This window comes from Flammeovirga yaeyamensis, from assembly GCF_018736045.1.
Classification (GTDB): domain Bacteria; phylum Bacteroidota; class Bacteroidia; order Cytophagales; family Flammeovirgaceae; genus Flammeovirga; species Flammeovirga yaeyamensis.
Map to the genome: position 1 here is coordinate 2,707,646 of NZ_CP076132.1, position 461,373 is coordinate 3,169,018.

At 33.5% G+C, this 461,373-nt stretch carries 380 protein-coding genes, 1 tRNA gene and 2 riboswitches (2 of these 383 only partly in view); of the genes, 213 read left to right on the forward strand and 168 right to left on the reverse strand.

Annotated features, from left to right (window positions below):
• The 4 genes from rlmD to dnaB all read right to left on the reverse strand — a co-directional run.
• Positions 1–1,251, reverse strand: partial view of a 23S rRNA (uracil(1939)-C(5))-methyltransferase RlmD gene (gene rlmD / locus KMW28_RS10605; protein ID WP_169663442.1) — the 5' portion only. It extends 159 nt beyond the left edge of the window; only the first 1,251 of its 1,410 coding nucleotides appear in the window; it begins with the start codon at positions 1,249–1,251; its stop codon lies beyond the left edge, outside the window.
• Positions 1,252–1,262: 11 nt separating this feature from the next.
• Complete coding sequence (gene folK / locus KMW28_RS10610; protein ID WP_169663441.1) at positions 1,263–1,757, reverse strand: 2-amino-4-hydroxy-6-hydroxymethyldihydropteridine diphosphokinase; 495 nt, start codon at positions 1,755–1,757, stop codon at positions 1,263–1,265.
• 27 nt (positions 1,758–1,784) lie between these two features.
• A complete protein-coding gene (gene tamL, locus KMW28_RS10615) occupies positions 1,785–4,334 on the reverse strand; it encodes a translocation and assembly module lipoprotein TamL (RefSeq protein WP_169663440.1) in 2,550 nt (849 codons plus the stop codon).
• 106 nt (positions 4,335–4,440) lie between these two features.
• The gene (gene dnaB / locus KMW28_RS10620) at positions 4,441–6,039 is read right to left on the reverse strand and encodes a replicative DNA helicase (RefSeq protein ID WP_205958155.1); all 1,599 of its coding nucleotides are present in this window, start codon (positions 6,037–6,039) and stop codon (positions 4,441–4,443) included.
• A 366-nt stretch (positions 6,040–6,405) separates the two neighbouring features.
• On the opposite strand from dnaB, the gene KMW28_RS10625 reads away from it, so the two are divergent.
• The 5 genes from KMW28_RS10625 (at position 6,406) to KMW28_RS10645 (ending at position 11,383) form a co-directional block, all read left to right on the forward strand.
• Positions 6,406–7,764, forward strand: coding sequence for a UDP-N-acetylmuramate--L-alanine ligase (locus KMW28_RS10625; RefSeq protein ID WP_169663438.1), 1,359 nt, complete (start codon positions 6,406–6,408; stop codon positions 7,762–7,764).
• Positions 7,765–7,937: 173 nt separating this feature from the next.
• The gene (gene murB, locus KMW28_RS10630) at positions 7,938–8,942 is read left to right on the forward strand and encodes a UDP-N-acetylmuramate dehydrogenase (protein ID WP_169663437.1); all 1,005 of its coding nucleotides are present in this window, start codon (positions 7,938–7,940) and stop codon (positions 8,940–8,942) included.
• Positions 8,943–9,956: a potassium channel family protein gene (locus tag KMW28_RS10635; protein WP_066207462.1), complete on the forward strand. Its 1,014-nt coding sequence runs from the start codon at positions 8,943–8,945 to the stop codon at positions 9,954–9,956.
• Entirely contained in the window at positions 9,956–10,609 is a 654-nt protein-coding gene (locus KMW28_RS10640; protein WP_169663435.1) for a hypothetical protein, read from the forward strand. Before KMW28_RS10635 ends, KMW28_RS10640 begins: the two co-directional genes overlap by 1 nt.
• Positions 10,610–11,383 carry a C40 family peptidase gene (locus KMW28_RS10645; RefSeq protein ID WP_169663434.1) on the forward strand — a complete coding sequence of 258 codons (774 nt, stop codon included), beginning with the start codon at positions 10,610–10,612 and terminating at the stop codon, positions 11,381–11,383. It begins immediately after the preceding gene.
• Here KMW28_RS10645 and KMW28_RS10650 read toward each other — a convergent pair.
• On the reverse strand, positions 11,380–13,011 hold the full coding sequence (locus KMW28_RS10650; protein ID WP_169663433.1) for a GMC oxidoreductase: 1,632 nt from the start codon (positions 13,009–13,011) through the stop codon (positions 11,380–11,382). The genes KMW28_RS10645 and KMW28_RS10650 overlap by 4 nt on opposite strands.
• A gap of 288 nt (positions 13,012–13,299) precedes the next feature.
• Between KMW28_RS10650 and KMW28_RS10655 the strand changes: the two genes are divergently transcribed.
• The 10 genes from KMW28_RS10655 to KMW28_RS10700 all read left to right on the forward strand — a co-directional run bounded on the left by KMW28_RS10655 (position 13,300) and on the right by KMW28_RS10700 (position 22,550).
• Positions 13,300–13,905 (forward strand): porin family protein, encoded by a 606-nt coding sequence (locus KMW28_RS10655; RefSeq protein ID WP_169663432.1) that lies wholly within the window; start codon positions 13,300–13,302, stop codon positions 13,903–13,905.
• A 75-nt stretch (positions 13,906–13,980) separates the two neighbouring features.
• Positions 13,981–15,597 carry an adenine deaminase gene (ade, locus tag KMW28_RS10660; protein ID WP_169663431.1) on the forward strand — a complete coding sequence of 539 codons (1,617 nt, stop codon included), beginning with the start codon at positions 13,981–13,983 and terminating at the stop codon, positions 15,595–15,597.
• A gap of 176 nt (positions 15,598–15,773) precedes the next feature.
• Positions 15,774–15,847: transfer RNA gene (locus KMW28_RS10665), tRNA-Ile, on the forward strand.
• Positions 15,848–16,030: 183 nt separating this feature from the next.
• Positions 16,031–16,822 (forward strand): zinc ribbon domain-containing protein, encoded by a 792-nt coding sequence (locus KMW28_RS10670; protein ID WP_066207451.1) that lies wholly within the window; start codon positions 16,031–16,033, stop codon positions 16,820–16,822.
• Between the two features lie 90 nt (positions 16,823–16,912).
• Positions 16,913–17,524 (forward strand): fumarylacetoacetate hydrolase family protein, encoded by a 612-nt coding sequence (locus KMW28_RS10675; protein WP_169663430.1) that lies wholly within the window; start codon positions 16,913–16,915, stop codon positions 17,522–17,524.
• Positions 17,511–18,686, forward strand: coding sequence for a serine hydrolase domain-containing protein (locus tag KMW28_RS10680; RefSeq protein WP_169663429.1), 1,176 nt, complete (start codon positions 17,511–17,513; stop codon positions 18,684–18,686). Before KMW28_RS10675 ends, KMW28_RS10680 begins: the two co-directional genes overlap by 14 nt.
• Positions 18,687–19,436 carry a TrmH family RNA methyltransferase gene (locus KMW28_RS10685; protein WP_169663428.1) on the forward strand — a complete coding sequence of 250 codons (750 nt, stop codon included), beginning with the start codon at positions 18,687–18,689 and terminating at the stop codon, positions 19,434–19,436.
• Between the two features lie 117 nt (positions 19,437–19,553).
• Positions 19,554–20,363, forward strand: coding sequence for a hypothetical protein (locus tag KMW28_RS10690; protein ID WP_169663427.1), 810 nt, complete (start codon positions 19,554–19,556; stop codon positions 20,361–20,363).
• 53 nt (positions 20,364–20,416) lie between these two features.
• Positions 20,417–21,226 carry an N-acetylmuramic acid 6-phosphate etherase gene (gene murQ, locus KMW28_RS10695; protein ID WP_169663426.1) on the forward strand — a complete coding sequence of 270 codons (810 nt, stop codon included), beginning with the start codon at positions 20,417–20,419 and terminating at the stop codon, positions 21,224–21,226.
• 7 nt (positions 21,227–21,233) lie between these two features.
• Positions 21,234–22,550: a DEAD/DEAH box helicase gene (locus KMW28_RS10700; protein WP_169663425.1), complete on the forward strand. Its 1,317-nt coding sequence runs from the start codon at positions 21,234–21,236 to the stop codon at positions 22,548–22,550.
• Between the two features lie 54 nt (positions 22,551–22,604).
• Here the strand turns inward: KMW28_RS10700 and KMW28_RS10705 are convergent, their stop codons facing one another.
• Positions 22,605–23,348, reverse strand: coding sequence for a geranylgeranylglyceryl/heptaprenylglyceryl phosphate synthase (locus KMW28_RS10705; RefSeq protein ID WP_066207442.1), 744 nt, complete (start codon positions 23,346–23,348; stop codon positions 22,605–22,607).
• Between the two features lie 167 nt (positions 23,349–23,515).
• On the opposite strand from KMW28_RS10705, the gene pyk reads away from it, so the two are divergent.
• The 9 genes from pyk to KMW28_RS10750 all read left to right on the forward strand — a co-directional run bounded on the left by pyk (position 23,516) and on the right by KMW28_RS10750 (position 33,412).
• Positions 23,516–24,946 carry a pyruvate kinase gene (gene pyk / locus KMW28_RS10710; protein ID WP_066207440.1) on the forward strand — a complete coding sequence of 477 codons (1,431 nt, stop codon included), beginning with the start codon at positions 23,516–23,518 and terminating at the stop codon, positions 24,944–24,946.
• 293 nt (positions 24,947–25,239) lie between these two features.
• Positions 25,240–26,319, forward strand: a complete 1,080-nt coding sequence (locus tag KMW28_RS10715) for an LptF/LptG family permease (protein WP_169663424.1) — start codon at positions 25,240–25,242, stop codon at positions 26,317–26,319.
• 92 nt (positions 26,320–26,411) lie between these two features.
• Positions 26,412–27,323 carry a DMT family transporter gene (locus KMW28_RS10720; RefSeq protein WP_169663423.1) on the forward strand — a complete coding sequence of 304 codons (912 nt, stop codon included), beginning with the start codon at positions 26,412–26,414 and terminating at the stop codon, positions 27,321–27,323.
• A 79-nt stretch (positions 27,324–27,402) separates the two neighbouring features.
• Positions 27,403–28,590 carry a lipase family protein gene (locus KMW28_RS10725; RefSeq protein WP_169663422.1) on the forward strand — a complete coding sequence of 396 codons (1,188 nt, stop codon included), beginning with the start codon at positions 27,403–27,405 and terminating at the stop codon, positions 28,588–28,590.
• A gap of 92 nt (positions 28,591–28,682) precedes the next feature.
• On the forward strand, positions 28,683–29,561 hold the full coding sequence (locus KMW28_RS10730) for a universal stress protein (RefSeq protein WP_169663421.1): 879 nt from the start codon (positions 28,683–28,685) through the stop codon (positions 29,559–29,561).
• Between the two features lie 110 nt (positions 29,562–29,671).
• Complete coding sequence (locus tag KMW28_RS10735; RefSeq protein ID WP_169663420.1) at positions 29,672–30,769, forward strand: Nif3-like dinuclear metal center hexameric protein; 1,098 nt, start codon at positions 29,672–29,674, stop codon at positions 30,767–30,769.
• Positions 30,770–30,847: 78 nt separating this feature from the next.
• Positions 30,848–31,525 (forward strand): L-serine ammonia-lyase, iron-sulfur-dependent subunit beta, encoded by a 678-nt coding sequence (gene sdaAB / locus KMW28_RS10740; RefSeq protein ID WP_169663419.1) that lies wholly within the window; start codon positions 30,848–30,850, stop codon positions 31,523–31,525.
• Positions 31,526–31,631: 106 nt separating this feature from the next.
• Positions 31,632–32,975: a TolC family protein gene (locus tag KMW28_RS10745; protein ID WP_169663418.1), complete on the forward strand. Its 1,344-nt coding sequence runs from the start codon at positions 31,632–31,634 to the stop codon at positions 32,973–32,975.
• Positions 32,976–32,986: 11 nt separating this feature from the next.
• On the forward strand, positions 32,987–33,412 hold the full coding sequence (locus KMW28_RS10750) for a DUF2147 domain-containing protein (protein ID WP_169663417.1): 426 nt from the start codon (positions 32,987–32,989) through the stop codon (positions 33,410–33,412).
• Between the two features lie 72 nt (positions 33,413–33,484).
• On the opposite strand, the gene accC is transcribed toward KMW28_RS10750, so the two are convergent.
• The 6 genes from accC to KMW28_RS10780 all read right to left on the reverse strand — a co-directional run bounded on the left by accC (position 33,485) and on the right by KMW28_RS10780 (position 38,082).
• Positions 33,485–34,828 carry an acetyl-CoA carboxylase biotin carboxylase subunit gene (gene accC, locus KMW28_RS10755; RefSeq protein WP_169663416.1) on the reverse strand — a complete coding sequence of 448 codons (1,344 nt, stop codon included), beginning with the start codon at positions 34,826–34,828 and terminating at the stop codon, positions 33,485–33,487.
• 64 nt (positions 34,829–34,892) lie between these two features.
• Positions 34,893–35,402 (reverse strand): acetyl-CoA carboxylase biotin carboxyl carrier protein, encoded by a 510-nt coding sequence (gene accB / locus KMW28_RS10760; protein ID WP_066207423.1) that lies wholly within the window; start codon positions 35,400–35,402, stop codon positions 34,893–34,895.
• A 125-nt stretch (positions 35,403–35,527) separates the two neighbouring features.
• Positions 35,528–36,097 carry an elongation factor P gene (efp, locus tag KMW28_RS10765; protein ID WP_066207421.1) on the reverse strand — a complete coding sequence of 190 codons (570 nt, stop codon included), beginning with the start codon at positions 36,095–36,097 and terminating at the stop codon, positions 35,528–35,530.
• Positions 36,098–36,184: 87 nt separating this feature from the next.
• On the reverse strand, positions 36,185–37,168 hold the full coding sequence (locus tag KMW28_RS10770) for a beta-ketoacyl-ACP synthase III (RefSeq protein WP_169663415.1): 984 nt from the start codon (positions 37,166–37,168) through the stop codon (positions 36,185–36,187).
• A 153-nt stretch (positions 37,169–37,321) separates the two neighbouring features.
• Positions 37,322–37,528, reverse strand: a complete 207-nt coding sequence (gene rpmF / locus KMW28_RS10775) for a 50S ribosomal protein L32 (protein WP_169663414.1) — start codon at positions 37,526–37,528, stop codon at positions 37,322–37,324.
• A 17-nt stretch (positions 37,529–37,545) separates the two neighbouring features.
• Entirely contained in the window at positions 37,546–38,082 is a 537-nt protein-coding gene (locus tag KMW28_RS10780; protein ID WP_169663413.1) for a YceD family protein, read from the reverse strand.
• A 146-nt stretch (positions 38,083–38,228) separates the two neighbouring features.
• Between KMW28_RS10780 and KMW28_RS10785 the strand changes: the two genes are divergently transcribed.
• The 6 genes from KMW28_RS10785 to KMW28_RS10810 all read left to right on the forward strand — a co-directional run bounded on the left by KMW28_RS10785 (position 38,229) and on the right by KMW28_RS10810 (position 43,690).
• Positions 38,229–38,933 (forward strand): 16S rRNA (uracil(1498)-N(3))-methyltransferase, encoded by a 705-nt coding sequence (locus KMW28_RS10785; protein WP_169663412.1) that lies wholly within the window; start codon positions 38,229–38,231, stop codon positions 38,931–38,933.
• 130 nt (positions 38,934–39,063) lie between these two features.
• Positions 39,064–39,732 carry a DUF4159 domain-containing protein gene (locus tag KMW28_RS10790; RefSeq protein WP_169663411.1) on the forward strand — a complete coding sequence of 223 codons (669 nt, stop codon included), beginning with the start codon at positions 39,064–39,066 and terminating at the stop codon, positions 39,730–39,732.
• A 68-nt stretch (positions 39,733–39,800) separates the two neighbouring features.
• Complete coding sequence (locus tag KMW28_RS10795) at positions 39,801–40,826, forward strand: acyl-CoA reductase (protein ID WP_169663410.1); 1,026 nt, start codon at positions 39,801–39,803, stop codon at positions 40,824–40,826.
• Between the two features lies 1 nt (position 40,827).
• Entirely contained in the window at positions 40,828–41,931 is a 1,104-nt protein-coding gene (locus KMW28_RS10800) for a glycosyltransferase family protein (protein WP_169663409.1), read from the forward strand.
• A gap of 33 nt (positions 41,932–41,964) precedes the next feature.
• Positions 41,965–42,621 carry a metal-dependent transcriptional regulator gene (locus KMW28_RS10805; protein ID WP_169663408.1) on the forward strand — a complete coding sequence of 219 codons (657 nt, stop codon included), beginning with the start codon at positions 41,965–41,967 and terminating at the stop codon, positions 42,619–42,621.
• A 13-nt stretch (positions 42,622–42,634) separates the two neighbouring features.
• Positions 42,635–43,690 (forward strand): M42 family metallopeptidase, encoded by a 1,056-nt coding sequence (locus KMW28_RS10810; protein WP_169663407.1) that lies wholly within the window; start codon positions 42,635–42,637, stop codon positions 43,688–43,690.
• 61 nt (positions 43,691–43,751) lie between these two features.
• Here the strand turns inward: KMW28_RS10810 and KMW28_RS10815 are convergent, their stop codons facing one another.
• Both KMW28_RS10815 and hisS read right to left on the reverse strand, forming a co-directional pair.
• Positions 43,752–44,114 carry a four helix bundle protein gene (locus KMW28_RS10815; RefSeq protein ID WP_169663406.1) on the reverse strand — a complete coding sequence of 121 codons (363 nt, stop codon included), beginning with the start codon at positions 44,112–44,114 and terminating at the stop codon, positions 43,752–43,754.
• A gap of 150 nt (positions 44,115–44,264) precedes the next feature.
• Entirely contained in the window at positions 44,265–45,638 is a 1,374-nt protein-coding gene (hisS, locus tag KMW28_RS10820; RefSeq protein WP_169663405.1) for a histidine--tRNA ligase, read from the reverse strand.
• A 343-nt stretch (positions 45,639–45,981) separates the two neighbouring features.
• Here hisS and KMW28_RS10825 point away from each other — a divergent pair, with 343 nt between their 5' ends.
• The gene (locus tag KMW28_RS10825) at positions 45,982–47,466 is read left to right on the forward strand and encodes an acetyl-CoA hydrolase/transferase family protein (RefSeq protein WP_066207396.1); all 1,485 of its coding nucleotides are present in this window, start codon (positions 45,982–45,984) and stop codon (positions 47,464–47,466) included.
• Between the two features lie 134 nt (positions 47,467–47,600).
• Here the strand turns inward: KMW28_RS10825 and KMW28_RS10830 are convergent, their stop codons facing one another.
• The 3 genes from KMW28_RS10830 to KMW28_RS10840 all read right to left on the reverse strand — a co-directional run bounded on the left by KMW28_RS10830 (position 47,601) and on the right by KMW28_RS10840 (position 50,324).
• Entirely contained in the window at positions 47,601–48,509 is a 909-nt protein-coding gene (locus KMW28_RS10830; RefSeq protein WP_066207394.1) for a DUF58 domain-containing protein, read from the reverse strand.
• A 281-nt stretch (positions 48,510–48,790) separates the two neighbouring features.
• Complete coding sequence (locus tag KMW28_RS10835; RefSeq protein WP_169663404.1) at positions 48,791–49,570, reverse strand: septal ring lytic transglycosylase RlpA family protein; 780 nt, start codon at positions 49,568–49,570, stop codon at positions 48,791–48,793.
• Between the two features lie 13 nt (positions 49,571–49,583).
• Complete coding sequence (locus tag KMW28_RS10840; RefSeq protein WP_169663403.1) at positions 49,584–50,324, reverse strand: septal ring lytic transglycosylase RlpA family protein; 741 nt, start codon at positions 50,322–50,324, stop codon at positions 49,584–49,586.
• A 213-nt stretch (positions 50,325–50,537) separates the two neighbouring features.
• On the opposite strand from KMW28_RS10840, the gene KMW28_RS10845 reads away from it, so the two are divergent.
• On the forward strand, positions 50,538–50,861 hold the full coding sequence (locus KMW28_RS10845) for a DUF3276 family protein (protein WP_066207388.1): 324 nt from the start codon (positions 50,538–50,540) through the stop codon (positions 50,859–50,861).
• Positions 50,862–50,963: 102 nt separating this feature from the next.
• A complete protein-coding gene (locus KMW28_RS10850) occupies positions 50,964–52,148 on the forward strand; it encodes an AI-2E family transporter (protein ID WP_236941098.1) in 1,185 nt (394 codons plus the stop codon).
• 229 nt (positions 52,149–52,377) lie between these two features.
• Here the strand turns inward: KMW28_RS10850 and pssA are convergent, their stop codons facing one another.
• Positions 52,378–53,064 carry a CDP-diacylglycerol--serine O-phosphatidyltransferase gene (gene pssA, locus KMW28_RS10855; protein WP_205958147.1) on the reverse strand — a complete coding sequence of 229 codons (687 nt, stop codon included), beginning with the start codon at positions 53,062–53,064 and terminating at the stop codon, positions 52,378–52,380.
• Between the two features lie 102 nt (positions 53,065–53,166).
• On the reverse strand, positions 53,167–53,808 hold the full coding sequence (locus KMW28_RS10860; protein WP_169663402.1) for an MBL fold metallo-hydrolase: 642 nt from the start codon (positions 53,806–53,808) through the stop codon (positions 53,167–53,169).
• Positions 53,809–54,276: 468 nt separating this feature from the next.
• Between KMW28_RS10860 and KMW28_RS10865 the strand changes: the two genes are divergently transcribed.
• The 3 genes from KMW28_RS10865 to KMW28_RS10875 are packed head-to-tail and all read left to right on the forward strand — an operon-like array spanning position 54,277 to position 57,910.
• Positions 54,277–55,362 (forward strand): NAD(P)/FAD-dependent oxidoreductase, encoded by a 1,086-nt coding sequence (locus tag KMW28_RS10865; RefSeq protein WP_169663401.1) that lies wholly within the window; start codon positions 54,277–54,279, stop codon positions 55,360–55,362.
• Positions 55,359–56,558 carry a PAS domain-containing protein gene (locus KMW28_RS10870; protein WP_169663400.1) on the forward strand — a complete coding sequence of 400 codons (1,200 nt, stop codon included), beginning with the start codon at positions 55,359–55,361 and terminating at the stop codon, positions 56,556–56,558. The genes KMW28_RS10865 and KMW28_RS10870 overlap by 4 nt, the downstream gene beginning before the upstream one ends.
• Before the next feature lie 11 nt (positions 56,559–56,569).
• Entirely contained in the window at positions 56,570–57,910 is a 1,341-nt protein-coding gene (locus tag KMW28_RS10875; RefSeq protein WP_169663399.1) for a hypothetical protein, read from the forward strand.
• Here the strand turns inward: KMW28_RS10875 and KMW28_RS10880 are convergent.
• Genes KMW28_RS10880 through rfbF form a run of 10 tightly spaced genes read right to left on the reverse strand, consistent with a single transcriptional unit; the run spans position 57,876 to position 67,327 of the window.
• Entirely contained in the window at positions 57,876–59,003 is a 1,128-nt protein-coding gene (locus KMW28_RS10880) for a glycosyltransferase family 4 protein (RefSeq protein WP_169663398.1), read from the reverse strand. The two genes, KMW28_RS10875 and KMW28_RS10880, sit on opposite strands and share 35 nt — an antisense overlap.
• On the reverse strand, positions 59,003–59,968 hold the full coding sequence (locus tag KMW28_RS10885) for an acyltransferase family protein (RefSeq protein WP_169663397.1): 966 nt from the start codon (positions 59,966–59,968) through the stop codon (positions 59,003–59,005). Before KMW28_RS10885 ends, KMW28_RS10880 begins: the two co-directional genes overlap by 1 nt.
• Positions 59,965–61,062: a glycosyltransferase family 4 protein gene (locus tag KMW28_RS10890; protein ID WP_169663396.1), complete on the reverse strand. Its 1,098-nt coding sequence runs from the start codon at positions 61,060–61,062 to the stop codon at positions 59,965–59,967. The genes KMW28_RS10885 and KMW28_RS10890 overlap by 4 nt, the downstream gene beginning before the upstream one ends.
• On the reverse strand, positions 61,032–61,949 hold the full coding sequence (locus KMW28_RS10895; protein WP_215585719.1) for a glycosyltransferase family 2 protein: 918 nt from the start codon (positions 61,947–61,949) through the stop codon (positions 61,032–61,034). Before KMW28_RS10895 ends, KMW28_RS10890 begins: the two co-directional genes overlap by 31 nt.
• A gap of 19 nt (positions 61,950–61,968) precedes the next feature.
• Positions 61,969–63,072 carry a glycosyltransferase family 4 protein gene (locus KMW28_RS10900; protein WP_169663394.1) on the reverse strand — a complete coding sequence of 368 codons (1,104 nt, stop codon included), beginning with the start codon at positions 63,070–63,072 and terminating at the stop codon, positions 61,969–61,971.
• Positions 63,069–64,004: a glycosyltransferase family 2 protein gene (locus KMW28_RS10905; RefSeq protein ID WP_169663393.1), complete on the reverse strand. Its 936-nt coding sequence runs from the start codon at positions 64,002–64,004 to the stop codon at positions 63,069–63,071. Before KMW28_RS10905 ends, KMW28_RS10900 begins: the two co-directional genes overlap by 4 nt.
• Before the next feature lie 9 nt (positions 64,005–64,013).
• Entirely contained in the window at positions 64,014–64,520 is a 507-nt protein-coding gene (locus tag KMW28_RS10910; protein WP_169663392.1) for a dTDP-4-dehydrorhamnose 3,5-epimerase family protein, read from the reverse strand.
• Entirely contained in the window at positions 64,507–65,478 is a 972-nt protein-coding gene (locus KMW28_RS10915; protein WP_169663391.1) for an NAD-dependent epimerase/dehydratase family protein, read from the reverse strand. Before KMW28_RS10915 ends, KMW28_RS10910 begins: the two co-directional genes overlap by 14 nt.
• The gene (gene rfbG, locus KMW28_RS10920) at positions 65,475–66,566 is read right to left on the reverse strand and encodes a CDP-glucose 4,6-dehydratase (protein WP_244994453.1); all 1,092 of its coding nucleotides are present in this window, start codon (positions 66,564–66,566) and stop codon (positions 65,475–65,477) included. Before rfbG ends, KMW28_RS10915 begins: the two co-directional genes overlap by 4 nt.
• Positions 66,548–67,327 carry a glucose-1-phosphate cytidylyltransferase gene (gene rfbF / locus KMW28_RS10925; protein WP_169663389.1) on the reverse strand — a complete coding sequence of 260 codons (780 nt, stop codon included), beginning with the start codon at positions 67,325–67,327 and terminating at the stop codon, positions 66,548–66,550. The genes rfbG and rfbF overlap by 19 nt, the downstream gene beginning before the upstream one ends.
• Positions 67,328–67,404: 77 nt before the next feature.
• On the opposite strand from rfbF, the gene KMW28_RS10930 reads away from it, so the two are divergent.
• On the forward strand, positions 67,405–70,389 hold the full coding sequence (locus KMW28_RS10930; RefSeq protein WP_169663388.1) for a T9SS type A sorting domain-containing protein: 2,985 nt from the start codon (positions 67,405–67,407) through the stop codon (positions 70,387–70,389).
• 101 nt (positions 70,390–70,490) lie between these two features.
• On the opposite strand, the gene KMW28_RS10935 is transcribed toward KMW28_RS10930, so the two are convergent.
• Together KMW28_RS10935 and KMW28_RS10940 are read right to left on the reverse strand one after the other, a co-directional pair.
• Positions 70,491–72,218 (reverse strand): ABC transporter ATP-binding protein, encoded by a 1,728-nt coding sequence (locus KMW28_RS10935; protein WP_169663387.1) that lies wholly within the window; start codon positions 72,216–72,218, stop codon positions 70,491–70,493.
• Positions 72,219–72,323: 105 nt separating this feature from the next.
• The gene (locus KMW28_RS10940; RefSeq protein ID WP_215585721.1) at positions 72,324–73,505 is read right to left on the reverse strand and encodes an oligosaccharide flippase family protein; all 1,182 of its coding nucleotides are present in this window, start codon (positions 73,503–73,505) and stop codon (positions 72,324–72,326) included.
• A 326-nt stretch (positions 73,506–73,831) separates the two neighbouring features.
• Between KMW28_RS10940 and KMW28_RS10945 the strand changes: the two genes are divergently transcribed.
• The 3 genes from KMW28_RS10945 to KMW28_RS10955 all read left to right on the forward strand — a co-directional run bounded on the left by KMW28_RS10945 (position 73,832) and on the right by KMW28_RS10955 (position 76,636).
• On the forward strand, positions 73,832–74,296 hold the full coding sequence (locus KMW28_RS10945; protein WP_066207346.1) for a GreA/GreB family elongation factor: 465 nt from the start codon (positions 73,832–73,834) through the stop codon (positions 74,294–74,296).
• A 55-nt stretch (positions 74,297–74,351) separates the two neighbouring features.
• Positions 74,352–75,185, forward strand: coding sequence for a hypothetical protein (locus KMW28_RS10950; RefSeq protein ID WP_169663385.1), 834 nt, complete (start codon positions 74,352–74,354; stop codon positions 75,183–75,185).
• A 170-nt stretch (positions 75,186–75,355) separates the two neighbouring features.
• On the forward strand, positions 75,356–76,636 hold the full coding sequence (locus KMW28_RS10955) for a CHASE2 domain-containing protein (RefSeq protein ID WP_169663384.1): 1,281 nt from the start codon (positions 75,356–75,358) through the stop codon (positions 76,634–76,636).
• Positions 76,637–76,941: 305 nt separating this feature from the next.
• Here KMW28_RS10955 and KMW28_RS10960 read toward each other — a convergent pair whose 3' ends face one another.
• The 5 genes from KMW28_RS10960 to KMW28_RS10980 form a co-directional block, all read right to left on the reverse strand.
• On the reverse strand, positions 76,942–77,331 hold the full coding sequence (locus KMW28_RS10960) for a methylglyoxal synthase (RefSeq protein WP_066207338.1): 390 nt from the start codon (positions 77,329–77,331) through the stop codon (positions 76,942–76,944).
• A gap of 507 nt (positions 77,332–77,838) precedes the next feature.
• Positions 77,839–79,671, reverse strand: coding sequence for a TrkH family potassium uptake protein (locus KMW28_RS10965; protein ID WP_169663383.1), 1,833 nt, complete (start codon positions 79,669–79,671; stop codon positions 77,839–77,841).
• 309 nt (positions 79,672–79,980) lie between these two features.
• A complete protein-coding gene (locus KMW28_RS10970) occupies positions 79,981–80,625 on the reverse strand; it encodes a 7-carboxy-7-deazaguanine synthase QueE (protein WP_066207329.1) in 645 nt (214 codons plus the stop codon).
• Positions 80,626–80,730: 105 nt separating this feature from the next.
• Positions 80,731–81,621 carry a bifunctional methylenetetrahydrofolate dehydrogenase/methenyltetrahydrofolate cyclohydrolase FolD gene (folD, locus tag KMW28_RS10975; RefSeq protein ID WP_169663382.1) on the reverse strand — a complete coding sequence of 297 codons (891 nt, stop codon included), beginning with the start codon at positions 81,619–81,621 and terminating at the stop codon, positions 80,731–80,733.
• Between the two features lie 99 nt (positions 81,622–81,720).
• A complete protein-coding gene (locus KMW28_RS10980; RefSeq protein ID WP_169663381.1) occupies positions 81,721–82,980 on the reverse strand; it encodes a T9SS type A sorting domain-containing protein in 1,260 nt (419 codons plus the stop codon).
• A 235-nt stretch (positions 82,981–83,215) separates the two neighbouring features.
• Between KMW28_RS10980 and aat the strand changes: the two genes are divergently transcribed.
• Together aat and KMW28_RS10990 are read left to right on the forward strand one after the other, a co-directional pair.
• A complete protein-coding gene (aat, locus tag KMW28_RS10985) occupies positions 83,216–83,932 on the forward strand; it encodes a leucyl/phenylalanyl-tRNA--protein transferase (protein WP_169663380.1) in 717 nt (238 codons plus the stop codon).
• Positions 83,933–83,980: 48 nt separating this feature from the next.
• Positions 83,981–85,435, forward strand: coding sequence for an aminoacyl-histidine dipeptidase (locus KMW28_RS10990; RefSeq protein ID WP_169663379.1), 1,455 nt, complete (start codon positions 83,981–83,983; stop codon positions 85,433–85,435).
• Between the two features lie 464 nt (positions 85,436–85,899).
• Here the strand turns inward: KMW28_RS10990 and KMW28_RS10995 are convergent, their stop codons facing one another.
• A complete protein-coding gene (locus KMW28_RS10995; RefSeq protein WP_169663378.1) occupies positions 85,900–86,409 on the reverse strand; it encodes a thioredoxin family protein in 510 nt (169 codons plus the stop codon).
• Between the two features lie 51 nt (positions 86,410–86,460).
• Between KMW28_RS10995 and KMW28_RS11000 the strand changes: the two genes are divergently transcribed.
• The 5 genes from KMW28_RS11000 (at position 86,461) to KMW28_RS11020 (ending at position 92,809) form a co-directional block, all read left to right on the forward strand.
• Complete coding sequence (locus KMW28_RS11000; RefSeq protein WP_169663377.1) at positions 86,461–86,709, forward strand: type II toxin-antitoxin system Phd/YefM family antitoxin; 249 nt, start codon at positions 86,461–86,463, stop codon at positions 86,707–86,709.
• A complete protein-coding gene (locus KMW28_RS11005; RefSeq protein ID WP_169663376.1) occupies positions 86,710–86,979 on the forward strand; it encodes a Txe/YoeB family addiction module toxin in 270 nt (89 codons plus the stop codon).
• Positions 86,980–87,041: 62 nt separating this feature from the next.
• Entirely contained in the window at positions 87,042–89,180 is a 2,139-nt protein-coding gene (locus KMW28_RS11010) for a S9 family peptidase (RefSeq protein WP_169663375.1), read from the forward strand.
• 269 nt (positions 89,181–89,449) lie between these two features.
• A complete protein-coding gene (locus KMW28_RS11015) occupies positions 89,450–90,748 on the forward strand; it encodes a dicarboxylate/amino acid:cation symporter (protein WP_169663374.1) in 1,299 nt (432 codons plus the stop codon).
• A 195-nt stretch (positions 90,749–90,943) separates the two neighbouring features.
• Positions 90,944–92,809: a peptidase U32 family protein gene (locus KMW28_RS11020; protein WP_169663373.1), complete on the forward strand. Its 1,866-nt coding sequence runs from the start codon at positions 90,944–90,946 to the stop codon at positions 92,807–92,809.
• A gap of 133 nt (positions 92,810–92,942) precedes the next feature.
• Here KMW28_RS11020 and floA read toward each other — a convergent pair whose 3' ends face one another.
• Positions 92,943–93,947, reverse strand: coding sequence for a flotillin-like protein FloA (gene floA / locus KMW28_RS11025; protein ID WP_169663372.1), 1,005 nt, complete (start codon positions 93,945–93,947; stop codon positions 92,943–92,945).
• Positions 93,948–94,196: 249 nt separating this feature from the next.
• Here floA and KMW28_RS11030 point away from each other — a divergent pair, with 249 nt between their 5' ends.
• Positions 94,197–95,705: a peptide MFS transporter gene (locus tag KMW28_RS11030; RefSeq protein WP_169663371.1), complete on the forward strand. Its 1,509-nt coding sequence runs from the start codon at positions 94,197–94,199 to the stop codon at positions 95,703–95,705.
• Between the two features lie 221 nt (positions 95,706–95,926).
• On the opposite strand, the gene KMW28_RS11035 is transcribed toward KMW28_RS11030, so the two are convergent.
• The 4 genes from KMW28_RS11035 to KMW28_RS11050 all read right to left on the reverse strand — a co-directional run bounded on the left by KMW28_RS11035 (position 95,927) and on the right by KMW28_RS11050 (position 101,362).
• Positions 95,927–96,667 (reverse strand): hypothetical protein, encoded by a 741-nt coding sequence (locus KMW28_RS11035; protein WP_169663370.1) that lies wholly within the window; start codon positions 96,665–96,667, stop codon positions 95,927–95,929.
• A gap of 68 nt (positions 96,668–96,735) precedes the next feature.
• The gene (locus tag KMW28_RS11040; RefSeq protein ID WP_169663369.1) at positions 96,736–97,797 is read right to left on the reverse strand and encodes an o-succinylbenzoate synthase; all 1,062 of its coding nucleotides are present in this window, start codon (positions 97,795–97,797) and stop codon (positions 96,736–96,738) included.
• 33 nt (positions 97,798–97,830) lie between these two features.
• Entirely contained in the window at positions 97,831–99,228 is a 1,398-nt protein-coding gene (locus tag KMW28_RS11045) for an SPOR domain-containing protein (protein ID WP_169663368.1), read from the reverse strand.
• Between the two features lie 139 nt (positions 99,229–99,367).
• A complete protein-coding gene (locus KMW28_RS11050) occupies positions 99,368–101,362 on the reverse strand; it encodes a peptidylprolyl isomerase (protein ID WP_205958146.1) in 1,995 nt (664 codons plus the stop codon).
• A gap of 58 nt (positions 101,363–101,420) precedes the next feature.
• Between KMW28_RS11050 and KMW28_RS11055 the strand changes: the two genes are divergently transcribed.
• The 5 genes from KMW28_RS11055 to KMW28_RS11075 all read left to right on the forward strand — a co-directional run bounded on the left by KMW28_RS11055 (position 101,421) and on the right by KMW28_RS11075 (position 106,081).
• Entirely contained in the window at positions 101,421–102,725 is a 1,305-nt protein-coding gene (locus tag KMW28_RS11055) for a thymidine phosphorylase (protein WP_169663367.1), read from the forward strand.
• 131 nt (positions 102,726–102,856) lie between these two features.
• The gene (gene deoC, locus KMW28_RS11060) at positions 102,857–103,522 is read left to right on the forward strand and encodes a deoxyribose-phosphate aldolase (RefSeq protein WP_169663366.1); all 666 of its coding nucleotides are present in this window, start codon (positions 102,857–102,859) and stop codon (positions 103,520–103,522) included.
• Positions 103,523–103,527: 5 nt separating this feature from the next.
• Positions 103,528–104,673 (forward strand): phosphopentomutase, encoded by a 1,146-nt coding sequence (locus tag KMW28_RS11065; protein ID WP_169663365.1) that lies wholly within the window; start codon positions 103,528–103,530, stop codon positions 104,671–104,673.
• Position 104,674: 1 nt separating this feature from the next.
• The gene (deoD, locus tag KMW28_RS11070; RefSeq protein ID WP_169663364.1) at positions 104,675–105,382 is read left to right on the forward strand and encodes a purine-nucleoside phosphorylase; all 708 of its coding nucleotides are present in this window, start codon (positions 104,675–104,677) and stop codon (positions 105,380–105,382) included.
• A gap of 195 nt (positions 105,383–105,577) precedes the next feature.
• Positions 105,578–106,081 (forward strand): hypothetical protein, encoded by a 504-nt coding sequence (locus KMW28_RS11075; RefSeq protein ID WP_169663363.1) that lies wholly within the window; start codon positions 105,578–105,580, stop codon positions 106,079–106,081.
• 70 nt (positions 106,082–106,151) lie between these two features.
• Here KMW28_RS11075 and KMW28_RS11080 read toward each other — a convergent pair whose 3' ends face one another.
• Genes KMW28_RS11080 through pdxA form a run of 3 tightly spaced genes read right to left on the reverse strand, consistent with a single transcriptional unit; the run spans position 106,152 to position 108,425 of the window.
• Positions 106,152–106,613 carry a Fur family transcriptional regulator gene (locus KMW28_RS11080; RefSeq protein WP_169663362.1) on the reverse strand — a complete coding sequence of 154 codons (462 nt, stop codon included), beginning with the start codon at positions 106,611–106,613 and terminating at the stop codon, positions 106,152–106,154.
• 8 nt (positions 106,614–106,621) lie between these two features.
• Complete coding sequence (locus KMW28_RS11085; RefSeq protein WP_215585723.1) at positions 106,622–107,062, reverse strand: DUF3299 domain-containing protein; 441 nt, start codon at positions 107,060–107,062, stop codon at positions 106,622–106,624.
• Positions 107,063–107,066: 4 nt separating this feature from the next.
• Complete coding sequence (gene pdxA, locus KMW28_RS11090) at positions 107,067–108,425, reverse strand: 4-hydroxythreonine-4-phosphate dehydrogenase PdxA (RefSeq protein WP_169663360.1); 1,359 nt, start codon at positions 108,423–108,425, stop codon at positions 107,067–107,069.
• 346 nt (positions 108,426–108,771) lie between these two features.
• Here pdxA and KMW28_RS11095 point away from each other — a divergent pair, with 346 nt between their 5' ends.
• The 13 genes from KMW28_RS11095 (at position 108,772) to nadE (ending at position 128,200) form a co-directional block, all read left to right on the forward strand.
• On the forward strand, positions 108,772–112,257 hold the full coding sequence (locus KMW28_RS11095) for a WD40/YVTN/BNR-like repeat-containing protein (RefSeq protein ID WP_169663359.1): 3,486 nt from the start codon (positions 108,772–108,774) through the stop codon (positions 112,255–112,257).
• 123 nt (positions 112,258–112,380) lie between these two features.
• Positions 112,381–113,166, forward strand: a complete 786-nt coding sequence (rsmA, locus tag KMW28_RS11100; RefSeq protein WP_169663358.1) for a 16S rRNA (adenine(1518)-N(6)/adenine(1519)-N(6))-dimethyltransferase RsmA — start codon at positions 112,381–112,383, stop codon at positions 113,164–113,166.
• A gap of 367 nt (positions 113,167–113,533) precedes the next feature.
• On the forward strand, positions 113,534–114,652 hold the full coding sequence (dprA, locus tag KMW28_RS11105; RefSeq protein ID WP_169663357.1) for a DNA-processing protein DprA: 1,119 nt from the start codon (positions 113,534–113,536) through the stop codon (positions 114,650–114,652).
• Position 114,653: 1 nt separating this feature from the next.
• Positions 114,654–115,784 (forward strand): glycerate kinase, encoded by a 1,131-nt coding sequence (locus KMW28_RS11110; protein WP_169663356.1) that lies wholly within the window; start codon positions 114,654–114,656, stop codon positions 115,782–115,784.
• A 168-nt stretch (positions 115,785–115,952) separates the two neighbouring features.
• Positions 115,953–118,295 (forward strand): M1 family metallopeptidase, encoded by a 2,343-nt coding sequence (locus tag KMW28_RS11115; protein WP_169663355.1) that lies wholly within the window; start codon positions 115,953–115,955, stop codon positions 118,293–118,295.
• Positions 118,296–118,349: 54 nt separating this feature from the next.
• Positions 118,350–120,617, forward strand: a complete 2,268-nt coding sequence (locus tag KMW28_RS11120) for a M1 family metallopeptidase (RefSeq protein ID WP_169663354.1) — start codon at positions 118,350–118,352, stop codon at positions 120,615–120,617.
• 162 nt (positions 120,618–120,779) lie between these two features.
• Positions 120,780–121,181, forward strand: a complete 402-nt coding sequence (locus tag KMW28_RS11125; protein WP_169663353.1) for a YkvA family protein — start codon at positions 120,780–120,782, stop codon at positions 121,179–121,181.
• Positions 121,182–121,412: 231 nt separating this feature from the next.
• On the forward strand, positions 121,413–122,081 hold the full coding sequence (locus tag KMW28_RS11130; protein ID WP_169663352.1) for a DUF4136 domain-containing protein: 669 nt from the start codon (positions 121,413–121,415) through the stop codon (positions 122,079–122,081).
• A gap of 7 nt (positions 122,082–122,088) precedes the next feature.
• The gene (locus tag KMW28_RS11135) at positions 122,089–122,685 is read left to right on the forward strand and encodes an OmpW family outer membrane protein (RefSeq protein ID WP_169663351.1); all 597 of its coding nucleotides are present in this window, start codon (positions 122,089–122,091) and stop codon (positions 122,683–122,685) included.
• A 232-nt stretch (positions 122,686–122,917) separates the two neighbouring features.
• Positions 122,918–123,883: a metal-dependent transcriptional regulator gene (locus KMW28_RS11140; RefSeq protein ID WP_169663350.1), complete on the forward strand. Its 966-nt coding sequence runs from the start codon at positions 122,918–122,920 to the stop codon at positions 123,881–123,883.
• Positions 123,870–124,646, forward strand: coding sequence for a FeoB small GTPase domain-containing protein (locus tag KMW28_RS11145; RefSeq protein ID WP_205958145.1), 777 nt, complete (start codon positions 123,870–123,872; stop codon positions 124,644–124,646). Before KMW28_RS11140 ends, KMW28_RS11145 begins: the two co-directional genes overlap by 14 nt.
• A 7-nt stretch (positions 124,647–124,653) precedes the next feature.
• Positions 124,654–126,072, forward strand: a complete 1,419-nt coding sequence (locus KMW28_RS11150) for a ferrous iron transporter B (protein ID WP_205958144.1) — start codon at positions 124,654–124,656, stop codon at positions 126,070–126,072.
• A 136-nt stretch (positions 126,073–126,208) separates the two neighbouring features.
• Positions 126,209–128,200 (forward strand): NAD(+) synthase, encoded by a 1,992-nt coding sequence (gene nadE, locus KMW28_RS11155; protein WP_169663349.1) that lies wholly within the window; start codon positions 126,209–126,211, stop codon positions 128,198–128,200.
• 50 nt (positions 128,201–128,250) lie between these two features.
• On the opposite strand, the gene KMW28_RS11160 is transcribed toward nadE, so the two are convergent.
• Positions 128,251–128,775 carry a hypothetical protein gene (locus tag KMW28_RS11160; protein ID WP_169663348.1) on the reverse strand — a complete coding sequence of 175 codons (525 nt, stop codon included), beginning with the start codon at positions 128,773–128,775 and terminating at the stop codon, positions 128,251–128,253.
• Positions 128,776–128,919: 144 nt separating this feature from the next.
• Here KMW28_RS11160 and KMW28_RS11165 point away from each other — a divergent pair, with 144 nt between their 5' ends.
• The 3 genes from KMW28_RS11165 (at position 128,920) to KMW28_RS11175 (ending at position 130,640) form a co-directional block, all read left to right on the forward strand.
• Positions 128,920–129,429, forward strand: coding sequence for an HIRAN domain-containing protein (locus KMW28_RS11165; protein ID WP_066207223.1), 510 nt, complete (start codon positions 128,920–128,922; stop codon positions 129,427–129,429).
• 40 nt (positions 129,430–129,469) lie between these two features.
• Positions 129,470–130,111 (forward strand): YceI family protein, encoded by a 642-nt coding sequence (locus KMW28_RS11170; protein WP_169663347.1) that lies wholly within the window; start codon positions 129,470–129,472, stop codon positions 130,109–130,111.
• A gap of 253 nt (positions 130,112–130,364) precedes the next feature.
• Entirely contained in the window at positions 130,365–130,640 is a 276-nt protein-coding gene (locus KMW28_RS11175) for a hypothetical protein (protein WP_169663346.1), read from the forward strand.
• 22 nt (positions 130,641–130,662) lie between these two features.
• Here KMW28_RS11175 and KMW28_RS11180 read toward each other — a convergent pair whose 3' ends face one another.
• The 3 genes from KMW28_RS11180 to miaA are packed head-to-tail and all read right to left on the reverse strand — an operon-like array spanning position 130,663 to position 133,223.
• Positions 130,663–131,475, reverse strand: coding sequence for a DUF4184 family protein (locus KMW28_RS11180; RefSeq protein WP_215585725.1), 813 nt, complete (start codon positions 131,473–131,475; stop codon positions 130,663–130,665).
• Positions 131,476–131,477: 2 nt separating this feature from the next.
• Entirely contained in the window at positions 131,478–132,230 is a 753-nt protein-coding gene (locus KMW28_RS11185) for a DUF4184 family protein (RefSeq protein WP_169663344.1), read from the reverse strand.
• 33 nt (positions 132,231–132,263) lie between these two features.
• Complete coding sequence (gene miaA / locus KMW28_RS11190) at positions 132,264–133,223, reverse strand: tRNA (adenosine(37)-N6)-dimethylallyltransferase MiaA (protein WP_169663343.1); 960 nt, start codon at positions 133,221–133,223, stop codon at positions 132,264–132,266.
• 222 nt (positions 133,224–133,445) lie between these two features.
• Between miaA and KMW28_RS11195 the strand changes: the two genes are divergently transcribed.
• From KMW28_RS11195 to KMW28_RS11205, 3 genes are all read left to right on the forward strand, one after another.
• Positions 133,446–134,855 (forward strand): PP2C family protein-serine/threonine phosphatase, encoded by a 1,410-nt coding sequence (locus KMW28_RS11195; RefSeq protein ID WP_215585727.1) that lies wholly within the window; start codon positions 133,446–133,448, stop codon positions 134,853–134,855.
• 92 nt (positions 134,856–134,947) lie between these two features.
• Positions 134,948–136,432 (forward strand): MltF family protein, encoded by a 1,485-nt coding sequence (locus KMW28_RS11200; protein WP_169663341.1) that lies wholly within the window; start codon positions 134,948–134,950, stop codon positions 136,430–136,432.
• A gap of 280 nt (positions 136,433–136,712) precedes the next feature.
• A complete protein-coding gene (locus tag KMW28_RS11205; protein WP_169663340.1) occupies positions 136,713–139,124 on the forward strand; it encodes an alpha-ketoacid dehydrogenase subunit alpha/beta in 2,412 nt (803 codons plus the stop codon).
• Between the two features lie 240 nt (positions 139,125–139,364).
• Here the strand turns inward: KMW28_RS11205 and KMW28_RS11210 are convergent, their stop codons facing one another.
• From KMW28_RS11210 to KMW28_RS11230, 5 genes are read right to left on the reverse strand one after another with little or no spacing between them, the layout of a single operon-like run.
• Positions 139,365–140,603, reverse strand: a complete 1,239-nt coding sequence (locus tag KMW28_RS11210) for an ABC transporter permease (RefSeq protein ID WP_169663339.1) — start codon at positions 140,601–140,603, stop codon at positions 139,365–139,367.
• 16 nt (positions 140,604–140,619) lie between these two features.
• Entirely contained in the window at positions 140,620–140,823 is a 204-nt protein-coding gene (xseB, locus tag KMW28_RS11215) for an exodeoxyribonuclease VII small subunit (protein WP_066207200.1), read from the reverse strand.
• Between the two features lie 32 nt (positions 140,824–140,855).
• Positions 140,856–142,358, reverse strand: coding sequence for an exodeoxyribonuclease VII large subunit (gene xseA / locus KMW28_RS11220; protein ID WP_169663338.1), 1,503 nt, complete (start codon positions 142,356–142,358; stop codon positions 140,856–140,858).
• Complete coding sequence (locus tag KMW28_RS11225; RefSeq protein ID WP_169663337.1) at positions 142,345–142,680, reverse strand: tetratricopeptide repeat protein; 336 nt, start codon at positions 142,678–142,680, stop codon at positions 142,345–142,347. The genes xseA and KMW28_RS11225 overlap by 14 nt, the downstream gene beginning before the upstream one ends.
• Positions 142,681–142,690: 10 nt before the next feature.
• Positions 142,691–143,602, reverse strand: a complete 912-nt coding sequence (locus KMW28_RS11230) for a 1,4-dihydroxy-2-naphthoate polyprenyltransferase (protein WP_169663336.1) — start codon at positions 143,600–143,602, stop codon at positions 142,691–142,693.
• 91 nt (positions 143,603–143,693) lie between these two features.
• Here KMW28_RS11230 and KMW28_RS11235 point away from each other — a divergent pair, with 91 nt between their 5' ends.
• Positions 143,694–144,395 carry an SIR2 family NAD-dependent protein deacylase gene (locus KMW28_RS11235; RefSeq protein ID WP_169663335.1) on the forward strand — a complete coding sequence of 234 codons (702 nt, stop codon included), beginning with the start codon at positions 143,694–143,696 and terminating at the stop codon, positions 144,393–144,395.
• Between the two features lie 106 nt (positions 144,396–144,501).
• Positions 144,502–144,906: a SiaC family regulatory phosphoprotein gene (locus tag KMW28_RS11240; protein WP_169663334.1), complete on the forward strand. Its 405-nt coding sequence runs from the start codon at positions 144,502–144,504 to the stop codon at positions 144,904–144,906.
• Positions 144,907–144,953: 47 nt separating this feature from the next.
• Here KMW28_RS11240 and KMW28_RS11245 read toward each other — a convergent pair whose 3' ends face one another.
• Together KMW28_RS11245 and KMW28_RS11250 are read right to left on the reverse strand one after the other, a co-directional pair.
• Complete coding sequence (locus KMW28_RS11245; RefSeq protein ID WP_066207186.1) at positions 144,954–145,388, reverse strand: hypothetical protein; 435 nt, start codon at positions 145,386–145,388, stop codon at positions 144,954–144,956.
• A 185-nt stretch (positions 145,389–145,573) separates the two neighbouring features.
• Positions 145,574–146,245 carry an FKBP-type peptidyl-prolyl cis-trans isomerase gene (locus KMW28_RS11250; RefSeq protein ID WP_205958143.1) on the reverse strand — a complete coding sequence of 224 codons (672 nt, stop codon included), beginning with the start codon at positions 146,243–146,245 and terminating at the stop codon, positions 145,574–145,576.
• A 298-nt stretch (positions 146,246–146,543) separates the two neighbouring features.
• Here KMW28_RS11250 and KMW28_RS11255 point away from each other — a divergent pair, with 298 nt between their 5' ends.
• Complete coding sequence (locus tag KMW28_RS11255) at positions 146,544–148,940, forward strand: PspC domain-containing protein (protein WP_169663333.1); 2,397 nt, start codon at positions 146,544–146,546, stop codon at positions 148,938–148,940.
• Positions 148,941–148,943: 3 nt separating this feature from the next.
• On the opposite strand, the gene KMW28_RS11260 is transcribed toward KMW28_RS11255, so the two are convergent.
• Complete coding sequence (locus KMW28_RS11260) at positions 148,944–150,608, reverse strand: hypothetical protein (protein ID WP_169663332.1); 1,665 nt, start codon at positions 150,606–150,608, stop codon at positions 148,944–148,946.
• A 375-nt stretch (positions 150,609–150,983) separates the two neighbouring features.
• On the opposite strand from KMW28_RS11260, the gene KMW28_RS11265 reads away from it, so the two are divergent.
• The gene (locus tag KMW28_RS11265) at positions 150,984–151,454 is read left to right on the forward strand and encodes an LEA type 2 family protein (RefSeq protein ID WP_066207175.1); all 471 of its coding nucleotides are present in this window, start codon (positions 150,984–150,986) and stop codon (positions 151,452–151,454) included.
• A 92-nt stretch (positions 151,455–151,546) separates the two neighbouring features.
• On the opposite strand, the gene KMW28_RS11270 is transcribed toward KMW28_RS11265, so the two are convergent.
• The 5 genes from KMW28_RS11270 to KMW28_RS11290 form a co-directional block, all read right to left on the reverse strand.
• The gene (locus KMW28_RS11270) at positions 151,547–154,798 is read right to left on the reverse strand and encodes a hypothetical protein (protein ID WP_169663331.1); all 3,252 of its coding nucleotides are present in this window, start codon (positions 154,796–154,798) and stop codon (positions 151,547–151,549) included.
• Positions 154,799–155,045: 247 nt separating this feature from the next.
• Positions 155,046–158,081: a GH92 family glycosyl hydrolase gene (locus KMW28_RS11275; RefSeq protein WP_169663330.1), complete on the reverse strand. Its 3,036-nt coding sequence runs from the start codon at positions 158,079–158,081 to the stop codon at positions 155,046–155,048.
• A 24-nt stretch (positions 158,082–158,105) separates the two neighbouring features.
• On the reverse strand, positions 158,106–160,382 hold the full coding sequence (locus tag KMW28_RS11280; protein ID WP_169663329.1) for a beta-N-acetylhexosaminidase: 2,277 nt from the start codon (positions 160,380–160,382) through the stop codon (positions 158,106–158,108).
• Between the two features lie 41 nt (positions 160,383–160,423).
• Entirely contained in the window at positions 160,424–162,631 is a 2,208-nt protein-coding gene (locus KMW28_RS11285) for a GH92 family glycosyl hydrolase (protein WP_169663328.1), read from the reverse strand.
• 26 nt (positions 162,632–162,657) lie between these two features.
• Positions 162,658–163,638 carry an isoaspartyl peptidase/L-asparaginase family protein gene (locus KMW28_RS11290; protein WP_169663327.1) on the reverse strand — a complete coding sequence of 327 codons (981 nt, stop codon included), beginning with the start codon at positions 163,636–163,638 and terminating at the stop codon, positions 162,658–162,660.
• Positions 163,639–163,964: 326 nt separating this feature from the next.
• Between KMW28_RS11290 and KMW28_RS11295 the strand changes: the two genes are divergently transcribed.
• Positions 163,965–165,581: an acyl-CoA carboxylase subunit beta gene (locus tag KMW28_RS11295; RefSeq protein WP_169663326.1), complete on the forward strand. Its 1,617-nt coding sequence runs from the start codon at positions 163,965–163,967 to the stop codon at positions 165,579–165,581.
• Positions 165,582–165,717: 136 nt separating this feature from the next.
• Here KMW28_RS11295 and rplI read toward each other — a convergent pair whose 3' ends face one another.
• The 4 genes from rplI to KMW28_RS11315 form a co-directional block, all read right to left on the reverse strand.
• Entirely contained in the window at positions 165,718–166,161 is a 444-nt protein-coding gene (rplI, locus tag KMW28_RS11300; RefSeq protein ID WP_169663325.1) for a 50S ribosomal protein L9, read from the reverse strand.
• A 34-nt stretch (positions 166,162–166,195) separates the two neighbouring features.
• A complete protein-coding gene (gene rpsR, locus KMW28_RS11305) occupies positions 166,196–166,450 on the reverse strand; it encodes a 30S ribosomal protein S18 (RefSeq protein ID WP_066207153.1) in 255 nt (84 codons plus the stop codon).
• On the reverse strand, positions 166,450–166,818 hold the full coding sequence (gene rpsF / locus KMW28_RS11310) for a 30S ribosomal protein S6 (protein WP_169663324.1): 369 nt from the start codon (positions 166,816–166,818) through the stop codon (positions 166,450–166,452). Before rpsF ends, rpsR begins: the two co-directional genes overlap by 1 nt.
• A 126-nt stretch (positions 166,819–166,944) precedes the next feature.
• Positions 166,945–167,919 carry a CobW family GTP-binding protein gene (locus KMW28_RS11315; protein WP_169663323.1) on the reverse strand — a complete coding sequence of 325 codons (975 nt, stop codon included), beginning with the start codon at positions 167,917–167,919 and terminating at the stop codon, positions 166,945–166,947.
• A gap of 93 nt (positions 167,920–168,012) precedes the next feature.
• Between KMW28_RS11315 and KMW28_RS11320 the strand changes: the two genes are divergently transcribed.
• Positions 168,013–169,044, forward strand: coding sequence for a guanosine monophosphate reductase (locus KMW28_RS11320; protein ID WP_066207140.1), 1,032 nt, complete (start codon positions 168,013–168,015; stop codon positions 169,042–169,044).
• A 78-nt stretch (positions 169,045–169,122) separates the two neighbouring features.
• Here KMW28_RS11320 and KMW28_RS11325 read toward each other — a convergent pair whose 3' ends face one another.
• A complete protein-coding gene (locus KMW28_RS11325; RefSeq protein ID WP_044222098.1) occupies positions 169,123–170,148 on the reverse strand; it encodes a rod shape-determining protein in 1,026 nt (341 codons plus the stop codon).
• A gap of 271 nt (positions 170,149–170,419) precedes the next feature.
• Here KMW28_RS11325 and KMW28_RS11330 point away from each other — a divergent pair, with 271 nt between their 5' ends.
• The gene (locus tag KMW28_RS11330; RefSeq protein WP_169663322.1) at positions 170,420–171,763 is read left to right on the forward strand and encodes a hypothetical protein; all 1,344 of its coding nucleotides are present in this window, start codon (positions 170,420–170,422) and stop codon (positions 171,761–171,763) included.
• Between the two features lie 69 nt (positions 171,764–171,832).
• On the opposite strand, the gene KMW28_RS11335 is transcribed toward KMW28_RS11330, so the two are convergent.
• From KMW28_RS11335 to KMW28_RS11350, 4 genes are all read right to left on the reverse strand, one after another.
• Positions 171,833–172,219 carry a DUF1987 domain-containing protein gene (locus tag KMW28_RS11335; protein WP_066207131.1) on the reverse strand — a complete coding sequence of 129 codons (387 nt, stop codon included), beginning with the start codon at positions 172,217–172,219 and terminating at the stop codon, positions 171,833–171,835.
• Positions 172,220–172,229: 10 nt separating this feature from the next.
• On the reverse strand, positions 172,230–172,808 hold the full coding sequence (locus tag KMW28_RS11340) for a SiaB family protein kinase (RefSeq protein ID WP_066207129.1): 579 nt from the start codon (positions 172,806–172,808) through the stop codon (positions 172,230–172,232).
• Positions 172,809–172,913: 105 nt separating this feature from the next.
• Positions 172,914–173,765 (reverse strand): CvfB family protein, encoded by an 852-nt coding sequence (locus KMW28_RS11345; protein WP_169663321.1) that lies wholly within the window; start codon positions 173,763–173,765, stop codon positions 172,914–172,916.
• A complete protein-coding gene (locus KMW28_RS11350; protein WP_169663320.1) occupies positions 173,758–174,450 on the reverse strand; it encodes a pseudouridine synthase in 693 nt (230 codons plus the stop codon). The genes KMW28_RS11345 and KMW28_RS11350 overlap by 8 nt, the downstream gene beginning before the upstream one ends.
• A 170-nt stretch (positions 174,451–174,620) precedes the next feature.
• Between KMW28_RS11350 and KMW28_RS11355 the strand changes: the two genes are divergently transcribed.
• Positions 174,621–174,869, forward strand: a complete 249-nt coding sequence (locus tag KMW28_RS11355; protein WP_169663319.1) for a hypothetical protein — start codon at positions 174,621–174,623, stop codon at positions 174,867–174,869.
• A 60-nt stretch (positions 174,870–174,929) separates the two neighbouring features.
• Here KMW28_RS11355 and KMW28_RS11360 read toward each other — a convergent pair whose 3' ends face one another.
• From KMW28_RS11360 to KMW28_RS11375, 4 genes are all read right to left on the reverse strand, one after another.
• Positions 174,930–175,529: a DUF445 domain-containing protein gene (locus tag KMW28_RS11360; protein ID WP_169663318.1), complete on the reverse strand. Its 600-nt coding sequence runs from the start codon at positions 175,527–175,529 to the stop codon at positions 174,930–174,932.
• A 1-nt stretch (position 175,530) separates the two neighbouring features.
• Entirely contained in the window at positions 175,531–176,112 is a 582-nt protein-coding gene (locus KMW28_RS11365; RefSeq protein ID WP_169663317.1) for a Maf family protein, read from the reverse strand.
• Entirely contained in the window at positions 176,113–179,658 is a 3,546-nt protein-coding gene (locus KMW28_RS11370) for a caspase family protein (RefSeq protein WP_169663316.1), read from the reverse strand.
• An 82-nt stretch (positions 179,659–179,740) separates the two neighbouring features.
• Positions 179,741–180,016, reverse strand: a complete 276-nt coding sequence (locus KMW28_RS11375) for a DUF2061 domain-containing protein (protein WP_066207097.1) — start codon at positions 180,014–180,016, stop codon at positions 179,741–179,743.
• Between the two features lie 224 nt (positions 180,017–180,240).
• Between KMW28_RS11375 and KMW28_RS11380 the strand changes: the two genes are divergently transcribed.
• A complete protein-coding gene (locus KMW28_RS11380; protein WP_169663315.1) occupies positions 180,241–180,633 on the forward strand; it encodes a hypothetical protein in 393 nt (130 codons plus the stop codon).
• 44 nt (positions 180,634–180,677) lie between these two features.
• On the forward strand, positions 180,678–181,241 hold the full coding sequence (locus KMW28_RS11385) for an AP2/ERF family transcription factor (RefSeq protein ID WP_169663314.1): 564 nt from the start codon (positions 180,678–180,680) through the stop codon (positions 181,239–181,241).
• A 62-nt stretch (positions 181,242–181,303) separates the two neighbouring features.
• Here KMW28_RS11385 and KMW28_RS11390 read toward each other — a convergent pair whose 3' ends face one another.
• Both KMW28_RS11390 and KMW28_RS11395 read right to left on the reverse strand, forming a co-directional pair.
• On the reverse strand, positions 181,304–183,322 hold the full coding sequence (locus KMW28_RS11390) for a tetratricopeptide repeat protein (protein ID WP_084005774.1): 2,019 nt from the start codon (positions 183,320–183,322) through the stop codon (positions 181,304–181,306).
• Between the two features lie 81 nt (positions 183,323–183,403).
• Positions 183,404–184,357 carry a transketolase family protein gene (locus tag KMW28_RS11395; RefSeq protein ID WP_066207086.1) on the reverse strand — a complete coding sequence of 318 codons (954 nt, stop codon included), beginning with the start codon at positions 184,355–184,357 and terminating at the stop codon, positions 183,404–183,406.
• A gap of 20 nt (positions 184,358–184,377) precedes the next feature.
• Here KMW28_RS11395 and KMW28_RS11400 point away from each other — a divergent pair, with 20 nt between their 5' ends.
• Positions 184,378–185,457 (forward strand): GSCFA domain-containing protein, encoded by a 1,080-nt coding sequence (locus tag KMW28_RS11400; protein WP_169663313.1) that lies wholly within the window; start codon positions 184,378–184,380, stop codon positions 185,455–185,457.
• A 107-nt stretch (positions 185,458–185,564) separates the two neighbouring features.
• Positions 185,565–187,229 (forward strand): alkaline phosphatase PafA, encoded by a 1,665-nt coding sequence (gene pafA, locus KMW28_RS11405; RefSeq protein ID WP_169663312.1) that lies wholly within the window; start codon positions 185,565–185,567, stop codon positions 187,227–187,229.
• A gap of 87 nt (positions 187,230–187,316) precedes the next feature.
• Here pafA and KMW28_RS11410 read toward each other — a convergent pair whose 3' ends face one another.
• Positions 187,317–188,870, reverse strand: a complete 1,554-nt coding sequence (locus KMW28_RS11410) for a glycerol-3-phosphate dehydrogenase/oxidase (RefSeq protein ID WP_169663311.1) — start codon at positions 188,868–188,870, stop codon at positions 187,317–187,319.
• Positions 188,871–189,061: 191 nt separating this feature from the next.
• Here KMW28_RS11410 and KMW28_RS11415 point away from each other — a divergent pair, with 191 nt between their 5' ends.
• The 11 genes from KMW28_RS11415 (at position 189,062) to KMW28_RS11465 (ending at position 208,051) form a co-directional block, all read left to right on the forward strand.
• Positions 189,062–191,404, forward strand: a complete 2,343-nt coding sequence (locus tag KMW28_RS11415) for a TonB-dependent receptor (protein WP_317171218.1) — start codon at positions 189,062–189,064, stop codon at positions 191,402–191,404.
• Positions 191,404–192,402 (forward strand): DUF4249 family protein, encoded by a 999-nt coding sequence (locus KMW28_RS11420; RefSeq protein ID WP_169663309.1) that lies wholly within the window; start codon positions 191,404–191,406, stop codon positions 192,400–192,402. Before KMW28_RS11415 ends, KMW28_RS11420 begins: the two co-directional genes overlap by 1 nt.
• A gap of 29 nt (positions 192,403–192,431) precedes the next feature.
• Complete coding sequence (locus KMW28_RS11425) at positions 192,432–194,318, forward strand: GAF domain-containing protein (RefSeq protein ID WP_169663308.1); 1,887 nt, start codon at positions 192,432–192,434, stop codon at positions 194,316–194,318.
• Positions 194,318–194,818, forward strand: coding sequence for a flavin reductase family protein (locus KMW28_RS11430; RefSeq protein ID WP_169663307.1), 501 nt, complete (start codon positions 194,318–194,320; stop codon positions 194,816–194,818). Before KMW28_RS11425 ends, KMW28_RS11430 begins: the two co-directional genes overlap by 1 nt.
• A 513-nt stretch (positions 194,819–195,331) precedes the next feature.
• Positions 195,332–196,252: an AraC family transcriptional regulator gene (locus tag KMW28_RS11435; protein ID WP_066213043.1), complete on the forward strand. Its 921-nt coding sequence runs from the start codon at positions 195,332–195,334 to the stop codon at positions 196,250–196,252.
• A gap of 178 nt (positions 196,253–196,430) precedes the next feature.
• Complete coding sequence (gene ispG / locus KMW28_RS11440) at positions 196,431–198,395, forward strand: (E)-4-hydroxy-3-methylbut-2-enyl-diphosphate synthase (protein WP_169663306.1); 1,965 nt, start codon at positions 196,431–196,433, stop codon at positions 198,393–198,395.
• 301 nt (positions 198,396–198,696) lie between these two features.
• Complete coding sequence (gene rpsA / locus KMW28_RS11445) at positions 198,697–200,469, forward strand: 30S ribosomal protein S1 (protein ID WP_066207065.1); 1,773 nt, start codon at positions 198,697–198,699, stop codon at positions 200,467–200,469.
• 416 nt (positions 200,470–200,885) lie between these two features.
• Positions 200,886–203,417, forward strand: coding sequence for a TonB-dependent receptor (locus tag KMW28_RS11450; protein ID WP_169663305.1), 2,532 nt, complete (start codon positions 200,886–200,888; stop codon positions 203,415–203,417).
• 20 nt (positions 203,418–203,437) lie between these two features.
• Entirely contained in the window at positions 203,438–204,619 is a 1,182-nt protein-coding gene (locus KMW28_RS11455) for a hypothetical protein (RefSeq protein ID WP_169663304.1), read from the forward strand.
• A 212-nt stretch (positions 204,620–204,831) separates the two neighbouring features.
• Positions 204,832–207,399, forward strand: a complete 2,568-nt coding sequence (locus KMW28_RS11460) for a TonB-dependent receptor (protein ID WP_169663303.1) — start codon at positions 204,832–204,834, stop codon at positions 207,397–207,399.
• A 16-nt stretch (positions 207,400–207,415) separates the two neighbouring features.
• Positions 207,416–208,051: a hypothetical protein gene (locus KMW28_RS11465; RefSeq protein ID WP_066207051.1), complete on the forward strand. Its 636-nt coding sequence runs from the start codon at positions 207,416–207,418 to the stop codon at positions 208,049–208,051.
• 55 nt (positions 208,052–208,106) lie between these two features.
• Here KMW28_RS11465 and KMW28_RS11470 read toward each other — a convergent pair whose 3' ends face one another.
• The 9 genes from KMW28_RS11470 to mce form a co-directional block, all read right to left on the reverse strand.
• Positions 208,107–208,808, reverse strand: coding sequence for an SDR family oxidoreductase (locus KMW28_RS11470; protein WP_169663302.1), 702 nt, complete (start codon positions 208,806–208,808; stop codon positions 208,107–208,109).
• Positions 208,805–209,413, reverse strand: a complete 609-nt coding sequence (locus KMW28_RS11475; protein WP_169663301.1) for a GNAT family N-acetyltransferase — start codon at positions 209,411–209,413, stop codon at positions 208,805–208,807. Before KMW28_RS11475 ends, KMW28_RS11470 begins: the two co-directional genes overlap by 4 nt.
• Positions 209,414–209,508: 95 nt before the next feature.
• On the reverse strand, positions 209,509–211,641 hold the full coding sequence (gene scpA / locus KMW28_RS11480) for a methylmalonyl-CoA mutase (protein WP_169663300.1): 2,133 nt from the start codon (positions 211,639–211,641) through the stop codon (positions 209,509–209,511).
• 27 nt (positions 211,642–211,668) lie between these two features.
• Positions 211,669–213,507 carry a methylmalonyl-CoA mutase family protein gene (locus tag KMW28_RS11485; RefSeq protein ID WP_169663299.1) on the reverse strand — a complete coding sequence of 613 codons (1,839 nt, stop codon included), beginning with the start codon at positions 213,505–213,507 and terminating at the stop codon, positions 211,669–211,671.
• A 123-nt stretch (positions 213,508–213,630) separates the two neighbouring features.
• Positions 213,631–214,926, reverse strand: a complete 1,296-nt coding sequence (locus KMW28_RS11490) for a sodium ion-translocating decarboxylase subunit beta (RefSeq protein WP_169663298.1) — start codon at positions 214,924–214,926, stop codon at positions 213,631–213,633.
• Positions 214,927–214,960: 34 nt separating this feature from the next.
• Positions 214,961–215,380 (reverse strand): biotin/lipoyl-containing protein, encoded by a 420-nt coding sequence (locus tag KMW28_RS11495; protein WP_066207033.1) that lies wholly within the window; start codon positions 215,378–215,380, stop codon positions 214,961–214,963.
• Between the two features lie 12 nt (positions 215,381–215,392).
• Positions 215,393–215,761 (reverse strand): OadG family protein, encoded by a 369-nt coding sequence (locus KMW28_RS11500; RefSeq protein ID WP_169663297.1) that lies wholly within the window; start codon positions 215,759–215,761, stop codon positions 215,393–215,395.
• A gap of 7 nt (positions 215,762–215,768) precedes the next feature.
• The gene (locus KMW28_RS11505; RefSeq protein WP_169663296.1) at positions 215,769–217,331 is read right to left on the reverse strand and encodes an acyl-CoA carboxylase subunit beta; all 1,563 of its coding nucleotides are present in this window, start codon (positions 217,329–217,331) and stop codon (positions 215,769–215,771) included.
• A 361-nt stretch (positions 217,332–217,692) separates the two neighbouring features.
• The gene (mce, locus tag KMW28_RS11510; protein ID WP_066207026.1) at positions 217,693–218,097 is read right to left on the reverse strand and encodes a methylmalonyl-CoA epimerase; all 405 of its coding nucleotides are present in this window, start codon (positions 218,095–218,097) and stop codon (positions 217,693–217,695) included.
• A gap of 382 nt (positions 218,098–218,479) precedes the next feature.
• On the opposite strand from mce, the gene meaB reads away from it, so the two are divergent.
• Positions 218,480–219,484: a methylmalonyl Co-A mutase-associated GTPase MeaB gene (gene meaB, locus KMW28_RS11515; RefSeq protein WP_169663295.1), complete on the forward strand. Its 1,005-nt coding sequence runs from the start codon at positions 218,480–218,482 to the stop codon at positions 219,482–219,484.
• A 7-nt stretch (positions 219,485–219,491) separates the two neighbouring features.
• On the forward strand, positions 219,492–219,833 hold the full coding sequence (gene arsC / locus KMW28_RS11520; RefSeq protein WP_169663294.1) for an arsenate reductase (glutaredoxin): 342 nt from the start codon (positions 219,492–219,494) through the stop codon (positions 219,831–219,833).
• Between the two features lie 43 nt (positions 219,834–219,876).
• On the opposite strand, the gene KMW28_RS11525 is transcribed toward arsC, so the two are convergent.
• Positions 219,877–221,976, reverse strand: a complete 2,100-nt coding sequence (locus KMW28_RS11525; RefSeq protein ID WP_158297565.1) for a SpoIIE family protein phosphatase — start codon at positions 221,974–221,976, stop codon at positions 219,877–219,879.
• A gap of 198 nt (positions 221,977–222,174) precedes the next feature.
• Here KMW28_RS11525 and KMW28_RS11530 point away from each other — a divergent pair, with 198 nt between their 5' ends.
• The 3 genes from KMW28_RS11530 to KMW28_RS11540 all read left to right on the forward strand — a co-directional run bounded on the left by KMW28_RS11530 (position 222,175) and on the right by KMW28_RS11540 (position 224,635).
• The gene (locus KMW28_RS11530; RefSeq protein WP_169663293.1) at positions 222,175–223,083 is read left to right on the forward strand and encodes an ROK family protein; all 909 of its coding nucleotides are present in this window, start codon (positions 222,175–222,177) and stop codon (positions 223,081–223,083) included.
• Between the two features lie 226 nt (positions 223,084–223,309).
• The gene (gene purN / locus KMW28_RS11535; RefSeq protein ID WP_169663292.1) at positions 223,310–223,891 is read left to right on the forward strand and encodes a phosphoribosylglycinamide formyltransferase; all 582 of its coding nucleotides are present in this window, start codon (positions 223,310–223,312) and stop codon (positions 223,889–223,891) included.
• A 15-nt stretch (positions 223,892–223,906) separates the two neighbouring features.
• Positions 223,907–224,635, forward strand: coding sequence for a YebC/PmpR family DNA-binding transcriptional regulator (locus tag KMW28_RS11540; protein ID WP_169663291.1), 729 nt, complete (start codon positions 223,907–223,909; stop codon positions 224,633–224,635).
• 285 nt (positions 224,636–224,920) lie between these two features.
• On the opposite strand, the gene trxA is transcribed toward KMW28_RS11540, so the two are convergent.
• On the reverse strand, positions 224,921–225,241 hold the full coding sequence (gene trxA / locus KMW28_RS11545) for a thioredoxin (protein ID WP_066206995.1): 321 nt from the start codon (positions 225,239–225,241) through the stop codon (positions 224,921–224,923).
• Positions 225,242–225,339: 98 nt separating this feature from the next.
• Positions 225,340–225,918 (reverse strand): nitroreductase family protein, encoded by a 579-nt coding sequence (locus KMW28_RS11550; RefSeq protein WP_066206994.1) that lies wholly within the window; start codon positions 225,916–225,918, stop codon positions 225,340–225,342.
• A gap of 161 nt (positions 225,919–226,079) precedes the next feature.
• Between KMW28_RS11550 and KMW28_RS11555 the strand changes: the two genes are divergently transcribed.
• Positions 226,080–227,258: a proline dehydrogenase family protein gene (locus tag KMW28_RS11555; RefSeq protein ID WP_169663290.1), complete on the forward strand. Its 1,179-nt coding sequence runs from the start codon at positions 226,080–226,082 to the stop codon at positions 227,256–227,258.
• A 150-nt stretch (positions 227,259–227,408) separates the two neighbouring features.
• Positions 227,409–227,552 (forward strand): hypothetical protein, encoded by a 144-nt coding sequence (locus KMW28_RS11560; protein ID WP_158297564.1) that lies wholly within the window; start codon positions 227,409–227,411, stop codon positions 227,550–227,552.
• On the opposite strand, the gene KMW28_RS11565 is transcribed toward KMW28_RS11560, so the two are convergent.
• Complete coding sequence (locus KMW28_RS11565; RefSeq protein WP_169663289.1) at positions 227,542–230,076, reverse strand: ABC transporter permease; 2,535 nt, start codon at positions 230,074–230,076, stop codon at positions 227,542–227,544. The genes KMW28_RS11560 and KMW28_RS11565 overlap by 11 nt on opposite strands.
• Positions 230,077–230,177: 101 nt before the next feature.
• Between KMW28_RS11565 and KMW28_RS11570 the strand changes: the two genes are divergently transcribed.
• On the forward strand, positions 230,178–231,608 hold the full coding sequence (locus tag KMW28_RS11570) for a voltage-gated chloride channel family protein (protein WP_169663288.1): 1,431 nt from the start codon (positions 230,178–230,180) through the stop codon (positions 231,606–231,608).
• A 59-nt stretch (positions 231,609–231,667) separates the two neighbouring features.
• On the opposite strand, the gene KMW28_RS11575 is transcribed toward KMW28_RS11570, so the two are convergent.
• Together KMW28_RS11575 and KMW28_RS11580 are read right to left on the reverse strand one after the other, a co-directional pair.
• The gene (locus KMW28_RS11575; RefSeq protein WP_169663287.1) at positions 231,668–232,507 is read right to left on the reverse strand and encodes a bifunctional methionine sulfoxide reductase B/A protein; all 840 of its coding nucleotides are present in this window, start codon (positions 232,505–232,507) and stop codon (positions 231,668–231,670) included.
• 2 nt (positions 232,508–232,509) lie between these two features.
• Complete coding sequence (locus tag KMW28_RS11580) at positions 232,510–233,172, reverse strand: hypothetical protein (RefSeq protein WP_066206983.1); 663 nt, start codon at positions 233,170–233,172, stop codon at positions 232,510–232,512.
• A gap of 167 nt (positions 233,173–233,339) precedes the next feature.
• On the opposite strand from KMW28_RS11580, the gene dapA reads away from it, so the two are divergent.
• Positions 233,340–234,263: a 4-hydroxy-tetrahydrodipicolinate synthase gene (dapA, locus tag KMW28_RS11585; RefSeq protein WP_066206980.1), complete on the forward strand. Its 924-nt coding sequence runs from the start codon at positions 233,340–233,342 to the stop codon at positions 234,261–234,263.
• 85 nt (positions 234,264–234,348) lie between these two features.
• On the opposite strand, the gene KMW28_RS11590 is transcribed toward dapA, so the two are convergent.
• A complete protein-coding gene (locus tag KMW28_RS11590) occupies positions 234,349–235,800 on the reverse strand; it encodes a LysM peptidoglycan-binding domain-containing protein (RefSeq protein ID WP_169663286.1) in 1,452 nt (483 codons plus the stop codon).
• Between the two features lie 185 nt (positions 235,801–235,985).
• Between KMW28_RS11590 and KMW28_RS11595 the strand changes: the two genes are divergently transcribed.
• Positions 235,986–236,903, forward strand: a complete 918-nt coding sequence (locus KMW28_RS11595) for a DMT family transporter (RefSeq protein WP_169663285.1) — start codon at positions 235,986–235,988, stop codon at positions 236,901–236,903.
• On the opposite strand, the gene KMW28_RS11600 is transcribed toward KMW28_RS11595, so the two are convergent.
• The gene (locus KMW28_RS11600; RefSeq protein ID WP_066206972.1) at positions 236,881–237,543 is read right to left on the reverse strand and encodes a hypothetical protein; all 663 of its coding nucleotides are present in this window, start codon (positions 237,541–237,543) and stop codon (positions 236,881–236,883) included. The genes KMW28_RS11595 and KMW28_RS11600 overlap by 23 nt on opposite strands.
• Before the next feature lie 64 nt (positions 237,544–237,607).
• Between KMW28_RS11600 and KMW28_RS11605 the strand changes: the two genes are divergently transcribed.
• Positions 237,608–238,492, forward strand: coding sequence for a hypothetical protein (locus KMW28_RS11605; RefSeq protein ID WP_169663284.1), 885 nt, complete (start codon positions 237,608–237,610; stop codon positions 238,490–238,492).
• A 40-nt stretch (positions 238,493–238,532) separates the two neighbouring features.
• Here the strand turns inward: KMW28_RS11605 and KMW28_RS11610 are convergent, their stop codons facing one another.
• The 4 genes from KMW28_RS11610 to KMW28_RS11625 form a co-directional block, all read right to left on the reverse strand.
• Positions 238,533–241,052: a TonB-dependent receptor gene (locus KMW28_RS11610; RefSeq protein ID WP_169663283.1), complete on the reverse strand. Its 2,520-nt coding sequence runs from the start codon at positions 241,050–241,052 to the stop codon at positions 238,533–238,535.
• 243 nt (positions 241,053–241,295) lie between these two features.
• Positions 241,296–242,501: a BaiN/RdsA family NAD(P)/FAD-dependent oxidoreductase gene (locus tag KMW28_RS11615; RefSeq protein ID WP_169663282.1), complete on the reverse strand. Its 1,206-nt coding sequence runs from the start codon at positions 242,499–242,501 to the stop codon at positions 241,296–241,298.
• A 79-nt stretch (positions 242,502–242,580) separates the two neighbouring features.
• Positions 242,581–245,082 (reverse strand): YfhO family protein, encoded by a 2,502-nt coding sequence (locus KMW28_RS11620; protein WP_169663281.1) that lies wholly within the window; start codon positions 245,080–245,082, stop codon positions 242,581–242,583.
• Positions 245,083–245,165: 83 nt separating this feature from the next.
• Positions 245,166–246,353 carry a glycosyltransferase gene (locus KMW28_RS11625; protein ID WP_169663280.1) on the reverse strand — a complete coding sequence of 396 codons (1,188 nt, stop codon included), beginning with the start codon at positions 246,351–246,353 and terminating at the stop codon, positions 245,166–245,168.
• A 148-nt stretch (positions 246,354–246,501) separates the two neighbouring features.
• On the opposite strand from KMW28_RS11625, the gene KMW28_RS11630 reads away from it, so the two are divergent.
• From KMW28_RS11630 to KMW28_RS11640, 3 genes are read left to right on the forward strand one after another with little or no spacing between them, the layout of a single operon-like run.
• Positions 246,502–247,839: a flippase gene (locus KMW28_RS11630; RefSeq protein WP_169663279.1), complete on the forward strand. Its 1,338-nt coding sequence runs from the start codon at positions 246,502–246,504 to the stop codon at positions 247,837–247,839.
• Entirely contained in the window at positions 247,839–248,783 is a 945-nt protein-coding gene (locus tag KMW28_RS11635; protein WP_169663278.1) for a hypothetical protein, read from the forward strand. The genes KMW28_RS11630 and KMW28_RS11635 overlap by 1 nt, the downstream gene beginning before the upstream one ends.
• Positions 248,784–248,821: 38 nt before the next feature.
• Positions 248,822–249,463: an O-methyltransferase gene (locus tag KMW28_RS11640; RefSeq protein WP_169663277.1), complete on the forward strand. Its 642-nt coding sequence runs from the start codon at positions 248,822–248,824 to the stop codon at positions 249,461–249,463.
• Here KMW28_RS11640 and gldG read toward each other — a convergent pair whose 3' ends face one another.
• On the reverse strand, positions 249,464–251,131 hold the full coding sequence (gldG, locus tag KMW28_RS11645) for a gliding motility-associated ABC transporter substrate-binding protein GldG (RefSeq protein ID WP_169663276.1): 1,668 nt from the start codon (positions 251,129–251,131) through the stop codon (positions 249,464–249,466).
• A 270-nt stretch (positions 251,132–251,401) separates the two neighbouring features.
• Here gldG and KMW28_RS11650 point away from each other — a divergent pair, with 270 nt between their 5' ends.
• The 5 genes from KMW28_RS11650 to KMW28_RS11670 all read left to right on the forward strand — a co-directional run bounded on the left by KMW28_RS11650 (position 251,402) and on the right by KMW28_RS11670 (position 259,327).
• A complete protein-coding gene (locus tag KMW28_RS11650) occupies positions 251,402–252,829 on the forward strand; it encodes a CCA tRNA nucleotidyltransferase (protein ID WP_169663275.1) in 1,428 nt (475 codons plus the stop codon).
• Positions 252,830–252,847: 18 nt separating this feature from the next.
• Complete coding sequence (hemE, locus tag KMW28_RS11655) at positions 252,848–253,876, forward strand: uroporphyrinogen decarboxylase (protein WP_169663274.1); 1,029 nt, start codon at positions 252,848–252,850, stop codon at positions 253,874–253,876.
• Between the two features lie 170 nt (positions 253,877–254,046).
• Complete coding sequence (locus KMW28_RS11660; protein WP_169663273.1) at positions 254,047–255,111, forward strand: type I restriction enzyme HsdR N-terminal domain-containing protein; 1,065 nt, start codon at positions 254,047–254,049, stop codon at positions 255,109–255,111.
• A 68-nt stretch (positions 255,112–255,179) separates the two neighbouring features.
• A complete protein-coding gene (locus tag KMW28_RS11665) occupies positions 255,180–256,367 on the forward strand; it encodes a thioredoxin family protein (RefSeq protein WP_169663272.1) in 1,188 nt (395 codons plus the stop codon).
• A gap of 329 nt (positions 256,368–256,696) precedes the next feature.
• Positions 256,697–259,327 (forward strand): Ig-like domain-containing protein, encoded by a 2,631-nt coding sequence (locus KMW28_RS11670; RefSeq protein WP_169663271.1) that lies wholly within the window; start codon positions 256,697–256,699, stop codon positions 259,325–259,327.
• Between the two features lie 44 nt (positions 259,328–259,371).
• On the opposite strand, the gene KMW28_RS11675 is transcribed toward KMW28_RS11670, so the two are convergent.
• Positions 259,372–260,886: a caspase family protein gene (locus KMW28_RS11675; RefSeq protein WP_169663270.1), complete on the reverse strand. Its 1,515-nt coding sequence runs from the start codon at positions 260,884–260,886 to the stop codon at positions 259,372–259,374.
• A 200-nt stretch (positions 260,887–261,086) separates the two neighbouring features.
• Positions 261,087–262,007, reverse strand: a complete 921-nt coding sequence (locus KMW28_RS11680; protein ID WP_169663269.1) for a WD40 repeat domain-containing protein — start codon at positions 262,005–262,007, stop codon at positions 261,087–261,089.
• A gap of 82 nt (positions 262,008–262,089) precedes the next feature.
• Here KMW28_RS11680 and KMW28_RS11685 point away from each other — a divergent pair, with 82 nt between their 5' ends.
• The gene (locus KMW28_RS11685) at positions 262,090–262,722 is read left to right on the forward strand and encodes a 4'-phosphopantetheinyl transferase family protein (RefSeq protein ID WP_183363875.1); all 633 of its coding nucleotides are present in this window, start codon (positions 262,090–262,092) and stop codon (positions 262,720–262,722) included.
• On the opposite strand, the gene KMW28_RS11690 is transcribed toward KMW28_RS11685, so the two are convergent.
• Entirely contained in the window at positions 262,719–263,726 is a 1,008-nt protein-coding gene (locus KMW28_RS11690; protein WP_169663267.1) for a phosphatase domain-containing protein, read from the reverse strand. The genes KMW28_RS11685 and KMW28_RS11690 overlap by 4 nt on opposite strands.
• A gap of 606 nt (positions 263,727–264,332) precedes the next feature.
• Here KMW28_RS11690 and KMW28_RS11695 point away from each other — a divergent pair.
• The gene (locus tag KMW28_RS11695; RefSeq protein ID WP_169663266.1) at positions 264,333–265,469 is read left to right on the forward strand and encodes a DNA polymerase III subunit gamma/tau; all 1,137 of its coding nucleotides are present in this window, start codon (positions 264,333–264,335) and stop codon (positions 265,467–265,469) included.
• Positions 265,470–265,474: 5 nt separating this feature from the next.
• Positions 265,475–266,146, forward strand: coding sequence for a hypothetical protein (locus KMW28_RS11700; RefSeq protein ID WP_169663265.1), 672 nt, complete (start codon positions 265,475–265,477; stop codon positions 266,144–266,146).
• 66 nt (positions 266,147–266,212) lie between these two features.
• Here KMW28_RS11700 and KMW28_RS11705 read toward each other — a convergent pair whose 3' ends face one another.
• On the reverse strand, positions 266,213–266,695 hold the full coding sequence (locus KMW28_RS11705) for a glutathione peroxidase (RefSeq protein WP_169663264.1): 483 nt from the start codon (positions 266,693–266,695) through the stop codon (positions 266,213–266,215).
• A 260-nt stretch (positions 266,696–266,955) separates the two neighbouring features.
• Here KMW28_RS11705 and KMW28_RS11710 point away from each other — a divergent pair, with 260 nt between their 5' ends.
• The 6 genes from KMW28_RS11710 to KMW28_RS11735 all read left to right on the forward strand — a co-directional run bounded on the left by KMW28_RS11710 (position 266,956) and on the right by KMW28_RS11735 (position 273,979).
• A complete protein-coding gene (locus KMW28_RS11710; protein WP_169663263.1) occupies positions 266,956–267,609 on the forward strand; it encodes a hypothetical protein in 654 nt (217 codons plus the stop codon).
• A gap of 158 nt (positions 267,610–267,767) precedes the next feature.
• Positions 267,768–268,271 carry a hypothetical protein gene (locus KMW28_RS11715; RefSeq protein ID WP_101958161.1) on the forward strand — a complete coding sequence of 168 codons (504 nt, stop codon included), beginning with the start codon at positions 267,768–267,770 and terminating at the stop codon, positions 268,269–268,271.
• 269 nt (positions 268,272–268,540) lie between these two features.
• Positions 268,541–269,386: a hypothetical protein gene (locus KMW28_RS11720; RefSeq protein ID WP_169663262.1), complete on the forward strand. Its 846-nt coding sequence runs from the start codon at positions 268,541–268,543 to the stop codon at positions 269,384–269,386.
• An 81-nt stretch (positions 269,387–269,467) separates the two neighbouring features.
• Positions 269,468–272,056, forward strand: a complete 2,589-nt coding sequence (locus KMW28_RS11725; protein ID WP_169663261.1) for a leucine-rich repeat domain-containing protein — start codon at positions 269,468–269,470, stop codon at positions 272,054–272,056.
• A gap of 91 nt (positions 272,057–272,147) precedes the next feature.
• Positions 272,148–272,660, forward strand: coding sequence for a hypothetical protein (locus KMW28_RS11730; RefSeq protein ID WP_066206904.1), 513 nt, complete (start codon positions 272,148–272,150; stop codon positions 272,658–272,660).
• Positions 272,661–272,908: 248 nt separating this feature from the next.
• Entirely contained in the window at positions 272,909–273,979 is a 1,071-nt protein-coding gene (locus tag KMW28_RS11735; protein ID WP_169663260.1) for a DUF4421 domain-containing protein, read from the forward strand.
• 178 nt (positions 273,980–274,157) lie between these two features.
• Here the strand turns inward: KMW28_RS11735 and KMW28_RS11740 are convergent, their stop codons facing one another.
• Entirely contained in the window at positions 274,158–276,896 is a 2,739-nt protein-coding gene (locus tag KMW28_RS11740) for a 4-alpha-glucanotransferase (RefSeq protein WP_169663259.1), read from the reverse strand.
• Positions 276,897–277,318: 422 nt separating this feature from the next.
• On the opposite strand from KMW28_RS11740, the gene KMW28_RS11745 reads away from it, so the two are divergent.
• Positions 277,319–278,011, forward strand: coding sequence for a hypothetical protein (locus tag KMW28_RS11745; protein WP_169663258.1), 693 nt, complete (start codon positions 277,319–277,321; stop codon positions 278,009–278,011).
• Between the two features lie 6 nt (positions 278,012–278,017).
• Complete coding sequence (locus KMW28_RS11750) at positions 278,018–278,545, forward strand: YceI family protein (RefSeq protein WP_169663257.1); 528 nt, start codon at positions 278,018–278,020, stop codon at positions 278,543–278,545.
• An 81-nt stretch (positions 278,546–278,626) separates the two neighbouring features.
• Here KMW28_RS11750 and KMW28_RS11755 read toward each other — a convergent pair whose 3' ends face one another.
• The 9 genes from KMW28_RS11755 to KMW28_RS11795 form a co-directional block, all read right to left on the reverse strand.
• Positions 278,627–280,201 (reverse strand): T9SS type A sorting domain-containing protein, encoded by a 1,575-nt coding sequence (locus KMW28_RS11755; protein WP_169663256.1) that lies wholly within the window; start codon positions 280,199–280,201, stop codon positions 278,627–278,629.
• A gap of 349 nt (positions 280,202–280,550) precedes the next feature.
• The gene (locus KMW28_RS11760) at positions 280,551–283,082 is read right to left on the reverse strand and encodes a copper-transporting P-type ATPase (protein WP_169663255.1); all 2,532 of its coding nucleotides are present in this window, start codon (positions 283,080–283,082) and stop codon (positions 280,551–280,553) included.
• 175 nt (positions 283,083–283,257) lie between these two features.
• The gene (locus KMW28_RS11765; protein WP_169663254.1) at positions 283,258–284,775 is read right to left on the reverse strand and encodes a hypothetical protein; all 1,518 of its coding nucleotides are present in this window, start codon (positions 284,773–284,775) and stop codon (positions 283,258–283,260) included.
• Positions 284,776–284,941: 166 nt separating this feature from the next.
• Positions 284,942–286,702: an efflux RND transporter periplasmic adaptor subunit gene (locus KMW28_RS11770; protein ID WP_169663253.1), complete on the reverse strand. Its 1,761-nt coding sequence runs from the start codon at positions 286,700–286,702 to the stop codon at positions 284,942–284,944.
• 24 nt (positions 286,703–286,726) lie between these two features.
• Positions 286,727–287,971, reverse strand: coding sequence for a TolC family protein (locus KMW28_RS11775; RefSeq protein WP_169663252.1), 1,245 nt, complete (start codon positions 287,969–287,971; stop codon positions 286,727–286,729).
• 2 nt (positions 287,972–287,973) lie between these two features.
• Entirely contained in the window at positions 287,974–291,732 is a 3,759-nt protein-coding gene (locus KMW28_RS11780; protein WP_169663251.1) for an efflux RND transporter permease subunit, read from the reverse strand.
• Between the two features lie 125 nt (positions 291,733–291,857).
• Positions 291,858–292,292: an HYC_CC_PP family protein gene (locus tag KMW28_RS11785; RefSeq protein ID WP_169663250.1), complete on the reverse strand. Its 435-nt coding sequence runs from the start codon at positions 292,290–292,292 to the stop codon at positions 291,858–291,860.
• Between the two features lie 247 nt (positions 292,293–292,539).
• Positions 292,540–293,859, reverse strand: coding sequence for a tRNA (N(6)-L-threonylcarbamoyladenosine(37)-C(2))-methylthiotransferase MtaB (gene mtaB / locus KMW28_RS11790; RefSeq protein WP_169663249.1), 1,320 nt, complete (start codon positions 293,857–293,859; stop codon positions 292,540–292,542).
• Positions 293,860–293,982: 123 nt separating this feature from the next.
• Complete coding sequence (locus tag KMW28_RS11795; RefSeq protein WP_169663248.1) at positions 293,983–294,585, reverse strand: hypothetical protein; 603 nt, start codon at positions 294,583–294,585, stop codon at positions 293,983–293,985.
• A 282-nt stretch (positions 294,586–294,867) separates the two neighbouring features.
• On the opposite strand from KMW28_RS11795, the gene KMW28_RS11800 reads away from it, so the two are divergent.
• The gene (locus KMW28_RS11800; protein ID WP_169663247.1) at positions 294,868–297,030 is read left to right on the forward strand and encodes a hypothetical protein; all 2,163 of its coding nucleotides are present in this window, start codon (positions 294,868–294,870) and stop codon (positions 297,028–297,030) included.
• On the opposite strand, the gene KMW28_RS11805 is transcribed toward KMW28_RS11800, so the two are convergent.
• Entirely contained in the window at positions 297,027–299,840 is a 2,814-nt protein-coding gene (locus KMW28_RS11805) for a caspase family protein (RefSeq protein WP_169663246.1), read from the reverse strand. The genes KMW28_RS11800 and KMW28_RS11805 overlap by 4 nt on opposite strands.
• 276 nt (positions 299,841–300,116) lie before the next feature.
• On the opposite strand from KMW28_RS11805, the gene KMW28_RS11810 reads away from it, so the two are divergent.
• From KMW28_RS11810 to KMW28_RS11835, 6 genes are all read left to right on the forward strand, one after another.
• Positions 300,117–301,046: a YihY/virulence factor BrkB family protein gene (locus KMW28_RS11810; RefSeq protein ID WP_169663245.1), complete on the forward strand. Its 930-nt coding sequence runs from the start codon at positions 300,117–300,119 to the stop codon at positions 301,044–301,046.
• The gene (locus KMW28_RS11815; protein ID WP_169663244.1) at positions 301,033–301,488 is read left to right on the forward strand and encodes a GNAT family N-acetyltransferase; all 456 of its coding nucleotides are present in this window, start codon (positions 301,033–301,035) and stop codon (positions 301,486–301,488) included. The genes KMW28_RS11810 and KMW28_RS11815 overlap by 14 nt, the downstream gene beginning before the upstream one ends.
• 149 nt (positions 301,489–301,637) lie before the next feature.
• Positions 301,638–303,671: a putative porin gene (locus tag KMW28_RS11820; protein ID WP_169663243.1), complete on the forward strand. Its 2,034-nt coding sequence runs from the start codon at positions 301,638–301,640 to the stop codon at positions 303,669–303,671.
• 7 nt (positions 303,672–303,678) lie between these two features.
• Entirely contained in the window at positions 303,679–304,170 is a 492-nt protein-coding gene (locus KMW28_RS11825) for a hypothetical protein (protein ID WP_066206850.1), read from the forward strand.
• A 50-nt stretch (positions 304,171–304,220) separates the two neighbouring features.
• On the forward strand, positions 304,221–305,309 hold the full coding sequence (locus tag KMW28_RS11830; protein ID WP_169663242.1) for a hypothetical protein: 1,089 nt from the start codon (positions 304,221–304,223) through the stop codon (positions 305,307–305,309).
• Positions 305,309–305,830, forward strand: coding sequence for an NUDIX hydrolase (locus KMW28_RS11835; protein ID WP_169663241.1), 522 nt, complete (start codon positions 305,309–305,311; stop codon positions 305,828–305,830). The genes KMW28_RS11830 and KMW28_RS11835 overlap by 1 nt, the downstream gene beginning before the upstream one ends.
• A gap of 21 nt (positions 305,831–305,851) precedes the next feature.
• Here the strand turns inward: KMW28_RS11835 and KMW28_RS11840 are convergent, their stop codons facing one another.
• From KMW28_RS11840 to KMW28_RS11880, 9 genes are all read right to left on the reverse strand, one after another.
• Positions 305,852–306,259, reverse strand: a complete 408-nt coding sequence (locus KMW28_RS11840) for a hypothetical protein (RefSeq protein WP_215585730.1) — start codon at positions 306,257–306,259, stop codon at positions 305,852–305,854.
• 61 nt (positions 306,260–306,320) lie between these two features.
• Positions 306,321–307,106 (reverse strand): toxin-antitoxin system YwqK family antitoxin, encoded by a 786-nt coding sequence (locus KMW28_RS11845; RefSeq protein WP_169663240.1) that lies wholly within the window; start codon positions 307,104–307,106, stop codon positions 306,321–306,323.
• A gap of 27 nt (positions 307,107–307,133) precedes the next feature.
• Positions 307,134–307,577: a hypothetical protein gene (locus KMW28_RS11850; RefSeq protein WP_169663239.1), complete on the reverse strand. Its 444-nt coding sequence runs from the start codon at positions 307,575–307,577 to the stop codon at positions 307,134–307,136.
• 76 nt (positions 307,578–307,653) lie between these two features.
• Positions 307,654–308,142 (reverse strand): hypothetical protein, encoded by a 489-nt coding sequence (locus KMW28_RS11855; RefSeq protein ID WP_169663238.1) that lies wholly within the window; start codon positions 308,140–308,142, stop codon positions 307,654–307,656.
• A 283-nt stretch (positions 308,143–308,425) separates the two neighbouring features.
• The gene (locus tag KMW28_RS11860; RefSeq protein ID WP_169663237.1) at positions 308,426–308,836 is read right to left on the reverse strand and encodes a hypothetical protein; all 411 of its coding nucleotides are present in this window, start codon (positions 308,834–308,836) and stop codon (positions 308,426–308,428) included.
• Between the two features lie 44 nt (positions 308,837–308,880).
• Positions 308,881–309,675 (reverse strand): Fic family protein, encoded by a 795-nt coding sequence (locus KMW28_RS11865; protein WP_169663236.1) that lies wholly within the window; start codon positions 309,673–309,675, stop codon positions 308,881–308,883.
• A 91-nt stretch (positions 309,676–309,766) separates the two neighbouring features.
• Entirely contained in the window at positions 309,767–310,549 is a 783-nt protein-coding gene (pflA, locus tag KMW28_RS11870) for a pyruvate formate-lyase-activating protein (protein ID WP_169663235.1), read from the reverse strand.
• 42 nt (positions 310,550–310,591) lie between these two features.
• Complete coding sequence (locus KMW28_RS11875; RefSeq protein WP_169663234.1) at positions 310,592–311,395, reverse strand: ABC transporter substrate-binding protein; 804 nt, start codon at positions 311,393–311,395, stop codon at positions 310,592–310,594.
• 12 nt (positions 311,396–311,407) lie between these two features.
• Positions 311,408–312,622: an S-adenosylmethionine:tRNA ribosyltransferase-isomerase gene (locus tag KMW28_RS11880; protein WP_169663233.1), complete on the reverse strand. Its 1,215-nt coding sequence runs from the start codon at positions 312,620–312,622 to the stop codon at positions 311,408–311,410.
• Positions 312,623–313,267: 645 nt separating this feature from the next.
• Between KMW28_RS11880 and KMW28_RS11885 the strand changes: the two genes are divergently transcribed.
• Positions 313,268–314,305 (forward strand): quinone-dependent dihydroorotate dehydrogenase, encoded by a 1,038-nt coding sequence (locus tag KMW28_RS11885; protein WP_169663232.1) that lies wholly within the window; start codon positions 313,268–313,270, stop codon positions 314,303–314,305.
• A gap of 126 nt (positions 314,306–314,431) precedes the next feature.
• On the opposite strand, the gene KMW28_RS11890 is transcribed toward KMW28_RS11885, so the two are convergent.
• Complete coding sequence (locus tag KMW28_RS11890) at positions 314,432–316,345, reverse strand: RecQ family ATP-dependent DNA helicase (protein WP_169663231.1); 1,914 nt, start codon at positions 316,343–316,345, stop codon at positions 314,432–314,434.
• A gap of 166 nt (positions 316,346–316,511) precedes the next feature.
• On the opposite strand from KMW28_RS11890, the gene pyrE reads away from it, so the two are divergent.
• The 3 genes from pyrE to KMW28_RS11905 all read left to right on the forward strand — a co-directional run bounded on the left by pyrE (position 316,512) and on the right by KMW28_RS11905 (position 319,353).
• A complete protein-coding gene (gene pyrE / locus KMW28_RS11895) occupies positions 316,512–317,147 on the forward strand; it encodes an orotate phosphoribosyltransferase (protein ID WP_169663230.1) in 636 nt (211 codons plus the stop codon).
• A gap of 244 nt (positions 317,148–317,391) precedes the next feature.
• Positions 317,392–318,759 carry a GNAT family protein gene (locus KMW28_RS11900; protein ID WP_169663229.1) on the forward strand — a complete coding sequence of 456 codons (1,368 nt, stop codon included), beginning with the start codon at positions 317,392–317,394 and terminating at the stop codon, positions 318,757–318,759.
• 15 nt (positions 318,760–318,774) lie between these two features.
• Positions 318,775–319,353: a hypothetical protein gene (locus KMW28_RS11905; RefSeq protein ID WP_169663228.1), complete on the forward strand. Its 579-nt coding sequence runs from the start codon at positions 318,775–318,777 to the stop codon at positions 319,351–319,353.
• Between the two features lie 191 nt (positions 319,354–319,544).
• On the opposite strand, the gene KMW28_RS11910 is transcribed toward KMW28_RS11905, so the two are convergent.
• Positions 319,545–320,234: an SDR family oxidoreductase gene (locus KMW28_RS11910; protein WP_169663227.1), complete on the reverse strand. Its 690-nt coding sequence runs from the start codon at positions 320,232–320,234 to the stop codon at positions 319,545–319,547.
• A gap of 155 nt (positions 320,235–320,389) precedes the next feature.
• Here KMW28_RS11910 and KMW28_RS11915 point away from each other — a divergent pair, with 155 nt between their 5' ends.
• The 3 genes from KMW28_RS11915 (at position 320,390) to KMW28_RS11925 (ending at position 323,162) form a co-directional block, all read left to right on the forward strand.
• Positions 320,390–320,785 (forward strand): hypothetical protein, encoded by a 396-nt coding sequence (locus KMW28_RS11915; protein WP_169663226.1) that lies wholly within the window; start codon positions 320,390–320,392, stop codon positions 320,783–320,785.
• Positions 320,786–320,903: 118 nt separating this feature from the next.
• A complete protein-coding gene (locus tag KMW28_RS11920) occupies positions 320,904–321,083 on the forward strand; it encodes a hypothetical protein (protein ID WP_066206776.1) in 180 nt (59 codons plus the stop codon).
• A 108-nt stretch (positions 321,084–321,191) separates the two neighbouring features.
• Positions 321,192–323,162, forward strand: coding sequence for a TonB-dependent receptor plug domain-containing protein (locus KMW28_RS11925; RefSeq protein WP_169663225.1), 1,971 nt, complete (start codon positions 321,192–321,194; stop codon positions 323,160–323,162).
• 267 nt (positions 323,163–323,429) lie between these two features.
• On the opposite strand, the gene KMW28_RS11930 is transcribed toward KMW28_RS11925, so the two are convergent.
• Entirely contained in the window at positions 323,430–325,289 is a 1,860-nt protein-coding gene (locus tag KMW28_RS11930) for a DUF349 domain-containing protein (RefSeq protein ID WP_169663224.1), read from the reverse strand.
• A 259-nt stretch (positions 325,290–325,548) separates the two neighbouring features.
• Between KMW28_RS11930 and KMW28_RS11935 the strand changes: the two genes are divergently transcribed.
• Both KMW28_RS11935 and KMW28_RS11940 read left to right on the forward strand, forming a co-directional pair.
• On the forward strand, positions 325,549–326,769 hold the full coding sequence (locus KMW28_RS11935) for an NADH-quinone oxidoreductase subunit D (RefSeq protein WP_169663223.1): 1,221 nt from the start codon (positions 325,549–325,551) through the stop codon (positions 326,767–326,769).
• 9 nt (positions 326,770–326,778) lie between these two features.
• The gene (locus KMW28_RS11940) at positions 326,779–328,041 is read left to right on the forward strand and encodes a glycosyltransferase family 4 protein (protein ID WP_169663222.1); all 1,263 of its coding nucleotides are present in this window, start codon (positions 326,779–326,781) and stop codon (positions 328,039–328,041) included.
• Here KMW28_RS11940 and KMW28_RS11945 read toward each other — a convergent pair.
• Positions 328,038–328,766 (reverse strand): potassium channel family protein, encoded by a 729-nt coding sequence (locus KMW28_RS11945; RefSeq protein ID WP_066206762.1) that lies wholly within the window; start codon positions 328,764–328,766, stop codon positions 328,038–328,040. The genes KMW28_RS11940 and KMW28_RS11945 overlap by 4 nt on opposite strands.
• Before the next feature lie 2 nt (positions 328,767–328,768).
• Positions 328,769–330,445 carry a TrkH family potassium uptake protein gene (locus KMW28_RS11950; protein WP_169663221.1) on the reverse strand — a complete coding sequence of 559 codons (1,677 nt, stop codon included), beginning with the start codon at positions 330,443–330,445 and terminating at the stop codon, positions 328,769–328,771.
• Positions 330,446–330,716: 271 nt separating this feature from the next.
• Here KMW28_RS11950 and KMW28_RS11955 point away from each other — a divergent pair, with 271 nt between their 5' ends.
• Positions 330,717–330,917, forward strand: coding sequence for a hypothetical protein (locus KMW28_RS11955; protein WP_066206754.1), 201 nt, complete (start codon positions 330,717–330,719; stop codon positions 330,915–330,917).
• On the opposite strand, the gene hemH is transcribed toward KMW28_RS11955, so the two are convergent.
• The 3 genes from hemH to ychF form a co-directional block, all read right to left on the reverse strand.
• The gene (gene hemH / locus KMW28_RS11960; RefSeq protein ID WP_240972629.1) at positions 330,903–331,952 is read right to left on the reverse strand and encodes a ferrochelatase; all 1,050 of its coding nucleotides are present in this window, start codon (positions 331,950–331,952) and stop codon (positions 330,903–330,905) included. The genes KMW28_RS11955 and hemH overlap by 15 nt on opposite strands.
• Positions 331,953–332,055: 103 nt before the next feature.
• The gene (locus KMW28_RS11965) at positions 332,056–333,255 is read right to left on the reverse strand and encodes a hybrid sensor histidine kinase/response regulator (RefSeq protein WP_169663219.1); all 1,200 of its coding nucleotides are present in this window, start codon (positions 333,253–333,255) and stop codon (positions 332,056–332,058) included.
• 331 nt (positions 333,256–333,586) lie between these two features.
• Positions 333,587–334,687 carry a redox-regulated ATPase YchF gene (ychF, locus tag KMW28_RS11970; RefSeq protein ID WP_169663218.1) on the reverse strand — a complete coding sequence of 367 codons (1,101 nt, stop codon included), beginning with the start codon at positions 334,685–334,687 and terminating at the stop codon, positions 333,587–333,589.
• Between the two features lie 120 nt (positions 334,688–334,807).
• Here ychF and KMW28_RS11975 point away from each other — a divergent pair, with 120 nt between their 5' ends.
• Both KMW28_RS11975 and KMW28_RS11980 read left to right on the forward strand, forming a co-directional pair.
• Positions 334,808–335,581 carry an O-methyltransferase gene (locus KMW28_RS11975; RefSeq protein WP_169663217.1) on the forward strand — a complete coding sequence of 258 codons (774 nt, stop codon included), beginning with the start codon at positions 334,808–334,810 and terminating at the stop codon, positions 335,579–335,581.
• Positions 335,582–335,584: 3 nt separating this feature from the next.
• Positions 335,585–335,980: a phosphoribosyl-AMP cyclohydrolase gene (locus KMW28_RS11980; protein ID WP_084005760.1), complete on the forward strand. Its 396-nt coding sequence runs from the start codon at positions 335,585–335,587 to the stop codon at positions 335,978–335,980.
• Here KMW28_RS11980 and KMW28_RS11985 read toward each other — a convergent pair whose 3' ends face one another.
• Positions 335,981–336,694, reverse strand: a complete 714-nt coding sequence (locus KMW28_RS11985; protein WP_169663216.1) for a hypothetical protein — start codon at positions 336,692–336,694, stop codon at positions 335,981–335,983. It lies immediately after the preceding gene.
• 3 nt (positions 336,695–336,697) lie between these two features.
• The gene (locus KMW28_RS11990) at positions 336,698–336,979 is read right to left on the reverse strand and encodes a hypothetical protein (protein WP_066206730.1); all 282 of its coding nucleotides are present in this window, start codon (positions 336,977–336,979) and stop codon (positions 336,698–336,700) included.
• A 178-nt stretch (positions 336,980–337,157) separates the two neighbouring features.
• Between KMW28_RS11990 and KMW28_RS11995 the strand changes: the two genes are divergently transcribed.
• Positions 337,158–337,757 (forward strand): hypothetical protein, encoded by a 600-nt coding sequence (locus tag KMW28_RS11995; protein ID WP_169663215.1) that lies wholly within the window; start codon positions 337,158–337,160, stop codon positions 337,755–337,757.
• Positions 337,741–338,073: an MGMT family protein gene (locus tag KMW28_RS12000; protein ID WP_066206723.1), complete on the forward strand. Its 333-nt coding sequence runs from the start codon at positions 337,741–337,743 to the stop codon at positions 338,071–338,073. Before KMW28_RS11995 ends, KMW28_RS12000 begins: the two co-directional genes overlap by 17 nt.
• Positions 338,074–338,290: 217 nt before the next feature.
• Here the strand turns inward: KMW28_RS12000 and KMW28_RS12005 are convergent, their stop codons facing one another.
• The gene (locus KMW28_RS12005) at positions 338,291–338,740 is read right to left on the reverse strand and encodes a hypothetical protein (protein ID WP_169663214.1); all 450 of its coding nucleotides are present in this window, start codon (positions 338,738–338,740) and stop codon (positions 338,291–338,293) included.
• A 218-nt stretch (positions 338,741–338,958) separates the two neighbouring features.
• On the opposite strand from KMW28_RS12005, the gene KMW28_RS12010 reads away from it, so the two are divergent.
• The gene (locus KMW28_RS12010; RefSeq protein WP_169663213.1) at positions 338,959–339,909 is read left to right on the forward strand and encodes a DNA/RNA non-specific endonuclease; all 951 of its coding nucleotides are present in this window, start codon (positions 338,959–338,961) and stop codon (positions 339,907–339,909) included.
• Between the two features lie 172 nt (positions 339,910–340,081).
• Positions 340,082–341,824, forward strand: coding sequence for a PAS domain-containing sensor histidine kinase (locus tag KMW28_RS12015; RefSeq protein WP_169663212.1), 1,743 nt, complete (start codon positions 340,082–340,084; stop codon positions 341,822–341,824).
• 9 nt (positions 341,825–341,833) lie between these two features.
• Here KMW28_RS12015 and KMW28_RS12020 read toward each other — a convergent pair whose 3' ends face one another.
• Complete coding sequence (locus tag KMW28_RS12020) at positions 341,834–342,325, reverse strand: cupin domain-containing protein (protein WP_169663211.1); 492 nt, start codon at positions 342,323–342,325, stop codon at positions 341,834–341,836.
• A gap of 138 nt (positions 342,326–342,463) precedes the next feature.
• On the opposite strand from KMW28_RS12020, the gene KMW28_RS12025 reads away from it, so the two are divergent.
• The 3 genes from KMW28_RS12025 to KMW28_RS12035 all read left to right on the forward strand — a co-directional run bounded on the left by KMW28_RS12025 (position 342,464) and on the right by KMW28_RS12035 (position 344,189).
• Complete coding sequence (locus KMW28_RS12025; RefSeq protein ID WP_169663210.1) at positions 342,464–343,054, forward strand: hypothetical protein; 591 nt, start codon at positions 342,464–342,466, stop codon at positions 343,052–343,054.
• 134 nt (positions 343,055–343,188) lie between these two features.
• On the forward strand, positions 343,189–343,818 hold the full coding sequence (locus KMW28_RS12030) for a Crp/Fnr family transcriptional regulator (RefSeq protein ID WP_169663209.1): 630 nt from the start codon (positions 343,189–343,191) through the stop codon (positions 343,816–343,818).
• 68 nt (positions 343,819–343,886) lie between these two features.
• On the forward strand, positions 343,887–344,189 hold the full coding sequence (locus tag KMW28_RS12035; RefSeq protein ID WP_066206702.1) for a rhodanese-like domain-containing protein: 303 nt from the start codon (positions 343,887–343,889) through the stop codon (positions 344,187–344,189).
• Between the two features lie 24 nt (positions 344,190–344,213).
• Here KMW28_RS12035 and KMW28_RS12040 read toward each other — a convergent pair whose 3' ends face one another.
• Both KMW28_RS12040 and KMW28_RS12045 read right to left on the reverse strand, forming a co-directional pair.
• Positions 344,214–344,441, reverse strand: coding sequence for a hypothetical protein (locus tag KMW28_RS12040; RefSeq protein ID WP_169663208.1), 228 nt, complete (start codon positions 344,439–344,441; stop codon positions 344,214–344,216).
• A gap of 125 nt (positions 344,442–344,566) precedes the next feature.
• Positions 344,567–346,969 (reverse strand): outer membrane beta-barrel family protein, encoded by a 2,403-nt coding sequence (locus KMW28_RS12045; RefSeq protein WP_169663207.1) that lies wholly within the window; start codon positions 346,967–346,969, stop codon positions 344,567–344,569.
• 306 nt (positions 346,970–347,275) lie between these two features.
• Here KMW28_RS12045 and KMW28_RS12050 point away from each other — a divergent pair, with 306 nt between their 5' ends.
• The gene (locus KMW28_RS12050; RefSeq protein WP_169663206.1) at positions 347,276–349,177 is read left to right on the forward strand and encodes an AAA domain-containing protein; all 1,902 of its coding nucleotides are present in this window, start codon (positions 347,276–347,278) and stop codon (positions 349,175–349,177) included.
• A gap of 2 nt (positions 349,178–349,179) precedes the next feature.
• On the opposite strand, the gene KMW28_RS12055 is transcribed toward KMW28_RS12050, so the two are convergent.
• Complete coding sequence (locus KMW28_RS12055; RefSeq protein WP_169663205.1) at positions 349,180–350,295, reverse strand: BamA/TamA family outer membrane protein; 1,116 nt, start codon at positions 350,293–350,295, stop codon at positions 349,180–349,182.
• Positions 350,295–350,969, reverse strand: a complete 675-nt coding sequence (locus tag KMW28_RS12060; protein WP_169663204.1) for an outer membrane beta-barrel protein — start codon at positions 350,967–350,969, stop codon at positions 350,295–350,297. Before KMW28_RS12060 ends, KMW28_RS12055 begins: the two co-directional genes overlap by 1 nt.
• 122 nt (positions 350,970–351,091) lie before the next feature.
• On the opposite strand from KMW28_RS12060, the gene KMW28_RS12065 reads away from it, so the two are divergent.
• Positions 351,092–353,119 carry an SEL1-like repeat protein gene (locus tag KMW28_RS12065; RefSeq protein WP_169663203.1) on the forward strand — a complete coding sequence of 676 codons (2,028 nt, stop codon included), beginning with the start codon at positions 351,092–351,094 and terminating at the stop codon, positions 353,117–353,119.
• 170 nt (positions 353,120–353,289) lie between these two features.
• Here KMW28_RS12065 and KMW28_RS12070 read toward each other — a convergent pair whose 3' ends face one another.
• The gene (locus KMW28_RS12070) at positions 353,290–354,432 is read right to left on the reverse strand and encodes a serpin family protein (protein WP_169663202.1); all 1,143 of its coding nucleotides are present in this window, start codon (positions 354,430–354,432) and stop codon (positions 353,290–353,292) included.
• A 141-nt stretch (positions 354,433–354,573) separates the two neighbouring features.
• Between KMW28_RS12070 and lysA the strand changes: the two genes are divergently transcribed.
• The 15 genes from lysA (at position 354,574) to KMW28_RS12145 (ending at position 370,120) form a co-directional block, all read left to right on the forward strand.
• Positions 354,574–355,854 (forward strand): diaminopimelate decarboxylase, encoded by a 1,281-nt coding sequence (lysA, locus tag KMW28_RS12075; protein ID WP_169663201.1) that lies wholly within the window; start codon positions 354,574–354,576, stop codon positions 355,852–355,854.
• Between the two features lie 115 nt (positions 355,855–355,969).
• Positions 355,970–356,422, forward strand: a complete 453-nt coding sequence (locus tag KMW28_RS12080) for a 3-oxoacyl-ACP synthase (protein WP_169663200.1) — start codon at positions 355,970–355,972, stop codon at positions 356,420–356,422.
• Positions 356,423–356,578: 156 nt separating this feature from the next.
• Positions 356,579–359,353 (forward strand): leucine--tRNA ligase, encoded by a 2,775-nt coding sequence (gene leuS / locus KMW28_RS12085; protein ID WP_169663199.1) that lies wholly within the window; start codon positions 356,579–356,581, stop codon positions 359,351–359,353.
• Between the two features lie 136 nt (positions 359,354–359,489).
• Positions 359,490–360,830 (forward strand): TlpA family protein disulfide reductase, encoded by a 1,341-nt coding sequence (locus KMW28_RS12090; RefSeq protein WP_183363873.1) that lies wholly within the window; start codon positions 359,490–359,492, stop codon positions 360,828–360,830.
• Between the two features lie 148 nt (positions 360,831–360,978).
• Positions 360,979–362,169, forward strand: a complete 1,191-nt coding sequence (locus KMW28_RS12095) for a transglutaminase-like domain-containing protein (RefSeq protein ID WP_169663197.1) — start codon at positions 360,979–360,981, stop codon at positions 362,167–362,169.
• Positions 362,170–362,263: 94 nt separating this feature from the next.
• A complete protein-coding gene (locus KMW28_RS12100; RefSeq protein WP_169663196.1) occupies positions 362,264–362,758 on the forward strand; it encodes an NUDIX domain-containing protein in 495 nt (164 codons plus the stop codon).
• 54 nt (positions 362,759–362,812) lie between these two features.
• The gene (gene pyrR / locus KMW28_RS12105) at positions 362,813–363,352 is read left to right on the forward strand and encodes a bifunctional pyr operon transcriptional regulator/uracil phosphoribosyltransferase PyrR (RefSeq protein WP_066206658.1); all 540 of its coding nucleotides are present in this window, start codon (positions 362,813–362,815) and stop codon (positions 363,350–363,352) included.
• Between the two features lie 70 nt (positions 363,353–363,422).
• Positions 363,423–364,343, forward strand: coding sequence for an aspartate carbamoyltransferase catalytic subunit (locus KMW28_RS12110; protein WP_066206655.1), 921 nt, complete (start codon positions 363,423–363,425; stop codon positions 364,341–364,343).
• 224 nt (positions 364,344–364,567) lie between these two features.
• Complete coding sequence (locus KMW28_RS12115; RefSeq protein WP_169663195.1) at positions 364,568–365,284, forward strand: LytR/AlgR family response regulator transcription factor; 717 nt, start codon at positions 364,568–364,570, stop codon at positions 365,282–365,284.
• A gap of 74 nt (positions 365,285–365,358) precedes the next feature.
• A complete protein-coding gene (locus KMW28_RS12120) occupies positions 365,359–365,835 on the forward strand; it encodes a hypothetical protein (protein ID WP_169663194.1) in 477 nt (158 codons plus the stop codon).
• A gap of 122 nt (positions 365,836–365,957) precedes the next feature.
• Positions 365,958–366,431 (forward strand): hypothetical protein, encoded by a 474-nt coding sequence (locus KMW28_RS12125; RefSeq protein WP_169663193.1) that lies wholly within the window; start codon positions 365,958–365,960, stop codon positions 366,429–366,431.
• A gap of 152 nt (positions 366,432–366,583) precedes the next feature.
• Positions 366,584–367,069 carry a hypothetical protein gene (locus tag KMW28_RS12130; RefSeq protein WP_169663192.1) on the forward strand — a complete coding sequence of 162 codons (486 nt, stop codon included), beginning with the start codon at positions 366,584–366,586 and terminating at the stop codon, positions 367,067–367,069.
• Positions 367,070–367,288: 219 nt separating this feature from the next.
• Positions 367,289–368,191, forward strand: coding sequence for a sensor histidine kinase (locus tag KMW28_RS12135; protein WP_169663191.1), 903 nt, complete (start codon positions 367,289–367,291; stop codon positions 368,189–368,191).
• Positions 368,172–368,897, forward strand: a complete 726-nt coding sequence (locus KMW28_RS12140; RefSeq protein ID WP_066206636.1) for a LytR/AlgR family response regulator transcription factor — start codon at positions 368,172–368,174, stop codon at positions 368,895–368,897. Before KMW28_RS12135 ends, KMW28_RS12140 begins: the two co-directional genes overlap by 20 nt.
• Entirely contained in the window at positions 368,894–370,120 is a 1,227-nt protein-coding gene (locus KMW28_RS12145; protein WP_169663190.1) for a hypothetical protein, read from the forward strand. Before KMW28_RS12140 ends, KMW28_RS12145 begins: the two co-directional genes overlap by 4 nt.
• 53 nt (positions 370,121–370,173) lie before the next feature.
• Here the strand turns inward: KMW28_RS12145 and KMW28_RS12150 are convergent, their stop codons facing one another.
• Genes KMW28_RS12150 through KMW28_RS12160 form a run of 3 tightly spaced genes read right to left on the reverse strand, consistent with a single transcriptional unit; the run spans position 370,174 to position 373,766 of the window.
• Entirely contained in the window at positions 370,174–371,337 is a 1,164-nt protein-coding gene (locus KMW28_RS12150; protein WP_169663189.1) for an ABC transporter permease, read from the reverse strand.
• Positions 371,338–371,341: 4 nt separating this feature from the next.
• Complete coding sequence (locus KMW28_RS12155; RefSeq protein WP_169663188.1) at positions 371,342–372,304, reverse strand: HlyD family secretion protein; 963 nt, start codon at positions 372,302–372,304, stop codon at positions 371,342–371,344.
• A 10-nt stretch (positions 372,305–372,314) separates the two neighbouring features.
• Entirely contained in the window at positions 372,315–373,766 is a 1,452-nt protein-coding gene (locus KMW28_RS12160; protein WP_169663187.1) for a TolC family protein, read from the reverse strand.
• A gap of 230 nt (positions 373,767–373,996) precedes the next feature.
• On the opposite strand from KMW28_RS12160, the gene KMW28_RS12165 reads away from it, so the two are divergent.
• Positions 373,997–375,235: a DUF819 family protein gene (locus KMW28_RS12165; RefSeq protein ID WP_169663186.1), complete on the forward strand. Its 1,239-nt coding sequence runs from the start codon at positions 373,997–373,999 to the stop codon at positions 375,233–375,235.
• A 93-nt stretch (positions 375,236–375,328) separates the two neighbouring features.
• Here KMW28_RS12165 and KMW28_RS12170 read toward each other — a convergent pair whose 3' ends face one another.
• Positions 375,329–376,399: an AI-2E family transporter gene (locus KMW28_RS12170; protein WP_169663185.1), complete on the reverse strand. Its 1,071-nt coding sequence runs from the start codon at positions 376,397–376,399 to the stop codon at positions 375,329–375,331.
• Between the two features lie 243 nt (positions 376,400–376,642).
• Here KMW28_RS12170 and KMW28_RS12175 point away from each other — a divergent pair, with 243 nt between their 5' ends.
• Complete coding sequence (locus KMW28_RS12175; RefSeq protein ID WP_066206621.1) at positions 376,643–377,044, forward strand: tetratricopeptide repeat protein; 402 nt, start codon at positions 376,643–376,645, stop codon at positions 377,042–377,044.
• A gap of 59 nt (positions 377,045–377,103) precedes the next feature.
• Here KMW28_RS12175 and KMW28_RS12180 read toward each other — a convergent pair whose 3' ends face one another.
• Positions 377,104–377,949: a DUF2490 domain-containing protein gene (locus KMW28_RS12180; protein WP_215585733.1), complete on the reverse strand. Its 846-nt coding sequence runs from the start codon at positions 377,947–377,949 to the stop codon at positions 377,104–377,106.
• A 229-nt stretch (positions 377,950–378,178) separates the two neighbouring features.
• Between KMW28_RS12180 and KMW28_RS12185 the strand changes: the two genes are divergently transcribed.
• A complete protein-coding gene (locus KMW28_RS12185) occupies positions 378,179–379,447 on the forward strand; it encodes a DUF418 domain-containing protein (RefSeq protein ID WP_169663183.1) in 1,269 nt (422 codons plus the stop codon).
• Between the two features lie 72 nt (positions 379,448–379,519).
• On the opposite strand, the gene KMW28_RS12190 is transcribed toward KMW28_RS12185, so the two are convergent.
• Positions 379,520–379,954 carry a DUF3127 domain-containing protein gene (locus tag KMW28_RS12190; protein ID WP_169663182.1) on the reverse strand — a complete coding sequence of 145 codons (435 nt, stop codon included), beginning with the start codon at positions 379,952–379,954 and terminating at the stop codon, positions 379,520–379,522.
• Positions 379,955–380,081: 127 nt separating this feature from the next.
• On the opposite strand from KMW28_RS12190, the gene KMW28_RS12195 reads away from it, so the two are divergent.
• Complete coding sequence (locus KMW28_RS12195) at positions 380,082–381,239, forward strand: acyl-CoA dehydrogenase family protein (RefSeq protein ID WP_169663181.1); 1,158 nt, start codon at positions 380,082–380,084, stop codon at positions 381,237–381,239.
• A 2-nt stretch (positions 381,240–381,241) separates the two neighbouring features.
• On the forward strand, positions 381,242–381,946 hold the full coding sequence (locus tag KMW28_RS12200; RefSeq protein ID WP_169663180.1) for a pseudouridine synthase: 705 nt from the start codon (positions 381,242–381,244) through the stop codon (positions 381,944–381,946).
• A gap of 42 nt (positions 381,947–381,988) precedes the next feature.
• On the opposite strand, the gene KMW28_RS12205 is transcribed toward KMW28_RS12200, so the two are convergent.
• Together KMW28_RS12205 and KMW28_RS12210 are read right to left on the reverse strand one after the other, a co-directional pair.
• A complete protein-coding gene (locus KMW28_RS12205) occupies positions 381,989–383,008 on the reverse strand; it encodes an aldo/keto reductase (protein WP_169663179.1) in 1,020 nt (339 codons plus the stop codon).
• On the reverse strand, positions 383,008–384,573 hold the full coding sequence (locus KMW28_RS12210; protein WP_169663178.1) for a hypothetical protein: 1,566 nt from the start codon (positions 384,571–384,573) through the stop codon (positions 383,008–383,010). The genes KMW28_RS12205 and KMW28_RS12210 overlap by 1 nt, the downstream gene beginning before the upstream one ends.
• A 179-nt stretch (positions 384,574–384,752) precedes the next feature.
• On the opposite strand from KMW28_RS12210, the gene KMW28_RS12215 reads away from it, so the two are divergent.
• The 12 genes from KMW28_RS12215 to KMW28_RS12270 all read left to right on the forward strand — a co-directional run bounded on the left by KMW28_RS12215 (position 384,753) and on the right by KMW28_RS12270 (position 398,030).
• Entirely contained in the window at positions 384,753–385,331 is a 579-nt protein-coding gene (locus KMW28_RS12215; RefSeq protein ID WP_066206597.1) for a TetR/AcrR family transcriptional regulator, read from the forward strand.
• Positions 385,328–386,611 (forward strand): TolC family protein, encoded by a 1,284-nt coding sequence (locus tag KMW28_RS12220; RefSeq protein WP_169663177.1) that lies wholly within the window; start codon positions 385,328–385,330, stop codon positions 386,609–386,611. The genes KMW28_RS12215 and KMW28_RS12220 overlap by 4 nt, the downstream gene beginning before the upstream one ends.
• A 10-nt stretch (positions 386,612–386,621) precedes the next feature.
• The gene (locus KMW28_RS12225; RefSeq protein WP_169663176.1) at positions 386,622–387,533 is read left to right on the forward strand and encodes an HlyD family secretion protein; all 912 of its coding nucleotides are present in this window, start codon (positions 386,622–386,624) and stop codon (positions 387,531–387,533) included.
• Between the two features lie 4 nt (positions 387,534–387,537).
• Complete coding sequence (locus KMW28_RS12230) at positions 387,538–388,446, forward strand: ABC transporter ATP-binding protein (RefSeq protein WP_205958142.1); 909 nt, start codon at positions 387,538–387,540, stop codon at positions 388,444–388,446.
• A 5-nt stretch (positions 388,447–388,451) separates the two neighbouring features.
• The gene (locus KMW28_RS12235) at positions 388,452–389,192 is read left to right on the forward strand and encodes an ABC transporter ATP-binding protein (protein ID WP_169663174.1); all 741 of its coding nucleotides are present in this window, start codon (positions 388,452–388,454) and stop codon (positions 389,190–389,192) included.
• 4 nt (positions 389,193–389,196) lie between these two features.
• Positions 389,197–390,312 carry an ABC transporter permease gene (locus KMW28_RS12240; protein ID WP_169663173.1) on the forward strand — a complete coding sequence of 372 codons (1,116 nt, stop codon included), beginning with the start codon at positions 389,197–389,199 and terminating at the stop codon, positions 390,310–390,312.
• Positions 390,313–390,314: 2 nt separating this feature from the next.
• On the forward strand, positions 390,315–391,430 hold the full coding sequence (locus tag KMW28_RS12245) for an ABC transporter permease (RefSeq protein WP_169663172.1): 1,116 nt from the start codon (positions 390,315–390,317) through the stop codon (positions 391,428–391,430).
• Between the two features lie 84 nt (positions 391,431–391,514).
• A complete protein-coding gene (locus tag KMW28_RS12250; RefSeq protein WP_066206576.1) occupies positions 391,515–392,039 on the forward strand; it encodes a DUF7935 family protein in 525 nt (174 codons plus the stop codon).
• 2,009 nt (positions 392,040–394,048) lie between these two features.
• Positions 394,049–394,681: a sigma-70 family RNA polymerase sigma factor gene (locus KMW28_RS12255; protein WP_169663171.1), complete on the forward strand. Its 633-nt coding sequence runs from the start codon at positions 394,049–394,051 to the stop codon at positions 394,679–394,681.
• Positions 394,682–395,029: 348 nt separating this feature from the next.
• The gene (gap, locus tag KMW28_RS12260) at positions 395,030–396,031 is read left to right on the forward strand and encodes a type I glyceraldehyde-3-phosphate dehydrogenase (RefSeq protein ID WP_066206572.1); all 1,002 of its coding nucleotides are present in this window, start codon (positions 395,030–395,032) and stop codon (positions 396,029–396,031) included.
• A gap of 144 nt (positions 396,032–396,175) precedes the next feature.
• Positions 396,176–396,838: a M15 family metallopeptidase gene (locus KMW28_RS12265; protein ID WP_169663170.1), complete on the forward strand. Its 663-nt coding sequence runs from the start codon at positions 396,176–396,178 to the stop codon at positions 396,836–396,838.
• Positions 396,839–396,947: 109 nt separating this feature from the next.
• Positions 396,948–398,030, forward strand: coding sequence for a bestrophin family protein (locus tag KMW28_RS12270; RefSeq protein ID WP_169663169.1), 1,083 nt, complete (start codon positions 396,948–396,950; stop codon positions 398,028–398,030).
• Between the two features lie 65 nt (positions 398,031–398,095).
• On the opposite strand, the gene KMW28_RS12275 is transcribed toward KMW28_RS12270, so the two are convergent.
• Entirely contained in the window at positions 398,096–399,217 is a 1,122-nt protein-coding gene (locus tag KMW28_RS12275; protein WP_169663168.1) for a GNAT family N-acetyltransferase, read from the reverse strand.
• 156 nt (positions 399,218–399,373) lie between these two features.
• Here KMW28_RS12275 and ggt point away from each other — a divergent pair, with 156 nt between their 5' ends.
• Positions 399,374–401,074, forward strand: a complete 1,701-nt coding sequence (gene ggt / locus KMW28_RS12280) for a gamma-glutamyltransferase (protein ID WP_169663167.1) — start codon at positions 399,374–399,376, stop codon at positions 401,072–401,074.
• Between the two features lie 254 nt (positions 401,075–401,328).
• Here ggt and KMW28_RS12285 read toward each other — a convergent pair whose 3' ends face one another.
• Positions 401,329–401,850 (reverse strand): DUF4442 domain-containing protein, encoded by a 522-nt coding sequence (locus tag KMW28_RS12285; RefSeq protein ID WP_169663166.1) that lies wholly within the window; start codon positions 401,848–401,850, stop codon positions 401,329–401,331.
• A gap of 202 nt (positions 401,851–402,052) precedes the next feature.
• Between KMW28_RS12285 and KMW28_RS12290 the strand changes: the two genes are divergently transcribed.
• The 3 genes from KMW28_RS12290 (at position 402,053) to KMW28_RS12300 (ending at position 404,231) form a co-directional block, all read left to right on the forward strand.
• A complete protein-coding gene (locus KMW28_RS12290; protein WP_066206550.1) occupies positions 402,053–402,256 on the forward strand; it encodes a hypothetical protein in 204 nt (67 codons plus the stop codon).
• 111 nt (positions 402,257–402,367) lie between these two features.
• Entirely contained in the window at positions 402,368–403,615 is a 1,248-nt protein-coding gene (locus KMW28_RS12295; protein ID WP_169663165.1) for a lysophospholipid acyltransferase family protein, read from the forward strand.
• A 22-nt stretch (positions 403,616–403,637) separates the two neighbouring features.
• On the forward strand, positions 403,638–404,231 hold the full coding sequence (locus tag KMW28_RS12300; RefSeq protein WP_169663164.1) for a DUF2939 domain-containing protein: 594 nt from the start codon (positions 403,638–403,640) through the stop codon (positions 404,229–404,231).
• Between the two features lie 53 nt (positions 404,232–404,284).
• Here KMW28_RS12300 and KMW28_RS12305 read toward each other — a convergent pair whose 3' ends face one another.
• The 3 genes from KMW28_RS12305 to KMW28_RS12315 form a co-directional block, all read right to left on the reverse strand.
• Positions 404,285–405,178: a 3-hydroxyacyl-CoA dehydrogenase family protein gene (locus tag KMW28_RS12305; protein ID WP_169663163.1), complete on the reverse strand. Its 894-nt coding sequence runs from the start codon at positions 405,176–405,178 to the stop codon at positions 404,285–404,287.
• Positions 405,179–405,347: 169 nt separating this feature from the next.
• Positions 405,348–407,102, reverse strand: a complete 1,755-nt coding sequence (gene lysS / locus KMW28_RS12310) for a lysine--tRNA ligase (protein WP_169663162.1) — start codon at positions 407,100–407,102, stop codon at positions 405,348–405,350.
• A 245-nt stretch (positions 407,103–407,347) separates the two neighbouring features.
• Positions 407,348–408,226, reverse strand: a complete 879-nt coding sequence (locus KMW28_RS12315; protein ID WP_169663161.1) for a bile acid:sodium symporter family protein — start codon at positions 408,224–408,226, stop codon at positions 407,348–407,350.
• A 195-nt stretch (positions 408,227–408,421) separates the two neighbouring features.
• On the opposite strand from KMW28_RS12315, the gene KMW28_RS12320 reads away from it, so the two are divergent.
• Entirely contained in the window at positions 408,422–408,805 is a 384-nt protein-coding gene (locus KMW28_RS12320; RefSeq protein WP_169663160.1) for a hypothetical protein, read from the forward strand.
• 83 nt (positions 408,806–408,888) lie between these two features.
• Here the strand turns inward: KMW28_RS12320 and KMW28_RS12325 are convergent, their stop codons facing one another.
• Both KMW28_RS12325 and KMW28_RS12330 read right to left on the reverse strand, forming a co-directional pair.
• Positions 408,889–409,263, reverse strand: a complete 375-nt coding sequence (locus tag KMW28_RS12325) for a PH domain-containing protein (protein ID WP_169663159.1) — start codon at positions 409,261–409,263, stop codon at positions 408,889–408,891.
• A gap of 70 nt (positions 409,264–409,333) precedes the next feature.
• Entirely contained in the window at positions 409,334–410,503 is a 1,170-nt protein-coding gene (locus KMW28_RS12330; protein ID WP_169663158.1) for an MORN repeat-containing protein, read from the reverse strand.
• Between the two features lie 161 nt (positions 410,504–410,664).
• On the opposite strand from KMW28_RS12330, the gene KMW28_RS12335 reads away from it, so the two are divergent.
• The 9 genes from KMW28_RS12335 to KMW28_RS12375 all read left to right on the forward strand — a co-directional run bounded on the left by KMW28_RS12335 (position 410,665) and on the right by KMW28_RS12375 (position 422,988).
• On the forward strand, positions 410,665–411,531 hold the full coding sequence (locus KMW28_RS12335; protein ID WP_169663157.1) for an N-acetylmuramoyl-L-alanine amidase-like domain-containing protein: 867 nt from the start codon (positions 410,665–410,667) through the stop codon (positions 411,529–411,531).
• A 94-nt stretch (positions 411,532–411,625) separates the two neighbouring features.
• A complete protein-coding gene (locus KMW28_RS12340) occupies positions 411,626–414,244 on the forward strand; it encodes a carboxypeptidase-like regulatory domain-containing protein (protein ID WP_169663156.1) in 2,619 nt (872 codons plus the stop codon).
• Between the two features lie 155 nt (positions 414,245–414,399).
• A riboswitch (cobalamin riboswitch) is annotated at positions 414,400–414,577 on the forward strand.
• 19 nt (positions 414,578–414,596) lie between these two features.
• Positions 414,597–415,751 carry an ABC transporter substrate-binding protein gene (locus KMW28_RS12345; RefSeq protein ID WP_169663155.1) on the forward strand — a complete coding sequence of 385 codons (1,155 nt, stop codon included), beginning with the start codon at positions 414,597–414,599 and terminating at the stop codon, positions 415,749–415,751.
• Positions 415,751–417,622 carry a TonB-dependent receptor plug domain-containing protein gene (locus KMW28_RS12350; RefSeq protein WP_169663154.1) on the forward strand — a complete coding sequence of 624 codons (1,872 nt, stop codon included), beginning with the start codon at positions 415,751–415,753 and terminating at the stop codon, positions 417,620–417,622. Before KMW28_RS12345 ends, KMW28_RS12350 begins: the two co-directional genes overlap by 1 nt.
• A 15-nt stretch (positions 417,623–417,637) precedes the next feature.
• Positions 417,638–418,759, forward strand: coding sequence for a YncE family protein (locus tag KMW28_RS12355; RefSeq protein WP_169663153.1), 1,122 nt, complete (start codon positions 417,638–417,640; stop codon positions 418,757–418,759).
• Between the two features lie 109 nt (positions 418,760–418,868).
• Complete coding sequence (locus KMW28_RS12360; RefSeq protein ID WP_169663152.1) at positions 418,869–419,612, forward strand: CPBP family intramembrane glutamic endopeptidase; 744 nt, start codon at positions 418,869–418,871, stop codon at positions 419,610–419,612.
• A gap of 49 nt (positions 419,613–419,661) precedes the next feature.
• Positions 419,662–420,162 (forward strand): OmpH family outer membrane protein, encoded by a 501-nt coding sequence (locus tag KMW28_RS12365; RefSeq protein WP_169663151.1) that lies wholly within the window; start codon positions 419,662–419,664, stop codon positions 420,160–420,162.
• 1 nt (position 420,163) lies between these two features.
• Positions 420,164–421,462, forward strand: a complete 1,299-nt coding sequence (locus tag KMW28_RS12370; protein ID WP_169663150.1) for a gliding motility protein GldB-related protein — start codon at positions 420,164–420,166, stop codon at positions 421,460–421,462.
• A gap of 86 nt (positions 421,463–421,548) precedes the next feature.
• Positions 421,549–422,988 (forward strand): S41 family peptidase, encoded by a 1,440-nt coding sequence (locus tag KMW28_RS12375; RefSeq protein WP_169663149.1) that lies wholly within the window; start codon positions 421,549–421,551, stop codon positions 422,986–422,988.
• A 55-nt stretch (positions 422,989–423,043) separates the two neighbouring features.
• Here KMW28_RS12375 and KMW28_RS12380 read toward each other — a convergent pair whose 3' ends face one another.
• Entirely contained in the window at positions 423,044–424,681 is a 1,638-nt protein-coding gene (locus KMW28_RS12380) for a sulfatase-like hydrolase/transferase (protein ID WP_169663148.1), read from the reverse strand.
• Between the two features lie 341 nt (positions 424,682–425,022).
• On the opposite strand from KMW28_RS12380, the gene KMW28_RS12385 reads away from it, so the two are divergent.
• The 4 genes from KMW28_RS12385 to KMW28_RS12400 all read left to right on the forward strand — a co-directional run bounded on the left by KMW28_RS12385 (position 425,023) and on the right by KMW28_RS12400 (position 427,114).
• On the forward strand, positions 425,023–425,718 hold the full coding sequence (locus KMW28_RS12385; RefSeq protein WP_169663147.1) for a YARHG domain-containing protein: 696 nt from the start codon (positions 425,023–425,025) through the stop codon (positions 425,716–425,718).
• A gap of 13 nt (positions 425,719–425,731) precedes the next feature.
• A complete protein-coding gene (locus KMW28_RS12390) occupies positions 425,732–426,112 on the forward strand; it encodes a VOC family protein (RefSeq protein WP_169663146.1) in 381 nt (126 codons plus the stop codon).
• A gap of 115 nt (positions 426,113–426,227) precedes the next feature.
• The gene (locus tag KMW28_RS12395; RefSeq protein ID WP_169663145.1) at positions 426,228–426,632 is read left to right on the forward strand and encodes a MerC domain-containing protein; all 405 of its coding nucleotides are present in this window, start codon (positions 426,228–426,230) and stop codon (positions 426,630–426,632) included.
• Positions 426,633–426,754: 122 nt separating this feature from the next.
• Positions 426,755–427,114, forward strand: coding sequence for a winged helix-turn-helix transcriptional regulator (locus KMW28_RS12400; protein ID WP_169663144.1), 360 nt, complete (start codon positions 426,755–426,757; stop codon positions 427,112–427,114).
• On the opposite strand, the gene KMW28_RS12405 is transcribed toward KMW28_RS12400, so the two are convergent.
• A complete protein-coding gene (locus tag KMW28_RS12405) occupies positions 427,090–427,608 on the reverse strand; it encodes a lactoylglutathione lyase family protein (protein ID WP_169663143.1) in 519 nt (172 codons plus the stop codon). The genes KMW28_RS12400 and KMW28_RS12405 overlap by 25 nt on opposite strands.
• 286 nt (positions 427,609–427,894) lie before the next feature.
• Here KMW28_RS12405 and KMW28_RS12410 point away from each other — a divergent pair, with 286 nt between their 5' ends.
• The 4 genes from KMW28_RS12410 (at position 427,895) to KMW28_RS12425 (ending at position 432,152) form a co-directional block, all read left to right on the forward strand.
• The gene (locus KMW28_RS12410) at positions 427,895–428,242 is read left to right on the forward strand and encodes a DUF1801 domain-containing protein (protein ID WP_169663142.1); all 348 of its coding nucleotides are present in this window, start codon (positions 427,895–427,897) and stop codon (positions 428,240–428,242) included.
• Positions 428,243–428,292: 50 nt separating this feature from the next.
• A complete protein-coding gene (locus KMW28_RS12415; RefSeq protein WP_169663141.1) occupies positions 428,293–428,940 on the forward strand; it encodes an MBL fold metallo-hydrolase in 648 nt (215 codons plus the stop codon).
• A gap of 213 nt (positions 428,941–429,153) precedes the next feature.
• Positions 429,154–429,537: a hypothetical protein gene (locus tag KMW28_RS12420; RefSeq protein ID WP_169663140.1), complete on the forward strand. Its 384-nt coding sequence runs from the start codon at positions 429,154–429,156 to the stop codon at positions 429,535–429,537.
• A gap of 11 nt (positions 429,538–429,548) precedes the next feature.
• On the forward strand, positions 429,549–432,152 hold the full coding sequence (locus KMW28_RS12425) for a DUF4132 domain-containing protein (protein ID WP_169663139.1): 2,604 nt from the start codon (positions 429,549–429,551) through the stop codon (positions 432,150–432,152).
• A 92-nt stretch (positions 432,153–432,244) separates the two neighbouring features.
• Here the strand turns inward: KMW28_RS12425 and KMW28_RS12430 are convergent, their stop codons facing one another.
• Both KMW28_RS12430 and KMW28_RS12435 read right to left on the reverse strand, forming a co-directional pair.
• On the reverse strand, positions 432,245–432,703 hold the full coding sequence (locus tag KMW28_RS12430; protein WP_169663138.1) for a T9SS type A sorting domain-containing protein: 459 nt from the start codon (positions 432,701–432,703) through the stop codon (positions 432,245–432,247).
• Between the two features lie 9 nt (positions 432,704–432,712).
• Positions 432,713–437,143: a di-heme oxidoredictase family protein gene (locus tag KMW28_RS12435; protein ID WP_169663137.1), complete on the reverse strand. Its 4,431-nt coding sequence runs from the start codon at positions 437,141–437,143 to the stop codon at positions 432,713–432,715.
• A gap of 564 nt (positions 437,144–437,707) precedes the next feature.
• On the opposite strand from KMW28_RS12435, the gene KMW28_RS12440 reads away from it, so the two are divergent.
• Positions 437,708–438,652 carry an NAD(P)H-dependent flavin oxidoreductase gene (locus KMW28_RS12440; RefSeq protein WP_169663136.1) on the forward strand — a complete coding sequence of 315 codons (945 nt, stop codon included), beginning with the start codon at positions 437,708–437,710 and terminating at the stop codon, positions 438,650–438,652.
• Positions 438,653–438,712: 60 nt separating this feature from the next.
• Here the strand turns inward: KMW28_RS12440 and KMW28_RS12445 are convergent, their stop codons facing one another.
• Positions 438,713–441,121 (reverse strand): glycoside hydrolase family 19 protein, encoded by a 2,409-nt coding sequence (locus KMW28_RS12445; RefSeq protein ID WP_169663135.1) that lies wholly within the window; start codon positions 441,119–441,121, stop codon positions 438,713–438,715.
• A 178-nt stretch (positions 441,122–441,299) separates the two neighbouring features.
• Positions 441,300–441,992 (reverse strand): HAD family hydrolase, encoded by a 693-nt coding sequence (locus KMW28_RS12450; protein WP_169663134.1) that lies wholly within the window; start codon positions 441,990–441,992, stop codon positions 441,300–441,302.
• Between the two features lie 260 nt (positions 441,993–442,252).
• Here KMW28_RS12450 and KMW28_RS12455 point away from each other — a divergent pair, with 260 nt between their 5' ends.
• Entirely contained in the window at positions 442,253–443,752 is a 1,500-nt protein-coding gene (locus KMW28_RS12455; RefSeq protein WP_169663133.1) for an NAD(P)H-hydrate dehydratase, read from the forward strand.
• A gap of 28 nt (positions 443,753–443,780) precedes the next feature.
• On the opposite strand, the gene KMW28_RS12460 is transcribed toward KMW28_RS12455, so the two are convergent.
• Positions 443,781–444,995, reverse strand: coding sequence for an adenylate/guanylate cyclase domain-containing protein (locus KMW28_RS12460; protein ID WP_169663132.1), 1,215 nt, complete (start codon positions 444,993–444,995; stop codon positions 443,781–443,783).
• Between the two features lie 140 nt (positions 444,996–445,135).
• Positions 445,136–445,561, reverse strand: coding sequence for a hypothetical protein (locus KMW28_RS12465; protein WP_066206459.1), 426 nt, complete (start codon positions 445,559–445,561; stop codon positions 445,136–445,138).
• 242 nt (positions 445,562–445,803) lie between these two features.
• On the opposite strand from KMW28_RS12465, the gene KMW28_RS12470 reads away from it, so the two are divergent.
• Together KMW28_RS12470 and KMW28_RS12475 are read left to right on the forward strand one after the other, a co-directional pair.
• Positions 445,804–447,954 carry a prolyl oligopeptidase family serine peptidase gene (locus KMW28_RS12470; protein WP_169663131.1) on the forward strand — a complete coding sequence of 717 codons (2,151 nt, stop codon included), beginning with the start codon at positions 445,804–445,806 and terminating at the stop codon, positions 447,952–447,954.
• Between the two features lie 169 nt (positions 447,955–448,123).
• A complete protein-coding gene (locus KMW28_RS12475; protein ID WP_169663130.1) occupies positions 448,124–450,496 on the forward strand; it encodes an outer membrane beta-barrel family protein in 2,373 nt (790 codons plus the stop codon).
• Between the two features lie 70 nt (positions 450,497–450,566).
• Here the strand turns inward: KMW28_RS12475 and KMW28_RS12480 are convergent, their stop codons facing one another.
• The 4 genes from KMW28_RS12480 to metH form a co-directional block, all read right to left on the reverse strand.
• Entirely contained in the window at positions 450,567–451,322 is a 756-nt protein-coding gene (locus tag KMW28_RS12480; protein WP_169663129.1) for an acyl-[acyl-carrier-protein] thioesterase, read from the reverse strand.
• The gene (locus KMW28_RS12485) at positions 451,312–452,208 is read right to left on the reverse strand and encodes an aldose 1-epimerase family protein (RefSeq protein WP_169663128.1); all 897 of its coding nucleotides are present in this window, start codon (positions 452,206–452,208) and stop codon (positions 451,312–451,314) included. Before KMW28_RS12485 ends, KMW28_RS12480 begins: the two co-directional genes overlap by 11 nt.
• A gap of 144 nt (positions 452,209–452,352) precedes the next feature.
• Positions 452,353–453,354: a hypothetical protein gene (locus KMW28_RS12490; protein WP_169663127.1), complete on the reverse strand. Its 1,002-nt coding sequence runs from the start codon at positions 453,352–453,354 to the stop codon at positions 452,353–452,355.
• Between the two features lie 112 nt (positions 453,355–453,466).
• Positions 453,467–457,270: a methionine synthase gene (metH, locus tag KMW28_RS12495; protein WP_169663126.1), complete on the reverse strand. Its 3,804-nt coding sequence runs from the start codon at positions 457,268–457,270 to the stop codon at positions 453,467–453,469.
• A 100-nt stretch (positions 457,271–457,370) separates the two neighbouring features.
• Positions 457,371–457,479: riboswitch (SAM riboswitch) on the reverse strand.
• Between the two features lie 559 nt (positions 457,480–458,038).
• Here metH and KMW28_RS12500 point away from each other — a divergent pair.
• A complete protein-coding gene (locus KMW28_RS12500) occupies positions 458,039–460,966 on the forward strand; it encodes a SusC/RagA family TonB-linked outer membrane protein (protein WP_169663125.1) in 2,928 nt (975 codons plus the stop codon).
• A 29-nt stretch (positions 460,967–460,995) separates the two neighbouring features.
• Positions 460,996–461,373, forward strand: the 5' end (the start) of a protein-coding gene (locus KMW28_RS12505; RefSeq protein ID WP_169663124.1) for a RagB/SusD family nutrient uptake outer membrane protein. The gene runs 1,260 nt beyond the window's last position; the window shows 378 of its 1,638 coding nt (coding positions 1–378); its start codon is at positions 460,996–460,998; the stop codon falls past the right edge of the window.

Sequence of the window (461,373 nt, forward strand, 5' to 3'; positions counted from 1 at the left end):
TACTTCCAAAATCTGATTAATTACATCTTCATGCATTCCTGCTCTTGGAGGGTCAGTAATAATCACATCTGGATTACCATGCTTTTTAATGAAAGATTTTGTTAGAATATCTTTCATATCACCAGCAAAGAATTTACAATTTTCTATACCATTTAATTCTGCATTCTTATTAGCATCCTTAATTGCATCTTCTACATACTCAATACCAATTACTTCTTTTGCCTTTTTAGAAACAAATTGTGCAATTGTACCTGTACCAGTATATAAATCATATACTCTTTCCTCACCTGTAAGCTTAGCAAAATCACAAGCTACTTTGTATAAAGTATATGCTTGTTCAGAGTTTGTTTGGTAGAAAGATTTTGGACCTACTCTAAATCTTAAACCTTCCATTTCTTCCTCTATATAAGGTTTCCCATTGAAAACTTTAAAATCTAAATCTTGGTAACTATCGTTTCTCTTTTGATTAATGACATATAATAAAGAAGTAATCTCAGGGAATGATTCTTTAAGATGATTCATCACCAATTGAATTTGTTCTTCATTATTATCATAAAACTGCACCATAACCATTAGGTCTTTTGTTGATGCCGTTCTAATGATTAAGTTTCTCAATAAACCAGTATGCTCATAATGATCAAATGTTGTTAAATCATTATCAAGAATAAATTGATATAGAGATTTTCTGATTTTATCAGCTGGCTGATTTTGAAGATAACAATCGTTCAAATGTAAAACTCTATTCCACATTCCTGGCAAGTGAAGTCCAACACCTCTTCTTTCAATGTTTTCTCCACCTGTTTCCATTTCTTCTTTCGTTAACCAACGGCTTGAAGTAAATGTGAAATCCATTTTATTTCTATATTCTTTGGTCTTTTCAGAACCTAAAATCGGATTGAATTCAGGAAGATCTATCTTACCAATTCTAGTCAATTGATCCTCAACTTGTTTATGTTTGAAATGCAATTGTGATTTATAATCAAGCATTTGCCATTTACAACCACCGCAAAGTCCAAAATGCTCACAAAAAGCATCTACTCTAAGATCAGAATATTGATGGAAATTGATCGGTCTCGCTTCCATATATGCCTTGCGTTTTTTAGTCACTTGCAAGTCACAAATATCACCTTTCACAGCACCTGTTACAAAAACAGTCATATTATCTTCTGTTTTTGCGATTGCTTTTCCTTCAGCACCAATATCGATGATTTCAATATTTTCTAGAACTATATTTTTCTTTCTTCTTGCCATTTGATTCTAATTTAACTCATTACCTTTTGTAACTTCTTTACTGGTAACGAGTCGTTACATTGCAAAAGTAATTGACTTATACTGAGATTTAAAACTGGGTGTATAAACTCAGGAATAATTTCTGTTAACGGTTCTAATGTAAATCTCCTTTCTTGAATAAAAGGATGAGGAACTTTTAGATTAGGTTGATCAATGATAATATCATTATAGAAAAGGATATCTATATCAATGATACGTGCACCCCATTTCTCTTTTCTTACTCTTCCAAGTTTATTTTCAATCTTTTGAGTGATAAGGATTAAATCCTCAGGAGATATATCGCTTTCAACACAGAGTGTTTGATTATAATAAGAAGGCTGATCTTCTTTACCCCAAGCAGCAGTTTCATAGATATGAGAAATCGACTTTACATCTCCAATTTCATCTTGAATAAAATTGACAGCATTTGATAAAGTATCTAGCTTATTGCCCAGATTAGCACCTAATAAAAGTATTATAGAACTCATTTAAATTATTTTTTCCAAAAATAAGCATTAGAACGGATAACCAATACCTATATTAAATTCTGTTGTGCCTTTTCCTAGAAAATCGTACCCAGCAATAAATCTATAACCTTCTTGTCTTGCAGGATCAAATATTTTTGTTCCAACATCAAGTCGTATAATTAGGAATGAGAAATCGAGTCTTGCACCAACACCTGCGCCAATACCAAATTCTTTCCAAAAACGAGAAAATTCAAAATTCCCTCCCGGTCGAGTTTGATCTTCTTCCAATAACCAAACGTTAGATGCATCTATGAAGAATGCCCATTGCAATAATCTTGAGATTTTATAACGCCATTCCACGTTAAACTCCATAATCATATCGCCAGGCTGTTCATAACTATAATCAAACGTACCATTTTCTCTTTGAGGCGGTGTGTAAGAACCCGGACCTAATCGTCTTGGACGCCATGCTCTATTGGAATTACCACCTCCACTAAAGAAGTATTTTTCGTAAGGTAATGCATCTACTTCACCATATGATTTTGCAACACCCATGTGGATCCTCGAAGCAAAAATATGTTTCTTCTTTTCACCAATAGGTACAACTCGACGTAAATCAAAATATAATTTATAGAATTTATAATAACGTAAACCATATATCGAACCAGGTTGACTTCCAGTCCAATCGTTAACAATATCAAGAAAATTACCTCCAACTTCTCCAAATAATTTTATATAAGAAGCTTTTGAAGTTCCAGTTACATAATTCCCTCTCATTCTTGACATACTCAAGTGACTACTTGTAACAAATGAATTGTCAAATGAATAATGAAGTGTGTTACCTTGTTCTGCTAATTGCTGAAGACGTACTCTAAAATCATTACTCAAGAATGGAGTTCTAATTACGTTAAGGTCTGCCAGGGAAAATTCGAATAAATCTTCTTTTCTGTTTCTCCACTCATATCCAAACTGTCCTTTAATGTTTAAACGAGTGTATTCTGGTCGACTGACATAAGCAACATCAGAAAGTATTTTCGTTTTGGCTGTTCTATAATAATAAAGATCATTCAGTTTTGCAGAAAAAGGAATTAACGGTCGTGGTACTTTTAAGATAGTACTAAAACCATATTCGGTACCGTTATATAACTCATCTGAACTTTCTGTAACAGATGCCTGTGCTTCTAAAGAAAAACGGCCTCTAAATTCCAAAGACTCAGCACCTCTAAATATATTTCTACTTTTTAAAGAGATACTGGCAAATGGACCTGGTAATGATCGGCTTACATTTAAACCTGTTTCAAAGGCATATTGATACTTATTGAACGAACTTGTATAAATGTTAGCATTTAAAGAATCTTCTCCTTGTTTGACATATTCAATATTCACAAACTTGAAGGCATCCATTTGACTGAGGAAAAAACGGGTATCATTGGTTAATGACTCATTAAAAGGTTTGGATTCTTTTAAAGCCATTTTACCATTGAGTATCTTTTCCTTGTATTTTTTTGAATGCTGAATGTATGTGATATCATCATATTCTGTTGAGTCGGAAGCGACTTTATCGTTCGGATCTGTCTCAACCACTATATCTTTGATGTAGTATTTAGTGTGGGTATCTTTGTCTGCAGGAGAATCAATGATCAGTTTTACATCGACTTTTAAATGGGTTTTGTTTGTGTCTACTTCATATTTGATATAATTCGTATTAAAGTCGAAGTAGCCATTATTTTTTAAAAGTTTAGTGATTCGATTTCTCTCATTCTGTAGTTTCGTTTCAGAATATTGGGTCTTTTCCTTTAAAATTGACTTCTTATTGTAAGTCATGATAAAGTTCAACACTTCCCTATCTTTAACATCATAAACCAATTTATTGATCATCCAAGGCTTATTCTCTTTTACCGTAAATACTTCTCTAACAAATACGTAAGGTTCCGTTTGTAAGGTATCATAATGATAGGATACTTTTGCATTTAAATACCCTTTGGTTACTAAATAACGTTGGATACTTTTTGCAGCTGATTCAGATGATTCTATATCAAAATATGATGGAGGTTCTCCTGCAGAACGCATTAACCAATTTCCTTTTTCTAAGCGGGTGTTTAACTTTTCTGTTTTAGAAATTGATTTCGATTTTATCTTTCTTAGTTTTCTGATTCCTCTTATTGAATCACGTACACTCCTTTTCTCAATCTCATGAACTTTAGCATATGTTTCGTAAATATCCAATTGATATAAACTATCTAACAAGGCTCTGTTATCTTCTATAGATTCAAGTAACTCCTTCTCTTTATAATTGATGAGAGTTTCATAGTAATCATTTAGATCTGAAAGTTTAGCACTATCTTTTGATACCTGCTTTTCATAATACTTCTCGCCTCTTTGATAAGCAGCTAATGGAGTTCTTAATCCTGTTCCAAGAAAAGTACGGTTGGGTTTATTTCGAATGAGGTTTTCTAGGACAGAACGATCGGTGTACTTCACTCCTTCAATTCTTTGTTTAGCAAGAAGGGCGTTTTCTTTCTCAAGTTCTTTGTAGGAAACACAACTTGATATTAAGAAAGATATAAGAATTAATATGTAATGATTTGATTTTAACAAAAAGAAATGATGAATTGAAGTTATCTGTTCTATAATGTAAACATATTAAAAAATCACATAAAACACTCACCTTTAAAAAGATGAGTGTTTCTTGTTATATTAAATATTAAAATGGAGGATCATTTGATGGAGGTGGTACATTCTCATCATTATTGTCTTCATTTCTATTAAGTTTTGAAGGGAATGTCATAGGTTGATTACTATCCTGGTTTCCTTCGTTAAATCCTTCCTCTAAATTTAGATCAGGCGGTAGTGCATTCATTTGATCAAAGCTCACTTCTCCACTAGGCATATTTGCTGGTATTGGAGCACCAGCAAAACCACCCATATCCATATTGCCCATCATATCATCATGCATAAATGAGCTTTCCTCCCAATCGGTAAACTTGGTATATTGACCAATGAACTTCAAGCGAACATTTTCCAAACCACCACTACGGTTTTTAGAAATAATCACTTCGCCCATTCCTTTTGTAGAATTACCTTCTTCATCCTCATCTAAACCATAATATTCAGGTCTGTAAAGGAACATAACCATATCAGCATCTTGCTCGATTGATCCCGATTCACGAAGATCGGATAATTGTGGTCGTTTATCTCCACCCCTTGTTTCAACCGCTCTTGATAATTGAGATAGTGCAATTACTGGAACATTTAGTTCCTTCGCAATTTGTTTCAATGATCTTGAAATAAAGGCAATTTCTTGTTCACGGTTACCTTTTGATTTACTATCGCCAGCTGACATTAATTGAAGATAATCAATCACAATTAGCTGAATATCATGCTGTGCTTTTAATCTACGACACTTAGCTCTTAGTTCTAAAACTGTTAAGGCAGGTGTGTCATCTATGTATATAGGTGCAGAAGAAAGTTGACCCGTTTTGTCTACAAGTCTCCTCCATTCAGCATCACTTAAGTTACCCTTTTTAAGTTTTTCACTTTCCAATTCAGCTTCAGCAGAAACCAAACGTTTTACCAACTGTGCGGCACTCATCTCTAGAGAGAATATCGCAGTAGCTTTTTGGAATCCTACAGATGCATTTCTACAAGCAGAAAGAATAAAGGCTGTCTTACCCATCGCAGGACGGGCTGCAATAATAATTAAATCAGAAGGTTGCCATCCAGAAGTAACTCGATCTAGACCAGTAAAGCCAGATGGAACACCTGTCATGCCATCTTGGTTATCTTTAAGCGATTCTAGTTCCATAAAAACTTCTTTCACAACATCGTTCATGCCGACATAGTTTTTACGAACATTTTCTTCAGATACTTCGAATAATGAGTTTTCCATTTTATCCAATAAGTCGAAGACATCCGTAGTATCATCATAGGCTTTTTGTTGAATTTCATTAGAAACACCTATTAGCTTTCGCTTAATAGAATATTCTTGAAGTATTCTAGCATAATGAACTACGTTAGCTGATGAAGTAACATTATTAGATAACTGAGCGATGTATGACACACCTCCCGCTTTTTCTAACTCTCCTTTCTTCTTTAATTCATGGACAATCGTCATCGCATCGACTGGTTCTGAGCGATTAAAAATTCCAACAATCGCGTTGTAAATCATCTGATGGGCTTCCCTATCGAAAGAATCTGCTTTCAATACTTCAATAACCTCATTCAATGCCTCTTTTTCTAAAATTAAGGCACCCAATGTGGCTTGTTCCAACTGATGATCACACGGACGTTTTTTCGCATTCATAAGTTCTGCACTTTGTGCAGGTTCTAGTGATTGACTAGGAAATGCGGAATGAATTAAATTACTTCTTGAACCTTTTGATTTATCCATAACACAAAATTAATAGGTTTTATGGTATTTTGCCTTATACTTTAGGTGCTTCATTCATAATTATTTAAAACAAAAATTATTTATCACAGAATCAATCCAATAAAAAAACATCCTTTTTCACTTAAAATAGGTTCTAAAAACTATTGAAAATTGTCTTTTTATTAATTAAATCTTAATTGTAAGAGTAAATCAAATAATAATTGAAACGAAATACAGTTTAAACCAACGTTTATATTATTTTTGCAAACAGTATAAAGAGTATAATCATAATTAACATACATGAGAGTTCATTTTATAGCAATTGGTGGTAGCATCATGCATAATCTTGCCATCACTTTGAAAGAAAAAGGCTATAATGTTAGTGGGTCTGACGACAGTATTTACGAGCCAGCATTATCGAATTTAAAAGAAGCAGATCTTCTTCCTGAAGAAAATGGTTGGCATCCGGAAAAAATAACAAAGGATATCAATGCTGTCATTCTTGGCATGCACGCAAAGAAAGACAATCCTGAGTTGCTTAAAGCAAAAGAATTGGGTTTAAACATATATTCATTCCCAGAATATGTATATTCTCAAACTACAAATAAACAAAGAATTGTTGTTGCAGGTAGTCATGGTAAGACCACTGTTTCATCTATGATTATTCATGTATTGAATTACTGGAATATTGATTGTGATTACTTGGTAGGTGCTTCTTTAAAAGGTGTAAAACGTCCTGTGAAAATTACAGACAAAGCACCTGTAATTATTTTAGAGGGCGACGAATACCTTTCATCTCCACTAGATGATTCACCTAAATTCCTCCATTACAAACATCATATCGGTGTTATCACTGGTATTGCTTGGGATCATATCAATGTATATCCTGATTATAATGAGTATGAGAAACAATTTGAAAAATTTGTAGAATCATCTCCTAAGGCAGGTGTATTGGTGTATTCATCAGATGATAAAGTTCTTAAGAAATTGATCAAAAGATGTACAATCTCTGGTGATGTGGATGTAATTCCTTACGACAAATTAAAATCAAAAGTAAAAGACGGTAAAACGATTATTACTGCTGGTTCTGAAAATACTGAGGTAAGTACTTTTGGTGATCATAACTTAAGAAACATGTCTGCTGCAATGGAAGTGTGTAAACGCTTAAATGTAAGTAGAGATGAGTTCATTGAAGCGATTGCTTCATTTGAAGGTGCAAATATGCGTATGCAATTGTTAGCTGATAACGGAACAACAAAGGTATTCCGTGATTTTGCTCATGCCCCTTCTAAAGTTCAAGCGACTGTTCACGCCGTTGCTAATCAATATAAGTCTAAATTAGTAGCTTGTTTAGAACTACATACTTTTAGTAGTTTAACGGCATCCTTCTTAGATCAATATTCTAAAACATTAAAAGAAGCAGATCAAGCGTTTGTTTATTTTAATCCGAAAGTAGTTGAAGGTAAAGGATTGCAATCTATTTCTGCAGATGAAGTAGCAGCAGCCTTTAATCAAAAAAACTTAAAAGTATTCACTTCTGAAAAAGACCTTTATAATGCTCTTTCAGAAATTGATTACAGTAAAAAGAATTTACTACTAATGTCATCAGGTAGATTTAATGATATGCCCATCGATGATTTAGTAGCTAAAATCTCATAAATAATTTTTCGAGGTTATACCTTAACACTACCTCTTGATTTAATAGCATAGAGACGTTTGTAAAGCCTAAAATATTTAGGTAAGCACAAACGTCTCTATGTAATTTTTAATATAATGTTAGAAAGAAGGTTATTTAAAAAAACTTCTTTTACATATAATTAGCCTATTTACTAATGATTGAACCAAATATTTCACTACTACCTTACCATACGTTTGGAGCAAAAGTTCAAGCAAAAGAATTTACTACAGTCAAATCTGAAAACGAATTAGTTAAAATTCTGAAGGAACAACCTAAAAAGTTCTTATTATTAGGAGGTGGAAGTAATATTTTATTTACTCAAGATTTTGAAGGGCTAATTATCAAAAATGAAATCCCTGGTTTTGAAGTGATCAACGAAACAGACGACTACGTTGACATACAAATTGGTGCTGGTGAAAATTGGCATGAAACAGTCATGAAGACAGTTCAAAAAGGGTGGCAAGGAATAGAAAACCTTGCGTTAATTCCAGGCACCGTCGGTGCTGCCCCTATACAAAACATAGGTGCATATGGAGTTGAAGCAAAAGATGTGATTTTATCTGTTGATTTTATCAATCATGATAATCTAGAAAAAACAACCTTTTCCAAAGAAGAATGTCATTTTGGATATAGAAATTCCATTTTTAAGCATGACTTAAAAGGTAAGGCCTCTATTACTTCTATTAAAATACGATTAAGTAAAAAATGGAAGTTTAATACTTCTTATGGTGCTATAAACGATAAAATTCTCGAAAAAAACATCAAAGAGCTGACTCCTGATAGTTTAGCCAACATCATTATTGAGATACGTAATTCAAAATTACCAGACCCTAAAGTGATTGGTAATTGTGGAAGTTTCTTTAAAAACCCAGTAGTTTCAAAACTTGAAGCAGATAAGATCATCAGTAAATTTCCTAATGCTCCTCATTATGTAATTGATGAAAATCATACTAAAATTCCAGCAGGTTGGTTAATTGAACAAAGCGGCTGGAAAGGTAAGATAAAAGGCAATGTGGGGACATATAGTAAGCAAGCACTTGTGTTAATTAACAATGGTGGAGCAACAGGCGAAGAAGCTTGGGACTTAGCGATGACAATAAAAAGAGATGTTTTTACTAAATTTGGTATTGAGATAGAACCTGAAGTTAACATCATTTAAATGCGTGCATTATTATCCAAGATCCTCCCAGCATTTGGAATTATATTTTTCATTCTAATAATTGGGACTATTGGCTTTATGGCAACTGCCGATTTTGATGTTGCTCCTATGGATGCCTTTTTCATGACTGCAATAACTATTACTACAATTGGTTATGGTGAGGTCATTCCATTAGATAATAACCCTGTGGGTAGAGTTTTCGCCATTTTTGTTGCTTTCTCTGGCATTGGAACCTTTACTTATATAGCAACATCCCTATCTGCCTTTTTCCTAGAAGGACATATTCAGGAAGAATTTATTAAAAGAAGAACTTTAAGAATGATAAACAATCTTACAGATCATTATATTATTTGTGGTTTAGGTAGAGTTGGTCTCCGAATCGCCGAAGAGATTGATCGTGTTGATCATCAATTTGTTTTTATAGAGAATGATGAAGAAATTTATCGAGAGTACCGTCGTACATATAAAAATGCCTACGGTATTGTCGGTGACTGTACAATAGATGAAACATTAATTTCAGCAGGGATAAAGAGTGCTGGGGGTATTTTTATCTGTACTAATGATGATAATCTCAATCTTGTAACTACGCTAACAGCAAGACAGTTAAATTCTGAAATTAGAATTGTTTCCGCTAATAAACGTCCTTCATTTAAGAGCAAACTTTTATCTGTAGGTGCCAACGAAGTAGTATCACCTCATTCGATTGGTGGACGTAGAATGGCTATGGAAATGATTCGCCCGAACATTACTACATTTCTAGATATAGTAAGAAGAGACAAAACGGATATGTTTAGTCTCGAAGAAATAAAAATACCTGCATCATATGTTGGTAAAACTTTAGAATCTCTTAAGATTCATGAACTACCTTCGACAATGGTTTTGGCTATTAGAGAAGGACATGAATGGTATTTTAAGCCATCTCCTAAACAAACTTTCACTTCGCTCTCTGTTTTGTTGATTATGACAAACGAAGAGGAAAAGATGTACATTTTAGAAAGACTCTCTATTATTTAATGAAAACCCTTTTTCTAAATATCATTTTTATACTTTTATGTGCTTCTTATTTGAATGCTCAAAACGCATCAAATAATGAAGACTCCTTGGAGTGGATAAATGATGAGTTAGAAAGTTTTAAATATCAGACACAGAAAGGTAAATGGGTTGTAGGTATGGGATACGGTTTAGGTGTCTCCTATCAAAATCAATCATTAGCTTTCACTAAAAGTACTGTCCTTCTAGATGTTTTTGGAATAGTCTACTCAGGACATTACATATATGATAAATTTTGGGTAGGTGCCTTTGGGTTTGGAGGGTTAAGGTCTGTATCTTTTAATTATTCAAATAATAATCTAGAAACCTTTTTGGGAGTTGGGCCAAGGGTAAGAAAATATGTCTTCAATGGATTTTTCCTCGAAGCTTCTTATGGTTTTAATAAATCAGTCCTTTCTTATTCAGTTGAAAATAATGTTGCTCGTTTCGATGGATTTGGAAACATGTACGGCTTAGGTATCGGTTTTGGGAATTTCTGGACAAAGAATTTATCTCTTGATATTATCATCAATTATTATTATTTGACAACAAATTACGAAATTTACGATACTCCTAATACCTCGAGTAATTTTAGTATTACAGCAAACATCAACTTTGCATTCAAAAAAAAGAAATAAATGAAACCAATTTACGGTATTTGTATATATAGCACTTTAGCGGTTAGAGGAAAAAACGCTCATTCATCTGAAATGACTTCTCAATTATTATATGGAGAACTCTATAAAGTGATTGAATTCACTGAAGATAATGAATGGGTGAAAATTCAAATGCATTTTGATAAATACGAAGGATATATTACTAAGGGTCAGCATAATGAAGTAGCTAAAGATTATGCGGATCGATATATCAAAGCGGAACATCCGGTAGTCACTCGACCTATTTTTCCTATTTTCGACAAACAAAAAACAATTCATCTTTCGATTGGTTCAACTTTACCTTTTCATTACGAAAAGTGTGATAACACACAAATTAACTATGCGAAATTACACAGTGTGCTTCCATCAGAAAATGAAGGTGATCTATTAGAAACAGCTTCTAAATACTTAGGTGTTCCCTATTTATGGGGTGGCCGATCTATTGCTGGAATAGATTGTTCAGGATTTGCTCAAACTGTTTATAATGCACATGGGATTAAACTTCCACGTGACGCCTATCAACAAGCTGAAATCGGATCTAAAGTCACTTTTGAAGAAGCTACTGCAGGAGACTTAGCTTATTTTCATAATGACAAGGGACGTATCACTCATGTGGGTATCGTATCAAATAATGGTAAAATTATTCATGCTTCTCATTATGTTAGAGAAGATTTATTTACCGTTGAAGGTATCTATAGTAACAAAGAAGGTAAAATAACACATCAATTAAGTCATATAATGAGGGTGATTTCTTAATTATTGACTATCTCTTTTCTTTTTTCAAGTTGTTTATTTAATGGAATATTTGTGTTCCCTTCTTTTTCAGGAATCAGAGACATGGCATATTCACTTAATGAGGTAATGGTTAATGATGGGTTTACTCCTAAATTACACGGTATAATAGATCCATCTAAAACATAAAAATTAGGATAATTATTTACTTCAAAGCGTTCATTTACTACACCTTCATTAGCATCTTTCCCCATGTTACAACCTCCTAAAATATGTGCTGTCATAGGTGTATTAAACAGAATCTCGGAAAGTGCATTTAAAGGAACACCGTCTACTTTTTTAGCATACTTGTGAAGTACTTTTTGCCCCACTTCAATATATGCTGGTACGGCAAAGCTGTTCTTTGAATCAAAACTTAATTTATGCCCAAAAAGCCCCTTCTTCCATTGTAATTTCATGCTTTCCTCAATGGATTGCATCACTAATAGAATGATAGAGTTATCACCCCATTTATGCACTTTAAAAGTACTTTTAAAAAAGCTAATTGGTTTTGTGATGATATTACCTAACAATTTAACGAAACGTAAACCTGTTGGTCCTGGCCCTGTGGCTAAAGAAGCCATTCTACCCATAGCACCTGAAGAAGTATTGTATTTAACCACTTCTATATGTGTATGATCATCTGGATTAAAATACGATGATATAGCGACTCCATTATTTAATTTGGTATTGGCGTTAGAAACTCCACATAGCATTTCAGAGTTTGTTCTAATATTCCCACCCAATTGATTAGAAATTTTAAAAAGATTTTCGGTTTGGTATTTCTCTTTAAGGAGCAATTTCATAGTTCCAATCACTCCAGCACTCACTATTACGCCTTTTGCAGTTAATGTTTTAGGTTTTTTATTAAAAATAGACGTACTATTTTCAATATTTACTTCATAATACCCTTCTTTTGGCAAAATTCCCGTAACCATTGTTTCAGGCATTATCTCTGCTCCGAATTTCTCAGCGAAATAAAGATAATTCTTTTCTAAAGTGTTTTTTGAGTTATGTGGACACCCTAACATACAACCAGCACACTTTTTGCATGGAGATCTTTTTGGACCTAATCCTTCAAAATAAGGATCATTGTCTTCTTTATCAAAATCATCATAATAAACGCCAATATTCACCCCACCAAAACTTGATTCCTTATCCATTTCAGAAGCAATTTCTTTAAGGATATAATCTTCTTTATGAAAATCTTTAAATGGCTTTGAACCTAACATAAATCTTGCTAGATCATAAAATGGAGCTAATGTGGTTTTCCAGTTACTATTTAAATGAGACCATACATTATTCTGAAAAAAATGGTCTCCAGGATACATATGAGTGTTACCATAAACATTACTACCTCCTCCTACACCAACACCACCCAAAATGAAGACTTCTTTAAAAAAAGTTAGACTCTGTGGGCCAAAGCATTTGATAATTGGTGCCCATAGAAATTTCTTAATATTCCAATCGGATTTAGGAAGATCCTTATTTTCTAACTTCTTCCCTTTTTCTATAATCAAAACCTTATATCCTTTCTCTGCCAAACGCATTCCGGATACACTGCCTCCAAAACCAGATCCAATAACTATATAATCAAAATCTAAATCCTTCATAGTAAGTAGTAATAATTCATTGAATGATTAAGTATTCACTCATTCATAAATATATTAATTTCTATTAAATCATAAAATAAAGATGACGTGTTTAATGTAAATGTTTATACTCTGATAAGAAATCAGCATTTTTGAGTATATGATTAATGTTAATTGTATTATATTTTTTAAGTTGTGCGTCAATTTTTATACATTTAATGTAATGTACGTCTGATAAAGCCAATTCTATCAGATGGACTATCTCAATATTAAATGAAAGTTATATTGTTTAATTCGTTACATCAATACATGAGAAAATATTTTTTTATATTATTTGGTCTACTTTTTATTTCCAACTTTTCCTATTCACAAGGTGTGATGGTCGCTGGTAAAGTGGGAACAAATATTAGCAAAATAAGATCGAATAGAACATCAGATTTTACCTACAAACCCAACCTTACTTTCGGTGTTGCTTTTGAAGCTGCTACCAATGATTTATTTAGTTTACAGACTGAATGTAATTACAGCCTTATTTCATCAAAATATCAAAGTACAACGGTAAATCTCAGTTATGTAGATATACCTATCCTTGCAAAATTTTCTACTGGTAAGAATAATCGATTTTTCTTTAATTTCGGACCTATGATTAGTGTTTTAGCGAATGCTAAAGAAAAAGGTCCTACTAATATTATTGATGGCAGTTTTGAACCTGCCGAGAATAGTAACGAAAGAAATGTTTATCGATATTTAAATGATAGCAATTTTTCAATGGTTTTTGGTATCGGGGCTATTGTACAAAATATTATGATTGATTTTAGATATACTACAGGTATTTCAGACATATCTAGAGTAAATGGAGAGGATTTATCTATATCTAGATTCGATATCACCTGTTCATATGCTTTAATATTCTAAAATAAAGTGTATATTTAATTAACTTAAACTAGTCAGAACAACCTAATATTTGTTTTGACTTTTTTTTTATGACCCATGGATAAAATTATTAAAGGAAATATTGTAGATGTTCATAGAAGAATGATCTACCCCGGGAAGATCACAATCTCTGGAAAATACATTAAAGATATTGTTTATGATGAGGAATGTAAGGGACTTACAAACTACATTGTCCCCGGGTTTGTAGATAGTCATATACACATAGAAAGTACGCTCCTCTCTCCTACAGAGTTTTGTAAATTAGCGGTTAAATACGGTACTGTTGCCACAGTTTCTGATCCACATGAAATTGCCAATGTTTTAGGCTTAAAAGGTGTGGATTATATGATAAATGAGGCAAAAAAATCACCCCTTAAATTTAATTTTGGAGCTCCTTCTTGTGTTCCCGCCACAAAATTTGAAACTGCTGGTGCAGAGTTAAATGCTTTAGACGTTAAAATTCTTTTGGAACGAAAAGAAATAAAGTTTTTGTCAGAAATGATGAATTGGCCGGGTGTTTTAGAAGAAGATGAGGAAGTTATGGCCAAAATTGAAGCGGCTAAATCTTTAAACAAACCTGTTGATGGACATGCTCCAGGCCTAAGTGGTGATAAAGCAAAATTATATGCTAGTAAAGGTATTACCACGGATCATGAATGCACACAATTAGAAGAGGCATTAGATAAAATTGAAGGTGGAATGAAGATCCAAATACGAGAAGGATCTGCCGCTAAAAATTTCGATGCATTATCAACTTTACTTAATTCCCACGCAGAACATTTGATGTTTTGTACAGATGATACTCATCCACATGAATTAATCAACGGACATATTGATTTATTTATCAGAAGAGCTTTCGCATTAGGTGCTGATATTTTTGAAGTGCTAAAAATAGCATCCATCAACCCTATTGAGCATTATAACTTAGATGTAGGTCAACTAAGAAAAGGTGATTTAGCAGATTTTGTTATTGTAGAAACCATGTCTCAATTTATTCCTATTGCTACCTACATTAACGGAGAAGCAGTTTATGAAAATAAAGAAGTAAAATTCACTACAGAGAAACCAGATGTTATCAATAATTTCCAAGCTAGAGAAAAAACGGTTTCAGAATTTTTCTTAGATACTAAAGGAAAACGTGTACAAAGTATAGTTGTTGAAGACGGTCAGCTAATCACAAAAAAAGAAATATTTAATAGTACCACATTAAAAGCGAATGACGTTTTAAAATTAGCTGTGGTGAACCGATATAGGAATGAACCTCCTGCGATTGCATTTATTAAAGGGATTGGCTTAGAACAAGGAGCAATAGCCTCTACAGTTGCTCATGACTCTCATAATATCATTGCCGTGGGACATGATGACCAAGTGTTATGCGAAGCAGTAAATGAAGTGATCAATATGAAAGGAGGACTTGTAATTACGAATGGTTTTGATACTCACAGTCTCCCCTTGCCAATAGCAGGATTAATGTCAGATAAAGAAGGAACTGATGTTGCTGAAGACTATATTAACTTGCTAAATAAAGCAAAATCCTTCGGATCAAAACTACATGATCCTTTTCTTACTTTATCTTTTGTTTCATTATTGGTCATTCCAGAACTAAAATTAAGCGACAAAGGATTATTTGATGCAAAAAACTTCAAATTCACCAATCCACTGATTAACAGTTAAAAAGTGATTTTTCTGCTATTTTGAAGAAAAATTAAAGGTTATGTAAACAAGATTAAATGAATAAAATAATTTATTGTTTTACAATTGATTAAAAAATAATCTCAAAAAACTTTATTTTTATTTTTGGATAGTACGAAAATAAACGTCTATATTTGCAACGCTTTCAAGGAAAAGCAGCTCCCATAGCTCAGTTGGTTAGAGCATCTGACTCATAATCAGAGGGTCACTGGTTCGAGCCCAGTTGGGAGCACTAAAGGCTAGCAAGTAAAATTGTTAGCCTTTTTTGTTTGATTCACAAAAATCAAACGTTATTAATTCTAATTAATGCTAAATATTACAATTTTATTTATTAAAATTGCAGTTCGTGTGATTTAGATAAAAAATCTCTATCACTTTATATTTTTAATGTCAACCATTAGTTTTACCAATCCCTATGGAGAATACTGTCGCCCAAAAGATCGATGCGCTTTCGAAAGTTCAACAAATCGATAGCGATCTAGATGCAATCCGCAAATTACGCGGCGACTTGCCAGAAGAAGTTCAAGATCTAGAGGATGAGATCGTAGGTTTCGAAACTCGTATAGACAACTTAAAAAGAGATCTTGGCGAGGTTGAGGCAAATATTGATCAATACAGAGGTAAAATCCAAGACTTCAAAAAGCGTATCGTTTATTTGGAAGAGCAACAAATGAATGTTAGAAATAACCGTGAATTTGATGCAATCACCAAAGAAATGGAAATGCTTGATCTTGACATCCAAGTTGCACAAAAGAAAATTCGTGACAACGAGGCTGAAGAGAAAATCAAGCGCGAGCGTGTCTTAGACACGAAAGAAAGACTTGATGAGCGTAGAAAAGACCTTACGACAAAAAAGGCTGAGCTAGATGAAATTATGGCTGAGTCTGAAGTGGATGAACAAAAACTTCTGAAACAACGTGAAAAAGCTACAAAACATCTGGATGAAAGATTATTAAGATCTTACACAAAGATTAGAGATAATTCATCAAATGGTCTTGCAGTAGTATCTGTTAAAAGAGGTGCATGTGGTGGATGCTTTAATACAGTTCCTCCTCAAAGACAAGCAGATATTCGTGAGAAGAAAAAACTTATCGTATGTGAGCACTGTGGTAGAATCTTGACTGATGTAGAAATCATCGAGGAACCAGAACCGGCTCCAAAACGTAGATCAACTAGAGGTAGAAAAGCTACGACTAAAAAGAAGTAATTTCTATCTTTTTGATGAAAACAGCCCGATATACATTATCGGGCTTTTTTTGGTTTTTAATTTATAATTCTAACATTCACTTCGATTAATATGAAAATTGTTTGTATTGGAAGAAATTATGCTGACCATATCAGTGAACTCAACAATGAAAGACCTGATCAGCCTGTTATTTTTTCAAAGCCAGATACTGCCGTTCTCAGAAACAATGCTCCTTTTTATCACCCAGAATTTTCTTCTGATATACATCATGAAGTTGAATTAGTGGTGAAAGTATGTAAAGAAGGTAAACATATTCAAGAAAAATTTGCTCAACGTTATTATGATCAAGTAGCTGTTGGAATTGATTTTACTGCACGTGATGTACAATCCAAGTTGAAAGAAAAAGGTTTGCCTTGGGATTTAGCGAAAGGATTTAACGGAAGTGCCCCTATTTCTGAATTTATTGATTTATCTGAATTCAATAATATCCAAGAAGTAAACTTCTCATTAGAAGTAAATGGAGAAGTAAGACAAAAAGGTAATTCAGAAATGATGATTTGGAAGATTGATGAGATCATTTCATTTATATCAAAATACATTACACTACGAAAAGGCGACCTTATCTTTACTGGGACACCTGCAGGTGTTGGAAAAGTGAATATTGGAGATCGCTTAACTGCTTATATTGAAGATAAAAAACTTCTTGATTTTGAAGTTAAATAATAGAATGACTAAATACGTGACTGCTACTTTACTTTACATTCTCACCTTTTTTTGTATTTCTTGTAATACTACTAATAAAAAAGAAACGAAAGTAGAGGAACCAACAATACAAACTGTAGAAGACACCTTATCGATTCAAGAAAAAGATTCATTGCATCATATTTTTGATTCGACTTTTACAAGATTAAATAAAATAAGAGGTTTTAACGGGGTTGTTTTAGGTGCAAAAAAAGGAGAAATTGTTTTTAATGAGGCCTATGGATACAGGGACTTAAGAAGAAGAACTAAACTTCATAATGACGATATTTTCCAATTGGCGTCAGTCTCAAAACAATTTACTGCTGCTTCAATTCTACTTTTAGAACAAGACTCATTATTGAGTTTAAGTGATACAGTAAATAAATTTTTCCCTGACTTCCCCTACCCAGGCATAACGATCAAAATGCTGTTAAGTCACCGATCTGGATTACCCAATTATATTTATTTAATGGAAATCTATATCAAAGACAAAAGTACTCCAATTAATAATCAATTGTGTATGGACTACATGACGGAGTACAAACCTGGTAAATACGGAAGTCCTGATGGTCGTTTTAGGTATTCCAATAGTGGATACATGGTATTGGCCTCTATTGTCGAAAAAGTAAGTGGACAATCTTTTGGCGATTTCCTGAAAAATAGAATTTTTGATCCTTTACATATGGATCGAACCTTTACATTCGATACAGCTAAAGTACATAGAGATGAAGTTGCTATTGGTCATACAAGTGGCCGTAGAAAGTATGAAGACTTTTTTCTTAATGGTGTTTTAGGTGATAAGAGTGTTTATTCTACCACAGAAGATCTTTTCAAATGGCATAAGGCATTATTACAAGATTCATTATTAACAGAAAAATCGAAATCGGAAGCTTTTAAATTTCAATCTCCTAAAAGAAAAGGAAATTTCAATTATGGCTATGGTTGGCGATTATTTAAAACTTCAAAAGACGAAATTATAGTATATCACGGTGGTTGGTGGAGAGGATATTCCACATTATTTGTACATTATCCTCCTTCCGATGCATTTTTAATAGTTTTAAGTAATAGAGTTAATCATTCTTTTACTAACTTAGATAAGGTCTACGACGCATTAGAGATACCAGAATTCAAAAGACGTAATTAAATGAACAAACGCTGGAGTAAAGAAGTAAGAGGTTTACTACAAAAGAAAAAAAGAAAAGAAAGCAATCGTTTTATTGTTGAAGGAAGAAAGAATATTGAAGAATTACTAAGGTCTAACTTAACTATAGAATGTTTATTCTATACTGAAAAGCTAAATGACGTTATTGATAGATATGCTGACAAAAAGATTGAGATTCTTCAAGAAACTACTCCTGAATCATTAAAACAAAATGGTCATTTACAAACAAACGATTCTGGTTTAGCAGTAGTACAAATTCCTAAATTCTCACTTCCTACAAAAAAAGAATTAGGCAACGTATCTCTTGCACTTGATAATGTAAAAGATCCCGGTAATTTAGGAACAATTTTAAGAATAGCCGATTGGTATAACATCAAAAATATTTTCCTTTCAAAAGAATGTACAGATGTTTTTGCTCCTAAGGTAATTGCCTCTACTATGGGTGCATTTTCTCGAATTAATATTCATATTGTTGATTTAGTAGATCAATTATCCAATTATAAGGAGGAAGGTATCAAACTTCTGGGTGCTGATATGATCGGAACCAACATTCATAACTATAAAGACGATTCGAAGTCTATTGTTGTGATGGGAAGTGAATCACATGGTATTTCTGAAGATGTTGAGAATATCCTTAATGAAAAAATCACAATACCAAGATTTGGTGATGCAGAATCATTGAATGTCGCTATTGCTACAGCAATTATTTGCGATAATTTAGTAAGAAATTAGATATCAAATTATATAACTAACTACAACTCATAAACATATATTCAGAATATAAATGAATTATTTCAATTCTTTTTACTGTTATGAGTATGTGTATCAAATACATTGCTATCGAATAATATGAAAAATAAGAACTATATCACCATAACAAATTTTTTACCGCAGGTAAAAGGTAATTCAATTAATTTTGCCCCAACAGGAAGCAATAGTTTAGCTGAATGGGTAAAAATGGATAATAACAATTACTGGATCCATACAATATTAGAAAAAAATAATACTGATATCTGCTTATATACTGATGGAGAGCGTTCGTTAGAAGATGCTGCACATTTAGTACTATCTGATGCAGAATTAATGGAAAAATATATTTGGAAAGATACTGTAGCTTATACTCAAGCAGAAATGATCAATATGATTCACTTAAATGATAACTTGAGTTGGCACGATCTAGCTTTTGCTGATCGATTAATTATTAATGATGAATTTCCTAGTAATTATTATTTCGCCAAAAAAGTAAATCCAAATGCTCTTTCTTACGATAAAAAAATAAATAAACTATTAACTAAGGTCAGTGACAATAACAGATATATTGAAAGTATTAATGACTATTTAAATATTTTCATCCTCCCAATTTCTGCTTCGACAGACGAGAAAGAACTTCTTCATATCATGAATTCTATTCTTATTGGTGGTAATGAAAAAATCTTAAGATTAGAGGGTACTTTAAATAAAGATGGTCATTGTATTAAAATCAAAAAAACAGGTGAACATTTAGTGCATTCAATTCAGTTTTCAAAAAAAGATCAACAAGATTATATTTTTGGAGTAATGAACGATACAAATGCCAATACTAACCTCCTATTAGATAATTTGTGTAAAAATATCACTCCTGCTATAGATAGAATTGAAGACATTATGGCTCACTTTTAAGATAGTTGATCTTTTTTCTATATCTTTAAATCAAATTTTAGACTTATAGAATAATGATCACCGAATCATCCTCAAATTATAATGATCTTGAAAAAATGGATGTTGAAGAAATACTTCAATCCATGAATAAAGAAGATCAATCCGTTCCACAAGCTATCAATAAATCTATTCCTCAAATAGAAGAATTAGTATATGGGATTGTGGAAAGAATGAAAAAAGGTGGTCGCCTTTTTTATATCGGTGCAGGCACTAGCGGAAGATTAGGTATAGTAGATGCATCAGAATGCCCTCCTACTTTTGGCGTCCCTTTTGATCTCGTTATCGGAATTATAGCTGGTGGAGACGGAGCAATTCGTAAAGCAGTCGAACATGCTGAAGACAATGAAACTCAAGCATGGGTTGATTTGCAAAAATATGACATCAACGAAAATGATTGCTTAATTGGCATAGCTGCATCCGGTAGAACTCCTTATGTGATTGGAGGAATGCAGAAAGCAAACGAAAATGGTATTCTTACAGGATGCATTGTTTGTAACCCAAATAGTAAAATGGCCGAAGTTGCCCAATATCCTATAGAAATTATAGTCGGTCCAGAATTTGTAACAGGTAGTACGAGAATGAAAGCCGGTACTGCTCAAAAGCTTTGTTTAAATATGATTTCCACTTCTGTGATGATACAATTAGGCAAAGTAAAAGGAAATAAAATGGTCGATATGCAGTTAACTAACCACAAGCTTGAAAAAAGAGCACAACGTATGGTTATGGAAGAAATTGATGTCGATGAAGAAACAGCTAAAACCCTTTTAGAGAAAAACGGCTCAGTTAGAAGAGCAGTTGAAGCTTTCAGACAAAATAATAATTAAGAATAAAGTGACTTTCGATAATTTTGATTTAAACGATGATCTTTTGGATGGAATTTATTCCATGAATTTCCATGAACCTACTCCTATTCAAGAGCAAGCTATACCAGCTATTCTTGATAATAAAGATCTCATAGCATGTGCTCAAACAGGTACAGGTAAAACAGCAGCTTTTTTATTACCTATAATGCACCAAATCCATACTTCAGATTATGATGGAACGGATACGCATACAGTAATTATAGTACCTACAAGAGAATTGGCTTTACAAATCGATTATCAGATACAAGGTCTATCTTATTTTACTCCAGTAACATCCATTGCAGTGTATGGTGGAGATTCTTCATCTTTCTCAAATCAAAGAAACGCTTTAAAACAAGGAGTTGATATCATCGTAGCCACTCCTGGTAAACTGTTATCGCATCTAAATATTGGAGCGAATGTCAGTAAAGTCAAAAACTTGATATTAGATGAAGCAGATAGAATGTTGGATATGGGATTCCATGAGGATATTCTTCAGATTGCTTCACATTTACCTAAGCAAAGACAAAATATATTCTTTTCGGCAACGATGCCTCCAAAAATCAGAACACTTGCAAAAGAGTTATTGAAAGATCCTTTGGAGATTAATATTGCTATTTCAAAAACTTCTAAAAACGTTACACAAAAAGCCTACTTATTGTATGATCAACAAAAGGGTACAATGGTAGATTATTTGATGACGCTAAAAGAATATGAAAGTGTTATCATCTTTACAAGTACAAAACAAAAGGTAAACGAGGTAACTACTCTATTAAAAAAGAGAAAGCTAAATGCTGAGGGGATTAGTTCTGATCTTGATCAAAAAGAAAGAGAGGAAGTTTTACTAAGGTTTAAAGCACAGCAAACAAAAATTTTAGTAGGAACAGATATCATTTCTCGAGGTATTGATATTGATACAGTAGAATTAGTAATCAATTTTGATGTCCCAAAAGATCCTGAAGATTATGTACATAGAATTGGTAGAACGGCACGTGCCTCTAGAGAAGGTGAAGCAATAACGTTTATCAATGAAAATTATAAAGAGCAAGGTTCGTTTGCAAAAATTGAGCAGCTTATTGGTTTAGATATCGAAAAACCTGAAAATCCAAACTTTATTGGTAAAGGTCCAGAGTATAAACCTGTTGTTAGAAAAGGTGGCGGGAATAAAAGAAGAAACTTTTCGAATAAGCCAAAGAACTTTATAGGGCCGGGTAAAAAGAATTTTTCGAATAACAAATCAAATAATTCGGGCTACAAGAAAAGGTATAAACCGAAGCCTAATCAACAACAAAAACCAAAAGATTAATAAAAAAAGCCTAGGAGTACATCCTGGGCTTTTTTCGTATTAAAATGATATCTTTTAAATAGTCACGTTTAGTTCTTCATAAAGTTCTTTTAATAAAGACTGATTTTTTTCGAATGCCGATCCGATTACTACAATATCAGCCCCTGCTTCAAATTTTTCTACTACTTCATTTTTTGATCTAATTCCTCCACCAACAAATAATAGGCTATCTGTTTTCTCTTTCACACCTTTGATCATGGTATTTGAAACTGTTTTGCTTGCACCACTCCCACCTTCTAAATAAAATGCTCGCATACCTAATAGTTCTCCAGCCATCACTGTACTAATTGCGATATCTTCTTTATTATAAGGAATAGGTTGCGTATTACTCATGTATTGAACAGAAGTCGGCACTCCCGTATCAATTAAAACATAACCTAAAGGAATAGCTTCTAACTTTGATTCTTTTACATGATGTGCTGCATGAACTTGCTGTCCAATTAAAAATTCTGGATTCCTCCCTGAAATTAATGACATAAAAAGAATTGCATCGGCCTCTTTGGTTACTTGCATTGAATTACCAGGAAATAAAACGACTGGTTTTCCTAATGATTTTAAATCTTTAACTGTTTTTTCGAGTTGATTTGTGGATAACAAACTTCCTCCAACCAAAAAAATATCAGGTAAATGATTTTTATTCCCGTTTTTTAAGAAAAAATATACGTCATTTGACCACTTATCGGGGTCAATTAGTATAGCTAACGTTCGTTTCAGCTCACTTTTTCTCTCCAAAAGCCAATTTTCTATCGATAATTGCATTTGTTAATATAAGATGATTTAATATTTCTTGTTCTATAAAGTGGAATCTAATAAATTCGCATGTGTTTCAAAAATAGAGTGAGAAATTAAATCAGTTTTAAATAAAACAGAGTTATTAATTTTAATCACTCATCATTTCAAAATTATATATTCGTTAACTAAAAATTATGAGTATCGCAATCAACAAGACTAAGATCGTCGCTACAATCGGACCGGCAACAAGAGATAAGCAAAAAATTCTTGAGTTAATCCATGCAGGTGCAGACGTTTTCCGTTTAAACTTCTCACACGACGTTCACGAAGCTCACCAACAAGTAATTGATTGGGTAGCTGAATACAATTCTAAATTTGGTCACAACACAGCGATTCTTCAAGATTTACAAGGTCCTAAGATTCGTATTGGTGAAGTTGAAGGTGGAGCAGTTGAGATTGTTGAAGGTGAGCAAATCATCATCACTAATACTCCAGTAGTTGGTACTAAAGATAAAGTATCTACTACTTATACTAACATTGTAAAAGACGTGAAAGCAGGTGACAACATCATGATTGATGATGGTAACCTTTGTGTTCGTGTTATTGAAGTAAAAGGTAATGAAATTATTGCTGAAGTTGTTCACGGTGGTAAATTGAAATCACGTAAAGGTATGAACTTACCTGATACAAACATTTCAGAAGGTTCACTTACAGCAAAAGATAAAAGAGACTTGGAATTCGGTCTTGAAGCTGGTGTAAACTGGGTAGCTCTTTCATTCGTAAGAACTCCTCAAGACATCATGACTGTAAAAGACATTATCAAGTCTAAAGGTTCTGACGCTAAGATCGTTGCTAAAATCGAACGTCCAGAAGCAATCACTAACTTCGACGAAATCTTGAAAGTTACTGATGCTGTTATGGTAGCTCGTGGTGACCTTGGTGTTGAAATCAAATTCGAGGACGTACCAATGATCCAAAAAGAAATCATCCGTAAGTGTAACAAAGCTGGTAAGCCAGTAATCGTTGCTACTCAAATGATGGAGTCTATGATCACTAACCCTCGTCCTACTCGTGCAGAAGTAAATGACGTTGCTAACGCTGTAACTGACGGTGCTGACGCGGTAATGCTTTCAGCTGAATCAGCTGCTGGTGACTACCCTGTAGAAACTGTTCAAGCTATGGTACGTATCCTTTCTGCTGTAGAGCGTCAAACTCAAGACATCTACAACAAAACGTATGACTTCGATCCGGCAAAAGATAGCTATGCGGGTAACCTTATCGCTCAATCTGCTGCTGCAATCTCTAAAGATTTAGAAGCGAAGTGTATCATCGGTCTTACTCAATCTGGTTTTACGGCTTCTCGTATCTCTAGACACCGTCCTGATACTAACATCTTCATCTTCTCATCAGATAAGAAGTTAGCTGCTACATTAAACCTAGTATGGGGTGTTAGAGCATTCCACTTGTTACCAAAAGAGTCTTCTACTGAGACTTTCAAAGAGGCTGAAGCTATCTTGGTACAAAAAGGTTTCTTGGCAAAAGGCGACCGTTACGTTAACATCGCTGCTTTACCATTGAGCGTTTCTGGTAAAACAAACAGCTTAAAAATCGACATCGTTGACTAATTAAGCAGTTAATAATATATGGAGCCCTTCAAGTTTTCTTGGAGGGCTTTTTTATTTGTTATAACTCATTAACTAGTAGAAGTACAAGAATTATTATTTACTTCAATCACTATTTTAATTCTTCCCTCCTTATAATAATGCAAATTTGAAAAAAGGGTGTGAAACAACGTTAAAAGTGAACTTTTATAGTCATCTATCCTGCTCAGACGTTGGAAAATTAGAATAGTAATTCGTTTTTTGTATATCGTAAGCCAATCGGTTTTTTTCATATAAAAATAGATACAACAGACAATATGAAACTTCTGGATAAGTATATTCTCAAAAAGTTTTTTAAGACATTTATTTTTGTAGTTCTGTTATTGAACATCATTGTATGTGTAGTAGACTACACAGAGAAGCAAGATGATTTCCTTAAACATGGACTCAGTTTCGGATACGTATTTAAAGAGTATTATGTAAATCTCTTTATACATTGGGTGAATACACTTAGTCCCCTGTCTATTTTTATAGCAGTAGTATTTATGACCGCTCGATTAGCTTCGCACACAGAAGTTATTTCGATCTTATCAAATGGTGTTTCTTACCATAGATTCTTAGCACCATATGTAGCGGGTGCAGTTTTAGTTGGTATAGTTATTTTTGGGCTTATTGGCTTTGCTGTTCCGAATGCATCAAAAACAAGAGTAGCTTTTGAAATTAAATACCTCAAAAGCCCCTATTATTTCAATGAGAGAGATATTCACTATAGAGTGAGTGATTCATCATATCTATATGTTGAAACGTATAACAACAGAATTAAGAGAGGTTATCGTCCAACTTTAGAAGTACTTAGCGGAAACAAATTATTAAGTAAGCTTTCTGCTAACCGTATTCAATGGGATTCTACTAAAGAAGAATGGACTTTTGATAGATATGAAAAATATGAATTCAAGCCTGATGGAAAGCAAACCTTCTCGAAAGGAAATAGTTTGACCATGAAATTAAACTTGGATCCGAAATATTTCGAAAGTAAGTATGCCCTTCATGAAACGCTTACAAACACAGAATTGTCAGAGTTTATTGAAGCAGAAAAAGAAAGAGGTGTAGGTAACTTAGGTGTTTATGAAAACGCCTTATACGAACGTTATGCTTATCCTTTCGCCATTCTTATCTTAACCATAATGGGTGTTTGTGTATCCTCTGTGAAATCAAGAAGAGGTTCCGGATATCAAATAGCCATGGGCTTTGTTCTTGCATTTATCTATTTATTAATGGTATTGATGTCAAGGGCAATTGCAGAAGCAGATACATTAAGTCCATTCCTAGCAGCTTGGCTCCCTAACATAATATTCTTTGTCGTTACGATTTACCTCTATTTTAAGGTACAGAAATAATAAACGATAATTTGAACAAAATGAGAGTCTAACTAGTTAATGGTTAGACTCTTTTTTTATACATTTGCAGCACAAACTTTTAAACTTCCGAAATGTTCAACGACCAATTCAAGTTACACATCATTGTGTTTATTTGGGGCTTTACGGCCATCCTAGGAGTACTCATTGAGCTTGACTCTTTTCAGTTAGTGTTTTACAGAACGCTAATTGCCGCCTTATCGATGGGTGTTTTTATGAAAATAAAAAAATGGGAAACAAAATTACCGACCAAAGATGTATTGAAATTATTGGGTACAGGTGGTTTGGTTGCCTTGCATTGGATCTTATTTTTTACATCAGCAAAGATTTCAAAAGTAAGTGTCTGTTTAGCAGGTATTGCTACTACTGCCCTTTTTACCTCATTTCTTGAACCAATTTTCAATCGTACGAGTGTAAAACCATATGAAGTTGTCTTAGGGTTATTCGTCATTGTGGGATTGTATATTATCTTCCAATTCGAATTTGATCATGCACTAGGATTATCACTTTCTTTGTGTGCTGCATTTGTTGCTTCTACTTTTAGTGTTTTAAATGGTAAGTTTGTGAAGAGAATTTCATCTCCAAAAATCACCTATTATGAAATGATCGGTGGTGCCATCACCTCATTTATATTATTGCCCTTTTTATCGACAGGAGACACATGGTTATCTATCCCGTCGAATCAAGATATTATTTATTTATTGGTTCTTTCTATCGTTTGTACGACGGCTGCATATGCAGTTTGTGTAGAAATACAAAAGAATTTGAGTGCTTTTCAAGTCAACCTTACTGTAAACCTTGAACCTATCTATGGTATATTATTGGCGCTAATGTTCTTTGGTGAAAAAGAACAAATGTCGCCGGGTTTTTATATTGGAGCAAGCGTTATTTTACTATCGGTTCTTTCTTATCCTGTTTTAAAAAAGAATTACAATAGAAGATCTTCAAATAATAAAAATTTACATCAAGAAGCGATGAACAGTTAAATAATATTTCTAGAAAAAATATTTAAACATTTTACTTTAGGAGTTGATTTATTAATTTAAATAAATCAACTCTTTTTTTATGCATTCTACTTTCAAAAATATAAGACTATTCATCTCATTATTACCTTTCATACTTCTGTTTTACAGTTGTTCCGATAATGAAGATTTAAGTGATGAAATCAATTTAAATGAGACGGGCACACTAATTAATAGTAATCTAAAGGCTTCCCTAACCACTCAGGAATTGAGATTAATTACCGAATTTGCTGGCTTTGGAAATATCACTCCAAAAATAGAATTTGATATTGAATCATATGTTCTGACTTATACAACAAAAGACATCGATGATAATATTATCACCGTATCTGGAGTGGTCTCTATTCCTAAAACAGATAATCAACTATCTAGTATATTATTAAGCAGAGGTACAACTCTAGCAAATACAAATTCACCTAGCATCAATTCGTTACCCACTTATGAACTAGGTGCAGCATTAGGCTATGTTATTATGACTCCGGATTTGATTGGATTTGGAGAAAGTAATGCCTTACCTCAAAATTATTTCATAAAGAATATTACCGCCTATTCATCTATTGATTTTTTAAAAGCAACCAAAGAGTTTCTAAATCAAAAAGGAGTATCCATCTCTAATGATTTAATTTTAGCAGGATATTCTCAAGGTGGTGCATCTACTTTCAGTATAATGGAGTATTTCGATGATTATAACAAAACAGATTATCAAGTAAGTAAGGTGTATGCAGGTGCTGGAGGTTATTTTCTTGAGGAAGTAATGAATACAATTTTGAGTAATGACACCTATGACGCCCCATCGTTTTTAGCTTTAATTATCTATTCATTTAATGAAAATTATAGGATTGAAGATGGTTATGAATATTATTTCAATGCACCATACAATGATAGAATTGCCTCTATACTTGATGGCTCATTAAATATTAGTCAAGTAAACAGTCAATTATCTGATAACATTGAAGAATTGTTTACATCAGAGTTTCTTTCATCAGTCAAAACGGGTAATGATGAAATAAATACCTATTTGAATTCCAACTCAATATCTGTTAAAAGATACAATTACCCTATTCATTTGTATCATTCTACTGAGGATGAGATTCTTCCAATCAGTACTTCAGATAGTCTTTATCAATCTTTAATCTTAGAAAATAATGAAGTGGAATACACCAAAGTTACAGGTAATCACTCCGATGCATCAATAGATATTTTGATAAAAATATTCGATGATTTAAAATAACGTATTATTTACACTTTATTGACTTTCATCAATAAAAATCAGCATTAAATAAAGTATATTAGATATATCATTAATCCTAAAAGATAAACATCATGAAGATCAAAAATATTTTAGTCCCAACAGACTTTTCGGTTGAAGCAAATAATGCACTCGAAATAGCTATTCAAATAGCTGAAAAGAACGATGCATCACTATCATTACTTCATGTTATCGATGTCCCTACTATCAATCATTATGATAGTCTATCTGTATTTGGTGCAGGTGATGTGGGTATGGAAGATCCTGAGATTTATAATCATTACACCAATAAATTATCAAAAGTTGTTGATGATAAGATCAAAAAAATAATTGATACTTATCCCAACATTAAAATCGAAAAACACATTGAATTTGATTCACTTCAAAGACATTTAGCCGATTTCGTTAGTAAAGAAGAAACGGATCTAATTGTTATTGGCTCACAGGGTATTAATGGTTTAGATGAGCTTTTGGTAGGTTCTAATACCGAGAAAATAATTAGATTATCAAAAGTCCCTGTGCTTACCGTGAAAAAGAAAGATGAGAAGTTCGAACCAAAAAATATAGTTTTTGCCTCTGATTTCCATAAAGTTAATAACGGTGCAATTGCTACATTAAAGCTTTTCCAGGAAATATATGATTCGAAGATTCATTTAGTGAAAGTGATCACCCCTAGTAATTTTGAAGCAACCCCCTATTCTATTCAACAATTAGAAGAGTTTGCTGAGTTACATAAATTTAAAAATTACGATGTTCATAGCTTTAATGACTTTTCTGAAGAAGAAGGTATCAGAGGATTTGCTCAATTTATTGATGCAGACATGATATCATTGACCACTCATGGCAGAACGGGTATTCAACACCTTTTACTAGGAAGTATTGCCGAAGAAGTGGCCAACCACGCCGTTCGACCAGTACTTACTTTCAATAAAAAGATGAAAGATAAAGTTTAGTTATAAATGAAATGAATTTTAAGCTCATAGGTATCCTATGGGCTTTTTTTGTACTTAAAATACATGAATAAACTGTATGAAAATACATTCAACATACTTAAATTCGTAACATGAAAATTAAAGAAATCGTGAAAAGCTTGGAGCAATTAGCTCCTCCTGTATATCAAGAATCTTATGATAATTCAGGCCTTCTTACCGGAAGTGGAAATGAAGAGGTAAAAGGCATATTGGTTACTTTAGATTGCGTAGAAGATATTGTAGATGAAGCAATTAATACTGGTTGTAATCTAATAGTGGCTCATCATCCATTGATTTTTGGAGGGTTGAAACGATTGAATGGAAAAAATTACGTTGAACGTACTGTAATTAAAGCCATTAAAAATGACATCGCTATATATGCTATTCATACCAATTTAGATAACATGAATAATGGTGTGAGTGCTAAGATTTGCAGCCTATTAGGTTTAGAAAATCTAAAAATACTTGCCCCTAAGAAAGATACTTTATTTAAATTGACTTCTTATGTACCAATCGAAGCTACTCAAAAAGTTTTAGAAGCACTTGGCAATGCTGGCGCTGGACAAATTGGAAATTACTCCAATTGCAGTTATCAAACAAAAGGAATTGGCTCATTTTTAGGCAACTCGAATACCAATCCATCTGTTGGTCAAGCTAATCAGTTAGAAGAAGTTGAAGAAAACAAAATTGAAGTTCAATTTCCAATTCACTTAAAAGGATCGGTATTAAATGCACTTCACTCCTCGCATCCTTATGAAGAAGTAGCGTATCATATCACAAAGTTAGAAAACGTGAATACAACTGTAGGATCTGGAATGTATGGTACTTATACTGAAGGCATTCCAGCTGATATATTCCTATCTAAATTAAAAGACACATTCAAAGTTGGAGCGATTAGACATACTAAAGTCGTGAATAAAACGATTAAAAAGGTGGCCGTTTGTGGTGGTGCAGGAAGCTTCTTACTTGGAAATGCTAAAGGAGTTAAAGCTGATGTCTTTATTACAGGTGATTTTAAATATCATGAATTTTTTGATGCTGAAGATCAAATCATGATTGCAGATATTGGACACTACGAAAGTGAGCAATTTACCTCCGAATTATTAATTGATTATATCAAAGAGCAATTTGATGAAATAAAAGTGATCAAAACTTCCAATAATACTAATCCTGTTCACTATTTTTACTAGAAACACATAATCACATACTTTAATTCTTGGTACATCATAAACATTTTGTGCCTTGAAGCTTATTTTTTATAAACACAAATGGCGGATAAATCAAGTATTTTTGACATGATTGGGCCTATTATGATTGGTCCTTCTAGCTCTCACACCGCAGGAGTAGTACGTATAGGTAGAGTTGGTTTTAAGATGATTGGAGGAATTCCAGAACATGCTGAAATCGTTTTTTATAATTCGTTTGCACGAACTTATGAAGGTCACGGTTCTGATAAAGCAATCATATCAGGTTTAATGGGAATGTCAACTGATGATCCTAATATCAAAAAATCTTTTGAAATTGCTGAAGCAAAATCTTTTGATTACGAATTTAGGCCTGTAGGTAATGCATCTGCACATCATCCAAACACCATCAAGCTGATTTTGACTAAAGAGGATCGTAAACTTGAAATAGTTGGTGTTTCTAAAGGCGGAGGAATCATCTCTATTCGACAAGTAAATGGTTATTCTTCTAACTTTAGTGCAAACTCTCCTACCTTGATTGTCACTGCAGAAGATAGAAAAGGATCTATATCCTTCATTTCAAATCTCTTAGCACAAGAAGATGTAAATATTGCAGAAATGACCGTTTCTAGAAAAGGTAAACATCAAACTGCTTGTCAGTTTATAGAAATGGACTCTGCCCCTCGAGATATAACATTAGAGTACCTTAAAAGTATAAAATGGGTACAAGACGTAACATTTTTACCAAATGTTGACGACTAAATAGTTTACATTAGAAAACTTTACTAAATTAAGTGCATGTTTTAAATATTGTTTTGAAACATGCACTTCCATTTAATTTTTTAATGCGTTTGCATTACATATTACCATGACAAGAAACAAACTCCTCTTATTTTTATTATCATCGATAACTTCAGTGTCAATTTATGCCCAAGAGACTTGGGATTACAAGCAATGTGTCGAATATGCTATCGAAAATAACCTTTCTGTTAAGCTTCAATCGTATAACGTAAATGAGAGAACAGAAGAATTTAAACAGGCAAAATCTCAACGCTATCCTAATGTAACAGGTTTTTATAACCATAGTTTTAATAGAGGTTTAAACCCAGATCCGAACACCAACTTATTGGTAAATCAAATTACAAATAATGGTCAGTTTGGAGCTCAAGTTGGTGTTCCGATTTTTGGTGGCCTAAAGGTTAGAAACCAAATAAAACAGTCAAAGGTCAATATTGAGAGTGCGACTTACAGCAAAGAAAAAATGGAGAACGACATCGTTCTTCAGGTTACTGAAAACTATCTTGATGTTATCTTTAAATATGAAAATGTAGGTATCTCAGAAAAGAGAGTCACCAATCTTAAAGAACAAGTTGATCGAACTAAAAGATTGGTTGATGCCGGTTCTGCTCCTCTTTCAGAATTATTGGATTTACTTTCTCAGTCAGCTGATTCAGAAAGACAATTGACTGAAGCTGAAAATGCTTACAATATTGCATTACTTACACTAAAACAATCTATGCAATTGGATTTCAATACTGAATTTGAGATTGATATTCCAGAATTTGCTGAGCCTGATACTACATTACAGTTTGTTCCATCTAACGAGGTATTTGAAGAATCTAAACGCATTATGCCTGAAATTCAAGCGGCAAAGATGAATATTCAGGTTTCTGAGTATCAAAGAAAGATTGCAAAAGGTGACTTCTACCCAACATTAAATTTAAATGGTAATGTAAGTACGGGTTACTCATCAAATTACATTAATAGAAATGATCCTAACGACAATTCTTTGATGCGTCAATTTGAAGATTATTTCAGTCAAGTAGCTTCAATTCAAATGAATATTCCTATTTACAGTAAACGTAATGTAAAGACGAATGTAAATAAAGCAACTATTGCAATTAGAAAGAATGAAGTTCAATTAGAACAAGAACTTAATACATTAAGAATAAATATAGAACAAGCATATATTAATGCATTATCGGCACAAAAAACATATGTATCTAATAAAAAATCAGTTGAATCGTTAGAAGAACAGTTCCGTTCAGTAAATAAGCGATTTGAATCTGGTGCTGCGAATACTACCGATTATGTTGTTGCTGAAAACAATTTGAATATTGCACGTGCAGAATTAAATAGATCGAAATATCAATTTATCTTTTCTATGAAGATACTTGATTTTTATTCGGGTGAAGAAATTATTATTGAATAGAGATTATAATTATGAACAAAACAATTCTTCTTTTACTAACAGGACTCTTTCTATCAATTTGTAGTTATGCTCAGGAATCTTCAGTTTTTGGCATATGGAAAACAATTGATGATGAAACAAACGAAGCTAAAGCTTATGTAGAGATTTATAAAGAAGCTGATAATACTATGTCAGGTAAAATCATTAAGCTTTTGAAAGATCCTGAAGATACTACTTGTGATAAATGTCCTGGAAATAAAAAGGACCAAAAAGTTATGGGTATGCAAATCATTTGGGGAATGGAAAAAAATGGCGACCAGTGGACAGATGGTAAAGTTTTAAAGCCTGAAAATGGTAAAATTTATTCATGCAAAGTATGGGTAGAAGAAGGAAAGTTACAAGTAAGAGGTTATTTAGGTTTTATTTATAAAACTCAAACTTGGTTAAGAGTTGAATAAAAAGCGTCTTATAATAAAAATAGGCTATCTCAATTAAATGAGATAGCCTATTTTTTTATCTATAGATAGTACTTACAGTGTTTCGTAAGTATGTTCTTCCATAAACTTAGTTGTAAAGTGACCTGATTGGAACACTTCATTATCCATTAAACGCAAGTGGAATGGAATAGTAGTTTTAATACCTTCGATAACGAATTCATTTAAAGCTCTTTTCATTCTCTTGATAGCCTCTGCTCTTGTTTCAGCAGTAACAATCAATTTTGCGATCATTGAATCATAATTTGGAGGAATAGTATATCCTGTATATACGTGAGTATCTACACGAACACCTGGTCCACCAGGAATATGTAAAGTAGTAATCTTACCAGGACTTGGTCTGAAATCATTTGCAGGGTCCTCAGCATTGATACGACACTCGATAGAGTGTGCTTGTGGAGCGTAATTCTTTCCAGAAATTTTCTCTCCAGCTGCTACTTTAATTTGTTCCTTAATTAAATCGAAACCAGTTACTTGCTCAGTAACAGGGTGCTCTACTTGAATACGAGTGTTCATTTCCATGAAATAGAAATCACCATGCTTGTCCACTAGGAATTCTACTGTACCAGCACCTTCGTATTTAATTTTTTCAGCACCTGCGATAGCAGCCTTACCCATCTTCTCTCTCAATTCTGGAGATAAAGCTGGTGAAGGAGCCTCCTCAGTAAGCTTTTGGTGACGACGTTGGATTGAACAGTCTCTTTCAGACAAGTGACATGCACTACCGTAGCTATCTCCAATAATTTGGATTTCTACGTGACGTGGTTCTTCAACGAATTTTTCAAGATACATACCATCGTTACCGAATGCTGCAGCAGACTCTTGACGAGCTGAATCCCAAGCTTTTTGGAATTCGTCTGGAGAAGTAACGATACGCATACCTCTACCTCCACCACCTGCAGTAGCTTTTAAGATAACTGGATATTTGATTTGCTCAGCGATTTCAAGACCTTGTTCAACAGAGTCTAACAAACCTTCTGAACCAGGGATAGTAGGAACGCCAGCTTCTTTCATAGTAGCTTTTGCCGTTGCCTTGTCACCCATTGAATCAATCATATCTGCAGAAGCTCCAATAAATTTAATATTGTTTTCCTCACAGATACGAGAGAAATTAGCATTCTCTGACAAGAAACCGTATCCTGGATGGATCGCATCACAGTTAGTGATTTCAGCTGCCGCAAGAATGTTTGGTATATTTAGATAAGAATCTGTACTTGCTGCTGGACCGATACAAACTGCCTCGTCAGCAAATTTTACGTGCAAGCTTTCCTTATCAGCTGTAGAGTAAACTGCTACTGTTTTGATACCCATCTCAGAACAAGTACGGATAACACGCAGTGCAATTTCTCCTCTATTTGCGATTAGTATTTTTTTGAACACGATGTTCCTATTTTAGTAAGAAGTTATATTTAACTGTATGCTATAGATCATTCTAAAAGAACGACTAAGCTGGATCTACCAAGAATAGTGGTTGGTCGTATTCTACTGGAGACATATTGTCAGCCAATACTTTAACGATAGTACCTGATACTTCAGATTCGATTTCGTTAAATAGTTTCATTGCTTCGATGATACAAACTACATCTCCTTTCTTCACTTTATCGCCAACATTAACGAATGTATCTGAATCAGGGTTAGGTGACGTATAGAACGTACCAATCATAGGTGATTTAATTTCGATGTAATTCGAAGAATCGGCCGCAGGTGCTTCAGGAGCAGAAGGAGCTTCTACTGCAGGTGCTGGTGCAGATGCAGGAAGTTCAGCTGCTGCTGGAGCAGCGATAGGTGCTACTGGAGCTGAAGCTAAAACAGGTGCAGCTACTGGAGCAGCAACAGCTGCCGCTTCAGGATTACGTCTAACGTGAAGTTTGATTTCTGCAGTTTCTACATTTACTTCTTGCAAACCTGAGTTCGCAATAAAGCTAATCAGATCTTTTACCTCTGGTGCTTTCATAATGTGATAGTGTGTGAACTTTAATCTTCCCTCAAAAGAAGGCTTCAAAAAGTTAATTTCTGTATAATATTAAATACTTAGAATATGTTTGAGTTTTTACACTCAAACATATTCCTTTAAAAAAATTATTTTTTAACACGTTCTACATAAGAACGCTCTTGTGTGTTCACTTTAATTACATCTCCTGTGTCAACAAACAAAGGAACCATAATTTGAGCATTAGTTTCAACTGTGGCAGGTTTAAGTGTGTTTGTTGCAGTATCACCTTTAATACCTGGCTCAGTATAAATCACCTCCATTTCTACAAATTGAGCTAATTCACAACCAATAACTTCATCATCCGCCTCAACGTGGAAAAGAATATCAGCATTCATTCCATCTTTCAACAAATCGTTATTTGGTACTTGTTCTTCTGGTAAAGTTACTTCTTCCCAAGAACTAGTATCCATGAAATGGAATCCCATATCATCTTGGTAAGAGTATTGATGCTCTCTTCTTTCGATACGAGCAGTGGTTACTTTATGTCCAGAAGCAAAAGTGTTATCAATTACTTTACCAGTACGAACAGACTTTAATTTTGTACGTACGAAAGCAGGACCTTTACCTGGCTTCACATGTTGGAATTCAATAATTTGAAATACATCGTTATTGAACTCGATACACAGACCATTTTTAAAATCAGCTGTAGATGCCATTTTATATATACTCTATTTTTTGACTTTGATAAAATGCTAAGGTCTAACAATCAATTTTTAGACCAAAGGCAAAAATACAAATATTTATTAGTATGCCCACTTAATGTAAGCTGCGCCCCATGTAAATCCGCCACCAAAAGCAGCAAATACAAGATTATCGCCTTTTTTTAACTTATTTTCGTAGTCCATTAAACATAATGGAATAGTGGCAGCAGTTGTATTACCGTATTTATGGATGTTCATCATCACTTTTTCTTCGCCTACTCCCATTCTATTGGCTGTGGCATCGATAATACGTTTGTTGGCTTGGTGAGGAACTAAATAGGCGATATCATCTGACCCCAAATTATTTCTCTCCATGATTTCTGCTGATACATCTGCCATAGAAACTACTGCATGTTTGAATACGTGCATTCCTTCTTGGTAGATATAATGCATCTTATCATCTATAGTTTGATGAGTTGGAGGATGCAATGACCCACCTGCTTTCATATGTAAGTGAGGTTCACCAGCACCATCTGTCTTTAAGACGAAGTCCATTACTCCTTCTTCAGCTTCAGTAGGTTCTAATAGAACAGCACCTGCACCATCACCAAATAATACACAAGTTGTTCTATCAGTATAATCGACGATACTAGACATTTTGTCTGCACCAACGATAACTACTTTCTTGTATCTTCCAGTTTCGATAAACTGTGAACCTGTAGACAATGCGTAAACAAACCCTGAACAAGCTGCATTAATATCATAACTAAATGCATTTTTTGCTCCCACTTGATGAGCAATCATATTTGCTGCTGCAGGGAAATGCATATCTGCAGTAACCGTAGCACAAATAATTAAATCAATATCTTCTGCTTTAGTATTCGTTTTTTCTAAGAGATTCTCAACGGCTCTTGCACCAAGATACGAAGTACCTTTATCTCCTTTTAATATACGCCTTTCTGAAATACCTGTTCTTTCTAATATCCACTCATTGTTGGTATCCACCATTTTCTCCAATTCTGCGTTGGTAAGCACATAATCAGGAACGTATCCCCCAACGCCTTTAATTGCTGCTTTTATTGCCATAACTTTATAGGTATTTCTATATTATTTTCGAATAGAATGTTGTTTCTACACAATTACAAGATGCAAAGATAAACAACTCTAGCAAATTCTATATAAAACATAAAAAAAAGCCAATCCCTTTTTAGGAATTGGCTTGATTCTGAACAGATTAAACTATTCAGCTGCTTCTTCTACGTCTGATGAATTATCGATCACCACTTGGCCACGATAATACATTTTACCCTCTGACCAGAAAGCACGGTGTCTAACGTGTGCTTCGCCAGTTGTTTGGCAAAAAGAGACTGTAGGTTTATCCATTTTAAGGTGCGTACGACGCTTACCTCTACTCGCTTTCGAGATTCTCGATTTAGGATGTGCCATTTTTAAATTTTATTATATCATTTGAGTTTTTTCAAAATATCCCAACGAGGATCAGATGCTTTTTCTTCATCTTCTTGATCTTCGTTATCTTCCTCTTCCAACAATTCCTCTTCACTTGCTGTTGTATAAAACAGATCTTCCTCCTCGACTTCATCTGGATGAAGTCTTTTTGTTGGTAGAGATAATGCTATTTGATCATAAATTATCTGAGAAAAATCTAAAGATGCTTCATTAAATGGTATTTTAAATAAATCATCTTCCAACATCTCAAAGTGATCTGAAAACTTAAAGAATACTTTCTGATGAGAATTCATCGTTTCTTCATATTCTCTTAGTGATCTATCACTCAATAACATCACTTTCGCATCAAGTGTTATCTCTGCTTCAATAGCAGTTTCACTTTTTGCAAGTTGCAATATCGCGCTTCCTGATATATTTTCCATCAATTCAGATTCAAATAAATCTAAAAGTTCGCGTGACAACTCCAATTCAAACTGGTGCTTACCATTCTTCAGCCCAGCAATTCCTATACTATATGGTTTTTTCTTATTCACCTTAATCTGATTTGGCTTGCAAAAATACAAAATCAATATTACATACAAAAGAAATCTTCATCTTTTCATAGAATAATTTAAAAATAAATCATTAATAGGTTTATTTTTGCCTAAATAATAGATTAAATCATCCTTTTTATATAAAAATGAGACTCTTTTACCATAGTGACATACGAGAAAATGATTCAGAAGTTGTCTTAAATTCTGAAGATTCGAAACATATTGTTCGTGTTTTAAGAATGAAAGCCAATGACCACCTTTATTTAATGGATGGAAAGGGTTTTAGATATACTGCTAAAATTATTGATGCCAACCCTAAGAAATGTAGAGTTAGTATAGAAGAAGAAGAAAAAATGCCTCAAGCGGGCCAAGGCTTACATATTGGCATTGCTCCTACCAAAAACATGGACCGAATAGAGTTTTTTGTAGAGAAAGCTATAGAAATAGGTGTAGAATCCATTACCTTTTTCTTCTCAGAAAATTCAGAAAGGAAAAATATTAAATTAGAAAGGATAGAAAGAATTGCTATTTCAGGGATGAAGCAATCTAGAAAATTCCATCTACCTAAATTATCCTTGGCGAATACATTCGACGATATTTTATCCACACAAGCAGATCAAAAGTTTATTGCCTATGTACCTACAGATAGCACTGAACACTTATTTTCTAAGTTAAATTCTGATGGTGATACATTTATTATTGTAGGACCTGAAGGTGGATTTAGTGAAAATGAAGCAGAAAAAGCCAAAGACAATGGTTTTGATTGGGTGAGTTTAGGCAAAGAACGTTTAAGAACAGAAACGGCAGGTATTGTAGCTGTGCAATTGATGAATATGAAAACATTTGTCTAATATCAGTTGATCTTTTAAATGTATTCTCTTAATTTCATTAGAGAAAGTCTGATAAACAGATATTTTTTGAAATGAACTTATTAGGCTTTAATCAAATTAGACCATCACTTTAGTGAAAACATAATTCATAATGAGAATTTTCATCACCACTTTATTCTTGTTTTTATCTTGGCAGGTTTCTGCACAATTATCAAAAAGCACCTATTCTATTAAAATAGCTAAGCTAAAATATAATGGAGGAGGCGATTGGTATGCGAATAAAACTGCCCTTCCCAACCTAGCGGAATTCTGTAATGATAATATAGGTAGTAATATCGACCCTGATGACGAAATCGTTGAAATAGGAAGTCCTGAACTATTTAATTATTCATATATCTACCTTACTGGACATGGTAATGTCGTTTTTTCAGATTCAGATGCTGAAAACTTAAGAAACTACCTTATAAGTGGTGGCTTTTTACATATTGATGATAATTATGGTTTAGATAAATTCATTCGCCTCGAAATGAAAAAAGTGTTTCCTGAATTAGATTTTGTAGAATTACCTTTCTCTCATCCTATTTATCATCAAGTATTTGATTTCACAAATGGACTTCCTAAAATCCACGAACACGATGGAAAGCCTGCACAAGGGTTTGGTATTTTGTATCAAGGAAGATTGGTTTGTTACTATAGTTATGAAAGTGATTTGGGTAACGGATGGGAAGACCAAAGTATTCATAAAGATCCTGAAGAACTAAGGAGACAAGCATTACAAATGGGTGCAAACATTATTTCTTTCGCTTTAATGGATTTTTAAGAGTATATATTTGTATTAAGAACTTTATTCAATTTGATTTGCACTGTTTTTATAATTAACAGGTAAAGATGAAGCTGCAAGATAGAATTAATGCTTTCGTAGCATTAGGTGAAAAATTAAAAACACTCGACGAAGAGACTTCAAATATGCTTTCTAGAAGAGCAAACGATGACAATGGTTGGTTTGATGAAACTACTGTTGATAATGCTCTTGTTGGTATTCAGAAAATGTTAGAACGTGATGTTTTGGAAAAATGGGTAAACAACTACTCTATTTCAGCAGAAACATCATCACAAAATATATTGGTAGTGATGGCCGGGAATATTCCTGCGGTTGGTTTTCATGATGCTTTATGCGTTTTGATCTCTGGACATCATCTACAAGCTAAACTTAGTTCTCAAGATACTTTCTTGATGAAAATCCTTTTGGATTGGTTAATTGATATTGAACCTAAATTCAAAGACCAAATATCTATTTTAGATGCTCCGGCTCTAGAAATCGATAAAGTAATTGCTACTGGTTCAGATAACAGTAATCGTTATTTCGAGAAATATTTCTCTAAATTCCCGCATATTATCAGACACAACCGCTCTTCAGTAGCTGTAATTAAAGGGGATGAATCAAAAGAAACTTTAGCAAAATTGGCAGATGACATTTTCTTGTACTATGGCTTAGGTTGCAGAAACATTTCTAAAGTCTATGCTCCAGTCGATTACGATTTCAAGTTACTAATGGAAGCTTTAGAAGAAAGAGCTAAAAAGACGATTATCAACCATAAATTTGCGAATAACTACGACTATAATAAGTCCATTTATTTAGTCAATAAAGTGGAGCATTTAGACAATGGTGGATTAATATTAACTGAAAACCAAGACTTAGTCTCTCCTGTTTCTGTTCTATATTATGAACATTATGAGAATGGAAAAGACTTAAAAGAAAAAATGTCTATCCATCAGGACAAAATTCAGGTGGTTGTTGCAGACCAACATTGGTTAGCAGGAACAGAAGATTTTGGTCAAGCGCAGTTCCCATCAGTAGATACCTATGCTGATGATATAGATACTATGGAATTCTTATCACCAATCTTAGAATAATATGAAGGTAGTTTTAGGATCTGTGTTGAAACCGGTAAACGACTCTAGAGTTTACAAGAAAATCGGCAAATCCTTAGCTAAATTAGCTTCATCAGAAATATTGATTGTAGGAACAGATATTAAAGATGCTACACCTGAAGAAGGTAACATCAAGTTCTATCCTATATTTAAAGAAAAGAAAAAAGTGGTTCATCGCTTAGTGGCGAATAATCACTTTTTTCGTTTTTTAAAAAAACATCAACCGGATATTATTATCATTCATACTATTGAATTAATACCAAGCATAATATTATTCAAATACCTACACCCGGAAGTAAAAATAATTTATGATATACTAGAAAATTACCCCTTAAATTTTACCGAACAGCGTTATCATAAGAAATATCTATCACCTATCCTTTCTTTTGCTGCACAAAGAATAGAAAACCTTTGTTTTAAATATGTCGATCACCTTTTTGTTGCTGAAAAGACCTATTTTGAAGAGAAGAAATTACCTATTAATAAAGCAACTATATTAGAGAATAAATACGGAGGTGAAATTGAATTAAGGTCATTCCAACCTGGGAAAATTCATTTTTTGATGTGTGGAAGTATTACTAAAATATTTGGTGCACATCATTTTTTAGATTTTATTGATGCCGTCAAAAAATTGAAGATTGAAAAATATACTTTTTCTATTATTGGTAAAGCATATGAAAAAGACATCATAGAAAGAATTCGTATTGCTGAACTTAAATATCAGAATGTATCAGCAATTGGCATCGAAGAATTTGTTTCTCATGATTTAATTGTTGAAAAAATGTTGGAAGCAAATTTTGTTTGTCTTCCCTATCCTTACAACAAAAGCACAAAAGGCTGTATTCCTACAAAAATGTATGAATGTCTCGCTTTAAAAATCCCAATGATAATTAACCCTAATCCTTTATGGGAAAATATCACTAACCCTCAAAATGCAGCATTATATCACGATTTTACATCAAATAATGTCACAGATCTACTTAAAAAGTTGGATTCTTATGTAGGTTACAAAAATAGTCCTGATCAAATAGATCCTTTATGGAAATCTGAGGAAGAAAAATTGTTAAAAGTGATACAAACCTTATAAATTGCGTATCACAATTAACCTCAGTTAAATCATATGTTAAGTCACTCCGAAGAAAATTATCTAAAAACGATTTATCACCTATCCGAGAAAGAATCTCCTGTTAGCACAAATGCTATTGCTGAAGCTTTAAACACAAAACCTGCTTCTGTGACTGACATGATTAAAAAACTCAATACGAAAGGGTTTATCAATTATCAAAAATATAAAGGAACCACCCTTACTTCTACTGGGAATAAAGAAGCACTCTTAATCATCAGAAAGCATAGATTATGGGAAGTATTCTTATTAGAAAAATTGAATTTTAATTGGGATGAGGTACATGAAGTGGCTGAACAATTAGAACACATCAAATCGAAATTAATGATCGAACGATTAGATGAATTCTTAGGTTTCCCACAACACGATCCTCATGGAGATCCTATTCCAAATAAAAATGGAGAATTTGATGTATTAGAAGCCATCAAATTAACCAATATAGAATGTAAGAAGAAAGTTGTGGTGGTTGCAGTTCAAGACTCGAACAGCAGTTTGCTTCAATATTTAGACAAAATGGGAATTGGTATAGGCTCTAAATTATATATTACTGAGAAAATTGAATTTGATCAGTCCTTAGAAATTACTATCAATGATAGAGATAAGAAAATTATTTCTGCATTGGTATCAGAAAATATTTTAGTAAAAGAAGATTAAATAAACACATATCATGAGCATCGAAAAAATCGATTGGAACCTATTAAAATCAATTAGCGAAACACCTGGTGCTCCAGGGTTTGAAAAACAAGTAAGAGAATTAATCATCGATGAGCTAAAATCTCATGTAGATGAATATTATACTGACAATATGGGCAACTTGATCACAATAAAGAGATCAAAAAAAGCAGATGTGAAGAAATTTATGTTTGCTGCTCATATGGACGAAATCGGATTCATGGTCAAACATATTGATGATAATGGCTACATAAGATTCCAAACTTTAGGTGGATTTGATCCTAAAACATTAACATCAATGCGTGTTCTTGTACATGGAAAGAAAGATCTATTGGGTGTTATGGGTTGTAAGCCTATTCATTCGATGACTCCAGCAGAACGTCAGAAAGTAATTACCAACGAAGAATATTTTATAGATTGTGGTTTATCAAAAGAAGAAATTACAAAACACGTAAAAATTGGGGATTCCATCACAAGGTCTCAAAACCTAGAAATGGTGGGTAACCTTATCAACGGTAAATCATTAGACGATAGAGTTTGTGTTTACGCTCTTGTTGAGGTAATGAAATCAATTAAAGCAGAAGACATCGATTGTGATGTTTACGGCGTATTTACAGTTCAAGAGGAAGTTGGCCTTCGTGGTGCTCAAGTAGCAGGACACGGCGTTTCTCCAGATTTCGGCATCGCCCTAGATGTTACTGTCGCTAACGACATCCCAGGACTTGCACCAGAAAACTATGTCACTCAAATGGGAAAAGGGGTTGGCATCAAACACTTCGACGGAGGCACAATCTGCGACCGCAGAATGGTCGAACTCCTAGAAGAAGTAGCCGATCAAAATGAAATCCCTCACCAAGCAGAAATCCTTCCTTTTGGTGGCACAGACACAGCAAACATCCAGAGAATGCCAGAAAATGGTGCAATCGCAGGTGCACTTTCTATTCCTATGAGATATCTACATCAAACAGTGGAAATGGCGGAGCCAGGAGATGTTTGTGGGATGGTGGAGCTTTGTTGTAAGGTTGTGGAGAACAGCAAGGGTTTATTATAATATGAGGACACATTCATAAACTAAGGAACTAAGGAACTAAGGAACTAAGGAACTAAGGAAGTTAACTATAACTTTTTTGATTCCTTAGTTTTTTCATTTTAATTAATGATGTGACTAATATTTTTCTTATTTCATGATGATCTTTTATTAAGCTTTTATATTGTTTTTCTGAGATATATTCGGCTTTGTATATTAACTCCAACCAATAATCTGTTTCATTAGCTTCCTTTAAAGAAATATGATACTTGTGTATTAAATCGGCTTTGCTTTCAGCATATTTTGATTCAGCTAAATTTGCTCCAATCGAAGTAGCAGACCTAAGGATTTGTTTGGATAAGATGTACTCGTTCTTTTTATTCAAAAAATGAGTTAGTTTGATAATTCTCAATGAGAAATTTACTGTCTTTTCCCTTAAAAATTCCATGAATCGTAAATAGTTAATTTTATGAATATCATCAAAAAGTTGGATGATCTATTTAAACATAAAAATAAAGTTAATAAAAAAGGGTAGACTAATAAAATTATTAATCTACCCAATTCTATATCTTCATTAAAAACTTAGTTCCTTAGTTTCTTAGTTCCTTAGTTTTTCAACAATTTCACTCCCACTCAACATCTCCTGCTCCCCAGTCTCCATGTTCTTCAAAGAATACTTCCCTTGAGACATCTCGTCTTCCCATGCAAGCACAACGTATTGGATGTTTTTGCGGTTGGCGAAGTTCATTTGCTTCTTCATTTTAGCGTTATCAGGGTATAGTTCTGCACTGATACCTGCGTTTCTAAGTTGTTGAAGCAATGGTAATGAGTAATCTCTTCCGGCGTTATCGAAATTGGTCAACATTACTTTTGTTGTTTCGATAGCTGATTCTGGGTAGAGATCCAGTTCTTCTAATACATCGTAGATACGGTCTACTCCGAATGAGAAACCAACTCCTGACATACCTTCTAAGCCAAATACACCTGTTAGGTTATCGTAGCGACCACCTCCGGAGATAGAACCCATATTGGCGTTGTTTACTTTTACTTCGAAGATAGCACCTGTGTAATAAGATAAACCTCTTGCTAGGGTTACATCAAATTCTACTTTATCTGTATTTACACCTAACTTAGAGGTATAATTAAATACTTCTTCTAGTTCTTCTAAACCTTTAAGACCTACTTCTGAAGAGGCTAAGAAATCTTTCATTTTAGCAATTCTTTCTTCAGTAGTACCACTCATTTCATAAATAGGTGCTAACTGATCTACAGCTTCTTGAGTAAAACCTCTTTGCTCTGTTAGTTCTAGGTTTACTTTTTCAACACCAATTTTATCTAATTTATCAATAGCTACACAAAGCTCAGATTCTTTACCGTTTTCTCCGATAGCTTCAGCAATACCTGTAAGTACTTTTCTATTGTTTAATTTGATGGTATGATCAGTAACTTTCAAATTAGTTAAAGCCTCTCCCATCATTGCTAGGATTTCTGCCTCACATAATAATGAATCTGTACCTACTACATCGGCATCACATTGATAAAATTCTCTATACCTACCTCGTTGTGGACGATCTGCTCTCCAAACGGGTTGAACTTGATATCTTTTAAATGGAAAAGATAAATTACCGTGGTTCATCACTACGTATCTAGCGAAAGGTACCGTTAAATCATATCTTAAACCTTTTTCAGAGATTTTTGGTAACATATGCTTCGCTCCTTGTTCGAAGTCTTCTTGTTTTACCTTTTTAAGGTAATCACCAGAATTTACAACCTTAAATAATAATTGATCCCCTTCGTCACCATATTTACCAGTCAATACAGAAAGGTTTTCCATGGTTGGAGTTTCTAAGTTCTGAAAACCATACTTTTTATATACACTTTTAATAGTATCTAAAATGTACGTTCTCTTTGCCATTTGCTCTGGACCAAAATCTCTTGTACCCTTTGGTACGGTAGGTTTTTGCTTTGCCATTTATATATCTATGTATTTTTTTCAAACAAGAAGCGCAATTTCATCAATTTTAAATAGAAATGAAAATAGAACACGGAGTATAATTTCCTTTTAATACTTTGTTAAATATAAGAGGTTAATTTATATCATTAAATATTAATTAATTCATTACTTAAATCACCTTTTAGGGTTATTTATTAGTCACCATTTTCTAATAAACTGACTTATATCTTTACATCATCATTCCAGGTTGAATATTTAATGGTTCATATTTCTTGTGTGAAGTATTATTATAAAACCTAAGGGAAATGAAAATGAAAAAACTTATCTACAGATAAACTGTACCAGATTAAAGAAAGAAAATATGCCATTTAAAATTTTAACTCCAGAAGAGGCAGCATCTTATGTACATCATAATACAACTGTTGCATTTAGTGGTTTTACTCCTGCAGGATCGCCAAAAGTAATTTCTAAAGCGATTGCTGAAAAAGCGAAAAAAGAGCACGAAGCCGGTAGAGAATTTAAAATTGGAATGATCACTGGAGCTTCAACAGGAGACTCTTTAGATGGAGAATTGGCGAGAGCAAACGCGGTTAAATTCCGTACTCCTTATCAATCAAATAAAGATATGAGAGGTGCCATTAATAATGGTCACGTAGAATATTTTGATATGCACTTATCTGCGTTAGCTCAAGAAATGAGATATGGTTTCTTTGGTGAAATTGATGTAGCAATTATCGAAGCTGCTGATATTACGCCAAACGGTGAAGTGGTATTAACATCAGGCGTAGGTATCTCTCCAACAGCCACAAAATTAGCTAAGAAAGTTATTATTGAATTAAATAGTAATCACCCTAAATTTATTAAAGGGCTTCACGATATTTATCAACCATTAGACCCTCCTTACAGAAAGTCTATTCCAGTATACTCACCAGATGCAAGAATCGGTGATCCTGTATTAAGAATTGATCCTTCTAAAATCATGGGTATCGTTGAAACTAACGCTCCTGATGAAGTAGGTGGTTTCGCACCTGTTGATGAGGTAACTCAAAAAATTGGTGATAACGTAGCGAACTTCCTTGCTGGTGAATTAGCGAAAGGTACTATTCCAAAAGAATTCCTTCCAATTCAATCTGGTGTAGGTAATATTGCCAACGCGGTATTAGGTTCTTTGGGTAAAAATCCTGGTATCCCTCCTTTCAGAATGTACACTGAGGTAATCCAAGATGCAGTAATCGATTTAATGAAAAACGGCGATATCACTTTCGCTTCTGGTTGTTCATTAACAGTTTCTCCAGATGTACTGAAAGAAATTTATGGAAACTTCGATTTCTTTAGAAATAAACTTGTACTTCGTCCTCAAGAGATTTCAAATAACCCTGAAATCGTTCGTCAATTAGGATTGATTACAATTAACACGGCAATTGAAGCAGATATCTTTGGTAACATCAACTCTACTCACGTTTTAGGTACGAAGATGATGAACGGTATTGGTGGTTCAGGTGACTTCACTCGTAACTCATTCTTATCGATCTTTACATGTCCTTCAGTGGCGAAAGGTGGTAGCATTAGTGCTATTGTACCAATGGTATCTCACGAAGATCACTCAGAGCACTCAGTGAAAGTGATCATTACAGAGCAAGGTGTAGCTGACTTGAGAGGTAAATCTCCACGTCAACGTGCTGAAGCAATTATCGAGAACTGTGTTCACCCGGATTACAAAGAGACATTAAGAGATTATCTTGATGTAACTACAGGTCATCCTCAAACTCCACAAGCATTAGACAGAGTATTTAAAATGCACTCTGAATTTATGACTTCAGGTGATATGAGAAACACGAAGTGGTAATCAAGGACTCTATTATTTAGAATAAAAAATTATCCCTTATCGTATCGTAAACTCAGGAGTTCCTGGGTTTACGATACGATAAGGGATTTTTATTATCAAATAAAAGGTTGTTTCTAGATCAAATTATTAGATGATTATCTCATCATCTGCCTTTTCAGCATATAAGGTATAATAATCTGATCTAACTCTTTCTTGCTATCTGCTTCAACATAATCAATTTTATATTGACCACATTTCACATTTAAATCATGATATAATTTTGAAATTGTCTTTTGATACTGTTCTCTGATCTGTGAAGGTCTCAATTTTTCTCTTTGTCCGGATTCAACATCAACAAACACCATAGGACGTTCTGGAAATTCTAATTGCAATTCCGTACTATGATCAGCTACATGAAATAATAGAACTTCATGATTATTGTGCTTCAAATGCTGAAGTGCAGCAAACATCTCGTCACGATTCCCCATTTGTCCCATCATATCACTAAAAATGATGACTAATGAACGCTTATGAATAGTCTCAGCCACTTGATGTAAAACCTTAGCGATATGTGTTTCCTTCTGTGGAGGAGGCTTCTCCAACATTTGCTGTAATTTGATGAAAATCTGATGCAAATGCGTTTTTGTTGACTTCACTTGAGTCATTTCCTCAATATCATCGGAGAAAGTACAAAGCCCCACAGCATCTCTTTGCCGTTGAAGCATATACCCCAAAGATGCCGCAGCCATTGTGCTAAACGCCATCTTATCGAAGGTCTTATCAGGATAATACATAGAAGGAGAACGATCTAAAACAATCATTGCTCTAAGATTCGTTTCTTCCTCGTATCTCTTTGTAAATAACTTATCAGTCCTCGCATATACCTTCCAATCAATATGACGGGTACTCTCGCCAGGATTGTATAAATTATGCTCAGCAAATTCTACAGAAAAACCATGGTAAGGTGATTTATGAAGACCGGTAATAAACCCCTCCACCATTTGTTTAGCGAGTAGTTCTATATTTCCATATTGTCTAATTGTATCAAATGAAATCTCCTGCATAGTTTTCTAGTTATTTAATTCGTCTTATCTAATATAATAAATAAATAGATTTGAAAGTAAATATAATGTCAAATTATGAAACCGAGGTCGGGAGACCTCTAACGTTTTTTAGACACAAATGTCGCTATCGCTTAACATTTGCGCCAGTATTGAATCTCTGACATTTTTAGGTATAAACGTAAATATCGTTTACGTTTGCGGCAGTTTTACTTTTTACTTCTTTACAAAAAACGAGCGTAGATTCAGCACCTACTACCTACTACTTGCTACTTACTACCTACCTATAGATGTTTCTTCACAAACGCCCCTTTATACCCTTTACCTCTCACCTTAGCTACTTTATTTCTTGCGTCAGCTTCAGTTAAATCGCCATATATTAAACGATATACCTTTTTATCATTACTCCATCCAGCTTGGATAAAAATGCTTGACAACCCTTTTTTATTGGCCTTTTTCCCATTTGAAATAGCCTTTTTAACATCTGTATATGAAGCCATCTGAACACCATAGCCATTCTTAATATTTTTAGGAGTACCCCAAATACTGTAAGTACCCGGTGCTGCAAATTCTCCTTTGGGCTTACTTTCAGTTTTCGGAGGATCTTTCTTTGGTGTTTCTTTCACATATTTATTTTTAGGAATTACATCTCCTGTAACACCAGTCGTTCCCTCTTTTACTTTTGTTCCTTGACCATTGATATAAAGAACTTCAATAGATACATCACCAATACCATCTTTGACCATATCAATTTTTGCTGCTGCAGCTTTAGATAAGTCAATAATACGATGTGCTTTAAATGGACCTCTATCATTTACTCTCACCACTACCCAATTATTGTTTTTTAAATTGGTTACTTTAAGGTAGGTATCAAACGGTAATTCTCTATGAGCACATGTAAATGCATACATATTAAATCGTTCTCCATTTGCTGTTTTTTTTCCATGGAATTTATTCGCATAATAGGACGCTTGTCCTTTTTTTACATCACCAACTTTTTTCTGTCCGAAGACAAAAGTGGAAAATGATAAGGATATAAGTAGTAGAAATTTATACTTGTTCATTTGTTTATAATGCTTAGTTGAAATGTTTTTTTATTTCAGCTTGATCAGATATCTTTTTAATGAGTTGAAGTAATTGTTCTCCTTCATCCTCTGAGGTGAAATCACCTATTAATAGTCTAAATTCTTTCTGACCATTTGACCAACCTGTCTGTATCAAAACATCCTCAAAATTATAAGACTTTTTGATATTGATGGCGTCATTATAAGTGTCTTCAATATTAGAATTAGCAAGAAACATGACAGAATAGCCTTCTCCATTATATTTTTCTCCATTTAGGGTGTAAGTACCTGTAGGATAAAATAATTCTTTACTAAAATTTGTGGTGGTGTTATTTGATTGAAGCTTCTTCTCTTTGGCTTTTTTCGCTCTTAAAGTTTCAGGAGTATCCATTAAAGTAACCTCCACCTCAGCATCATTTAACCCAATAATATCTAATTTCTGAGCAGCTTTTAAAGTCACATCTATGATTCTTTCATTGGTATATGGGCGATCGATTATTTTAAGAAATACCGTTTTACCATTATCAATGTTTCTAACTTTAACGATACTACCGAAAGGAAAATACTTATGGGCTGCAGAAAGCTTGTTCATATCGTATTTATACCCTCCTGCTGTAATTCTACCTTCTCTATTATCAGGGTAATAGGACGCTTTTCCTATCTGTGAATAACCAATTTTCGTAATGCTTTGAGCAAATGATAAAGCAAAAAAATGAATGAATGTAAGCGTTAAATAAAATACTTTGTTTGTCATATGGGTCTCCCCTAAAATTTAAAAAAGATATATTTTGGATAATTGTATCTCTGAAAGAATATTCAAAATAGAAAGACAATATACAACATTTTTACTCTTATATTGATAAATGAAAATAAAGTGTAAAAAAAATACATTTTTTTCGAAAATCGCTTGGAATTATTAAATGATATACAAAAATTACAGTGTAATTGTAACTAAAAGATTAGGATTGTGGAAGAGAGAAGAGAAGAAATCTTTTCAAGAAAAGTACGTGCTGGAAAGCGTACGTATTTTTTCGATGTTAAGGCAACACGTTCAAACGATTATTACTTAACTATTACAGAGAGTAAAAAACGTTTTAAAGATGATCAACCTGTATTTGAGAAACACAAAATTTTCTTATACAAGGAAGACTTTGACAAATTCGTAGATGCCCTTGGAGAATGTGTAGACAAAGTGAAAAACGATCTTTTGTCGGACTATGACTTCGAGGAGAATAACAACTATGAAGACAAGTATAAAAGCGAACCTTTAGACAACGATCTATCGTATTAGTCAAAAAATCTTTGATCTAAAGAGGCTCCTGTTTTTATTTAAGCGGGAGCCTTTCTATATTTAACAAACCTAACTTTCCATTTACTTAAACAGATAAGATTAGTGTCAGATAAATATAAATCATCCTTTAAAGAAATAGCAGCTGTTGCAAAGTATTTCAGATCATTTACCAACTTAATTATCATTGGTTTAGTGATTTTGATCCTATCTTGGCTATCAGTGCAATTACAAGATGTACTCGCTTATCTTATCATTTCCCTTATCATTTCATCCATACTTCAAACACCTACAAACTATTTATCGAATCTACATTTTGTAGGGTATAGATTCCCAAGACCATTAGCAGTAATATTTTCTTTTATACTATTATTTGCCATCATTGGATTATTTGTCTTTCTATTTTATCCATTGATCAAAAGTCAGATTAGTGTACTTTCAGAAAAGAATCCAACAGAAATTGTTTCTGTAGTTGAAGGACCAATTATAGGTATTGAACAATTAATTAGAGATTATGTGATGCCTGAAGCAGAAGAAGGTTTTTTACTTAGTCAAGTATTAGAGAATGCCAACAATCTAGTAAAAAGTGATAGTATTCGTAACGTTATCAATGGATTGATATCCTTAACAGGTAATTTCTTTGTGGGTACAATGGCGGTATTATTTATCACCTTCTTTTTCCTTAATGATCCTGGGTTATTTAGAAGGCAAATCATCACATTGATACCAAATAAATATTTTGAAGTATCTATTTCTGCATTAATAAAAACAGAAAAATTACTATCAAGTTATCTACTTGGTCTATTTCTTCAAATGCTCAGTATATTTTCCATCGCCACCATTGGTTTAAAGATAGCAGATGTTGAATATGCGATTACCATTGCCGTGTTTGCCGCAGTAGCTAACTTAATCCCCTATTTGGGACCATTCTTAGGTTTCACTTTTGGAATGATGGTGGGCATACTTACCGATAATTCTCTTGTAGAAATGCCAGATTATATCTTCCTTGGAGCTAAAATCCTTACGGTTTTTGGTATCGTTCAAGTGGTAGATAACGTAGCTGTGCAACCCATCATTTTCTCTAGGAGTGTAAAGGTTCATCCCCTCGCCATATTCCTTGCAGTATTTATTGGATCTGCTCTAGGTGGAGTTGTTGGGATGGTGTTTGCTATTCCAACACTTACTATTTTAAAAGTAGGAATGGAAGAATTTATGTATGGGTATAAGAGGTATCAGATATTTAGGAGTAATAAGAGTGGGAATGCATTGTTGAAGAAGGTGGAAGAGTAAGTAAAAAAATCACTATTGGAAGTGTTAAGATGACAAGTGACACTTGTGATAAAACATAGTAAAAAGTCTCCAGACTTATCACCTAATAGTTTTTGGTTATAAGTCTGGAGACTTTTGCAATAGTAAGTTATAATATCAATTGCCCTTGTAACCCACGACAGAAGTTACGGGCTAGTGATATGAAATTCTAACACGACTAAAGTCATATTAGAATAAATAACGGTATTTATTATTTCGTTGATTTCGTTCGAAAAACAACAGAAACCAATATCTGCATCAATACTATCAATGGTAATGCAGCCACTCTAAATATTGCCAATAAAATCATACTTGATATAATTAATATATATCGAGCTTCATTTCCGGTCCAACCGAAGTTTTTGAATTTCAGTGAGACCAAAGGAATTTCGGCATTCATCAAATAGGATAATAGTAGTGTTAAGCCTACCAAAACATATATATTTGATACATAAGCATCATATTGTGGATACCATTGCATAATCAAAGGAAGTGAACCAATGATAATGGCTGTTGCAGGTGTCGGAACACCTATAAACCCATCCGATTGTCTTTCATCCACATTAAAATTGGCTAAACGGATTGCCGAGAAAGCTGCCAACAGGAAAGCTAAATATGGTAGATATTGATGAACATCAACGTACATCAATAGATGATACATAATAACAGAAGGTAGAACACCAAATGTGACCATATCCGCCAACGAATCCAATTCTTTACCGACGGGCGAGGATACTTTCAACATTCTAGCAGCAAAACCATCGAAGAAGTCGAAACCAGCTCCTACAAGAATCATAAAGGCACCCATCACCAAATTGCCCTCAAAACAAAATGTTATACCAATACACCCAGAAATTAAATTTCCACAGGTAATGGCATTTGGAATATGTCTTTTCAAAATATTTATATTTAATACTAGCGCAAGAATTTAGCGAAGCGGTTCTTGTGCTTAAAAAACTTCAGAGGTCTCCCGACCTCGTTTACTTCTAAATAAATCAGGTTACCCCCTTACAAACGGATTACTCCTCTTCTCATCTCCAATAGTTGTAAAAGGTCCATGACCAGGGTACACTCTCGTCTGATTAGGCAATTTATACATCACATTTGCAATATTGTCTAATAATGTTTGATGATCACCACCCGGTAAATCCGTTCTACCAATAGATCCTTTAAACAATACATCACCACCCAAAGCAAAATCATCTGAGTTAGAATAGAAAACTAAATGACCCGGTGAGTGTCCTGGAACATATAAGATCTCCATTGATGACTCACCAAAAGTAAGTGTTCCCTCATTTTCCATTAATTCATCTGCAAAAGATTCTACAAAACCTGGAATACCATAGCGAGCACACGAATCTTTACCCGAAGCTAGTGTCTCCACCTCTCCTTTTGGAATATATAATTTCACTCCAAATGTATCTTGACAATATTTATTACCAAACACATGGTCTAAATGACAATGAGTATTGACAATCTTCACCACTTTTAATTCGTTTGATTCTATAAAACTTTTTAATTGTTGTTGTTCAGATTCATCATAACAACCTGGATCGATAATAACGGCTTCTTTAGTCTCATCCCAGATGAGGTAGGTGTTTTCTTGGAAGGGGTTGAATGTGAATGTTTGTATTTGTATCATTATTATTAATGTTTATTACTTTATTATTTGGAGAGGTATGGTGACTTTTAAGAGTTCTGCGCTGGAGGGGTTACACCCCTCCTTGGGGAAGAGTAGTTACCTTCAAGATCTTATATGGAACAAGTCTGTATAACTAATCTCTCTATATTGAGGTGCTATCGGACTACTCTCCTCGCGAACGATGGGTGCAACCCATCGTGGGTGGTGAGTGACTGTAACCTCAGCAATCCGGAGGGGTTCCACCCCTCCTTGGGGAAGTGATTACCTTCGAGATTATCTATGGAACAAGTCTGTATAACTAATCTCTCTATATCGAGGTACTATCGGTCTACTCTCCTCGCGAACGATGGGTGCAACCCATCGTGGGTAGCATGGTTGTATGCGATTTACCACCCATCAACCCTACACCCCAAACAATATAATTGAAATGCTTATATTTGCCACAAATTTACACTTTGATTTTTTAGAATGGCATATAAGGTCGATTATTTAATCGTAGGACAAGGGTTAGCAGGGACAATTTTAGCAGAAACACTCCAAAATAGAGGTTTTTCGTTTAGAATTATTGATGATGGGACACTCAAAAACTCTTCTCGAGTAGCTGGTGGGTTATATAATCCTATCACTGGAAGAAAAATGGTGAAGACTTGGCTTTGTGATGTGCTTTGGGAGAAGATCGATGAGTTCTATCCTGCATATGATAAAAAATATAGCACTGATTCCTTCAAGCCTATCAATTTATATTTTCCTTTTGAGGGGCAAGAGAAGCAAACTGATTGGTTGAGTGCGAGTGCTGATGATCGATACGATGGCTATATCAAAGAGTTTCATTCAGAAGGATTATATACTGATGTCATTCATCAAGAATTTGGAGGAATGGAGGTGACTCGCTCTGGATATTTAGATATTCCTGTTTTTTTGGATGCTTTTAAAGAGCAGGCATTGAAGGAAGATAAAATTGAATTGGAGCTTTTCGATCATCAAGAATTAAATATTGGTGTAGATACGATCAGATATAAAAATATAGAAGCGAAACATGTCATTTTTGCTGAGGGAAATAAGGTAGAGAACAACCCCTATTTTCCTACTTTGGATTTCCGTCCTGTGAAAGGAGAATTGCTATTGATAAAGTTTAAAAATGCCCGTTTCAATCATATAATTAATAGAAATGGTTTTATACTTCCTATCGACGATAAAGGTAATTGCAAGTTAGGAGCTACTTATGAGCGTGTGGAGGATATGGAAAATCCTACTGAAAAGGGTAAGCGACAATTGTTAGAAAAAGTAGAATTGGTCGATGATGATTTTGAGATTTTAGATCATTGGTCAGGTATACGCCCCGCTACATTTGATAGAAGACCTTTCATAGGAACATCAAAAGATTATAAAAATATTCATATCTTTAATGGATTGGGTGCAAAGGGCGTGTCATTAGGACCCTATTTTGCACAAAAATTGATTAATCATATTGAGTTGGGTGACGATTTACCTTACGAAGTACGCTTGGATCGTTTATCAAAACAGCAAAGAATTAATTTGAACTCTAAAGGATGAATGCACAGCTAAACGCTATTTTTTCGAAGCTTCAGGTACGTGGAGCCGTATTGTACATCATTTTTATATTAGCCATTCTTAGTGGCTCATTGGTGAAAATGTACATCGATGTGCAAGCGGAAAAACAATTCCTATACAATGCCTTAAGTAATTCTCAAGCTTTGTTTCAGTATAGAATATCCTCAAAAGAAATAAAGAAATCGGTGGAAGAGATTCGTACTTCTGGGTTAGATCTTTTCAAATTCACTAATGCTGATGTTTATTTTCTTAACGACAAAGGCTCTCCTATCTTTTGGATCAATAATAATGCAGAATCTCATATTTTCGAGAAAAATGCACATCATGATATCCCTAATTTTCTAAGTAATAAATTCAAGAAAACGAGATATAAAAACCTTGAAAATTATAAAGAGTTTTTTATCACAAGAGTTGAAGTTGATAATCAATCTCAAAGATCGATTGCTTTAGTGGTACAGAGAGCAGACTTATGGCTCAATCAGAGTATCAATACCTTACCAATTACACTTTTAAGCATTGTATTAATAAGTATTTTATACCTCACGATTGGTTCATCTAATAAAAAATGGATTTATAATCCTTTAGACATCCTCATCAAACATTTAGAATACGAATCTCAAGGTATCGGTTCAGAATTATCTAGAGATGTTCCTGCCGAGTGGCACAACATTTTCCTAGAATTGGAAATGAGTAAGGATGGAAAAAATTCACAACTCCAGCAAAAAGAAACGGAAGCGGAAATCACTCAACGTTTCCATGCTCAATTAGAGGAACTTCGCTGGGCAAAATCTCAATTAGAAAAATATCAAAATCAGGGAACCGCACCACTCCCATCCAATACATTCTTAACAGATGTTTTTGAATCATCAAATATTGGTGTAATTTTAACCGATGAAGACAATATTCCTAAATTCGTCAATAATAAAGCGAAAGAAATTTTAGGTAAAGGTATCCAACCAAAGTCAGAAGAAGACTTATTGGATATCAGAAAAATCTTCATCGAAGGTACTGATGTGGAAATCCCATCAGACCAACACCCAATGGTTTTAGCAAAACAAAGTAATACACCCCAAATTGCTAAAGCTTTAGAGGTTTATAATCCGGATACTGGTGCAAGACAAAGTGTTTGTATTTGTGCTGTTAATTTGGGTGATGGGGTGGTTTGTTTTGTGGTGTAATTTTTTAATCTATGGATCCTTTATATAACCTATTTATTACACCTATTTATCTCTGTCTTATTTATTTTGTTATTGCTCCCTACTTTGCTAAAAGATGGACTAACAAATATACTAGAAAGTATTTTTGGTGGGGATTGACTGCTAAGATGTTTGGGGCTATTTCTTTCTGTTTAATATATCAGTTTTATTATGGGTATGGAGATACTATAGCGTATTTTAAACAAAGCATACAAATAATAAATTCATTTTATGATTCTTTCTCAACTGGTATCAATGTGTTCTTTTATAAGAAAAATTCATTATTAACTGGAAGAGAACTTTATTATCTAAATAATATCATCTACAAGAGAGACGATAGTACTTGGATTATAACTAAAATTTCAGCAATTATATCAATATTTACTTTTAAAAGTTTTTATTCAACTTCGCTTTTCTTTAGTTTATGGTCTTATTTAGGGTTATTCAAATTATTAACATATTTTACAAATAAATATAAAAAAAATTACAAAGTTATTCTTTCTTGTACACTTTTCATTCCATCTTGTATTTTTTGGAGCAGTGGTATTCTAAAAGAATCAATATTAACAGGATCAATCTCATTTATAACATATTACACCTTAGAATTAATCAATAAAAATAAGCGAGAATATTACAAAATATTTATATTATTCATATTAGTGATAGTCGTTTTTAAAATAAAAAGTGCAACAATTATTACTTTAATTCCTTGTCTTATAATATTTATCATTCAAAAAAGACTTGGGAAAACATCTAAAATACAAAAAGTATTTGTATTACTTATATTTATACTTTTTACTCCATTATTTTTAATAATTTACCAAAATCAAATAATTAATAATCTTGAGACTAGTGAAGAGTTTATTACAGCTAAAGAAAAAATAAATGGTTTTCAAGGTGATCATGGATCAAGAATTAAAGGTCATGGTGGAGGTGAAGCATCAACTTATCATTTAAAAACTAGTGGTGATATTAGTATTATTGGTTTATTAAAAGCTGTTCCTGAAGCAGTCATTGTCACATTATTTAGACCATTTCCTTGGGAAGCTAAAAAAATAGTACAATTATTTGGAGCACTTGAAAGTTTTGTCTATTTATTTATGTTTATACTTTTATTATTGAAAAAAGGAATTGTTAATATAATCAAAAAAACCTACAATAATCCTGAAATATTTTTGTGTATAAGTTATACAATTATTTTCGGATTTATTGCCGGTTACATTTCATTTAACTTTGGTGTTTTACAAAGATTTAAAACACCAATTATGCCCTTTTTTACATTATTTTTAATTTTGAATTTTATAAATTTAAAACGTTTTTATAAAATGAAATAGTTTCATTAACCATTCTTTCAATATTAAAATATTCTTTAAGTCGTTTATAACCATTTGTTGCTAGCCTTTTTTGTTCTGATGAATTATTGAAAAGATTCTTTATTGAAACTGTTAAATCTTTTGTTGAATATGGTTTAACAAGTATTCCTGTTTCATTATTTATTATAATTTCATTACTAGCAGGTACGTCAAAAGCTATAATTGGTATTTTCGCATTATAACCTTCTAAAAAAACAAGACCAAAACCTTCAGAAATTGAAGGTACAACTAAAATTTGAGATTCGCACAAGTACTTATTAACATTCGAATCAAACCCAGTAAAAATAACATTTTTTTCAACATTAAATTTTTTAGTTATTTTTTTTAGACTTATTTTCTCTGGTCCACTCCCCAAAATGAGTAATTTTATTTTTGGGTAAAAATCAATTAATTCTGCTATTGATTCAATCAAATATCGATGTCCTTTAAAAGGTATTAATCTTCCAACTACTAATAATTGGTATTCTTGTTTTGAATTAGTTTGTTTTAAATCTTCATATAAAAAGCCATGATGTATAACATCAATTTTATTTTCACTTGAAATTTTTAGTCCTGTAAATAATTGTTTTATTCCATTAGAAACTGCAAATGATCTATCAATAAATTTTTCACAAAACAATGCTAGTAAATAATATTTTGAAAAATAATTTATTTTAACTTTAAAACCATATTTATTAATATATTTTTCATCATAACCATGCTTTGTTGAAACTAAAGGTATTTTATTTCTAGAGAAAATCTTATAAATTGAGCACCATATATCTGCATGAATTAGATGACTGTGTATGATATCAAATGAATTTTCTTTAATAATTTCAGATAAATTTTTTATAATTCTGTAATCATAAGAATTTTTAAAACTTAAATCATAAGTTTTTATGCCCAATTTTCTTAATGATTTTATAAATATTAAGGGTTTGTCATTATCATTAAACATTCTAACAGATACAAACTCACAATGTATTCCTTTCTTCATTAATGCAGGCAACATCTCAAGAAAATATTTTTCACTACCTGCTAAACCTTTCACCTTTTGAATGAATAAAATTCTCATTAAATTAATTTATTTTTTAAATATTTATTTATTGGTAATTCAATTTTTCTATGAACAATTATTGATATATAAATTATAGTAAAAATTAATAAAATGTTAGTAATATTTATAAATAATAAATTTGTTATTTCAAAGTAATTTAAAACTTTAGTATATATTCTAATAATTGGCAAATGTAATAAATACATAACATAAGATGAATCCCCAAGTAAAATTAAAAAATTATTATTTTTTAAATCCCCTTTTAAAAGACCATAAAAAATAAAACAAAAAGGTATTCCATATTGAATTACTCTATGAAATCGAAAAAAGACAACATTGATAATTAAAAATACTATACCTATGAAAATACTAAAATAAGAATTAAATTTCCTCAGTTTATTTAATTGCCATATTTGGTAAATTATAATACCAAATATAAATTCGAATACAATAAAATCACTAAAAAATAAATTTTCAGTAAATAAATTTGAAAAAAATAAGATTGTAAATAATAAGATTGATACACAAAATATTCTCTTTTTTAAGTCAATAAAAATAAGAGAAAAAGAGTATAGTAAATAAAAATATAACTCATATGATAAAGTCCAACTTACACCTGTAAGCATATCATGATTAGGTAAAAGTAAAAGACTTTTTATTATACTTATTATTTCTCTTGAATGACTGGATCCAATAAATAAACTACTTATAAAAAAAAATATAAATGTCACCCAATAAATTGGGTAAATTCTCAAAACTCTTTGAGTAATAAATGAACTAGTAGATATAGATTTTTTATCCGTTGAATAAGAAATAATAAAACCACTTAAAATAAAAAAAAAATCTACACCACATGAACCAAAATAGAAAAAGTTATTTAAATATTTAATACCTAATAATTCATTAAAGTTAACACTTAAATGAAATAAAAGTACTAATAGAGCAGCTAAAGCCCTTCCTATTTGTAAAGAATATATTTTCATAGGTTTATCATAATTTCATTATATAAATCAGCCATAATTTCATTTGAAAGTCTCTTAGAATATAATAACGATTCATTAGCAAATTTTTTTCTTAAATTTTCATTATTTATTAATAAATTAATTTTTTCTACATAACTATCAATGTTATATTTCTCAACTAATAAACCATTAATATTATCAATAATAACATTGTTTACACCATTTACATTTGTTGCAATAATTGGCAAACCAGATGCTTGTGCTTGCATAATAGAAGTACTCATTGTTTCACCAAGAGTAGCATGCACATAAATATCTAAAGATTTTAAATACGCAGGTATTTGTTCACTATTAATTAAACCTTCAAATATCACATTATTCATTTCTAAATCTGCAACTAATTTCTTTAAGTATTCTGTAGATTCACCTTCACCCGCTATACTTAAAATAATATTCTTATTAGAGATTTTACAAATTGATTTAATAAGAGTTTTATGATCTTTTATAGGAACTATCCTACTTAACATTCCAATTTTTAAAATATTATTTGAGTTTTTGGATTTTATTTTATAGTATAAATCTAAATCTATTCCATTTGGTATTATGTTAGTTTTAGTTTTTGGAAAAAGAAATTTAAATTTCTTTTTTAACTCATTTTCATAATCCAATGATAAAAAAATAATTTTATTTGAAAATAAGAAACTAAAAAAAAGTAAAATCCATTCTATAGTTGATTTTAAATGATTTGCTTGAGTTTCTCTAACAATTATTTTTTTCTTATAAATTAAAGAAAATATAAATACTGGTATTATATTATAACTTCCATGTAAAAAAAATATATCATTATTTTTATTTAAACTCTTATAAATGTTAAACCAAAAAAAGAAATCAATTCCTTTATTTTTTTTTACATATTTAAAATTTATATAGTTTTTTTTAAACTTTTCTATATATTCTTGTCTTGGTTTTTCTATTCCATAAAGTAAAACTTCATTTTTAAATAAGGTACTATTTTGTGCTTTTATTAAAGAGAAAAAAACATTTCCATGACCACCTAATCCACTGTAAAATATGTGTTGTATTTTCAAATCTTTAATATTTTTTTTGATATCCATTTAATAAATAAAGCTGGTGATGAAAAAAAATTCAATATTAATTCTTTTGTCCCTTCTAAATACGAATGATGTTGTATCAATCTTATTGCATATTGTCTACCAAGTAATAGTTTATCGATTTCATATTCATCTAACAATGCATTATAGTATTTGTTAAATCTATTTTTCAATAAATCATTATCAGTTAATCCATCTTTTCCATATTTGATTTTTTGTTCTAAAAGATAAACCACAATTCTACCCATAATCATATTACTTGGATTTTCAGGTTTTTTATTTGTAATAGAATTAGAATTATATCGATAAAAATATAAAGTTTCTTTTAAATTAATCATCTTATATTTTAAGATCATTGAACCAAAAAAATACCAATCCACCCCTCCTTTTCTATCAAAAAAAACATTAAATATCTCATGAGAACTTATAATTTCTCTTTTAAACATTATTGATGCTGAAGTGAATTGAAATTCAAAAGGTAGAACTTTTTTAATATCAATATAGCTTAATGGAAAATCTGATTTCTTTAATATTTTTCCATTATTATTGATTTTTACACTTTGAGAACCACATAAAAATAATAAATGATCTTTTCTAAATTCATTAACTTGTAATTTTATTCTTTCAAAATCACTCCAATCATCAGCATCTTGAATTGTTATCAATTCTCCTTTACATAAAGAAATAAGTTTATTTGTTGTTTTTAAATTACCAATATTTATTTCATTGTGGTTTTTAATAATACGAGGATCATTATAACTATCTATAATATTCTTTGTATTATCAGTTGATCCATCATCACAAATAATTAACTCCCAATTATCATAAGTTTGATTTACAATACTATCAATCGCTTTATTTATATAACTTTCACAATTGTAAGCAGGCATTATTATAGATACAAATATTTCATTTTCCACAAACATCTATCAAATCTTTAATTATATAATTTAAATTATAATTTTTTAATATTATTTCTCTTTTTTCATTAATATTATATTTTCCCGGAGATTCAATAAAACTAATTATTTTTCTAACTGCTTCATTTTTAGAGCAGTATGTCCACTCTTTTTTTTCATCTAAAATTATTGTAGATACACTTCCGACATCATTCCCAATGACAGGAGTGTATGAATAGATAGACTCAAATAAAACTCTTCCAAATGGTTCTTCCCATATTGATGGAAAAATAGTTAAATCATATTTATAAAGAGTTTCCAATGGAGTTTTAGTTTGTCCAACAAAAGTCACCCTTTCTTGTAAATTATTAGTTTTAATTCTCTTTTTTAACTTCAATAAATAATCCCTTTGCTTCTTATTCATAACATCACCTATTATATCTAAGTATAAGTCATAATTTAATTCAATGAGTTTTTCAAAAATTTCAATTAATTCTAAAATTCCTTTTTGAGGTGTTATACGCCCTAAATAAACAATTTTTTTAACCGATTTAATTTTCTTTTCTTGAAAATTAGGCATCTTGTCTACCCAAAAACCATTAGGTATAACTTTTATTTTATTATCATTTAAACCTACAGAAGTATATAAAAACTTCATTTTTAGATTTGCAACTATAAATGCATCTACGGAATTTATAAAAGCACCAATTAGATTAAATTTTGATTTATAAAAATTATTAGTTTTAATGTTAGGCGGTAATCTTAAATGACAAATTATTTTTGAACTAAATATTTTTGAAAATAACCAAGCAAAAGGTAATTCCGTTATTTCATTAATATAAATAATGTCATACTTTTTTTTCTCTTTTAATAAAAAAGAAAAAACAGATTTTATATGAATAGGATTAGAAAAACACTTTTTAAAATTTAATGACCCTATTTTGAAAACTCCAACTCCAACTCTATTATATTCCGTTAAATAATCACCCCATTCTTCGTATAATAGATCAACTTCAATATTATTTATCCTAAAACCTTTTAAAATATCGAAAAGGCTCTTTTCTTGTCCTCCTCTTGTAGAAGAAGGAACAGGATCTAATGTTAAAACTCTCATCTAATAAATTTTAAAATATATTCTTTAAGTAGAATTTGAAAAATTTCAATAGCTAATTTAGTACTTTTAAAGGGTAAACATTTTATAATCTCAAGATATTGCATCATTAATCTGAGCGGATGTTTTCTTTCAATATTTAAGCGAAAAGTTGATTGCTGAATTAAAAAAAAAGATATAAGCTTAGAAACTTTTCTTATACCCATTGTTGAAATAAAAGGGTAATAAGATTTAAAAACTTCATCTAGAAGACCTATTTGATTATACTCCCAGAATTTTACATTGAAAACAGGAACTTTAGTTCTAAATTTCGGAACATATAAAGTTTCATATTTTGACATCCTATTTGTAACAAAATAGATAAATAAATATATATTCCTATGAGAATCATTTTCTAAATAATCATGTAGTAATGATTCTCTTTTCATTACTAAGCCAGACAATTGATGTCCTAAATATGAATAATTTAAAATATCAGAAAATGTATTAGTTAATTGCTTAGAATTAAAACCAGGATTTCTAACTTTTACTAAAGTTCCATCTTCGTATTCTTTTAAAATACCAGTGATGATACATCCTATATTTTTATTAAATTGCAATTCATCTACACAAAATTTCAAATACCCCTTATCTAATATATCATCATCACCAAGCCATACAATATATTCAGAAGTAGCTTTAGATAACACTGAAACTACATTCCTCTCTAAACCAATATTTTCAGAATTTCTATAGTAAAAAATGTTCACATCTTTATTAGAATTAATAATGGTTTTCACAACTACTTCTGTATTATCACTTGAACAATTATCAGAAATATGTATACGAATATCTTGATTGAGGTTGTTTGTTATAATTTCATCGATTAGATAGATCAAATTATTCTTTAATTCTTGTGATCTATTATAAGTTGGAATTAAAATATCTAACAGCATAAGTTTGTTTTACCAAAGTTTGTCTTTTTGTGATAAAATTGGATCTTGAGATTCCCAAGGAATATTTATACGAGAATCATTCCAAAGAATTCCTCTTTCTGCATCGGGTTGGTAAATATTATCAGAAAAATACAAAACAACAGTATCGGGTTCTAAAGTTAAATACCCTGTTGCATAACCTTTTGGTATAAATACACTTTCTTTAGGATTATTTAAAATAATAGACCCTGAGTTTAAACATTCAGATTCTTTGGTCACTACATCAACAAAACCTATTTGTGCCTTTCCTTGTATTACTCTAAAAAACTTTGCTTCAGCAAACTCCTCTTTCTGGAAGTGCATTCCTCTTAAAGTGTACTTGTCTTTAGTGTGGACATAATTCGACTGTTGAATAACATAATCCTTAAAAACTGAAGTATTTTTATCAAATGCTTTTAAAAAAACACCTCTTTCATCACTAAAAAAATGACTCTCAATATGGTGTACTTCTTCAAAGTAACTGTTAATTATTTTCATAATATTCTTTTAACCCTTCTTCAATAGATATTTCGGGGACCCAATTTAATTCATTTTGAGCTTTTTTTGATGAAACACCCAAAAAATTCATGGATTGATCTCTTCTATTGACTTCACCAAATTCATACTTTGGCAACACATAACCTTTCTCCTCAAGTTGTTGTAACATCATTAATATTACCTCTTTTACACTATTTGTCTTATCAGATGTAATATTATATATTCCGTGATAATGAGAAGTTGAACTAGCCAACTTAATCACCAATTTAGCTATGTCTGCAATATGTGTAAATTGTCTCTGTTGTAAACCTGAAGAAAACTTGAGATCTTTCTTATCCTTTACAGATTGAACTATATAAGGGAATAGCCTATTCTCATTTTCACCTTTACCATAGATATTAGTCAAAATCAAATGCAGGTGTTCAAAATCAAATGGTGACGATTGATGTTTATGATGTATAAACTGTGTTAGGATTTTCTTCGATATACAATAGGTATTAGGAAGTTTATTATTTGAAAAAACAAAATCTTGTTCGGACAATAACTCCTCATTATCAGTATCGCCTATTTCAAAATAGGACCCAAAAGTAAATAGTTTTCCATTAAACTTATGTTCAAATAGTCCTTCTATCAATTTAATCGCAAAAAAAGCATTAATTTCTAGTATACCTTGAGAACTTACTTCCTGTTTTGGTTGCACACCTGCTGCCATTGTGTTAATAATGACATCATTTCTCGACCATTCGTATACCCATGAATGAACTTGATCTTCATAAGCATCGAACGTTTTAATTCTATACTTAGGTTTTCTTAAATGATCCCCCTCTTGAGAGGGATAGAACATCCAAGATTTTTTTGTTCTTGTATAAATAGTTATTTCATCTTGATCATTCAAAGAATACTGTTCTAGTATCTTTTCCGCTAAGAATGAAGACCCTCCTATTAAAGCTATTTTCATCCTAAATATTCGTCTATTTGTTGATTAGTATAGTCTGATGCTGGAATTTTCTCTTGAAGTACTGCCTTATACCATTGAATAGTGAAATTAATGGCTTCAGAAGCATTTTTTTGAGGTTGCCACCCCAATAAATTAGATGCTTTAGAACAGTCTAGCCTTAACAGTTTTGCTTCATGAGGCTGTTTTACTTCGACTGCTTCATAATTACCACTTCCCCAAATTTCCACAGCATTCTGAACTAATGTTTCTACATCCACAAATTCATCATAAAGAGGACCGAAATTCCAAGCACTTGCCCAGACTGCAATATCATCTTCTTCTGATAACTTTTTCCCAATCTGTAAATAGCCAATCAATGCTTCTAAAACATGTTGCCATGGTCTTACTGCTCTTGGATTTCGTACATTTATTGTTTCTTCATTTGACAATGCCTTAACAATATCAGGAATGATTCTATTGGCTGCCCAGTCTCCTCCACCTATTACATTTCCAGCTCTCACCACAGCAACTGCTTTTTGATGTTGATTATACTGTTCAACAGGAAAAAAACTTTTTATAAAAGAGGCTATAGCAATCTCTGAACTTGCTTTACTAGAACTATAAGGATCGAAACCACCTAAACGATCTGTTTCTCTGTAAGGATAGAGCCATTCTTTATTTTCATACACCTTATCTGTTGTGATCATTACAATATGGCATTTTTTTTCCAACTGTCTAATAGCATCCAACAAATACACGGTACCCATTACATTTGTTTCATAGGTATACACCGGATGTTCATATGAAGCTAATACTAAAGGCTGAGCAGCAAGGTGAAAAACATAATCAGGCTGAAAAGCATGTAGTTCTTTTATTAGATTACTTTGATTTCTAATGTCTCCAATTATAGATTCGCAAAAATTATCACCTGATATATCATTATATAATGATCTTTCTTCAGGTTGCAATGCATATCCTTTTACTTCTGCTCCTAACTTATGTAATAAAAGAATAAGCCATGCCCCTTTAAATCCAGTATGCCCGGTAACAAAAACTTTCTTATTCTTATACGATTTTGATAATATATCCTTTAGTTCCATTTTTTCCATTGAGGATTTGTAATCCACATTTTTTCTAACTCAACCTTATCTCTTAGTATATCCATACACTTCCAAAAACCATGATGGTGATAAGCAACCAATTCTTGATCTTGGGTTAACCCTTTCATAGGCTTCTGTTCCCACATTTCATCTTCCATATTCCCTTCAAGATATTTAAATACATCCGATTTTAGAACAAAAAAGCCTCCATTAATCCAAGCTCCTCCACTATTGGGTTTTTCAACAAATCCTGTAACTTCTTCATTACTATTTGTTTCTAAGACCCCGAACTTACCCGCTGGTTGTATCGCTGTGACTGTAGCTATTTTCCCATGTTGACGATGAAAATTCACTAATGCTGTAATATCAACATTTGACACACCATCTCCATAAGTTAGCATAAATTCCTCCTCTCCTTCTAAATAGGATTTTACTTTTTGTAATCTACCGGCAGTCATTGTATTCAAACCAGTATCCACTAAAGTTACTTTCAAATTCTCAGCATTTGCTTTATGTATTTCCATCTGATTATTGGCTAAATCAAATGTTACATCTGCATTATGTAGAAAGTAATTTGCGAAATATTCCTTTATAATATACCCCTTATAGCCTAAACAAACTATAAAATCAGTGTAACCATGAGACTGGTATATTTTCATTATATGCCATAAAATTGGTTTTCCTCCAATTTCAATCATTGGTTTGGGTTTTAAGTGTGACTCCTCTGATATTCTGGAACCTAAACCACCTGCAAAAATCACAACTTTCATTCTAAATCTTTAGTTTATTTTTATATTGTATGTAATTAATTTATTTTTATTAATCGTAAATTTTAGAAAACACCATAATGAAATTATTTAAAGAAATATATATTAAAATCATATTTTTAATCTTTTTTATATCTTTCCAATCATTTTCACAATCAACAATAACTGATTCTTTAGCACTTGTTGAATTATTCAATCAAAACCAAAATAATACATTAGAATGGGACTTAAATAAATCTTTAGAGAATTGGGAAGGTGTTATTTTGGATGGTTCAAGAAGAGTTACTACTCTTAATATTCCACAAAAAAATATAACTATTATACCAATTAATTTAGGCGATTTAAGTGAGCTAAAACAACTATTAATTAATAGAAATGAAATAAGAAACCTACCATCATCACTTGGTAAACTAACAAGTTTAACAAGAATTCATTTGGCAGACACTAAAATTGAATCAATTGATGACTTTTTCATATCTTTTAATAACCTTAACAGGTTTGACTGTCAAAATAGTGAAATTTCATATATTTCTCCTAATGTAAAAAATTTAAATTCTTTAAATATTGGAAACATTTCAAATAACAGACTTTCTTATTCTTCACTAAATAATTTTCCTGAAAGTTTTTTAAATAAAATCTCATATTCACCACAAAGAAACACACAAAATGATACTACAATATTTTTTGATAACAATTATACTATTGATTCTAAAGACTCACTAACAAATAATAATCATCAATGGTATAAAAATAAAATTATGTTACCAAATGAAAACAATAGGTATCTTACTATATATACTAATGGTGATTACCAATGTGTTATTACAAATAGTGATTTTTCCTCACTTACTGAAGTTAAAACAGCAAATTTCAGTATGGTTAATTCTGCACCTTTTAAATCTGACTCCTTAGCATTAGAAAGCTTATCAAATAATAACCCTTCAAACAACCTAAACTGGTCTCCAACAATAAGAGTAAAAGATTGGACTGGAGTTACACACACCGGTTTCCTTGGTGATCAAGTCACAAAAGTAGATATTGACAATCAAAACCTATCTGAACTACCAACAGCACTTCAAAATCTTACAGGATTAGATACTTTAATCTTGTCCAACAATAGATTTGTATTTGACAAATTATATGCCACACAAGGACTATCTCCTACTAATATATTCACCTATTCACCTCAAGCAAATTTAGGTACCGAAAAATCAATTGGATATACTGGAACCCCTGTTAATCTTGAAGTAGACTTAGCAGTTACTGATACATCTGGAAATAATATTTATCAATGGTATAAGGATGGTCAAATTATAAGTGGTGCAAATCAAAGAACATATTCCACTACTGAAATTGGCACTTATCATTGTGAAATCACAAATAGTGATTTCCCTATTTTAACATTAAGACAAAATAATATTTTTATTTTTGATCAAGCATTATTCGATCAAGATTCAACAATAGTAAGATCTATTTATGAAAACAATCCCTCAAATACTTTAGGTTGGAGTTTGTCAGATCCAATTTCACAATGGAATGGTGTAAATCTAAGAGGAGGAAGGGTAAATAGTCTACATTTATCAAACACTAACTTAAATTCATTACCCGATAATATTCAATTATTAAACAAGCTTGATAGTATCGATATTAGTTACAATACATTTAGTGCTCTACCTACTTTATGGAGCAACCTCACTGAATTGGTTTATTTAGATGTATCTCATAATCAATTAACATCTTTAGTAGATGAAGTCTATATTTTAACTCAGTTATTACACCTTGATATTTCTTCTAATCAAATTGATTTCCTTAATAGTATTGTTGGTCAACTCTCCCAATTAGACTATTTAAATGTCTCCAATAATAATTTCACCTTCGATGATTTATTGAAGATTAATAAAGATAATATCTCAAATTTCACCTATTCACCTCAAGGAGCTGCAGGTCCAGAACAATTTATAGCAACTGCTGGTATAATTGATATTTCTGTTGACCCAAGTGTTGATCCTTTAGTAAGTTCCAATCAGTATCAATGGTTTTATGAAAGAAATCAATTAGTTGGTGAAACTAGCAGGACTTATACTGTAGATAATCAATTTGGTGTTTATCATGTGACCATTATGAATTCAGAGCTCCCTAGTTTATTATTAAGAACTTCAGATATCAATGTTTCACCAGATCAAGTTTTTACAAATGATTCTTTGGCTTTAATTACCTTGATGAATGAAAACTCTGATAATACACTCTCTTGGAACACTTCTGAGCCGGTGGGAACATGGGAAGGAATTAAAGTAGATGGCTATAGTTCAAGAGTATTTTATATTGACGTTTGGAGTAAGAATATTACCAATTTCCCATCATCGATTTCTACTTTAGATTCGCTAAAAGAGATTAATTTTGGATCAAACGATATTGAATCTATTGATGAAGATTTTTACACTAATGATCAATTAGAGTATGCTAATTTCTCTAACAATCATTTGCCCTTTTCCGAATTGGATAAAGTAAATATTGATCCAAGTAATGGTAATGGCCAAAACTTTGTTTATCAGAATCAAAAAGCTATTGGAGTTGAAAACTCAACCGTAACATTAGAAAACGGGGTAAATTACCTCATCATCCCTGATAATCTTAAAGCAGCAGATGATCAATATCAATGGTATAGAAATGGTAATTTGATCAATAACGCTTCAAATGACTCCCTTTGGGTGAATAATATTGGGGAATATAATTACACTATTAAAAATTCTAGATATCCGAATGAACTACTTACTTCATTTTCTATTACAGTAGATGGAGAAGTAACATCAACTAATGATGCAGTAAAGAATAATATTAAAATTTATCCAAACCCTACTGATGGTGTACTAATTATTAAGTCAAATAATCTATCTATAGAAGGTATTCAAGTGAGAGATATTCAAGGAAAATTATTAGATAATCATCTAAGCTCAATTAACTCTTTTGAGAAGCAAGTAAATATAGAAAATTATCCCTCCGGAGTATATATGATTAGTATACATACTGATAAAGGAAGTAGTGTATTTAGAGTGATTAAAAAGTAATCAAATAATTCACTTGTCGTTATTAGTGATACCATAATAAAACCCATGAAATGTAACTTTTATGGGTTTTATTATATAAACAGTTATAGCTGAAAAATTTTCTATTCTACAACTTCTGGTGTTAAATCAATTATTCGATCACATTCTTCTAAAGTAGATAATCTATGAGCAATAATTATTATGGTTAAATCGTCAGTATGAGATAAACTATTGATAGATTCTGTGATTTCTTTTTCTGTTTCGTTATCTAATGCTGATGTAGCCTCATCAAAGAATAATATTTCAGCATCAAAATATAGTGCTCTAGCAATACCCACTCTTTGTCTTTGTCCACCAGAGAGTTTAGTACCATTCTCTCCTATTCGGGTATTTACTCCATCTGATAGCTCATTAGCTACTTCCCATAGACTTGCTTTTTGAAGAACAACTTTCACTTTTTCAAAATCAATCTCCTCAACAGTACAACCAAAAGCGACATTCTCAGCTAATGTTCCATCTATGATGTATACATTCTGTTGTACATATCCCACTTTGTGGTAAAAATCATCTTCATAGGTCTCATCATAAACAACGTCATCTACTAAATACTTTCCATCCGATACTTTTAGAAAGCCAAGTAAAATATTCATGATAGTTGTTTTACCTGAACCGGAAGACCCTATTAAACCAATGGTCTCTCCCTTTTTAATCTTAAGAGAAAAATTTGAAATTACATTTTCATCGGCATCATCATATCTAAACGAAATATTATCCAAATAAAGCTCTTTCTTAAAGGTAATTTCCTTTTGGGTAGGTCTTTTATAATGGACTTCTTTTTTTAGTGGTTTTAGTACTTCAAATGTCCATTTATTTTGATTTAAGCCATTTATATAGGTCATCATTCTATTGATTGATGGCATGATTCTAAATCCCGCAATGGCAAACACACCCAAAAGTTGAAGTAACTCTAAGCGGGAATCTAGGTAATATACACCGTATACATTCATTACTAAAATAGCCAACATTAATGAGGATTCAATTACTCTAGTTGGGGCTAAATTATATATATTAGCTCTAATATTAGTTTCAGCTAAAGCGTCAACATCATTAGTGATTCTTTCTCTAAAGGTATTTTCTGAACCAGATATCAGCACATCTACATATCCAAAAATGCTTTGGAAAATATTTTTACTAAGTCTGGGATTTACATCACGTCTAACGTCACTAATTGCGATTGATTTTCTTTGAACGTATTTATAAAAAATGAAAAAAGTAGGAATGACTATAACAGCTAAAAGCATCATTATATTTAAATCGTAATATGCAATACCAAAAACGATTAGTAATAAAATAACAATTTCATTTAATACATTTAATACGCCTAAAAGTTGTTGATTAGCAAAGTTTTGAGTTGCCAAATGGATGTTACGAAATAAAACATTTGAATTCTCTTCTTTAAAAAAAGCAAACCCTTTTCTATAGTATATCTGATGTAATCGTTTAGCAAAATCGCCATATAAACCCATTGCAAATTCACTTTGCCACTTTATTATGAACATCCCTCCTACATTTTTAAGAAGAACAATAACAAATAAGAAAGAAGTAAGTAATATGATAAGTTGTTTATCATCTGTCAGACCAAATGTAGTGTAAATCCAATTCGCCCAAGCATATTTTTCAACCATATTATCTTCCAATAATACCGCAAACACAGGCAACATCGCACTAAGACCTATGAGTTCTAATCCAGAATTTATAAAGAGTAAAATACTTACACCAATAGCTTTAACCTTTTGATCTTTAGGGAGAATTGATCGGATAAATTGTATGGTTTGTATTATTATTTTCATTGAAGGTTATTTTAATGTACGGACAAAAATAAGGAATTGAGTTAGGAATTAGGAGTTAGGAGTTAGGAGTTTTTGTTTATTCAACTCATATACAGTGATATAAATTTAGAGTTTTATTTTTAATATTAGAATGGCTAACATATTTACTAATATCATTGAAATAATAAATGGTAGTATTCCAAAGAAATACAAAACAAATAAACACCCCAGAAACAACCCCTTCCCTAACATATTCACTCTCAACGTAAACTTGGTCTCGCCTAAACTGTTATAATATACCTCTGCAATTTGATAGACACTTTGAGTACAAATCAAAAATGAGAGTAGTCCAAAATATTGTCCACTTGTTCTCCACACCTCTCCAAAAAAGAAAACAAACAGATGTTCTGAAGTAAAAAATAGAAATAAGGCGATGCTAAAAGTGATCAAAAAAGTGACTAGAATGGATCTATTGAATAAGATCTTTGAGGACTGAGTTTTATTCCCTTTTGAAAAATAAGGTAATAATAAGTTATTGACGACTTGAAAAAGTGAATTACTTATTTGCTGTTGAATGGATTTGGCTTTGACATAACTTCCCAACATTAAGCTGCTTCCTACAAATTGTATTAATAAAATGTCTATTTGAGAGAATAAATTGTTCAAAAACACAGAGGCTGAACGGGTTTTCATGTAGGGATAAAAAGATGCTAAAGATGTCCTCTCAACTTTTGGTTTCCATGAACACAAAAAATAGAATAATGTAAATTGAAGAGCATATCTTAAAAGGAAAGTCCAAACTAAAGCAAAGATTCCATATCCTTGATAAGCGATTATTAATCCTAAAATCGTTGAGCTTAAAGATGAAATGGTATAAACTATGGAGGTGATTTTAAACTTTAAATCAATTTTCAGTTTAGTCATGGATAAACCTCCCCACCCTTCAAAGAGAAAACATAAGCTCAATATAAAAGCGGCTAAAGGTTGATAGGTAAAATCATCAAATACAAAAGTTAATCCGTAATAAGATAGATTGAATGTCAAAAAACAAATGAAGCCTAAAGTCAAGATCACCCAAAATGCTGTGGAAAGTTCTCTATCCGATACCTGATTCTTTTGTATGAGTGCTTCATGTAAAGAAAAGTCTTGAAAAACATTTAAAGTCACTACAATGACCACCATTATACCAAATGAGGCATAATCAGCTGGTGTTAGAAATCTAGTCATGAAGACTGATCCCAACAAAACCACTGCTTGACTAAGCACTTTTGATGAAAATTCGTAAGTGAGGTTCTTTAAAAAACTCAAGGTAATAATAGATACTTTGATGTAAATGAAAAAAATCTCCTAAAAATAGATATTAACTAGGAGTTAGGAATTAGGAGTTAGGAGTTTTTTTACGTCAGAGGTGGTATTTTATAAAAAACCTATGTTTAAGTCATCGATCTGAATCAATTTTTAGAAAACATTCTTATTTTTGTTATCAATGGTAACTTGAGAAGGAATTCTTACAAAATACTCTTGTAGGGATGTTGCAGTGCAACGTCCGAACGGTTGATTTTCAAATCATCATATATTTATAATTTGAAGAATTACCTACAGAAATTCTGGATCGGGCTAATAAACGAATAATAATGACAAAGTCAGCATACATTACAAAAGAAGGAATGGAAGGATTGCAACAAGAAGTGCAAGTCCTTTGGGAAGAAAGAAAAATTGTTACTGAAGCAGTTTCTGATGCAGCCGCTATGGGCGATCGTTCGGAAAATGCCGAATACATATATGGTAAAAAGAAATTAAGAGAAATTGATGGCCGTTTGACTTACCTCAGAAGACGAATTGGTAATGTTAAGGTTTTTGATCAAGAGATTGATGAAAATAAAGCCATGTTCTCGGCTTATGTGACTTTTAAAGATCAAACCAACCACATGATGACCCTTCGTCTTGTTGGACCTGATGAAGCGGATATCAAAAAGCAAACAATTTCTATTGCCTCTCCTATTGGAAAAGCTTTGTTAAATAAACAAATTGGTGATTCTGTAGATGTTGTCACTCCTGCAGGTAAGAAAACTTTCACTATCCAAAAAGTCAAATACTAATTAGGTAGAGTTTTTGATTACTTATAACTGAATATCTATCTTAGAAATACTAAAAATGAACTATAAAAATATAATCCTAGCCGTTACTCTTTTTCTCACCACCTCACTTGTCTCTTTTGGACAAGATTGGTATGTACTTCATGTAACGGGTGAGATCATAAATACAGCAACCAATACTCCAATTAAAAGTGGAGATATGTTAGGTGAAGATCTAGCTTTACAATTTGCAACAAACACTGCAAAAGCTGTAGTCATTGCTCGATCTAAAGGTAAAATGCTTTTGGATGGAAGTAAAACATCCAAGAATGAAGATGGTGAATTCATGAGTTTAGTATCTCAAGTGTTATTCCCTGTACAATCAAATAAAATGATGAGTACGCGTAGAGTAACTTTCGGTGGAGAGATGGATATTTCTTATTATTTCAATGGTGGTCCATATGTCTTCATGAGCGATTCAGTAGTCCTCAATGTCGACAAATTTAGGTATCCCCTAACTGAAGATAAGAAAATGGCTGTTCGATTTGTATCTGAAGGTCAGGCATACAATCGCTGGATTGAGAATTATGGTTCAGATAATAAAATCTTGATTGATGCTAATAATGTATTCAAAGATGTAAATACAGATAAAATAGAAACAGTGGATGTATACTACCTAGATATGAGTGGTGAAAAACCAAATCCAAAACATATAGGTAGCTTCGATCCTGTTTTCATCAATGAGGATAAATTAAAAACTGAATTACTCTCTCTTAAGAAATTCTTATCAGACTACCAGAATGAACCTAAGGAAACTGTGAAGAAAGAATTGTATCAATACGTTCTTGATATTTATGGCAAGGTGGATGAGGTGATGTTTGAAGATTGGAGTGAGGATATTGGGGTTATTTAGGTAGCAGGTAGCAGGTAGTAGGTAGTAGGTAGCCAAAGTTAACGCTCGTTCTTGTGGTTCGTAGGGACGTAGCAGTGCAACGTCCGTACAGGTGCATCTTCAATATCTCAATTTTTTAATTATCATTCTTATTTCTTCATTTTATAATAAGAACAACAATTTTTTAAATAATGAGCAAACCAAGAAAAAAAACAGATCGTCTAATCTTTCGAATGCAGAACAATAGCATTTTGATGTGGGCGATTTCTATTGTGCATTCTTTTGTTATGATCATTGGACTGATGTACTATATGTCATTGGTTTATGTGATGCCAGATGAAATTCTTTTGATTGAAACACTTTCTATGGTGAAGAATGCGTTATTGGGTGTGGAAGATAAGCCATCTAAAGATCGTTTTCTTTTTGTGAATTGCTCTTGGGAAAAGGATTTAACAGTAAAAAAGGATTCTAACGATTTTGTGATTGGTAATGTGGATATTACTAATCGTAAATCGATTACTAAATTTGTAAATCAATTGAATCAAAACCCTGATAATCACGAGTATCTTTTGGTCGATGTTCGTTTTTATGATGAATCTGAGGATGATAGTTTGATGCAAGCTGCTTTTGCTCAATCAAAAAATACGATTGTTTCATATCATAAAGGAGCTGATGGTAAACCGCATTATCCTGTTGTAGATGTACCTATAGGTCTATCCGATTTACAAGTACAAGAATTGAATCATGAAGAAACTGTTTTATTAAAGTACCATATTATTCAGGCCGATTCTTTAAAATCAACTCCTCTCCTAATTGCTGAAAGAATGTATGGAGAGACGATTGAAAAAGGTTGGCTATTTAATAAATTCAGAGGTAATTACATGTTGGATAGTTACATCCTGGACTACCCAATCCGACCATATGATATTTTTGTTAAGAATGACTACATGTACATTCAAATGCATGAGTTATTAAACATGCCTCCTTTCTTAATCGAAGATTATACAAAAGACAGAATTATTGTAATGGGAGACTTTGAGGATCATGATATTCATAAAACTATTTATGGGTTTATGCCTGGTCCACTTATCCTTACCAATGCATTTATTACTCTTGAAAGAGGTTATAATAAAATCACCATTGGATTCTTCATCTTTATCTTTATCTGTTTTACCTACATCTCACATAAAGCTTTAACGTTTAGAGATCCTGTGACGAAATTCATGGAGAAGTTCTTCAATTCAGATCACTTCTTGATGGAAATTCTTCAAGATTCACTATTCTATTTAGTCTTCTTTGGATTGATGTCGGTCATCTCCTATTTCCTATTCAATATTCACCTTACTGTATTGATTCTATCCTTCTACATGTACGGGGTGGAACAAGGTTTACTTTATTATAAAGGGTATATTGAAGAGAAATCTAAGGGTAAGTCGAAGATAACGGAGAAGGAAACTGAGGGGGTGAAGTAATAGCAAGATATCTCCTAACTTATCCACGATTGAAATGGTAGGTAGGAAACAATAAAAAATCCCATAGACTTTATTTAGTCTATGGGATTTTTTTCAACCCCACTTCAACCCACGATTAAAATCGTGGGCTAGTAATAAGCTGAATTCTCAAAGACTAAAGTCTTAAAGAATTTATGCCCAAAACCTAATTTTGATAACACTTTAGTGTTGTCAAAATCAACATATCACCAACCCATGACTTCAGTCGTGGGTTATATACACGCATAGGTCAAGGGGTACAAAATGTTTGTATATCTGAAATATACCTACTTCTTAAACACATCTCTAATCCCCGCCATCAATAACTGTCCAGAAGCTGGGTTTGTTGCCAATGGCACATCATATAAATCACAAACTCTCATCAACATTTGAACGTCTGGCTCGTGAGGGTGTTTTCCAAGTGGATCTCTAAAGAAAAATACTGCATCAACATCACCTTCAGCAACCATTGCTGCAATTTGAGCATCACCACCTTTTGGTCCAGAAAGTTTACAATCTACTTCTAATCCTGCTTTTACTAAATGACTACCTGTTGTACCAGTAGCTACAATTTTTATGTCAGAAAGAATATCCATATGATCTTTAAAAAAGCCCACCATTTCTGCTTTTCTCCCATCATGGGCAATCATTGCCACTCTTTTTAATTCGTTGTTCATAGTTTATGATGTTTTAAAAAATTACTATTCTTTTCTAAAAAGACAATAACAAAATGGTATTAGAGTGGTCCGTAGGGACGTTGCAGTGCAACGTCCGTACTTGTGCACAATATATAATAACCATTTGTGTTATTATTATTTTTGCAAAAGCCTAAGATCTATTTCAATTCGAAAGATAAGAGATTTTTATTTTGTGATGTATGATAGATGTTACCTTTTTTTACATTAAAAATAATCTCAGATTTTCAATTCTCAAATCAGTGTTTAAAATATATGTGGGACGAGGTCGGGAGACCTCTAACGTTTATAGGCACAAATGTCGCTAGCGCTTAACATTTGCGCCAGGTGGCTTTACCTTTAACCTCATACTTCAATCTCGGCATCTCAAGGAATAAATCCCTGGGCTTTTAATACTTTCTCCCTTACCTATTAGTTATTACTTATTACCAAAATAACGAGCGTTAACTCAGCACCTCCTACCTACTACCTGCTACCTGCTACCTAAAATCACCCCACCATCACATGCGCCTCAGGATATTGATAACTATTCGTATTTACCGTAGAACTCAAAGCCAATGCCAGCGTAAGCGTACCTACTCGACCAATATACATCGACATAATTATCACAACTTTACCGATAGATGATAATTCACTTGTTATACCCATACTCAATCCTGCGGTACCAAAAGCAGATATTTGCTCAAAAATCAATGGAAGTAACTCAATTTTTGGATTATCTAACTCAGTGATACTAAGGATAAATAAGGCAAGTAAGTTATATATCAAAGCAAACATAAAGATGGAATATGATCTTTTGATGTTCTCATCTGAAATCGTCCTTTTTCGTACTACTATACGTTCTTGTCCTCTGATGATACCGATAGATGACAAGAGTAAAAGATAGAAAGTGCTACTTTTAATACCTCCACCTGTCGAACCTGGTGCCGCACCGATAAACATCAAAAAGATCATAACAAGAATGGTTGGAGGTTTCATAGAACCGAAGTCCATTGAGTTAAAGCCTGCTGTTCTAGTAGTAACTGATTGAAAAAATGAGGCTATGATTGATTCCACAAAAGATCGGTCTTGTCGAAGTTGATCAATTTCTAGAAAGAAAACGGTTAGCATGCCGACCAATATCAAAATGATGGTCGAATAAAGCGAAATAGATGTTCCTATGGAATATTTTTTCCATGGACTTCTCCAACGCTCTCTTATCTTACTTGGAGAGAATATTTCCTCAATGGTCGTAAAACCAAAACTACCGAAAATAATGATTATTCCAATTACCATATGTAATCCATACATATGTCGGATATCAATTATACCATTATCGAATCTTGTAGTATCAATTGCATCGATACTTGTATTTAAACTATCGGGAAATAAACTGAAACCAGCATTACAGAATGCAGAAACAGAATGGAAGATAGAATACAATACTTTTTGAGTAAAGCTATTGAATTGAAGGGAATCTCCCCATGAAAAGAAAATAGCGATGGCCCCAAGTGTCTCAATCCCTAAAGTCAGTAGAATTACCTTCCTCAATAAACCTGTAGCTGATGACAAATCCTCACTACTTAATACATCCTGAATTATGGTTTTGTGTTTTAAGGATACACCTTGAGACATGAAAGTGGCAAAAAAGGTCGCAAAGGATACAATACCTATACCACCTAATTGCGCCAATAACAAAATCACTAACTGACCTTGAGCTGTGAAATATTGACCAGTATCTACAACTGCTAAACCTGTCACACAAGAAGCACTTACTGAGGTAAATAAAGCATCCAAAAAGTTCATACTCGATTCACCGATAGTTGCTTTTGGCAACATCAAACAGAATGCTCCGAAAAGTATTAAGATGATAAAACTGAATATGAATGTTGTTGATGGTTTAATCTTATATTCTGATATGAGAACAGAGACTTTTGTAATCTCTATCATCACTAAGAAGGTCAATGCTGCATAAACGACATGCTGATAGACTTGATTTGTTGTTCTATCAATTTCAAAACCAACAAAAAAATGGAATAAACCTAGTAAGGTGATGAAACTTAAAAATGCTCCTTCGAACCATGTGGACTTTATAAACTCCAACCGGTAATTGGTAAAGATCGTTCTTAAGGCATAATTTGATATATATATGATGAATAATACCGGAACAATATTTCTAATGAAACGCTCATCGGATTGTTCTAAATAAAAACCATATTCAAAAATGACAAATACGATGGATAATGTAGAAGCCACAATCGCCGATATTCTTTCGTATCGGAATACAGAAGTTTGATACTTTAAAAGCCATTGATTAATAAAGTCTTTAGTATCGGTGTTCATGTTTTATGAGTAAGGAGTAAAAAGTATGGAGTAAGATGTTAGCGGACTTACTCTTCCAAAATATAAATATAAGTTGTGTGGGTGTATTTCAAAAAAGATTGGTGGAATAGTATTGGGTTTGTCAATTATATTTTTCTAAATGGTTCGTTTGGGCAATCGTAAACATTTCGTAGGGACGTTGCAGTGCAACGTCCGTACAGACCCTGTTACATATTAATATTTCGTATATGATCATATAAAAAAGAGGATGATACATATATTTATGAATCATCCTCTTTCTAAAAGGACTAATATTGTATTGATAATTCTTTATGGAATATCAATATATTTATGTGTTTGTAAACTCAACTGCCATTCTGGATTGTTCTTCACAAATTCCACCAATAAAGGTGTAATTTCTTGTCTTTTCGACCATTCAGGCTGAATATAAAGCTTGCAATCTTTATTTAATTTTTCTGATAGATTGATGGCCCATTGAATATCAGATTTATGGAAAACGACCACTTTAAATTCTGATGCCAACTGATAGGCCTCTTCTACAGGTTTCTTAAATTTCTTAGGCGACAAAGTGATATAGTCTAAGTGTCCTGTAAATTTATGAGTACCTGATGTTTCTATATTGATATGGAAACCTTCTTCCTTTAATCGTTTAGTAAGAGGTTCCAAATTATGCATAAGAGGTTCTCCCCCAGTGATAATCGCTAATCGACCTGGGTGTTTCTTTGCATTTTGAATAATTTCTTCGATTTCTAAAACAGGATGAGCATCCTGCTCCCAAGATTCTTTAACGTCACACCAAACACATCCAACATCACAACCTGCCAAACGAATAAAATATGCTGCTTGACCAGTATAGGCTCCTTCACCTTGAATCGTATAAAATGCTTCCATTACTGGAAGTGCGTGACCTTGTTTGACTCTTTCTTTAACAGAGTAATCTAATTTCTTTACCATTTAGTCCTTTTTTTTAAAACGCTTAAAAAAGTCCTTCAAGGGGTGAGGGAACCCTTGAAGGACTCGTATATACAAATTTGGCAATAAATTTAGTCAATTACCAAACTATACTGATTCCTTAACAGTTTTTCTTTTTGCTGACTCTAAAGTATTCATCAATAATGAAACTACAGTCATTGGTCCAACTCCGCCAGGTACAGGTGTAATCCATGAAGCTTTTTCTGCTACTTCGTGGAATTTCACATCACCTTTCAAAGAGAAACCAGATTTTTTAGATGGATCTTCGATTCTAGTGATTCCTACATCCACTACTACTGCTCCTTCTTTAACCATGTCAGCAGTAACAAACTCAGCTCTACCTAAAGCGACAATCAAAATATCTGCTTGAAGACATTCTTCTTTTAAGTCTTTAGTTCTACTGTGAGTTAGGGTTACTGTACAGTTACCTACCTTAGAGTTTCTCGACATCAATAAACTCATTGGTGTACCTACAATATGAGAACGCCCGATAATCACACATTTTTTACCTGATGTTTCGATTCCATAACGATCTAGTAATTGAATGATACCATAAGGTGTTGCAGGAAGGAAAGTTGGAAGACCCAACATCATTTTACCCAAGTTTGTTGGGTGGAAGCCATCCACATCTTTATCAGGATCGATAGCTTCTGTTACTTTAGTTTCGTTGATATGCTTCGGAAGAGGCAATTGAACGATAAAACCATCAACATCAGCATTTTTGTTTAACTCATCGATTGTTTTTAATAGCTCCTCTTCAGAGATATCGGCATCAAACTTATATAAAGACGATGTGAACCCTACTTGTTCGCAAGACTTTACTTTATGATTCACATAAGTTCTACTTGCACCGTCTTCACCAACTAAGATAGCGGCTAAATGTGGTTTCTTGCCTCCTTGGGCAGTCAGTTTTCTTACCTCCTCAGCAATTTCTTCTTTTATAGCATTGGAAGTTGCTTTTCCGTCAATTAGTTGCATTGTATTTGATTTCGCACTTAAAAAATATTGAGTCACAAAAATAATGACTTTGATTACTTTTTCATCACCTTTTCTTAATAATTTTAATCAAAAGGCTATTTATTGTAAAATCGAAACTTTCCTTACGGTTACTTGACTGCCACTTCTAATTCTTAAAATATAGACTTTATTGTAACTCAAATTACTGATTGTCATCTCACTTCCAATGTTAGTTTCTGATAAAACATATCGCCCATTTACATCATATACCACAACTTCTTTGAGTAGCGTATTATTTAGAAAAAATAAATTGATGTTATTCTGATAAGTAATTAATTGAATATTGCTCAGATTATCTTCTTCTTTTTGAATCATTACCTTTCCTAAAATATGTTCAGTGCCATTAAAATCGATTTGATGTAAACGGTAATATTGTATTTCTTCTTCTAATGCTTGTTGGTTATAATAGGTGATCTTCGTAATCGAATGACCAGCAGCTTCAATTTCATCTACTTTTGTCCAATGTTTATTATCAAATGATCTATAAATAACAAAGTAATCTGAATTGGTCTCGGTGGCTGTAGCCCAATGTAGATCAATGGTATTTTCTTTCGCGAATCCTTTAAAATATAATAATTCAACAGGCAAGTCATATCCATCATCAAACTCACCACCTGACTGTATATAATCAACAACCGCATCTAAATCTGTACCTTTAAGTAATTCCTCTCTCGCTTTTTCGATTAACTGAGAGGCGTTCGATAATTCCGCAGAAGATCTTTCAAATTCATCACATGCTTCACTCCCATTTAAATCACCACAAGCATCACCAAAGTCTAGATTTACATTTGGACCTTGGACATTCCCACCGACAACAATAGCTCCATCAGTTGTATCAGTATTTAATTCTTGATTGTATTGAATAAAATCTTCTACTAATAACACACTATTATTTTTGAGGGTGATCTCATGTCCTCCTAAATTTTGAGCATGAATTTCTTTTACAATTAAAGCTGAATTATCTACTATCACTTGATCAGTCGAACCACCATCTCCTTGAAGGTTTAATTGACCAGAGATAACATCAAGAATACTTTTTTCTTTAATCTCAAGTATGGAGTTATTTAAGTTGATGTTTCCATTTATAGTTACTTTTGCCCCATTATCAATAATTAGTTTTGCTCCATTTAATAAGGTTACATTCCCATTAAAAACAACATCTGATGATATGGTTAAAGTTACTCCGGCATCAATATATATTCCATCAGCATCAGTATATGTAGTTGGAGTACTAATAATTTGATCTACGGAAAAATGAATGTTTGCATATGTGCAATGCATTAATAGTGTTAGAATAATCGATAGAAAAAAAGATTTCATAGCTGGTGTTTTGATTTAAAATCGAAACCTACACTGACGTTATTAATCATACTAATAACTCCTTACTTCATCCTTCTGTGTCTTATACGTCAACATCACTTCAGGCCACTATTATTCTTATTTTAGCTTTATTTAAGGTTATTATTAATGATATTCCCTTACCTAATTTAATTTTCATTCCGATTATTGTAAATTGAAAATTATTTCAAAATGAAAGATTATTTAACAACATAGTATGCCTATATTTCAACTTGAAGATGATAATATTTTATTCCCTCCTGCTCGATTAACTGATGAAAGTGGAATACTAGCAGTTGGTGGAGATCTTTCCAGTGAGAGAATTATAGAGGCATATGCTAGTGGCGTTTTTCCATGGTTTAATCCTGAGGATCCCTTATTGTGGTGGTCCCCTGACCCAAGATGTGTTTTGTTTCCTGAAAACATCAAAGTATCGAAGTCTATGCGACAGTTACTGAGAAGAGAAACATATACCGTCACATTCGATCAAGATTTTGCGGGAGTTATTGATGCTTGTCAAAAAATCTATCGTCCGGATCAAGGAGGTACTTGGATTACTGATGAAATGAAGGAAGCGTATATCAACCTTCACAACATTGGATTTATGCATTCTGTAGAGGTATGGGATGATGGAGAATTGGTTGGAGGACTGTACGGAGGATCGATGAATAAAGCCTTTTTTGGCGAATCGATGTTTTCTTTTAAAAGTAATGCTTCTAAATTCGGCTTCATCATGCTTTGTAAGAATCTCGAAGAACAAGATTTTGAAATTATAGATTGTCAGATGCACACAGACCATTTAGAAAGTATGGGTGCCGAAGAAATTCCAAGAGAGGCTTTTTTGATGTACATTGACAGAAATCAAGAAAGAAAGTTTGAAAAACAAGATTGGAATAAGAAATTTAGGACTGATTTCTATACCGCAAAGAGTTAATACTCTGTTGGATATTTAAACTAGACATATTTAAACCTATATATAAACATGAACAAAGAGGTTGCAAGTTTACATCCAGTACAAATCTGGGAAAACTTCGAAAAAATGAACGAGATCCCTCGTGGATCAAAGAAAGAAGAAAGAATTATTGCCTTCACTAAGCAATTTGGTGAAGACTTAGGTTTAGAAACCATCGTTGATGAATGTGGTAACATCATTATCAAAAAGCCGGCTACTCCAGGAATGGAAGATCGCAAAGGAATTATCCTTCAAGCACATATTGATATGGTTCACCAAAAGAATGCGGATACTGATTTCAATTTCGATACAGACGGTATTCAATCGTATATTGACGGTGATTGGGTAAAAGCAAAAGGAACAACTCTTGGTGCTGACAACGGTATTGGTGCAGCAACAATTATGGGTGTTTTGGCTTCAAAAGACTTAAAACACGGTCCTATCGAAGGTCTTTTCACTATCGATGAGGAAACAGGTATGACTGGTGCTTTTGGTTTAGTAGAAGGTGTTTTAGAAGGTGATATCCTTTTGAACCTTGATACTGAAGACGAGCATGAATTATGTATTGGCTGTGCCGGTGGTATCGACACGAATGTCAATTACGATTATGCAGAATCTGCTGCAGAAGGAAAAGCGTATCATATTCAATTGAAAGGCTTAAAAGGTGGACACTCAGGATGTGAAATCCATTTAGGTCGTGGTAATGCCAATAAATTAATGAACCGTTTGCTTTGGGAAACTAGAGAAAAATTCGGTTTGGAAATCGCTGAAATTGATGGTGGTTCATTAAGAAACGCTATCCCTCGTGAATCTTTTGCGAATGTGGTGATCGATCCTGCTAAAGCAGATGAATTCGAAGCTTACATCAAACAAGTAGAAGCTGATTACCAAGCAGAGTTAAAAGTTACAGAACCAAACTTGGTGATTAACTTGGAAGCTATTGCTACTCCTGCTAAGGTAATGGACGTAAAAGCACAAGATGCTTTATTGTCAGCTATCTACTCTGCTCCTAATGGTGTTATCAGAATGTCTGATGAGTTAGAAGGTCTTGTAGAAACTTCTACTTCAATGGCAAGAGTGCAAGTAAAAGAGGGTAAAGTAGTGGTACAATCACTTACTCGTTCATCTGTTGAAACTGCTAAATATGATGTAGCCAATCAATTAGATGCCGCTTTTGCTATCACAGGTGGCAACGTAGAACATGGTGGTGCTTATCCAGGTTGGACACCAAATGCGCATTCTCAAATTCTTGAGGAAATGAAAGAAATTCATCAAGAATACTTCAAAAAGCCAGCAACAGTAAACGCTGTTCATGCTGGATTGGAATGTGGTATCATTGGTAGCCACTACCCTAACTTAGATATGATCTCATTTGGTCCGACTATCAAGAATCCTCACTCTCCAGACGAGATGTGTGAGATTGGTACAGTAGCTAGATTCTGGGATTTCTTGGTGTTGACTTTGGAAAGAGTGGCTAAGAAGTAAGGGTTAGGTAATAACTAATAAGGAATAAGTAATAGGGTTGCTTTCCTTAAATGACAAGAATTGCAACCTACCTAAATACGATGGGTTACACCCATCGTTGGGGAAGAATGGTAGACTTTGAGAGTGGTGAAAAAATTGGTTCACTAGGCTTGGGGGCTACCATTTTTTGTTAAGATGTATTTTTTGAGCTATCCAAGCATCTATAGGTGACCTTACTTGTGCGATGGGTTGCACCCATCGTTGGAGAGGATGAGTTGACTTTGAGTTTATCAAAGAAGTAGTCTTGTGGTATCTTATGAGAAGTCGAAGGAGATGCCGTAGCCCTTCCATTACCCTATCCTTAACCGCCATTCTACCTATATCATAGAACTTATCATCTACCTATCTTCGTCAAGGAGGGGTGCAACCCCTCCGATATATGCGATATGATAGATATTAGTGATATAAGTAGAAATATCAAACAATTAATAAGGTGATAAATACCCCTCTCTAAACTCCTTAAACTCCACTCCTTCATACGCTGCCTCGTTCATAAAAGACAACATCAAATGTAACTTTTGCTTTTTTATGTATCCTTGAATTGGATATGGATTAGCTTGAAGTTGCTCATCTTTCCTCACCCATAAAAAAACGTAGGTTGGAAAACCCATGTTCCCTCCTAATAAAGTATGAGATAAAGATTCATAGGTAAACTCCTCTCCTTGAAACATCAACTTTGAATGATCCTCAGCATTTATCTTTACTGCATAAAAATTTGCATTGATATAACTTACTATTTCTTCATTTTTGAAGGTTGTTCTATCCATCTTTTTACACCAAGTGCACCAATTGGTGTACACATCAATAAAAAATTGTTTTTGCTCTAATTTGTTCTTTTGAAGGGCTTCTTCGAAAGTGAGCCATTGGATGGTTTGTTGACAGAAGGCTGATTTTGTGATAAATACCAATAATAAAAAAAGATACAACTTCTTCATTGAGTTCTATATTTGTACAATATTTTGTACATTTGCAAAAAACTTAATATTATGAATACAACAACATTAAGTGATTTAAGAGCAAATCTCAAATCATATTTCGATGAGTTAGAAGATAACAAAGATATTTTAATTGTTCCAAGAAGTGGTAACAAAGAAGCTATCGTATTGATGACTTTATCAGAATATAACAGTATGAAAGAAACTGAATATTTATTATCTTCAAAAAACAATCGAGAGCTACTCGAAAAATCTATAAAAGAGCTTGACGGTGAAGATACTATCAAATTTGAACTTTAAATGAATATACTATTCTCAAAAACTGCTTGGCAACAATACTTATTCTGGCAAACTGAAGACAAAAAAATAACTTTAAGGATACATGAGTTAATAAAAAACATTCAAAGAGATCCTTTTAAAGGTATTGGTAAACCAGAACCTCTACGTCAAAATCTAACCGGATTTTGGTCAAGAAGAATTAATTCAGAACACCGTTTGATTTATCGAATTGTAGGAAAGAAAAATGAAGGACAGAGAATTGAAATAATATCTTGTCAATATCATTATTGATATTTTCTTTTTGATACCATTTCTCTACATTTACACCCGAAACAAATCAAACCATATATTTTATGATTCAAAACACATACAAAAGCTTGCTTCTTATATTGGCAGTATGCTTTAGTTTTTCTGTATCGGCACAAAAAAAAGAACTAACAATCGCAGAAGGGATAATGGGCTATTGGTCGTTATACCCTGAGTACAAATCTGTTTTATGGATTCCGGAAAGTAAGGGTTTCTACTCTGAAACGGATGAAAATCAAATTTTAAAAGTAAATGCTAAAAAAGGTACTTCTGAAGTTTTAATCACTTTGGATGATATCAAAGCAAGTAATTCTGATTTAGCAAATTTAAGTCGTTTACCACGTTATCGTTGGTTGAATGCAAAAGAAATGATGTTCCAATATCAAAAAGCTTTTTATAAGATTGATATTGAAACGAAACAATCTCAAAAAGTAATTGATGTTAAAGGTGATAATGCTGATTTCACTTCAGACTTTTCGAAAATCGCCTATACGATTGATAATAACTTATACATCAGCGTAGATGGTAAAGAAACTCAGATTACTGACGAGAAAAATAAAGAAATTGAGTTTGGTAAAGTCGTACATAGAAATGAATTTGGTGTACATAAGGGCACTTATTGGTCACCAAAAGGAAATGCTATTGCTTTCTATAGAAATGACCAAACTATGGTCACTGATTATCCTCTAGTTGATATTTCAACTGTACCTGCTCAAGCTAACCCTATCAAATATCCTATGGCAGGGCAAAAATCAGAAGAGGTTACTTTGCATGTTTACAATGTAAATACGAAACTGACTACCCCTATTAAGATTACAGGAGATAAAGAGCAATACTTAACAAATGTGGTTTGGAGTCCAGATGAAAAGTATATCTACATCGGTATTTTAAATAGAGATCAAAATCATTTGGCTTTAAATCAGTATGAAGCAGAGACAGGTGATTTTGTAAAAACTTTATTTGAAGAAAAAGATGATAAGTACTTATCATTAACTCATCCAATGGAATTCCTTCCTAACTCTAATGATAAATTTATCTGGAGATCGGAAAGAGATGGTTTTGAGCATGTTTATTTATACAATACGAATGGTGAAGAATTGGCTCAATTAACTAAAGGTGATTGGGTTGTTATGGATATTATCGGGTTTGACAAGAAGAAACAAAACCTTTTTGTATTAGGAACTGATAATAATGGCTTGGATAGAGAGATTTATAAAGCAAATCTAAAATCGAAATCAGTGAAGAAAATCACTACGCTTTCTGGTGTATATTCTGGTGTAAAGTATGATGAAAGTAGCAATTTAATCTTAGCTTCTTTCTCTAACATTGATACTCCTAACAAACAATTTGTGATGGATGCGAATGGCAAAGTGATTAAAACAATCATGGAAGCCAAAAACCCATTAGAAGGATATAATGTATCGAACATCGAATTAAGTACAATCAAAGCAGCAGATGGCAAGACTGATCTTAACACAAGGATGATCAAGCCTGTTAACTTCGATCCAGCTAAAAAATATCCAGTTATTGTATATGTTTATGGTGGGCCTGGTGTTCAGCTTATTACAAACCGTTGGCAAGCAGGTGCTGCCTATTGGATGCAAACTGCTGCTCAAAAAGGATATATAGTGTATACTGTCGAAAGTAGAGGTTCTGAAAACAGAGGTAAAGATTTTGAACAAGCTACTCACCTTCACTTAGGTGATGAAGAAGTGGCAGATCAATTAAAAGGTGTAGAATACCTTAAATCTCTTCCATATGTAGACGCTGATAAAATGGCCATTCACGGTTGGTCATTTGGTGGTTTTATGACGACTTCAATGATGACCAAAGCTGCCGGCACATTTAAAGTGGGTGTTGCAGGTGGTCCAGTAATGGATTGGGATTTTTATGAAGTGATGTATACAGAACGTTATATGTCAACTCCTCAAAAGAATCCTGAGGGTTATGCAAATGCTCGTTTGCTGGATAAAACTACCCTTCTTAAAGATAAATTATTAATTATTCATGGATTAATTGATGACGTAGTAGTACCTCAACACTCTTTCAGATTTTTACAAGAATGTGTGAATAACGGAGTTCAAGTTGATTTCTTCACTTATCCTGGTCACCCACATAACGTAAGAGGAAAAGATAGAATCCACTTAATGAACAAAGTACTTGATTATATTGATCAGAATATTTAATCTGAGCATAATGATAATAATAAGCAACAGTCAACTAACTGTTGCTTTTTTATTGCCAAGAAGTAACAATTAATCTTTAATAAATATCAAAAAACGAAACTATTTAAAATTCTTACATTAAATTGTAGGGTCATTTTAGGGTACAGAATACATAAATAATTCATTGCTGAATTATAATATCAAAATGATAAATAGTTAAGAGCTCTTTTTCAGGAGTTTAGATCAATCAATTTTTAAATTACTTGTCCTTTTTATAGGAAATCACAGAAATGAAGAAACTTGCTTTACATTGGAAAATCATCATTGGGATGGCTTTAGGTCTAGCTTTCGGGCTTACATTAAGTTATACAGGAAATGCTGATTTTTCGAAGGACTGGATAAAACCATTTGGAACTATTTTTATCAATTTATTGAAATTAATTGCGGTTCCACTCGTACTTATCTCCTTAGTGAATGGAGTTGCTTCAATGACTGATTTATCAAAGTTATCTAAAGTTGGTGGTCGTTCTATTGGTATCTACCTTACTACCACTTTGATTGCAGTCTCAATAGGATTGGTATTAGTTAACTTTTTCACTCCTGGAGAAGGATTTTCAGAAGAAACCAAACAAGCTTTAATTACGAAATTTGCTGCTTCTGCATCCACGAAAGTGAAAGCTGCAGCCGAAATTAAAGAAAGAGGACCATTACAACCATTAGTTGAAATGGTACCTGATAATATCTTTGGATCCATGAGCAGTAACAAAAACATGCTTCAAGTGATCTTTTTTGCCATTCTATTTGGTGTGGCTTTAGTGGCTATACCACTAGAACACTCGAAATCAGTAAAAGCTTTATTCTCTAGTTTAGATAAAGTAATATTGAAAATGGTTGATTTGATCATGAAATTTGCTCCTTTTGGTGTTTTTGCATTAATCGCCTCATTAATTTCTGAAATTGCCGAAAATGATCCATCGAAGGCAGTTGAACTGTTATTTGCCTTAGCAAAATACTCACTAGTGGTAATTTTTGGATTGTTAATCATGATAGCCGTTATCTACCCTACCATGCTAAAAGTATTTGGTAAGGTAAACTATAAAGACTTTTTCAAAGGCATCTTCCCTGCTCAGATGATGGCCTTTTCAACCTCATCATCAGCGGCAACGCTACCTGTTACAATGAAACAAGTGGAGGAAGAATTAGGTGTATCAGAAGAAACTACTGGATTCGTACTTCCACTAGGTGCCACAGTAAATATGGATGGTACTTGTTTATATCAAGGTATTGCAGCAGTTTTCATTGCTCAAGTATCTGGTATTGATTTAACACTTCAACAACAATTATCTATCGTTGTAACTGCAACTCTAGCATCAATTGGTTCTGCCGCAGTACCAAGTGCAGGTATCATTATGCTGGTTATTGTATTAGAACAATTAGGATTACCGGCTGCAGCCATCGGTTTGATCATGGCTCCAGATAGAATCTTAGATATGTTCCGTACAGTAGTTAACGTAACAGGTGATGCATCAGTGGCTATTTTAGTGGATAAATCCATCAAAAACGAAGCTGATAATTTACAAGAGGCATAAATTGTGATATTGAATGAATGAAGTTTGATATGTAAATTGGGATTATTCATTCCGATCTTCACTCTTCACTCTTCACTCTTCACTCTTCACTTAAAAAAACAACTTACTTAATCCCAACAGGATTAGGTAAGTTGTTTTTTTATCAATTAGCTTTCTATTATCTTTGCACTCCGTTTACACATAACTTTCACATAAATGAAATCTTTGGAATTATTAGCTCCGGCTAAGAATATAGAAATTGGTATGTCTGCCATTAATCATGGTGCAGATGCAGTATATATTGGTCCATCACAATTTGGAGCAAGAGATGCTGTGGGTAACTCTATTTCTGATATTGAGAAATTAACCAAGCATGCCCACCGTTTTCACTCAAAGATTTTTGCGACTATGAACACTTTGATGTTTGATAAAGAGCTTGAATCTGCTCACAAACAAGCTTGGAGTTTATATGAAGCAGGTGTAGATGCATTAATCATTCAAGATATGGGCTTATTGGAAATGGATTTACCTCCAATTCCATTGCATGCAAGTACTCAAACACATAACTATCATTTAGAGAAAGTAAAATTCTTAGAAAAGGTCGGTTTTGATAGAGTCGTATTAGCTCGTGAGCTTTCCATAAAAGATATCGAAGAGATTAATAAAGCGACTAATGTTGAATTAGAAGCTTTTGTTGCGGGTGCATTATGTGTGAGTTTATCAGGTCAATGTTATATGTCAAATAATGTGGGCGACCGTTCTGCTAACCGTGGAGCATGTGGACAACCATGTCGTTTACCTTATGATTTAGTGGATAATACTGGCAGAAAGTTAGCCAATCAAAAACACCTATTATCACTAAAAGATTTAAATATGAGTGATTATGTTCTTCCTTTAGCAAGAGCAGGCGTAAAATCATTCAAGATAGAAGGTCGTTTAAAAGACGAATCTTATGTGAAAAACCAAGTAGGTAACTTCAGAAAAAGAATCGACTTTGTTCTAGATAAATACGGTGATGAATTCGTAGCAGATTCTCAAGGGAAAACAATGCTTGATTTTGAACCTGCTATTGAAAAAACATACAACAGAGGGTTTACCACTTACTTCTATGAGGAAAGAAATCCTGAAATTGTTCATTTCGATACGCCTAAAGCTATTGGAGATAAAGTAGGTAAAGTAAAGCAGATAAAAGCTAATCAATACCTAATTGAGATGGATGAAGGTAAAAAACTGATTCCTGGCGATGGTTTGTGTTTCTATGATAAACATGAGCAACTTCAAGGAATGAAAGTGGAACATGTTGATGCTGAAGGCTGGATCAAGACTTCCTTAGTGATGGGTGTTCGTGTTGGAGCTGATATCTTCAGAAACCACGATCATCAATTCGTTAAGGACCTAAAGTCTCAGAAAACACAAAGAAAAATAGAAAGTGATATCGTTATGGATTGGAAAGATCATACAATCACTTTAACCATAAAAGATATTTACGGAAATTCCTATTCTGATAAATATAAAGAACCTTTTGAAGTCGCATCCAATCGTGAAAAATCGGAGCAGAACTTAACAAAAGGCTTAAAGAAATCGGGTAACACTATTTTCTTGATTAATAATGTGACGCTTCCTGAAGGAGATCTACCATTTATTCCAGGTGGTCGATTAAATCAAATGAGAAGGGATTTAATTGAAGCTTTTGAGAATAAAAGAAATTCTGAATACAAGCAACCACCAAGATTAAATACGGAAATTGATCACTCCTATCCTTTCCCACAGAAAATACAGAAATGGGATCACCATGGTAATGTCTTAAATAAGTTAGCGAGACAATTTTATGCAAAACATGGTATCACAGAAATCGAGGAAGGTTTTGAAGGAAGAGAAGATAAATCGAAACTTCGTTTGATGACGACTAAGCACTGCCTTAGATATCAAATTGGTCTTTGTGATGAATACGAAACTTTCGTAAAAGCACCTGAAGATGTGAAATTCCCATTGTTCTTGAAATCTAAGAATGCTCGTTACAAGCTAAAATTCAATTGTAAAGAGTGTGTGATGATGATTGATGATGCTCCTGAGGAGGATTAATTCAAGTGGTTCGTAGGGACGTTTAAGTAAAACGTCCGTACAAGTTAGCAGCTAAGAAAAATTAATAAATATGAAAAAGGCGATCTCAAAAATTATTTTGAGATCGCCTTTTTGTATGATTAAGATTTATCTATTAATCTTCGTCTTCATCATCATTTCTCAATGATGTAGAGTCATCTTTAGAAGAATCTGCGATAGCATCTCTCATTGTTGTATCGGCCTGTAAGTTTTTCAACTTATAGTAATCCATGATACCTAAGTTACCGTTACGGAATGCTTCAGAAATTGCCAATGGAACTTCTGCTTCAGCTTCGATTACTTTCGCTCTTGAAGCTTGTGCTTTCGCTTTCATTTCTTGCTCAACCGCTACGGCCATTGCTCTTCTTTCCTCTGCTTTAGCTTCTGCTACTTTTAGATCGGCATCAGCTTGGTCAATAGAAAGTTTTGCACCAATGTTATCTCCAACATCAATATCAGCAATATCAATAGATAAGATTTCGAATGCAGTACCTGAATCCAATCCTTTTTCTAATACTAGTTTAGAAATTTTGTCAGGGTTTTCTAGTACCTCTTTATGTGATAACGAAGAACCAATTGAAGTTACAATACCTTCACCCACACGAGCAAGGATAGTTTCTTCACCAGCACCACCGACTAATTGAGCGATGTTAGCTCTTACAGTAACACGTGCTTTAGCAACCAACTGAATACCATCTTGTGCTACAGCAGAAACTGATGGCGTATTAATTACTTGAGGGTTTACTGAGATTTGAACGGCTTCAAATACATCACGACCCGCTAAGTCAACAGCTGCAGCTAATTTAAATGATAAAGGAATATTTGCTTTATCTGCAGAAATTAATGCCTTAATTACCGATGGAACATGACCACCTGCTAAGTAGTGAGTTTCTAAATCAGAAGTTGTTAGATCCAATCCAGCTTTAGTAGCTGTAATCAAAGAATTGACAATAATTTTTGGAGGAACTTTACGAATTCTCATTCCTACAAGACTGAACAAACTGATTCTCACATTAGAGAAGAATGCTGTAATCCATAAATTAACAGGAACGAAATACAATAGTGCAAAGAATCCTATTACTCCTAACAATAGGACACTGGCTAAAAATGGCAAAGTCATTTCTTAATTTTAGTTTATAAATTTAAAAAATTAGTTATTTGGATGTAATATAGCATTTATATTTTATTGAAATGATGTTTAATATCAACTTTTTCTTTTGGATAAATTTTAGATATTTGCATTTCAAACAATTCAATTAGTTTTAGTATAAATGCAAATTGTGTACTTAAGCTAAACTTTATGTTCGTAAGCTGAACACATCGAACTTAATTAGAATTAAATTTATTACTAACCAAAATTAATTTACACGTGAGTAAGACGACAACGGGGCATCCTAAAGGTTTGTATACCTTGTTTGCCACAGAGTTCTGGGAAAGATTTAGTTACTACGGAATGCGTGGTTTCTTCGTATTATACCTAACAGCAACACTAGCAAACGGAGGCTTTGGCCTAGAAAAAACAGAAGCGTATAGTATCTATGGTATTTTTACAGCATTAGTTTATGTAACTCCTATTATTGGTGGTATCCTTGCTGATAAAATCCTTGGGCAAAGAAAATCAATTTACATTGGTGCCTTATTGATGGCTATTGGTCAATTCACTATGGCATTATCTATTTATGACGCGCACGATTTATTCTTGACTCGTCATATGTCGCTTTACTTAGGATTAGGTCTACTTATTATTGGTAACGGTTTCTTTAAACCGAACATTTCTACAATGGTTGGTGGTTTGTACTCTGCAAACGACCCTAACAAAGATTCAGGTTTCACAATTTTCTACATGGGTATTAACCTTGGTGCTTTTGTAACCAACTTTATTGGTGGTTCATTAGCTGAAAATGTAGGATGGCAATATGGATTTATGGCAGCAGGTATTGGTATGGTCATCTCTACTATTTGGTTCTTCATGAGAGAAACATCTGTAGTAAGTGGTGAAACAGGTCTTGCTGTAGGTATGTCTCCAAAAGATCAAGGTACTGAGAAGAATAAATTAGTGAGAAAGGATTGGAATAGCATCCTTGCTTATGTGGCTGGATTAGCTATTTTATCGTATATTCTTGTACACTTAGTTATTAATATTGATAGTGATTTATTAACTGATATAGTTCTAGTAATAGGTGTTTTAGGATTAGGTTACTTATTTGTAACAATTTTCCAAAATACAACTGGTTCAACGGAATGGAATCGCGTAGGTGTAATTTTCGCCTTAGCCATTTTCAATATTGTATTCTGGTCAGGCTTTGAGCAAGCAGGTACTTCTTTCAATACTTTTGCAAACGAATATACAGATCGTAATGTATTTGGTTTTGATATTCCAGCTTCATGGTTCCAATCAATCAACGCCGTATTCATTATTCTTTTAGCACCATTATTTACAATTATATGGACTAAATTGACAGCAGTTAAGGCAAACCCAAGAACTCCATTCAAGTTTGCATTCTCATTAGTATTCTTAGGTATTGGCTTCGGTATCATGGCTATTGCAAACGATACTTACAATGCTTCTAATGCTTTAATTTCTCCAATGTGGTTAGTAATGGTATATTTATTCCACACTGTTGGTGAGTTATGTATGTCACCTATCGGATTGTCGATGATTACAAAGTTATCGCCTCCAAAAATTGTTTCTGTAATGATGGGATTCTGGATGGGATCTATCGCTTTGGGTAACTTCTTAGCAGCTCAAATGACAGCGATTTCAGAACATTATCAATTCGATACTTTCTACTTTATCACAGTGTATGCTTTTGTAGCTGCTGCGGTTGCGTTCTTAGTATCTCCTATTTTGACAAAAATGATGAAGGGTATTCACTAAGAATTCCTTTTATATATATGAAAAGAGGTTTCTTCAATTTATGTTGGAGAAACCTCTTTTTTTGTTTTAAGTCCTACTTACTTTTGATACTCATGCTTAGTATTGTGGTCCAACGATTGAAATCGTGGGTTGGTGATAGGTTGATTTTTACAACACTAAATTGTTGTGAAAATTTGGTTGTATAATAAGACTTAGATGATTCTATTGTAAAATACATAGAGCTATCTAACTACTAACTCTACTGGATGACATTCATTTTCGTAAACTTGTAAATCCAGTTTTTTCAGTGGCATCCTCCTATCGAATTGTATTTTATTTTGAACTGAAAATATTTCATATTGTCCATGTCTTAAGGGAATATGTAAGTTTTTTAAATTCTCACAACTCACTTCATCATCACTTTCTTTGAGGTAACCGATTAGATCGAATTGATCAGTTTCAATGTCTCTTACAAATACATAAAAGCCAAACTTATCTAGTTTTTCCTCATTTGAATAGAAAATAGCGTTTCCAACATAGGCCCCCTTGGCTAAAGGTGATTGTACTTCTGCCCTATGATCTTTAAATATCACTTCATGAATATGTGCAGAAAATATTTCTGTTAGATTGTAGTTAACGTCTAGGTATACTTTTTCAAAAGTCGCATGACCCTTCTTTACTTTTGATGTAGCGAATACATTCTCTACGTATTTTTCATTGTCATAGTATACTTTCGTGATTCTATTATCTTCAACAAATACTCTGGCATCTAAAATTTCCTTTTGATGTTTGTTGAAGAAATCTTTATCATCAGGCATAATTACCCATACTTCATGCCATCCATTTGTAGGAGTGGGTAGATGATTCTTCTCTTTGTGATAATAATCTTTTAATTCAGAGACGGTATAAACTTGTTGGGCAATTGATAAATTAGAAACAAAGAAAGTGTTAATCAGAATGAAGGCGAAAATAGAAGATCTCATATCAAAATAGGTTGTTTAATTAAAATACAATTTCAACCTCTATTGATATTCAATAACTTATAACATTACTATAGATCATTATTTATGTCCCATTCTAATGCTTTATTGTAGAAAATCTCTCCGTTGTTCACTTCCAATGGTGAAGCAAAATTATTATGATATAATTGACCTGTTCCCAAGCCATGTGGTTTATCTATTTTATAGTTAGCTGTAAATTGAGCAATGGCATTTAACCCAATATTTGATTCTAAAGCAGAAGTCATCCACCAAGGAATATTTCTCTCCTCAGCAATTTTTATCCATTTGCTCGACGCCTCTAATCCTCCAATTAATGCCGGTTTTAAAATAATGTATTGAGGTTTCACAATATCCAATAACTCTTCTTGTAGATGTTCTTCCACACCGATCAGTTCTTCATCAAGGGCAATGGGTATTGGTGTAGCATCACATAATGATGACATCTCTTCTAACTGCTTAGGCCATATAGGCTGTTCAATAGAATGAATCTCAAATTCTGATAACCGATTCAACTTCTCTAAGGCTTCTTCAACAGGAAAAGCACCATTAGCATCTACTCTTAACGTAATATCATTTGATGAATATTGAGAACGGATGTATTTCAAAAGTGATAATTCCTGATCAAAATCTAACGCTCCGATTTTCATTTTGATACAATCGAAACCTTTATTTAATTTTTGATCAATTTGTTCCTTCATAAAAGACTTATCTCCCATCCATACCAATCCATTAATTGGTATGCTTTCTCCTTTATAAAAAGCATTATCATAGATCTTTTTAAACCCACCGTTACTCAAATCAAGTAATGCTGTTTCTATGGCGAAATAAAAACTAGGGTATAAGTCTTTATCAATAAACTCAGGTAAATCTTCTAAAGTAACTTTATGCTCATTTAAAGTTTCAATCAATGCTTTAAGACGAAGTTCATAATCTTCAAAATGATCAATACTTAATCCTTTTAAAGTATTACATTCACCATAACCGATTACTTCTGGATTTTCTGCATCAAAAACAGAGACAATAAAACAGTCCTTTTTAGAAATTGACCCACGAGATGTTTTAGCCGGAAAATTGAAAAGCAACTCTTTTTTGAAGTATTGAAATTTAAGCATTGCCACAAAATTTGATTAATAAAAAGGATTAGGTTAAAGAGTATTCATTTGATAATCGTCTCCAAGACGGAAAGAAGCTAATTTCTCGAGCATTTCTTCTTGTTCGAAGGTTCCTTTTTTGAAATTGGATATCTTCCCAATGTTATCACTATTTTGGAAGATAACCGATTCTAACATCCAATCTAATTTCCTTGTCTCAGGATTTCTCCTCCTTGTTTTATAGAAAAAGGCATCTCTATTTCCTAATAGTACCTTTTCTACATTTGGATCATCTAAATACCTGCTATAGCGATTTCTAAATATTTTATCGATGGTATTTTCATCATTAAAATTTTCTAACTGATACACTAAAGTACCTCTTTCAGAATTTTCGAAATAACAACTTAATTGGGTCTGTCCTACTTCTAGCAAAGCCGTTTTCCCTCTTCTGCTGTCTTTTGTTGTAAAATCAAAAGCAATCATTCGCTCTGTTGGATTTAAAGCATCAGGAAATGATCCAAGCAATCTTTTCACACTATTGTATTCATCAACAGCATGTCTATCTCCAATATTTTTTGCAAATGATTTTAGAAGATGGACATCATTTTTATTGGACTGAATTAATGCCAATAGTAGACCTGATGCTGACTCCAATACTAAATAAGAGCGTAACTCCTTGGGATTAATTGTTACTTGATAACCGTTCATCTGCCAATCATTATCAATCACAATTTCTTCTGATTTTTGAATTTTATATCTTTTCGATTTTAAAATCCTCTCTGAAAAAGCTTTTGAAAGACCTTCTTTGTAATCGTTTTTTTCTTTCAACTTTACCAGATGAATAGTCAATTCTGTTTTAGAAAATGGTTCAACATACTTTCCTTCAACAATTTCATCTACATTATTTTTGAAATTTCTTTGAATGATTCCTCTAGGATAATCAAATTCTATATTACGGCTAATACTATTCGATCTTACATTTATATCATCAAAATAGGATAATGATTTCAGAGATCTTATCTGAAAATTCGGGTTATGAGGTAATTGCAACAATAGATCTAAAGATGTCCAACTTGCAGGATAATTATCAACTTCATTTTCTGATAAAGGAATTAATTCCTCGTGTAGCTTATTATAGTTTTGAACTTCTAAGGCATTCAATCCAAAATTATCCTCTAGTTTCATCTTTAATGCTAAGACATCTTCCAAACTCTTCTCAGCACCAATAATAATATGATACCATTTCCCGTCTACATCATTAGATTGTGTAATTGCATAAGGTGAAAGTCCCTTATTTTCGAGATAATCTATACCATTTTCCATTTCGTCGTACTCTCTAAAAGAGGCAATTTTAACAGAGAATGGCTTTTCATCATTGAACTGTTCTGGAGAACAAGAACAAAAAACAATCGCAGAAAAGATAATATACAAGTAAGGATGAATTAGTTTCATTTTGTTGCAGTTCATTCTAAAGGGTAACATTAATTCGTTACCCTCAAGTTAAAGTATATTTGTGAAATTATGAATTAGAATAATCCAAATCCAATAAATTATAATCTATGTTTATAATTCATCAATTAAATGATGCATTTTATTCAATTGAGGTCAATATTTCTTCTCTTATAATAGATATATCTATAATCTCATCTCCATATTCTAATTTTTGCATTACATCAAAACCATCTACCACTTCAGAGAAAATTGTATATCGGCCATCTAAGTGATGTGTTGGAACTAGAGAAAAGAAAAACTGACAAGATTCTGTGTCTTTCCCTGCCGAGGCAATTCCTAATGAACCTCTCTTATAATTTAGCATTGAAAACTCACTCGGAATGTTATAATCTAAACCACCAAAACCATCTCCTCTTGGATCTCCACCTTGTGTAACAAAATTAGGCACCATTCTATGGAAGTGAAGGTGATTATAAAAACCACTATCAATTAAACTTACAAACATAGCAACAGTTGCAGGTGCCTCTTCTACTTTCAATTGTATATCTATATCACCTTTTTCTGTTTTGATTCGTGCAATCTGATTCTGTTCAATATCCTTTATATATTTCCATTGAATACCTTTATTTGGATATGAAGTTTTTGCTTTAAACTCTTTCCCTTCTAAAAAGGCTATCGTCTTTTCTAATTCAATATAAGCTTCGACTTGAAGTGGCAACTCCAAAAGATCTTTGACCTCATTTAATTTAGCAATAGATGGAAAATGAGACTTAAAATGATCATGTTTCTTATTTTGAATAAACTGACAAGCATTGTAAATCTGTGATACGTCTTTAGTTGCGATACATTCTTCGAGAATTCTTTTTAATTCTTCACCTTCTTTTTTCGATGGACGGAATTTTGAGGAATAATCATTTAAAACCAATTCAATAGATTTCGTTTTTAGAATATTTACATCAGTTGTTTTCCAAGTATCAAATGCTAAGTCTTTACCATATTTTGATTCTGTAATTGCTTCTAACCAAATCGTCTTCTCATAAGATGATGGTGCATTTTCAAAATGTTTCAAAGCAAATTCATACATCTTTTTATCCTTATTCCTTTTACGAAGAATGGCTTTCATAGCTTCCGCTTTTGCATTATTAAAGTTAACCACCTCAAGAATATCAAAAACTTCTTTTGCTTCTGACCAACCTAACTTGTTATAAATCGACTGAGCAGCAATTTCTGCAACAATAGGATCATTATAACTTAAATATTCAATTGATTTATTAATCACACCTGAATACCTTACCTTCTCTGTTGCCATTAAAGCATTTTGAAGCACAGTTGGTGATTTTTCATCAGTTAAGATTTTCTTTAATGCAGTAGCACTACCTGCTCCTTTAGAAAAATTTTGAATCGCTTTTGTAAAATTGGCTCTGATTAACTCGTTTTCATGATGTCTGGCATTATCAAAAATATTCGAATTAAACGTTTCTAACATATGCTTACTATTGATTCTAGCAAAATAAGCACTACACCATTCTTTTGTTTCTACACTCTTTGATTTTGTAAAAATGCGCATGATTTGTTCAGAAGCATCATACGATTGATAACCCTGCCAATCTTTTGCTCTATGCAAACCCTTTACAATACCAAACATCACATTTTCATCGCTTAATACGAAATGTGTCAATAGGTAAATAGCACCATCGTTTGCACATTTCCCCAAACTTTCGAACATATGTTCTAATAATTCTGTTTCTTTTTGATGTTTTACTATAAAATCAATAATAAATGGAGATAAAGAACGGTCCCCCATTTGCCCTAAAGCAAATGCAGCTGCTATCTTTACATTAAGGTGATTAGATTCTAAAAGAACTCCTTTAATATCAGAAATTGCTAAAGTGTCTTGTACAGAACCAAGAGCAATTAAGACTTCTTCTTGATAAACGGTGTCCTTTAGAATCTTTAATAATTCTTTTGTATTACGTTCATCTCTAAGAGAATAAATTTCTCTAATTTTGTGGTCCTGAAATTTATTGGAATATTTTTCACCTCCACTAGTTCCTTGTTCTTCTTCTGAACAAGAGATTATGAAGAGACCTAAAAAAAATAAATAAAAAATCGATAAGAATTTATAGTTGCTCATTTGTGCTAAATATGTTTATCGATAAAATAACCAATTAAAAACCTCATACACAAATTTTATGCGTGCAGTCGATATAATCATTAAAAAAAGAGAGGATTTAGAATTAACTTCTGAAGAATTAAAAGAATTTTTAGACGGTTACCTAAAAGGTGATGTAACCGATTATCAAATGTCGGCCTTTTTAATGGCTGTCTTTTTAAATGGACTTTCTGATAATGAATTAAAAGTTTTGACAGAGACTATGAGAAACTCTGGCGACTTGATTCACCTTGAGGGGGTCACTAGATTTCTTATCGATAAGCATAGTACTGGAGGTGTTGGCGATAAAACTAGTATTGCTCTTGCTCCCCTCTTATCCACTTTTGGTATTGGTACGGCAAAAATGTCCGGTAAAGGTCTTGGTCATACAGGAGGTACTTTAGATAAATTCGAAGCTATCCCTGGTTTTAAATTCCCAGAGTCTGAAGCAGAGATGGTCAATAGCATTGAGCATTCAGGCATTGGTATCATGGGACAGACAGATGATATTGTTCCTCTAGACAAAAAGCTTTATGCCTTGAGAGACGTGACGGGTACTGTAGATAGTTATCCTTTGATTGCCTCGAGTATTATGAGTAAAAAGCTTGCCGTTCGTTCTGATGGAATTATCCTTGATGTTAAAGTAGGCGACGGTGCTTTTATGAAAACATTGGAGAATGCTCAAAAGCTTGCGAACATCATGAGAGATATCGGAACAATGTTCGAGCGTAAAGTGCATATCGTACTTAGTGGTATGGAACAACCTTTAGGTAATGCTATTGGTAATGGACTTGAAGTCTACGAAGCGGTTGAATCTTTAAAAGGTAATGGTCCTAAAGACTTTGAAGAATTGATTACAACAATCACAGGTATCGCTCTTGTTCAAAAAGGAGTTGTTAAAACGGTTGAAGAAGGTATTGAAAAGGCTGTTGCTAAATTACACTCTGGTGAAGCGGTTACTGCCCTTAGAGACTTCGTTGCTGATTGTCATGGTGACGCCTCTTATATCGAGCAACCTGAGAAATTCTTAACTGCTCAATTCAAATATGAATTAAAAGCGGATGCAGATGGTTGCATTTCCCAATTAAAGGCAGAGTCTGTAGGTACAGCAGGTATGCTTTTAGGTGCAGGTAGAGAAACAAAAGAAGATGTTATCGATTATGCTGTTGGTATTGTTCTAGAAAAGAAAGTAGGTGATATTGTCTCTAAAGGAGATACTTTAGCCGTACTTCACTACAACAAGGAGAATGACAAATTCAAACAGGCAGTCGAATTATTGAATTCTGCTTATCAGATATCAAACGATAAGGTGGAACAGCCGAAAGTGATTCTAGACATTCAATAATTATAGGATACAAAGAACTTTTGTGATGATTATTATTAATAATTGCAAAAGAAATGAGCTTCACCTATTCAAATAGTAACTTTGTGCGTTACAAATAGAAATACAAATCATAATAAGCATATAAATTAGATATGAGTATAGCTAAATACGTTGATCACACTATTCTTGCAGCGAACGCGACTGCATCTCAGATTATTACTCTTTGTGAAGAAGCGAAAGAACATAACTTTTTCTCAGTTTGTGTCAATACATCTTATGTGCCATTAGCAAAAGAACATACTAACGGTTCTGATGTTGCCGTATGTGCCGTAGTTGGTTTCCCATTAGGTATGATGGATACTGCTTCTAAAGTATTCGAAGCTAAAACAGCAGTTGAAAATGGTGCTGATGAAATCGACATGGTTATCAATGTGGGTAAATTGAAAGATGGCGAAAACGATTATGTGGAAAATGAAATCCGCTTAATCAAAGAAGCAATCGGTTCTAGAGTTTTGAAAGTGATTATCGAAACTTGTTACTTAACTGACGAGGAAAAAGAAAGAGCCTCAAAACTTTCTGTGAATGCTAATGCAGATTTCGTAAAGACTTCTACTGGTTTCGGTACTGGAGGAGCTGCTTACGAAGATATTCAAATCATGAAAGACGCTGTTGCTGGTAAAGCACAATTAAAAGCTTCTGGCGGTGTTCGTGATTATGAAACTGCTCAAAAATATATCGACATGGGTGTTACTCGTTTGGGTACATCTAGCGGAATTAAAATTATTCAAGGCGGTACAGCCGACGAAGGTAGCTACTAATATATATGAGTAAAAGAGTTGTTTTAGTCGTTCTCGATAGTGTGGGTATTGGCTTTAGTGCCGACGCAGACGAATATGGAGATCGCGGTGCAAATACTTTAGGTCACATTGCCGATAGTGCAGGGTTAGACATTCCTAACATGCATAGAATGGGTTTAGGTAACATTGCTCCTTTACATGGTTTACCTTCTCTAGGTACGACTTCTGCTGCCTATGGTATGGCCAAAGAAGTTTCTAAAGGAAAAGATACCACTACAGGACACTGGGAAATTGCTGGTCAGATTCTTTCTGAGCCATTCCCTACTTACCCTAATGGCTTCCCTGAAGATATTATTTCTGCTTTTGAAAAAGCAACAGGTAGAAAGACAATTGGTAATAAAGTAGCTTCAGGAACAGCTATAATCGAAGAACTTGGCGACCAACACGTTGCCTCTGGTGATTTGATTGTATATACTTCTGCAGACTCTGTTTTCCAGATTGCTGCTCACGAAGAAGTTGTTTCTTTTGAAGAATTGTATAAATACTGTGAAATCGCAAGAGAACAATTGAATGTTGGTCGTGTGATTGCTCGCCCATTTGTGGGTAAAAACGGTAACTATACAAGAACATCAAATAGACACGATTATTCTTTAGAGCCATCAGAAAATATGCTAACACGTATTAAAGCTGCCGGTAAAGATAGTATTGGTGTAGGTAAGATATTTGATATCTACGCTGGTAAAGGATTTACTGATCATGTTTATACAAAAAGCAATGAAGATGGTATCGATCAGACTATCGAATACTTAAAGAAAGACAACAATGGTCTTATCTTTACTAACCTAGTAGATTTTGATATGTTATTTGGACATAGAAGAGATCTAATTGGTTATAGAGATGCTTTAGAGTATTTTGATCAAAGATTACCTGAGATTATGGATGCCATGAAAGAGGATGATGTTTTAATCATCACTGCCGATCATGGTAATGATCCAATCTTTAAAGGTACTGATCATACTAGAGAACATATTCCGATTTTAGTCTATGGTAAAAAGGTAAAACCCGTCAACATTGGTTTTAGAAACACTTTTGCCGACATCGGAACTACAATTGAAGAATTATTATTAAATGAAGCCCCTACTACAGGAAGCTTCGCATCCATGATTTTATAAGATGAGTATACATATTGGTGCAAAGCCAGGTGATGTGGCAGAAGTCGTATTAATGCCTGGAGATCCATTAAGAGCTAAATATATTGCTGACAACTACCTTGAAGACGTTGTTCAATACAATAACGTAAGAGGTATGTTAGGTTTTACTGGAACATACAAAGGTCATAGAATCTCTGTACAAGGTTCTGGTATGGGTATTCCATCAATTGGTATCTACGCCCACGAACTAATTACTGAGTTCAACGTACGTAAATTAATTCGTGTAGGTAGCTGTGGTTCAATGCAACCACATATCAAACCAAGAGATTTAGTTATTGCTATGTCAGCTTCAACTGACTCTTCTTTTAACCAAAACCGTTTCGGTGGTAAGGATTACTCTCCAGCTGCTGATTTCGAAATGTTGAGAAAAGCCAACGAAGTAGCAAATGCGAAAGGTATTAAACCATACAACGGTAATATCCTTTCTTCTGATGCATTCTACGGTGATGATGCTGATGAGTGGAAGAAATGGGCTAAATACGGTGTACTAGCGGTTGAAATGGAAACAACTGCTTTATATACTATCGCAGCTCAATTTAACGCTAGAGCGATGACTATTCTAACTGTATCAGATAGTTTGGTAACAGGTGAAGAATTAAGTTCTGAAGACCGTCAGAATACATTTACAGATATGATGGAGATTGCTTTAGAAACTGCAATTGCAGACTAATTCAATTCCCACATCATTTGATGTACTATTGATATTACATGTATTTAAATAGATTTTTCTATTAAGTACTAAGGATAATGGAGTTATAAATAAAGCTAAATACTTTTTAGTTAATTTATAACTCCATATTTTTTTTATATCTACTACTCTCCTATTTTTGCACGGATTTTTAACTTCATTCAAACTTCTTAATCCATGAAATATATCAAATACTTATGGGGCTTATCATTACTAGTGTATCTAGGTCTAAACCTTTTGGCTTATATCTATTTACCTGAGGATGGTGTAACCGTCATTCAACAAACAGCCAATAGTCAGGCGGTGTTAATGACAAGAAGCGATTTCTTTTACGCTTCTATGGGAAGTTTATTATTAGTCAACATCTTTTTTATCACCATTGGAAATGGAATTCTGTATTTTCCAAAAATTATGGTTTTCGCTCCAAATAAAGATTATTGGTATTCAACAAAAGAAACTCGTGAAAAATTTGTTGAAATAATAAAAGGTTGGACTAAAGGAATGGCGACTATTCTAACCCTAATTTTACTAACTGCTGTTGGTGTAATTTATCAATCACAAGGACACGATCCTTTGGCTTTTAGAGTAGAATATTCTCCAATGATCCTTTGGATAATGGCTATTCTTTGGTTAGGTGTTTACTTTATAGTACTTAAAAAGCCTAATTCAACTGAGGCATAATGGATATAAAATAAAAGAGGGTGAATTAAAAAGTAATTTAATTCACCCTCTTTTTTATGTTTCAGAACAATTAAACTGTTTGTTCTTCTTTATTCTTTTTCCCTTCACAATCTTCGTTTTTACAAACTCCGTAGAAGTTAAGAGAATGCTTTTCGATTTCGAAATTATAAACCTCTTCCACCATTTGTTGGATCTTCTGGATTCTAGGATCACAGAACTCAAAGATTTTATTACATTCCTTACAGATCAAATGATCGTGTTGTTTAAAACCGTGTGCTTTTTCATACAATGCTAAGTTTTTACCAAACTGATGTTTAGTAATTAAATCACATTCTAAAAGTAAATCTAAAGTATTATATACTGTCGCTCTACTCACACGGTAATTTTTATTTTTCATGTTGATATAAAGCGATTCAACATCAAAATGTCCGCCTCTGCTATAGATCTCTTCCATGATAGCAAAACGTTCTGGAGTTTTTCTTAACTTTTTCTCCTCCAAATATTTGATAAATATTTCTTTAATATCTTCCATGTTACTATTTAATAATTTGAATTGAATTCAACAGCATCTTTCAGCTCGTAAATCAATCCTGTTTCTTCGTCATTTAAATGAAGTGTACCTTTAAAGGTGACTTCTTCTTCTTTTATTTCTCTATGATTCTTAAGGAAAATAGCCACTACAGACTCAGGTCCTGCACCACCACAGAAAAAACAACTAGAGAAAGGGTATACAGATAACATTATGGAGTTGTCTTCTGTTTCTACAGGAAGCACAAAACCTTTAATAACTATTTCAGAATTATCTAAAGCTTTCACTTCATTAGTAAATAATGGAAACGGTATGTCCATTTCAAACTCTTCAGAATATTTATATTCCCAATCAACTTTAAGAAGTTTCTGCCAAATCTCATCATCCTCTTGAGCAAATGAGAAAGACATACACAGGCAGCTCAATAAAACAATAAAAAACTTACTCTTCATTTTATTACGAATTGTCTTCTGCTTTATTAGCGTTATTGTTATCCGGTTTCTTATTAAAATTATCTTTACGACTTTTCCAATGTTCTTTCTTGTTATTAGGATTTCGGTTTCCTCCTTTATTGAATTTCGGATTACCTTGGCCCTTGGCTTTATTTTCCAACATTTTTTGTTGTTTTGTCACCTGAGCCTCTTTTCTTTCACCCGCTTCTAATTCACTTAAGTCGTACTCTTCTTCACCTACAGCACTATCAACAACCATTTTTTGATTCTTGATATGATCTTTCCGATCTTGAAGTAATTGTTTTGCATTAGGACGAATCATGTTTTCAACAACATTATTCCTCACTTTAACAATATCTACTGCTTGCATTAACGCCTCACGGAAAGATGTCTCGTCTGCAATACCTTTACCTGCAATATTATATGCTGTACCATGATCAGGTGATGTTCTTACAATATCCAAACCTGCAGTATAATTTACACCACTTTCGAATGCATGTAATTTAAAAGGAATTAACCCTTGATCGTGATACATACAAAGGATACCATCATAGTTTTTGAAAGATAATGTACCAAAGAAGCCATCAGCTGGGAAAGGTCCAAATACTAAGTTTCCTCTTTTTTTGAACTCCTTCACAACAGGTCCAATCACATTAATCTCTTCATCTCCCAATAACCCTTCTTCGCCTGCATGTGGATTAAGTCCCATTACAGCTACTTTAGGTTTTGTGATTCCGAAGTCTTTTTTCAAAGAATCAATCATTACATTCAACTTCGCTGTCACTAATTCTTTAGTAATAGTATCAGAGACTGCTTTGATTGGAATATGACCCGTAACAACACCTACTCTTAAATCGCCAGCACAAAGTGTCATCAATGTTTCTCTATCCTTAGCAAAATTTTCATTGTAATATTCCGTATGTCCAGCATACTGAAAATTTTCACTTTGAATATTTGCTTTGTTAATTGGAGAAGTTACTACCGCATCAATCACTTCAGATCTAAGATCTTCAGAAGCTTTATCGATAGATAAAAAGGCACATTGTCCTGCTTCTTGAGTTACTTTGCCAGGTTCTAATTCTTGAACTTCACTCCAACAGTTCACTACATTAATCTTCTGATCATGAATGTAACTGTTGTTGTTATATTGATGATAAGTAAACTCTTCTAAGTTTAATATCCTTTTGTACTTAGTCAAGATCTTGCCTGAGCCATATACAATTGGAGTACATATATTTGTTATCCTCTTGTCTTGCAACACTTTAACGATTACTTCTGGTCCAATACCATTGTAATCTCCTATTGTAATACCAATACGAGGTTTATTAGATCGTCTATTTTTTTGATTTTTATTATCTCTCATATTTCTGTAAAAAGTAGATTCTGTACATCTACATTTAAATTCAATTAACCAAAAGTAATCATTTATGCTATCTTTTCTATGTTAAATAGTATTAACCTTAGATTGAATAAAAATAATAATTAAGAAAGTGATTCTGTATTTTGAAAATAGTTACTTTAATAAACAGGTTAATATTGTTTAAATGATTTCCTTGAATATTACCATCGTTAGATATACCAATTCAAATTAAGTATTTTTGTAAATAATCAAGGATTTATTGAATTATTTGAAAGAATAACAAGATAACAAACTTCAAAATCAAATTAATTGTGTTCTTTTTTTAGAACAGGTAGTAAACCAATTGCCGATGAAGAGATTTTACTATTTTATATATATTCTAATATTATCTTCTGTTGTGGGTTTTTGGATCTACTCTACTTTCTATGCCCCTGTAGATGACACACCTTTCATAAATGAATATAGTTTTTCCGATACAGAACCAAATCCTTATAAACTTAATGATAAGATTATAAGGGCTGATATGCCTGGAAAGTTCTTAAAGATGAAAAATACTTTGAGTACGAAAAAAGGGAATAATGAATCAAATTATCCACTTGGATATAAAAACGCAGAAATTAAAGCACATCAAGTATCAGAAAGTAACCCTTATTTTGATTCAATTGTTTGGGCTAAAAATGGACCAACGAACGTATCTGGAACAATTTACAGCATAGTATCAGACAAATCTGATACTAATGATAATACTTGGTTAGCTACAACTGCTGAAGGTGACATTTGGAAAACAAAAAACAGAGGTAAGCATTGGACTTGTGTTACCGATTCTTTACCAAATATTCCAATAACAAAAATTATCCAATCTCCATCTCAACCACAGATATTTTATGCAATTACCGGTGAAGCATATGGTAAAAGATATATACAATCTGGCAATGGCTTACTAAAAAGTACTGATAATGGTAATACTTGGCAAATAGTAAAGAATACGCTGGAGAATGAAAAATTTCAAGCAATAACCTCTATTATTATCGATCCTTATGATCATAAAACACTCCTTATCGGGACAACGCAAAGGATAAATGACAATACATTAAGATCATTCATTCTGAAAACAATGGATGAAGGTGAAAATTGGGAAGGAGTTTATGAATCAAGTTCTATCATTCAAGCCTTAGAATATCAACCTAATAATTTCAAAGTGATTTTAGCTGGAGTTAAAAACCAAGGAATTATTAAGAGTATTAATTCAGGTAGAACTTGGGGTAAAGTTGGAAACAATTTCAAAATGTCAGGTAGAATCAATTTGGCATTTGCTTCTGTAAATACTTCTATCGTTTTAGCCTCTACAACTGGAAAAGGTAATAAACAAGCAATACTCTATGTCTCTATGAACAATGGAAACTCTTGGAAACGATTGCAATTTGAGAGTCCAATTAATCAATTATTCGGAGGTCAAGGTTGGTATAATAATTTCATCACTCCTCATCCTTATGAAACCTACTCATTCTATATTGGTGGAGTAAATATTAATAAATTATCAATTAGAAATTTTGAAACAGGACAAGCTATTTTAAGTCCTATTTCTGATGCTTATTCTGAATTTAATGGTCCAAACCAATTTCTTCAATGGTCTGGCATGTCAAATATTAAAGGATTACATCCTGATCACCATCAATTATTAATTCTCAACAATAAGAAAGACAGCAGTTTCCAATTACTTACAGCTACTGATGGTGGTGTCTACATGAGTAAAAGAGATCATCAACCTGGAGAAAAAGACAACTCATGGAATTTTGCTTCATATGGTCTTCATTCAACTCATTTTTTCGATATTGATAAGCATCCCTATAAAGATCAATTTTTCTGTGGAACTCAAGAAAATGGATCTTGGGTATCTCCTACAAACCCAAGTATTTCAAGTAAGTATAGAAGAGGATTGCCTGGTGATGGATTTGATGTGATATGGCATCAATCTAATCCTGATATACTTATAGGAAGTATATATAATAATCATTTCTTTCGCTCATTAGATGGAGGTTTTTCGTTTAAAAAAGTAGGAAATGATTTATTAGATATTGATGAAGCGGCTCCTTTTTTCAGTAAAATTGTCGATGCTCCAAATCAACCCAACTTATTGTATACAATTGGTGAAAGTGGTGTTTGGTTTTCAGAAAACTTTGGAGACTCATGGATGTTAAGTCCAATAAATAAGTTATGGAAGAGAACAGACTACATGGATATAAATGTCTCTACTGTCAATCCTAAAATTATATGGACAGGTAGTGAGATAACGGAAGACAACAGAATTCATGTATCAAAAGATGGTGGTTTAACTTTTACGGCAACAAGCGATTTTAAATACAATGGTAAAAGTCTTGGACAAATCTCAAAGATTGTATCCGACCCAATTCTGCATAATGTTGCCTATATCACTTTTGCTTTTAATAACGCTCCAAAAATTATTAAGACAGATGATTATGGAAAGACATGGAAAGATATTTCTGGGTACGCAAATACGTCTCGACACCCGCTACCGAATGTACAAGTGTATGACCTTTTTGTATTTCCATACAACAATCAAATTCTTTGGGCTGGCACCGAAATTGGCATATTCCAAACTTTAGATGGAGGAAAAAGCTGGCATAGATTAAAAAGTAATTTCCCTGCCACTTCTGTATTTAATATCCATTATAGAGATAACAGCATTTTTATAGGCAGCCAAGGAAAAGGAATATGGAGTCTTCATTTAGATGTATCCTTACAACCAAAAATTCTTAGTAGTTATTATGACAAACAAAAAGAGTTAATCGTTGAAATGGAAAACGTAAGTCAATATGATTCTCTGCAATTCTATCATAAAGGGAAACTCATTGATAACGGTAAAATAGAAATCACTGGTAACTATGTGAAGTTCAAAACTGAGGATATTATCAATGATTTATCGGCCATTGGATATAAAAACTCACTTCCTTATACTTCTAAATCTTCTAATATTTCACCTTTTGAATTTGGTCATTCTGTTTCTCATTTTCACTTTGATCATAAGTCTGATTCCGTTGAAAATAAACTAACTGGGAATTTATTCAATGAGTTTTCAGCACCAGGGTTTTCATATTCTTTACATACTGAACACCCATACAAAGTAAATGAAACAAAGTATTCGTATTTAAAATCTCCAATCGTATTAGATCGTTATAATAGTACACTTTACTATAAGGATATAGCATTAATTGACACGAATGACCATGTATCAATACAGGCCTCAAAAGACCTTATTCATTGGAAAAATATTAGTGGGAATTATAATGCTTCATTCAATACAGATTGGACATTTACGATCAATAAAAAAGATCCAATGGGATCTCAAAACTTAGAAGTCCCCCATTCTATTAATCTTTTAGAGCACTTTAGTCCCCAAGACACTGTATATTTTAGATTTGAGCTTTCCTCCACAAAATCAAAAAACAATTGGGGTTGGGCGATATCCTACATTGATATTCAAGGCAAACATGACACTGAATATAACAATGTTGTTTTCAACAATTTGATTCCAATTCAGGCCAGTGTTTCTCCATCAATTGTAAGTGATCAAAAAATAAATGTAGAGATCTTATCCAACGATAAAAAGTTACTTGATATCAAAATCATGAACTTAATTGGTAATAACGTTTTGGAGAGAAAATATATAAAATTGAATAAAGGTTGGAACAAATATCCTTTAACATTACCTTATCTAACGGATGGCATGTACATCATCAATTTGGAATATGACGATAAGGTAACCTCTTTGAAATTTATGGTGAGCAAAAAGAAAGACAAGCACATCATCATCTAAATTTAGATCTTTACCCTACTTCGATGTGGTTAATTTCTGTATCTGTTTGTTATTGAATTTGTAATAATAAAATAAAAGGGTGTTTTTTGTATCCCTATTTTAAGCATAATAAAATTATCATTTATGGCCAACGTAAAACCTAAGAAACATTTAGGACAACATTTCCTGGAAGACATGCAAATCGCAGACGATATTGTGAATGCAATGACTCAATATGGTGGATATAAAGAAATCTATGAGATCGGTCCAGGTACTGGAGTTTTAACTACTCGTTTGCTTAATAAAGATGATATAAAAACTACAGTAGTAGAAATAGATACCGAATCTGTAGACTATTTAAGAGATGTTGTCGGTTTACCAGAAGATCAAATTATTGGTGGTGATTTTCTTAAATTAGATTTTGATAAAATTGCTCCTCACCCTGTTGGATTAATTGGTAACTTCCCTTACAATATTTCTACTCAAATATACTTTAAAGTACTAGAACATAAGGATCAGATTACTGAATGTGTGGGTATGATTCAAAAGGAAGTAGCAGAAAGAATCTGTTGTAAAACAGGTGGAAGAACTGCAGGTATTCTTACTATCCTTGTTCAAGCATTTTATGATGTCGATTACCTATTCACTGTACCTCCAACGGTATTTAATCCTCCTCCAAAAGTTGATTCTGCAGTAATTTCATTAAAAAGAAACGATAGAAAAACCCTGCCTTGCGATGAAAAATTATTCTTCAAGGTAGTTAAACAAGCTTTTTCAACACGTAGAAAAACATTAAGAAATGCAATGAAGCCATTTGGTCTTCCTGCTGACTTCCTTAAAAAGGATATATTTTCTCTACGCGCTGAAGCCTTAAGTGTAGATGATTTTATTCAATTGACAGTGGAAATTGAAGAAATAAGAAAATCATAGTTTCACTAGCTTTTCAACATATAAGTTATTCCTAATTCTATATATAAATATTAAAAACAGAAATCAGGATAACATCATTTTCGGGCATTGCTTTTTGTACAATTAATTTACCAGATATATCTGATATTTTATATTCAAAAGCATTGCCCGTTTCGTTTTTTAATACCTACCTTTTCATTAGTAATGAAGTTATGCTTCAATACAAATACTCTAATCATCATTTATAAAATTATCTAAATTGATACTATAACGGACTTTTTACCTTTCATTATCATTGCTAAATAATATTTCAATTATTGTTTTTATTTAAAACAAATGACACTATATTTAACAAATAATTTCTTAACGAATCAAATAATACCTGAAAATGACCATCACTGAATCCAAATTTTATGAACTATGGCTTAACAACATCCAAGGAATTGGGGGTGCAACAAGTAAATTATTAATAAGTCATTTAGGATCTGCTGAAGATGTATTTAAATCTTCGCCTACTCAACTAAAAAAAGTAAGTGGTATTGGAGAACATACGATTCACTCAATTGGGATATCAAAAAAATATTTAAAGAAAATTGATCTTGAGGTCCAAAAAATTGAAAGTGCCAATGTTCGGGTTTTATCATATACCGATGATGAATTTCCTAAACGTTTAAAATACCAGAAAGACTCTCCTTACCTTATTTATGTGAAAGGAAAAGCAAAAGGGCTTTATGCCAAGAAAACAATTGGAATTGTAGGTTCTCGATCGGCAAATTATTACGGTAAATCAGTTACCAATAAATTGATTGAAGATTTGTCAAAATTTAAAGATATAGCTGTTATTAGTGGTTTGGCTTATGGGATTGATATACAAGCCCATAAATCATCATTAAGCAATAATGTGGGAACAATTGGTGTAATGGCCAATGGTTTGAATAAAGTCTACCCTTCTATGCATAAAAACACTGCAATAGAAATGATTAAGGACGACAATAGCGGTCTTATTACTGAGAATTTAATGGACGCTGAACCTGATGGGCCTAAATTCCCTGCTAGAAATCGAATTATTGCAGGATTATCTGATGTCATCATTGTTATTCAAGGAAAAAAGAAAGGTGGTGCGCTTATTACTGCAGATATTGCCAACAGCTACCATAAAGAAGTTTTTGCTGTTCCAGGACAGGTGAATGATGAATTAGCTGAAGGATGTAATAACCTTATTAAATATCAGAAAGCTAGAATATACACTTCTGCTGATGATATCATCAAAATGATGAACTGGGATATTCAAGAAAAAAATAATACTCAAAAAACGCTATTTGATACCTCAGATTTATCGAAAGATGAATTATCTATTGTAGATTTATTGAAAGAAAACGAATATCACATAGAAGAATTAGCTATTCAACTTCAAACGCCAATTCCTAAATTGTCAGGCTTCTTACTACAACTTGAATTAAGAGGTATTATTCGTTTAAAGCCTGGAAATATTTATAGTTTAAAATAACATGAAAATAGTAATTGCCCCTAATGCTTTTAAAGGTTGTATTTCGTCTATTGAGGCTGCCAATATTATACAAGAGGCATGGTTAAATAATAGACCAAACGATGAAGTGATCAATCTACCACTTGCCGATGGTGGAGACGATTTTGATCATGTTATTGCCTTATATAAAAATGGGACATGGAACGAAGTGGCCACAGTGAATGCATTAAACCAACCACATACTTCTGGTTATTACAAAGTAAACAATGCGACTGCAGTAATAGGAATGGCATCTGTTTGTGGGTTAGCCGATATCAATGAAGGCAAAAGAAACGCTTTAGAAGCTAGCAGTAGAGGTTTAGGAATAGTGATGATGCAGGCGATTAATGATGGATGTAAGGAAATAATTATTGGTCTAGGTGGTAGTGCATCAACTGATTTTGGTTTGGGAGCACTGGCAGAATTAGGTCTACTATGTATTAATGATGACGGAACACCTATTCAACCCAACGGAGGTAATTTATCTTCAATCAGAACATTTGATATTCAAGAATTACTAAATAAAATAGAGGGTATTTCTTTTTACATTGCTGTGGATGTTGAAAACGGATTGTTAGGAAAAAATGGAGCTGCTCATGTTTTCGGTCCTCAAAAAGGTGCGAATGCAGAAACCATTAAAATACTCGATGATAATTTAAGCCACGCTGCCGACCTTACACAAATAGCTACAAGTATTGAAGTTCATGATGCTATTGGAAGTGGTGCTGCCGGCGGAACTGCAGGAGGTTTTATGGCTTTCTTAAATGCCACAATATTAAAAGGAAGTGAATTTGTGATGGATTGTTCAGGTTTTGAAGATCAACTCTCTGATACAAAATTAATTATCACATCAGAAGGTACGATTGATGATCAAAGTCTGTATGGTAAACTTCCCTATCAAGTAGCAATAAAAGGAAATGAATTAAAAATACCTGTATTAGCCTTGGTTGGTAATAATAAATTGTCAACCAATATAGAGCATCCTTTTTACAGTATATTCAATATCAACCAAAAGTTTAGAGGGTTTGATGATATGCTATCATTAGGTAAAGAAAACCTTTATAAAACTGTTGAGGAAATAGCTAAAATATTCTCTTTAAAACATGATATGTAATTAACAGATTTTACAATAAATAGTATCATTAAATAAGTTTTTTTTAGCATCTTGCATGGATTAATGGAAATGTATACCATCGAAAATACCTACATTTCTGATTAAGAAAATAGATGATAAAGTCTTTTTTTTATTTTACTCAATTTTTAATAGCAACCTTCCATCTCTATGACAAACTCAATCAAAAAGATTGCAATCCTATTTTTTTCAGTGGTTTGTATTCCTTTTGCATATGGACAGAAAGAGTTCTACAATAACAACAAATTCAAACAGTTAGACGAAGAACTACCTACTCCCAACGTATACAGAACAGGTTCTGGTGCTCCAGGAGCTGAATATTGGCAACAAAAAGCTGATTATGTTATCGAAGCTTCAATTGATGAAAAACTTCACCGATTGAATGGTAAAGAAACAGTGACTTATTTCAATAATTCACCTGAAACACTTACATATTTGTGGATTCAATTGGATCAAAATATGAGAGCAACTGATTCTGACACTTACAAAATCAGACAAAATAAAATCAAAAAAGGGACAAACATCAATCAATTAGCAGCTATTGATGGATTCCCAGAGTATGATGGTGGACATAAGATCCAAAAAGTAACTACTGCAGATGGTAAAGACCTAAAATACACTATCAATAAAACAATGATGCGTATTGATTTACCAACTCCATTAAAGTCAGGTGAAAACTTCGCATTTAAAATTGATTGGTACTACAACATCAACGACCGTTTATTAATGGGTGGTCGTGGTGGCTACGAAACTTTTGCTGAAGATGGTAATACAATCTATACGATCACTCAGTGGTTCCCAAGAATGGCTGTTTACGATGATTTCAACGGCTGGCAGCACAAGCAATTCTTAGGTAATGGTGAGTTTGCTTTAACTTTTGGTGATTATGATGTAAAAATCACAGTACCATCTGATCATATTGTGGCATCAACTGGTGAATTACAAAACCCTGATGATGTATTAACAGCCACTGAAAAGCAAAGATTCGAGGAAGCAAAAAAATCAGATAAACCAGTAGTTATCGTCACTCAAAAAGAAGCAGAGAAAAAAGAAAAAACTCAAGCTTCTGATACAAAAACTTGGCACTACAAAGCTGAAAATGTAAGAGATTTCGCATTTGGTTCATCAAGAAAATTCATTTGGGATGCAATGGGTGTAGATATCAATGGCAAAACTGTAATGGCAATGTCATACTACCCTAAGGAAGCGAACCCATTGTATGGTCAGTATTCTACGGAAGCGGTAGCGCATACTTTAGAAGTTTATTCTAAATATACCATCGATTATCCTTATCCAGTAGCGATTTCAGTGGAAGCATCAAATGGTATGGAATACCCAATGATCTGTTTCAACTACGGTCGACCTGAAAAAGATGGAACTTATTCTCCAAGAATCAAGTATGGAATGATTTCAGTAATTATCCACGAAGTGGGTCATAACTTCTTCCCTATGATCGTCAACTCTGACGAGAGACAATGGACTTGGATGGACGAAGGATTGAATACTTTCTGTCAGTATTTAGCAGAACAAGAGTGGGAAGATGGCTATCCTTCAAGAAGAGGGCCTGCTGAAAATATTGTTCCTTACATGAAAGGTGAAAAAGATAATATCACTCCTATTATGACTAACTCAGAATCGTTAAAGCAATTTGGTAATAACGCTTATGGTAAGCCTGCTACAGCTTTAAACATTTTGAGAGAAACGGTGATGGGGCGTGAGTTATTTGACTATGCATTCAAAGAATATGCACAAAGATGGGCTTTCAAACACCCTAAACCTGCAGATTTCTACAGAACAATGGAAGATGCTTCTGCTGTAGATTTAGATTGGTTCTGGAGAGGTTGGTTCTATACAACTGAAGCGGTAGATATTTCGATTAAGAATGTTATCGTAAAAGAACTAGATACTCAAGATCCAAAAGCTGAAAGTGCTAAACAAAAAGCAGAACGTGATAATCAACCTAAGCAAATCACAACTATTCATAACGAAGAGGAAAAATTGGTTACTAGAGTTGAGAAGAGACCTGAATTAAAGGATTTCTACAACAGCTATGACCCTCTTGATCCTAATATCGAAGATTTTGATAACTACAAAAAGTATCAATCTCAATTGAATAAAAAGGATAAAGCATGGTTAGCTTCTAAGCACTTTGTCTATCAAGTTGATTTTGAAAATGTAGGTGGTCTAGTAATGCCTATCATCATCGAACTTCAATTTGCAGATGGTTCTTCTGAGAAAAAGTATATCCCTGCTGAAATCTGGAAAATGGATGATACAGTAGTTTCAAAAGTATTTGTTACAGAAAAAGAGGTAACACAGTTTGTTCTTGATCCAAACAGAGAAACAGCTGATATTGATACAGAGAACAACTATTATCCAAGAAAGCCTGAGGTAAGCCGTTTCAAATTATATAAGTCTGGCGCTAACCAACCAAGAACTTATGATAGCGGTAGATTAAACCCAATGCAAAAGGCGAAGAAAAACAAGAAATAATATAACTGAGAATGTCTCATTATTGAATAAATGATGAGGCATTCTTTTTTTACTATGAAAGCACATTTCAAACTATTCACTCTTTCTAGCTTACTCTTATTATCCTCTGCAGTTTTTGGTCAAAAAGAGGCCTATAATAACAATAAATTTAAGCAGTTAGACGAAGAACTTCCTACACCAAATGCCTTTCGTACAGGTAGCGGTGCTCCAGGTCATAAATACTGGCAACAAAAAGCCGATTATACTATTGAGGCTTTATTAGATGAAGAAAAACATCAGTTACATGGTATAGAGACCATTACTTATACCAATAACTCCCCCGATAACATCAAATACTTATGGGTGCAATTAGACCAAAACATGAGGGCAACCAACTCAAACACCTATAAAATCAGACAAAATAAAATCAAGGAACAAGCCAATGCTTCTTATTTCAATAGGATTGATGGTTTCCCTGATTACGATGGTGGTCACAAAATTCTAGAAGTAAAAAATGCTGATGGAACAGATTTACCTTATACCATTAATCAAACGATGATGAGGGTCGATCTTCCGAAAGATTTAAAATCAGGTGAAAGCTATACTTTTAAAGTGAAGTGGTTCTATAATATCAATGATAGATCGCTCATGGGTGGCCGTGGTGGTTACGAAACTTTTAAAGATGGTAATACATTATACACAATCACTCAATGGTTCCCAAGAATGGCAGTGTATGACGATGTGAACGGATGGCAGAACAAACAATTCCTTGGACGAGGTGAGTTCGCACTAACATTTGGTGATTATGATGTAAAAATCACGGTACCTGATGATCATATTGTCGCTTCTACTGGTGTTTTACAAGATTCATCTGTTCTATCAGAAACTCAAAGAGAACGTTTAGAACAAGCGAAAACAAGTGAGAAACCTGTTGAGATTGTAACAAAGAAAGAAGCAATTAAAAACGAAAAGAAAAAAGGGAAAGGCACTAAAATGTGGCACTACAAGGCAGAAAATGTAAGAGATTTTGCTTTTGGTTCTTCTAGAAAATTCATTTGGGATGCCATGGGCGTTGAGCAAAATGGTAAAACTGTGATGGCCATGTCGTATTATCCAAAAGATGCCTATAACTTATACAATCGTTATTCTACAGAAGCTATTGCTCATACTATTGAGGTATATTCTCGAATGACGTTCGATTACCCTTATCCTGTGGCTATTTCTGTTGAAGCCAATAATGGTATGGAATATCCGATGATCTGTTTCAATTACGGTCGTCAGGATAAAGACGGCAACTATTCTAAAAGAATTAAATACGGAATGTTATCAGTGGTTATTCACGAAGTGGGTCACAACTACTTCCCTATGATTGTCAATTCTGATGAAAGACAATGGACTTGGATGGACGAAGGTTTAAACTCCTTCCTTCAATTTGTTGCAGAACAAGAATGGGAAAAGAACTATCCATCTATGGAAGGATTCCCTGATAATATCATCGAATATATGGAAGGTGATCCAGATGGTATTTCTCCTATCATGACCAACTCAGAATCTATCAAGCAATTTGGTTGGAATGCTTATGCAAAACCTTCAGTTGCCTTGAACATTTTGAGAGAAACAGTAATGGGAAGAGAACTATTTGATTATGCCTTCAAGGAATATGCTCAAAGATGGAAATTTAAGCACCCTACCCCTGCCGATTTCTTTAGAACAATGGAAGACGCTTCGGGAATGGATCTTGATTGGTTCTGGAGAGGATGGTTCTATACCACTGAAGCTTGCGATATCAGTATTAAAGAAGTAAAAGCTTTATCATTAGACACTCAAAATCCAGAAGTGGAAATGAATTTAGCGAAACAACAAGAAGCTGATAAAAAACCAAGTATCACAGAAATCAATAATGAAAAAGCAGGTTTAGTTACTCGTGTAGATAAAAAGCCAGAACTAAAAGATTTCTACAATTCATATGATAAATACGAAGTAACAGAAGAAGACAAAATGAAATATGAAAAATATACTTCTTCTTTAAATGATAAGGATAAAGAGTGGATTGCAGCTAATAAATTTGCTTATCAGGTGGACTTCGAAAATATAGGTGGGTTAGTTATGCCTATCATTATCGAATTGAAATATAAAGACGGTACTACGGAAAAGAGATATATTCCTGCTGAAATCTGGAAAAAAGACGATGTAGTAGTATCAAAAGTATTTGTTACAGACCAAGAGGTCGTTTCTTTCTTCTTAGATCCTAACAGAGAAACAGCTGATATTGATACATCAAATAATCATTTCCCGAGAATTAAGCCGGTAAATAGATTCCAACTGTATAAGAGTAAGAAATAATCTACTTTATAGAGTATAAATCCATTGATGCTGAAAATAAGGGAATCTACTTCTTTTATTTTCAGCATTTTTACTTACAAAAAATCATCTGTACGAAGAATTACCTTTTTCGTCTGACAATGCTTATGTATATTAGTTGGAGAGATCAATGAAATAAACCAAATGAATAAAACCGAGATATTAAAGATTACTGGCGAGCAACTGATAAAATTCAGTAGTGTATTTAAAGATGCTAAGTTTTGGAGAAAATTAATGAAATACGCAAAGAAAGCGGGGATTAAACTTTCTTTTTATGCTGTTACACTTTACTACACAATGCTGGATGAAGACACTCCAAATACTTCTAAACTAGTTATTATGGGTGCTTTAGGTTATTTCATCCTTCCTATTGATCTTATACCAGATATTGCACCTGGTATAGGCTTTACAGACGATTTAGCAGCTTTAACGAGTGCCTTCTTTACTGTAGCCATGCATATCAAACCAGAACATAAGGAAAATGCGTTACTTGTACTACAAAAAATATTCGGAAGTGAATTAACTTTAGAACAACTGGAATTTTAATTGACTTACAAAGATTTTTTTATCAATAATTAATAATTAGGCTTATCAAACAGATAGGCCTATTGTGTTATAAAAAGCCAATAACTTAAATTAAATACTCTTTCATAACCCAAAATTGATTAAGCAAACTTAAATAAAGGTAAAAAAACTGACTAAAATGAACTCTTCATTGTCGTAAAAAGTATAACAAATTAAATCTAATTTTATTAAACCATCACAACTATCATGACAATGAACAAACTAAGATCCAAAGCATTTGGTATGCTTGTGTTTTTTTCAATCATGTTGATAGGCTGTTCCAAACAAGGACCAGAATATGTTTCCGACTATGATGTCGTTATCACCAATTATGACCCTGAAAAAAAAGAACTATTCTCGGAAAAGAAAACTTTCGGGATGCCTTGGAAAGTTGTACACGTAGGTGATACAACAATCACAGAACCCACAGAATTTGATATTAAGGTATTAGAAACCACTAGAGCTGAAATGGAAGCTAAAGGTTATACCTTTATCGAAGAAACAAGTAACGACCATCCTGACATGGTAGTTCTTTGCTACTCTGTAACCACTACAAGTGTTTATACTTGGTGGGATTGGTGGGGCGGTTACCCAGGATGGGGATATCCAGGTTGGGGTTACCCAGGTTGGGGATATCCAGGATGGGGTTACCCTGTTAGAGGAGTTTACGCTTACCAAAAAGGAACAGTGTTAGTGGAAATTGCTGAGAATATCCCAGTTCACTTACCTTCTGATGAAAAAGAAGTACAATACCCTATTATGTGGGAAGGTGTAACAAATGGGTATACTACAAACACAGCGAATGAAATCATGAGAGTAGAGAAAAACATTAAGCAAATGTTTACTCAGTCACCTTATATCCAATCAAATGACTCAAACTAATACTAATATGAAAAAGTTAATCACATTAGTTGTTGCTTTGATCGGTTTTACTGCAACAACATTTGCTCAAGAAAAAATTCTATCTTTCCAATACAGCATGGCTGCACCAATGGGAGAAACTCAGGCATTTACAGATGCTCCAAGTTTTAGAGGTGGTACCTTAGAATATCGTCATTTTGTTAATCCAAAAATGAGTGTTGGTTTCTCCTTAGGGTATCAACGATTCTACGAATATAAAGGATATAACACGGTAGAATTACCAGGAGAAAATGGTCACATTTCAGGTCAAGAGTACAATTACATTGATCAGTTCCCTATTATGGCCACTTATCATTATTATTTTGGTGAACAAGGTGGTATTCGTCCATACATAGGTGCAGGAATTGGTGCTGCTCATTACGAATACACTAATCAAATGGGCTCTATGGCTTCTGTTGGAAAACAGTGGCATATGCAAGTAGCTCCAGAAGTGGGTGTCCTTGTACCAATTGGATCTTCTATTTACTTGCATACCAATGTAAAGTATAATTACGCTTTCGAAGCAGGAAATTACTCTGCTCAACAATATTGGGGATTCAATGTTGGTTTAGCATTCGATTTATAAACCAAGATTTGATTGAATTATATTCTTAAGATTCTAGACATATAATTTAAAATCAAATAAATGATAATAAGGCAGTCAGAAATGGCTGCCTTTTTTGTAATTAATGTGATTTTTAGGCTTGCCTAAAAAATATTATGTATATTTGTGTAAACCTTTATATGATAAGATCAAAACACATCATTCAGGTCAAAACCATCTTTATGATGGATATACTACATTACTATAAAAATAAATGAATACAATATTTAATTGGTTCAAAAAACAATTTGACAAATACCCTCTTGAGTTTATTGAAGAGGATATTTTAAAAATACTTTTCAAAATCAAAGAGGATAAAAAAGAAGTTAGAGCATATGATATTTATAATGAATTAGTCAATGTCTCTGATGAAGCATTCAACAATGCTCTTCAATCTTTATTTGATAAGAAAGATATAAAATCAACTAATGAACAAATTTCACTTGAGGAAAGTGGGCATTTTAAGGCTATTCAACTGATTCGTAAACATAGGATTTACGAAAAGTATTTAGCTGAAAAAACAGGTTTCTCTAAAGAAAATTGGCATAGCAAAGCTGAACGCAAAGAACATTTATTGTCTGATGAAGAAGTAGATCAGATGGACAAAGAACTTGGTTACCCTAAGTTCGATCCACATGGTGATCCTATTCCCACTAAAGATGGAGTTTTACCTAAACTAAAAGGTAGACCCCTATCCAAAATCAAACAGAATTCTTTAGTAAAGATCATACACATTGAGGATGAACCTAAGGAGGTATATCTAGAACTTCTTAAAAAGGATATTCATATAGGTTCATTGTTAAGTATTCAATCATCAAAAGATAAATTGATTTATACTTCTGAGAGTAGAAACTTTGAGTTTTCAGAAAATGAACTAAATAACATTCAGGTAGTTATTATAGAAACTGCTGAGGTTTTACCAAAAAACATCAACAGATTAACTGATTTAAAACCTGGCGAAAGAGCAATAATCTATAGTCTATCTCAAGAATGTAGAGGAATAAACCGAAGAAGATTACTGGATTTGGGTTTTGTAAAAGGATCTAATATTGAAATAAGTATGGTTAGTCCTATGCGAGATCCCAAAGCTTTCCTCATTAGAGATACATTAATTGCTTTAAGAAAGGAACAAACGAATATGATTTTAATCAAAAAAGTAAATCAAGATGAGCAGCAATAAAAGTAACTCTCCTTGTGATACTTGCGGTCAGAATCCACAAGGAAGATTAAAAAGATTAGGTGTTGAGATAGAGAAAAGTGATTATGTCATTGCCTTGGCAGGGAATCCCAATACAGGAAAAAGTACTGTTTTTAATAGTTTGACAGGACTAAAACAACATACGGGTAATTGGCCCGGAAAAACTGTTGGTCGTGCCGAAGGCGGGTATATTTTTGATGAATCAAAATATAAGATCATCGATTTACCAGGTACTTACTCTCTCATGTCGACATCAGAAGATGAAGAAATTGCTAGAAATTTCATTCTATTTGGCAAGCCAGATGTGACTATTATTGTCGTTGATGCTGGACGTTTAGAAAGAAATCTCAATCTTGCGCTTCAAATATTAGAAATTACAGATAAGGCGGTACTTTGTGTCAATCTTATTGATGAAGCAAAGAGACACAACATAGAAATAGATACACGTACTTTATCAAAAGAATTGGGCATACCTGTAGTTGCTACTTCTGCTTTAAGAGGTATCGGTATAGCCGATTTATTGAAAACAGTTGATGAAGTGGCCAAAGGAGAAATCAAATGTTCTCCACATCGCATCAAAAATGTGCCTAAAAAAATAGAAAAGGAAGTCAAAAGGATTCAGGATAAAATAGAACAACTCTATCCTAACCTTCCAAATAGTCGTTGGATCGCTTTTCGATTGCTTGATGGAGATCGAGACATTATCAAAGCAATTGAGAATGGTGAATTTATCAATGATAAATAAGTGACGAATGAATAAAGAAGATCAAATCAATCAATTACTTTCTGAAGCTGCTGAAACACGTTGGGAAATCGGACAAGAATTTCATGATAAGCTTTCTGAAAGTATTTATACAAACGCTGCAGAAATTGCAGAGAAAACGGTTCTTAAAGATCACGAAAAAGAGAATTTCAATTTAGACCGTGCAATAGATCGAGTGGTAACAAGTCCTATATGGGGGTTCCCTATTATGTTCTTGGTGCTTGCTATTGTTTTATGGTTAACTATTGTAGGATCTAATGTACCCTCAGAGTTTTTAGCTTCCATCCTTTTAGACAATGTCTATGTATTTCTAAAGGCACAAGCGGAAGCAGTAATGCCTTGGTGGTTATCCGGCTTTTTAATTGATGGAGTTTTCTTATGCCTTGCATGGGTAATCTCTGTGATGTTACCTCCTATGGCGATTTTCTTCCCCATGTTTACCATTTTGGAAGATTTAGGATATTTACCTAGAATTGCTTTCAACTTAGATAAGTTATTTAGAAAATCTGGAGCACACGGTAAGCAAGCCTTAACCATGTCGATGGGCTTTGGATGTAACGCAGCAGGTGTTGTGGCCACTAGAATTATCGATTCTCCACGTGAACGCTTGATCGCAATTATTACCAACAATTTTTCATTGTGTAACGGACGTTGGCCCACTCAGATTCTGTTATCAAGTATCTTTATTGGAGCCATTGTACCCAATGAATATAAAACTTTAGTGGCTACAGGTGCCGTTATTGGTGTAGCATTATTGGGCATCGGATTGACTTTCTTAGTTTCATTGTTCCTTTCAAAAACATTCCTTAAAGGTGAAGTTTCTTCATTTACTTTAGAACTTCCACCTTACAGAAAACCACGTATTCTTCAAACAATATATACTTCCCTAATCGATAGAACGTTAATTGTTCTTTGGAGAGCCTGTGTATTTGCGGCTCCTGCAGGTGCTGTTATTTGGTTGGTTTGTAATGTAAATATTGGAGATCAAAGTATTGCTTTATGGATGATACAAGGAATGGATCAGTTTGGGTGGTTAGTCGGCTTAAACGGAGTGATTCTACTCGCTTACATTTTAGCTATCCCTGCCAATGAAATTGTTATGCCTACCATCTTAATGCTTACGGTGATGACGACCAATATTGTTGGATACGGTGAAGGAAATGGCGTAATGTTCGAGTTGGAATCTATGAGCAATACACATGATGTACTAGTAGCAGGAGGCTGGACTTTCCTCACAGCAATTAATGTGATGTTATTTAGTTTGATTCATAATCCTTGTAGTACTACTATTTATACGATATATAAAGAAACAAATAGTGCCAAATGGACTACAATAGCTTCTATTCTTCCTGTGATTATGGGATTTTTAGTTTGCTTTGTGATTACACAAATTGCACACTTACTTTAATTGATAAATACGTTTTCTCAAAATTTTGAAAAGACAAATAGAATAAATTAATGAGCTCTCATTTTTGAGAGCTTTTTCTATTTTTAATCCATATTTCCTCACATTTTGATTATTTTTACATCAAAATAAAAAATAGATGACAAACCTTATAAAAGTTGCTGGGGCTGAGTTAAATCAGACTCCATTGGATTGGAATAACAATTTTGAAAATATAAAAAACGCAATTGAAACTGCTAAAGAGCAAAACGTTTCTATATTGTGTTTACCAGAATTATCGATTACAGGTTATGGATGTGAGGATGCTTTTTATGCTCCAAATACAGAGCATCAAGCCTTAAAAATATTAGGAAAAATACTCCCATTAACGAAAGATCTTGTCATTTCTGTGGGCTTACCACTAAGATTTAAAAACAAGCTTTATAATACAGTAGTATTAATCGTTAATCAGAAAATAAAAGGTTTTGTAGCAAAAAAACATTTGGCAGGTAACGGAATTCACTATGAACCACGTTGGTTTACTCCATGGATAGAAGGTGAATTTTCTACTATCGAATTTGATGACAGCTATGCTTCTATTTTGGGTGACACCTCCTTCCCTTTTGGCGATTTGATTTTTAATGTCAATGGTGTCAAAATAGGATTTGAAATTTGTGAAGATGCTTGGGTGGCGAACCGTCCAGGTAGAACTTTGTATCATCAAGGAGTTGATATTATTTTAAATCCTTCCGCAAGTCATTTCGCTTTTGATAAACTTGATGTTCGTAAACGATTTGTTTTAGAAGGTTCTAGAGCCTTTGGTGTAGGATATATCTATGCCAATCTTTTAGGTAATGAATCGGGTCGTGCTATTTATGATGGCGGGGTGATGATTGCATTATCTGGTAAGCTTTTATCAATTAGTAAGCGTTTTGCCTTCTATAATTATAAGGTAACTACCGCTACATTTGATTTGGATATTGCTCGATTGGCTCAAATTCAAAGTCATACATCGAATACAGGCACTGGAAATCACTTGGTAGTCAAAGACGAATTTAAGATACCGCGAACGACTCCTGAAAAACATATTCCAGTAGAAGAATCGTGGGAACATTCAGACAATATAAAAGAAGAAGAATTTGGTAGAGCTGTTGCATTAGGTCTATTTGACTATATGCGAAAAAGTTTCTCCAAAGGATATGTTGTTTCTCTTTCAGGAGGTGCTGACTCTTCTTCCATTGTTACCCTTATTCACTTAATGATTAAGATGGGTATAGAAGATTTAGGATTAGAAGGATTTAAGTCGAAGCTATCTTATTTCTCGGCATTATCAGATTGTGAGGACGATAAAGCACTTTGTGAAAAGATTTTGACTACAGCTTATCAACCGACCGAAAATAGTGGTGATGTTACTTTAAATGCTGCTACTGAATTGGCTAAAGCAGTTGGTGCCACATTCTATACCATTGATGTTAACCCGATGTATAAAGGTTACTTGAATGCCATTGAAAATGCCATTGAACGAAAATTAGGTTGGGATACAGACGATATCACACTTCAAAATATACAAGCAAGAGTTCGTGCCCCATCCGTGTGGATGCTAGCGAATATCAATGGTGCTTTATTATTATCCACATCTAACCGTTCGGAAGCTGCTGTAGGTTATGCCACTATGGATGGAGATACAAGTGGAGGTTTAAGCCCAATTGCAGGAATCGACAAGAATTATTTGAGAAGTTGGTTAAGATGGATGGAAACAAATGGTTTGGATAACAAATGGAATGTTCCAGAATTAAAATTGGTCAATGATCAACAACCAACGGCTGAATTACGTCCGAAAGATTCAAAACAAACAGATGAGGCAGATTTAATGCCTTATGATATCTTGGAAGAGATTGAAAAATTAGCCATTCGTGATAAAAAATCACCACAAGAATGTCAGCTTTTCCTTTCTGCAAATCATCCTGATGCTTCTAGAGAAACAATTATAGCATGGGTGAAGAAATTCTTCCAACTTTGGAGTAGGAACCAATGGAAGCGTGAAAGATATGCTCCTTCCTTCCATTTAGATGATAAAAACTTAGATCCTAAAACATGGTGTAGATTCCCAATCTTATCGGGTGGATTTAGAAACGAATTATCAGAGTTGTAAAGCAAAAAAATAAAAAAAGCCTGTTGATGATCATTTCAACAGGCTTTTTTCTATTCGTATTTTTTTTGCAAAATTTCATTCATTACAAAAGCATCTCTAATTCTTGATGGGCTTTTAAATAGTTTTGCAGTATTTGATTTCTTTTTCTTTCTGGTCTTTGTTGTTTTTTTACTAACTAAAGAAGTTAGTTTATCATCCCTAGCATAATCATCCTTCCATTGATATCCATCGTTGTACGTTCTATTTGATATCATGGATTTTGGTTTGTACTCCTCTAAATCTTCCTCTAGTTGTCTTTCGGCTCTTTCTGGATCAAATGGATTATTAGCCTTCTTGTGTTCTTCAAAAGCTACATTATCTGACAACATTCCTAATAATTCAGAAAATGATGAGGGCTCTGATGGAGCAGATCTTTGTTCTCTTGGAGCTTGATCGAATCCCTCTTCTGAACTTCTTGGAGGAACAATATTTTCGTTATTTATAATATTATTGGGAGGTGTCTTTTTCTTATCCTTACCTAAGTTGGATAAGTACCAATACACCACTAAACCAATAACTGAAATAATAATTTCCATATTCTAATTTTAAAAAGTTTCGTTTGCTAATCTCCTACTGATCTTCAATATTGATATAAATATAACACATTTTACTAAAAATATAGATTCATTTTTTTTAGAACTAAGTTTAACTATTATTTTCGAGTAAATTATTTTTTAATCATGACGGACATCATCTTAGCATTAATAGTTATTGCTATTATTTTTTTACCGATTCTAATTTTTGGCAAAAAAAATAAAAACAAAAAAGCAAAAAAAGTAGCAGCTCGAAAAATTGAGTTAGACAACTACGATCGTTACATGCGTAGATTTGATGATCCTTCTTGTTTGAATAAAATGGATATCTTAAATACTGTAGTTGCTGGTACTCGTTACCCAAACGACGATACTGGAGAAAACAGACAAGATATACTCAAAAAAACTAAGGTTGGTGAACTTTTAAAATTGCTGCCCGATGAGTTGAACCGTTATGATAATTCTGCGATTAAGGTGGTAAAACTTAATGACAAACAAATTGGCTTTTTAGATATGGATTTATCTATCGAAATCAAGTCAAGATTAATGAGCCGCTCGCCAGTGGAAGCTAGCATCACTAAAATCTATGATAAAGGTGGAAATCTAGAGTGTGAGATCGCTTTACAGCGTTATAGTCGCAAAATCAAAAAACAATAGCTGTACACAGAATATTTACTAAATAAAACAAATATTAAACATGAAGAAACTTTCATTATCTCTAATCGTACTTTTAGCTCTAAGTATATTTAGCTGTTCATCTAAAAAAGATTCAACAAAAACTGAATCTTCGAACACAAAAGAAGTTGAAACTACGGCTTCATCGTATGCCTATGATCCAGCACAAACTGTTGTTTCATTCACTGCATTTAAGACTACTGATAAAGTAGGTGTAAGTGGTCGTTTTCAGGAATTTGAAGTAAAAACATCAAAAGAATCTGTTAGTAATCCATCAGATATTTTAAGTGGATTAACCTTCGAAATTCCAATCAATAGTTTAGAGACCAACGATAAATCAAGAAACGGTAAAATCATTGAGCATTTCTTCGGATCAATGGTCAACACTTCTAAAATTACAGGTGTTGTAAAAAGTTTCTCAAACGGTAAGGCATTAGTGGATATCGCATTAAATGGAATTACTAAGGAAGTCGCTTTAGATGCTAAAGTAAGTGATAACATTATCCTTTTAAAAGGTAATATCGATATGAGTAACTGGGATGCTTTAGGAGCTATCGAAGCACTTAACAAAATCTGTTACGACCTTCACAAAGGTGCTGACGGCAAAAGTAAACTTTGGTCTGATGTAGATTTAGTCATCAAATCAAAGTTAGCAGCTCAGTAGAAATATAAGCTTTTACTTAAAAGCATTGTATGGAAGTTTTTTCAACCTCCGTACAATGCTTTTTTTATTTTCTAATAAAAATGTCTTCATTATATGATTATTCAGTCTCAATCATTCTACATGGATTGTTATCGACTTAATTAATTTTAAAATAACCCAATTACTCATAAATCATATAACAAATAATCAATTTAGTTAGTAAATTTAATAGACTACTCGAAAAAGAGATTAACCTAATTAAGTCGATATTTACATGGACAAGCTATCAACTACAATACATCAATTAAGACAAAAATCAGTAATGATTTTGGGAAGAGAAACCTTCTTCCACTTTACATTCTGTTTTTGGATCACCTTTTTATTTTCAGGAAATAAATATTTCGTCATTGGAGCTATCACTACTAGTTTATTAATAGAGATGATAGATCTTGGAAGAGATAAATCAAGTAATAGAATCAAATGCCAGAATTTTTTCCGATACATGACTGCTGATGTCTTAGGCATATTAGCAGCCGTTGCGATCACATAAATTGATTCATTTGATAAAAATATTAAGGAAGTTCGGGAGAGCTTCCTTTTTTATTTTCTTGGGTATAGAATGCTACACCCTTATAATTTGATAAAAACTTAGGCATGCCAAAATAGCCTCTTTGTGCAAACTTCCATCGCATACTTATCAAAGTAAAGGAAAAGAAAGTGGCACCACCAATGACTATGCCCCAATTCCACAGGATATATGGGTTTCCCATCAAAAAGTATCTAAGGATACAGATAACTACAGTTAATAAAAAAACTTCAACAAAATATTGAATCGACCAATAGTGAAGACGAAATCTAGCTACTGTTTTTTTATAATCAAAAGCGATAAACATCATCCAAAAGCAATTCATTGCTCCAAATATTGATACGAATATCCATATAATTAAATGTATATTCATTCGAACACTTGAAGTCACTTGTACCTCTGTAAATAAATATGGAAGATCCTTTACAAAATAACCTTCCTCTCCTGTTATTGCATCCAATAGGAAATGAGTGGCAATTCCTATTAATAGAGAAAGAACAATTTGCAAAAAAGTATAACGCTTTACAGGATGATAAAACTGCCTAAACCGAATTGGACTCACAATTTTTAGCATAGGTTTTAAATACCATTTGTTGATGTAATAAATAATAATTCCAACGGGTAAATCATAGATAAACACGCCGAGAATGGTATGTCCAGTCTTATCGCTTACTCTTAGCTCTAAAAAATGCTCAAAATCAGGTACCATACTTCCTATGATTAAAGCGGATACTGATAAAATATGGGAATAACGAAACATAGGCAAAACTGCCATGGGATGAGCAATTGGAATAGGCATAGTTAATTTTTGACCTTTTGCTTTTTTAAAACGCTTCTATTAGATGATAATGAATATTGTGTCTTTAATCTCCAGTACAAACTGTAACCAACTACAGTATATAAAAGGCTACCTCCAATTAATACTCCCCATCTCAAATATCCAATCGGATCTTTAATGTGAAAAGCAATGGAAAAGATGAGTAAGAATGAACTCAAAACTTCAATGAAGTTCCTCCATTTAATATAAAATTTATACTGATGTTTTCTGACATTATAAATATATGCAGAGAAATAGGCGATTAAAATAATTGTCCCTATTGTCGTGAAAATATACCATAAGAATATATATAAAGTCATATGTCTTCCTATGAATGAAAACATATCCGTTTGCAAAAAAGGAAGAAATTTCACTAGATAACCACTTCTTGATGTCAATCCATCAAAAAACAAATGAGATAAAACACCTAAACCTAAAGAATTAAGTACCTGTATAAAACCCAATGCTTTACTTGTTTTATCTTCTTTGTTCAGGCTTATAACTTTTTTAAAACAAGGATGAATAATCGTTTTGTAACAATAATAAACAACTAACCCAAAAGGAAGATCAAACAGAAAAACTCCTAAAATAGTATGTCCAAATTTATTACTGATATCGAAAATCAGAAAGTGTTCGAAATCTGGAATAATAGAACCTATTATTAAAGCTGTAAATGATAGGTTTCTTCTATTCTTTAAGAAAAAAATAAAAGTAGGGTGTGCAAATGTTAGTGGCATTGGGGAACTGTTCTAAAGTTTTTACCCCTTAATTTACTGATTACTATTGATAGTATTCAATACAAAATCAATTTTCTTATTCGTCTCCCATTCTACAGGGATCCAATGCAATTTAGTTTTCTTCTCCATTCTCCTAAACCAAGTCATCTGACGTTTAGAAAACTGTTGTATCGATTTAAGAAGTTCATTTCTCATATCATCATATGAAATCTCGTTTAGGAGATAGGAAGTGACAAATCTGTATTCCAATCCGTATGATTTCAGTTTTTCTGCATCCAATTGTTGTAATAAAGAATCTACTTCTTCGATCATCCCCTCTTTTAAACGTTCATCTAATCTTTTTTCAATCTTAGACCAACGAGTATCCCTATCAATATTTAAAGCAAAATTGTACGTCTCCAATTGGGGGATATTCACCGGGTGAATATCAGTTTCTACGTTATATTTATTGAAATATTCTATCTCAATAGCACGCATTAAAGAACGTTGACGATGGGCTATTCCATCAACATCTTTCAATTGATCGTCATCTAGAAGAGATTTATAATATTCCAACATTTCTTCTAATGTTGAATCTTCAAATTTATCTCTTAGTTGAAAATTTTTGGGTACCCAAACATCTTCGTATCCTTCGAGTGTGACTGCTTCTATATACAATCCTGTTCCTCCACAAAGTATTGGATTCTTTTTTCTATTGATGATATCATGAACTGCTTCCGTATATAATTTTTGAAACAAATAAAGATTAAAATCATCTCCAGGATCACAAATATCAATCAAGTGATAAGGTATTGAAGTGCCTTCGACTACAAAATCCTTCAAATCTTTTCCTGTACCAATATCCATCTGACGAAAAACTTGTCTAGAGTCAGCACTTATGACCTCACCTTCAATCTGATAAGCCAATTGAGTTGCTAAAGAAGTTTTACCACTTGCTGTTGGACCGGTTACCACAATTAAAGGGGTATTATTTAAAGAATTTTCTTGTGACATATCAATAATCAATATCTTTATTCAAAAAAGAATACGAAATTATATAATACACAAATGTAACACATCATTTACAGAACATTTGCTGATTAAATGTCATTAAAATTGAATATAACGCTTTCTAAGTCCTCAGTTTTCTATTCAATCAAAAATAAATTTAAAAATTTAGTACTATCTCAAACTAAAAAGGAAGCTGACAGGAATTTTTTTCTTTTTGCTTGTCTAATGACTGCAGGTGGATTTACGTGGGGTTTACTAAGCATTTATTTTGATTTAGCAAAGCCTGGAATGATCCCTATTGGCTATGTTATATTCAGTGTTTTTAATGTATATGGATGGTTAAAATTTAAAAACAAAAACGTCCACAAAGCACTACAAACATTTTTCTCTATCCTTCTCCCCTTTATATTCCAGATTATTCTTGGAGGCGCAAGATCTACTGGCGTTGTGATGATTTGGTCTTTATTTGCCCTTACCGCAACATTGGCCTTTTATAAGGGCAAAGCACTTTTGTATTGGCTAACGATTTTTGTTATTCTCTTAGGGATTGTGATTATGATTGATCATGAAATTGAATACATTGCCCCTGCTCAGCTTAGAGATCATCATATATTCAATCTATTATTGATGATTAATTTTTCAATGATTTCCTCTATGTTATTCTTCCTTTCCAAATTTTTTGTTGATCAACAATTAAAAACCATGGATGAATTGATAGAAACCAATGCTCAATTAATTGCTGCGGAAGAAGAAGTACGACAAAATTCAGAGGAAATATTTGTCATGAACGATACTCTTAAAGAGACAAACAAGAAATTAGAAGATGCATATGTCGAATTAGAAAGAAACAAGAATGATCAGATCGATCAAATTAGTCATTCATTGATTGAAAGTATAGATTACGCAAAGCAAATTCAAAGTTGTTTTTTACCACAGATGCAACGGTTCAATGAAATTGTATCTGATGGATTTATTTTTTTCAAACCTCTAGATGTAGTTTCCGGTGACTTCTATTGGTTCTATAAAAAAGAAAATATGATTGTGATTGCAGCTGTTGATTGTACTGGACATGGAGTTCCTGGAGCATTTATGTCACTTTTAGGGGCAGAATCATTGAACAATATTGTCATCTCAAGAGAAATATATGAACCCGATGAAATCTTATTTGAATTAGATACATTGATAAGAAAAAAGCTAAAACAAGAAAGAACAAATAATAGAGACGGTATGGATATCGCACTTACAGTTTTTGATACAACATCAAAAACTATTTCTTTTTCAGGAGCGAAAAATCCCTTAATTTATATTGAAAATAAAGAGTTACATCTTATCAAAGGTGACAGACAACCAATAGGCATGTTTCATCCTGATCAAGAAGTAAAACACTTCACAAAACACACTTTTAATTATACTCCAAATACCTCTTTTTATATCTATTCTGATGGTATTCAAGATCAATTTGGAGGTGAGAAATTGAAAAAATTTATGCCAAGGAGATTAAAGGAAACTCTATTAAAACATCACACTTTAAGTATGAAAGTTCAAAAGAATATGGTAGAAAATACTTTTAGTTCTTGGAAGAAAGATGAGCCTCAAACAGATGATGTTTTACTGATGGGGTTCAAGATTTCATAAATAATTCTTATTTTAGCAATATAAAGTACTATTTGAACTCAATATAGAAATTTATACATACACAAAACTTTTTTTATTTAAGCTTAGTATAAATGAATAACAGAACTAAACTTCTTCTATCACTTTCTATAATCATATCCTTATTGTATGGTTGTAATCCGACGAAAAAAGCTGAAAGTTATAGTGAAGAAAAGCAAACTCCTCCAACCCCTGAAAATGAAATCATCTTTGAATCCAATCAAGATTTAGAAGACATCAAAAAGAGAGGTAAACTAATCGCTTTAACAGCCTATAGTTCAACATCCTATTACCTTTACAAAGGTCAAACTATGGGCTATGAATTTGAATTATTAAAACGATTGGCAGAAGACCTTGAAGTTGACCTAAAGGTTATTGTAAAAACCAATACCGATAGTTTAAGAAATGCACTACTAAAAGGTGAAGGCGATATTATTGCCTATGGTTTAGCCATTACAAAAGATCGCCAAGAAATAGTTGATTTTACTTCTCCATTAATGCAAGTGAAGCAAGTATTGGTTCAGCGTAAACCAAAAAATTGGAAATCCTTACCACTTCATAAAATTGATAAACATGTGATTAGAAATGTGGTCGATTTGAAGGATAAAGAAGTACATGTTAGAGAAAATACCCCATATCAATTGCGCCTAGAAAATCTAGAAAACGAAATGGGTGAAGATATAAAAATCGTTCTTGAAGGAAAAAACGTATCTACAGAAGAACTTATTCATAGAGTTGCTGAGGGACAAATTGATTATACCATAGCAGATGAAAACATTGCTAAGGTAAACAATACTTACTACCCTCACTTAGATACTAAAACTGAAATAAGTTTTCCTCAACGTATAGCATGGGCTACTAGAAAGCAATCTCCCCTTCTTAGAGAATCGGTAAGTCATTGGTTGGATTCTATGAAGAAAACGACCGATTATTATGTGATTTATAACAAGTACTTCAAGAACACAAGAGCACAATCGAAGCGTTTTGATAGTAAATTCTTTAATACTGTAGAACATAGAGGTTTACTTTCTAAGTACGATCAAATCATAAAAGAACAAGCAGATATTATTGGTTGGGATTGGCGTTTATTGGCTTCTTTAGTTTATCAGGAGTCAAGATTTGATCCTCACGCTAAATCGTGGGTTGGTGCTGTTGGACTTATGCAACTTATGCCTGCAACAGCAAAACAGTTTGGTGCACACAACCCAAGAGATCCTCATCAAAATGTTAAAGCGGGAACAAAATACCTTAAATTCCTTGAGAAATATTGGGATGAAATTGAGGACGAAGATGAACGTGTAAAATTCATGTTGGCTTCCTACAATGCAGGACAAGGACATGTGAAAGATGCTCAACGTCTAGCGGCAAAATTCAACCACGACCCTAACGTATGGGATGGTAATGTAGAAAAATACATGCTTCTGAAGAGTCATAAACAATACTACAGAGACGAAGTCGTCAAGTTTGGTTATGCACGCGGTAAGGAACCTGTAAACTACGTTCAGAGTATATTAGGGAGGTATAAAAGATATATCGAATTACTCAGCATTGAGAAATAACATCAAAAAGCATCTTAATTTGTTAAGATGCTTTTTTTATGACTAGAATCATCTTAGATGATAAATCACTTACTATTAGATATTTATACAACTAGGAGGATTAATTTCAACATTTTTCATTAATGTAAATTATACACTTTTTAATTATTAAGTTTAAATCCTCCCTTTTTATTCTTAATTTTGTGCGAAAATATAAATCTTGTATGTATCCTTCTGGGGTATATAAATGAGTCCACATACTAAATTTTGACTTCAAGATCTGAAATTGTCCACAACAACAATGACAACAAAGCAAAATATAAACTACAAGTTCACTAAGGAAGAAGTTCTTCAGGATTTAAGAATAGCCTTAGAGAGTAGACATGCCAGTTTAATTGGTAGAAAAGAAGTGTTTATGGGGAAAGCAAAATTTGGCATCTTTGGTGATGGTAAAGAAGTTCCTCAATTAGCAATGGCCAAGTTTTTCCAAAATGGAGACTTTAGATCGGGATATTATCGTGATCAAACTTTTATGTTTGCAATTGGTCAATTATCTATACAAGAATTTTATGCTCAGCTTTACGCTCATACAGATGTAGAAGCTGATCCATCAAGTGCTGGTAGATGTATGAATGCTCACTTCTCTACTCGTAGTTTAAATGATGATGGTTCTTGGAAAAATCTAACTCAACAAAAAAATTCTAGTTCAGATATATCGTGTACTGCTGGTCAAATGCCACGTTTAGTTGGACTGGCTTATGCATCAAAACTTTACCGTGACAATAAAGAGTTAAATGGTAGCGAAGTTGCTAGTAATTTCTCTGTAAACGGTAATGAGGTTGCTTTTGGTACAATAGGAAACGCTTCATCAGCTGAAGGAATGTTCTTTGAAGCAATCAATGCTGCAGGTGTTTTAAATATTCCTATGATCACATCTATTTGGGATGATGGTTTTGGAATCTCTGTGCCCAATGAATATCAGATGACCAAAAATGATGTATCTGCTGCTTTGGCAGGTTTTCAAAAGGAAAATGATACAAATGGTCTTGAAATATTTACGGTGAATGCTTGGGACTACCCTGCCTTAATCAATACATATAAGAAAGCGGTAGATGCTGCAAGAAAAAATCATACTCCTGCCCTAATTCATGTTAAAGAAGTAACACAGCCACAAGGTCACTCTACTTCTGGATCTCATGAAAGATATAAATCAGAAGAACGATTAAAATGGGAAACTGAGTATGATTGTATTAAAAAAATGAAAGAGTGGGTTCTTGAGGAAGGTTTTGCCACTCAAGAAGAAATTGATGCCATTGATAAAGAAGCTTTAGATAAAGTTAAATCACAACGTAAAGCAGCTTGGGACGCTTTCAAAGATTCAATGAAAGGTGATCATCAAACAGCTTTAGAGTTGATGAAAAGAGCCACAAATGCTGTCCCTCAAAATAATGAGATCTTAAGGTTATCTAAAGAACTTCAAAAAACAATCAACCCAATACGAAAAGACGCAATCGTTGTAATCAAAAAAGCACTTAGAGAGCTTCGTTTTGAAAATCTTGGTATTCAAGATGATATGCGTGATTGGTTGAAACAAGTAAAAGAAGAAAATTACGAAAGGTATAGTAGCTATTTATACAGTGAGTCTGAAGAAGCTGCTTTAAAAGTTAAAGAAGTTACTCCTGAGTATAACTCTAACTCTCCTATGGTGGATGGGCGTGAGATTATGCAAGCTACTTTTGATAAAATCTTTGAAAACGATCCAAGAGTGTTTGCTATTGGTGAAGATGTAGGTAAAATTGGTGATGTCAACCAAGGTTTTGCTGGGCTTCAAGATAAATACTCTGAGACAAGAATCACAGACACAGGCATTCGTGAAACAACTATTGTTGGACAAGGTGTAGGAGCAGCATTGAGAGGTTTAAAACCAATTGTTGAAATTCAATACTTGGATTATATCTATTATGCTTTATCGACTTTAACTGACGATTTGGCTTGTCTACAATACAGAACAAAAGGTGGGCAGAAAGCTCCACTAATAATTAGAACTAGAGGTCATAGATTGGAAGGTGTTTGGCACTCAGGTTCTCCTATTGCTGCACTTTTAAACAGTATTCGTGGTATTAACTTCTTAGTACCAAGAAATATGACTCGTGCCGCTGGTTTCTATAATACCATGCTTAAATCTGATGAACCTGCTCTAATTATTGAGTGTCTAAATGGTTACAGATTAAAAGAGAAAATGCCAGAAAACTTAGAGGAAATTTGTACTCCTCTTGGTGTTCCTGAAACTATTCGCGAAGGAGCTGATGTAACAATCGTTACTTACGGCTCTATGTGTAGAATTGTGATGGAAGCAGCTGATCATTTAGCAAAAGTGGGTATTCAAGTAGAAGTAATTGATGTTCAATCGTTACTACCGTTTGATATTAATCACAGTATTGTTGAGTCAATTAAGAAAACAAACCGTGTTATTTTTGCTGACGAGGACATGCCTGGCGGAACTACTGGCTATATGATGCAAAAAGTGGTTGACGAGCAAGGTGCATACAACTATTTAGATTCTAAACCTGTTTGTATCGCAGCTCAACCTCATAGACCTGCATATGCTTCAGATGGAGATTACTTCTCTAAACCAAATGCAGAAGATATTTTCGAAGCAGCTTACTCTATCATGAGTGAAGTGGATCCAGTGAAATTCCCTGAGATTTATTAATGTAATTATATGACTAAAAATATAAAGCCCTCATTTCTTAATTGAAGTGAGGGCTTTTTACATAAAAAAAACCACTCAAATGAGTGGTTTAAAAATTATTTGCTGCATTTCGAGGGAGGTCCTCACAAATAATTTTCATCACAAAGTTATAAAGTTTTTTACTCTAAGTGAAAATTATCGTATGCTATATTTCTAAATACTGTTATCCTTTGATAATAACTTGTATAAAAGAGGATAAAATCAATTAAACTTGATCGACTTAATTGGTGATATACCTAAAACAATAGAACTTGGTATTAAAAGCCCTAAAGATGTTAATACTATAATAGTGATATTGATTAAGAATATTGTGTCCCAATGGAAACTAAAAGGTACATGATCTAAGTAATAAGTGGATGCCTCTAGTGGAATAATCTTGAATTTTTGTTGAACAACACCAAAAATCAAAGCAACACCATTTCCAATAAGCATTCCTTTTACAGCCATTCTTATACCATCAAAAATAAAAATCTTCTGCAATAAATTATTATTGGCTCCTAATGCTTTGAATGTACCAATCATAGCCGTTCTCTCCATTATAAGGATTAACATAATTGAGATCACATTGAATATGGCAACACTCACTATTACTATCAAAAAGATCCAAACGTTGTTGTATAACATATGAAACCAATCGAAGAAATGGGCATATTTATCTTTCACACTTCTCATATGAAGATGTACATCAACATATTCCTCATCGATCTCTGTTCCAATATCATCTAGTTTATCAAAATCGTCAACTATAATCTCCATCCCACCAACCAATGAGTCTCCCCAATTGTTTAGTCTTCTGACAAGATTAATATCTCCATAAGCTACCATATCATCAAAATCTTCCAAACCAGTACTGTAAATACCCGAGATTTTCATTTTCCTAGCTTTTGGAGGCTTTTGAATGAAGTAAATAATGATATCATCATTTACTTTTAAATGCATTTTAGTCGCTAGAGATTTACTAATCATTATTTCCTTCGCACCATTTTTCTCCACTTCTAATGAAGGGAAACGTCCTGCTACTATTTCTTTGTTCCATCGTTCAATCTGATAATCTTTCGATAGTCCTTTAATAAGTAAACCTGCTACTTCCTCGTTCGATTTTAGTAATCCCCATTTATGAGCGTAATTATATACGTTCTTTACATGTGGCAACTCTTCTTTATAATTATGTAGATCGGAATTATTTACGTTCACTGGAGGTTCTTCTTTACTCCTATTCATGGTAAACTTTTCTACATTTAAATGGCCAACATGTAGAAATAATTTATCCTCTATACCCTCCTTAAATCCGTAAAAAATTGAAAAGGCTAAAATCAAAGCACCAACGCCTAAAGCCACACTACCAATAGCGATTTTAGAAATTAGCTTTGTAAAAGAATTATTTCTGTGAGCACTTAACCTTTTTGATATAAAATAAGGTAAACTGTTTCTTCCCTTCATTCCTTAGAGGATATACTTAATTGTTGTCTGAAAAAATATCCGATAACTCTTGATCGATTCCTTTTAGTTTATCTTTACACCACTGAATTAAGAACTTGGCACGTTTTGCCAACTTCGCTAATTCATCAATGGCTACTTCTTCTTCGTCTAATTTATTCTGAATTTCTTGAAGTTCTTTTAAAGCCGATTCGTAAGTTAATTGTTCGTCTTTTTCTGACATATTTTTTCTATTAAACTTAGTTATGTACGAATTTAGTCAATTTTATTTACTAAACTTTCAATTTTGAAACCTTTACCGATGGTTTGTATTTTTTCTCCTTCTTTGAGGTCTTCTTTTTTTAGAAGTTTACCCTCTCTAAGCGTCATAGTGTATCCTTTATCAATAATTTTCTCAGGGTTATTCGACTCTACCTTTAACTCTATAATATCTAACTGATGTAAAGCAGATTTGATATTTGATTTAAATAAAGAAGAAATGTTATCAGATAAATGCTCAAAATTATTGATTTTCCTTTTGAGCAAGAAGTTCACATCTTGATATCTAATTTTTGATCTTTCAAGTAACATGTGTTGATTAGAAATAGTATTATCAAAATTCCTTTTCAAAACATCTTTCTGATAACTCAATCGCTGATTTTCTCTTCGAACTTGTCCCTTAGAAGTATCCTTAATGGATTGGTTCAACTGTTTCAATTGTGAATGTTCATCATCCACTTTTGATTTGATTGTACCTCTAATTTCATAATCAAATTTTTCGATTCGATGATGATGCATATAAAGGTATTTATCAAACTTAGGTAAAACACGGGATTCTGCTAATTCTATTTGCTTCTGCTCAAATTGTATTCTATTCTTCAAGTTATTTGATATTGAATCAAAACTTAACATCAAGTTCTGCTCAAAATTGAAATTCCTTGAGATGATAAATTGAGCAGCAGCTGTAGGTGTTTTCTCCTTTCTATTTGCAACGATATCAGCAATACTTTCATCCCTTTCGTGCCCTATTCCAGTGATAACAGGAAGAGTACATAAAGCTATTGCTTCTCCAATATCAAAGTTATCAAACGCTAAAAGGTCTGTCTTTGAACCTCCTCCTCTAATGATACAAATAGCGTCATACTTTTCGTCTAAAGCCTGAATAGTATGTATTTGTTTAATGATAGATTTGGTCGCATTACTGCCTTGAACTTCACTATCAAATAATTTAATAGTAAACTGATATCCAAAGTCATTATTTCTTAGTTGTTTCATAAAGTCCTCATAACCTGCCGCTTTAGGTGAGGATATAATTGCTATTCTTTCAAATACTAATGGAATCTTTAATAATTTCTGTTTATCAATAAGTCCGGCCGAAGCCAATCGTTGAATTGCTAATCTTCTTAGTCTTTCTAATTCACCTAATGAATGGTTCTCATCAATATCAATAACATTGAGCGATAAACCATAAATAGAATGGAATTGAATATTTATTTCAATGACTACAGATGACCCTCTTTTAATAATTTCGTCAAAAACATCATCACCTAAACGCTTTTTTAAAGCCAGATAGCTTTGACTCCAAATATTAGCCTGCTGTTTAGCAATAATCTGTTTATCGTCCTTTTCTATAATTTCGAGATGAACGTGCCCATTTCGGATAGAAACATTCGAAATTTCTACTTTTATCCAAAATGATTGGTCGATCTCTCCTATTTTTTTGGCTATACTTTCGTTAAGTCTTGAGAGTTTATATATGGGCCTATTACCACTCATCATCGTCGTCTAACTGAAAATTTGTATAGGCATTTCTCAATTCCTTTAAAGCATGATGATCCTTTTCTCTTTCACAAACCACCAAACCTTTTTTATAGATCTCCTCTGCTTCTTCTCTATTATCTATTTCAGTATAGGCAATAGCCGCATGATAATAGGTACCTGTATACGATTCGTGATCTTTAAGTAATAGATCGTAATAGAAAATGGCTTTTTCCCAATTTTTATCAGATGCATATTCTGTAGCTAGACCATAGATAACAAATGGATCTGATGGATCTTCTTTATAAAATTCGAGTAATTGATTTAATCTTTGAATATTCATCAATCAGAAATTAAAATTGAAAGTATAAAGGTAAAAGTTGAGTTACTCCAAATAAGATAGAAAATAAAAGAGAAGTAATGGCCATTTGTTTCAAATAAGGATCCAATTCACTTGGCTCTTTTAAACGTGTTACCGCCCAACCATTTTTTCTCAATAATGGGAAAATAATAACGAATAACCATTGTAAAGGTGATTCATAATTAAAATACACATAACATAGACCACAAATAATTGCAGAAAATAGTAATAACCAATGATACATCACGGCCCATTTTCTTCCTAATCTTACTGGAATTGATTTTTTTCCTGCTTCTATATCAGATTCAATATCTCTTATATTGTTTACGTTGAGTACAGCTACTGCAAGCAAACCACAAGCTGTTGCCGGGAATAATAAAGTGATATCTAATTCACCTACCTGTAGGTAATAACTTCCTAGCACACCTACCCAACCAAAAAAGATTAATACACTTAAATCGCCTAAACCAGCATACCCATAGGGCTTTTTACCTGCGGTATATGTAATTGCTGCAATAATGGCTAAAACACCTAACCCAATGAAGTATAAAAATTCATCTAGTGTGGATATGCTCTGATAGAGTAAACCAATTCCCGATACAAATGAGAGCGCACTAAAGATATAAATCGCTCTTTTCATTGATTCTTTTGATATCTCACCACTCTGAACAGCCCTTTGCGGACCTTTTCTCCCCTCATGATCTGCTCCATTTACGGCATCACCGTAGTCATTGGCTAAATTCGAAAGAATTTGTAGTAGTACTGTCGTTAAAATAGTCAACCAAAAAATCTCAAAACTGAAAAATCCTTGCAGTACTTTATACGCCATTAAATTGGCCAAAAGAATACTGGAAATTGCTAATGGTAATGTTCTTAATCTAAAGGCCTGAATCCAAGCTTTCATAAAATTGTTCGTTATGTCAATAATTAGGACAATAATACTTTCTTTCATTGACATTTACACATATATTAAGTTCGTTTTAAAAATAACTCATATGAAAAAGAAAAAAATTGTTGTTTTGACCGGTGCTGGTATCAGTGCAGAGAGCGGAATTGCCACTTTTAGAGGTAGCGATGGTCTTTGGGAAGGGCACGATATTATGGATGTAGCATCCCCAGAAGGTTGGGCAAAAGACAGAGAATTAGTACTTGATTTCTATAATCAAAGGAGACGAAATGGGATAAACGCTAAACCAAATAAAGGGCACATTACTTTAGCTGCTTTAGAAAAATATTATGACGTTGAAATAATCACTCAAAATGTAGATCACTTACATGAATTGGCAGGTTCTACCAAAGTCACCCATTTACATGGCAAATTATTTGAAAGTAGAAGTACTTTAGACCCTAATTTAATTTACCCCGTAGAAGGTACTGAATTAAACCTAGGTGATAAATGTGAAAAAGGAAGTCAGTTAAGACCAAATATCGTTTGGTTTGGAGAAGATGTCCCTATGATGGAGAAAGCAATTACTTTAACAGAGGAGGCCGATTTCTTTATTATAGTTGGAACATCTTTACAAGTTTATCCTGCTGCAGGATTACTACATTATGTCCCTTCACATTGTAAACTCTTTTTAGTTGACCCTAATGTTCCGAAGGGAATCGACCCATCTAAAATAAAAGTAATTGAAGCCTCTGCCACTCAAGGAGTTCCAGAATTAATGGATTATTTCATGAAAATTGACCATATCTGATAAATTCTTTCACTTTTCTTTGTATAAGTGTAAAGCGTACATTATCATTACACAAGCAAATTTAAAACTGTGTTTCCCGATTGTATTATTATCGACTAACTACATTATGAATGATTTAATAATTAACAAAAACAGCAAAAATATTCAAATTCCTCAAGTAACATTAAAATATAACGAATCTAGCGGCAACATTTATGGACAATCTTTTCATATCACTGCTGCTGAGTTATACAGAGAAATAACGATGTGGATTGACGAATATTTTGTACTGAAGAATGATTTATCACTAACATTTGGTATTACTTATTTTGACACAGCTTCCTCAAAAGGAATTTTTAATGTTTTAGAAACATTAAAAAAATGGCAATTGAAAGGAAAGAAAATTTCGATTGTTTGGTATGTATTAGAAAATGATGATGACTTATTAGAAGATATTGAAGAATTATCAGAAAGTGCTGATGTTCACATTTCTACTATCCTATCTGATAAATCTCAATTAATAGCCAGTTAATGATTAATCAAAAAAAAATAGGTCAACATTTAAGTTGACCTATTTTTTTATTTCTTGATATTTATAATCAATATCCTTGCTCCCGGCAAAACGTTGTATGCTCCATAGATTCTATCACTGTCTGCATAATAAACGTTTGTACCATCTGATTGGATAACTGATACAGCCTCGCTTTTTGGCTTATATATTTTTTTACCGTTTGTGTTTATTCCAACTACTGGCGTTAGATATGAATTATCTTTTGCTGTTAAAGCTACTCTTTCTTCTCTAGTAATTGGAATATTCGGATCAAAGAACTCCTGAAAAACTAAATCATTATCTTCTTTGATTTCTATTTTATGTAGATAAACTTCTGATTGGTTATCTATATCTTCTATAATTTCTTGTGTTTCGTTGGAAAGGTAATTGAAACTGTCAACACCTTGGGCAAATAAGTTATTTAGTGTCAGGGAAACAAAAAATATTAGTGGTAATACTCTCATAATCATAACAGTTATAAAGGTTGTCCATTTACATTTATAAACGCTTTAACCAACTAAAAAGATTCTTAAATCAAGAAAAAAGTTTCTTAAATGATGATTATTAACAACAAAACACTGTCTACAACTAGAAAAGTAGTGTCACAACGAAAAAAAAGACCACTTCTAAAAGCAGTCTTTTCTTCTTATTATTTTTGATCTAAAACTTCAATATCAAATATTAAAGTAGAGTTAGCGGGTATTGGCCCCATATTTCTTGAACCATAACCTAATTCTGGCGGTATCATTAACATTGCTCTAGTACCTATGGTTAGATTTTTTACACCTTCGTCCCATCCTTTAATCACTCTACCTCTACCTAATTGAAATTGGAATGGTTGTCCTCTATCACGAGAACTATCAAATTTTTCTCCATCCATGAGATAACCAACGTAATGTACTACAACTGTTTTACCATCAACAGGCTTAACATCTCCACCTTTCTTAATTATTTTGATACCTAATCCTGATTCTAAGAATTCATATCCTAAACGTTTTTTCTCAACATTCCACTTCGATACAGACATTTGAATAAAAAGTAGGTCATTAGCTGTTAACTTCAACTTTTTATTATTTGTGATTTTCCTGTAGGCTACTATATCTTCTACATCATCAAAGTTTAGATCTATTCTCTTCGATTTTTTCTTTTTATTGAAATAAAAATAGTTTTTATCTACAAATTGAGCACATAGGTCTTCGAATCGTGCGTCTTTAAAGCAATAATCGATTTCCTCTTCTTGAGGGAGACACTTATCGCATTGGGCATTAGAATTTAGGAAAATAAATAATAGACTAATTAATAAATAATATGTTTTCATCATGTCTTGAAAAAATTAAATTTTGCTATTTCAAAGATAAGAAAGGAATTAAAAAATGTAGAGATTACTGTACAAAATGTTCAAAAATGAACAATTGATTAACAATTACAACTTGATAATAAAGTAAAGAAAGTACTTGTAACTATCTGTTTACCTGATAGTTACACAGGTATAAGATGTTCAAATTTCAATATGGAAAGATTTTAGTTTCTAATCTATTAATATTACAATGGTAAAACTCATTTTTTTATAATTTTCAGTGATATTAAAGAACGTACATATAGGTAATAATAACTTCAAGATGTCTGAAGAAAGCAAAGTAATATATGATAATTACTATGCCGCACTTCATGAGCATTTAAGCACATTCCAAAATTTCAATAAAATCATATTGGAATTGGAATATAAGCTTTCAGAATTATTAATCCCTTTTATACAAGATGAGTTTGACTATATCAACACTGAAGAATTGATTCATTGTTTAAAGATTATAGGTTTACCGGAAGGCTTTTCAGTTCCAGATAATAATGAAACAGATAAAGAAGAAGAGACTGAAGAAACCTATGATCACAAAAGAATATCTTTAAGTTTCATTCAGTCGAGTCAAGAAAAAGCCAAAGACTTTTTATATAAACTGTTTAGAGATGTAGATAGACAGCAAATTGGAGGAGTAGCTACAGGTATTGCACATTTATTAAAAACTGATCCAATTGCCATAAGAATCATTTTCCTTATTCCTTTTCTCCTTTTTTCTGAAACAAAGATCCCATTAATCTTTACGACTACTATTTATATTATAATGTGGTTATTTCTTCCAGAAAAGAGAAATCTAGAACGAGACCAAAATATTAAGATCTTTTTTAGAGATAAAGAAAATAAAGTACTTGGTGGGATTGCTGCAGGGGTTTCTAATTATTTTGGGATAAATATTGTCTTTGTACGATTGCTATTTATTGGATTAGCATTTTACTTTAATGTACTTATTCTTTTGTATATCGTATTTTGGATAGTTACACCCTACTCAAGAACACTTAAAGATAAATTCCAGAGTGTTGGTAAAGCCTTTACTCTTGATGAAATTGAAGATTATTTAAACCAAACTTTACATCAAGCCTCTAAGTCTCAAAAAATTATTGGGTCTAAAATTGAAAAAATAAATAATAAGTTAGGCACTATTAATATTGATCCTATTCTACTTGATATACTAAAAGTAGTATCATTTATAACAGGTGCATTTCTTTTTCTATCCACTTTGGTTTCTTTAGTAGTTGGTGTACCAGTACTTTCAATTGCATTAAAAATCTTCCAACTTACAGATATATTCAATTATATACCTGTTCAAGAACAAGATATACTTATCACTGGTATTGATAGAAACCTTCTTACGACTTTACAATATAGTATCCCACAGACTACAGCTGTTATTGCTACAATACAATTTTTGACACTGCAGCTTTTACTTATATTGATCTCATTATCGTTGATGGTATTTAAAAAGGTGGTAAAAACCTCTTTTTATATTGTGCTAACGATTATCATGAGTATATCTTCTATCCTACTAGTTACTGCATTAAATATGTCAGTACACAATTTTGATAATCAAGCAACTCACAAAGAAGAGATTCTTATTCCTATAAATTCTCAGCTTTTTACTCTATCTCTAGATAAAGTAGGTAATATACCTTTAAATGAAGCTAAAATAAAGATCAACCCTTATAATGGGAATGATTTAAAATTTGTCTTCTTACAAGAGTCTTGGGGAAAAACTCGTGAAAAGGCAATTAAAAATGCGAAAGCTATAGATTATGTAACCACCATAAATTCTGATGATGTTATTCTTTCTTCTCATTTTAGTTTTCCTAGAGGAGTAAAATATAGAAATCAGAAATTATCTTTGAATATGTTCCTGCCAAAAGGGGTACCATTTAAAATAAACGAAGAGCTACAATCGTATTTAAATGATCAGGGAATTCATCAATTTGATGATGGTGTAGAGAATAATTTAGTGTATAACACTCATGGGCATTTAGAAATCTTTGATGCCAATAATCTACCAATGATTGTCAAAAGAAATGATCTAGAAGATGGAAAAATTCTTATTAGACAAAAAAGATTCAAAACCAATACCGATTCCTTACAGCTTTATGGAAATATTAATCTTCGTATTATCATAGATCCTAATTTTAAAGGATCAATGATTAAATACCCTAAATCCACAAAGGGAGAAATTTTGAAAATCACTAAGGATGATAATAATTTAAGGCTTTATCCTAATGATTTTAATAACAAAAGTGCATTAGAACTTTCATTGGTTACCTCTAATTTAAATTATATAAAGTTTGAGGGAGATGGGTCTATCGAAATGGATGATCTACAAACAGATTCATTAGAAATGATTTTGATTGGTAACATTCATGGTGACTTTAAAGACATTAATACTAAAAAAGCAGACATCATTCTTAAAGGTGCCTCAAATATGGATATCTCTGGTAAAGCTGTAAATGTTTTCCTTACAACCAATGGAGGTAGTTATTTTGATGGTAAAAACTTTGTTGCTGACAATGTAAAGGCAAAAACAAAAGGCATGTCAGAAATGTCTGTCCATGCCTTAAACAATGCTACTATATTTCAATCTCCATTATCAAAAGTATATGTGGATGGTGATCCACTACATTTTGAAAAACACACACAGAGATAATATTTATCTTCTTGTCACCATAGCCTTTTTATTTACTCTCCAAGCGTTAAGTCCTCTTACTTTTTTCGCTTCTCCATACAATGATAAACTCATGGATTTACCATAAGTACCATTATCAATCATATATTCATCAAACATTACGGCTAGGTTCATATTTAATGTTCTGATAGAATCTTCATCATTTACAAATTCGAAATCGGCATTCATTTCGTCAATAACGTTAATTTTGTAAACATGTTTGTAGGAGGTCTTCTTTGGTGATAGGTTGGTCAAAAAGCCATTTCCATCAGGTTCTGCATAGAAAATATCAACGTATTTACTTTTCGTTGGAGCACTTTCAAAATCATTCCCTTGTGAGGTAGTAACCGTTTCTTCTACAACAGCAGCAGATGTTGACTTTGATTTACTAATCACCTCATTAATTTTTATCCAGATTTCATGTTGTTTCTCCTTTAATTCATCTACTAAAGAAGCGATGTTTTCTATACTTTTATCAGTATGTTCTCTATTCCCAACAATTTGATCTTGTAATAGTGATTGCAATTCTTGTTGTCTATGTGTCATTTCATCAGAGACTTTGTGGATAGCTTCCACTTCAGTATTGAGTTTATCATCAAAAGCATCGAATTTGTCTTTCGTGCTTTCTTCGATATTATCCATACGATCTCTTAACTCAACTCTCTCACCTTTTATTTTGGTAAATCTAAGTTCAATTTTCTTGAGTTCATTACCATATTCATCACTAATGTGATTTATTTCTTTGTTTAATTTTTCAAGTTGTTTTGTGAAAGTTTGAAGAGCATCTTCTTTAACGTATTCTGATTTCATATCAGACACTTGCTCATTTAGGTTTTCAACCTTCACAATAAAATCGCGTACAGAATCTTTATTAAAAGTATGTTCTTCTAAAGAGTTTAATTTTTCTAGCACACCTAAGAATTTCTTCTCTGTGTTATCTGCAATTTCTTCAAGTGATTTTTTTCTAGAAAGTTGAATTTTTTCGGTGGTCTCTTCTAATTTTTCAACTCTTTTAAATTCAGATTCTAAATGTGCTATTTTATCAATGTAGTTTTTCTCAATAGCATCCAATCGTTTATTCTCAGTTTCAAGAAGGTGTATTTTCTCTTCCATCATCTGGAAACGATTTAAAATTTCTATTTGAAAATTAACATCATCATGATTGTCTTTAGAGATAGGTGCTTCCTTTCTTTCTTGATTTAAGGGTATATCTATATTGTTATTTACATTCAACGTTTCGTTGAAAAAATTCAGCATGAATGTATATAAGAAGTTCGCTGTTTTACTATCTGAAATGTAAAGTTCTAAATCAGATAGTGTTTTAGCTTCTAAAATATAGTTAGCATGTTCTGTAATTTCATTCTTATAAGCGAACAATCTGTCAATATCCCAATTAGGTGTTTTTTCTGATATAGCCCATAATTCATAGCACAAGTCATCAAAGAATGATTCTTCGATATCTTGTTGCTCAAGGAATTCTCTTTTGGAGTATAAATTAACTCCTCTTCCTTTTAATTTGAAGCATTGTTTACCATCACCGATATTACCTTTACCCTCTTTTAATAAAGCATAAAAGCGATATACAGTGTGTTCTATTATTTGAAAGAAATGTATCTTTTTCTCGGGTTGAATCATTGATGATATTGTCATAATTCTACCTATATTTCGGGTTTCTCGTTAAGTACTAAAAAAGCAACTCTTTATCAAACTCTCTATTAATTGAAGCATTTGAATATGGGTAAGCTCGGAAAATCTTAATACAGCAAAATATTATATTAAAACAAAAGTAACACGAAAAACATATTTAGGTAATTCTAATAGCCTTTATTAACATTTATTGTCTAAAATATTTAAAAATAAGCCACATCATTACTTTGATTATAAGATCATATATAAAATTTGGAATTACAAGCACACAACGCTATGGTTATATTAAGGCTTAGAATTTTGCAATATATTTTATGTCTTTATCCAATAGATATTCGCAAAATTTGATAAATTTACATAAATAATAATTTTTTAAATATGTTTTCAAGAACACACTTATTTAGGTATTTCCTAATTTTTTCAATTTTATTTATCACCACTTCTTGCGGGCCAAAATCACCTGAATTTGTGGATATTAGAAATATGGACATGGCTTCTTTAGATGACGGTAACTTTGTCATCAAAGCGGAAGCGGTTTTATACAACCCTAATGGAGTATCATTAACGATAGATGAAATTCATGTAGATGTTTTAGTGAATGGAAATAAAATTGGAAATGTTTATCAGAATGTTTCCTCAGAAGCCAAAGGTAAATCTGAATTTACCTTACCATTAGAAGTACAATTTCCTCCAAAAGCTTTATTCTCAAACATACTAGGTGGTTTAATGAATATGGCTACTGGTGAAGATTTTGAAGTAAGATATGCTGGGTACATCAGAACGAAAGTTTTAGGAGTGAACTTCAAAGTACCTTTCGATCAAAAAGAAACAATAGGTTTAGATATGTAATCTACATATTCTGATAACTGATATTATTATATGGAAAGCCAACTGATTTAAGTAATAAAATAGTTGGCTTTTTTTACACATATAGACATTTTCTATACAGTACTCTTCTGCAAATTAATTGAAGTTCTAAAAGTCCTTCTAATATTGTTCATAATAATCTCCACCATATGAGGATCAGTAGCGAGCAATAAGAAAAACTCTTCTTCGTCAATTTCTATTAGTTCTGTATCTTCTACTGCAAGGCAATGCCCTACCCATGCATCTGAGGCTACTGAAACATAAGAACCAATGATTGATCTTTTGGAATACAGTAATGCATGCTCATCCAAGTCTCCATCTTTTACAGCTACAGTTCCGCTTTTCACTATATATAAACCCTTTTCTTTCAGCCTTTTTGCTGACGTAATTTCCTTATTTTTCTCATAAAATCTAATCTTAGAAACTTTTGCTAAATCAGCTAACTCATCTCCCGTAAGTCCATGAAATTCAGATAAATTAGAAAAATAAAGTGCTTTTGAAAAGGCTAAATGAGGAGCATCTTCCCACTTTAATGAATCAATATTTTTCATTATATCCCTTAAATCAGCTTCTTTATCCTGTGGTAACCTTCCATAAGCATCTTCTAAAGTTTCCGGATGATGTATTCGTAAAATCCATGCAGCTAATTCGTACATCATTCTTTCTTGATCAAATAAATAGCCCACCAACATTTCTTGATCTAACATTTCTTTAATGCTAGACAAAGTATATAAAGCACACGCCCTTACCCAAGAAGAAAGCCAGTTTGGATCTCGATTAGATAACTTAAAAATAACTTGTTCTGATGTATAATGCTCTCTATAAAATAGTTCTGACAACTTCTTTACTTTATCATCTAACGCAACATCATCAAAAAGTGGAATAACATAGGCTTTAATATCCTCTTCAATCAATACATCCAACAATTCAACGGCATAACCTATACTATCGGCTGTTCCTAATTCATGATTCTTTCTGATCAATAATAATGACCCTCTATCATATAACATATTCAGGATTAAGAAAATCTGATCATAGTTGGTCATAATTTCATCCTGAAGTGCTCTTGATAATAAATTAGTATTTCTATTGTTCTCTAATTCTAAAGTTGATGCAATGTTCCAATAACAGTTGTTTGCCTCTCTTTTAAGTGCTTCCTTTAGAAAGAGTTTTTGATATTCATCTTCAGCATTCCATCCTAAAGCACTTAGGAGAGATAAAGCTTCATAGGAAATTTTTCTTTCTGGATAGGTAATTTTATCAGATAATAATTGAACTGATTCTTCGCTACCAATTTTTGCATAAGCTTGCAAAATCAATCGCTGAGTTAATTGTAACTGACCATTTTTATGAAAAGCGTTCTCCAAAATTTTAGCTCCGGATTCACCAACAGCAACAATTGCAGACAATGCAACACGCTCATCCCCCTTTATGGCCAAACGCTCTACTAATGCAGGAATAAATTCTGATAATTTATGATACCCTACTAAAGAAATTGCTTCACACCTTACAGTGTAAGTATAATCCCTAATTAATTTCCCAATGATCTTATCGTACTTTTCATCATATATATTAAACATATATCTAGCTGCATTTACCCTATCCACAGCATTTGATGATTTAGATAATTTCTCAATGTTTTCGTAAGATATCTCCGTTACTATCTCTAATTCTAAATCTTCAGCGACTTGAACTGCTAGCTTCGAAAAGTTAAACTCGTCTGAGAAAGTCCCTTCTTCATAATTTCTTAGAGAAGGGATACTCTCATAAATACTATATTCTTTAATTTTTTGAAGTGCCTGTCTTTTGTTATTCATTCTATACAAACTACCTTCATCTGATAAAATTGAACGAAATAGAAATACATCTAACCTTTCAATTAATCGAAATAATAAAGGGGCAACTTTATGAGGCACACTATTCCAACGACTCTGAAGTAAGTTCTGTATTTTGTTATTTTTAAATCGATTACCGATCTCTTGTGTATAATTTACCTCAGTAGAATTTGCTGATAAAAGGTTTTGCAATGAAATTTTATAAAAATTATACATTTTGAAGGTAATAAATACCCAAACCCCTACTATCGCAAATATCACAAAGTTGTTATAGAGAATATTGTAGTTGTTGAGTTTTGATATGCCTATCATCAGAATACCTGCACACAATGTAGAAAATTGAGCTACAGTACCTTCTACTAGGGTTTGTGCTTCGTATCTAATCTCGGCTGGCAGTGGAAAGAAAAATATTTTTACTGTGGGATTCTCTAGGGAATCCCGCAAGGCATCGGTCACTAGTTTTGACATACTTATGATCAAAAAGAACATCAAAAAGGCACTTGACGATTGATCGTGACCAAATAAAGATCCAATAACTAGATCAATAACACAGAAGAAAACCAATATACCAGGTAACAACATCAAAGAATATTGTAAACCGTAAACTTCTAAGATTCTATCGTTTAAGAAGGTCTGTACTAGGAAGGATACAATGATGATAAATGCTTCAAAAAAGGCTAAGAAATTGGCTAATTCTTGTTCCTCTTTAAAATATTGAGGTGTAACTGTGACGAATGAATAATCAACGAATGCAGCTGAAAAACTAGAGCACATGACGAAAATAGAGATCACAAAAAAGTAGTTTTTATAATCTCTCAAACGTGTTCTTTTATTAGATACCTTCTCTACGTTTTCATCAACCGTTAATGCTTCAGCAGAGTGCATTCTAAATTTCTTTAAAATGTACACTATAGAGACAAAACAAAAAAGGTATGAAATAACTCCTACCAGTGATAAATAAGATAGGTTTGGTAATAGTTGCTGAATAAACGGCACTGAGAAGAAGGCAAATATGGTTGCAAAAGCTTGTCCTGTATCAATACCTCCCGATAAACGCTTACTTTGAGTAAAGTTAAAAAGTCGTCCAAATGCACCCCAAAATATCAATAATGAGATAGATGCGACAGGCCCAAGAGTAGCAAATCCCAAAAAGACAATCGTTTCATCATTATCCTTAAGTACAAGTGATAAAGATATACCACCTACCAATAAAAGAATGATAATACTCGTGTAATAGACTAATTTTCTAAATCCTAGTATATTTTGAAGCTTGGAGAATAATATTGTAAATAATATACCTAATACCCCTTGAGTGACTAATGCCAAAGGGAAATCGTTTTCATTACCAAATTTTGAGATAAATAGTGTATTGATAGATACACTATAACTCGCCATAAAAATACCAGTAAAAAATCCTAGTGTTAGTAGTGCCGAGATCCTTGACCATTCGGAGGATAAACCTCCTACCATATTAAGTAATAGTCTCTTCATTGAGTAGTGGTGCAGCTAGAGTTTTCTTTAGCTAGTTGATGAAAGCAATAAGAAAGATTAAAAATTGATTTTAAATCAACTAAAAATTTAAGTTATACAATTTTTAAGAACTTCTAAAATATCATGCCATTGATATCTATTAATTTGAGATCAAAAAAGAATCTTGATGGAAAATGATGTTTATTCAAATAAAAAAGGCTCGGATGCAACATCCGAGCCTATAAAAACTTTTTGTCATTGACTATTATTACTCAACAACAATTTCATCAGTGAACATCCAAGGTGCATTACCTGCTCCTGAATGCCATACTGGTAATGCTTCAAAAGGAATAGCAACTACTTTCACATATCTATAGTTACCCTTTATTTCTTTAGCGAAACGTGTCACTCCAATAATTGGATGATCATTTGGCATTTCTGTAGACTCAACTCCTAGTGAAGTAAACTCTTTTCCATCTTCTGACACAAAGAATTCTACTTTATTTGGCAAGAAAACCCACGAAGATGTATTTTCTAAGAAACCAATAGACACTTGATGTAATTCCTCGTCTTTTCCAAGGTCAATTACTACTTCAAAATTTTGACCGCTTACACCATCCCATTTACCATCTCTTAAGTTATCAGATGCGTAAATACCATTTAAGATGCCGTTTTCACCAGCATCATAAGTAGCATTTTTCTCATAGTTGATAGACAACTTAGGGAATTCACCACCCGTATTGTAGAATGCTTTCTTAAATGCGAATTTAGAAACTTTACTTGAAACACCATTTGGATCAATTGCAATTGCTTTCACTAAAGTCGATTGATTTAATGTAAATGCTTCAGAAAATTTAGGTGATGTAGCTGTAGGAATAGATCCATCTAAAGTGTAGTAAATACTCACATTAGGAGTCACATCTTTAAATTCAACTGTTGTTTCACCATTAAAAATAACTGATGAATTCGTTACATATGGTCTGTAAACTACTTCTTTCGTTTCTAAAATACTCTCTACCTCATCTAATGGAATGGCATGTGAAGTTGGTCTTGCCGCTACTTCTGCTCCCCAATTTGATTTGTTTTCTCCCATTTTGAAAGATAGTATTCCTCCTTTTTCAATTTGATCATGAGTGATGTATGTTTTATTATACGCCTGACCATCAAAAGCAGCGGATTGAATATATTCGTTTGTTGGAGACGATTGATCAGCAGTAATCACAAAATCATTTCCATTATCTAAATGAATGGTTACTTTTCCAAAAATAGGACTACCAATCGCATAATTTCCGTCAGCAGGGTTTACTGGATAGAATCCCATTGCTGAAAAGACATACCATGCTGACATTTGACCACAGTCTTCGTTTCCACAAAGTCCGTCTCTTTCAGAAGTGTACATCTCATCCATTACTTGGCGAATTCTCGATTGAGTTTTCCATGGTTCACCAGCATAATTGTATAGATAGATAACATGATGTGACGGCTCATTTCCTTGTGCATACTGACCAATTAATCCTGTTACGTCATGTGCCATATGATTATCGTTCACTGCTTCTTGCTTGAACATATGATCAATCTTATCAATGAACTTCTGATCTCCACCATGTAAATCGATTAAACCATTAATATCCTGAGGTGCAAAGAAATTGTAGTGCCAAGCATTTCCTTCAGTATAGTTACCAGCTCCTAAAAGTGAAATAGCCATTGGATCAAAAGGTTCGTCCCAAGCACCGTACATATTTTTTCCTCTAAGGAAGCCTGTGTTTTTATCAAATAGTTGCTTGTAGTTTAATGCACGATTACTGTATTTTTTGTAATCATCCATTTTACCTAATTCTTTTGCCACTTGGGCTACCACCCACATATCATAAGCATACTCCACTCCTTTTGATACAGCATTGGCTTCTTTTTCAACAGGAATAAATCCTTCTTCATTGAACCAATTCAATCCTCTTCTTGGATCTTCAGCTGCTGCCACCATTGCTTTGTAAGCCAACTCTTTATCAAATTTAGCCTGACCTTTTAAAATGGCATCTGCAATTACAGGAGCAGAATGGAAACCGATCATAGTACCTGTTTCGTTTGCTGAAAGTTCCCAAACTGGCAATTGTCCCGATTGCTCATACTTCACTAACATTGACTGAATAAAATCGTTGTTTTCTTCTGGAGCAATTAAAGTGAATAATGGATGGGTTGCTCTAAAAGTATCCCAAAGTGAAAATAAAGTATAGTGCGTAAATCCTTCTGCTTTATGGATTTTGTGATCCATACCTCTATACTGATGATCGACATCCATATATACATTTGGAGCGATTAACGAGTGATACAAAGCAGTATAAAAAATAGTTTTATTTACTTGATCTCCACCTTCTACTTGAATCTTCGATAGCTTTTGATCCCAAGTTTGTTTCGCTTGTTCTCTGACTTTATTAAAATCAAACCCTTGTACTTCTGCTTCTAAGTTCTTTCTTGCACCTTCAACACTCACTCCAGAAATAGCGACATTCACAACAATCGCTTCTCCTTCTTCAGTGGTGTAATTGATAACCGCTTTTACATCTTCACCATCTAACTTTTTTGTTTCAGTTAACTGCATTCCTGATTTAATGCCTTGAACTGATTTAAATGGCTTAGAGAATTGAGCAACAAAATACACATATTGATCTCTTGCCCATCCTGATGATCTTCTTAAACCAACGATCTCATTATCCGATGTTACTTCGAACCAAGTTTCTCTAGCTGAATCTGAAATACCATGTTTTAAATCTAGTATAATGTGTGCATTATCAGATGCTGGAAAGTGATACTGATGTACACCCACACGTGTTGTTGCAGTTAATTCTGCTGTAATATCATAATCTTCTAAGAATACAGAATAAAACCCTGGAGAGGCTTCTTCTTTCACTTTTTCGAAACGTGATCTGTAACCTTCATCAGGATTTTTCTTAGAACCTGCTTCTGTTTTAACATCACCTACAGCTGGCATTAATAAGATATCACCATAATCTCCTCCTCCTGTTCCAGAAAGGTGTGTATGAGAAAATCCCATAATTGAATTATCCGAGGAATGATACCCCGAACACCAATCCCATCCTTCTATACCAGTATCTGGACTTAATTGAACCATACCAAATGGCACCGTGGCTCCAGGAAATGTGTGTCCATGAGCTGAAGTTCCAATAAAAGGATCTACAAATTCTGAGTTCGATTTAGGTAAGACTTCTTTACTCGCCTTTTGATTTAATTGTGATACGCAACTAAACAGTAGTGGTATCAAGCTGATAGTGATGAAAACTTTACGCATTCTTAGATTTATATTAGACTATTCTTATTCTATTATCAATTCATCGATCATCATCCAAGCGGGCTTGCCTGCACCTCCGTGGTTTTTAGGTAAAACACCAGGATGTTCGATAATGATTTCGATTCCTCTCACCTCTTTTAGAGGCTTTTTAAATTTTAAAGTAAACTGATTTTTATTTAGATCAACCACCTTTTCTACTTTAAACTTCTTTGAGACATCTTTATATTTTGACCCATCAATACTTACTAAGACTTTGAACGAATTTGGAGACATGATCCAAGATCCTAATTCATCATACGCATCAAACGTAATACTGTTTAGTTCTTGAGATTCTTCCCATGTTAAAACAGCTTGTAGGTTCTGTCCGTTAAATCCTATCCATGTACCATCTTGAAATTTCTCTCCTCCAATAATTGAATTATTTAAAGAAGCTGCTCCACCATTGATATAAGGCTTAGAAGGCTCCTCAATCAATTTAATTGATGCTGAGTTCCCTTTATGTAATTGGAATGTTTTTAAAATTGGATCGCCTAATGCTTTCCCATTTCTAAAACCTTGGAAAATGATATCACCAGATTTTTCTACTTTTACAGGCTTAGTATACAACTGGAATTCACCCTTACTCCCTACTTTATACTTTATCTCAAGTTTATCAGATAATTTATTGGCTGATAACATAATATCTCCATCTTTCATGGATGTACTCACCTCCATCAATACTTCTGATGGACCATAATTCACTCCCAATTGATCTAAAATTGGATATTGGAGATCTAATCTTTCTTCAAATTCTTTTAAACCATTCTCTTTTGTACCTGTCCATAATGCTTCTGAGAAAGCCAATGCACGAGGGAATATCATAAAGTCTGCTCTATCTTGATCTGGAATTCTTTCTGTCCAAACCGTAAATTCACTTCCCAAAACATGCTGTGCTTCTTCTTTATTTAAATCACTTGGCGTTGGGTTAAAAGCATATAATTGTGCAACGTCTGTTGTGGCAATATCATAATCAAAATAACAACAAGCAGTTGGAGATGCAATTACATCATTTCCCATTTTGGCAATTTTGCTAACAGCGTCTTTGTCGTGCCAATCTCTCCATAGTTGTACAGTGGCAGTAGATGATAAACCTCCTTCAAGGATCTCATCCCATCCTGTAATTTTCTTACCCAATTTGTTGACCATCTTTTCTACTCTATGGATAAAGTAACTTTGCAATTCATGCTCGTCTGCAAGGTTTTCTTGTTTGATTTTCAACTGACACTTATCGCATTCTTTCCATCTAGTTTTAGGACACTCATCCCCTCCTAAGTGGAAATATGTTGATGGGAACAATGGAATAATTTCTTCCAAAATATCTTCTATAAAAGTATATACTTGTTCATCTCCTGCACAAAGCACATCCTCACTCACACCCCAACGATTCCAAACTTCGAAAGGTCCTTCTGTACAAGCTAATTCAGGATAAGAAGCTAAAGCACCTAACATATGTCCGGGCATATCAATTTCTGGAATCACTTCAATTCCTCTTGCGGTAGCATAAGCTACAACTTCTTTAATATCATCTTGAGTGTAAAATCCACCATAACGAGAACCATCTCTTTCTGTTCTCCAAGCACCAATTTCAGTTAATTTGGGATATTTTTTTATCTCAATTCTCCATCCTTGGTCCTCAGTTAAGTGCCAGTGGAATTTATTGAGTTTATATTTTGTCATTAGATCCAAGTAGCGTTTCACTTCTTCAACAGTGAAAAAATGTCTACTTACATCCAACATCATTCCTCTCCATTCATATTTTGGAGAATCACTAATGTCAACACACTTTACAGTATTGTTTAAGCCAATCAGTTGTAATAATGTGGCTAAACCGTTTCTTAATCCAAATTCTGTATTTGCTGTAATGTCAATAGAACTTTCTTGAACTGTGAGTTTATAAGCTTCTTCTCCAAGATTAAATTCATTGATTATGTGAAGTGTTATATCTCCGTATTCTTTATCAGTTTCTGTGATTGAAACATTATTTTGTTTTTGAATTTCTTGAATATAGTAGTCTACATCAAGTTCTGAATTTCCTTTTGATAATGTTGTCTTTGGTGATAATGTAAAAGATCCCTCTCCCCATTTAATATTTTGAGGCATAGGAATTAAAGATGTTTCTTGTGCAAAAACATGTAGTGATAGTGGTAATATTAAGATGTACAGTAATAAAAATCTCATTTCTTTAGAGGTTAAGTTGGTTGTTAGCTTACGATTTGATAAAGAAGCGGTCTCATAAATCATATCTTTTATGATGAGATTCATGAGACTGCTCTTATCTATATTTTATCATTCAAATCGAATGATTATTTTACAAATTCTAATGTACCTCCCTGCATTAAGTCGGCATTTGCGATTTGATATCCTTTGATTTCTTTTCCGTTGAAAACAACTTTAGAAACTGTAGGACTATCTTTTGTTTGATGACCGATAACAGTTAGAGTCTTGCCATTTGATAAATGAACCACTGCTTTCGGGAATAATGGTGTACCTAAATCATATACTCCATTACCTGGGTTTACTGGATAAATACCCAATGAACTAAGGATAAACCATGATGACATTTGACCACAATCCTCATTACCACAAACACCGTCAGGAGTTGATTTGTACTGAGTATTCATGATTTTGTTAATCATCTTTTGTGCTTTATGCGGCTTATTGATGTAGTTATATAAATACGCCACGTGGTGAGAAGGTTCGTTACCATGTGCGTACTGACCAATCATACCAGTTGAGAAGATTGGAAGGTTATCTTCTGGAGTCGGGTAATAAGAGAACATCGAATCTAATTTTTGTTCGAAACGATCTGCTCCACCCATTGCATCAATTAAACCATCTACGTTTTGTGGAACATAGAAAAAGTATTGCCAAGCATTACTTTCACAGAAGTGATCTGTGTATTCTTTCGCAATAAAGTGCTCAATGAACTTTCCATTTTTGTCTTTTGGACGCATAAATGTAGATTCATTATCATAATGATGTCTCCAGTTCTCTGCTCTTTTAGCAAAGTATTTGTAATCATCTTCTTTACCTAAAGCTTTTGCAAACTCCGCAATACACCAATCGTCGTAAGCATATTCCAATGTCTTAGAAACCGACCAGTTTTCGTGATCATAATTCAATGGAACATATCCTAGCTTGATGTAATCTTCCATAGAATCACCTTCTTTGTTCATTGCAGATGCTTTACAAGCTTCATACGCTTTTTCAACATCAAAATCTCTAATACCTTTGAAGTAAGCATCAGTGATTACTGGAACTGCATGATAACCAATCATCATATTCGTTTCGTTACCTTTCATCGACCAAACTGGTAAAAGACCTGTTTCATCATAATGAGATAAGAACGAATTAATCATATCAGGAACACGTTCAGCATGAATCATTGTGTACAATGGATGAGCGGCTCTGTAAGTATCCCATAAAGAGAATGTATCGTATTTTTTATAACCTTTCGCCACATGATTCTTTTGATCAGCACCTTTATAACCACCATCAACATCAGATAGTAAGGTTGGAGCTAAAAGTGATTGATACATTGCTGTGTAAAATACTTTTTTATGCTCCTCATTAGGAGTTGTCACTTCAATTTTTGATAGTTCATTATTCCACTTTTCTGAAGCTTCATTTTTCACTAAATCAAAATCCCAAGACGTATTCTCAGCCGCTAAATTCTTTTCTGCACCTTCAATAGAAGCATTAGATAAACCGACTTTAACTAAGATTACATTCTTATTATCATCTGTTTTGAAGTTGAAATAACCTCTTGTTTTCTTCGCTTGAATTTCGTTTCCATCAACAATCTGAAGTTTCTTTGGGTCTTCAGAATTCATCAATTCATAAGAATCGATAGGAGCTGAAAATTCGGCTACGAAATACTCTCTTTGAACAGCTGCCCATCCAGAAGAAAATCTATAACCAACAATTTTTTTATTATTGATTACTTTGATGTACGTATCTGTAGGTCCATCCCAGTTTAATGAGTATCCAAGATTAAAGATAATCTGAGATTTATCGTCTTTAGGGAAAGTATATTTATGGAAACCTGTTCTATCAGTAGCAGTTAATTCTGCTTTGATATTGTAATCCAAAAGGTCTACAGTGTAATACCCTGGCTCTGCATGTTCTTTATCGTGAGAGAATAAAGAAACGGGTCTTTCGTATCCAGCTTCTACCACAACTCTATCACTTTTACCATTTCTTGGAGTCACAAGGATATCATATAAATCTCCAGCTCCTGTACCTGAAAGGTGAGTATGTGAAAAACCTGCAATCGTAGAATCTGGCCAGAAATAACCTGCAATTCTGTCCCAACCAGAGATACCATTGTCTGGTGATAATTGAACCATACCGTGTGGTACCGTTGCCCCTGGGTATGTATTACCAGGTCCGTCTGTACCTACAAATGGATTAACATAAGATGTATATTTAACTGGCTCTTGTTTTTGCTCGTTAGTAGTGCAACCCCATATTGTCAATAAGAATAAAGGGAATAAATATTTAATTTTCATATCGTAGTTGTAAGGTCATTTATTATTTACCATTCCATTTTAAATGGAGAATCTTCCATTCTATTTCCATCTTTACTATCTACAACAGCAAAGTTGAAACCGTTACGGATACTGTACCCTCCGTACTCTCCGTCTTTATTTAATGCCAAGAATCCTACTTGTAGATTCTCTAATTTATTTTGATGCGTCTTGATGATTCTTTTCACAACAATCTCACAAGCTTCTGCAGGCGATTTACCATTACGCATTTGTTCAACTACCATTGCTGAACCTGCTGTTCTGATAACTGCTTCACCTAAACCTGTTGCACATGCAGCTCCAATTTCACCATCCACAAATAAACCAGCTCCAATCAAAGGAGAATCACCCACTCTACCATGCATCTTATAAGCAGCACCTGATGTAGTACAAGCACCTGCTAAATTGCCTTTTGCATCTAAAGCTAAAGCTCCAATTGTATCGTGATTTTCGATGTTAATTACAGGCTTATATTCTGATTTTTTCAACCATTCTTTCCAATCTGCTTCTGATTTTTCTGTAAGAAGGTTTTCTTCTTTAAAACCATTTTCCAATGCAAATTGCTTTGCACCTTTCCCTACAATCATAGCGTGAGGCGTTTTTTCCATCACTAATCTTGCTACAGAAATTGGGTGTTTAATATCCTGTAAAAAGGCAACAGCACCACATTCGTAGGCATGATTCATGATACATGCATCCAATGTCACTTTTCCTTCTCTATCGGGTAATCCACCATATCCAACACTTCTTTCGTTAGGATCACCTTCAGGAACTCTAACTCCAGCTTCTACAGCATCTAAAGCGGCTCCACCTTCTCCTAAGATTTTCCATCCTGCTTCATTTGCCCCAAATCCGTGATTCCATGTTGAAATCATTACTGGCTTGTTTCCTTTTCTTTTTCCTGCGAAAGATATTGTAGATAATTGAGGGGTTAACAAAGCTGCCGATGTTAACGCCGAAAACTTCAAAAAGTCTCTTCTGCTACGCATAATATAGGTATCGATTGAATATAGTTAATGTGTGATCTTGACGTGTCAAAAATACACATTCAAGCAGATATACGCATAAAAACGCACAAACAAGCTAAAACAAATCATAATTATTAACAATATCGTGCAAGTTTATGAAGCGTTCGGATCTCAAATTCTAACAATGCAAAACATATTAGACGTAGGATTTGTCGATTTAATAATATCCTGCTAACTTATGTAAGACCAAAAACATTTTATTACTATTCTGATTTTAATGTATATCAAATACTAACCTACTTGATAAAATAGATATCAGAATATGAATATTAACCAATAAACACTGTATGAATTCAACTTCGTCCACTTTAAACACACTTTTTCACCAACTTCAATCTAAACGAGAAAACACATTTCTTGGAGGAGGTGAGAAAAAGATTGCTAAACACAAATCAAAAGGCAAATTAACTGCAAGAGAGCGTGTTGATCTTTTATTAGATCAACCTAATGATGCTATAGAAATTGGTACGTTTACCGCTTACAATATGTACGAAGAGCACGGTGGTTGTCCTTCAGCAGGAGTTGTTGTTAAACTAGGGAAAGTCAGCAACAGATTATGTGTAATCGTAGCAAACGATGCCACTGTGAAAGCTGGTGCTTGGTTTCCACTAACTGGAAAGAAGAATTTAAGAGCACAAGAAATTGCTATTGAAAACAACATTCCAATCATTTATCTAGTAGATAGTGCCGGGGTGTATTTACCTATGCAAGATGAAATTTTCCCTGATAAAGAACATTTTGGTAGAATTTTTAGAAATAATGCTGTGATGTCTGCTCAAGGTATCCCTCAAATTGCTGCAATAATGGGCAGTTGTGTTGCCGGAGGTGCTTATTTACCAATTATGAGTGATGAAGCTTTAATTGTCGATGGCACAGGATCTGTATTCCTTGCTGGTTCTTATTTGGTAAAATCGGCTATTGGAGAATCTATTGATAATGAAACACTTGGTGGTGCAACAACACATTGTGAAATATCTGGAGTGACCGATTATAAATGTGAAAATGATGAGGCTTGTCTTCAACAAATAAAAGATTTAGTAGATAAAATGGGGCATTCACCTTTTTCTAATTTTAATAAGAAAGAAGCCCTGTTACCTAACAAATCACTTGATGATCTTGAAAGTGTTTTTCCGGAAGACCGAACTAAACCCTACAATATGATTGAAATTATTGAGCGTTTGGTCGACGAATCTATATTTGAACAATATAAAGAAGGTTACGGTCAATCCATGCTTTGTGGTTATGCTAGAATAGAAGGTTGGGCTGTTGGAATTGTCGCGAATCAAAGGACGATAGTCAAGAATAAGAAAGGTGAAATGCAAATGGGTGGAGTAATCTACTCGGATGCAGCAGACAAGGCTGCTCGGTTTATCATGAATTGTAACCAAAAGAAAATCCCGCTTTTATTTATTCATGATGTCACTGGCTTTATGGTTGGATCAAGATCTGAACACGGAGGCATTATAAAAGATGGGGCCAAAATGGTCAATGCCATGAGTAATTCTGTGGTTCCAAAATTCTCTTTGGTAATAGGCAATTCTTATGGAGCAGGTAATTATGCAATGTGTGGTAAAGCTTATGATCCACGATTAATGTTGGCTTGGCCAACATCAAAAATTGCAGTGATGTCTGGAAAATCAGCTGCTACTACCCTTTTACAAATCAAATTATCTTCATTGAAAAGTCAGGGTAAAGTGTTAAGTGAAGCAGAGGAAAAATCGCTATTTGATGAAATCAAAGATAAATATGACGAACAGTTGTCACCCTACTATGCTGCTGCTCGATTATGGGTAGATGAGATTATTCTTCCTGAAGAAACACGGAAATATATTTCTACAGGTATTGAAGCGGCTAATCAAAAAGTAAATGATCAGCCCTATACATTAGGAGTAATTCAAACCTAGTTTTTTGTTTGGGATCCCAAACAGAATTGTTTAAAACCGAAAGAGGCTTTCATAACCGAAGTTATGAAAGCCTCTTAAGGAAAAAACTCAAAGTGATAAGATTGCTGCCTAACGGCAGTAAATTCTTAAACTTTAATTATGCAGTAACTACTTCTAAAGCAATTTCGTGCTGAACTTCTTTGTGAAGATCAAGTGTTGCAGTGTATTCACCAACCATACGGATTTCAGAGTTGAAACCAATACGCTTACGGTCAATATCAAAACCTTGAGCTTTCAAAGCGTCAGAAACTTGCAATGGAGTAACTGCACCAAATATTTTACCACTCTCACCTGCTTTAGCAGAAAGAGTTAATTTCAAGTCGCCAATTTTAGCTGCCAACTCTTCAGCATCTTGCTTCACTTTTTCTAATTTGTGAGCTGCTTGCTTGATTTCCTCGTTTCTCATGCTAATGTTAGCTTCAGTAGCTAAGATAGCGAAGTTTTGAGGGATCAAGTAGTTTCTACCATATCCAGGTTTAACGGAAACAATGTCGTTTTTGTAACCTAAACCTTTGATATCTGTTTTCAAAATTACTTCCATGATAAGGATAAATTTTTAATATCTAAAATTAAGATTACTTTAAACCGTCTGCTACGTAAGGTAGAAGAGCAAGTTGACGAGCACGTTTTACAGATGTAGCAATTTTCTTTTGGAATTTTTGCGAGTTACCTGTAATACGACGAGGTAAAATTTTACCTTGCTCATTTAAGAATTTTAATAAGAATTCAGGATCCTTATAATCGATGTATTTTACACCGTACTTTGTGAAGCGGCAGTACTTTTTAGTACGCTCTTGTCTTCTGTTGATAGGTTCGTTTTGGAGACTCATTATGCTGATTTTTCTTCAGTTTCAGATTTTTTTGACCATTCGCCGTTTCTTCTTCTTTCGTTGAAGTTAACACCGTGCTTATCTAAAGACACAGTTAAGAAACGTAAAACGTTTTCATCACGCTTTAATTCTACTTCGAATTTAGCGATGATAGATGGATCTGCTTTGAATTCAAACAGGTGATAGTGACCCGAAGATTTCTTTTGAATCGGGTACGCTAACTTTCTAAGTCCCATATCCTCTGAATGATACACGTCTGCACTTGCCTCTTTCAGATGATTTTCAAATTTAGCAATAGTCTCCGTGGTTTCGGAATCGGACAAAACTGGTGTCACGATGAAGACTACTTCATAATGCTTAATTGCCATTTTTAATAAAAATTTTTGATTTACTCAAAATTTCAAACCCCGAACACAATTCGGGTTTGCAAAAGTATAAATTTTAATTTTGAATACCAACAAATATTATTATTCTTCTCTTGACTTAACAAGAATTTACAATACAACTGAATCTGGAGCAAGGATTGATTTAATTTTCTTCTCAATTGGTGCCCTCTTGATAGATTTCCCAATAATTACAATTCTATTTAATCTCTCTTCATGCCCTTCCCAAAGTGATCCAATTTCGATTTTAGATTCATTTCTAACTCCTTGAATCACTACTTTATGATCTTCACCCTTAATATTAAAGATGCCTTTAAATCTATAGATGACTTCAAACTGTAGATTAAAAAGAACACTCAACCACATTTCTAATTTCACAGGATCAACCAATCCTTTAAATGTAAATGAATGAGAGACTACATCACCATGCTGATGATTATGATCATGAGCAACAAAACTAGCTCTTTCAATCACTTTCTCTGCAGAGTACGCCTTTAAGTTGATCACATCTTTTTCTATCACCTCACCTTTTGAAACCTGTCCAACTTGTGCTAGAGGATTGATAAATTTTGCTTGAAATTTTACTTTCTTGATTTCTTCTTCTGTAGCTAAGTCACATTTAGTGAAAACTAAATAATCTGAAAAGCTAATCTGTTTCATAGCTACAGGATGATTGTTGATGGCAAATTCAAAGTTTTGAACATCAATTAATCCGATAGTGGCGTTAATTTCAAATAATCTAGAAATGCCTGGGTCACCCACAAAAGCTGCCGCTACCCCATCAGGTTCTGCAATCCCTGTCGTTTCTACGATTAAATGATCAATATCTTTACCACAGTTCAAGAGATTTCTTAAAACCTCTCTCAACTCCCCATTTAGATTACAACAGATACAGCCGTTTGACAATTCGAACACACCTTCTTGATTATCAACAACTAAATCTGAATCTATATTTACTTCTCCAAACTCATTTTCGATTACCGCAAACTTTGTATTCGGGTATTTTTGAATTAAATTGTTTAGAAAAGTTGTTTTACCTGCTCCCAAGAAGCCAGTTAATATTGTCACTCCTATTTTCTTCTCCATAGTATTTATTCACAAAATAAATTCGGCACGTATTACCGTATATCTTATATTTGTCTGTTTTGTGTTTTAAAAATTACAGTTAAATAAGTCAGTATGAAAATCAGAAAAGCATATAGTTTCGATGATGTACTTATAGTACCCAAGTACAACACAATTAAATCTCGTAGAGATGTTAAATTCACTACAAAGGTAACCAAAAATCATTCAATTGAAATACCTATCTTAATCGCTAATATGGATACAGTCTGTGAATCAGAGATGTGTATTGCAGTAGGTAGATTAGGCGGATTAGGCGTTTTACACCGATTCCTTACCATAGAAGAACAAGCTGACGAAGTTAGAAGAGTTAAATCAGAAGGATTACTTTGTGCTGCTGCTTTAGGGATTAAAGATTACGAAGAAAGGTTAGCTGCTTTAGCCGAAGCCAAAGTTGATATTATTGTTTTGGATATTGCTCATGGTCACTCAGAAATGACCAAAGAGACTTTATTATTCATTAAAAAGAATTACCCTCAAATTGATGTAATGGTGGGTAACATTGCCACTAGAGATGCAGCAGTAGATTTCCTTGAGTGGGGAGCTGACGCATTGAAAGTTGGTATCGGACCTGGTTCTATGTGTACTACACGTATCATGACAGGTTGTGGTGTTCCTCAATTAACAGCAATAGATGATGTTTACCAAGCTGTTGGTGATAGAATTCCTATTTGCGCTGATGGTGGTATCAAACAACCTGGTGATATTGTAAAGGCAATTGGTGTTGGCGCGGACAATGTGATGGTAGGTTCTATCGTTTCAGGAACTGACGAAGCGCCAGGTGAATTGATCACTACTTCAGAAGGAAAATTTAAAACATATAGAGGTATGGCATCTTTTGATGCGGCCATCAGTAAATTAAAGAAAGACAACAAAAAGTCTAGAGAAGTAATTTCTGTGGAAGGTGAAAAGACACTTGTTCCTTACAAAGGTCCTGTTGAGCCAATTATCAAGAAATATTTAGGTGGTTTAGCCTCTGGTATGACTTATAATGGTACAACTACAATCGCTGCTATGAAAGGCGAAGTAGAATTTGTAGAAATGACGACTTCAGGTTTATATGAATCGAAGGCACACGGTGTGAGATAATCACAAAGTAGTCATCAATATAAAAGCCTCATCAATAATTAAATTGATGAGGCTAATTTTTTATCTCTTATTCGAGTACTAAGTCATTAGTACTGCTTTGAATTCGTCCAATTCTTTTAAGGCTTTACCTGTACCACGAACAACTGCTCTTAATGGATCATCTGCAACGTGAACTGGTAATTTTGTCTTCATTGAAAGACGCTTATCAAGTCCTCTTAATAAAGCACCTCCACCTGTTAAGTGAATACCTCTATCGTAGATATCAGCTGATAATTCTGGTGGAGCTGTCTCCAATGCTCTTAATACCGCTTCTTCAATCTTAGAGATCGATTTATCGATAGCATAAGCCACTTCAGAATAAGTTACTGTGATTACTTTAGGAATACCTGTCATTAAATCACGACCTCTCACTTCGAATGGCTCGATTTCTTCATCCAATTCAGTTAAAGCAGAACCAACTTCTACTTTAATTTTCTCTGCAGAACGCTCACCAATTAAAAGGTTATGCTGACGACGCATATAATCAAGAATATCTCTTGTAAATACATCACCTGCAGTACGGATCGATTGATCACCTACAATACCAGATAAAGCAATAACAGCAATCTCTGTTGTACCACCTCCGATATCAACGATCATACTACCCACTGGCTGTTCTATATTAATACCAATACCGATAGCAGCAGCAATTGGCTCAGGAATCATATAAACTTCTTTAGCTCCAGCATGTTCTGCTGAATCTCGAACGGCACGTTTTTCTACCTCAGTAATACCTGAAGGAATACAAATTACCATTCTGTGTGAAGGAGTAAAAAATCTTTTCCCCTCGTTAATCATTCTGATTAAACCACGTATCATTTGTTCAGCTGCATGGAAATCGGCAATTACACCGTCTCTTAATGGGCGAATCGTACGGATATTTTCGTGGGTTTTTTCGTGCATTTGCATTGCCTTTTTACCAACGGCAATTACTTTTCCATTCTGACGATCCAATGCAATTATTGAGGGCTCATCCACCACTACCTTGTCTTTTTGGATTATCAGGGTATTGGCTGTGCCTAAATCAATGGCTAAATCGCTAGAGAAGAAATCAAACAATCCCATATATATATTATATTATTTGCTATCAGTTCTGTGTGTGAAATAAAAGAAGTTTATTTTAAAAAGAGTAGTGTCAAAACTATACCAATTTTGACAATAATCGCCTCACTTTAAACTTTAACTTTGCAAATCAACGAAAACATCTATTAATAAGAAAGCACTTGTCAAAATAACACCTTATTTTTTACATCTGTTTTGGAAATTTACTATGTAATATCACTATAAATTAAGTATTATTGAAGTTGTAAACTGAATTCAATAAAAAAATATTAGAATGCGTCTTCAAGAACTTTATGATTTAGAAAAAAATGATCGTTTAGATTTAGTAGCTCACAACATCACTCCTGTGGCTGATGATTTTATTTTCAGCATCAATGAGTACGAGTTTTTAAAATCTATCTATGATGTTTTTGATCAGGCGGATACGAGTAAATTCCCTTCTTTCTCTGATGAGCAATCATCAGTTATCAAAAAACAATTAGACACTATTGATTTAAGTGAAAAAAATAGATCTTCTTTCAATACTTTGTTTGATAATCTATCGCTTGATAATGACCAAAAAGACTTTCTGAAGCCCATTTTAGAAAAGCTTAATGAAGTAGAAACAGATTGGGAATTTAAAGATGATAATCGTTGGGAACTTATTGATTCTCTTAAAAATATCTCTGTTTTATTCATGATGAATGAAATCGAGAGAGAATTCGGTGATAATGACTTATCGTCATCTACTACATTAACTGATGATGAATTCAAGCTATTATCCATTATTCATGAAGATGAAACAAAGAACAAAAAACAAGTTACTATTGGTAACCTAACTTTTGATCTCGCACAACTGGATTATATCAGAGAGATCATTACAACTCTTGAGTACCCAGAAAATACACCACTAACATTAGATCAAGAGAATTTCATTTTAAATATTCTTGAAAAATGTTCTCACTTGAACGAAGAAGAACCTTCTGAGTTCCACACTTTTACTATTAAAGAATTGTATGAGATTGAGAACAGCTCGTCTGTTAACCATAACGATTCTTCCATCTTTGCTGATAGCAATTTTTCTCAGGCAGAAATTAAGTTGTTAAATGCTGTATTTAGTGAAAAAGATTTTGTGAAGGTTGGTGATTCTAAATACAACAAAAAACAATTACAATCCCTAAAACAGGCATTCGAAGAAGAAATCAACTGGGAAGATGTCAAACGATATTTCTCTGAATCCCAACAAGAATTAGTATCTCATATATTTATGGTATATGAAAATCAATTCTTGACTGAAGAAGATCATTCTTCTGAAACTAAATTAGATGTTGAAGTCTTTTTCTTAATGGATCAGATTGAACGCAATGAAGTAGAAACCATGGGACATGGTATTGGCGAATTGATATTTTCTGATGAACAATTTGATTTACTTACTGCAGTATTTAGAAATAAGAAATCATTTGAAAGCAAAAGATATAAATTTAAACTCGATCGTCAAGAACTTGATAAAATAGAAAAACTATTTGATCAACTCCCAGCATATCAATCTGGGAAATTAGTACTTTCCTTACCTAAAAATGCCAAAAAGTTTGTAGATGACTTGATACAAACAGCGATCACTAACGATCCTAAAATATAAGTAAAGCCCCTTCTTGGGGCTTTTTTTGAATATAAAAAAAGAGGGTAATCTACCCTCTCAATATATTTTTTACTCGTCTTCTTCTAGAATGTGCATATGAATAGGAAGTTTGATGACTTCTTTAAAATCCTCACCAGATTCTTGCATATCTTCATCATCTTCTTCATAATACCAATTTACTTCGACATCATGTCCACTCGCTTTAAGAAGCTCTAATTTTCTAAAAACTTCGACTAGACATTTTGAAGAACTTGTATTGAAATACTCTAACCTAACATCAAAAACTGTTTTATTTTGAGGTTTAGTATTGTATTCATCCATCCATTCGAATAAGGGTTTATAGAATTCGATGGAATTTTCAGGAATTGATCTTCCTGATATTAAGAAGTGACCACTTTCATATTCCATTTGTATGAGAGGAGTCTTAGGTGTATCTTTTTTTAAAAAATCTTTCATCGTTGTGCTGTTAAATTGGTACGCTTACTTTAATGGTAAAAAAGGAATGAGTTTCATTGGTACTAGAGAATTCATAGTCAAGTTTTTGACCCGATTTTCTAGCAATATCAATGATACCAAGACCTGCACCCCCTTGTTCCGAAAAGTCTCCATTGCTTAATACCTTTCTGTAGCGTTTTTTCAGCTCTTCAACGGTTAGCTCATTAATGGAATCAATTCTTTCTTTAAGAAAGTTAGCTGTCTCAATAGGCACATAATTGCCTGCAACAATGTAATAAGCATCCTTATCCTTAGATAAGAGAAACAATACAATATTAGATGGTGGTTCTAAGACGGTTTTAGAATCAATCCCTTCAAAATGATGAAATATATTTTGAAGGATCTCTACAGCAATAACATTAATTCTTCTTTGCAGTTTCATTAACGACTCATGCTCAGATAATGTATCTTCTACTCGGCTCAGAATTTCTCCTAATACGTCATCATTCATGATGCCTTTAAAGGCGAATAGCTCTTGGCCATTTCTACCTTTTAACTTTTCATATAGAGAATTTACTTCTGAATGCACTTCAATAATAGTGTTATCCAATTTTGTCAAGTCCTCATTTTTTAACTTATGAGAATAATAAGTACAATTTATTCAAGATAAGTTATAATACAAAAATGATATACTAAAAAAATTTTTTTTAAAAAATTAAAAGTCGACAAGTTCAGTTCCTTCTTGAGTAAATCTTATTACTCCTAGTTTATATAAATAACCTAATAACAACTTGAACTGCTTCTTACTCATTCTAAATTCTTTCTTGATCTCGTTCGGATGAGTTTTATCATTGAAAGGGATAAATCCACCTTTCTTCTTAATTAACATCAATAAAGATTTAGCTTTTTTATCAATATCGCCCTCACTGTAACCAGGTTTTGTAAGTGTAAGATCTAGTTTTCCATCAGGACGTATTTTGGAAATAAAGCCTTTTTGAACTTTACCCATTTTTACTTCACCAAAAATTTGATTTTTGTATAGCAATCCCAACCATTTTCTATTTACAATACACTCGTAGCCAAGTTCAACTTCTTGTGCAATATACATAAACACTTCTTGTTGTTCTTCGAAATTGGAAGTATTATTTGATAAAAATTTATTCAGTTTTGTACTAGCAAAAACCCTTCCCGTTTTCCTATCTAAATCGATATAAACGGTATATTTTCGTTTTTTCCTCATCTGCATGGTTGCAGATTGTTCAGAAAACGGAACAAATAGGTCTTTTGATATTCCCCAATCCAAAAATGCTCCATTTTTGTTGGTGTCTTTACACTCTAAAGTCACAAACTCTCCAACTATACCATTTGGTTTTTCATGAGTACCTACCCACCTTCTTTCACTATCCGTGTAAATAAAAACTGTGGTATATTCTCCTACTTTTAATTCTTCGTTTGCTAATCTAATAGGTAGAAAGACATCACCTTCTTCGTGTGTTAAGAAATAGCCAAAATCCGTAATTCTTGCTACCTCTAATTCATTGTATTGTCCAACGAGTAACTTACTCATAATTAATTTCTATTTTTTGTAATATTTCTTTAAAATCTTTTGGCAGAGGAGCTTTAATACTTAATTGTTCTTCCATGAATGGGTGTTTAAAAGTATATGAAGTAGAATGCAACCATAATCTATCCAATTTAAATTTCTCTAGAAACATATTGTTATGACGATGATCGCCATACCTTCTGTCTCCAATTATTGGATGGTTCTCTCCTCTTAAATGCAATCTTATTTGATGTGTTTTCCCTGTGAAGGGTCTTGATTGAACTAGTGTATAACGTGCTGTTTTGTAATTACCAACTGGAATATCTAACTCCACTTTTTGTAAAGGTTTAATATAGGTTTTGGCCGATTTGTACACTTTATCGTACCTATTTTTTATATCCTTTTCGCACATTTTCTCTTCATTAAGGTGTCCCCTTACTAAAGAAACATACAACTTCTCAACTTCTCCCTTTTCATTGTTTAGATTTTGAAATTTTGCACTTGCTTCTGATGATAAAGCAAAAATCAAAACTCCAGAGGTTGCCCGATCTAGCCTATGACATGGAAAAACATGTTGTTTAATTTGATCCCTTAATTGAAATATAGCAAATTCTTCATCTCTACCAGTAATTTCTGAAGGGTGAACCATCAAACCAGAAGGTTTATTTATGGCTACGAAATGTTCATCCTGAAATAAAATTTCTAACATTTATTAAAAAGATATAAAGAAGTTGATATATCAAAACTAAATAGTACAATTGAACGTATCAATTAAGTAACTATATTTGCATAAAGAACAAATATAGTAGGTATTCTATGAGCAATAAAAGAAAAGATCTTATTATACCTAAACAACAGAGTAATTGTAACTAAGCAAATATGTTAAAAATATTATTAGTAATTCTTGTACTTGGTTTTCTTTTCAAAACATATTCAAAAGTGATTATTAAATTTCTGATGAATATTCTGGCGAAGAGATTGATGAAACTTCAAAAAGAACAAGCAAGAAACTTTCAACAACAAAGTAATTTTCAACAACCACAACAAAACACAACTGTTGGTCAGTTTGAAAAAACGATAAAAGTCGATGAGGACATGACGATCTTCATCCCTAAAAAGAAAAAATAAACGACGACATAAAAATGGCTCTTGTGCTTGCACAGAGCCATTTTTCTTTTTTACCTATTTTTAGAATAATGTAAGTAAAGCCACTTGAACTAAACCAATTAAAAAGCCTAGAACAGCTCCCATTATTTCAATAAATCTCAATTCCGATTTAATTACTGCCATCAGAAGGTCTTCAAATTTCTCATCAGAAAAGTCCATTACTTTCTCATAAACGACTTGTTCTATACTGATGGAACCAATATTATTTCCTATATCCTCCATTAATTTAGGAATCATCTCATCCACAGATTTTTCCATCCCATTACGGATTTGATCAATAATTGCATCCCCTCCAAACATTTGTAGCATAGGACCAAACTGAACGGCCTTCTCATCGACAAACTCATTGATTCTTTTCATGATGCTTTCTCTGAGTTTCGACTTATTTTCCTCTGTATTTAACTTCTCTACAATCATGTCTGGGGTAAAAAGATCTTTTTCGACAATCACTCCCAACCTTCTTGCTAATGTTTCTTTTCTTCTAGGAAATACTCCATGTAACTTAAATAATCCTAGATTAATTGGTTTTCTAGGATGAAAAAGCATCTTGATAGCCACATAATTAGTTATCCAACCTATTCCCGCAGATATTAAGGGAAAGGACCACACTAAATAATTCATATTATAACGTAATTATTTTTTTAAGTTCTGAATAAAGTTGTGCTGTTGGCAAACCCATGACGGTAAAATAAGATCCATTAATTTTTTGAATGAAAGCCATTCCAATCCATTCTTGAATTCCATATGCTCCTGCTTTATCAAATGGCTTTCTAGATTCTACATAATAATCTATTTCCTCTTCTGATATTGCATTAAAATAAACATCAGCCTTATCAGTAAATGAATAGGTCTTATTTCCCTTTTTAATCACGACCGCAGAATATACTTGATGCTTACCATCGGATAATGATTCCAACATTTCTTTTGCTTCCAATTGATCTTTGGGTTTCCCTAAAACCTTTCCATCAACGACAACAACTGTATCAGAAAATATGACAATGATATCATCATCTAAATCATCAAATGCTTTTGCTTTTAAGTGAGCAATATGTTCTGCTACTAAATGACTTTCGAGGTTATCTGGAAACGTTTCATCTACTTCCCTAACTTCTTTATTGAATTTAATATCTAAACCGGCCAACAATTCTGCTCGTCTTGGAGAATTTGATGCCAAAATAATTTTATACTTACTTAAATCAATCATTTAAATACTTTTAAAATAAGATACAATTTCAAAGATAACGCTATCTAATAACTTTTGCTCATCTTGATCTGTAATTTCAAATTCATGTTTTAACTGCTGATTTTCTAACAACCTGACTGTTAACTGAACACCTTCTTCCACTTGACTATATTTCCCTTTCAATTGATAAACATTATCACCTTGAGCGTAAGGACTAAATATAAAAGGTGTATTTCTATTATTCTGACTTTCTGATTTTGCTAAAAGTCGTTTATTTATTTTCTGAGATATCTCTAAATTATCAAGCCATGTAGTTTCTTCCTCAAATTGTGTATAGCGAATTCTCGGCAGATTGCTGTTCAATCTAATCTGATCTTTTACTATTTCAGTCACCCGACCAATATCAAAACTGTCTCCTCCGTTTGGAATCCTCATTTCGGGTTGCTGACTCGCTCCAAACCTTTCTGCTAATCTAGGCACCTCATCTACAGCATTTCCAAAAAGCATTTGTACATCAACAAATTCCCCTTTTCTTAAATTTCCGGTTTTGAAGTAATCTAAAATAGCATAAGTCAATAACCCTTGTCCATAAAGAGATGATTCATAGCTTAACTTATCAGCTGATGCTCCCGCTAGTAAGTACATCCCAGATCTATTCCTTACTCTTTCTAAAGCTCTTAATCTCACAGATTCATCATCAATATTTCTGACCGCCAAAATAGTCTCTGCAAATTGACCAGCATTACATGCATCCATAATAAACACTTGTCTGGTTACCGGCATTTTCTTCATCCAGTCCAACCACTCTTTTCCAGAAATACAGTACTTTTCTCTTATTTCCTGATCATCAATATCGGCAGTAATCATGTCTTTTGTTAAAAAGAAAAAGTCTTCTTCTCCGTCTTTGAATTTTTTAGACATTCCGTGCCCTGCCATAAATATAAACAAGACATCAGATGGTGTCATTAAAGTACTCAAAGAATCGAATGAGTTTTTGATATTTTGCTTTGTTGGTTGATATTGTTCGTTTTCAGCATCAGTTGTAAACGTCTCTATGGTAACCTTATTTTCTCCAAACAGTTCACCTGCTGATTTTTGAATTGTATTTGAAATAGAAATGGCATCTTTAGTTGCGTATTTCAAATCCAATGTTGTCCCTCTGTAATCGGAAACTCCTATAACAATTCCATAAAAATTAGGTATTGCCGTTGTACTATTGTCTCTATGTTTGATGGTTAGTCCCCTTCCATTAAGAGTTCCTTCATTATTTTCGACAATTACTGTGATATCATTTAAATGGTCACTCGTAAATAAATAACCAATACTATCAATAGGTACGAGATATCTTTCTTTTTGCTTTCCGTTTATAAATGACAATTGTTTAATTGTTGTTTTATAATCAGAAATATCATCCATCACTTCTTTTCCATTGACAAGGATACCGACTTTACCAATACCTCCACCTCTATCTATCACATCAATCACTAATTTATTTCCTCTTTTATGAAGACTCGCTTGAGGAAATAATGATATACTATTTAACAGTGGTACCTCTCTTAAAGCATCACCTTTAAATAACTTCACCCCAAGACCGGGTTCCCAGTACATATTCTGTAATTGACTAATATCGATAATCTCACGATCTGCAACATAATACAAATCATCCATATTCGATTCTGAAGCATCGAACAAACCAGAATAGTGTTCGACCATCCAACCTGACTCCCCATTTGTATAAACACCTCCGTACTTATTAGGCGATGTTAGATCCCAAATATGAATACTAAAATTATTGGATAAAGTGATAAAAACATCTTTTCCTGGAAAGTCAATCACCTGCTCTATATTGTTGTGGTTTTGATGGTATTGATAGATTTCATCGGATAAGTCATTTTTAAAAGAACGTAATTTTCCATTCTCTTCTCCTACTAGAATGTATTCATCATCAATAGAAAAGGTAGCATCCAATACTTGACTTGCAACATCCAATGTTTTTAAAACTGTGAAATTTTCAGTTTCTAAAAGGTTCAATTGATGTTTACCGCCTATTAAAAGACGGTCGCCTTTATGGTTATATTTAATTGATTTTATGGTCCAATCTGTAACAGGAATATAAGACAACTGTCGATTATTAAGATTCAGAACACCAATTTTTCTATTATTAAAAGCAAGTACAACTTCTGAGAAATCATCTTTCACACAAATTGACATGATTTTATTGTAAGAAGAGTAGATCTTTTCTAACGACCAGTTTTTAAGATCTACAATAAACACATCTTCATGCTCATCAGCAATCAGCATATTATTACCAATCATTACAGCGGAATGAATTGCAGCTTCATGATGAAACGAATTCAATAAAGTATAATGATTATTTTTATTCCAAATCTTAATCGTAGAATCTGTAGAACAACTCACGAGATTACCATTTGCTAGATAATCTAAACCGACAATCTCATTAGTGTGTGCTTTCCAATTGATTAAATCACTTCTACTACCAAATTCCCACAGTTTGATCTCTCCTAAATTTGATGCGACAGCAATATCTCCGCTGGTAGAAGAAATATTGAATCGTTTAGCACTTGAAGTAATTGGCTTCCACGAGCTTAACAATTTAATATTCTTTACATCCCACATTTCTATTTCACCATTTAAATAGGAAATAACACCAATTTCTCCATTGGCATTAAAAGCTGTATCAGAAACACCAGACCTTTTAAATCGGCTTAATTGCTTAAGATTCCCTTCCGATATTTGATAATAATATGCATGATTTCCCATCGAGGTAATGATAAGCATATTATTTTCTTCAGAGTAACACAAATCTTTGATCCCTGAAGCATCTTTGAGGTTGATCTTTTGTAGAATTGAATCATTTTGAACATCCCAAACAGCTAATGAACCATCCCAACTTCCGCTCACTAAATATTTATAGGATTTAATGTAAACCATTCCAGAAACCCAGTCTGAATGTAATTGATGAGACTTTTTAAGTTTTTTACTACTCGTATTCCATAATTGCACCTCTCCTTTAAAATTCCCAATGAATACATTATTAGAATTGTTCATGGGAATAAAACGGGAAATACCATTGGCCATGCCTTTATTCCAATGATAAGCAGAGTTTTCATTATCAGAATCCCAATCCCAATGAAAGATATCTCCAATGGAATTTATGTAGATTACTTTACGGTTATCGAATCTAACTTCTTGAACAGTTTCTTGTAATTGGGTAAGTTTTGCTAGAAGTTCACCATTATCAACAGACCAGATTTTTATAGTGTGATCTAAACCTGAGGAAACAATGTATTTGCTATTTTTCGAAATTGAAACATCTGTGATGCCAATATCATGGGCATAGATAGACCTTAATAGACGTTCTTGACCTACATCCCATATTTTTATTAAACGGTCTTCTCCTGCAGAAACGACTACATTCCCATTATTAGAAATGTCTAAAGCGGTTACTCCTCCTAAATGTCCTTGTGAAAAAGTAAGGGTAATATCGCTTTGAGCATAAGTAGTCTGGATACAAAAAAAGAGGCTTATGCAAATTACAAGCCTCATTAATTTTATCTTATATTTTATGTCAGATAGCATAAATAATTTACTAAGTGTAAGTAAATATACATGATATCTATCATTTGTCTTATTTTTTAGTGAATTTTTCCCATAGTCTTTCATGAAAATAATAAAGTATCATTTTCGAGAAAACTTCTATCGAGCCTATTGAAATAGCCAAGGTTAACTCTCCTGTAATGAAATAAGATATCACCATTGTATCTATGGTACCAACGGCCCTCCATGACACTGATTTAGCGACACTTACCCATTTAGGTTGCTTACGAAGACCTGATTTCTCAGCTTCTAATTCTTTATTTCGTTGAACCTTTAGTTTTCGTTCTATTAATTTATCTGCTAACATGTAAGATTAATTTATTCAATTACCTCTTTAGTCTACCAATTTAATAGGGCAATAATAATCATTACTTTATTAAAACCAAAATATGGAACGATAAGAAAAACATATTTTATCATTTATATAGAAATTTATTTTGAAATAATTGTATAATTCAATGTATTTGCTTTAATTAACAATTGATAAACAAAACAATCTATTCGTTATAATTGCTACAATCTCTTCTACTAATGAGAAAAAGAAAGAATTACCCTGGCGAAGTACGTGTGTTAGGTACTAAGGACTATGGTTTAATTTTAGGAAGTTTGATGAGTTATCGAAATCAACTTTTACGAGAAAATGACCCTTTGAAAGAAGCTTTTATCATAAAAAAAATGGCAGAAAAGCTTCAAGAATTGGATTATAAACATGCCTCGGATTTAACCATATCTAAACTTGGTGAAAAACAGTTAAATGGTCTGTACTCTATTTCCTCTAGAAGAAAAGATGAAGTAGTTAATATTGCAAACCGTTATTGGAGAATGGGTAAGAAGAAACATGAAGCAGCAAAATTGAAAATAAAAAATTCAGAAATAAAGCTTAAAAGAAAAAATTCGAACAAAGCTATAACAAATGAAGTGTAATCTATCAACGGATAGTTTTACTTCAAAATAATATCACTACTATCATGCTTATAAAAATTCAGTTAAAGAACTCTCCTAATCAAGTAGTCGTTGACGATTTCGTTTACGAACACTTAAGCAACAATCCTTACTTAAAAAGTATAGATTTTATATACAATTTAAGAGAGCATTCTTCAGGTAGAGCTGTATTTCAAAAATCGTGGAAACAAACGAATGGCAAATACAAGACTGATACGATTTATCTCCACAAATATATTGCGGAGAATTTTTTAGAAAAAAGTGAAGAAAAGAACACAAATTTAATCAGAATCATTAATGGCAACCGATTAGATTGCAGGATAAAAAATTTAAAGTATGCGAATCGTTCTGAAATAAAAAGAAACACAAGATCTACAGTTAATAGAACAGGATATATAGGTGTATTAAAAGAAAAGAATCGATATAAAGCTGTGATTTACAAAGATCGCAAGCCAATATTTATAGGCTCATTTAAAACTGCTGAAGAAGCTGCTTTAGCCTATAACACAAAATCAATTGAACTATTTGGGAAAACTAGAAACCTAAATAAAATCAAAAATATTCCAACTGAGGAACAACAAGATTATTAAGGATTTTTCCCAATATATTCTAACTACTACTTACATGAGAAGCCTTAGTGCTTCTCTTTTTTTTAAGCAGTAAATCCAATTACCATAACATCGTCTACCTGATCCTCATCTCCTTTCCAAGCATCAAACTGTGTTGACAAAAATTTCTTTTGGTCCTTAACAGGTAATTGATAACAAGCTTCTAAGATTTTTCTGAAGTTAGGGCTTTTCAATTTTTTCCCTTTAGGTCCACCAAATTGATCAGCATAACCATCAGAATACAGGAAGAACATTTTTGAGTTATCGAATTCGAATGTATGTGTAGAAGAAGTAGAAAATGAATAAACACCTCCAACTCCTCTTTGATTACCTTTTACTATTTCATGTCCTTCATTTTCAACAATTGTCATACTCATTCCTGCACCAGAAAATTTGATTATATTTTGATAAGTATCAATTAAACAAATTCCTATTTCCATCCCATCCATATTACCCGATTTTTTTTGACTAAGCATACTCGATAATCGGGCATGTAGTTCCGCTAAAATATCCGCAGGTTCAAAAATTTTCTGAGAATCAACAATATATTCCAAAGCTGTTTCACCAACCATACTCATAAATCCTCCTGGAACGCCATGCCCCGTACAATCTGCAGCAATCAATATACCTTGATGTAGAGATACTTGTTTAAACCAATAAAAATCTCCTGAAACAATATCTCTTGGATTGAAATAAACATATGAATTTGGAATCAACTGTTTTACATTAGACCAATTTGGAAGAATAGCACTTTGAATTCCTTTCGCATAGTTAATAGAATCCATCATGTCTTGAGATTTCTCTTTTAGTAAAGAATTAATTCTCTGTATTTCTATAGATTGTAGTTCCAACTCTCCTTTTTGGTTTTGAAGCTTATGATTAACAACCTTCTTATTTTTATTCTCAATAAATAAGAAATAGACAAACAAGACTAAAATAATAATCAGTACGACTGCAGAAAATAGGATAATCGTCTGCCTTTGTAACATGATTTCGTTAATCTCTTTATCCTTTTTAAGAATTTCATTTTCCTTTACACGTTGTTCAACAAGGTACCTAACATTCATTTCGGCTAGTTTCATTCTTACTTCCTCACTAAATACCGAATCCTTGTAGATTTCAATTTTATCGTCATACTCTAAAGCTTTTTTGAATCTCCCTCTGAGTCTTTCTATATTTTTCAGTTCAATAAACGCATTTAACGCCATATGTTTAAGACCAGATTCTACTGAAATGTTTGCTGCTTTAGTACCAAAAAAGTTAGCCTTCTGATAATCTTGCTTCTCTCTATAAATCACCGCAATATCTGTAAGTGTACTTACCATATTATCGGCATCATGTAAGTTTTTTTCATTTAATAATAACGATGCTTGTAAATACTCTAAAGCTTTTTCGATTTGCCCCATTTCTAAATACACCTTCCCTATATCAGCATATGAAACTATCTGACCATAGTTATCATCCATTTCTTCCCTTTTTAATAAAGCTTCCTTAAAACAAAACACTGCTTTATTAAATAGTTCTGACCCTTGATATACACGTCCATAATTCGTATCAATGTAGGCTAGAATCCTTTTATCCTTTAAGATATTAGCAATTACTTCTGCTAATTCTAGATGAACTGTTGCTTCGTCAAAATTTTCTTGATAGATATTTACACTGGCTATATTTATATGTGCGTAGGCTTGATCTTCTTTAGAATCAATTTTTGTTGCTTTTTCTAAAGCCGTTAAAAATAACTGCATTGCTCTTTGGTATTCACCTTTATTTCTCAACGCGATACCTTGATAAGAAATACCTCTAATTTCCTCAAAAATCAAATTATTCCTTCTACTTAAATCTTCTGATATTTTGGCATAAAGAAAAGCATTGTCAGGTGAAATATTTCTATTTAACCATGATAATTGAAGAGCAGCGTTTATTCTCAAAGAATCTGAAATTTCTTGTTTTTCAAACACCCTCATTAAACTATCGAATTTGGGTACTTGATAAGAACTTTTAGGATTACTTAAAGCGTAGGATAATGTTGTTGTTATGAACAGTATAAAAAATATTAACCTCATGTACGGCGTTTAAAAATTGTTAGTCAAAAAAAGCTAGTCCAATATATGAACTAGCTTCTTTATTTCAATATGAAAAAGGAATTATCCTTTTCTTTCGATAGCTTTTTTGGCTGCTTTTACAATATCGTTAGCCGTCAAGCCATATTTTTCCATTAATTGAGCAGGTGTTCCACTTTCACCGAAAGTATCGTTTACTGCTACAAATTCTTGTGGAGCTAATAAGTTTCTAGTAAGAGTTGCAGAAACTGATTCGCCTAAACCACCAGCAATTTGATGTTCTTCAGCAGTAACAACACAACCTGTTTTCTTTACTGATGCAAGAATTGCTTCTTCATCAAGAGGTTTGATTGTGTGAATATTGATGATTTCTGCTGAAATACCTTCTGCTTCTAAAGCTTCTCCAGCTTGGATTGCTTCCCAAACTAAATGACCTGTTGCAACGATAGTAACATCTGTTCCTTCGTTCAACATCACCGCTTTACCAATTTCGAATTCGCCTTCAGGCATGAATACAGGAATTGACGGACGACCAAATCTTAAATATACAGGACCATCATGTTTTGCTGCTGCAATTGTTGCTGCTTTTGTCTGATTGTAATCACAAGTATTGATCACAGTCATATGAGGCAACATTTTCATCATCCCGATATCCTCAAGTACTTGGTGAGTAGCACCATCCTCTCCTAGTGTTAAACCAGAATGAGAAGCTGCAATTTTTACATTCTTCTTAGAATATGCAATTGACTGACGGATCTGATCGTATACTCTAGATGTAGAGAAGTTAGCAAAAGTACCTGTGAAAGGAATTTTACCACCTACTGTCATACCTGCAGCTACGTTGATCATGTTTGCCTCAGCGATACCCATTTGAAAGAATCTCTCTGGGAAATCGTTTTTAAATGCATCCATTTTAAGAGAACCTGTTAGGTCGGCACATAAAGCCACCACGTCCTCATTCATTTTTCCAAGTTCATGTAAACCCGCACCAAATCCTGAGCGAGTATCCTTTTTCTCTGTATAAGTGTACTTCTTCATTTGTGTATTTGAAGTAAATAATGATTCTTTCAAATAAATTCGGATACAAATCTAAGGTTTGTCTTGATGTTGACAAAATTATTTCAATAACAAAAGCGTATATTGTGAAAATGATGCAAAATGAAACATTCAGAACGCCAATTCAACCTCAAAAATTTGATAAAAAGATAAAATATGATTCTAAAATAGTTAGTATTGGCTCCTGCTTTTCTTCCAATATTGGAAAAATTTTAGAGGATTATCGGTTTAACATCTTATCCAATCCCTATGGAACTTTATATAATCCGATTAGCATTCATCAAAATATTGTTTCAGCAATTCGAGAAAGAGAAATAAATAACGATCATATTTTAGATGATGTCCCAACTGTTAAGAGTTTAGATTATCATTCAGATATAGAAGCTGACAATGTCAATGACTTAAAGACTTTAATAGATTCTCAAAACCTAAAAGTTAAAGAACAATTATCTGATGCTGAATTTCTATTTATCACATGGGGTTCTGCTTTTGTCTTTGAGTACAAAAAAACTAATAAAGTGGTTGGGAACTGTCATAAATTACCAGCCAAAGAGTTTCAACAAAAACTTTTATCTGCAGAGGAAATCGTAGCTTCTTTTGATGAACTAATGCAAGAGATAACATCAAAAACACAGGTTGTAATTACAGTTTCTCCTGTAAGGCACTTTAGAAATGGATTAATCGATAACAGTTTAAGTAAGGCCACTCTAAGGTATGCATCACATCTAATAGAAAGTAAATATGCAAATGTTACCTATTTTCCATCCTATGAAATTATGATTGATGAGCTAAGAGATTATCGGTTCTATAAAGATGATATGGTACATCCCTCTCATCAGGCTATACTTTATATATGGAATTATCTCAAAGAAACATTACTTGATGATTCTTCTTATAATACAATGGAACAATGGGATAAAATATTAAAAGGGTTAAATCATCGTCCTATTAATCCTGAATCAGAAGCACATCAAAAATTTTTGAAAAAGATGATCAAATGGTGTAAAGAGTTAAATAAAATTAATGTTGATGATGTTATTTTAAGAATTGAAGAACAAATTGTAAACCCAACATCACATTAAGAATCATTAGATACAGAAAAACGATTTAAACAATAAATAATTATGTTTTTGATTTAAGTTCAATCAAATTCACAACTCATACAAAATCTATACTTATATCCATTAAAATGAAACGATTTTTATCACTAATTACTTTATCTGTCTTGACTTGGACAAGTGTTTTTGCACAGTTCACTGAAGACAAACCTAAACTCGTTGTTGGAATTATCGTCGACCAAATGAAGTACGATTATATCTCTAGATATTGGGATAACTTTGGCGATGGTGGATTTAAAAAGTTAGTAAACGAAGGTTATTTTGCTAGAAATGGCCAATACAATTACGCTCCAACAGTTACTGGACCAGGTCATGCATCTGTTTATTCTGGTACTTCCCCTGCCTATCACTCGATCGTAAACAACCATTATTATGATAGAGAATTAGGAAAAAATATTTATTGTGTTGATGATGATAGATATGAAACTGTGGGTGCTGAAGGAAAAAATGGAAAAAAATCCCCTTATCGCTTAACTGTAACCAATTTATCTGATGAGTTAAAATGGGCGAGTAATCTTCGCTCAAAAGTATATACGGTATCGATTAAAGACCGTTCGGCTGTATTGCCTGCAGGTCACAAAGCGGATGGTGCATATTGGTTAGATGATAAAACAGGAAACTGGATCACTTCTTCGTTTTATATGGATGAACTTCCTAACTGGATCACTGAGATGAACTCTTCTAAAAAACGCCCTATCGATACATACATGAAAGGTGTTTGGGATCTATCTCTACCAGTAGAAAAATATTCGGCTTCTATGGAAGATAACAATCCTTATGAAAGTCTTTTACCAGGAAAAAAAACACCTACGTTCCCATACGAATTGAAAAAGATGTTGGCAGCAGATCGTGTTAGAGTAAAGTCTGGGAGAAAATATGATTTATTAAAATCTACTCCTTTTGGTAATACTGTAGTTACAGAAATGGCAATGCAGATTATAGATAATGAGAAAATGGGCGATGATAACTTTACTGATTTATTAGGCGTATCTTATTCATCAACTGACTATGCTGGACACGCATTTGGACCTCAGTCAATGGAAGTTGAAGATGTTTATATCAAATTAGATAAAGAAATCGAGCATTTGATCAATCACTTAGATCAAAAAGTAGGTAAAGGTCAATATGTTATTTTCTTGACAGCTGATCATGCTGGTGCACAAAATACCAACTACATGAGAGAAGAGTTCAATTTTGTTGCTGAGAATGTAAGCAGCAAAGATGACTCAAAAGTGATCAACGATTTCTTGGTAGAAAAGTATGGTGAAGGAAAATATGTGGTAAGCTATTACTCAGGAATGACTTATTTGAATAGACCTTTAATTAAAGAAAAAGGTTTAGATCTAGAGGAAGTTCAAAAATATGCTGCTGAAGCGATTATGACTATGCCTCAATATGCTGCTGCTGTGATGGGTAAAGATTTAGAAAGACAAGAATATACATTGGGTTATAAAGGATTAATTTACAATGGATTTAATCCAAGATTCTCTCCAGATGTGTATGGCGTATTGAGATCTCATTTCATGGATTACCAGAAAACAGGTACTTCTCATTTTTCTCCTTATAAATATGATACTCATGTTCCTATCATGTTCTATGGATGGAAAATTGAACCTGGATATACACATGCCCCTCACACTGTCACTGAAATTGCCCCAACGATTTGTTCATTCTTAAATATGAACTATCCTTCAGGTTGTTACAGTGACCCAATTCTTATTCCTTTGAAGAAATAATTTGAATTGAGTTAAATATAAAAAAGGTTATATCGAATTACTTTTTAAGAATTTGATATAACCTTTTATTATTTCTACTGATTAGTACTAACAGGTATAATTATCTACTAATTTTTTAAAGGAGGTAATTTGATTTTCAATCCATGCTTCGTCCTTTCCTAAAAGATCAGCCATAAATTCAGCTACTTTACTAGATGCTTCAAGACTTGCTTTTGCATCAAATAATAAACTTCTCGTTCTTCTTGAAAGGATATCATCTACTGTCCTTGCCAATTCATTTTCTACTCCCCACTTCACTTCAGCCCATCTGTAAGGTAAATCAGGGTGAATATATTTATTTAAAGATGGATCATTTTTTATCAGTAATTCTATTTTAGGCAAATCATTTCCGTAGACACTCCTAACATCTAATCTATCCACATCTTTTTTGTATCCATGCAATAGAACATCTTTTGTAATGCATTTCACTCCTATGTCTTCGTTCTTTCTTTCCATAAAATTGATTACATCCTCAGACATTTGTCTGTAAGTTGTCCATTTACCACCAACCACAGTAATAAGTCCAGATTGGCTTTTTACTATTTTATGCGAACGAGAGATTTTCTTTGTATCCTCATCAGTAGATTTCATTAAAGGTCTTAGCCCTGCAAAAACTGCTTTCACATCTTCCCTTTTTGGTTCCTTATGAAGATATTTTTTTGCTGTTTTTAAAATAAACTCAATTTCTTCTTCTAAAGCGACAGGTTCTATACTCACCTCCTCCATTGGAGTATCTGTTGTTCCTACTACGATTTTATCATACCATGGAACGGCAAACAAAACCCTTCCATCATCAGTTCTAGGAACCATAATAGAGGAACTTCCTTTCAAGAACTCTTTATCTAAAATTATATGTACTCCCTGAGAAGGTGATACGGATGGCAAAGCATCTTCATTATCCATTTTTAGAATAGTATCGACAAAAACACCTGTAGCGTTAATTACGTTTTTAGCATTTACCTGAATTGACTCCCCGGTTTCTTGATCTTCCACCTCAACACCTTTCAATATATTATCTTCTTTAAGAAGGCCCGTTACTTTGGTATAATTAATAACATCACCTTCAAAATCAATAATGGTTTGCATTAGAGTGATCGCTAGTCTTGCATCATCAAATTGTCCGTCGTAATAACGAACTCCACCTATAAGTCCTTCTTCGTTCAGATTGGGAATCATTTTAAGCGTTTCTTCCTTTGAGATCATCTCAGAAGGTCCTAAACCTAATTTACCCGCCATTACATCGTACACTTTGAGTCCGGTAGTATAAACAGGTGCATCCCACCAATCATATACAGGAACAATAAATTTCTGATCATGCACTAAATGAGGAGCATTTTCTTTCATTAAACCTCTTTCCCTCAAGGCTTCTTTTACCATGCTCACATCACCTTGTTTAAGGTACCTCACTCCTCCATGTGCTAGTTTTGTACTTCTGCTCGATGTACCTTTTGCAAAGTCATAGGCTTCTAATAGTAATGTTTTGTAGCCTCTCAATGTAGAATCAAGTGCTGTTCCTAGACCTGTCGCACCACCTCCTATAACAACAACATCATATTCGTTTGTAGTCTTTATCTTTTGTATTATCTCATTTCTTATCTTCATGTGTAATTAATTTAGTGGTATTGTTCTTTAATTTAGTAAGAATAGGTTAGTATGACATAATTTTTTTCTAATTTTAAAAACAAATTCTTTTCTATTTAGTAAAGTTATTATAAACTTTTTTTTAAAAAGACTCTTCGCTTTCTATTATTCATATGCATTATTTAAAGCTCATATTAACTCTGACGCTTCTATTGCCTAGCTTATTATTTGCTCAGACCAAGCAATATACTATAAGTGGATACATTAAAGATGGATCAACTGGCGAAACATTAATTGGAGCTTCCATTTATTCTCAAGAAACTAAACAAGGAGTTATAAGCAACCCATATGGTTTTTATTCCCTCACTTTACCTGAAGGAAAACATGATCTTGCTATCGCTTTTGTCGGCTTTCAAACATTCAAAAAAGAAATTGATCTAACCAAAAACATCAAACTCGATATTAACCTAAAAAGTAGTGATGTTGAACTAGATGAAGTGATTGTATCTGGTGAACGTGAAGATGCGAATGTATCTGAAGTTCAAATGAGTACAGTAAAGATGGAAATAGAAACCATCCTTAAATTACCTGCTCTTCTTGGTGAGGTAGATGTGATTAAATCAATACAATTATTGCCTGGTGTAAGTACCGTAGGTGAAGGTGCCACAGGCTTTAATGTAAGAGGTGGTGGTGTTGGTCAAAACCTCGTATTACTTGATGAAGCTCCCGTGTTTAACTCTTCCCACTTATTTGGTTTCTTTTCAGTTTTTAATCCAGACGCCGTTAAAGATGTAAAGCTTATCAAAGGTGGTATTCCTGCCCAATATGGTGGTAGACTATCTTCTATACTGGATGTTAGAATGAAAGAGGGAAACTCAAAACAACTGAAAGTACAAGGTGGTATTGGAGCTATTTTTAGTCGTTTAACAGTAGAAGCTCCTATTATAAAAGACAAGATGTCCTTCTTAATTGGTGGACGAAGATCATATATAGATATTTTGGCAGGTCCTTTTTTAGAAGACGATTTACAAGGTTCTAAATTTAATTTTTGGGATTTAACTGCTAAAGTCAATTACGACATTAACGACAATAACAAAATTTTCTTATCAGGATATTGGGGTCGTGATACTTTTGGTACAGCAAGTTTATTCTCTTCGAGCTGGGGTAATGTTACGGGAACTTTCAGATGGAACCACTTATTCAATGAAAAGCTATTCTCTAATCTAACAGCTTATATTTCGGACTATGATTATGCTTTAGGAGTAAATGATGTGCAAGACTCATTCAATTGGGATTCTAGAATAAAAACATATTCGGTGAAGCCTGAATTTACTTGGTATTTAGGATCAAAAAATACAATTACATTTGGTGGACAATCCATTATATATGATTTCGCTCCTGGAACAACAACTGCTGTAAGTAGTGGCCAAGAGTTACCTCCATTTTCACTTCAAAAGCAATATGGTTGGGAGAATGCCTTATACATAGGGAATGATCAAAAAATCTCTAAGAAAATCTCATTACAATATGGTTTAAGGTTTAGCTTATTTACCTACATGGGACCTGGTACAACTTACGAATATTCCCCTGCCGATCTTCCGAATGAAAGAAAAGAACCAATACCTGGATCTGAAAAGGAATACGGAGATTGGGAACCTATTGAAACCTATACGAATTTCGAACCACGATTTGCCATTAAATATCAGTTCAACGAAAAAAGTTCTGTGAAAGCTAGTTACAATAGAATGGCTCAATACATTCATTTGATATCAAATACTAGTGCAGCGTCTCCGCTAGATATTTGGTCACCTAGTACCAACAACATCCCTCCGCAAATTGGTGATCAATATGCATTGGGTTACTTCAGAAACTTCAAAGACAATATGATCGAATTTTCTGGAGAAGTTTATTATAAACCCATACAATTCCTATTGGACTATATAGATGGTGCTGACCTTCTTCTAAATCAAAATCTTGAAGGCGATCTTTTACCTTCTAAAGGCAGGGCGTATGGATTAGAACTTTATGTGAAGAAAAACAAAGGTAAATTAACAGGTTGGGTAAGTTATACTCTTGCTCGATCAGAACAAGCTACTGCAGGTGTAAATCAAGGAATTTATTATCCAACAAGATTTGACCAAACTCATAATTTAACTGTGAGCGGTTTTTATGAGATCAATAAACGATGGTCACTATCAGCTAATTTCAATTTTGTAACAGGCACACCTACAACATTCCCAACCAACCAAATACAAGTTCAAGGGTATAGTATTCCACATAATGTAGATGGTGTTAGAAATAATCAAAGAATTGGTTACTACCACAGATTAGATATATCAGCCACTTTAAATGGCAAGAAAAAGCCTGATCGACGTTGGGAACATTATTGGGTATTTGGTTTTTATAACACCTATGCCCGAAGAAATCCATATTCGGTTTATTTCCAACCTCAAGCAGATCGTGCTCCTCAAGGTGTTGCACCTCCTAATAATGCGATTAGACTTTCTGTAATTGGCTCTATTATTCCTTCTGTATCCTATAACTTCAAATGGTAATGAAAAACCTAATAAAATACACATCATTAATACTGATACTACTAACAAGTAGCTGCGAAGACATTATTAATGTAGATCTAGAAACTGGTCGCCCTCAAATAATTGTGGATGGATGGTTAAACAATAAGTTTGAAACTCAAAGAATCAGATTAATTTCTACCATAGGTTACTTTGATACTGAAACTCCACCAGCTGTAGAAAATGCTACTGTACGTGTTATTGATCAGGTCAATAATAAAACGTTGAACTTCACTTATGATAAAGACGGGTATTATACATGGACACCAACTACCTTGGAAGACACATTAATTGTAAGACAAAGACCAGGAGATTTTGATAGAGATGGTGATGGGTTATACGACAATTATTACAAGTTGGAGGTCTCTGTAAATTTTGACAATAAAGACTTGGCATTTGAATCATATACTTCTTTAGAAAGAGTACCTCCTATTGATTCCATCTTTTTTCAAACATCAAAAGGCAATACTGTAGAAGAAGATGAAATTTATGGAGAGTTATTCGCAAAAGATTTTGTTGGACCAGCAGATTGTTACTGGATTAAGACATGGAAAAACGGGAACCTCCTCAATAAATCATCAGAAATTCTTTTAGCATTTGATATAACTCCAGGCAGAAGTGACTTTGGTAATATATTAACCGAACCTACGGCTTTCATCCCTCCTGTTAGACTAGGAATTAATTTGAGTATTTCTGAAGATGAAGAAAACAGAGGTGAAAAAAATTATGAAGTCGGCGATAGCGTTTATTGTGAAATTCATTCTATGACAGAAAAAGCGTTCGATTTTATGAGTCGATCTAGGTCTGCTATGTCAAATGGAGGGCTTTTTGCTACTCCATTAGCTAACGTACCTACGAACATTATTGCAACTAACCAAGATGCAGAAGGAATGGTTATAGGAGTTTTTAATGGTTCTGCAATATCTTCGAAAGGTTATCGTATTAATACTAAACCCCCTTATGATAATAGACAACTCTAGGGGTATTATTAGACCATAGATTTTTTATTATGTCAATTCAACAGGAAGTTGAAAAATTTAACCCATCAAGGGATCGTGTAGAAGGATATTATTCTGAAAGTTATAAAAGAATTGACCGCAGTATGCAAGTTACTTTATTAAGTATGTTTGTATTGGCGTTAGGTTTATCTTTTGAAACTGGTAAGTGGATTATTGCTTTGGGTTTAGCAACAGCTAGTACAATCTCTTACTTTATACTTTTATATAATAGCAGCAGTTCTACCTCTCCGAGGTATATTCTTGCATTTACTTTTTATCTATTTCAGGTACAATATTTAGTTGTTTCTCCTAATATTCCTTTTGCTCAATTTGCTTTTTTTGGGGTAATGACATTGCTGACCATGTATCAGAGTTGGTCGGTACTTACACTCTATTTTATTCTAACAGTAATGACCTACATCTCATTAGTGCTTCTTGGTACTGATATGTGGTTAACCACTTTATTGTATGAAAGCTTAGAGAATAAATCTTATCATGGTTTTGTATCAATTCCTTTAATTACTTTCTTTTATTTTGGCACCTGTTTATACATTTCTGAGAACCTCAAAAAACAAGCTTACAGAAATGCTCGTTATGCTATCTTCTTAGAAGATCAAATGCATATTGAAGAAAATACTAAACTCGCTCAAGATATTGCTAATGGGAAACTGTACGAAAAGTACGATATCTTCGAAAACGATATACTAGGTAACTTATTGATCAGCATGAGAGATCAAGTTAGAGAGCAAAAAGAAAGTGTTGAAAAACAAGGTTGGATTGCCTCAGGTTTATCATCTATTAGTGAATTACTTTTATCTGTGAAAGATATCAAAAAGCTAAGTACCAAAACCTTAAGAGAGATAACAGAATATATGCAAGCTACTTTAGGTGCTTTTTACCTTTATGATAAAGAAAATGACAATTTAGTCGTGACTGCTTGCTATAGTCAACATAGAAGAAAAAAAATCGGCGATACTTATAACGTAGGTGAAGGACAAGTTGGAGAGGTTTATTTAAAAAACTCCCCTACTTTAATTCATGAGATACCTGAAGATTATGTCCCTATAAATTCGGGATTAGGGGAAGCAAAACCTAAAAACGTATTTATCGTTCCTTTATCAATTAAGAATGATGTAGTAGGTGTTATTGAAGTAGCATCTTTAAGAGAATTTTCATTTGAAGAAAAATCCCTTCTAACTGAGATTGCTCCTTCTATTGCCTTAACGATCAGAACAATTCAATCAACTTTAAAAACGAATGAGCTTTTTGAAGAAGCTCAGAAAACTAATGAAACTTTAGTTTCTAAGGAAGAGTCATTAAAAGAGAATATGTTCTTGCTTCAGGAAGCCAAGAATCAGATGGAAGTAAAGCAGCAGCAATTAGAAAATCAAGAGGAAGAAAGTCTATTGTTCTTTGAACGTGCTTTAGATGCCATGATTGCCTTTGATAATGAGGGTAATATTTTAAGATTAAACCCTGCTGCTTCTCATATCTTCCAAATTGGAATTATTACTGAGGATAAGAATATTACAGAAATATTAGGTAAGAATTTTGAAAGAGCATTAAATAACAGAAAGACCATGAAGCTTAAACGTGCTTCTGGAGATGTCTTTACAGCTTTAGTATTTATCACGGAAATCACCTTAAATGATGACGTGAGAAGAATTGCCTATATACAAGATATATCTGATCAAGATAAAAAAGAAAAAGAATTAAGAATTCTACTAGATAGGGCCCAATTAAGAAACGAACAACTATCTTTACAGGAGAAAACGATGAAAGAAAGTTTAATGCTTAATATCAACATTCAAGAAAAATTAAATAGTGCTAATAAACAAATTAGTGATTTGGAAGTTGAGATAGGTAAACTTCATCAAAAATTACGTGAAAACAACTAATGAACACTACGACTTTGAACAGAATTAGCAGTGACGAATTTAAAGCTGCAATGAGAAAATTGACAGCCTCTGTGACCTTGGTCACAACAAACGGAGCTAATGGAAAAGATGGTTTAACGGCTACTGCTGTAACTTCACTTTCAGACACCCCTCCTAGCTTGATAGTATGTGTCAATAAAAGTAGCTCTGCCCATCAGAAAATTATAGACAATAAAGTGTTTAATGTTCATATTCTTAGTGAAGAACAAGAACAACTTTCAAACTGTTTTGCTGGTTTTACTGGAAAACATGGAGAAGATAAATTTGCGGAAGGCAATTGGCAGATAGATGAATCGTCTATTAAATTAGAGGGGGCATTAGTAAATATGGAATGTGAATTATCCGAATACCATGACGGGTTCACTCATCATATTTTTATTGGTGAAATCAGAAAAGTTGAAATTGGTCAGTCGACAAAACCATTACTTTATGGCGAAGGGAAATATACTTCCACAAAATAGTCGATTTCTGTTTTAATATTACATTATATAATAAGTCTTTTGAAAAGTGTATCAAGCTTTTTTAAAGGCTTTTCCTTTTAAAAAAATTGCAATATTGAACAAAACGATTTAGTGAGTCATTCTACTTGTGGATCAAAAATTATAATTATATGAAAAATCCAATTTTGGCTCATTTACTGATATAAATAAAGTGATAATTCACCCATTTGCATTGTATTTATATGACTAGAAGACTACAATTTATCATCTTATTGCACTTAAACAAGATACGATTTATGTCATTTAGTTAAAATTTAAAGGCCAAATGCTTGATTTTAAGATTCATTATTATTTTATTTAAGTATTGGAACTATTTTTAACCTTAAATAGAATGTTTATTTAGTAATATTGTACATGAAATAAATTTTAAAATTACAATAGAAAATTGCACAATTCGTATATTTTCTGGTAAAAATCAAGCCCAATTACTTTGACAGGATACAATATTTCTCCCATTAATTTAGAATGACTATGATTGAAGAGTACAACAAAATTATTGAGTCTTTAAACATCAAATTCATTAGATCAAATAGTCTAAACGTAATTCGATCTGTAAAAGTCTCAAACTTTTATGACGTCCAAAACACCGTCATACAAGTAAAATCTGGCGTAGTTCAGATAAGCGAAACTGAAATTGCTAGAAAAGGCGAGCTTGTTTTCATACCTGGTGGTAAATCTGTTGAGATTGCATTTGGCGATCAAGACACAACTGAAGTAACTAATGAGAGTTTCATTAACGATAGAGATTCTTATTTAAGAAAAGTTACTGATGATGTTTCTTTGCACGACGTACAAACCAGCTTTACCTCTGTTACATTCGATGCCAAAGCATTTGATTCTGTAAACTTCTTCAATTCTTTAGATATACCTCCTTTTATCTTGCCGGAACAACCTATCGTAAACGAAGCGATTAATAAGATTTACAAAGAATCTTTGGGTGAAAAGCCCGGGAAAGATAGAATTGCAACTAACTTGACTGAATATGCAGTAATCGAAGTATTCAGACATGTACTAGAGAAAAAATTATTTGTTGAGCAAATCGCTACCAACAGTAATTATTTTAAAGATCCACGTCTAATCGATATCTTCAACTTCATCAAAGACAATTTATCTAGCGATCTCTCTAACAAGATTTTAGCAAATGTTGCCAATGTATCAGAAGACTATGTTGGACAATATTTCAAGATGCTAACAGGTATCAATCCACAAGATTATATTGAATATCAAAGAATGGAAAAAGCGGTAGAGTTACTTAGAACTTCACGAAAAAGTATTCGTGCTATCGGTTCTGAAGTCGGTTATAAAGACACTGCTTATTTCTGTCGTCGTTTTAAGATGATGTTTGGTATTCCAGCAGGAAAAATGAGAAGACGTGATTCTTTGATGAACGTTTAATTATAAAAAAACTTTCGAAATCAGGTGGAGGCTCAATTTGAGCCTCTTTTTTTTACTAAACATTTTTCTCCTTTGTTAGTTTTTGTTCATGAATTTAAGGTAAACAAATTCACAATATGCCTCCTAAATTCAATTTTATCTTTATTTTTGCCACAATAAACTTTCTAATCAAAAAATTATGCATAAGCACTGGTATTGTAATAATATAAACGCATACAAACGCAGGAAAACAGTAGAAGTGAATATTGGAGGAATTCCAATGGGTGGAGATAATCCTATCAGAGTCCAATCGATGACCACTGTAGATACTATGGATACCGAAGGTTCTATAGAAGAAGTGATAAGAATGGTAGACTCAGGATGTGAGTATGTAAGAATTACAGCACCTAGCATTAAAGAGGCTCAAAACCTAAAAGCAATAAAAGATGGTTTAAAAGAAAGAGGGTATGACGTTCCATTAGTTGCGGATATCCACTTCACTCCTAACGCTGCCGAAGTTGCTGCTAAACTCATCGAAAAAGTTAGAATCAACCCCGGTAACTATGCCGATAAAAAGAAATTTGATTTTATCGAATATGATGATAAAGCTTATAATGCCGAATTAGAAAGAATTAGAGAAAAATTTGTTCCATTAGTCGAAATCTGTAAAGAACATGGTACTGCTATGCGAATAGGTACAAACCATGGATCATTATCAGATAGAATTTTAAGTAGATATGGTGACACTCCACTAGGAATGGTGGAATCAGCACTTGAATTCTTAAGAATTTGTGATGACATGGACTATCATAATATCGTTCTTTCTATGAAAGCAAGTAATACACAAGTGATGGTGCAAGCCTACCGATTACTTGTTCAAAAAATGGAAGAAGAAGGATTAAAGCCCTATCCGCTTCACTTAGGAGTTACTGAAGCCGGTGACGGAGAAGATGGCAGAGTAAAATCGGCTGTAGGTATTGGTACTTTATTAGAAGATGGTTTAGGTGATACTGTTCGTGTTTCTTTAACAGAGGCTCCGGAAGCAGAAGCACCTGTTGCTGCCGCTTTGATCAATCGTTACAATCAAAGAGCTGAAGAAGCGGAAGAGATTTCTACTTCTATAGATATTTCTCCAAAAAATCCTTTCCAATATGAAAGAAGAAAAACAGTAGAAGTTGATACGTTTGGCGATCACAATGTACCAAGAGTAATTGCAGATTTTTCTAATGTAAAAAATATTGAAATGGCCGATTTAAAATCTATCGGACATCATTATCTGCCTGCTACTGACAAATGGGGAATGTCTGATCATGGAGCAGACTTTATTTATACAGGAAGTCAACCTTTACCTTTTATGTCGCCAAACGGCATGAAAAACATTGTTGATGCCTCGTCTTGGAATGAAGATATCAATATCAATCCACTTTTTGATGTAGAAGAATTTAAATCTGCTTCTAAAAAGCATGTATCATTAAACTTCATCAAAGGTGATATTCACTCAATTAATGATACTTTTATCAACTCATTAAAAGGAGACTCAACAGTTGTACTTTGGATAAAATCAGATAATGCTCATGCTATGCCTGAACTAAGAGCTATTTTATTCAAATTATATAAATCAGGCATTAAAACTCCTGTAATTATCGAACGAACTTATCAAAATGTAACTTCAGATGAATTACAATTATATAGCTCAACGGATATTGGAGGACTTTTAATTGATGGTCTCGGTGATGGCGTTTTCCTAAAACCTCTTCAAGGTGCATCAAAAGAAGAATTATTGGAAAATATCTCGACAAGTAACCGTTTAGCTTTTGGTATTCTTCAAGCAGCAAGAACGAGAATGACCAAAACAGAATACATCTCCTGCCCTTCTTGTGGACGAACATTATTCGATTTACAAGAAACAACAGCCATGATCAGAAAAAGAACTGATCACCTTAAAGGTTTAAAAATTGGTATTATGGGTTGTATCGTCAACGGTCCTGGAGAAATGGCCGATGCTGATTATGGCTATGTTGGCTCTGGAAAAGGAAAGATTACCTTATACAGAGGTCAGGATGTCGTAAAAAGATCGGTGCCTTCTGAAAATGCTGTAGATGAACTAATAAAAATTATTGACGGTGATGGTAATTGGTTTGAGCCAGAAACTTCAGAAGCCTAAAAATATTGAAGCCTGCATAATTTAAATGCAGGCTTTTTTCTTCTCTAAACTTTCTATTTGATAATTTCCCGATTTTGTTAATGCTATTTACCCTCTTTAACAAGGCAATATCAAATAATCTTTTAGATCTAAAAATATATTCCTACCTTTGCATGCTGATTTGCACGTACTAGCTCTGCATATCAACATTAAATGATTTCCACGTACTAGCTCTGGCATCATTTAAAAACATAAATAATTAATAATTAATCTCTTACGTAACGGCACTAGCGTAAGAGCGTAAAAAGTGCTCATATTTATTATGTCAGAACAATCACAAGACTTCAACTGGGAAGAGTTTGAGAACTCTCAATCAGCATTCGGCGACGGTTATACAGCAGCTGAAAAAGAAGAAATGTTGAAAATGTACGAAGGTACATTGAACCAACTGAACGAGCAAGAGGTAGTTAAAGCTACAGTAGTTTCTATCACTGATCGTGACGTAGTTTTGAACATTGGTTTCAAATCTGATGGATTGGTTCCTTCAAACGAATTCCGTGACACTCCAGACCTAAAAGTAGGTGACGAAGTTGAGGTATTTGTTGAGCAACAAGAAGACAATCACGGTCAACTTGTTCTTTCTAGAAGAAAAGCTAAAATCGTTCGTGCTTGGGAGAATATCCAAAATGCATTGGATAACGATGAAGTTATCGAAGGTGTTATCAAGCGTAGAACTAAAGGTGGTCTTATCACTGATATCTTTGGAATCGAGGCATTCTTGCCAGGTTCTCAAATTGATGTGAAGCCTATCCGTGACTTCGACGTATTCGTAGGTAAGAAGATGGAATTGAAAGTGGTTAAAATCAACCACGCAAATGATAACGTTGTTGTTTCTCATAAGATCCTTATCGAGAAGGATTTGGAAGAGCAAAAGCAACGCATCTTGAACAACCTAGAAAGAGGTCAAATCTTGGAAGGTGTGATCAAAAACATGACAAACTTCGGTGTATTCATCGACTTGGGTGGTGTAGATGGTCTTCTTCACATTACAGACATCTCTTGGGGTCGTATTTCTCATCCAGAGGAAGTATTGCAGCTTGACCAAAAAGTTAACGTTGTTGTACTTGACTTTGATGATGACAAGAAACGTATCTCATTAGGTATGAAACAACTTACTTCTCATCCATGGGATTCTCTTGGTGAAGATGTTGAAGTTGGAGCTAAAGTTAAAGGTAAAATCGTTAACGTTGCTGACTACGGTGCGTTCTTAGAAATCATGCCTGGTGTTGAAGGTTTGATTCACGTATCTGAAATGTCATGGTCACAGCACTTACGTAACCCTCAAGACTTCATCAAAGTTGGTGACGAGATCGAGGCTGTAGTGTTAACTATCGACAGAGAAGAGCGTAAGATGTCACTTGGTATCAAGCAATTGACTGAGGATCCTTGGACTAAGCAAGACTTGTTAGACAAGTACGCAGTAAGCACTAAGCACACTGGTGTTGTTCGTAACTTGACTAACTTCGGTTTATTCTTAGAATTAGAAGAAGGTATTGACGGTCTAGTACACGTTTCTGATCTTTCTTGGACTAAGAAAATCAAGCACCCATCTGAGTTCATCAAACAAGGCGAGAAACTTGACGTTATCGTTCTTGAGATCAACCCAGAAGAGCGTCGTCTTGCTTTAGGTCATAAGCAACTTGAAGAAAACCCTTGGGAACACTTCGAAACTGTATTTACTCCTGATTCAGATCACAAAGGTACAATTATCTCTAAATCTGATAAAGGTGCAGTAATCGAGCTTCCTTACGGAATCGAAGGTTTTGCTATGGCTAAAAACTTGAAGAAAGAAGATGGTTCTGCTCCTGAAACTGGTGAGTCATTAGACTTCAGAGTTTTAGAATTCTCTAAAGAGGATAAGAGAATCTTACTTTCTCACTTGCACACTCACACTGAAGTAGCTGCTGCTCCTAAAAAATCAGCTGCGAAAAAAGGTGGTAAAGCGCAAGCGGCTTCAAACGAAGATGCAACTACTTCATTAGGTGATTTAGATGCATTGGCTAATTTGAAACAACAACTTAAAGACAACAAATAATCGAAAGATTAAGTCTTAAAGTTTAAGCTATAAGGTGCGCCCTCCTATTCATTTAGGAGGGCGTTTTTTGTATTATAGAATTTAATGTTTTTAACATTACTAATTTAACACCATCAAGTTCTTTAAAAACATTATAAAACAAAATATTATTTTACATTATCTTATAATAACTAACAATATTTTAAGAATTCAACTTTAATCTACATTAAATTATAAGTGAATATTAACTCATTATTAAGGTTTCATGTATTTAATTTTATTAACATCATGTTTGTGCCTGATTTTCAACTACTTACAATTTTAACTATATTAAGAATAAACTAAACTATTTTAAGATATTTTTCATTCCATTAGCTTTGCACCCATAAATGAAATAATTCATTGTAATCAATCTTATCTAACATTTGACTTTTCTTATGAAAAAGTTTTATTATTTACTTCTATCGATGTTGATTTCTTTCTCAACATTTGGTCAAGAGGTGTCGACTCTTATTAAGGGTACTGTCATTGATAATGACAACAAAGAACCAGTAATTGGTGCTTCAGTAATTATTGAAGGAACTACAACAGGTTCAATCACAAATTATAATGGTGAATTCTCTATCAGAACTTCTAAGTCAGGACCTCAAACTATTGTAGTGTCTTTCGTAGGTTACACAACTATCGAAGAAGAAGTTGTTTTAAAAGGTGGAGAAGCAAACTTAGGTGAACTTACTCTAACTTCAGACGCTATTGGTTTAGCAGAAGTTGAAGTAATCGCATCTGTTGCCATTGACAGAAAAACTCCCGTAGCGGTTTCTACTATTGCTCCAGAAGCAATTGAAAATAAATTGGGAACTAAAGAATTCCCAGAGATCTTAAAATCAACTCCTGGTGTTTATGCTACTAAGCAAGGTGGTGGTTTTGGTGACTCAAGAATCAACCTTCGTGGTTTCTCTTCTGCAAACATTGCAGTAATGATTAACGGTGTACCTGTTAACGACATGGAGAATGGTACTGTATATTGGTCAAACTGGGCTGGTTTATCTGATGTTACAAGATCGATGCAAGTTCAAAGAGGTTTAGGTGCTTCTAAAGTAGCTGTGCCTTCAGTTGGTGGTACTATTAACATCCTTACTAAAACTACTGATGCACAAAAAGGCGGTAACGTTTACTATGGTATTGGTAACGATGGTAGAGAGAAAATGGCATTGACATTATCTACTGGTAAAATGGATAACGGTTATGCCGTAACTTTCTCTGGTTCTAGAACTACAGGTCAAGGATTTGTAGATGCTACTTCATTCGAAGGTTACTCTTACTTCTTGAACGTATCTAAAGAGATCAACAAAAACCATATGTTGTCATTTACAGCATTTGGAGCTCCACAGACTCACGGCCAAAGAAATGGTTATAACATGGGTATCGAAGATTACCAAAGATATGGTGGTATCCGTTACAACTCTGATTGGGGTTACTTAGATGGTCAAGAGTATAACTTGTTTACAAACTCTTACCACAAACCTCAAATTTCATTAAACCACTACTGGACTATTAATGATAAATCTAACTTATCTACTTCAGTTTATGTATCTGTTGGACAAGGTGGCGGTACTGGTTTCTTAGGTACTTCTAAAGATACAGATGCTTACAGAAGATCTGATGGTCTTATTGATTTCGAAAAAATCAGAGACGAAAACATTGCTTTAGCTGAGCAAGGTTTAGGATCAGAAACTATTTTGAGATCATCTAATAACAACCATACTTGGGTTGGTGCATTATCAGTTTATGATAACAAAATTACAGATTACCTTACTTTCATGGGTGGTCTAGACCTTCGTTACTATAAAGGTGAACACTACAGACAAGTAGAAGACTTATTAGGTGGTGAGTATTTCTTAAGTAATGTTGATGTAAACAATCCTGGTCAAAAAGCGGTAGTTGGTGATAAAGTTGGATACAACAACGATGGAGAAGTGTACTGGTTAGGTACTTTTGGTCAGTTAGAATATTCTAAAGACAACTTATCTGCTTTCGTTTCAGCTGCTGTTTCAAATACTACTTACTACAGATTAGATTATTTCCAATACACAGACGGTAATCAATTATCTGATGCTTACGATTTCTTAGGTTACTCTGCAAAAGCTGGTGTTAACTACAACATCACAGAGAATCACAATGTTTTTGCTAACACTGGTTATATCTCAAGAGCTCCTTTCTTCCGTTCTGTATTCCCTAATCACACAAATAATGGTAACAAGAATGCAGAAAATGAGAAAATCATTTCATTCGAGTTAGGTTATGGTTATAGATCAGCAAGATTCAATGCTAACGTTAACGTTTACCATACTCAATGGAAAGATAGATCATTTACTAAAACAGTAAACCAAGATTTCACTGCTAACCTTTTAGGTGTAAATGCAACTCACCAAGGTGTTGAATTAGATGCTAGATATAACGTTACTCCAAAATTAACATTAACTGGTATGTTATCAATTGGTGATTGGAGATGGGATAACGATTTAACAAACGTTCCTGTATTCGATCAAAACAACCAAGTTGTTGATGAAGTAAACATCTATATCGCAGACCTAAAAGTAGGTAACTCAGCGCAAACTACAGCAGCATTAGGTTTGAACTACGAATTAATGAAAGGTCTTAAATTAGGTGCTGACTACAACTTCTTCGGTCAAAACTATGCAGACTTCGACCCTACTCGTCGTGACAATCCAGAAGACAGAAGTGAAGCTTGGAGAATGAAAGACTTCAGCGTTGTTGATGTAAATGTTCGTTACAACTTCAAGTTAGGTAAATTAAGTACAACTGTTTACGGTAACGTAGATAACATCTTCAACGAAACATATATTACAGATGCTCAGGACGGTGCTGATCATACAGCAGCTACTGCAACAAGAATCTACTACGGTTTAGGTAGAACTTGGAGCATGGGTATGAAACTTAACTTCTAATCATCTGAATAATTGAACAAATGAAAAAGTCATTTTTATATATCATAGCTATTGCAGCTACCCTGTTCTCTTGTGATCCATATAAGGATTTACATGATGAAGCAAACAAAAATATTGCTGATCAAAGAGATAATGATGCTATTCCTACAGCATTGACAATTTCTGATGAAGATACAGTATTCGCTACTGTAGAAAATGCTCAAAAGGGTATTCCTTCTATTCTTTCAGATATGTATGCTGCTAACCATTACACTGATGGTAAAATTATTGAAGTTACTTATTCTGTAGGTACTTTGGTTGAAGAGCCAGAATTTAATGAGCCTTATACACTAAGCCAAGACAATTACAAGAAATTTGGTCTTGAATTATGTTTCGGTGAAAACTGTTACTACGGTTTCGAAAGCAAATCTATTGCTTTAGATACTGTAAATATTCTTCTTGATAGTGTATATGCTGCGGAAGAAGATGGATTCTTAGTAATGTCAGTTTATGACGTATTTGTTGATTACACTGATGGTTTAATCGAAGATGCTGTAGAATTGGAAAGAGTTCATACTGCTTACATCAAAGAAGAAGGTAAATTTGAAGTGTACGAAGGTTCTCCTGAGTTATATATGCTATATGCTGAAGATTATGACGAAATGGGTTCTCCAGGTAAATACAATAACTTCTCATCATCTGATGCTCCTGAGAATTATTTACCACAGTTTGCTGCTAAATATGCTCCATATGCACAAGAAGGTCATACAATACAGTTCTTATTTAAATACTATGCGGGTCGTGATCTAGGAACAATTACTAAATCAATGGTTTATACTAAATCTACTGCATGGGATCAAGTTGCTCCTCTTTACGGTCAACAAAACATGGATAAGTTCAAGTACAAATCTGAGGAAAATTCATGGAAAGTTTCATTAGCAGTAGTTGTTACTTTAACTGGTGCTGACTATGCGGTTACTGGAGATGAGCAATACAGTAATTTTGGTTACTATGATAATGTGGCAGGTGAATATCCTGAAGGAACTCCTGTTGACAATATTATTGATGCTAAAATCAACCATATTTTGAACGAAAATTACCCTCAACATAAAGTTGCAGATCAAGAAGTAACAGTTTACTATAACTATTACGATAACGGGACTAACGAGGTATCTAGAAACTATATCTATGATGCTGGTTCTGAAACTTTTGTAAGACAATAAGTAATTTTATTACATAAATGAAAAAGCCAATAGGATTATTTCTTGTTGGCTTTTTCTTATATCAAGAAATCTCATTACTTTACTTTTAACATACTCATAACCATCACTTTAAAAAGTCTTAATTTCTTATATTGTATTGATCTAATATTTCATTAACTAAATAATGAATTACGATTAAATTTCTATTTATTAATTACAATACAATAACCTATATGAAAAAGGCTCTACTGCTGCTTCTATGTACAATCTTTTGCTCTCTCACGTACGCCCAAGAAGCTTCATCTATCATTAAAGGTACAGTCATTGAAAAAGAAACCGGACAGCCTGTAATCGGAGCTTCGGTTGTGATTAAAGGAACAACAGTCGGTACAACTTCTGACTTCGATGGCAACTTCACATTGAAAACTTCAAAAACAGGAACTGTAACTATTGACATCTCTTTTGTCGGTTTACAAACGATCGAAATAGATGTTACTCTTAATGGTGGCACTAAAGACCTAGGAGAACAAACAATGGAATCTGATGCAATTGGTCTTGCAGAGGTTGAAGTTGTGGCCTCTGTCGCCGTGGATAGAAAAACTCCAGTTGCTGTTTCTTCTATTAAGCCAGAAGTTTTAGAAGAAAAATTAGGTTCTCAAGAATTCCCTGAAATTTTAAAATCTACTCCTGGTGTTTACGCAACTAAAGCAGGTGGTGGTTATGGTGACTCAAGAATTAACTTAAGAGGTTTTTCATCTGAAAACGTTGCGGTTATGATTAATGGTGTACCTGTAAACGACATGGAGAACGGTCAGGTATATTGGTCAAACTGGGCAGGTTTATCTGATGTAACACGTAGTATGCAAGTACAAAGAGGTTTAGGTGCTTCAAAAGTAGCAGTACCTTCTGTAGGTGGTACTATTAATATTTTAACTAAAACAACTGATGCTCAAAAAGGTGGTAACATCATGTATGGCATTGGTAACAATGGATATAATAAATTAAGTTTTACAGCATCAACTGGTCAAACAGAAAATGGATGGGCAGTCACTTTATCAGGTGCTAAAACGACTGGTAACGGTTTTGTAGATGGTACTTCATTTATTGGTTACTCCTACTTTGCCAACATATCTAAGCAAATCAATGCTTCACATCAATTATCATTTACTGCATTCGGCGCACCTCAATGGCACGGTCAGAGAAGAAACAAGATGAATTTATCAGAATATGAAGCTTCTGGTAGAGGTATTCGTTACAATGGTGATTGGGGTTATAAAAATGGTCAAGAATACCATGTAAATAGAAATTACTACCATAAGCCTCAAATATCATTGAATTGGTTCTGGAACATCAACGATAAAATGGATCTAGCAACAGTATTATATGCATCGTTTGGCCGCGGAGGCGGTAGTGGTAGTGCAGGTGTTGATAAATTCTCTCCTACTTTCAGTAACCCATATAGAAGAGACGGTGTTATCGACTTTGACAGAATTGTTGATGAAAATGCTGCAAGAGGTAGACAAGGCTCAGAAACTATCCTTCGTAATTCTGTAAATAACCACTCATGGTATGGCGGTTTATCTACATTAACCACTGAATTATCTGAAAAATTGATTTTAACAACTGGTCTTGACATAAGATACTACGAAGGCAATCACTATAGAGAAGTTGGTGATCTTTTGGGTGGTCAGTTCTATTTTGATCCTGCTGTAGGTGGTGCAGAACCTGGTGCTGAAGGTTCTGTTAGAAGAGCTGTAAAAGTGGGTGATAAAATTCAATACAATAACGATGGTAACGTTTGGTGGCAAGGCGTCAATGCTCAGCTTGAATACTCAAACGATCAATTATCTGCATTTGTCTCTGCTTCTGCTTCCAATCAATCTTTTAGAAGAATTGATTATTTCCAATATATCCCAGAAAATCAAGCTACTGATTGGGAGAACTTCTTCGGTTTTAATATCAAAGGTGGGGCTAACTATAATATTGATGAAAAACATAATGTTTTCGCTAACGCAGGTTACTTCTCTAGACAACCTTTCTTCAACTCAGTTTGGCCTACATTTGATAATAACACAAACAAAGGTGTTGTAAACGAGAAAGCGATGAGTTTTGAAGTTGGTTACGGTTATAGAAGTAAACTAATTTCTGGTAATATCAATGTATACCATACTACTTGGAAAGATAAATTCTATAGAGCATCAGTTAGACCAGATGGATCTTCTGTTTCATTCTCTGCAAATATTCCAGGTATCGATGCTGTACACATGGGTGTAGAAGTTGACTTTGTCATTCGTCCTAATGATAAATTCAACATCACAGGTATGTTATCTATTGGTGATTGGAAATGGGATAAAAACGTAACAGATGTTCCAATTCTTGATGATACTCAACAAGTAGTAGGTACAGTTGATGTGTACGCTAAAGGTATTCACGTCGGTGATGCTGCCCAAACTACTGCTGCAATAGGTGTCAATTACATGGTCATTGGTGGTTTAAAAGTCGGGGCTGATTGGAATTTATATGATCGCTTGTTTGCAGATTTTAATGTCACCTCATTAAACACTCCAGAAAGTAGTGTAGATTCATGGATTGTACCTACATATAATCTATTTGATTTGAATGCGAGTTATAAATTCCCAATGGGTCCTTTCAATGCTACATTCTTGGCCAAAGTAAATAATGTATTCAATATTGAATATGTTTCTGATGCGTTTGATGGTTCAACTCACGATTTCCAAACTGCTCAAGTATTCTATGGAGCAGGTACAACATGGTCTACATCTTTAAAAGTTCAATTCTAATCTGAGATAAAGAAAAATGAAAAATCATTATAAAATATTCCTTGGTTGTCTTATTCTTGTCGTCGGGGCCTTTTCATGTGATCCTTTGAAAGACATTCGAGATAAAATTGGTAATGGAGTTGCTCCTACGGTAATCGACTATGAACTTTTAGAAGACGATTACAGCTTATCATGTAATGAAAATGTAGCTAAGTTTGGTAATTTTTCTGCTTCTGCTCCTGCTGATGATGATACTTGTGGAATTGCACAAATCATTAATCAAAAATTTTTCGGAACAGATGGAGATATTATGAATGCTACTTATAAATTCTATAATGGCAGCTCTACAATTGATACTGTTAGTGCGTTAAAATGGGATAACGATGTTCAAGAATGGGCTATTGCTCCTGTTTATACATTTGTAGTAACTGAAGAAAATCATAATAAAGAATATACGGTAACAAGTGCTGATTATACATCACAAGGTGAGAGCTATCCAAATTTTGATTCCAACAATAATACACAAGATGATGTGGATCAAAAAATTGGAAACATCTTGAATGCTCAAACTACAATTGAAATTGTAGAAGGTGATATCATTCAAGTAACCTATGCTTCTTTCCCTGATGGCTCATTTCCATCACCAAGAAGTTACAAAGCGACATTACCTTAAGTCATTCTTATTATAAATACAAAAGGCGAATCTTTAAATGATTCGCCTTTTGTATTTACCAAGGTATCTCTTTTTTATCTCTAAAGAATTTTCCATTCATAGATTGGTCTTCTAACTTTGCCGCCCAAACAATGGTTTCCGCTCCTTCCTCAGGGCTTCTTGGAGCACCACTCCCTCCCATATCTGTTTTCACCCAACCCGGACAAACAGAATTTACTAGAATGTTATGACCTCCAACTTCAGTTGCCACTTTAATCGTCAGTACATTTAAAGCTGTTTTTGAGACACTATATCCAGGTGTTCCTCCTCCCATTCCATTCATTGCTCCAGACCCACTAGATACATTCACAATTCTCCCATAATTATTCTTTTTCATAAGAGGAACAAAAGATTGCATCATTTTCCATGGACCCATCACATTTGTTTCTATTGTTTGATGTACCTCAGCTAAATCCGCTTCTAATGTAGTTTGCCAGGTATCATAATTTATTCCTGCATTATTAATTAACACATCAAGTTTTCCAAATTCTTTAGAAACATATTGATTTAGTTGATGTAAGCTTGAGTCATCAGAAACATCCAAAGGATAATAATGTGCGTCTCCAAATTCTTTAAGTTTTTGAGTCGCTTTTTCTCCATCTATCTTATTTCTTGATGTTACCAATACCATATATCCATCAGATAATAATCCTTTTGCAATGGCATATCCTATACCTCTATTAGCTCCTGTCACTAATGCTAGTTTTTTAGTATTCATACTTTGGGTAATTTATATTTGTTATAAAGCTTAAATTCTAAAGAAAATCTAACTGTTTTCCATTCACTATCTAAAATAGAAAAAACTACTGTATCTCTAATGTTTCCTTTTTTATCAATCTGATGATTTCTTAAAATACCATCTTGTTTAGCACCTAAACTCGCAATAGCATTTCTTGATGCCACATTATGGAAATGTGTTCGAAACTCTACAGCCATACATCCTAATTCTTCAAAAGCATGTGATAGTAACAATAACTTACAATCTGTATTTATTCCGGATCTTTGGGCACTTTTCGCATACCAAGTTGTTCCAATTTCAACTCTTTTATTTTTTGAATCAGCCTTCATCAATCTTGTTGATCCAACAATTACTCCATCACTTTTCCTTCGAGCAACAAAAGGCAAAGAAGTATCTGTTTCGTATTCTTCTAAAGCTTTTTGGATATATTCTTTTGTGTTTTCAGGTGCAGGAACAGAAGTAAACCACAATTCCCATAACTTACCATCCTGTGCAGCTTTAATTAACTCTTTTTCATGAGAGAGATCTATTGGTATTAGGTCAACAAGATGTCCATTTAAAGTCTTTTTTTGGAGCCATTTCATGGTGTAATAATTAGTTCGAAAGTAGTTAAAAAGCTAATGTACAAAAAAAGGCACTGAAATAAATCAGTGCCTCCACTCGTGATATAATATAAAGTCTAATCCTTAAGAAGGATTTCCAATACTGTTTTAGCTGAATAAGGAACACGGGTACCAGGACCAAATACGGCTTCAACACCTGAATCGTACAAGAATTGATAATCTTGTTCAGGAATTACACCACCAGCAAATACCATAATATCGTCTCTACCTAAACGCTTCAACTCATCGATAAGTTGAGGAATTAGGGTTTTGTGACCAGCAGCTAATGAAGATGCACCTACGCAATCTACATCGTTTTCTGCTGCTTGACGAGCTACTTCTTCTGGTGTTTGGAATAATGGTCCCATATCAACGTCAAATCCGATATCAGCGAATGAAGTGGCAATTACTTTTGCACCTCTATCGTGACCGTCTTGACCCATCTTAGCAATCATTACTCTTGGACGCTTACCTTCTAATTTTTCGAATTGGTTAGCAAGGTCTTTCGCCTCAGCAAATGCTTTATCTCCAGCTACCTCATGAGAGTAAACTCCTGAGATGTTACGGATTGTCGCTTTGTATCTACCAAAATCTTTTTCCATTGCATCTGAAATTTCACCAAGTGATGCACGGCATCTTGCAGCTTCTACTGCTAGTTCTAACAAGTTACCTTCTCCTGTAGCAGCAGCAACTTCAATTGCTTTGATTGCAGCTTCTACTTTAGCTTGATCTCTATTTTCTCTTAACGCTTTCAAGCCTGCAATTTGACCTTCTCTTACAACAGTGTTGTCGATTTCAAGAACGTCAATTTCAGTCTTCTCATCTGCAAGATACTTATTTACACCTACAATTGTATCTTGACCTGAGTCGATTCTAGCTTGCTTTCTTGCAGAAGCCTCCTCGATACGCATCTTAGGAATACCTTTTTCAATCGCTTTAGCGATACCGCCGTGCTCTTCTACTTCTTCGATAAGTTTCCAAGCTTTTTGAGCGATTTCATTAGTTAAGTACTCAACATAGTGAGAACCTGCCCATGGATCAATTACTTTACATACGTTTGTTTCGTCTTGGATGTAAAGCTGAGTGTTTCTTGCAATACGTGCAGAGAAATCTGTAGGTAATGCAATAGCTTCATCCAATGCGTTGGTGTGAAGTGATTGAGTATGACCAAGTGCAGCACCCATCGCCTCGATTGCAGTTCTTGCAACGTTGTTGAATGGATCTTGCTCAGACAATGACCAACCTGAAGTTTGAGAGTGAGTTCTCAAAGCCATTGACTTAGGATTTTTAGGACCGAATTGCTTTACAATTTTAGCCCAAAGCATACGACCAGCACGCATCTTAGCAATCTCCATGAAGTGGTTCATACCAATTGCCCAGAAGAATGATAGACGTGGAGCGAAATCATCAATATCTAATCCCGCAGCAATACCTGCACGGATATACTCTAAACCATCAGCTAATGTGTATGCTAACTCGATATCTGCAGTTGCACCTGCTTCTTGCATGTGATAACCTGAGATAGAAATTGAGTTATATTTCGGCATGTTCTTAGAAGTATAAGAGAAGATATCCGAAATAATTCTCATTGATGGTTTTGGAGGGTAGATATAAGTGTTACGTACCATGAATTCCTTAAGGATATCATTTTGGATCGTACCACTCAATTTATCTTTAGAAACACCTGACTCTTCTGCAGCTACAATGTAGAATGCAAGAACTGGAATCACGGCGCCGTTCATTGTCATAGAAACTGACATTTTATCCAATGGAATATCATTGAATAAAACTTTCATGTCCTCAACAGAGTCGATAGCAACACCTGCTTTACCAACATCACCAACTACTCTTGGGTGGTCTGAATCGTAACCACGGTGAGTAGCCAAGTCAAATGCTACTGATAAACCTTTCTGACCTGCAGCAAGGTTTCTTTTATAGAATGCATTTGATTCCTCTGCTGTTGAGAAACCTGCATATTGACGGATCGTCCATGGACGTAACGCGTACATTGCAGAGTAAGGTCCTCTTAAGAAAGGAGGAAGACCAGCTGCAAAATTTAAGTGTTCTGCAGATGAGTAGTCTTCTTCTTGGAAGCCTTTTTTAACCGGAATCCCTTCAGCGGTCATCCATTTATTTTGATCTTCAACTAACTTTTCTGGAGTTGTTAGTTGAATGTTATTTAGATCTATTTTTGAAAAATCTGGTTTCATTTTCTTCAATTTTAGTCACTCAGTTAATTAAACAATTTCCAAATCATTTTGGAACTGTTGAAGAGTTTGGATAGCGTTTGTTTTTACATGAACAAAACCATCTATCCCTGCTGCAAGATAATCAGCTTCTTTTTCGCCCGGATGACCCGCAAGAATCAACTTTTTGTTTTTCACTGGCGACGACTTGAATGTCTTAGCAAATTGCTCTACGTGCTCTGCATATTCAGGATCCGAAGAACAGATAACAATTACATCACCATCAGAATCGATAGCTCCTTGTACTGCTTCTTCTGCTGAATTAAAGAATTTCTCATTCGATACAAAACCTGCTGTACCAAAGAAATCCATTGCGAAAGTAGAACGTGCTTTTCTCATTGCTAAGTTACCGAACAATGCATTGAATACTTTCGGACGGCTTCCACCATCTTTCACGTATTTCTCTGTTCTTAAACGTAACTGCTCAAATTGAAGTGTAGCTCTTTGTGGATGTAATAATTCTACATCAGCTACTTGATCGTGTGCTACAAGAATTGAATCAGGATTCACTTCTTCTTGTTGGTTAGGGTAACGGTTAGTACCTACATATACACTACGACGTTGAGAAATCAATTTCTCTTTTTGATCACGTGTTTTTCCAATTAAAGATTGGATGTTACCATGCTTAAAGTTAGTCATGTATCCATCTTCAGCTTCAATTGTTTGGAACAATTTCAAACCAGTATCCAATAACATTTCAGTTAATGAATCTAGGTAGAATGAACCTGCTGCTGGATCTGCAACTTTACCAAGGTAAGCTTCTTCTCTCATGATATGAGAAATATTTAAAGCTACACGTTGTGACTGAGTTGTTGGCTTTTCGTATGAAGCGTTATGTGCTTCGATATTGATCGCATTTACACCACCTAAAACTGCAGACATCGCTTCTGTAGTATTACGAAGCATGTTTACGTTTGGATCATAAAGTGATTTAGACCAAAGAGACGAGTTACCTACGATATTAATTGACTTAGGATCAAAGTTTTTATCATAAAGATGAGCTACTTCAATAGTCAACAATCTTAATGCTCTGAATTTAGCAATTTCGTGGAAATAGTCGCCTGCAACTGCTGCTTGGAACATTACATTTGACAATACATCCGTTGGCTCAACACCTAATTCTTGTAATTGAGAAATATACTCTACAAGAACGTTTAATGAGAATGCTAATTCTTGAATATGGTTAGCACCTGAGTTAACAAAAGGAAGTGAGTTAATACACAACACTTTAAATTCAGGCATCTCAGAAGTATAAGAGATCAAACGTGCTAAACGTTGGAAACCTTCTTCATCTAATTTACCAGTAGTAGACCAAGCTGAGATTGGATCAAAGTTCACAAATCCTCTTGCTTTGTCTAATGACACGCCGTGGATGTGAAGATAACCTACATAATCTTTAACTAATGTTCTTGGATGAGCAACATTCTCAAATCCAATAGAAACCATCTCAATGCTAATACCTTTTAAAGCTACTTCTAAATCGAAGTCTTTAATGTTACCTACATTAAAAATAAGTCCCTCTACTCCTCTTTCTAATAAGAATAATGCGTTTTTGTTAGCTTCTTCATTAGTCGCACCTACAACTTGTTGCAAGCTTAACCAATTCATACCTTCTTTTTCTGATGAAGGAAGAATATTTTTTAAATTTTCTAATGAAGTATTTGCTTCAGGTCTGTCTTCTGGGTTGAAATACGGCTGTATTTGCATACCGTTTTCCGTTTTCCAAACGAGTTTACGGTCGAAGTCAGCACCTTTAAGATCAGTTATAACTTTTTCTTTCCAAGTTTCCTTACTGATCGGCTCGAAGTCTGAAAATAACTTGTTGGCCATTTTTATTTAATTTTTATATAATTTACAATCAATAGATAAACGAATATTTCGAACTGAAATTCAAGTATTTTTTATAATTGGTATCAGTAGATTTAAAGCTACTGATACCTTTATTATTTATAACTATAAATTAGAGAAGTAAGTTAAGAAACTCATCAAAATACCCGCAGCGACTGCAGAACCAATCACACCAGATACATTAGGTGCCATGGCATGCATCAATAAATGATTAGAAGAATCGGCTTTTAAACCTTCTTGCTGTACTACTCTAGCAGAATCAGGAACAGCAGATACTCCAGCTGCACCGATAAGTGGATTCAGTTTATCATCCCCTTTTAGGAAAAGGTTCATGAACTTTGCAAAAGCTAATCCAGAGAATGTTGCGATTGCAAAAGATATTGCACCCAAAGCAAAGATTTTCATACTATTTAAAGTAATAAACTCTGATGCTTGTGTTGATGCGCCAACTGTTACCCCTAAAAGAATAGTAACGATATCGATCATTGATGTTCTAGCAGTATTTGCTAATCTTTCTGTATGTCCAGATTCTTTCAATAAGTTACCAAAGAACAACATACCTAAAAGTGGTAATGCACTTGGTGAAATGAAAGTGGTAATGATTAAACCAATAATTGGGAATAAGATTTTTTCTGTCTTATGTACCGTTCTTGGCGGCTTCATTCTAATTTTTCTTTCCTCTAAACTTGTCATCAATCTCATAATTGGAGGTTGAATCACTGGTACTAGTGCCATATATGAATACGCTGCAATAGCGATGGCACCCAATAAGTGAGGAGCTTCTTTTGATGATAGGAAAATGGCTGTTGGGCCATCTGCTCCACCAATAATACCAATTGATGCTGCTTCTTTAAGATCAAATCCTAAGGCGATTGCACCAATAAAAGTTAAGAATACGCCGACTTGTGCCGCTGCACCTAACAACATAAGTTTAGGGTTAGCGATCAATGAAGAAAAGTCAGTCATTGCTCCAATTCCAAGGAAAATTAAAGGAGGATAAATACCCTTCTGGACCCCAAAATAAAGATAATTTAATACAGAACCTTGTTCGTAGATACCAATTTGGTTTCCCGCAACAAAAGGTACGTTTCCTATGATAACCCCTGTACCAATTGGAATAAGTAACAGTGGCTCATAATCATATTTAATAGCAAGAAAAATAAAAAACAATCCTACTGCAATCATAATTAAATTCGGGACAGTTGCGTTTGCAAATCCTGTCATCGAGATAAAATTACTCAAGCCTTCTAACGCCATAGTACTAAAACCAGGAGTAGAAGATGCGGCAGCTTCATTTGTTATTGAACCAATCGTTTGGTTAGAAACTACGCTAGCTGTTGCTGTAGCCCAAGCTACCAATATGGTAGCAATCGATCCAAATACTATAAATATACGTTTCATATAATTCTCTTTATTTTGTTAACTTCAGAGAAGTCTACTCCATCTCTACAAGAACCTCGCCTTGTAAAACAGACTGACCTTCTGATACTTTTACTGTACCAACAACACCGTCTGCTTCCGCTAAAACATTATTTTCCATTTTCATGGCTTCCATTGTCATTAACAAGTCACCTGCAGTTACTTTGTCGCCTGCTGCAACTTTCAATGAAACAATTGTTCCTGGTAATGGAGCAACAACATTGGTTTTCTTCGCAGATCTAGTAATCGCTTTTGGAGCGGCTGTTCTAGGAGCTGAAGATCTAACCAATTTTGGAGTTTTAGAAGATTTCACTTCTCTTTCCATTTCCACTGTATAAGGAGTGCCATTAACTTCTAATTCAATAGCCTGTCCTTCTACATTTTTGATATGAACAGCATAGTTATTACCATTCACATTGAATTTATATTTTTTCATTTGATTTACTGATTAACGGTGAAGCATTCCACCATGAACGGTATAAATTTTAGAAGACCATGGAGAGTAAGCCTTTTTCACTTTTTGAATTGTCAACATGGTGTTTTCATCATCATGTGCTTCTTCTAAATAGTGATGGATAGCCGCTGCAATTACAGCGTTAACTTCTCCTGTAGCATCATTCTCTACTTTCTCAACTTGAGCAATTGGTGCTGCCGCAGCTTTTTGATTCTTTTTAGCATCAATATTTCTACGAATCACCGGCATTGCATAGTTAAAGAACAAGAAAAGCACTGCTAAAGTAAGGAATACTAAAAGTAGCCCTACGATAGTTACTACCATACCCTCAGATAATTCTACTTGAAGTGGTTGATTTTCCATAACTTTCTTACAATGGGATGTTTGAGTGTTTCTTAGGAGGATTTATTTCTTTCTTCGTAGCCAATACTTCTAAACCTCTACAGATTCTGAAACGAGTATTTCTTGGCTCAATTACGTCATCAATAAATCCGTATTTAGCAGCCTGATAAGGGTTAGCAAACTTCTCAGTGTACTCATCCTCTTTATCATGGATAAATTGAGCTCTTTCTTGTTCGTCTTCAATTTTACGAATTGCTCTACCTTCCAATACTTCTACTGCACCTTTAGCACCCATAACTGCGATTTCTGCAGTTGGCCATGCATAGTTAAGGTCACCTCTTAATTGTTTAGAACTCATTACGTCGTGAGCTCCACCATAAGACTTTCTTAAAGTAATTGTGATCTTCGGAACTGTTGCTTCACCATAAGCAAATAGTAACTTCGCACCGTGTAAGATAATACCACCGTATTCTTGACCTGAACCTGGAAGGAAACCTGGTACGTCAACTAGTGTTACGATTGGAATATTGAAGGCGTCACAGAATCTAACGAAACGTGCTGCTTTTTTAGAAGCTTCAATATCTAATACACCTGCTAAGAAACTAGGGTTATTGGCAACGATACCCGCTGGTCTACCGTTAAATCTAGCGAAACCAGTAATAATGTTTTTTGCGTAAGCTCTATGTGTTTCTAAGAACTCGTTATTATCAGCGATTGAATGAATGACGTCGTGCATATCATATGGCTTATTCGGATCGTCAGGAATCATTTCATTCAATGCTTCTTCGATTCTATCATGAGGATCGCTACAAGCGATAATTGGAGGATCTTCAAGATTGTTTGATGGCATATAGCTGATCAGTTTACGAATTAACATCAAAGTCTCTTCGTCATTTTCTGTCATCATATGTGCCACACCTGATTTAGAAGCATGCATATTTGCACCACCTAAATCTTCTGTTGTAATCACCTCACCTGTAACTGACTTTACTACTTTTGGACCAGTAACAAACATGTATGATGTTTGATCAGTCATTAAGATAAAGTCAGTTAAGGCTGGAGAATAAACGGCACCACCAGCACAAGGACCTAGAATTGCAGAAATTTGAGGAACAACACCAGAAGCCATAATATTTCTTTGGAAGATTTCAGCATAACCTGCTAAAGATCTAACACCTTCTTGAATTCTGGCTCCACCTGAGTCGTTTAGACCAATAACTGGTGCACCTACTTTCATTGCCTGATCCATTACTTTACAGATCTTTTGAGCGAATGTTTCAGAAAGTGAACCTCCAAATACAGTGAAGTCTTGAGCGAATACATAAACTACTCTACCGTCTATTGTACCATGACCCGTAACTACACCATCTGATAAATATTGTTGTTTGTCCAAACCAAACGATTTCGTACGGTGAGTTACGAACATATCGTACTCCTCGAAACTACCTTCGTCTAATAACAAGTTAATTCTCTCTCTAGCCGTTAACTTTCCTTGGTCGTGTTGCTTATCAATTCTTTTTTCACCACCACCGAGGCGTGCTTGAGCTCGTTTCTCTACAAGTTCTCTGATCTTGTCTCTGTTTGTACCCATAAATTTTTACCCAGAGGGCATTTGTCAAATCAGACCGGATCCACCGGTCATCAATAAGTGTTTGTTATCTATTTTCTTTTCTTTTCTAAATAACTTCTCTCTAAGGCGACTTGATCCATTACTTGATGGTACCGTTCATTAATAATAGTTTCCATCTTTTTGTCCCGAGTCATCTTACAGTTGGTTGTTTTCTTTTGCTGTGTTCGTTTTACTGTTGTCATGGTAGGTTAAGGTTTGATTAGTTAATTTGATAGTAAAAGAGATAGTTGCAAGATTGTGACTTGCAACAATCTCAGTAGATAATAATAAAAGCTTTCAGCGCTGTTAATAGTATGTTAGTAAGGAGTTGAAGTATTTTTTACTACTTCTTCTCACAAAGTTCTGTAAGAACACCGTGAGTTGATTTTGGATGCAAGAAAGCGATATCTAAGCCCTCTGCTCCTTTTCTTGGAGTTTTGTCTAATAAACGTACTCCTTTCTCCTCAGCGTCTTTAAGATTTTCTTCGATACCTTTAACAGCGAATGCCATATGGTGCATTCCTGGACCTTTTTTAGCTACAAATTTGCCAATAGGACCATCTTCTGAAGTTGATTCTAAAAGTTCTATTTTCGTATCTCCCACTTTGAAGAATGCAGTTTTTACTTTTTGCTCTTCTACTTCTTCAATAGCGTAACATTTAAGACCTAGAACCTCCTCATAATACTTGATAGATTCTTCTAGATTTTCTACTGCTACTCCGATATGTTCGATATGTGAAATATTCATATTTTTATTTTTAAAATGATTAAAATACAGTGGTTCGCAATACCTGTTGTATTAATTTCTGTAGCGTAAAATTGACAATTGAGGGTGTTAAATTCAGTAACATTCATCATCAAAAGGATAATTTATTATCATAAAATTATAATCTATTTGATAAGATAAATCTCCCCTCCATTTATAAGTTACTGATTAGTTGATTATTAGAATGATTACATTTATCACCTTTTTATAATTTTATTATTTATTGATCATTATTAGATAACTAAAATATTTACACTTAATAAAAATTTAGATTAGAAATATTCTTTGAATTAGTGTTTTATAGATAAAAGAATTATTAGTTTTACATCGGTAGTTCGCGATACCAGTTTCAAAATATAGAATCATGAAATACAGAAGAAGAAAGAGATTATCTGCCGAAGAATATGCTGAAGGTATTATCAAAGGAGATAGAATAATCTTAAGTAGAGCTATCACCCTAATAGAAAGTAAACTTGACGATGATATACTTCTTGCTGAAGAAGTTCTTGAAAAAATATTACCTCATACAGGCAATAGTTTAAGAGTTGGTATTACTGGTGTACCAGGTGTAGGTAAAAGTACTTTTATTGAGTCTTTTGGCAAACATATTACCTCTCAAGAAAAAAAATTAGCGGTGCTAACAATTGACCCAAGTTCTCAGATTTCAGGTGGTAGTATTTTGGGAGATAAGACAAGAATGGAGGAATTATCCAACGATCCATTGGCTTATGTTCGCCCATCTGCTGCAGGTTCTGCTTTAGGTGGAGTTAATTATAAAACCAGAGAAACAATGCTTCTTTGCGAAGCCGCAGGATTTGATGTTATTCTTATTGAGACTGTTGGTGTTGGTCAATCTGAAACTACCGTTAAAGGTATGGTAGACTTCTTCTTATTATTGATGTTGGCTGGTGCTGGTGACGAACTTCAAGGTATAAAAAGAGGTATTATGGAAATGGCTGATGCTATCGCTATTACAAAAGTAGATGGTGATAATGTTCGTAGAGGACAGTTAGCAAGAGCTGAATATCAAAATGCCTTACACCTCTTCCCTCCTTCAGAAACAGGCTGGTCTCCTAAGGTAATGACATGTTCTTCTGTAGATAAAGAAGGCTTAGATGATATTCTAGACAATATCATGAAGTTTGAAAAAGACATGAAAACAAAAGGATACTTCCAATCAAATAGACAGCAACAAAACTTGCATTGGATGCACGAAACTATAGAAAGCTACCTAAAAAGATCTTTTTATAATAATTCGGCTGTTTCTGAAAAAATTGATTCACTTGAAAATGGAGTAATTCAAAACAAGGTTCCAGCACTTACTGGTGCTAGAAAATTAATTGATATATATAAAAACACGAAAAATTAATTATTCAATGATCAAAATTTGGCACAATCCAAGATGTTCTAAAAGTAGAGAATCACTAAAGTTGCTTCAAGAGAATTCTGATGAGAATATAGAAATCAGAGAGTATCTTAAAGACACACCCTCTAAAGATGAATTATCAGAAATCATCAAATTACTTGATATTCATCCTGAGAAACTTCTTAGAAAAACAGAAAGTATTTTTAAAGAGGAATTTAAGGGTAAGGAACTTTCTGAACAAGAATGGATCGATGCCATGGTCAAATACCCTAAATTAATTGAAAGGCCAATTGTTATTAAAAACAATAAAGCGGTCATTGGTAGACCTCCTTCTTTAGTATTAGATCTTTAATAAAAAAATCCCCTTGTAATTAAGTTACAAGGGGATATTTTATTTAAAAACGTATACCCAGAACCAACATATCATCGACTTGCTCCCATCTTCCCTCCTTCATCCAGTCGTTGATAGTCCCAGACAATATCTTCTTCTGTTTATCTGTAGGATAATTAGCGATATCAGTAAATAAATCTCTTAGTTGACCCACCATGAATTTCCTAGCTTTTGATCCACCAAACTGATCTTGATAACCATCGGTGGTCATGTACACCATATCTCCTTTTTCAATGGTCCAATGATGTTGTTCATAGATATTATTCAGATCACCACCAATTGATTTTCTAGTTCCCTTCAACTTAGTCAATTCGCCATCTCTAACGATATACAATGGGTTCTTTGCACCAGAGAAATATAAGTCATTCTCTTTAATTGCAATTAAACTCATATCCATTCCATCATTGTTATCGTTATGTTCTTGTTGAAGGTTATGAACGACTAATTTGTTCAACTCTGTGAGGATTACTGATGGTTGAAAGACTTTATTACCTCTTACGATTTCATAAAGTAAACTATTCCCCATCATCGACATCAGAGCGCCTGGGACGCCATGCCCTGTACAATCTACACAAGCGTAAATCTTCCAGCCCTCAATTTCTACAAACCAATAAAAATCACCACTAATTATATCTTTTGGCTGATTAAAAATAAAATTATCTTCAAAAGCTTTATCAATCCGATGAGACGATGTAAGTATTGAAGATTGTATCAAATGAGCACTTTTGATACTACTATTTATTTTATTGTTCTGATAATTAAGTTGCTTACTTTGCTCATTAGAATGTTCTAATGTCACTTTCAGAATCTCATTTTTTGCTTCAAGATCTTGATTAATATCCTCCACAGCTTCTTTGGCCATTTCTAATTCATCGTTGGTCATCGAAAGTCGTGTATTCAGACGTTTTGTTTTCTTTTGAATATGAAAGATATAGTAAATAAAAACTAAAAGAATAAACAGGATCGCCATTGCAAAGTAAAGAACTTGCGTTCTTTGTTGAAGTTTTACTTTTTGATTAAACTCCAACTCTTCTAATTTTACATTTTCACTTTTTTGATTTTCAACTTCATAAAAAGTTTGCATATCTACTACTGCAGCTAGCTTTTCTTTATTAAATAAACTATCTGATAAGTTTAATGACTTTTTATAAAAGTAGATCGATTGATCTTTGTTGATATGCTGTAGCGTTTTTGCTAATTCTAATGAAATAGTGTACTCTTTTTCTAAGTTTTTAGTTTGCTTACATATTACATATGCTTTTTCAAAAGCCTCGTATGCTTTAGTGTAATTTTCTACTTTTAAATAGTAATTACCTAAATCGATATAGGCATTTAATTTAGCATATGAAATCTGTTTTCTATTGGCTTCTTTTACGGCCAAAAGCAAAATTTTCTTCGCCAGTTTCAAATCATTTAAGCCAATAGCTAATTCCCCTTTTAAGAGTAAAAGCTGAATATATCCTTCAAAGTCTTTTTCTAGACTAATTGATTTTTGAGCATCTAACTTTTTGATAATTTTGGTAAGTTCATTGTATTCTTTAAGCACTATATGAATCTTACCTTTATTTAATAAAGCCTTGTTTTTAAGATATGCTAAATGATGAGAATTGGATGAATTTTTTAAGTTCTCAATATCATCAAAATGTTCGTAAGCAGTGACGTACTTTTTAAACTGTAAATTGATCTCTCCGATATCAATTAATATGGATGCTTTCTTTACTGCATCATTGGTTTCACTGACAATTTTATGTGCTACCTTCAATAAATTTAAAGCAGAAACTGTCTTATTCTGGTCTAAATAAATTCGAGCTAATAAAATATTGGATTCCGCTAATAATTGAAGGTCATAACTATCTTCGGCAATTTGATAAGATATTCTACCATATTTCTCGGCAGAATCAAGTAATCCTTCCAATCTAAAGTAATGACTTAATTGTATGTTGAGCCAATGCTGGTCCGCTACTTCAGAATTCTTATCAATAAAGATTTTATACTTATCAAGAATAAGCTTAATGCTATCAAGATTACTTTTCTCAAATAAAGATTCTACATGATAAGCAACTTCTTTGGTAACCCCTTTAGTCCTTGGTTCATTTAATGACACGGTGCTTCCTTCTGTTATGAAAGTAACAGTTATCAATAAAAGAAATATTTGTATGAACCTAAGTTTCTTCATTTCAAACAAAAAATTGACAAATAATATCTTTACCTAAAAATTAATGTTCGATTATTATCAAAAAAGAGAAAAAGATTTATTAAAATTATAAATCAAAAAATATTAGAACCCAACTAAAGTAAAGGTATGAAACAATTTTTAGGTGTTGATATAGGAGGTACAAACGTAAAATTTGGTGTCGTAGACGCAGATGGTAACATCATCAAAAAGAAAAAATACCCCACAGTTTCTGTATCAGAAGGTGGCGATTTTTGTGCCAACTTTTCTAAACTATTGGCAAAAAGATTACAAAAGTTCCCAGATATTGAATCTGTAGGAATTGGTATTCCAGGAACTATCTCCTCAGATGGTAATTCAACACTAGATTTACCTAACGTAGAAGGGTTATCTAATAAACCTCTAGTCACTATTCTAAAAGAAGATTTTCCTCAGCTACCAATAGTAATGGATAACGATGCTAATGCAGCTGCTTTAGGGGAATTGGAATTTGGAGGAGAAGATCTTCCCGATACTTATATATTTATAACACTAGGCACTGGCGTTGGCGGTGGATGTGTAATTGATGGAAAAATCTTTAAAGGTGGAGACGGTAATGGATTAGAAATTGGTCACATTATGTCTTCTACTGGAAGAACTATTGAAGAAAACATTGGTAAGGCCGGTATTATTAAAATGGCACAAAAGTATAAAGACGAAGGGGTACTTACTACTAGCTTACCTGAAGAATTCGATGCTAAAATGGTAGCAACACTTGCCCATGATGGAGATGAACTATCACTCAAAGTATTTGAGGATATGGGACAATACGTTGGTGAACTAATAGTTTCTTTAGTGAGAGTATTAGATATTAAAACAATTCTTATTGGTGGAGGTGTTTCCGAAACTTTCGATTACCTAAAAGGAAATATGAATGCTGTGATCAATAATTTCCTTCCGGCTTACTATACCGATAAACTTGATATTCGATTAGCCACTTTGGGTAATAATGCAGGTATTATTGGTGCTGCCTCTTTAGGGGTTTCAGCATTAAAATAAATTGGATTATCACAAAAAATGATTCAATAATAGGAATTTAATATGAAGGGATGTGTGTTTACTCATCCCTTCATATGTTTATTGCAAAAAATAAAAACACATCATTATCAAATTATTTAAAAATTGATTTTTGATAATTTAGATGATTACAAACAACAACTAATAAAATAAGATGAATTTGTATGTATGATCTTAGCTTTTATCTTTGCATAAACTTAATATTACGATGATTAAAATAGCAATTTTTGCTTCAGGAACAGGATCAAATGCTTTCAAAATTATTCAACATTTTGAAGCAAGAACAGATATTGAATTTGTTGTTTTAGCAAATAGAAAAGAAGCTGGCGTATTAGAAAAAGCTGCTAAACTAAATGTGGAGAATCATTATTTCCCAAAAGCTGCTTTTTCAAATGGTGAGGTATTGGACTTTTTAAAAACGAAAGAAGTCAACTTCATTATTCTTGCAGGTTTCTTATTACTAGTTGACAAAGGTATTTTGGAAGTGTATGAAAACAAGGTGATTAACATCCATCCTGCACTTTTACCAAAATATGGAGGAAAAGGAATGTACGGTATCAATGTCCATAGAGCTGTAGTTGAAAATAAAGACTCTGTATCTGGAATAACTATTCATTACTGTAATCAACATTACGATGAAGGTCAATACATTCTTCAGGCCACTACTCCTATCCTCAAAACCGATTCACCTGAAGAAGTGGGAGCAAAAGTTTTAAAATTGGAACATTTCTATTTTCCAAGAGTAATTGAACAATTAATCAGTGAGCATTCTTTAGAAGAAGCACACTAAAAAATATATATTAAAATGGGAAGAGCATTTGAATTTAGAAAAGGCAGAAAGTTAAAGCGTTGGGCACATATGGCAAAAACATTTACTCGTTTGGGTAAAGATATTGTTATTGCTATCAAAGAAGGTGGTTCTTCTGATCCTGATTCAAACTCAAGATTGCGTGCTGTTTTACAAAACTGTAAAGCAGAGAACATGCCTAAAGATAATATCGATAGAGCAATCAAAAGAGCAACTGATAAAGACACATCAAGCTATGATGAAAAATTATTTGAAGGTTACGCTCCTCACGGCATTGCTATATTAGTTGAAACAGCTACTGACAACAACAATAGAACTGTTGCTAACGTACGTAGTTATTTCAACAAATGTAACGGTAGCTTGGGTACTTCTGGCTCTGTAGAATTTATGTTCGAACATAAATGTCACTTCAAAATCACTAAAGGCGAGATTGATGAGGAAGAGTTAGAATTAGAATTGATTGATTTCGGTGCAGAGGAAGTATTTATCGACGAAGAGGATGATACTATCATGATTTATGGAGAATTCTCAAGCTTTGGTTCTTTACAAAAAGCTTTAGAAGAACAAGGACATGAGGTTATCAAATCTGGTTTAGATCGTATTCCTACAGTTACTAAAAAACTAGATGCTGAACAAGAAGCTGAAGTTGATAAGCTATTAGAAAAACTAGAAGAAGATGATGATGTTCAGAATGTATTCCATACAATGGAACACTCTATGGACTAAGAAAACGTCTTTTTTAATAAATTAAGGTTGTCTTTAGAACAAGTAGTTAATAGAGAGTCTAATCTCTATTTTACTACTAAAGTTCAATGACAACCTTTTTTAATTTTGTTATTTTGAACTATTCAATTATTCATTCCAAATAATAAATGAAACTTGTACTCTTCACCTATATATTCATTCCCTAAAACGATTGTTTTAGTGTATCGTTATTTTAGGACTGTACATTGACACAAAAAAAGGGACCTTAACTCAATAAGATCCCTTCCTTTTAATGTTTTTCCTTGTTTACAGTTGGGCTGTAATTTTTTCAGAAAGTTCAGCTTTAGAACCTGCACCAATGTGCTTGTCTACTTGCTCGCCATTTTTAAATACCAACATAGTTGGGATAGAACGGATACCGAACTTAGCAGCTGCTTGAGGGTTAGCATCAACATCTAACTTACCAATTACAGCATCTGTCAATTCAGTAGCTAATTCTTCAATGATTGGAGACATCATCAAACAAGGTCCACACCAAGTTGCCCAAAAGTCTACCAATACTGGCTTATCTGATTTTAATACTACTTCATCGAAGTTAGCGTCTGTAATTTCTATTGCTTTTCCCATTATGATAATGTTTTATTTCATATGAACAAATTATCATCTGTTCAACTATCTTTAATAACGTCACAGATTTTATTTGGTTGCACAAATGTAGTAAAATATCATTCATTTACCCAAGTAACTTTATCAGATATATTATCTCTATTGCCAACTTTTTTCTGACCTGAAATTGTACCGATATAAAATAAGCCCATAAACTCATCTTCTTCATTAAGTCCAAAATACTCTTTAGCTTGAGGAAATTTGACTAAACCTCCTGTGGACCAATACCCTCCATATCCTTTGGCTGAAACACCTAAAGCTATATTCTGAACTGCACAAGCCACTGCTAACATTTCTTCTTGCTTTGGTATTTTTTTATTGGTTCCTCTATGCATTATTATTCCGATCACATAATTTGATAAAAGAGGAAGCTTTTTTAGTTTTTCGTATCTCTTCTCTTCAAATTCTTCTTCAGGAGTATTTTTTTTGTAGACTTTCCCCTGAACATCAGATAAAGTTTGTAATCCCTCCTTTTCGAATACAACAAAACGCCAAGGTTGAGTTAAACCATGGTTAGGGGCCCAATTTGCATCTTCTAGAAATTCCATGATATCCTCTTTAGGGATTTCTTCTTGTGTATATTCTAAAGGATAAAATGATCTTCTTTCTCTTATGTTTTTTGAAATCTGTTCGTACATCTTGTTATTGATTTTTATTATCCAAAATTACAGAAGTTTATTAATTTTTTAGATGAATAAACTTACTTATTTCAACATGTTGAACTACATTTGTAGTAGATTAAGGTTAAACCTACCTTAATAAAATACTAACACCACACATATAACATAATTCTACCACTATGGTTGACACAAACACGGTTAATTTTAAAGATACCAAGACCGCATTTGAATGGAGAAATGATAACGAGTTAAAACAAACTTACGCCTTATTTGCCATGATGGGATCTCCCAATCTTGTTAAGTTAGGTACTGCTTGTCTTAACCTTGCATTTAAAGTTAACTTACCTATCAAATCTTTAGTTAAAAAAACGCTTTTCAAACAATTTTGTGGAGGCGAAACTATTAATGATAGTATCGATACTATTAATACGTTAGGTAAGTTTAAAATAGGTTCTATTTTAGATTATTCAGTAGAAGGTGCTGAAACAGATGAGAGTTTTGACCATACTGTTTCTGAAATTCTTCAAACTATTGAAAAATCTTCTCAAGAAAAACACATCCCATTTTCTGTATTTAAGCTTACTGGTATTGCTAAAATTAGTTTATTAGAAAAAGTACACGCTGGTGAAACTCTTACTTCTGAGGAAAAGATAGATTGGGATAAAGTTGTAGAAAGAGTTGAATTATTATGTGCTACGGCTTATAAAAAAGACGTTAGAATCTTTATTGATGCTGAAGAAACTTGGATGCAAGGCCCCGTGGATGAACTTGCTTTCAGAATGATGAAAAAATACAATAAGGAAAAAGCAATTGTCTACAATACTTATCAAATGTATTTACATGCAAAATTAGCTCAATTAAAAGTTGATTTTGAAAATGCTCAAAAAGACGGATACATATTAGGTGTAAAGCTTGTAAGAGGTGCCTATATGGAAAAAGAGGGAGAACGTGCTCAAAAAATGGGTTACGAAAATCCTGTTCAACCTTCTAAAGAAGCTACAGATAAAGATTATGACGCAGCATTGAACTTCATCATGGATAACCACAAAGGCTTTGCTTTATGTGCTGGTTCTCATAATGAAGAGTCAAATTTATTGCTTGTTGACTTAATGAATAAATATGGGATCTCTTCTACAGATACAAATTATTTCTTCGCACAATTATTTGGCATGAGTGATCATATCTCATTTAACTTATCAAAAAAGGGATATAACGTTGCTAAATATTTACCTTACGGACCTGTTAAAGAAGCACTTCCATATTTATTTAGAAGAGCTGAAGAAAACACTTCTGTTGCAGGACAAGCAAGTAGAGAACTTACTCTTGTAAAAGATGAGATAAACAGACGAAGTCGTTAGAATTTCGTTATATCAAATATGATTAAACCCATTTAAACTTTGATTGTTTAAATGGGTTTTAATTTTTTCAGGTAAAATACTATAAATAACAAAAATATTTATATATTGTGATCAAATAAACTACTATATTATAAATAAAAACAAATATCTATGAAAGCAAGACTGTTATTCTTTGTAATAGGCTTATTTTTTTTGGTCGGGGTACATCACTATTTAACAGAAAATCAAGAAGCTGAGCAAAAGGAAGCTAAGATTGAAATGAATTCATTTAATTCTGCTACTTCTATTGAATAGTTGAATCTCTAAGCACTTCTAAAGGACTTACTTTAGTGATCTGTCGCATATAAACAATCCCCACAAGTATGGTGAGTACTACAATTGAAGATGTCACCAAAATACTATCTGATATTGCTATAAAGAAAGGAATATCAAATACAAAGTAGGCCAATAAAAAGCTTCCAATCCATCCGAGAAGCATTCCAGTAAGTGATGATAATAAACCAATTAGACAATATTCTATGAGGCTTATCATTATCAGATTACTACTTTTCGCACCCAAACTTCGTAACACTCCTGCATCATTCTTTCGTTGATGCTTGCTAATTGATAAACTACTCCACAACACCAAAAATCCCGATAATATACAAATCCCTCCTAGCCATTTAAATACAAAGGCTACTCGATCCAATATGTCATTTAACGATTGGAAGATCACTGCTAAATCAATTGTACTTATATTTGGGAAGTTCTTTAATACTTTTGATTGAATATCACTTATCCTCACTTTGTCTTTTACATTTGCCCCTATCACATGAAAAGCTGGTGCTGCTTCCAATACTCCTGACGGAAAAAGGACAACAAAATTTGCTTCCATACGTGCGAAATCAACTTCTCGAATATGAGAAATTTTTGTTTTCACTTTATAACCTTGAACATCAAATAGTAATTGATCACCAAATTGCATCCCTGAAGACTCTAAGAATGATTTTGAAATAGATATTGGAACTATTTCATTTATTGAAGACTTTCCTATCCAAGTCCCTTCTGCAGTTTTCTCATTTTCTTTTAAATGATCTCTAAATGTCACCCTATACTCTCTATCAAACACCCAACGTTTTACTTTTAGAGTAGAATCTGCTAATGTTTCTTTTTTATCCTTACTATTTAGAGATTTCAAACTCATAGTAACAACAGCTGCATCCTGTTCAATATTTACCTCGTTTTTATTTAAAAGTTCTGACAAAGGCTCAACTTGTCCTTTCTGAACATCATAAAATATCAGATTGGTATCCCCTTCCTTTCCTACATTTTGAACTTTATCAATCAGAATTCCTCTAATAGATAACATACAAATGATTAAAAACACACCTAAACCAATAGTAATACCTAGAATGAGTGTCTGATTATTAGGACGATATAATTGAGATATTCCAAACTTTAAATTAAATGGAAGTTGTCCAACCTTCACTTTTCTAAGGATAGAAATAAAACTTTTACTGATGATAGCTAAAAGTGTAATAACAAATACTATAGAAAAGAGAAATATAACAGCCTTTAAAACTTCACCTAATTGCCAATAGGCAAATCCAAAAATGAACAAACCGATGACTAATGTTAGGGTTATCTTTTTATCCAGATTATTTGATGTTGTCAGTAGATTGAGGTTTCGTAAAACATAAACCGGGGTAACATCAAGAATTTGAAGCAAAGGATACCAACCAAATAATACTGAGATTATTATACTCAATAAAATACCATAAAGAGAAGCTTGTATGGATAAATCATTACTCACATCTACCATTAGTAAATCTGAAAAGAGTATTGGAAAATATATTTGAGCAAATGAGCCTATTGCTGCTCCTAATACTCCTCCGATAAATCCCAGAATGACAATTTGAATGGAATAAATCAAAAATGTTTCAGAGGTTGTTGCCCCTAAACATCTTAAGATAGCCACTGATTTTAATTTTCCTTTGATGTAAATATATATACCACTCGACACTCCCAAACAACCTAGCAATAAGGAAATGAATGCGACGAGTTTTAAAAATGAATCAATATCATTAAAGAAACGTCCTATTCGGGCTGTATTGTTCTCTGTTGTGGCAACTCTTAATTTATTATTTTCTATTATTTGATCTTTTTCCGTTATGAGGTTTTGGACATCAAATTTATCAGGGTATTGAAAAAAGTATCGGTAATTTACACGGCTACCTTTTTGTATCAAGCCTGTAGATGATAAGTATTTGAAGGGAAAGTAAACTATAGGAACTGTTGCCGCCATGATACTGCTTTGGCCAATTCCTTTTTTTATTGTCCCCGCAATCTTAAAATGGGTTTGGCCAAATTGAATAGAATCTCCTATACTTGCTTCTAATTGAAGCATTACTGCACTATCTACAAATACTATTTTATCTTTTCTTTCCCATTCTATAATGGCTTCTTTAGGAGTTACTTCCAATTGACCATAATAAGGAAATCCTTTTTCCAAGGCCCTCAGATCTACCATTCTATTTTTAGATGATTTCTCATTATAAGCAATAGAAGCAAAATTATATTGACGGATAAATTGACTTTCCTCTGTCGAAAAATGATTTAATATAGAGTCTTTTAACTCATAATTTGCTCTAATCTCTAGGTCAGCCCCTAGAATTTCTTTTGATTGTCTATTTAAATCTTTTTGAACATTTTCTGAAAAAGTCATCAATGCAACCAAACTTGCTATACCAACAATAACTGAAGTAATAAATGGGCCAATTTTTTGAATACTTTGTTTTAAGTCTCTTATCGAATTGTTGACAACGAATTTTATTCTCATAATTCTTAAATGAAACTTTACAGTTTCGTTTGTTTCGTTTTTTATCTCGTAAAATCTTTTAACTTTACTTATCAAATCATTATCTAAATTAAATAACTTTTATGGCTTTTTTAGGGTATACTCACGAACAATTTCCAAAGTGGGTTAAAAAAGTAGAACAATTCCCGGTGTTTTTATACATTCTCAAGTGGGTTTTAATTGGTCTATTAGTAGGTGGTTTAACAGGGTTGGGATCAGCCCTATTCTTGTGGGGCCTTCATTGGGCAACAGGTTGGAGAGGTGATAATCAATGGATTATATTTGCTTTACCTATAGGTGGTTTTCTTATTGGAGCTTGTTATCATTACTTAGGGCAAGATGTAGTTAAAGGTAATAATCAATTACTTGATGAAATTACAAGACCAAATAGAATCATTCCTTTAAAGATGGCTCCTTTGGTAACAATTGCAACTATTGCAACTCACTTCTTTGGTGGTTCAGCAGGTCGAGAAGGTACAGCTGTTCAAATGGGTGGTGCAATTGCCGATCAGTTTACTAAAATATTCAAGTTAGATAAATACGACCGTAAATTATTAATTATATCAGGTATTGCTGCTGGTTTCTCCTCTGTATTTGGAACTCCACTGGCTGGTGCAATTTTCGGATTAGAAGTATATATCATTGGTCGTATGCGTTATGAAGCCATCTTTCCAAGCTTCTTTACTGCTATTGTCGCCAATTATGTTACTCATCATGTAGGTCATGAATTAGGAATACATCATACCGATTATTTTGCTTTATTCTTTGATGGTCTTCAAATACCAGAAATGACTTTAGAAAACCTTCTGCTTTGCGTACTCGCTGGTATTGCATTTGGTTTAACTGGCATGCTTTTCAGTAAAGCTAACCACTTTTTTGGACATTTATTTAAATCAAATATTAAGTATGCTCCTGCAAGACCAATGATAGGTGGTGTTGTATTAGCTTTAGCTATCGTGCTTTTAAACATGAATCATGGTTTAGATTACAGTAATTATGATATGAAATACTTTGGTTTAGGTGTACCTATCATTAGTCAATCGTTTACTGTAGAGATGCATTGGTACGATTTCTTGATGAAAACATTAACCACATCATTTACACTGGGTGCTGGATTTAAAGGTGGTGAGGTGACTCCATTATTTTATATTGGTTCTACATTGGGTAGTTTCTTGTCGTCATTCGATTTATACAATGCTATCCCTATTGCTTTATTAGCCGGGATGGGCTTTGTGGGTGTATTTAGTGGCGCAACCAACACTCCTATGGCTTGTACTGTAATGGGTATCGAACTATTTGGTCATGAATCTGCAGTTTTTATAGCTGTAGCCTGTATTACTGCTTACATGTTCTCAGGTCATACAAGTATTTACAACTCTCAAATTCTTGGATCTCCTAAACATGTTGGTCAAGAGAACGAAAAAGGAAATACCCTATCAGAAATTGAAGTAATCAGAGAAGCGGAGAAAAAACATTTAAAAACTCGTCATGATAAAGATGAGGATAATAAATAATAGCACTCGTTATTAATAAAAAAACAGGTTGTCTTATGAGACAACCTGTTTTTTTATCATTAGAATTTTTTCTCGTAGATGTGGCAATAAGGTTTACCAGCAGTTTTTTCATAATAATCTTGATGGTAATCTTCTGCAGGGTAAAATTGTGTTGCTTCAGTAACTTTAGTCACGACATCAATCCTTTTAGCCTTTAATTGAGCGATTAAGATAAATGCCATGTTTTTTTGTTCCTCATCTACATAAAAGATTTCAGAACGGTATTGAGTTCCAATATCAGGTCCTTGTTTATTCAACTGTGTAGGATCATGGGTTTCGAAAAATAATTTCGCAAGGGATTCATAACTTATTCTATCCGGATCAAATACCACTTTACAAGCTTCTGCATGCCCCGTATTTCCTGAGCAAACTTCTTCATAAGTTGGATTTTCAGTCGTTCCACCAATGTAACCTACTTCACATGAAATTACTCCTTTTGTTCTCAAGAAATAATATTCAGTACCCCAAAAACAGCCTGAGGCGAAAATGGCTGTTGACAATTTTGAATCCTTAGCTTCAAAATTTAATGAAATAGAATTTACACAATGCCGAGTATTTTTTGGAGTAAAACCCTCCCCTTCAAATACATGTCCCAAATGTGCATCACAGTTATTACATAGAATTTCTATACGCTTTCCGTCTGCGTCTTTGACCTTTTTTACTGCTCCTTCAATTTCATCATCAAAAGCAGGCCAACCGCAATTGGCCTCGAATTTATCCTTAGAATTATACAATGGGGCATCGCACCTTTTACAAGTATAAACTCCTATTTCATTATGATAGTAAAATTTACCCGTAAAAGGTTGCTCTGTACCTTTATTTTCAATCACCCACTTTTCAAACGGAGTTAATTCATTCATAATTAATCATTTACTAAATTATGTAATAGACCGAAGGTTCTGTTTACATCATTTTTGTCTAGGATAAGCGTAAACTCATTGGTGGTAGAAATCACCTCAACAATATTGATACCTTCCCATGCAATTTTCTTTAATAAGTAATAATATATACCTGGAACGGAAGTATTATCTTGAGGCAACCTCATGGTTAATGAAGCAAGGTGTTCTTTTTTGCTAATCACCTCTTCTCCTTCAAAAATTTTCACCAATTGATCGGTCATCTTTTTACTAGTTACAAGATTGGTTTCATACACCCCTTTTGAGGATGCTTGAAAAACATCTTTCTCACCTTGTATAACCTTTAAAAGTTCTTGTTGTTTACCCAAAAGAGTTGGAGAATTCTTAAAAGTGTAATCAATTAAATCAGATCGTACGATGATTTCCCCCATTTTTTTCAAATAATCCAACACTTCGTGCTCAATATCAAGTTTTGAAAGTTTAGGTCTTAACCTCTGAATTGCCATAACAACCCCACCTATTTGCACGTCTTTCATCAATTTCTCCTCTACTTCTGGCATAATTTGTCTTGCCAATCCAGTATAGTTAACAATGCCATCAACTATGGCTTCTTCTAAAAATGGAGACTTACGGACAATCTCTTCTACTGCTTCTGCAATTGTTATCATATTTTCTAATGTTATCTATTGAAGTTATAAATATAACAACTTGTTACGAAAAGGTTTTCTTTTTATTGAATATTTGTTCAAAATACTTGAACTGATTAAATTTATATTCGTATTAATTATAAGACACATACAAGAGAATTACATATATTAATTTTTATATATAAATCATGGAATCATTTATTGGACAAGGTATCGCACTAGTAACACCGTTTACAAAAGAGAGAGAGGTTGATTTCCCTGCTTTAAAAAAGTTATTAGATCATACTAAAGATGCAGAATATTGGGTAGTAAATGGAACTACTGCGGAAAGTGCTACTTTGACTAAGGATGAAAAGAAACAAGTTTTAGAATTTGTAAAGCAAAACAATCCTACCAATAAACCAATTATGTTTGGTAACGGCAGTAACAACACTGCTGAGGTGATTCAAAATTTCAAAGAATTTGATTTGACTGGCGTTGATGCCATTCTATCAGTTTGTCCATATTATGTAAAACCTTCTCAACAAGGTATTATTGCACATTATACTGCTATTGCAGATGCTTCACCACTTCCAGTTCTTTTATACAATGTACCAGGACGTACAGGTGTAAACATGAATGTGGATACAATTGTAGAGTTATCGAAGCACAAAAATATTTTTGGTATTAAAGATGCTTCTGCCGATTTAACTCAAGCAATGAGAGTGATTAGTGCTACTCCAGACGATTTCTTATTTATTTCAGGTGATGATGCTATGACAGTTCCAATTATCTCAATTGGAGGTTCTGGAGTAATTACAGTTTTAGGAAACGTTGTTCCACAAGAATTTGGAAGTACAGTTCAACAAGCATTAAACGGTAACGCAAAACAAGCAACTATGCAAATGTCGCAACTGTTAGACTTTACTGATGCACTTTTTGAAGAAGGTAACCCAGTGGGTGTAAAAACAGGTTTAGAGATTGCTGAAATTTGTAATAAAACAGTTCGTTTACCTTTAGTAGAAGGTTCTGAACTATTACAATCAAAAATGTCTGTAATGTATGATCAAATTAAAATTTCATCTAAGAAATCGATGTTTGTATCTAACTTTGATGCTAGACAAGCCATTTAAATTATAAGAAAACATACTACGTTTTATCAAACGTGTTTAAAGATAAAAAGAGAGGTTGACATTTTATTTTGTCAACCTCTCTTTTTTATTTTCTAATATATACTCTAATCGTTTGTCCCGGATGAATTACATTACTTGATAAATTATTTAATTTTCGAATATCCTCTGGTTGTATATCGTATTTATTAGAGATGGAACCAATACTTTCTCCTACTAAGATTTTATGATCAAAAAACAAAGCAGGTATTTTTAATTTCACTTTTTCTCCATTTTTGAAAGTATAATCAACTGGATAATTATCTCCTTTCTCATTAAATAAATTCTTTTCTGGTATTTTGTACCTATTTGCTATGGCAACAACCGATTCACCTGCTTTAGAATTGTACCAAGTTGTAAAGTTTCCTGACTCATTATCTTTAAGATTAGATATTTGCCCCATTACATTTCCTTTTATTTGATCAAATCTCTTGACTTGATCAGGTGTAAAAGTATGTACTCTTAAAGATTGATCTATCTGAGAAACTACTCCTTCCAATGCCTTAATAGCATGATCGTAGTTTTTCAAATCCGCTGTCGACTTTAGAATATCTTTTTCAATTTTGATAAATACCTCATTGTTAGAATTTTCAGCAACATCATCATTACTCACCTCTTCTGAATTCTCGGAAGCAGTTACACCTTCTGAAGATGAGCCATTGAAAAAACTACCAATTAACATCGTAAAAATGATTCCCATTATAAATGAGAAAGAACCGATAATAGAATACCTAAGTTTATTCTTTTTGCTCAAACCCCTTTTTCTATTTTTAGTGGGATTTTTACGTATTAATCTACTTTTATCTTCCTGTTGATCTAAAGAAGTAGAAGTTTCGGTTTGAATCGCTTCACTTTCTTCTTTTAATTCATTTTCAAGAATTTCGACTCTTTTTTCAGCATTCGTAATGCCTATTTCTTGTGCTCTTTTGAAAAACTTTAATGCCTGATGCTTATTTTGGAAAGTCCCCATACCTTTCTCACACATATCACCTAGTAAATAAAGCATATCGCCATCAAGTAATATATCATTAGCATAGTCGTAAGCTATTGCTTTAAAAGTTTCATCATAAAGTCCTTGCTTATATAAATTCTTGATGTCTAAAAGTTTTTGAGTTCTATCTAAAATAGGGAGCTTTAAAACTTTTAAGAGTCTAATTTCTAATTCTTTTAATTGTTCTTCATCTTTTTCTTCTATAATCTGATGAACAGTATTTATTACCTCTTCACTATAGTTATCTAGCATTCTAATGACGTATTGAACTGACCCAAAAACAAATGTGTCTTTAGATTCCTGTTCATTAGTATCATTAAAGGACATTACTGCTCCTGCTTCAAAAGAATCTACATCTTCATCTTGAATAACTCTTGGTGATAAGTCCGAGATAATTACTACCTCATCTTCGTTATTTAGTTTTCCAAAATAGACTTTACAGCGATCTCCAATAACAATCGGAGTGTCTTTATTAAATTGATATTGATCCTGAAGTTCTTGTATCGTCATTATTATCAAAAATAAAGTTGTTTTAGAGTTTATAGCACTTTACATACATTTCTGTAAGTAAAATAATTTCTTTTTCTAATTTAAAAATTTATCATGAAGAAAGAAACAATATAAAAGTATGGTTTGGACTATGGGTGAATTTTATACTAGATTTGCATCATAATTCATTTCATATACTTCGATCGATGCTAACCAACAAAACGAAATTTTACTTCTTTCTAATATTTACTACGCTTATTTGGGGCGTTAACTTCCATGTTTCGCAAATTGCAATTGAACATGTTGGAGCAATGTTAGCCGGAACATATAGATATATTTTGGGTGCTTTACTTTTAGGGGCTTTTATGTTCTTTAAAAAGCCTACTAAAAAAGATATTAAACAAAGTCTATCTAAATGGAAGCATATTGTCTTTTTGGGGATTACTGGTGCTTTTCTATACAATATCTTATTTCTTGAAGGACTAAAACATACCACGGCATTTAATGGTGTTTTAATTATTGGACTTACTCCTCTAAATACAGCATTGATATCAATTCCTATGCTGGGACATCGATTAAAAAGAAAGGAAATGATAAGTATCGCACTTGGTTTTATGGGTATTCTATTTGTCATCTCGAAAGGTGACCTTGAAGTCATTAGAGCACTTTCTTTCTCTAAAGGTGACTTATTAATACTTGGAGCGAATTTAAGTTTCTCGTTTGGTAACGTTTTCATCAAAAAGTACTTAGGTCACATCTCTCCTCTTTGGTTGACTAATTTAGTGACATGGGTGGCCTGCTTTGCTTTCTGTATTTACAGTGTTGGCTTTGAAACATTTGTATTCCCTATGGACACAGACTTCCTTTTAGCTGTTTTCTTTATGGGAGCATTATCAACAGCTATTTGCGGGGCATTTTGGTTTATATCGATCAAAGAGCTTGGTGCAGAAACCAGTACATTATTTACCAATCTAGTTCCTGTTTTTGGAACAACAGCTTCATTTATATTGGGAGAAGAAATTAGTATTGGACAAGTTTTTGGCGGAATTTTAGTGATAACTGCATTATTGATCAACAGTATTCAATGGAGAAAGAAAAAAGCTATTGAAGCTGTTTCACTTTAAGAACATTTAATTCTTCTTTGGATAAAGTCATGGTTTCTTCTATTTGTTTGATAAAGTAATCAGAAAGGAATCCATAACATAATTCTGTTTTGTATCTCATAGACATCACTACAAAAGTTTGATTGTTCGATTTTTTCTTTAGCAAGATAATTGGAGTCTTTCTTCCAAACATATCCCAAGAAAAATCGAATTTAAAAGTTTTCACAAAATCAAATAGTTCTTGATTCCGAGAAATAGGTTCAGATTTCAATATAGATTGTCTATATTTTTCAGCTAAGATAACATTCACATTACTAGCAAAACCTTTTAAGCATTTTTCAAATCCTTTTCGTTTAGCCTCAGCAAATGAATTTCCAACGATTTCTGATTGAACAACTATATAAACAGGGTTTCCTAAAGAATCCAATTCGTATTTTGACATCGTAGAATTAAAAACTTGTTCTTCTATTGTCAAATCTCCCGGTAATTCTAAGTATCCTTGATCTCTAAATAATCTTGATTGTTTTTTAGCTTCTTTTGTTGCTTTACTTTTTTGTTCTTTAGGAGTTGGAATTCTATCCTTCTTTTTAAATTGAGCTTTTACGTTTCCGAGTATCAAGCAAAAGAAAAAAAATATCAGTATGGTTGCTTTTAATTTCATGTAGGCTTTTCTAATTTTTGACTAAATTAGTAAAAAATAATTCTAACACATCTTCATGCTAATAATGAAAAACTTTATTCAAACATTATTATTATTCATCACTTTCTTTCAATTAGGTAATACCTATGCACAAAAGGTAAAAAAAGTTGGTGCCAAATTAACAGAACCCATTACTGAAAATATATCCATTGCAGATTTTAAAGAGTCATTAAAAATGAAAGCCCAAATCAAAGCATTAGCGGATGAATTTGGAACTTTAATCGCCTCCAATACAGATTTAACTCTAGATAATTCAGGTACTAATCTCAACACTTTGAGTACATCAAATGTTAAGGGGGAATGGATTAAGACTACTGAAATTAATTACAAGTGGTTTATCGAAGAAAATGATAATGGACAAAAACTGTATTTATCTTGTGAAGTAAAAGGTAAAGCAAGAGAGATCACTAAAAATAAAATTGATCTACATTCAAACTTATTGAAATGCGCAAATAAGAATCTTTGTATCACTCAAAAATTTAAAGAAGGCGAAAGTTTATATTTATCCATTAAAAGCCCTATCGATGGATATATAAGTATCTTTATGAGAGAGGAAGAAATGGTGTATCGCCTACTCCCTTATTCAAGATTAACGGCAGATCAAAATAATTGTATTAAAGTGAATGCAGATCAGGAATACGTCCTTTTTGATGCACAAGGAAATAAAGGGTTAGAATCTATTCAAAATAGAAATGTAGATGAACTTCAACTGTCTACAATGGGAAAAGATAAATTATATAATCGACTTTATATTGTATTTAGTACTACTAAGTTTGATAAACCAATGTTGAATACAGAGAATGGAATTAAAACACTTTATCCTGAGGCATTTCAAGATTGGATTACCAATACGAAGTTAGTGGATAAAAACTTTCAAGATCAAGTGATCTACTTTACTGTTGAACAATAAAAAAAATCCTCTTAATAAAAGAGGATTTTTAAATAACATATTAAAAGTTAATACCAAATTTAGTGTAGAAGTATGCTCCGTTAAATCCCATTTGAACTGGATCCCAATACCCTGCAGTTTCTGTTGAAAGAGGGTCTTGTTTAGTTGGGTAAACATTAAAAATGTTATTCCCTCCTATGGTCCATCTTAGCTTGGGATTAAAGCTGTAAGTAATAGCTATATCTGTAGTTAGTCTACCTGCATAATGATCAATTTCACCATCCCAATCCATCAGTTCAACAGATGAGAATTGATTTAATCTAATCATGGTAGCTAATTTTTTGTAGCTATGGTTAATAGTATAGTTAAACTTATGATTCGGTGCTGATGCCAATAAGAACATCTGCTCTCTTTCACCAAAGTAAATATCTTCTTTTCCAGTCAGTTTCTCGTTGGTAGTAATATCTCCCAATTCCATTCTATTGATATTACCCGCAACGGAAGTAGTGAAATTATGTGCATCAATATCAAATGAATAAGCTAGAACCACATCTAAACCAAGTGTTCTTGTATCCAATGCATTAGTGAAAAATTGAGCTGCACTTACATCCAACTCCTTCAGTTCATCACCAATTTCAGGATCAGTATCTTCAAATGCTCCTGTTAGTACAATTCTATCATCAATCGCTACATAATAACCATCAACAGTTAAAGATAGACCGTCTAACAAATTGGCCGTAAAACCTAAGCTTGCGTTGAATGCTTTTTCTTGTTTCAATTCTGGCATGCCCAAAGCTTTTGCCAACTCACTGTCATTTGGTGTAATTACTTTTTCCATAGTAACACCTCCAACTACATCTGTGAAAATTGAACTATAATGTTTTTGAGCTAAAGATGGAGCTCTGAAACCTGTACTTACTGCACCTCTAACTGCAAATGCTTTAGAGAACTCATATCTTGATGCTATTTTACCATTTAAAGTTCCTCCAAAATCTGAATAATTCTCATATCTACCAGCCACTGCAATCATCCATTTATCTGTAATATCTGTCTCTATATCTAAATAGAGTGCAACGTTGGTTCTTTGAGCATTAACTTCATTTTCTGGTCTAAAACCTGGGAAACCTTGTGCTCCACCCGGTACACTTCCGTCTGAATAATTTTTATAAGACGCTTCCTCACCTGCTCCAATTCCGTAAGTATCGATTCTAAATTCAGAACCAAAAGCGATGTTTAATCCATTTAAAAAGCCATCAAAATACTTTGAGATATCAACACCTGTAACATTTTGTGATAAATAATGCTTACCTGAATAGAATGATGTTGGAGAATTAGCACCTAAAGAGGCATTTAATGTTTGATCTACAGAATATTTAAATTCGTTATAACCAAATGTATTATTAAAGTCAACTTTCCAATCTTTGATATTTGTTTTCACACCTGCACTCACAGAATAATCTGCAATATCAGAAATGATATTTGGATCAAAACCATTAGGATAAATTTCAGGAACGTTTCTGTCATCATCTGCTTCACGAGTCCAAGCATACGACTCACCATGTCTTACACTTGCTCCACCAAAAACATAGGCTTCTGTATTTTCTGATAACGGAAGACCTGCATTTACAAAACCTCCAAATCCAGTCGATAAGGCATCACCAATATAATTTCTGAATGTTTCTTCTTCAGGCATTCTATTCGTTCTTCCTCTATGTTGATATTGTCCAGTAAGGTTAATAAAACCACCTTTTCCTAGCTCAGTACCATAGTTTACATCTACATTTGCAGATTCACCATCGCCTTCACTTGTTACACCAGTACCTACATTTACAGCTACACCATCGGTATTTTTCTTTAAAACTATATTAATTACACCTGCAATAGCATCAGAACCATATTGTGCCGAAGCTCCATCTCTAAGAATTTCAATTCTTTCGATAGCAGCCATTGGAATAGCATTTAAATCTGTACCTGTATTTCCTCTACCTCTAGTACCTACTAAATTCACTAAAGAAGATTGATGTCTTCTTTTACCATTAATCAATACTAATGTTTGATCAGGACCTAAACCTCTTAAAGTAGCCGGATCAACGTGATCGGAACCATCTGCACCTGATTGTCTTTGTGCGTTAAATGAAGGAGCAACATATTGAAGCAACTGATTCATGTCTAATTGACCTGTCGCTGCAGTTACATTTTCTAGGTTGATGACATCAATAGCGACAGGAGATTCTGTTACTGTTCTATTTTGAGATCTTGTACCTACAATTTCGATAGCATCTAATTGCTGAGCTTCTTGAGTTAGTTTGAATGATTGAGGAACATCCTTTGCTAAAATTTCTTCTGTTTGATATCCCATATAACGGATCACTACTACCGCTTCTTCATCAACTATAAAGTGATATTCACCATTAAAATTAGTGGTTGTACCATGTGCTGAATTTCCTTTTTCGAAAATCATAACACCAGGAATCGCTTCGCCATTTTCATCAGTGATAATTCCTGAGATCTGAATATCTGAAGCAAACGATGTAAACGTATTAAATAAAAGGATTGATAAAAGTAAAACTAGGTGTTTCATTTAAATTGTACTTTGTAGATAATGATTAGCTGACGATGTAAAGTTGTAGGGACTGCTTTGAGTTATCCAACAAAGTACTTGATTATTTCAAAAAATTAAGATGTATTTACAAAACCTTTAAATTTGACTGTATCATTAAAAAACAAGGTGTTCAAAAATTAACACAAAATTAGTGATGTTAATTTTTGAACACCTTGTTTAATTATCAACCTCTTGTTAAAAAAGAATTAAAATTGTACTATATCAAGATTTGCCACTTAAATATCCAGTCGTCCAAGCTGCTTGAAAATTAAATCCGCCAGTGATACCATCAATATCTAATACTTCTCCTGCAAAGTGTAAATTTGAAACCACTTTGCTTTCCATAGTCTTCACATCAACCTCCGTAAGACTTACTCCTCCACAAGTCACAAACTCTTCTTTAAACTTAGTCGTCCCATTTACTTGATACTTATCAGCCAATAGAACTTCAACCAGTTTATTCAGTTCTTTTTTACTTAAGTCCAACCACAATTTGGTTTCAGGAATTTCCAAACGTTGAAGAATATAATCCCACAATCTTTGAGGTAACTCAAAAGGATTGTTATTCTTGATTTGCTTTTTCTTTAAAATCACCTTCTGATCATTGACATATTCTCTCAATTCCTGATCAGGTAATTTGTTGTACCATGATACCAATATTTCAAACTGATAGTTTCTATTATACAACATTCGGGCTCCCCAAGCTGAAGTTCTTAAGACAGCTGGTCCACTTAATCCCCAATGCGTAATTAATAATGGGCCTGTTTCATTCAGCTTCTTCTCTCCTACAATTCTCACTCTTGCATCAGGAACAGAAAGCCCCATCAATTTTGTAAGGGGTTTATGATTAATCTTGAAGGTAAATAAAGAAGGAACAGGATCTTCAATTGTATGTCCTAAGTTTTTGATCCAATCAAAGCTCTCCAGTTTTGGTTGTCCACCGATCGTCACAATTACTTTATCAAATACTTGACTGGAATCGTTGATGGTTAATTGAATAGTCCCATTTTCATTTGGTGTCAATTTAGATACCGTATTACTCAAATGTAACTGTACCCCTAATCGATCAGCTTCATCAGTAAGACAATCAATTATTGTTTGAGAATCGTTAGTGTCAGGAAACATTCTCCCATCATCCTCAGCAACAATGTTAACTCCTCTACCTTTAAACCATTCAACAGTATGTTCCCCATTGAATTTACCGAAAGCCTTTTTTAGAAAACGTTCGCCTCTAGGGTAACTTTTTGATAATTTCACAGGATTGAAAATAACGTTGGTTACATTACATCTTCCTCCTCCAGAAATCTTTACTTTCCCTAAAACTTTTGATGTTTTCTCAAATATATGTACTTCGTTAGAAGCCTCTTTAGCGGCTGTTACTGCTGCAAAATACCCAGCAGCACCTCCTCCAATAATTGCAATTTTCATACTTCGAAGATAAACAAAAAGAGCATGTCTACATCATTAATAATGCAAACATGCCCTTTCTTATTTAAATAATTAAAAACTATTCTTTTTTAGCTCTTACAGACATAAATATAGCAAAACCTAATAGGATCCAGCATAAGTAGCCCGCGATTTTAGATATTGTACCCCCAACAACGAAAGATACAGGATCAAAATCGAATGTGATCTCATGTTCTCCTGCAGGTAATTGAATACCTCTTAAAACATAATTGGCACAAATAATATCTGTTTCTTTGCCGTCAATTTTAGCTACCCAACCTGCTGGATAGTATACTTCTGAAAAGACAGCAAAACCACCGTTTTTACTATTTGACTTATATTTTAATCTACGGTGACCGTATTCTGTTAATTCTACTTTATCGCCTTCTGATTTTGAAGTTTTGATTTCTTGATTAAAGCGAGTAACATTAACAATCGCTTGTTTAGAAGGGTCTATTGATGCTAACGCCTCCATTTCTTCATCTGGAGTATTCACTTTTTCAATATGTTCTACAAACCATGCATTCCCTAAAGCGTTCGGGTTTTGTAATACTGCTTCTTTTTGAGGTCCAAGAATGGTGTATTTCATGTTCAGCATATTCAATGCAGGAATTTCTCTTACCTGAAGTGTATCTCCTTTTTGAACTGTATTTGCAAATACCTGAATTTCTCTGCTTAATTCTCTTTCAATTAAATCTTGATATCTACGAAGTTTCGCAGGGAAATAACCACCAATTGATTTATGGAAGTAAGAAGTTTTTGCCTCATTAAATGTATTTTCAGTAAGGTTTAATACTCTAAAGTTAGGATCTTTATCTGCTAATATGTAAGTATCTGCAGGAGTTGCTTTGTGTGTCTGCTTGTTCGTATCTACTTTAAAAGATTCCTTATTGATATATCTTTTCGCTACACTCCAAACATCTCCTATAGTCAATACTCCTACTAAACCTACTGCTAACCATAACTTCAATTTGTTCTTTGAGTACAGATAGAACACTCCACATGCCAAAGCAATCAAAATAAATGATCTTACTACATCTCCTCTAATCATAGAAATTCTTTCCGCTTCCATTGCAGAAGTTAAGTTTCTAATTAGATTAGCATCCTGTGTTTGGAACATTTGTGAGAATATTGCGGCATCTCTAGCCCCACTTACGTCCATAAAACCTGCTGCTACCCACATTATGATCAATAATCCACCAGTGGCTCCTGCTGCTTTGTAAGCTGCTTTTTGTGTTTTCTCATCCCAACCATCATTAATGATTTTGTTGAAACCTAAAGCGGCCCCAAGTGCCATCACTACACAACCAATACCTAAAGCCATCGCTGGCGTTCTGAATTTATTCATACCCGGTAGGATATCAAATAGTGTGTAGTTAAACCATTGCAAGTGTTTACCCCAAGCAAAGAACAGGGCCATTAATAAACTACTTATTAGCCATATTCTATCGCGTTTATCAAGTACAAACAATCCTAATATGAACAAGAAAGATAATATAGCCCCTTGATAGATTGGCCCACCGGTAAATGGTTGTTCACCAAAATATAATGGTAGTTTTATTTGAGATAATTGCTGAACTGCTTGTTGACCATAATTCTTAGAGATCATCGTTAAAAATGGTCCATCTTTCTCTAAAGTTTCTTGGCTACTACCCCCTAGAAAGTTAGGTGATATTAAGGTTAAAGACTCCATTTTCCCCTCAGACCAACTGAAAGCATAATCTTTATCCAAACCTTCTTCTGTATAATTATTTTCTTGACCAGCTTGTGCTGATAATTCTTTTTTACCTCGAATAGAGTATTCTGAGTATTCTTTAGTAGTCCACACTCTCCATAATTGTGTAGAAGCACCTAATGAAGCAGCTAAAATACCGATAGGAATAACTCTAGTTAAAAAGACTTTAATTTCCCCGTTTTTGAAGTAGAAATACAGTTCAGACAAACCATACATCAAGCAAACAAAAATGAGGTAATAAGTAATTTGATAATGGGATGCTCTAATTTCTATACAAACACCAAATGCAAGTAAGGCTGCTCCCATCCACCACTTTTTATCAAAAAGCAATCGCATACCTCCAAGAACTAAGGCTGAATAAGCTATAGCATTCAGTTTTGTAATATGCCCTGCCTCTAATGAGGTAATGAAAAACGTATTGAAAGCAAATGCTGCTGAGATGAAGAATCCCACCCATGGTTTAACTCTAAAACACATTAACCCAATCCAAAGACAAATCATTAAAGCAAAAACCGTCATTGGGTTTTCATATGTTTTATACAATCCCAAATTTGTTGCTAAATACATATAATGAGTTGGATCTCCTTGCAAGCTTGAGAACAATAATTCTGGCATTCCAGAGAACATTGCAGTGTTCCATAAAGGAGGTTCACCAGTCCTTTTGGCTTCAGCTTGAGAGGCATGTGACATCCCTTCAAAATGTATTAAATCACTTTGGTTTAATGATTTCCCATCGATAAATTCTGGGCTAAAATAGATGAATGTTAGAATAAAAAATGCAGGTATTGCGAGTACCCAATTATACTTCTTAAAGTTAAACTTGTCCATTAATATTTTTAGTTATGCTTAGAGTACTTTAGTTAAGTGTACTTCAAGTTTGAAAAATCTCACTTTATTATTTAGCATCCAAACTACAAACTCATAATTTTTTCTAATTCTTCCTTGAGTTTTAATGCTTGTTGCTTTTCCTCAAATTGAGCCACTGCTTCTGCACGAATATCTTCCCTTTTAAAATCAAATGGTTGATCGATCCACTGTTGTAAAGCTTCTGCAAGGGCCTCTTCATTCATATCATCAATAAGTTTACCATTCTTATCATGGATAATTTCTTTCATCCCTCCTCCATCTTTAAAAGCCATTACAGGTGTACCACAATACAGACTTTCCAACATCACATTAGGTAAATTATCTTCTCTACTTGGTAATACAAATAAATCGGCCGCAGAGTATGCCATAGCCATTTCTTCTACCGAATGAAGGCGACCAACAGCATGAAGATGATCAGATTCAAAAAGGTCTTTATCATAATCCCCCACTACAAGAATGCTTACTTTCTCTTGCAAATCACACTTCTTTAAAGCATTGATCAATAACATTGCTCCTTTTCGAGTATTCGATATTCTTTCACTAACAAAAAGTAATACTTTATGATCTAATGGTAATTTGAACTTTTTTCTAACTTCAATTTGATCATGAATAATCACTTTTTCTGTTGATAACCCATACCTTGCCAATTTGTGATTAAACCTTCCAAGCAGCTCACTTTTTTTTGATAAATCCAATAACCATTGAGAAGGAGCCATTACTGTTAATTTTGTATCATTTAGTGCCTTCTTTTTGATATTGTAAAAGAGTTGATCCACCTTGTTAAACTTTTTAAATCGTTCATGATCTTCATAATAATGAAATCCTCCTTGAAAAGGGTTCATATCGTGTAAATACCAGATTACTTTCTTATTGATGTTCTTAAAAAAGGATGGATAATTAATGAAATTGGCAACCCAATGTAAAATGACAATATCAGCCTCTACAACAATTGGGTGTTTTTCTAATTTATACAAACTTAATGGTGAAGAAAATCCTTCGCATTGATCATCCTCCATATAAAAATGAGGTAAAATCTTTAAGTTCTTGTAGATGGTAGAAATTCTCCTAAAGTTGATAGATGTTCCATAAGAGTAGATCTTTTTTTCCTCATTCCCTTCATCTCTGCACAAAACTTTCGAGTCTACTCCTAGTTGAAGTAATCCATTATGAAATCGTAAAGCAGCATTTGCAGCTCCACCACGTGGATATGTTGATATATGAACTACTTTCATTAATTTAGCTTATGTTATCGATTTTATAGTGCAAATATGGTTACAATTAATAATCTTTGAAAAAATTAAAACTCTTTATTTTTTAAACTAAAACGAATACAGATACTTTTGCACTGTTATTCGAAATCTATAAAACAAAATCAACCGAATGGTCTCAAGTATATATCAAAAGTTTAACAATTGGATCAAAAAAGATGGCGTTTATTCCATTTTAAAAAATATCAATTGGCTCTTTTTTGATCGCATTCTTAGAATGCTAGGAGGCTTATTAATTAATGCTTGGGTAAGTAGATATTTAGGAGCTTATAATATGGGTATTTGGGATATTTCTCTAAGTGTAAGTAACCTATTTATTGTTTTTTCTGCTTTTGGATTTGAACGTCTACTTATCAAAAATCTAGTTGATGTTGATGACAATACTCGTAATCAACATTTATCTGTTGCTTTTACAGTTCGTTTAATCGTTTCTTTAGTTGCTTTCCTATTATCGGGTATTATTCTACAATTACTAGCCGAAGGCAATTCTACAAGGATTATGATAGGATGGTTGATATCAAGTAGTATTTTCCTTTCAGTCTTTGATGTTATTACCACAAAGTTCCAAGCCGATCTATTATCAAAATATATTGTTATCGCTAAGGGAACAGGATTCATTATCGGCTCTTTATTAAAGGTTTATTTCATTTTAGAGAATTATCCTTTAGAATACTTTGTAGGATCATTCTTAATTGAACTTGTTATTGGTTTTATCATTTTGATGTATATCTACCTTAAGAAATATAATCACCATCAATATAAATTCACCAAAAAAGTATTTTTAGAATATTGGTCCACCTTCTTTCCTTTACTCATTTCCAGTTTGGCCTATATCATTTACACTAAGGTAGATCAAATCATGATCGATAGGTTATTGGACGAAACTGCTGTAGGTATATATACTCGTGCAGTTAAACTAAGTGATATATCAGTAGCCATCTATGCCATTATAGCGAACTCTTTATTCCCTGAATTAACCAAACAATCTCAGCAAGGGATTAAACAGTTACATCATTCTTTTGAACGACTTTCATCAATGTTAACAGGGGTTGCTTATGTAGGAGTCATATTTGTTCTAATTAGTAGTCATTTTGTGATCAACCTACTTTATGGGGAGGAGTATCTTGGGGCAATTAGTAATTTAAATATTCTGATTTTAGGTTCAATAGCATTATATAATGGAGGCATGAGAGGTAATTATTTGATTCTAAGAAATCAGAAGAAAATCATTCTAATTACCAGTTTTCTATCGATATTTATCAATGCAGCCTTAAATTATGTATTGATACCATTATATAGTACTAACGGTGCGGCAATTGCTTCTGTGATTACTTTATTCTCTACAAATATTTTTATCAACCTTCTTTTTAAAGAAACAAGAACGATTGGTAAGCTTCAATTGAGATCCTTATTCCTTTATTACTTCATTAAAAAATCGCTTAAAAAATAATGACGAACGCTCCTATTGCTTTATTTATTTATGATCGACCTGATCATTTAAAAAAGACGATTTTAGCTTTAAAAGAAAATAAAGAGCTATATCAATCGCCTTTGTATGTTTATGCAGACGGAGCAAAAAGTAATAGTACTAATGAGCAAAAAGAGAGGATTCGGAATACAAGAACTATTGTTAGAGAATTATTAAACGACCATCCTGATTTTAACCTTATTGAAAAAGACCAAAATAATGGATTGGCCAATTCTATTATCGGAGGTGTGACCGAACTAACAGAGAAATACGGAAAAGTAATTGTATTAGAAGACGATATTATCAGCTCTCCTTTTTTTCTAAAGTACATGAATGACAGTTTAGAGGTATATAAAAATGATGACAACATTTTTCATATCAATTCCTATCTTCCTCAATTCCCTAAATCAAAATCATTTGATCTAAAGAAAGATACATTTCTTTCTACTCATATGTCTTGTTGGGGTTGGGCGACTTGGAAAGAATCATGGCAATATTTTGATAACGACACAGAGAAAATCTATCAACAACTTATTGATAGAAATCTCATTGAAGAATTAGACCTTCACGGTCACTTTAAAGGGTCTGAACAATTAGTTAAGAATATCAATAGAGAAATTAAAACGTGGGCAATAAAATGGTCATCTTCGATTTTATTAAATAACGGTAAATGCCTAAATACCTCTCAATCACTATCAAATAATATTGGCACCGATGGAAGTGGTGAAAACTTTGTTGGAATTCCGATATGGGACCCTTATCAAACAAAAATTTACTATAACAAAGTCAACCCAAAATCAATCAATAAAGATATTTCAATCGGTGATCTTTATTTCGAAAAATTTTATAAACATGTAAATGTAAAAGGGATAAAAAGAAAGCTTTATAAAATTTACTATGCCTTAAAAAGGTATTCAAGTAGATAAATCACTATATTGTGAGCCACAATTAATGAATATTACTTATGGCAACTCTCATAGATCTGCTACAAAAACAGTCTCTACTAAAAGTATTACTCCACGCTAATTATTTAGTTAAGAAAGGGTTCTTAAAACAAATTGGGTGGAATGAAAGTATCAAAAGCTTTTCTTCTATCGATCAAAATGGATCGTACATCCCTTGGTTTACCTACTCTGCTATTCATTTCCTTAAACAAAGGGATTTATCAAAATTAAATTTATTTGAATACGGAAGTGGCAACTCCACTTTATGGTTTTCTGATAGGTGTCAATCTGTTCATTCTGTTGAGCATGACAAGGATTGGTATATGAAAATCAAAAATAATATCCCCTCAAATGTCAAATATGTATTCAAAAGTCTGGAAGAAAATTATGAAGATACTGTCTTAGAATCTCCAAATTTATTTGATATCGTTGTCATTGATGGAAGAAAAAGGGTAAAATGTGCCTATGCATCCTTAGAAAAACTATCTGATAATGGAGTAATTATTTGGGATAACTCTGATAGAGAAATATACAATGAAGGCTATGAAATGTTAATCAAGAAGGGCTTCAAAAGATTAGACTTTTATGGTTTAGCTCCTTCTTGTGGAGATCATTCATTAACGAGTATATTCTACCGCAAAGACAATTGTCTAGATATATAATTATCTTTCGTACCTCCTCCTTCTCAAATACACAAACAATACACCTAAAAGTGCTGTAACCACAACCGGTACACCTACATTCAACCACTGCCAAAAGGCTTTTTCTTCTCTTACTTTAAAAGAGTCTAGAGGGCGTAAGGTCACCTTCTTATTTCTAGCCATGATCAAACCGTCTTGATCAGTTAGATATTCTAAAGCGTTCATTACAAACTCTAAATTCGATAAGGTTTGTCCTCTATGACGGTCGAATTCTATGGATTCGACACTTCCGGTGATAGGGTTAAATTCGTTCTTTACAATATCGCCATCAGCAATCACAATTACTTTTGTAGGATGAACAGAGTTCTTAATTAAGGATTCTTTTGGAATTCCTCTTGGAGGGAATCGATTGGCGTAAAGCGATTTAAATGTCCCTTCTAATAAATAAGCGACAGGAATATGAGGTTTGGTAAATAGTTCTTTATTACTTGCTTCCTTAATCTCATCCAAAGAAATTAAATTCGGCATCGGGCGGATTCTAGAATAATTTGATGTAAACAATAAAGGTGTCTTTTTTATACCCACTGATTTAACTGTATCTAAAGAAGAAACGAACTTACCGTAAACCACATCCATATTTCTTACGATTGGATGTTCAGAGAAAGTATTTAAATAAGTATAATATGGCCAAGGTAACTTTTTGATATTGGCTTTATCACCAAAATTACCAGCGACCACCTCGATCAACCCTGCCTGTTGGTCTTGTATTAAATCCACATTAGTTCTTACTCCCAATCTAAAAATCAGATCTTCAATACCTAAATCATATCCAAAAGCATAAGTACCTCCTAAAGGAATCGAGTCTTTGTTCATTTGCACCTTATCCAAAAGGAACATCGCATTTCCTCCATTAATCAAATACTGATCAATAAAATATTTATCTCTATTTCTGAAAGTCTTTTTAGGTTGAGCAATTATAGCGGCATCATATTTATTTAACTGTGATAAATCAGTCAGCCAATTGATTTGATATTTTTCTTGAAGACTTCCCGTTAACTCTTGTAACTCCTGAGGCTTCAATTCATCGTGACCTTGCACAATCGCAATTCTTTTCTCCTGAGTATTTGATAAATCTTTGATAACTGAAGCCAACTCAAATTCTACCCCTTCTATCGATTGGTTAATTTGTTCTTGAGCAGATTTAGCTTTATTCCCTTTCAGCAATAAAACTCCTTTTTGTTTATTCTTATAGGTGATTAATGCACCTGGATAAATCAAACGCTGTGTTTGTTCTCCATTAGCCCCCACATCGTATAAAGTCGTTTGAGGAATACCTTTTTCAATTAATGATTTCTGAAATTGTTGTTTCTGTCTTACATCAGCAAAATCGTTCGGATCTATAAATCTAAAGTCCAATTGCCCATTGGCCTGTACTTTAAACTCTTCTAGAGTTTCTTGAATAGCCGTTTTCAAATGCTCAAATTCAGCATTCAAAGGTCCATCAAGATAAACATCGATAGCTACCTTCCCTTCTAAATTACTTAATAACCTTTCTGTAGCCGGATTGATACTAAATCTCTTCTCTTCTGTTAAATCCCATCGGAAGAATAGTTTATCAGAATGAATGTTTAATAAAATCAATAGTAATGCTATTGATGAAAAAGTTAAAAGGTCTTCCCACTTACGCATAGAACAACTCTCAGATAATTAAAAAATTGAGTTACAAAAATGATGGTTTATATAAATAAATCAAACTGCACCTCCATCGAAGATTTAAATGCTCATCATTTTTTTATTTTTTTAAAGATAAAAGCAGAAGATTCCTTGATTTTAGACCCTTAGCAAAATCAAAGTCCAAGATTTTTAGGCTGAACTAAATAATTAAGCGACATTCACATCATATGTTTATTTTTTAATGTACTTTTGCATATTCAATTGGAATCTAGATCATTTTAAGTAGTGAATTTTAAAGATATATTAGATCAAAATCCAATCTTTGATGTTGTCGCCAATAGTGCCAAATCAGTTGGTTTTGATACTTATTTAGTCGGTGGTTTTGTGAGAGACCTCCTGTTAAAACGTCCATCTAAAGATATTGATATTGTCTGTGTAGGTAGCGGCATCGTCCTTGCCGAAGAGGTTGCAAAACAAGGTGGCAATTTACCTTGTAGTACTTTCAAAAGTTTTGGTACTGCAATGGTGAAGTTCGATGAATACGAGGTAGAATTTGTAGGTGCTAGAAGAGAGTCTTATCGACGTGAATCTAGAAAACCTATTGTAGAAGATGGTACATTAGAGGACGATCAAAACAGAAGGGACTTTACAATCAATGCATTGGCTATTTCTCTTAATCAAGATAACTACGGTGATTTAGTTGATCCTTTTGGTGGAGTTCAAGATTTGGAAAAGAAAAATATCATCACTCCACTTGAACCTAACATTACATTCTCAGACGATCCTTTAAGAATGATGAGAGCCATTCGTTTTGCCTCTCAACTTAATTTTGATATCGATCCAGATACTTTTGATGCTATAGTTGATAATAAAGAACGCATCTCCATTGTATCTAAAGAAAGAATCATGGATGAGTTGAATAAAATTATCCTCTCTCCTGTTCCTTCTTATGGATTTAAACTACTATTTACTTCAGGGTTGCTTCAATTGATTTTCCCTGAAATGCAAAATCTTCATGGTGTTGAACGTAGAGATGGAAAAGGTCATAAAGACAATTTCTACCATACGTTGAAAGTATTGGATAATGTTGCCGAAAAATCAAACGATTTATGGTTGAGATGGGCAGCTATCCTTCACGATATCGCCAAGCCTGCCACTAAGCGTTTTAATCAAAGAGTGGGTTGGACCTTCCATGGTCACGAAGACAAAGGAGCACGAATGGTTCCCGGTATCTTTAAGCGTTTAAAGCTTCCGTTGAACGATAAGATGAAGTTTGTTCAGAAATTGGTAAAGCTTCACTTACGTCCAATCGCTTTAGTTAAGAAAGAAGTAACGGACTCTGCTGTGAGACGTTTACTTTTTGAAGCTGGAGACGACATCGATGCTTTGATGATGTTATGTCGTGCCGATATCACTTCGAAAGATGGAAATAAAGTTAAAAAATACCTTTCTAACTTCGATTATGTAGAATCTAGGTTAGAAGCGGTTGAAGAAAGTGATAAAGTACGTAACTTTCAGCCCGTTATTACAGGCGAGCTAGTCATGCAAACTTTTGATATTAAACCATCAAGGGAAGTAGGTCAGATTAAAGACCAAGTGAGAGAGGCGATTTTAGATGGGAAAATCAAAAATACACTCGAAGAAGCAAAGCCTTTTATGATTAATGTAGGTATCGAATTAGGACTTACACCTTTAAATACAGAAAACGAATAAACTAGGTCATATAACTTTATGAATGATTTAATACTAAGAACTGCAAGAGGAGAAAAAACTGAAAGAACACCCGTATGGTTAATGCGTCAAGCTGGACGTATTTTACCAGAATATAGAGCGGTTAGATCAAGTGTTTCAGGATTTGTTGAATTATGTCAGACTCCAGAATTAGCTTGTGAAGTAACTATCCAACCTGTAGATTTATTGGGCGTAGATGCAGCCATTATTTTCTCTGATATTTTGGTAATTCCGGAAGCAATGGGCTTACCTTATGAAATGGTTGAGAAAAGAGGTCCTTTCTTCCCTAATACAGTTCAAACTGAAAAAGACTTAGATAAAATTCGTGTTGCTGATGTACAATCTGATCTAGGATATGTATTGGATGCTATCAAATTAACTAAAAAGGAATTGAACGATAGAGTTCCTTTAATTGGTTTTGCTGGTGCTCCTTTCACTATCTTCTGTTATATGATCGAAGGTCAAGGGTCTAAAACATTCTCTAAAGCAAAGAAAATGTTCTATACTCAACCTGAGTTCTCTCATAAATTACTTCAGATGATTACTGATTCGACCATTGCTTACTTAAAAGCACAAATCGAAGCAGGCGCGGACATGATTCAGATTTTCGATTCTTGGGCGGGTATTTTATCACCTGAGCAATACGATATTTTTGCCATGCCGTATATCAACCAAATTTGTGATTCAATTACAGAAGTGCCAAAAACAGTATTTGCTAAAGGTGCTTACTTTGCTAGAGAAGCAATTGGTAAATCAAATTGTAATACTGTTGGTCTTGATTGGAACATGGATGTTGCAGAATCAAGAAAATTAGTTAACGGTAAAGTGCTTCAGGGTAACCTTGATCCTTGTGCCTTATATGGTTCTGACAAAGATGTGGAGAAAGCGACTATCAAGATGTTAGATACTTTCGGTCCTGATCATCATATTGCTAACTTAGGTCATGGTGTATATCCTGATATTGACCCTGAGAAAGTGAAGGTCTTTATCAATACAGTAAAAGAATACTCAGCAAAAATGAGAGGATAATATTTCTTTCATTCAAAATATTTAGAAGGTCTTGTGAAAGCAAGACCTTTTTTTGTTTAAATATAAAACACTACACTTCACCGATAAAAAACTAAAATAAATCATTTGTTGATATTTTAACCATTATTAAAACTAATTTCTACTATATTTAGCAATTATTTTTTCAACTGATGAGTTCACAAGAAATCATCTTTACTAAAACGCATATTCAGATGAAGTGGCTTTCAAAAGGATTAAAAGATAAAGTCATCAAGATCAATAAAAGAACCAATGAAGTAACGTATTTACCTCACCAAAAAACTCGATCTTTAAATAATCCTGAAGAAAAAGTTCAATTAGAAACCTTCTTGAAAGTAATCTATGAATTAGGTTACCCTGCATCTCATGTTCGAGTATGTGTACCTGTAAAAATGGGTTCGTCTACCAAAGAAGCTGATATTATTGGCTACAATGATGAGGAAGGTCTCGAACCCACTTTAATTGTTGAATGTAAAAAGAAAGGTGTCAGTAGAAATGTACTCATGCAAGCTGTTCATCAAGGTTTCTCTTATGCAGCAGCACTAATGGCTCATTACGTATGGACTACTGATGGTGCGAATGATTATTATCACGAAGTACTTCCTCATAAAATTGGAGAACGTGAAAAAAATGTATTGCCTTCTGTACCCAAATTCAATGGTAAAAATTCTTTCTTCTTTAAAATTAGAAAAAGGTTTTTTAGATCGACAAAAGATATTTTTAGTTTTATAGGTAAATCATTAAAAAACACATTATTTATCCATTCTCTTATTTACATCTCATTTTTATTTATTACTTTCTTTGGTTCATCTAAATTACTTTTCATCAATATCAATAAGATTCTTGCCACTCCTATTGTAGAGAAAATGTGGTACACTTTTAAGATGGATTTTTCCTGGTTTTATGTTAGCCTATCTTTTCTTTCCATATTATTCATCATCACTTTAAGTAACATTATTAGTTTCTTCCCTGCGTTAGGAAACAATCGATTAAAATGGCGTCAGAAATTACTAATCACTTTTTTTATGACGATTCCTATTTGGGTAACGGTAAAGTTCTTTTCTAAAGCTTGGTGGAATTGGGATCATTATTTACGTTTAGGCGAAAAGACATGGATGTTTTTACAACCACATTTATTAATTCTACCTGTACAGTTCATTATTATAGCTGGGATTTTAGCATTACCTAAAAAGACAAAAAGAAGGAAAAGAAAATAGAGAATTGTAATGCGTTTATCTTTAGAATTTTATAACTTAAATATAGAATCACCTAAACGCATACCCTAATGTGGAAAACAACGCTATACATCTTATTAATACCAATTCTTAGTGTAGGTCAAAATATAAACTTTGAAATCAATGACTTACACACAGCACAAAAGAAAGCTAAAAAGGAACAGAAAGGCATATTTATCGATATCCATACCAATTGGTGTAAAAACTGTGAATGGATGCAAGAAGAAGTATTTAAAACCAAAAAAGTTTCTTCGTATTATAATAACCACTACATCAATTTATCTGTTGATGCTGAATCTAAACTAGGTAAAACTCTAGTCGAAAAATATAATTTATCGATCTACCCTTCCTATTTGTATCTTAATCAGGATGCTGAAGCATTACATTTAGCCACTGGATTGAAAAGTAAAGAGGAGTTTATCGAAGCTAGTAAAGAAGCGGAAGATCCCAATAATCAATTATTTGTTTTACAGAAACTGGTAAAGAACGAAAAGGAACCCGATATTAAAATCCTAAGCAATTATATATACACCACTTATAATGCAGCCTATGAAGACGAAATAATGTTGTCGAAATTTTTAGGTAGACTAAATGATGACCTGCTAAAAGAGGAATCGATTTGGAGAGCATTAAAAGAAGCGACAATGCATAATGGATTACATTCAGAAAGCTTACATTATATCGTAAAACACTCTAATGTAATAGAAAGTGAACATGGCATTAAAGATATCATACAAACCATAAACGCTGCTGCCAGTATCTCTATGCAGCCTTATGTTGAAGAGAAAAATATTAAAGGTTGGGAAAAATTAATGAGTTATTTAAATACTTCATTAGGTAAACAAGGTACAACTCTCAATTTAGCCTACAACCCTACCTTTTACATCAATATACAAGATTTTGAAACTGCTTATAATAAAATGAGTGAAGGTGTAAAAACGCTTCATGACCGGGATCCTGAAGTCAGAGCATACCTCTATAGGAATTGGGCCTGGGATATATATCACTATTATGATGATCAAGAGAAATTAAGTACTGCTTTAGAATGGGTAGATAATTCTTTAGACGTTCACTATAACTCCATCAACCTCGAAACGAAATCAGGAATACTACTCAAATTAAAGAGCTATGAAAAAGCAAAGATGACTGCTTTAGAAGCTATCGAATTAGCAAAAAAAGAAAAAGTACATCCTACTTTGGCTTACTCAGTTCTCGAAAAGCTAAACACAACAAAATGATGTATTTTGTCTATGAATAAATGAACCTTATTGTATTATATATAAAGTGTAATCTTACAGTACAAAGACATAAATAACTTACACAACCTTGATTTTATAACTAAAATCAAGGTTTTTTACTTTACAACAACATTTTGACTACACAAAAAACACATGACTTTCTTAGTACTTTTTTAACATCACAATTCAGTTTTAATCTAGGATGATAATTTACGCTCAACACCCTAATGTGTTACTTTTACAATTGTAAAATACGACGTGACGCTATTTTATTAGTTAAACTTTTTGACATAATAAGAACAATATTACTTCTAAGCTTTTGAAATAAAATGAAGAGATTACTTACTTTACTATTAACATTTTTAGCAATACAACTTCAAGCACAAGAATGGGATATTTTCCCAGTTCCAGCTATGGCAGGTGCAGACAGTATTTGGGAATTACAAGACAATGTCTCAGATGATTTTAATTATACTTTTGAAGGAACAGACTCAAAAGTAAACTTTGGCAATGATAAATGGTATAACTTTTATCATAACCATTGGGATGGACCTGGATATACTTATTGGAAACATCAAAATGTAACAGTAGAAAATGGCAACTTGATTATTACAGCAGGCTATACTCCTGAAACGAGTAAAGGAGGTTCCTATGGTGTAGCTTCTGGGTGTGTGACTTCAAATGCTAAAGTTGTTTACCCTGTCTATGTAGAATCGGCCATTTCAGTAGCTAACATTGAGTTAGCCTCTTGTTTTTGGCTTTTAAGTCCTGATGATACTGAAGAAATTGATATCATAGAAAACTACGGTGGAGTAAATTTCTATAAACAATTTACTCATATCAGTCATCACTCCTTTGTTCGTAATCCTTTCACAGATTATCAACCAAGAGATTGGAATTCATGGTATCCTGATAGTAGAGTAAACAACTCTTATGGTTGGGGTGATTGGTGTTGGAATAACGGTGGTGAACGTCGTTATATGCGAATGGGAGTTTATTGGAAAAGCCCTAAACATTTTGAATACTATATAGATGGAGAATTGGTAAGAGTGATGTATTATAATGCCATTGCTACCAATTATAATGGCACTTGGCAATACACTTACTTTAAGTCGTTAACTTGGGATGTGAATGGGTATAAGTTACCTACAAACATTGCTTCAGGAAATCAAGCAGGCTACACCGATGTTATCATTCATTCTACAAGTAGTTCATTTGATATGGATAAGTTAAAAGCCGCATCAAATGCTTCTAATGGATATAATGTTATTGACCCTGCTTGGTTCCAAGGTGGAGATGATGATGACTTAGATGGTAATGGTGTCACTCTTGAAGCTAAAGGATTCACTAAAGAATTAGACATCATTATCAATGTAGAATCCCAAGGATGGTTATTAGATCAAACTCCCTCACAAGCTAGTTTAAACGATCCTACAAAAAACCAAATGAAAGTAGATTGGGTAAGGGTCTACAAACCTGTTCCTGATAATGGTGGCGTTCGTCCTGTAACAGGTGTATCTCTAGATCCAACAGAAAAAGTAGTTGCCAATGGTAGTGCATATAATGTGACCCCTACTTTTGTACCTTATAATGCAACTAACAAGAATGTAACTTTCACTTCAAGTAATGAAGCTGTTGCAACAGTAAATACTAATGGTGTTGTTTCTGCAGTTGGTCTTGGTGATGCGGTAATTAATGTAACTACTGAAGATGGTAATTTCACAGCTACTTCTAATGTAAAAGTAATTGAAAATGGTGCTGGTAGTGAATTCATTATTGAAGCAGAAGATTTTGATAGAACTGGAGGCACAGTAGACGACGAAGAATGGGGAGGTCCTGGCTTTGGTGTTGGAATTACTGATGATAATTTGGGCATTAATTGGGTAAATAATGGTGATTGGGTAGAATTTGATTACAACGTTGCTGAAAGTGGAAATTATAAAGTAACTTTTTTAGTATCTACTCCCAGTGATGGAGCAGCAGTAACTTTATTAACTAATGGTGAAGAAGTTGGAGAAGTGGTAGTTCCTAATAATGATAGCTGGGGAGATTATCAAGAAGTTGCTTTAGAAGTTGATTTCTACTTAGAGGCAGGTCAAAATACTTTTAAGGTTCTCGCATCAGGTAGTAACACTTGGCAATGGAATATGGATAAAATGATCTTCACTCCATATACCGAAAATATTATTGCAGTAGAAGGAATTGAACTTGATATCACTTCAGCTGATGTTGAAAGGTATAAAACACTTCAACTTTCAGCTACTGTTTTACCAGAAAATGCGAGTAATAAGAATTACTCATGGGAATCTTCTAATACTTTTGTCGCAACTGTAGATCAAAATGGAATAGTGACAGGTGTACAAGAAGGTGAAGTGGAAATCACTGCAGTAACAGCAGAAGGTGGTATTAGAGCTACAGCTACAATAACTGTTACACCTGCTACAAGTATTCCTGTAAGTGGAATAAACATTGATATTTATAATGTTGAATTAATCATTAATGAGACTGCTACTATTACGGCTACTGTTCTTCCTGCTGAAGCAACTAATCAAAATGTAATTTGGAGTTCATCTAACGAAACAATTGCTACTGTTACTAATGGAATAATTACTGCTTTAGCTGAAGGGAACTGTACTGTTACAGTTGAATCTGAAGATGGAAGTTTTTCTCAAAATATTAGTGTGGTTGTAAAAGCAGAGGCCCCAACTTCAATAGATAATGTATACAATCCATTAGTAGTTTATCCCAACCCAAATAAAGGGTCGATTACCTTAAGAGGATTATCAAATAAAGTATATAAAATTATCATCTATAATCTTAATGGACAAAATGTATATTCAGTGAATACATATTTCGAAAATGAATATAAAATTGATCTAAGTAATCAACCAAAGGGAGTATATTTAGTTCAGGTTATTGATGAAGAAACAAGTTATTCTAGAAGAATAATAAAAGAATAAATTTTCCCCAAATAAATTAGGCATCCAATTGTGGATGCCTTTTTTTATTTCTTTTGTTTATTGATGAAAACAAATTCACCTCCTTCATCTCCTACTCCATATAAGACACCAAACTGTGGTGCGTTTTGACTGTTGTTTGCTACAATTTTATTGAATCTGTAAAACAGACTAGAGGCTGTCATAAACTTATCTTGATTGGTGTTCAAAGTCTGGAACAAATATTTAGAAAAAACAGATTGATCCGGTACTGTTTTTAAAGTACCACTCGTCATACCTTTTCTACTCTTTTTGGAATAGTAATTAGTAATCGATTGAGATGGTTCGTTTAGTATGGATCTACTTGATCTAAATATACTACCACTAAAACAAGCATCAGAAATTAACAAAGTATGTTTTGCTTTGATACCTTTTAATTTTGTACTTAAATTAGAGTTAGCTATCCAATGTGAATCATCAGATTTATGCGCATCAGAAGGTAGCCAATATCCTTCAGCTACTTCTTCATCATAAATACCGTGCCCTGCATAATAAATAATAAGGTTATCGTTTTCATTAATTTGATTCCTCATCGAATTAAAAGCCTTTACCACATCATCTCTTTTAGGATCATTTAATTGAATGATATTTGATGTAGCAAAACCGTATTTTTCTTCAAGAATTGATCTGAAATTTTTAGCATCACGATGAGGGTATTTCAGGTCTTGGATATCTTTATCATCATAATTTTGCACACTGATAATTAGAGCATAAAAATTCCCCACAGTTTCCTCAAATGGTTTATTTACTTCTTTTTTATCGACTACTAAACCTCTAGATGCAAACACAGGACTTGAAAGTGTTTTATTCGCATTAACTAGTAATTGTTCTTTTGCATGATTATCAAGAATAACCGTATTAATGTGTTTAATGGTGATATTTTCAATGTTTATAGATGTTCCCTCAGCAACAAATCCAGTAACATCATCTTTTGAGGTTAATTTCGAATAAGGAAATCTTTTAACAAAATGTTCATTGATGAATAAATAATACGAATGATCGATTTTCCTTACAGTCAATTTATTATAATCATATTTTTTGATTGACTTATGATATTGCCACTTCACTATTTCAACTTCATGGCCATCATTTAATTTTTGGATATGGAACCTTCCATCTCCGCTAAATACAAAACTATAGCCTTTTTTTCCGTTAGGTGACATCCCCCAAATAATACCATTTGCGTGAGATTTATTATTAGCCACATGCTTAATTTTTGTTTCTATCTCGAAATTATCAAGCGTTGTGTACTGAAAACCGGACTTCAATTCGATTACAGTTTCATTTTTCTCTTTTGAAGATAAATGATAGTTGCCATCCTTTAAATTACTATGCCTAAATATGTCTTCATCGTGTTGCACGATCTCCCATTTATGATCATTATTTTCGAATTCTTCATTGAAAATAATGTTCATAGCAAATGGTTGAACTGCATGATAATGAGTGTAATTTACTTGGGATAAGGTGTCGAAAGACAAGAATAAAGTAATAGCAATACAATATTTAAAATAGTACTGGGTCATGGTTCGATTAATTGTAAAGAATATAAGTAAGTTTTGGGCTGATTATGTGGTCGTTCTTTACAATGATTAACCTAATACGACGTATTTGAGTTCATATTCTACATTAAATACAATAGATTTCTATTTATTATTCTATTTTCAATAATTACAAAAATCACAATCTAAAAAAAGTTATGTAAGATATTTTTAATAAAATTAAATTATAAGCCTTTTACATCCCATGCGGAAGCGGAATGATCGTCTGACACAGAGACAATAATTGTATTATTTAACCACAGTAATCTATTTACAGAAGTACCATGTCCAGCATGTCTAGCTTTATCAATTACTTTTAAAAGTCTAAAGTCTCTCCTTCTCCAAACTTTAATCGATTTATCCTTCGAACACGTAGCAAAGTAGTCCCCATTCGGTGAAAATGAAATATCATTAATAGTATACATATGTGCCACAATATCCTCTTGGGTTTCTATAAAACCATCAAGATTCCAAACTCTCATATGTGCATCTCTACTACCAGACAATAAAAATTTCCCATCTGTAGATATAGTCAAAGCAAACACAGATTTATCGTGACCTATTAACTCACGAATCTCAGAACAGTTATCAATATTGTATCCTCTAATAATACTATCGCTCGCTCCTGCCCAGAAATGTAGTCTTTCTGCATCAACAGCTATGCTTCTTACCGATTCATTAGATACTTTAACTTTTGATTGTACCAACCATTTAGAAATAGAAACCACATATACCCAACCATCTCCAGTGCCTACAAAAAGTAGATCATCCATTCTTTCGATAGCAAAAACAGCTTTATCAGTTAGCTTTAAAGACTTAAGTTCTTTACCAGAATTTAAATCTAATAAATGAATTCCTTCGTTATTTTGTCCAACGACTAATTGATTTAGTTCTTCGATGGCAGCCATAGAGTACACCGTATTAGGAACTTTAGCCACTAATTTCCCTTGATCAGGTTGATCTATATTCCACTCTACCACATATCCATCAGCTCCTGCCGTATAAAATAATTTGGGGTTTGATGTTTTTACTACACTGTAAAGTCCATCTTTGTGACCACCAAATTGGGCGATTTTTTCTACTTCTAATACCTGTCTTTTCATCATAATATTAATTGTTGCAACAAATATGACAATTAATTCAAAAAAGTAAAAAATGATATCTTAGAATATTTATTTAATTTTGGGTATGCCAATTATCATTAATAAAAATATTGATCAGAAAGTATTTTGGTGTCTATGGAAAATTGAAGAGACCGAAGAAGAACTTTTAGTAAAGACATTCGAAGATGAAACATCTTTTGAACATATAAAAAATAAGCATAACAGGCTTCAAACTATTGCTTCAAGAGTAGCTTTGAAAGGTTTATTAGATTCACTTCAAATTAAATATAAAGGGATATTGAAGGATGAAATTGGGAAGCCTCAATTAATTGATGTTGGAATGTCTTGTTCTATTTCACATTCAAAAAATTATGCTCTGGTGGCAGTATCAAAAAATAGTGATAATGATGCTATTGGATGTGATGTAGAAAAAATTCAAGCAAGAATAAACCGTTTATTGTTCCGAATTGCAACCAATGACGAGATTGCTTTTGCAGATGCTAACGAAGTAAAAGGAACAAAAATATGGTGTATAAAAGAAGCTTCTTATAAGGCCTTTGGAAAACTTAATATTGAATACAAGTCTCAAATTATCACACACTTTAAAGATAATGAGCCTAATCAGGTAATTATTAAAGATGTATCAGAAAATCAGAACTGTTATCAATTACAATTTGAACAGGTTGAGGACACTCTGCTTTGTTTTGCATTTAATTAATGTCTTAACACCCTGCTTTGATACCACCTTCTTTCCTGTCGCATAGCTTCTTTAGGATCATGAAATAAAAAGAAAGGAACACCAATTTCTTTCAAACTTTTTTCTATTTCCTTCATCTCTTCATCTTTCTTTCCCTTGTTGACATCACGAATCATAATCCCAGAAATATTATTTGAAAATTCTTGGGCAATGGACTGATAGGTGTAAGGATCTTTTTGACCACTATCACCAACCAATAGGAACTTCTGATCAGGAAACTTATTAATTAAGTAAGCAATTCGACTCACCTTATGTACATTTTTTAATTGATCGTTATTGGCTTTAGGTGATCTGATAAAGTCCTTCCAATTTTTTTGATACCTTAAATAAATTGGTCCCAATGGAAACTTTCTCGTAATCAAAAATAATTTGATGATCCAAAATAGATTCATTTCGGAATTGGATACATAGAAAATTTCTGCTCCTTGCTTTTTTAATTCTTTATAGAATTTACTCATATCCTCTACCTCTTTCCTTTTGAAAGCATGGCGAACAATGGTTTGCGGTACCCTTTTTAAAAAAGAAGTTGCGTGAGTAATAAGTATGGTATCGTCTACATCAGAAATAACAATGTATTTGGGGTGTCCCACATTATAAATACTGGATAATGTTATTGCAGGTACCGTAATTTCTTCTGTATGCTTTTCATCTTTATAAAACTTCAGAAGATGGTCTAGATCATAATTTGAATAATTCTTATCTATAGGAGTTTCGAAACGGAAGAAACCGTTTTCATCCAAATCAATCGTAAAATGTTGTTTTTCGAGTGCAACATAAAGCTGACGACCAGTTACATGATTATGTCGGTAAAGTTTCCATAATCTAGACACATGTCTACGAAACCCTTCAGGCTTTTTGGTTAGATCCAGCAATCCGGATTTAAATGTGAGCAATTGTCCCTCAACAGATAATTGTCCGTTATATAAAAAGCCGACAAGCGGCATCAAAACGCTTTTTAGACTCAAAGTTTAAGAATTCAGAAATGAAACTTCCAATGAATATCAAAAATTAGTAGAAAAATAGGAATAAAAAAAAGATCGATATACTTAAATGCATATCGATCTGTGTTTAGTTGAAAGTTTGTCCTTTTAATTCAGAATAGTCTGATAGTTAAAAATGTATTAGTTGGAAGATTGTATTGCTAAATTGTCTATTAAATATATTTTGATATCAGATTGTCAATTCATTAGTTCATTCCATTTAAGTTGAAAGGAACCATCTTGTTGATACAAATTTAAGCATCTTTTCATTTATTTCCTTGCTTTTACTATAAGTTATGAGAAAAGTACCATTCAATACACCTTTTCAATTCAATCAAGAAAAAAATTCATAGAAATGTTATACTCTAATTTCTTAAAAATTAGAACATTGTAGAAAAACATACTTCTGTAAGGGAAACTAATTGATTATCAAATAATAGATTTTCAAAATAAAACCTCTTCATTAATTATTTATTCTTGAAGAATCTAAACATCATTTAATTTTACAAATAATTTAGTCTGATGTGTTTTATACGCAATCGAATTTTTTATCTTTGCTAAGAATTTACTCTAAATATAGGAGATCAATACATGGAGAACTTTGTTGTTTCGGCTAGAAAATACCGTCCGAATACCTTTCAAACAGTTGTTGGACAAGAACATATCACAAATACACTAAAGAATGCTGTGTTGAGTAATCATCTTGCTCAAGCGTTTTTGTTTTGTGGTCCAAGAGGTGTGGGTAAAACGACAAATGCCAGAATTCTCGCAAAAACAATCAATTGCGATAATTTATCTGAAAAAGGCGATCCGTGTAACGAGTGTAAATCTTGTACTAGCTTTAATCAAAATTCCTCTTTAAATATTGTGGAATTGGATGCTGCCTCTAACAACTCAGTTGAAGACATCAGAAATTTGATTGAGCAAGTAAGGTACGCTCCTCAGCCAGGTAAAAAGAAGGTATATATCATTGATGAGGTACATATGTTATCAACAGCTGCCTTCAATGCTTTTCTTAAGACTTTAGAGGAACCCCCTTCTTATGCTATCTTCATTTTAGCAACTACGGAAAAGCATAAAATCCTTCCTACCATTCTTTCTAGATGTCAGATTTTTGATTTTAACAGAATCAGTGTAAAAGACATCGTTAATCAGCTACAAAAAATTGCTAATGAAGAAGGTATTAAGACGGATACTGATGCACTTCACCTTATTGCTCAAAAAGCAGATGGAGGAATGAGAGATGCCCTATCGATGTTCGATATGATTGGCACTTTCTCAAATAATAAAGAAATTGATTATCAAACTACAGTTGATAATTTACATATCTTAGATTATGATTATTACTTTAAACTAACCGATTTCTTGAACAGAGGTGAGGCTTCTCAAGCCATGCTCATCTTTGATGAAATCCTTAGAAAAGGTTTTGATGGTCATAATTTTATTAATGGTCTTTGTGAACACTTTAGAAACATTTTAGTTTGTAAAGACGAGGTTACATTAGAACTACTTGACGTTTCTGAAAGCGTGAAACAACGCTACAAGCAACAAGCTCAAGAAGTTCCTCAGTCGTTTATTATGACTGCCCTAAATTTAGGTGGAGAATGTGATACTAAATACAAGGAATCAAAGAACCAACGTTTGCATGTTGAATTGACATTAATGAAAATGTCTCATATCAATAGAGCGATTCAATTTGCACAAATTGAGATAAAAAAAAAAGACTAGCTGAGTTGAAAGCAAAGCAAGCCAAGCTTGCTAAAAAAGAAGAACCTTCCACCTCATCTCAGCCGTTTAAGCTGGAAGAACATTTTAAAAAGGAAAATGCTAAGGTATCGATGAAATCTACCACTAAGATTTCGGGTAACTTAGAAATGCTTAAAAATGGTCTAAGCCAACAGGCAAAACAGATTAAAGCAGAAGAACAACAACACATTGTTCAAAATAGACCTTCAGCAGCTCCTTTACCGCCTCAACCTGTATCAAATTATAACCGACCATCCTCTCCTGCTCCTTCGAAAGTGGGTGCTTCTTTTACTTTGGAACAAGCTCAAAAAGTATGGAAGGTATTTTCAGATCAGTACAAAAGGAATGGTAAGAGTAAATTTGCTTCTCTCCTTTTAGAAGAATCCACCATTGAATTGGATAGTCAACTTAATATTATTGTTCAAATCACAAATCAAGTTCAAACAGAACATTTAAATGTGGTAAGACCTGAATTATTAAGGTTACTTAGAACAGAGTTGAAGAACGATTCAATAGAAATTCAAACAAAAGTAGTTTCTATAGAAAATACCAACGAGCCTAAGAAAATATATTCTAGTCCAGATAAGCTGAAATATCTACAGGATAAATTCCCTGCATTGAAAAAGCTTCAGCAAAAACTTGGATTAGAAGTAGAGTAAAACACAAAAGCCCAGGATTAATTCCTGGGCTTTTGTGTTATTTCAGTTTACTAAATAAACTTTTGATTAGGCCAATGCTTTTTTAATATCGCCTTCTATACTTTCTGGCTTAGCAGTTGGAGCATATCTTTTAATTGGCGTTCCGTCTTTCCCGATCAGGAATTTAGTGAAATTCCATTTAATTGAATTGACTAACGTTCCTGGCAAAGCTTTCTTCAAGTATTTGTATAAGGGATGGGCATTCCCTCCGTTTACATCAATTTTTTTCATTAATGGAAAAGTAACTCCATGATTTAGTTTACATGTTGCTTCCATTTCATCATTTGATAAGGGTTCTTGACCTGCAAACTGATTACAAGGAAAACCTAAAACCACTAAATCCTTGTCTTTATACTCTTGATGTAATTTTTCTAACCCATCAAACTGAGGAGTTAAACCACATTGGGTTGCTGTATTGACTATTAAAACTGTTTTCCCTTCAAAGTCCGACATTTTGATTTCGTTCCCTTGAGGATTCTCTGCTGAATAAGTATAAAATTGTGCTGACATAAATGTAATGAGTTTAAATATGCTTCAAATTTATATCGTGCGCGACATAAATAAAAGTAAATTCGTATTTTTTTATACATTAATTAAAAAATTCTTTAAATCATCATCTTAATTTTTGCTAATGATCTAATATTTTTGATTGAAATCGGTAAGAATGATTAAATTGGACAAAATTTTTATTTTTTGAATTTCAACAAACAAACCGAATACCTTTATAATCATAAAAAGGGAAAATGGTTTAAACTGAATTACAAAGTAGTATGAACAAAACATCAATCTTTACAGCTCTTTTTATGGCAATGATCATGGCTGTATCTTTCACAGGGTGTAAAAGTCAAAAGAAACTTGCTGCTGAACAAGCTGCAAAAGAGTTACTAGCAAAAACACAAAAAGCACAACAAGACTTAGAAGCAATGGTAGGTAAAGACTATGCTTCTTTAGATGAGTTAGCTACAGATGAGGCAAGATTAAACGAGATCAAGTCTTACAACTTAGAAGATGCTACAGTAAACGATCTAATTTCTAAAGCTGATAGTCATTTAGCTTCTCAAAGAGCTACACTTGAGGCTAAATTAGCTGCTGAACAAAAAGCAAAAGAAGAAGCGGAAAAAGCGAAAGCTCAAGAAGCTCAAAAAAGAGATATTTACTATTTAATGGACAACATCCAAGGTTCTGGCGATACACAATCGGCTAACTTGATGATTACTGAAGCATTAGCTCTATTTGCTTCTCCAGATGTTCCTGTCTTGATTGAGATTTATAACGATGGCGATATCGTAGATTACGACAAGCCAACAACTGCATCAAAATATTTAAACAAATTGAAGGACGTCCAAAGAAATCCTGATAAAATCAAAGAGTTTAAGACAGATGCAAACGGTAAAATCACTGAATTGATTTTAACTAAAAAGTAATATCAGAAAAATTGATTTGTTGTTAGTGAATTTATTGAACACTTCAACAGATATAATTTAATTATCATATGAAAGCTATCAAAACATTAAGTTTAGTATTCCTTTGTCTACTGGGACTACAAGTATTTGGTCAAGATACACAAAAAGAAGAGCCTCCAATGCCGCCAGCACGTAAGGCTGCTATTGATTCTTTGGCATTAGAAAAAGTACACGATTTAAGTAAATACATCTCTAAGATTGGTGATAAGGGCACTTCATTCTCTGAAGCAAGCCGTGTCATCGAAAGAGCTTTAGAATTGTTCGTTGACGATGCTCAAATTGGTGTATCGACTTTAGGTAAAAGCCAAATCAGATATTTCGCAATCAAAAAATACTTGGAGCGTTTAAACAAATTGAACTACAAGTCGGTAAACATCGAGTGGTTTGATATCCAATATATTTCTGATTTAGAAAAGCAACCTGATGGTAAATATGTAGGTGTAATTACTATCTACCAAAAGTTTACAGGTGTTACTGAAGACGGTATGGTTTACAAAGATATCACTAAGAAAGACATCACTATTTATGTAGAGCGTAAGACTACACAAATTGGTGGTAGAGAAATTGGTTTCTGGGATGTCCTATTGGGCGATATCAAAGTATCTGAAACAAAGAAAGGTTAATCTTTTCTGTAAGATATAAGAAACTTGGTGATGAATTTGTATAAAGTTTATCATCAAGTTTTTTTTTGATAATTAGTTTATCAAAGTAGTCAATTCTAACGGGCGATATTTGAAAACGGAAGCATAACAATTATCTTTACTTTCGATAAAATCGTCATCTAAATTGACATTTTTTATATGGATTTCAGTTACCACACATTGACTAAAATCAAATGGTAACTGTCTATAATACTGTAACGTATTTTTTATTTTTATCTCTTATCAAAAGAATGTATCGACAAATTTTCAAAGTAATAATTCTTTTTTTCATTACATCATTTCTAACAGAAGGGGTTTCTAAAGCACAAGTCATTGGTCATTATAAAGGTGATGAATCCAAACTTTATGCGGAAACAAAACAGTTCACTCAATTTATTAAACGATTTAATAATGAAGAGGATATGAATGGTCAGCCCTATTCTTCTGGATCATATAAATTCAGAGAATTAACGATGCGAAAAAAATATCTTGAGGTACTATTTGATGGGGAGAACTCTAACTTAACGAATAAATTAAAGAAAGACTTTATTAATGATGTGAACGATAAAAAAGCCCCTAAGTTTATCGAGAAACATCAGGGTGGTTATTTTGCTGAAGTAGAAACACGTTATTTATATAAAGGGAAAAATATAAATGTAACCCTATTTTTAAGACTTCAAGCGGATAGTCTTGGTTATAAGTGGGCCATATTTGATGTATACTCTGATATGCTTCAAGACCTTCATAAAAACGACAAATCGAAAAAGAATTTTTTACATCCTATGAGTCATGAAATTGATTTCATGAATTTGCATAGAGCATTTAGAGATCCTAACGAAGTCGAAGATTATGGTGTAAACGGTTACGAAATTGATTACCTATCGGTATTGTTCTACTTGGCAAAAAGTGGTGATCTTACTTTTGTAACTGTAAACAATGTAAAATTCCATGTATTCCAAATTGCGGGTTGGTACTTTTCTGTAGAAAAGTTTGAAAGAGACTCCTATAATTCTGGGTGGATGATTTCTGAATTAATGCCGCTTAAAAATGAAGATATGGATGTATGGACACGACATGTACTGCACAAGGATCAATAAATTTAGCGTTAGTTATTACTCAAACATATAGAGATAACCTTCGTGTTGTCAATTAAGATATAAAACAAAACTTACACAGTGATGAATAAACTGTTTACTTACTTAATAACATTATCATTATTTTTTGGTCAGTATGCTTTTGGTCAGGAAAGTAATGAAATACCAGCAGAAAGATTAGCCAAATATAAAAGTGAGGCGAAAGATTTAGTGATGTTTATCGAAAGTACACTGAACGATATTGCTGGAGATGATTATACGAAAAGAGAGAAAAGCATCATTATTAATGAGACTTACTTAAAATATTTTGAATCGGACAAGACGCAAATAGAAGATGATCTTGACCCGAACAGACAAGTAGTTTCTAATAAAGATGTACAAGCCTATTTAAAAGATGTTGATTTCTTTTTCGAAGAAGCCAACTTTGAGTTTATCGTTGAAAAAATCGAGCATAGCGTTAATAACGAAGGTAATCTGTACTTTACTGTTCAGTTAACTAGAAAATTAGACGCATTAACGGTCATGAATGATACGATTAGCAACTCTGCAGAGAGATTCGTAGAAATCAACTTAGATCCAGATGCTCAAGAATTAAAAATCGCTTCTATTTATACCACTAAGCTTTCTCAAAAAGAAGATATGGCTTTATGGTGGAACAAACTAGATGATGTTTGGAGAAATACAGTAGGTGCTGACATCAAATTGGATAATAATATTCCACTATCTGATGTTACTTCAATTATCGACTCGATTATGGTGACTAAAAACGATTCAACGTTGCCATTAAATGAGAACATCTTCAATCATATAGAACACTTCCTTCAGAAGAAAGAATTAGATATTTCGTTAAACCCAGAGATCGTTACTTTGGCTCCACTAAGTAAAATGAGAAACTTAGAGGATTTAAATATATCAGGTACTGGTGTAAACGACTTGTCTCCTATCCGAACATTGACCAATCTAAAATCTTTAAAATGTGAAATGACAGGCATCAACTCCCTTGATCCTCTTGTGTATTGCACTAACCTTAAAGTTTTAATGATTAACGATACACAAATTGAAGATATTACGGTTGTTGAAAACTTCGATCAGCTAAAAGAGCTTTATATTTTCAATACGAATATCTCTGATTTAACACCACTTACTGACTTAGAAGAATTAAATGTATTATGGGCAAACGATACTAAAGTTGCCGACATCAAACCGTTAAATTCTACGAAGCAGTTGCGTTCATTAGATATTTCTAATACAGAAGTTACATCAATTGATGCGTTGTATGGATTAAAAAAGCTGGAGCAACTTAGTATTGACAGAACTTCAATCAATGATTTATCTTCTTTAGCAACTACATCCGCTTTAAAGAATTTATCCGCAGACCAATCTTCAATTTCTAGCCTTACTCCTTTAAGTAAGCTTCAGAATGTAGAAAGAATCTATTGTGATGGAACACAAATAAATACATCAATCGCTCAAAGTTATATGCGATCTCACCCAAAAACATTAGTGATTTACGGGTCTGATCAATTAAAAAATTGGTGGGAAAGTTTAAGCGATGTTTGGCAAGACAAATTGTTAACTACAGCGGGATTAACAACAAGTCCAGAAAAAGAGCAGCTTCAGATTATCGCCAACATTAAAGAAATTGATATTCATAATGTTGGAGGAATTCAAAATCTAGATCCTCTTAACTTCTTGATTAACTTGGAAGTATTGAATGCTGCAAATACAAATATCAACTCAATTGATGCTTTAAAAAGCTGTCCTAACATTAGTAACCTAAATATTAAGGGCACAAATGTCACAGACATTTCGGTATTAGAAAACCATAAGCTTCTTTCTAAATTGAATATCAAAGGCACAAACATTTCTGATTTGTCTCCTTTAGAACATGCAGAAAAGCTTTCTAAAATAGATATTTCTAACTCGAAAGTAAGTTCTATTACGCCATTAAAAGGATTAGAATCTTTAAAAGTGATTGAAGCAGATAATACAACAACTGCTGAAGCTGCCTTCATTAAGTTCGCTGTAGAATCACCTGCAATCGTTGTCTTTAGATCTGCTAAACTTCAATTGTGGTGGGAAGGATTATCTGATGAATGGAAAGAAGTATTGAGTACTGAAGCTAAAATTGGTAATAAGAATCCGGATAAATTCGAACTTCACCAGATCAATATGATATCAGAAATCAATATCAGTAATCATAAAAGCATCAATGATTTGAAGCCATTACAAATGCTTTTCGATCTTAAAAAGTTGAATATTTCTTACACTCGTATTACTAATCTTGCCCCTATTTCAGGTATCAATACTTTAGAAGAACTTTCAATTGATAACACTCCTATTTCGGATATCACTGATATTCAAAACTTAAAAGGATTGAAATCTTTAAATATTTCGAATACACTTGTAGAGAAATTCACTGTTTTAGAAGGCTTTACTCAAATGGAGAAGTTGAAGGTTTCAGGTATCGTAAAAGTGAAAAACATTTCATATGTAACAAAAATGCCAAATCTTAAGACATTTGAATGTTACAATACCAGTATCAATAACTTAAAGTACTTAGTTGGGTTAAGTAATTTGAAAACATTGAAGTGTTACAAAACGAAATTGAATCAGAAGAAGGTAGATGCTTTTAAAGCACAAATGCCAAATGTATCCGTAGACTTCTATTAATCATTTGATATTAACCTTAGTTCTTAAAAAATAACATTATAATTACACTCTTATGATTACCTTTGTGGGATTATAAGAGTGTTTTTTTGATATGGATAAAATTCAAAAGTTTACAAAAGATGAAGTGTCAACACTTCAGGCCTTAGCAGGAGTCGCAATCAACGATGTGATCTATCATATCTGGAGTAACACCTCTAACGAGCAAGAGGAATTCCAATGTCTAGATTGGCTGGAATTGCGTTTTGATGATAAAACAAGGCTTACTTTTACTGCCGGTGAAGAAAGTGATGGAATCAAGATTGTCTCTTTCGACCCTGTAGAGGAGCGTAAAAAACTATTAGAACAATTTGATGGTAAAATCGACATCAAAAGTTTTAGAGTAGTACGAATGGAAATTTGGGCTGAAATTCTGAATCAAAAAATCTCTAACGTTAAGCTGACAAAAATTAAGGAAGACTTCTACCCTAATGATGAGATGATTTTAGTATTTGAAAACGAAAATCAAATAAAAATCTGCATCTCTCATGAAGATGGATTGGTCGTTGAAGAATTTGAAGATGAACCTCCTGTAATCAATTCATTAGACGATTACCCAGAAGAATAAAAATATATAGCTATCCAAAAATTGGGTAGCTTTTTTTATTTCCTTACGTAAGTATATTTTTTCATCAAAATAAACTTTTTTGATTGAAATAGCATTATGTATGTAGAACAACCACAAACCCTTACAGTAGAACACCCCCAAAATGAAGATTAGATTAGAAGCTATTTCTTAAAATAATTTAAAACAATCCGTCAAATTCAGATCATTTTATTTTATCTTTAAGATAAGCTTTTAAACTATTCTACACTGTGAAGAATTACACTCCCTATTTTATATTTATTTTTTTCTTAGTAGGTTTTGCCGCAAATGCACAAAAGAAAACCTACTATCACGATTCTACTTATTACAAATCTTATAATGATTATCTTCATTTAAGACTATACACAGTCTACAAATTCAATAATCTTATAGTAAACGCTCAGAATCCTGAAAGTGAACATCAACAATTAGTCTATGCCCCAAATGGTAATTTAAACTTAGGTTTTGGCTTCAATTATAAAGGACTTGGTATTAATTTCGGATTCAACTTCCCCTTCATTAATAATGATAATGGTACATTAGGAGAAACTAAAAAGCTTGACATGAGATCCTATATGTATGGTAGACGTTATGCCATAGATTTTGGTTTACAATTCTACAAAGGTTTCTTTCTTAGAGAGTACAATGATATTAACCCTCCTGGAACTCCTAACCCCCCTTCAGAAATACGTGGTGACATGAGAGTCAATACTTTGGGCATTACCGCTTTCAAAATTCAGAACTACGAAAAATTTTCATTCCGAGCTGCTTTTGCACAAACAGAGGTTCAAAAAAAATCTGCTGGTAGTTTAATTTATGGTCCTTATATTAATTTACTCTCGGTAAAAGCTGATTCTTCTTTGGTACCAGAACATATCCGAGATAAATTCCATTTAAAATCCAATGTAATAGAAGGGAATTATGGTAGCATGGGACTGATTGGGGGGTATGCTCAGACGTTTGTTTTAGGTCAAAGACTATTTCTTACCGGGGCTGCTGCTGTTGGGTATGGAATTACCTATGGTAATTATCAATATGCTACTGATAAAGGGAATGTGAATGATACAGCATGGCAAGGTGGAGCTAAATTAAATGGAAAGCTTTCCTTTGGTTATAATCATGGTAGAACCTATGTAGGTACCTCCTATGTAATAGAAAGCTATAATATTACCACTTCATCGGATACAATAGCTCTTTATTGGATGGGGCAATTTAGATTTAATATTGTTCAGCGTTTTAATTGGGATGTTAAGTTTTTGGATTGGATTCTAGAGAAGAAACGTAATGTAACTGGCGGATAAGCTTGATAAAAAGCACTAATATGATATACAAAAACAGCTTTACTTTTGATATAACATCAAGTAAAGCTGTTTTTTAATGTGCTCCGCGGGACGTTTCAGTGAAACGTCCGTACAGAACTATCATTGATATAATATTTTAAAAGTATGAGGCTTCTTAAATATTACTTATTATCTAATACTAGTAAGCAGTATTTCTACCAGAAGCAGTTACTAAACCTTTCAGCTTATTGTTGAAGCTTTTTAGTTTCACTAACTCCTCGCAGCTTAAGTGCATTCTATATCTCCAGTAATGGTGCTTAATTGCAGGTACGTTAATACGCTCTGCTTCTGCATCATCTCTTCTTACTTCACCATCAATAGCAAGTAAATCTTGAAGAGGGAAAATACACCAAATAGAATCAGCATATAAATGTTGCTGTAATACTTGCTCAGCAATCCAAGGCTCACAATCTTCTGGAGCCTCTCCCCAATTACCTAAGATTTCATTGTAGAAACGCTGTGTATCACCTCTATCTTCTTTCCACCAACCTCTTACAGTTGACATATCGTGACTTGATGGTGATGCTACTGAATCGTAAGGGTAATTTCCTGGGTGACCAAATGAAATTGATGGATCTTTCGGCATTCTTTGAATCTCTAAAGATAAGATCTCTAATTCCTTCATTACACCAGGAACACAATCAGGTACCATACCTAAATCCTCACCACAAATCAACATGTTAGTAGCTTCTTTGATCGCTGGAAGTTTTTCCATTGCTTGTGCAGCCCAAAGTTCTTCCTGACGTTTGAAGAAGTAATCTACATACAATTCGTAGAAGTGATATTGTTGTGCAGGAGTCAGTTCAGCAAATGTCCTTGACTTGTCCATAGTTACTCTTGGTGCGTAATGCATACCATCTTCGTAACCTAAAGCAGGAATCAATAACACTTCGTTATGAAGGCTATACAAACCATCTCTTACTCTTTCTAAACGCTCTTTATCAGCTCCTTTTTTGGCCATTAAGCCATCAAAGTGTTTTTGTAACTTCAATTGAGAATCGAATGCTGCTTTGAAATTGTAAGCAGAATCCCATTTATGCTCTAAGAACTCACTTCTTACCCAATCTGTATCCTCACCAAACATTTCACCTAAGAAATGCTCTCTAATGTAAGGCTTACAGAATCTGTCGTGGTTGAATGATACACCTCTGTTTTCCAACTCATTGATATGAAGTGGAAGTGCAGGTCTGAATTGACCTAATAAACCTTGTACAGAATCGATTGGAATCTCCCAGATTCTAAAGAATCCAAGGATATGGTCAATACGGAAAGTTTGGAAATACTGAGAAAGGTGAGTCATACGAGAAGTCCACCACGCATAACCATCTTTTTTCATTGTATCCCAATCGTAAGTAGGGAATCCCCAGTTTTGACCATTTACAGCAAAGTCATCTGGAGGAGCACCTGCCTGACCATTCATATTATATAAATGAGGAGCTGTCCAAGCATCTGCCGAGAAACGGTAAATACCAATTGGAATATCTCCTTTAAGAACTACACCTTTAGATTGAGCATATTCAGAGGCCTCTAATAATTGAGCATGCAAGTGATATTGAACGAATACATAGAAGTTCACATCATCTTTCACTTTTGATTTTGCATCAAATAACTTCGCTACTTTTTTGGCATCGAATTTTGCAAAATCTTCAAATTTAGAGAAGTCTGGAGTTCTGTATTTATCTCTTAAATAACAGAATGCAGCATATGGCAACAACCATTCTTCTTGCTCTTTAATAAATGCTTTAACTTTAGCAGACTTAAAGAATGAAGCTTTCTTCTCTGACCAGATTTCTTTTAAGAAGTCCATTTTTGCATCCATTACTGCTTCATAGTCCACAGTGTCTAATGCATTTAATGTTTTCTTTAACTTCTTCAATTTGGTCATCTTCTTCTTGTCCTTAAGATCACCAATAGCTTCCAAGTTTACATACATTGGATGTAATGCATACACAGAAACTGAAGCATAAGGATAAGAATCTATCCAAGTATAAGTGGCCATTGTGTCGTTAACAGGAAGGATTTGTACTAAACGCATACCTGTTTCAACAGACCAATCTACAAGACCTTTAATATCTAAAAATTCACCAACACCTAATCCGTTTTCTGTTCTAAGTGAGAAAACAGGTAAAGCTACACCCATACCTTTCCAATTATGCTTATCATAAGTGAAACGGTGATCTGAGAACTTCACTGCGATAGAAGGGTCGTTTTCGTTAATGTCGAACATATGATCGAAACCACCTTCTAATTCAGGAGCTGCTTTTTTATCTTTCACATTTACTAAAACATATTTATATTTTAGTTTGTGGTGGGATGCTTTAATAGGAGTTGTAATAGTCCAAAGTCTACGATCTGCATCGTATTGCATTGGCAACGCTTTTGCGATATCCCATTCTCCTAATTCTTTTGTTGTACCTACTACTTTCACCACATAATCTTGGTGAATACGAGGAACATTCACTTCAAAAGTATAGTTGGTATCTTTCGATGATTTTCTTGGTGCTTTAACTGTTGGAGCATTTGATTTAAAGATTACATCAAATGCAGCTGTATCATAAGCATTTTCAATTTCATGATAAGGATTCCAAGCATCAACTAGAACAACCTTTTTTAATTTTTTATTGATTTCTACTACTCTTGGAGCACCAGCTTCTTTATAAGTGATTCCGTTTCCTTCATCCACCAATAAATAATTGTACTCAAATGATTTTGCTCTAGATTTTGATAAATCAATTTCAGCAATCCAAACACCCCCACCTAAGTGAGACATTTTTAAGGCATCAGTTTCTTTTCCTTTTCCCAAGACAGCAATTGAACCGGAAACAGCTAATTGTTGACCAAATTGGGTATCATAATGTATTTTGAAAGATACTTTCATCGAAGATAATGTTTTATATATTCTTTAGATCGGTCCTTGTATTTAAATCAAAAAAGGTACAGTCACCTTTTTCGCATAGCTAAAATAACATATTGTTTTAGGTTTATAAAGCACATTATTAAGGTATTTTTATATTTTTTTTTTGCAACGGTTTGCGTTACGGGATGCATGATTAAAATCACCAAATAATATCTGTAAAAAATACTCTTTTTCTAAATTATGATTGAATAGAAACGTTTAGGATTATCTATTGAAAAGAATTTAGTATTCTAATAAAACCATCTTCATATCGAAATAACTATCACATTTACCCATTAAATTTCTCTGTAGATACATATTTTAATAAAAAGTTTAAATGTTATTGTAAGGAAATCTATTTATCTAAGACCAATTAATATTAAAAATCAACTTATCTTTTTATTATGAAAATTAAATTAGTTCTCTTATTCATCGCTTTATTCTCTTTAAAAGTAATTGCTCAAGAAAGCGACAATGAAACATTACCATCAAAATATGTATACTTGGATGGGTCAGTTCAAGTAGGAACAGATTTTATCGGTTCTTTGGCCTATGGTCATTCTTGGGGTTTAGGACAAAAGAAAAAATTTGTCATTGGTACGGGATTAAGATTTTCTGTTTTCCAAGGGTATAGCAATCAATCCAAAGACTTTTTCTCTGCTCCACCAGAGTATTATGGAAAAGAAGAAAAACAAGACACATTAAGCATTGTCTCTCCAAATCAAATGAATATTGCACTTTATATTTCTTTGAGTTACAGAATTAAAAGCAAATTTGAAGTGGGGATGAATATCGATGCTGTTGGTTATACTTTTGGTAGAGATCAAAATGCATTTTATACAGGTAACGGATCCACTCAAGCTACCACCGCTATATCTAATGGACCTTCTTTATTATTAGTTGCCGCCAACGATTATGGTATGTTAAGTTCTGAATTTTACGTACAATATCATATCAATACCAAGTGGTCTGCAAGACTCGGATTTGCACATACATTTACTGAATATTCAACACCAACAGAATTACAACCTGGTAATAAAAGGTTTAGAGGTGTAAGTGATGGAGTAATGATTGGTGCTCGTTATAACCTTAAATAATTGAACATGCTTAAACGATTATTTTTATTACTTACTGCTTATCTTTTCTCATTGAGTTTTTCGTATGCTCAAGTGATAGATTCTGGGTTATCTAAAGTAGATTTTGAGATAAGTAACTTTAGGGTGAATACCGTTGAAGGTTTCTTTAATGGAATGACAGGAGAAATTCAATTTGACGAAAATAATTTATCTGAATCCAAATTCAACGTTTGTATATCCTCATCAACAGTAAATACTGACAATGAGAAAAGAGACACACATTTAAAAAATGAAGATTTCTTTGAGATTGAAAAATATCCTGAGATTTGTTTTGTCTCCAATGAAATCAAAAAAAATGGTGATAAATACATTACCATTGGTCAGTTAACCATGCATGGAGTTACCAAAGAAGTGAAGATCACCTTTACTAAAAATGGAAACACTTTTAATGGTGATTTAAAAATCAAAAGATTAGATTTTGATGTAGGAAAAGATACTGGAACCTTTACCGTTGGTAATGAAGTAAGTCTTCACATCAAATGTGTATTGAATTAGAATCAGATCAATTAATAAGATAAAAAAATGGCTGCCTCTACATTGAGACAGCCATTTTTGTGATTATATATATGATATAGCCTATTCAACAAAAAACTTAAATGTTTTCTTTTGGCTACCATAGTTCAATTTCATCAAATATAAACCACTTGACAATTGATCATTTTCTAAATTAATTGTTTGGATGCTACCACCCTCTTCCAATGTAATATCCTTTGTCTGCATATGATTGCCTTGTATATCATAAATGCTGTAAGTCCCATCAATCTCTCCAAAAGGGTTTGAAGAGAGCAAACTTAAATGATCTCCATTTTTTAGGAATGTTGGAAATAACAACAAACTTTGATCATTGAAAGATGGATTATTTTTAATCTGAATTGGCCCATAATAGGTCACCGTTCCATCATAATCGTATTGTGCCAATCTAAAATATTCTCCATTAGGGTTGGAAATATATTGTTGATACTCGATTCTCACATTAGAGTTCCCTGCCGCATCTTGTGTTTCCTCCTCTATCCAAGAAGATTTATCATAAGAAGATTCTATCGTGAAATGACTTGAATTTTCTTCATTGGCAGTTGCCCAACTTAAAAGAACACCTTCTTGCAAGCTAGAACCACTATAATACAATAAATGTATTGGTAAATCTGGAGGAGTAGTTGGGGTATATAAATCACTGTTGATGTCATCACAAAATAGTTTCATACTACAATCGTAATTGGCATCTGCCTTCACTCCTTTTGGATCGCATTCATTATCACCCGCTTTTTCTTGATCGATGATTAATCCACCTTTGTCACTTGCAACAATATCCACTAAAAAGGATTTGTCACAATGGATATCAATTCCTTCGTGAATAACTAAATAACCTTCGATGGACCAAGTTGGATTATTTGCTGTAGAAGTATAGGAAACTTGCCCGACCACTTCTAAAATTCCAGATTGATCAACATCAATATTGGTGTTGTCCACAAATAAATCCCCGTTGAATTTTGCATAACCTGTTGAGTAAACATTTAAGTTCGATAAAGCACCATTATCAGCAAAATCGCCATAATCTGTAGCTTCGAAACGACCATAAACATTTAAATCCGATCCGATTGACTTAAAATTACCATCGACGTACAAATTACCATTTTCACAAACAGTAACTGTATTACCTCCTCCAATTGTCATATTACCAGAAACAGTCAAGTTTCCACATACAGAAAGTGATGTTGCATTATTGTCTGTAACGAAATCGTTATTAACCACAACACTACCGCCTTCTAGTATTGAGATGGTAGACTTATTGTTTTCGATAAGATAATCTGCATCGATTACAGCATTAGCACCAAAAGTTAATTCTGAATCATTTGCTGTACTTGAAAATGAAAGTCCAGTATACGTTGATGCTAAATCGAAATTAATAGTAATGGAGTAACTACAACAATTAGTTGCAGTATTACCAAATTCAACAGTATCATCACTTAGAGGATAGCCTGTTGTACAATCTCCTGAAACACAAGTCCAATTCGATGGGTCTTGCCATTCTGCAAGGGAAGTTATGTTTAAATTACTGTTCGGTTCGTAAACACTCGCAGCAAAAGAATCAATCACTGTAAAAAATAGAAATGAGAGAGTGATTGTTAATTTGAGTTGAAAATTATTTATCATTATTAAGTCTAATGTAGTTACTTATCTATTGTGTAGCTAGTATTACAAATCAAGTAGATTGAATTGTTAACTCCTTAAAAATGAATACATATTCATCTCGTTTTAACTTTAATTAACTTAAAGTTGCAATTTTAGAACAAAAAAATAAAAGATCTAAGCAAAATTTTATCACTAAGATCTTTTAAGTAATGTATTTTGTTATTCAATTATTTATTCTCCTACAAAACGAAACAACTTATTCTAATCTGTTATTTGTAAATTCAAAAATGTATAAATTTTTGTTTTCATAAAAAAGAGGTTATCCAGTAAATGACATAACCTCTCTCTTCCTTAATTATTATATTTATTACTATAACTTAGAACTTCTTAATCTTAAGGCATTAGTAATTACCGATACAGAACTAAAACTCATTGCCAAAGTCGCTAACATTGGAGATAATAAAACTCCAAAGAATGGGAATAACACTCCTGCTGCTATTGGCACCCCAAGCACATTGTAGAAAAACGCGAAAACTAGGTTCTCCTTTATATTTCTCATCACTTTATCACCCAATTTAAAGGCCTTTACTAAATTCGATATATCACCTTTTAATAAAGTAACTTCTGCACTTTGAATAGCGATATCTGTGCCATCGCCCATAGCAATACCTATATTCGCTTGAGTTAATGCTGGAGCATCGTTGATACCATCTCCGGCCATTGCCACAGTGAATCCTTTTGCTTGATATTCTTTTACTTTTTCTAGTTTATCTTCAGGCATACAATCCGCTTGATATTCATCGACACCTACATGTTCAGCCACATATTTTGCCGTTTGTTGATTATCGCCGGTTAACATCATGACCTTAATACCTCTTTTATGAAGATCGGCTACAGCTTTAATCGCTGTTGGTTTTACTGGGTCGATGAGTGATATAGCACCTTTAATTTGATCATCTTGAAGTAGATACACCACAGTTGCTCCTTTTGCCTGTTGCTTTTCAATTTCTTTAAACTGTTGATCGTTTAAAATACTCTTTGATAACAGTTTGTGATTACCTAATTGAATTTTATGATTATTGACACTAGCTTCTGAACCTTTACCTATCAAATATTTATAGTCGGATACTTCATATTGTGCATCAGAAAATTCTTTTGATGCTTTAACGATTGCCTTTGCCAATGGATGGTCTGAGTTTTTATCAAGCACTGCGGCTGTTTTGATAATTTCTTCATCCTCCCAATCAGAAAAACTGATTACTTGATGAACAGATGGCTTTCCTTCCGTTAAGGTTCCTGTTTTATCGATCATCAACATATCTACTTCATTTAGCTGTTGTAGAGACTCAGCATCTTTTACTAAGATTCCATATTCAGCACCTTTTCCTGTACCCACCATGATAGACATTGGAGTAGCCAAACCTAAAGCACATGGACAAGCAATTAACAATACTGCAACAGCATTGACTAAAGCATAAACCGCTGCATTTTCTCCATTGTAGAAGAATAACCAAATCAAGAAAGTGAGAATGGATACGCTTACCACGATTGGTACAAAGTATTTTGCAATCTGATCGGCTACTTTTTGGATAGGTGCTCTTGAACGACTAGCGTCATTGACCATATAAATTACTTTGGAGAGTAACGTTTCTCCTCCTACTTTCTCTGCATTCATGATAAAGCTTCCGTTGGTATTGATCATACCACTACTCACTTTATCTCCTTCTTTCACTTCCTGTGGAATAGGTTCACCGGTAATCATAGAAGCATCTACTGTTCCGTATCCTTCTAAAATAAAACCATCCACGGCAACTTTTTCACCAGGTTTTACTCTTACCTTATCTCCTTTTTCTATGTGCTCAACAGCTACAACAAGATCTTTTTCGTTTCTAATGACTGTTGCTGTTGGTGGAGCCCATTGTAATAAAGCTTTTAAAGCTGAATTGGTTTTGGAGTGTGCTCTTAATTCCATTAATTGCCCCAACATCACCAGCAATAAGATGATACAGGTAGCTTCGAAATAAACATCAACTGCTCCGTTGGACTTAAATTGTTCTGGAAAAATAGTTGGGAAGAATAAAGCAAAAACACTAAAGACAAAAGCAACTACAGTTCCGATACCTATCAGTGTCCACATATTAAAATTCCTAGTGATAATAGATGAATATGCTCTTTTCATGAAAATCCATCCTGTGTAAAACACCATTGGAATGGTTAAGACAAACTGGATTGTATTCCAAGCAGTTTGAGACATCACACTGAGCATTTGATGATGAATACTTGGAATAATATGACCTAACATTGCAATTAGTGCTACAGGAACTGTAAATAACAGACTTAACTTAAACCTGCGTTTCATGTCAGTATAGGCTTCATTTTCTTCCTCCACTGCAGCTTCCGGCATGACCGGTTCTAGAGGCATTCCACATCTCGGACAATCTCCAGGTTCATCACCTTCTACCTCGGGGTGCATCGGACAAGAATACTTTACTGCAGGTTTTGGCTCTGGGATTTTCTCCAATGGCATACCACAAACAGGACAGTCGCCCATATCATCATATACCTTATCACCTTCGCACATCATTGGGCAATAATATTTACCCGCATTCTCTGCTGTTACTTTAGGTTTTTCGTATTCTATCTTAGGTATTTCGTGTGTAATCTTATGTGCATAATCTTTTGGATCAACATCTTTAGAGGAAAATTGTTCTTTTACCTCATACCCTGCCTCTCCAATTATTTTATTTACACATTTTTGACAAGCACCTTCAGTAACTACTCTTAATATATGTCCATCTTTCACTTCCCATTCAATCACTCTTGGATCTGCATCTAAAAGTGGTTGAACTTTAGCTTCACACATTTTACAACCGAGGGAAGTGTCTAGTATTAGTTCTTTCATTTTTTTCAATATTTGATATACAAATATACATTAGATTTTAGGGATATTTTGATCTTGTATTAGCTAAATGAAAATAAAGAGTATAATTAATTTAAATAAGAAATGATCAACTACCACAGGTTATTTAAATAAAAAATCCCAGCATTTCTACTGGGATTCCTCTTTAAGATAGTTTTTAATATTGTATCGACCTTGCAATTTCTTTTAATGGTATATATGAAGGTATCTCTTTACTTTTCAGTTTATTTTCTAGTTGTACTAAATCGTTTAGAAAAATAGTATTCAATTCTTCTAAATAAGTCCTAGTCTCCTTGGAATACCTTACTTTATCAAATCTATATTTAGTATCGTGAAGTGTAGAAACATTAGTTGGTTTAAAAAACATTTCTCTTTCCATTCTATATCTAAACATATCATTAATTTTCATCCCTTTTTTCCAATTAACCAATTTATTTCCTACTGATTTCGGATCGATCCTTACCCTTAAAGGGATTAAATAACTTGGAATTTGTGCAAAACTGTAATGATCTGCAGAATGTGCCACAGAAACATCCCAAATAATCATAGAGGCCTCTTCTATCAAAGTTTCCTTATTCATAATTTTCTCGCCATTGGAAAAAGTAGGAATCCATTGATTGATATATTTCGCCCATTCGGCAATTAATTGCATTTCTTCTTCATCGATAATCTGCACTACATTAGAAACGAAGTTCTTTATTACTTTATAGTATTCTAGCAAGAATGTATAATAAGGAGAATCAAATTTTTCTATTTCTTTTGAGTAGTTATATCCATTATAATTATCATTTCCATCAATACCACTATAAGCACATGCAACCAGAGATCTCTGACCGTCTCCATCTCCTAAGAATCCTGAATAAGGGAACTTTTGGTTATTTTCTACAGGTGATGCCGTTGAATTTAATACTACTTTGTTCAACACTAAAGTATGTTCAAAGTGTGGCAATAATAATTGCAACAGTATTGAATTTATAGGCAAAGAAGATTTACTTATGGCATTAATACAATCAAATGGAAAATGTAATAATGCATGTTCTGACAAGATTAATTTATACGCTGCACCTTGCATAGCAAATACCTTTGCCATTTCCCATAAATCAGATTCCGAAGAAGGATTGACTATTTTATCATTCTCGTACTCGTCCACATAAATAAATTGAGCTTTCAGATTGTTATCGATTTTTTCAAAAAGTATAATCGTTCCTGAAGCAAAAATTCCTTCAAACGGCTTTGTAAAAGACATTAAGGATAAATCGATTACATAGTAGTCACCTTTATTATAGTCAAATGGAAATACTGCTTCAAAAATCTTTTTCTTTTGTGGAGTTATCCCTTTGGATAAAAACTTACTAAAAACTCCTTTTGTTAGAAGATCATTAAACTCCAAATCATCGATTTTTGACAGTCCTTTATGCTTTATGGAGTATTTTAAAGCTTTTGGCCAATACGTCCACATGTTTTTCATGTAACGTTTTCCAATTTCTTTTTTCCAAGACTCTTTTTCTTGTCTAGGTAATCTCAAAACAGCAGGAGCTTCACCTTTCGGGTCTCTTGGAGAAGGTTGAGGCCATGGTCCTTCTCTGTTGTACAAATAATTGTCCCTTGAGTTTTTTTCTAATGAATTGATTGCTTTAGGGTTAGATAGTTTAGTTCTTTCGTTTAAAGTTTGCATGATTATATATTTTATAATACATTTTAAAAAACAATATTAATAACTATTTAAATGAATTCAAATCTAACCTAAATTTAAGTTCATATTTTTACCTATATTGCTAAATAAGCATCCGTCTATTTTTATTCTAAATAGATGGATGCTTTCATTGTTTATATGTATTATGCTATTGAATTTCCTCTTTCACAGCCCCACACTTCAGCATCATGTCTCCATAGTATGGATTCCTTACTTCTTTCACATTAGACAACCAAGAAGCACCAAGGTCATCGTTGGCCATAGGACAATACATCAAATAGGCTTTTTGATCTTTAGGTAAACCTAATTTTGTAATCAAATTGATCATCTCTTTTGATACTTCTACAAAGTGTCTTCTTTGTGTATCAATGTTATCTGCATTTGACATTTCAGTTAAACTACCTTTCAATGCTTTGGAAGTCATCATCCAATACATATGTGCATCGCCTTTTACGCCATTCATTTTTACACCTTCTAATGATTTTTCAAAATCATTAATTAATTCTGATGTTTTATGATCATCACTAGCCACTAATGCATCTTTTAGCATAATGTAGCTTTGAAAGGCTTTTTGAAGTTGAGTTCTAAACACTTCAGAAACCAAATCATCCCCAAATTTTTGATGCTTTTCCATTTTTGACATATCCATGTGCATATGATCGTGATCCATTCCTTTTTTAGGATTGATCATGCTTGGTTTTCCTTTTAATTGAGCGGCGGCATCTACTGTATACGTTCCTTGAGTCACCACTTCCTCCCCTTGTTTCAATCCTTCTTTGATGATATAGGCATTAGATAACTCTGTTCCCATGACCACTTCTCTCATTTCGAATGTCGGTTGATTTTCGCCTTGTACTTTCACATATACAATAGAACGTGGACCAGTCCATAATACAGCAGTTTTAGGAACGACGATTACATCATCTTTCACCGGAAGTTTCGCCATCACTTTACCTGTGACAAACATTTCTGGCTTTAATTTTCCTCCTTTATTGTACACACTACCTCTAACTGATGCAACTCTTGTTTTAGGATTGATGAAAGGATCAATAAAGTCAATTTTAGTACTGAAATTTTGACCAGGATAAGACGATACGGTAAAGGTGATTTTATCGTTTGTTTTCAACCAAGCTAAATCACTTTCGTAGGCATCAAATTTTACCCAAAGTCGAGAAAGGTCGGCCACATCATACATTACTTGACCTTCCATAATATGATCTCCTTCTACCACATTCAGTTTTGTGATCACTCCAGAAATATCTGCCTTGATATCAAACTCTGTTCTTACTTTTCCGCTTCTATCAATCTCTTCAATTTGTTGATCCGTCAATTTCCAAAGTCTTAGTTTTTCAATTGCAGAACGTAATAGTTGAGGATTTCTTTCTTTCACTTTTTTTGCTTCAAAGTACTCTCTTTGAGCCGTGACCAATTGAGGGGAATATATAGTGGCTAATTTCTGTCCTTTTCGTACTCGTTCACCAATATAATTCACAAAGCTTTTCTCAATTCTTCCAGAAAAGTGTGCCGTTTGAGAAAACGTTCTTCTCTCATCAACTGCTACTTTACCTTGCATGGTTAACTCCTTCTCTGCTTCTTGTTTTGTGACTTGAGTGGTTTGAATGTTTGCCAACGCTACCGCAGAAGGTGATAATGAAATATGAGATAAATCCTGACCTTCATTTCCGGAAGAGGCTGGAATTAAATCCATTCCACAAATTGGACAATCTCCTGGTTCTTGCTGTCTAATTTGAGGATGCATAGAACACGTCCACCACTGTGTCTCTTTCTCTGCTACTTTGTGTTCCTTGTGTTTATGCGATGATTCTCCTGCAAAGAATAACCAACCTGAAAACAGGCCTATGATAAACACTATAATGATGACGCTATATGATTGAATGTATTTTTTCATTTTAGTACTATTTATAAGAACAATCTACTCTTCTACTCCTTCGATAAAACTCAATTTGGCCAAGGCCTCCCACTGAGATTGTTCTGCTTGATGTTGTTTGAATTGATAATTAAGTCGCTGAATCTGTAATCTTAGTAACTCTAAGAACTCAGATCCTTGAGGTTTTGCCACTGTATAGGCTTCTTGTTGAATATCTATAGCTTGATCAATTTGTCCTAACTGACTTTGAATGACCTTTATATCCCTCTGTGCATCATTTAATTGATTTTGCACTTTCAGGTATTCCGATTTTAAAACATTTTCAGTCTCCTGCTTTTTAAGCGATATAGTTTGTTGTTGCATTCTCAATTGTTCTTTCTGACCAGAATATTTTTTCTGATTAAACAAAGGAATGGATAAACCTACCATCGGCATCACAGTGTTTTTACCTGCATCTTCTGCCGACATTCCGGAAGCCTGCCCTAAAATACCATAATCTACACTCACTTTAATTTGAGGAGCAGCAGCTTTATTTACAGTCACCATTTGCGCCCCAACTACTTGTTCTGAAGCAGTAAGTGATTGTAAAGTAGGATTCTCTTCCAAGTGTGCATTATCAAATGATCTAAACTGAAATTGTTCCTCTAATTGAACATCAGATAATGGTTTGTTGATGACCAAGTCCAATTGTTGTTTGAGCACTAAGCTGTCTTGCATCAAACTCTCAATCTTATTATTGGCATCTTCCATCTCCATTTGTACCCTCAACACATCCACCATAGAGCCTTTGCTGTTTTCGTATTGTGTTAAAGCGATGTTCTCAAATGATTTCAGAATATCTAAATTTTCTCTTGCAGAGGCTAAGTCCTTTTTATTTTGGATCATTTTAAAATAAGTCGCTCGCACAGAGTATCTGATGTTGTTTTCAGCTATCTTCTTTTGATTTTGTGCTAAAGTAACTTTTTGATCCACCACTTGATATTTCGTCGATCGAGTACCAAACCAAGGCAACATTATACCTGCAGATACTTTATGATTTAAAGGGCCATTTCTAGTTTCAATAGGAGAAACTCCATAACCATACATTACTTCAAGATTTCCAGAACCCTGCCCTTTAATGATCTCTTTCTCGGCAGCTACTGCTTGAATATTTTGAGATTGAGATTGTACTCCATAGTTATTTTCAATAGCTGTTTGAATATAACTATCCAAGAATTGGTTCTGTGCATTCACTTGAAAGGCAGTCAACAACAGAATACTAATTATATATTTTTTGATGATACTTTTCATGATTATTTCTTTTTAAGTAATGCACTTTCTTTTACTGCACAGTACAATGTAGGTACCACAAATAAAGTCAATAAAGCTACCGTCATACCTCCGAAACCAGGAATTGCCATTGGCTTCATGATATCCGCTCCTCGACCTGTAGAAGTGAGGATTGGAATAAATGCTAATAAAGTAGTGGCAGTAGTCATTAAACTAGGTCGGATTCTTTTCATTCCTCCTTCAAGTACTGCTTGACGAATTCCTTTCACTGTATTTGGTGTATGCGAAGCAAACGATTGATCTAAATAAGTGGCGATCAACACGCCATCATCGGTAGCAATACCAAATAAAGCAATGAAACCAACCCAAACGGCCACCGATAAATTGACTGTATCTACATTGAAGAGATGTTTCATATTCGTACCCAATAAGGTAAAGTCCATGAAACCCGGTTTGCTATAGAGCCACAACATCAAGAAGCCTCCACTAAATGCTACTGCAATTCCGGAGAACACCATGAGGGTTGTTTTTACAGATTTAAACTGAAGGTATAAAATAAAGAAGATCAGCATCAAACAGATAGGCATCACAATAGATAATCTCTTGGCCGCTCTTATTTGATTTTCATAATTACCTGAGAACTTATAGCTCACCCCTTTTGGAACAACCAATGTTCCATTATCAATTTTTGATTGAATATAAGCCGTTGCTTGATCGACTACTTGAACTTCAGAGAACTCAGGTTTACGATCTAGAAGGACATATCCCGTTAAGAACGTATCTTCTGATTTAATACTTTGAGGTCCTGCAACGTACTTGATTTCGGCCAATTCCTCTAATGGAACCTGAATACCCAGAGGTACATTGACTAAGAATTTCTTCAATACATCTGGATTGTCTCTGTATTCTCTTGCGTATCTTAAACGAACAGGGTAACGTTCTCTTCCCTCCACAGTATACGTTAAAGGCATACCACCAATCACCATTTCCAAGGTCATTTGCATGTCTTTTACACTCATACCGTATCGTGCTAATTTTTGACGATCTAACTCGATTTCCAAATAAGGTTTACCTACAATACGATCGGCAAAAACAGCTTCTTTCTTTACGGAAGGTACTTCCTTCAATATACTTTCTAGTTGAATACCGAAACCTTCGATGGTTTTTAAATCAGGTCCAAATACTTTAATACCCATGGGTGCTCTCATCCCCGTTTGGGTCATAATCAAACGTGTTTGGATAGGCTGCAATTTAGGTGCAGACGTTAAACCAGGAAGATGAGTCGCTTTTACGATCTCCTGCCAAATATCATTTGGCGATTTAATCTCGTCTCTCCATTGTCTAAAATATTTTCCGTCAGGATCAAGTACTAATTCTCCTTTATCATCTCTCACATATTTACCATCTTCATCCACTTTAAATCGTAGACGATTTCCATCCTCGTCCACTTTATATTCTGATTTATAGTTGATGATGTTCTCATACATACTGATAGGTGCAGGATCTAAAGGCGACTCCGTTCTACCCGATTTCCCCACTACAGATTCAATTTCTGGTATATTTTTGACCGCCATATCCATCAGTTGCAAGTTTCGTTTAGCTTCTGAAATACCAGCATTCGGCATTGTCGTTGGCATCAACAAGAAACTACCTTCTGATAAGGAGGGCATAAATTCTGATCCAATTCCAGGGAAGGCTTTATTCATATTTTGATAAGCTCTTGACTCTGTAAAATCAACTCCTATTTTATTTCCTAATGTGGTGAAAGGTGAAAAGAGCTTGGCAAATCCTACCCATGCTGATACACCTGAAAAAATAACAGCCAATACTATGGAAAGGAAAGTCGCTTTATTATCAAGACATTTGGCTAGAATTTTAGGATACAATTTGATGAACAATTGAAAACCTCCAAGGATGAGAACAATCAAACCTCCAACAAATAAGAAATTTTTAAAATTGCTCTCTTCTGCACCTAATGGTAACCAATCCATAGCTAATAAGTAAGCAATCACAACAGCCACAATGCCACTTCTAATTTTATCATAATACCCTTCCGGAATATATTTTTTGATTGGCTTTTCGAAGATGTTATAAGCACTGATCAATACTACACCTAGACCTAAACTGACTTTTGAGAAAATCATGATACCAATACCCAACACTAAGAATAGGTATTGACCGATATTTTTTCGGCTTCCTTTATTCTCTGATGATTTAAAGAAATAATATGCAAAAGTGGGTAAGAAAATTAAAGCCACCACCACTGAAGCACATAAGGCAAATGTTTTTGTGTATGCTAATGGTGAGAATAATTTTCCTTCTGATGCTTGTAAGGTAAATACTGGAATGAAGCTGACAACTGTTGTGGCTACTGCTGTGACGATTGCTCCTGAAACTTCTTCAGTAGCATCATAAATAACATCTACTAATTTTCGGCCACCCCGTCGATCCAAGTGTTTTATCAAGTTCTCCGACATGACAATACCTATATCGACCATCGTCCCAATGGCAATCGCTATACCACTCAAGGACACAATATTTGCCACAATTCCCATGTATTTCATCACTATAAATACCATGAGTACAGCTATTGGTAATAAGCTTGAGATCAACATGGATGCTCTTAAGTTCCACACCATAATTAGTACTACTATTACAGTGATTAATATCTCTTGAACTAATGCCTCGTTTAGAGTTCCCAGGGTTTCTTTAATCAAAGTTGATCGATCATAAAAAGGAACGATAGTTAATTTACTTACCGTACCATCAGGTAATACTTTTTGAGGCATGCCTGATTGAATGTCTTGGATTTTATCTTTGACATTGTCCACAACTAACATTGGATTGGCTCCGAAACGAGCGGTCACTACACCACCTACCGCCTCGGCTCCTTCTTTATCTAAAATACCTCTACGAACGGCAGGTCCTTCCACTACTTTCGCCACATCTTTGATACGAATCGGCACATTTTCGTTGACCTTAATTACCGCCTCTTCTAAATCAGATAGATTTTTGATGTAGCCAATACCTCTAACAAAGTATTCTGCATTGTTGACTTCAATCGTTCTTGCTCCAACATCTAAGTTGGAATTCCTTACAGAGTTCATCACTTGCTGAAGCGTGACATTGTAGGCTTTTAAAGCATTAGGGTCAACATCAATTTGATATTCTTTGACGAAACCGCCCACAGAAGCTACTTCTGATACTCCATCCGCAGACATTAGTGCATATTTCACTAAGAAATCTTGAGTGGAACGTAATTCATCCAAATCCCATCCACCTGTTGGGTTTCCTTCTGGATATCGACCTTCCAAAGTATACCAATAGACTTGCCCAACTGCAGTCGCATCAGGTCCTAAAGTAGGCTGAACACCATCGGGTAAAGTACCAGGAGGTAAACTGTTGATCTTTTCTAAAATTCTTGTTCGACCAAAGTAAAACTCTGTCTCGTCATCAAATATGATATTGATGGTAGAGAAACCGAACATGGAATTAGAGCGAATGCTTTTCACTCCTGGAATACCCAATAATGAAGTCGTTAACGGGTAAGTAATTTGGTCTTCGATATCCTGAGGTGATCGACCTGACCATTTTGTAAATACGATTTGTTGATTATCACCAATATCAGGAATAGCATCAACTGATACGGGGTTATAAGGTATATATTCGTTGATTTTAGATTTAAAAGGACTGTGCATCAATCCCCAAAAAACAACCAGAATCAACGCCACAACTGTCACTACTCTGTTGTAGAGAAAGAAGCGAACTATTTTATTAATCATTGTGAGTATTGTGTTCTAGGTACATTAAGTACGAAAAATATGTCGTACAAAAAAGCATCAATAATTAAATAAATAAATTATTGACTCAAAAAGTCTTCATCCAAAATGTTGGATCAACCTAAAACTTAAACACGAAAGACCTCAAATGACACATTTAGAGGTATATTGGAATATATGGGGGGAGTTTTTTCCTCAACAGAAGCTATGCTTTTAGTGCTACCTACCAAAAATTTCAATGCTTCCGGAAGAACAAATTGATACGCAGATTGCCAAAAGTTTCTAACAATTTCTTTATACGTCACTAAAGGAATTTTCACCACATCAATAATATGGTCAAAATGATCAGTCACTTTTAGATGTTCCTTATTTTGTTCGCAACATCCCTTCTTGTCAGCACCTTTTTGATCTGCTTCATGATTCATCTTGCTACAACATGCATGCGTTTCCGTCATGCTCACCTCCTTCAACAACCCCTTGCAATAATGGGTGTTGACCACCACTCCTATTGTGCCTAGAAGCAATAATGTGGAAAAGATGATATGTTGAACAGACTTTTTCATGTAACTAATTTCTATTAAATAACGGTGGGATGCAAGGGAGGATGTAGGTGTTTAGTTATTTTAACAAAGAAAAAAGGTTAGCTTTTTATCTTAGCTAACCTTTTTTTGAATGAAAAATTAAAAATGAAGAATGAAAAACGTGAAATGTTATGCTAACGCTCGATGATTAATCAGCAGTCTTTTTTAACTACTTGCGTTAACTTTACTAACTACGTTTTTAACTTTTCATTTTTCATTCTTAATTTCCTTAGTGTTTCTCATAAACCACCTCAGGCTCCTTAATCTCCACCACATTTGCGTCGTTTACTTGAACCAACTCAACGTGTTTTAGTTCGTTGACTAATGCTGGATCGTACTTCGCTTCTACTCTAACGTAGTTTTCTGTGAAGCCGAACATTTTACCTTCTTCGATATCGTGTTCGAAAAGCACTGTGCGTTTTGTACCTAATTGAGTTTCGTAGAATGCTCTTTTCTTCTTATCTGAAAGGATACGAAGCATTTTCGAACGTTTTGCTCTTTCTGACTTAGGTACGATTCCATCCATATGAACGGCATCCGTATTTGGTCTTTCTGAGTAAGTGAAGACGTGCAGGTAGGCAACGTCTAACTCATTTAGGAAATTATATGTATCTAAGAAATCTTCTTCCGTTTCTCCAGGGAAACCGATGATAACATCAACACCGATGCAGGCATCTGGCATTTGTTTTCTGATTTCAGTAATTCTTGATTGATATAAATCTGTTCTGTAACGTCTTCTCATTAATTCCAACATCTTATCAGAACCTGATTGTAATGGAATATGGAAGTGAGGAACAAATTTATCAGATTGAGTACAGAACTCAATAATCTCTTCGTCCAATAAGTTGGGCTCGATAGAGGAAATACGATAACGCTCGATACCTTCTACTTTATCCAACTCTTTTAATAAATCGATCAGTCTTTCTTGGCGTTTTCCATTGATGATACCAAAATCACCAATGTTCACACCTGTCAGTACTACTTCTTTAACATCTGATGCTGCAATCTCTTTTGCATTTTCGATGATATCAGCAATACGAGCACTTCTTGATTTACCTCTTGCTAATGGAATTGTACAGAACGAACATTTATAATTACAGCCATCCTGAACTTTTAAGAACGTTCTTGTTCTATCGTTCATCGAATAACCTGAAACGAATTCTTTAGTTTCTTTGATTTCTTTGGCTAAAACAGTGGGTTCTTCTGTTTTCACAAATCCATCCAATAGATCTAGCAAGCGGAACTTTTCAGCTGCACCTAAAACGGCATCAACTCCTTCAAGTTCAGAGATTTCTTTAGGCTTCAATTGAGCGTAACATCCAATAATCGCAACGTAAGAATTCGGTGAGATTTTTTTGGCTTCACGAACAATTTTCTGACACTTTTTGTCTGCATTGTCAGTGACAGAACAAGTGTTGATTATATATATATCTGGAGTATCTGAGAACTCCACTTTTTTATATCCTCTTTCCTCAAATTGACGACCGATCGTACTCGTCTCAGAGAAATTTAATTTACAACCAAGTGTATAAAAGGCTACTTTTCTCATTACTGATTGATTATTAATCACTTTTGAAAATTCAAAAGGAGTACAAAAGTAAGGAGAATGTTATTGATTTGAAAATATTCGTTGCAACGTATGTTAATTTTGTTTCAACAATACGCCTTCATCTTACAAACCATTTTCCGCAAACAACTCTCTAATCAACCACTTAGAAGCTGATTCAATCTGCGTTACCGTTCGATTATTATGATAATACGATTTACTTATCAACCCTGAGTGAAACTCCTCTACAGTTATTTCTCGTTCCATGGAATGAAGTTCCCCTTCTCTTTGAATTAAAAGCTCATCATAAATGTAAAAATCTGCTGGTTCGTTGGTGAGGTTTACAGAGGATATATCTTGATAAAAGACCAAACGATTGTTTTTATAAATCCATCGTATTACCTGATTGCCTTGAGATCCACAATCTGTTTGACTTTCTACAACACTCCAAGCATCATTTTTCTTTTTATAAGCCTTTACTTCACAATTCCCTTCATCAAAATTATTTTGCTGTGGTTCAACATTTTCATCAAACTGAATGGACAAAACGATGCTATCGAAAACGGGTGATAAATACGAATGTAGTGTAGCACTATCCAAATAAACGGCCGCTTCTAAAGCTTGGTCGGTTTTAATATTTTCTATTTGATAGAATTCGGCTTTTTGAGCAGATTTACTGCACCCAAAATGGAATATTGATAGTAATAGTAAGATGGAAGAGTAACGCATAGTTGAGGCTTAGTTTATCATTAGATTTCTTGATAAAAATTACTGATTATCAATAAATACGTTACAATATAAATCAATAATTTGATAAAATATATAATTTGGTTGGATCAAAAAGTGATCTAATGCGACTGCAATAAATAATTTTAACTATCTGATAACCGAAATAGTACCCCAAAAGGAAATAAAAAACATTATATTTAAAATGTCATTCAATTATATTTGTTTGATCTGATATCTCTTGAATTGAAATCACCTAAAAAGAGATAAACTTTAATAGATAATATGAAACCTAGCTTGCGTTTATTTTTTTTATTATTATTTCTAATTTGCTCACCATCTGAGGCCCTTTTTGCTCAGAAAGCTTCGCATTTTATTGAAGACATTGATATTGTTTCTGACACTACAGTTTCATCTCTGTCTGTTCATGGTATTCATGATAAAAGACGAAGAGGTGAAGTCACATTACCTTTCTATTTTGAAGATATTGAGCAGGTATTTGAAGTAAGGGTGTATCTAAAACACGAGGATCAGATTACCGATTTAAAACTCATTCATGCCAACGATTTTAAAGTAATTGAAGAACCGCTTGCTGTAGGCGATAATGTATATCGATTTAAACTTCAATTTGTAGAAACAAATAAAAACGCTAAACCTTCTTTTGTCTTTAACTTATGGACTATAGACGGACAAGAAGTTACTTACGAACAAAAGCTTCTTCCCTACACCAACACAATTGTCGAAATCGCAGATAAAAAACCTGATGTTGAACGTGAATTATACATTGGTGAGGAAAAAGAATACGAGATTCTAAGCAACAGAGAAGAAAATCTTAGAGTAGATAATATTTGGCACGAACAAGCTGATCTTTCTTGGCGTCTGTTCCAAAGAGAAAATAAAATATTTATTAGTGTATTGCCTAAGTTCGTAAAGTCTTTTTCTACTGAAATAGTATTTGAAACGTTGATTCCAAATCTTATCGAAGGGCGAAAGAGATACGAAACCATACCTTTAGAGCTTAAATTTAATGTAAAGGCACCTCGATTAACCTACTTAGCAACTGATAAAAACGAGATTGTTTATGAAGGGGCACAATCGAATGAGGAAGGGATAGAACTTCAGATTCAACAGAACCGAAAACTTCAATTAGAAAAAACATACCGAATAGAAAATCAAGAAGAAAAGGGCGGACACCTTGTGGCTGAGTTATTTACTAAAAGAAATATGAGTAATAACAAAACTTTGTGTCTGATTCGAGTGTACGATTACCACAATCTTCAAGATGGCTATTTATACATTAAAGATGGTGATGATGCCAAATTCATTACCAACTTCAACATCATTTCAAAAAATATTATTGAGTCTATTCAGTTGCTTCGACCTGGAAGAAACTGGACGGGAGACCTTTCTGTTTATCCTGGAGAAACTGTTTCTCTTAAATTCCAAGGTAAACAGATGCAACATGCACGTTACCTATTCGAAGGTTTAAGTAATAGAAATATTGACTCGGTTAACACCCGAATGGAGGTACAAACCATGCAAATTTCTGTTCCTTTAAACATTAATCAGAAGGAACTAAAGATTTATAATGGAGATGAATATACTGGGCATTCCATCAAAATTAAAGAGAAGCAATCACCTAAAAATTTCGATTTTGTTACGATCGACTGTGGTAACGGTCCTAAAATCGTAAGCCAAATCGAAAAACCTATTTTCTATCCAAAAGCCATTACTGATGTCATCTTAAAGTTCAATACAGATGAAATTGATGGACTCCAACTCTATGGTAAGCAGTACATCACCCTAGATGTCCGGGTCATTGGGCCTCAAGGTCAGCTAATCGAATTGGCAAGGGATGATAATATCGTGATTTGTCCTGGCGAAACATCTCCAAGACACTTTAACTATGAAAAAAACAACTGTTCGGATCCCTTAATCACCTTAAATAAATATTTAGGAATTAAGACACACCGTTTTGAGGATTGGACGAAGTTGGAAATCTACATCTCACATCAAAAAGATAAATACAGCGAGCAGATCTATACCAAAAAGATAGAAATCTATGCTTCTAGGAAATCACAATTTGATATCGACCTTTCTTTCCCAGCCGGTCTATTGGTAAAGAAAGCCAACGAAGACGATATCTCTTCTGGTATTAGTGGTATTAGTATTTCGGCCATCGCTCAATTTAAATTCTTTAAGCCAGGTACTATTGGTCGTGTTCGTCCCTATCGTTTTGGTGTCGGATCTATTGCCTTAAACGCCTTCAACTTATCAGATAACGAAGATATTGATCGTGACTTGGGCATTGTGGCATTGGGTTCTGTCCACCCTCTTCAAAGGCCAGGACGTAAACTCTCCTTACCTCTTTATATTGGTTTTGGTTATTTCCTAAAAGCAGATACGTTCTTCTGGATGGTCGGTCCGGGAATTAGTGTTAGTTTCTAGTTTGACTTTAAATTGCCAATCAAAATATTTGGGGCTGCTGTTGGTATAACAATGATCGGATGCTGTTGGTCTTCCGATCTTTCCTGAACCTGATCACATACAAACTGTGCTAATTCCTTAATAGATATAAAATGATCTCCAGTGTTGTCTGCCAACCCTTTTCCTAGTCCTTCTAACAGTACTTCTACAAAGAGACTATGGCCATTGTTTTCGTCATTCATTGGTACTTCCCCCATATTATTTGATGCAAAAACCGAAATGTTATTTTCATCAGAAGATAACTGTCTTACTTCTTCTACAAGTTGTGTAGCTTTTAACTGCGAACCTAAATCTCTACCTTTTTGCACATCAAAAAATACGATCACCTGACTCGGTAACTGTGCTATTGATTGTTGCAATTCGTCCCAACCTAATGCTGAAGTAGAAAAGGTATTCAAATTCACATCATATGGCGTTAAATGAAGTTGATTTTTATATTCTAATCCATGAGTAGAAATATAAATCACAGTCATATCTTTCGACGTCACCTCTGTTTTTAAATCATTGATCGATTGAAGAATGTTTTCTTTAGTCGCATCACTATTAGTCAGTCTTTTCAGCTTAACCTCATTAAATAACTCCCCTCTTTGCTGACCTAAAAAAGCATCGGCTAAGGACATCGCATCTTTATCGGCATATTTTAAATTCAAAGCATTATTGGCAAATTCAGAGATACCTATACTCACCACATGAATATCCTTTTTGTCTTTTACAGATGTTTGTTTCAAAAGATCATCTAAAGAGTAACTATCGTTGACATCCTCAGTACTTACGTGTCGAGGATTTGTTAAATAACTAATTTCCTTATTTTCTATAAAAAGCTGAATACTACCAAAATGAAAAGGTATATTGATTTTCTGTTCAATATTATAGGTATATACTCTTTCCTCTAAAGATTCATCAATTTGTATTTGTGGATATGGTCTAGCATTTAATAGTAATCGTAAGCTAGATAAGGGCAATTTAGATTGAACAGTTGCAGTCACTTGTACCGCATCATCTATAATTTCATCTTCTGATAATGGTGAAGCCCATTCTACTTTTGGTTTTATTTCTGCAATGTCTATAGGTTGATGATTTGAAATGTTGGCCTCTTTAAACCCTCCCGATTGGTAAATCTTTTTTAGAATTTGAGGTTGATGAAATCTATTTGATAAAGAACTTAACTTATTGAATTCGCCTAATACTCCAAAACCGTGACTAACTAGAAAACCGACATATTGTTCCCCTCCAGCAGAAGCCTCGTAATAACCCTTTGGCGACCAAATGATCCAATCGTTATTATCAGAAATATATGCTGAGACAAGGTGTTCTCCTGTCGCTAAATTCCAAACGTGATAAGTAAAATCTGCACTCTTACCCAACAGGTATTTGTTATTGTTCAAATAATACAACTCATCCACAGTTCCTAAACAGCCCATCAATTCGAGCTGTTCCTCACCCTGTAAATCATATAATTTCAAAGAAGATTTAGTACTGATTACAATTTGTGAAGGCAACTTTCCAAAAGTTACAATCTCATCGTCTGCATCAATTTGAATATCATTATACTGAATAGTATATTCATCATTTAACGTTAGATTTTCTTTATCAATTGCTGAAGCTGACTCTGTATTTTTTGCATTTAGATCTACCTTCATTCCCTCAAAATCAATCATCACACTTTGATTTTCCTTAGTTAGGTAGACCTCACTTCCATTCACAGTAACATCTTGAAATGACTTAGTATCACTTTTAAATGTTCTAACTATTTTATTTTTAGAAATATCCCAAATATTAATCTCAGGATGATCACCAATAGCGGTAAGGATATAGTTTTTAGAAAGGTTGGCAAATTGAGCAGAACTTACTATTCCTTTTTTATTGTCGATTGATTTATGTTTTACCCACGCTTCTGTATCGTACAATACTATATTTCCTTTGGAGTCGGTAACCAATAACAACTCATCATTATCAGAAAATTCCAAGCTAGTGATAAACCCTTCTGTATCTGTTAAAGAAGCGACTTCAGTTCCGTTGGTATTCCAAACATACACACGTCCATGATCGTCTCCTGCAACTACAAATTTATTATCAACTGAAATTTCTACATTGGTAAATCGATCTGAAGTTTCCCACACTTTCATCAAAGCAGCACTTTTCATCCCAACAGACATAGAATACATTCTTACTGTACCATCAAAAGATGAGGTCACCAATCGAGATCCATCCTCCGATAAATCGATATTATACACCAAATCAGTATGTTCTTCTATAGAAAGTTCTTCGTAGGGTTCTTCTTCAAAAACTTCATTTTCAAGGAAAGGAATATACCACACTCTCACCGTATTATCAGCTCCTGCTGAGATGAGGTATTCTCCATCAGAAGAGAATTGTAGATCTGATACTGAGCTATCGTGTCCTAATAAAGAAGCAATTTGTTGTCCGGTAGTCAAATTAATAATGCTGATTTCATGATCTTTCAGATCCCCAGCGATAGCTATTAGTTTATTATCAGGTGATAAAGTTAATGCACCATAACCTCCATCCGCACCTTTGGACATATTGCCCCAAAAAGTATGTGATAAACTTGATGAAGGAACATCCCACACCCTCATTGTCCTATCTTCCGATACAGAATAGATTTTTTGATTATTACTCGAAAAAACCACTTTCCTAATTATCTGAGAATGCCCTTGTGGGTCCACAACCACATGTTGTGATTTATCTTGACCAATAACTGAATGGAATAATAAAACAAAGAGACAAATGGAATAAAAAGAAATCTTCATTTCGAATTTTCTGGAGCTTAAAAAGTTTCTACCGTTATTCACTCAATATAGTATATATCGTTCAAAAACATATATCTATTGAGGATTGATATGCAAAATAAAATTATTCTTTATCATTTTTTTATTTAAATCGTATTTTTGCATTACATAACCAGAGATTGAAGAGTATTTATCTAAAATCTCAATGAAATACTTTTGATTCTCCACCTTGTTGGAATAATTGAAATTATCATTTTTTGGTGAGTATAAAATTGCCTTTAGATTCATTTTTTAATCTTGAATAATCAATTGATCCGTCAAAAATTAGAACAATATTACGTAGGACATGTGATCCTCAAGGCCTTTCGATTAATTACTGCCGCTTGGAAAGAATTTAATCTTGACCATGCCTATATCTATGGTGCATCACTTGCCTACTATACGATTATTTCATTACCTGCCGCCCTAAACCTCTTGTTTACTTGGCTTACCGCATTTTTTGATGAAGATGAAATCAAAGAAGACATGATCGAAGAGATCGCTTTGGTAACGGGTGATGTGGTAGCTATCGAATTAGAAGGGATGATCAATAGCTTAACCGCCTTACAAATTGATTCTACCATTTCAACATCAATAAGTATAGGCACTTTAATTTTTACCTCTACTTTATCATTTCATACCTTAAAGGTGGCTTTGAATAAGTTTTGGAAAGTGCCCTTTCATAAACAAAAGTTCAAACAATTGGTTATGGACCGACTTATCGCCTTTAGTATGGTGCTTGTTATGGGTGGCTTGTTTTTACTTTTAGTTTTTATTGATTCTGCAATAAGTGTGTTATCAGAGTTTTTAAAAGAATGGCTAACGACTAAAACCGTTGATTTTATATACGGTATCCGTCAGACATTTACACTTTTGATATCCGTTTTACTCTTTACGAGTATTTATAAATTTATTCCTGATGTGACGATTAAATGGAGAGACGCATTTATCGGTGCAGTGGTGACGACAGTTTTATTTCAAGTGGGTCAGTTTGGTATTCGCTATTACCTTACGCACATACAAGCCAATTCTCATTGGGGAGCCGGCTCACCGATTATTGTCGTTATGGCTTGGACTTTTTATTCTGTACAAGTTATGTTTTACGGTGCTGAATTTACCTATGTGTACTCTCAAGAATATGGAAAAGGAATAGAATCTAATGTAATTACAGAAAATGAACAAGTATAATATTATTGTTGCCGACGAGCGATATGTGGAAACAATTGCTCAGTTCCAAGTGGATATGGCATGGGAAACTGAAAGCTATAAATTAGATTTTTCTACCGTAAAAAGAGGTGTTCAGCATATCTTTGACAACCAAAACATCGGAAGGTATGTCTTAGTAATGGACGGAGACAAATGCGTCGCTTCTATGCTTAATCTTTACGAATGGTCCGATTGGCGTTGCGGCAATGTGTTATGGATCCACTCTCTTTATGTAATTGAAGGATATCGTAGAAAAGGAATCTTTAGAATGATGTACGAACATGTGAAAAAAGAAGTCGATGCTTCTGCAGATCTTATGGGTCTACGCTTGTATGTTGAAAAAGACAATAAAAGAGCACAGGATACTTATAAGGCGATGGGCATGACAAAAGAACACTATGATATGTACGAATGGTTAAAATAAATCACAACAATTATCATTTTAACTAGATATCTGCTAAAGTCTCCTCATTTTAGTATAACTTTGAATAAGAATTGTGTTCGATGAAAAATATCTATCACCGAACTCAGATAAATAATAACAATTATATTTTTTCTAAGAAGCAATCGATCTTGAAAAGAATAGTCTATATACTTTTATCTTTTATACTTCTATCTCATCTCTCCTACGCACAAAATGATGATCAAGATAAGGAAGTAGATGCTGTTGAAGGTCAGGAACCCAACAAAGATGGGGTAACTCTTGAGCAAGATAGTTCATGGTTAAAGGGACCTCAAACCACTTGGTACCTTACCAAAGATGATTTCTATAAAATTCATTTTGAAGAACATGTAATGGACTCTTCTTATACCCATTTACATCGATACGATGTACATGGACAAAAAGGTTATGTGCATCAAACTCTTGGAAATAATGCCAGTGCATTAAGATCATATTGGGATCAACCTGTAAACCACCTAAGACAATCGATGGGTATTACAGCATTCGATCCTTATGCTTTAGATTTAGATACTTGGCAATATTACAATGCCTATGTACCTGTAACCGATTTTAACGGGGTAGTTGGACAAGATAACCGTGGAAAAATTGGTGGACAAATTGGTCGAAACATCGATCCTTACTGGGCTGCAGGATTGTATTTCCAAAGATATTCGGAACCCTATATTATAGGTCGAGATAAAATTAGTAACTCTTACAACGGGCAAGTACATACTGCTTTTGGATTAAATACACGTTATGAGTCCGAAGACAATAAGTATAAATTGATGGCCAGTTTCTATCAATATTTTCATGAAGGACCCGAATCTGGCGGTCTTGCCATGAAACAATTGGTAACAGGTGATCAAACTCCTGACGATCTTTTTGCTTTAGGTCGAGGTCAGTTAACCAATTACTTCCCTGATGGGGTAAGTTCATTTAAATGGTACACAAACTACCAACTGTATCATCAATATGCTTTGGTTGATAGTGCAAGATTACAAGTATTCCATGAGTTTAACCGTAATCAATATCGTTACAGCTATGCGAACTCAGAATCAACTATCTCTACCAACCGTTTGTATTATGATCAGTTTAATGATCATACTTATGATTATGTCACTTCTTTAGACAATAATGCAGGATTTCAACCAGGCTATCAACCGCCGGTAGACACCAATTATGAATATGGTAGCAAACCATTAGTAGGATATAAACAAGAATATATAGACAATAAAGCAGGTGTTAAGAGTAGATTAGGACCTACCTTCTGGTCAGGATATATACAACACCGTTTCTATCGATATCAACAACAAAATTCTGACGACTACACTCCTATCCCCATGGATCAACAGTTATTTTTGGGTGGAGACGTGGAATTATTGTTACCCAATAAGTTAGGTGCATTAACAGGACATGCAGAATATGATGTATTGAAAGGTAATATTTTTAATATTGATGCTGAAGTAAAAAGTAAATATCTAAATGCTGGTTTCGTTTTACAGAACACCTTAGCACCAATGTTTGCTCAACAATTTGCAAGTGTATTTATGTCTTGGCAAAATGATATGAACCCAATTGCAAGACAACAAATTCATATTGCTCCTCAGTTACCGCTTGGTGAGAAAGGTAATTTCCAAGTATTTGGCGAGCTGAATAATATTGGAAATTATATTTATTATGATAAATATGCCCGCCCTGTTCAGCTATCTGATAATATCACCTACTCTCGTTATGGAACAAAATTTAAATTAAGACTTGGGCCAATACAACAAATTGCTCAGGCTGTTTATACTGTAAATAATAATCAGGAAGTGATGCCAACTCCTGACGTTTTCTTTACTTATGAACTTTCCTATTTCAAGGAGTTTAAAAATGGTATGATGAGTTTGTATACAGGTTTTGACACCCGATATATTGCAAGTTATTATGGCTATGCTTTTAATCCTGTGACTCAGCAATTCCATGTTCAAAATGATTATAAAACCGAAGGTAATTTCAATCTCGATTTCTTTGTTAATTTTAAAATGAGGAGATGTATGGCCTTCATTCGTCTAAGTGACTTAATGAATTTAGCAGATGCACGTAGCGGATACTGGGCTACTCCCGGTTATATGGGACCTGGCTTCGGGTTTTCGTACGGTGTAAGATGGCTAATGTTTGAATAAAAAATATATGAGAAACCTAGTTCTAACAATACTTTTCCTAACAACTCTAGGAACTTCAGTACAAGCACAAAAATTTATCGCTGTGGACAATTACGGTAGAAACCGTATGAAAATCTATGAAGGCGATCAGATTAAATTCAAAATGAAGGGTGAAAAAGCGGTGTATACTGATGAGGTATATGCATTAACAGATTCTTCGTTTTATCTTTCAAAAACAGGTACAGAAGTTCCATTAAGCGAACTTTCTGAGATAAGAAGAGCCCGTGTCCTTCCTCGAGTGATCTTTGGTGGTAGTGTATTTATTGGTTCTGGCTTCTTGATTTCTAGTGCAATTAATAGAGATGAAGAAACTACTAAAGCAAAAGATATACAAGTTTTCCAAGGGTTAGCCTTTTATGGTTTAGCCGCAGCTATGTACCCTTTCTTTTGGAAGAAATATCGTCTTGGTAGAAATTCCCAAGCACAGATATTGGATGTAACAATTAGAAAAAAGCCTTGATAGTTAACAAAAACATTAGTAAGTTAGGTTAAAACTTACCAACCCCTTATATGCATAAATTGACTATCGCTTGGAGCATTACCCTATTATTAATAGCTCAAATATCCTTAGCAGAAAAAAAAATAGACTTAAGTTTTATGACTGAAGTCTCTGGTTTTCGTCTATTAGAAATTGCAGAGGACTCATCGACCATCGAAAAATTAAAAGAAGTTGAAGCCGAGCTATATATTGGATTAATCGATTTCTCCAAAGAAAGAACTAAGGCCTTACAAATATTCAAAGAGAAAGGCATTGAGTGTCATGCTTGGCTGTTATTAAATAAAGGCGAAGGATACTTCCCTAATGCACATAATGCTGAAGCCTACATCAAACGATTTAACGAGTTTATTAGTTGGTCACAGAAAAATGGTTTCCAATGGAATTCTTTATGCATCAGTTTGGCTCCTTACACAACGGATCAAAGAATTGTTGATCATGGTTATATCTCCGTTTCTAAGGTATTTTTAAAGCGCATGATCAGTGGAAATATACAAAGTCAGGGTGACATTGAATATTCTAAACTTAGATCCTTAGCCAAAAAGAATAATCTTAAAACAGTAAATATTGTCTCTCCTTATATGGTGGATGGTAGAGAAGTAAATGTCGATACTTGGAAGCAAATTACTGGTACTTTCGACATACTTCATGATGAAGAATATATCGAAATCTTTAATCACTACACTCCTTCTACAATTCTTACTTTGGCACAATTGAAGTCTTATCAAAGTGGATTTAAAAACATTGTGGTAGGTTCTGCGAATGAGAAAAAACCGTTTAGTAAAGAGGAAAATCCTAGACCTCTTCAATGGAAAGAGTTAACACAATACATTACTTTATTAAGGCAATACGATAAATCCATCATTATTTATGGTTTGGATGGTGCTGTAAAAGGAGATATCCTCAATAACTTATCACTACACCTTACCGACGATAAATTACCTAATTTAAAAGCAGCAGAAGAAGTAATTATTAAAGAACGAGAGAATACTCAAGTAGTATTATCAATCCTATCCCACACCGGATGGCTATTGTTCTTTGGTCTATTCTGTTTCCTTACGTTCTTTATCGCCACGATAAGAACACTTAAACTCATTTTTTAATGCATCTGAAAGAAAGTATCTCCTATTGCCCAAAATGTGGCAAAAAGGAATTTATATTTGATAAAAAACGATTCGTCTGCAACAGTTGTAACTTTGACTTATACATCAATGCATCTGCTGCGGTAGCCGCCTTAATTCTGAACGATAAAAATGAGTTACTCCTTTCCCGAAGAAAATTTGATCCTCAAAAAGACACATTAGATCTTCCTGGAGGGTTTGTAGATATCCATGAAAAAGGAGAAGATGCCCTAAAAAGGGAAATCAAAGAAGAACTAAATTTAAAAATCACTGAAATGAACTATTTCGGTTCCTTTCCTAATACCTATACTTTTAGAGGTAACGACTACTATACTTTAGACTTGGCTTTTATCTGTAGAGTAGAATCCTTCGAACCAATGCAGGCTAACGATGATGTAAGTGCTATTGAATTTATCCCTTTGGATAAGGTGAATGTGGATGAAATTGGTTTGAGTTCTATTAAGGTGATTGTGGGGAGTTATCTAGCGGAGAATTTATATTAAACTACTGCAGCAACACTTTTATTATTTGATATTAATAATCTCATTTAATAAGCTAATCACTTTTCTTTTTTCATAAAAAGCTTTAGTTATTAATTTAGTATTCACTATAAAGTAAAATGATTTAGAATCGACATTAATTTTATAAAGCCAAATAAAAACTTTCTTAACTTCAATCTGCTTATAATAGATTTCTTTTGATTTGAATAAACCATATACAGTGATAGAATCACGATCGAAATAAATAGTTTTGGGAATAAATATAAAAGTATAAAATAGAAATATTTGAAGTGTAAAAGGTATCAGAAGATAATAATCTTCATAAAAAGAATCTATATTATTAAAAACTGAAAACAATAATACAATTGAAAACAAACTAAGAAAAACAAAGCCAAATCTATTTGTTATTATATTATTCGTTGATAGTATCATATGAGTATTTTGTTGATTATAAAAGTATATAGTTAGTTATGTGTTACAATTAATCTGTTTGTTAAGCCGATATATTAATTTTAATCTCATATGGAAAATAATATACGTAATTACCATTCTTCATAATAAAAATAACTCTCCATATTCTTTCCCCTTCTTCTTTACAAATGTGTTCAAATGATAAAGTATTTTCTTTAATACTTATTGTATCAATTTTTGCATTATTTTTAATTGAAAATAGTGAATCAAAATCGCCTAAAAGTACTAAGTTATAACCTTTTTCTGATTCTTGATTACAAGTTAATGTTGTAACAACTGTATCCCCTACAGATGGGTTTTTAATAGATACTCTTTCATCAATAAAACTATATGTTTTCAAGTTTGTTTCACTAGAATCTACAATTGTTCTTGATATAAGGACATCATCTGTATCTTCGATAATGCCTAAAGGTTCATAGTAATCAATAAAAATTAATTTATTTGGTGTTTTTTCTGAGTAAATTTTAAGCTCCCCTTTCTTTGCATTATTATAATAAGTTACAATATGTTTTAGATTGCCATTTTCCCAAAATGATGTAGTTTCTCCGTGAAATTTACCATTTTTTCGTTCAGATATTAATTTTACGTTCCCTGTTGAAAAATATTCTTTTAAAAGTTCTTCGTTTTCACTTATTCTTTTAATTTCGCCTATTTTAAGTCCTGTTGTATCGTAAAAAAACTTATCTCCTGTTGTTGGATTAAATTCTTCTTGAATAACTCCATTAGAATAATAGTTTCTTTCTATATCGGAGCAAGAAAACAAAATTAAGAGTGATATTACCTTAAATAAACTATTTGTCTTAAACATAATTTTTTACTTTATCAATTCTTATTTTTAATCTAACATTAACCCTACTAACCCTTGTGCTTTTTTCAACTCTCCCAAATCTGCTCCTGTGTATTTATTGAAATATGTAACATTCATAACAGTTGGAACACACGTTCCATCATCAAAAGCATCTTTACAGAATAGTTTAAATATATAGGACTTCCCTACTTCTATTTGGGTCCCTTTAAACTTCATTCTTTTTTCTGAATAGATCGTTTTTCTACTTTCATCATTTCTAATGAATATTAAATAGAAATCAGTTAATTCATCAATCTTAATTACTTCATAAAGTCCTTCCTCGATATCATCAACAGAAGTTTTAATTGTATTTGGTGACTGAATTACTATTACATTTTCATAAAGTTCGGATGAAGATGTTTCAGGGTCTGTTTGTGAGAAGGTATTTGTTATTACAGTGAAAAATAGAATGCTGAAGAGTTTTAGTTTCATGTTTTATTTTATTTGTTTGAGATAAATCAAAAGACATAAAATATGTATTGTTCGAGAATAGTTAACTCATGTTACTTTATAGATCAGTCCAAAACTTGATTTTAAATACTCTATCATTTTGGACATATAAATCAATATAAGAATCAACAAGTTTTGAATTGTTGGAAAGAACAAAACAATAAACATCATAGTTATGCTCACTAGATTTCAACTTTTCCATAAAAAACTTTGGATACTTTTCTTTTAACAAAAAAATATCACAAAAATCAACACCATTTTGTAGTTGTACATTATTGCAGTCAAGAGAAAACTTTGTTAAATCTCCTGATTTAAACTCATAATATTCATTTTTGTAATGGTAAACGAAAGTTGTATCATCATCAACAATTGGGTCAAAAAATATTTCTATATCATCTGGATTCCCTTTAATTTTAAATAATGTTTCTTTATTAAGAGATAAAATATTGATTGAATTTAGATAAATATCATTTATATCGATACTTACCTCTTGAGTGTTTAAAGTAATTAAAATCAATAATAGTTTTACTTGTAAATAATTTGTCATATATATTTTACTTCTTCAATAATTCGAAAATAAGATTAACAACCTTGATTATCTATATCTTATAAATCAATACAACTATTTAATCAAGCTTAATATCAAACAATAATTAAAAATATGTCAAATATTTAAATGATGAGTAGTTAGAAGATAAGAGTGTCGTTTTCACTATAAGTATTAAACCCCTAACAACAAACAAAATACTCAACAATATATCCCCTAGATTTTAAGTATACTATTTGAATGATAGATTCATCAGAAACTTGATATGAAAAAGCCATACAACCTATGTTTTACAGTTCTTTAATTCATTCCATTCCTCTTCTGTAATATTATAATTATAGTCTTCGTCGTATTTATCATCTTCTGATATTGGATTCTTGATGAAATGGTTGGTATTCAAAAAGTCATCAAATCGTTTTAAAATTGATGCTTCATCATTGACTCCTGTATTATGCTTTATTAATTCTGTTGAAGGAATAGATAACTCATATAAGAGTTCATCTCCGTTTGAAATTACAAATTGAAATTCACTTTTTAATACACTTTCTCCTACTAGGAAGATTTCAAAATTATCTTTAGTATCAATATCAGAGAATTCTATGTTTATTTTCTTTGACCTTAAAATTTTATCTTGTGAAAAGACATGGTTTCCTAAGGTTGTGAAAAATATAATTAGGAATAATAATTTATTCATCTTCATAAGAGATAAGTTTGCTTGTATCTTATTAAAGTAGAAAATTAAAAATCTAAACTTTTATACCCCTCTCCATCATTTTGAACTTTGTATTTTTTTATCTCATTACTTAGTAGCTTTTGGTACTGTTCTCTCATGAAATCATAAAAATAATTCAAATCGCTTTCTTCTCTAGATTTTTCCAGACTTTGAATATACTCGAGCTTATCTTCCTTAAAGACTACAGACATAGGTAATTCAAAAAGAGCTTGGAGATAATTCATCAATAATCTTGATGTCCTTCCGTTACCGTCATAAAAAGGATGTATACTTACTAATTCGAAATGAGCATAAAAGGATAAATTAATTTTATCATCAATAGTTATAGATTCCTTTTTTAATTGATCTGATATTGTTTTACACAATTTATTGACTAATCCCTCTACTTTCTGATAATTAACAAAGTACCTCTGACCTGCATAAACGCTTCCTTTTCTATATTCTCCTTTGCTACTATCCACTTCTCCTAATATTGTATTATAAAGGCTACCAGTGGATTTCATAACATAGGCATTTATCTCTTTAATAAACTCAGGAGTGATTAATCTCTTTTTTGAAACTTGTTCTTTTATAAATAATAAAGCTTTGTGATGATCAGTAACCATTTGAGAGTGGATAAATGGCTTCCCTTTAGGAGTTAAACCCTCATCCAATAAAAGAGTGGCATCATCAAAGGTTAATGTTGATCCTTCCACTTGAGTACTGTGAGCTGTAATTGTATAGTTATTGAATTTTTCAAAATCAACCACTTTCTCAATACCAATTGCTTTATATTCTTGAATTGTTTCTATTAATGTCATATGCAAATTTAAAAAAAGATTATTGCGAACTAAGAGAAATTGAGATAAAAAAAGACCAACAATACATCGCTATATCATTGGTCCTTCTTATTTAGTTCACATGAACTTCTTTAAAATATTGAGAGAAGATCTCTACCGTTTTTTCAATTTGTTCTTTCGTTGGAGGTTCAACGCCTTCCAATCCGTATTCCATTCCCATGGCTTCCCATTTATGGACGCCTAGTTTGTGGTAAGGTTGGATTTCGATTTTCTCGATGGTTTTGTAATCCTTAAAATGCTGACCTAATTCGTGAAGGTATTCTTCTTGATCCGACCAACCTGGTACCAATACATATCTAATCCACATTGGCTTACCTTGTTTCTCTCTCATTTCCGCCAACTTTAAGGTAGGCCCGTTAGAAACTGAGGTCAATTTGTGATGACAATCGTCGTTGATATGCTTTACGTCCAACATCAAAAGGTCTGTGTATTCTAGAAGTTCTTCGACTTGTTTGTTGACTAATCGTCCGTTAGAATCTAGGCAAGTGTGGATGCCTTTTTCCTTTAGTCTTTTAAACAATGTCAAGATTTTGGTTCTATGTAATAATGGTTCTCCACCAGAAATCGTGATACCTCCATCATCTCCAAAATAAGGACGCTGACGTAATACTCTTTTTTCGATTTCATCCAATGTTACAAACTTGCCTCCTTTTACATCGAATGTATCGGGATTATGGCAGTACAAACATCTAAACTGACATCCTTGAACGAATACAATAAAACGAATACCTGGACCGTCGTGGGTACCAAAAGTTTCGATGGAATGAATTCTAATTTGTTCAGGGTCTTTCTCATTTAAATGAGAAGCGTCTTGTTGTGGATAAATGATACTCATCTTTATTTATTTTTCATTTTCAGGCGTACATCAATATACGTCTTATTTCTTGTTATTGTAATCTTCTATGATTCTTTCCAGGAAAGGCAAGCCTTCTAAAATTGCCGCAGGTCCTGGCTGAAGCATAAACAATGGATCAACTTCTTGATAATCTTTTGTTTGATAGAAAGGTACTTGATTGATGTTATTTCGGTTTAACAACTCTGCTTCATCAAATTTCCTTCCACACCAACAGAACAGGCCTATTTCCGGTGCTTTATCAATTACTTGATTAAAATCGAAAAGCACTCTTTCTTGGGCAGATTGATGAACGCTCAATTCAGAGAAAACATCTTCTCCTCCGGCAAGTTCTATCATTTCAGATACCCATTTAATTCCTGTAATCAAAGGAGAGTTCCACTCCTCAAAATATACCTTTGGTCGGTTAGTCAAGTGCTTTGTTTTTAACTGAGCACTACGTACCATACTCCTCATCTTCTCGATATAAACAGCGGCTTTGTGCTCTGCTCCTATCATTCTGGCAATCATCTCTAAGGTATTGATGATTTCTTCTACAGATCGTTGGTTAGTAATTAACGTCGGAATTCCTTCCTTAATCAGCCTCGCCCCGATCTCTGCCTGAAGATCCGAAAAGCCAATGACCATATCAGGCTTTTGGTCTAAAATCTTTTTATAGTTCGCTCCCGTGAAACCACAAACCATTGGTTTCTCCAACTTCGCCTCGGCAGGTCGCTCGGCAAAAGCAGAAATACCCACAATTCGATGTGATTCTCCCAACATGTACAGCCACTCTGTGACCTCATCTGTTAGGCAAACGATTCTATTTGGAAATTTAGACGTATTCATTACTTCTTTTTTTTACTTTCTGAACAAAATTGAAGAATCTCCATAGCTTAGGAAACGGTAATCGTTATCCAAAGCTGCTTGATATACTTTTCTCCAATCTTCTCCAATAAATGCTGCAATCAACAACACCAAAGTTGTAGAAGGCAAGTGGAAATTCGTTACCAATGTGTCGATGACTTGGAATTGATAACCCGGCATAATAAAAATAGAAGTTTCTCCATGAATAGTATCCAAATTATGCTCCTCCATATGCTTTAGTATGGCTCCAAAACTCTCTTGTCTTGATGGCAATGCTACACCACTTTCCATTCTTTCGTAAGCTTCTAACTTTTGGATATCAAATGTTGAGTTGTTATCCAAAAGCAGACGAACACCATACCAATACGACGATTCTAATGTTCGCATCGAAGTTGTTCCCACACAAGCCACTTTATTCGCATCAATCAACGCCTTCACATTCTCTTTCGTGATAATGATCTGCTCGTTGTGCATGTCGTGATCAGTCACCTTATCTGCAGTGATCGGTTTAAACGTCCCTGCACTTACGTGAAGTGTCACCTCCTGTTCATCCACTCCTTGATTCTTTAAGACATCAAGTACTTCGTTGGTAAAATGAAGTCCCGCAGTTGGTGCTGCTACCGCTCCCTCGTTCTTCGAATATACTGTCTGATAAGTCTCCTTATCATCTTCAGTAGCCGTTCTTTTTATATAAGGAGGCAAAGGCGTATTCCCTGCCGCAGAAATAATATCCACGAAGTTTAAGCTCTCCTCTTCCCATTCAAACTTCACATAACGTTTTTCTCTATCCTCATGAGAAACCGTCAACTTCACAATCCCTTTCTCCGTTTGAACAGCTGCTTCTAATTTATCTTCTTTCCAACGTTTAAAATTACCAATAGCACACTCCCAAATCGTTCCCGATTTCTCCAACATAGCAGCAGAAATATCACGAGTCGGTGCAATTGGATTCAACAAAAACACCTCAATCTGTGCTCCCGTCGGCTTTTTAAAATACAAACGTGCCGGCAATACTTTGGTGTTATTGAAAAATAAAGTGTAGTCGCTATTCAATTCATTGGTGATTTCCCTGAACACTTTATGCTCAATATTCCCCTCTTTATACACCATTAATTTTGATGAATCACGTGGATTAGCAGGATGTACAGCAATCCTCTCGTTTGGCAATTCATATTGATAATCGTCTAAATTTATCTCCGGTAAATTCAAAGTATTACGCTTTTATTTTTAAAATCTAAAATTCATACAAATGTCGTAAAATGAATTGGGGTATGAAAGGGAAATTTTCTATCAATGTTTAATTAATGTTTATCATATCGCTGGGGCGAAGATGGAAAAGGATTTTGGGGAATGAAAAATTAAAAGTTAAAAATGAAAAACGTGAAATGTGAGGATAGATTGGTGAATAAAGATGTCTAAGAGCTATTCCCAAAGCTTATGAGATATCCTGAATCTTATTAGTGGCTCATAAGGAAGTTATATTCCTTAACTAGCGCGAGTCTCCAGACTCGTGCTCGAGTTATGAGGAGCGTAAATTTAGTATGCACTGCTTAATACCTTATCCGAGGTCGGGAGACCTCTAAAGTTTTTTAGGCACAAATGTCGCTGCGCTTAACATTTGCGCCAGTTAAGCCATATCCAAACAAACGAGCGTTAGCCTAACATTTCACGTTTTTCATTTTTAACTTTTCATTTTTCATTTCGAAAATGTCGCTGCGCTTAACATTTCACGTTATTAACTTTTCATTTTTAACTTTTCATTTCCAAAACCTTTTTAACAAAAATATTTTCAGCTACTTTTGTGCAGTTTATTTAGACCATAGGTCAAAATCATTTCTAACAGGCAACTCCAATATGAGCTTTTACAAATCCGTAGTCAGACCATTTTTATTTCAGGTAGATCCTGAAAAGATTCATCATTTTGCTGTTCGTTATTTAAAAACCATGTTTTCACTTCCTTTTGCAAAATCGATTGCACGTGGGATTTATAAAGTGAATGATCCTCGTTTGGAAAGAGAGGTATTTGGTATCAAATTTCCATCTCCTGTAGGATTGGCAGCAGGTTTCGATAAGGATGCGAAAATGATTGATGAGTTTGCCAACTTCGGTTTTGGTTTTATTGAGATTGGTACTTTAACGCCAGTATCTCAGCCAGGTAATGATAAACCAAGGATCTTTAGATTACCAAAAGATTCAGGTTTGATTAACCGTATGGGCTTTAACAACGAAGGTGTGGAAGCTGCTGTAGAGCGTTTGAAGACAAGAAAGTCAAATGTGATTGTTGGTGGTAACATTGGCAAGAACAAAGTGACGCCAAATGAGAATGCAGTGGACGATTATACGAAAGGTTTCAATGCATTATTTGATCATGTGGATTACTTCACTGTCAATATTTCATCACCTAATACTCCTAATTTGAGAGCCCTTCAAGACAAAGAACCTTTGAAAGAACTTTTGGGAACTTTAAAGAACTTGAACTCTCAAAAATCCAATCCTAAGCCTATCCTTTTAAAGATTGCTCCGGACTTGACAAATGAGCAATTGGATGACATCTTGGAGGTAGTTCAGGAAACAAAAATTGATGGAGTGATAGCTACGAATACTACAATTAGCAGAGAGGGCTTAACTACAGATAAAACGAGAGTCGAAGAAATTGGTATGGGTGGCCTTTCAGGTAAGCCTGTGACCGATAGATCAACAGAAGTAATTAAGTATTTATACGAGAAATCGGGTAAAACATTAGATATAATTGGCGTGGGTGGTATTCATACTGCTGAAGACGCTATCGAAAAATTAGAAGCTGGAGCGAAGTTAGTGCAAGTATATACTGGCTTTATTTACGAAGGTCCTGCCCTAGTTAAAAGCATCAACAAGGCAGTTATTAACAAATAAATTCAAATTTATTACAATTTTTCGCAACCTAATTAACACTTATTCGTTGTTATAAGTAGAAAGATTGTTGTAGTTAATGAAATTGTCGAGGAGAGAACACTTACATATGTGAGTGTTTTCTTTTTTTTATGCAATTGCTACTTTTTTCTCTTCATTCCAATGTAACGTCTTTTCATCAAATAGCCGGGACAAGGTCTTCCCAAAATAATCTAAGTTGATAGGTGCTACTTCAGATTCCAATTCGTGTACCGACATCGGCTGATCCTTTAATACCTTCAATATTTCAGCTTTATAATTATCCGGTACTTCTTGATACGATTTCTTTTTCTTTTGTTCTATACAGACATCGCATACCCCACAATTTTCTCCATCAAAATCACCAAAATATTCTCTGAGCATAATACTTCTACATCTCGTCTTATTTTGGATGAAGTGTATCATTGATTTTGCTCTTTTATAATCTTGTTGTTTTCTGAAGGCCAATAATTTACGATCAATAGGTAACCTTTCTGGTAAATGTCTTGGAATTAAAAACGTAACTTGAGGCTTCTCCCTTTTAGGCTGGTAATCTACCAATTCTAAATTGTGTAATTCTTGTAAATAGAAAGTCACACGATCTAAAGGAATACCATTTTGCATGGCGATTTCCTTTTCGTCTATACGCACAAAAGAATTATATAACTCACCTCCATACATTCTTAAAATACCTTTCATTAATAATTCATGGTGAGGCTGACGAATTAGGTAATCGTATAAATCGTCTGGAGTAGTTTTAATATTCAGGGTTGGATCATGAAATACACTTTCGTTGAATAACAAAATGCCATGTTCCTCCAATCGTTTCAATCCGTAATAAGTTTCTTGAGGGGGAAGTTCATATTTCTGAATATAGGGTTTGAGGTAAAAATCGAATGAACTCATTTCTCCACTACCTACCGCTAAACGGAAGTGATTTCCCAAGCATTGATATATTTTCTTTAGTACTTTTACATCAGGATGACGTTGTTCTACCCACTCTAATAACTTCTGTCTTGTATCCTCCTTTATCAAAAGAACAGCATACGACTTTTCTCCATCTCTACCTCCTCTTCCGGCTTCTTGATAATAGGCCTCAATACTTTCTGGTGCACCGATATTGATGACCGATCGCACATCAGGTTTATCTATACCCATACCGAAAGCATTCGTCGCCACTATTACTCGAATATGGTTCTTCACCCAAGCATCTTGACGCTTACTTCTTTGTTCAGGGACTAAACCTCCATGATAATAATCGGCATTGATGTTATAACTCAACAAAAGACTTGCAATATCTTTGGTCATTTTTCGAGTTCTCGCATACACAATGCTACTCCCTTCTACTGAATTTAGAATTTTGAGCATTTTTTGGGTAGTATCTAACTCTTTGCTAACAGAAAACGAAAGATTAGGGCGTGCAAAACTTCCCTTAAACACATTGTGATTTTCTTTAAAAAGCAAAAGTTCCACAATCTCTTTTTGCGTTTCTTGGGTAGCTGTAGCTGTAACCGCAATAACAGGAGTGTCTGGAATGAGTTCTCTTAATTCACCTATTTTTAAATATTGAGGACGGAAATCATGTCCCCACTGAGAAATACAATGGGCTTCATCGACCACTAATAAACCCACAGCCATTCGTTTTAAACGCTCAATAAATAACTTAGTGCGAATTCGTTCTGGTGATACATATAAGAATTTAACTTTCCCTTGAACGGTATTCTCTAATAATGTATCCATCTCTTTGATAGATAATCCAGAGTAAAGAGCTTTGGCAGGAATTCCTCTTTCATTTAATTGATGCACTTGGTCTTTCATCAAAGAAATTAGAGGTGTAATGACAATACACACTCCTTTTCTCGCAATACCTGGTACTTGGAAGCAAATTGATTTCCCTCCCCCAGTCGGCAATAAAGCAAGAGTGTCATTCCCTTTAAAAACACTACTAATGATATTTTCTTGAAGAGGTCGAAAGTTATCGTAACCCCAAAATTTTTTAAGTATTTGTTGAAAGCCCGCGTTCATGAACCATTAATTGACAATTATTTTATCATAAATCAAATATCAACAATTAATTTTTACAAATTGTATCTTATTTTTGCAAAAGCTGAGAAAAATATTGTTTTCTCTCGGTTTAAGTAAAATTAAAGAGAAATCCTCTTTAAACTAAACATATACATTAGCAACAACAATGGAAAATACTATTGCAAAAAAGGTCGCTTCTTTGTTATTAGAGATCAATGCTATTAAGATCCGTCCAAACGATCCTTTCACTTGGGCTTCAGGATGGAAATCACCAATTTATTGCGACAACAGACTTTCTCTGTCACACCCTCACGCAAGAACGTACATCAAACATGCATTAAGTTCTAAAATTCAAGAGCAGTTCGCAGATGTAGAAGCTATTGTTGGTGTTGCTACAGCGGGTATCCCTCAGGGGGCATTAATTGCAGATGCTTTGGGTATTCCTTTCGCATATGTTCGTTCTAAGCCAAAAGGACATGGTATGACAAACATGATCGAAGGTGAATTAAAAGCAGGTGCTAAAGTAGTGGTTATCGAAGATTTAATTTCTACTGGAGGTTCATCGCTTAAAGCTGCGGCGGCTTTGAAAGAAGCAGGTATCGAAGTTTTAGGTATGGCTGCTATCTTCACTTATGGATTTGATTTATCGGTAAATAACTTCAAAGAAGCTGGTATTCCTCTAGTGACTTTATCGAATTACGATGCGATGTTGGAATTGGCTTTAGAGCAAGATTACATCAAAGCGGAGGATATCGATTCATTGAAGTCTTGGAGAGTTGCTCCTTCAGAATGGAATCAATAAAATTATAATAGACTGTTAATTAAAGATTTACTCTTTTATCTACAGTAACAAAAAGAAGATATCTCATATATCTATTTTTCTCGTATCAATAACCCAGGAATTTATCCTTGGGCTTTTGATACGAGGTTTAAGAAGTTATGAGACAGTCACTTCTCTCATTCTGCTCCTATTCATCTTACATAACACTCTTAATACTTACAAACAAGCGGAACAAACAAACTGTGTTTCAAGTTATTTCCTTACAATGTATTATGAACTAGCATTTGGTATTGTTTCCTCACAAGAAAAGAAACTTACGCCAGTTGAAATCGACCAACTATTGGCTAAAGGGTATTTTAGACATTCCCTAAATATGGCTACTTACGAAATGATGTACTTTGATGACAAGATGCAAGGAGTACTTCCGTTACGTTGTCGCCTAGAAAATAATATGCTTTCGAAATCTCATCGAAAGAAAATTAGGCAAACAAGAAACAAATTTGAAGTAGTTATTGAGCCCCTAAATATTACGGAGGATCATAAAACATTATTCACAGAATATAGAAAAAAACGTTTTGACGAAGAGGATAAATCTCTCTTACACTACTTTGGAGTAGATTCTGACAAAGATATTGGTCTAATCCCATACAACACTTGGCAAATAAACTTTTACGCGAATGGTCAATTAGCTGCCGCAAGCTTTTTTGATGTTGGAGAGAAATCTTTATCCAGTCTCATGGCAATTTATCATGAGGACTTTAAAAATGCCGGACTTGGCTTTATATCCATGCTTTTCGAAATAGAGTGGTCTTTAGAACATAACATGGATTTCTATTATCCTGGTTACACTCTCGATATGCCGTCATGCTTCGATTACAAACTTAGATTACCGAACGTGGAGTTTTATAATTGGAAGGACGAATGGTTAAAGTGGGAAAAGATTAACTTTAAAACTACAAAAAGATACAGAACCTTACATTCTATAAAAGCTATAATTGAGCAAGTTAATGACATATGTATAGTTAAAGGTCAAGTTGCCGAAGAGCAAAACTTTTTCTCTAGTATGTGGCATGATATGTTTGATTATACTCAAGCAGTAGAAGCCCCTATTTATGCGTCTTTTCCGATAGGTCAATATCATCAGATGGTCATTATTTATTTACCTGATGAAGATATATTTTTGGTAAAACCTCATTTATTTAATTTTGAATCAAGTTTACCACCATATATTAAAACTGATAGCCCCGAAGATATCGCTTTATTTATTGGTGCTTATTTTGCCCACCTCCAACTTATAGATGTTCGCTTAACTAGTGCATTAGACAATTTTAGAAGCTTAATTACAGATTCAAACATAGAATTTGATATTGTAGAGACTTTAGGAAATGTAGGTAGACATCCTAACTATAAATGGATATCCTTAAGAAAAGATGAAGATCAATGGATGGTTATGCCATTATGGGATGAAAGCAAAAAAACATACCTTTTCCACCCAATGGTGTTTAAACGTGACCAAAATAGATGGGTATCTCCTTTTGGATTGTGTTCTGATGCCATCGCCATATTAAAAATCTCTGACTATATTTGTTCAAAAGAAAGCAATTGGCATGATTTATTGTCAGAAAATGATTGAAACTGATCATTAATAATGAGTATTCAAGATAACTACAGTTTTTTAGAACATATAGCAGACACCACTGAAGTAAACAATATTAGTTTTGATAATTGGCAGCAGCTCAATTCTTCTACGATTATAAGTATGGCTAGAAAATTTCTAATTGAGAAAAATATTCCAGTTAGAAAAATACCCTTAAAAACAATTTATGCCTTCATTACAGACAGTGGTTTAGAAAGTCTCCCTAAGCAACAGCAAAGGTGGGCCATTCTATTTTCAAACGCTGTCACCTACAGAAACCCTTGTAAACAGCATCTTACGTTAGTAAAAATACTAAGGGATGCCTCCTTAGAAGAAATCGAAATCCTTCACTACCTCAAAAAAATATCTTTCATAGAATATGAAACCTCTCGTATTTGGATCAAAATAAAAGGTATTGAACAATGGGCTATAGAAAAACTAGACTGTTCCAGTATAGATATAGAAATCATCCTAGAAAACCTCATGATGAAACGCCTCATAGAAATCTCTAACTCAGGAGAGGAAATGAGGATTGCACCACTTGGAATGCATTTTATATTGGAATGTGAGAAGCCGTTTGGGCTTAGTTAGATAGTGTTTGCAAAGACTTCATTTTTGGACCCATTGATACTATAAAAAATTATTACATTAAATAAAGTAAGAGGTAAAAAGTAAGAAGTAAATATCGACCTTACCTCTTACCTCTTACCTCTTACCTCTTACCTCAACTTAATTTTCAAAGGAAAGAAATCCAACAAGCTTCATAAATACCTCAAACAACATTAAATATCCCCCAACTGCGGTCGAACAATAATGTCTTCTACACAAGCACTGTTAGATAAATTGTAAGCTGAGTAAACAAGGTCAGCGATGTCTAGGGATTTCATAAAACGGTCTTCTGGTAAGTCTACCCCTGCCCAACTAGCAGTAAACGTTGCTCCTGGCATTACAGAAGTCACTTTGATATTATGAGGTTTCATTTCTTCTCTTAAACATTTTGAAAAGCCTAACATGGCATGTTTTGAGATAGCATAAGAACCACCATTAGTATAAGCCATGAAAGAGGCGACAGAAGCGATATTGAAAATATGTCCTTTTTTGTTTTCCATCATTTGATGTACAAAACCTCTTGTGATGTAGTAGGTTGAATACATATTGGTTTGCATCATCATTTCGAAGGCTCCCTCTTCTTCTTCGTAGATAGCACCAGGAACAAATACTCCGGCATTATTTACTAAAATATCAATTGGTTTTTGAAGTGATTTTACTTCTTCTATAAATTTCTGACACTCTTCTTTCTTAGACACATCTGCTTGAAAAATATGGATTTCAGCATATTGCGATAATTGATCTTTTAATTCTTGTAGTGATTCTAAGTTTCTAGCACATACTGCTACGTCTACTCCATCTTTAGCAAATTTTTCTACAATTGCTCTTCCGATTCCTTTTGAACCTCCAGTTACTACGATCATGATTTTATTTAATAAGCGCTAATAAAACGAATTATTGTTTGATATCAACTAATATTTTGAAAACAATTTTCTAATTTTGTATTGTATCAAACAAACGGTTAACCTTTTGATTTGAAACAATTTAAATATTACCTAATTATCAATCGAACTAATCTATGAAACATCTATTATCAATCATACTATTCTGCCTATTTTCTCAGATTGTAGTAGGACAAAATAATATACATGTCTCATCAAATGTTCTTCAGGAGAACAACGTAAAGTCATCAATGTTTTCAGGTCAACTGAAAAATAAGATCAAAAAACTATTTTCAAATCAAGAATTAGAAACTGAGGTAGTCGCATCTTCAGACAAACAATTATTTGATTTGGTTGATCATTTCAATCAAAATCTATCTTATAATTCTGAAGACACCTTCAGAGCAATTCGTCTCATGGAGATAAATCATCAAAATCAAAGTACTATTGATGTGAAAACGGATGATGATAATCAATTAAATATGGGAATGATTTTCAACGTTTTGAGACAAAAAATATATTCGATGAAATAATCGGAACATTAACAATCATTACCTACCTCTTTTACTTGAACCTATTTTAATGATGCCTAAATTTGCATTATCAACATAGGGTTAACGCTTACATCTAAAGCAAAATCTTAAAAAGAGAATGATTTATTTTAAACGATGGTCAAGAAAAGGGTATTCAATTTTTAACACCTTGAAAAAGGTGGTAAAAATCTGTGTCGTTAAAAAAACGGTACAACTCACTCCTTGTGTCATCGAAAATCATCCAAGAATAATGTTCATCGGACTTCAAAAAGACGATGATGACCCTTTGATTGACTAACTTTCTACATTCCTTTTTTATTAGTAGACTGTCTCCTTTATTCCTCAAAGTGAGACCTACTCATTTTATTTATTTCACATATTTTTTTCGGATATCCTATCCACAATTATGAAAACATTTTTACAGTTTCACTGTTCATTCATTTTCGTACTTTTGAGTCTTGTGGGCTACGCACAAGAATCAGATTCTACTAAATTATCAGAATATTATCTAGACGAGGTTACCATTAATTCGGGTCGTGTACCTCAAACATTTTCTGAACAAGCAAGAATAGTTACTTACATTCCTCAAGAAGAACTACAGGCGATGCCTGCTCAAAGTTTTGATCAAGTTTTAGGGTATGTTGCAGGTGTTGACATGCGTTCTAGGGGCCCTATGGGGGTTCAAGGAGATGTAAGTATTCGTGGTGGTTCATTTGATCAGTCGTTAATTCTTTTGAACGGAATCAATATGAACAACCCACAAACGGGTCACTTAAATTTATTCCTTCCTGTAGATCTTGAAGCCGCTTATGCTGTTGAAGTTTTAGAAGGTCCTGCTTCTAGAGTCTTTGGTGCTAACGCTTTTACCGGAGCGATTAATGTACAAACCAAACCACTTGATAAAAATAATATCTATGCACATGTAATGGCAGGTGAATATGGCTTACAAAAATATACCGGTAGAGTTAACCTTACTTCGGGTAAAACAAGACACCTTATTACTGGTTCATACAAGAAAAGTGATGGATACATCGATAATACAGACTTTGAAGATGTTACTTTCTATTACCACGGTAGCTACGATGTAAAGCAGGGTACTTTTGACTTAACTGCTGGTATATCTGATAAAGGATTTGGAGCTAATTCATTTTACACTCCGTTATACCCTAATCAGTACGAAAGAAATAAATTATATCATGGCTCTTTAAGATTTACGAATAATGGTAAAATTAAAGTAAGCCCAACAGTATATTGGAATAGAACCTACGATAGATTTGAATTGTATAGAGATAATCCTGCAAGTTGGTATACGAACCATAACTACCATCAAATGGATGCCATGGGCTTTAATCTGAATACCATCATCCCATCTAAATTTGGTAAAACTTCTATTGGTTTTGATGCCCGTTACGAAGGTATCTTAAGTAATGTATTGGGTGAAGATCTTGATGACCCCGTTTCTATTGATGGTGTAGATAATACTGCATATACAAAAGGGAAAGATCGTTTTAACTACTCTTTATTTCTTGAGCATAATGTTGTTTGGAAAAAATTTACAGCTTCTGCTGGTTTAATGTTTAACTACAATACTCAGTTAGCAGAATCTAGCGATGGATTTGATGTCTTCCCTGGTTTAGATATCTCTTATGCGTTAAATGAATCAGTTAGATTATTTGGTACAGCAAACACTGCAATGCGTATCCCAACCTATACTGATTTATATTATCAAGGTCCTACTAATATTGGTAACCCTGATCTAAAAGAAGAAAGAGCAACTACCTATGAAGCGGGTGCTAAATTAGACCGTAAATGGATTCATGCAAGTGCTTCTTACTTCATTAGATATGGTAAAAATATTATTGATTGGGTGAAATACCCTTCTGAAGATAAATGGCAAGCTCAAAACTTGACAGAATTAAATACACAAGGTATTACTTTAAATACTGTATTTAATTTCGAGCAAGTATTGGGCAAACAATCAACGTTAAAATCAGTTACTGTTAATTACTTAGGATTGAAAGTGGATAAGTCTGCTGCCGATTCATTGGTGTCTAATTATGCTTTAGACCATCTTAACCATAAAGTGACTGTAGGTATCAAACATAAAGTATTCTTAGATAATCTGATTGCCGATTGGAAATTAGTATACCAAGATAGAAATGGTAGTTATACTGCTTACGATGCAGATTTCAACCCATCAGAAACAGAATACAAACCATTTACTACTGTAGATTTAAGATTAAGTTATCAGTACAAAATGATGTATTTCTATACAGAAGCATCAAATATCTTCAACCAAGAATATTATGATTTTGGAAATATTCCTCAACCTGGAAGATGGTTTAGAGCTGGTATTAAAATGAATCTAGATTTATAAAAACAAAAATCACCTCTTTGTCATTAACAAAGAGGTGATCTATTTAACTCTCTTAATATCTTATTATCTACTAAGCGCATTCATCTAACTTATAATAAATCAAACGCTTACGAAAATATTTTGTTTCAACTCAAACATTTAAAAAATCTTAAATTGTTTGATATCGAATTAACACATCAGGTGATATCTTTCATTTAGGTATTAGAAATACATAAAAAAGCCCTACTAAAAAATTAGTAAGGCTTCCTTAATTTTATATCAAAATGATTAATCTTCGATAGATTGAATCACTCTTAATTGATCTTTCAACTTCTTCAACTCCGCTTTAGAAGCTTCGATTTTCTCGTTATACTCTGATAATAATTTATCAGCAGTTTTAGAGTTAGCGAAGAAAGCCAAGTTGTTTTGCCAAAGTGCAATATCGTCTTCATGAGTTTTAATCTTGTTTCTGATATTTTGCTCTTGGTTTCTGAACTTTCTACCACCTGAAGGAATCTTGTTAAAGATACCTGCTAAAGCTTGAAGTTTACCTTTCTCGTCTAATTCTTCTGCAGTGGCTACAAATGCTTCAACAGCTGCTACGAATTTATCAACGATAGCATCTTTCTCTTTTCTTGGAACAAATCCGATAGCAAAGAATGCTTCAGTTTTCTCATCAAGAAGAGTTTGATCGAATTTCGTCTTATCCTCAGTTAGTTTATTTAACTCAAGAATAATTTCTTCCTTCTTGTTAAGATTCTCAGCATATTCTTTGTTCTCTTCGTTTCTCTTGTTTCTCTTTCTTTCGAAGAAAGCATCACAAGCTGCTTTGAACTCAGCATATACAGAATCTCTGAATTTCTCTGGAACTGGACCGATGGACTTCCACTCTTTTTGTAAAGCGATTAAAGCGTCAGCTGTTGCATTCCAATCAGAACTTTCTTTTAGCTTTTCTGCTTTTGCTACTAGAACTTTCTTCTTCTCTAAGTTTTCAGCTCTTTGTGCTTCTAATACTTCGAAGAATTTGTTTTTGTTAGCGAAGAATTGCTTAAAGTTTGCCCAGAATTGTTTGTTGATTCCTGAAGCTACTTCTCTTGGAACAGGACCAATTGCTTCCCACTCCTTTTGAACAGCTAACAAACTTTTTGTTTCCTCATTCCACTCTTTGATTCTATCTGTATCAAAAGTTGAGAATGGCTCCACTTTAAGACATAATGCTTGCTTAAGTTTCATGTTTTGATCCAACACTTGCTTAAACTCTTCTGCATATTGTCTTTTCTTTTCGTAGATCTTATCCGAAATCTCTTTGAAAGCGTTCCAGATAGAGTCTCTATCGTCTTTAGGAACTGGACCGATTGATCTAAATTCCTCGTGCAAGTTGTTTAATAATACAACTGCTTCTGAAATGTTCTCCACTTCTAAAAGTTTCTCAGCTCTTTCGATAAGTGCTTTTTTCGCTTTTAGATTGTGTTGTCTGTCCAATTCTTTTAATTCAAACTCAATAGACATTTGGTCGTAGAAACGATCCAATAATGCACCATAAGTTTTGTATATTTCATCAGCATATTGCTGTGGAACTGCGCCAGTTGCTTTCCAATCTTTCTGAAGATCTTTCACTTTTGACATCACACCTTTATCGTCAGTGCTTTCAATAAGTTCTTTTACCTGATTGATGATGGCTCTTTTCTTCTTCAGGTTATCTTCTCTCATTTTCTGCATTTGCTCGAAATGCTGACGTCTTGCATTCTTGATAGCATAAAAAGCATCGTTGAATGATTTGATATCTGCATTATGGTATTCGAAACCGTCTGTGTTACCATTCGCTTCTAAATACTCTGCCTTTGCAGCTGCTTCCTCCTCTTTTACGATTGGATCAAAAGCTTCTTTGATTTTCTTAGAAATCTTTTCTGCTTTTACGACATCAGAAGAGTTCACAATCTTCTTGATCTCGTCTAATAATTCTTGTTTTCCGAATCCAGTAAAGTCTTTGTCTTCCTGTAATTCTTCTTCCACTGAAGTGGCTTCATCATCACCGAAGTCTGCTACATCCTCCATGTCTGCTACATCCTCGATCTGTGAAGTTGTTTCCTCTGTCAAATTTTGCTCGTTTAACTCATTTGATTGAGTTTCGTCTTGTGGTGTTCCCATCTTAAAAAACGATTTAAAGTGCGTCAAAAATGTTACTACTACCCATTTCGAAAAAAATGAAATGGCCCTAGGCATGACTTTTCACAAAGTCATTTAAGTCATGAGCAAAAATAGTCTTATTTTCTTATCATTAATAACTAAACTAAGGTTTTGGGCTATTTTTAGTTCTTTTTTTTTCATCTTTGTAATCAGTTTTTATTTTTCAATGATTATTAACGACTTTTGTTAATAATTCTTTTTGACAAACAGCTATTTTTTGATGGAGAAAAGACAAGTTCAATATCAATATGATGAAAACCATTTAGTAAATTCATCTCGTAACTTTTACAATATAGATAACCTTCGTACAGAGGAGATGGTCCTTAATATAGGCCCGCATCACCCTGCTACGCATGGTGTATTAAGAGTAGAAGTATTAACCGATGGTGAATATGTAGTAGATCTTACTCCTCATTTAGGCTATTTGCACAGATGTTTCGAAAAACATGCTGAGAATTTAAGTTTTCAGCAAATCATTCCTTACATCGATAGAATGGATTATGTAGCTTCTATGAACTCTGAGCATATTTATGCAATGGGTGTAGAACATATGCTGGGTATTACTGATAAAATTCCAAAAAGAGTGGAATATATCAGAGTTTTGGTGGCCGAATTGAACAGAATAGCTTCTCACTTTATTGCGGTAAGTACTTATGTTTTGGACACCGGTGCCACTACTCCTTTCTTGTGGATGATGCGTGATAGAGAACACATTCTAAGACTTCTAGAATGGGTTTCTGGTGCTCGAATGCTTTATAATTATATCTGGATTGGAGGTTTATATTATGATTTACCTGTTGGTTTTGAAGAGAAATGTTTAGAATTCATCACCTACCTCAAACCTAAACTCGTTGAGTTTAGAGAAATGGTGATCAACAATAAAATCTTTGTAGAAAGAACGGCAAATGTTGGGGTTTTACCTTTAAGCACAGCACTTGATTATGCCACTTCAGGACCGGTTCTTAGAGGATCTGGATTAGCACATGATTTAAGAAGAGTAGATGCTTATTCAGCATACCCTGAATTAGACTTTGATATTCCTGTAGGCAAAGGAATTATGGGCTCCGTAGGTGATTGTTGGGACAGAACATATGTTCGTGTTGAAGAGTGTTTTGAGTCTATCAAAATCATTGAACAATGTATTGGTAAGCTTCAAAAAGAACATAAAAGAGATAGAAATTTTGATCCTCAAGCTTTTGTACCTAAGAAAATTAGACCAAAAGCAATGGATTATTATGCAAGAGCTGAAGGCCCTAAAGGGGAACTTGGATTTTTTATGCGTACCAACGGAAAATCTGATATCCCTGAACGACTTAAAGCAAGATCATGTTGTTTTTGTAACTTAAGTGTTTTACCAGAGTTAGGTAAAGGCAACCTATTATCTGATCTTATTGTGATCATGGGGTCGATTGATATTATTATGGGGGAAGTAGATCGCTAGGAAGATTTAATGACGTATTATACAGAGAACATACAAGAAACATTACAGAATACCTTAGGGAAAACATCAAAAAACATCGGAATAGTAACACATTGCTTTCCGCCGGATTTTGGTGCTGCCCCTCATCAATTTGAATTCTTAGCTCAAAGTTTTTCCAAAAAAGGAAATAAAGTGACTGTATTTACCTCTCACCCTTATTACCCTACTGGAAAAATTACCCTCAAAGACTTTTTTACTTGGAAAAGAACTTCTAAAAAGAAGAACATTACAGTAATTAGGCATTGGTTATTGCCTTCTCAGAAGAACAATATGTTCCTTCGTCTTATCAGTATGTTTAGTATGCTATTTAGTATGCTCACTTCATTAAGAGAGGTGAAAAAGCAAAAATTAGATATTTTACTCATACAAACCCCCCCAATTACATTGCCTATTTTTGGTATCCTTGCCAAAAAACTTTACGGTGTAAATGTAGTGCTAAATGTAAGTGATTTATGGCCCCAAGCGATGGTTGACATTAATGGTTTATCGAAATCATCAGTTGCTTATAAAGTATTGCATTGGTTAGAAAAATTCTATTACAAAAAAGCAGATGCTTTAGTAACACAATCGAAAGAATCACAAGAATACATCAAAGATTTAGGGTTTGATTTACCTCATATCTACCGAATTGGCACAAATACTAAACAATTCCGTCAGAAAACTGATTTTAATTCATCCGAAAAAATCAAAGTAGTCTATATGGGTGTTTTAGGGGTAGCACATGGTATCTCAAAATTAATTAAGGAAATAGCGTTTGATGATTTAAATATTGAATTACATATTTTTGGAGATGGTGTGGATTATAAAAATATCCAATCTATCATCAAGAAGAAGCAATTAAATAATGTGTTTCTAAACAGAGCCATCGATTATCATTTAGTACCTCAAACACTAAGACAATTTGATATTGCTTTAATATCTCAGATCAATTATGTGAAAGGTACCCTGCCTGCAAAATTGTATGAAAGCATGAGTGTTGGCTTACCTATCATCTATCATGGAGAAGGTGAAGGTGCAGAAATCGTAAAGTACTTTAACTGTGGATGGACTTCTAATCCATCAGACTATGATGCTTTGACGAAAAACTTCTCTCTAATTCATCAATTAAAAACACATGAATTAAAAGAAAAAGGCCAAAATGCCCGAACTGCATGTATCGAACATTTTGACCTCCATCAACAATTTGATCAATTAGATCATTTATTATCTAGCATTGTAGTTCAAAAGGCTTAGCCTTCTACCATACTTACAACGTGTTTAATTCTTTCTTTACCTCCAGCGATCACTAGTGTATGTCTATCTGTTAATGTAATATCTCTAAAATCTTGGATATAAATCTTTTCTTCTCCTTCTAAATGACAAGTAGAAGAATTTTCTTTTAAACAGATGACAGAAACGTGCATGGTATCACGGAATCTTAACTTTCTAACACTCTCCCCTATAAACGATTTTGGCAACTTCATCTCACTAATAAAAACCCCTGGAGCTACCTCGTCAATAGTCAAAGCTTTTTTATTAAGCAATTCCAAAGCAAATCTTTTTCCTTCCTGCTTTTCAGGGAAAATCACTTTAGTAATTCCCATTTTATTGAGGACTCTAGCATGCATATCACGAGTCGCACGTGCATAAATCTCATGAACCCCTATTTCCTTTAAAGCCTCAATAGTTAATAGTTTTGTTTCGAAATTCTGTCCATGTGATAAAATCACAGCATCCGTTTCTTTAATATGTTTTCTCAAGGCCATTGGGTTTGTTGTATCGGTTTCATACAAATATTCAAAACCCATTTCTCTTAACCTCTTTAAAGTAATCAAAGAATCTCTTGACTCTTTCATACTATCAAATTGATTATGCAGAACGATCAATAAATCTTCGTTATTGTCGCGGAGTGCTTTTGCAATTTCGACACCGAAAGCACCCATTCCAATTAATACAAATCTTTTATTTACTTTTTTCATATCTAACCAACTAAGATAGAGGATTCAGGATAACGGTATTCGTAATTTTCTTCATCCTCACCTAATAAAGAAACTAGAGTAAATAACCCAATTTTGCCACTAAACATCACAAAGGATATGGTTAATTTACCGACAACAGTTAAATCTGCAGTTATTCCTCTAGAAAGTCCTACTGTACCTAACGCAGAAAAGAACTCAAAGGTGATGTCTCTTAGGTCTAAATGTGTTTCTGACATCGTTAATATAAATAAACAGACAAAAGAGATCAATATAGACACCATAAATGCTATAACCGCCCTTCTAATACTTGCCTCTTGTACTGTATTCCATCCTATATTTACTGTTGACTTTCCTCTAACTTGTGCCCAAAAATAGGTAAATAATAAAGCCACAGTGGTCACTTTTATACCCCCAGCTGTTGAGTTCGGTGCACCACCTATATACATCAATAAGATCATCATCATTACAGAAGCTGATGATAAATCTCCAATTTCAACCACTGAAAAACCTGCAGTTCTACAAGTGACACTTGTAAATAGTGTTTGCAATAAAATATCGCCACCACTTTTTTCCATCCAATAATCATAATCGGTGATAAAGATGCCTATTGTGCCCACTACAATCAAAATAGCAGTCATTTGTAAGGATAATCTAGATTGTAATGAGAAATGTTTTCTATGCTTATTTCGTCGACTAACAATTTCTCTGTAAGTCCTAAATCCCAAACCTCCAACAATAATCAATATCATGACAATGGAAGAAGAAAACCAATCGGTTGCGAATGCTGTTCCTTGTAATCCTTCTGGAAAAATTGAAAAACCTGCATTACAAAAAGCAGATATGGAATGAAAAACAGAAGCGAATATGCGTTCTGAGGTGGTTAAATCAAGTTCTAACCATGAAAAGTATAAACCAATTGCACCGAATAATTCAATAGTAAATGTTATTCCAACGATCCCTTTTAATATTCTGGCCGACGAACTTATGTTTTCAGACTCCATCATATCCTGAATGATCATCTCTTCCTTAGTTTTCACTCCTTTTTGGATAGATAAAGCTATAAATGTAGTTAAGGTTACGATACCTAAACCTCCTATTTGAAACAATACCATCAATATAATTTGCCCTCTTAATGTCAACACCTCTGACACATTAAATGGTGCTAAACCTGTTACACAAACAGCAGAAGTAGTAGTAAATAATGCGTCGACCCAAGATATTGTAGTAGTCGTAGATGTTGGAAGCATCAATAAGGAGGTACCAATAATAATAATGGCTATTAATGATCCGAAAATCATAGCTGTACTATTTGCAGTAAAGAATAACCAATAGTTTCTATTGTTGGAAAATGATACCAATGAGGCCATAATCATGGCCACCTGAACAATAACTGTATATGCCTCCCACCCTTCATTATCCGTATTTAGCTCAATATCATGAAGGAAAATTATTCTATATCCAATAATGAAAATGAAAAGTGCTAAAAAGAAAATATCAATAATGTATTCCCTGTAGTCTATATCCTTTCTCCTAACATTAATCAGTTTAACAATAATCAATACAGAATAGGTTGTTGCAAGCCACCTGTCGTAACGTATAAAATGAAATAAGTCTGCTTCTTCGTGATAAAACCCTTGTGTATAAACGAGGCTGAATAAGGCTAAAACTCCTAAAATCATTTCGAATATTGGTAATTTTTTTTCAATCCAATTATGAAAATGAAACTGCCAATTTTTACGATTTGTGATTATGTTATGATAAAGCGTTAAAAACAGCTTAAGGATTTTAAATTTAGTTTTATCAGGCATATAAAATTATTCTTTTACCCAAAACCTTATGTAATACTTGTCAATTTAGAAATATTAATTGTCTGTAATTAACGTAAGGCTTTCAATAGCGTTTGCGTATTATAAGTTACACCCGAATAATTTAATAACCTACAATACAATCATGACAAAATTAGTAATCTCAATCGAAAATGAGAAAAATGCGTCTTTGGTAAAGGATTTATTAAAAGACTTATCGTTTATAGAAAGTATCGACGAATTAAAAGAAAAGGTGGATACAGAAAACGTCCTCAAGCATCTTGAAGACATCAAGAAACAAAAGGACGTTAATATATCGGTTCAGTGGAAATCAATAAGTGTTTAATTCTTCCACTTGACTCTCATTACCTTTTACTAAGTCGGATAAACAATCTATCCATTGTGGATGATCATTTAAACTTTCTACAAGTTGCCAGTGTTCACCGCCATTTTCTTCGAAAATCTCTTTGTATTCTTCCCCTACTTCAACAGTAGTTTCTAGACAATCGGCCACAAATGCTGGTGAAAAAGCTAAAACACTTTTTTTGTTTTGCTTGCCTAGATCAATAATTACATCTTCAGTATAAGGTTGGATCCAAGGATCTTTACCTAATCTAGATTGGAAACAAACACTGTAGTTTTTCTTATCCAACTTCATTTCTGCTGCAATTAGATCTGCCGTCTCAAAACATGCCGATCGGTAACAGAATGTGTTTTTCCCATACATTTTATTGACACAAGCCGTTTCACCATTTGCTTTACAACAAGTTGAAATACCTGCTTTTACAATTTGACGTTGAGGTAATCCATGGAAACTAAAGATAACATGATCGTATGTTCTTTCTCTCATGTATTTGTTTCCAAGTTCAGCAAATGTTTTAATAAAAAGAGGATGTCTATGGTAATGTTGAACAAATGATACATCAGGTACGATTTGCCAATTTTTCACCAATTCCATTACCTTCTGCATTACAGACCCCGTAGTTGCTGATGCATATTGAGGGAATAATGGTAATACCACAATCTCTTTTACTCCTTGCTGTCTTAGTTCGAATAAAGCACTTTCTATAGATGGGCTTTGATACCTCATACCAAGAGCAACCGCGTATTCTTGACCTAATTTTTCTTGAAGTAATTTCTTACATTCTAAACCATATAATAAAAGTGGCGAACCTTTATCGGTCCATACTTTTTCGTATTCTTTGGCTGATTTGGGTGCTCTAAATGGAGCGATAATTAAATTTACTAATGGCCACCTTTTGTAAAAAGGGATATCAATCACCCTTTCGTCCATTAAAAATTCTCTTAAGTATTTTCGTACATCAGGTGTTTTTTGACTATCAGGTGTACCAAGGTTTACTAGTAAGACTCCTTTCTTCATAATTAAATTGTTTTCAATGAAACTCATTGAAAATGGAATTGTTCATATGTTGTACAAAAAAGAATCTTTACCTGTATAGATAAAGATTCCTTTTTTTAATTATTTATTGCTCTTTTTTGAAGGAGACAATAAAGTCTGCTCCATTTCCGACTTCGGATTCACACCAAACTTTACCTTCCATATCTTCTACCATCTTTTTAACAATAGATAATCCAAGGCCGGTGCTATGTTCTCCTCCTGTAGGTCTAGCAGATAATTTTTGGAATCGTCCAAATAGTTTTTTCTTATCATTTTCATTCAAACCAGGACCTTCATCCTTTACATGAACTTCATAATAGTCCTCGTTGGGTTGAATAGAAATAAAAATATTTTTATTCTCAGAAGAAAACTTCACTGCGTTTGAAATCAAATTCTGCAAGACTTGTCCAAAATATATTTCATCCACTTTTGCTATTTGATTTTCACCAACTTCAACAGATAATGTTATATTTTTCTTTTGAGCTGTTAATTCAAACCTTTCTGCAGCATCTTTTACTAATGTAGATAAATTATGTGGTTTGATATTTAAATTCGCATCTTTTGAATCCAATGCATTTAAATCCAATATTTGACTGATTAACTCTTCTTGTTTTTTAATAGAAGTTTGAATCAATTCTACATATTCTTTCTGCTCAGAAGTAAAGGTCTCCATATCGAATTTCATCAATTCGATTAAACCATCAATCTGACTTAAAGGAGATTTCAAGTCATGAGCAACAATACCAATTAAATGATTTTTCTCTCCATCTAATTCTATCAATTCCTCATTTTGACGTTGTAAAGCTTTGGTTCTTTTTCTCACCTTCTCTTCCAAATGCTCGTTAGCCTCTTGAAGTGACGAGAAAAGACGTCTATTTTCAACTTTTAAATTGTAAGCTTCAATTGCATTATCGATAGTTACCATCAATTCATCTCTATTCCAAGGCTTAGTGATGTATCTGTAAACCTCACCTTTAGAGATAGCATTGATAATATCCTGAACATCACTATATCCAGTCAAAACAATACGCATAATATCAGGGTATAGACCTCTTACTTTTTCGAAGAGTTCCACACCTGTCATTTTAGGCATTCTCTGATCAGAAATAACAACACTGATGTTCTCATTTTCTTCTTTAAGTATTTCTAAAGCTTCGTCCCCACTGTTTGCAATAAGTACCTTGTAGACCTTACGGAAACCTGCTTTGAATGACACTAGGTTTTGTTGTTCATCATCTACGTATAGTACTGTAGGCTTTTCTTTCTTTGCTTGAACACTGTCCATTTATCAATAACTTCTTTTGGTATAGACTATCAATCCACGAAATTACAAAGTAAATAGATGTAAATCGAATAATGAACCAATTATTTTTGGTTTTAGTAGTCATAAAAACAAGGTATTTTAATTCAATTAAAAATCCTTGTTTGTATAAGGGTATTCTGGATTAATAGATAAATTTTTAACTATCTTTTTTTCAGACAGTTAAATAAGTATGAGCGTTTGTCTTGAAAAAGAAAAGAATTTCTTATCATTTTGTATTGTACAATCGAGAGATGGAATAAAATCTCAACTGTGGCAATTCAAATAATAAGAAATTCTCTGATTTATTTAGAAATTATACGTTAAAACGGAAATGCATTACATCTCCATCTTCTACGATATATTCTTTACCTTCTACAGATAATTTACCCGCTTCTTTACAAGCTAATTCAGATTTATACTCAACGTAATCTGCAAAATGAATTACTTCTGCACGAATAAATCCTTTTTCGAAATCTGTATGAATTACTCCAGCTGCTTGAGGAGCTTTCCATCCTTTACGGATAGTCCAAGCTCTTACTTCTTTAACACCTGCAGTAAAGTAAGTGATAAGATCAAGTAAATCATATGAAGCACGAATAAGACGATCCAAACCTGACTCCTCTAAACCATACTCACCAAGGAACATTTCTTTTTCCTCTTCATCTTCCAAACCTGAGATTTGCTCTTCGATAGCTGCACAAACTTTAATAAGTTGTGCATTTTCGTTCTCTGCAATTGCACGCATTTTGTTTACCAACTCGTTATCCTCGTTGATACCCTCTTCGTCTACATTGGCAAGGTAGATTACAGGTTTAGCAGTCAATAATAAAAGATCTTTTACTTCTTCCCACTCGTCCTCAGTTCCATCAAAAGATCTTGCATTTTCACCTGATTCTAAGTGTGCTTTAAATCTTTCTAAAGCAGCAACTGTCTTCTTGGCTTCAGCATTACCTGTTTTCGCCATTTTTACAGTTTTCTGAAGTTTTTTATCGATAGACTCCAAATCTTTCAATTGAAGCTCCATATCGATCACTGCTTTATCCTCTTCTGGGTCTACTTTACCTGCAACGTGAACGATATTTTGATCATCAAAACATCTAACCACATGAATAATGGCATCTACTTCACGAATGTTTGCTAGGAATTGGTTACCTAAACCTTCACCTTTACTTGCACCTTTTACTAAGCCTGCGATATCCACAAATTCAATCACTGTAGGGATTGACTTTTGAGGATTAACTAATTTTTCTAATTCTTTCATCCTTGGGTCTGGTACAGTAACTACACCAACGTTAGGATCGATCGTACAGAATGGAAAATTCGCAGATTCAGCATTTTCTGCACTTGTCAAAGCATTAAAAAGAGTTGATTTCCCAACGTTAGGTAAACCAACAATTCCACATTTTAAACCCATTTATATAACAATTCTTGTTTCAGAAGATTATTTCTTTGTTGATATTTGCGAAGAAGTTCGCATTTTATCCGCGCAAAGATAAGGACTAACGCGGAATAATGAACTATTAAATTAGACTATATGCAAGTTTTAGACTATCTAAAATATAAATATCAAGCTGGAAATGCTCATGGATTGCATTCTCCTTTCGTGTATCACCTTTATACTCAGATTATTGAGCCTGATAAAAGGTATTATATCTTTGATCAAATAGAGAAAGAGAGGCAACATTTGTTAGCAAATAAAGAAATTATAAATGTAACCGATTTTGGAGCTGGATCTAAGAAAAGCAATTCCAACTCAAGGTCTATTCAGTCAATCGCTAAATATTCCCTTTGTTCTGAAAGGACAGGAAGATTTTTATTTGAATTAGTACATCAATATAAATACAAAAAAATTATTGAGCTTGGTACAAGTTTAGGTGTATCAACTTGTTATTTAGGAAGCAGCACTAAAGATCTTCAATTAGTTACTGTTGAGGGTTGTCCTGAAATCGCTAAAATAGCTCAATCTATTTTCAAAACACTTCAATTAGATACTATTACATCTATCATTGGAAATATTGATGATTGCTTAAAAGGACAATTAGAAAAATTAGAATCTGTTGATATGGTTTATTTTGATGCTAACCACACGTACAATTCGACTCTTAAATATTTCGAGATGTGCCTTCCGTATATTCATGAAAATACACTTTTTGTTTTTGATGACATCTATTGGTCAAATGAAATGAAAAAGGCATGGAAAGAAATTTCTGAACACGAAAGTGTTGGTATAAGTATTGATCTTTATGACTTAGGGTTGTGCTTTTTTAGAAAAAAACAACCAAAACAACATTTCACCCTACAATTTTAAGTGATGAATAAGTTAGAATTAGAAGAAGGAAAAGAATTAAATATTCAATTTGATAAAAGAGGTGGGCTTGTGCCTGTGATTGTTCAAGATATTGATTCTATGGAAATTTTAATGCAAGGTTGGGGAAATGAAGCCTCATTAAAAATGACCTTAGAAAAAGGTATGGCTACTTTTTGGAGTACCTCTAGAAATGAACTTTGGACCAAAGGAGAAACATCTGGAGATTACTTAAAAATGGTTGATATACTCACTGACTGTGATCAAGATGTACTTTTATATAAAGTAAAAATGATGGGCAATGGTGCTTGCCATACAAAAAATAAAGAAGGCAACGCTCGAAAATCTTGCTTTTACAGAGTAGTTGATTCAAAGAATGAATTAGAAAAAATAGAAGAATAGTTACTTCTTCAGCTTTTGGTATTGTAAAGGTATATGAAAATTAAAGTTTAAGCTAAACACGTTATCGTATCCTTTTACAGTACCAAAATCAGATATATTATCCAGATAATCTGTAAATGGATTGTAGAATGTTCCACTCAATCCAATCCCAAAGTTTGTTGGAAAATAATACATTAACCCAAACCTTGTTGGTAAAGACAAGGTAAACTTAGAGTACGTCTCACTTTCGTTTCTTGTTTGGTAATACCCTCTAGAATTATCAGATATATTTTCAAAATAAGATTCCCCATTTTCATCTAGTGGATCAAAATAAAAGACACCTAACCCTTGAGCTAAATATAGTTTTATATTTTTCTTATTGATGATATAAAACATATAGGACAATGAAAAATTCAATGTTTGAGATTGAAAATAATTGTTCGGAATAGGTTCTTGAATTGGAGGGACATAATCTTTTCCTCGTAATCTACTTGCTTGAACATATAGATATGTAAAATCTAGTCTTAGGTTCCCTCTTCTTGGTTTGTTGTATATAAAAGCTAAGTTGATGCCCCCATTTATCTGATTAAAACTCCCTAAATCACCTCTATATGAATTTATTAAGGGACTAATCTCAAGATATTTCTTGGGAGTTGGAATTTCAAAATCCTGCCCAAAACAAGAGCAAGTCAACAAAACTAATAGTAGTACTTTATTATATATTTTCTTAATCATAGATTAGTGATTTTGAGCCCAGCGAACGTATTTCAGAATTCTTTCGTCTTCTAACAGTTTTTCTAAAGTATTAAAATGTCTTCCTAATACTTTTTCTGAATGTGTTTTGTGTATAAAGCTATGACAACTTCTACAAACCATAATACCTCTTTCCCTCATCTCCATCATATCGTAATTTTTCCTGAACCATTTATTTTTATGATTACTTTTTGGAATCAGATGATGAAAAGTCAACCTCAAGTTTTTTTTACAAAGTTCACACTCTCCTTCTTTTTCTTTTTTCATCCTATGTATCAAATGCTTATTCTGATAAAAAATACTATGATGTCAAGACTTCAGATAAGATCGTTTTCACCTAAAGACAAGAATAGAATAATGGTCGTATTTTTGTTATTTTAAAATTAATCAAATTGATTCATAGTTCGCAAAATTATCGTACAATAAATATATTGTTTATCAAGATATGAAAATTATTCAGACCTTTTTATTATTCCTTTTACTTCCATTTTTTTCAAATGCACAATCGTTAGCTACCAAAGATGATGTGTTAGCACAAATGATGTTGAACCCCAAAGACACCTTATTATGGGAAAGCTACATGGGCAAAACATGGGTAACGATGACTATTTTTGAGAAAGAACAATGTCAGGAATTATCAACAAGATTTGACCAAAAGTTACAAGAACAATTGAAGGTTATTGAAGAAGAAAAACAAAATTCCTTTACAGATAATTTTGATTCTGAAGTGGACTCCATTGAAATGAACGCAGAAAAGTTATTAGAAAGCGATGTTCTTGCAGAGGAAAGAGCATTACAAAAAGCTGCGAAAGAAGCTGCCGATGCTAGCGTGGAAGAACTGAAACAATTATCACAAAACCTAAAACAAAACCTACCTTTAATAGAAGATATAATCAAGAATAAAACCGCTGACTTAGGAATTGAATACCACTCCTACGGCACTGAAAACAGTGAAGAAATTTTAGCTTGGCTAAAGAATTATGGTCAAAAGATCTATCAAACTACTTACAACAACATTATTGTAAACAATGGATCAAAAAAATAATTTTTTTTCTGATGTATGGGAGATTGTAAAACTCATTCCAGAGGGTCGTGTTACTTCCTATGGTGCTATTGCTGAGTACTTAGGTAGTAAAAGAGGTGCTAGAATGGTTGGTTGGGCGATGAATGCGTCCCATATGATGGATGATGTCCCTGCCCATCGAGTAGTTAATAAAAAAGGATTACTTACGGGTAAGCATCATTTTGATGGTGTCAATAAAATGCAGCTTCTACTAGAAAAAGAGGGTGTAATCATCATCGATAATCAGATACAACATCTTGATCAGATATTCTGGGATCCTAACTTAGAGTTATTGTAATAACCCCTTATAAACTAAAAAACCATAATCCTCAGTAAATGAAGACTATGGCTCTAAATTAGGTTTTACAGGATTTTTGCTCAGATTGCTCTTGTGCTAATCCAATTCTAATTTCTATTTTTTTTATATAATATTGCACCTTCTTTACAATCATTGAGATTAATTTAGCATTGAATAACAAAAATAAGTGCATTATTAACATTTAAAGCGTTTTTACTTAGATGATCTGAAAATTCGGAGTAATTCCTCCTCTATTTTTAGCTTTTTTACACAGTTCGAACTGCTGATTAGATAAAGTCCCTACAATTCCTATCTCATTTAAAATCTCATCATTTAATAGATCATATAAATGATTTCTCTTTTTAAGATCAATTACTATATATAGTGCATCACATGATTTCAATGCATTTTTCAAATCAAGAATTCTATGTCTATAGGTGTTTTCGTTTAAAATGATGAAACCAAATATTTTTTGTGAGATTCCATTCTTTATAACAACCAAATCAATTTGATTTTGATTTAATTCATAACCTTTGATGATATTGAATTTTTCTTCTGTATAAGGTTCATCAAATACTAGTTTTCCAAAATCAGATTTTAAGTTTTCATTAAGCTTACTAAAAATATCCTTTTTTAGTAATGGTTTAGGGTCAAAATTCGAAGTCATATTAAAATAAATTTCAGTCGTTGTTATGATACAACATTTAAACAGTAACAATTTAAAAGCAGTAGATTGTAACTATAGTTTAGTATTTCTTAAAGAAATTGACTTTCAATAGACGAAAAGTTCAATTCAAATCAAAATATTTTTAAATATTTTCACTTCAATCAAATCAAAAAAATACTTTTGTAACAAATTATAATGTTAACCTAATTTAAATAACGATGCTTAATAGATTCCTCACCAATTTCCTTTTATTAATATTCCTTCAGTTTCCTATAGTCGCACAGAACTTAGACAATTTCCCCATAGAATGGCTTCCTACATCTACAGGACAAGCTAAAGGAGTCCAAATTATTGAGCATAATTATTACACTATTGGATACAACGAGCAACACGAACAAGCTGCTTGGGTAGCTTACGAACTTACAAAACAAGAATTATTTAAAGCTGCTAATAGAAGTAATGACTTTAGGTCCGACCATAAAGTGGATACCTATTCTGCTGATCTATCAGATTACAAAGGATCGGGGTACGACAGAGGTCACCTGGCTCCTGCTGCAGATATGTCGTTTAATTCAGATGCTATGAGCGAAAGTTTTTACTTATCTAATATGTCACCACAAATAGCAGAGTTTAATAGAGGTATTTGGAAAAACTTAGAAGAACAATTTCGGGTCTGGGCCTATGATCTTAAGAATATGTATATCATTACAGGTCCAATTCTCGAAGATGGATTACCTACAATTGGAAGTAATCAAGTAAGTGTTCCAAGGTATTATTATAAATTGGCCTTGCATGTTGATGAAAAGAATAACACGTATGAAGGAATTTGTTTCATCATCCCCAACAAAGGGTCCTCAACTCCATTAAAAGAATATATTGTTACTATAGATGCTTTAGAAGAGATTACTGGAATGAATTTTTTCAGTGCCATTCCAGATAGCATCGAAGATAAGTTTGAGGGCAATGTAAATTATAGTTATTGGCCATTTTATTCTGAAAGAAAAAAGAAGTATTCTACTAAAAACGAATCAAAAGATCATAGCACTAAAAATAATATAGTTTTGGATGGTAGATGCCATGGTAAAACTAAAAGTGGATCACGATGTAAAAGAAAAACAAATGATGCATCCGGATATTGTTGGCAACATCAAGATCAAGCAAAACAGTAAAATTCTTTGTTTACATCACAAATGTAATTTTTGATTACAAAATGAATAATTTACTGCTCTTTAATCACTTACCTCCTTATATAAGGTGACACAGAGGAGGTTTATTAAATATTTTTTAACTATATTTGACAAGTAACAAATCAACATTTTGTAATTCTTTGCTACAAAATCAATGCAAGCTTTTATCCAAAATAGAAACATCCCAAAAGCTGATATTAAGGATAAAGAAGAACATTACTTAGTTATTTCTGGTACAGGTAATGTTAAATTTATATCTAAGCGGTTCCTTCAAGGTCAACATACTTTCGAAGAAGGGCGTTCTATTGCTGTTGGTTTATCTCCCAAAAATCAAATTATTTTCAAGCAAAAAATTCAAGAAAGCATTGATTCTCAGGACATAGTATATTTTGAGTTTTCTATAAGTCAAAGTGGGAAACCTACAAAATACGATGTGAAAATTACACCATTTTTCATAGGTGAAGTTTTCGTAAATGCCTCATTTGTAGCCCAGAACAATGATCAAGAATTACTAGAAAAAAGGTTTAAAGACATCTATCTTCATTCTCATGATGGAATTATTTGGATAGATCCTTTTGACAAAAAAATAATTTACTCCAACCCTTCTTTTAGTAAGATTACAGGATATGATGAAAAAGAATGTTTAAATTCAATTTTCAAAAAATTCTTACCGTTAAAGAAGCAACAGTTAGTAAAATCTATTTTTGAGCGTTTAAAAAAAGAAAAACACTTAGTATTCGAGGTTTCTATTAAAACTATTGATAATATTCAGGTTCCTGTAGAAATCACAGCATCAATTGTTTCTACGGACGATGATGCTCCATTTATCGTATGCTTTATAAAAGACTTAACTGCTTTAATTAAAGCAAAAGAGGCTTTAAAGAATAACGAGCAACGTTATGAAGCTATCTTAGACAACTCAAAAATTAAATTATGTCAGTTTGATGTTGATTTAAATTTAACTTGGGTAGGATCAGGAATTCAAAGACAGCTTTCTAGTTTCTTAAGTGAAACACATATTGGAAAAAAAATATCGACGATTGTCTCTAATGATGTCGGTAAAGATATTGTCTCTTTTCAAAAAGAAGTGCTGGATAATAAGTCGACCTCCCATGCTTCATTTAAAATTCAATATGATCAAGAGTGGAAAGCCGTTGAGGTGTTTTTATCCCCTATTCTTGAAAATAAAAAAGTGAAGGGACTAAACGCAGTAATTCTAAACATCTCTAATCAAAATAAAATTGAAGAGAAGTTAGATCATTTTGTATATAGAGCTGCACACGATTTAAGAGGTCCACTTACAACTATCCAAGGTATTATTCAATTGATGAAAAGCAGTCCAAAGAGTTCTAAAGAATTATTACCTCATTTAGAACACACTATTTGGACTCAAGATATGCACCTTCAGAAAATATTGGCTTATTACTATAATCAGCAAACTGATATTAAAATAGGAAAAGTGAATTGGGAAGGTATAATGAGTGTAATCGATGATTTTTTAAATCATTCTGGCTACAACATCAAATTATCTATCTTAAACGATATGAAAAATGAGGACTATTTTTCTGATGCAACAAGAATAGACCTTTTATTTAAAAACATCTGCACAACTTTACTTCAATTAGTCACAAGAGATATTGAAATCAAATTACTAATTGAAATCAAAAAGGAGAAATCTGGAGTGATGGTGGTTTTTACAGACAATATATCACCAAGAGATTATTCAGCTTCAAATAATGGATTTGATAAATCAATGTCTATTAATTTCATCAATGATGATTACACTAGAGGTCTATTTATCACTTCTGAAATTATAGAAAAATTAAAAGGAAAATACCAAGTGAAGTTTTCTAAAAACAAAAAACAACAACTCGAAATTTTCCTTCCTAGTATATAATAAACTTGACTACTTCTTAAAGCTCAAGATTAATTCTTCATGCTGAGGAAATTCTTTGATTAATTCTTCAGCAATTCCAATTTCAAAATCTTCAAATTCAAATCCAGGTGCAACAGTACATCCTACAAGAACATAATCTTCAGCAGATTTTGTCAATGGTTTTGCTGCAAACCAATTTCCACCTTTAATAATATATTGAGGAACTTGTCCATTTAAAATATCTACACCTATAACTGTTTTAATCACTTCTCCGTTTGGAGTTATTTCCACAATCTCTGCTGGGCATCCGTAATGGAAGTGCCAAAGCTCTGTGAATTTCAGTCGGTGAAATGTAGAAAAATCACCTTCTCCAAGTAAATAATAAATAGCAGTTGAGATATTTCTTTCAATATCATTTTTGTTGATCAGTGCAGTTTTATGCGACCTATAAGTTTCGATATAATACCCTCCTTCCGGATGAGGCATCATTTCTAACTTATCAATTATTTCTTCTTTCGTCATAATATATAATTTGAATGCGAAAAGTTAAGCAATAAAGTTCAATTAAAAATTGTATCTTCATTTTATTATTAACAAATCCTCTTTGTTGAAACAAAAATTAATAAGACCTTAACATTACAAAAAAAACAAACTACTCTTATGGAAGAAATTATTCTTGAGTTTGAAGAATTAGAAATTCTAAGACCAAAAAAAAGATGGAAACTTTATTTTGTAGTACTTACAGAACATCCAACAGATAAAGACAAATGGATTTTGACGACTATCCCTAATGAAAGTCATGGAGTAATACAGTTAAAACCTAGAGCTGAAAATAAAATTTATTTTGAACCACAAGATGCTGTCGGTGCTAATGGTTTATTCGTTCTAGATCGAAATATGCCAGAAAGCCGTAGAATTAAAGTGCGTGTTTTCCTTAGACATTCAAGAGAAAACGCAAGAAACGCAGGTCAGATTCTTAGCGATGTTGAAGGTGCATTAGGAGATGAAGCTTTTGGTCAAGTAACCAATCTTCTAGGAAGAACAAACCCTTGGCTAGTTATAGGAAAAGAGGCTGTTCAGAAAGTAGGGAAAATCTTATCTAATATTAAAGACAGAGATTTTGGTTTGATAACTATGGATGAAGAGTTCGGTCCTGAATTCGAAAATCAATCTGAATTAGATCGAATGAATAACTTTTCTACTGGGGATGCTCGCCTTGTTTGGAGTTGGGCAACAAGAAATAAATCATAAATTGATTCCATAATAGGATAAAGTATCAATGGGCATATTTGTATTTTTCAAATATGCCCTAATTTTTTAACCAAGATTGCTTACTTATCGTATATTTGTCATATGAATAAACCAACATATATAAAACTATAATAATGATACATCTACTTCAACAATTTATTCAAAATAGTTTCCCATTAACCGACAAAAACCACCCAATACAAAAAGAGTTTTTGGAATTTGGTGAATCGGTAGAAGTCAAAGCCGGAGAATACCTAATTGACTTAAACGAAGAAATGAACTTTGCTCCTATTGTTACCAAGGGTGTTCTAAAAGTAACAAGAGAAGACGAAGATGGAAATGAAATTTTTCTGTACTATTTGGAATACGGAGAAACATGTACTATTGCCATGATGTATAATGAAAGTGCAGTTAGAGTGACTGCAGAGGAGGATACCATGGTTTACAAAGTACCTATTGCCAAAATTGATGAATGGATGCTGCGTTTTCCAGAATGGAGAAATTTTGTAATGAATGCCTACAAAGTACGTTTTGATGGCCTCCTTAAAGCCATAGATGAGCTAGCGTTCAAAAAAATGGATGAAAGATTATTAAACTACCTTGGTAAGCTAAGTGATATTAAAGATAGTAACGAGCTTCATATCTCACATTCTGAAATTGCTTTGAACTTAAATACTTCTCGAGAAGTAATTTCTAGATTATTGAAGCAATTAGAGAAAATTGGAAAAGTAAATCTTGGGAGAAATAAAGTGATATTAAAGTAACAATTATCACAAACAGAATATTTTGCATCTTTTATCTTCACAAAAAGATTTTAAAAACGATAAATTATATGGAATTTTTAAGAAAACTATTCGGTTTAGGACCAAAAGTAGATTACAAAGCATTAGTAGCTGAAGGTGCAAGAATTTTAGATGTAAGAACAGAAGGAGAATTTGATAGTGGGCATGCAGATGGAGCTGTAAACATTCCTCTAAATGAAGTTCACAAAAGAATGCCTGAGATATTTAAATTAGGCACACCTTTAATTCTTTGTTGTAAATCTGGTGTTAGAGCCTCTTCTGCAATGGCACAGATTAAAAAAGCCGGTGTAAAAGAAGTATATAATGCTGGTGGGTGGAAAAACTTAAAATAGCAAGAGGGGATTAACCCCTCTTCTTTATACACTCAAAGTTACTTCTTCTCCATGTTGTAAAAGAACGAGTTCTCTATATAAACAATCGAGTACTTCTTCTACAGTGGGTTTTCCTTCGATATCATAGTATTCTCCTTCCCAGCAGTAGGTTGCACACCACTTAGGTGACATTCCTTTTCTTTTGAATTTCCAAATACCTATGATATGGTCGTCTACACGTTCCAGCTTTTCTTCTAATGATGAATAGTTCATTTTTGTCAGATTTTAGTTTAATTCAGCACAATATATAAATAGAATTTTTCAAAAAGAAAAGGGTACTACAAAATATAGCACCCTTTAAAACCTAACTATTGTCTTAACTACTAATAAAGTATGATCTATAAACCTCCTCCACCAGAGGAGATATTTCTTTTTTGTCTTCCTTGAAACTGTCCACCAAAAGCATATGAGAATGATACTCTATATACTGGACTTTCTCTTTGATAGTTCACGAATTCGTTGAAACCATTACCGTAAACCGTTCTCAATTCTCCACTATACAGTAAATTGTTTACCTTTAAATTCACAGAACCTTTATTTTTAAGAATACTTTTCTTTAAAGCAATATCCATAGAATACGCTGGTTCAGTAATTCTTTGCGCATCGTATCTGTCAGCTGTATATCTACCCATAATTTGAAGCGTAAGCCCTTTCATAGGTGTTATTTTAGTATTCAACTTTGCCGACCAGTTCAAAGGAGATCCTTCTACAGGAATAGTTAATTCTTCGTTCGTATCTTTAATATCTAAGTAATAAAAATCTAAAGATCCATTCCAAGACCACCAATCTAACATTCTATAATCAGAAGATAACGATAATCCACCAGTCATCGATTCACCCAAATTAGCATATGTTGTTACTGTCACGTCGGTATCTTCACGGTAATCCAATACTTCACGAATGATATCTGTACTGTGTCTCATATACAATGCAGAATTGACTGACACCTTTCCTGTGCCCATATAATTATAAGATAACTCCATGGAATTGGTATATGATGGCTGTAAACTAGGGTTACCAATCACTACGCTCTTAGGATTTGATGACATCTCTGAAGGTAATAACTGCATGATATCAGGTCGCTTAATTCTTCTAGAATAACTCACACCAAAAGTACTCTTCTCTCCCACTTGCTGTTTGATGTGTATACTTGGAAAAATAGATGCATAATCAATTACAAAAGAAGTATCATTTAATGATTGACTTTCTAATTTACCCTCCATATGAGCTGCTTCACCTCTTAAACCGACTTTAAAGCTCGTTTTGTTCAGTTTTAAAGAATATGATCCATACATAGCGTGAATCTGACTTTCATAAGGGTAACCATAAACCAATGAATCATCTGCTACATAATTAATATTTTCTATATCTAGTTTAGCTGAAAGCAACTCACCTTTATACCCTACTTCAAAAGAAGATTTATCATTAATTTTCTGATTGTAGTCTGCTTGGAAAGATCCATACAACCAATTCGCCATATTACTGTTTCTATTTAATGGCTTCAGTTCTTCTCCTTGTTGAAAAGCATTTTCAGGAGTAAACTCAGCTTCACCAGTATTGGCAAAAACATCTAATTCTAATTCACCATTTTTAAATTCTTTTCTATGGTTTAAGTTGAAGTTATATCCTCCACCTAAATTATAATTTCTACCTCTTTGATATTCTGTATCGACAATGTTTTCATTACGATCTAAATAGTAACCATTAAAATCCGATTGACTATTTGATTTCCATTGCCATCTCTGAAGCGACAAGGTAGTTGTGTTTGTTGAATCCCAGAATACATCAAAACCACCTTTAAACATAGAGAAACCACTGTTTTCATTCATATTTTCCGTTTGAAAGAAGTTGTTTGTATTTTCATCATCAAACGTTCTAGTCATTTCTCTAGTATTGTCCCACTCATCATCACTCATATATGTTTGAGCAAAAAAGTTAAATTTTGAAACTCGGTAATTTAAGCCTACGTATCCTGAATATTTATTATTCGTTCCAGCATTCAAATTGAAATTACCATTCAGTCCTTTAAATGCATCTTTCTTTGTAACGATATTGATAATACCCGATAATCCATCAGGATCGTATTTAGAAGAAGGGTTCGTAATTACCTCAATTTTCTCTACCGCATCTGCTGGTAAGGACTGTAACAATTGATTAATGTCCAATTGTGAAGGTTTTCCATCTAATAGAACTCTAACATTGTTATCACCTCTTAAAGAAATAGAGCCATCTGCCCCTACATTAATTTCGGGTAACGTATTTAAGATCTCAGAAGTAGAATTACCATTGGCAATCATTGCCTTACTTACGTTGATCACTTTTTTGTCGATATGATTTTCGATCAATTGAGTTTCACCAACGATTTCTACCTCATCTAATTCTTCAACATTTGTTTCCAAATGTACTTCTCCTACATCAATTTTACTTGATGAAGACGATACCTCTATCTCTTTTTGTACCTTTACATATCCAACAAATTGAATGATCAGATTGTACTTACCATGAGGTACTTTTGATAACATAAAAGAGCCGTCATCTTTGGTTAAACCTCCCGTAACGGTTTTGTTGTCTTGATCTAACAATCCGACAGATACGTATCCAAGAGGTTGTTTAGAAGCTTGGTCGTAAATCTTACCAAAGATTGCTCCTTTAGCATTTGGTTCATCGCCATCAGAAAAATTGGCACCAAAAGACAGTCCATGAACTAGTAATAGTCCAATAATGATAGTTGTTAATTTCATTTTGTAAATTATTTGACACTAATTAATTTAACACTAGGTTTTTTACTGTAAGAGTAGAGATGGAAGTTGAATAGTTGACACTAGTAAAAAACCTTTTTTAATAATATTTGAAACAATTATAGGATTTGATATTTTAAATAACAAATTTTCTAATTATTTCATTAAAATTTTGATAATTTGAAAATTATCTGTTTCAATCCCGTACGCGTTTGTCCGTTATTGAACACATGAATTTGATTGTCTTTTCAATCAATTACACACCAAAGACAATCAATAAAATCAAAGGTTGCATCCCACAAAAAAAATATGGATATAAAAGAACATTTTAAGCTTCAGATAGATTTACTAGAAACTGAAAGAAAAGAGGACTTAGAACAATACAAAAAACTAATGAGTGATACCTCCATCGAAGAAAGGAAAAAGAAAGGTGTATGTTGGTTTCCCATTAAACTTGAAAATGTCACTTACGATTCTGGAGATAGAATTGTCATCAAAATATCTAGAGATAGTGCCACGAGTCAAAGTCATAGTTTTTCTACTGGTAAAAGTATCTCCTTATTCTCCCAATCGGGAAACAATCACGAAGCAAAAGATAACGCAAAAGCAGTCGTCAACTTCGTAAAAGATAATGAGCTGACGATGACGCTTAATCAGGATGATGAACCAGAGTGGCTACACGATGGTAAATTGGGAGTTCAATTGCTTTTTGATGAAAGTTCCTATAAAGAAATGGACCGAGCACTGAACATTTGCATGAGTTCAGAAGACAAGGAGTTGAATAAAATGAAAAAGATCATTTTGGGGAATGAAAGCCCTTCAACTTCAAAAATCTATCCTTTCCAACTCCCACAATTAAACGATAGTCAAAACGATGCCTTAATGCACGTACTTGCCGCTGATCAAATTGGCGTAATTCATGGCCCTCCCGGTACAGGTAAGACGACTACTTTAGTGGAATGTGTACATCAGGAACTCAAAAAGAAACAACAAATTCTAGTTTGTGCACCTAGTAACGCTGCTGTGGACCTATTAACTGAAAAGCTATCCGAAAAAGGAATCAATGTCGTGCGATTAGGACACCCTGCCCGTGTCGATGAAAAAATATTAAATCAGACGCTTGATGTTAAAATCAAAAAGCACCAACGATACAAGGAACTAAAGGCAATAAAACAGCAGGAAACTTTACATAGAGATGCGGCTAGAAAATTCAAAAGAAATTTTGGACCTGATCAAAGAAGAGAACGAAAAGCACTCTATCAAGAAGCGAATCAATTAAGAAAAGAGATCAGATCACTATCAGAATATATTTCTAAAGATGTAATCGATAATGCTCAAGTAATATCATGTACTCTTGTTGGATCTACTACTCCAATGTTAAGAGGAAGACGTTTTGAAGTAGCTTATATAGATGAAGCAGGTCAGGCATTAGAAGCTGCATGTTGGATCCCTATTTTAAAATCAAATAAAATCATTTTTGCAGGAGACCATCAACAATTACCTCCCACTATAAAGTCGATTCAAGCGGCTAAAAAAGGGCTAGAATATACTCTTTTTGAAAGAATCATTGATCATAAAAATGTGGATAAAATGTTGAAGACTCAATATCGTATGCACAAGGATATTATGGCTTTCTCCTCTAAATATTTTTATGATAATCAATTAGACGCTTTTTCAACTAATGCCGAATGGAAGATGTTTGATGATGATCAGCCTATGGAATTTATTGATACAGCGGGAACAGGCTATGAAGAAAAAGTAAATCCAGAATCATTAAGTACTTACAATATTGAGGAAGCCAATTTATTAATTCTTCATCTCAAAAATTATCTGATACAGCTTCAAGAAGCTCCAAATAATATTGGTATCATCACTCCTTATTCTGCACAAGTCAAAGTGCTCAGAAGAGCATTATACCAATCGGATATTTCTGATGAAATCAAAGAAGTGATCAATATTAATACTGTAGATTCCTTCCAAGGACAGGAAAGAGAGATTATCTATATAAGTATGGTAAGATCTAATCCTGATGGTGAAATTGGTTTTTTAGCTAATGCTAGAAGAATGAATGTTGCGATGACAAGAGCACAGAAAAAGTTAGTCATGATAGGCGATTCTGCTACCATCACCAGAAATAAATATTATGCAGAAATGTTTGATTTCGTTAATGAAATTGGAGCCTATAGAAGTGCTTTTGAGTTTATATATTAATATTAAAAAGCTTCATTAACTCCAAAATAAACACCTGTACCAAGATCTCTATTGACACCTACATCCAAACGGATAAGGGTGTCATTTTTCTTTAAGAACTTGTATCGGATTCCGCCTCCACCTGAAAATTTAAGCCCATTGAATAAATCCAATACAGTAGGACCTACTTCTCCAAAGGCACAAAAGGCATTTATTCTCCAACGTTGATGTATTTTATACCTCATTTCTACTTGGCAAGTATACAATTGATCATCAATATATCTACCTCTAAAGTATCCTCTCATACGATCGCCCCCACCTAACCAAGATTGATGTTGAAAAGGAACGTCTCCATAAGAATTCTCTAAATAGGCTCGTGTGGCTAAAGTCATTTTATCACTAAGTGCAAAATATTTTCTTAGATCAATGATATATTTATTAAATGAATAGGTACTACCTAAAACTCTACTGGCAAACCATGTATTCATCTGAAAATAGTTGCCTGTGTTTGGAGAAAAAATATTATCTCTATCATCAAAATTAAAGATAAATCCAAGTCCACTTATTTGGGCGCCTTCACTTCCTGGAATAGAATCGCTATCCATCATTCCTCCCTCTTGTTTTTCTAAAAAAGTATCTCTCTGAAAACGGTATTGTACTCCAAAGTTAAGATCAGATTCAGGTAAACGCTTAAGAATATCCGCTCGAATCATCACCGTACTCATATTGTACTCTTCTTTATCAGATTCTTTGGCATCGGGACCTATTCCCCAAAAAGAGTTGGGAAAGATTTTATATTTAAATGCGGCATCAAAGTAATAGTTTCCTTCTTTAAAAAAGAGTTTAGGATTCACATCTATGATAAACTGATTTTCTGCAGTGTAAATCGCATCAATCATCATAGAACTTTGCCTTAAATTGAATTTATTGATCTTATCAAGATAAAAAAACTGAAGTCCTCCACCTATACCAAAACTTGTTTCTGGAGTATAGAAAATGATAGGTAAACCAATAATTTGAGTCGATTTACTGATCCTCATTGTATCTGTTTCTATCAAAGCATTTTCTTTAGTGTTCTGCCCTAATAAAGTAATAGAAAAGAACATTATACTGATGAATGTGATTAATTTAATTTTCATTAGTTCTTTCTATCGTGTAATAAAATAACAAATCCAACCCTAAATGAGACATGTAATTCTGTATATTCGGAATGCTCTACGGTATTTAAAATCTTGTCAGTATTTTCCCCTGAAAGCCTATAAATATTGTAATTTAAGCCTATATCGATACCAAAATGTTGTTTTACTAAATAAGTAAATCCTACTCCTAAACCACCTCCAAAAATATTTCCTTCAAAAGACTGATTAATTGGAGTTGGTTGTTGTAAATAGCTAGACTCAACAAAATTTCTACCGTAAGTTAATAAAGCCTCAGGGTATATTCCTCCATTAGACATTTTTGTCAAATACCTTCTAAAAACGACACTCATTTTAAAATATTCTTGATTCGTCGCAATTAGATTGTCAATACTTTTTTTATTCATTTCTAATCTACCGCCAAGACTAAAATTATCTCTTAAAAAGAAATGGGCATCGGTCTTTAAATCAAAGCCAGTCTGCACTCCTTGAACGGGTGATTTTAGATCTTGATCATAAAAATTTATGGCATCTGTGGAAGATGATAAAGACAACAAAACCCTCCCTTTCTTAAAAGATGTCCCTAACGAATCTTGAGCAAAGTTATCATGGGGAAATAAAAGAATAACTAAGCTGAAAAGGGAAATAAATTTAGAAGCTGAATATGCTTTACTCACTATTTAATTTGATTTTAGAATTTTTTTAAAAAAAATCTCCTACAAATATAAGAAAATGCCTCTTCTAATAGTTATAGTTGTATAGTTATAAATACGTTTCTATTGCAGAGCTTAAATAAAGCATGATAAATTTTAATAATAGTGTACTCAATCTCACAACATTCCTATTATTATTAACTCAGTTTACTGTTTTTAGTCAAGATATAGATCAACTAAAAAAACAAGCAAAGTTTAATAATGATGCCGAAAGTTATTATCAACTTGGGTTGATATATCAAAAAGGTGAGATTGAAAAAGTAAACATGAAGAAAGCATCCGCTAATTATGAGAAAGCGGCTATTCTTGGTCATGTAGATGCTTCCTTGGCCCTAGCTAAAATTAAAAAAGAAAAAGAAGATTATGGGACCACAGTTAAATTACTCAAAATCGCTTCAGATGGAAAATCAAAAGAAGCAAGTATTGAATTAGGTAACCTTTATGAAGAAGGAAAATATGTAACCAAAGATAAAAACTCAGCCATTTTTTATTATCTGAGAGCCTGGAAAGAAGGCGATGAATCTGTAAAAGCTAAACTTGAAGAATTAAAACTAGAAAACTACAACCAAAAAGACAGTGATGTAAACTACCAAGAATATATGAGCCAAAATGGTTCTTCAGCATCAGACTATTTTCTTGGTATGACTTACCTAAATGGTAAAGAAGTTCCTAAAGATTTAAATAAAAGTTTCTCGTATTTCAAAAAGGCTGCAGACAATGGTCATGCAAAAGCCGCTTACGAAGTCGGGTTATTTTATAAAGAAGGATTGGCAGGAACCAAAGATTCGAAATTAGCCTGTACCTATTTTCTTAAAGCAGCCAATGAAGGAATTCGTGAAGCTGATTTAATACTTAGAGAAATGGACCCTACCACTTTAATGGATTCCGAGAATATGGATTTCTTAAAGTATCAAGCAATATCTCTTAATAAGGCTGAGGCTCAATTTAAGTTATTTGATATTTATACTAAGGAGAAGAATTATAAAAAAGCATTGGAAATGTGTCAGCGTGCTGCCTTACAGGATTTCCAACCTGCTATGTTAGAACTTTCTGATATGTATGAAGAAGGAAAGCCTCCTGTTCGCAAAAGTCTAAATTCTGCTTTTAAGTGGAGAAGACAAGCTGCTTATGTTGGTTCAGATACAGCAGAATATTTATTGGGTAAGATGTATCATGAAGGTCTTGGTGTTCAGAAAAGTGAGGAAAGAGCCGTAAAGTGGTATATAAAAGCTGCCAATCACGGTATTGCATCAGCTGCTGTAGCACTTGAAAAAATCAATGTAGCTCAATATTTGGATGCATCTGATCTTGAATATGCAACATATCGTGCCAATCAAGGAGATTCAGAAGCTCAGCTTATGCTCGGAAAATATTATTACAATGATAATAAAGCAACGGCAATCGCTTGGTTAAACAAGGCAAGTGATCAGCAATTGGCCGAAGCTGAACTTTATCTTGGAGATATTTATAAGGATGGTAAATGTCAGACTATAGCAGATCCTCAAAAAGCGGAAGAACATTATAAGAAAGCTTTATCATTGGGTAGTTCTGAAGCCAATCTTCGTATGGCTTTATTGTATTCTGAGCATCAACAGTTAAATGAAAAAACGTTGACGGCTAGAGGAGCAAATAGTGAAAGACAAGCCATGCAATACGCCAATGCTTACATGGTCTCTTCCACTCTTCCTACAAAAAATAATACAACTCCAGATCCTTCTGCTTATTTATTGATGGGTGACATCCATAATAACAATAACAAAAAAGTACAAGCGATTAAGCAATATGATTTATACATTAAATCTTTTGATGAGATAGACGGTAATCACCAAGAACTGATCACTGTTTTTAATAAACAGGCCAATGCTTATGCAAACATTGGCGAACTTAATAGTGCCTTATTACAAATTGATATTGCACTTGCAAAAGCTGACGATTTCAGTCAAACTAAAGGGTTCAAAGAAAATTATTCTCAAATAAAAGCAGAGTTGTTCTACACACAAGCCAAGCTATTATTTGATAAAGGAGATAAATACAAAGCTTGTAATGTTTTTCAGAAAGCAAAAGCCTTAGGTGTTGATATTGAGAAAAAATATGAAGATCTTTGTTTAAACTAAAGATCGGAATTATACTACAGTCAGTTTTACTTCAGGCTTGATTTATAAATAGATAAAATAATTTTTTAATGATATATCGTTAAGTGAAAAAATTAAATGTATTAATACTCATTGTATGACTACAAATTTTTTCATCCCAATCACAATTATTCTATTGAGATTGGGATTTTTTATTTCCCAAGAAATGTACCCATAAAGAGATATGCATCCGTAGCTTTTTCTCTGATGATGAAAATAAAAGGTCTATTAAAATAATATTCTTGTTTTTCTGGCTGTATTGCTGAACGACTTACTGCAACAGAGGTAACAGCTGCGGCTTCAGTCCCCCACTCATTAAACTCTAATACTGTTTTATGCATCACTTTTGAAACAAATAAATAATCTGTTTCATTTTTAATTAATGCTGAAAAATCAGACTGTCCGGGTAAAAAGACTCTTTCAATTCCACATTTTTTTAAAGCAGGAATTAAATCATTGGAAAATGACATTTTGACTTTAGGCATTTTAAAATAAACCTCTTCTTCGGTCATCAGTTTCTGATATTCTTTTACTTTTTTCTTTGATATATCCGAAGACATGAATGAATCAATACTTTCCTTTGTTGGCATGATAAGCAATAATTCCGTCTTATTATCATCAAATTCCAAAGAGGCCACTTTTAAACTATCTGTACTGTAGCACTTAATTTTTCTGTTTAAATCAAATAAATAATCCAACTCTTTGATTTCCCCACTAGGTAAATTGAAATCTCCTTTCTTAGTATCTTTTTCTTGAAACTGTTTCTTCCATGGGGTTTTCATCAAAATTGTATTGATAAGAAGCATTCTATCATCTTTTTCAATACTAGAAACTATTTCTTTGATTTTCCCTTCCGTCTTTTCGTTTACATAATTGTTGATATTGTTTTTTACTAGATTCGCATTAGAAAAGGACATCGACTTTATATATAAATCAAAATAAGTCTGTAATTCTTTCTTAGTGTTTGATTTAACAGTATAACTTTTATCTAACCATAAAGCGTTATGAACTGAATAGAAAGTAGAATTAAAGGTGATTTTATTCCTCAACATACTATTAAACTTCACATATTCTTCTGCTTTCTTTACTCCAAGTTGTTGGTTTATTTCAGTTTGTGCCCCTTCATCGACACATAGATCCAACATACCTAATGCCGAATTAATACTAAAATTAGAGATCAAAGTGTTCTTTTGGGGACTATAAACTTCTCTAAATAAGTCAAATTCATTTTGAGAGAAACCGTTAAAAAATGTACTAAGGCTAATAATTAATGTGAGTTGAAAGTATTTTAGCATATCAGTTTTAAAAAATACCAATTGTTACGAATAAAACAACTAGTGTTATTTTTGTCAATTTAATATAATAATATGGAGTAGTACAAAAATCTCTCTACTTTTGTCAAATAGAAAAATTATCACATACAATAATTTCCAAAGATGGAATTAAAAAATTCAACATATACCATTCAGGGCGTACCTGTAACAGATATTGCAGAACAGTTTCAAACACCTGTTTATGTTTATGATGCAGATAAAATCATCAACCAGATTCAAACACTTAGAGGTGCTTTTTCTGGTGTAAATTTACGCATTAAATACGCTATGAAATCTTTATCTAATTTAAGTATTCTTAAATTGGTAAAGGAATATGGTGTGGATTTGGATTGTGTATCGATTCAAGAAGTTTTGCTAGGTATTGAAGCTGGCTTCCCTAAAGAGAGAATATTATTTACTCCTAACTCTGTTTCATTCGAAGAGATTCAAGAAGCAGTTGAGTTGGGTGTAGTAATCAATATAGATAATATCGCAGTTTTAGAACACTTTGGTGATGTTTACCAAGATACAGTTCCTTGTGCGATTCGTATCAACCCGCATATTACTGCCGGCGGAAATGCGAAAATCCAAGTAGGTCATATCGGATCTAAATTTGGTATTTCCATCTTCCAAATGTCGCATGTAAAGAAAGTGGTCGAAAGCCATAACATCAACGTTGTAGGTCTTCATATGCACTCAGGATCTGATATTTTGGATTCAGAAGTATTCTTGATGGCTGCCAACGTAATGTTCGATTGTGCAAAAGACTTCCCTAACCTACAGTTTATCGATATGGGTTCTGGATTTAAAGTAGCCTACAAAGAGGGTGATATTGTAACTAATATCCCTGAATTGGGTAAAAAGATGTCAGCTGCTTTCCAAGAATTCTGTAAAAACTACGGCCGTGAACTTGAATTATGGTTTGAGCCTGGTAAATATTTAGTTTCTGAGTCAGGTCATTTATTGACTAAAGTGAATGTATTAAAACACTCTCCTGCTGCAGTATTTGCAGGGGTTGATTCAGGATTGAACCACTTGATCCGTCCAATGATGTACGATGCTTACCATCACATTTTAAATGTATCAAACCCGTCTGCTCCAAAAAGAGTTTATGATGTTGTTGGATACATTTGTGAAACAGATACTTTTGGATACGATCGTAAAATCAGTGAAATTAAAGTAGGCGATATCTTATCTATCGAAAACGCTGGGGCTTATTCTTATAGCATGGCTTCGAACTACAACTCACGTTTTAGACCTGCTGAGGTATTAGTTTATAATGGCCAACCTCATTTAATTAGAGAAAGAGAAACACTTCAAGACCTTATTAGAGGTCAAAAAGATATCTTTTCTGACATCGAAATTAATGTAAAATCTTCTGAGGAAGAGAAAGCAGCAAAATAGATATTAGAAAACATCCCATATAGAAAAAGGCTTACTTCGGTATGCCTTTTTTGTTTTATGATGATTTCAATTAAAAAAATTACTAGATTCAATCCCCTATTATTAATTTTGATGTATGAACAAAGACTTTAAATTAAAACTCAAAGAACATTGCAAAGAAATTGTTGTTCAAAAAATAAAATCTGCTGAAGAAGCGATGAACTCTGCTCAAAATTCTGCCAATGCAGAAACGAGAAGTACAGCAGGAGATAAACATGATACAGCCCGTGCGATGGCGCACTTAGAAAAAGAAAAGATGGGTGAGCAACTTTCACAAAATCTTCAACTTTTAAGGGTGATGGAAGAGTTAAAAGAAACTGATGCAAAAACAGTTGGCCCCGGAAGTTTAGTGGTCACCAATGTTGGAATGTATTATTTATCTATCAGTTTGGGTCAAGTGAAATTCGAGAATCAAATGGTCTTTGTTATTTCTACTCAATCCCCTATTGGACGATTGTTTGTTGGAAAATCAAAAGAGGAAGAAGTAATGTTTAATGGTCGAAAATTTATCATTAAAGAGGTCATATAATTAACGTTTATTTTTTTCTTTTTTGAAAATCGAAGATTCAATCCCCTATTACATTTATCAAACCGTAATTATTTATATCTTTGCTTGATTTTTTTGTGAGGAAACTCCGGAATTATCATCAAGTAGAATTTTATTTTTTAGAATACAACATACAGTATGTCTGAATTCAACCATATTGATTTTGAGCCGAAATGGCAAAAGTACTGGCAAGACAACAATATCTATAAAGTAGATATTGACTCTGATAAGCCAAAATATTACGCATTGGACATGTTCCCGTACCCTTCAGGAGCAGGTCTTCACGTAGGTCACCCTCTAGGATATATCGCATCGGATATCGTTTCACGTTTTAAAAGGCTGAAAGGATTTAATGTGCTACACCCAATGGGATTTGACTCTTTTGGTCTTCCTGCAGAGCAATATGCGATCGAAACTGGTCAGCACCCTGCAATTACAACAGAGTCAAACATCAGTACTTTCAAAAGCCAATTCAACAAAATTGGTAACAGTTACGATTGGGATCGTGAGGTTCAGACATCATCTCCTGACTACTACAGATGGACACAATGGATTTTCCAACAATTGTTCAACTCTTGGTACGACAAGGATGCTAACAAAGCAAAAGACATTTCTGAATTAGTAGCTCACTTCGAAGCAAACGGTACTGAAGGTATCAATGCTGAATGTGATGATAACGCTACACAATTCACAGCTGACGAATGGAAATCATTCAATGCTAAATCTCAAGCTGAAGTTTTACTTCAGTACCGTTTAACTTTCTTATCTGAAGCGATGGTAAACTGGTGTCCTGCATTGGGTACAGTATTAGCCAACGATGAAGTGAAAGATGGTGTTTCTGAAAGAGGTGGACACCCAGTTGAGCGTAAGAAAATGAAACAATGGATGATGCGTATTACAGCTTACGCTGATCGTCTATTAAATAACTTAGATGGATTGAACTGGTCGGATGCATTGAAAGAAATGCAACGTAACTGGATTGGTAAATCTATCGGATGTGAAATCGACTTTAAAGTTGTTGATAAAGACATCACATTAACTGCATTTACAACAAGAGTAGATACTACTTTCGGTGTAACTTATGTAGTTCTTGCTCCAGAACATGAGTTAATTCCTGAATTAACTACTGCTGAGCAAAAAGAAGCAGTAGATGCCTATGTTGAAACTGCTAAAAACAGATCAGAGAGAGAGCGTCAATCGGATGTAAAAACGGTTTCTGGTGTGTTTACTGGTTCTTATGTAATCAACCCATTAACTGGAGAAAAAACTCCTCTATGGATTGCTGATTATGTATTGGCGGGATACGGAACAGGTGTTGTAATGGCCGTTCCTTCATCAGATGATCGTGACTTCCGTTTTGCCAATCACTTCGATTTACCAATCGTGAGAGTGATTGAAGGAACTGAAGACATGGAAGATCCAACTGAAGTCAAAAAAGGTAAAATGATCAACTCTGGTTTCTTGAATGGCTTAGAGTCAGACGAGGCGATCAAAGTTGCTATCGATAAATTAGTAGAAGCAGGTCAAGGAAAAGCGAAAGTAAACTTCCGTATCCGTGATGCTGTATTCTCACGTCAACGTTATTGGGGTGAGCCAGTTCCAGTATATTTTGATGAAAACGGTATTCCTCAATTGGTTCCAGACGAGCAACTTCCTTTGGATTTACCAGAAGTAGAGAAATACTTACCTACACCTGAAGGTGATCCTCCATTAGGAAATGCTAAAGACTGGAAATTTGATGGTAAATTCGGTTACGAATTAACGACAATGCCAGGTTGGGCAGGTTCTTCTTGGTACTTCTTACGTTACATGGATCCTCAAAACAAAGAGGCATTTGTATCTAAAGAAGCTGCTGAGTATTGGAATCAAGTGGACTTATACGTTGGTGGTACTGAGCACGCAACTGGTCACTTATTGTACTCTAGATTCTGGAACATGTTCTTGTTTGACATGGGCTTCATCAACCATGAAGAGCCATTCCAAAGAATCGTAAACCAAGGTATGATCCAAGGTCGTTCGAACTTTGTTTACAGAGTAAAAGGTACTAACCAATTCGTATCTCACGGATTGAAAAAAAACTATGATGTTCAACCGTTATATGTTGATGTAAACATCGTAGAAAATGATGTTTTAGACACTGAGAAATTCAAGCAATGGCGTCAAGATTATGCTAACGCTGAATTTATCTTGGAAGACGGTAAATACATCTGTGGTCACGTTGTAGAAAAGATGTCAAAATCGAAATACAATGTGGTGAATCCAGACGTAGTAATTGAGAAATATGGTGCTGACACACTTCGTTTATACGAAATGTTCTTAGGACCACTTGAGCAATCGAAGCCATGGTCGATGCAAGGTATCGACGGTGTTTGGAAATTCCTTCGTAAGCTATGGAGATTATTCTACAGTGACGCTGGTGAATTATTAGTGGTTGATGGAAAAGCAACTCCTGAAGAATTGAAAATCTTACACAAGACGATCAAGAAAGCAGGTGAAGATATGGAAAGCTTGAGCTTGAACACTACAGTTCCTGCTTACATGGTATGTGTTAATGAGTTAGCTGCTGCAAAATGTCATAAGAAAGAGGTATTGGAGCAATTACTAGTGATCCTATCTCCTTTCGCTCCACACATTGCTGAAGAATTATGGCAAACGGCTTTGGGTAAAACTACCTCGATTGTAACTGAAGAATTCCCATCGTTTGATGCATCGTTGCTTGTTGAAGCTTCACATACTTACCCTGTATCTATCAACGGTAAGATGAGAGTGAAATTGGATTTACCAATTGATATTTCTCAAGAAGAAGCCAAAGAAGCCGTATTTGCTAATGAAATAGTTCAAAAATGGATAGAGGATAAACCTATCAAAAAATTCATCTTTGTTCCAAAGAGAATTGTAAACGTGGTGGTTTAATCATTTCCTAAATAATATTGAAAACGGATGCGTGAAAATGTATCCGTTTTTTTATGTTCAGATAATTATAAAAATTGGCATAATAATTCTACTACTCGCTCTAGACCATAATTCTTTATTTAAAAAACAAGCAAACATGAAAAACTGCTATTTTTTTATTTTGATGATTTTCTTTATTAGTTGTGCTAAAAAGGAAAATTCTCTAGTGTATCAAAACCCCAACTCAAGTGATATAAAACTGGTAATGAACAGTGCATTATCACATTCTGAAATTGAAATCCCATCACATATAGAAGGAAATCAAATCCACTATACAATTGATAAAAATGCTTTCATCACTTTAAAAGATGGTGATTTAGAAATAGAATTCTTCGCTACCCCCTCTGGTTCAAGTGAGATTATTAGAGAAGAAAATAATCAATTTGTATTTAAAGGTGATCTAGGGAATTACAATCAAAGTGTATTTAATATACAAGCTAAGTTTGATCACTTTTTAGAAAACAATGTCCTCAGAAATACACAAAAGGAGGAATTGGAAGAAAAGATATCTCAATTAAAAAGTGATTTGATCAAAGAGATTCCAACGGATATAACCCAACAACAACAATTAGAAATTAAAGAAATGATTGCACTTGATGCTGCATTTTTACACATCAAGCATGCTATACAAACAGGGTATGGTCGACAAAAAGACTATAGTATACCTGAGCAATATGATATTCAAAATTTTAATATCGATATTCTAGAAAAATTATATGACGAGAACTTCAATTACTTATCATATTACATTCCGAATTATCTAAACTTGATGTTCCTTAACGATGAGATCTATCAGTTAGCTGGTGAATTCTATTTTGACTTAAGAACAGACGAATTTCAGAATTTAGATATAGAACCTCGTTTAAAAGAGATGTTTATCGCTTCTACAATAGCAGAGTCAATTAACACTCAAGGATTAAAAGACAACAACGAAGCGTCCTTATATCAGTTCTTACACGATTATCCAGATTACTCTCATAAAGAAGAATTAATCGCAACTTTGAAAAACAATTCCACTATGAAAGATGGGAATGTTGCCCCTATCATTCATGCATTTGATGCGAATGGAGAAATATTTCATTTAAAAAATCATGAAGGCAAAGTAGTATATATTAATGTATGGGCGACTTGGAATGAGAACTTCAATCAACAAATAAAAGATATTAAAGCTTTAAAGTCGAAATACGAAGGGCAAGACATTGAGATCATCTCCCTATCTGTAGACCGTGATCAACAACATTGGAAAGACTATATTGACTATTCAGGTGAGATTAAAAACAATATTTGGACTTCTAAAGTAGATCAGTTTTACAGTAATTATAAAGTCTACACTGTCCCTCGTTTTATTCTAATTGATAAAAACGGGAAATTAATAAATAGCTTTGCTCCCGCTCCTGATTCCAAAGAATTAGACGATTTGATTGCAGAAGCACTTTAATAAAAACATTATATACTTCAACAAAAGATGCACAAACGTGCATCTTTTGTTTTTTAATAGACTATTAATAAGTAATAACATTCATAAACACTCAAAAACACGAATAAATTGTAGATTACAGTATTATTTGAACCTATTATCAATGAAAATGAAAAAGTTATTACTTGTATTGTCGAGTTTACTATTCGTTTTTGGATGCTCTCCATCCAAAAAAATTGATGCACAATACGTAGAAGACCTTAACATCGCTTTAACTAAAGCTGGAGAAAACAGAGCTGAACTACAATTAGCAATTGATGAAATGTCGCAGGATAAGGTAAATGCAATGGCTTTTTTGATTGCCTATATGCCTGAGAGAGATTTAAAAACATTATCTGCCGAATATCTAATTAAGAATGTTAATCTGGCGTATAAGGCTAAAAACGAATTCCCTTGGGGAAATGAAATTCCAGATTCTGTATTTTACAATGATGTTCTTCCGTATGCTTTAATGAACGAAAGAAGAGATGATTGGAGAGAAGATTTCTACAATCGTTTCGCTCCTATCGTAAAAGATTGCAAAACTATGGAAGAGGCGATTACCATTATTAATGATACAATTATTGATGTGGTGAAAGTAAAATATTCTACAGAAAGAGAAAAGCCGGACCAATCTCCTTATGAGTCAATTGACCAAGGTTTAGCTTCTTGTTCTGGTTTATCTGTATTATTAGCAGATGCTTTTAGAAGTGTCGGTATTCCAACACGTTTAGCAGGTACACCAAACTGGACAACAAAAGAAGGCAACCATAACTGGAACGAAGTATGGCTAAAAGGACAATGGTATTTTACTGAATACTATCCATCTGGATTAGATAAATCATGGTTCTTGGCAGACGCAGGTGTGGCAGATACTAAAGACCCAAAACATTGGATTTATGCTTCCTCATGGAAACCCGCTCAATACGATTTCCCTTTGGTTTGGGATTACGATATTAAATACGTTCATGCACATAATGTAACGGATAGATATATTGATCTTTGGCACAAAGAACAAGCTCAAAATGTGGGTAAGGAAGGTAAAGTAGCCGTAAGAATCAAAATGTTCAAAAATAAGGCTTGTACTTTAATTAGTGATAATCGTGTGGAAACTGAAGTGACAATTTCTGCCGATAGGAAAATCATTGAAAGTGGTAAAACAGCAGGTCCTTTAAAAGACATGAATGATATTTTACAATTCTATTTGGATAAAAATAAAACCTATCAGATGACGTATTTTGATAGCAAGGGAAATCCTGTGACTAAATCGTTAGCTGTTGAGGCTGATAACATGGAACTTACACTTTATAAGGAAATATAGAACGAGGAGTTCTCAATTTACACCTAAACTAAAAAGTACTTGAGCAATCGAGTACTTTTTTTTATTCTCATTTCTTTGATTTAATTTCGAGGTCATGAAAAATGACAAAGCTGTAGAACAAACTTTTGGACACAGACTAAGGGTAAGAGTCTGTGGAGTGCTAGTTGAAGGAGAAAAAATTTTGATGGCTGTTCACAGAGGTATTGGTCCGAATGGTATCTTCTGGGCTCCTCCTGGTGGTGGTTTAGAATATGGAGAAACAGTCGATGATGCTTTGAAAAGGGAATTTTTAGAAGAGACCGGATTAGAAATTGAATTAAAAAAGCATTTATTTACTCATGAGTTCCATGATCTCCCATTACATGGTATTGAATTATTTTTTTTAGTTGAAAAAACGGGTGGAGTTCTAAAAATTGGTCATGATCCTGAAATGGAAGAGCAAATACTTGAAAATATGGTTTTTATCGACTTCAAAGAACTTGCTCAAAAACCAAAAGAAGAGAAGCATCATTTATTTAGACATTGTAATTCGTTAAAAGAACTCATCAATATGCAAGGTTTTTACAGCAATTTAAGAGAAAATTTGTAAACTTGTAAGATAGAATAAATAGGTAACAATTCCTGTTGAATTTCTAAAGATATAATGGCAAAAGTAAGCATATTACACGGACAGCTACTGGACATTACAATCAGTAGATTGAGTCAGCAACTTATAGAGAACCATGGTGATTTCTCAAACACTGTGATTATTGGGTTGCAACAAGGAGGAATTATTCTTTCAGAGAGAATAAGACAAAGAATTAAGGAGATGGAGAATATCGATGTCCCTTGTGGTCAATTGGATATTACTTTCCATAGAGACGATTTCCGTAGAAGAGAAAATATCCTTACCCCAAGTAAGACTGAAATTCCTTTTCTTATTGAAAATATGAAAGTGATTTTAGTAGATGATGTCATCTTCACTGGTCGTTCTATCCGTTCCGCATTAGATGCTATGATGGCTTTCGGAAGACCTCAAAAAGTTGAGTTACTTTGTTTAATCGACAGAAAGTATAGTCGCGATTTACCAATCGAACCAACTTATGTTGGCAAGGTAGTCAATTCTATACAATCACAATATATCACTGCAGAGTGGAAGGAAGAGGGTCATGATGATGATAATTTATGGCTTATCAACCAATAGATATTAACGGCTTTCAATAGATGGCCGTTTTTTTTAGATTCAGAAAAAGAGATAGAAATATATATATATAATGTTAAGTACGAAACACCTACTTGGAATTAAAGACCTTACAAGAGAAGACTTAGAATTGATATTTTCTACTGCTGATCAGTTCAAAGAAGTCATTAATAGACCGATCAAAAAGGTTCCTTCTCTTAGAGACATCACTATCGCCAACATCTTCTTCGAGAACTCTACTCGAACTAAACTATCTTTTGAATTAGCTGAAAAACGTCTTTCGGCTGATGTAATCAATTTTTCATCAAGTGGTAGTTCTGTAAAAAAGGGAGAAACTCTTTTGGATACTGTCAATAATATCCTTTCTATGAAAGTCGATATCATTGTCATGCGACATTCAAGCCCAGGCGCCCCTCACTTTCTTGCCAATCATATAGATGCAACCATCTTAAATGCAGGTGACGGTACACACGAACACCCTACTCAAGCCATCTTAGATACATATTCTATTCGTGAACGTTTGGGTACTGTTGAAGGAAAGAAAGTAGTTATTGTAGGAGACATTCTTCATTCAAGAGTGGCCTTATCCAACATCTTTGCCCTTCAAAAATTAGGTGCTGAAGTAATGGTTTGTGGACCACATACGTTAATTCCTAAATACATCGATCAGTTAGGTGTTCGAGTAGAACATGATTTAAGGAAAGCTTTAGAGTGGTGTGATGTTGCCAATATGCTTCGTATTCAGATGGAACGTCAGCTAGTAAAAAACTTTCCTTCTGTACGAGAATACTCACAACATTTTGGGCTAAATAAAGAGTTATTACAATCACTTGACAAGGAAATTGTTGTGATGCACCCAGGACCAATTAATCGCGGTGTAGAGATCACTTCTGATGTTGCAGACTGTGAAAATGCCATTATTCTCGATCAAGTTGAAAATGGCGTCGCCACTAGAATGGCCGCTTTATATTTGCTTGCAGGAAAGCAAAATTAAGATAAGAAAATCAAAAGGAACATTTTACAATGTTCCTTTTGCATTTCACACACAATTTACTGCTTTTCATAAATATTACTTTTGATTCCCTATTTTTATACCTAATTTAAAGTATTGATTATCATCTCATTGTCGTAAGTATTACTATTGTAAAATTAATTAAATCATTTATCAGCCTTTACCCCTACATCTTTACCATTGCTGATAAGAAACTATTTTTTGTAATGCCCAACCCTAATTACAATTCATCCATACATTGCGGTATTCTTGATGCTGATATAGGCAATCAGGAAAAGCTTTCACATTTTATTGATAAAGTGCCATTTTTATCATTAAAGGAAACCTATACTTCTCCTTTAGAGGCCGATAGTTCTCAATCATTTCATCTATTAGATGTGGTGTTTATTAATTCTGACTTGCCTTATATAAGTGGGTTAGACTGGATTGTATCAAAAAGTATTCCGCCTAAATTTGTTCTTTTATCTAAAGAATTAAGTGATGCTGCTTATGCATTTGATAATGATGCTTTGGATTTTATTTATGATTTAAATTTCACAAGATTTTATAAAGCTGCCAATAAAATTAAGCGATCCAAAGATGCTCGATACTCAGTGGCATCATCAAAATCTTTGTTTGTGAAATCGGAAAATAGAATAAATAAAATACCATTTGATGATATCATCTTTATAGAAGCTCAGAATAATTATATTCATATTAATACGAAGAAAAAAAAATATACTACCCTGATGAAGTTAAAAGAAGCTGAGGCCATTTTACCTCAACATCAGTTTATCAGAATTCAAAAATCTTTTATTGTCAATAAAAGTTTTGTTCAAGCAATTGAAGGAAATGCTGTTGTAGTTAACGAAAACCTATTTAACATCAGTCGACCTTTAAAGAAAAAAGTAATTGCATCGATAACTCAAGGCTACTTAGTTTAAAAACGAACTTGAGGTTGTAACAGTCTCAATTTGTATCCTAAACCTATTTTTACCCGATTAACTATTAATAATTTATGAAAACTATTGTAAAAGTATTAGGGGGAATACTACTCCTATGCTTTTGTTCATGTGACCTAATGTTAAGTGAGCCCTCCCCTGATTTCTATCAAGGTCAACCTCCTGGACAAGTAGGAAACAGTTCAAATGTATCGAATTCATCCACGAGTAATAAGCCTAATCGAAAGTCCTATAATATTGAATTACACCCTTTAACCAAAGATTGCAATTCCTTTGAACGCTTAACTTTATCAATTATTTCAGAACAAAATATAAAGACTTTTGAACGAAATGTGGAAACCAAAAATGGTAAAGCAACTATTATTATTCGTGATTTTATTCCTAATGGGGTGTATACCATGAAACTACATCTACCTAATTCACATAATACATTAAGAAGTCAGAAACTCTATGTAGATAATAGTGCCACTGATGATAACGACATTTATTTCCCTTATCAGAATTGTGAAACTGGTAATAGTAAAAATCAATAACACCTGCTGCATTTCACCTCGACAGATCTGCAGTTTACCAAAAATAATATCAATTACCCTAGATATTAATGAGATTTAAATATTGAAAATAACGAAACATTTACTCTATAAAATTTTTAATTATGAACACTCTATTAAAACTATTCTTTGTCCTCTTTACCTCTCTATTTATGTTTTCTTGTGCATCTGATGATGATGCAAATGGAGGAATCGTGCCTATTGGTTTAAATGCTGGAGATGACAATGATGATGCTACAAATGCTGGTGATGAAGAAGAAGATCCAAACATCTATATTTCATTGGTAGATACAACTGGATATTGTACAGCAAACAATGATGTATTATTTATTGTCACCACTCTAAAAGGTGAATTTTCTTCTGAAACGGCAGGACAACAAAATAATACGTATTTCGCATCATTTAATACAGAAGATTTAAATTCAATAGAAGATGCTAATGCAGTTAGTATTTCATTTAAAAATACAGTTTCAGATGAAACAATTGGATGGGCTGCCATAAATGAAGAAGCAATTGAATCTAAAAGAATTATTATTAATTATAATTCTTGTCTTGCAAATATTACTGCAGCAGAATAATTTAAAAACAGAGCTCTATTACTATAATTTTATAGAGCTCTGTTAAAACTTTATACGAACACTCATTTTGATAAATACTACTTATTTATTTAATCATATCAAATCGTTTGTATTATTTCCTTTTTATGACTTATTTCTTTAACCCACTACTTATGAAAACTATTAATCACATTATTGCTATCTTAATTCTATCTTTATTTATTGTTTCATGTGCTTCTGAAGGTGACGGTGCTGGAGGAATTACTCCTATTTCTTTAGGTAGTAACAATGGAGTAGATTTAGATGACACTGAAAAAACTGGCGTTATATATCTATTGATTGAAGACAATGCAGAAAGGTTTACCTGTGAAGCTGTTGAAAATATTCAAGTTCGAATGTATTTAAAAAGTGACGCAGAAAAAACTATTATAGATCAGGCTACTATAAGTAGGTATAACTCCAATGGTTTGTATTATACATTTAATTTAACTTCTACTTTGACTGCAGATTCTTATATTGTTGAGTATAGTTCTCCTGATATACAGAGTAATTTAGTATATCAGGTCGATATTACTTCTTCAGAAATTGAAAATGAATACTATAAAGCATTAACTACCAATGCTTGTTCCTTAGTATCGGTTGATGACAGTTTCGAATAAGAATTTTCAATAATTTGATATAAATTGCAATACAACACCATTCAATTCATATCAAATTATTTTACACAAAGTATACAGAAGGAAGAAAATTAACTAAACATGAATATTAACAGGACTCATTTTTTTACTATTTTCATATATACATTGGTTTTCTTTCTTCTGTATATTTATAATGACTTTTTTGGTCAACAAGGACAATGGTTGGGTTTATATCATATAATGAGTATTGACTTAATTACTTCCATTGTTTTATGTTTAGGATCTGTTAGTATTGTCTACTTTTGTATCAAATTAATTGATGCTAAAAAATTCTCAATAGCCATTGCCTTATTAATTCTTGGTTACATAGGTTTAGTGTATTTATATAACATTATCCTTTGGGAATTAAAATGGAATTATTATATCCCTTCCTATCAAAGAGTCACCATTACAGTAGACGACTTTATTGTCGTTTTCTTCCCTTTTGGTGTTGGTGCAGGTATTGAGATAATATTCGAACACCTCAAACAATTAAAAAATAAACAACAACTCATTCTCGAAAAAACAAAAGCTGAACTCAACTTCTTAAAAGGACAAATTAGCCCACACTTCCTATTTAATACCATCAATACTATTTTTTGGCTAATAGTTAAAGACCCAAAAGAAGCTCAACAGCTTTTAATGACTTTAAGCGATATGCTTCGTTATCAGTTATATGAATGTGAGCAAAACTTTGTTCCTATTCAAAAGGAAGTAGATTATTTAAATCACCTATTTAAAATACAAGAATCTCGTAAAAGAGAAGATGTAGTGATTAATAAAACAATTGAAATTGAAGACAAAAACTTCATGATTCCTCCCCTTTTATTTCTTCCCTTAATTGAAAATGCCATGAAATATGTCTCTCAAAAGAAGAAAGAAGAAAATTTTATTCACCTGTATTTGCAACAAAAGGAAAATTCTTGTGTCTTTGAAATACGTAACTCTGTAGATGAGAGTACTGTAAGTATCAAAGAAGACAAGAAATATAGTGGTATTGGTTTGTCTAATATCCAAAAACGATTAAAATTACTCTTTGGTGATGCCCATGAATTTAAAACTCTTCAATTAAATAATATCTATTATGCCAACATCAAATTCTAAACTCAAATGTATTGTTATAGACGACGAGGAACTAGCTAGAGAAGGACTTGCGAGTTATGTTGAACAAGTTCCATTTTTAGAATTAATTTCCACAGCTAAATCTGCTATGGAAGCACAAGAAATCATAGATGATCAAACAGTAGACTTATGTTTTTGTGATATTAACATGCCCTACTTATCAGGAATTGATTGGCTCAAAACTTTATCAAATCCTCCAATTATGATTCTAACTACAGCTTATTCTGAATATGCTTTAGAAGGATATGAAATCAATGTTTTAGACTATTTATTAAAACCTATTTCGTTTGATCGATTCTATAAAAGTTGCTTAAAGGCGAAAGATGCACATCAAAAAATTGCTACTGAACCTTTGGAGTTTATTTATATCAAAGTTGACCAACAGATCAAAAAGATTTGGTGTGATGACATTCAATACATTGAGGCTCAAAACAATTACATCAAGATTAAAACTGCTGAAAGCGAGTGTATCACTTATTTAACACTAAAAGAAATTCAAGAGAAACTATCCGATGATTTTATAAAAGTTCAAAAATCATTTATTGTCAATAAAAAAGCGGTCGATGCCATAGAAGGAAATTGTGTAATTGTTGGTGATCAGATGATTACATTAAGTAGAAATAATAAACAAGAAATTATCAATAGTCTTACCCAAGGAAATTTAATTATTAAGGGATTGAAATTATGAGATATTTATTTATCATATCGTTGATATTTTTATTGGGTTGTCAAGACAGTCATAATCAACTTTTATACAGACAAGGTGATGAGATTGTCGGCTTTGAGCTCACTGATGACAGTATTTCTTTTGTTTTAGATAGAAACAAAATCATCAATTTTATTGATTTAGAAGAGACTGCGTTTTTTGAAAACCCTCAAACTCCCAATTTTAATGATTATGATAAATACTTTGTAAGAAAGGAAAATATAGATATTCAGAAGGTCCACTTAGTTGGTACGTTTAATAAATATAAAGTCGACGATCGTTATTTATTAAAGAGAGATGGAGAAAACTGGAGAATTACATTTTCTAAATCGGAAATTATTCCGTCTGGCGGTGAGTTTCTATTTATCATCAATAATAAATATGCTGCTACTCCGAATTATAACCAATCGAAAAATTTTCATATGGAACCTTTCCGTGAAAATGAATTATTGAGATCTTATATCATTTGGTCTCTATATATTATTGATACGGAATATGAAGTGGGTTATAAAGTTGAAAACGATTCCATCTATTTTATTTTCGACCCTAGTATTTACTCCACTATCAATGATAATGAAGGAATTAAAGTACTTTATGATCCTGATGTGATTCAAAAGGTACAAGTGGCAGGAAGCTTTAACCAATGGACTGAATACTTTGAACTTCAACGCAAAGGAGATATTTTTTATAAAGCATTCCCATTGGATCAAAATATTAATAATTGGGGGGAGTTTAAATTTATCGTGAATGATTATTGGGTGAACCCTCCTTTCTATGCATTTAATAAGCTGGGACATTATTCTGGTATTCGACATTATAATTTCACATATCATATACCTAATAGAAATCACATAAATGGATATAGAATTGAAGGTGATGAAATCATTTTCTATGTGACCGTACACCCAACAGATTTATATACTTACTGGGAAAGAACCACTGCCGATCAGTTTAATTTTAAAAATATGTATTTATATGCCTCTTTTTTACCAGAAGGAAATGATAGAGTATTAATGGAAAAAGTAACTGATGATACTTACGAGAAACGATTTAATGTTAAAGATATTCCGAATGGAGTAAGCCATCAATTTAATTTTTATGGCAATGGAATGATCTTTTTAACTCCTCCTTATAATACAACTAATTTATCTCACACTGACATTTGGGATAATAAGCAATGGGTGAATTTTGAAATCAAAATATAAAAAAACACCTCCTAAATAATTTTAGAAGGTGAATATTCTTTTGGATCAACTATTTAATTTATTTCGACTTTTTTCTTTAATTTTTTAAACAATAGGAATAACATCACTATCGCCGAGAATAAGGTGATGACCAACATATTTTGAATATCTGGTAACACGCTTTGCATATCAGCATTAAAGTGAAGAACCTTTCTTAAAGCATGAAGGAAATGTGTTAATGGGATTACACTCGATATATGTTGAATCCATTCCGGCATGGCTTCAAGTGGCCATGTAAATCCAGATAGAATAAAACTTGGAGTGGAAATCACCATCAATACCTCCGTAGCTTTTAATTGTGATGGTAACAACCAACTGACTAAAATCCCCAAACATGTTAAGGACAAGATAAATACACTGGTTAATATCAATAAGACACCATAATTTGATGGCATTGGTAATTTAAATAATGGGAATAACGTCAATTGAAGTCCAATCCATAATGCAATACCAATCAACCAATAAGGAATCGCTTTAGAAAAGAAGACGGTTAATGGATTTTTAGTGATTTTTGAAATTTCTCCAAAAGTATTTTCCTCATGTTCTTTACTAAACGTGAGTGCCATGGCAAGTAAAAACACCTGTTGCATTACCGCACCAATAATACCTGGCCAAATAAAAGTAAGGTAATTGGAAGTGGCATTAAAATACCTTGTATCATCAATAGAAAATGCCTCCCATTGTTGTTTGGCTGTTTCTAAAGGAATACCCGTTTTATGCAAACCTAGAATTTCAATACCTGCGTTTAAAGTTCCTAATACAGTTCTAATACCAATATTCGCATAGTTACCTGTAATCATATTGGCACCGTTCACCTCTACTTGAATATGGGGATGACGTTTATAATTGATATCTCCTTCAAAACCATCTGGAATCCTTACAATTGCTTCAAAAGAAGGAAGGTCATCTTTTATGTCATCTTCTTTTGAGGATACTTGATTGACACTTAGATAAAAGTTTTCGTCCAAAGCATCAATAATTTTATGACTTAAAGGTGAGTTATCATGATCTATAACGGCGATACTCAAATCTTTCACCGAGGCTTGTTGATAGGTATACCCTACCAATAAACCGAAGAAAATAGGTGCTCCAAAAAAGACAGCAATAAGCACATCATTTTTAAAGAACATTCTCAATTCTCTTTTCACTAAGGTGTAAAATGCTTTTAATTCTTTCATCACCTTATTTTTTTGGCATTACAAAAGTGGTATTCGTTAAAAGCTTTTCTGCCTTTTTCATATCAGTAGGACGAATCTTTAACACATATAACGATTGGTCAATTTCATAATTCGGATTCATCGATTTACGAGTAGCATAAGACATTTCTTCTTTAATGCTGATTACTTTTCCTTTAACAACAATTGATTTATCAAAAGCGGAAGTCATCGTAACCGATTCGTTCAATTTATATTTTAATACTTCCTCTTCAGACATTGCGAATCTAAAGAAAGTACTATTATCTGCATAGGCTGTAAAAATAGAATATCCTGGCAAGGCCAACTCTCCTTCTTGTAAAGAAATCGATTCTACTCTCATTGCTTTTGGTGCTAAAATATATCTTTCAGAAAGTGCAATGTTTACCTCTCTTAATGCTCCTTTTGCTCTTTCTAACTGACCTAAAGCCATTCTTTGTTTTTCATTTCTAACACCTGAAACCACTTCTCTTTTCTTCGCTTCCGTACCTTCGTATTTGGCTTTTGCCATTAAGTACTTTGTACGAACTTCATCGTATTTCTGAGAAGAAATCAAAGAATCTTGGTACATCTCTTCGATTCTCTTAAAACTTTTTTCTGCGAATTGATATTGTTCTTTGGCTGCATCATAAGCTGCATCAACTTGTTCTAATTGTTCTTTAGTTGCCCCATTAAAAGCCATTTCATATTGTGCTTTCGCTGCCTTAACTGCACCTAATGCTTGGTCCAATTTAGCTTCAGCTTCAGGAAGATCAATAACAGCAAGAGTATCACCTTCGCTTACTTTCTGACCTTCTTCTACATTCATTTTCACCACTCTACCAGGAACTTTTGAAGCCACATATACCACTTCCTTTTTTACTTTCCCTTTATATTGTTGAGTTTGTTGCGGTTGTTCGGAACATGCAGTAATTAATAAAGCTCCTAAAACAACAGTATATATATTTTTCATGATTTTGATTCTAATTTTGGATATGTTCGATATTTAAAACACCCATAGCGTCTAATAATGCAATAGCAGTATGGCGTTGCTTGGCTAAAGATTGAATGTATTCTAATTGATATTTTTCATAGTCTGAGATTTCAGTCAACATATCATTTATATCCACCAATCCATTTTTTAATTCTTCAGATCTAATCTTTAAGCCAGTCTTGGCCCCATCCAATTTTTGTTGAGCTACGTCAACCATTTGAGTAGCTACTTTCCAATCCATTTTCTTTTTTTCGAAATCAAGAAGTACCATCTCGTCTGCATACTGCTTTTTCTCTCTCATAGAGGAAACCGCTAAAGCTGATTTTTGAACTTCTCTTTTTCTTTGTAAACCATCAAATATTTCCCATTGCATTCCAACACCTACAAATGGCACCGGATCTACAGATGTTTTATTCGATGCTCCTTGAACAACATGGGCAAATGCCTTTGCTTGAGGAAGTGCAGTAAATTGTTCTGCTTTATGCTTTCTTTCTAAAGCTTCAATGGAATGGTCGATTGCTTTAATTTCTGCTCTATTTCCTAAATTGATTTCATTTTCATCAACCAACCAAATATCAAGTGTTGGAGAAATTTGTCCTAACTCATCTTTTGATGAACCCGTTAGTTGTTCTAATTTTTGAAGTACCAGATCTCTACTTGCATTTAGTTCAATACGTTTTGCCACAATATCTTTTTCGGCAATTCTAATCTTATTTAAGTCATAATCTGTCGCCAAACCAACTTCCTTTGCCTTATCTGCAAATTGAGTTTGCTTGTCTAATCTCTTTTGAGACTCTTCTAATACTTTCATCGATTGCTCTATCACTGCAAGCTTATCGTAATAATCCATTACTTCGATAATGATTTCATGCTCGTCTTTTTCAAGCATGGCCTCCTGTGCTTTCGCTTTCGCTTCTGCAGCTTTTGCATAATTTGGTGCTTGTAGTCCTGAGAAAATCACCATCTCAACATAGGCATCATAAAACCATAAATGATTGTCGTTTAAAGAAACTGATAACTCATTTGGCATTTGTGTCATCATACCACCAATGTTTTGGAAAACACCATTGACTATTGGAGTCATTATACCAATTGCTTGAGGTGGTAAACCTGAGTTTCCAATTCCGTTAATCACATTTTGATGGGCTTCCCCTAAATAGTTGGCTCCATTACTTTTTAAATCAGTAATGTCTCGATTGATCGTCAAATCATTTAACAGATAAGCATATCCACCTCTCACTCCCACTTTAGGAATGTAAGTGTACATCGCTCTCTGTTTATCGTAATACGTAGATTTGATGTCGTTTCGTTTGATCTTTAACAGATGAGAATAATTCACAGCTTTTTCTGCCAGCTCTCTCCTGTTTAATTCCTGAGAGTAAGCTATTTGAACACCTGCGGTAATTATCAGAAGATTGATAATGAACACCTTTAGTTTCATTGTAAACTGATTAAATAAATACTTGTTTTTAGTTGCTGAATAATAAATGAATGATCATTCATTCACAAATGTATTCTTTCATTTCATTATTGTCAAGTAGTCATCTGTAAATACTTGCAAATAGTTTAAACTGAAACATAAAAAAGCATCATTTGATGTATAAACCTAGGTTTGTAAAGGATTTCTTCCTTTTTTTGTAACCTATTTTGAACATATAAAAACATATATAAATGTCTCCCCTTTTACAGAATGATGCTTCAGTTTTTGGGCTATTAATGGCTATTCTTGCTTTTGTATTTTATACATCATCATTAAAAACAGGTCCTTGGGTAAAGTTTTATAAGATTTTTCCTGCCCTATTGATGTGTTATTTGATACCATCAATAATGAGTACATTAAATGTGATCTCACCAGAGACTTCAAAATTGTACACTATGGCAAAGAATTACCTCCTCCCTGCCAGTTTGATTTTGATGACCATAAGTGTAGATTTAAAAGGAATTCTTAATCTTGGAACGAAGAGTATTATCATGTTCTTATCGGGCACAGTAGGGATCGTGATAGGTGGACCGTTAGCTATTCTAATCATTTCAGCTATTCATCCAGAAACATTTAACGGAGTTGGTTTTCAGGAAGCATGGAGAGGATTAGCAACTTTGGCAGGTAGTTGGATTGGCGGAGGTGCCAACCAAGCTGCTATGTTAGAAATCTACAAATACGATCAATCTCTATATTCAGGCATAGTGGCTGTTGATATTATTGTAGCTAATATATGGATGGCTATTCTATTAATGGGTATCGGAAAAACAAAGAAAATAGATAAGTGGTTGGGAGCTGATGTTAGTGCAATTGAAGAACTCAAAGAAAAAGTACAGGCCTATCAAAACAGTATTGCGAAGAATCCCACCCTAACTAACTATATGGTAGTATTAGGTGTCGCTTTTGGTATTGTAGGTTTGTCACATTTCTCTGCAGATCATTTAAGTAAGTTTATATCAGGACTCGTAGCAGATCCTTCGACTAGCGTATTAAGTAATAAATTCTTTTGGTTGGTACTTATAGCTACCACTTTAGGTGTTGCACTTAGTTTTACGAAAGCCAAAAAACTGGAAGGTTACGGTGCATCTAAGCTTGGTAGTGTTTGTATTTATATATTAGTTGCAACTATAGGTATGAAAATGGACGTTACTAAAACGATGGAAAATCCTGGTCTATTAGCCGTTGGATTAGTTTGGATGGCCATTCACGTGATTATTATGATAGCTACAGCCAAATTAATTAAAGCTCCTTTCTTTTTCTTAGCAGTAGGTAGTAAAGCTAACGTTGGTGGTGCTGCTTCGGCTCCTGTTATTGCCTCTGCCTTTCATCCATCATTAGCTCCTGTTGGAGTACTTTTGGCTGTTTTAGGTTACGCTTTAGGAACTTATGGAGCTATGATTTGTGCTTATTTAATGAGTATTGCTTCTTAAGAATTCAATAAGATAAAAAATAAATCCGTTACCATGATTCTAAATCATAGTAACGGATTTTTAATTTATACTATATATAATCGTTTTTATCAATTACTCTTTACCTTCGAGATTTCTAATCTGAGGTTTCCCTATATTTCCATCCTCCGAAAGTAAAATGGCAATTTTTCTAGTACTTTCGAATTCGGCGAATACTATTATCATCAATACAGTTATTGGAACGGAAAGAATCATTCCTATCACACCCCATAATGTTCCCCAAAAAGCCAATGCTATTAGCACGACAAGGCCACTTACATTAAGAGAATTACCCATCATTTTTGGTTCAACAAAGTTTCCTATTACAACCTGAATAGCTCCAACAGCTATCAAGACTAACAAACCAACAGATGGTTCTCCGGTTTGAATAACAATAAAAGCAGATGGGAATAAGGTAGCTATCAAAGAACCGATTGTTGGTATATAGTTCAACAAGAAAATTATAGCAGCCCAGAAGAAAGGAGCATCAATACCTACAAATAATAATACAAAATAACTAAGTACTCCTGTAATTACACTCACAAATGTTTTTAGTGTTAAATAACTAGATACCGTTTTACTAACTCTTTCTAATAGTTTAATAACACTTTCTTGATCATTCGATTCAGGATACATTGCTCTAATCTTATGACCAAACCCACTCTCCTCTAACAATAGGAAAACAACATATAAAAGTATGGTAAAAGCATTCCCAAATAGATCGGTTACTGAACTTAATACGGTTCTCAATAAAGATGTAAAGTTTGTATTCCCCACCATTTTATTTAATGACTTGGTAATGTTTATATCAAATACTGCATTGATTTTATCTTCCATTTTCTGAAGATTTCCATCGTAATGTGACATGCTTTCTGATAAGTTTTGGATACTTAGACTTAGAAGCTTTACCACAACAAATAGAATACTAAAGATCATGATAGAAGCAAAAAGATTTTGAAGCCAAACGGGCATTTTAGCATCCTTTAGAGAGATCAATTTACTTATCATTGTTCGTACTTCTACGACAATAAGCCAGAAGATTGCAGCTAAGATTAAAGGTACAATAATGCTTTTAAGGTAGATAAGTGAAACAACAATGACAACGATCAAAATGGCTACACTTGCAGATTTGTTTATTTGAGTCATGTATGATTAGCTAATAAAGTATTTTCAAACATTTAAAAATAGAACATTTTCGAAAATAACGAACGATTTCGAACAGTATTTTTTTGTGCCATATCGATCAATTTGATTGTAACTACTTGATTTACTGTTGATTACAATTTTTTGGCACAGATATCGAATAATTGTAAATGTGTCAAATTAATTTTCTTTATTCTCTTGTAATCAGTTGATTATGAGATTACTTACTATTAAATACAAATTAAAATGAAAACTATTTTCTCTATCGTCCTAGTGTCATTAATTACATTTACAAGTTTTGCTAAAACAGCAGAAGGACCTGCATCTGATAAAATGTCTAAGTTAATCAAAATGGTGAATAATGCAGATAAATCAGATTGGGTTACTCTTAACAAGGCTGCATCTTACAACATCAACTGGAATGCTGATATTGAATTAGCAAAACAATGGATTGAAGCTTCCATTGCGATTAACGACAATGCTGAAGCTTATGAATTATTGGGTGATTATCATTTAAGAAAAGGTGATTTAGAAAAAGCTTATGAGAATTATTATACAGCTTTAGAAAAAGGAATGTTCTCCTTAAGAAAATCTGATTTCGAAAGAATCCAAAGAAAGAACTTAGTCTTTGGTAGATCACTTAAATAATTTCTATCGAGTAATTATCAAGTAGTAAACATTCTGAAGCCCACGTATTATTGCGTGGGTTATTTTTTCATTAATTTTTTCCTTCTCTTTTCTCTTCCTTCTCCAGGACAATTACAATCTTCTTTTGTTCTAAAACTATATTTAAAAGTTAACCCATAAACTGGTGTGATTAAATTAAGATTTCTTTCAGGCTTGGCGGGTTGTACAATATTTCCATCTTCATCATATGATGGCAAAGTAGCTGGAGCAAAGAAAAACTGAGTGTCTCTCATGGCAAATGCTCCTATTCTAATATTCTCATTAAGCAGATAATAAAAATCAAATCTCAATCGAGATAAATCAACTAATCTTTCTTCTGTGGATTCATCATTGGTATGAACAAAAATTTCATATGAAAATTCACCTCTAAATTTTGCATTTCCTATAGGGAAACTTTTTCCTAACATCGCCCAAAATCCAAAACGACCAAAATCAGAACGGTCGCCTGGTTTGTCTTCTATTTCATTTGGTGAAATATATTCATATTGTAATCTTTTTTGGAAATCAAGTAATCCACCAATTTGACCATTGTGTTGTAAGAAACCTCTGTAATACCAAACATTCCAATTAGGTTCAAACACTGAACGAATAGATGCTCCAATATATAGTTTTGGAGTCAGTTTATGAGCATACCCCAACATCACATGTGCTCTATTCATCTTTAGTCCATCTACAATATAACTATCAAAATTTGAGGATCTTGTATTTCCTTCGAAGAAGACAGAGTCTCCATTATTTAATTGATAATCGACATTCCATATTGTCCAAAAAGAGGTATCTAAATATCTTTTTTCTGTTTCTTGAGCTACTGAAATATGTGTAACGCAAAATAATAATAGGATGTATATTTTGTTAAAATTTGACAAATCAACTCTCAAGATCTTCATTATTGTTAAAGCAAGAATTATGTTAACATTTGAATTGTAACTAAGTGAAGTGAGTTACCGATTCAATAAGTACTGATATAAAAATGTTTGAAACATCTCTTACACCTCAAACATGCCACCTGAACACATTGCTCATCATCGCAATATTTAAGTGTGCCTTTATAAAAATAACATAATCATTTCGATTTTATACATAATAACTGCATTAATGAAAAAAACTACACCATCCACTATCGGACCAACTACCGGAAAAATGCGTCTTGGCGTTATTGATGCTTTAAGAGGATTTGCCATTCTTGGTATTCTCTTCGCAAATATCCTAAGTTGGAGTTTATTTAAGTTTACACCATTTAGCACTTTAGAACAATTACCTTATCATGAATTAAACGATACTTTATATTCCTTATTAAGCTTCTTTATTGATACGAAGTTTTACAGTATTTTCTCTATATTATTTGGAGTGGGTTTCTTCCTTCAATATGATAGACAAAGAGATAATCAGGAGGCATTTTTAAAAGTATATAAGCGTAGATTAAGATTTTTGATCCTTTTTGGATTTATCCATATGCTTTTCTGGTCGGGTGATATTTTGATGCTTTATGGTATGATGGCATTTGTCTTTATACAATTCAGAAACTTACCATCGAATAAAATCTTAGCTTGGTCAATAGGTTTAATGGCAGCCCCATTACTAATTGATGTAATAGTGATGATGATTGCTCCAGGTTGGATGACACCAGAACAATCATTGGCTAAGAAAACATATATCGATCAAGATCCTGCATCTGTTGTTGCTGCTTTTGAAAGTGGAAATGTTTTAGTTGCCTTAAAACAGAACCTACATAATGTGATGTGGAGATGGTTTGATTTCCTTCCTTCAGGTAGACCATTTAAAGTATTAGGCTTGTTTTTATTAGGTTTTTACTTACAGTCTAAAAACTTCTTTACAGAAACAGGCAGATCATGGAAAGTAGTTATTGGTTTCTTTACAGTTGGTGCAATAAGTCACTTTATCGGTTATCAAATTGGAGGTTCTATGGCATTATTCGCCTCTACTCCAAGTGATTTATTCTTTAAAGCGATCATGGTCTTTGGACAGATCTGTTTAGCATTATCCTATGCTTCATTGTTATCAATCATTTATTACACCAAATGGGGCGAGACTATTTTCTTCCCACTAACAGCTGTAGGTAAAATGTCATTTACCAATTACCTATCTCATACTTTTATCGGTATCGTCATTTTCTACGGAGTTGGTTTTGGATTAGGCGGACAATTAAACTTGGCTCCAATATTTATCTTGGCTGTATTTATTTATGCCTTCCAAGTAGGTTATAGTTATTATTGGTTGAAGTATTTCAAGTTTGGTCCATTAGAATGGGGTTGGAAATGTTTGACCTACAAGAAAAGGTTTCCAATTAGAAACAGTACTTATGAAAAAATAAAAGCTCAAAAAGCAAAACAAGCTTTGGGTTAAAAAATACATAAACAAAAAGGCGATTAGAAAAATTTTTCTAATCGCCTTTTTTATATTTCAAACTACCAAAAATTAGAATGGTAGATCGTCAGTTACATCATCGCCAGATGATGCAATATTTTCTGTTGGAGTTGTTGGAGCCGGAGTACTTGTTGGTGCTGCCGGTGTTGGAGCTGGAGTAGAAGGAGCTGCACCATACTGAGGAGCTTGTGCCTGTGGTTGGTAAGCTGCTGCTTGTTGGATTCTCCATGCTTCCAAGTTAGTGAAGTAGATTGTCTCACCACCTTTGTCGTATGGACGACCTCTTAAATCAAAAGTAACGGCGATATCATCTCCTTCGTTGAAACTATCCAATAAATTACAACGATCTTGAGTGGCCTGAAACTTAATGTATTGAGGATACTGTCCGTCTTGAATTAACAGGATAAATTCTCTTTTTTTGAATTTGTCAGACACTTGTTGCGTCTCGAATAATTTTTCAATCTTTCCTACTACGTCGAAAGCCATTATTTTATATTTTAAGTGAATCACGAAGTTAAAAAAATGTTCAAAAAATCCGTAATTTTAGGATAGAATATCACACAATTAATTAAAATATTGGTATTTATTTTAAACTCTTAACCATCCTACACATATGACTGATTACTATTCTATTTCAGACTTACTGACTGATGAACAGCAACTCATCCAAAAATCCATAAATGAATTCGTTGAAAAAGAGATATCGCCCATCATAGAAACTCATGCTCAAAACTGTACTTTCCCAAATCATTTGATATCGAAATTTGGGGAAATGGGAATTTTCGGACCTTGTGTCGATCAAAAATATGGAGGTGGCGGGTTAGACTATATCACTTATGGTCTAATTATGCAGGAAATAGAAAAAGGAGATTCTGGAATGCGATCGGTAGCTTCTGTGCAAAGTTCTTTGGTCATGTATCCCATTGAAGCTTACGGAAGTGAAGCTCAAAAAGAAAAGTACCTTCCAAAATTAGCAACGGGTGAATTGTTGGGTTGTTTTGGGCTTACCGAACCTAATCATGGATCCAATCCTAATGGAATGGAAACTCGATTGAAAAAAGAAGGAGACCATTATATCTTGTCGGGTAGTAAAATGTGGATTACCAACTCTCCAATTGCCGACATCGCTGTGGTTTGGGCAAAGAATGATGAGGGTAGAATTAAAGGAGTAATTGTTGAAAAAGGAATGAAAGGCTTTACTGCTCCCGAAATTCATAATAAATGGTCTCTCAGAGCAAGCGTTACAGGAGAATTAGTATTTGATGATGTGGTCATTACTGAAGAAAATATTCTACCTGGAAAAGATGGTTTGGGTGCTCCATTAAAATGTCTTGATCAAGCACGTTATGGTATTGCTTGGGGAGCAATTGGTGCATCCATAGATTGTTACGAAACTGCAGTGAAATATGCTTCAGAAAGGAAACAATTTGATAAGACTTTGGGCAGTTTCCAACTCACCCAGAAAAAATTATCAGAAATGTTAACTGAAATTACTAAGGCACAATTGTTAGCTTTGCGCTTAGGTCAGTTAAAAAATCAAGGTAAAGCCAGTACTTCTCAAATTTCTATGGCAAAAAGAAATAATGTAGAAATGGCTTTAAATGTAGCAAGAACATCAAGACAAATTCTTGGAGGTATGGGAATCACAGGTGATTATCCTATTATGCGACATATGATGAATCTCGAATCGGTGATCACTTATGAAGGGACGCACGACATTCATCTTCTTATTTTAGGGGCTGATATTACAGGAACTCCAGCATTTGTATAAAAATGAATCATAAATATTTTGTAGTTAATAAACCGTACGGTGTCTTGCCTCAGTTTTCTGATGCAGACGGAAGACCAACATTAAAATCACTTGGCAAGTTTCCAACGGATGTTTACCCTGTCGGAAGGTTAGATCTTGATAGTGAAGGTTTATTGATTATCACCAACGATAAAAACCTTAATCATCAACTTCTCAACCCTAAATTTGAACATGCAAAAACCTATCTTGTTCAGGTCGATGGTGATATTACAGAAGAAGCGATTAAGAAATTAGAAAAGGGAACAGAAATATCGGTCAATAAGACCAAATATAAAACCCTGCCTGCGAAATGTAAAAAGGTAAAAAAACCGGATAATTTAGAAGAACGTAACCCTCCTGTTCGTTTCCGAAAAAATATTCCCACTTCTTTTATTGAATTGACAATTCATGAAGGAAAAAACAGACAGGTACGTAAAATGACTGCATCTGTAGGTTTCCCAACGTTGCGTTTGATTCGTTTATCAATTGAAAAATTACGCATTAGAAAACTTAAATCAGGTGGTGTCATCGAATTGGATAAGGATTTTCTTTATTCACACTTAAATATTGATGATAAACCCGCAGTAAAGAAAAAGAAGTATTCGAATGAAAATGTGACTCCCTACCAAAGAAAGAAGTCCTTTAAACCTGAAAAATCAGGGATAAAGAAAGGATATAAGAAAAGATAAGAAAAGTATCAGAAGCCCCGGTTTTAAATCCGGGGTTTTTGATTAAAAATCAATTTTATCATGCCACCCTCCAAAAGAATATTTTAATGCATTCTCCGTTTGTAAAAAGGCATTTGGAAAACCTAAATCAATTTTTGATATCTCATTTAATTCTTCCATCATCGAATCTGTAAGTTGAATATCAAGCACTCCTAAATTTTGATTGACTTGCTCTACTTTTCTAGCACCAATTATTGGAATCACTTTTTTATTTTTTTGCATCAACCATTTTAAGGCTACCTGAGCAGTTGTCGCCCCTATTCCATTGGCAATCTCTTCCACCTTTTGTGCAATCTTAATATTGTGCTCCGTAAACTTCACGCTCTGTTCGGATAATCGACCTTGATCAATCATTCCTTTATTGTATTTACCTGAGAGGATTCCTGCTCCCAAAGGTGCCCAAGCCAAAACGCTCATTCCATAATGATCTGACATAGGAAGCAGCTCTCTTTCCACCTCTCTTGCGATAAGTGAATGTTCAACTTGAATGGCCGAAAAAGGCTCCCAACCTCTTGATTGAGCATAGGTATTTCCTTTTGACACTACCCAAGCAGGTGTATCTGATATACCAATATAGGCCACCTTCCCTTGAGAGATTAAATCGTTCATTCCTCTCAAAATATCTTCGATTGGTGTGGTATTATCCCACATATGTAACCATAGTACATCTATGTAATCGGTATTTAAACGTTTTAATGATGCTTCTACCGTATTCATCATATTACGTCTAGAATTTCCTGATCCGTTTGGATGTTTTGGATCTTCTATCAAAGTATATTTTGTGGCAACAATATGATGATCTCTCTCTTGCTGAATAAATTCTCCTAAGAATTTTTCGGAAGTACCATTGGTATAAAAGTTAGCTGTATCAAAGAAATTACCTCCTTTATCTACGAAGGCATCAAATATCTTTTTGCTCACTTCTTTATTTGCTCCTGTCCCCCAATCTTCGCCGAAAGTCATGGTGCCCAAGCATAGTTCTGACACCTTAAGACCGGTATTTCCTAAAATTTTGTATTTCATTATCTAAAGTTGTTTTGATCTTTAAGACTAAAGCTAATCATCCTTAATTGATAATTGTTGTTTTTGGGGTGATAAGTTTTCTCTGGGAATATAAATTTATTGTGATTAAATACACCTGATGTCAATTGAATTCCTTTTTCATGGGCTTCTCTTGTCACAAAAAGAGTAGATTTATCTTCGACCCCTCCTTTTTTGGATATTTTTATCAAATTAAAAGCATTTTGATAAGAGGTAGTATATTGATCATATGACTCGAAATTGGTGAAGAATAAATATGTATCATCTTCCTCATTCAGCACTTTTAACGGTTGCATATTGAAATCACCAAACCTTGGTAAAATCATTTCCACAGATTTATATCCATAAGTCATACAGTGAATGCTTCCATAAAAAGAATAGGTTTTTCTCACTAACTCCTTAATATCATGTTTCTGAACTATATCTTTTGTGTTGTACTGACAAACATCTTCACTGTAAAAACTCAATGTTCCGTCTTCTTGCTCAATCATTTTTCTAGGAATAAAAAAGCTGTAAGATCCCTTATAAGTATCGTATTCCGGACGGTATTTATAATAATCTTCTGCAATAGTTCTTTGCTTATAAATATCAAGAGGTTTTACATCAGATAATAAGGTGGTTTGCTTTTGTCTTTTTTGAAGTAGAATATGTGATATATCAGTATCCTTTCGTTTTTCAGATAAAAATCCATATAAAATAAGCTGATCATCCTTTTCAGCAACATCCATAAGGAGGCTTCTTACATTATAAGCATCCAATTTGATGTTATCGGTCATCCATTCGTTTTCAACCAGCGTTTTTAATTTATAATTAAATAAATGATTGCTTAAATACTTGTCCTGTGCTTCTGGGTATCCTGCAGGTTGTTCTGCTCCAAAATTCACTTTTCTTCGATACTCTTTTTCCAATACATACAATGTATTCTGATTATCGAATGTTACATCTTGCGGAGATCTTTGTTTTTTATAATTAATCTGATGAGAAGTGATTACCTTATTGTTAGAATTGATTAGTGATAATGCTAACTCACCATTTATATTCTTGTCTCTAAGGTAACATGCAAACATCCAATTCCCAGAAGGTTTAGCTTCGAAATACACTCGTTCCAAAATCATTCGCTTTCCTTTGAATGATTTTGATGATGTTTTAATCACTTTATTTTTCTTTAACCACTTCTTCCCTTTCCATAAATGTGATGTGATTTTGTACTGATTTTCTTTCTTGTCCAGATGACTGCTTAAAAGCACTGCACTAGAATCATTCAGTTTATAAAAACCCAGAATTTGATCATTACCGATTAAATGCCACTTCATCTTTATTTGGTGCTGTTCATTCAATAAAAAATATTCTGATGAATGACCATTTTTAGAAGGATTAAAATAATTCACCCAATAAAAATAGGTTGAATCATTTAACTCACAGATATTATAATTATCCCCCCAAGAAACAGAAGGAAGGTCATAACTCCCCATTTTGAAGTCGTTGATTTGAGGATAGCAGAATAATGGGAATAAGGCTACAGTTAGTAGTAATTTTAATTTTTTCATTTGAGGTAGTTTTTGGATATAGTGTGCTTCGTTAGTTAATTATTACAATAGCACTACTCTAAAAATACTGATAATAAAGATATCAACTAACACTAAAGATAAATAGTTTAATATTTTTTTGGTTTTATTTGTTTTAACTAACCATTTAGTTAAATTTGTTTTAACCAAAAGGTTAAATTATGGAAGCCAAATTAAAAATATTACAAGCTGCAAGAGCAGAATTTCAAGAAAAAGGGAAAACTGGAGCGAGAATGCAAGAGATTGCCGATCGTGCTGAAGTAAACAAAGCATTAGTTCACTACTATTTTAAAAACAAGGAGAATCTATTCCAAGAAGTTTTTAAACAGGTCACTAAAGAAACTTTAATGCCCCTTTTAGATATCTTATCTACTGAACAAGAAATAGAGGAAAAAGTACCTTTCTTTGTTAATGCTTATATGGACAAACTAAAAGAAAATCCAGATATGATTGTCTTTATGGTGGGTGAATTACAAAGAAATAAACTTCCTTTCTTTCCACAGGAACGAATGGGAAACATTTTAAAAAACTTTACTAATCAATTACAAAAAAGCGATCAGTACAAGTCACTTGATACCATACAAGTACTTACAACTTTAATTGGTGCTTGTGTTTTCCCATTCATTGCTCGTCCATTAGTTTCTGCATTATCAAATTCTGTGGGACAGTCGTTTGATGAATTTATCGAACTGAGAAAACAAGAATTACCTAAAATCATATTAGATGGCATAAGAAAATGAGAGCACACATAAACATTTATCTGTTTTTGATGGTCTGTTTGCTTTCGCTAAACGTTACAGCACAAACTATCATCACTTTTGAACAAGCCGAACAGGAAGCTATAGAAAAGCATCCTGTAAATGAACAACAGAAAATCTACGAGAAAATGTTGATGACAGAAAAAGAAGGTCTCAATAAAGATCGATTACCCGATATTTCCCTTCAAGGAAAAGTAGGTTATTTTTCTGATGTTATTGCACCAGTAGATCCTTTGGTAGGACAAACTCAGATTTTTCCAGATATTCCAAAAACACAATGGAACACCTATGTCAATGTAGATTATGCGATTTACGATGGCAGTATCAAAACCAAAAAAACAACACAGAAGGAAAATGAGTACGCCTTAAAAATTCAAGAAAATGAAGTAAAGAAATTCAATATCAAAGAAAAGGTATCGAATATTTATTTCTCTGCATTGAATTATCAGGAACAAGAACAATTGCTTCAAGAAGGTGTAATTAAGGAGATTGAAAATCAATTAAAAGAAGTTGAAGCTTTAGAAAATGAAGGTGCTGTCCTCCCAAGTGTAACAGATGGACTTCGCGTTGAATATTATAAAGCTCAACAAAAATTGTATTCTGTAAGAGCACAAAAAAATGGTGCTTTGAAGGCTTTATGCGTATGGTTAGAACGTGAGGGTGAATGGCAAAACATCACATTACAACGTCCACTTATCGGACAATCTAGTGATGAAATCTTCCGACCAGAACTTCAAATGTACAACCTTCAGCTTAAGCAAACGGAATCGACTACTGATCTTCTTCAGGCCAAACGTTTACCTAAGATTTACGCTTATGGTATTGGAGGATTTGGTACGCCTAACCCTTATAACTTTTTTGAAGTAAATGGCGATTTTTATTATCAAGTAGGAATTCGATTTGCATGGACGCCATTTGATTTTGGTAAGAATAAAAAAGAAAGACAAGTAGTTGAAATTCAAAAAGAAGTAATCAATACAGAAAAGGAAACCTTTTATAAAACAATTGCTTCACAGATTGCTCAAGTGGAAGGTAATAAAGAACAGCTAGAGCAATTAATTACTCAAGACGAGGAAATCATTAAACTTCAGGAGAAGAATTTAGTGAGAGCAAAGGGTAAGCTTGACAATGGTGCCGCCACTTCTTCTCAATATGTTTCGGCTTTAAATCAATTAACCGATGCGAAGTTGAATCTATCTTCTCACGAATTACAACTACTTCATATCAATTATCAATTAGCGATGATCAAAGGTCAGCTTTAATTTTAGAATCATGAAAAAGATCAATAATACATTAAAATATATCGGTTTATTCGGTGCCTCTTTCATTCTATTTTCTTGCAATTTGAATGATGAAAAATCGGATGCATACGGGAACTTCGAAGCGGTGGAAGTGATCGTTTCTGCAGAGGGAAATGGACCATTAACTCAGTTTACTATTTCTGAAGGTGATCAATTGAAAAAAGATCAAGAAGTGGGTGTGATTGATACCGTAATGTTAGCACTTCAAAAGGAAGAAGTACTCGCCAATATTCGCAGTTTAGGATCAAAAGTGATGAGCATTCACGAACAAATTGCGGTATATGAGGAGCAACATAAAAAACTAATAACTGATAAAGACCGTCTGGAAAAGCTTTTCAAGGCAGAAGCGGCAACACAACAACAATTAGACGAGATCTATGCGGCCATTGCGATTAACGAAAAGCAATTGGTAGCCACAAAACGCAAAATTAAAGACAACAATAGAGCGACCATGAGTCAATATGAGCCACTAAGCAAAAAGATTGATGTACTGAATGAACAGATCAAGAAATCGGTGGTACACTCCCCTATTAACGGTGTGGTTTTAGAAAAATATGCGGAACAAAGTGAGATCACTTCCTATGGAAGACCACTATTTAAAATCGCTCAGCTTTCTCAATTAAAAGTAAGAGCATACGCTTCAGCAAATCAATTACAAAACGTAAAAGTGGGTCAGGAAGTTACTGTACTTACCGATAGTAAAGAAGGAGAAATGAATGCCACAAAAGGAAAAATTGAGTGGATTTCATCAAAGTCTGAGTTTACGCCTAAAACGATTCAAACTAAAGAAGAGAGAGTCAACCTTGTATATGCTTTTAAAGTAGTGGTGGATAATAAAGACGGTAAATTTAGAATTGGAATGCCTGCAGAAATAAACTTCTAAAGTGATGATAAAAGTAAAGAATTTATCAAAAAGCTATGAAGAGGTTGAGGCATTAAAAAACATCTCTTTTGATGTAAAATCAAAGGAAATCTTTGGTTTGATTGGCCCCGACGGAGCCGGCAAAACAACCCTCATGCGGATCCTCACTTCCCTCCTATTATTTGATGATGGAGAAGTGGAAGTGATGGGTAAATCTCCGATTAAGGATTACCAATTCATCCGTAATAATATAGGCTATATGCCTGGTAAGTTTTCGTTATATGAAGACTTAACAGTAGAAGAAAACCTTTCTTTCTTCGCCAATATATTCGGTACTACCATAGAGAAAAGCTACAACTTAATTAAAGATATCTATCAACAGATTGAGCCTTTTAAAAATAGAAAAGCGGGAGCTTTGTCGGGAGGTATGAAACAGAAATTAGCCCTTTGTGCTGCTTTAATTCATTACCCAAAGATTTTATTCTTAGATGAGCCCACCACAGGTGTTGACCCAGTTTCTAGAAAAGAGTTTTGGCATATCATCAAGAAGTTGCATGAGCACGATATCACCATTTTTGTGTCCACGCCTTATATGGATGAAGCGAATTTATGTGATCGAATTGCATTGATTGATAAAGGCGAAATTTTAAATATCGATCAACCTCAAAATATCTCCAAGGTATTTGATAAACATCTCTATGGCATTCAATGTAGAGAGGGAAATTATCAGTTAATGAAACACCTTAGAGCATATGAACATTTTGATAGTGTCTTTCCTTTTGGTGAACAAGTGCATTATACTGATCAAAGAAATGAAGATATCACTGAAGGTATTTATCAATTTCTCGAATCTAAAGGGTTATCTGATATAAAATTAGAGAAAATCGAATCGACGATTGAAGATGTTTTTATCCGTTTAATGACTAAAAATTAAGGGATATGGAAAAAATTATTGAAGCACACGAACTCACTAAAAAATTTGGGGAGTTCAAAGCAGTAAATAAAATCTCTTTTGATGTAAAAAAAGGAGAGATATTCGGTTTCCTTGGTGCCAATGGAGCAGGAAAAAGTACGGCGATGAGAATGCTTACGGGGCTGCTCTCTCCTACTTCTGGTGCTGCCACCGTTGCCGGGTTTGACGTCTTTTCTCAACAAGAGGAAATTAAGAAGAATATCGGGTATATGTCTCAAAAATTCTCTCTTTACAACGACTTGACGTTAATGGAGAATATCACCTTTTATGGTGGCATTTACGGACTCTCCTCTAACGAAATTAAAGAAAGAGGTGCCCTGTTAATTGATCGACTGGGCTTAACGGATATCAAGAAAAAACTCTTGAAAGAAGTGCCTTTAGGATGGAAACAAAAAATTGCATTTTCAGTAGCTACACTTCACAATCCGAAAATTGTGTTTTTAGATGAACCTACTGGAGGTGTTGATCCAATTACAAGACGTCAATTCTGGGAAATGATTTACGAAAAAGCAGATCAGGGCATGACTGTTTTCGTGACTACCCACTATATGGATGAAGCAGAATACTGTCATAGAATTTCTATGATGGTGCATGGTGAAATTCATGGATATGGCTCTCCAAATCAATTAAAAGAAGAATTTAACGCTCAGAATATGGATGAAGTATTCATCCACTTAGCTAGGGGCGATCAATATAAACTGAAATAAAGTTATGGATCGTTTAAAAGGAATTATAAAAAAGGAGTTCTATCATATCTTCCGAGATAAAAGAACTTTATTGATTTTGTTCGGTATACCCATTGTACAAATCGTATTATTTGGGTTTGCCATTTCTACAGAAATAAAAGAGGTGAAAATTGCATTATTGAACCAAGCGAACGATGAAGCAAGTCATACCTTAGTAGATAAAATACTCTCCACCTCTTATTTTCAAGTTGATGAACTGATTCAGAATGAAGCTGGAATTAACGAGTCTTTCAAAAAAGGAAAAATTAAAGCGGCGCTAGTTATCCCTCCGAATTTCGAAAGTGATATCAGAAAAAATAATACGGCAAATATTCAGATCATTTGTGATGCTTCGGATCCTAACACAGGAACCCAAATTGGTGCTTATTTAGAAGGTCAAATACAAGGTTTTATTTATGGAAATGCTCAAAAATCAAAAGGAATAAGACCACCTATTCAAATCAATACAGAAATACAAATGAGGTACAATCCTGAGTTGAAATCGGCTTACTCTTTTGTGCCCGGATTAATTACCATTATTCTGATGTTGATCTGTACCATGATGACTTCAATAGCCATTACTAGAGAGATTGAAACAGGTACCATGGAGGTGTTATTGGCCTCTCCTATGCATCCTGCAACCATCATTTTGGGCAAAGTGATTCCCTATTTGGCCTTATCATTTACGATTGCCATTTTCATTTTATTTCTAGGAAAGTTTGTTTTTGGAGTGCCTATTCTAGCACACTTCGGCTTATTGATCTTCGAGATATTATTGTACTGCTTGGTGGTATTGGCCTTGGGGATATTTATCTCCACCATTGCAAAAACGCAACAATTGGCGTTAATGATCTCCTTATTTGCATTGTTTTTACCTACAATGTTGTTATCGGGCTTCATTTTTCCAATTCATAATATGCCACTTCCGTTACAAATGGTGACCAAAGTAATTCCTGCCACTTACTTTAATATTATCATTAAAGCATTAATGCTAAAAGGAGCAACTTTGGCTGAAATATGGAAAGAGACGGCTATTCTAGGTGGTATATTTATCTTCTTAGTTGGGGTGAGTATCAAAAGATTTAATATAAGATTAGGGTAATTATGGAAAGATTTAAATTTATTCTTCAGAAAGAATTCAAACAGATCTTTAGAGATAAGGGAATGTTACCTATCATCTTTGTGATGCCCATTATGCAGTTAATGGTATTGTCTTTTGCCGCTACTTTTGATATACATAATATCAATTTAGAAATTATCGACAAAGATCAATCTCCGGTATCGCATCAATTAATCTCTAAATATGAGGCTTCTAGTTATTTCAACATCATCAGTAATTTACCTTATGATGCTGATAATGGAGAAAGCTTACAAAAAGGGGAAGCAGTAATCATTTTAGAAATCCCTAAAGATTTCGAGAAAAATATCATCCAAAGTCAACCGACCAATTTATCAGCTAAAGTGGATGCCATTGATGGAATGAGTGCGGGTGTTTCTGTAAATTATGCACAGTCAATTATTCGAGATTTTCAAGATGACTACATTCAAGAACATGGTTTATTGTTAGGAAAACCCTCAATGAACATCAAAATATCCAATTTAAACTGGTACAACAATAGTCTAAACTATAAATTTTATATGGTACCTGGACTTTTGGTATTATTGGTAAGTATGATTGGTATGTTTCTTACTTCAATGAATATTGTGAAAGAAAAAGAGATTGGTACCATAGAACAATTGAATGTTACGCCTATTACCAAAGCGGAGTTTATCATTGGAAAACTATTCCCTTTTTGGTGTATTGGTATGTTTGTCCTCAGCTTGGGATTAACATTAGCAAAACTAGTATTTGATATCCCAATTCAGGGTCCACTTTACATTGTCTTTGCTTTTGCCATGCTGTACTTGTTTGTTGTATTGGGTTTGGGTTTAATTATCTCCACTCTAGCCGACACACAACAACAGTCAATGTTTATCGCTTGGTTCTTTATGATCGTTTTCGTCTTATTGAGTGGTTTGTTTACCCCTATCGAAAACATGCCAGGTTGGGCTCAGGATCTGACATTATTAAATCCTGTAAGGTATTTTATTGAGATCATGAGAAACGTATTACTAAAAGGTGCTTCTTGGGCTGATGTTAAAATGAATTTCTATATTATTGGGATATATGGGGTTATTATTAATTCACTTGCAGTATTACTTTACAGGAAAACAAATTAATAGCTGTTTTCATCAATTTAACCTTTAAAAATTGATATAGACAGATGAGGTTACTAATATTGCATCAAATTTTTTAAAAGAACCATGACCACAGAATTAGTTGACTTATTAAAAATGACACTTCCAGCGGGTATTGTCCTTGTAAGTGCATTTTATATAGTAAAAATGTTCCTACAAAAGGAATATGATGTGTTATCTATCAAAATGAAAACAGATCAACAAGAGCAAACACTACCATTAAAGCTTCAAGCTTATGAAAGGCTAGCTTTGTTCTTGGAAAGAATATCTTATAGAGAATTATTGGATCGTACGAATTACGAGGAGTTAGACGCAATCACTACTCAACAAGTTTTAATCATGACGATCAAGGAAGAATTTAACCATAACCTATCGCAACAAATCTACATTTCCCCAGATTTATGGGAAATGGTAAGAGGTGCAAAGGAACAATCTATTTCTTTTATTAATTCGACAGCGAAAGCATTAAATAAAGATGCCCATGGTGTTGAATTAGCAAAAGCGATTTTAGAGCAAAGTATTGCGGAGGAAATGTCTCCTACCGACTTGGCTTTAAATGAACTAAAAAAAGAAGTACAAGTATTATTCTAATTATTTACAGTCATTAATCTGTATTATATTTTGTTAGAAACGAAAAGTATAATCTGATTTATTGATCAATTATATTTGTGTCATCAAATTTTGAAACACACTCAGTTTACTGAGTTGAAAAATATAAAAGATTAAGAGTAATAGTTAGTTTTTGGGTTATGATAAAAGAGTTAGGAGTTTCTCCTAACTCTTTTTTTATATCTATACTTGAATTTCTCTCAGCTATAAATTTAACGATATAAAGTTGTTAAAATTGATTAAAATTTATTTACTCTATTTTTTAAACCTCAATTCAAACATATCGTTATTATAACTATAAAATGAATAGACATTCACAATCAGATTATCTGATTTAAAGATATATAGAAAGATAAGAGTAATAGTTAGTTTTTGGGTTATGTTAAAAAGAGCATCAGGTTTCCTGATGCTCTTTTTGTATATAAAAAACTCATCAAAACGTTAATGCTTATTCACAATTTCACAAAAACTAAAATATTATAAATAGCGTTACTAATTATATAAAATGAATAGACATTCACAGTCAGTTTAACTGATTTAAAGATACATAGAAAGATAAGAGTAATAGTTAGTTTTTGGGTTGAAAAGAGCCTGGAGTTTCTCCAAGCTCTTTTTTGTATTTATATAAAAATAGTATTGTTACTTAAAATTATCCCCTATTCTTAAATCACCTATTAAATATCATACTATCAGTTTTTTAATATGTAATATTCTATTTTTTAGATAGGGAAATTGATACAATCTATCACGTAGATTTCATTAATTTTTGTTCACAATAAAAACTTAACCTATACCTGACTTTAAACGTTAAAAAAATATAACAAATAAAAGAGAAATCAATCGTTTATTCGATTTTAAGATATAAAGAAAGATAAGAGTAATAGTTAGTTTTTGGGTTATGACGAAAGAGCATTAGGTTTCCTAGTGCTCTTTTTTTGTCCTTTAAAGCAGATAAATTCTATTAAATCTTATTGACAATATCGCTTAAACCAAATGAAAGATTGAACGTTATATATAATAAATGAATTGATATTCACAATCAGTTTAACTGATTTAAAGATACATAGAAAGATAAGAGTAATAGTTAGTTTTTAGTAAAAAGAGCCTGGAGTTTCTCCAAGCTCTTTTTTTGTATTGAAACATTAATATTTAAGATAATTTTATGTTAATTTTTATTGACAAATAATTAGAAACCTACCTATTAAACTTACCGTTAAATAGTTAGAATTCAGAAAGAAATAATATCAGGAAACTGATTAAAGATATATAGAAAGATAAGAGTAATAGTTAGTTTTTGGGTTGAAAAGAGCTTGGAGTTTCTCCTGGCTCTTTTTTTATTACTTAGCTTATTTAAGCCTTGAATTAATATTAAATGTTATTGACAATATCATTTAAACCCTAATGACGAAAGTTCGTTATAACAAATAAATGAATAGATATTCACATCAGTAAATGCTGATTTAAGATATATAGAAAGATAAGAGTAATAGTTAGTTTTTGGGTTAAAAAGAGTTTGGAGTTTCTCCTAGCTCTTTTTTTTATTCCCTCCATTTTACAATCTAAAATTATGGTAAACAATTTTGACATAAACCTCTAATCTCAAATAGGAAACATCGTTATGATAAATAAAATTTAAGAAAAATAAATCCGTTATTCTGATTATAAGACATATAGAAAGTTAAGAGTAATTGTTAGTTTTTGGGGTATGAAAAAAAAGAGCATTAGGTATGCTTAGTACTCTTTTTTTATTAAATCAATCTGATTAATAAAATATATACTACACAACTTAAATGAACAATTATTCATTTAATATTGAATTAATTACAATTGTATTAACCGGACTTCAATATTGTATTAATTGCTTTAGAAATTGTATTTATTATTGAAAATCTTCACTGTTTTAATAGTATTATTATTAACTTGCAGGCATAATAAGATATGATAGTCCATCGTTAGGACTAATAATAAATATACTATCACTTGTAACTAGTATGTCAGCAGAACAAGCCATAACAGAATATAGGCCGCTATTGTATGCAGTGGCTTACAGAATCCTTGGGGTTGCCAGCGATGCCGAAGACATGGTACAAGAAACTTTTTTGAAAATTATGAGAGTCGATCTTTCGAAGATCGAGGACATTAAAAATTATCTAATCAAAACGATAACCAATACCTGTCTTAATCACTTAGAAGCTCTTAAAAGAAAAAAAGAACATCTTGTAGATAATTGGTCAAACATTACTCATAACTTCCACTTCGATCCTTTCGATCAATGGTCATCTGATAAAGCCTCAGAAATTTCTGAAGGTTTAAGAAATATGATGAAACGTCTGAACGATTCTGAATTAGGGGTTTATCTATTAAAAGAAGCATTCAATTTAAATTATAACGAGATTACAGAGATTGCTAAGAAAAAAGCAGATCACTGTCGTCAACTTTTCCACCGATCAAAAATGAAATTGGAAGATGGGAAAGACAAATTTAATGTTGATCCAGAAAAACACTTCCAAATCTTTAAGAGATTCCAACAAGCCAACAAAGATGGAGAGGTAAGAAGTCTTGTAGATTTTATTTTTGGTGATAAAAAATCAAAGCAAAAAAATAATTTAGCAAATAATAGTTAATCGCTATTTAAAGTCTAAACACACAAATAAGATTATATAAAGTATTTATTGCATTAACAGAACAAAATACACTTATTTATAATCATTCATTATTAGGGATTTAAGATCAAAAAAAGGTTTTAAATCCCTTTTCTTATACCTTAAAAGGTTGATTTAAAAGTATTTGATACACTTAACAAAAATGCAAAAACTAGTAAAATTGCCATCAAATAATGATTAATATCATTCCATAACAGAAGATACTAATATATGTTTGCAAGTGTAAATGATAAGAACAATTAAGCGTGTCTATCGTTTATCAAAATAGTTAGAAAAATTATTTATTAATTTAATATTTAAATAACAATTATGTCAGCAATTAAAGTAGGTATCAACGGTTTTGGTCGTATCGGTCGTTTCGTTTTCCGTGCATCTGTAGAAAGAGAAGATATTGAGGTAGTAGGTATTAATGACCTTATCGATGTTGAGTACATGGCTTACATGCTTAAGTACGATTCAACTCACGGACGTTTCAACGGTACAGTTGAGATCGTTGACGGTAACTTAGTTGTTAATGGTAAAACAGTTCGCGTTACAGCTGAGCGTAACCCAGAAGATTTGAAGTGGGACGCAGTTGGCGCTGAAGTAGTTGTTGAATCAACTGGTTTATTCTTAACTGACGAAACTGCACGTAAGCACATCACTGCTGGTGCTAAGAAAGTTGTTATGTCTGCTCCTTCTAAAGACGCAACTCCAATGTTCGTTATGGGTGTAAACAACAACGAATATGCTGGTCAAGATATCGTTTCTAACGCTTCTTGTACTACAAACTGTTTAGCTCCTATCGCTAAAGTTCTTAACGACAAGTGGGGTATCAAAGACGGTTTGATGACTACAGTTCACGCTACTACTGCAACTCAAAAAACAGTTGACGGTCCTTCAATGAAAGACTGGAGAGGTGGACGTGGTGCTGGTCAAAACATCATCCCTTCTTCTACTGGTGCTGCTAAAGCTGTAGGTAAAGTAATTCCTGCATTGAACGGTAAATTAACTGGTATGGCTTTCCGTGTACCAACTCCAGACGTTTCAGTTGTTGATTTAACTGTAAACTTAGAGAAGCCAGCTACTTACGCTGAAATCTGTGCTGAAATGAAAAAAGCTTCAGAAGGTGAATTAGCAGGTGTTCTTGGTTACACTGAAGATATGGTTGTTTCTAACGACTTTATCGGTGAAGTTCAAACTTCAGTATTTGATGCTAACGCTGGTATCGCTCTTACTGATACTTTCGTTAAAGTTGTATCTTGGTATGACAACGAAATCGGATACTCGAACAAAGTTCTTGATCTAGTAGCTCACATCTACAACGCATAATTGTAGATTGAAAATATAGATTTTATATTTAAGGGTAAATCTTCGGATTTACCCTTTTTTTATTTTTTAAATTGATATTACCACATCCTTTTACGTTCATACAATTCTATTGTTGCTTATTGTAAGATCGTGATACCGTGCAGCATGAAAAACTTTTTTATCAAGATATTAATTCTCTTTTGTACCCACTCACTTTTTGGTCAGGATTGCACATCAGAAAAACTTTCTAAGCATTGGAAGTTAAGAGTTAATCTAAGTACGTTTGTCGCCCAAAAAGAAGGTGTCGATATTGATCCTAAATTCATTAATTATGATTTTATGAATTTACCAATTGGCGTGCCTTTCAATTATTTAGATTATGTACAACTTGATCAATATAACTATGTAAACATTGGTGATGATAAATTGATTTCTCCAGCATTTGAGGCTTACAAGAAGATGAAAATTGCTGCGAATAAAAACAATGCCGTTATTAATATCAAATCGTCTTATCGAAATAAAAGTACTCAAACATATATGTTGAATAAACACGGTGCACATCAAGCTGAAACTCCAGGTTATTCAGAACATCATTTACTCACGACCATTGATATTCGCTATTGTGGAGAGAACACAAAGTTATTTTTATGGATGTTGAATCATGCTCATGAATATGGATGGATCCCCTCCTATTACTTCCGTAAAGGCACCCAAATTAGAAGAGAAGCATGGCATTGGAGATATGTAGGTATAGAAGCTGCTCAGTGGTTTAGATGTACATGGAATACAGAATATTCAAATGAAATATACCGCTTGAATAGAATCTAGTTTTACTGAATTTCTTTATAATATTACAAGCATCTTAACAGTGACTAATAAAATTTGTATATTAGTTATATCATCAATTACTACTTTCTAACCCAATAACTCTGTTTAGATGTATACTAAAAGGAACTATTCTGTGGCCATCATGGTCAAATGGACCCGAAGATATATTTATCATTTTATACTCCTTTCTATCATCCCTGTTTTCTTATATGATATTTTAAATTGGAAATGGCTACAACTCCCTTGGCTCCCTATTGGTTTGGTAGGTACAGCTTTAGCTTTTATTATTGGTTTTAAAAATAATGCATCCTATGGACGAGCTTGGGAGGCTCGAAAAATCTATGGAGGTATTGTCAATACTTCTAGATTACTTGCCACAATGGTAAATGATTTTATTACCAATGAGCATGCTACAGAAAAAAGAACTGATCAAGATTTTTTTGAAATAAAGAAAACCATTATCCATCGACATATTGCTTGGATGACTTGCTTAAGACATGCTTTGAGAACTAAAAAACCGTGGGAAACATCTTTCACCAATATATCAGATAAAGAATATATGAAGCATATAAATATTAGAGAATACAATATAACCCTAGAAGACGATTTAGCTGAATATGTTAGCCCAAATGAAAAAGAAATGATTTTTTCGTATACCAATAAATCAAATGCATGTCTGAATTTACAATCACAACAATTCAAAGAATTAAAATTAACTGGATTGATTGAAGATTTCAGACATATTGAGTTTCAGCATTTGGTAGAAAAACTATTTGATTTACAAGGCAAAGCTGAACGTATTAAAAATTACCCCTATCCTAGACAGTTTGCTACGCTGAATTTATTCTTCGTTTGGATTTTTGTTATTCTTCTACCTCTTGGATTGATGAGCGAATTTGATAAAATAGGTCAATCTATAATGGAACAAGGCTACTCTTCATTTTTTATTTTTGACTTCATTGTAAGAAACTTCGTTTGGTTGACTATACCATTTAGTATTGTTATTTCCTGGATATTCTTTACGATGGAAAGAGTGGGTGATGTATCAGAGAATCCATTCGAAGGTATTGGAAATGATGTGCCTATAACCACTATGTCAAGAGGAATAGAAATTGATATACGTGAGATGATTGGAGAAGATAAAAAAGACATTCCTGATCCAATTCCGGAATCTGCGAATGCACAGATGTAAAAAAGAGGTTGATCTATATATCATGGATCAACCTCTCTTTATTTATGCTAAAATCTATTCAATTTTTATAAAGCTTTTGTAAAACAACGCTTTCTTTTATGTTGAATATGATCATAGTTTTTCCAGTTTTGAATAGCTTTCTGGTTCGTTTCGAACATACCTGTGGTCTCTAAATATTTAATGCCATTTTCTTGCATTGTTCTTTGAAGTTCACCTACTAACATTACTCCACCACCCAATCTTTGTAATTTTGGATGAACTGCAGTTAATAAGAAATCACAAGTGTCGTTCTTTTTCAAAGCTTGCATAATGTGGTACCATCCAAACGGCCATATGCTTCCGTTGGCTTTTTGAAGCGCTCTTGATAATGAAGGCATACCAATTACGAAACCTAACATTTCCTCATCCTCTTCAGACAACAACACCTTCACATATTTAGGTGATAATAACTTCAAGAACTTCTTCTTATAGTATTCTACCATTTCTTTATCAAATGATATTACACTATAAAGATCTTTAAATGATTCCCCTAGAAGGTTAAATATATCATCAGCATATTCGATTAACTCATCGTTTGACTTGAAAGAAACAATTTTAGTTTTTGTTCTTCTCATCAAAAGCGTCGCTCCTTTCTTTCCTTTTTCAATAACCTCTTCATCAAGGGTTAATCTAAACTCAATCCAATCGACAAGTTTATCATAACCTAAAGCCTCTAAATGCTCTTTATAATAAGGTAAATGATATTCTGATGCGACAGAAGGCAAGTGATCATGACCTTCAATCATCATACCTTGGTGGTCCAAGTTAGTGTATCCTAAAGGTCCAACAATACCTGTCATTCCTTTTTCTTTACCCCACTTTTCTGCCGTTTCAAGTAAAGTCTGAACTACTTCTCTATCATCAATAAATTCTAAACGAGAAAAACGTACATTTTTTTCGTCAGCTTTTTCATTGTATTTGTGATTGATAATCGCACCAATTCTTCCTACACATTTTCCATTTTTAAAGGCAAGCCAAAATTCGGTATCACAGAACTTCTCAAATGGGTTATCTTCAGTAAAGATTGATAATTCGTCTTTCTTAATAGGCGGCACCCAATAGGTATTTCCTTTATATAAATCAAATTGAAGATTGACAAACTCCTTTTGATCTTTTTTAGTGGTTACTTTACGTATCTCCAGACTCATAATCTATTGTAAAATTCCTAGAATTTTTTTCGTTTTTTTATTTTAACATGCAATTTAAAACCTTTTGAATAATCCTATATATATTCGCCTGAAAACTTATATTTATGTATGTTTTTTTTAAGATTATAGTCACTATAAATAATATATTTTAGCTAAATGAATAAAATCATCACCCTTTTTTTATTCCTTCTCTTTATTAACTGTTCGCATTCAAATTCTGACAAACAAAAAAATGAAGAAGGCACAATTGGAAGAAATGGAATGGTCTCTACTGCACATCCTTTAGCCTCCGAAATTGGATTAAATATTCTAAAGCAAGGAGGTAATGCATTTGATGCCGCAGTGGCTATACAATTTGCTCTTGCGGTTGCCTACCCTCGAGCAGGTAACATTGGAGGGGGTGGCTTTATGGTTTATTACACCAAAGACAACGCTTACGGAAGTTTAGACTTTAGAGAAAAAGCTCCATTAAAAAGTCATAGAGATATGTTTCTTAATAAATATGGTAACACAATAGATAATCTTTCTCTAAGAGGTGCACTTGCAGTTGGAGTTCCTGGTACCGTGGATGGTATGGTAAAAATCCATGAAAAATTAGGTCATTTACCTTGGAAACACTTGCTACAACCTGCTATAGATTTAGCAAAAAACGGGGTTATCTTAACTGATCAAGAAGCAAAAAAAATAAATCAATATCTTGATGATTTTAATGAAGTTAATCCTCAAAAAATACCATTCACGACTTCTACCGAATGGAAAGAAGGTGATCGAATTCATTATCAAAAATTAGCCGAAACTTTAAAGTTAATTCAAGAAAAGAAAAGAGATGGTTTTTATAAAGGTACTGTGGCACAAGCAATTATTGATGAAATGAATCAACATCATGGTATCATCTCACAAAAAGACTTAGATGCATATTCAGCAAAATGGAGGACTCCTATCACTGCTACTTTTCAAGATTCTCTTCAATTAATTAGTATGCCTCCTCCTTCCTCTGGAGGTATTGCCTTAGCTCAAATTCTTAAATGTTTAGATGAAATTGATAATAACCGTATGTCGTTCAACGATTTCGAATGGGCACACACTTTGATCGAATTAGAAAGAAGAGCCTATGCTGATAGAGCGACCTATTTAGGTGATGACGATTTTATTGATGTCCCCACCGAACTTTTATTATCAAAAAAATATTTAAGACAGCGATTAGAAAATTTTAATCCTAATAAAGCCACCCCTTCTCAAGAGATAAAAGCAGGAAATGTATTCACCATAGAAAGTTTCGAAACCACTCATTTCTCTATAGTAGACAAAGAAGGAAATGCTGTAGCAATTACTACAACGCTCAACGGTAATTTCGGAAGTAAGCTTTTCGTTCAAGGTGGTGGATTTTTCCTAAACAACGAAATGGATGACTTTAGCATTAAGCCTGGAGTTCCTAATCAATTTGGTTTAGTAGGTGGCACAGCAAATGAGATCCAACCGGAAAAAAGAATGTTATCGAGCATGACACCAACAATTATATTAAAGAATGGAAAGTTATTTATGGTTGTTGGCACTCCTGGTGGATCAACAATTATTACATCGGTATTACAAACTATAGTCAATGTATCTGAATTTGGAATGAATATGCAAGAAGCCGTTTACGCTAAAAAGTTTCATTCCCAATGGATGCCCGACAAAGTATATTATGAAGATGGTGCATTTAGTGATCAAACAATAGAAAAACTGAGATCGATGGGGCACGACTTAGAAATAACAGAGCAATTAGGTAAAATGGATTGTATTTTAATTCGAAAAGATTCGACATTAGAAGGGGCCTCAGATGTTAAAAGAGGAGATGGAAGGGCATTAGGTTATTAATTTTGTTTAAAAATGTTAAAATTTGAACTTAAAATGTAAAAATTACACTAATGATTTGCGTATTAATTACACTTTTAGTTGATTTGTAATACCGATAAACAATATAGTAATAACACAATGCTAGATCGAGAGATTTTGAGAACGTCTCTTGATTGTTTGAAACACACAATCGCACACACAACACTAGAAAAAGCAGATCAATTTGTGATCTGCTTTTTTTTTGTGTTCTTACTTTAGTAGGTATAATCAAAAAATCACTTTCTTTTCTTAAATGACCAAGTGAAGTAAAAAGTAGAAACAACCTGTCCATTGGGCATTTTCCCTTCTGTTTTCATTTTCACTTCAACCGACTCTCCTGTTTCATAAGCCTTTTCAATTCCTTTTTGTACCATTTCTCCATCTACACAAGTAAATGTTACTTTATCAGTTGCCTTTTTAATAAACTTTGCCTCCATATCAACAATAATAAAAGCAATGGTTTTTAAATGATCACTTAGGTGAAGCATCCCCAATGCTGCAGTTGACAGTTCAGCAGCCATACTTTGAGCAGCAAAATAGGTTGATTTAAAAGGGTTTTTATTCAAAAACTTGTAAGGTAGAGACGTCGTACACTGTTCCCCTTCCAAGGTTTCTAACTTCATACCTGCTATAAAACCTAAAGGTACTTGTGTTAAAGTAAAAAGTTTAAACTTAAATGGATGTAGCATCTTTTTCGCAAACTTCTCCTGCTTAACACTCAATTGCACTATGGGTGTTTCCTTAACTGTTTGATTCATGTGTGTTTGGTGTTTTTAAAATAAGTGAATAGTTGTTTTTACAATATACTAATATTCTAGAGGTTTTTAAATAAATGTAAAAGGAAAAGTAGTATTATATATCATTCGATATCATTCACATTTTTTTTCAATTATGTTAAAACTTTCTTATCTGAATTTAGGTTTATAATGATAGCTCTTAAGAAATTAAACTCCTTTTGTTATGACTATTTTGCTTACTATTTATTTAATCATTGCCAATATTGCTGTCATCCTAAAATGTTATCAAGTTTTCTTGAAAAAGATGTTAGTACAAAATGCATTTGCAGCTTTAGCCGTAATAGTTGCTGTTTTAGTATCTGTCGATATTTTCTTTTACGGACAGTTGACCAACGGATATGGTAATTTTATGTCAATGAATTTATAAGTCAGTACATAGATTTAGGATGTACGCATTACTTCTTTTTAGTTTATCTATTTATATGTAAATTTGATAGACGAAAGTTGAAATCATATAATAGTACAAACCTATTTTTATATGCTGCAAGGAACCGAATCAAAAGTGGATATTCCAACAAGAGAAAACCATAGTCTATCTTTAATTAGAGAGGATGCTCCAAAAGAAATTAAGGAGAATGCTCATATACTAGACGATCATTTTGATCTCGGTTATGCCTATAGTATTAGTAAATTGCTTCTTCATTATATTAATGAAGGGTATTTTAGAATAAAATTTATTGGTTTCGATCAGCTACCTGAACGAAATAATCCTGATGCTCCATTAATATATGCGAGTAATCACTCTGGAATGGCTTTTCCCTGGGATGCCATTTCTTTTGTTTCAGGCCTTTTCGAAAAAAGTGATTTCAATTTAAAAAATAGTGTTCGAGCAATAACTGCCCCTGCCCTTTCACGTAGTAAATTTATGAACCCATTTATTCTTCCAAATTTTTGGAAAAAATTGGGTGCCGTAGATGCAACATGGCTAAATTATGAAACAGCTATGCATACCAATGCTAGTAACGTTTTAGTTTATCCAGAAGGTGTTCCCGGAATTGGTAAAGGATTTAATAATAAATATACTCTACAACGATTAGCAACATCAACGCTAAGAATGAGTATAAAATATAAAACGGATATCATTCCTTTTGCCACTGTAAATGGAGAATACATTAATCCATTTAGCTACAGTGTTTCACTTATTAACGATTTTGTCCAAAAATTAGGTATCCCATTCCTTCCTTTGGGTTTTATGACCACCATGATTCCTATACAACCTTGGTTGTTTTATTTTGCCTTCCCTGCTAACCTCACTTTTGTTAGAGGTAAAAGAATTAGCCCTTATAAAATGATTGGGGAAAAGGATATTGAGGATGTTACCGAGGAAGAAATCTATGCTTTGAGTGAAAAGATTCATGACCAAATGCAAATTGAATTAGACAAAGCAGTAGAGTTATATGGTCAAAAGCCTTATAATTTGATGGATTTGTTAGAAATCAATATCAAAAACACTGGTCGAGCTTTTAAGTTTTTCCCAGCGTTATGGCCCATCATCTTTAAACAACACAGTAATAAGTTTCAAAAGGTAAAAGATCAAATTTCTGCAGAAAGTGGTTATCCGAAAGAATTTGATCAACAATTAGAATTGATTAAACCTAAAGTCGACGATGAGAAAGAATTAGATATTTCTGTTAGTTCTGTAGTAGATACTTTACTAGAAAACCCAGAAATTTTATTGTTTTACACTCCTGTTGCAGGATTATTGCATATATTCTCATCAAAATAAATTATCCTTTAACAAATAAGAAATGAATAAGAAAATTGTTTTTGCACTTCTTGCGATTTTAATTTTAGGTGCTGGAGTGGGTTTTTATGTTTATAATCTAAAAGATACACCCGAAGTTACTTTTCTAGAAATTAAACATGCTATAGACAATAAGGATATTGATAGCTTTAATGAATATGTTGACTTAGACAATGTTTTAAATTCAATTGTTGATCAATATGTAAATTATCAAATGAACAAAAACCAAGGACAATTAGATATTGCCACTGGTTTTATGGCCATGATGAAACCGGCTATTGTTTCTACAGTGAAAGAACAAGTTGAAAAAGGTATAAAAAGTGGCGACATCAATATACCAAATACAATAGAAGGTGTTAGTGGAGATGTTGTTGGTTTACTTGCTTTAGCTAAAGGTAATGGTGCCAATTATAAAGGTATAAAAAGTAGTGAGGTGAATGATTCACAAGCAGTACTCACCTTGCAGATTCAATTAGATAATACAGATGTTGTGAATGATCTCGTCGTTAAAATGAGAAAAGTTGATGATCATTGGCAAATTTATGATATACAGAAATTAGGTGAGATTTTAGATACCTATTTACAGTCTCAACAATAACAAAAAGGGTGATCAATTTTAGTTGATCACCCTTTTTGTTTATATCAAATATTCTATGATTTAAAACGCTTACTCACTACTAAAGCTTTATTGTTGCCTTCTACCCAATCATAAAAACCTTCACCAGATTTTACTCCTAAAATTCCTGCTTCAACCATATTCACTAATAATGGACTTGGTGCATATTTATCATCTCCTAAGCCATCTTGTAATACTCTCATAATGGATAAGCAAACATCTAGACCAATGAAATCAGCTAATTGTAATGGACCCATTGGATGAGCCATTCCTAACTTCATAATAGTATCAATTTCTTCCACACCTGCTACACCATTTTGTAAAGAAATAATGGCCTCGTTAATCATAGGCATCAAGATTCTATTGGCTACAAAACCTGCATAATCGTTGGCAGGCACAGGTACTTTTCCAATAGACTTCGACATCTCTACTACTGCATCTGTGGTTTCTTTTGATGTTAAGTAACCATTTATTACCTCCACCAATTTCATCATTGGCACAGGATTCATAAAGTGCATTCCAATTACTTTTTCAGGACGTTGTGTTACGGCCCCAATCTTAGTAATAGATATAGAAGAAGTATTCGATGATAGAATACAGTGATCGGGAGTAAATTCATCCAACTGCTTAAAAATAGACAGTTTAATGTCGATGTTTTCAGAAGCTGCTTCGACTACGAGATCAGCATTACTTACTCCTTCTTTTAAATCTGTATAGGTAGTGAGATTTTGAAGTGTTGATTGTTTTGTCTCTTCAGTGATTTTCTCCTTAGCGATCAAACGATCAAGGTTTTTCCCAATTGTTTTTAGGGCTTTCTCTAAAGCATCACTTGATATATCTACTAGTGAAACTTTGTATCCACTTTGTGCAAAAACATGAGCAATACCATTACCCATAGTCCCCGACCCAATGACAGAGATGTTTTTCATGTGTTATGTTAAGTTTATTGGTTTGTATGATCACATCTTTCACCATGAATCTAGTTTTGAAGATGTGATAAAAAATATATTCATTTCAAAGAAAACAAAAAGCGATGAACTTCCGAAGAAATTCACCGCTTTTTTATATTCAATAAAGATCGCTCTTTATCTTAATTACTTATGCTTTTGCTGCTGCAGCTTTTGAAATCCAGCCTTCAACCAAATCTTTTGATGGATTAGGAATTTGCTTCAATTTCAATTTCTTTTTCATACCGATAAAATCGTTCATCAGTTTACCTGCTGCTTTGTCAGCTAAATCTTCAGTCATGTAGAAACCTAATTTGTGCATCACTGGGATTAAATCCTTTTCAACACCGATTTCTGCCCATGCTGCTTCCGAAGATGCTTCAGGCCATTTTTCAGGACGCATTTGAGGGAAGAACAATACTTCTTGGATAGAAGCATTATCAGTCAACATCATTACCAAACGGTCGATACCAATACCTAAACCAGATGTTGGAGGCATACCGTATTCTAATGCTCTCAAGAAGTCTTGGTCGATGAACATTGCTTCGTCATCACCTGCTTCCATTAACTTCATTTGCTCTTCAAAACGCTCTCTTTGATCAATTGGGTCATTCAGCTCAGAGTAAGCATTTGCTACCTCTTTACCATTCACCATCAATTCGAAACGTTCTGTCAATTCTGGATTATCACGGTGACGCTTACATAAAGGAGACATCTCAACAGGATAGTCAGTAATGAAAGTTGGTTGGATATAGTTACCCTCACATTTCTCACCGAAGATCTCGTCAATCAATTTACCCTTACCCATTGTTTCGTCATGCTCAATGCCTAACTCATCACAGAATACACGTAATTCTTCAACAGATTTACCGTTGATATCTTTACCTGTATGTTCCATAATCGCCTCAGCCATAGTTACACGACGGTAAGGTGCTTTGAAAGAGATTTGATTCTCTCCTACTACAGCATCTGTTGTACCGTTGGCAGCCATTGCTACGTGCTCTAAACATTGCTCAGTGAATTCCATCATCCAATTGTAATCTTTGTAAGCTACATAGATTTCAACTGCTGTAAACTCTGGATTATGCGTTCTATCCATACCTTCGTTACGGAAGTTTCTAGAGAACTCATAAACACCATCAAAACCACCAACGATTAGACGCTTTAAGTAAAGCTCATTGGCAATTCTCAAGTACAATGGGATATCCAAAGCATTGTGGTGAGTAACAAACGGGCTAGCCGCTGCACCACCTGGAATAGCTTGTAAAACTGGCGTATCAACTTCTAAATGACCATGGTCGTTGAAGAATCCACGCATAGCGTTAATGATCTTCGTTCTTTTCAAGAACGTTTCTTTAACACCTTTATTTACTACCAAATCAACATAACGTTGACGGTATCTTAATTCTGGATCAGTGAATGCGTCGTGAACAGTTTCGTTACCATCCTCGTCCTTAGTTAACTTAACAGCTGGAAGCGGTTTCAAAGATTTTGATAAAACCTTCAAGCTTTTCGCATGAATACTGATTTCACCAACTTGAGTTTTGAATACAAAACCCTCGATGCCAATAAAGTCACCACGGTCCAAAAGTTTCTTGAACACCTTATTGTACATCGTCTTGTCTTCACCTGGACAAATTTCGTCTCTTGCAATATACACCTGAATTCTACCAGATGCATCCTGAAGTTCTACGAAAGAGGCTTTACCCATTTCACGAACACTCATAAGACGACCAGCAATAGTAATAGTACCGTAATCGTTAGGTCTGCGTTCGAAGTTATCTAAGATATCTTTTGCAGAAACGTTTACGTCAAATTTTGCCGCTGGATATGGATCAATCCCAAGATCCATTAATTGTTGTCTTTTTTCTCTACGGAGTACTTCCTGTTCACTAAGAATTTGCATTATCGAATGTTTTATTCTTTTGATGTAGCTTACTATAACTACATAATTTCAATCTGCGAAAATAATAGATTTAATTTGAAAAATTGATGTATTTCAAAAAATACTCAACACTTTATTGAGTATTTAAAACTTATTAGAAAAATGAGCATTATTAGATGTTCATTTTATCACCCAATTATGCTCATTTGATGTTCACCCTAATAAAATGATTCAGAATTAGTTCTTATCATTTTACAAAGAATATTTTATTCTGCTGCAGGTACCTCTTCAGCTGCTCCTTTTCTAGAAAAGAAAAATATAATTGCTCCAGATGTAAAGAACATAATTAAAGAATATACACCCGCTGCAATCGAAAGGTCGACTCTATTCATGATACCAATAGCGATAGTAATGGCCATAGTACCGTTTTGAATTCCTGTTTCAATGGAGATAGAAGTCGCTTGTGCCTTGTTTAATTTAAACAGCCTACTCACTCCATACCCCATTAACATCGTAATCACATTTAATGATAATGTGGCAATTCCTGCTTGAGAGAAATACTCTATCACATTGTCTCTTTCTTTGACAACAATACCAATGATCATTACAATTAAGATGACTGCTGATGCAATTTTCGTTGGCTTTGCCATTTTGGATGCAAAATTAGGAGCAAACTTTCTGATGGTCATACCCAAAACGATAGGAATGACACTCACAATCATGATCTTTTTAATCGTATCAGGAATATCCAATAAAATGGTTTGATCTTGACTCATAAAAAATGATGTTCCAAAATTGATTACGAATGGAATCGTAAGGATAGTCAAAAAGCTTGATATGGCTGTTAAAGAGACAGACAGTGCTGTATCGCCTTTAGCTAAATGTGTAATCAAATTTGATGTTGGACCACCAGGACAAGCTGCAAGAATTATTAGACCTACTGCTATAAATGACGGTAAGGCCAATGCATATGCAATACCAAAGGCAACAATTGGTAACGCTACAATTTGCAAAAACAGTCCTAAAAATACAGCTAATGGTTTCTTGAAAATTCTTTTAAAATCGTCTGGAACTAAAGACAGTCCCATGCCCAACATAATGACTGCTAAGCAAATGCCTAACAGAATAGTGCTTAAGTTATTCATAGTAAAAGATTTGAGTGAGAAATTAACTACTTGGTATAGTTGGTTGTAATAATTAAAAAATCATTAATTGCATATTTTAATGATAGTAATTGTAATGATATCAGAAAGAATTGAAAAATCAAAAATAAAAATTAATGAAAGCAACGTATTTGATCAACTGCCGTTAGTTTATATTGAAACAAAAATAATATTATAATGACCATTAGTTTGTTAAAGTATATCTCTGATGTAAAATCGGAAATCAAGTTTTGGACAAACGAAATTACCTTTTACATTAACGAGATAAAGTTATCAAACGATAGGATTGACTTGTATTTAAATAGGTCTAATGATGTCATTCAGCAAAACAAACTCAAAGATTTTAAACAACTTAATGAAAAGATTATTAAGAGAATAAACGACGTTTTAGCTGAAATTGATGTGTTTGACGATTCTTTACTTAGTGTAAATAATAATACTATTGTCACCGACGAAACGTTTGAGAAATACAGTTATTTCAAAGAAAAATTAGATGGCATTGCCAATGAATATATGGCCTTAAAAGATAAATTTGTAAGGTTTAGTATATCATCATTATAGCCACAAAATTATTAAAATTATGAAGCCACTTGGGTATTAAGTAACTCAAGTGGCTTCGCTTTTTTATAGACTCTATAGCACTTTTAAAGTGTTCCTTCTGATAAAATCTGATAGACTTCTTTTACATCTTTATCGCTACCAAACTTTGTTTGCAAAGGTTCTGGTAAACGTTTCGTCCATATCTTTAATTCAGAGTCAGCATCAAAATTACCTTTTGTCTCCATAGAGAACATTTCGATGCTTTTATAAGGAATAGAAAGCAATTCAGCTTTCTTACCAGTAATGCCTTGCTTATCGATAACGATCAAGCGCTTATTGGTAAAAATCCACTGGTCTCTAATCAATTTATAAGCACTTACAAATTCTTCGTCAGAAGCCAAGACAAATCCGAATTGTTCTTTTACATCTTCAATATCATGTGAAGACACATTACCCATCAGGCTATTAAATAATCCCATTAGTGTTGTTTTTAGATAAAAAAAAGATGCTTATGAAGGTAAGCATCTTTTCTTGAAAAAGGAATAATAATTATTCTTCTTCTACATAATTATACATCTGTTGTTTTTGTTCCTTCACCTCTTTCTTCTCTTCTTCAACTTCAGTTTTAATCTTGTATTTCTTTTTCCTTAGTTCTTCATCACGCTTTTTCTTTTCCTCACAAGTTCCTGCCCACCAATGACCTACTTGGTTTTTATATGCTTGATATGGGTTTTTGTATTCTTTCCCATCACAACCACAAACAGGGTCATCCGTAAAATCAAACGATACTTTACGTTTATCATTTTCATTAAATTCGCAGGTCATTTTTCTCAAAGTTTCAATATCTCTTTGAGCCAGAGGAATTTCAAGATTCATAGTCCTAGAACATTTCGTAGGATAGTAAAGTGATTTATCAAAATCGTATGGATTAGCATAAACTAAGTATTCTTCGTTCTCAAAAAATACGTAATCGCAAGATGTATAACCTGCTCTTAGGTACACCTTACGCTTAGGGTATAGTGCCCCTTTCCAGTATTCTGAAACGATCATCCCTACTCTATCATAGCCTTCATCTGTTGTTTCTACTTCAAAAACTTTAGCAATAAAAACAGCCTCCGATTCGTTGTAAGATTCTTCTACAGATACCGATTCTCTATAACAATCACATGGTACATACTCATCCTCTCTCCATTCACCTTGTTCAGTATCTCCATTAGGGTAAAGCATAATTCCTTTACCATGTCTTTTACCGTTTTTCCATTCACCTATATATTGAGCTCCATTCGGATACCAATGTTGACCTTCACCATTTACCTGATTGTTTACCCAAGTACCTTCATGTCTTTCACCAGTAGCAGTTATAAGCACACCTCTTCCGTGCATTTTTCCATCTAAGAAGCCACCTTTATAAATATCGCCGTTGGCCCAAGTATAAACACCAGCACCAAAAGGTTGTCCTTTAAAGAAGTTCCCTTCGTATTTATTTCCATTAGCAAATCGAAGTGTACCTCTACCTTCCATTAGGTCATTTCTCCATTTCCCTTGGTATTGAGTTCCATCTTGCCAAGTATAAGTACCGGATCCATGCCTTTTACCTTCACCGTTGTATTGACCTACATATTTATCTTTTTCCGGGTTATCACTTATATCTTGAGCGTGAAGACTAGAAAAAGTCAAAAAAATAAATGAAAAAAATATACTTAGAGTTTTATTCAACATTCTTTATGTAATTTTATACGTTGATATCAAGAAAGCTTGTTGATTACAACTTAAACTTTTTGAAGTTTGATAAAGTTTTTGTCAGCTTAGAGCAAAATTATTTAAACTCTATTGAAGTTTTATGTAATTTCAGCTTATCTACAAAATTGCAAAAAATTAATATGTCTAAACAATTCTTCGCCACAATTTGCCTTTTATTTATCACTTTTTATGGGAAGTGTCAAGTTACTTGCAGTATTCCTAACAAAAAAGCCTTCGAAGTGCGTGTCGATTCACTCAATAAAATTGATTTAGACTCTTTAAATCAATCCCAAAAAGTAATCAAAATTGCTCAAACTTTCTTGGGAGAACCCTACATGGAGAAGACACTTGAAGTAGACACTAAGAAAGAAACAATCGTTGTGAACTTTACAGGATTTGATTGTACCACTTTTGTTGAAAACATGATTGGTCTATCAAAATTATATACTGGGGAGGAAAATGAAAAATATAGAACATTGAACCACTATGTTAGTATTCTTGAACACATTCGCTACAGAGATGGCAAGTTGAATGGATATACTTCTAGACTTCATTATTTAACAGATTGGGTAAGAAACAATGAAGCAAAAGGAATTTTACATGATATTACTGAAGAAATTGGTGGAGAAACATATGATAAAGAAATCAACTTTATGAGTACACATATCACTGCTTATAATCAATTAGTTGATAACGATTCGGCAGTGGCAGAAATCCGTAAAGTAGAAGCCAATATCAATAAAAAACCGCTATCTCAAATCTACATCAAAGATATTGCGAAGGTTGAAGATAAAATCCAATCGGGAGATATAATCGCTTTAGTATGTAAGGTGAAAGGTTTGGATGTTGCTCATGTTGGATTAGCGATCAGAAAAGAGGATGGGCGTATCTATTTGCTTCACGCCTCTCAATCAAAAGGAAAAGTAGTCATTACTGACAAACCATTAGCAGAATGGCTGAAAAACAGCAAATTGAATACAGGAATAACTGTTGCGCGACTAAATTAATTTTGTATATTTGACCCGCGATCTTCTGACTAAAGATCATTTTTTAACTATTTCTTTGGCCAATTTCTCATACCAAAGACTAACCAACTTGAAAATGAAATCAATCTACTTATTTTTATTGGGTTTAATTACCTGTACTCTTTTGTCTGCTCAAGATTTAAAAGGTAAACTGATAGACAAAGTTGACAACACCCCTATTCCCTATGCTAATGTTTTAATTAAAGGAAAATATATAGGCGCTGCTACAAATGACAAGGGATATTTTAGAATTCCCATTAAAACTGAAAGTCTTAAAGATACTTTAGAAGTTTCTTGTATAGGTTACGAGAAAAAGCGCATTCCTATAGCAAAGTTGTCTTTGATGATGGTTAATGATATTGCATTACAATCGAATGCTACGGAATTGGACTTAGTTGTGGTTAAATCTAAAATACCGACTGTAAAGGAAATTATACAAAACACGGCTAAAAAGTTTAAAAAAGAATTTAGACAAACTCCCTATCTTGGCGAATTTTACTATGCTGAATTGAAATATCAGAATGATGAATTTATTTCTGGTTTAGAAGGTAGTGGTGATATTTATTTTAATGAATTCGATCAAAAAACATACAATATTACAGCATATAAAGGAGGTGTTTACAATCTACTTTTTGATCAACTAAGAGAGAATAAAAACCACGATTGGAATTATGATGAAACTTGGGATTTTTCTAACCTCAATGAAAAAGAAAAACGACAATTAGAAAAAGGTGGCAACATTAAAGAAACAGAAGACTTTTATAGAAATAGCAACCTTATTCAATCTAAACTCTTATTGGGGTATAGTTGGAATATCATAAAAAATGGCCCACTATTTAATTATAATTCATTTGAGTATACATTGGAAGATCTATACTCACAAAAAGGTTCTTCAATATATGTGCTCTCTTATAAAAGTGTAAACCCAAAAATTCAAGGTACTGGGAAACTATATATACGTGAGAATTATGAAGTAGTAAAAATTGAAAGTAATGATTTCTTTATCCCTATAAGTAAAAACGATTTCTATTATATCTACCCTTATATTAGTAATAGGAAAAATTCTAAAGGTAACATACAATTTGCTTATAGAGATGACAGAAACTACATTCAAGATATAGATTATCAATTGGTTTATAATGATCCCAAAACCAAAACCACATATGAGGGGCATTTAGATATTGTCAATTTCAGCACAACGGAAGGATATTCTTTAAATGCAGGTAATACTTTTCGATTATCCGATAAAGTTGCCCTTTGGGTAGATATGGAATCCCCTTTTGCAGAATACAATGGTGCGTATTGGGAGTTTAGATCGATCGATAGCAATAAATACTCTGAACTAATCAATCAAAAGGAAATATCCTACACTAGTCTATACGATAAACGTGATTCTATTCGAGTGGAATATAATAATTACTTTAAAAGTAGAACTGAAGAACAACGTCAGAATGTGGCTATGAGCGATTTCATGAAGTATAAACAGACACGTGAATTACTAAAAAGAAGTACTTACAGTCAACAAAATCATAAGGATATAAAAAATGAATTAAAGGAAATTAGAACGACTTATTTTGATCCCTATTATTTTGATAAACAAAGGGAAGAAATCTCAGATAGTTTAAATTATCATTATACTTTCATGAAACAGATTGATGAAAGTACAAACATCCTTAATAACCTTGCTTATCATACTGACTATAAAGCCTCCAACCAATTATTACAAGCGGTATTCAACAACATGTCTGATACCTTATTTGCTTATAAAGACAAGTTGAACGAAGATTTCATCAATGAAAATAAAGGTAATATCATTGCCCTATGGATTGAGGCAAATACGATCTACGCAGAAAATTTTACAGATACGGTTAAAGTAAATAATCGAAACCACTTAATCTCAGTACTTAAACATTTCGATTTAAACGATCCGATGATTTATTCAAGTCCTGTGCTAGCTGAATATATTGCGGAGAGTATTCATACTCAGATAACAATAGTTGAAGATGATTTTACAAGTATAGAAAAAGGTCGTTTCAACCATCAAGCGAATACTAACTTGGAAAGATTTCAGGAAATCAATCAAAACGTTATTCAAAATGAGGAGTTGCAAGAAAAAGTATTGTTCGAGTACTTATCAAAATATCACTATTACAATGATACTTTGAGTAATGCTAAATTCAATCAATCCGTTGAAGTCTTTAAAAACACGTATCCCACATCCTCTCAAATTAAAGAATTAACCGGGCTGGCCAACAGAAGAAAAGGGTTCAAAGAAATAGAGTTCCCAAAAGATATCTCAGTAATTGATACTCATGGTAACGAATTTTCTAAACGTTTTGATGATGGCACTTATGTCATTAACCTATTTGTAAGTTGGTGTGGCTTCTGTAAAAAAGGGCTTCATGAAGATTTCCCTGCTATTATTGAAAAGCATAAAAACTCTAATATAAAATTTGTGTATTTATTCTGTGATCAATCTGATATAAAATGGAAAGAGGAGGTAAATAAACTACCGATTACCGAGCAAGTTCAATATTATAGGGTGACGGATCATAATATCTCTCAACTAAGAAATACGTTAAATGTACAAGGCTACCCCACTCAGTTTATTGTGAAAGATGGCGTTATTATTAAAAGAATAACTGGTTTAAAACCACTCATTTTGGAAAAAGAATTGAACAATTTGGTTCATTAATAACATACACAACAGGCCTTCTTAAATAGTGAATATGTCGATTATTTAAGAAGGTCTTTTTCAATTTCAAAATAGTTATTTTCGTTATTGTTAGACGACGAAAATAAATTTACAAATGATCACAATCACTTAATAAGTGATACTTTGGAATTGTTTTATAACTTTTCTTCTTCCATATTTGCATCAACAAAAGGGAATTTGGTGTAAATCCAAAACAGTCCCCGCTACTGTAACTTTTCCTATTAATTTAGGTTTTTGAGAATTACCACTGGTCGACCGGGAAGGTTCAAAATAAAAAGAAGTCAGGATATCTTTTGTTGTAGAAATATTCTTCGGGTGAAAAGTGAAAACAATGAAACGTCTTATAAATGTACTCCTATTTTTAGGAGCATTATCCACAGTTTTATTTAGCTGTGAATCTCATACAAACAAAACTTCAAAGGAAACTTATCAGAGTTTTACTGCAACTCCTCTGCAAGTAAAATATGCTAAAACTTTCTCTCTTGACTATAAAGATGATTACAAAGTTTTACATCTAATCAATCCTTTCAACGACAAGAAGACCTCTTATGTATTATTGCAAAAGGGTCAATCATTGCCAACTGGTTTTACTCAAAGCCAAGTTATTCGCATTCCCATTTCAAACATGATCACTACCACTACATCACAAACTACGATGATGGAAGAGTTGGATGCATTAGATGCTATTAGAGGTTATGTCGATTCTACATATATGTACAGTCAAGCTATTGTTGATCGAATGGCTGATGGAAAAATTATTACAGTTGGTTATGACATTACTGATAATGCAGAAAAGATTCTTATGTCTAATGCAGACCTTGTAATGGTTGTGGGAAATTCTTCTGTAACTGCTCAATCTTTTCCTGTGATTAGAAAAGCAGGTATTCCAATTTTGTCGAACACTGATTGGCAAGAAAATGACTTATTAGGACGAGCTGAATGGGTGAAATTATTTGGAGCATTATTAAATAAAGAAAAGCAAGCTGATGCTTTATTTACAAGCATCGAATTAAAATATAACGATTTAGTAAAATTAGCGAAGCAATCGGATTCACAACCAAAAGTGATTACAGGTTTTCCTTATAAAGGAATGTGGTCTGTACCTGGAGGTGCTTCTTATTTGGCAAAAGCTTTAGAGCAAACACATGTTTCTTACCCTTGGAGTGAAACAGATCAGACTGGAAGTATACAACTAGATCTTGAAGCTGTTTTTGCAAAGGGTAAAGATGCTGATTATTGGGTAAATGCAGGAACAACAGACAACCTTCAACAGATTTTGAATAAAGATTCTCGTTATGGGCAATTCGATGCATTTAAAAATCGAATGGTCTTCAACCATAATAAACGAACAAGAGGTGGAATGGCTAGTGATTATTGGGCCACAGGAAACCTCCATCCTGAAATCGTTTTAGCAGACTTAATAAAGATATTTCATCCGGATTTGTTACCGGATCACGAACTCTATTTCTATCAGAAATTACAATAATGATTAAGAGGATTATCACATTAGTGTTTCTCTTTGCTCATGTTTCTCTTTTTGCTCAGGATGAATATCAACTTCCTGATCGCGAATTAAATGAAGTGGAAATTACAGCAAAGACCATGAAGTACTATAGTCAAGGAGCACATATACAATCTTTTGATAGTGCTACTATACAATTAAATAATGATAACACACTTGCATCTTTTCTTAGAGATCATAGTTCGGCTTATATAAGAGAATACGGTGCTCCCGGACAGCTTACTACTGTTTCTTTACGTGGTACTTCTCCTGAAAATACTGCAATTATATGGAATGGTATTAACTTAAATTCATTAACCCTAGGACAACTTGATATGTCATCAGTAAACATATTTTATTTTGATAATATGGATTTACATTATGGCTCCGGAGCTGCTCAATATGGTTCTGGTGCTGTTGGTGGTACAATAATTTTGGATGGACAACCAACATATCGCAAAAATTCAAATGCTCAAGTTGAATATTCAACAGGAAGTTTTGGCCAACAATTCATTGGTGTAAAAGCTGAATTAGTTAGTAAAAAATGGAGGAATAAGATTACTGCTTTGTATCAAAAATCAGACAATGATTATACTTTCACCAACAGAAGTATTATTGACACAATTGAAAAACAAAATAACGCAGGCTTCTGGCATAAAGGTATATTATACCAATCTTCATTTAAACCAACTGATAATCAAGAAGTAAATGCTAAACTTTGGTACACAGAAGAACAAAGAGATATTCAACCGAGTATGGCAAATAATAATAACCCTCTTACTTATAACTCAATGTCAAATAGTAATTTTAGGGGGGTATTAGATTATAAATATACTTCATCAAATTGGGTACATTTAGGTAGAGTAGCTTTTATAAAGGATAATCAATATTCATTTGGTTCATTTATTGGTACCGAAAGAATACAAGGTGAGTACAGTGCGGAAACATCAATAAAAAAAATAAATTTCAAGGGAGGTGTTAATGCAATGCATATTTGGCCAAATGTTAGTACATACCCTGAAAATACTCAAGAAACACGAGCATCTGCTTATGTTGCATTAAGATATGATTTTAATAATAGATTAAATATTTCAACATTATTACGTCAAACTATTGTCACTGGTTATTCAGCACCTTTTACTCCTTCTCTTAGTTTAGCCTACAAAGTAGTAGGCTCCGAAAAGAATTACTTAAATTTAAAGAGTTCGATTGCAAGAAGCTACAGAGTTCCAACACTTAATGAAAGATATTGGGGTGAAAATGCAAACCCTAATATTCGACCTGAGGATGGTTACAACTTCGATCTAGGTTATCAATTTATTCACCATTTCAAACATTTTAGTTTAGAATCAAATACTTCTTTGTTTTATATAAAAATGTATGATAGAATTGAATGGGTACCTGAAGATCCTACTTATGCTAGAAATATAAAAAACTCTTTATCTCAAGGAATAGAAACTGATATTAATTTCAATAATAATTATTCTGAAGCAGCACTAAAATGGATGGGAAAATTAGCTTATTCATTTACTGATGCTAAAAATTTAGATTCGGACAAACAATTAATTTATGTCCCTAATCATTTATTCAAAACTTCATTTCAATTAGGTTTTAAAGGCTGGGTATGGGAAATAAATACTCTTTTTACAGGAGAACGTACTACAACAGACGATTATGACATTATGCCTTCATATAATGTTATTAACAGTAGTTTAAGAAAAGCAATTACAATTAATAAAATAAAAACAGTAATCTGTTTTAAGGTGAATAATCTTCTTGATGAAGAGTATCAGAATTATAAAAATTATTCGATGCCTGGCAGAAACTATACTTTCAAAATAAATTTTTCAATTTAATTTTTATCATAAAAAATGAAACACAATTTTTACAAACAACTCCTACTTTTTATCACTTCATCATTATTATTGATCTCATGTAATGATGATAAAAATGAAAATGTAACTACTTTCGACCCAAGCTTTGTAATTGTAAACGAAGGTAATTTTTCTGAAGGTAATGGACGCCTTTTTGGAGTAGAGGAAAAGGACAGTATTTATACAATCATGCCTGATTATTTTAAATACAAAAACAATAGAGAAATACAATCTTATCTTCAAGGCTGTGATATTAGTGAAAATGTCACTGTTATATGTGGTGCTAATGGCGACAAAATTGAATTCCTTGATTCTAAAAGTTTAGTACGTAAGTTTGACCCGTTTACGACAGATATTGTCAACCCAAGAAAAGCAGCCTTTTCTGACAATTATATTTTTGTTTCTGTTTGGGGACCTTATACTGATGTAGATAATGGAGACTACAGCATAAAAAACTCTAAAATTATTAAACTTGATATTAATACAGGTAAAGAAGTATCAAGATTTGATGTAGGAAGTAAACCTGAAGGTTTAGCAGTTGTAAATGATGAATTATATGTTGCAATTGCGGATTCTACGAAAATTGAAGTTTATAACTTAGATGGTAACTTACAAGAGAATATTAACTTAAATGCTGTTCCTCAGGATTTTTTAGTTGATTCTGACAATAACTTATGGGTTTCATTAACTAAAGGTTATATTTTCCCAACTCCTGCTGATGAGAATTTAGGAATTGGTCAAGTGAATACATCTTCAAAAACTGTAGAATTAAAAGTTAACTTCCCTCAGATTAGTGGAAAAGGATTTATGAAATTCGATGAAAACTCGAGTAAAATCTATGCACTTGGTTCCATTATTACTTATGATGATGATTGGAATCAATTACCTGCAGAAAGTTCTATTATCCGATTTGATATTAATAATGCTGTTTCAGAAAAATATATGGAAGGTATTAATTTTAGTGGTTTTGGGATCAATCCAAACAATGATTATTTCTACCTAGCGATTACTCCTCACTTTTCAGGTTCTGGTTCTTACCAAATATATAATGAAGAAAAAGAACTTGTGGCTAATGAAAGTGCAGGTGTAGGTCCATTTGATTTTATTTTCTTTAAATAAACATTTTGTCAAAATAATAAGTGTAAAGAGTCAAGAAAATTTTTCTTGGCTCTTTTTTTTATGAGGTGATAAATCATAGTTTATGATATAAATAAGAAATACTTCAATCATGAACTTCAATTTAAAAATAACTAGACCTAACGAACCTTTCCCTGACAAGATTAAATATCAATTAAAAGATATTATCGCTTTTCTGTCCATCCCTTTGATGTTCATTAATGGGTATGTATTACTCACCTATTTTGATCTTCAAAAAGAGACGGTAGCTGTTGCCGATGCCCTATTAAGAGGTTTTCTTTTCTTTATTCTCATTTACTTATATAAAGATGTGCTTCAAACTCATTGGAAATACTTTAATCAATCTAAAAGGAATTCATGGCTTTTAGTCATATTAGGAGGTATTCTACTTCAGATCATTATTTCAATCACTAAAAAATTATTACCAGAAATTGATGCTGTTGCTAGTCAGGGTACTCCCCTTTTTCAAAATCAAAATGGACTACCCGAAATAAGTTTTTCATTATTTCTGATCACCTTAGGTCCTGTATTTACTTCACTTATAGAAGACATCACTTTTCGATACCTCTTATTACATAAGCTATTTCTTGATAATAAAATTTGGAGAGTAGTACTAGTAGTTTTCAATGCAGTGATCTTTGGATTAATACATTACAATAATTTCGGAGGACATATTATTGCTACGGTGAGCTTTATGACTGCTGGATTGTTTCTAAACCTTATCTATTTATATACTAGAAATATTTGGCATGTCTTCTTGATTCATTGTTTGAATAATTTTATCCTTTCAGTTTTGGGATTGTTTATTGTTTGGGGGATGCAATTATTACAATAATTTAAATCTTCGATTTATGATAGATAAAAAATAATTCGCAAATTACTGAATGAAGTATCATCATCAACTCTATTTCAGTATTCTATTCTTCTTTGCCTTAAACTTTTCTTATGGACAAGAAAAATATGGCTATTTCTATCTTGATTCCGTAAAAATAGAACTTCCTCAATATGTAAAAGAGGAACATGAAAAAGTTTTTTTAACTGATAGTTTAACGAAAATTCTCCAACATAAATCTCAAGAATTTGCATTAAGTTATACGGTAATTGAAGAACACAGAGAATGGACTCCAGAAGAAATTGATAGTTTAAGTAGAAGTTTAGAAAATCAACAAAAATCTATTCAGGCTTTTCAGTTAAAAGCTATGGGTATCATTAGTGATAGAGAGAAAAACTTTGACAAAGAAATCAAACAATATATAAGTGAAAAAGTAGTTTTGTTTTGTGAAGCTAAAGGCATCTCTTATATTTTCCCTAAACAGATTTTGATGTATCAATCTAAAGATTGTGATTATACCTCAGAGTTTATCAAATTTTTAAAGACAGAATAATATGAAAACTACCACCCTACTTTCTCTTCTCTTAATATTATTCTTCAGTTGTCAAAAACAAGACAAACCTACACAATCTTGTGAACTCATTGATATTGGAAAAATAGGCACTACATGTGATTCACTTAGGGCAATAGGTCAACATAATAAAGCAGCTCAAGTCTATTATCAAGCAGGTGAAATTAATCAATCCTCAGAATTATTTGTGTATGCTGCTTGGCAATATGGTGAAGGAAATGCGGTTGACTCTGCATTATTGTCAGTAAAAAGATCGATTGATTTTGGCATGAATGACCCTATTATTCTGAATAAATTGGGAATTGAAAAAGGCGGAAATGATGTAAAGTTAAGATTAGAAGTCGATTCTTTGCTTGATATCATTCATCAAAGAAACCAGTATATAGAGAATTTTGAAATTGTTACTGCCCCTACCGATCGATTCTGGAAATATTTTGAACAATCAATTCATGATGAAGAAAATGCAGATCTGTATTTATCAAATTATATCTGCGAAGGATCTCTTGCCTTAAAAGATTACTATCATATTCGATACGAAAATGTAGAAAAAATGAAAAGGGTGATGGTCGAGAAAAACCCTGCCTACTATCAATATTTAAGAGAACATGTTTCTAATAACCGATTGGAAGGTGTAGCGAATAATGCCAAAACAATGATGGTAAGATTTTCTGATTTGTACCCTCAAGCAGTATTTCCTAAAACGTATATCGTTCCCGATTTAATCAATGGGTCTGGAACTTTAACCGAATTAGGTCTTTTTATTGGGGTGACTATGTTTGCAAAATCAGATAGCATGCCTTTGGAAAATCTTAATGATTGGCAGAAGAATTCCATCACAGAATTTGAGAACATGAAATACGATTTAGTGCATGAACTAATGCACTTTCAACAATCATATTCGGATCATGAAAATGCAGATAAAGTATTGGGGAAAATTATAGAAGAGGGTGTTTGTGATTTCTTGGTATCTATTCTAACAGAAGACCAACAACCTAGCCCTGGAGTCCAACATAATTTAGATTACTTGAAAGATCCCAAAAACTTCAATTTTGTGATGAAAGAATTGAAGCGAGAGGCCTACAGTACCGATTTATCAAAGTGGATGCATAATGGTGGAGCAATTAAAGACCGACCAAGTAACCTTGGATATACAATGGGGTACCTCGTTTGTAAATCATATTACGATAAAAGTGAGGATAAGAAAGTAGCAATTTATGAACTACTGAATACGAACAACTTCAAGAAGATTATAGAAAAAAGTGATTATAGAGAAATATTGTAGAATGATATATTCATTATTCTTTTGGGAATGAAAAGATATTTATCGTAACATTGTACGTATTTATTTTTCAAATTTCTACAAAACCAATGAAAAAGCTACTAACACTACTCTTCTCTCTCAGTTTTACGTTCTCCTATGCGCAACACAAAATCAAGGGAGAAAAGCTTCTAGAAGATTTTGATACCTTAGTCAGTGAACTTAGACTTCAACATCAAGGACTCTACAATTATACAGACAAAAGCGATACGGATTCTATTTTAGACAGTATCAGAAATACGCTAAAAAATGGAAAAACCTATCTGGAATTCTATGAGGACACTCGCCTTGTTATCGGTTTAACCAATGAAGGACATACTTCCATCGATCTTCCCAAAAAACAATTGATCAAATTAGGTCTATCCAAATCATTTTTACCACTGAAGGTGAAATTTTGTGATGATCATTTAATGGTTGTTCAAAATTATGGGAAAGAGATACTAGACCTAAAACAAGGTACTGAGATTCTTTCTGTTAATGGTCGATCAATTGATGAAATTTGCAACAAAATTTACCCACTTATTCCTTCTGATGGCTTTAATGTCACATCAAAAAATGAATGGGTTGGAGGAATTATCTTTTCCCTGTTGAATCGTTTGGCTTATGGAAAATCAAAAAATTTTGTGTTAGAAGTAAAAAAATTGGATAGTTCTATCATCAAAAAAATTGATTTAAAACCGGTTCGTTTATCAAGATTCAAGACCAAAAACGCGTTATATCCTAAGATTGATTTTGACTATAAACATTTCGTTTTTGAACAGATCAACGATTCGATTGCTTATATGAGTATCCCTACTTTAGGAACTGATAGCATCGATTACGCTCAGACTTATCAATCTTATTTTTCTAAAGTGGATTCCTTAAACATTAAACATCTAATTATTGATGTTCAAGAAAATGGTGGAGGAACGGAAGGAAAGGAGAATCTTTTATTTAGCTACTTATATCATGATGTTTTCCAAAAGTATAAGCGAATTACAATGCTTCCCAAACCTTATGAAATAAATAAGGAGGATGAAGACTATATTGAAGATAAGTGGGCATTAAAAGGTGATACAGCATATCGGGGTGACTATACTTTAATGAGCGACTATTATTCTAATCTAGGTTTTAAACATCCAAAAGAGCATTTGATCTATGATGGAAAAGTTTACGTTCTAATTAGTGGTAAAACATTCTCAGGTGGAGCTGAATTTTCTAGCTTAGTGAAAATGACAAATAGAGGTCTTTTTATAGGTGAAGAAACGGGCGGAACCTACGAAGGTAATGTTAGTGGATATGCCGAATATGTTACACTACCTAACACAAAAATTGAGGTAAATATTCCAACAGTTCACTTTCAGATGAAGGTAAACCCCAAAGAAAGAGGTCGAGGTGTACTACCTGATTATCGTGTTCCTGAAAAACCACAGGATTATTTAAATGGGGTGAATACTAAAAAAGAGTTTGCTATTCAACTTATTCTTAACTCGAAAGCATCTGAATTATAAGACATCAAAAAAGCACTTAATCATGTTAATTAAGTGCTTTTTTGATAATTTCTTATTAAGATTTACTTTTCTTTTTCTTCGCCGCTTTTTTCGCTTTCTGTGCTCTTACCACAGGATCCGGCTCAAAAAATTGAGGATAACCACCATTGGTATAATCACCATCACATTCTTTTAGAAGGATTGATTTTAACGAGGCTACTTTCTCTGAATGTTGATCATTCAATACCTTTTCCTCACGGTAATCTTCATTGATATTGTACAACTGGAAAACATCATCTTTGATCTGATAACGTAGCTTCCATCCTTCTTTTGTCACGATTGCTGGACCTAATTTGGAGGCAAAAACTGTATACTCTTTTTCCTGACCTTTTCCTTTTAGAAGTGTTTTAGAATAAGAGAAACTATCCTTCCCTTCTACCTGATCTACTCCAATTAGATCAGCCATAGTGTTCATGATATCATAATTATTCACTAATTGATTAGAAGTCTGTCCGGCTTTAATCTTACCTTTCCAATACCAAATTAAAGGTACTCTTACACCACCTTCCCAGTTATCACGTTTCAAACCAGCCATTCCGTCGTTACCGTCGAATACATCGTTGGCTTGGTCGCTGTAGAATTTTGTAGTGATATTATCAAAAGCTTTTCCTTCTTTTGTTTTTCTTCTGAAAGTTCTTCCATCTTCTTCATAATGTACCTCATGTCCATTATCACTTGATAAGATGATGATCGTATTATCTAAAATCCCTAATTCCTCACATTTTGCATAAATCTGCCCTACCGTGTTATCAAAGATTTTGATCATTGTAGCGTATTCTTTTTCCAACGAAGTGAGCCCCTCAGCATTCTTTAATTCTTCATCGATTTCTGGTACTTGAACAGGTCCATGAGGCAACTGTGTCGGGTAATATAAGAAGAAAGGTTGATCTGTTTTGTTTGGATTGTTCTCATCCATGTACTCCAACATTTTGTCCAATACCAAGTACTCAGAATATTGTTTCTTACCCGTAAAGTCCCAACGAATTTTAAAGTTTTCTGGAGATTCTTTTTTAGGAGTAACGGCACAATCGGCGTGTGTATTTCCTTCAATTTCTATCAACTCTCCGTTCTCAAATAAGAAAGGTGGATAGAAACCATGGCAACGTCTGTGGTCATAGAAACCATAATGATAATCCCATCCGTGGTTTTCCATTCTTTCTGGAGTTGTTGCAAATCCCCATTCTAACTTACCAAATTGAGCTGTTTTATAGCCTGCATTTTTAGCTACAGTAGCCAAATACACTTCGTTTTCTCTTGGAGGAGCAAACTCATGAATTTGTTCCTGAATTTTATTTATATCTACGTCTTTCGAATCTCTCAACCAAATACCCGGACGTGTTAATGTATAGTATTCATTTTGTGTGTGACAATCGTGCATACCCGTAATTAAACTTGCTCGAGCAGGTGCACAAAAGTTACTTCCGTAGGCATGATTAAATTTCATACCTCCATCTACCAACTTATCAATGTTAGGTGTTGTAAAATGCTTTTGTCCCCAAGAACTTAACATCCCTCTACCCATATCATCCGCGTAAATTAGAATGATATTAGGTTGTTTTTTCTTTTTCGATTCTGTCTTATCATCATCAATTTTATTGTTCGAACAGAACAAAATTAACGAAGAAGCTAAAGCGATGAAGTTTAGTAATTTCATTATTCTATGATTAACTCATTTCAATATAATTCCAAAAATTGGGTGATTTCATTTCTAGCCCAACAATATTTCCTTACAAGATTAATTTTTTGAAATGACTTTAGTGTGACCAGAAGTTTTTTGATTGTATTCAAGAATATAAAAAACTGATTAAAAGCTTCTTGAAAATCATTTTTGGACAAAAACTATTTGATGATATCACGAAAAGATAAATTAATTTAGAAAGTACTCTTGGAAAAGTTGTCGTAGAAATGGTTTCTTTTATGGCATAAAAAAATCTCCATAGACTAAAAATCTATGGAGTTTTTGCGTAAATTCGATCTTCTAGCAAACAAAATATTATGAAAACACTATTACTCCTACCCTTATTATTTATTTCTAGTATTCTTTTGAGCCAAACAATGGGAATGGAAGAAATAGAACATCAAGATATTTCTATTTGGGAAACTACCTCTGTAAAAGACTATGGGAACGTTTATCACTTTGGTGATTCTGAGTGGGAATATAGTCTTGTCATCGTCGTATTGAATCCAAATAATATTATTGCATATAAAGTACAAGGACATTTTAACGATAATGCAACAGCTTGGATTCATGATTATGAGCATTTAAATGATGTGAAAATTGAAGGCAGTAAATTTTATTCCAAAGAGTTTAATGGAGAATTCGCCACTTATAAAGGAAAAACCAAAGGATTGAAAATGTTTGATGAAAACGAATCATTTACTTCTAAAGAATATGAATTTGGATATTTATCCTACACTCTAAAACAGTACCTCAAAGGAAAATTTCCAACAGCTTCTTATATTGAATTAGATAAATCAACCCTTCAGCAATTTGATAAGTTTGACTTACAAATTATGAGAAACGAAATCTTTGCGAGATATGGATATATATTCAAAAAAGGAGGTAAAATGGAAAGCTATTTTACAACTCAAGAATGGTATTCAGCTGAACATAAAAACGTCAATTCCTTTTTAACTACATTAGAAAAACGTAATATTAAATTGATTCAAGAGGTTGAATCCACTAAATAAAACAAACACTACTATGAATCTCAATCAAATTACTGTACCGTCATTAGACCTCACTAAATCTATCCCCTTTTATCAAACTCTAGGGTTAAAACTTATTGTAAAAGCATTACCGCATTATGCTCGTTTTGTTTGTCCCGATGGCAACTCCACTTTCTCTCTTCATCAGGTAGAACAATTACCCAAAGGAGAAGGTATCTATGTATATTTTGAATGTGATGATTTGGACGATCAAGTACATCAATTAAAACAACAAGGATTACAATTCGAACAAGAACCTGTAGACCAAACATGGTTATGGAGAGAGGCACGTCTAAAAGATCCTGATGGAAATCAGATTATACTATTTTTTGCAGGAGAGAATCGTTTGAATCCACCTTGGAGACTCAAAGAATAAAATATTTGGATTGGACTTTAATAAAATTACCTAAATATTAAGTCTATTATCACTATTTAGTATTGTATTTTTTTGATCTTTGTCTATTTTTGCAATAAAGTCGCAAAATACATTTATGGATATATTTAAAGATAGATCAGATCAATTTGGTGCAGTCGCTAGTTTTGTATGTTTGGTACATTGTATCGCTACCCCTTTATTATTTGTAGCGGGTTCTTGTGCTTCTAGTTGCAGTGCACATAACTTGCCCATTTGGTGGAAAATAATTGATCCAATTTTTCTATTTATCGCATTTGTAGCCATATTTCAATCCACAAAAAATACGTCGAGTACTTGGATGAAACCTGCAATGTGGACCACTTGGTCATTTTTAGCTTTCATTATTATCAATGAAAAATTAGGAATGATAGAGTTATTTGAAGAAATCATTTACATACCTGCTATTATATTGATTGTTCTTCATATCTATAATAGAAAATATTGTCGTTGTAAAGCAACTAAGTGTTGTTCAACCTCATAACAATACTTTGATGATAAAGTATAAAGCTCATCACTTTCTAGTTGAAGTAATGAGCTTTTTTTTGAAGTTAGATCACTTCAATTCATTTATATTAATTAGATTTATAAAAAAGATCATTTATAATGGCATCAGAAAAAATAATCTATCAAGATAAAGAGTTTAATTGTTCGCTGGCCTTTACACTACAATTAATCGGTGATAAATACAAAAGCCTCATATTATTTCACTTAAAAGAGGGACCTCAACGTTCTGGAGAGTTACAAAAAAGTATAACAGATATTTCTAATCGAATGTTTACGTATTCAATAAGAGCTTTAGAAAAGGATCAATTGGTTAAAAGAAAAGTATATCCTGTAACACCTCCTAGAGTAGAATATGAACTTACTGATGCTGGAAAGTCACTTATCCCCATCATTCTAAAATTAGATCAATGGGGACAAGAATTTGCTAGAAACCATTATTTATATGCTCCAGCTGAATAATGTAATTCATATGAATGAGAATATATTTCGAAGACAGTTCCAAATGGATCTTCTACATAACACATTCTATATGGTTTTTCTCCAGGATAGTATTCTCTAATTGGCATTCTTTGCTTCCCTCCTGCATCAACAATTTTTTGAACTAACCCTTCAACATCGGGATCTTGCACAGAAAAATGGAACAAGCCTGTTCTAAATGGTTCGAAGTTGGGCTTTAGATCCTTACTTTCTTTAAATTCGAAAAGCTCAAAACCAATCTTATCGCCACTCGAAAGATGTGCAATTCTAAAAGTGCCCCACCCTTCTCCAAATACATCAATGCACATTTGGCCTATTGCTGTTTCATTTTCTTCAGTTACCAAGGTAGGTTCCATAATTACATAAAAACCTAAAACCTCTGTATAAAACTTTACTGCTTTTTCAATATCTGGTACTGTTATACCAATATGAGAAAATGTTTTTGGGTAGATATTTAATGCTTCGTTATTATTCATAATGTAATTTAAATAGTGATGGATTAATTTATTATCTATCTGTTAAAACTCTCAATACAATAAATAAGATAGCGTTCTAACATGAAACAAAATAAATATACAAAACTATGTTATACAAGTAGTTACATCAAATGCATATAGTTACATAAATGTGTAAAATCATGTTTATCAAAGAGAAAAATGAACAAATTTTTTTTAAAATTTATTCCATTATTTCATCATACTTTTCGATAACACTCTATTATTATCTTTGTATTGTTAATCAATAATTTTTCATTTGATAATCATGAATGACAAAGACACGTTTTATCTCAATCAACCAGAACCCAATAGCAGCTGTTTTTTAGCTCTCCGATCTTTATTAATTGGTGTTCACCCAGATATAGAAGAAACAATAAAATATGGGATACCTTGCTTTAGTTTCAGAAAAAAACCGTTGTGTTATTTATGGAAAGATAAGAAAACGGATGAGCCCTATTTATTATGGGTGGATGGACTTCTATTACATCACAATCGATTGGAAACAGGCAGTAGAAAAAAGATGAAAATTCTTCGAGTGAACCCTCATGAGGATCTTGAAATTGAATTAATACAAAGCATTTTAAAAACTGCTATAGAATTACGTATTAATTGATTTGAATCAAGGCATATTTATCTCTACAAATTTACCTTTGAAATAAAAAGATGAAATTATATCCTATAAGAAAACTGGTTGTTTCTGGAGAATTTATCACCAATTGTTATGTATTGGATAGAGAAGGAAAATGTTTCATTATCGATCCAGGCTATGAAAAAGAACGTATTCAAGAATATATCAAAAAAGAAGGATTAGAGGTGATTGGTATCCTACTTACACATGCACATATCGACCATATGGAGGCATTAGATTGTTTTGATGTACCTATCTACATTCACGAAATAGAATACAAAGTTTTAATGGATGATAATTTGAATGGGTTCGGCTATTTTCAAAAGGACAAAGGGTACGATTTATCGAAAATGGAGATCAGAAAAATTAATGAGGAGACTAAAATTCCTTTAGGGGATGAAGAGATTTCAGTAATACATTGTCCAGGTCATACTATAGGAGGTGTCACATTTAAAATTGGTCATGATTTATATACTGGTGATACATTATTTGAAGGTTCTGTTGGTAAATGGGATCGCCCAACTGCAAATCTTCAAGACTTGAAAAAATCAGTAATTAGACTCATCGATGAGCAACCTGATCATATGCTCATACATCCCGGACATGGAAGAAGTAGTTCTATTGGTATGGAGAAACAGATCAATCCGTTTTATCATCGATGGAAAAGGGAGTCAATGATTTAACTCATATAAAATACCATTTGATTATCCCCCAAGTGAGTGAAGTGACATCATTTACTTGGGGGATTTTACTTTTTTCACTAAAAAATCTTCTTCTTTTTTATGAACGTAACAACATTCCGTTCTTCTTAAATATGTTTGTAATATCAACTAAAGTGATTCTTTCGATGAGGAACACGAGTTGAAAACTATTGTATCATTCAAAATGACAAACCTATGAGAACAATAACTATTACAGATGAATCGATTACAGGCGACAAACTCAATGAATTACTGTTAGAGTTTCAAACAGAATACATTACAGTTAAAGAACTGATTGAAGCTCGAGTTCGTGAGGAAGTCAAAAAGGTAAAACAAAATACAGGAAGCTATAATAAAGGTTTGGTTTTACCCTCTGCCCTTGAACAAAAACTGAATAGAAAGAAAGTGCAGAAAATCGATTATGAAAAGCAAGTCTACATCGCTTTAGATGCATTTATGAAAAATGGTTATTTCATTTTGATAGATAAAGAACAAGCTGAAACTCTTGATCAGAAATTTCATATCGACAACAACACAAAAGTATCATTTATTAAACTAACACCTCTTATTGGTGGCTAATCTTCTATATCATGTTTGGATTATTTAAAAAGAAAAAAGAAGTACTTTCATTTGATATAAAAGCCTTTAAATACTTAAAAGAAATTGTCAGCCAAAATCAATCTGTTTATGGATATCAAGATTTACAACAATTAGATGTATTTCAAAATATCAAAAAATTATCTGATAATGAGAAAAAGGAATTGATTCATCAGTTTTTAGATATCATCGAAGAGATTAGAAAAACAAGTACTAAAAAGAACTTGATTCAAAATGGATATCTGAATTTCAATGAAAATTATCATAAGTATTCCAACTTAGCTAATGAAATGATCTCAGCTCTGTTAAAGAGTAAGATGAATTATGATGATAAAGAATGGATCAATTTAATGAACCGTTTTAAGAATATCGATCAGTCTTTAAAGCAATACAGTGCTTATTATTATTCTTTCAATAACTTCCCTATCAATTATACCATTAAGCAAATTGAATATTACTTAAAGGATCATCCTGTTTCCGAGGAGTTATCGGCTTATCTAATAGATATGTTGAATTGGAAACAGTTTAAAACAACTGATGATCGATACTATTATGGCAGCAATTTAAATACAGCCAAAAAGAAGATTCAAAAGATTTTGAATATCAATCAAGATACAAATAAATTCGAGCTATCATCAAATGATATTGGTCCACAGGTGAATGAAATTATTCAATCGATTTCATCAAAAAATGAGGATTATTACGAGTTATTTCATCTAATTTCTGATGTGAATGGAGGAAAGCCTACTCAAAAACTCATCAAAAAAGTAATGGAACTTCAAGATAATATTGGTGTAGATCAATATAAAAAAGTTGCACATCAGCTTTTAAAGCTACCATTAACTTATGATTTTGTTACAAAAGAAAAAAGATATAATTGGAGAGATAATGTGCATACTTACACTGAAACAACTTTTCTATGTAAACCTTCTCAAAACTTTATAAAAGGGATGGTTTGGAGTATGCACCGATATTCTGACAAAGAAACGATACATCTCCTTTCTAAATTATGCGAGAAATCTTATTCCAAGATTCCAGGTGTAGGACCTGCTGCCGCTTCCGTTGGAAATGCTACCGCTTATATTCTTGGTAATATGAGAGGAAAAGATGGATTGGGGGCATTGTCTCGATTAAAATTGAAGGTAAAGCAAAACAATATCAAAAAGACGATTGATAAGTACCTTAACGAGGGAGCGAAGAAATTCGGTATTTCTGTAGAGGAACTAAAAGAAATGTCGGTACCTGACTTTAAATTAAATCAGGGTAGAAAAAGAATCTTATTAGGCGATCATACTTTAGAGATAAGTATTGAAGGGAATAATGTAATACAGGTCTTTTTTAATAAAGATGGCAGGTCGCTTAAAAGTGTTCCTTCTGCAGTGAAAAATAGTCCTTCTTTATATAATAAACTAAAGGAAGCTCGAAAAGAAATCAAGGAGATTAAGACGGTTGTAAGTTCTCAAAAACAAAGAATAGATAATCAATTTATTTTAGATAGAAACTGGGACTATACTTCTTTCAAGAAATACTATATAGAACATGGTGTCCTCTATCCTATTGTGTCTAAACTTATATGGATTTTCACCAAAAATGAGCGAAGTGTGGATGCTATTTATAAAGACAGCCAATGGTATACTGTTAATGACGAAGTGGTGGATTGGATTGATAATAATACCACTGTAAAACTTTGGCATCCTGTACATGTGGAAGAGGATAATATTCTTCAGTGGAGAACTAAAATGATCGATCTAGAATGGAAACAACCCATCAAACAGGCGTTTAGAGAATTGTATTTACTAACTGATGCTGAATTGAGTACAAAAAGTTATTCGAACAGAATGGCGGCACATATCATTAAACAACATCAGTTTAATGCTTTATCTAGTCTGCGTGATTGGAAATACTCACTAATGGGAGCTTTTGATGATGGTATTGATGCTGATATGGCGTCAAAATATCTTCCTGAATACGGTCTTACAGCTCAATTCTTTATCGATGAGATCGTAAGTGATGATGATTTTAATGATACTGGAATTTGGTTACATGTGGCCACTGATCAAGTAAAATTTATCAATAAAGATAATCAAACAGTAGACCTTGCAGATGTTCCAAAAGTAGTCTTTAGTGAAATTATGCGTGATGTCGATATGTTTGTGGGCGTTTGCAGTGTGGGTAACGATCCACAATGGATGGATAACAATGGCGACCGTCAAATACATCGTGGCTACTGGCAATCGTACTCTTTTGGCGATCTAAATGAAATTGCCAAAACAAAAAAATCAATCTTAGAAAACCTTCTGCCTCGTTTGACAAAACTAAAAGGTAAAGCAGAGATTAATGGTAAATTCTTGATCGTAAAAGGTGATCTAAGAACCTATAAAATCCACATTGGTAGTGGTAATATTCTGATGGAACCGAACGATCAATATTTATGTATTGTTCCTGCCCGATCTGCAGAAACAAAGGCCGAAAAAGTCTTTGTCCCTTTTGAAGGAGACAGAGGTTTATCCATCGTATTAAGTAAGGCGTTCTTGTTAGTGGACGATAAAAAGATCACTGACAGCACTATAACTAGCCAAATTAACAGACAACTTTAATCCCACCTATCTTTATTAGTGTTGGGAAAATGAAATAAGCTGAGCGTCAAACGACACTCAGCTTTTTCAAAGAATGGATTTATCTAAGTATATTAATAATCCACAACTAAACGTTTAGAAATTACATTGCCATTTACATCGGTATAAGTCATGATATAAATACCTGATGATAATTTCACATCCTCTCCTAGTTTAAATCGATTGGTATCCGAAAGATTCAGTTCCTGAATCAAAGCACCTACCTGAGAATACAGTTTTACTGATCCATTTAATAAAGATGTAGATTCAATTGTAAATTTTCCTTCAAAACTTGGGTTTGGAAAAGCATTTATAGTCAATTCTTCCAAGTCATTTTTTAAATCAAGATTAGATGTTCTTGCTGATGAACCACAAGCAAGGTCTGCTGCCGCTTGGGTTTCGTAACATTGGTCGCAACTTTGTACAGGTCGACAAGGTGGACATTTTACAGTTATAGATGCAACCTCTTGTGCCATCACCGAAGTGAAAGAGATGAATAACATCGTTAGAGATATATAAAATATTTTTTTCATTGTTCTATACTAAAGTGATTCAACAAATTTGATAACAGCCTCTTGTTCTTCTAAAGTCAACGCCTCGTAAGCAGCTCTAGATCCTGCAGCTTCTCCACCATGTTTCATAATGGCTTCTCCTACTGTAGAGGCTGAGGCATTGTGCATAAACAATAAAGCTTTGCCATTTCTTTCAAGTACCTGCATGTTGTAATACAAGCCCCAAAGTGGTGGTGTTCTATAACTGCCACCTGTGCCAATATTATGAAGTTTCATATCCGTATATGGTCTTATCACAATATCTTTAAACATTTCTGGTGCATCAGATCTTGTCTTTTGTGTTTCTGTATGACAGCTTACACACCCTGCCTCAATAAATTTCACATGACCTACAACTACTTGAGGATCATCATATACTCCTTTCGATCTTGTCGGTACCGTTAAGAACTTTGTGTAGGCGACCAATTGATCAAAATCTTCTTGAGAAATCTGATCTGGATCTGAAGCATCCACTCCATGATCATTTAACAATGCAGCTACTGTTTGAGATTCCACAGTTGCTTGTGATCCATCCCAAGTTAAACCTGCTTCCGCTCCAGCAATCCATTGTAATAAACCTACACCATAAACTGGTGGTGGCAGTAATTGACCTTTTGGTGTATTGACCAATTCAGAACCTCTACCGTCTCTAAAGTGACAAGATCCACAAGAAGTTGATCCAATATTAATCTCTCCTAAAACTCTGTTATCTTGCTGACCATCACCTTGTGTTCTATGTCTAACTCCATGGAATAAGTGATGTCCTTCTAAGAAATCATCTACATCATCATCGTCCTCAAGAGTAATCAAATGTTGAGTAAATACGGCGTCTTGTTCTTCTTTTGTAAACTGACCAGAACCTGATAAAATCATGTTACTTGATGCTCTTCCTGCCATTGATAATCTAGGATCACCGAAGGTGTTGAAACCTTGACCCACTACATAGTTTTGGAAGGTATTATAATGCTGAGCACCAATACTCCAAGGTACGCCATCTACTAATGCTGTTACTGCTGTAATTTCATATGAAATGATGTTACCATAATTTACAGTTGTGATGTCTGACCATGGGTATAAATCACCTCCTTGATCATAAGTCGGACCACCCGGTGCAATGTAAGCTGCATAAGATGGTGTTGACGCTCCACCTTTGGCTAGGAATTCCATTCTACGAACAGGAATTCTATTACCACCTTCCCAAATCAGTTTATCCTTATTTGGTAGCGTTTTTTGATCTTCGTGTCGGATTTCGTTGTCTTTCGTCGAGTACAAGAATTGCTCGAATCTCACATTATCAGGAGCATCATACACTACTGTTTCGTAACGGTCTAATGTTCTTAATAATGATCCATTATGTGATGCATCAAAGATTGCTTCTGTAATACCATCTTGAGGGTGAGGGTGTCTAAATCTCATCCAACTCGCTCCTTTTGATACAATTGCTGGTCGACTATCCGGATCGATTCTCTCTCCTTTTGTTGTGAACAAGCCAGAGTAGACCCAAATATCAGCTGGATCATACGTATTCATATCCGTATTACGCTTGTATCTGAAGAAATAGTAGAAATCGCCAGCGTCCACACATTCCTGAGGAACATTGGCCTGCATATTATCTCCCAATTCGGCTGTATAGAAAGTTACTTGGTTACAAGAACAACTCATCTCGAAAGTACCTGAATTGGTTTGCATTTGATCGGCAACACCAGGTCCAATACTAACAGATACTTGTGTTTTATCTTCGCTTAAATCAAATGACCAACCGTGTTCTCTTGCTGGCGAACCAACTGTTGGAGTTGGCAATGCAGGTGCAGGATATAATACCAATGGAATATCTCCACAAGGATCTTCTTCACATGGAGCACATGGACCACCACAGTCTACTCGGGTTTCCCCTTGGTTTCTAATACCGTCGTAACAAGTAGGAAGTGGTCCTCCTTCTAAAATAGCTACATTACCTAAATCAATCGGACAATCTCCACCATTACCCCAACGGACAAATACGTGGTAATTTCCAGGAGCAAGATCTGTGATAGTGATCCATTTTAAGTCATCGTTCTCGCTGTAAGGATAGGTTACACCTCCATCTAATGAGAATTCTAAAACATCACGTCCAGCTACATCATCGAATGATAAGGTTAATATACCATCGTTTTCATTTTCGAATGATTCGTCTTGTTTTGTAACTGTTGCATTTGGATTTGGAGTGCCATTACAAACCACTTCACATGATATACAATCAGGTCCACCACAATCGACTCCAGTTTCTTGTCCATTTTGAATACCGTCATCACAAGTAGGGCATGCAGTACAGCTTGATCCTCCACAATCGACACCTGTTTCGTCTCCATTTTGGATACCATCATTACAAGTTGGTACAAAATAACATTGAGTTACTTGAGCTACTTTCTCTTGTTCATTCGAACCTTGTACCTTGATCGTATAATCCACTCCTGCTTGCACTTGAACATATCGTTTATAATATCCATCTTCTTGAGCATCCGGAGGGTAACAACCACCATTCATACATAAATACAATGCTGTTCCTAGATCTTCCGAGTAGTATAAAACTCCTTGACCATCTACGATTGTTAATCCAAAGTCAGCACAAGTGCCTTCTCCAGTTCCGCCAGACTGACAAGGGGTACAAGATCCACCGCAGTCAATACCTGTTTCATCTCCATTTTGGATACCATCATTACAAGTGTTTGTCACCACTTCTTTTACTAACCACCAAACATTACCTGCTGACTCTCCATTCGTATCTCCTTCATTATTATCACCTGCGTAGTAATATAAAGGTTGGCCATCAAAAGTTAATTGTAATCGACCATCACAAGTTCCACTTAAACCAAACTCTCCTGTGACCCCATTGGGTAATGAAGAAGGTAAAATAAGGTTTACTTTAGCATCGGTAACAACATACGGCCAACTGTCTTCACAACCACCAGTACAGCTTCCAAATTCATTGGTATCATTATCCCAAGTATAAATTGCTAAAGCAGGTTGGTTTCCATACTTAGCCGTTAAATATTGACCGTGAGTTGGGGATGTTGCTACCGAAATCACTAAATCTTCTGGAGTCGGTTGAGGTGGTTCTGGACAAGTTGGACACACGCCACCACAATCAACATCTGCTTCGTTCCCGTCTTTTATGCCGTTTTCACAAGAACCCACCGTTACTGTACCTAAACTAGTTTCACAATCGCCATTAGACCAACGCATACTTGCTACATAACTACCTGCAGATTTATTATTTATCGTTAAACTACCTTCAGAAATAGCGACTTTATAGTCTGTGTTATCAATATTGAAAATGATAGAATCGTAATCGTTTGCTACATTATTAAAAGTAAAGGTCACCGATCCATCTAAAGCTCCATCTGAAGTTTCATTTATTGTGGTAACACCCGTAAATACTGCATTTGGATCGTTTAATCCTGTACAAGGTTGAGGTGGAGCAGGTTCACCCAGGAAGTTTACTTTATCAATGTTTAATGCCGCATCTCCTGTCTGGAAAATAACTGAAAAGCTATCTCCTTCCTGTATATCCAATGCTTTTGATACCGTTTGATAGTTACCTACCCATGCACCCGTTGATGAAAACTGTATATTGCCTTGGTCTATGCCATTTACAAAAATTGAAATCTCTCCACTTAGTTCAGAAGCATATACTAATTCTACAGTAGATGATGCCGGAGCACTGTTGATTGTAAAACCGGCTCCTTGTGCAGAAATATAAGCTACTCCATTTCCATTTGATGCCGCCCCATCTTCATAAATAGAAGCACTGCCTACAATGATTGCTCCTTCTGCTTCCACCATATTCGAGTGAGTTGGCGGAGGTGTTGTCTGACAAGGTTGACAAGAAGATCCTCCACAGTCAACTCCAGTTTCATCACCATTTTGAATACCATCGTCGCATGTTGGAGGAGTCTGACATGGAGTACATGATCCCCCACAATCAATACCAGTTTCATCACCGTTTTGTATACCATCATTACAAGTAGGTGTTGGTGAAGGAGAATCTCCTTTAGCTACTGCAACTACAGAATGAAGGTCAGATATATACTGTCCTGTAGATGTCGCAATCTTAATTTGAATATCATAAGTATTCCCCACTGTAATACCCGACACTTGTCTTTCCCAACGGTTACCCACTTTGGCACCGCTTGTACAGTTACTACCCAAACAGATGTAATTCCATCCACCTGTCCAGCCTGCTTGATCGTTAAAATAAATCGTTGCTGTTCCGTTATCCACTTCAATACCGTATTCTTGAGCGTAACTCATACTTGTATTAAAGAACATAAAGAACAATGCTGAGAACATTAATTGAAACGTTTTCTTAGAGCCATCTATAGTCAGCCGCTGGTAAAGCTCACTAAAGAAATCACCCTTTTTCATAGTAGATAATTCATTCATTTGTTTTTCCGTATAATGAAATAATTCCGACCGTTTTTCGGTTTTTCTGATAGCCAATTTATTTCTAACGGATAGATCTACCCAAGAATACACTACTACATGATTACATTGAAAACTACTTTTTTATTTCATATTAGTGTTTGTTTTACGTTTATTGCTATTCTCCACTTTATACCTCCTTTATAGATATACTATTTCTTTTTGAAGTAGTGAAAATACTTCATTCAAAAACTCAATAATCATTAAACAACAATAGAATATATTGATATTAGGTAGTAAAAAATCTCTTTAACAATGTAAATTCGATGATAACATCAAATGCTCTCTAGGAATGAATGCTCCTAACATGGGATATTTCAAATTCAATAATTCTGGAATAAATAAAAGATAAAATCATCCTTCTATATGAGTGATATTTATACGTCAAAATCAGATTAGTCATACTTCAAAGAAAATATTAATCACCACTATTCAATTTTTATATATTTGATAAGCTGACTTTCATCCTCAAAAAGATGTGGGAAAAATGTTTAATTTTCGCGTTATAACACAAATAACATAAGTATGGAAAACAACAGAATTTGTCAACTTTTTGATATTCAATATCCTATTATCTCAGGAGGTATGGTTTGGTGCAGCGGATGGAAGCTTGCATCTACAGTTAGTAATGCCGGAGGTTTAGGTTTAATTGGTGCTGGATCGATGCATCCTGAAACATTTTTGGAGCATGTTCAAAAATGTAAGCAGGCAACTGACAAACCTTATGGTGTAAATATTCCTCTCTTCTACCCTGAAGTAGATCGTTTAATGGAGATTATTGTCGATGAGAAAGTACCTATCGTTTTCACATCAGCAGGTAGCCCTAAGAAATATACGGGATTCTTAAAATCGCATGGTATTAAAGTAGTTCAAGTGATTTCTTCTTTAAAGTTCGCTTTAAAATCTCAAGATGCTGGTGTAGATGCAGTGGTCGCTGAAGGATTTGAAGCAGGTGGACATAATGGTAAAGAAGAGACTACAACCATGTGTTTAATTCCTCCTATTGCTGAACAATTGGATATTCCAGTAATTGCTGCTGGTGGTATTGGCACAGGTAAAGGAATGTTGGCGGCTTTCGCTTTAGGTGCAGAAGGTGTGCAAGTAGGTTCTCGTTTTGCGATTACGAAAGAATCTTCGGCTCACGAAAACTTCAAAAACAAGGTCGTTGAAGTAGGTGAAGGAGAAACAATCCTAACATTAAAAGATTTAACGGCTGTTCGTTTGGTGAAAAATGAATTCTACCAAAGAGTAGCTGAGGCAGAAGCTAGAGGTGCTTCTAAAGATGAGTTGGCTGAAATCTTAGGAAAACGTCGTTCGAAACGTGGTATTTTCGAAGGTGATCTAGCTGAAGGTGAAATTGAAATTGGCCAGATTTCTTCTCAGATCAACGATGTGCCAAGTGCTGCAGAAGTTGTTGAGGAAATGATGAAAGAATTTGAGCAACAGAAAGCAGTAATTGCTGGTCTATAATCGAATTATCTTAATATTGAATAAACCTCCATCAGTGTTTACTCATGGAGGTTTATTTTTTTACTTCTTAATCACTTTTCTTTGTTCTAACACCTTATCACCATCATATAATTTGATATGATAAACACCTGTCTGAAAATTCTCTAATTGTACTTGATTTCCTCCTTCAATTAATTCCTTTTCTAACATCACTTTTCCATTCTGATCATAGATAATTAATTGAATTTGATGATGGAGTTTGGGCAAGTCCAAATTTAACGTATTCGAAGTTGGATTTGGATAGATGTTCATCAAAAATTCTTCAAGATCTAGATCCGCTGTTTGTCGAGTATTTGATGTACAATTCCCTATCGGTTTCCACCAGTGATCTGCAGTTCCAGGAACCACATTGTATAGATTATTGACCAAGCTTTCGTAAATCGCTCCCTCATAAGCTACTTGATCACCCATCTGATAAATTGTAGGGTAAGGAGCATATTCATTTATCCCATCACAACTTCCTGTACCTCCACCACTATTCACCTTTTCCTTTATTTCGAAAGTTTGAGAGACTGTTTTGGTTGCTCCCTCATTATCTGTAGCTGTTACCTGAAGACCATAAACCCCAAAACTTGGAGGTGTAAAATCAAAGTTACTTCCATCGAAATTGCTTGCCCCTATACTTGAAACAATTGAAGCAATAGAACCATCTACATCATTAGCATTAATAGATATATTAATCGGAGTTAATACCTCCTGTTCTATCACTTGATTTTGAGTTGGACTAACAATACTCACCGTTGGTGGAATGTTTGATGATCCACTTCCTCCATCTGAACATGCTCCCATAAACGACCAAGTAGTTTCATCTGTTCCGGGAGTAATGCCCGAGGCCCACCACTTATTAAAAATATAAAGATTACCCTGATAGGTCACCTTCAATCCGTTGGTTTGATAGGTTTTAGATGCATCGTATTCCTCAAAACCTGTACAATCTAACGTTGCACCAGGGCATGCACTTTGGAATTTCCAAACATCAGAGGCTCCTGGGATATCTGAATCTTTGGTCTCCCATGCCGATTGATAAATCAAATTATTATACACCACTTGAATGCCTCCTGTATACACTTTTGCTTCCCAAGCATCACCACAATTCACTTTAGGGTCAATCACTTCTATCGTTTTTGTGGCATCACTCGAAACTTCTAAAGCATCGGTGGCAGTCACCTTAATTGTATACACTTTATACTGATTTGGTGTGAAAGTAAACGATGTTCCCTGATTAGAAACGACTACTCCATCCAAAGAAAATTCTACATTATTTATGGCTGCATCATCTTTATCTATTGCATCGACAGAAACTGAAATTTCTTCAAAATTATCTTGTCTGATTTCTGAAAAAGTAGGTGATAAAAATGAGATTCTTGGCTCTTGAGGAATAGGTTCAGGCTCTATTCCTCCGAATGCTTTTTGATTGGCACATCCACAAGCATTACAACTTGATCCTCCATTAAGATCAGTAGAAACACCTAATATACCAGAGTGTCTTTCATAATGACCAATTCTTGATAACACTTTGTCTTTTTCTGTTCCACTTCCACATTCCAAACCGCCATTGATAATGTTTACCGTTACCCCAAAACCTGGCGATCGTCCATTTTGTGCATCATAAGATGTCGGAATCCAATTGCCTACCATTACATCGTGTGCCGAAGGTTTAGGATATTGAGGGGTCATCCAAAACCAAATGGCCGTTTGAAATGCCAATGCTCCGTCTTCTATCACTCTTTCGGGGTTGGCCAACAAAACATTTTTATCGCCATAGAAAAACTGACTCACCTGTCCATAATTGTAATTCCAACTAAGTTGAATCGGACCTCTACCATGATACGATTTCCCTGCCACAGCAGGATAATCAGGGTGATTGGCTTCCACATAACCAATCAAATCTGTTCCGGCATAACTTACTTCTTCTCTGAAATACAAACCCCAAGCATATTTACCTCCTGGTGCTGTGGCCCAACCTCCAGTAGTTTCTTGAGAAAGGTTAGCCAAGAATGCCGATAACTCTCGTGTTCTTGTTTCCACATCACCTTCTTTTAGAAATAAACCATAGTCGACCTCCTTTGTAATAATTGCTTTTTGAGCATTCCAAGAATCATCAAAACCAGCATCCGTCCGAATCACTTTTTGATCACCTGTAGTTTTATCAATTCGTGTGACTTTATAAAGGTTTGTTCCCGAACGCCTTTCCATAATCACGGAGATCTTTGACATTCGATCCATGGCATCAAGCAAGCTTTGGTAGGTGTAAAAATCGTTTTCTGGATTAAACTGATATCCTCCACCTGGCCTTTCTTCTGTTCCAAATCGATAAGGAAAAAGTTCGTTGTACTGTGCTTCTGTTAAAAGTGCTTGAGCGAAACTCCACTGTGTGATGCCCATCCACAGCATCAATAATAATAATCTCTTCATGTTGTAATCGTTCATTTCAAAAAAGTTTAATTTAGAGTTAAAATTCACATCGATTACAATGATGATGGATATTTGATGGAATACAGAATTAGAGTAGAGTACAAAATAGTATAGCACAAAAAACAAAAAGGGGTACACGAAAAATCTCCGTTGTACCCCTTCTTGTCTATATTATTTGATCTAAACGTATGGATTATTTATTCCAAGCATCCACAGTTTCCAAGTTCCAATCACTAATTTTGATTGTTTTAAACCCTAACTCTTTACACTCTTTTGTATATTGTTCTGGCTTATCATATTCTTTATTGGCTTCATCATCATGAATTACTAAATAACCATTACCCACATATTTCATCATTGGGAAATCGCCATGAGAATTACCATAAGCAACTGTTGGCTTGATTCCTCTTGCCTTCAAATTATCAACTTTACCTTCTTTGTCGTTGATGTTGATATTCTTTGCTTTTAGCTTCTCCGTTCTAAACTCAGAACCAATCACCACATCAAAAGAATTATTTAAATAGCGTTTGTTTACCTCTTCGGCAAATCTCACTTCAGAACCTGTACATAAAACTAATGTGTAACCCTCTTTTTTAAGACTATCCACAACAGTCATCATATAAGGATACACTCTGATATCGTGTTTCTTAAAAAACGATTTTAGATATTTTGGATATTTTGGATTGTTACTTAGTTCAGTTAAACCATTGACTAAATCATCCATAGTTTCAATCTGACTAGTACTATATTTCTTGGCAAAATCTGCCAATGCATAGTTTGGTGATTCAGAAATTAACGTTCCATCCATATCAAAAACAGCAATTTTATCTTGAGCTAGAACAAATTGTGAAACAAATAAAAGGGTAATTAGTAAAATCTTTTTCATTTTCTTCTGCGATTATAGTTTATATCCGTATTAACGTAAAGTTAAGAGTTTATTCATACCATATAAGATCATAAACTTCCCAATTAAGATCAAATACAATTTATTCACTTTTGTTTAGAATTCTGTTTTTTCAAAATTATAATACTATGATTTCTTGATGTAAGACAAAATAGAATCAATAGGTAAAAATTAGGAAAGGTTTGACTGATATTTAAACTTTTCTTATTAAATTATATCAAGCAAAACATCAAGAACTATACATGAAACTATATACTGCACAACAGATAAGAGATTGGGACAAATTCACTATTAAAAACGAACCCATCAAAAGTATTGATTTAATGGAACGTGCCGCTGGCAAATTAACTGATTGGTACCTTGAAAACTGTGGCGGTTATGAAGATGTGAGTATATTTTGTGGTATTGGAAATAACGGTGGTGATGGCTTAGTGATGGCAAGACTCCTCTCCAATGAACAATTTGATGTTAAAGTTTTCATTGTCCACTTTGGAGAAAATCCTTCTCCCGACTTTACTGAAAACTTAGAACGCTTACCTAAGAAAATTGATTGTGTCCACATCAAAGAATCTACTGATATTCCTGAGTTAAACAAAGAAACTGTGATTGTAGATTGCATTTTCGGATCAGGCATCTCTCGTCCTCCAAAAGGAATTACTTTGGATGTGATCACCAAAATCAATAAATCAAACAATCCAGTCATTTCAGTAGATATTGCTTCTGGACTGTATACCGATCATTATTCTACCCATTTTAATAGCATCGTAGAAGCGGATATCACTCTCACATTGGAAGTTCCAAAACTTTCTATGTTGTTCCCTGAAAACGAAAAGAATGTAGGTGAATTACATATACTAAAAATTGGATTAGATAAAGAATATGCAAGGACTGTAGATTCGAATTTCTATTTCACTACTTCACAGACAGCAGAAAAGATTTACAAACCTAGAAAGCGATTTGATCACAAAGGCAAGTTTGGTCATGTGTTATTAGTAGGCGGAAGTAAAGGTATGATTGGTGCCGTACAATTGGCCACTAGATCTGCTTTACGATCTGGTGCTGGTAAAACCTCTGTAATTGTTCCATCTTGTGGTTACGAAATCCTTCAAGCTACCTGCCCTGAAGCCATGTGTATTGCTGATCCATCTAGAAATCATATTGTCGCCTCTACTCTATTAAAGCCTTACACTGCCATTGGTATTGGACCAGGAATAGGAAAACATGAACAAACAAAAAAAGCGATCCGATCGATCATTGAAGACGCTGAAAAGCCGATTGTCTTAGATGCTGATGCTCTTAATCTGTTATCAGAAAATAGCGATTGGTGGGAAATGATTCCCGAAAACTCCATTTTAACTCCTCATGTTGGGGAATTCGAAAGACTAGCTGATATACATTTCATCAATTCATTTGACCGTTTAGAAGCCGCTTCAAAAATGGCTCAGGATCGAAAGGTGATTATTATTCTTAAAGGGGCAAATACTGCGGTCTGTTTACCAAATGGTGAAATTCACTTTAACTCTACTGGTAATCCAGGATTAGCCAAAGGTGGAAGTGGTGATGCTTTGTTGGGATTAATTACTGGTTTACTCGGACAAAAATACAATTCCATGGAAGCAGCTATTCTTGGTGTCTACATTCATGGAAAAGCTGGTGATTATGCCGCACAGAATATGAGTATAGAATCTGTGACCACTTCTGATGTGATTGATCATATTGGGAAAGTGTTTCTTGGGTTTTAGTCTCAAAAGGTTTCTCGGGATGTTGAAACTAAGCTAATTTAAAAATCTTAGTCGGCGTTTCCATCCCTTTCAATTTCACATCACCAATTTCTTCAATGTCAACATCACTCTTTTCCATGCGATCAAAGATGTTTTCTGAGATTAAAAACTGACTGTTATACGTCTTATTTAAAGATTCTATTCTTGCAGCTATGATCACGTTCTTTCCTGTAAGTGAATAGGCTTTTCTTTCGTCGTTACCTATGTTACCTGCTACAATATTTCCGCTATGAAGGCCGATCCCAATCTTTATTTCGGGTATTTTCTCCTCTTCCACTAATTGATTTATACATTGAAGTATTTCAAAGCCTGACTTTACTGCATCCTTTTCATGCCCATCATATTTGATAGGTGCTCCGAAAACTGCCATCAAACCATCTCCTAATAATTGAAGAACTACCCCATTATTTTTTCGAATAATTTCTATCAATTCACCAAAAACAATATTCTGAAATTTAGCAACCTCTGAGGGAGCTCGTGAATCTGCAAAAACAGTAAAATCTCGAATATCTAGGAACATAATGGAGGCATCAAAATTAGTGGTTTTAATTTCTTCTTCGCTGCTAATCATATGCTGAGCGATTTTCTGAGAGATCTGCTGACCAAATAGGCCCCTAATTTTTTCCAATAACCTTTTAGTGACTTTTTGCTCCTGACGTAAATTATGTTCCAATCGTTTTGTCGATTGAGCATAGAAATTAATTAAAAGAGACGTAATTATTATGGTAAAGACTGCATTTGAAATATAGGAAAAATGCAGCATATCTGTATCTAAAGAATAGATACCATGTTTAAAAACAATGGATATTGTTACATAGACTATGCAGATTAATATCAATAATCCGAATTGTACTTTTCTATTCCAATTTGGATTAAAAAAGCTAAGGCCTGCTAAATAGATTAACCAAAAATGAGCACCAAATCCCCATCCTAAGAAATAAGTACACAATACTTGATGAAACAACAGTTCCACACAAGCTAAGAAGAAAGCATAATTCTCGTGCTTATTGTTATTTAAATAGAGGGCTGATGCAAATGCTGGACAGCTAAAGAGAATATTAAAAATGACTAGTTCTGTTACACCAATGTACCAAAATAGAAAGATGGCAGATATATGTCCTAATAGTCCAACTAAATAGGCTCCCTGAGTAATTTGATGAAACTTTTTAACTTCAAACTTTGGGTCGTTTACCTCATTGATCATTATGAGAGATTTTAGAAATAGTATAATGGGTGATTGATAGTTATAATATGAACAATGATAATGAAAAAGACAACCAATACTCCTTCAAATACTTGAATTCATGTTGATTGTCTTCTTTTTTAGATCTATTTATATGATCACTATATTCTGATTCCTAGACCAAAACTTAATGCGAATAAGTTTCTTGCGAAGTAATAGTCTCCGTTAATCTGCAAAGAAAGGTTGTTATCAATGTATCTTGAATAACCTCCACCAAGTGCAAAATCGGTAGTATTAATAAGCACACCTTTCATAGAGAAATGAAGATTAGGCACCACATAAACTCTAGAGCCCAATATCATATTACCTCCATTATTGAGGTATTCGTACCCTCCCATTAAAGTCATGTTGGAAGCCATAAAATAGTTAAGTTCGAAGTTGCCGTAAAACTTCACTTTATCAGCTCCAAAAGCGGGACCAATACTTCCTGATAATTCAATGTTTCCTCCATTGTCCTGAGCTTTCACTTCATTAGTAAAAGAAAAAATTGAGACAATAAAAGCCGTTAAAATGAGTATTTGTTTCATTTAGTAGTTTGTTGTTTTGTGACCACTTTATTCAATGTTGAGGATATTGTATAAAGCTGAATAAATCGTTATCAAATTCCCTTCCGAAGACTATAATAATTATCATATCATTAAATAATACTTCTCTAGGAACTCATTTTTTAGTTGGTAATGCGAAATTATAGTTTTTTTAAGAAATGATTTTTGAATACCTGTTAAATCAATTATAAATTATGCCAAAATAACCATATAATTTTTTAAACATGAATAAGAACATCGTTTCGGCTCTTCTCTTAACTAGCGTTGCAGCCTTTACTGCATGTAATAAACAAATGCCACATAAGTATCCTGATACTAAAAAAGAAATCGTAGAAGACGAATATTTCGGTACTAAAGTACAAGATCCTTATCGTTGGTTAGAAGACGATAAATCTTCTGAGACGGCGGATTGGGTTGCAGAAGAAAATGAGGTAACTCAGGCATTTCTTGCCAAAATTCCTTTTAAGAAAGGTATTCAAGATCGTTTAACTGAACTTTGGAACTACGAAAAAATTACCGCACCTCGTAAACATGGGAATTGGTTGTATTTCTATAAAAATGATGGGCTTCAAAATCAATATGTACTGTATAGAAAGAAACCTAATTCTGATGTTGAGGAGGTATTCTTAGATCCTAATACATTCTCTGAGGATGGTACGACTTCCCTATCAACAATCAAATTTACTTATGACGGAAAGTTAGCAGCTTATGCTACTTCTACAGGTGGATCTGATTGGAGAGATATCTATGTTCTAGATACAGAGACTAAAGAAATTGTTGAGGCTCCGGTGAGAAATGCGAAGTTTACAAACATCGCTTGGAATAAGAATAAAGGATTCTATTACAGTAAATATGACCAACCTAAAGAAGGTTCACAGTTATCAGGTATGACACAACATCATAAATTGATGTACCACCAATTAGGTACATCCCAAAATGATGACAAATTGGTCTTTGGTGGTAAGGAAACACCAAGAAGATATGTGGGTGCCTATGTTACTGATGATGAAAAATACTTAGTCATTACAGCTGCTGTGAACACAACAGGCAATGAATTATACATTCAAGATTTATCGAAGAAGAATGCACCAATTATTACATTGGTAGACAACTTCGATAACAACCACAGCATCATTTATTCTGATAACAAACAATTCTGGATCGAAACCAACTACAATGCGCCTAATGGAAAAGTGGTAGTTGCTAAAGTAAATGCTGCACAAAGAGCTCATTGGACAGATTTAATTCCAGAAACTGAAAATGTGTTATCGGTAAGTACTTCTGGAAAGAAAATCTTTGCGAAGTATATGAAGGATGCTATCTCAAAAGTATATCAATACGATTTAGAAGGGAAGAAAGAAAAAGAGGTAAAATTACCGGGTGTGGGTACTGCATCAGGTTTCTATGGTGAAGATGAGGATAAAACTTTATTCTACACATTCACTTCATACACTATGCCTTCTACCACTTTTGAATACAACATCGAAACGGGAGAATCGAAAGAATATATTCGTCCGAATGTAAAATTCAATCCGAACGATTATACTTCTGAACAAGTATTCTATAAATCAAAAGACGGTACAAAAGTGCCAATGATCATTACATATAAAAAAGGATTAAAGAAAGATGGACAAAACCCTACGATCCTTTACGGTTATGGTGGGTTTAGCGTAAGCTTACAACCTCGTTTCTCTGTGGCCAATGTAGTATGGTTAGAAAATGGTGGTGTTTACGCTGTTCCAAACCTTAGAGGTGGCGGTGAATATGGAGAGAAGTGGCACCTTGCGGGTACAAAAATGAACAAACAAAATGTTTTTGATGATTTCATTGCAGCTGCAGAATACCTTAAAAAAGAAGGGTATACTTCTACTGAAAAACTTGCCCTCCGTGGTGGTTCTAATGGTGGTTTGTTAGTAGGTGCGACAATGACGCAACGTCCTGATTTAGCTGCAGTTGCCTTCCCTGCCGTTGGTGTTCTTGATATGTTACGATACAATAAGTTTACAGCCGGAGCAGGTTGGGCTTATGATTATGGTACAGCAGAAGACTCGAAAGAAATGTTTGAATATTTAAAGGGTTACTCTCCTTACCACAATGTAAAACAAGGGGTTAATTATCCTTCTACATTAATTACTACAGCCGATCATGATGACCGTGTGGTTCCAGCTCACTCATTTAAATTTGCAGCTGAGCTACAAGCTAAGGATTCAGGTAAAAACCCTGTTCTTATCCGTATTGCTACAAATGCTGGTCACGGTGCAGGTAAACCTACAAGCATGATTATCGAAGAATATGCAGATATCTTCGGATTTGCTTGGTACAATATGGATGTTACTCCGTCATTGGATCATAAAGTGGATTCAAAGACGATGTAAATCATCCTTTTATCATCAAAGAGCCCAGAATGTTTAATCATTTTGGGCTTTTTTTATTAATAGACCTAAACATTAACACTCTCGATTCTATCTTTAGTGATAATTATCAGTTAAAAAACCTAAATTTGCATCTTCATACTATCATATAACTTTCAACTTTCATCTAATAATGAAAACTGTAACATTTAGTGTCAATTTAATTGTATTACTGTTCGTCACGACTTTCCTATTTGCCAACGACAACCTTGATAAAAAAGGAAATGTCAAAGGTCAGATTATTGACCAAAACGATGGTAGCCCTGTTGGATATGCTACTGTATCATTAAATAACAAGGATAATATTTCCATTGGAGGTGGTTTAACTGATGATGCCGGTCAGTTTAGAATCAAAAATGTGCCCTACGGTACTTACACCTTAATCGTACAATTCGTTGGTTACAACACATTACAAAAAGAGCTAAAAGTAAATGCTGCTTCTGTTGATGTTGGACAAATTAAGATCGGCGAAAATGTAGAACAACTCGAAGAGGTCGAAGTAAGGGCAGAAAAAACAAGTATCGAACGTTCTATTGATAAAAAAGTCGTAAACGTTAGTGATGCTATGATTGCTGAAGGAAACTCAGTTTCTGAGGTATTACAAACTATTCCAGAAATTAGTGTGGGTTCTGATGGAGCCATCTCTCTAAGAGGAGAAAGTAACGTTAGAGTACTTATTGATGGTAAACCCTCACAAATTGATCCTGCACAGATTTTCCAAACTTTGCCTGCCGGTTCTATCGAAAAAATTGAGGTCATCACTAACCCTTCGGCTAAATATGATCCTGATGGTTTATCGGGCATTATCAATGTGATTACCAAAAAAGATAAAATGAAAGGTCTTAACGGTAGTGCTAATATTGGTGCAGGTACTGGCGAGAAATACAATGGGTATTTAGGATTGAACTATAGAATCAAAAAGTTCAACTTCTTTGGACAAGGTTCATATGGAGAAAATAGATTCGAAAATCAAAAAGACTTAAGACGTATCTATTCTGATTCTTCTATTCCTTCTTTTGATCAGAAAGGTGATAATATCAGAAACGGTCGTTACTACAATACAAAATTAGGTGCCGATTACTTCTTGGATTCTACCAATACCATCACGTTCTATGCTGAACTTTGGGATTGGAAAGGTGGAGAAGAAAACTTCTTTACGAACAACAACATCCAAGGAGATCAGATTATCTTCTCTCAGAAAGAATACGGTAACCAAAACAATAGAGCGAGTGGTCAATCCTTCAGCTTAAACCATAGAAAAGAATTTAAGAAAGGTATTTTAGAGAGTGATGCTTTCTATAATGGAGGTACATCAGATTTCTCCACTTCATCTACACTAGAACAAGATGCATCAAGAAACTCATCTGTGGGTACCGATGCCAACTGGAATTATGCTTCTTTAAAAGTCGATTACTCTCATAAAATCAATGATAAATCGTCTTTAGAAACAGGTTATAAAGGTGAATTATTAGATGCTTCAGCTCAGATATCAAATAATTTGGGAGGAGTAATTAATAACTACAGCTATGATTATGATCAATACATCAACTCATTATATGGATCATACAGCATCGCTTTAGGTAGCTATTCTATCAAAGCTGGTTTGAGAGGAGAAGTTGCTACCATTGATGGTACTGTAAAAACAGAAAGCGGTCAAGATACCACTTATAGTATCAACTATGCGAGTTTGTTCCCTACCCTTCATGTTCAGAAGAAAATGGGTGAATTTAATACTGTTGGTGTAAGTTATTCGAGAAGAATTAACCGTCCTGGTATTTTTAACATGCTTCCTATCGAGCAACGTTCGAACTCATCGACTGTATCTGTGGGTAACCCGAACTTACAACCGTCTTATACCAACTCCATCAGCTTCGATCATAGTTACAACAAGAATAAATTAGGATTAAACACGAGTGTTTATTTAAGACATAGTACAGATATCATTAGAAACGTTTCCAGATACGATTCAGTTGAGGATGTCACCGTTTACACTTGGGCCAACTTAGGTTCGTCTATGACAGGTGGTGCTTCCATTTCTGCCAATTATCAAATTGCTAAATGGTGGAATATTGATGCCAACTTAAACTTCTTCTACTTGGAGATTCAAGATGACAACGAAGAGTTTACTGTTCCTCAAGATGCTAATCCTATCAACTGGACGGCTAAATTAAATACTCGATTTACTTTACCAAAGAACTTCACGATTCAAATTATGGGTAGATATGCAGGTCAGCAATACGATGCTCAGAATATCACACAGCCGACTTACGCACTTAACCTTGCAGTAAAAAAGGCCATCTTAAAACGTAAAGGTAATATCTCATTCAAAATTGATGATATTATTAATAGTGGTTTCACTAAAGATGTTTACGGTCGTGATTTCCAAGAACAAACTTACTATTTACAGGAACGCCCTGTATATAGATTATCTTTCTCTTATGCCTTTGGCGGACAGTTCCAAGGTAGAAAAGCGAGAAAGTTACATAGTTCTGGAGGGATGAATTAGGTAGTAGGTAGTAAAATAAAAAGAGTCAGTTTCAAAAATGAAGAAACTGACTCTTTTTGTTATATCTTTTTTATATTAATTCCCACTTTGTGTGAATGATACAAGCAGGTTTATCTTCTTTATAAATTCCAGTAATAAGGTGATAACCGTTTTCTGATTGCTGTTGTTCGGTAATCACGTCGACTTCCTGATCCAAGATTACTTCTGATAAGTAGTTGATCTCTACTTCTACCAATTTCTTTGATTTAAACGAATGTGGAATACTGTCCAACATCCAATCAAAGTACTTGATGTTATTGACATGGTTTACCGGGTCCAACTCAGAATACACCACTTTTCTTTTCGACTCGAAATCTTTAGATGAAGGTGGTTTAAGTTTACTTGGTTTCTCTAAAGTATTTAGATCATCTCTTTGAGTCACCTTATCCATAAACTCGGTAATCATAATGGGTCTTCTTCGCCTTAAATCGATGCCAAACCAAATGGAAGAACCTTGTATGATTACATTTCCTTTATCATCTTTAATCAAGAAATTTCTTTGGGAAGATAGTTTCTGAACATCATACACCCAAGTGGTAATATGAAGGTCTTCTGTCCATTTTGGCCACTTTTTGACTTCATATTTCAAGCTTCCTAATACCCAAGCATGACCGTTTTTCATCATTTCTCTTAGCCCAAATTTTTCGGCATTGGAATGATTCCCTGCCACTTCCTGAAAAATTTCAGAAATAGTAGAGGGCTTCATTTTATAGCCGGGACCAATTTGATGTGCTTTTACGGTTTGATGTTCCGACCACACTCCTTCTTTTAAACTACTACTCATCATCCATCATCTCAACGGTGAATGTTGCAGAGAAAGTCTTACCTTTTTCTAATGTTTGATTTGCATATTTCTCCTTGAAATTATGATTCTCATCTCTAAGATCAGCCACTCCATACCAAGGTTCAATACATACAAAATCGGCATTCTTTCCAACTGGAGTCCAAATTCCTAGAAGTGGCCAATCTTTAAAACCAATTCTCAGTTTTCTAGAATCATCTTTCTTTGTATAAATATCAAGATATTCCGATTTGAAATGATCGAAAATGATGGCATCGTCCTTAAATGTATCAAACTTTAACGGAAGGATTTTCTCCCCTTTCAATGCATCATGTTCAATGGCTCCGCTTCTTAACCCGTTATCCAATAATAATCTTTCAAACTCTTCTTGATGAGAGAATTCGATGACATAATCTTCGAATGATGTACCTGGAACGAAGTTGGTATTAAAACCTGGGTGGGCTCCCACTCCAAAATAAATAGTTTCCATATCCAAGTTATCTACTTGATATGTAATACTTAATTTATTGTCTTTGATCTCATAGATCGTTCTAAAAACAAACTTATAGGGATATTTCTGAATGGTTTCATGATCAAATCGCAATTCGAAAATACACGACAACTCGTCTTGAGTCACTAATTTATGTTCCATATCACGAGCAAAACCATGTTGAGGGAGTTTATAATTTACTCCATCCACTTCGTAATATCCTTCCTCTACTTGTCCAACAATTGGAAATAATACAGGTGCATGTCTCCCCCATACTTCCTTATCGGCTTGCCATAAATATTCTTGTTGATGTTGTTTATGATATACCGAATGTAACTCTGCCCCGTCTCTTGAAATCTTAACTGATAATACGGCGTTCTCTAGTGATACTAATCTGCTCATTTATGTTTAAATACGTAATGGTCAATATTTAATGTCTTTATCAAAAATTGATGTTTAAAAAGACATATTTTGTTGTAGTGAAAATAGAAAATTTAACTATAAAGTAAAAAGGGAAAATGAAGAAGTAGTGATAAAAAAGACTAATTATTGAGTAAATAAATTTTGATCAGTCTGATTATTAAATTTGATTACATCAATAATATCCTTCGTCAGTTTGTGAAACTCATTGATCTCACCTTCCAATACTGAATACTCTTCAATTTTATAGGTATTAATATATCCTTCTAACCCTTCCTCACCAAGCACTATTAACTTTCTTATTTTCAGAGCTGCATCAGTTTTATAATTTTGTCTTTTAATTTCTTGCTCTATGTGTGTTGGGATTTTAGTAAGAAATGCTCTGACATAAAATGCTTTAAATTTCAGATCTTTAGATACTTGAATAGGAGTTCCGTTTTGATCTTTTAAAAATAACTGCACCTCTTCAACTTCTCCTATTTTATGCTCTATAGGATGTTTTATTAAAGTTGAGTAAAGCGAAAATAATTTGTAATTAACGATTTTATTTGAGCCTTTTAGATTCTCAATTCTGTATCCTAAGAATAATTTCTGATTATTGTAGGTTTTCACTGAGTAGTTTACAGATGATAATGGTTGATCATCTAATAAAAAGCGAACACGACAAAGGCTATCCTCATCTTCATATCTACTTATATATTTTCTTATTGTCCCCTCTTTCAGCTTCATTTCAATTGTATTCATCAAAAATAATTCTGCCTTAACAGAATCAAATTCAGATAGGGGCAATTTTTGATAATAAGGTGGATGCAATAATATTGTATCACGTTCCATTTTAGTCATCGCTAGATTACCTTCCCTCTCAACTAACGCCTTATAAAAATTCTCATCTATATAATCAAAGACTTTCACCTCAATAAAAGGTGGTTTCTCTGAAATAATTTCATAGTCAATTCTCTCAAGAGCGTTCCATCTTTTAGTGAATAATTTTTTAGACTCCTGATAAGAATCTCCTGTAATTTTAAACTTTACAAGAGAATAGGTTTGTGTTGATTTCTCATCATTTGATGAAGTACATGAAAGTAAACAACATACGATTAGGAAGAGAGAAGTTATTTTGTTCAGCATGATAATTTAGTAGTTAAATAAAAAAGTCAGGTGATACTTTCTTAAAGTAATCACCTGACTTAAATATACTATTTGTAATTAAAAATTACTATCGGTATTCTATTATTGTGAATTACAGAAGAACTGTTCCCAACCATCTTCTCATTTCGTGTTCTGGTCGGTTGACACGCTCTGCGTAATCTTTTAATTGATCTTCGTTGATTTTACCCAAACCGAAGTATCTCGATTCTTGGTTACCGAAATACCAACCTGATACCGCCGCAGCAGGCGTCATAGCATAGCTTTCAGTTAATTCAACACCAATGTTATTGGTTACATCAAGAAGCTTGAATAATTTGTCTTTCTCAGTATGATCTGGACAAGCAGGGTAACCCGGAGCTGGACGAATACCTTGGTATTTCTCGTCAATCAGATCTTCATTATTAAAGATCTCATCTTTTGCATATCCCCAAATTTCCTTTCTTACTTTCTCGTGCATCAATTCAGTAAAGGCTTCTGCTAAACGGTCGGCTAAAGCTTTTACCATAATGCTGTTATAATCATCATGATCCGCTTCGTATTGTTCGACCAATTTATCTAAACCAATACCTGCAGTTACTGCGAAACCTCCAATGTAATCTTGTCTACCTGATTCTTTAGGTGCGACAAAATCGGTTAAACAGAAGTTTGGCTTGCCTGCTGCCTTTTTATTCTGCTGTCTTAAATGACATAACAACTCTGTTTTCTTAGAACGATCTTCTTTAAAGAATATCGAATGATGATGATCTGCATCTGGTAATTCAACATCAGTAACTTCGAAATCATACAACTCGATGTCATCATCATTGACACTGTTCGCAGGGAAGAAACCAATAACTGCATTGGCTTGCAATAATTTCTCGTCGATGATCTTTTGTAGCATCGCTTTAGCATCTTTATAAAGATCTGTCGCTTGAGTTCCTACAACTTCATCTTTTAAAATTGCAGGGTAACGACCGGCCAATTCCCACGTTTGGAAGAATGGCGTCCAATCTAAATACTTAGCAATTTCTTCCAAGTCATATGCTTCGAATACTTTTGTTCCTAAGAACGATGGCTTTGTAATTGAAGAAGTTTCCCAATCGATAGCCAATTTATTTTTACGAGCATCTTCGATTGAAATCAGCTTTTTCGCGCCTTGGCGTTTAGCGTGAGTAACTCTTAAATTAGCGTATTCATCTTTGAATTCTTGAATAACTTCTTTGGTGTATTCCTTATTCTCCGATGTATAAGCAGATGCAATTGGCACTGACTTAGAAGCATCCAATACGTGTACTACTGAACCTGAATATTGAGGGTCAATTTTTACCGCTGTATGTACTCTTGAAGTCGTTGCCCCGCCAATCATTACTGGAATATTCAGTTCTTGACGTTCTAATTCTTCGGCAACGTAAACCATTTCGTCTAGTGATGGAGTGATCAAACCACTTAATCCGATAACATCTACTTTTTCTTCAACAGCTGTTCTAATAATTTTATCCAACGGCACCATTACTCCAAGGTCGATGATCTCGAAGTTGTTACAAGCTAATACTACACTAACGATATTTTTACCGATATCGTGTACATCACCTTTTACGGTCGCCATCAAGATTTTACCGGCAGAAGATGAAGCTGATAATTCTGGATTATTGGCTTTCTCTTCTTCAATATATGGAATAAGAATCGCTACCGCCTTTTTCATCACACGAGCAGATTTCACTACCTGAGGAAGGAACATTTTACCCTCTCCAAATAAATCACCTACTACGTTCATGCCATCCATCAAAGGACCTTCGATCACTTCAATAGGACGAGCGAATTTCTGACGTGCTTCTTCTACATCTTCATCAATAAATTCTACTAAACCTTTTACTAAGGCATGAGATAGACGTTGTTCTACTGGATTTTCTCTCCAAGATAAGTCCACCTCTTTTTTCTTACCTTTTGATTTTACTGTTTCTGCAAAATCAACTAAACGTTCAGTAGCATCTTCTCTTCTATTCAAAAGAACATCTTCAACATGTTCTAATAAATCTTTTGGAATTTCTTCATACACCTCGATCATACCTGGGTTCACAATACCCATGTCCATACCTGCTTTACCAGCATGGTATAAGAAAGCGGAGTGCATTGCTTCACGAACTGCATTATTTCCTCTAAATGAGAATGAAATGTTGGAAACACCACCACTTACCATCGCATGTGGTAAGTTTTCTTTGATCCATTTTGTGGCTTTAAAGAAATCAACTGCATAGTTGTTGTGCTCTTCGATACCTGTGGCAACTGCCAAGATATTCGGATCAAAAATGATGTCTTGAGGTGCGAAACCCACTTTATTAACAAGAATATCATACGATCTCGAACAGATTTCTTTTCTTCTCTCGAAGTTATCTGCCTGACCATCTTCATCAAATGCCATGACAACTGCTGCAGCACCATATTTTTTGATGGTTGTTGCTTTATAAATAAAGTCCTCTTCTCCTTCTTTCAAAGAGATCGAGTTGACAATACCTTTACCTTGCAATGTTTTCAGACCTGCTTCAATAATTTCCCATTTTGATGAATCCACCATAATTGGAAGCTTGGCAATATCTGGTTCAGATGCGATTAGATTTAAGAAACGTGTCATACATTCCTTAGAATCCAACATCCCTTCATCCATATTGACATCAATTACCTGAGCACCACCTTCTACTTGGTGTCTTGCAATTTCGATGGCTGCTTCAAAATCACCGTTTTCAATCAAACGACGGAATTTGGCAGAACCTGTTACGTTGGCCCTCTCACCCACGTTAACAAAAATGCTATCCGGCTTGATCGTTACAGGTTCTAAACCACTTAATCTTTGGTAAGGTGCTTGAGTTGGAATTTCTCTCACCTTCGCTTTGCTGAATGTCTCTGCAATTCCATTAATATGGTCAGGTGTTGTACCGCAACATCCACCAATAATATTCACTAATCCATCAAAAGATTCTAAGATTTTACTCATCTCTTCTGATGTCTGATCGTACTCACCAAATTCGTTAGGAAGACCCGCATTTGGATAGGCTGAAACGTTGGTATCAGCAACACGAGATAATTCTTGAATGTATGGACGGAGTAAATCTGCGCCTAATGCACAGTTCAATCCTACACTAAATAGATCTGCATGTCTGATAGAGTTCCAGAATGCTTCGACTACTTGTCCAGAAAGCGTTCTACCCGATGCATCTGTAATCGTACCAGAAACCATCAATGGTAAACGTTCTCCTTTATATAAATTAGGGAATTCAGCCTCTCTCCCTTTTGGAGCTGCAGAAACTACATTTCCTTCTTCAACATCAGTAAAATATTTATCAGCAGCAAATAGAGCTGCTTTACAGTTTAGCGTATCAAATACTGTCTCGATTAAGATCGTATCCGCTCCACCTTCTGCTAGACCTTGTACCTGTAAATAGTAAGCTTCAACAAGATCATCAAAAGTAACCGCTCTATAACCTGGATCGTTTACATCAGGAGAAATAGATGCCGTTCTGTTCGTTGGTCCTACTGCTCCCGCTACAAAACGAGGTTTGTGAGGTTCCAATTCAGTGTATTCAGCTGCTGCTTCTTTTGCCAACTTTGCAGAGGCATAGTTCAACTCATACACATCTGGCTCCATTTGATAATCGGCCATAGCGATAGTCGTACCACTAAATGTATTCGTCTCAACGATATCAGCTCCTGCTTTGAAATATTGTTTGTGAATATCACGAATAATATCCGGCTGAGTGATAGAAAGCATATCATTGTTCCCTTTCACATCACATGGGTGATCTTTAAATCGTTCACCTCTGTAATCCTCTTCACCTAATTTATGCTTTTGAATCATGGTACCCATCGCACCATCTAATATGAGCACACGCTCTTTTGCTAACTCTCTGAGTTTTTTCGACATCTGATATTTTAAAAGTTACGTTTCACATCCTCTCCCTTTGAAGAGTTAAAAACGTGCTTAAAAGTTACTGTTGAGACTTCCATTCCCGATTGAATGCTATAGCTCATCTTTCTCGGACACCTCCGAGGCGGGATTTGGCACCTGAAGCTGGGCGCAACGGTTGCCATGACATCTACGAGCCCGATCTCTTATGTCATTCGTGATAAGCACAGTGCAAATTAAATACAAAATGAAGAAAAGACCATATTTTATTGAATGAAATCGCCTTTTCGTCATCAATTTTAATACGAATACTTAATTTTTTTCAATTTTTTTAAATGTTCAATTTATCCAATAAACATAAGAGTATTTGATACACTTTATAAATTTAGAAATGGGTTGCGCAATCTGTTTCGAAACCTTTCGTACAGAAAAATAAAATCACGTTATCCGTAAATGACAACCGATTGCGCAACATGTATCGCAACATTCCGAAACTTTAAAAAACAGAAATCCAAAAATAGTACAACAATAGTCCACTTTTAGACAAAAGAACTGACTTACAACAATTTGTAATTCTATAGATTAAGACTTAGAATTGTAAAAGACAAAAACATAGCTATCTACTGCGCAAAACTTGAAATGAATTATAATTTACTGCTATTACGTATTGTCTAAAAGTTATCTAGCTAGAAATTCTCTATTACAGTCATGTTTGATGAAATGACAAACATGCCCATTTTTTTTGCACATGTCCGTTACATGTCCATTTAAAACTACATTTAACTAATGAAAAAATTATTACGTTTCTTCAGTCTAATGCTATTGATGACCATAGCATTCACGTCCACATTGTATGCTCAAGAAAGAAAACTAACCGGGACAATTCTCGATGAAAACAAAACTCCTTTACCTGGTGTAAACGTGATTGTCACAGGAACATCAAAAGGTACAACTACTGATTTTGAAGGAAGCTTTTCTATTCTTGTTTCAGAATCAGCCAAAACGCTATCATTTAGTTATATCGGATTTTTTGAACAAGTAGTTGAAATCGGAAATAAAACTAAATTCTCTATCATTCTAAAAGAAGATGCTAAACAACTTTCGGAAGTAGTTGTAGTCGGTTATGGTCAGATGGAGAAAAAAGATGTGACAGGCGCCATGTCTTCTGTTAAGGCAGAAGATTTTAACCAAGGTGTGATGTCCTCTCCTGATCAATTGATTCAAGGTAAAATTGCTGGTGTTCAGATGACTCCATCTTCTGGGGAGCCAGGTGCAGGTGTCAACATTCGTGTTCGTGGTGGTACATCATTAACTGCATCCAATGAGCCTTTATACGTTATTGATGGCTTTCCAATTGATAATACTGCATCAGACCCAGGTACTTCTGGTGTATATTCAAATTCTGCTAGAAAAAATCCATTGGCCACTATCAACCCTGCCGATATTGAGTCATTTGATATCTTAAAAGATGCTTCTGCAACAGCTATTTATGGAGCGAGAGGAGCAAATGGTGTCATCATCATTACCACTAAGAAAGGTAAAGAAGGTACTGCTAAAGTAAATTATGATGCTTACTTTGGTGTATCGACTATTTCTAAAAAATTAGGCATTTTAACTGCTGACGAATACCGTTCAGCTACTGCTGCAGAAGGAACTACTCCACTAGATTTAGGAGCAAATACGGATTGGCAAGAAGTGATGACACAGCAAGCAGTGACTCAAAATCATAATTTGGGTGTTTCTGGAGGAACAAAAACAACTCAGTATAGATTCTCTGTCAATTATCTTAACCAAGAAGGTATTATGATTAATTCGGGTATGGAAAGAATTGGTGCCCGTATGAATATCACTCAAAAGTTATCCGATAAAGTAACGCTTGGAGCAAACATGATGGGTTCATTCACTAAAAACAACAACCTTCCATACGGTGTTGGCGGTGCCCTAGATGGTGGTGTCATCAATAACATGATCCGTATGTCTCCACTCCTTCCACAAGACTATTCTTCAGCAAACCAATTGGAGAAGAACCCTTATATCATGGCCACGAATGTAAGAGATTTTACCAACACCCAAAGAGTTTTAGGTAATGCTTTTTTAGAAGCTGAATTAATCCCTGGATTAAAAGGCAAATTAAATGTTGGTGGTGATTTAACTTCAGCAAAGAGAAATGCTTATTTACCTGGTACTATTGAATGGGTTGGTAAAGGAAATGGAAATGCAGATGTTCGTAATAACTTCCTTCATAACATGCTTTTTGAAGGTACATTAAACTATACAAAAACATTTGGTGATACTAAATTGAATGCTCTTGCTGGTTATACTTATCAAGCATTTGGGTCGGAGTACAATGCCATAAATGCTACTGGATTCCAAGTAGATAATATTGCAGAGTATAACCTTAACGCTGCTAGTGGATTGGTTATTCCAGATTCAAACAAAGAATCTAATAAACTGATTTCTTGGATTGGTAGAGCAAATGTGAGTTTTAAAGATAAATATGTCTTTACTGGTACACTTAGAGTTGACGGATCTTCAAGATTTGGTGCGAATAATAAGTGGGGGCTATTCCCTTCAGTTTCTGGTGCGTGGAGAATTTCAGAAGAGGACTTCTTATCAACAAGCACAGTGTTTAGTGATTTAAAACTTCGTGCAGGTTGGGGTATTACTGGTTCTCAAGAAATTGGTAACTACCGTTCACTTCCTACTTTAGATGGCGGTAAATCGTTCAGTGCTGTAGGAATTGGATCGGGTGTAACGTATAACAATTATGCTAACCCTGATTTGAAATGGGAAGAAACTTCTCAAATCAACATTGGTTTGGATTATGAATTATTCGAAGGCAAAGTATTTGGTACTATCGATGTATATCAAAAGCACACAAAAGATTTATTGTTAGAGCTTCAAGCCGCTCAACCTGCGCCAGTTGATATATTCTTACAAAATGTTGGTGAATTGAAAAATCAAGGTATCGAGCTATCAATTAACACAGTCAACGTAGCTAAAGATAATTTCACATGGCAAACAGGAATTGTTGCCGCTCACAACAAAAATGAGGTATTAAATATTGGCGATTATGATCAAATCCTTACGGGTGCTGTTGGTGGTCGAGGTCAGGTAGGTCAATTTGCCCAAGTCATTCAAAAAGGACTTCCTTACGGTACTTTTTATGGTAAAAGATACGAAGGACTAGATGAAAGTGGTAATGCGATTGAATCAGATGATCTTCATGTATTAGGACAAGCACTACCAAAATGGACTTTAGGTATCAATAACTCTATGACGTTCGGTAAGTTTGATTTTAATTTCTTCTTTAATGGTGCGTTCGGACATCAAGTATTTAATAACACAGCACTTGAATTCTCTTCTACTAATGATATCTACAGCGATCAATCTACTTATAATGTGATGAAAAATGCAGTAGATGAAGGAATCAGAGCGACAAAATACAATTCTAAATTTATTGAGGATGCTTCATTCTTGAGATTATCAAACCTAACATTAGGTTATACTTTCGATATGAACGAAGTTAAATTTGTAAAAAACTTGAGACTATATGTTTCAGGACAAAATCTATTTGTCATCACAAACTACTCTGGTTACGACCCAGAAGTTAATGCTCCTTCGGGAGGTACTCAAGTTCCTCCTATTGGCATTGACTATAACAACTACCCTGCTGCCAGAACATTCATAGGCGGTTTATCAGTTGAATTTTAATCCTCTCTTTTTACTAAAACGAAACAATCATGACAAAAAATAAATGGATCAAGATTTTTGCAATGGCTTCACTAATCGGAGCTTCAGCTTGTACTAACCTTGACGAAGATCTTCATAGCTCAGTGACGGATGAGTATTTCCAAAATCCTGAGAATTTAGCCACTGCCGTAGCACCGATTTATGCTTCACTTAGAAGTTTCTATCATCATGAAAACTATTGGGGTTTTAATCAAGTTTCCTCTGATGAAACGCTTGTTCCTACAAGAGGAGGTGACTGGTATGATGGTGGAAAATGGCTGCAATTAAATGCACATACTTGGGATGCTACTCATCCTCACTTACCTGGTTTATGGAATGCTCCTTACACTGGTATTGCTAGAGCGAATGGTTTATTAGAAACTTTAGAA

Excerpts from the sequence above, each read along its gene's own strand:
- folK (WP_169663441.1), bottom strand. The coding sequence starts at position 1,757 with ATGAGTTCTATAATACTTTTATTAGGTGCTAATCTGGGCAATAAGCTA.
- dnaB (WP_205958155.1), bottom strand. The coding sequence starts at position 6,039 with ATGAATGCGAAAAAACGTCCGTGTGATCATCAGTTGGAACAAGCCACA.
- KMW28_RS10625 (WP_169663438.1), top strand. The coding sequence starts at position 6,406 with ATGAGAGTTCATTTTATAGCAATTGGTGGTAGCATCATGCATAATCTT.
- murB (WP_169663437.1), top strand. The coding sequence starts at position 7,938 with ATGATTGAACCAAATATTTCACTACTACCTTACCATACGTTTGGAGCA.
- KMW28_RS10635 (WP_066207462.1), top strand. The coding sequence starts at position 8,943 with ATGCGTGCATTATTATCCAAGATCCTCCCAGCATTTGGAATTATATTT.
- KMW28_RS10640 (WP_169663435.1), top strand. The coding sequence starts at position 9,956 with ATGAAAACCCTTTTTCTAAATATCATTTTTATACTTTTATGTGCTTCT.
- KMW28_RS10645 (WP_169663434.1), top strand. The coding sequence starts at position 10,610 with ATGAAACCAATTTACGGTATTTGTATATATAGCACTTTAGCGGTTAGA.
- KMW28_RS10650 (WP_169663433.1), bottom strand. The coding sequence starts at position 13,011 with ATGAAGGATTTAGATTTTGATTATATAGTTATTGGATCTGGTTTTGGA.
- KMW28_RS10655 (WP_169663432.1), top strand. The coding sequence starts at position 13,300 with ATGAGAAAATATTTTTTTATATTATTTGGTCTACTTTTTATTTCCAAC.
- ade (WP_169663431.1), top strand. The coding sequence starts at position 13,981 with ATGGATAAAATTATTAAAGGAAATATTGTAGATGTTCATAGAAGAATG.
- KMW28_RS10670 (WP_066207451.1), top strand. The coding sequence starts at position 16,031 with ATGGAGAATACTGTCGCCCAAAAGATCGATGCGCTTTCGAAAGTTCAA.
- KMW28_RS10675 (WP_169663430.1), top strand. The coding sequence starts at position 16,913 with ATGAAAATTGTTTGTATTGGAAGAAATTATGCTGACCATATCAGTGAA.
- KMW28_RS10685 (WP_169663428.1), top strand. The coding sequence starts at position 18,687 with ATGAACAAACGCTGGAGTAAAGAAGTAAGAGGTTTACTACAAAAGAAA.
- KMW28_RS10690 (WP_169663427.1), top strand. The coding sequence starts at position 19,554 with ATGAAAAATAAGAACTATATCACCATAACAAATTTTTTACCGCAGGTA.
- murQ (WP_169663426.1), top strand. The coding sequence starts at position 20,417 with ATGATCACCGAATCATCCTCAAATTATAATGATCTTGAAAAAATGGAT.
- KMW28_RS10705 (WP_066207442.1), bottom strand. The coding sequence starts at position 23,348 with ATGCAATTATCGATAGAAAATTGGCTTTTGGAGAGAAAAAGTGAGCTG.
- pyk (WP_066207440.1), top strand. The coding sequence starts at position 23,516 with ATGAGTATCGCAATCAACAAGACTAAGATCGTCGCTACAATCGGACCG.
- KMW28_RS10715 (WP_169663424.1), top strand. The coding sequence starts at position 25,240 with ATGAAACTTCTGGATAAGTATATTCTCAAAAAGTTTTTTAAGACATTT.
- KMW28_RS10720 (WP_169663423.1), top strand. The coding sequence starts at position 26,412 with ATGTTCAACGACCAATTCAAGTTACACATCATTGTGTTTATTTGGGGC.
- KMW28_RS10725 (WP_169663422.1), top strand. The coding sequence starts at position 27,403 with ATGCATTCTACTTTCAAAAATATAAGACTATTCATCTCATTATTACCT.
- KMW28_RS10730 (WP_169663421.1), top strand. The coding sequence starts at position 28,683 with ATGAAGATCAAAAATATTTTAGTCCCAACAGACTTTTCGGTTGAAGCA.
- KMW28_RS10735 (WP_169663420.1), top strand. The coding sequence starts at position 29,672 with ATGAAAATTAAAGAAATCGTGAAAAGCTTGGAGCAATTAGCTCCTCCT.
- sdaAB (WP_169663419.1), top strand. The coding sequence starts at position 30,848 with ATGGCGGATAAATCAAGTATTTTTGACATGATTGGGCCTATTATGATT.
- KMW28_RS10745 (WP_169663418.1), top strand. The coding sequence starts at position 31,632 with ATGACAAGAAACAAACTCCTCTTATTTTTATTATCATCGATAACTTCA.
- KMW28_RS10750 (WP_169663417.1), top strand. The coding sequence starts at position 32,987 with ATGAACAAAACAATTCTTCTTTTACTAACAGGACTCTTTCTATCAATT.
- accB (WP_066207423.1), bottom strand. The coding sequence starts at position 35,402 with ATGAAAGCACCAGAGGTAAAAGATCTGATTAGCTTTATTGCGAACTCA.
- efp (WP_066207421.1), bottom strand. The coding sequence starts at position 36,097 with ATGGCATCTACAGCTGATTTTAAAAATGGTCTGTGTATCGAGTTCAAT.
- KMW28_RS10770 (WP_169663415.1), bottom strand. The coding sequence starts at position 37,168 with ATGGCAATAAAAGCAGCAATTAAAGGCGTTGGGGGATACGTTCCTGAT.
- rpmF (WP_169663414.1), bottom strand. The coding sequence starts at position 37,528 with ATGGCACATCCTAAATCGAGAATCTCGAAAGCGAGTAGAGGTAAGCGT.
- KMW28_RS10785 (WP_169663412.1), top strand. The coding sequence starts at position 38,229 with ATGAGACTCTTTTACCATAGTGACATACGAGAAAATGATTCAGAAGTT.
- KMW28_RS10790 (WP_169663411.1), top strand. The coding sequence starts at position 39,064 with ATGAGAATTTTCATCACCACTTTATTCTTGTTTTTATCTTGGCAGGTT.
- KMW28_RS10795 (WP_169663410.1), top strand. The coding sequence starts at position 39,801 with ATGAAGCTGCAAGATAGAATTAATGCTTTCGTAGCATTAGGTGAAAAA.
- KMW28_RS10800 (WP_169663409.1), top strand. The coding sequence starts at position 40,828 with ATGAAGGTAGTTTTAGGATCTGTGTTGAAACCGGTAAACGACTCTAGA.
- KMW28_RS10805 (WP_169663408.1), top strand. The coding sequence starts at position 41,965 with ATGTTAAGTCACTCCGAAGAAAATTATCTAAAAACGATTTATCACCTA.
- KMW28_RS10810 (WP_169663407.1), top strand. The coding sequence starts at position 42,635 with ATGAGCATCGAAAAAATCGATTGGAACCTATTAAAATCAATTAGCGAA.
- KMW28_RS10815 (WP_169663406.1), bottom strand. The coding sequence starts at position 44,114 with ATGGAATTTTTAAGGGAAAAGACAGTAAATTTCTCATTGAGAATTATC.
- hisS (WP_169663405.1), bottom strand. The coding sequence starts at position 45,638 with ATGGCAAAGCAAAAACCTACCGTACCAAAGGGTACAAGAGATTTTGGT.
- KMW28_RS10825 (WP_066207396.1), top strand. The coding sequence starts at position 45,982 with ATGCCATTTAAAATTTTAACTCCAGAAGAGGCAGCATCTTATGTACAT.
- KMW28_RS10830 (WP_066207394.1), bottom strand. The coding sequence starts at position 48,509 with ATGCAGGAGATTTCATTTGATACAATTAGACAATATGGAAATATAGAA.
- KMW28_RS10835 (WP_169663404.1), bottom strand. The coding sequence starts at position 49,570 with ATGAACAAGTATAAATTTCTACTACTTATATCCTTATCATTTTCCACT.
- KMW28_RS10840 (WP_169663403.1), bottom strand. The coding sequence starts at position 50,324 with ATGACAAACAAAGTATTTTATTTAACGCTTACATTCATTCATTTTTTT.
- KMW28_RS10860 (WP_169663402.1), bottom strand. The coding sequence starts at position 53,808 with ATGATACAAATACAAACATTCACATTCAACCCCTTCCAAGAAAACACC.
- KMW28_RS10865 (WP_169663401.1), top strand. The coding sequence starts at position 54,277 with ATGGCATATAAGGTCGATTATTTAATCGTAGGACAAGGGTTAGCAGGG.
- KMW28_RS10870 (WP_169663400.1), top strand. The coding sequence starts at position 55,359 with ATGAATGCACAGCTAAACGCTATTTTTTCGAAGCTTCAGGTACGTGGA.
- KMW28_RS10875 (WP_169663399.1), top strand. The coding sequence starts at position 56,570 with ATGGATCCTTTATATAACCTATTTATTACACCTATTTATCTCTGTCTT.
- KMW28_RS10880 (WP_169663398.1), bottom strand. The coding sequence starts at position 59,003 with ATGAGAATTTTATTCATTCAAAAGGTGAAAGGTTTAGCAGGTAGTGAA.
- KMW28_RS10885 (WP_169663397.1), bottom strand. The coding sequence starts at position 59,968 with ATGAAAATATATTCTTTACAAATAGGAAGGGCTTTAGCTGCTCTATTA.
- KMW28_RS10890 (WP_169663396.1), bottom strand. The coding sequence starts at position 61,062 with ATGGATATCAAAAAAAATATTAAAGATTTGAAAATACAACACATATTT.
- KMW28_RS10895 (WP_215585719.1), bottom strand. The coding sequence starts at position 61,949 with ATGCCTGCTTACAATTGTGAAAGTTATATAAATAAAGCGATTGATAGT.
- KMW28_RS10900 (WP_169663394.1), bottom strand. The coding sequence starts at position 63,072 with ATGAGAGTTTTAACATTAGATCCTGTTCCTTCTTCTACAAGAGGAGGA.
- KMW28_RS10905 (WP_169663393.1), bottom strand. The coding sequence starts at position 64,004 with ATGCTGTTAGATATTTTAATTCCAACTTATAATAGATCACAAGAATTA.
- KMW28_RS10910 (WP_169663392.1), bottom strand. The coding sequence starts at position 64,520 with ATGAAAATAATTAACAGTTACTTTGAAGAAGTACACCATATTGAGAGT.
- KMW28_RS10915 (WP_169663391.1), bottom strand. The coding sequence starts at position 65,478 with ATGAAAATAGCTTTAATAGGAGGGTCTTCATTCTTAGCGGAAAAGATA.
- rfbG (WP_244994453.1), bottom strand. The coding sequence starts at position 66,566 with ATGGAAAAAATGGAACTAAAGGATATATTATCAAAATCGTATAAGAAT.
- rfbF (WP_169663389.1), bottom strand. The coding sequence starts at position 67,327 with ATGAAAGTTGTGATTTTTGCAGGTGGTTTAGGTTCCAGAATATCAGAG.
- KMW28_RS10930 (WP_169663388.1), top strand. The coding sequence starts at position 67,405 with ATGAAATTATTTAAAGAAATATATATTAAAATCATATTTTTAATCTTT.
- KMW28_RS10935 (WP_169663387.1), bottom strand. The coding sequence starts at position 72,218 with ATGAAAATAATAATACAAACCATACAATTTATCCGATCAATTCTCCCT.
- KMW28_RS10945 (WP_066207346.1), top strand. The coding sequence starts at position 73,832 with ATGACAAAGTCAGCATACATTACAAAAGAAGGAATGGAAGGATTGCAA.
- KMW28_RS10950 (WP_169663385.1), top strand. The coding sequence starts at position 74,352 with ATGAACTATAAAAATATAATCCTAGCCGTTACTCTTTTTCTCACCACC.
- KMW28_RS10955 (WP_169663384.1), top strand. The coding sequence starts at position 75,356 with ATGAGCAAACCAAGAAAAAAAACAGATCGTCTAATCTTTCGAATGCAG.
- KMW28_RS10960 (WP_066207338.1), bottom strand. The coding sequence starts at position 77,331 with ATGAACAACGAATTAAAAAGAGTGGCAATGATTGCCCATGATGGGAGA.
- KMW28_RS10965 (WP_169663383.1), bottom strand. The coding sequence starts at position 79,671 with ATGAACACCGATACTAAAGACTTTATTAATCAATGGCTTTTAAAGTAT.
- KMW28_RS10970 (WP_066207329.1), bottom strand. The coding sequence starts at position 80,625 with ATGGTAAAGAAATTAGATTACTCTGTTAAAGAAAGAGTCAAACAAGGT.
- folD (WP_169663382.1), bottom strand. The coding sequence starts at position 81,621 with ATGCAACTAATTGACGGAAAAGCAACTTCCAATGCTATAAAAGAAGAA.
- KMW28_RS10980 (WP_169663381.1), bottom strand. The coding sequence starts at position 82,980 with ATGAAATCTTTTTTTCTATCGATTATTCTAACACTATTAATGCATTGC.
- aat (WP_169663380.1), top strand. The coding sequence starts at position 83,216 with ATGCCTATATTTCAACTTGAAGATGATAATATTTTATTCCCTCCTGCT.
- KMW28_RS10990 (WP_169663379.1), top strand. The coding sequence starts at position 83,981 with ATGAACAAAGAGGTTGCAAGTTTACATCCAGTACAAATCTGGGAAAAC.
- KMW28_RS10995 (WP_169663378.1), bottom strand. The coding sequence starts at position 86,409 with ATGAAGAAGTTGTATCTTTTTTTATTATTGGTATTTATCACAAAATCA.
- KMW28_RS11000 (WP_169663377.1), top strand. The coding sequence starts at position 86,461 with ATGAATACAACAACATTAAGTGATTTAAGAGCAAATCTCAAATCATAT.
- KMW28_RS11005 (WP_169663376.1), top strand. The coding sequence starts at position 86,710 with ATGAATATACTATTCTCAAAAACTGCTTGGCAACAATACTTATTCTGG.
- KMW28_RS11010 (WP_169663375.1), top strand. The coding sequence starts at position 87,042 with ATGATTCAAAACACATACAAAAGCTTGCTTCTTATATTGGCAGTATGC.
- KMW28_RS11015 (WP_169663374.1), top strand. The coding sequence starts at position 89,450 with ATGAAGAAACTTGCTTTACATTGGAAAATCATCATTGGGATGGCTTTA.
- KMW28_RS11020 (WP_169663373.1), top strand. The coding sequence starts at position 90,944 with ATGAAATCTTTGGAATTATTAGCTCCGGCTAAGAATATAGAAATTGGT.
- floA (WP_169663372.1), bottom strand. The coding sequence starts at position 93,947 with ATGACTTTGCCATTTTTAGCCAGTGTCCTATTGTTAGGAGTAATAGGA.
- KMW28_RS11035 (WP_169663370.1), bottom strand. The coding sequence starts at position 96,667 with ATGAGATCTTCTATTTTCGCCTTCATTCTGATTAACACTTTCTTTGTT.
- KMW28_RS11040 (WP_169663369.1), bottom strand. The coding sequence starts at position 97,797 with ATGCTTAAATTTCAATACTTCAAAAAAGAGTTGCTTTTCAATTTTCCG.
- KMW28_RS11045 (WP_169663368.1), bottom strand. The coding sequence starts at position 99,228 with ATGAAACTAATTCATCCTTACTTGTATATTATCTTTTCTGCGATTGTT.
- KMW28_RS11050 (WP_205958146.1), bottom strand. The coding sequence starts at position 101,362 with ATGAGCAACTATAAATTCTTATCGATTTTTTATTTATTTTTTTTAGGT.
- KMW28_RS11055 (WP_169663367.1), top strand. The coding sequence starts at position 101,421 with ATGCGTGCAGTCGATATAATCATTAAAAAAAGAGAGGATTTAGAATTA.
- deoC (WP_169663366.1), top strand. The coding sequence starts at position 102,857 with ATGAGTATAGCTAAATACGTTGATCACACTATTCTTGCAGCGAACGCG.
- KMW28_RS11065 (WP_169663365.1), top strand. The coding sequence starts at position 103,528 with ATGAGTAAAAGAGTTGTTTTAGTCGTTCTCGATAGTGTGGGTATTGGC.
- deoD (WP_169663364.1), top strand. The coding sequence starts at position 104,675 with ATGAGTATACATATTGGTGCAAAGCCAGGTGATGTGGCAGAAGTCGTA.
- KMW28_RS11075 (WP_169663363.1), top strand. The coding sequence starts at position 105,578 with ATGAAATATATCAAATACTTATGGGGCTTATCATTACTAGTGTATCTA.
- KMW28_RS11080 (WP_169663362.1), bottom strand. The coding sequence starts at position 106,613 with ATGGAAGATATTAAAGAAATATTTATCAAATATTTGGAGGAGAAAAAG.
- KMW28_RS11085 (WP_215585723.1), bottom strand. The coding sequence starts at position 107,062 with ATGAAGAGTAAGTTTTTTATTGTTTTATTGAGCTGCCTGTGTATGTCT.
- pdxA (WP_169663360.1), bottom strand. The coding sequence starts at position 108,425 with ATGAGAGATAATAAAAATCAAAAAAATAGACGATCTAATAAACCTCGT.
- KMW28_RS11095 (WP_169663359.1), top strand. The coding sequence starts at position 108,772 with ATGAAGAGATTTTACTATTTTATATATATTCTAATATTATCTTCTGTT.
- rsmA (WP_169663358.1), top strand. The coding sequence starts at position 112,381 with ATGGCCAACGTAAAACCTAAGAAACATTTAGGACAACATTTCCTGGAA.
- dprA (WP_169663357.1), top strand. The coding sequence starts at position 113,534 with ATGACCATCACTGAATCCAAATTTTATGAACTATGGCTTAACAACATC.
- KMW28_RS11110 (WP_169663356.1), top strand. The coding sequence starts at position 114,654 with ATGAAAATAGTAATTGCCCCTAATGCTTTTAAAGGTTGTATTTCGTCT.
- KMW28_RS11115 (WP_169663355.1), top strand. The coding sequence starts at position 115,953 with ATGACAAACTCAATCAAAAAGATTGCAATCCTATTTTTTTCAGTGGTT.
- KMW28_RS11120 (WP_169663354.1), top strand. The coding sequence starts at position 118,350 with ATGAAAGCACATTTCAAACTATTCACTCTTTCTAGCTTACTCTTATTA.
- KMW28_RS11125 (WP_169663353.1), top strand. The coding sequence starts at position 120,780 with ATGAATAAAACCGAGATATTAAAGATTACTGGCGAGCAACTGATAAAA.
- KMW28_RS11130 (WP_169663352.1), top strand. The coding sequence starts at position 121,413 with ATGAACAAACTAAGATCCAAAGCATTTGGTATGCTTGTGTTTTTTTCA.
- KMW28_RS11135 (WP_169663351.1), top strand. The coding sequence starts at position 122,089 with ATGAAAAAGTTAATCACATTAGTTGTTGCTTTGATCGGTTTTACTGCA.
- KMW28_RS11140 (WP_169663350.1), top strand. The coding sequence starts at position 122,918 with ATGAATACAATATTTAATTGGTTCAAAAAACAATTTGACAAATACCCT.
- KMW28_RS11145 (WP_205958145.1), top strand. The coding sequence starts at position 123,870 with ATGAGCAGCAATAAAAGTAACTCTCCTTGTGATACTTGCGGTCAGAAT.
- KMW28_RS11150 (WP_205958144.1), top strand. The coding sequence starts at position 124,654 with ATGAATAAAGAAGATCAAATCAATCAATTACTTTCTGAAGCTGCTGAA.
- nadE (WP_169663349.1), top strand. The coding sequence starts at position 126,209 with ATGACAAACCTTATAAAAGTTGCTGGGGCTGAGTTAAATCAGACTCCA.
- KMW28_RS11160 (WP_169663348.1), bottom strand. The coding sequence starts at position 128,775 with ATGGAAATTATTATTTCAGTTATTGGTTTAGTGGTGTATTGGTACTTA.
- KMW28_RS11165 (WP_066207223.1), top strand. The coding sequence starts at position 128,920 with ATGACGGACATCATCTTAGCATTAATAGTTATTGCTATTATTTTTTTA.
- KMW28_RS11170 (WP_169663347.1), top strand. The coding sequence starts at position 129,470 with ATGAAGAAACTTTCATTATCTCTAATCGTACTTTTAGCTCTAAGTATA.
- KMW28_RS11175 (WP_169663346.1), top strand. The coding sequence starts at position 130,365 with ATGGACAAGCTATCAACTACAATACATCAATTAAGACAAAAATCAGTA.
- KMW28_RS11180 (WP_215585725.1), bottom strand. The coding sequence starts at position 131,475 with ATGCCTATTCCAATTGCTCATCCCATGGCAGTTTTGCCTATGTTTCGT.
- KMW28_RS11185 (WP_169663344.1), bottom strand. The coding sequence starts at position 132,230 with ATGCCACTAACATTTGCACACCCTACTTTTATTTTTTTCTTAAAGAAT.
- miaA (WP_169663343.1), bottom strand. The coding sequence starts at position 133,223 with ATGTCACAAGAAAATTCTTTAAATAATACCCCTTTAATTGTGGTAACC.
- KMW28_RS11195 (WP_215585727.1), top strand. The coding sequence starts at position 133,446 with ATGACTGCAGGTGGATTTACGTGGGGTTTACTAAGCATTTATTTTGAT.
- KMW28_RS11200 (WP_169663341.1), top strand. The coding sequence starts at position 134,948 with ATGAATAACAGAACTAAACTTCTTCTATCACTTTCTATAATCATATCC.
- KMW28_RS11205 (WP_169663340.1), top strand. The coding sequence starts at position 136,713 with ATGACAACAAAGCAAAATATAAACTACAAGTTCACTAAGGAAGAAGTT.
- KMW28_RS11210 (WP_169663339.1), bottom strand. The coding sequence starts at position 140,603 with ATGAAGGGAAGAAACAGTTTACCTTATTTTATATCAAAAAGGTTAAGT.
- xseB (WP_066207200.1), bottom strand. The coding sequence starts at position 140,823 with ATGTCAGAAAAAGACGAACAATTAACTTACGAATCGGCTTTAAAAGAA.
- xseA (WP_169663338.1), bottom strand. The coding sequence starts at position 142,358 with ATGATGAGTGGTAATAGGCCCATATATAAACTCTCAAGACTTAACGAA.
- KMW28_RS11225 (WP_169663337.1), bottom strand. The coding sequence starts at position 142,680 with ATGAATATTCAAAGATTAAATCAATTACTCGAATTTTATAAAGAAGAT.
- KMW28_RS11230 (WP_169663336.1), bottom strand. The coding sequence starts at position 143,602 with ATGAAAGCTTGGATTCAGGCCTTTAGATTAAGAACATTACCATTAGCA.
- KMW28_RS11235 (WP_169663335.1), top strand. The coding sequence starts at position 143,694 with ATGAAAAAGAAAAAAATTGTTGTTTTGACCGGTGCTGGTATCAGTGCA.
- KMW28_RS11240 (WP_169663334.1), top strand. The coding sequence starts at position 144,502 with ATGAATGATTTAATAATTAACAAAAACAGCAAAAATATTCAAATTCCT.
- KMW28_RS11245 (WP_066207186.1), bottom strand. The coding sequence starts at position 145,388 with ATGAGAGTATTACCACTAATATTTTTTGTTTCCCTGACACTAAATAAC.
- KMW28_RS11250 (WP_205958143.1), bottom strand. The coding sequence starts at position 146,245 with ATGATGAAAACATATTATTTATTAATTAGTCTATTATTTATTTTCCTA.
- KMW28_RS11255 (WP_169663333.1), top strand. The coding sequence starts at position 146,544 with ATGTCTGAAGAAAGCAAAGTAATATATGATAATTACTATGCCGCACTT.
- KMW28_RS11260 (WP_169663332.1), bottom strand. The coding sequence starts at position 150,608 with ATGACAATATCATCAATGATTCAACCCGAGAAAAAGATACATTTCTTT.
- KMW28_RS11265 (WP_066207175.1), top strand. The coding sequence starts at position 150,984 with ATGTTTTCAAGAACACACTTATTTAGGTATTTCCTAATTTTTTCAATT.
- KMW28_RS11270 (WP_169663331.1), bottom strand. The coding sequence starts at position 154,798 with ATGAAGAGACTATTACTTAATATGGTAGGAGGTTTATCCTCCGAATGG.
- KMW28_RS11275 (WP_169663330.1), bottom strand. The coding sequence starts at position 158,081 with ATGCGTAAAGTTTTCATCACTATCAGCTTGATACCACTACTGTTTAGT.
- KMW28_RS11280 (WP_169663329.1), bottom strand. The coding sequence starts at position 160,382 with ATGAATCTCATCATAAAAGATATGATTTATGAGACCGCTTCTTTATCA.
- KMW28_RS11285 (WP_169663328.1), bottom strand. The coding sequence starts at position 162,631 with ATGAAAATTAAATATTTATTCCCTTTATTCTTATTGACAATATGGGGT.
- KMW28_RS11290 (WP_169663327.1), bottom strand. The coding sequence starts at position 163,638 with ATGCGTAGCAGAAGAGACTTTTTGAAGTTTTCGGCGTTAACATCGGCA.
- KMW28_RS11295 (WP_169663326.1), top strand. The coding sequence starts at position 163,965 with ATGAATTCAACTTCGTCCACTTTAAACACACTTTTTCACCAACTTCAA.
- rplI (WP_169663325.1), bottom strand. The coding sequence starts at position 166,161 with ATGGAAGTAATTTTGAAAACAGATATCAAAGGTTTAGGTTACAAAAAC.
- rpsR (WP_066207153.1), bottom strand. The coding sequence starts at position 166,450 with ATGAGTCTCCAAAACGAACCTATCAACAGAAGACAAGAGCGTACTAAA.
- rpsF (WP_169663324.1), bottom strand. The coding sequence starts at position 166,818 with ATGGCAATTAAGCATTATGAAGTAGTCTTCATCGTGACACCAGTTTTG.
- KMW28_RS11315 (WP_169663323.1), bottom strand. The coding sequence starts at position 167,919 with ATGGAGAAGAAAATAGGAGTGACAATATTAACTGGCTTCTTGGGAGCA.
- KMW28_RS11320 (WP_066207140.1), top strand. The coding sequence starts at position 168,013 with ATGAAAATCAGAAAAGCATATAGTTTCGATGATGTACTTATAGTACCC.
- KMW28_RS11325 (WP_044222098.1), bottom strand. The coding sequence starts at position 170,148 with ATGGGATTGTTTGATTTCTTCTCTAGCGATTTAGCCATTGATTTAGGC.
- KMW28_RS11330 (WP_169663322.1), top strand. The coding sequence starts at position 170,420 with ATGCGTCTTCAAGAACTTTATGATTTAGAAAAAAATGATCGTTTAGAT.
- KMW28_RS11335 (WP_066207131.1), bottom strand. The coding sequence starts at position 172,219 with ATGAAAGATTTTTTAAAAAAAGATACACCTAAGACTCCTCTCATACAA.
- KMW28_RS11345 (WP_169663321.1), bottom strand. The coding sequence starts at position 173,765 with ATGAGTAAGTTACTCGTTGGACAATACAATGAATTAGAGGTAGCAAGA.
- KMW28_RS11350 (WP_169663320.1), bottom strand. The coding sequence starts at position 174,450 with ATGTTAGAAATTTTATTTCAGGATGAACATTTCGTAGCCATAAATAAA.
- KMW28_RS11355 (WP_169663319.1), top strand. The coding sequence starts at position 174,621 with ATGTTAAAAATATTATTAGTAATTCTTGTACTTGGTTTTCTTTTCAAA.
- KMW28_RS11360 (WP_169663318.1), bottom strand. The coding sequence starts at position 175,529 with ATGAATTATTTAGTGTGGTCCTTTCCCTTAATATCTGCGGGAATAGGT.
- KMW28_RS11365 (WP_169663317.1), bottom strand. The coding sequence starts at position 176,112 with ATGATTGATTTAAGTAAGTATAAAATTATTTTGGCATCAAATTCTCCA.
- KMW28_RS11370 (WP_169663316.1), bottom strand. The coding sequence starts at position 179,658 with ATGAGGCTTGTAATTTGCATAAGCCTCTTTTTTTGTATCCAGACTACT.
- KMW28_RS11375 (WP_066207097.1), bottom strand. The coding sequence starts at position 180,016 with ATGTTAGCAGATAAATTAATAGAACGAAAACTAAAGGTTCAACGAAAT.
- KMW28_RS11380 (WP_169663315.1), top strand. The coding sequence starts at position 180,241 with ATGAGAAAAAGAAAGAATTACCCTGGCGAAGTACGTGTGTTAGGTACT.
- KMW28_RS11385 (WP_169663314.1), top strand. The coding sequence starts at position 180,678 with ATGCTTATAAAAATTCAGTTAAAGAACTCTCCTAATCAAGTAGTCGTT.
- KMW28_RS11390 (WP_084005774.1), bottom strand. The coding sequence starts at position 183,322 with ATGAGGTTAATATTTTTTATACTGTTCATAACAACAACATTATCCTAC.
- KMW28_RS11395 (WP_066207086.1), bottom strand. The coding sequence starts at position 184,357 with ATGAAGAAGTACACTTATACAGAGAAAAAGGATACTCGCTCAGGATTT.
- KMW28_RS11400 (WP_169663313.1), top strand. The coding sequence starts at position 184,378 with ATGATTCTTTCAAATAAATTCGGATACAAATCTAAGGTTTGTCTTGAT.
- pafA (WP_169663312.1), top strand. The coding sequence starts at position 185,565 with ATGAAACGATTTTTATCACTAATTACTTTATCTGTCTTGACTTGGACA.
- KMW28_RS11410 (WP_169663311.1), bottom strand. The coding sequence starts at position 188,870 with ATGAAGATAAGAAATGAGATAATACAAAAGATAAAGACTACAAACGAA.
- KMW28_RS11420 (WP_169663309.1), top strand. The coding sequence starts at position 191,404 with ATGAAAAACCTAATAAAATACACATCATTAATACTGATACTACTAACA.
- KMW28_RS11425 (WP_169663308.1), top strand. The coding sequence starts at position 192,432 with ATGTCAATTCAACAGGAAGTTGAAAAATTTAACCCATCAAGGGATCGT.
- KMW28_RS11430 (WP_169663307.1), top strand. The coding sequence starts at position 194,318 with ATGAACACTACGACTTTGAACAGAATTAGCAGTGACGAATTTAAAGCT.
- ispG (WP_169663306.1), top strand. The coding sequence starts at position 196,431 with ATGCATAAGCACTGGTATTGTAATAATATAAACGCATACAAACGCAGG.
- rpsA (WP_066207065.1), top strand. The coding sequence starts at position 198,697 with ATGTCAGAACAATCACAAGACTTCAACTGGGAAGAGTTTGAGAACTCT.
- KMW28_RS11450 (WP_169663305.1), top strand. The coding sequence starts at position 200,886 with ATGAAAAAGTTTTATTATTTACTTCTATCGATGTTGATTTCTTTCTCA.
- KMW28_RS11455 (WP_169663304.1), top strand. The coding sequence starts at position 203,438 with ATGAAAAAGTCATTTTTATATATCATAGCTATTGCAGCTACCCTGTTC.
- KMW28_RS11460 (WP_169663303.1), top strand. The coding sequence starts at position 204,832 with ATGAAAAAGGCTCTACTGCTGCTTCTATGTACAATCTTTTGCTCTCTC.
- KMW28_RS11465 (WP_066207051.1), top strand. The coding sequence starts at position 207,416 with ATGAAAAATCATTATAAAATATTCCTTGGTTGTCTTATTCTTGTCGTC.
- KMW28_RS11470 (WP_169663302.1), bottom strand. The coding sequence starts at position 208,808 with ATGAATACTAAAAAACTAGCATTAGTGACAGGAGCTAATAGAGGTATA.
- KMW28_RS11475 (WP_169663301.1), bottom strand. The coding sequence starts at position 209,413 with ATGAAATGGCTCCAAAAAAAGACTTTAAATGGACATCTTGTTGACCTA.
- scpA (WP_169663300.1), bottom strand. The coding sequence starts at position 211,641 with ATGAAACCAGATTTTTCAAAAATAGATCTAAATAACATTCAACTAACA.
- KMW28_RS11485 (WP_169663299.1), bottom strand. The coding sequence starts at position 213,507 with ATGGCCAACAAGTTATTTTCAGACTTCGAGCCGATCAGTAAGGAAACT.
- KMW28_RS11490 (WP_169663298.1), bottom strand. The coding sequence starts at position 214,926 with ATGAAACGTATATTTATAGTATTTGGATCGATTGCTACCATATTGGTA.
- KMW28_RS11495 (WP_066207033.1), bottom strand. The coding sequence starts at position 215,380 with ATGAAAAAATATAAATTCAATGTGAATGGTAATAACTATGCTGTTCAT.
- KMW28_RS11500 (WP_169663297.1), bottom strand. The coding sequence starts at position 215,761 with ATGGAAAATCAACCACTTCAAGTAGAATTATCTGAGGGTATGGTAGTA.
- KMW28_RS11505 (WP_169663296.1), bottom strand. The coding sequence starts at position 217,331 with ATGGGTACAAACAGAGACAAGATCAGAGAACTTGTAGAGAAACGAGCT.
- mce (WP_066207026.1), bottom strand. The coding sequence starts at position 218,097 with ATGAATATTTCACATATCGAACATATCGGAGTAGCAGTAGAAAATCTA.
- meaB (WP_169663295.1), top strand. The coding sequence starts at position 218,480 with ATGAAATACAGAAGAAGAAAGAGATTATCTGCCGAAGAATATGCTGAA.
- arsC (WP_169663294.1), top strand. The coding sequence starts at position 219,492 with ATGATCAAAATTTGGCACAATCCAAGATGTTCTAAAAGTAGAGAATCA.
- KMW28_RS11530 (WP_169663293.1), top strand. The coding sequence starts at position 222,175 with ATGAAACAATTTTTAGGTGTTGATATAGGAGGTACAAACGTAAAATTT.
- purN (WP_169663292.1), top strand. The coding sequence starts at position 223,310 with ATGATTAAAATAGCAATTTTTGCTTCAGGAACAGGATCAAATGCTTTC.
- KMW28_RS11540 (WP_169663291.1), top strand. The coding sequence starts at position 223,907 with ATGGGAAGAGCATTTGAATTTAGAAAAGGCAGAAAGTTAAAGCGTTGG.
- trxA (WP_066206995.1), bottom strand. The coding sequence starts at position 225,241 with ATGGGAAAAGCAATAGAAATTACAGACGCTAACTTCGATGAAGTAGTA.
- KMW28_RS11550 (WP_066206994.1), bottom strand. The coding sequence starts at position 225,918 with ATGTACGAACAGATTTCAAAAAACATAAGAGAAAGAAGATCATTTTAT.
- KMW28_RS11555 (WP_169663290.1), top strand. The coding sequence starts at position 226,080 with ATGGTTGACACAAACACGGTTAATTTTAAAGATACCAAGACCGCATTT.
- KMW28_RS11560 (WP_158297564.1), top strand. The coding sequence starts at position 227,409 with ATGAAAGCAAGACTGTTATTCTTTGTAATAGGCTTATTTTTTTTGGTC.
- KMW28_RS11565 (WP_169663289.1), bottom strand. The coding sequence starts at position 230,076 with ATGAGAATAAAATTCGTTGTCAACAATTCGATAAGAGACTTAAAACAA.
- KMW28_RS11570 (WP_169663288.1), top strand. The coding sequence starts at position 230,178 with ATGGCTTTTTTAGGGTATACTCACGAACAATTTCCAAAGTGGGTTAAA.
- KMW28_RS11575 (WP_169663287.1), bottom strand. The coding sequence starts at position 232,507 with ATGAATGAATTAACTCCGTTTGAAAAGTGGGTGATTGAAAATAAAGGT.
- KMW28_RS11580 (WP_066206983.1), bottom strand. The coding sequence starts at position 233,172 with ATGATAACAATTGCAGAAGCAGTAGAAGAGATTGTCCGTAAGTCTCCA.
- dapA (WP_066206980.1), top strand. The coding sequence starts at position 233,340 with ATGGAATCATTTATTGGACAAGGTATCGCACTAGTAACACCGTTTACA.
- KMW28_RS11590 (WP_169663286.1), bottom strand. The coding sequence starts at position 235,800 with ATGACGATACAAGAACTTCAGGATCAATATCAATTTAATAAAGACACT.
- KMW28_RS11595 (WP_169663285.1), top strand. The coding sequence starts at position 235,986 with ATGCTAACCAACAAAACGAAATTTTACTTCTTTCTAATATTTACTACG.
- KMW28_RS11600 (WP_066206972.1), bottom strand. The coding sequence starts at position 237,543 with ATGAAATTAAAAGCAACCATACTGATATTTTTTTTCTTTTGCTTGATA.
- KMW28_RS11605 (WP_169663284.1), top strand. The coding sequence starts at position 237,608 with ATGAAAAACTTTATTCAAACATTATTATTATTCATCACTTTCTTTCAA.
- KMW28_RS11610 (WP_169663283.1), bottom strand. The coding sequence starts at position 241,052 with ATGAAACACCTAGTTTTACTTTTATCAATCCTTTTATTTAATACGTTT.
- KMW28_RS11615 (WP_169663282.1), bottom strand. The coding sequence starts at position 242,501 with ATGAAAATTGCAATTATTGGAGGAGGTGCTGCTGGGTATTTTGCAGCA.
- KMW28_RS11620 (WP_169663281.1), bottom strand. The coding sequence starts at position 245,082 with ATGGACAAGTTTAACTTTAAGAAGTATAATTGGGTACTCGCAATACCT.
- KMW28_RS11625 (WP_169663280.1), bottom strand. The coding sequence starts at position 246,353 with ATGAAAGTAGTTCATATATCAACATATCCACGTGGTGGAGCTGCAAAT.
- KMW28_RS11630 (WP_169663279.1), top strand. The coding sequence starts at position 246,502 with ATGGTCTCAAGTATATATCAAAAGTTTAACAATTGGATCAAAAAAGAT.
- KMW28_RS11635 (WP_169663278.1), top strand. The coding sequence starts at position 247,839 with ATGACGAACGCTCCTATTGCTTTATTTATTTATGATCGACCTGATCAT.
- KMW28_RS11640 (WP_169663277.1), top strand. The coding sequence starts at position 248,822 with ATGGCAACTCTCATAGATCTGCTACAAAAACAGTCTCTACTAAAAGTA.
- gldG (WP_169663276.1), bottom strand. The coding sequence starts at position 251,131 with ATGCGTAAGTGGGAAGACCTTTTAACTTTTTCATCAATAGCATTACTA.
- hemE (WP_169663274.1), top strand. The coding sequence starts at position 252,848 with ATGAATGATTTAATACTAAGAACTGCAAGAGGAGAAAAAACTGAAAGA.
- KMW28_RS11660 (WP_169663273.1), top strand. The coding sequence starts at position 254,047 with ATGAGTTCACAAGAAATCATCTTTACTAAAACGCATATTCAGATGAAG.
- KMW28_RS11665 (WP_169663272.1), top strand. The coding sequence starts at position 255,180 with ATGTGGAAAACAACGCTATACATCTTATTAATACCAATTCTTAGTGTA.
- KMW28_RS11670 (WP_169663271.1), top strand. The coding sequence starts at position 256,697 with ATGAAGAGATTACTTACTTTACTATTAACATTTTTAGCAATACAACTT.
- KMW28_RS11675 (WP_169663270.1), bottom strand. The coding sequence starts at position 260,886 with ATGACCCAGTACTATTTTAAATATTGTATTGCTATTACTTTATTCTTG.
- KMW28_RS11680 (WP_169663269.1), bottom strand. The coding sequence starts at position 262,007 with ATGATGAAAAGACAGGTATTAGAAGTAGAAAAAATCGCCCAATTTGGT.
- KMW28_RS11685 (WP_183363875.1), top strand. The coding sequence starts at position 262,090 with ATGCCAATTATCATTAATAAAAATATTGATCAGAAAGTATTTTGGTGT.
- KMW28_RS11695 (WP_169663266.1), top strand. The coding sequence starts at position 264,333 with ATGGAGAACTTTGTTGTTTCGGCTAGAAAATACCGTCCGAATACCTTT.
- KMW28_RS11705 (WP_169663264.1), bottom strand. The coding sequence starts at position 266,695 with ATGTCAGCACAATTTTATACTTATTCAGCAGAGAATCCTCAAGGGAAC.
- KMW28_RS11710 (WP_169663263.1), top strand. The coding sequence starts at position 266,956 with ATGAACAAAACATCAATCTTTACAGCTCTTTTTATGGCAATGATCATG.
- KMW28_RS11715 (WP_101958161.1), top strand. The coding sequence starts at position 267,768 with ATGCCGCCAGCACGTAAGGCTGCTATTGATTCTTTGGCATTAGAAAAA.
- KMW28_RS11720 (WP_169663262.1), top strand. The coding sequence starts at position 268,541 with ATGTATCGACAAATTTTCAAAGTAATAATTCTTTTTTTCATTACATCA.
- KMW28_RS11725 (WP_169663261.1), top strand. The coding sequence starts at position 269,468 with ATGAATAAACTGTTTACTTACTTAATAACATTATCATTATTTTTTGGT.
- KMW28_RS11730 (WP_066206904.1), top strand. The coding sequence starts at position 272,148 with ATGGATAAAATTCAAAAGTTTACAAAAGATGAAGTGTCAACACTTCAG.
- KMW28_RS11740 (WP_169663259.1), bottom strand. The coding sequence starts at position 276,896 with ATGAAAGTATCTTTCAAAATACATTATGATACCCAATTTGGTCAACAA.
- KMW28_RS11745 (WP_169663258.1), top strand. The coding sequence starts at position 277,319 with ATGAAAATTAAATTAGTTCTCTTATTCATCGCTTTATTCTCTTTAAAA.
- KMW28_RS11750 (WP_169663257.1), top strand. The coding sequence starts at position 278,018 with ATGCTTAAACGATTATTTTTATTACTTACTGCTTATCTTTTCTCATTG.
- KMW28_RS11755 (WP_169663256.1), bottom strand. The coding sequence starts at position 280,201 with ATGATAAATAATTTTCAACTCAAATTAACAATCACTCTCTCATTTCTA.
- KMW28_RS11760 (WP_169663255.1), bottom strand. The coding sequence starts at position 283,082 with ATGAAAGAACTAATACTAGACACTTCCCTCGGTTGTAAAATGTGTGAA.
- KMW28_RS11765 (WP_169663254.1), bottom strand. The coding sequence starts at position 284,775 with ATGCAAACTTTAAACGAAAGAACTAAACTATCTAACCCTAAAGCAATC.
- KMW28_RS11770 (WP_169663253.1), bottom strand. The coding sequence starts at position 286,702 with ATGAAAAAATACATTCAATCATATAGCGTCATCATTATAGTGTTTATC.
- KMW28_RS11775 (WP_169663252.1), bottom strand. The coding sequence starts at position 287,971 with ATGAAAAGTATCATCAAAAAATATATAATTAGTATTCTGTTGTTGACT.
- KMW28_RS11780 (WP_169663251.1), bottom strand. The coding sequence starts at position 291,732 with ATGATTAATAAAATAGTTCGCTTCTTTCTCTACAACAGAGTAGTGACA.
- KMW28_RS11785 (WP_169663250.1), bottom strand. The coding sequence starts at position 292,292 with ATGAAAAAGTCTGTTCAACATATCATCTTTTCCACATTATTGCTTCTA.
- mtaB (WP_169663249.1), bottom strand. The coding sequence starts at position 293,859 with ATGAGAAAAGTAGCCTTTTATACACTTGGTTGTAAATTAAATTTCTCT.
- KMW28_RS11795 (WP_169663248.1), bottom strand. The coding sequence starts at position 294,585 with ATGCGTTACTCTTCCATCTTACTATTACTATCAATATTCCATTTTGGG.
- KMW28_RS11800 (WP_169663247.1), top strand. The coding sequence starts at position 294,868 with ATGAAACCTAGCTTGCGTTTATTTTTTTTATTATTATTTCTAATTTGC.
- KMW28_RS11805 (WP_169663246.1), bottom strand. The coding sequence starts at position 299,840 with ATGAAGATTTCTTTTTATTCCATTTGTCTCTTTGTTTTATTATTCCAT.
- KMW28_RS11815 (WP_169663244.1), top strand. The coding sequence starts at position 301,033 with ATGAACAAGTATAATATTATTGTTGCCGACGAGCGATATGTGGAAACA.
- KMW28_RS11825 (WP_066206850.1), top strand. The coding sequence starts at position 303,679 with ATGAGAAACCTAGTTCTAACAATACTTTTCCTAACAACTCTAGGAACT.
- KMW28_RS11830 (WP_169663242.1), top strand. The coding sequence starts at position 304,221 with ATGCATAAATTGACTATCGCTTGGAGCATTACCCTATTATTAATAGCT.
- KMW28_RS11835 (WP_169663241.1), top strand. The coding sequence starts at position 305,309 with ATGCATCTGAAAGAAAGTATCTCCTATTGCCCAAAATGTGGCAAAAAG.
- KMW28_RS11840 (WP_215585730.1), bottom strand. The coding sequence starts at position 306,259 with ATGATACTATCAACGAATAATATAATAACAAATAGATTTGGCTTTGTT.
- KMW28_RS11845 (WP_169663240.1), bottom strand. The coding sequence starts at position 307,106 with ATGTTTAAGACAAATAGTTTATTTAAGGTAATATCACTCTTAATTTTG.
- KMW28_RS11850 (WP_169663239.1), bottom strand. The coding sequence starts at position 307,577 with ATGAAACTAAAACTCTTCAGCATTCTATTTTTCACTGTAATAACAAAT.
- KMW28_RS11855 (WP_169663238.1), bottom strand. The coding sequence starts at position 308,142 with ATGACAAATTATTTACAAGTAAAACTATTATTGATTTTAATTACTTTA.
- KMW28_RS11860 (WP_169663237.1), bottom strand. The coding sequence starts at position 308,836 with ATGAATAAATTATTATTCCTAATTATATTTTTCACAACCTTAGGAAAC.
- KMW28_RS11865 (WP_169663236.1), bottom strand. The coding sequence starts at position 309,675 with ATGACATTAATAGAAACAATTCAAGAATATAAAGCAATTGGTATTGAG.
- pflA (WP_169663235.1), bottom strand. The coding sequence starts at position 310,549 with ATGAGTATCATTTATCCACAACAAGACGCTTCTCATTTAAATGAGAAA.
- KMW28_RS11875 (WP_169663234.1), bottom strand. The coding sequence starts at position 311,395 with ATGAATACGTCTAAATTTCCAAATAGAATCGTTTGCCTAACAGATGAG.
- KMW28_RS11885 (WP_169663232.1), top strand. The coding sequence starts at position 313,268 with ATGAGCTTTTACAAATCCGTAGTCAGACCATTTTTATTTCAGGTAGAT.
- KMW28_RS11890 (WP_169663231.1), bottom strand. The coding sequence starts at position 316,345 with ATGAACGCGGGCTTTCAACAAATACTTAAAAAATTTTGGGGTTACGAT.
- pyrE (WP_169663230.1), top strand. The coding sequence starts at position 316,512 with ATGGAAAATACTATTGCAAAAAAGGTCGCTTCTTTGTTATTAGAGATC.
- KMW28_RS11900 (WP_169663229.1), top strand. The coding sequence starts at position 317,392 with ATGTATTATGAACTAGCATTTGGTATTGTTTCCTCACAAGAAAAGAAA.
- KMW28_RS11905 (WP_169663228.1), top strand. The coding sequence starts at position 318,775 with ATGAGTATTCAAGATAACTACAGTTTTTTAGAACATATAGCAGACACC.
- KMW28_RS11910 (WP_169663227.1), bottom strand. The coding sequence starts at position 320,234 with ATGATCGTAGTAACTGGAGGTTCAAAAGGAATCGGAAGAGCAATTGTA.
- KMW28_RS11915 (WP_169663226.1), top strand. The coding sequence starts at position 320,390 with ATGAAACATCTATTATCAATCATACTATTCTGCCTATTTTCTCAGATT.
- KMW28_RS11920 (WP_066206776.1), top strand. The coding sequence starts at position 320,904 with ATGATTTATTTTAAACGATGGTCAAGAAAAGGGTATTCAATTTTTAAC.
- KMW28_RS11925 (WP_169663225.1), top strand. The coding sequence starts at position 321,192 with ATGAAAACATTTTTACAGTTTCACTGTTCATTCATTTTCGTACTTTTG.
- KMW28_RS11930 (WP_169663224.1), bottom strand. The coding sequence starts at position 325,289 with ATGGGAACACCACAAGACGAAACTCAATCAAATGAGTTAAACGAGCAA.
- KMW28_RS11935 (WP_169663223.1), top strand. The coding sequence starts at position 325,549 with ATGGAGAAAAGACAAGTTCAATATCAATATGATGAAAACCATTTAGTA.
- KMW28_RS11940 (WP_169663222.1), top strand. The coding sequence starts at position 326,779 with ATGACGTATTATACAGAGAACATACAAGAAACATTACAGAATACCTTA.
- KMW28_RS11945 (WP_066206762.1), bottom strand. The coding sequence starts at position 328,766 with ATGAAAAAAGTAAATAAAAGATTTGTATTAATTGGAATGGGTGCTTTC.
- KMW28_RS11950 (WP_169663221.1), bottom strand. The coding sequence starts at position 330,445 with ATGATTTTAGGAGTTTTAGCCTTATTCAGCCTCGTTTATACACAAGGG.
- KMW28_RS11955 (WP_066206754.1), top strand. The coding sequence starts at position 330,717 with ATGACAAAATTAGTAATCTCAATCGAAAATGAGAAAAATGCGTCTTTG.
- hemH (WP_240972629.1), bottom strand. The coding sequence starts at position 331,952 with ATGAAGAAAGGAGTCTTACTAGTAAACCTTGGTACACCTGATAGTCAA.
- KMW28_RS11965 (WP_169663219.1), bottom strand. The coding sequence starts at position 333,255 with ATGGACAGTGTTCAAGCAAAGAAAGAAAAGCCTACAGTACTATACGTA.
- ychF (WP_169663218.1), bottom strand. The coding sequence starts at position 334,687 with ATGGGTTTAAAATGTGGAATTGTTGGTTTACCTAACGTTGGGAAATCA.
- KMW28_RS11975 (WP_169663217.1), top strand. The coding sequence starts at position 334,808 with ATGCAAGTTTTAGACTATCTAAAATATAAATATCAAGCTGGAAATGCT.
- KMW28_RS11980 (WP_084005760.1), top strand. The coding sequence starts at position 335,585 with ATGAATAAGTTAGAATTAGAAGAAGGAAAAGAATTAAATATTCAATTT.
- KMW28_RS11985 (WP_169663216.1), bottom strand. The coding sequence starts at position 336,694 with ATGATTAAGAAAATATATAATAAAGTACTACTATTAGTTTTGTTGACT.
- KMW28_RS11990 (WP_066206730.1), bottom strand. The coding sequence starts at position 336,979 with ATGAAAAAAGAAAAAGAAGGAGAGTGTGAACTTTGTAAAAAAAACTTG.
- KMW28_RS11995 (WP_169663215.1), top strand. The coding sequence starts at position 337,158 with ATGAAAATTATTCAGACCTTTTTATTATTCCTTTTACTTCCATTTTTT.
- KMW28_RS12000 (WP_066206723.1), top strand. The coding sequence starts at position 337,741 with ATGGATCAAAAAAATAATTTTTTTTCTGATGTATGGGAGATTGTAAAA.
- KMW28_RS12005 (WP_169663214.1), bottom strand. The coding sequence starts at position 338,740 with ATGACTTCGAATTTTGACCCTAAACCATTACTAAAAAAGGATATTTTT.
- KMW28_RS12010 (WP_169663213.1), top strand. The coding sequence starts at position 338,959 with ATGCTTAATAGATTCCTCACCAATTTCCTTTTATTAATATTCCTTCAG.
- KMW28_RS12015 (WP_169663212.1), top strand. The coding sequence starts at position 340,082 with ATGCAAGCTTTTATCCAAAATAGAAACATCCCAAAAGCTGATATTAAG.
- KMW28_RS12020 (WP_169663211.1), bottom strand. The coding sequence starts at position 342,325 with ATGACGAAAGAAGAAATAATTGATAAGTTAGAAATGATGCCTCATCCG.
- KMW28_RS12025 (WP_169663210.1), top strand. The coding sequence starts at position 342,464 with ATGGAAGAAATTATTCTTGAGTTTGAAGAATTAGAAATTCTAAGACCA.
- KMW28_RS12030 (WP_169663209.1), top strand. The coding sequence starts at position 343,189 with ATGATACATCTACTTCAACAATTTATTCAAAATAGTTTCCCATTAACC.
- KMW28_RS12035 (WP_066206702.1), top strand. The coding sequence starts at position 343,887 with ATGGAATTTTTAAGAAAACTATTCGGTTTAGGACCAAAAGTAGATTAC.
- KMW28_RS12040 (WP_169663208.1), bottom strand. The coding sequence starts at position 344,441 with ATGAACTATTCATCATTAGAAGAAAAGCTGGAACGTGTAGACGACCAT.
- KMW28_RS12045 (WP_169663207.1), bottom strand. The coding sequence starts at position 346,969 with ATGAAATTAACAACTATCATTATTGGACTATTACTAGTTCATGGACTG.
- KMW28_RS12050 (WP_169663206.1), top strand. The coding sequence starts at position 347,276 with ATGGATATAAAAGAACATTTTAAGCTTCAGATAGATTTACTAGAAACT.
- KMW28_RS12055 (WP_169663205.1), bottom strand. The coding sequence starts at position 350,295 with ATGAAAATTAAATTAATCACATTCATCAGTATAATGTTCTTTTCTATT.
- KMW28_RS12065 (WP_169663203.1), top strand. The coding sequence starts at position 351,092 with ATGATAAATTTTAATAATAGTGTACTCAATCTCACAACATTCCTATTA.
- KMW28_RS12070 (WP_169663202.1), bottom strand. The coding sequence starts at position 354,432 with ATGCTAAAATACTTTCAACTCACATTAATTATTAGCCTTAGTACATTT.
- lysA (WP_169663201.1), top strand. The coding sequence starts at position 354,574 with ATGGAATTAAAAAATTCAACATATACCATTCAGGGCGTACCTGTAACA.
- KMW28_RS12080 (WP_169663200.1), top strand. The coding sequence starts at position 355,970 with ATGAACAAAGACTTTAAATTAAAACTCAAAGAACATTGCAAAGAAATT.
- leuS (WP_169663199.1), top strand. The coding sequence starts at position 356,579 with ATGTCTGAATTCAACCATATTGATTTTGAGCCGAAATGGCAAAAGTAC.
- KMW28_RS12090 (WP_183363873.1), top strand. The coding sequence starts at position 359,490 with ATGAAAAACTGCTATTTTTTTATTTTGATGATTTTCTTTATTAGTTGT.
- KMW28_RS12095 (WP_169663197.1), top strand. The coding sequence starts at position 360,979 with ATGAAAAAGTTATTACTTGTATTGTCGAGTTTACTATTCGTTTTTGGA.
- KMW28_RS12100 (WP_169663196.1), top strand. The coding sequence starts at position 362,264 with ATGAAAAATGACAAAGCTGTAGAACAAACTTTTGGACACAGACTAAGG.
- pyrR (WP_066206658.1), top strand. The coding sequence starts at position 362,813 with ATGGCAAAAGTAAGCATATTACACGGACAGCTACTGGACATTACAATC.
- KMW28_RS12110 (WP_066206655.1), top strand. The coding sequence starts at position 363,423 with ATGTTAAGTACGAAACACCTACTTGGAATTAAAGACCTTACAAGAGAA.
- KMW28_RS12115 (WP_169663195.1), top strand. The coding sequence starts at position 364,568 with ATGCCCAACCCTAATTACAATTCATCCATACATTGCGGTATTCTTGAT.
- KMW28_RS12120 (WP_169663194.1), top strand. The coding sequence starts at position 365,359 with ATGAAAACTATTGTAAAAGTATTAGGGGGAATACTACTCCTATGCTTT.
- KMW28_RS12125 (WP_169663193.1), top strand. The coding sequence starts at position 365,958 with ATGAACACTCTATTAAAACTATTCTTTGTCCTCTTTACCTCTCTATTT.
- KMW28_RS12130 (WP_169663192.1), top strand. The coding sequence starts at position 366,584 with ATGAAAACTATTAATCACATTATTGCTATCTTAATTCTATCTTTATTT.
- KMW28_RS12135 (WP_169663191.1), top strand. The coding sequence starts at position 367,289 with ATGAGTATTGACTTAATTACTTCCATTGTTTTATGTTTAGGATCTGTT.
- KMW28_RS12140 (WP_066206636.1), top strand. The coding sequence starts at position 368,172 with ATGCCAACATCAAATTCTAAACTCAAATGTATTGTTATAGACGACGAG.
- KMW28_RS12145 (WP_169663190.1), top strand. The coding sequence starts at position 368,894 with ATGAGATATTTATTTATCATATCGTTGATATTTTTATTGGGTTGTCAA.
- KMW28_RS12150 (WP_169663189.1), bottom strand. The coding sequence starts at position 371,337 with ATGAAAGAATTAAAAGCATTTTACACCTTAGTGAAAAGAGAATTGAGA.
- KMW28_RS12155 (WP_169663188.1), bottom strand. The coding sequence starts at position 372,304 with ATGAAAAATATATATACTGTTGTTTTAGGAGCTTTATTAATTACTGCA.
- KMW28_RS12160 (WP_169663187.1), bottom strand. The coding sequence starts at position 373,766 with ATGAAACTAAAGGTGTTCATTATCAATCTTCTGATAATTACCGCAGGT.
- KMW28_RS12165 (WP_169663186.1), top strand. The coding sequence starts at position 373,997 with ATGTCTCCCCTTTTACAGAATGATGCTTCAGTTTTTGGGCTATTAATG.
- KMW28_RS12170 (WP_169663185.1), bottom strand. The coding sequence starts at position 376,399 with ATGACTCAAATAAACAAATCTGCAAGTGTAGCCATTTTGATCGTTGTC.
- KMW28_RS12175 (WP_066206621.1), top strand. The coding sequence starts at position 376,643 with ATGAAAACTATTTTCTCTATCGTCCTAGTGTCATTAATTACATTTACA.
- KMW28_RS12185 (WP_169663183.1), top strand. The coding sequence starts at position 378,179 with ATGAAAAAAACTACACCATCCACTATCGGACCAACTACCGGAAAAATG.
- KMW28_RS12190 (WP_169663182.1), bottom strand. The coding sequence starts at position 379,954 with ATGGCTTTCGACGTAGTAGGAAAGATTGAAAAATTATTCGAGACGCAA.
- KMW28_RS12195 (WP_169663181.1), top strand. The coding sequence starts at position 380,082 with ATGACTGATTACTATTCTATTTCAGACTTACTGACTGATGAACAGCAA.
- KMW28_RS12200 (WP_169663180.1), top strand. The coding sequence starts at position 381,242 with ATGAATCATAAATATTTTGTAGTTAATAAACCGTACGGTGTCTTGCCT.
- KMW28_RS12205 (WP_169663179.1), bottom strand. The coding sequence starts at position 383,008 with ATGAAATACAAAATTTTAGGAAATACCGGTCTTAAGGTGTCAGAACTA.
- KMW28_RS12210 (WP_169663178.1), bottom strand. The coding sequence starts at position 384,573 with ATGAAAAAATTAAAATTACTACTAACTGTAGCCTTATTCCCATTATTC.
- KMW28_RS12215 (WP_066206597.1), top strand. The coding sequence starts at position 384,753 with ATGGAAGCCAAATTAAAAATATTACAAGCTGCAAGAGCAGAATTTCAA.
- KMW28_RS12220 (WP_169663177.1), top strand. The coding sequence starts at position 385,328 with ATGAGAGCACACATAAACATTTATCTGTTTTTGATGGTCTGTTTGCTT.
- KMW28_RS12225 (WP_169663176.1), top strand. The coding sequence starts at position 386,622 with ATGAAAAAGATCAATAATACATTAAAATATATCGGTTTATTCGGTGCC.
- KMW28_RS12230 (WP_205958142.1), top strand. The coding sequence starts at position 387,538 with ATGATAAAAGTAAAGAATTTATCAAAAAGCTATGAAGAGGTTGAGGCA.
- KMW28_RS12235 (WP_169663174.1), top strand. The coding sequence starts at position 388,452 with ATGGAAAAAATTATTGAAGCACACGAACTCACTAAAAAATTTGGGGAG.
- KMW28_RS12240 (WP_169663173.1), top strand. The coding sequence starts at position 389,197 with ATGGATCGTTTAAAAGGAATTATAAAAAAGGAGTTCTATCATATCTTC.
- KMW28_RS12245 (WP_169663172.1), top strand. The coding sequence starts at position 390,315 with ATGGAAAGATTTAAATTTATTCTTCAGAAAGAATTCAAACAGATCTTT.
- KMW28_RS12250 (WP_066206576.1), top strand. The coding sequence starts at position 391,515 with ATGACCACAGAATTAGTTGACTTATTAAAAATGACACTTCCAGCGGGT.
- KMW28_RS12255 (WP_169663171.1), top strand. The coding sequence starts at position 394,049 with ATGTCAGCAGAACAAGCCATAACAGAATATAGGCCGCTATTGTATGCA.
- gap (WP_066206572.1), top strand. The coding sequence starts at position 395,030 with ATGTCAGCAATTAAAGTAGGTATCAACGGTTTTGGTCGTATCGGTCGT.
- KMW28_RS12265 (WP_169663170.1), top strand. The coding sequence starts at position 396,176 with ATGAAAAACTTTTTTATCAAGATATTAATTCTCTTTTGTACCCACTCA.
- KMW28_RS12270 (WP_169663169.1), top strand. The coding sequence starts at position 396,948 with ATGTATACTAAAAGGAACTATTCTGTGGCCATCATGGTCAAATGGACC.
- KMW28_RS12275 (WP_169663168.1), bottom strand. The coding sequence starts at position 399,217 with ATGAGTCTGGAGATACGTAAAGTAACCACTAAAAAAGATCAAAAGGAG.
- ggt (WP_169663167.1), top strand. The coding sequence starts at position 399,374 with ATGAATAAAATCATCACCCTTTTTTTATTCCTTCTCTTTATTAACTGT.
- KMW28_RS12285 (WP_169663166.1), bottom strand. The coding sequence starts at position 401,850 with ATGAATCAAACAGTTAAGGAAACACCCATAGTGCAATTGAGTGTTAAG.
- KMW28_RS12290 (WP_066206550.1), top strand. The coding sequence starts at position 402,053 with ATGACTATTTTGCTTACTATTTATTTAATCATTGCCAATATTGCTGTC.
- KMW28_RS12295 (WP_169663165.1), top strand. The coding sequence starts at position 402,368 with ATGCTGCAAGGAACCGAATCAAAAGTGGATATTCCAACAAGAGAAAAC.
- KMW28_RS12300 (WP_169663164.1), top strand. The coding sequence starts at position 403,638 with ATGAATAAGAAAATTGTTTTTGCACTTCTTGCGATTTTAATTTTAGGT.
- KMW28_RS12305 (WP_169663163.1), bottom strand. The coding sequence starts at position 405,178 with ATGAAAAACATCTCTGTCATTGGGTCGGGGACTATGGGTAATGGTATT.
- lysS (WP_169663162.1), bottom strand. The coding sequence starts at position 407,102 with ATGCAAATTCTTAGTGAACAGGAAGTACTCCGTAGAGAAAAAAGACAA.
- KMW28_RS12315 (WP_169663161.1), bottom strand. The coding sequence starts at position 408,226 with ATGAATAACTTAAGCACTATTCTGTTAGGCATTTGCTTAGCAGTCATT.
- KMW28_RS12320 (WP_169663160.1), top strand. The coding sequence starts at position 408,422 with ATGACCATTAGTTTGTTAAAGTATATCTCTGATGTAAAATCGGAAATC.
- KMW28_RS12325 (WP_169663159.1), bottom strand. The coding sequence starts at position 409,263 with ATGGGATTATTTAATAGCCTGATGGGTAATGTGTCTTCACATGATATT.
- KMW28_RS12330 (WP_169663158.1), bottom strand. The coding sequence starts at position 410,503 with ATGTTGAATAAAACTCTAAGTATATTTTTTTCATTTATTTTTTTGACT.
- KMW28_RS12335 (WP_169663157.1), top strand. The coding sequence starts at position 410,665 with ATGTCTAAACAATTCTTCGCCACAATTTGCCTTTTATTTATCACTTTT.
- KMW28_RS12340 (WP_169663156.1), top strand. The coding sequence starts at position 411,626 with ATGAAATCAATCTACTTATTTTTATTGGGTTTAATTACCTGTACTCTT.
- KMW28_RS12345 (WP_169663155.1), top strand. The coding sequence starts at position 414,597 with ATGAAACGTCTTATAAATGTACTCCTATTTTTAGGAGCATTATCCACA.
- KMW28_RS12350 (WP_169663154.1), top strand. The coding sequence starts at position 415,751 with ATGATTAAGAGGATTATCACATTAGTGTTTCTCTTTGCTCATGTTTCT.
- KMW28_RS12355 (WP_169663153.1), top strand. The coding sequence starts at position 417,638 with ATGAAACACAATTTTTACAAACAACTCCTACTTTTTATCACTTCATCA.
- KMW28_RS12360 (WP_169663152.1), top strand. The coding sequence starts at position 418,869 with ATGAACTTCAATTTAAAAATAACTAGACCTAACGAACCTTTCCCTGAC.
- KMW28_RS12365 (WP_169663151.1), top strand. The coding sequence starts at position 419,662 with ATGAAGTATCATCATCAACTCTATTTCAGTATTCTATTCTTCTTTGCC.
- KMW28_RS12370 (WP_169663150.1), top strand. The coding sequence starts at position 420,164 with ATGAAAACTACCACCCTACTTTCTCTTCTCTTAATATTATTCTTCAGT.
- KMW28_RS12375 (WP_169663149.1), top strand. The coding sequence starts at position 421,549 with ATGAAAAAGCTACTAACACTACTCTTCTCTCTCAGTTTTACGTTCTCC.
- KMW28_RS12380 (WP_169663148.1), bottom strand. The coding sequence starts at position 424,681 with ATGAAATTACTAAACTTCATCGCTTTAGCTTCTTCGTTAATTTTGTTC.
- KMW28_RS12385 (WP_169663147.1), top strand. The coding sequence starts at position 425,023 with ATGAAAACACTATTACTCCTACCCTTATTATTTATTTCTAGTATTCTT.
- KMW28_RS12390 (WP_169663146.1), top strand. The coding sequence starts at position 425,732 with ATGAATCTCAATCAAATTACTGTACCGTCATTAGACCTCACTAAATCT.
- KMW28_RS12395 (WP_169663145.1), top strand. The coding sequence starts at position 426,228 with ATGGATATATTTAAAGATAGATCAGATCAATTTGGTGCAGTCGCTAGT.
- KMW28_RS12400 (WP_169663144.1), top strand. The coding sequence starts at position 426,755 with ATGGCATCAGAAAAAATAATCTATCAAGATAAAGAGTTTAATTGTTCG.
- KMW28_RS12405 (WP_169663143.1), bottom strand. The coding sequence starts at position 427,608 with ATGAATAATAACGAAGCATTAAATATCTACCCAAAAACATTTTCTCAT.
- KMW28_RS12410 (WP_169663142.1), top strand. The coding sequence starts at position 427,895 with ATGAATGACAAAGACACGTTTTATCTCAATCAACCAGAACCCAATAGC.
- KMW28_RS12415 (WP_169663141.1), top strand. The coding sequence starts at position 428,293 with ATGAAATTATATCCTATAAGAAAACTGGTTGTTTCTGGAGAATTTATC.
- KMW28_RS12420 (WP_169663140.1), top strand. The coding sequence starts at position 429,154 with ATGAGAACAATAACTATTACAGATGAATCGATTACAGGCGACAAACTC.
- KMW28_RS12425 (WP_169663139.1), top strand. The coding sequence starts at position 429,549 with ATGTTTGGATTATTTAAAAAGAAAAAAGAAGTACTTTCATTTGATATA.
- KMW28_RS12430 (WP_169663138.1), bottom strand. The coding sequence starts at position 432,703 with ATGAAAAAAATATTTTATATATCTCTAACGATGTTATTCATCTCTTTC.
- KMW28_RS12435 (WP_169663137.1), bottom strand. The coding sequence starts at position 437,143 with ATGAATGAATTATCTACTATGAAAAAGGGTGATTTCTTTAGTGAGCTT.
- KMW28_RS12440 (WP_169663136.1), top strand. The coding sequence starts at position 437,708 with ATGGAAAACAACAGAATTTGTCAACTTTTTGATATTCAATATCCTATT.
- KMW28_RS12445 (WP_169663135.1), bottom strand. The coding sequence starts at position 441,121 with ATGAACGATTACAACATGAAGAGATTATTATTATTGATGCTGTGGATG.
- KMW28_RS12450 (WP_169663134.1), bottom strand. The coding sequence starts at position 441,992 with ATGAAAAAGATTTTACTAATTACCCTTTTATTTGTTTCACAATTTGTT.
- KMW28_RS12455 (WP_169663133.1), top strand. The coding sequence starts at position 442,253 with ATGAAACTATATACTGCACAACAGATAAGAGATTGGGACAAATTCACT.
- KMW28_RS12460 (WP_169663132.1), bottom strand. The coding sequence starts at position 444,995 with ATGATCAATGAGGTAAACGACCCAAAGTTTGAAGTTAAAAAGTTTCAT.
- KMW28_RS12465 (WP_066206459.1), bottom strand. The coding sequence starts at position 445,561 with ATGAAACAAATACTCATTTTAACGGCTTTTATTGTCTCAATTTTTTCT.
- KMW28_RS12470 (WP_169663131.1), top strand. The coding sequence starts at position 445,804 with ATGAATAAGAACATCGTTTCGGCTCTTCTCTTAACTAGCGTTGCAGCC.
- KMW28_RS12475 (WP_169663130.1), top strand. The coding sequence starts at position 448,124 with ATGAAAACTGTAACATTTAGTGTCAATTTAATTGTATTACTGTTCGTC.
- KMW28_RS12480 (WP_169663129.1), bottom strand. The coding sequence starts at position 451,322 with ATGATGAGTAGTAGTTTAAAAGAAGGAGTGTGGTCGGAACATCAAACC.
- KMW28_RS12485 (WP_169663128.1), bottom strand. The coding sequence starts at position 452,208 with ATGAGCAGATTAGTATCACTAGAGAACGCCGTATTATCAGTTAAGATT.
- KMW28_RS12490 (WP_169663127.1), bottom strand. The coding sequence starts at position 453,354 with ATGCTGAACAAAATAACTTCTCTCTTCCTAATCGTATGTTGTTTACTT.
- metH (WP_169663126.1), bottom strand. The coding sequence starts at position 457,270 with ATGTCGAAAAAACTCAGAGAGTTAGCAAAAGAGCGTGTGCTCATATTA.
- KMW28_RS12500 (WP_169663125.1), top strand. The coding sequence starts at position 458,039 with ATGAAAAAATTATTACGTTTCTTCAGTCTAATGCTATTGATGACCATA.